Below are 450177 nucleotides of genomic sequence, written 5' to 3'. Positions count from 1 at the left end.
GCCCTCCGCGTAGACCGTCTCGAACGCGAGCGAGGACTTCCCCGACCCCGAAAGGCCGGTGACGACGGTAAACTCCTCGCGCGGGATCGAGACGTCGAGGTCCTTCAGGTTGTGCTCCTGTGCACCCCGCACCTCGATGTACTCCTTGCTCATCTAGAGGCAGCCAGCAACCGCAGAAATGAAGGGTTGTCGGTTGCGGAACCGGCCGGAGCGAAAGTGAACTGTTCGTCGTCGTGTGGACGCGCCCATAACGATGGCTGTGAGTCGTTACCGCCGCAACCGCGAACTATCGTGCGGTTGCGTCGGCAACCAGTCACAGCCACCATTATCACTCGTCTGCGTCCGGTTCCGGCACGATCGCGACCGGAACCGACGACAGCCGGACGAGGCGGTCGGGCGTGCTACCGAGGATCGCCGACTCGAGTTCGCTCGCCTCGCTGCGGCCGACGAGGATCATGTCGGCGTCCACCTCCTCGGCGCGTGCGAGGATCTGCTCGGCAGGTTTGCCCCGGCGGACGTCGCCGTGGACCTCGAGGTCGCGGTCGGCGTAGGCGGCGACGAGGTCGTCGACGAGCGTCGTCGCCGCGCGATTGAGGGCGTCGACCTCCTCGACGCCGAATCGCATCGGACTCCCGGGCGGTTCGACGACGGTGACGACGTGGAGCGTCGCCCCGAGCCGTTCGGCGACCGCGACCGCGTGCTCGAGCGTCTCCCGTGCCGTATCGCCGTCGTCGACCGCGACCAGAATCGTATCGTACATCTGACTTCCCTGCCTCGAGGCGGCCTCCCGGTCCCGCACTCTCCCGGCGATAGCGTGGCCGTGGGTTTAACTGTGGGGGACGAGGGAAACGGCGACGGTGAAAGAGGAAGGCAGGGACCGGGGATCCGAGATCGGAACCTCACGGACTGGAATCCGCGGTCCACCTTTTTCTTGCTGCCGGACGTACCTTCGAGTATGGGAGACCACATTCTCGTGCCGGTGGACGGCTCACCACTGTCGCGACGCGCTCTCGAGGTCGCACTCGAGGAGTATCCGGACGCCGAGATCACCGCATTACACGTCATCGATCCGACCGAACCGGGCTACAGCGTCGCCGGCGTGGAGTTTCAAAGCGACGTCGAACCGCGTCACGGCTCCGAGCAGTGGTACGAGCGCGCCGAGGAACTCGCGACGGATCTGCTCGACGAGCTGACGGAGATCGAAGACGAGCACGACGCGTCGATCACGACCGAGGTCGTCACCGGACGTGCAGACCGGGAGATCGTCGACTACGCCGATTCTCACGACGTCGATCACATCATCATGGGCAGTCACGGCCGTGGTGGAGACGTCCATCTGCTCCTCGGCAGCGTCACCGAGGCCGTCGCGTTCCGGGCACCGATGCGCGTGACGCTGATCCGGTAACCGGTGATGACCGACAGAGACGAACCCGATGTCACGGCCGACTCGCGCGCCGGCGTCGTCCTCGCGGGCGGGTTCTCGACGCGTTTTGGCGACGCGGACAAGGCCGTCGCCGACCTCGGCGGGAAGCCGATGGTTCGCCACGTCGCCGAACGCGTGGCGACCGTGACCGACGAACTCGTGATCAACTGTCGCGACGAGCAGACGGAGCCGATCCACGAGGCGCTCGAGCCGTCGCCGGTCGATGCCCGATTCGCCGTCGATCCAACGCCGGACCTCGGCCCGCTCGGCGGCATCCGGATCGGCCTCGAGGCCGTCGAGTCGCCGTACGCGGCCATCGTCGCGTGTGACATGCCGTTCGTCGATCCCGACCTCCTCGCCGCGCTCTTCGAGACCGCCGAAGGCAGGGACGGCGCGGTGCCGAAACTGGAGGACGGCTGGTACCAGACGACGCAGGCGGTCTACCGGAGCGAACCGATGGTCCGGGCGTGTACGAGAGCACTCGAGGAGAGCGACGGACGGGTCCTCGCCGCACTCGAGTACCTCGACTGGGTCGTCGTCGACGAAGCGACGGTACGCGAGCACGCGCCGCTCGAAACGTTCGAGAGCGTCGACACGCGAGAGGAACTCGAGGCGGCCGAACGGCGACTCGCGCGCCGTTGATGTCGATCGGCCGCCGCGAACGGCGCGTACCCCACACGCCTGCTGGCGACCCGTCTATACTACCGGACAGAAGTCAGTGAATACTCGATCGCGTCTCGACGGCTGTCGGCAGCGACGACAGCGTCTCGAGTGCGATCGATGTCTGAGCCGTGTTGTCCGGCAGTATACACCCACAGGGTCGACGACGGCGCTGGACGACGCTGGATGACAGCGACAGAGACAGTCATCGTCGACGACGGCAGGGTGTTTCTTATATACGGTTCGTCGTCGGATTTGAACCCGAGACGCATCGACGTCTCCCCAGTACGATGCCAACGAACGTTCTCGTCCCCGTCGACGGCCACGAGCGGGCTTTCGCCGGCCTGGAGTACTGTTTCGCGTCGTTTCCAGACGCGACGATCACTGCGCTGTACGTCGTCGACCCGACGCGAGACCACTACGCGACCGTCGGCGACGTCGAGTCGCCCGAGCAGCGCGCCCAGGAGGCCGCAGCGCGCGTCCTCGAGGCAGCAGAGAGCCGTGCAGAGCGTCACGGACGCGACCTGCAGACCGAAACGCGAACCGGCAGGCCACACAGCCAAATTCTCGAGCACACAGTCGAGGAGAACGTAGACCACGTCGTCGTCGGAAGCCACGGCGAGTCGCCGATCGCCGGCACCTACCTCGGTCGCGTCGGCGAGGCCGTCGTTCGACGGTCGCCGGTCACGACGACGGTCGTCGCGGAACCGCCTACCGAACTCCGGGAACGCGAGCTGCCGGGACGCGTGCTGGTCCCGGTCGACGGCTCGGAGCAGGCCACCGCCGCGCTCGTGTACGCACTCGAGGAGTTCACCGACGCGGCGATCACGGCCTTGCACGTCGTCGACCTCCCGTTCGATCACTCGGTCGGGGAGGTCAAGGGAACGTACCTCGAGTCGATCCTCGAGGAGCTCGACGAACGCAGCGAGGAGATCCTCGAGTCGGCGACCGAGCGCGCCGATGAACGTGACGCGGCCCTCGAGACGGACCGGTCGTACGGATCGCCCGCGAACGAAATCGTCGAGTACGCACTCGACGCGGAGTTCGACCAGCTCGTCATGGGGATCCACGGGCGGTCGCTGGCAGCCCGACTCGTCACCGGGAGCGTCGCAGAGGCGGTCGCCCGCCGCTCGCCGCTTACGGTGACGCTCGTCCGCGGCAGCCCCCACGGGACGTAACCCGCTCGAGCGGCCGTCGCCCGCGTTCGGTCGCGTGATCGCCGCGTCGGCGTTCGGCGACGACTCGCTCTCGCTCGTCGAGTCCCTCGTCTGCCGGGAGTGGAAAAGATACATGCCCGGGAGCACAGTCTCTCGAGTATGAACGAACGAGTCCGCCGCGACGAGCGGCGGCGCGGACGCTCGAGGTGGCCACCGTGAATCACAACGATCGCTCGATCGTCGGGTTCGTGATGGTCGGCCACGCGATGGTTCACACGTACGAGCTGTCGGTCCCGATCCTGATGACGATCTGGCTGCTCGAGTTCTCGGTCACGGCCGCAGTGCTCGGGACCGCCGTCGCGGTCGGCTACGCCCTGTTCGGCGTCGGCGCGCTGCCGGGCGGCGTGCTCGTCGACAGGTACGGGTCGCGGACGCTAATCACCGCCTGTCTCGTCGTGATGGGGCTCTCGTTCGTCCTGTTGAGCGTCGCGCCGGGAATCGGTGCCGTGACGGCCGCGCTGGCCGTCTGGGGGATCGCCGCCAGCGTCTACCACCCCGCGGGACTCACGCTCATCAGCAACGGCGTTCGGGACCGCGGCAGGGGCTTTGCCTACCACGGGATGGCGGGCAACGTCGGGATCGCCATGGGGCCGCTCCTGACGGCGTTGCTCTTGCTCGCGTTCGACTGGCGCGTCGTGGTCGCGATCCTCTCGGTGCCGGCGTTGATCGCCGCCGTCGCCGGCGTGCTGATCGACTTCGACGAGACGGCCGCCGTCGAACTGGCCGACGGCGGCAGCGATCCCCACGCGGGTGGCCAGTCGCTCTCGAGTCTCGTCGACGACACACGCCGGCTGTTCACGCTCGCGTTCGTCACCGTCTTCGTGATCGTGGCGTTCAACGGGCTCTACTACCGGGGCATCCTGACGTTCCTGCCCGACCTCCTCGGTGACTTCCTCGCGGCGGCCGTCGGCGACGTTCGGCTGGGGCTGTTCGCGCCCGACAGTCCGATGGCAGAGGAGTTCGACCTCGCACAGTACCTCTATGCGGGGCTGTTGATGGTCGGTATCGCCGGACAGTACGTCAGCGGACGACTGACCGACGTGATCGAACCCGAACAGGGGATCGTCGGTATGCTGGCGGCGCTGACGGGTATCGCGCTCGTGTTCGCTCCCATCGCTCGAGCGGGGCTCGCTCCGCTGCTCGTCGTAAGCATCGTCCTCGGGTTCGTCCTGTTCGCCCTCCAGCCGCTCACCCAGGCGACGATCGCGAAGTACTCGCCGCCGGACGCGCGTGGGCTCTCCTTTGGGTACACCTACCTCGCCATCTTTGGCATCGGCGCACTCGGAGCGGCGATCGTCGGCACCGTTCGAACGTACGCCCCCGTGTGGGCCGTCTTCGCCGTCCTCGCCGCCTTCTCGGCCACCGGGTGTCTGCTCGCGATCACGCTCGTCCGGAGGTGACGACGTCGTCTCGAGTGAATCGCAGAGAAGACGGAGCCTCTCACTGCCGGTCAAACTGTTCACGCACCGATCACACGCGAGACGCTGTCACCGGGACGGGCGTCGAGTCGCGATCGGGCAGGTGCCGACCGTCGTCCAGTAGTCTCAGTAGGGCGGTCGCTGTTCCCGAATGACGCCCGCGAGTTCCTGGTGTTCGTCGGCCAGCAGTTCGTTGAGGTCGTCGACCGTGATGATCCCGTCCAGTTCGCCGTTCGAATCGACGACGGGCAGTCGGCGGATCCCGTGGTCGCTCATCATCTCGGTCGCCTGGTAGAAGCCCGCGTCGGGTTCGATCGTGTACAGATCCGACGACATCACGTCTTCGGCAGTGTGATCGGCCGGGTCTGCCCCCTGGGCGACCACTTGCACCGCCAGATCGCGGTCGGTCACGATACCGACGGGTTCTTCACCGTCAGTTATCACGACGCTTCCTATCTCCTCTTCGTCCATCATCGTCGCGAGGTCCTGAACTGGGTCGTCGGCTTTTGCCGTAACGACGTCGCTCCGTGCGAGGTTTTCGATTGGCATTGTCCTTCGGGCTACCCTTCCCACGCCAGGGGCCATAATACTACGTGGTGGCTATGACCAGTCGTCACGGAGCGTGACTGTCACGTGATCGCTGCGGTTTCACCCACCACGCTCGCGATAGTTTAAGTATCTGCCAATATAACGACAACTTATGGACATTCTCGTGGCCCTAGACGATTCCGAACCCGCCTGGGACGCACTCGAGTACGCGCTGTCGGAATACCCTGCCGCCGACCTCACGCTCTTGCACGTGGTCAACCCGTACGACGTCGGGTACGGGGAGGCCGCACACTTCGGCGCTGGGACCGTCGTCGACGAGAAGTGCGACGAAGCCGACGAACTGTTCGAGACGGCGAGCGAGCGCGCGGCCGACCACGAGGGATCGGTGACGACCGAGACCGTCGTCGGCGCACCCGCACGCGAGGTCGTCGACTACGCCGCGGAAAACGCGATCGATCACGTGATCGTCGGGAGCCACGGCCGCTCGGGCGTCTCGCGGGTACTGCTCGGGAGCGTCGCGGAGACGGTCACCCGACGAGCGCCCGTTCCCGTCACGGTCGTTCGCTGACCGAGCGGACACGCTCGAGCACGTCTCACGGCCGTCGCCGCAGCGACCGCTCGCGGGTGCTCGCGTGTGCTCGACGTGTGAGCCGCGTCGACAGCAGAAACCGAAAGACGAGATCGCAAAGCGGCGAGACCGAAAGACGAGACCGGGAGCCTACTCGAGGTCGAAGCGATCGAGGTGCATCACTTTGCTCCACGTATCAACGAAGTCCTGCACGAACTGCTCCTCGCCGTCTTCGGCGCCGTAGACTTCAGCGATGGTGCGAAGCCGGGAGTTCGACCCGAAGACGAGGTCGACGCGCGAGCCCTTCCACTCGACGTCGCCCGTCTCACGGTCGCGCACCTCGAAAACCTCCTCGTCGTCCGAGACCGGTTTCCACTCGTAGTCCATGTCGAGCAGGTTTACGAAGAAGTCGTTGGTCAGCGTCCCCGGCCGGGCGGTGAAGACGCCGAGGTCCGAGTCCTGGTAGTTCGCGCCCAGCGCGCGCATGCCGCCGACCAGGACCGTCATCTCGTCGGCCGTCAGGTTCAGCAGGTCCGACTTGTCGACCAGCAGCTCCTCCGGCTTGCGTTCGGCCTCGTCACGGCAGTAGTTGCGGAACCCGTCGGCTTGCGGCTTGAGTGCCTCGAAGGACTCGACGTCGGTCTGTTCGGGCGAGGCGTCGGTTCGGCCCGGCTCGAACGGGACCTCCACGTCGTATCCGGCGTCCGCCGCCGCTTGCTCGACGGCGGCGTTGCCGCCCAGCACGATCAGGTCGGCGAGCGAGACCCGCGTCCCGTCGGAGCGGGAACTGTTGAACTCCTCCTGGATCTCCTCGTAGGTCGAGAGCACCGTCTCGAGTTCCTCGGGCTCGTTGACCTCCCAGCTCCGCTGGGGTTCCAGCCGGATCCGGGCCCCGTTCGCACCACCGCGCTTGTCGCTGTCGCGGTAGGTCGAGGCCGACGCCCAGGCGGTCTTGACCAGCTGGGAGACCGACAGGTCCGACTCGAGGATCTCCGCTTTGAGGTCGGCGATCTCGTCCTCGCCGATCAGGCTGTAGTCGGCGTCGGGGAGGGGGTCCTGCCAGATCATCGTCTCGTCGGGAACCTCCGGACCGAGGAACCGCTCCGGCGGGCCCATGTCGCGGTGGATCAGCTTGTACCACGCCTTCGCGAAGGTCGCCTGGAACTCCCCTGGGTTCTCCTGGAAGCGCTCGAGGATCTCGCGGTAGTCCGGATCGCGTTTCAGCGCGATGTCCGTCGTCAGCATCATCACGTCTTCTTTCTCCGACGGATCCTCGACACCCGGCGCGGCCTCGTCCAGTTCGCCGTTCTGCGTGGTCCATTGCCACGCACCGCCGGGACCCTTTTCGGGCCACCAGTTGTACTCGAGGAGGTTGTTGATGTAGCCCATGTCCCACTGGGTCGGCGTGGTGTTCCACGGCCCCTCGATTCCGCTGGTGATCGCGTCGGCTCCCTTCCCGGAGCCGTGCTCGTTCTTCCAGCCCAGTCCCTGCTCCTCGATCGGGGCCGCTTCGGGCTCGGGGCCGACGTGGTCGTCGGGGTCGTCGGCACCGTGGACCTTCCCGAACGTGTGGCCACCGGCGATGAGCGCGACCGTCTCCTCGTCGTTCATCGCCATCCGGCCGAACGACTCTCGAATGTTCACCGCCGACGCTTCGGGGTCTGGCTCACCGTCCGGGCCCTCCGGATTCACGTAGATCAGGCCCATCACGGTGGCGCCGAGCGGGTCCTCGAGTTCGCCGTCCTCGCCGAAGCGCTCGGACGCTTCCATCTCGTCTTCGGGCCCCCAGTCGACGGCCTCGTCGGGCGCGAAGTCGTCCTCGCGGCCGCCGGCGAAGCCGAACGTCTCGAAGCCCATCGACTCGAGGGCGACGTTCCCGGCCAGGACGATCAGGTCGCCCCACGAGAGTTTCCGACCGTATTTCTGCTTGACGGGCCAGAGCAGTCGGCGAGCCTTGTCGAGGTTCGCGTTGTCGGGCCAGCTGTTGAGGGGCGCAAGGCGTTGCCGACCGCCGGACGCGCCGCCGCGGCCGTCGGTGGTGCGGTACGTGCCGGCGCTGTGCCACGCCATCCGAATGAACAACGGCCCGTAGTGGCCGTAGTCCGCCGGCCACCACTCCTGCGACGTCGTCATTACCTCTTCGATGTCCGCCTTTACGGCCTCGAAGTCGAGTTTCTCGAACTCCTCGGCGTAGTCGAACTCCTCGCCCATCGGATCGAGCTGGCGAGCGTTCTGATCGAGAATCTGCACGTTCAACGTATTCGGCCACCAGTCTTGGCCAGTCCCGTGCTTGGGAGTCTCGTCTGACATTAGTAATCTCCTTCAGACTGGTAGATAGGGCGTTTTGACCATAAAACCACCGATAATATTTCTGTATTCCCAGATCTCTTTTGCAATATACCAATCAATATGGTCCTATTCGATATATTTTTTACACCGTACTCGCACTCGTCTCCTCGATACGTGAAAACGCATCTTCGGGAGAGAACCGTCGTGACGGGTCTCGCGGAGAACACGAGCAGCTATCCATCGCACGCGAGACGCCATCGTCAACGGCGACACACTCGAGTCGCGGTCGGGTGTGTTCTGACTGTCGTCATAATGATGGCTGGGACTGGTTACCGACGCAACCGCAAGACGGTTCGCGGTTGCGGCGGGAACGACTCACAGCTATCGTTATCACGGAGTACGAACTGCGGCGGATCGACCTTACTGGAACATTCCGGTCGCCGGCGTCTGCTGCTGTGGCTGTTGTTCTTCTGCCACCTGCTGGTACTGTTCTGCCACCTGTTGCATCCGCTGTTGGATCTCGTCGGCTTGCTCCTCGAGCGCCGTCGTGTCGACGTCGAAGTCGACGAGCGGCTCGAGCGCGTTCTCGATTACCGCCCGCGCCGCGCTCGGGTCGGGCAGGAAGGGATGTGAGCGGACGATCAACAGCACGGCCGGGATGTCGGCCTGGTAACACTGCCTGACGAGTGCACCGGTAATGCCGCCGACGACCCCCGGATCGTCGGCGATCTCGATGCCAGCGTCCGTGAGGTCTGCCCTGAGGTCTTCGGTGGTCGCGACGCCGATCACGTCGCCGAGTTGCTCTTCGGACTGGGCCGGTGCGCCCGCGAGGAAGATCGCCCGATCGAACCGGTCGGCGAGTTTGGTCAGCACGCACTGGCTCAGCGACTCGAACGACGCCGGCGGGAGCGCGAGGTCGCTCTTGAGCGTCATCACGTCCGGATCGGACCCTGCGTAGACGCGGACGAGGTCCCTGACCAGTCCGTTCTCGAACGTGGCGACCGGCGGGAAGTCGTCCGAGGTGATATTTCCGTAGTGGTCTAGCTCGAGTTGGTCCGTGATCTGGTCGACGGCGATCGCAGCCACCAGACCGTGTCCGGGGAGCCCCTCGATGAGCGTCGGTTCGTCCGTCTCGATTTCGGAGACCTGTTCGAACGACGAGGTCGTAGGCTGGTCCGACATAGGTGCAGTGGGCAGTACACTGGGATGGGATATGGTTCTGTGGCTGCCCCGACGCCGGCCGTCGTCTCCCGGACGCGGTCGTCGGGCCATCGAGCAGTCACGAGAGGATCACGAACGCCGTGACGAGCAACACCACGTGCCAGACGACGACAGCGGCTTTGACTGTCGCTTGCGTCTCCGGCAGTGGCGGATTCCGGAACGCTCCGGCGTAGACGAACAGCGTCGCGACGAGCGCACCGAGAAAGGCACCGACGTGTATCGCGAGAGACGAGACAGCGCCGAGGACGACGCCGCCCAGAACGCTCCCCGTGATTCCCAGGAGGATCTTGTCGTAGTAGTCGAGATCGGTCACTTGCACTCACATCACCTCTAGATTCGAGTTCGACCTCGCTCACCAAATTACCACCACCCAGATTCCGTCGATCGTGGACAGTCGGTGATCGGAACGGATGGCGTCCTGCCCAGCGGTCTATTTGACCCTGGCAGTGATAGAGACTGTATGACACAGACGGTTCTCGTTCCGACCGAGGGCTCGCCGCTCTCGACGAAAGCCCTCGAGGTGGCGCTCGAGGACTACCAGGACGCCAAGATCGTCGTCGTACACGTCATGGACCCGCTCGGCTCTGGGCGGACACTCGTCGACGTCATGCGCCCGACGTTCCGCGACGGCGCACCGCCCGGTGCGGTGACGCCGGAGTACTGGCAGGAGTGGCGAAATCAGGCCGAGCAGCGAGCCGAGGAGGTTTTCGACGACGCCCGCGACCTCGCCGCGGAACGCGACCAGGACGTCGAGACGGTCCTCGAGTTCGGCAAGCCGGACGACGTCGTCCTCGAGTACGTCGAGGGGCACGACGTCGACCGCATCGTGATGGGGAGTCACTGCCGCACCGGGGCAGAGCGGTTCCTGCTGGGGAGCGTCGCCGAGCGCGTCGTCAAGCGCGCTCCGGTTCCCGTCATGGTCGTCCGGTGACGATGCAGACTCGGGAGAACGCCCGGACAGTCACGGTCACTCGTGGAGCGTCCGTACCGGTACCCACTCGTTTCGGCCGACGTTCACGACCTTCTCGCGCCCGCAAACGGCACATTCGAACGGGTAGACCGGCCCGTTCTCCTCCGGACGAACGACCTCGTGCTCGCCGTCGTGCCGCCACCGATGGCCGTAGAGCCGACAGTGCCAGCCCATACCGTGTTCGACGGTACCACTTCAGATAATTCTGTCGTGGGGAGCCACGCGTCGGCCGGACCGACGACCCGCACTAACTCGAGCGGGGAGAAACCACCGGTCAGTCGTTCGTTCCGTCGGTATCGATGGTGGCCCCGTGTTCGTCGATCTCGCCGCGCACCATTCGCGTCGAGGAGATCCGTTCGCCGTCCTCGTCGAGAACATACGGGGCGACGATGCCTGTCAGCGGCTCGAGGCCGCGTTCGCGGCGACGGCTGTTGACGTCCTCGAGTTCGGAGACGGTCTCGGGAGAGACGACCAGCGCGTCGATCGACGGATCGGTCGACGCGATCCCGAGCTCGTCGTCCAGTTCCCGGATCTCGACGTCCCGGCCCCACTCGTCGAGTTCGGCGAGGGTCTGGGAGACCGCCCGTGTTCGCTCGCCGAACGACGGAATCGGCCGCGGATCGTCCCGTCTGGTCTCGACGGCGAGGTCGTCGCTCGCGAGTCCCACGACGACGCCGTCGTCGCCGAACCGGAGCGCGTGTTCGAACAGTCGGCGGTGTCCGTCGTGGATGGGGCCGAACGTCCCGGCAACGGCGACGTACATACCGCCGCTACGAGCGCCGTGACCAAAAGCGTCGGCGGCGCTCGTCACTGCGATGGGAAGTACCGGCGACAATCGTGTCGAAGACTACCTCGATCGACAGCGTCGACGACAATGGTACCCGAAAGACAAGGTCATTAAGGACGGCAAACCAAGCTGGCGACATGGACGTCAGCGAAATCGTCGACGCGGAGTTCGACATGTTCGACGAATCGACGCCGGTCTCGAAGCTCAGGGGCGCGTTCGAGGAATCGAACCGGAAAGCGCTCCTCATCACCAGCGACGGCGATTTCGAGGGGATCGTCACCCGAAGGGACGTCCTCTCGTCGCACCAGAAGTCGAACCGAAAGGCGCGGTCGCTCGTCCGCCCCGTTCCGACCGTCGACCGACACGAGGACCTCCGGGAAGCCACACGGCTCATGATCGGTGGCGACACCCGCGTCCTCCCCGTCCTCTCCGGCGACGACCTGGTCGGGGTCGTCAGAGCCGACGACATCCTCGAGCACGTCCAGTCGTACCTGTCGGTCCTCTCGGCTGCGGACGTCTCCACGTCGGAGGTCGTCTCCGTCGAACCCGAGACCGCGCTCGGGAAGGCGCTGTCGACGTTCCGCACGGAGCGCATCGAACACCTCCCGGTCGTCAGCGACGAGAACGGCGACGAGGTCGTCGGTATCGTCAGCCTCTACGACGTCCTCGAGTTCGTCACCCGAGAACTCCAGCGGCCCACGGGCGGCGACGCCGACGGGGACGTGGGCGCGAGCAAGGGCGGCTTCGGTGCCCGGGAGGGCGAGAGTACCGACCTCCTCGAGTTGCCCGTGCGCAACGTCATGACCGAGACGGTGGGGACCGCCACGCGAGACGAGACGCTCGAGGACGTCCTCGACACGATGCTCGAACACGGCGGCTCGTCCTCGGTCGTCCTCGACGACGACGGCGCGCTCGACGGGATCGTCACGAAGACCGACCTGCTCGAGTCGCTGACCTGGACCGACGAGGGACGGCTGCCGGTGCAGGTGTTCGGCGCCGACCTCATGACGGAACTGACCCGCGACGAACTCGCGGAACGCATCGAGGAGGTCGCAGGCAAGTACCGGGACATGCGCGTCCTCGAGGCGAAAGTCCACCTCCACGAACACGACGAGACGCTGCGTGGCGTTCCGCTGTTGCTCGCGCGAGTCCGCCTGTACACGGACAAGGGGACGTTCATGGCCTCGGGCGAAGGGTACGGCGACCGCCACGCAGTCTCGCTGGCGCTGAACTCGGTCGAACGACAGATCCTCGAGGGCAAGACCTACGGACGCAGCAAGAAGTCCCCGGGCGGCGAGGAACTCGAGAAGATGTACGGCTGGTGGCTCAGCGAGTGACGGGACGGCCACCCGACGCGAGTCGCCACGCGTAGCCGAACGCCGTTTTTACCACGTCAGCCTGGAGGGCTAGTCCGACGACTGGGACAGCGATCCCCGGAGTCGAGCGTTCTCACCGAGCCACGGCTTCCGGGGCGAGTCTTCTGGGGACGGCGAGGACTGGCTGATCTCGAGGCCGAGCGTCCGTTCGTCGTCGACCGAGATCGCCACCTCGTCGAAGTCGACCTCGTATCGCAACGTGTGGTGGCCGTCCGCTCTGATCTCGAGGCCACTCCGGAGCAGCGACGCGTCCCTGAGCCGCTCGAGTTTTCGATACAGCGTCGACTCCGAGACGTCGCACGCGTCGACGAGTTCCTGTGCCGTTTTCGGCTCGTCGAGCTCGGAGAGGATCGTCTGGCACGTCTCGTCGGCCAGCGCGTCGAGTACGTCCTGTGCGTCGACGTCGTCGTCGCGACTGGAACGGAGGACGAACATCATCGGACAGTCGGGACGGCACAGTGAAATCGGGATCGGTTTCGCTCGAGCCTAGTTGGGGGTCGCTCGAACCGTTAGAACGGGCACCGACGCGCCGCTGACGACGCGCTGAGAGGCGCTGCCGAGGACGAAGCGCTCGAGTTCGGTCCGACTCTCGGTACCCATCACGACGACGTCGGCATCGTGGTCTCTGGCGTAGGAGATGATTTCGTCGCTCGGTCGTCCGTACTCGGTCGCCCGAACGGTCCCCACGCCGCGGTCGGCCGCGCGGACGGCGACTTCCCTCGTCGACTGGTCGGCGATGCGTTCGAACTCCTCGCGGACGACGTCGATGTGTGAGTGCGTGTCGTCGACGACGGAGAGGGCGTGAACCGTCGCGCCGTACGCCTCGGCGAGTGCGATTCCGGCGTCGACGGCAGCACCGACACCCGGACGACCGTCGGTCGCGACGACCACGTCGTCGAACCGGCGCGGGCCGTCGCGGACGGTCGGCCCGACGGTGAGAACCGGCCGACTGGCGTCGCGGATCACGCTGATCGCGACGCTCCCGAGGAGCAGCCGCTGGAGTCCGGTTCGACCGTGCGTTCCCATCACGAGCAGGTCGGCGTCGACGTCGTCGGCGTAGTCGAGGATCTCGAGCGTCGGTTTACCCTCGCGAATCTCGGTCTCGACCGGAACGTCGCGTTCGGCCGCATCGGCCGAGACGTCGTCGACGTACTCCCGACAGTCCGCCCGCCACCGCTCGCGGACGCTCGACCACGCGTCGTCGTCGCGAACGTCGGCGACCGAGAGGACGTGGATCGTCGCATCGAGGTCGGCCGCCATCGCAAGTCCCTGTTCTGCCGCCGTCGTCGCGACGTCGCTCCCGTCTGTCGCGACGAGGATCGTCTCGTACATCACCGAACGTACACGTGCGAACGTCTTAAACGTGAATCGGTCGCTGGCGTCAAAGCGATGCGGGCCCGACGGTCAGAGCGACTCCGATCCCGTCTTGCGCCCGGTGAGCGTCTCGATCTCGAGTTCGTAGATCTCGAGGTCGATCTCGTCGACGTCCTCGTCGAAGACGCGCAGTCGGAGGAACTCCTCGTTGATCGTGACGTCGTCGAAGACGGCCCGCTCGTCGCCGGTGAGTTCGGACAGCGGTCCCGTCGCGATGACACTCCAGGAGTCGTCGGGCGGTTCGTACTCGTAGAGCAAGAAGCACGCCTCGTCCGTTTCGTCGATAAACGACAGCTTCTTGCTCGAGTCGTCGGTCCCGAGGCGGATGTACAGCGACGAGCCGTCGAAGAGGTACGCGACGGGAATCGCGTACCCGCTCCCGTCGCTCGCAAGCGAGAGGACGCCGACCTCGTGGCTCTCGAGTGCGTCGACGACCTCCTCGTCGTCCATGCCGAACGTGTACGTGTACTCGATCCTGTCCATCGTGGTTCGTACGGCGGCACTCGGCATGAACCTGCGGGGCGAGGTCGCTCGTCGCTCGTCACAGGCTGCTCGTCAGGTCGACTGATGGCGGACGTACTGGGCGAGAAAGACGACCGCGAGCGCCAGCGAGAGGAGTTCGTACGGCCGCTCGTGGAACGTCAGGATCGCCGCCGCGACGAACAACGTTCCAGCGACGACTGCGTAACCGACGCCGCCGCTGTCCCCGTTCGCGTCGACCGGAGCCGTTCGGACGACGAGTTCGCCACGCTCGAGTTGGCCGAGGACCCGGTCGAACCGGGCGGGCGTCCCGGCCAGGACGGGAAGCGACTCCCAGAGGTCGTCGCGCACGTCCTCGAGCAGCGTCTGGAGTTCGCTCTCGATGAAGCCGTAATCGACGAGAAAGTCGCGCGTGACGGCCAGAAAGTCGAACTCCGGATCGAGCGAGCGACAGACGCCCTCGCCAACGGTGCCGACGCGGACGAGGAGCATGACGTCCGGCGGGATGCGAAACGGAAAGTCCCGGAGCCGCTCGAGCAGTTCGGTGATGATCAGCCGCCAGGTGATCTCCGACCGACCTTCGAGGTTCTCGATCACCAGCCGGAGGACGTTCCGGGCGGCGGTACGGTCGACCGAGGGATCGAGCACGTCGAGTGCGATGAGCGCGTTCAGCAAGCCGTCGACGTCGCGACGGACGAGCGTCCGGTAGAGGGTGGCGATGTCTTCCTGATCTTTCGGCGTGAGCCGCTGGCTCATCCCGAAGTCGTAGATGACGAGTCGTCCGTCGTCCGTCACGGAGAGATTCCCCGGGTGGGGATCGGCGTGGAAGACACCGTCGACGAGCCCCATCTTGAGGTACGTCCTGGCGATCAGCGTCGCCATCTCGGTCGGATCGACGCCGACGTCGGCCAGGACGTCCTCGTCGGTGACCTTCCTGCCGGTGACAAACTCCATCGCGAGCAGCCGTTCCGAGCTCAGCTCCTCGTAGACGCCCGGGACGATCACCCGCTCGTCGTCGGCGAAATTCGCGTCGATTTCGCTCATCAAGGTTGCCTCGCGGTCGAAGTCGAGTTCGTCGAGGATGACCGACTCGAAGTCGTCGGCGACGTTCTCGAGCGAATACTGCTGGTGTTCGTCGGCGAAGACGCTGACGATCGGAACCAGCGCGTCGATGACTCGCAGGTCGCGTTCGATCACCGTCTTGATGCCGGGTCGTCTGACCTTCAGGGCGATTCGCTCGCCGCCGTACTCGATCGTGTAGACGAACGCCAGGGAACCGCCGGCGACCGTCTCGAGTGTCGAGCGGTCGATGTCGGGGACGTCGCCGAGTTCCTCCGCGATGACCGTCCGCGGATCGCCGCCAGCGCTCTCCGGGACCTCGTCCTGGAGCGTCGAGAAGACGTCGACGTACGTCGGCGGAACGATGTCCGGGCGCGTCGAAAGTACCTGCCCAACCTTGATGAACGCCGGGCCAAGCTCGAGCATCGTCTTCGTCATCCGTTCGGCACGCTGGCGGTGGACCGACTCGGGGGTGCGCCGCGGCGGGCCAAACAGCAGGAATCGCCGCCGGTCGCGCAGGAACGCCAGTGCGAACGGGAGAAACCGGGCGACGACCTGGACGTAACGGCGGTAGAATCCCCTCATCGGCGGCGGGTGAACCTGAGAGCGGTGAACGGACCGTGCATGTACCACGCGTTCGAACGGTCGACACAAATACGTGACTGGAACGACTCCGTCGGGAGCGACGCGGCGGTCGAGGCGATCGTCGGCCTCGAGTCTCGGGGTGGCTTCTTTACGGTCGCCGTGGTACGACCCTCGAGATGTACGAGACGATCCTCGTTCCAGTCGACGGCAGTTCCGGCGGAGAGGGAGCCATCGCACGGGCGCTCGCGCTCGCTCGAGTCGACGACGCGACCGTCCACGCGCTCTCGGTCGTCGAGACGGGAGACGACCTCGGGGACCTCGACGAAGACCAGCAAGCGGCGGTTCGCCGGTCGTCGGAGCGACGGGCGCGCGACGCGAACGCGGCGGTCGCAGACCTGGCGGCCGACGTGGGCGTCGACGCCGTCCGCGACGTTCGTGAAGGCGCCGCTCACCGGGAAATTCTGGCGTACGCCGACGAGATCGACGCCGACCTGATCGCCATGGGAACGCGCGGGGCGACGCCCTCGACGGACGTTCGACTGGGCAGTACGACCGAGCGCGTGATCACGTTCGCGGACGCACCGGTGCTGTCGGTCCGTCTGGGAACCAGCACCGTCCAGAGCGTCGAGGCCGTCAGGACCGAGCGAGTCGTGGTTCCCGTCGACGGTAGCGACGCCGCCGAGCGGGCCGCCGAACACGCCCTCGATCTCGCCGAAAACGTCGGCGCCACCGTCGACGTCGTCTACGTGATCGACGAGACGGTCTACGACCTGGAGGACGCACCGCGGAGCATCATCGGCCTCCTCCGCGAGGGTGGAGAGAACGCCATCGAGACCGTCGCACTCGAGGCCCGCGACCGCGGGCTCTCGGTGACGGCAGACGTGTTACGGGGCGTCCCGGCGGCGGAGATTCTCGGCTACGCCGACGGCGTCGACGCCGACGTGATCGTCATGGGGACCCGCGGACGGGCGGCGACGTCCGACCAGCTGCTCGGCAGCACGACCGCGCGCGTCGTTCGCCGCTCGGACCACCCGGTGTTGACGCTCGGGTGAGACACGGTCGATCATTATCAGGCAGTCAGCACCGGCCGATCCGCCGTTCGAACGACTCGCTCGGCGACGCTGCCGATCTTGCGGTCTCGAGAGTGGCTCTGTCCCTGATAGCCGAGTACGATGAGGTCCGCGTCGATCTCCTCGGCTCGCTCGTTGATCTTCTCCCAGGGACGGCCGTGACAGATACTCCACCCGCAGTCGACGCCGACGTTGTCCGCGCGGTCGGCGAGTTCCTCGAGCAGTTCCTCGCCGCGCTCCTCGAGCTGGTCGAGGACGATCGCGGAGCTACTCAGCGCGGGTTCGCCGTAGCGGTGGGTCTCGACACAGTACATCGCGTGGATCTCGGACCCGTAGCGGTCGGCCAACTCGATGGCGTGTTGGACAGCACGATTCGCAGGATCACTGCCGTCCGTCGGGACGAGAATCGTGTCGTACATCGGAGCGTGACGATACACGCGAAAACGCGGGATATAGCTTATCTCAGGGATCGAAGACAGTGTCGAACTCGAGTCTATCTCAGGCGGTTATCACGGGCCGACCCACGAACCTGACGACCCGTTCGGCGACGCTGCCGATTTCGCCACCCGCCGGAGCACCGAGTCCGCGGTTGCCGAGCACGATGAGGTCCGCGTCGATCTCGTCGGCGTAGCCGTCGATCTCCTCGTGTGGCCGGCCGCGTCGCATCTCCGTGGTTACGTCGACAGCCGCCCGCTGGACGACGTCCTCGAGGACCGACTGGCCCGTCTGCTCGAGGTCCTCGAGGATCGCCTCCGAGTCGCGAAGCGCCGACGATCCGTAGCGTCGCGTGTCGATGACGTACAGCGCGTGGAGGTCGGCGTCGAACGTCGACGCGAGACTGATCGCGTGTTCGGTCGCGCGGTTTGCCGCGTCGCTGCCGTCGACCGGAACGAGGATCGTGTCGTACATCTGCCTGGATTCCCACCACCGACGGCGGCATATAGCTTGTGGCGCGGCCGACAGGGCACGTTCGGTGGGTGCGCGCTACCTGAGGGAGTCGGTCGGTGGCGATCCCCCGCCCTTACCGGCGTTCGACGAGCGCGTCCGCGCGCGTCCGGATCCGGATCGGCTCGAGTCGCTCGGCGAGCGCGCTCGCCTCCTCGAGTTTGCTGGCCGTTTCGGCGTAGATCGTGTACAGTTCGTCGGCCTCGTCGACCGGTTCGCCGGCGACGCGGTGGGTCTCGATTCCCGCACGTCGATCGCGCGGTGCCCCCGCTCGCCGCGCGACGTCGCTGAGCTGGCGGTTGTCGACCCGCGAGACGAGCCCCGAGCGGTCGGCGTGGACCGTCACCTGCTCCGACCCCGGCTCGAGGTCGTCGACGGTCACGTCGGGGTCGCCGCCCTGGGCCGCGATCACCTGCCGGAACCGCTCGAGCGCCCGCCCGGAGTCGAGGATTTCCTCGGCCGACGCGTCGACGCCGCAGTGCTCGAGCAAGATGTTCGCGAGCCGAATCGACTTCAGCCGCAGGGTCTCGGGACCGCCGCCCTCGAGGACGGCGAGGACGTCCCGCGCCTCGAGAACGGGGCCGATGCCGTCGCCGATCGGGTCGGAGCCGTGGGTGATCGCACAGACGACGTCGACGTCGAGGTGATCGCCGACGCGCTTGAAATCGTCTGCGAGCTCCCTGGCAGCGGGGAGGCTCTCGACTTTCGCCCCCTCGCCGTAGGGAAGGTCGATCACGACGTGGGTCGAGCCGGCGCTGCGTTTCTTCGAGAGGACCGAGGCGATGAGCTGTCCGTGGGGATCGATCGACAGCGGGTTCTCCGCGCGGATGATTTCGTCGTCGACCGGCGAGAGGTCGACGCCGCCACCCCAGACGAGACAGCAGTTCGTCGCCGCGACGATCTCCTCGATCTCGTCGGTGGAAAAATCCACGTCACAGAAGACCTCGACGACGTCCGCCGTGCCGGCCGGCGACGTCACGGCCCGCGAGGACGTCTTCGGGATCGTGAGCCCGGCTGCGGCGACGATCGGCACCAGGATCGGCGTCACGCGGTTGCCCGCGACGCCGCCGATCGAGTGTTTGTCGGCGACGATCGGCTCGTCCCACTGCAGGCGCTCGCCGGCGTCGGTCATCGCCTGCGTCAGGTGTTTCGTCTCCTCGAGCGAGAGCCCGTTCGCGTAGACGCTCGAGACGTACGCACCGAGTTCGACGTCCGAGAGCCGGTTCTCGAGGACGTCGCTGACGATCGCCTCGAGTTCGTGGCGCTCGAGTTCGATGTCGTTCAACTTCTTGCGGACGTACCGAACCGACCGCGGCGAGCCCGCGAGCGTCACGTCGACGGGCCCGCGGAGGTAGTGGAGCGGTTCGGCCATTCCGATGGTTCCGGGGGCAACCAGTTCGTCGGTGACCTTGACGATTCCCGTCGTCGCCGCCCCGTCGCGATGGATTCGGACGCGATCGAGGGGATGGACGCCCAGGTCGTCGGCGTCGACGGTGTTCAACAGCACCGTCGGCTGGCTCGTCCCGATGTCGATCGCGGCGGCCTCGAGTTGCATTCGTGTCTCTCGGTCGGATCGGAGCGGCCAAAACGGTGCTGGTGGTCAGCGCTGGTCGATCGTCGCGATCCGGGCGTCGCCGCTCGGTCGATCGACGTGGACGTTGAACGTCCGGTCGTCGCCTTCCGCACGGACGATCCAGTAGCCGGCCTGTTCGTACGGATCCTCGACGATCGTCACGTCGTCGTGGCCCCCCTCGGCGAGCGCGTCGCGTGCGGTGTCGATCGCCGCGTCGGCACTCTGGATCGCGGGTGCTGCTTCGGTCGCACGCGTCACCAGCACCGAGCAGTCGGCGCTTCTCACCACGCGCTCGGTAACGCTGCCGATCAGGTACCGGTCGAGCCCGCGGCGACCGTGGGTCCCCATGGTGATCAGGTCGACGTCGTGTGCGCCGGCGTACTCGAGGATGCGCTCGTGGGGGTCGCCCTCCTCGACGACGGTGACGGTCTCGACGCCTTCTGGAGCCCCGTCGGCGATTTCGCTCGTGAGTTCCTCGCCGCTCTCGCGAACCGACTCGACGACCGGTTCCGTCGACAGGCTCAACGGCGTGTTCACGTCGACGTCGACGACGAACAGGACGTGGACGGTCGCGCCGAACCGCTCTGCGATCTCGTAGGCCTGCGAGACGGCCGATTCGGCGGCTTCGCTCCCGTCGGTCGGCACCAGGATAGTTCGGTACATACACAGAAGTTCGACGTCGAGTGACATTACTCCACCCGAACGTTCAGCCACCAGAACCGAGAAATAAACCGGAACGATCAGTTCGAGGCGACGGTTCCGTCGACGGATTCGACGTCGGCCGGCGGATTCGCGGCGAAGTAACTCGCGAGCGCGGGGCCGCTGACGTTGTGCCAGACGCTGAACAGCGCCGGGATGAGCGCCGCCTCGGGGCTGAAGAAGCTGATCGCGAGCGCGACGGCGAGCCCGCTGTTTTGCAGGCCGACCTCGAAGGCGCACGTCCGCGCGCGGTCTTCCGCCATGCTGGCCGCCCGGCCGACGGCGTAGCCAGAGCCGAGCCCGATCCCGTTGTGGAGGACGACGGCCACGAAGACGAGCGGTGCCGCCGTGAGGATGTTGTCCACGTTCAGACCGACGACCGCGGCGACGATCGCCACGATCGCGGCGACGCTGATCGTCGGGAAGACGTCGAGGCCGACGTCGGCGACGCGAGGCGCGTACCGATCGAGCACGTAGCGGATCGCGAAGCCGAGGACGACGGGAACGATGACGATCTGGACGATCGAGGTGAACATCTCGGCGAACGTCACCTGCAACTGCTCGCCGAGGATGAAGAGGACCCACGCCGGCATGACGATCGGTGCCGCGAGCGTCGTCACGGTCGTGATCGCGACCGACAGCGCGACGTCACCCTTCCCGAGGTACGTCATGACGTTCGAGGCCGTCCCGCCGGGTGCCGCGCCGACGAGGACGAGGCCGACCCCGAGCGCCGGCGGAAGCCCCATGACGGCGACGAGTGCCCACGCCGCCAGCGGCATGATCAGCCACTGTGCGACAGCGCCGATCGCGACGTCCCGCGGTCGGTCGATCAACCGCCTGAAGTCGGCGGGCTCGAGGGTCAATCCCATCCCCAGCATGATCAGCCCGAGCAGCGGACTGATGTAGTCGCCGATCGGCGTGAACGTCGTCGGCGAGTAAAGCGCGAGCGCCGAGAAGAGCAGTACCCAGACGACGAAGTACTTGCTCGCGACGCGGCTGACGGTCCGCACGCGGTCGACGGTGCTCATCGTCTCCCCACCCAGATTCGCAGTGCCATAGTCACTCGCCGGGAGGGGCGACGGTGATAAAAACGTCAGTACCGCGGACAAACCTGCCGAACACAGACCCCGTCGACTCGCACACTCGAGGTTCGGCCGTGCGACCGGGAGTCGACCTCGAGTGCGGCCTCATAACGATAGCTGTGAGTCTGTTCCGCCGCAACCGCGAACCGCCTTGCGGTTGCGTCGGTAACCAGTCACAGCTATCATTATCACCGAAACCGCCGGTTTCGCGATGACGTGATGTCCACGCCCCGACTGTAGTAACAGACGGGGCTCCCCTCGGGTGTCTCGAACCCGTTGGCCCGAAAGAGCGTGTTTTCGGCGAACGTGACCGTTGCCTCCTGGAGCGGCCAGGGGTCGTGGTGAACGTCGGCGTACCGTATCGAACCGTCGCGGCCCTCGGTGTAGTACCGGTACCGCTCCGTCAGGAACTCGGCCAGCGAGCCACTCGAGGGTGTAAACGGCCCGCCGACGGGTTCGTACGTCGCGTCGAATCGGACCGACCGGGCGCCGGGGTGGCGGCGTTCGCTCGTGAAGCTGACACGCCCCGCGCGTTCTCGAAAGCGGATCCGAGCGTAGTAGTACGGCAAGTCGTGGAAGAGCCGCGCTCCCGCGACGCCGAACAACCCCTCGGCGTCGAGGCTGAAGAAGTAGATGCCCGGTTCCCCGTCACACCGCACGTACGTCCGGAGGTTCAGCTCCGGGAGGTCGAAGCCGACCGCCGCGGGGAGTCCGCGCGGGCGAACGTCGACGTTGAGATAGGGGACGACCGACAGCCACGCTCGCCCGTCGTACTCGTCGACGGAGAGCGCGTCGGGCAGGCGAACCTCGAGGGCGTCGGGATCGACCGGCCAGCTGGCGAACAGCAGGTGTCGCCAGCCCATCGCGATCGGAAGGACCATACCGGCGCTAGGGACACGCCGGTCGAAAAACTGTGGCTCGAGGAACAGCGCTCCGGAAGGAGACGACGGTCGCGCTCGAGCGCAGTCGGTTTGCCCCGTCGCGGTCGGTCACTCCCGGTCGGTGTCCCGCCAGTCACACTCTGTACACTTCCAGCCGGTGACGAATGCGGTGACGGAGGGCATGTAGCCGACCGTCAGCACGTCTCCGCCGCAGTCGGGACACTCCCGATCCGCGTCTTCGATAGCGTCGGCTTCCAGCACCGACTCGCCCTCGACGAGTTCCGCGAGCGACTCGGGCGTGACCATTCGCCCCTGGACGACGCGATTTTTGGACATAGACGCACTACACGAGGGCGGCCCCTAACGGTTACGACAGCCTCGAGTTGGCGGACTCGAGTCGCCGTTGCGAGCGCTCGCAGCGTTCCGTCACGAGCACTCGGACCCTCCCGTCCGAGGATCCGACGATCGTGATCACTCCGGGGCGTACTGCTCGTGGATGCGATCCATCCGGGCCGCCATCACGAAGTCGGTCTCGAACAGGCCGTCGATCTTGTGCGTCCACATCTCGACGACGACCTCGCCCCACGAGAGGTGGATGTCCGGGTGGTGCCACTCCTCCTCGGCGAGTTCGCCGATCTCCTTCGTAAACTCGAGTGCGTCCCGGAAGTCCTCGAACGCGTAGGTTCCCTCGAGGTGGTGTTCGTCGACGACGTCCCAGACGTCCGTGTCGATCCGTTCGTAGAGAGCGTCGAGTTCCTCGCCCTCGAGGGGGTCGTCGTCGGTCGTACAGGCGATACACTCTCGATCCGCGAGTTCGGTATCAGACATATGTTAACGTACAGAACGAGGGCGCTTGTGCGTTTCCGGTGGTCGAATCGTCGTCACCGTCTCGCCGTCTCGCAGGTGTCGATGCCGAGGAGCCTGTTTACCGGACACCGCTGGAGAATCGCACTGGCGAGAAGGACGGCCGCGACGAGCGACGTCCCCGCGACGAGGACGGTCCGCGTCGACTCGCCGAGCGTCGATCCGGACGCGACCGCCGCGAGCGCGATCGACAGAAACGCCAGCCCGAGGGCGATCCGCACCGTCCTGTCGAATCCACCGACGTTCGGTTCCATACGTCGTCGTTGGCGCTGTGTCGGTAATAGGATTGTGGAGCGGTCGCCCGTGTCACGGACCTCGGGTGCGTTCGATGGGCCCGTCCGTCACACGCGCTCGGGCAACCAGCCGCCGTCGATCTCGAGATTCTCTCCACTGACGTACCCGGTGTCGGGATCGAGGAAGAACAGCATCGGACGGATCAGATCCTCGTAGGCTGCGGGGCGTCCACGTGGGAGGTCGTCGGGGAACTCCTCGGAGTTCTCGACGACGTACGGAGAGACGGCGTTGACCGTCACGCCGTCGTCCTGGGTGTCAGCGGCGAGCATCCGGGTAAACATCAGGACGCCGGCTTTCGCGACGAAGTACGGGAAGTTCTTCGGACTGACCAGTCCCTTCTCGGAGGAGGCGTAGCCGACGTTGACGATCCGTCCGTACCCGTTCTCGCGCATCGCCGGGAGCGCGCGCTTCGAACAGAGGTAGGTGCCGTTGACGTTCGTCTCGAGGACCCGGTTCCACGTCTCGAAGTCGATCTCCTCCCAGTGGGCGGGTGCGAACGCGCCGACGTTGTTCACGAGGACGTCGACGCTGCCGAGGTCGGCTTCGACCGCCGAGAAAAGGCCGTCGACTGAGTCGGGGTCGGTGACGTCGCCCTGGACGGTCGTCGCGTCGGAAGCGCCGCGCTCGGTGGCGTCTGCAGCGGCCTCGCGTGCCGCGTCCGCGCTCGTGTGGTAGTGGACCGCCGTCGCCGCGCCGCAGGCGGCCGTCGCCAGTAGAAGTTCGCGGCCGACGCCTTTCGCACTGCCCGTCACGAGGACGGTCTGTCCGGAGAGGTCGGGTTCGTCCATACGTCCGACTCCACCGTCGAACGAATAAGTCGTCCGGGACGGTGAGAACGTATTTACTCGATATAGAATTAACGATGAACGTTTAAGACGGAGGAGGGACGTAGTAGCCGGTATGACCCTCGAGACGATCCTGCTCGCGGTCGGTCCCGGAGACGCCGATCGGACGGACGAGCTGGCCGAAACCGTCGTCGACGTCGCACAGCCAGCCGACGCGACCGTCGTGCTGGCCCACGTATTTACGAGCGACGAGTACGAGGAGGTGCTCGACCGACTCGACGTCGATCCCGACGGAGAGACGGGAGACGCCGACGAGGTCGCCGCGCGCCACGCGACGATTCGCGATCTGATGGCCGTCCTCGACGAGGCGGGCGTCGACTACGAGATCCGGGGTTCCGTCGGCAACCACGGGCAGACTATCGTCGACCTCGCGACCGAGGTCGGTGCCGACCGGGTCGTCGTCGGCGGACGCAAGCGCTCGCCGACGGGCAAGGCGGTCTTCGGCTCGACCGCACAGAAGGTCCTGCTGTCGGCTCCCTGTCCCACGACTTTCGTCCGCGGCGAAGAGTGAACCGCGTCGCCGCGTGACGGGTGTCTGTCACCGAACCGAATACTTGTGCGGACGAGAACGCTTAACCCAGTCGGCGTTCCTCTCTCGAGCATGACGATCGAGACGATCCTGCTCGCGGTCGGACCGATGGACTCGGTACGAGCGGACGAACTCGCGGACGACGTCCTCGAGGTCGCGGTCCCGCTCGAGGCGACCGTCGTGGTCGGACACGCGTTCACGTCCGGGGAGTACGACGAAATACGTGACCAGCTCGGGTTCGACGTCGCCCTCGAGGAGGCCGATTCGGACGAGATCGCCGCGCGTCGCACGCCGGTTCCAGAACTGGAAGAGCGGTTCGAGGGTGCAGACGTCGACTACGAGGTCAGAGGCGTCGTCGGCGACCACGGCCCGGCGATCGTCGACCTCGCAGACGACGTCGGCGCGGATCGCATCGTCGTCGGTGGCCGCCGGCAGTCGGCCGGCGGGAAGGCGGTCTTCGGTTCGACCTCACAGGAGATCATGCAGTCGGCGAACTGTCCCGTCACCTACGTCCGCGACGGCGTCGCCGAGTGACTGCGGGCGTAGACGGCGTCGTCAGCGCCTGTCGGCCCGTTCTTTCCACTCCCGTTCCTGCCGTCGCTCGGCGACGTGTCGCCGTCCGTCCGCGACCTCCTGGCGCGTCCGCCGCTCGAGGGCGACCGTCGCCGTCAGCAGCGTCGACTGGAAGTCCTCGAGGACGTCGTACGACCAGCGGTCCTCGTCGACGACGCCGTGAGGGAGGAGGTCGTTCCGGACGGCGTCGGCGAGGTCGTCGTAGCCACACTCTCGCAGATGCATCTCCGCCTGGTAGAGGTGGTCCATCCCGTGACCCGTCGCGTGGTGGAACTCGATCAGACAGCCCTGTGCTCGCTGGAGCCACTCGAGTCCGAGTTCGACCTCGTGGAGCGCGCGTCGTTCGGACTCGGAGAGCGACTCGGCCCGATCGGAAGCGTCCTCCGTGGCCATAACTAGTATATGATAGCAAACAGCATACGAGTGTCGGTGGAGTCGGTCGTCGTGGACCTGTTTCGAAGCCGATACTCGAGCACGAGTAAAGATGTGTGTAGTTAAGTGTGGTGGCGGCCGTCCCATAGGGTAGGGATGTTCTACTACGCGGGCGTCGACCTCGGCGCGACCAACGTCCGGGCCGTCGTCGCCGAGAGCGACGGGACGACCGTCGGCTCGAGCAAGGACGCAACGCCGCGCGGGCCGACGGGGATCGACGTGACGGAGAAAGTACTGGCGACGCTCCGAGAGGCGTGTGCGGACGCGGGGATCGATCCAGTCCAGATCCAGGCCGTCGGGATCGGTTCGATCGGACCGTTCGACCTCGCGGAAGGGGCAGTGATCGATCCTGCGAACCTCCCCGACACGATCGATCGCATTCCGCTGACGGGACCGATAGAGAAACTCGTCGACAGCGACGAGGTGTACCTGCACAACGACACGAACGCGGGCGTCATCGGTGAACGCTTTCACTCGGATCGCAACCCCGACGACATGGCCTACATCACCATCTCCTCGGGGGTCGGCGCGGGCGTCTGCTGTGACGGCGAGGTCCTGAGCGGGTGGGACGGCAACGCGGGCGAGGTCGGCCACTACGTCGTCGACCCTCACGGGCGGATGACCTGCGGCTGTGGCCACGAGGGCCACTGGGAGGCGTACTGTTCGGGGAACAACATCCCCGACTACGCGCGCCTGCTCGCCGAAGACGATCCGACGATCTCGACCGAGTTACCACTCGAGGACCCCGACTTCACGGCGAAAGACGTCTTCGCCTTCGCCGGCGAGGACGACCTGGCCGACCACACGATCGAACAGGTGACCCACTGGAACGTCATCGGCGTGACGAACGTCGTCCACGCGTTCGCGCCGCTTGTCGTCTCCTTCGGCGGGGCGGTCGCGCTGCGAAACGAGGAACTGGTGATCGATCCGATCCGCGAGCGAATCGAAGACACCGTGATGACGAACGTCCCCGAGATCACGGTGACGGACCTCGGCGACGACGTGGTCGTCGAGGGTGCACTCGCGAGCGCGCTGACCGAGGGAACTGGCGATCGACGACGAATGCGAAACTAGGGCCGCTCGCACGCGAGATCGAGTCGATCCGCGCCACTGTTTTGTAGCTGGCCCGGGGAGAAGATGTACGCGTATGCGTCGCAGGACCCTCCTCCGCGCCGGCGTCGGCACCGCCGCCGCGACGACGCTCGGCAGTTCCGTCCCCGCCACCGCCGCAGCCGACGCCTACGAGCCGCTGGGCCGGCTCGAGGTCGACGGCGCGTGCGAGACGGTCGTCGGCGACGACGGCGACGTGGCCTACCTGGCGGTCGTCGACGGCTTCGCGGTCGTCGACGTGAGCGACCCCCGCGATCCGACCCTCCTCGCCGAGCGGCGCGACATCGCCGTCGGCGACCGTCGCCTCACCGACGTGCTCGACGTCGACGTTGCCGGCGACAGACTGGCCGTCCCAGGACCGGCAAACCCCGCCTTCGACGACGACTTCTACGGCATCGTCTGCTACGACGTGAGCGATCCCAGCGATCCCGTCCGCGCAGGCGAACCCTACGAGACCGGCTTTCACGTCCACAACTGTTCGCTCGACGACGAAACGCTCTATCTCGTCTGCAACGGCACGGCGGAAAACCCTCTCGTCGTCCTCGACGCGAGCGGAGACGACTTCGAGGAGATCGCCCGCTGGTCGGTCGCCGACCACGAACCCGCGTGGCGCGACGTCGACTCGCGGCTGCACTACCTCCACGACGTCACCGTCCACGGCGACGTCGCCGCACTCGCCTACTGGAACGCGGGCACCTACCTGCTCGACGTGAGCGATCCCAGCGATCCCCAGTATCTCGGCCACGTCGCCGAGACGACCGTCGACGACCAGCTCGAGCTGGACGCGGCCGCGGTGAACGACGCCTACCTGGGACTGCCCGGAAACGACCACTTCGCGACGCTCGACGAGCGCGGCGACCTCCTGGCGGTCGGCAGGGAGAGCTGGGCGACCGATCCCGGCGATCCCGAGGGTGCCGGCGGAATCGACCTGTTCGACGTCTCCGACCGCGACGACATCCGGCAGCTGGCGACGATCGATCCGCCGGCGACGGCCGACGCCTCCTACCGCGGCGGGTCGTGGACCACAGCCCACAACTTCGAACTCCGGGGCGGTCACCTCTACTCGGCGTGGTACCAGGGCGGCGTGAAGATCCACGACGTCACCGATCCCGCCGAACCCGAGGAACTCGCCTGGTGGCGCGATCCCGAAACGGCGGGATTCTGGACCGCCCGCGTCGCGCGCGAGGACGTCTTCGTCGCCAGTAGCACGACTCTGATTCCGAACGCCCCGACGGACGGCGGGCTGTACACGTTCCCGATCGAAGCCGGCCAGCAGGCCGACCCGCCCTCGCTGACCGGCGACGACGAGAGGACAGCGACCGACCCCGAACCCGAGTCGACGAACGACTCGGGAAGCGAATCGGGCGGCGACCAGCTATCCGGCTTCACCGCCACCGCCGGACTCGCCGGCGGTGCGCTCGCGCTCGAGTGGCTTCGCCGACGCGGCAGCGAGGAGTGAACGGGAACCGAAACTATTCCCGCGTCGACTCCCTAGGGCGGACGATGACCGAACTCGAGGGGGACGACGCGCCGCTGAAAGACCGCGTCGAGCGCTGGCTCGCTCGCGAGATGCCCATCATCCAGATGCACGGCGGCACCAGCGCCGTTCGCGAGGCGGACCCGGAGACCGGCGAGGTCGTCGTCGAACTCGGCGGTGGCTGTCGCGGCTGTTCGATCAGCGACGTCACGACGGGCAACATCGAGGCCGAACTGCTCAAGTGGCCCGAGATCGATGCCGTCACGGTTCGCGTCCCCGACGCGCGCGAAGAACTCGGCGGTCCCGACCAGCCCGAGTCGATCATGGGCATCGATCGTACCGAGGGCGGCCGCGGCGACTGGGGCTCGTCGAATCCGGGCGAGGATCACTTCTAGGGGCGACCGAGCGTGGCCAGTTTTGGGAACGCCTATATGTTTTTACGCGCCAATCCCACACTCGTACATCATGACGTGTGGACGCCCGCAGTTCGGAGGTGTCGGTGATGGGTGAGGAAATAGACGACGAGCCGGAGACGGACGGTGGCATCCGTGCCTACACCGTTCGACTCGAGCTCGTCGACGAACCCGGAGAGTTGCTCCGGGCGCTCGCACCAATCGCCGACAACGGAGGGAATCTCCTGAGTATCCACCACGAACGCGGCAACATCACACCGCGGGGGCACATCCCCGTCGAGGTCGACCTCGAGTGTCCCCCCGACCGGTTCGACGCCGTGGTCGACGGCCTCCGCGACGCCGGCGTCAACGTGATCCAGGCCGGCGCGGAACGCTACGGCGAGGAGGTCAGCGTCGTCCTCGTCGGCCACCTGGTCGAGACCGACCTCTCGGAGACCCTCGAGGCGATCGAAGCCGATGCGGCCGCGGCCGTCGTCGACCTCTCGCTTGCCGCACCCGATGGCATCGACGCCGTCTCGAGTGCGCGACTCCGTCTCGCCGTCGACTCCGGGCGCGTCGAGGACGCCATCGCGGCCGTCCGATCGATCGCCGACGAACGCGACCTCTCCGTCGTCGAACCCCTGCCGGGAGGTGATGCCTGATGCGGCTCGCCGTTCTCGGTGCCGGCGCAGTCGGCCGATCGGTCGCCGAACTCGCGGGCGAGTACGGCCACGAGGTCGTCGCCCTCGCGGACTCGCGACACGCCACCGTCGACGCGGACGGGATCGACGTCTCGAGCGCACTCGAGCGCAAGGACGCGGGGGACGCACTCGGGAGCGCGACGCCGGAGGAGCTCTTCGAGACCGACTACGACGTCCTCGTCGAGGCCACCCCGACGACGCTCGGCGACGCCGAACCCGGCTTCTCACACGTCCGGCGGGCGCTCGAGGACGACCGCCACGCCGTCCTCGCGAACAAGGGACCCGTCGCAGAGCGGTACGAAGAGTTGCGCGACCTCGAGCGCGAGAGCGCGGGCTCGATTCGGTTCGAGGCGACCGTCGGCGGGGCGATCCCCATCCTCTCGACGATCGAAGACAGCACGCCGGAAGCCGTGACAGCCGTCCGCGGCGTGTTGAACGGCACCGCGAACTTCATCCTCACGCGGATGGCCGCCGAAGGCCTCGACTACGAACACGTCCTCAGCGAGGCCCAGGACCTGGGCGTCGCGGAAGCCGACCCGACGTTCGACGTCGATGGCACCGACGCCGCGCTCAAGTTCGTCATCCTCGCGAACGTGCTCGCAGACGGCGGCTTCAGCCTCGAGGACGCGGACGTCACCGGCATCCAGAACGTCCCCGGCAGCGCGCTCGAACTCGCCGCCGAGGACGGCCGGACGATCCGGCTCATCGGCGAGGCCACGCGCGATGGAGTGCGCGTCGGTCCCCGTCTGGTGCCGGAAAACGGCGCGCTCGCCGTGACCGGAACCCGAAACATCGTCCAGATCGAGACCCGCCACGCCGGCAGCCTCCACAACAGCGGACGCGGTGCTGGCGGCCCCGAGACGGCGACTGCGGTGCTGTCCGACGTCGGCCGACTGCCGCCGCTCTGACCGGCGATTCGACACCGTTCTCGAGACGTTCTCGCCGACCGGACAGTCGTGGCTCTCGGACCGACGGCGTCGACCGGCGAGACCCGTGTGGACGTGACACAAACCGCAAGAGGGCGTCGGGGGACCCTGAACCCGGTTTCGAAATGGTTTTAACCGCAACGGGCAAAAGAGACCGATATAAGCGCCTCTGCGCGTGAGCTACAACAATGAGCGAAGACAAACCGCACCAGAACCTGGCCATCATCGGCCACGTTGACCACGGGAAGAGTACGCTGGTCGGGCGACTCCTCTACGAGACGGGGAGCGTACCCGAGCACGTCATCGAACAGCACCGCGAAGAAGCAGAAGAGAAGGGCAAAGGCGGCTTCGAGTTCGCCTACGTGATGGACAACCTCGCCGAGGAGCGAGAGCGTGGTGTCACCATCGACATCGCCCACCAGGAGTTCGACACCGACGAGTACTACTTCACCATCGTCGACTGTCCGGGCCACCGTGACTTCGTCAAGAACATGATCACCGGTGCCTCGCAGGCGGACAACGCCGTCCTCGTCGTCGCCGCAGACGACGGCGTCGCACCCCAGACCCAGGAGCACGTCTTCCTGGCCCGCACCCTGGGTATCGACGAGCTCATCATCGGCATCAACAAGATGGACGTCGTCGACTACTCCGAAGACGACTACAACCAGGTCGTCGACGAGGTCGAGCAGCTGCTCAAGCAGGTCCAGTTCAACACCGACGACGCCTCGTTCATCCCGATCTCGGCGTTCGAAGGCGACAACATCGCCGAGGAAAGCGACAACACGTCGTGGTACGACGGCGAAATCCTGCTCGAGGCCCTGAACGCGCTGCCCGAGCCGGAGCCGCCGACGGACGCGCCGCTGCGCCTCCCGATCCAGGACGTTTACACCATCTCGGGTATCGGTACCGTCCCCGTCGGACGGATCGAGACCGGTGTCATGAACACCGGCGACAACGTCTCCTTCCAGCCCAGCGACGTGGGCGGCGAAGTCAAGACGATCGAGATGCACCACGAGGAAGTGCCCAAGGCCGAGCCCGGTGACAACGTCGGATTCAACGTCCGCGGCATCGGCAAGGACGACATCCGCCGCGGTGACGTCTGTGGCCCCGCCGACGAGCCGCCAAGCGTCGCCGAGACGTTCCAGGCGCAGATCGTCGTCATGCAGCACCCCTCGGTCATCACCGCAGGGTACACGCCGGTCTTCCACGCCCACACGGCGCAGGTCGCGTGTACGATCGAATCCATCGACAAGAAGATGGACCCCTCGAGCGGCGAAGTCGCCGAGGAGAACCCCGACTTCATCCAGTCGGGTGACGCTGCTGTGGTCACCATCCGACCACAGAAGCCCCTCAGCATCGAACCCTCGAGCGAGATCCCCGAACTCGGGAGCTTCGCCATCCGCGACATGGGCCAGACCATCGCAGCCGGGAAGGTCCTCGACGTCAACGAGAAATAAATGCAGCAAGCACGCGTTCGACTCGCGGGCACGAGTCCCGAAGATCTGGACGACATCTGTGACGACGTCCGCGAGATCGCGAACAACACCGGCGTCAACCTCAGTGGGCCGATCCCGCTGCCCACGAAGACGCTCGAGGTTCCGACGCGCAAGTCGCCCGACGGCGAGGGTACCGCGACGTGGGAGCACTGGGAGATGCGCGTCCACAAGCGCCTGATCGACCTGGACGCCGACGAACGCGCACTCCGACAGCTCATGCGCATCCAGGTGCCCAACGACGTCTCGATCGAGATCGTCCTCGAAGACTGATCGCGATCGGTTACCTCTCGCGCAGTTCCACTCGCTACTGGAACCGATTGCGCCGGACCGAATAGCTGCTGGTCTCCTGAGTGCTTTTGTAGCTACCCGACGTACTGACTGACATGTCGCGTTCGTCGGGAAGTCCAATCGAAGAGACGCTCGTCGTATTCTTGCTCGTCGCGATCGTCCAGAGCGTCGCCGGCGTGCTCGGCGTGGTCGCCAGTCTGTTCGTCCTCTCGACGCCGCTCTCGCAACACCCGTGGACGATCGCCACCAGCGTCTACGCACACGCCGGCCTCGCACACCTGCTGTCCAATAGCGTCGCACTCGTGCTGTTCGGATGGCCCGTCGCCCGCGCGACCACCCGACTCCGGTTTCACACTTTCTTCCTCGTCACTGGAGCGATCGCGGGCGTCACGCAGGTCTGGGTGACGGGTTTCTTCGGGTACGGGGCCGCCGTCCTCGGCTCGAGCGGTGCCGTCTTCGCACTCCTTGGCTATCTCCTCGTAGTGAATCCCGTCGCCGAAAGCATCGCCTCGAGCGTCGACGTCCCGCGCTGGCTCGTCTGGCTGGTCTTCGTCTCGCTGGCTGCCGCCGTCACGATCGCAACGGCGAGTCCGCGAGCCGCGCTGGTCGCGCACTTCGTTGGCTTCCTGTTGGGGCTGGTCGCGGGCCGGGCCCGACTGTTGCAGGTGGACGAGCGGCACCCGGCCGAGAGCGTGATGGCGTGAGAGATCGACGGTCTCGATCGCACTCATCTCGACGTGTTCCACGCTGGGCGACCCCAGACAGTGGGCGTTCGGCGCTCTTCCGTCTGTGTCGGATTCTCGCTTCCAGAAGGTTTTTGCACCGACGTTTACCTACGTTCGGCAACAGGACAGTTTGCATGAACATGTATCGGCTCCATCTCTCGCTGCTGGTTCGGATGGTGGTCGCCGTCGCCATCCTCGCGACGGTCGCGCTCGTCGTCGCACTGCTTGTCGGCATCCTCGGGGGCGTGCTCGCGTTCGCCGTCTGGGGATGGGTGCATTCTGCCTTCGAGGGGTTCGCGTCGCTGCCGGCGATCAGCGACGTTGCATCCGTGCCGCCGTTTCTCGTGGCGGTCGGCGCTGTGCTCGGATTGATCCTCGTCGTCGACTGGTGGCCGACGATCGCCCGCTACACCGCCGCGACGCACATATTCCAGCCCACACCCGCCTCCCTCCTTGCCACGGGGTGGGCGCTGGGCTGTCTGTACCTCCTCGTCGTCGAGGGGAGTGCGGCGATCGTCCTCCTGCTCGAAACGGTGGCGGGACTCCTGCTCGCGTTCGGACTCAGCGCGATTCTCACCGTCGTCATGATGGTGTCCGGAGCGCGACGTGAAGTCCGACACCTCCGAGAGCGACTCGTCGACGACAGCGTCCCCGCGTCGGAGTTCGACGCCGACCTCGAGGCCACGGTCGCCCGGCTCGCACAGCTCGCGGACGTTCCCGCGCCCGACGTGTACGTCACCGAGACCGATCGACCCGAATCGTTCACGCTCGGCAGCGGCGAGACGGCCGTCGTCGCCGTCTCGACCGGCCTCCTCGAGGCGCTCCCGGGCGCGGAACTCGAGGCCGTCCTGGCCCACGAGGTCAGTCATCTGGCGAACTGGGACAGCCGGATCATGTCCGCCGCGATGGTCCCCGTGTTGATCGCCGACGACTGGATCGACGACGACCCGCGGGACGTCGACGACCGGTTCTGGAACGGCGTCTTCGGGCTGTTGAAATCGTACGGCCAGTTCGGCGTCGCGATCCTCTCGCGCGGCCGGGAGTGGCACGCCGACGCCGGCGCCGTGGCGCTTACGGGATCGCCAGCGGCACTCGCCAGCGCGCTCGCCACGCTCTCGGACGCCAGAGCGACGCCGACGACGGACCTCCGGAAGTGGGAACAGGCGGTCGTCGCACTGGACGTCCTCCCGCCGGCGGTCGACGACCTCGCGTCCGGTTCCTTCCGGACCCACCCTCCGACCGAGGATCGGATCGCCCGACTCAGGCGGCTGGCCGCGACGGAGCGGTGATCGGTCGGATTCGTGATCGCCGACCTCGTCGCGAGAGTGTCTCCCACGCCGCTGTCGAAACACAAGCTACAAATAGCGACCCCGGTTACGAATGCTCGAGGGCTCGTAGATCAGCGGCAGATCGCTTCCTTCGCAAGGAAGAGGCCCCGGGTTCAAATCCCGGCGAGTCCATGATTCTTGCTTCGGGTTCAAATCCCGGCGAGTACGCTTCTTCACGTGGTTTTCATATTTCGAGCTATTCGCTCATGGAGAGTCGTCGATCCGCTCCTGGACGGCCTGGGCGAGTAGCGCCGCATCGCTGCCGAGCGAGAGGACCTGCCAGCCCTCCTCGACGAACGGCTCGGCGTCGTCCAGCCCGATCCAGTATCCCGGCGCGATGTCGTTACGTTCTGCTGCTCGGCGAACCCGATCGACTGCCCGCTGGAACTCCGCCGTGTCGGTGTTGAGCGGATCGCCGAGCTGCGAGGAGAGGTCCGCTGGACCGATGAGCAGCGAGTCGATGCCCTCGATTTGTGCGACGCGATCGATGTTGTCGACGAGTTCCGCTGTTTCGACCTGGATGACGACGAAGACGTTCTCGTTCGCCGTTTGCATGTACTCCTCGTCGAACTCGAGACCGAACGTGCTGGCCGGAGAACCGGCGACGCCCCGGTCTCCTTTCGGTGGATAGTAGGCGCTGGCGACGAACTCCTCGACCTCCTCGACTGTCCGAAGCTTGGGAACGATGACGCCGTCCGATCCAGCGTCCAGCACGCGCTCGACTTCCTTCGGATGGGCGCCCGGAACGCGCGTGATCCCGGCGGTATCCTCTGGAATGACGCTCATCATCTCTCGCACTTCTCGAACGTCGTACGCTGCGTGCTCGGTGTCGATCCAGATCCAGTCGGTGTCCACGTGCGAGGTGACGGTCACGGGATCCATCCCCGCCAGGGACGCGGAGACGCCGTACACCGGCTCTCCGTTCTCGACCGCCTCGAGAAACTCGTCGGAAAAGGTGCTCGGATCGGTTCGCCCGTCGGCTGCGACCGCACTGGAGGCGAGTGCCCCCACGGCAACGGCACCCGTCGCCTTCATGTACCGCCGTCTCGTGGCTGACGGCGCAGTACTCGTCTGCTCGGTATTGTCTACCATACAACCTCTCGCCACATAGTATTCAGTAATTGTTTTTGGCAACGTACATTGTCGTATCCGCCAGATACGCCCGAGCTAGCACGGCCCGAGAAGACTTTCGACCCCAGTCGAGATCGAGAGCACGACGCTCGAGAACGCCGACGGGTGTCTCGTCGAACGTGGCGTCGAATCAACTCGAACGCTCGAGGTCGAAACACTGCTTCTCGACCATGCGCTTCCCGACGAGTGTGTCGACGTGGTTTGTGCGCGTTGTCGCGATAGGCGGGCGAGCCTGACTTGAACTGAGACATATGTCAGGGTGTGTCACGGGCCGTTGGACGCGTCCGCTGTGGTTCGTGGTACGGAATAACTTAGTACACAGTATCGAAGGTGTTGATGGCGAGTTCAGAAGGCGACTCCGTAACACACGGACCGCTCGATGGAGGAGGTGGCGGCGACACACTCGAGGTCGGCTTCAGCCGGCGTTATCCGCTCCACTCGCCGGCGACGTCGCCGGCGACGTTCTCCCGCCAGATCTCGAAGCCCGACTCGCAGTCGGGACTCTCGCCGAGGTGGTCGACGAAGCCAGCGCCGGGATCGGGTAAGTCGCCACCGCAGAAGGGACAGGTCGCCGGATCAGCCCAGTTCGTGGTCGTATTCACGGACATCGGTACCGCTATCTCGGACGGACCATCACATAAGTATTTTCGCTAAACATATGATATACATGGATGCACATAATAGGCACCTAATATTGCAGAGGGCAGGTTCGCTCGAGTCGACGTTCGGTCTCACGGCCGATCTCGAGCGGCCGGCCGAGATCCGAGACGGTACAGCGACGTCCGGAGGGTGACGCGAGTGGATATCGCTGTCCATCTCCGAACGTATTTTTACCCAGCACGGCAACGGTGGTGTAGACATGTCCCAGGGCGACTTCGAAGGCTACGGGGGACGGCACGTTCCCGAACCGCTGCTCGAACCTCTCGAGCAACTCGCCGACGCGTACGACGACGTGAGCGCGACCGACGAGTTCCAGACGGAGCTTCGCGACCTCCTCGAGGAGTTCGCCGGCCGGCCGACGCCGATCTACTACGCTCGCAACCTGAGCGAACGGTACGGGGTCGACATCTACCTCAAACGCGAGGATCTGCTCCACGGCGGCGCACACAAGATCAACAACGTGCTCGGGCAGGGCCTGCTCGCGAAGAAGGCGGGTCGCGAGCGGCTGATCGCCGAGACGGGCGCGGGCCAACACGGCGTCGCGACCGCGATGGTCGGCGCGTTGCTCGACCTCGAGACGGAGATCTACATGGGGAAAAAAGACGTCGAGCGCCAGGAGATGAACGTCTTCCGGATGCGGCTGATGGGTGCCGACGTCAACGAGGTCACTCGCGGTGACGCCGGCCTCGCCGACGCCGTCGACGCCGCACTCGAGGACTTCGCCGAGAACGTTGAGGACACCCACTACCTCGTCGGCAGCGTCGTCGGTCCCGACCCGTTCCCGCGGATGGTCCGTGACTTCCAGTCGGTCATCGGCGAGGAAGCCCGCGAGCAGATGATAGAGCGGACGGGCGAACTGCCGGACGCAGCGGTCGCCTGCGTCGGCGGTGGCTCGAACGCGATCGGGCTCTTCCACGCGTTCCGCGACGACGACGTCGCCTTCTACGGTGCCGAAGGCGGCGGCGAGGGCGCAGACTCGAAGCGCCACGCCGCCCCGCTTTCGAGCGGTGACGACGAGGTTCTCCACGGGATGAAAACGCGCGTGATCGACGAGGACGTCGAGGTCCACTCCGTCTCCGCAGGGCTGGACTACCCCGGCGTCGGTCCCGAACACGCCATGTTCCAGGCAGTGGGTCGCTGTGAGTACACTGGCATCACCGACGACGAGGCCCTCGCCGCGTTCAGGGAGTTGAGCGAGACCGAGGGAATCATTCCGGCCCTCGAGTCGAGCCACGGGGTGGCACGCGCCCTCCAGCTGGCCGACGACGGCGAACACGATACCATCCTGGTGAACCTCTCGGGACGTGGCGACAAGGACATGGAGACTGCGGCCGCGACGTTCGACCTCTGATACGGACTACTGTAAGTCATTTCCGACGCATCCGCATGACGGGTTGCAGATGCGCCGGTAAACAGTTACAGCAGACCGTATGAACTGACGGCCTCTGGGACTCCGGTCCGACGAGTACGGTCGACGCTCCGACGGGATCCGAACAGGCCGTCGTTAACTAAGGACACCATCCACCGGCTAGGCACATGGCCAGTGACGCTTCGGAGGCCACGTCCTCGAGCGGGCCGGTCACGACCCCGAGTCCGGACGACGCCAGCGGCTACGGCCTCACGCTCACGCTGATCGGGGCCGTCCTCCTCGCGCTCGCGTACTACGGCGTCGTCGCGATCCAGGGCAGCCACCGACTGGGACAGGCGCTGCCGGAACCGTTCTACTTTCTCGCGCTCGCGTTCCTGTTCGTCGTCGAACTGCTCAACAGTCGTCAGCGCGGACTCGTCGGACTCGCCCGTGCGATCGCGTTCACCGCGGTCTACGGCGCGCTGTTCGTCTTCGCCGTGGAGGGCGGCGCGTACCTGTGGGCAAATCCGAACGTTGCCCTCGAGGGTTACGTCGGCGTGACGGTTCTCGCGATCGCACTCGTCGCCTCGGCACTCGTCTACGTGGGGTATCTGGCGGTGCTCGAGGCCGACGGCGGATCGGCGTGATGGCACACCGCGCCGTCACGCGGGACTTGGCGTCTGGACGTGAGACAGGTAAGCTGCGAGATCAGTCGTCGTCACCATCCCGATGACGCCCTCCTCCTCGTCGACGACCGGCAGGTGGTGAAAGCCGTGCTCGATCATCGTGTCCGCGACGTCGCGGATCGACGCCTGCGCGTGCGTCGTGACGACGTCGGTGGTCATGTATCGCGAGACGGACGTCTGCGCTTTCGGATGGCTCTCGGCGACGATTTCGACGAAGTCGGTGGTCGTCAGGATCCCCTCGAGTCGTTCGTCCTCGTCGACGACGACGACCGAGCCGATGCCGTTCTCGAGCATCGCTTCGCCCGCATCCTCGACGAGCGTGTCGGGAGAGACGGTGTGGAGGTCGGTAGACATGAGCCGTGCGACGAAAATGTCATCCATGTGCGAACGTGTCACAGTGCAACGTATTAAGGATTCGTCTCGGCGAACCCGTCGAACTCGCTCGAGTTCCGAGCCATCCTCGACCCGATACGACAGGGTCTCGATATCGAGTGTGACGCCGGACGAGAGTTTAAATACGAGAGAGTCACTACTCCGTGACAGACCGACCGACTGATGTCTTCGCCCACCACCGATCTCGACGGCGTCCTGAAGGTCCTCCCGTCGCCTCACAGCGACGTCCTCGAGGTCGTCACAGCGAAGTACGCCGCCCTCGCCGACGAGTACGGGCCAGGAAACGTCCTCGTCCTCAAGCGCCAGCCCGCGGGGGTCGAGCGCGTCCGCGAGGCGCTCACGAGCGCCGACGCGACGAACGCCACGCCGCGCAGTCCCCGAGTCGAGTCGCTGCCGGAACACGCCTCGAAGGTCCTCGAGGAGTACGATCCGACGCTCGATCGACTCGCCTACGAAGAGCGGATCGAACTCGTCTCGATGGTGATCGACGGCGCGAAACGCGACGTGCCGGCGTACCTCGAGCGCGCCCGCCAGCACGACAGCTTCACCCGCGACGTCGGACAGTTGCTCCTCGCGGCGACGCGGCAGGGACTTCGCCACGACGACCTCGAGGAGCCCCACGAGTGTCTCGACTTCCTGTACGCGATGAACGACCGGTTCCACGAGGAACTGCGCGCTCGCGGGTTCGTCGAGCGGGCGGACGTGATCCCGCGGGCGGTCGACCTCCTCGAGGACGACCGCGACGGTCTGCGAAGCCGCGTCAGTTCGTCGTTCGACGCGGTGCTCGTCCTCGAGTTCGAGGAGTGTCGGCGACTCGACCGACGGTACCTCGCCGCCCTCACGGACGACGCAGCGCTCGTTTGCCTCGGCGAGCGCCACGCGAGCGTCGAGCGCACGCGGGTCGAACCAGGCAACCTCGAGGATCTCGCAGACGGACTCGCGATCGAGACGATCGAGCCGCCGGCAGCGCCGACCACGCGGGCGAACGCCGATCACGGGACGATCGTCGACCTCCTCGCGACGGACGAGTCGAGCGGCGAGCCCGCGAGTGTGCGGCGAATACGGGCCGGAACGGCTCGCGAGCAGGACCGGCAGGTCGCCACGGAGATACAGACCCTCTGCGATCGCCACGACGAGTGGCGCTACGACGACGTGGCGGTCGCCGTCCCGACGATCGAACGGGTCCCCGAGACGCGAGAACGCCTTCGGGACGCGGGGGTTCCAACGGCGACGGTCGGCACGCACTCGCTCGCCCAGGACCCCGCGGTCAACGAACTCTACGCGTTCGTCGCGTACAACTGCGGTCACGAACGGGAGCGTGCCCGCGAGCGACTGGCCGCTCGCGTCCCCGACTTCGCTCCCGACCTCGTCGAGGAGTGTACCGACTCGAGTCTCGCCCGGTCGCTCGAGCGCTGGCTCGTTCGCACCGACCTGAAACGGCGGATCGCCGAGAGCGAGACGTGGGCCGACGCCCGAGAACAGTACGAGAGCGTCCGTCGCGTCCTCGAGATCGCCCGGTTCGTCGAGGAGACCGACGTCGTCTCTCCCGACTGGGCGGGGTTGCGCCGGATGCTTCGCCGGACGATCGAGTACGACGCGCCGTACGTCCACGACATCGAGACGCGACCAGAGACGGGCGGTGTGACGGTCTGTCCCGTCGCTGATCTCAAGTACGATGGTCGCGAGGCGGTCTTCCTGCTCGACCTGCTCGACGACCGCTATCCCGGCCGACAGCACCTCACAAACCTGTTCCCGACGCCGTGGCTCGAGTCGATGCCGAACTACCCGGCCGTCACCGGTCCGTCGCCAGCCGACGTGGCACGCACGTTCGCTCCCGTCTCGTCGCCCGCGTCGGTCGGGAACCCGTTCGAGGCCTACCACGCCCAGCGGGCCAGACGGGCGCTCGCACTGGGCGCGCGGGCGGCACACTCGCAGCTGTACCTCTGTTCGTACGAACGTGAGTCAGGCGGCCTCGGTCGATCGCGAGAGGAGTCGCGGTACGTGAAACTACTCGCAGACCATCCCGACGTCACCCTCGAGGACGTCGACGCACGTGCCCGGGAGGCGGCAGTTTACGGGCGCACCAGCGCGCTCGAGGAACTGCTCGCAGAGCCACGAGGGGAACTCGAGCGAGTGCTCCGGGAGGCGAGCACCGGCGGTGAGGCGGACCTCGCCGAGACCGAGGCGCTGTTCGAGGAGATCGCCGTCGTCCTCGAGGGGAACGTCGACGAGGAACTCGCGACGGCCGTCCGCTCGCAGTTCGAGTTCGCCGCCGGCGAGGTGGTGCGACGTGACTGAGCGGGTCTCGATCGAGGGGGTGCAAACGTATCTCCACTGTCCGCGCCGGTACGAGTTCGCTCACGTGCACGGCCTCGAGAGCGAGGACGACGACCCGCCGGAGACGCGACGCCTCGAGTTGCTACGAACGGCGATCTGTGACGCGTTGCGAACCGGGCGAACCGACCGCGACGACCTCGAAGCGGCCGTCATCGATCGGCTCACGGAACTGTGGACCAGCCACGGCGAGCGGTTCCACTCGCTGGCCCAGCGCCGCCACGAGCGCCAGCGACTCGAGGCCGCCGTTCGCGCGTACGTCGCGGACGTCGGCGTCGAGCACGTTCGCGGCGTGACGAAACTGCGCCGGGAAACCGACGAGGAGCTGCTGGGACCGGAACTCCCGCTGTCGGCGACGATTCTGCTCCCCGACGGCACGGGAGTCGAGGTCGAGTCGGTCGTCGACTACGTCACCACCGACGGAAGCTCGCTGACGGGCGTCCGGTTCGTCCCGACGCTCGCCCCGCTCGGACTGCTCCGATATCGGTCGGCGTGGGAGGGCGACGTCGCCGCGCTCTTTACGGATCACTTCGATCCCGACGACGACCGGTTCGAACCGGACGCCGTCGGCGCGCTGTTCGAGACGGCCGTCGTCCTCGAGGGGTTGCGCGATCTCCGGGACCGACTCGAGCTCGGGAATCGGACGTGTCGGTACGTACAGGTTCCGCTGGTAGAGCGCTCGAGCGCCTCGGTCAACTGGGTTCGAGAGACCGTCGAGGCGAGCCTCGAGACGGTCGACCTGACGGACGTCTTCCTCGACCACCACACGTTCGGGATGACCCACGAACACCGCAACCGGACCGTCGAGACCCGACTGGGCGAGACGCTCGAGAACGTGCTGTCGGGTGCGTTCGATCCGACGTCGGCGTGGGACCGGATCGTCGACCGGTCCTGTCCGGACTGCGGGTACGCCGTCTGCTGTGGGGAGTACATGGCCACGGAGGTGCGATTCGATGGGTGACGCGGACGCGACGGACGACGGCGTCGACGGGGACGCCGAGAGCGGGCAGACCAACGAGCATCCTGACGGACCGAAGGGGAACCAGCGAGCGGCCCTCGAGAGCCGGGCGGCGTGTACCTCGGTCGACGCCGGAGCCGGCACCGGCAAGACGACGACGATGCTCATGCGGATCGAACGCGCCATCGAGCGCGGCGAGGTCGCACCCGAGGACGTCCTCGTCCTGACGTTTGCCAACGAGGCCGCGGCGAGTATCCGCGAGGCGGTCACCGAGCGGCTCGGTCCAGAGGACGCCGCTGCGATCGACGTCTACACCTACCACTCGCTGTGTCACCACCTCGTCCGCGAGTACGCCTACTACCTCGGCTTCTCTCCCGAGTTCGACGTCGTCACCGAGCGTGGCCGTCGCCGGATCGTTCGACAGCTCCTCGAGGACGGCGACTACGAGTTCGCCGACGCGTCGACCCGCGGCGACGGCTCCGCGGCCGACCTCGCCGACTCGCTCGATCGGTTCATCCGGGAGATGAGCCAGGAAGACGTCGATCCCGAGACGCTCGCAGATCGTCTTCCCGACGTTCGCACGCTCGAGGTTCTCGGCGAGTTCGTCCTCTGGCTCGAGCGCGAAGCCAGCGAGAACCTGTCGTTCGACAACGAGGCGCTGCGGTACTTCAACCGCGAAGACCACCTCGATGAGGCCCGCGAGTCGCTGGTCGACTACGGCAAGCTGCTGACCTACTGCCGGGAGAAGATCGCCGAGGCACCCGACGAGTTTCACGACGACGCGGTCGTCTCGGACGTTCGGCGGTACCTCGGCGTCCTCCAGACGTGCGTGACGAACACGCTCGAGGCGCTGTCGCTCGACGAGCCGACGACGAAACACCTGCCGCGGGCGCTGTTCGGAAACGAGATCCGGCGCAACGCCACGTCGACGATCGAGCAGACGCCGTTCGGACGGCTCAAACACTACCTCGAGTTCCTGCGGCTGGCGCGTCACTACACCGAGGTCTACGCCGACTACCGGGCGTACCTCGAACGCGAGCGGATCGTCGACTTCGACGAACTCGTTCGGACGGCGACGCAGTTACTCGAGGACGACGGCGGGCCAGACCGAGCCGGAAACGAGGGAGCGACGGCCAACGAGAGCGTCGCCGACGAGATCACGAACCGGTGGGCGCAGGTGTACTGCGACGAGTTCCAGGACACCGACGGGACGCAGTTTCGGCTCATCACGCAGTTGACTGCGGGCGAGGATCGACCGGACCTGTTCGCGATCGGCGACAAAGACCAGGCCATCTACGGCTGGCGCGGCACCGACCGCGAGGGGCTCGATCGGCTGGCTGTGACCTACGACGACCACGAGGCGATCGAACTCGAGCTCAACTTCCGCTCGAAACAGGAGATCCTGGACCTGACGAACCACTGTACGTACGGCACCCAGTCCTCGAAGACGCTTCGAGAAGTCGGACGAACGCCCGGTGAGTACGAGACGGCCGACCCGCCCGTGCGCGTCGGCCGGATCGACGGCGACGAGATCGAGTTCTCGACGCCAGAGCAGGTCGCGACGACGGTCTCGAGGCTGCTAAACGGCGAGTTCGACGACGCCCCTCGACGGTCGCTCGCCGACGTGGCGGTGATCGTCCGGACGAACCGCCACGCGCAGGCGATCGCCGACGAACTGCGGGATCGACAGATCCCCTACGAGGTGTCGGGGTCGGCCCGCGGCGAGGTTCGACCGGGCACCCAGACCGTCCTCTCGTACCTCCGGGTGGTCGTCGACCCGACCGCCGACGCCCACCTTCGACGCGTGCTGGCGTACCGGTACCGGCTCTCGGCGGCCGACCTGGAACGGCTCCAGTCACACGACGGATCGCTGTACGATGCGCTTGCGACCGCGGATCCGAGCGCGTTCGACGATCCCGAGCGCCTCGAGCGCGCACGCACTCACCTCGAGGTGCTCACGACGATGCGCGACGTCTATCCGCTCGCGCAGTTCGTCCGCCGGTTCCTCGAGGTGACGCGACTCGCGTGGTTCCTGACGAGCGAGGAGCGCGCCGAACTCGAGCGCGTCGAACGCTTCGCCGAGACGTACGATCCGGGGACGGTACTGGGGACGCTCACGACGTCGTTCGTCGACGCGCTCGAGCGGACGCTGACCGGGGGCGAGACGGGATACGGGCGCGGAACGCGCTCGGAGGCCTGCGTGGACGTGATGACGGTCCACCAGGCGAAGGGGCTGCAGTTCGATACCGTGCTCGTCCCCTACCTCTCGGACGAGGAGTGGTGTGTCGAGACCGACTACGCCGGGCGTGCCCGCTACCGGCTGCTCGAGGCGACGATCGACGACGACGTCGACTCCCCGCTGCTCGCTGACCTCGCCCGCGAGACGGTCGGCGAGGAGTGGCGGGTACTCCACGTCGCGCTCACTCGTGCCGAAAATCACCTGTTCCTGTTCGGGTCGAGCTACGATTACGAGGGCGGCGAGGGCGAACTCGCGACGTCGACGGCGGAGGCGTGTCTGGCCGACGAGATCGAGTGGTGCGTCGCCGGCAAACGGATGGACCTCTGGGCTTCGCTCACGGAGAGCTTCGACCGGGTCCGGGAACGGTATCCCGAGACCGTCGTCGACCTCACCGAGGAGATCGCCGTTGCGGCCGACGTCACGCCGGGGACGATCACCTACTACGGAAACTACGGCGAACGGACCGTCGAACCGCTTGCGACCCGCGAGGCGATCGAGACGGTCCACCGACTCGGACGGCTGCTTCGCGACGGAACCTTGCTTCCGGCGGCCGACGCGGCAGACCACGTCGACGAACTTCGAATCCCGACGGGTCGGTGCCCGAGCGCGCTCTCGAGTGACACCGTCCGGTTTCCGGTCGAGACACTTGCGAGCGCGGGCGACCTCCCCGTCGCGATGCGACACAGTTACTCGGCGATGCAGACCCACGGGGAGTGTGCGCGCAAACACTACCTCGATCACGTGGTCGACGCGATAGACGACCCGATCTCGAGAGGGGGAACGACGCCGAACGCACGCGCCATCGGCAGGGTCTTCCACGCCGTCGCCGAGGAGGCGTTCTACCGCGAGTATCGAACCGACGAGCAGTGGCGCGAGGCCGCGGTGCGCCAGTTGACTGCTCGCGATCTCACCGACGCCCGAGAGGCCGTCCTCGAGTGCGTCGACCGGTACTTCGCCGCGGCCGCGTCGTCGGTCGACGCGCCCGTCCACGAGTGGGAACCGCTCGCGGCCGAACTGCCGTTTGCGCTCGAGGACGTTCCCGGGATCGACGGCGACGTCGTTGGCTACGTCGACTCGGTCCGTCGGACGCCGGCGGGCGACCTCGTCGTCCTCGACTACAAGACGACGGCCGATCGAATCGATCCCGAGGAGGCGACCCAGTTACAGCTGTACCTGCGGGCCTGCGAGACGCTGTTCGACGAGCCGGTCGCCCGAGCTGGCTACGTCTACGTGGGCGAGAGCGGACCCCACGTCGACCTGTTCGCTCGAGACGACCTCCCGGCGTGGGAGTCGGTTCGCGAGACGCTCGCGGCGGTCGACGACCCTTCGTTCGCGGAGACGACGCCGGGTGACCACTGCCGGTTCTGCCCACACCGGTCGCTGGGCTGTGCACCCGCGGAGTACGCGGTCGACGAGCAGGCAGTCGGAGACGACTGATACTGGCGGCTGTGATCGGGTTCCGGCGCACTCACACGACGGTCGCGAGTGCGTCGACGCCGATTCACGTCCGCCGTTACGACGGTGCGACGGGAGCCGAGACGTTTTATCTCGTGGCGTCCGAACCGCCGACGATGATCGAGGCGACGCTGTGTTTCGTCGTACGCGACGGTCGGGTGCTGTTGATCGAGAAGCGCCGCGGCCTCGGCGAGGGGTGGTACAACGGCCCCGGCGGCAAACTCGAGGGCGACGAGACGCCCCTGGAGTGTGCGATCAGGGAGGTCCGCGAGGAACTTGGCATCGACGTCGATCCTGCGAAGACGGAAAAAGCGGGCGAACTCACCTTCACACTCGACGGCGACGGCCACACGTTCTGTCACGTCTACCGGACCGACGAGTTCGCGGGCGAGCCGACCGCCTCGCCTGAGGCGCGACCGGAGTGGTTCGCGATCGAGGACGTTCCGTACGACCGGATGTGGGACGACGACCGCCTGTGGCTGCCGGGCGTCCTCGAGGGCGACACCGTCGCCGGCGAGTTTCGATTCGAGGGTGGCGAACCGCTCGACGAGGCAACGTTCGTCGACCACGACCTCGAGTGGGACGTCTCGTTCGCGGAGTAGCGGCCCGAGTCAGGGACGCAAGACGACCTTCCCGGAACTCTTCCGATCTTCGATGTACTGGTGGGCCGCTGCGGCCTCGACGAGCGGGAACGACTCGCCGACGATCACCTCGAGGTCGCCCGACGCGAGCCCTTCTGTGAGGTCGGGGACGGCTCTCATCACCCTGTCGGGGTCGCGCTGGGCGGCCTGCCCGAGGTGGAAGCCGATTACGCGTTTGTTCTCGAACAGCAGCCGACGGTTGCTCACCTCGGCGGGGACGCCGCTCGCGACGCCGTAGGTGACGAGCCGACCGAAGTGCGCGAGGGCGTCGAGGCTGCGCTCGAAGACGTCGTCGCCGACGGACTCCAGGACGAGGTCGACGCCCTCGCCGTCGGTCTCCTCGTCGATCACGGCGGCGAACTCCTCCTCGGTGTAGTCGATCGGGTGATCGCAGCCCAGGTCGGCGGCCAGCTCGAGCTTCTCGGCAGAACTCGCCGTGCCGAACACCTCCGCACCCGCACGGGAGGCGAGCTGGACGGCGGCCGTGCCGACGCCGCCCGCCGCGGCCTGGATCAGGACGCGCTCGCCCGCTTCCAGGCCGCCCCACTCGAACAGGCAGGCGTGAGCGGTGAGAAACTGGATGGGGAAGCCGGCGGCCTCCGCGAAGCCCATCGCCTCGGGGATCGGAAAGAGCGTCTGGGCGTCGGCGGTGACGTACTCGGCGTAGCCGCCGCCGGAGACCATCGCGACGACGGGGTCGCCGACCTCGAGGTCGACGCCCTCGCCTGCGGCGTCGATCGTTCCCGCGGCTTCCATCCCGGGGACGTACGGTGGCTCCGGGCCGCCGGGATACTGGCCGCGTCGCTGCATGACGTCCGCGAAGTTGATGCCCGCCGCCTCGACGGCGATGCGCACTTCGCCGGGGCCGGGATCGGGCTTTTCGCGGTCGACGGGCTCGAGAACGTCGCTGTCGCCGTATTCACTGACTTCGATCGCTCGCATCGTCGGCCTAGTCGACGGCGAGTGACCTAAAGGCGCGAGAACCGGAGGAAACCGTGGCGGCGTTTCTGGGGGTCGACGCGTGTGACTCGGCGCCTTACCTTCGCATCGTTTAAGCCTGCGCTGACTGAGTGTCGAGGTATGAGCGAAGAGAGTCAGGAGCTCGGCATCACCGAGTCGAAGTCACACAGACCCGGCGAGTGGTACGCCGAAGTGGTCCAGAAGGCGGGACTGGCCGACTACGCCCCCATGGGCGGGTTCATCGTCACGAAACCACGCGGCTACGCGCTGTGGGAGCGCATCCAGGAGGCGCTGGACGGCTGGTTCAAAGAGACCGGGGTCCAGAACACCTACTTCCCCATGTTCATTCCCGAGTCGTTCCTGGAGCGCGAGAAGGACATCGTCGAGGGGTTCGACCCCGAGGTCGCCTGGGTCACCCAGGGCGGCCACGACGAACTCGAGGAACGCCTCGCCGTCCGGCCGACCAGCGAGTCGATCATCGCGCCCTTCATGGCCAAGTGGACCCGCAGCCACCGTGACCTTCCCCTGCGACTGAACCAGTGGTGTTCGGTCGTGCGGTGGGAGGCCACCGAGACGAAGCCGTTCTTCCGGACGAAGGAGTTCCTCTGGCAGGAGGGCCACACGGCCCACGCGACCAGCGAGGGGGCCTGGGAGGAGGTCTGGACGCGCCTCGGCCAGTACGAACGGGTTTACGAGGACGTCCTGGCGATCCCGGTCCTGCGGGGCAAGAAGCCCGAACACGACAAGTTCCCCGGTGCGGACATGACGACGACCGTCGAGGCGCTGATGCCTGACGGCAAGTCCGTCCAGGGGGCGACCAGCCACAACCTCGGCCAGAGCTTCGCCGAGGCGTTCGACATCACGTTCGTCGACGAGGACGAGGAGGAACGCACCGCCTACACCACCTCGTGGGGGCTGTCCTGGCGTGCGCTCGGGGCGCTCATCATGACCCACTCGGACGACCAGGGGCTCGTCTTGCCTCCGACGGTCGCACCCACGCAGGTCGTCATCGTCCCGATCTGGCAGGAAGATACCAAAGAGAAGGTCCTGCAGTACTCCGCGGAGATCGCGGCGGAACTCGAGGACGCCGGCGTTCGCGTCGAACTCGACGACCGCGACGAGCGCAATCCCGGCTTCAAGTTCAACGAACACGAACTCAACGGGGTCCCCCTCCGGGTCGAGATCGGCCCCAACGAGGTCGACGACGAGGAGGTCACGCTCGTCCACCGGCCCGACAACGAGAACGTCGTCGAGGATCGCGCCGGAATCGTCGAGACGGTCGACGACCACCTCGAGACGATCTACGATAAACTCTACGACGCAGCCGAAAAGCGCCTCGAGGAGAACGTCCGGGAAGCGGACAGCCCCGAGGAGATCATGGGGACGATCGGCAAACACGGCGGCTACGTCGAGACCGCGTGGTGTGGCGACGAGGCCTGCGAGGAGGCGATCAAAGAGAAAGTCGCCGCCGAGATCGTCATGCAACCGCTCGCGGAAGAAGGCGGGGCGAGCGCTGGTGAACCGAAAGCGCCCGAAGACGACGACGCCGAGTGTGCCGTCTGTGGCGACCCGGCAGACCAGATCGCCTATTTCGCGAGGTCGTACTGAACGAGCTCTCGATCGTCGTCACCGACGAGTTTCATTACGAAATCGACAGATGACGGTCGATTCGAGTGCAAACCTAATTGTTTAGCCACACGCCCCTTGACGGTGCAGATAGCGATTACGAACGTAGCGTCTCGAGTCCGGAACTGCCCGTAGCCGGTGGGACGCTACGGTGCCTCTGACACTTTTCGAACCCGCCGGTCGAGATGCTCGTGTCGACGTCCCCGTCTCCCCGACGAGCGGAGCAGACTCGCACTGTTGCTCGCGATCCGGTTCTCGACTGCCGGCGACGGCGAGAACGATCTCGAGTGGTGCTGACTAGCAAACTATAACGATAGAAAATAAGGATATATGCAGTATTATGGCCCTAGTATGGATATATAATACACTTAGTCATTATGGGGTAGGTTCTTATTCCAGTCGTGGACACTGTTCCCTATGTCACAGCCACACGATGAGCGATCCGCCCAGCGTCGAGCGGGTCTCGCCGACCCGGAAGACGCACGCTCGAACTGCGGCGTCGGCGTCGTCATGGACCTCGACGGCAGGGGAGGTCACGACGTCGTCGCCGACGGACTCGAGTTACTCGTCAACCTCGAACACCGCGGCACCACCGGCGCGGAGAAAAACACCGGCGACGGTGCCGGGATCGTCCTCCAGCGGCCGGACGAGTTCTTCCGTGCCGCCCTCGACGTGGAACTCCCCGAGACCTACGCGGTCGGCTCTCTTTTCTTCCCGCAGGACGACGACGCTCGCGAGGAACTCGCCGGAATCGTCGATGAGGTCCTCGAGTCCTACGACCTCGAGGTACTGGCCTGGCGAGACGTGCCGACGGATAACGACGGGCTCGGGAAGACGGCACTCGAGTCCGAACCCGACGTGTGGCAGTGTTTCGTCGTACCCGAACGAGAGCAGTCCGACGAGGAGTTCGACCGCACGCTCTACGTCGCCCGCCGTGCACTCGAGAACGAGATCGAAGACGCCGACGTCGACGGCGCCGATCGCTTCTACGTCTGCTCGCTCGACTCGAAGACGGTCGTCTACAAGGGACTGCTCAAAGGCGAGCAGGTCCCCACCTACTACCCCGATCTGACCGACGAGCGCGTCGAATCGACGTTCGTCATGGTCCACGAGCGATTCTCGACGAACACGCTCGGCGCGTGGCACCTCGCTCACCCCTACCGGAACATCGTCCACAACGGCGAGTTCAACACCATCCAGGGCAACATCAACTGGATGCGTGCCCGCGAGACCGACCTCGAGAGCGACGTGCTCTCCGATCTCGAGGCGATCAAGCCGATCATCAACGATCCGGATCAGTCGGACACCGCGAGCGTCGACAACGCACTCGAACTCTTGCTGCAGGACGGCCGGGACCTCGCTCACGCGCTACGCATGCTGGTTCCCGAAGCGTGGCGTGACGACGATTCGATGTCCCAGGCGCGAAAGGACTTCTACGACTTCCACGCCTCGCTCGTCGAACCCTGGGACGGGCCCGCGCTCGTCGCCGCGACCGACGGCGAACGCGTCGGGGCCGTCCTCGACCGCAACGGCCTCCGACCCTGCCGGTACGAGGTGACCACCGACGACCGACTCGTGATGGCAAGCGAGGCAGGCGCACTCGAGCACGCTCCCGAGGAGGTCGAAGAGCGCGGCCGCCTCCAGCCCGGACAGCTCTTTCTCGCCGACCCGAACGAGGGCCGCGTCATCCCCGACGAGGAGATATTCGCGGACCTCGTCGACGACCACTACGGGGAGTGGGTCGAGCGCGAACAGGTTCGACTCGGCGAACTCGTGACGACGGGCGAGCGCACGCCACAGCAGCCCGTCTCGGGGCTGCGAGAACGCCAGGCCGCCTTCGGCTACACCCACGACGAACTCGAGAACCTCATCGAGCCGATGGTCCAGAAGGGCAAGGACCCGGTCGGTTCGATGGGCGACGACACGCCCCTGTCGGTGCTGACGGAGTTCAATCGCCCGCTGTTTTCGTACTTCAAACAGCTGTTCGCCCAGGTGACGAACCCGCCGCTTGACTACATCCGCGAGGAACTCGTCACCAGCCTCGAGTCGCGGCTGGGCTTCCAGCGCAACTTGCTCGACGAGTCGCCCGAACACGCCCGCCAGCTCGTCCTCGACTCGCCGATCCTGACGGACGCCGAACTCGAGGCGATCCGCGAGTGCGAGGTAAACGGGATCGGGGCCGAGACGATCGACGTCACGTACGAACCGGAGCGGGAAGAGCCCGGAGCGGATCTCCGGGACGCGATCGAGCGCGTCCGGGAAGACGCCGCGGCGGCCATCGAGGACGGCCACGACGTCGTGATCCTCTCGGATCGCGGCGTCGACGAAGACCGCGTGGCGATCCCGAGCCTGCTCGCGACGGGCGCGGTCCACCACCACCTCGTGCGCAACGGGCTTCGCAACCACGCCGGACTCGTCGTCGAGTCGGCCGATCCGCGGACCGTCCACCACTTCGCGACGCTGATAGGGTACGGTGCGGGCGCGGTCAACCCCTACCTCGCGTACCAGACCATCGAGGACGTCACGGCCGGTCCGGACGGCGCAGACGTCGAGGTCGCCATCGACGCCTACGTCGGCGCGGTCGAGGACGGCCTGCTGAAGACGATGGCGAAGATGGGTATCTCGACCGTCGAGAGCTACCAGGGAGCCCAGATCTTCGAGGCGGTCGGCCTCGACTCCGACCTCGTCGCGGAGTACTTCGAGGGCACCGAAAATCGCACCGAGGGCATCGGCCTCGCCGAGATCGAAGCCGACGTCCGCGAACGCCACGCCGTCGCCTTCGGCACCGAGGAGTCCGAACTCGAGCGCCAGGGTGAGTTCGAACACCGCTCTGGCGGCGTCCACCACCAGTGGAACCCCCAGACGGTCGGCGCGCTCCAGCAGTCGGTGCGCTCGAACGACTACGAGCGCTACCAGGAGTTCGCCGAGATGATAAACGAGCAGAGCCAGAACCTCCAGACGCTTCGGGGCTTGCTCGAGTTCGACTCCGATTGCGACCCCGTTCCACTCGAGGAGGTCGAACCGATCGAGGAGATCGTCGAGCGATTCTCGACGGCGGCGATGAGCCTCGGATCGCTCTCGCCAGAGGCCCACGAGAACAACTCGATCGCGATGAACCGACTCGGCGGGAAGAGCAATTCGGGCGAGGGCGGCGAGCCACCCGAGCGCTTCGGGACCGAGCGCGAGTGCAACGTCAAGCAGGTCGCCTCGGGCCGCTTCGGCGTCACCTCGACGTACCTCTCGAGCGCCGACGAACTGCAGATCAAGATGGCCCAGGGGTCGAAGCCGGGCGAGGGCGGCCACCTGCCCGGACAGAAAGTCAACGAGATGATCGCCCACGTGCGCAAGTCCACCCCCGGCGTCGGACTGATCTCGCCGCCGCCGTTGCACGACATCTACTCGATCGAGGACCTGAAACAGCTCATCCACGACCTGAAGGCCGCAAACGAGGACGCGGACATCAACGTCAAGCTCGTCAGCGAGGCGGGAATCGGCACTATCGCCGCGGGCGTCGCGAAGGCCAACGCCGACGTTGTCCACATCTCCGGCCACTCCGGCGGCACCGGCGCGTCCCCTCGAACCTCGATCAAGAACGCCGGCCTCCCGTGGGAACTCGGTCTGGCGGAGGCAAACCAGATGCTCCGCGCGACCGGCCTGCGCGACCGCATCCGCGTCTCCACGGACGGCGGACTGAAGACCGGCCGCGACGTCGCCGTCGCCGCCTTGCTGGGTGCCGAGGAGTACGTCTTCGGTACCGCAAGCCTCGTCACCTCCGGCTGCGTGATGGCCCGGCAGTGTCACAAGAACACCTGCCCGGTCGGCGTCGCCACCCAGCGCGAGGACCTCCGCAAGCGCTTCCCCGGCGAACCCGAGCACGTCATCAACTACATGACGTTCATCGCCCAGGAACTGCGCGAGCTCATGGCCGAACTCGGCTTCCGCAGTCTCGAGGAGATGATCGGCCGCGTCGACGTCCTGGCACAGCGCGAGGACGTCGACCATCCCAAGGCCCGCACCGTCGACCTCTCGGCCGTCCTCGCCGAACCAGACGGCGACGTCCGTACGAAAGTCCGCGAGCAGGACCACGAGGTCGACGACCAGCTCGACCGGGAGCTGATCGACGCCGCAGCCGACGCCCTCGAGACCCAGCAGCCGGTTACGCTCGCGACCGACATCTCCAACGTCGACCGCGCCGTCGGCGCGATGCTCTCGAACCGGGTGACGAGTCGCTACGGCGAACCCGGGCTCCCCGAGGACACGATCACCGTCGACTTCGAGGGGATCGCCGGCCAGAGTTTCGGCGCGTTCCTCGCCAGCGGCGTCTCCTTGCACCTCGAGGGCGTCGCGAACGACTACGTCGGGAAGGGGCTCTCGGGCGGCAAGGTGACGGTCCGAACGCCCGAATCGGCGGCCTACGACCCGACCGAGAACGTCGCCATCGGCAACGTCGCCCTCTACGGCGCGACCGGCGGCGAACTGTACGTCAACGGCGTCGCCGGCGAGCGCTTCGCCGTCCGCAACTCCGGCGCGAAGGCGGTCGTCGAGGGCGTCGGCGACCACGGCTGTGAGTACATGACCGGCGGCGTCGTCGCCGTCCTGGGCGAGACCGGCACGAACTTCGCCGCAGGCATGTCCGGCGGCGTCGCCTACGTCTACGACGTCGACGGCGACTTCGCCGAGCGGGCGAACACGGGCATGGTCTCGCTGTACGACGAACTCGACGACCGCGACGAGGCGATGCTCCGACGACTCGTCGAGAATCACGTCGCCTACACCGGCAGCGAGCGCGGCCAGGCGCTGCTCGAAAACTGGGAGAGCGTCCTCGAGTCGTTCGTGAAGGTGATGCCCGACGCCTACCACGAGGCGATCACCGAGGACGGCCGCGACGACGTCCGCGAGACGCTCCCCGAGACCCCCGAACCGGGCGTCGACGTCGGGACCGCGGGGTACGCCACGGGCGACGACTGACGTCGGTCCGCAATCAGTCGTCGACGGTACCGCCCGCCGCCGTCGCCCACTCGAGGACGTCCCGATCGTCCGGGACGGCGATCAGGTGCGCCTCACACCCGCAGTCGGACGCGCCGAAACCCGCGACGGGCTCGCCGGGAAGCGCCGCCGCGAGTTCACACTCGCGATCCGCGTCGGGGAAGGTGACGACGGCCTCGAGGCTCGTCTCTGGCTGCCCGAGCAGGTAGTCGACGTGCCAGTGGCGCGCGTCGCGCTCGCCGCGGGCGAGCTCCCGGTGGCGGTCGACGCGAGCGAACCCGCCCGGGCCGAACGCACTCCCGACGTAGGCGTACGTCCCCGCCTCGAACGCGATCGCACCGAGCGCGCCGACCTGGATGCGGGTCGTCGTCGAGACGTCGATCTCGAGGACGTAGGTGCCACCAGTGGCCATAGCGCCCTCTCGCTCGAGCGGACACACAACGGTTTCGGGTTCGTCTGATACCGATGGCTGCGAGTCAGTTCCGATACGACCGTCAGAACGTGCTACTCGAGCGGGGTCGCCTCGAACGGGTGATCTCGAGTGGGCGATTGGCGGGCGTCAGCCCTGGTCGTGGCTGTGCCGTCGGTTGCTCCGATCTTCTGACCGTTCTCTGCTCGCCTGTTGCCCACGTCCGCTCTCGCTCGTTCCGCGCTGACTCTCCTCGTGTCGGCTCCTTTCGCGTCGTTCCTGTCCACGTTGCTGACGGTACTGGAGGCCACCGCGGTTCGACTGGCCACGTCGTCCGTGGCGACCGCGCTGGTGGTCCTGCTGCTGGTACTGTTCTTGCTGGCCGTGCTGTCGTTCTCGCTGCTCGTGCCGTCCTCGCCGTCGTTCGAACCGCTCCTGACGCCCCTGCTGTCCGTGCTGTCCCTGGCGGCTGTACTGCTGCCCCTGCTGGCCGTACTGTTCTTGCCGACCTCGCTGGCCACGTTGTCCCGTCGTCTGGCCGCTGCCGTACTGACGCTGTTCGCGTTTACCGCGTCGACTGTACTGCTCTCGCTGGCTGTGCTGTTCCTGCTGGCCATACTCTCCCTGGCGTTCGTACTGGCCCTGACGGCCGTACTGCTGTTGTTGGCCGCGCCCTTCCTGACCCTGTTGCCACTGCTGGTGGCCTGCTTCCTCTCGCTGCCCGCCTCTGCCTCGCTGCCCACGGCGTTCTCGGCGGCCTCGCTGGCCCTGCTGGCCGAACTGTTCTCGCTGGCCACGTCGCTCTCGACTTTCTCGACGCTGCGACCCTCGCTGTTCCCGTCGACCGCGTTCTCGAGGCCGCTCCGACTGGCCGTGCTGACTCGACTGTCCCTGGAGCCAGCCCCGTTCGCGTCCGCGCTGTCGTCCTTCGCCGCGTCGCTGACTGCCGTGGTGCCGTTCGCTCCCTCGCTCTCCGCTGTCGTAGCTATCGTTCATAATCTGGTTTGCTCGGTGGATGATGGGTCGTTCGTCTCTGTCCGCCTTCGCCGACGCGGCGTACACCAACCCGCAGAATAAAACCCATCTGTGGTTCCACGGTCACGTCCGCTGAATTGGAGATTAGCCGAGTGGACGTCGTCGCTCGACCGACGGGTCGATCGTTCGTCCAACGGACACGAGCCAGTGTTCCCGAATAGCGGCCGGCTCGAGCCGGTCTGCTGTCGAACGTGAAATCCGCTCCGTCGGAGACGCGCCTCGCCGCCGCGGTCCAGTAATATCGGCTTTCGAGAGCCGTTTCGCTCGCAAACGCGGATTAGTCCGGGATTAGAGCGTCCGGCTCTCGACGTTCTGCTCGTACACACTACCGGCCTCGGTCGTGGGATCGAACGAGAGCAATCCCCGTCCAGGAGCGTGTTCGTATGCGGTCCACTGGGGATCGTACGCCGTGCCGACGAGTTTGCGGATACCAAGCTGTTTGAGCCGCGACTCCGGGACGAGACGATCGGTCAGTCGCAGGTCGACGACACCGTCGTAGACGGGCTCGTCACCGACCAGACGGCCGTCGTCGTCCGCTGGCGTCGCCGCAGCGATGATCGGAACGTATCGCGCCTTGCAGACGCTCGCACGGACGTCCTTAACGAAGTTGTGAACTAACTGATCCTGGACCAGTGCGTCGAGTTCGTCGAGCGAATCGAGAACTACCAGACCCGTCTCGGTCATTTCGAGGTCGTCGAGCCCCCGCTGTAGCGCGTTCGCGACCGCCCGGACGTCGCCCGGACGTTCGACGTCGATCACCGCGTCGTCTCCGGCGTCGGCGAGAAACCGGTTCCACTCGTTCAGCGTCGTGACGAACTCGTCGCGGTCCTCGAGTCGATGGGTGAAACAGTCGACGATCCGTAGCCGATCGTCCTCGAGGTACGGCAGGACGTTCCACCCCTGCCTGAAGAAGCGCTCGAGGACTGCCGTCGGCGGATCGACGTACGCGACGACGACGGCCGGTTCGCCGCGCTCGAGCGCGCGCCAGACGAGTTCGGTCAGCAGCTCCGATCGGCGGGTCCCCTCCTCGCCCGAGAGCAACAGGAAAGCGTCTGCCGGCAGGCCGGTCGGCACGAGCGAGTCGAGCGGTTCGACGCCCGTCTCGAACCGCTCGTACGCGTCTTCGGCCGGTATCGACTCCTCCTCGTCGAACGCCTCGAGACAGGACCGCGAACAGAACTCCCGTCCCGCTTCCGATCGGTGTGGCTCCTCCGGAATCGAGTAGCCACAGTACGCACACCGTCGTCGCTGTCCACTCCGTTGCTCTGTCGACTGCTGGTACGCCATGACGAGACGATCCACCACGAGCGAGCAAAAAGAACTCTCCCCTGCGAACTACTACAATTATTGTAGTATATTGCTTTTATATTCAAATAATAAAATCGAAATGGTTTGATCGGCGTTAGCCGGTACATTGAGACACAACTCTCGAGGGACGGAAGACGGCGAAGTCCATCGATACCCGCCCCGGTTCGCCAACGTTTTCCGCGACTCCGGCGACGTTCGACCATGGACTCTGCACTCGTCATCGGCGGGACGCGCTTTATCGGCCGCCATCTCGTCTCCGAACTCACGGCACACGACTACGACGTCACGATCTTCAACCGTGGCAACCACGACAATCCGTTCGCAGACGACGACCGGGTCACCCACCTCGAGGGAGACCGAACGAACGATTCGGCGCTCGAGGCCGCAGCGGCCGACGTCGACCCGGACGCCGTCTTCGATTGCGTGGCCTACTACCCGCGGGACGTCCGTGCAGCCACCGAGATCTTCGCCGACTGCGAGGCGTACGTCTACGTCTCGAGCGGCGCAGCCTACGGTCGCGAGGAGATCCCCAAACGCGAAGACGAAACGCCACTCGAGCCCTGCACCACAGACCAGGCAGTCGACGACTCGGCTGCCACCTACGGCAACCGCAAGGCGGAGGGCGATCGGGCGATATTCGCGGCTGCTGACCGCGGTGTCAACGCGATGGGCGTCCGGCCACCGATCGTCTACGGCCCACACGACTATACCGAACGCCTGGACTTCTGGATCGACCGCGTCAATCGCTTCGACCGCGTGATCGTCCCCGGCGACGGCACCAACATCTGGCACCGGGTCTACGTCGAAGACGTCGCCACGGCCCTCCGAACCGTCGCCGAACGCGGCGAACCCGGCGAGCTCTACAACGTCGGCGACCGACGGATCACCACGCTAGAAGAGATGGTCGAGTTGATCGCCGATAGCCTCGACACCGAAGTAGAGGTCGTCCACGCCGGGCCACGAGAACTCGAGGCCGGCGGCCTCTCGACTGACGACTACGTCCTCTACCGCGAGTATCCACACATCGTCTCGACGGCGAAACTCGCCGACCTGGGCTGGGAGTCGACGCCGCTCGAGGACGCGATGACGAAAACGGTCGACGAGCACCTCGAGAGCGACCGCGACGGGAACGAGTACGATCCCGGACGCGAGGCCGAAGAACGCGTGCTCGGTATCCTCGATACGCTTTAGTGGCGTCTCGAGCCTGATACTACCGGATAACAGTCAGTGAATACTCGATCGCGGCTCGACGGCTGTCGGCAGCGACGACAGCGTCTCGAGTGCGATCGATGTCTGAACCGTGTTGTCCGGCAGTATCACTCGAGGGCGGCCCCGATCAGCTTCGCCTCGATCCGCTGGAGGTGCTCGCTCACCGTCCCCGGCGCGACCTCGAGTTGCTCGGCGAGTTCGCGGTGGGTCGTCTCCCGCGGAACCTCGTAGTAGCCCTCGCGCACCGCGACCTCGAGTAACTCCTGTTGTCGCTCGGTCAACAGCCCCGAAAGCTGGCCGGCGGTCGGTTCGTACTCGCCCAGTCGCTCGAGGGCGAGGTCGATCCCGTCCGGGAGGTCGGCGGCGGCGCGCTGGATCGCCTGGCTCGTGCCGACCACCGTGAGTTTGAGCCCGCGAGCGTCGTGGCTGTCGACGGAGGACATCGGCCACTCGAGAACGATCTCGTGTTCCCGGAGGATCGCGAGCAGGTCGTCGACGAGGCCGGCCGTGCGACACTGCACGTAGGCGACGCCCCGTCCGCCGTCGCCGGCGACGTCGTACTCGATGACGCCGGGCGCGTCGGCGAGGAGCGTCCGCGCCGACTCGAGGTCGCCGGCGAGTTCGAGCAGTTCGACGTACCGGCCCTCGTAGGCCGGACTCACGTACCGGATCGCCTCGACGCTGATCGCGTCGCTGCGGGCGAAGACGTCGTCGAGCGGATGAACTGGCTGGTCGTCCCACGTCAGGACGATCGTCGCGTACCTCATCGATCCCGTGTTGTCGCCCCATTTTCGTGCTGGAGCGGCCGTTTCGACTGATTCGGGACCGTTCGAGGCGAGCGCTCGGTGCTGTACACAGCGAGGCTACGACGTGTACTTTTAAAACCACCTAGGATACTCGGATACAGAGATAGAGTGGACGCGTTCGTTCGATACAGTACCGATGAGTAGCGACACGCCTCCGACGACCGGCGAAACGCCGCCGGGACCCGACGGATTGCCCGTGCTCGGCAACCAGCTTGCCTTCCTTCGCGACCCCTACGGCTTCATGACGCGAACGGCCCGCGAGTACGGCGATATCGCCCACTGGGAGGACCCCGGCGGGCCGGTCTACCAGCTCAACCACCCCGAGTACATCGAACAGGTCCTCGTCCAGAACAACGAGAACTACGTCAAAGGCGACAACTTCCAGAAGGTCCTCGGGCCCATCACGGGCGAGGGGATCCTGAACAGCGAGGGCGCAGTCTGGCGTCGGAACCGCCACCTCCTCCAGCCCGCGTTCCACCCCGATCGCATCCGGAGCTACGCCTCGATGATGACCGACTTCACCGAAGAGGCCCTCGAGACGTGGGAAGACGGTGAGACCCGTCTGATCCACGAGGACATGATGGAGGTGACGCTGAAGATCGTCGCTCGTGCCCTGTTCGGCGTCGACATCGACGGGTACGTCGACGCCGTCGGCGACGCACTCGAGGAGTTCATGCTCGCCTCGGAGAGCCTCTCGCACTTCGTTCTCCCGCCGGCCGTTCCCACCCCCTCGCGCAGACGGATCGATCGCGCACGGGAGCGACTCGACGCCGTCGTCTACGAACTGATCGACCAGCGCCGGAAGAACCCGACCGAGCAGGACGTCATCTCGAAACTGCTCGAGGTGACAGACGACAACGGCAACCGGCTCTCGGACGAACAGATCCGCGACGAGGTGGTGACGCTTTTGCTCGCGGGCCACGAGACGACGGCCCTCTCGCTGACGCTGACGGCGTATCTCCTCTCACAGCACCCCGAGGTCGAACGGAAACTCGTCGCCGAACTCGAGGACGTCCTCGGCGGCGCGACGCCGACGATGGAGGACCTCTCTGACCTGACCTACACCGAGCAGGTCGTCAAGGAGTCGATGCGGCTGTACCCGCCGGTGCCGGGGATCGTCCGCGAACCCGTCAAACCGGACATCATCGGCGGCTACGAGATCCCGGCGGGTGCGACGATCCGGATGCACCAGTGGGTCGTCCACCGCGACCCGCGCTGGTACGACGACCCGCTCGCGTTCCGCCCCGAACGATGGGACGACGACCTCGAGTCGTCGATCCCGAAACTCGCGTACTTCCCCTTCGCGGCCGGCCCCCGCCGCTGTATCGGCGACCGCTTTGCGATGCTCGAGGCGCGACTCATCCTCGCGACTCTCTACCAGCAGTACCACCTCGAACTCGTGCCTGGAACCGACCTCGACCTGATGGCGACGATCACCGCACGGCCGAAACACGAGATTCCGATGACCGTTCACCGTCGTCAGGAGTAGCCGTTCGACGGACTGTTCGTCGATCCGAGATATTCTTTCCTTTCTACCCGCCGTCTCGCGAAAACCTGCCTGGTGAGGGCTAGCTCTTTTGTACTCATCTGTCGAACACTACTTATCGTATCGTTGCCAGGCTGGACTGGAAAAAAGTGAGAATGCAACAGGAACACATCGAGGCTGGGAAGGAGATACAGAAGCGCACCGGGAAGACGTTCTACCTCGCGACGCGATTCCTCCCGCGGCGCGTTCGGCACGCGACGCACGTGCTGTACGCGTTCTTTCGCATCGCCGACGAGGTCGTCGACGACGCAGCCGACGTCCCGCCCGACGAGCAGGCCGCCCGCCTCGAGGAGCTTCGGGCACAGGCACTCGGCGGGGTCGACCCCGACGATCCGGTCCTCGTCGCGTTCCAGGACCTCCGGGAGCGCTACGGCATCGCAGACGAGGAAGTCGACGAGTTCGTCGACGCGATGAAGACCGACATCGACACGAACCGCTACGAGACCTACGAGGACCTCGAGGCGTACATGCGCGGGTCGGCCGCCGCCGTCGGCGTGATGATGACCGCGATCATGGAACCCGACGATCCGGAGACGGCGCTTCCTCACGCCGTCAAACTCGGCGAGGCCTTCCAGATGACGAACTTCCTGCGGGACGTCCGCGAGGACGTCGTCGACCGCGACCGGATCTACATTCCACGGGAGACCCTGCGGAGCCACGGCGTCGCCGAGGAACAGATCGAGAACCTCGAGATGTCCGAATCGTTCGCGAGGGCGATGGCCGACGAACTCAGGCGCACGGAGGACCTCTATCGGGAGGGCGTCGCCGGCATTCGCTACCTTCCCGAGGACTGTCAGCTCCCGGTGTTGCTCGCCGCCGTCCTCTACGCCGAACACCACCGCCTGATCCGGGCACAGGGCTACGACGTGCTCACCGAGGAGCCGTCGCTGTCGACGACGCGGAAGCTGTGGTGTGTCGCGAAGACCCGCTGGCACTGGCACTGGAACCGCGACCCCGAGGCGGTGTTCCAGCGCGTCTCCGCGGTGCCCGCCCTCGAGACCGGCCACCCTGGACCGGGACCCGGCGAGCGCGTCCCGACGCGATAACGTTTCTACCGGCTCGCCACGGACGGCACGACGGTCCGGAGCATCTCCCGGTCGTACCGACCCGTCCCGAGCAATCCGACGCAGAACGCGCCGGCGATCGCCGCCGCGATCCAGTTGCCGTAGAGGACGTTGATCGTCCCCCATAGCAGGACGAAACTCACCAGATCGTCGAGGACGAACTCGCAGGAGTGGACGCGCTCGAGCAGGGCCGTCCGGTCGAACGCGAGGTCGACGAGGACGACGGCGACGGTCCCCGAGACGAGCCAGCCGACGTAGTTCGACGCCGGCACGCCGTAGTACGCGCCCGGCGGGAGGTACGCCCAGAAGCCGATCGCGACGGCCGCGGGATCGAGCACGAGGTCGATCGCGACGACGGTGGCGATGGCGGTTCCCAGCCGTGCGGCGACGTTGTCGGCTAACCCGCGAAGCACCAGCAGCGTCAGCAGGTAGGCGTTGAGCACCAGCGGGACGAAAAACAGCGGCAACGCAAGCGGGATCTCGCCGAACAGCATCGGCCCGAGCTGGATCGTGTACTCGAACGCGCCGTAGGGCCAGCCCGTGTCGACGCCGACCGCCTCGATCAGGTACGTGTAGACGACGAGAACGCCGAGACAGCCGACCGCCCACCGTCCGATCCGCGGGAGGAGTCCGACGACCAACGGCGAGCGCATCACGAGCGTCCCGAACAGGATCAACAGCGGATTGTACGAGAGCGGTTCCGGGAGCAGGCCCTCGGCGCTCGCGACGAGCAGCGTCGCGCCGACGACGGGGAAGACGACGGCGATCGTAAACCGGTTGTCCCGGATCGCCGTCTCGAGCCGTCGCTCGACGTCCGTTCGCGTCAGTTCGCGGGCCGCCGTCGCCACGTCACCCATACAGTACCCTCCAGAGGCCGCCCATCGTCAGCGCCGCGCCGACGACGGTGTTGATCGCGGGGAACCACCAGTAGGCACGGGAGACGGCGATACTCGAGGTCGCGACGCCGGCGACGAGCGCGGGGTAGACGAGCATGAGTGCCCCGAGCCGAACATCCAGCGCGGCGAACGCGCCCGCAGTGGCGAGCCAGCAGGCCGCACAGTAGGCGTACGTCCGTCGTGGGCCGAGGACGGTCGCGGTGGTCCGGATCCCCGCCTCGCGATCCGGCACGACGTCCGGAATCGCGGAGAAGGTGTGCATCCCCATCGCCCAGAGCCATCCGCCCGCGACGGCGAGCGCCGGTGGCTGCGTTCCGGCGACGGCGGCGTAGGCGGCCGCGCCGGGCGTCACGTACAGCCCGTTGGAGATCGAGTCCAGCGGGGGCGTCGTCTTGAGTCGTAGCGGCGGCGCGCTGTAGGCCGCGCCGAGGACGAGAAACGCCGCGAGCCACGGCCACGCCTCGGCGGGGACGATCGGAAAGAACGCGAGGGGAATCGTGGCGGCAAGCCCGACAGCGACGGGGACGAACGACTGTCCCTCGTAGCGTGCTTCTCGCCCTTCCTTCTTGGGGTTCTCGGCGTCGATCTCCCGGTCGTAGACGTCGTTGATGCCGTACAGGAAGACGTTCGCCGGCAAGAGGAAGTACACGAACAGGACGACCGCGGCGGGCGCGAACAGGTCGCCGACCGAATCGGCCGCGTAGGCGACGCCCACGAGCACCGGCCCCGCGAGGTAGAGCCAGAATCGTGGTCGCGAGAGCGTCAGCAGGTACGAGAGCCTGTCGACGGTCCCGGCGTCCGCTCGAGCGGTTCGGTTGTCGGTCACACTCACGCACCTCGGACGATCATCCGTGATCTTCGAACACCTTCTCCGCGGTCAGTTCGCCGCTGATGAGACACATCGGAACGCCGATGCCCGGTGTGGTGTACGAGCCGGCGAAGTAGAGGCCGTCGACCTCCTTCGAACGGTGGGGCGGGCGAAACAGGGCGGTCTGTCGAAGCGTGTGTGCCATTCCCAGAGCCGTCCCCTTGAAACTGTTGTACCGGTCGGCGAAGTCCTCGACGCAGAAACTCTCCTCGAAGACGATCCGATCGCGCAGGTCGGTCCCCGTGTGTTCGGCGACGTCCTCGAGGATCTGGTCGCGGTACCGGCTGCGACGTTCGGGCGTGTCCTCGAGGCCGGGTGCGATCGGGACGAGGACGAACAGGTTGCTGTGGCCCGCGGGTGCGACGGTGTCGTCGGTCTCGGAGGGGACACAGCAGTAGTAGGCCGGATCGTCCGGCCACTGTGGGTCCTCGAAGATCTGATCGAAGTGTTCCTCCCAGTCCGTCGGGAGGACGAGGGTGTGGTGGGCGAGTTCCGGCACGTCACCGGAGACGCCGAGGTAGAGCAGGAACGCGGAGGGCGCGTACGTACGCGACTCCCAGTAGTCGGCGTCGTACCCGCGTCGTTCGGGCGAGAGCAGGTCCTGCTCGGTGTGGGCGTAGTCGGCGTTGCTCACCACGAGATCGGCCGTGAGCGGGCCGTCGGGCGTCTCGATTTTGAACGCCCCCTCGCGTCCCTTGATCGCCGTCGCCGGCCGGTTCGTCTCGTAGGTAACCCCAAGCTCCCGGCCGAGGTCGGCGATGCCGTCGATCACGCCGCCGAGACCGCCCTCGGGGTACCAGACGCCGAGGTTGAAGTCGACGTGGCTCATCAGGTTGTACAGCGCCGGCGTGTTCTTCGGCGAGCCACCGAGAAACACCAGCGTGTACTGCATGATCTGCTGGAGCTTCGGGTGCTCGAAGTAGTTCTCGACGTGATCCTGCATCGATCCCAGAAGCGAGAGACCGCGCGCCTGTCGCGCCACGTCGAGGTCGAGGTAGTCGCGCAGCCGCTCGCGGTCCTCGTAGACGAAGTGTTTCATCCCCACCTCGTAGTTCTCCCGGGACTTCGACAGATAGCGCTCTAAGGCCTCGCCCGCGCCCTCCTCGTAGGACTCGAAGATGCGCTTCGTCCGCTCGAGGTCGGCCGTGACGTCCACCTCGTCGCCGTCTTTGAAGAAGATCCGGTAGTGGGGATCGAGATGGGTCAGTTCGTAGTAGTCGGAGGGCGTCCGGTCGAAGTCACCGAAGAAGCGCTCGAAGACGTCGGGCATGAGGTACCACGACGGCCCCATGTCGAAGCGAAAGCCCTCTGCCTCGAGCGTCGACGCCCGGCCGCCGAGTTGCTCGTTTTTCTCGATCACGTGCACGTCGGCACCCGCGTCGGCGAGGTAACAGGCGGTCGAGAGACCACCGACACCGCTGCCGATCACGACGATCGACGCACCGTCCAGCGATTCCATACCCGAATGGAGTATCGGCTCGTTGATAAGCGTACGTCTTCACTACGTAGGGTTTCCGAGTATTTCCGGTGGGTTCCTGTCGCTCGAGGCCATATGGTGGGTATGGACGAGACGACAGTCGTGGTAACCGGCGGAACGGGCGGCATCGGACGTGCGGTCGCCGACGCATTCACCACGGAGGGTGCAGCGGTCGTCCTCGGTGCTCGAGACACTGCCGCCCTCGAGGAGGTCGTCGACGACCTCGAGGCGTCGGGCGCGACGGTTACGGGCGTCAGGACGGACGTCCGCGACGAGTTCGACGTCGAGCGACTGATGGAGACCGCCTCCCGCGTCGGCGACGCGGGCGGCATCGACGTCGTCGTCGCGGCCGCGGGCGTCTACCACGGCGACCCGGGTGAGACACCGATCGACGGCGAGTCGTACGCCGCGTTCGACGACGCGTGGCGGACGAACGGTCGTGGCGTCTTCGTGACGATCGCGGAAGCGCTCCCACACCTGAACGAGGGGGCTCGCGTCCTGGTCCCGACGGGTGCGATCGCCCGGAACGCAAAGCCAGGCTACGGCTCCTACGCTGTCTCGAAAGCCGGCGCGGAGGCCGTAACTCGAGGGTTCGCCGCTGACACCGACTACGTCGTGGGCTGTCTCGAGCCTGGACAGGTCGCGACCGACCTCACGGGCGGGACGGGTCGCGATCCGGAATCGATCGCGGGGATGTTCGTCTGGGCGGCGACGGCAGCCGACCCGGAGGCGATCGACGGCGAGATCGTCGGCCTCCGGGAGTGGAAACAGGCGACGCGCTGACGTCTACAGCGCTCGATCGGAGTCCGGGTTCTCGAGTTCCCACAGGAGTTCGGGGAGGAAGGCGTCGAGGTTGTCGATCACGCGCCGGTCGCTCACTCCGAGTCCCTCGCAGTGGTCGTGGGCCGAGTCGCGAACGTCGACGTGGAGGTCGCCGTCCTCGAGACGGACGCCGAGCGGGAAGACAGAACAGCGAGTCGGCTTCCAGTCTTCCTCGAGATGTAGCGAACAGAGGCCGTCCTCGCGCAGGAAGGCACAGGCGTGGCCGTCGTCGGCGACGTGTCCCTCGCGGTCTTTCCGCTCGCGGCGGACGAACTTCTCGCCGCGGAAGTCCGTCGTCGTCTCCGCGAGGTTCGCTCGCCTGGCGAGTTCGATCAGGTCCTCGTCGTACAGCAGGACGCCGTGGTGACAACACCACGTGCAGTCCTCGACGCACTCGAAGGTGAGGTCGGGATCGAACTCGACGACCGCCTCGCGGCCGGGGTAGACCTCGACGCGGCGGGGGGCGTCGGTGCTCACGCTCGAGTGAAGCGGACGGGCGGGAAAGTGCCTTTCTATGCGGACGACGGGCGGCGATCGCGCTCGGTCGGGAACCGGGACCGGGAACTCACGCTCGAGCGTCGTCAGTCGCGACGGTGTTCCGGAGCGTGCCGACGCCCTCGTAGGTGATTTCGACCGTGTCGCCGGGTTCGATCAGTCCGGGATTCGCGGGGCTCCCGAACGCGACGACGTCGCCCGGCCGGAACGTGAATCGTCTCGAGAGGTACGAGACGACCTCGTAGGGATCGAACAGCATCAGTTCCGTGGTCGCCTCCTGGCGGCGCTCGCCGGCCACGTCGGTCCACATCTCGATGTCCGTGGGATCGACGTCGGTCTCGATCCACGGCCCGAGTGGCCCCGACCCGTCGAAGGCTTTTCGTGCAGTTCGTCCCTGCTGGTCGAGCGCGTCGACGTCGTTCATGATCGTGTAACCCCGGACGACCTCGGGGACGTCCTCGGGTGTGACGTTCCGACAGCGTTCGTCGATTACGGCCGCCAGTTCGCCCGCGTAGGTCAACTCGTCGGTGAACGCGGGGTAGGGGATCGGCTGCTCGTGGCCCACGAGCGACGTGGGCGGCTTGATGAAGAAGTCCGGCTCCTCGGGCCGTTCGTACTCCATCTGCTCCAGGGTTGCCGCGTAGTTCCGGCCAACGCAGTACAGCACCGAGGGCTCACAGGGGGGCAACAGGCGTCCGTCGACGCCCACCTCGTACCGGCCGTCGGACGCGTAGACGACGCCGTCCTCGTACCGTCCGGCCACCGGTCCCTCGGGTGTCGAGAGTCGTGCGAGTCGCATACTCGCACTCGCGATTGCGACGGATTAGGGGTGGCGGTTCGATCCTCGGACGCGAGCGAGGCAGACGTTGCCGCCGTCGGCGACACACTCGAGGTCGGTCTCGAGTCGACACGGAAGCGCGTTCTGTCCGCTCTGTCCCTGCCGAGTGAACGGGGTCGCGATTCGGCGTGCCTGACCCCCGACGGCGGCGTCATAGAAACGGTGGAGATTTACCCTCGCTGCTAGCCTTTTGGACCTGCTCGTGGAAGCGATTCGTGTATGTCCGAATACGATACCGACGTGCTCGTCTCGGCCGACTGGGTCGACGACCACCTAGAGGAGTTCCAGTCGGACGACCCGTCGTACCGACTCGTAGAGATCGAGAGTCCGAACCCACCGGACAACGACTTCCCCTCCCTGTACGACGAGGGGCACATTCCGGGAGCGATCGGCCTCAACTGGGACGAGGACCTCTCCGACCAGGACCAGCGTGACATCCTCAAGAGAGACGACTTCGAGGAACTCGTCGGGGAAATCGGCATCGACGCGGACTCGACGGTCGTCTTCTACGGCGACGGCCACATCCCCAACTGGTTCGCCGTCTTCGCCTACTGGGAGTTCAAGTACTACGGCCACGAGGACACCCGCGTCCTGGACGGCGGGAAAGACTACTGGGTCGAGAACGACTACCCGCTGACCGAGGACGAACCCGACTTCCCGGCACGGGACTACGAGGCCCGCGGCCCGTTCGAGAGCATCCGCGCCTACAAGGACGACGTCGACAAGGCCCGCGAGGCCGGCCTCCCGATGGTCGACGTTCGCTCCCCCGAGGAGTTCTCCGGCGAACTCATCGCCCCGCCGGAACTCGACGAAACTGCCCAGCGCGGCGGCCACATCCCCGGCGCGTCGAACGTCCCCGTCCCGACGAACCTGCGTGACGACGGCCGGTTCCTCCCGCCCGAGGAACTCGAGGACCTCTACAGCGAGGCCGGCATCGACGGCGACGAGTCGGTCATCACCTACTGCCGCGTCGGCGAACGGTCGGCCATCGCGTGGTTCGCGCTGAGCGAACTGCTCGACTACGAGGACGTCCACAACTACGACGGCTCCTGGACCGAGTGGGGCAACCTCATCCGCGCCCCGATCGCGAAAGGCGAGTAGACCGCTCGAGTCGTCGACTTTCGTCACGTCCGCAACTGCACCGCTTTCGATCACATCCCCAACCTCCCACATCCTTCTCACGAACCACCGATGCCCAGAAACGCACTCGTCACCGGCCCGCCGAGAAGCGGGAAGACGACCGCACTCGAGCGAACTGTCTCCCTGCTTCGCGATCGGGGGTACGCCGTCGGCGGGGTCACCGCTCCCGAGATCCGCGAGAACGGCGAGCGCGTCGGGTTCGAGATCGTCGACCTCGCGAGCAGCGACCGCGAGACCATGGCTCACGTCGCGTTCGACGACGGACCCGCCGTCGGCACGTACCGCGTCGACGTGAGCGCCGTCGACCGCATCTCGGAACAGGCGATATTTTCCGCTATCTACGACGCCGACTGCGTCGTGATCGACGAGATTGCGCCGATGGAACTCGAGAGCGAGCGGTTCGTCCGCACGCTCGATCGCGCACTCGAGTCGGCGGTGCCGGTGCTCGCGGCGATCAAATATCGCTCCGAGCGCGGCGTTCTCGGAGACGTGAAGGGCAGAGACGACGTCGAGGTCTTCGAGGTAACGCCCGAGACGCGCGACGATCTCCCCGAGGCGCTACTCGAGTGGGTTCGCTCGGCGTGATCGACGGCTCGTACCGACAGTATCACTTCTCGACGAGGAGGTAGGTTCGCGCGCCGCGGTGCTCGAGTGAGACGCGCTCCGTGCCGACGTTCTCGCGGACGTACTCCTGGACGCGTCCGGCCGTCACGTCGGTGACGTCGATGCGCCGCCGTCGCGGGTCGACCGTCGGCGTCTCGTCGGTCCCGTCTTCGGTTCGCTTCGCGCTGACGTGCATAGGTGTCGATTCGACTGACAGTACGTCAAGTCGACCCGTCCGCGGTGAAAGTGAAAGTGTGAGACGACGGCGACGTCCCGCTCAGCCGAGCGTCTTGACGTCGACGTGGACCTCCACTCCGTCGACCTCGAGGCCGACGTCGTCGACGATCCGTTCTCGCGCTCGCTTTTGCCACTCCTCGAGTGCCCTCGCGTGTTCCTCGCGGACCCGTTCGGGGTCGGCTTCGCCGTCGCCGGCCGCGAGGTCGTCCTCGACGCCCTCGAGCGCGGGGTACTCCTCGACGACCTCGCTCTCGAGGAGGTCGGCGGGGTGGACGTGAATCGCGCCCGTTAGCCTCGTATCGTCGACCTGGTAGACGTGGATGCGAGCGCGCATTCGCCCGTGAAACGGCGGCGTCGCACGGAGGACGGCGGTGCCGGGATTCTCTCGTCCGTAGACGAATGCGTTCACGACGTCCTCCTTCGAGACGGCGAGCGAACGAATCGTGGACGGATCGGCGTCTCCAGCCATCGGGTCCGGTTTGGATCGGCGCGAATTATATACTATCGGCCGCGGTCGGCGATCGCTCGACCGCGATTCGTCCGTCGACGTATCGAAGTCGTTATGCGCCGGGTCTCGGTAGCGTACGCAACCGAGTCGATCGATGACCCGCTTCGCTTCTGCCGTTCCGTCCGCCCGGACGGACGCCCGACGCCCATCCGACTGCCAGTCGCATCGAACACCGAACCGATCTCTCGAGTAATCATGAGTGACGACGAGGAGTCGACAGACTCCGAACCCCCGATCGAGCCGTATCGCACCGACGACTACACCCACGAAGCAGCGGACGGGACGGACCTCGCGATTCGCGTGTTCCGCCCGGAAGGGCGAAGTGACCTGCCGACGCTTCTCCAGCGGACGCCGTACGGCCGGCCCGACGACCCCGAGGGGCTGGGCGTCGCCGCACGCGCGCTCGACGCCGGCTACGCGGTCGCGTACGAGGACACCCGCGGCCGGGGCGATAGCGACGGCGAATTCCTGCCCTGGGTCCACGAGGCGAGCGACGGCGCTGCGACCGTCGAGTGGCTGGCCGACCGCCTGTGGTCGAACGGCCGCGTCGGGATGTACGGCGGCTCGTCCCCTGGCCAGGTCCAGCTGTTCGCTGCCGCCGAGCGCCCCGATGGCCTGGCCGCGATCGCCCCGATGTTCTCCCCGAGCGACCTCCACCAGGCCGACTTCTTCCAGGACGGCGCGATGAGCGCGATGACCTACGTCACCTGGTCGCTCGGACAGTCCGTCGCCGGCCACACGGTCGACCGACTTCAGGAGGCCGATCGACTCGACGACGAGACCGCCGCGGCCGCACACGACGCCCTCGAGGACGCCCTCGACCGACTCGAGGCGACGACCGAGTCACGGCCGCTGGTCGACCTCCCGGAACGCGTCCTCGAGGCTGTCGACCTGCCGGCCGGCCTGACGCCGGGCGATCTCGTTCCCCACTGGGACGCCTGGACCACTCGGCCGACGTACGACGAGTTCTGGCGCTCGTTCGACCCGGAACCCGAGTACGACAGGATCGACGTCCCTGGACTCCACGTCACCGGCTGGTACGAACTCTGCCAGCGCGGAACCGTCGCCAACTACGCCGGGTTGCGCGACCGCTCGCCCGCACCCCAGCACCTCGTGATCGGGCCGTGGGCACACCAGAATACCTCGAGCGAGATCGGCGACCTCGCCTTCGGCGAAGAGGCGAGCGCCGACGCGTACGGCGTCTGGGACCTCCACATGGCGTTTTTCGACACGTACGTCCGCGACGAGCCCCGCGGTCCCTTCGCGAGCGACGGACGACTGGTCGAGACGCTCCGCACGACGGTCGCCGACGACGGGGGCGATGGCGAGTGGACGAGACACGACGACTGGCCGCCGACGGCTGCCCGACCGGAACGCTGGTTCCTGCGAAGCGACGGGACCGCCGCGACCGACCTCTCGGACGGTCGACTCGAGCGGACGCCGCCGTCGAAGTTCGAACCGGCGGACGCCTGGACGCACGATCCGACCGATCCAGTTCCAACTCGCGGCGGTCCGCTTTGCTGTGGCGACGTCGAGCCCGGCGTCTACGACCAGCGCGAGATCGAACGGCGCGAGGACGTGTGCACCTACACCACGCCGCCGCTTTCGGACCCGATCGAACTCGCCGGCCCGGTGTGCGCCGACCTGACGGTCGCCACGGACGCACCGGACACCGACTTCACGGCGAAACTCGTCCACGTGACGGCCGACGGCCAGGCGTACAACCTCTGTGAAGGGATTCGACGGGCACGATATCGACACGGCCGCGACCGCGAGGTCGAAGTTCCCGACGGGCCAATGTTCGTCCGCATCGACATGTGGAACGTCCACCACCGCGTTCCCGCCGGCGACTGGCTCAGACTCGAGGTCGCGAGCAGCAACGCTCCCCGGTTCGATCCACACCCCGGAACGACGGACCCGTGGCTGGCGACCGACGAGGACGTCCGACCGGCCCGGCAGCAGTTGTTCCACGAGTTCGACCGCGAAAGTTCGCTGACGGTAACTCGCCTGTAGGCGTCCGGAACCGATCAGCGTTCGACCCTGCCTTCGCGCTCGCGTTCCGGGCAGAACACCTCGGCCCGCACGTCCGTCGAGACGCCGTAGGTCGCCGCCGAGACGGAGTCGGGGACCGCCGTTTCGGTCTCCGCGTAGCGCGAGGCGAGTGCGGCCCGGAGCGCCTCGCGCACGCAGGCTCGCGTCGCCGCCCCGACCGGCGTCGCACTCCCGGAGAACTCCTCGAGCGGCCCGTCGGGGTCGTGACCGGCGACGACCGCGTCAGTCGTGGTCCCCGGAAAACCGGTTTCTGCCAGCAGGGTCGTCGCCTTCGCCTCCGCCGCGACGGTCAGCAGGTTCGCGAGTGCCCCGTCTCCGAGCGCCCGCGTCGTTCCGACGATCAGGTTCACCGTGCCGACTGGCTCGCCATCCGTTCGATCCCAGTTCGGTAACTCGCCGCCCGGCGGGTCCATCGGCAGCCCTGCAGGATTCGAAACGCCTGCCGTCGCGTAGGCCGTGACGGGACCACAGCGCGCTCCTCGTGCGTGCTCGAGGTCGACGCCGGTCAGCAAGACCGGCCCGTCGGCGTCGAATCCCGCCCGCTCGAGGCGGTCGGACACGTACTCGCCGATCTCGTCGCTGGTCCAGCCCTCGGGCACGGAGACGTTGTAGACGCACTCACTCTCCCGGCGACCGCCGTTCCAGCCGGTCGAGAGCCACTCCGTGCCCGGCCGTCGAACCCGGAGGACGCCGTCGACGCGCGACGCCTCGTAGTCGATCTCACGCACTGCACAGCACCTCGAGCAGTCGGTCGTTCGCCTCGCGATCTTTCACAGCGACGCGGACGTGCGAGTCCAGACCGCGGAACGTCCGCGCGTCCCGGAGCGCGATCCCCGCTCCGCGGGCGTGTGCGAGCAGGTCGTCGACGTCGCGATCCCCGACCTCGAGCAGGAGGTACGGCGCGTCGGATGGGTACGCGCGAAACCGCGACTCGAGTTGCGCGCGCATCCGGTCGCGCTCCCGGTTGACCCGCTCGCGCGTCTCGCGGACGAACTCGCGGGCGCGCATGCAGTGTGCGCCGACCGCGGCGGCCGGCGTTCCGAGGCTCCAGGCGGGACGCGCCGTCTCGAGTGCGTCCCGGAGGTCGCCGGTCGCGACGGCGAAGCCGGCTCGCAACCCCGGGAGGCCGAACAGTTTCGTCAGCGACCGGGCGACGACGACGCCCTCGCGGCCGGCCATCGACGGCAGGTCGGTGAACCCGAGGAACGCCTCGTCGACCAGCAGGGTCGTTCCGCCCTCGACGCAGCGATCCGCGAACGCCGCGAGCGCGTTCGGGTCCGCCGCCTCGCCCGTCGGGTTGTTCGGCGTGCAGACGATCGCCAGGTCGTACCGGCCGGGATCGGTGCCGAGCAGTTCGTCGTAGCGGACGAAAAACGGCGAGCCACCCTGCAGGCGAACCTCGCGGGCGTACTCGCCGAAACTCGGGTACGGCACCAGGACCTCGTCGCCGGCCTCGAGGACCGTCTCGAGAGTCAGCCGGATCGCGGCGAGGCCGCCGGGCGTGGGGATCACGTCCGCCGGGTCGCAGTCGACGTATTCGGCTGCGGCATCGCGGTATGCGGGGTAGTCGTCGTCGGGATACCGTCGCGACTCTCCGAGTGCCATGTCGTAGATTTCGGCGACGCCGTCGGGATAGCGCGGGTTGATATTGGCGCTGAAGTCGAGCACTGCCGGGTCCGTCTCGCCGCCGTGGGGGACCCGCTCGCCCGACCGTATCGCGTCAGGCTCCATCGTCACCGTCCGCGCCCGTCGGGCCGCCGTCGGCGTCGATGCCGAGCCGATCGCAGACCGCCTCGAGTCGATCCCGAACCGCGCCCAACTTTCCGTCGGGAACGAGCGAGAGCGTCCCGCCCATCGCGACGCCCTCTTTCGCCTCGCCGGCACAGTAGCGTTCCATCGCCACGTGCTCGCTCTGCTCGAAGCCGGGGTCGGTGGCGACGACCTCGAGGTCGAACCGCTCTGCTGCGGTCTCGAGGTCGACCCCCGGATCGTCGGCGACGAACGAGGTGGTCGCGAGCGTTAGCGGCCCGTCGACGTCCGCGTGCCGGAGTAGCGCCGACACCGCGACCAGTTGCGTGCCGCCGGCCAGCGTCACCGACGCGCCGCGCTCGAGCGCACCCGCGGAGACGCCAGCCACGGCGGCCTGGACGGGGTCGCCCACACTCTCGACGGCCGCGAACGGGTCGCCGGCGCAGTCGCCCGATGCGAGGTCGCTGGCCGCCAGCGCCTCGTCGACGACCGCCCGTTTTCGCTCGAGCGGGTTCTCGGGGAGCGACGAGGAGACGCCGAGCGGTTCGCCGAGGGCGGTGAGGACGCCGAGGGCCGTCGTCGTGCCGCCCGGGATCGTCTCGCCGATCAGCACCTCCTCGTCGGGGAGGCTCGCGCCGTAGTCGTACGCGCGGTCGAAGATGGTCGCCGCGTCCGGCACCGCCGTCGGTTCGCGGACGTCCTCGCCGGGATTCGCCCCGAGGTCGACCGTCGGGGCGGCCGTCGGTTTCGCGAGGCCGGCGTCGAGGATCGCCACGTCGAAGCCGACCACCTCGCGCACCGCCCGGGTGATCGCCGCGGGCGTCGGACAGCCGGTCGGGCTGACGGGCGTCACCGGTGCGGCGGTCGGTTCGCCGTAGACGACGATTTCGGCGTCGGCCGACGGCGTGTGCGCCATCAGTTCGGGGGCCGCACCCGCCGCGCTGATGCCGTCGATCAGCGCCGTCTCCGTCGTCCCCGTCGCCAGCACTACTCGCATCGTTCCTCCGCGATCCGCGCGTCTTCGAGTCGATTCACGTTGAGTGCCAGTCGTGGGTCGTAGTGTACGTACGTCATCTGTCTCTCGGTCGATGCACCGACGACGTTCACGCCCGTCGGTGCGAGGTGTGGAGCGAGCGTCGCGTCGACGCTCACCCCGAGTCGTCGTTTCAGCGCGACCGGAACGCACACGGTCGCCGAACCGTCGTCGTGTCGCTCGAGCACGCGATCGATCGTCGCCGCCTCGAGCAGGGGGAGGTCGGCCGCGACGGTGAGCACCGGCGTCGTCACCGCCTCCGACTCGAGGGCGACGCCGAGGTCGGTCACGTAGCCCTCGCCGGGCGTGTCGATCAGTGCCGGGCCGTCGTCGCTCGCGAGGTGGTCGCGCGTCTCGGGTGCGTTCGGCGAGACGGCCGCGTACGTCGTCTCGACGGCGCTCTCCGCGAGCGCCCGCAGGACGCGGTCGACCATCGCCACTCCGTCGATGGGGTACAGCGGTTTCTCGCGGTCGCTCTCGAGGCGCGTGCCGCGTCCGCCACACATCAGGAGAGCGTCCACGCGATCACCCCCGCGTGCAGGCCGGCGACCCGGCCGAGTTCGTTCGCCGCACCGAAGACGTCGCCGGTGACGCCCTCGAGTCGCCAGCGCGCCCAGAGCCAGGGAATCCCCGCGCCACCGAGCGCGCCACAGAGGGCGACCGCGGCGGCGGGGGTCGGCCAGGTGAGCGCGGCCGCGGGAACGGCGAGCGCCGCCGGGAGGGCGAACGCCGCCGGTCCGACGCCGTCGGTGAAACTCGAGCCCATTCCCTCGTGGGCGGCCGTGGCGAAACACGAGAGGGCGGCCATGCCGAGTTTCGCGCCGACCTCCGCCGCGACGGCGACGCCGACGGCGACGAGCGCCGGCACTCCGGCGAGCGAGAGGCCTCCAAGTCCGACGCCGGCGACCGTGACGCTCACCGCGAGCAGCGCGCCGACGCCGGTCGTCGTGTCCTTCAGGACCTCGCGTCGCCGGTCGGCGTCGCCGTGGACCACGAGCGCGTCGCCGAGGTCAGCGACGCCGTCGAGGTGGTGGATGCCGGTCACGAGGTAGACCGCAAGCAGGTAGCCGAGCGCGACCGTCGGCGCTGGCAGCGCCGGCCCCGCGAGCAGGGGCAGCGCCGCGAGTGCGCCGACGACGAATCCGACCACGGGAAAGACCGCCGGCGTCTCGCGGAACGCCTCCCAGTCGCCCTCGCGGCTGCCGACCGGCAGGCGCGTGAGGAAGGCGACGGCACCCCGGAGCGCACACAGCGATCGCGTCACGGCCCCACCCCCGTCAGCGCCGCCACGGCCGCAGGCGAGACGACCGCGAGGACGGCGGCGAGGAAGACGACGACCGCACCCGCCGCTCCGACGAGTCGGACGGCCCGCTCGCCGTCGTCGACCGTCGGAAGCGCCCCGTCCGCACACAGCACGTAGGCGTCGGGCTTCTCGAGTCGCACCTCGAGCGCGCAGGCGAGCGTCGCCATCGGCCACCCGGAGTTCGGCGAGGTAGGGACGCGCGCCCACCGCCGCGCGCGTCGGATCGCGCCCGGATCGACGGCGACGATGGCGATGGCGAGCGCGGCGACGCGAGCGGGGAGCCACATGACAGTGTCGTCGAGTCTGGCGCTCGCGGTGCCGATCGGCTTCGACCGGTAGCCGAGCATCGAGTCGAGCGTGTTGACGGCTTTCACCCACGCCGCGGCGGCGGCCGCAGCCGGAAGCGAAACCGGCGCGAGCACGGCGAAGGGGAGCACGCTCGCGACCAGTCCGTCCGCGAGGTTCTCGCCCGCGCTCTCGACGGCGGCGCTTCGAAGCAACGCCGGCGAGAGGGCCGTCGCGTCCCGGCCGACGAGTCCGCGGACGACGCCGCGGGTCTCCTCGAGGTCCGACGCGCTTCCCTCGACGACCGTCCGGGTGAGCTCGAGGAGCATCCGCAGGCTGGTCGTCAGAAAGAGGACGAGGGCGGCCGCGACCGCGCCGGCCAGCGGATCGGCCGCCGACGCGACGAGAACGAGACCGCCGACGACTCCCGCGGCGGCCAGCGGGAGACAGACGGCGATCACGACGCCGACCAGTCGCTGGCCACGCTCGCTTTCCGTCCACTCCCGGTCGACGAGGGCGACGACGCGACCGAACCAGGCGACGGGGTGGACGGCGTCGGGCGGTTCGCCGACAGCCAGATCGAGACCGAACGCGAGGCCGATAATCGCGAGAACCGTAAGCGTCGCCGTAAACGTCACTGAATCGTCGCCTCCGCTCGCCGCACGTTCATCCGTCGACCGCCTCCAGTCGCGCCGGCACCTCGCGCAGTGGGACCTCGGCGATCGAAATCGCCGTTCCGCCGACTCTCTCGATGCCGCCGTCCGTTCGCGGATCGTCGCCGACGTGGACGAGGTCCTCGACCGTGACGCCCAGACGGTCCGCCGTCACCTCGAAGATCTCGGGCGCGGGTTTGCGCCAGCCACAGCCGGCGCTGGTCACGATCGCGTCGAAGTCCTCGCGTTCGAACGCCGACCGGACGAGCGTCCGGGAGACGAGTTCTGGGACGCTACAGTTCGAACAGATCGCGACAGGGCCGTACTCGCGAGCAGCGGCGACCGCCTCGAGCGCGCCGTCTCTCGTCTCGACGTCGGGGTCGAAAGCCGCGACGACCGCCCGCCGGACGGCGTTTCCCTCGTAGTCGATCCCCCGACTCGAGAGCGCCGCGCCGACGTGTGCCGGTAGCGGCACTTCGGCCCCTTCGGGCGCGTCGACGTGTCGCTGCGCGTAGAGCGCGTTCCAGTCGTCCGAGACGTCGACGTCCCGGGCCGCGAGTTCAGCCGCGACGGTTGCAGCCGGGTCCGCCGGCTTCTCGATGCTGACGAGCGTCCCGAAGAGGTCGAACGATACTGCCACGTTCGTGTGACTAGCACAAGTTGACTTTAGACTAGCGGAAGCGTCGCTGTACCCCCGCCGTGCTCCGTCTATGGAGTGTGATCGTCGACGACTGGATCGACTCTCGGTCGAGCATCACTCGAGTGCGATCACGTTCCCCTCGAGGTCACGCGGGAAGTACGTGAGCCACTCGACGCCGTCGTCGGTGATCGCGATCGTATCCGAGTGGCGGTAGCCGTAGGTGTCCGTGTAGATCCCCGGCTCGATCGTGTAGATCTGGCCAGGACGCATCACGGCGTCGTCCTCGTCGTACTCCGTGTGCGACGACTCGCAGTGGCCGCCCCAGCCCCGGTCGATGTACGGCGGTTCGTGGCCGCCGAGCCCGATGTTGTGGCCGACGTGGTGCTGGGCGAGGTCGGCGACGCCCTGCTCGTCGAAGTACGACCACACCGCCTCGTCGACGGACGCGATCGGGACGCCGGGACCGAGCGCGTCGATCGCGATCGACTGGGCCTCGCACATGAGTTCGAAGTAGTGGACCTGCTCGTCGGTCGGTTCACCGAGGAACATCGTCCGCTCGAGTTCGGAGTAGTAGCCGTCGACGTTCGCCGTCGCGCCCGTGATCAGGACGTCGCCTTCCTCGAGTCGGCGGTTCGCGGTGTGGCCGTGTGGGAGTCTGGTCTGCTCGCCCGTGATGTACCCCGCGTGGACGGGGCCGCTCCCGCGCGTGCGGGCGACGTACCGGTCGCCGAGCGCGTCGAGCATCGCCCGCGAGGCGTCCATCGAGGCGCGCTGGCTCACCGTCACCGGGTGTGCGCCGGGTTCGGTGTAGTCGGCCAGATAGCGATGGCCCAGGTTGGCCCACCGCGCCGACTCGCGGACGAGGTCGACTTCCGCCGCCGACTTCTCCCAGCGCATCCGACGGATCCAGTCCTGGGTCTCGACCTCGAGGTCGCTCACGTCCGACAGCGACGGCCCCTGGTAGCCCATCGTTCCCGGCGCGCCCTCGGCGTCGGCCGCGACGGCGTCGACACCGAGCCCCTCGAGCATCTCGACGGCGACCGCGATCGGGCCGCCGCTGGGATAGTCGCCGTAGTGGGCGACCGCGTCGATCCGCGGATTCGCGCGGACGCGCTCGACCTCGAGGCGGGGGACGGTGATCTCGACGCGCTCGTCGGTGACCGCCAGGACGACGGGCCGTTCGGTCTGGATGTGGTCGAAGCCGGTGAGGTACTCGATGCTCGTCGCGTCGAACCAGACGCCGGCGTCGGCGTCGGTTTCGGCGAGGCGGTCGCGAACGCGCTCGAATCGAGCCTCGAACTCGCGGTCGGGGAGTCGGGGTGCCATGGTGAGTCAACGCTCGAGGACGGTGAAAAGCGTTCAGACCGCGGAAATTCCGATCGAACGGGTGACACCTGCCGCTATCGTCGTCACGTCGCGGCGAAAATTCGAAGCGTCGAAAACTCCTCTATGCGAGTCGAGCGAACGCGAGATTGCCGGAGATGTTCTCGATGTAGATCTCGACGACGTCGCCCTCGTTCGCGCCCGGCACGAAGATCGTGTACTTGCCTTTCTCGGCGACGCCGTCGCCCTTGCGTCCAGTTCCCGTGATCTCGACCGTGTAGGTCTTGCCCTCCTCGACGGCCTCGCGTTGCTGTTGTTGCTGCTGGCTCGAGGAGCGTTTGGTCACCGGTCTGAACGCCCCGCAGGCGTCACAGCGCAGCATCGGCGTGCGGTCCTCACGGACGAGGCGCGTGTCCGGCAGGCCACACTCCGAACAGAGGACGTACTCCTCGACGTAGGCGTCGACCGCCGCGTCGAAGTCCTGCTGGGAGAACGACCCGTTGTACCGGCCGCGGCCGTTCTCGAATTTGCCGCTGGTACCCAGTTCGCGCTGGATGAACCGGTGGAGGTGCTCGTCCTCTCGTGAAAGGACGTCGGCGATCTCGCCGAGGTTCGTAAACCGCGTGAACGCACCGTCTTTCTGGGCCTGTGCGTCCGGAATCTGCAGTCGCTCTTCGTCGCCCCCGATGTCGGGAACGCTGTCCATCGCTCGGTCGAGACTCGACTCGTAATCCATACACGAGAGAAGTGCCCCGCGACGTAAATCCGTTCTGCTATCGCTTTCGGGCCGCTCCGGCGGTTACCGCATCCGACGCCGTCACAGCGCGTCGCTGCCGCTTTCGCCGAGCGATCCGCGACTCTCCTCGTCGAGTCGCTCGAGGTCGCGCTCCGGATTCGCCTCGTGGACGTCGCCCGCCTCGCCGGTGATCTCGCCGTAGATCGCCTCGCGGGCCTCCGCCGATGACTCGAACTCCTCGTTCGCCAGCCGATCGAAGACGCTCCCGAGCGACTCAGTCTCGTTCGGCAGGTCGATCGTCTCCGTGCCGTACGACGCCGCCAGTTCCTCGCCGCGAACCGGGTACTCGACGTCGCCGAGGTGGTGTTCGACCTCCTCGAGGACGGATTCGGTGGTCGACGCACGCTCGGACTGTCGTCGTTCGGCTCGATCCTGGACGCGATCGAGGTCGTTGTCGTCGCTCACGACTCGAAACTACCGCCACCAGGCGGAAAAACGGCCGGCCGGCGAACGCGTGGCCGAAACTACAGGGAAGTCACGTGCGCTCTATAGTTCTCAATCGAGGTATTATACAGCGTTTTCCGTCGTCGGTGTCGATCCTCGCGTGGCGCGTGATAGACGCCGCCACCGTCGGACTCGCTGGTCGCAGGCCTCGCCGTCCGTGCCGGCGAACGCCCCACTGCCAGTCTGTCCGACCATATCCGTGCTACCCGTTCGACGCCCCGTCTGTCACTCGCTGCCCGTGACCCCTTTTCCGGACTCGAGTCGTCGGGCCGTTCGTCGGTTCGCACCCGATCGAACGCGATCGGCCTGGAGTCTGCCTTCGACTTCGAACCCGTCCGCTCGCGCCTTGCCTCGGCCGCCGAGGCTTACGTACCCTCGAGGCGGACTGCCTCCTGCGGTAGCGGCACCACCACTCGACCCCACCACCTACCGTCGCTACCGCGCGGGTCGACTACGGTCGTCCGAGTCGCGTCGAGCCTGTCTCGACGCCGACGATCGACGCGCTCTCGACCGTCCTCGCCGTCGTGATGGCCGTCGCAGCGTTGCTCGGTCGCTACCTCGAGTGAGTCCGGGGCAACGCCGTTTTCGACCGATCGCACTCGAGCGATCATCAGGGGGTACGACCTCGAGGTGCGCTCAGTCTCCTGCTCGCTGGCCGAGACCGTTGGCGTCCCTCGCCGACCCGCTTCGCTCGACGTGCAGTTGGCGCTGTCACAGCCGAGTGACCGATAAGTATATACTTCCTGGATGGAAGTCTGGTTGTGGGAGAGGGAATACCACGCATACGACCGGCACCTCTGCATGTTTCCCCTCGACCCTCTCCTGGGGGGACAGTATTTTACCCTCGACGAGCAGCCGTACTCGAGATCCGTCGCTATCGCTCACCCAGACGGACGACGCGCTCGACGAACTCGAGTTCGACAGCCAGCCGCCGGTCGATCGGACAAGAGCCGAGCCGTGCAGTCAGTCGATTCGATTCGACGACCGATCCACGACCACGACTTATTGGCAATGCAACAGTTTTTAGAGGGGACGCACGTAACGTACCACCGGGGAAGGCGGCGTTACAGTCCAACCACCCATCCGATCATCGCCCTTTCCCCGTTCGTTACACCGGAAGCAGCGCGAACAACCACGGCTGAAGCCGTCCGCAGAACTCGAGGCGTTCTGATGGTCGACACGAGACCGACAGTCTCGTAAACGCGGACGAAGCGCCGAAACTGGAGATGGCATCCGTTCGTAATGGAGGATACTGCGTCCGGGGTAAGTCTGCCAGCGCCGCTGTCTCGACCCCACAACTCGTCATCCAGACCGGAAAACGCCCACGAATCCGGCCGTGACTCTTCGACGGTACGGCTTCGGGGGCACATCCGAATCGCATTCACAGGCTGACGAGGCGGATTCTCGACCATCGAGATCGGAGACGAGATTACCCCTCCGTTTCTCTCACCTTCTACGGATTTTCGCGGTGCTACCGACTACTATTTTCAGACTGGTAGCTAATCGAGAGTAATTCGTTAGTTACGTTAACGGTCCGTGTTCGTTACGATTCTTGGCTAGAGTCTAATTTTGGACCAACCAGTAGGGACACAGAACATTAAAGTGAATATATTATTTTTTACAATACATTACACAATGCATACGAGAAGCGCAGTATTGCTAGTAGGTAGCATATTTCTCCTTGCGTTAGGAACGGGGATAATCTGGCCAGTGACTGCAGACGGGGGAAGTGTCGGGAACGAGACCGTCAACGAAACCATCAGTGACGTCGAAATCGACTCGACAGTAGCGAACGCTACTGGGGAGACGATGGTCCTCGTTCAGCTCGAGGGCCGCCCGAAACGCGAAGTCACGACGACAGCGACTGAGAACCAGGTTGCAGCGATGCAGTCTCACGCGTCCACGACGCAGACCGCGTTCGAGCGGTTCGCAGAGGGGAATCCGCACGTCGAAATCGAACGGCAGTTCTGGATCACGAACGCGATCCTGGTGACGGTCGACACCGACAAAATACCCATCGAACGGCTCGGGATGGTCGATCACGTGACGGGGCTCCACGAGAATGCCGAAGTCAGGCTAGTGGATGGCACAGCGACCGCCACAGCGGGTCAAAATACGTCTGCGATGGCAGGTAGTTACGCGAATACAACTGCTACCGCAGATCGTTATACGACTACGTACGGTCTGGAGAAAATCAACGCCCCTGACGTCTGGGAGACGTTCGAGACGAAAGGCGACGGGACAAAAGTCGCCGTACTCGATACGGGCTACGATCTTTCCTACGACGACGATATCGGCCTATACACGCGTGACGAGAGCGATCCAACCTATCCCGGTGGCTGGGCCGAATTCGACAGATATGGTAATCAAATTGAGGGATCACAACCATACGACAGTGGAAGCCACGGAACACACGTCAGTGGGACTGTCGCAGGTGGTGATGCCTCCGGCGAGTACATCGGCGTTGCACCCGAGACCAGACTCATGCATGGCCTCGTCCTCCCGGAAGGGATTGGCTATACGTCCCAGATTATCGGCGGCATCGAGTGGGCCGTAGCGGAAGACGCCGCCGTGATCAGTATGAGTCTCGGCTCTCCGTGTGACGATGGATCGACGTACCGACCGCTGTATATCGAGCCTATCGAGAACGCCAGGGCGAGTGGAACGACGGTCGTCGCTGCGACCGGAAACGACGGCGAAGGGTGTAGTGGATCTCCCGGAAATATCTACGATACTATCGGCGTCGGTGCTAGCGATGATACCGACACTGTCGCCGGTTTTTCGAGCGGGGAGATGATCGATACGAGTACTGCGTGGGGCGCTTCCGCCCCCCAGGATTGGCCGAACAGTTACGTGAAACCGGACATCGTCGCCCCTGGAGTGGGAGTGAAGAGTGCATACCCTGGCGGCTACTCCGACTATATGAGATTAGACGGAACCAGCATGGCGACACCCCACGTCGCTGGTGCAATCGCACTCCTCCAGTCTGGCACAGCTGAGGATCTCTCTCCAGCAGAAGTCCGTTCTCTCCTCGAGACCACTGCTGTCGATATCGGCGAGGCCCAAAACCGACAGGGAGAGGGCCGAATAGACGTCCAGGAAGCACTCCTGAAACACTCGAGAGAGAACCTCGAGCCGACGATCACTCCAGAAACGGCGAACGTTTCAGAAGCGACCACAGTCAGAATCGAGGTCGATCATCCGGTCGAGGAGTATCGATGGCAGTTCGGAGATGGACACAGTACGACGACAGCCAAGCCAGAAGTCGTGCACACGTTCGCGGAGACCGGGACGACCACGGTAACTGTAGATCTCGTCGACGCTGGTCGAGAGAACTACACGGCGGAGGCGACGGTCGACGTCGTCGACGAAATCTTACCCACGGCACGACTCGAGGCCAACCGAACCGAAGGCGTCGAGGCAGGGATCGGTGCGGTTGAATTCAACGCAAGTGGATCAGCAGACAATTATGGAATCGACCACTACGAGTGGGCGATCGACGGCGAGACCGTTCGGACGACTACCGCTCCGAGTACCAACTTCACGTTCGACACACCGGGGAATACGACTGTGAATCTCACCGTCGTCGACAAGTCCGAGAATGAAAATACGACGACGGTGGATATCACGGTCGTCGATACGACCAGTCCAACGGCGGCGTTCGAAGCTCCCGACGAGACGATCGTCGATACGAAAACGACGTTCAATGCAACTGGATCAGTAGATAATCACGAGATCGCCCAATACGAATGGACGTTTGGCAACGAGTCCACTGTAGCGACCGGGGAACCAGTCACGACACACACATTCGAGGAGCCTGGCAATCAGACCGTGACTCTAAACGTCACCGACCCATCCGGGAACACGAACGTGACAGACGCTGCTGTCGTAGTTCGGGCCTCACCGTCGACCGCGATCGAAACTCCAAGCGATGGTGTAGCTACCAACGACAGTAACGTAACGGTGGAGTATACGCTCAGTAATACAGATCTCGAAAATACGTCTAAAGCGCAGTACCGGATCAGCGGTGCGAACGACGAACCGATCGTCGACTGGACGGATAGTCCCTTCGAGCAAACGGCGGAACCACGACAGTTCGCCGTACCTACAGGGGAACTTTCAGACGGCACCTATACGATCAGCGTGCGACTGTTGGACGGCAACGGGACGGTGCTGCCGTTCGAGACGGCTACCGACAATCACACGGTCTCCGTCAAAGCCACGGAGCCCGAACTATCGGTTGACGTCCAGCCCGCCAACGAACAGTACATGTATGTGAGTCAATACAACCCCGGTGTCATCAACGTGACAGCGACGGACCCCAGACACGAGTCGACGACTGTGACGATAACGGGGAGTGAAAACGAGACGATCGACGAATGGAATGTCTCTAACGAAACAGGTGCCGGTGGAGTTGCCACGGTCGAATGGGGAGCCATCGACGACTCGGGTATCCCGGTCGGAAGTGGGAGCTACGAGATCAGTACAACCACAGTCGATGACCTCGGAAACACCAACACTAGTTCGACAGTAGTTGAGGTGGATACTAGCGCACCGAATATCTCCGTTGATTCTATCGACGGGACAGCCGACTACGACGGCGACGTCTATCTCAACGATTCATCTAGCCTTACGGTTTCGGTTCACACCAGCGATCGGCAGATAGATCCGGGTTCGATCGACGACGTGTCGGTCTCACTCGAGGCGGCGTTTACCAACTATCGTCATGAAGCGACCGCCGAGCGAGGCACCGAAAACACCTGGACGGCAACCGTTGCCGGATCAGAGCTGCCAGACGAAGGCCAGTATTACATCCGCGTATCGGCGACCGATTCGGCGAACAATACTAACGAAACCGTTGCTGACACGTCAGTCGTCTCTGATCAGACAGAACCCGAATTGAGTGCAGCCATCACCGATTTCGAGGGAGTGACTGCCGGCGTCCGCGTTCGCTCGAACGAACCGCTCACGGATAGCCCCACACTCGTTGTAACTGGCCCCGACGGGAACGAAACTCCCGTCGAGAACCTCTCCAGACGATCACCGACTACATGGACGAACTCGTTCGAGACCGACGATGCCGGGAGCTACGTGCTGACTGCAAGCGGTGTCGATCTCGCAGGAAATCACGGTACTGATACGGCGAACGTGACGGTCCAGCCCGAGACTACCACTGACAATCGGACGGTGACGGTCACCAACGAGCAAACGGGAACGTTCGTGACACTCAATACGAGTGAGGATATCAACGAGTCGTCTCTCACGCTGTCGGAAACACAGACGCCGCCACAGCAACTCGAGTCCGACACGGTCGGGGTCAGGTTCCTAACGGTGGTTCTCGGTGACGAACTCGACCAGACCCTCACGAACGCGACCATCGGCATTCCAGTCGAACAGGAGCAACTACCCGAGACCGTGAGAGCTGACGATGACCAAGTACGACTCCAGTGGTACAACGAGAGCGGAAACCGCTGGGAGCAGCGGAACCTGACGGTTCGCCAATTCGACGCTGAAGATGGGACCCTGATCGATGGCGAGTACTGGGTTACGACTGTCGATGAGTTCTCGACCTACGGCGTAACGGTCGCCGACGACAGTCCGCCCGAACTCGTCGATGCCACACCTACAGACGGCACAACACTCGATCACGACACCGAGGCTGTGACAGTCGAACTCGAGTATGCCGATAACATCTCTGCTATTAACACCTCGGCGCTCGAGCTACACATCGACGGAAAGACAGTAACCAACGACGAGCGCACAGAGATCACCTCGAGGACAACTGTCTACGAGAATCTCTCTGTTGGGTCTAACGAGTCCTATACGGTCGAACTCGACGTCGCTGATGAAGCGGGTAACGAACAACGGATCGAGACGAAGTTTGAGGTTGCCGCTGAGCAGGGGGACGATAGTGGTGATGGCAACAACGGTGGCGGCGGTGGCAGTCTGCCCGCCCTGCCGCGTGATAGTGACGACGGCGGCAATGAAATCCCCACGCCGACGGCAGTGATCTCGATCGATCCCGATCCAGCGACGGTCGGCGAGGAGATCACGTTCTCGGCTGCGAACTCGACCGACAACGAACGTGAGATCATCTCCTACGAGTGGGAGATCGACGGTGAATCGTTCACCGGCAAAACGGTCACCACCTCGTTCGACGAGGCAGGGACCTACGATGTCGACCTCACCGTCACAAACGATTTTGCGGAGCCTGACACTGCGACGGACACCGTTACCGTTGAAAAGACAGAGGATTCCACGGGAGATGGCGCTGACAGAACTGATGATGGCTCAGACAGAACAGGCGACGACTCTGACGAAACCAGCGACGATTCAGCCAGTTCCGACACTACCTCTGATAACACTAGCGGTGATGACTTGGATGACAGTGGTGCTCCTCTGCCCGGCTTCGGCATAAGTATTGCACTCATCGCGATTCTCTCGTTTGCGATGCTATCGCACCGGCGGCAGAACTGACGAATCGCCGTTCAACCGCCTTGTAATGGGTGTGATTTAGGAGGGTTGTGCTGCGCGGGTTCTGTCTCCCCACCCTACTCGCTCACGTTCGTTCGCTCCTCGAGGGTGGGAGCTTAGAACCCTCACCAAACCGCTAAAGAGAACAGCGAGAGTTCCACGGGTCACCCGACCCGTGGTACTTTACGAGTTCTCCCCCATGCTAGCAACACGATTGGTGCTGTCATACGTCGAAAACGAAGGCCTGTTGGAACGCTGGCGAGACGTGAGAACTACACCAGAAGTACTGCTGGGGATTCTGGCCACCGACGAGATCGGCCACTAACTACAAAAATCGCTATAGGGCGGTGACCCGTTACAGGGACCCTGTTCGCTTCGCTACGGGGGCAGATCCAGATGATTCTCGGTTCCGCCGATAGAGGCTCTAAAATCTCCGAAAGTTAGGCTTCCGGGTCCAGCTACAATTCGGCTGAGAATGTAGTCCGCTCTCCCCGATTTGAACGGGGGGCAAGCCGATCTACAGTCGGCTGCTCTACCAGGCTGAGCTAAGAGCGGTCACTCATACGTAGCAGACGAAGACGACATAAGGGTTATTATTCGAGTCGGCGGAGTATGACACCTGTCACACAATACCGAATGATTGATGTGGATGTAATTAGAAATAGGCGAAGTATTCAGACCGCCTATGGGGAAGATCACGTTCCGCGCCGACGACGACCTCGTCGACGAACTCGAGGCACTCGACTCGTCGAAGAGTGAGGTGATGCGAGAGGCGCTTCGCGAGTACCTCGCTGCGTCCGCGAGCGACGACCGCGACGACCGCGACGACCGTCTACGAACGGAACGGACGGCTGATCCCCAGACTCGGACGATCCCCGAGTCACCGACACGCCGCCCTAGCATCGACGACCTCGTTCGCGAGTGCGTCGACGACGTTCTCGAGCGACGACTCGCCGAGCGGCACGACGACACGACGGACGTGAACGTCACGATCGCGCTCGAGGGGGTCGAGGGAGACACTCGTAAGACAGCCGTCGACGGAGCCACGCGTCGGACGGCGACTCGGCCGGACCAGCGCCCGGTGGAGTCGGCGACGTCGGACGACAGCCGCCAGTGTGACCAGTGTGGCGATCCACTCGACGACGAACACGTCTACTGTCCGAACTGCGGCGAGAAGGCCTCGAGACGACTGTTCTGCGAGTGTGGTGACGAGATCCGCTCGGACTGGTCGTTCTGTCCCGGCTGCGGTCGACGGACGCCTGCAGCGGACGTCCTGGAGTCAGGCTGAGACGTCGTATCAACGAAACTGACTTACGTAATACGGAAAAATTCACGTCTTACGAAAGTTTTATTGCTCATGGCAGAGTTGCCACAATCGCGTAAGACGGTTTGTCTTACACACCGGATCGGTGGCCGGTTAACCGGCGAACGACCGTGGTTCGGCGTGTAAGACACGACGTGTCTGACAGGGGCGCGCGCCGTCTTACCCAACAGGGGAATACAACCATGGAGCGTGTGACACTGCGGATTCCGAAACAGCAGATCGAAGAGGTCGAACAACTGGTCGACTCTGGCGAGTTCCCGAACCGGAGCGAGGCGATCCGGTCGGCCGTTCGCGAGATGATCAACGAACAGAACGACGGCCGTCACGAACAGTCTGGTAAACGCGGCTGGGCCAAGGTGTAACGATGCAGGACATCGTTCAGGAGGCCCTCGAGAACGCCGAAGAAGAAGCCCGCGAGATGGACGCGTCGCTTGACGACGACGAGTTCGGTGACCCCCGCATCGTGATCATCGGCTGCGGTGGCGCGGGGAACAACACGATCAACCGGCTGTACAACATCGGCGTCGACGGCGCTGACACGGTGGCGATCAACACCGACAAACAGCACCTCAAAATGATCGAGGCCGACACCAAGATCCTGGTGGGCAAGTCGCTCACGAACGGACTGGGTGCCGGTGGCGATCCGTCGATGGGCGAACGTGCGACAGAGATGGCCCAGAGCACCATCAAGGACGTCCTCGGCGATGCGGACCTCGTGTTCGTGACCGCGGGGATGGGCGGTGGCACCGGCACGGGTGCCGCGCCCGTCGTCGCGAAGATCGCGAAAGAACAGGGTGCCATCGTCGTCGGCATGGTCTCGACGCCGTTCAACGTCGAGCGCGCCCGCACAGTGAAAGCCGAAGAGGGCCTCGAGAAACTGCGCGAGCAGGCCGACTCGATCATCGTGCTCGACAACAACCGGCTGCTCGACTACGTCCCGAACCTCCCGATCGGCAAGGCGTTCTCGGTGATGGACCAGATCATCGCCGAGACCGTCAAAGGAATCTCCGAGACGATCACTCAGCCGAGCCTGATCAACCTGGACTACGCCGACATGTCTACGATCATGAACCAGGGCGGCGTCGCCGTCATGCTGGTCGGCGAGACCCAGGACAAGAACAAGACGCGCGAGGTGGTCAGCGACGCGATGAACCATCCGCTGCTCGACGTCGACTATCGCGGCGCATCCGGCGGTCTCGTTCACATCACGGGTGGACCCGACCTCACGCTGAAGGAGGCCGAGGGCATCGCGGACAACATCACGGAGCGACTCGAGGCCAGTGCAAACGTCATCTGGGGCGCCCGAATCCAGGAGAACTACAAGGGCAAGGTCCGAGTGATGGCCATCATGACCGGCGTCCAGAGCGCGCAAGTGCTCGGCCCGACGACGCAGAAACAGGCCGACAAGTCCCGCGCCAGCATCGAGGGGCTGTCCGACGCCGACTTCGACGCCAGCAACAACGTCGAGACGTCGACCGCGAACTTCGGTACGCAAAGCGACGGCGGCCGCGACGAACTCGAGCGAAACAACGGCGTCGACGTCATCCGATAGCGTCCACGTCCGCGGTTCGACTGTCGTCTGACGGTTCTCCCTCTCGTCGTTCACTTTTCACCGACGTGACGACCGAACTGTCGAAAACGTCCCGTAAACGGGCTTAAAACGACGTTTTGGTGTTATACCGCGTGGATCGACTCGAGTAACGCACACTTCCGACAGCGTTCGCGCGTGGTCGTCGCGCCACACTCGATGCACTCCCGGAGGTCGTCGCGCTCGTCGTCAGCCGCGTACTGGTCGGCGACGATACCCGCGAGCTCCTCGTATCCCGAGAGGATCGAGTGGCGAGTCCCAGGGTGGTTCTCCTCGAGGTCGTACAACAACTGCTGGATCTCGCCGCGGTAGGCTTCGCTCGAGTGGGGACACTCGGTGATGTGAGCTGGCAGGTTCGCGAGGTGAGCGTAGAGGGCGACCTCCTTTTCGGGGACGTCGCGTAGCGGCTTCGCCCGGGGGACGAACTCCTCCTGTTCTTCGCGTTCCGAGAGCGGACCGAGGCTCGCGTCGAAGTGTTTGGCAATCTGGGCGACGTCGCCCTCGAGGAAGTTCATCAGCGCGGTCTGGGCCTCGTCGTCTAAGTTGTGGCCCGTCAGCAGGAGGTCGGCGTCGAACATCTCGGCGTACCGCGAGAGGAGGTCCCGTCGAAAGACGCCACAGTAGGCACAGGCGGCCATGTTCTCGGGATCGTCCTCGACGACGTCGTCCATCCGGATGTCGAACTCCTCTTCGTAACTGACGACCTCGTGGCGAATCCCCAGGTCGTCGGTGAGATCGACGCAGGCTGCGAGCGACTCGTCACGATAGCCCTCGATCCCTTCGTGGATTGTCAGCCCGACGAGTTCGATTCGGGGATCCTTGGCGAACGTGTCGTGGAGGATCTTCGTGAGAACGACGCTGTCTTTGCCGCCAGAGAGACCGATCACCCACGTCTGTGGGTCCTCGGGTGAAGCGTCTCCGGGGACGAGGTCGTCGCGTCGGACGCGCCGTCGGACGCGCCGTTCGACGGATTCGCGAAAGTGAGACTCACAGAGGTGCGCGCCGGAGTAGGCGGCGTGCATGACCGCCTCCTCGTCACACCGATTGCACTCCATCGCCGTCACGTAACAGCCTCGAGCGGAAACCCGTTTCGTTCTCGGGTTCGAATCGGCGGTCAGACCGTGACTGGACGTCGCTGTTCGACGGCAGTGGCACCTTCCTCGAGTGCGGCCAGGACGACGTCGACGTACGTCTCGCGCTCCGGCGCAGAGAACAGTTCGTGGCCGCCGTCGTAGAGGACGACGTGCTCGGGCGGAATGCGTTCACCGATGGGCCGCAGGCTGATCACCGGATCCCGAAGCGAACAGAAGACGACGGCGTCGTGGTCGATCGTCAGTAGTTCCTGCTGTGCGCGGCGCGTCTCCCGGACGAACGCCGGCGAAACCCACCGTGGGAGCGTCGCAAGCTGGTGGTCGGTCGCCAGTTCGCCGAGCGCATCCCTGTCCATCCCGCCGACCGGGACGAACGGGAACGCCGTCGGTATCTCTGCGAGCAGATCGAGCGCGAGGTCGGGGTAGGCGTCGCTGTACCCCCACCACGGGCTCAGGTAGACGTGGTTCTCCGCACCGTCTAACGCCTGGCCGACCAGCGCGCCCGCGCTGTGGCCAAGCAGCTGGTAGCCCTCGAGGTCGACGACGTATTCGGCGATCGGCTCGAGCCAGTCGGCTTTGAAATCGTCGACGTTGGTCGGCAGTTCGAACGCGTGGACGCGATAGTCGGCGTTTGCGAGCGTTCCGATCAGCCAGCTGACGTTCTCGTGGGTCCAGCGGTTGCCCCAGCCCATCACGAAGACGAGGTCTTCCTCGCCGTCCTCGTTGAAGATCCGGTGTCTCATACCGGTTCGTTCACCAGCAGCGACCAAAAATGTGGTCGGTTGACACGAGCTGTCTGAGGCGACGGCGACCAGACGAGAAACCGTTTTCCCCACGCCGGACCAAACGCCACCGATGAGCGGATTCGACCGCGAGGCGGCCGTCGACCGGGTCGAAGAGATCGTCGACACCGTCGAGGACGAACGGATGCCGGTTCCCGTCCGTGAGGTGTGGGTCTACGGCGACGTCGCACTCGGCCTCGATCCGATCGACCGACTCGACGTCTACGTCACGAAAGACGTCCTGCTGCGCGACGACCCCGGCGGCGAAGACGAGTTCGTCGAGTCACACGGCGTTCGAGGAGTTGGCAAATCGGTCCGAGCCGACTGGGCTGTCGAGTATCCCGAGTACCTCCGGGCGAACGCCAACGGCCACGCGGCTCCCGAGAAATGCCTTGCCGCCCACCTCCTCTCTGGCGACGAGCCGATCCACCTCGAGGTCTGCAACGCCTCCTTCGAGGACAACGTCACCCAGCGGCTTCGCGGAGCACAGTTACGCGAGGACTACACGCAGCTGCTCGATCCGCGCGGGGTCTGTCTGTGGGTCGACGGCACCCGCAGCGAGGAGGCGTTTCGCAAACTCCGCGAGAGCGAGTTCGCGCTTCCGACGCTGTCGGCCGCCCTCGAGATGCTCGGTATGGACGAAAAGGAAGCGACGGCTGCCGCCGAGGAGGTCCACGCCTGGCGCGACGAGCAAGACGGCATGACGGTTCGTGGCGACGTCGTATGATGGCTATCCGTATCGAAAATACACTGCTGGCACCGTTATCGAACGTTTGTTCATAACTGTATATTACTGTCGGGAAATCGTGTCTTTCTGATCAGAGACACCGAAAGAACCCACGAGAACGTACGTAGTTACCACTCTCGAGTGTGAAGTATGAGTGAAAGCGGCGAATCGGTGTTCCCAGAGGGTCGCCCACTCCAGTAGTGACCGATACGCAGGCGAGCTTATCTTCCGTGTTCGGAATGGGTACGGGAGTGACCTCGCCGCTGTGGCCGCTGTAAGACCGATCGGCGGAATCGAACCGCCGTCAGACCACTATCGGTATCGTTGATGTGAATATGAATGGTCGGCGGCGAATCGGTGTTCCCAGAGGGTCGCCCACTCCAGTAGTGACCGATACGCAGGCGAGCTTATCTTCCGTGTTCGGGATGGGTACGGGAGGTGCCTCGCCGCTGTGGCCGCCGTAACGCCGATCGACGGAATCGAACCGTCGTCACACCTGGCCAGGATCGGTGGAAAACCGTGTGTATGTGTAGTCCAGTTAGCGCCTGGACCCGTTCGCGGGTCCTGTGATCCATGCGAAATGAATGGTGGCTCGACCGGTTAGTGCTCGCGGGCTCAACGCCTCGTTGCCTTGGCGCGTACACCCCGAGTCTATCGAACTCGTCTTCTACGAGTGGTCTCGGTGGTTCCTCGTTTCCAGGTGGGTTTCGAGCTTAGATGCGTTCAGCTCTTACCCCGTGGTGCGTCGCTGCCCGGCACGTGCTCTCTCGAACAACCGGTACACGAGTGGCACCCATTCGTAGTTCCTCTCGTACTATACGAACGTTCCCGTCAGGAACCATAACACCCCCAATAGATAGCAGCCGACCTGTCTCACGACGGTCTAAACCCAGCTCACGACCTCCTTTAATAGGCGAACAACCTCACCCTTGCCCGCTTCTGCACGGGCAGGATGGAGGGAACCGACATCGAGGTAGCAAGCCACCCGGTCGATATGTGCTCTTGCGGGTGACGACTCTGTTATCCCTAAGGTAGCTTTTCTGTCAGCAATTGGCCGCATCAAGCAGCCTAATTGGTTCGCTAGACCACGCTTTCGCGTCAGCGTCCGTCGTTGTGCCGGACACTGTCAGGCTTCCGTATGCTCTTGCGCTCTTTCCCGGGTCTCCGACCCGGGTGAGGAAACCTTGGGGCGCGCTCGATATCTTTTCAAGCGCGTACCGCCCCAGTCAAACTGCCCGGCTACCAGTGTCCTCCGCCAGGAGTGAGAGTCGCAGTCACCATCGGGTAGTATTTCAATGTTGCCTCGGTGGCCCGCTAGCGCGGGTACCTGTGTAGTGGCTCCTACCTATGCTGCACAATGGCGACCACGTCTCAGTGACAGCCTGCAGTAAAGCTCTATAGGGTCTTCGCTTCCCCTTGGGGGTCTCCAGACTCCGCACTGGAATGTACAGTTCACCGGGCCCAACGTTGGGACAGTGGCGCTCTCGTTGATCCATTCATGCAAGCCGCTACTGAAGCGGCAAGGTACTACGCTACCTTAAGAGGGTCATAGTTACCCCCGCCGTTAACAGGTCCTTCGTCCCCTTGTACGGGGTGTTCAGATACCTGCACTGGGCAGGATTCAGTGACCGTACGAGTCCTTGCGGATTTGCGGTCACCTATGTTGTTACTAGACAGTCGGAGCGCCCGAGTCACTGCGACCTGCCCCTTTCCGGGGCAGGCATCCCTTATTGCGAACGTACGGGACTAACTTGCCGAATTCCCTAACGTCGGTTATTCCCGACAGACCTTGGCTTTCGCCGCCACGAGTACCTGTGTCGGATCTCGGTACGGACAGTGTGCTCGCCTTTTCACGGGCTCTAGGTTGACCTGACTTGCGCTATCCAGCCATTCGGTCGCTTCGTGCCGTTACGGCTTCCACGAACTTCGACTGTTCGACCGGGCGATAGCCCGGCTCAGGCGGCCCCAAAGCGTCGGCTTTGGATGCACACTGGCATAGGAATATTAACCTATTTCCCTGTTGTCTCATTCGAGTTGCGGTGAGACTTAGGACCGGCTAACCCTCAGCTGATTAGCATTGCTGAGGAACCCTTACTCGTTCGGCCGTCGGGGTTCTCACCCGACTCACGCTGCTACTATGACCAGGATTTTCGTTACTGCACGGTCCACACGAAATCTCTTCCGTGCTTCCGCCCGAACAGAACGCCAACCTACGGGATCATCCTTTGACGGATGCCGCCAGGTCTCGGTGGTGGACTTGAGCCCCGATCATTTTCGGCGCCCCGAACCTCGGCCGGTAAGCTGTTACGCTTTTCTTAGAGGGTAGCTGCTTCTAAGCTCACCTCCCGGCTGTCTAGGGCTCGGGACCACCTTCGATCGCACTTAGTCCACACTTGGGGACCTTAACCCAGCTCTGGGTTGTCTCCCTCACGGTACACAGGCTTACCCCGCATACCGGACTCCCTGCGTCAAGCGGCGTCCGTAGGTTCGGAGTTGGACAGGGAGGCTCACTCCTCTCGGAGTGAGGGCTCCCAATCCGTCGCTCTACCCCACGGACTACCTCGGCAGAGGTCATGCTTCGACATGTTTCGGTTGGAACCAGCTGTGTCCGGATTCGATGGGCCTTTCACCCCTAGACATAGGTCACGCGAGGGTATTGTAGGACACCAACGCTATCGGGCCTCCACGTGGCTTTCGCCACGCTTCACCCTGCCCACGCCTAGATCATCCGGTTTCGGGTTGTGCCCGATTGACTCCCCGCGCTTGAACACGGCGGCCCTCGCACAAAGTGCTGCGGCCCTGTCGGTTTCCCTGCGCCTTCCCCGATACTCGGGTTAGACTTGCCAATCAGGCACACTCCCTGGTTCGTTTTTCAAAACGTACGACAGAACATCGGCTTCCAACGATTTTTACTGTACCCTCGCGGGTAGGTCATTTCTCGTTGGACCTTGTATGCCCTGTCGCTCTATCGCCAACTGAGTTCACGCACTATTTCACCTCCCTGCTGGGGGTGGTTTTCAGCGTTCGCTCACGCTACTTGTTCGCTATCGGTCTTGAGGAGTGTTTAGTCTTCGCGGTCGATGCCCGCGAGATTCACGAGGGATATCCAACCCCCGCTACTCTGGAGCTGACGCGTCTCTTACTCAACGACAGTACGGGACTGTCACCCTGTTTCGTGCTCCGTTCCAGGAGACTTCGTGTCGCCTTTCGGAGAGTGAGAGTCAGTCCGAACACCACATTGCCCGAAGGCTTCGGTTTGGACTGCGTCGCGTTCAGTCGCCCTTACTAACGACATCGCGGTTGCTTTCTTTTCCTGCCGGTACTGAGATGTTTCAATTCCCGGCGTTCCCCATTGCGCGAAGCAATTGCGGTGGGGATTCCCATTCGGAGATCCCAAGTTCTTCCCCTCCGTGCGGGTCCCTTGGGCTTATCGCAGCTTGGCACGTCCGTCATCGGCTCTCAAGCCGAGCGATCCACCAGTTGGCACAGTAGCCACGTTCGTCGGATCAAAGTGACCCGGGAACGGGTCCAGTGGACGCCTGGACTACACGTACACACGGTCTCATCTGCAACACCAGTAGACGGCTGGCGTGCATTGACCCTTCCCAGCCACGTTTACACGGACTGGTGCATCGGTTTCGTTCGGATTCAATCGTCGGGCCGTCTCCCACTTAAGGGATACGATCCGAGATTTCCTCCGAGAGATGGACCCACAGGGATTCGAACCCTGGGCATCCTCCTTGCAAAGGAGGCACTCTACCACTGAGCTATGGGCCCACCCTCGTCGAGCCGATCGGGGCCCGACGAGGAGCAAGTGTTAGCCTCGACAGTTCAAAGGTGCCCGGTCGGCCACTCGCTGGAGTGGTGACCGAACGTGGACCGCGAAGTTGAGCCACCCCGTCGGGGTGGTCTCGGTCTGTGGAGGTGATCCAGCCGCAGATTCCCCTACGGCTACCTTGTTACGACTTAAGCCCCCTTGCGAAGCCCAGATTCGACCCCGGAATCGGGGCCTCATCCGGACCTCACTCGGGTGCTTTGACGGGCGGTGTGTGCAAGGAGCAGGGACGTATTCACCGCGCCCTTCTGAGGCGCGATTACTACCGAATCCAGCTTCATGAGGGCGAGTTTCAGCCCTCAATCCGAACTACGATCGAGTTTCGGAGATTAGCGTCGCCTTTCGGCGTAGCATCCCACTGTCTCGACCATTGTAGCCCGCGTGTCGCCCAGCACATTCGGGGCATACTGACCTACCGTTGCCCATTCCTTCCTCCAGTTTGGCACTGGCAGTCCTCCTAATGTACCCATCAACCACGTGGGTCATGCTGGCAATTAGGAGTGTGGGTCTCGCTCGTTGCCTGACTTAACAGGACGCCTCACGGTACGAGCTGACGGCGGCCATGCACCTCCTCTCAGTAGCTCCAATAAGCTCATCACACTGATCTTCACGGCTACTGTCGGTGCTGGTGAGATGTCCGGCGTTGAGTCCAATTAAACCGCAGGCTCCTCCGGTTGTAGTGCTCCCCCCAATTCCTTTAAGTTTCATCCTTGCGGACGTACTTCCCAGGCGGTCTGCTTCACGGCTTCCCTACGGCACAACACTGGCTCGTAGCCAGTGTCACACCTAGCAGACATCGTTTACGGCTCGGACTACCCGGGTATCTAATCCGGTTCGTGACCCGAGCTTTCGTCCCTCACCGTCGGATCCGTCTTCCAGAGGCGCTTTCGCCACCGGTGGTCCGTCCAGGATTACGGGATTTCACTCCTACCCCGGACGTACCCCTCTGGTCTTCCGGTCCCAAGCCAGGCAGTTTCCGCCGGACGCCCGCACGTTAGGCGTGCGGATTTCCCGACGGACTTGCGTGGCCGGCTACGGACGCTTTAGGCCCAATAATAGCGGTCATCACTTGGGCTGCCGGTATTACCGCGGCGGCTGGCACCGGTCTTGCCCAGCCCTTATTCGTGTACCTCCCTACGGTACACAAAAGCGAGGACGATATGCCCTCGCACTGGGAGTCCCCTTATCGCACTGGCGTGCAGTGTAAAGGTTTCGCGCCTGCTGCGCCCCGTAGGGCCCGGTATCTTGTCTCAGATACCGTCTCCGGGCTCTTGCTCTCACAACCCGTACCGATTATTGGCACGGTGGGCCGTTACCCCACCGTCTACCTAATCGGCCGCAGTCACATCCTGTCGCGCCGGAGCGTTTCGAGCTCGCGCCACTCCAGGCAGCGAGCCGTATGCGGGATTAGCCTCAGTTTCCCGAGGGTGTCCCGCTCGACAGGGTAGTTTGACCACGTGTTACTGAGCTATTCGCCACGAGTCTGAACTCGTACGACTAGCATGGCTAAATCGGACTCCAATAGCAATGACCTCCGGCAGGATCAACCGGAATGCTATTCCCTGGCAGAGCCAGGGAGGTTTGGCGGTGAATGTAGGTACACACTCACACTATGGGTCCACGTTCGGCGACTCCAGATCGAGAGACCGATCAGGCGTCACCGAACTGTCGAGGCTAACATCAGATCCCATCTGTACGGCGGACCGCAGGGGTGGGGTCCTCATCTTCTGCGTACTCATTCGTAACCGGTGGTCACTACTTAAGGCCTACGAACCGACTCTTCAAAGGTAGTGAGTGTCAATCGCATTTGAGGGGCGTATCTTCACTTTTCAACCCTGCGATAAGACGAGGACCTTCCTCGAGATATAGTTTAAACCACTACCGACGGCGGGTTTCACAGGTAACGGAAGAACTAGTTACTACGGAAACGATCCGTCGGTGGTCAATCGACGTCGATTTGCGTGAACCACGTTGCACTGGCGACGAGGAGGATAGCCGCCATCGCGAGCAAGACGCCCGCAGAGACGGGATCGTACGTTCCCTCGAGTAGGATCTCGTTCGGGTCGTAGTACCGCATCGGCGCGATCGCGCCCACGACCTCGTAGTCGGTGTCGGCGAGCAGCGACTCGAGCAAGAACAGTCCGAAGGTGACACCGAGTGCGACCCGCTGTGCGATCGACGTCCGGTCGAAGACGACGGACGCGAGGAGGCCGATTCCGGCGCAGGCGAAGAGGTAGGGGATCGATAGCAGGTGGACGACGAGCAGGTCCACAGTCGAGAGCGACTCGCCGATCAGTTCCGCGCCGACGAGGACGACGACTGGTGTCAGGACGTTGACGAGGGCGATCGGGACCGCGAGTGCGGCGAACTTCTCGCCGACAACGCGCGCTCGAGAGATAGGCAGGGAGAGCAGGATTTCCATGCGGCCGCGTTCGACGTCGTCGGCGATGGTGCTCGCCGCGCTGTAGGCAAAGTACAGTCCGAGCAGGATCACCCAGCCGAACATGTAGAGTTCGACGGCGAGAAAGCCCTCGAGCGACGCCATCGTCCGAATGCCCATCACCTGCAACATGGGCTCGGGGTAGGCCCGGAGCAGTTCGTCCATGTTCATCGAGTCGCGAAACGAGGGGTAGACCCAGATCACGAGCGCCGCGAGTGTCGCGAGACCGATCGAGAGGTAGACGCCGCCTTTTACCCTGGTTCGTCCCTCGTACCGCGAGAGTTCAAACATCGTCACCACCGCCGTAAAAGCGCATGAAGACGTCCTCGAGCGGAGCCTCCTCGATCGAGAGGTCGAGCAGGACGTACGACCGGAGTCGCTCGAGTAAGACGTTGACGTCGCCAGTGAACGTGAACGTACACTCGGCGACACCGTTCTCGTCGCGCTCGGTCGTCTCGAGGTCGTAGACGCCCTCGAACTCGAGGATTTCCCGCGGGATGGGGTCGGAAGCGTGCAGGCGGACGACTTTGCCGCTGCGGTCGAGGAGGGTGTCGACGGGTTCGACGGTGACGAGTCGGCCGTCGCGGATGATGCCGACGCGATCGCAGAGCCGACGGACTTCGCTCAGGACGTGCGAGGAGAAAAAGACCGTCACGCCGCGGTCGCGTTCGTCCCGGAGGAACTCGGCGAAGCGCTGTTTCATCAGCGGGTCGAGTCCGTTCGTCGGTTCGTCGAGGATCACGAGATCGGGGTCGTGCATGAACGTCGTCACGAGCCCGAGCTTCTGGACGTTCCCCTGTGAGTACTCGCGAACCTGTCGGTCGAGCGGCGGGTCGAACAACTCGAGTAACTCCGCGCTGCGCTCGTCGCCTTTGAGCTCCGCGTGTAACTCGAGGATCTCCCGGCCCGTCGCCGACTCGTCGAACGCCGGGTCGTCGGGGAGGTAGCCGATCCGGCGTTTGGCCTCGATGAGCGCTCGCTCGTCGGTGATCTCGTAGCCGAGCACCCGTGCCGTCCCGGCCGTCGGCGAGAGAAAGCCAAGCAGCGTGCGGATCGTCGTCGTCTTCCCCGCACCGTTCGGGCCGAGGTAGCCGAATATCTCGCCTTCCCCGACCGTAAACGAGAGGTCGTCGTTGGCGAGCACCTCGCCGTAGTCTTTCGTGAGTCCCTCGAGTTCGATGACGGCCATACCGTCGACTAGACAGGAGGGATATATGGACCTGCTGGCGGTCTGGTTCGTCTCGCGTCCGTCCCGTCGCCGTCACACACGTCCGACGGTCACGTAGAACGGTACGACTTCCGTCCGGCGGTACTCGCCGTCGCGCATCTGGTCGACGACGGTTCGCCCCATCTCGCGCCACGCGTTTTTGAGATCGTCGTATCCTTCCGCAGAGAGGTCGCTCTCGAGCATCGTCGCCCGGTCACCGGCCAGTCCGGCCCCCGTCGCCTTTCGCCGCGCGGCGGCGAGGGCGTGTTCGTCGTACGGCGGGGCGATCGTCCGGTCGTGATCGTACCGTAGTGTCTCGAGGACGTCCACGCCGGCGTCCGCGAACGCGTCTCGCGTCTCCGCGCCGAGGGTGACGTCGGTCTCGACGCCCTTGAGGTAGGCCCGGCGAGCCCGCCGCTCGAGTCTCGCCTCCGCCGGGACGCTCGAGTCGACCCGGACCGCGCCGTTGTCGGGTTCGACGGCGGCCACGAGGTCGCTCGAGACGCGGGCGAACTCGTCGACGGCGGCGGCGGGGTCGGGGAGGTTGATCAACAGTGCCTGACAGACGACGAGATCGAAGGCGTCGTCCGGGAACGGCAACCGCAACGCGTCGCCCGCGACGACTGGGACGTGTTCGCGGGCGCGCTCGAGCAGTCCCACGTCGGCGTCACAGCCGACGACCTTGCCCGGACACTCGGCGGCGAGGACGCGGCTCAACTCGCCGGTGCCACAGCCGACGTCGAGGACGCGCTCGCGGTTTTCCAGCTCGAGCGGGGACAGAGCGTCCCGGGAGTCGGCCCACATTCCCTCGCGGGTCCAGGACAGGTAGTCGGCGGAGAACTCGCGCACGCAAGCGGGTTGGGCCGTCTCGAGTAAAAACGGGTCGATTCCGGGTCGCAACTCGAGGGACCGATGGCGATCATTTAAGTGTGAAACGGCCGCTCTACGGAGCTATGGCACAAACTGTCGACGACCTCCGGAACGAGATCCGACAGGCCGTTGGACGATACGAACGCATCGAGTCGACGGCCTTCACGAAAGAGGCCCTGGCTGCGATCTGTGACGCCGTCGACTACGACGTCGACACGGACGACCGTCCCTCGAAACCGCAGATGCGTGCGGGTATCCTCTGGAAAATCGGCGTCATCGACGAAGACGATCCGGCCAGTGCCGAGCGTCCGTTCCGAAAGGCAGAACTCGAGGCGATCGCAGCCGCGCTCGAAGACGAGTAGCGAACGGAACGCACCATCGTTGGCGATCAATAGAGAGGGCGCGTGCCCCGTATGGGGCACCCTGACCGGGCGACGACCACTCTGTCCGATCGCTGTCAGCCGCCCGAGCGGTCGCCGAGACGTCACGTACGCGCTCGCGACTATCGTGCTCGGCAACTGTCGTCATCCGCTGTTGCCAGCGGCGACCGACTCGATATCGGGTACGTCCTGACCGTTGTCCGGTATCTCACTCCTCGCGCAACTCTTTGACCTTCTGGATGTTCCAGGCGAAGCCGCGGCCGTCCTCGGTGGGCGTCTCGAGCGCAAAGGGCAGGTCCCGAAGGTCGGGATGGTTCACGATCGCGCGCATGCCGTCCTCGCCGATGTAACCCTCGCCGATGTGGGCGTGTTCGTCCTTGTGGGTGCCCACGTCGTGTTTCGAGTCGTTGAGGTGGATGTACTCGAGGTACTCGAGGCCGACCACGTCGTCGAACCGGCCGACGGTCTCGTCGACGGCCTCGGGCGTGGTGAGGTCGTTGCCCGCGACCAGCGTGTGGGCGGTGTCGATGCAGATTCCGATGTCGGTCTCGGTGCGGTCGATGATTCCCGCGAGGTGGTCGAACTCGCCGCCGAGTTTGGTGCCGCTGCCGGCGTCGGACTCGATCAGGATCGTCACGCCCTCGGGAACGTCGAGGTCGTCGATGACGCCTGCCGCGTTGTCGAGCCCGCCCTCGACGCCCGCGCCCGTGTGGGCGCCGAGGTGGACGTTTACGTACGGAATTCCCAGTGTGTCGGCGGCGTCGAGTTCGGCCTGCATGCTCTCTTTGGACTTCCGGCGGAGATCCTCTTTGGGCGTACAGAGGTTGACCAGGTACGACGAGTGGATCACCCACGGCCCCTCGAGTTTTTCGTCGCTTTCCTCCCGAAAGCCTGCGGCGGCCTCCGCGGAGATTTCGGGTTTGGCCCAGACCTGCGGCGAGGTGGTGAAGATCTGCCCGCAGTTGCCGCCGAAGGCGACCTGTCGGCAGACGGCGTTGCGGATGTCGTCGTACGGCGGCGTCTCCTCGTCCGATGAGACGCGCGATCCGGAGATCGAAACGTGTGCACCGACGTTCATGGCACGGTGTCAGTACCGGGCGATGAAAGGTACTTCGAACCTGCTCGAGCGTCTGCTCCGGGTGTTCGCCCGCCTCGATCTACTTCGGGCGCTCGCCCGCATCGAGCACTTCCCGCCTGCGACGCCACGCGTCGGTGCCATACTTGCGGGCGGCAAGGGCGCGCGCGTCCTCGAGTTCGCCCTCGCACCAGGACCCGGCGTCGGCGTCACACCACTTCGCGAGCGCGTCGACGATCGTCTCGACGGCCTCCTCACGGTTGATCCCGGCCTGCTCGCGGATGCTCGTCACCCGATCGGTGAACGTCTCGGTCGAGACGTCGTGGCCGGCGAAGACTCCGAGGTGTCGCTGTGGCTCGAGGTCGTAGCTGATCGAGCCGTGCTGGATCACGACGTCGCGCTGGCGGTACTGGGCGTTGCCGCTGATCTTCTGCCCATCGGCGACGACGTCGTGTGCCGGGTGGATGTCCCGCAGGTAACACGACGGCTGGTAGATCGCTGCCTGCGCTTCGCTGGCGAAGTCGGCGTCGACGCCCATCCGCTCCAGGGCTGCGAGGATCGGCTCGCAGAACAGGCCGTAACACTCCATCAGATCTCCGGGAACCTCCGCGGCGGGCGCGACGATCGTATACGAGATGTCGGCGTACGAGTCGTGGTAGATCCCGCCGCCGCCGGTCTGGCGGCGAGTGACGCCGATCCCTTCCCGCTCGCAGAAGTCCCAGTCGACCGTCTCGGGTTCCTGCCGGTAGCCAAGCGAGAGCGTGCTCGGTTCCCACGAGTAGACGCGGACCGTCCTGACGTCCTCCTCGAGTGCCGTCTCCCCGGCGACTTCCTCGAGTGCCATCTGCATCGGTCCGTCCCGCGGCTCGTCCCTGATGACCCGCCACTCCCGGTCTGCGAGGTCGGTCATGCTCGAGACCTCGCGAGCGAGGGAGAAAGCGATTACGACGGGATCACCAGTCGACGCTCGGCGTACCGTCCCCGTGCGGGTCGGGGGCGAGCTCCCCGCCTGTCTGGCGGTCGATCACGTGGATCGCGCCGTCACCGTTTTCGCCGGACAGACCTCGGTTGCCGCCACGTTCTCCGCGAGGTCGTCCTCGTCGAAAAAGTACGCGCGAGGTTCTGCGAGGCCCGTCTCGAGGTTCAGCGCCCAGTTGGTCTCCACCTCCGCACACCGACCCGCGCCGAAACACCGGCTTGCCTCGAAGACGTGTTTGTACGGTTTCGTCTCGACCGGCGGCGCGTCCGTCTCGCCGACCTCGAGAGGGTCCGTCATGGCTCGAACGCGCGCAGGCGAGCGAGTCGCTCCACGGCGCGACCGTCCTCGAGCACCTCGCGTGCGCGTTCGATTATCTTCGCCGACCGTCCCGGCGTCGCCGCCCGCGTAGATCCGCAGGCCAGCGTTCTGTGCGATCGCGGTTGCGAACGCGTCGTCGCGCTCGCCCGCGAGAACTGCCTCGGTGATCCGGGCCGATTCAGCGGCAACGTCGTCGATGCTCAGATGCTCACGTGTCCACGAGTCGATCACGAGGTCTCGCTCTCCGAACTCGCCGTCGAACTCGGCGCTCGTCGTCTCGCCCGGCCGGACGTCGTCGTAGCCCTCGAGTCCCTGGACCAGGAGCACCCGGTCGAACCCGACGGTCTCGCTCGCCGCGACCGTCTCTGCGAGCCGCTTTGCGAAGGAGAGATGGTAGAAGCTACCGACGTGCGTCGAGGCGTCCGCCGGATTCGCCACCGTCTCGATCGTGTTGAGGACGGTCCGGACGCCCATCCGTTCGCGAGTCTCGAGGAGGTCGTGCACCGGGGAGTAAAGCGGGGCTGGTAGTAGAAGCCGACCTCGTCGACCATCGCGGCGCTCTCGGAGGGTGCGAGGTCCGTATCGACCCCGAGTTCGGCGAGGACGTCCCGGTAGGTCGTCCCGTACGTTGCGGGTATCGACGGCCCACTGTGGGCGACGACCGGCGTGCCGGCCGCTGCGACGACCAGGCCGGCCCCGACGCCCAAAAGCGCCGTCGTCGTCTTCCTGTCGCTTCGCGAGGTGTTCCCAGATCTCGGTGCAGCCGCTCCCGTTGGGGACCTCTTCGAGGTGGCCGTCGTCGGGTTCTTCGCCAGCGTCATTGCCACCGCTCACGGTGACGCACCTCCCGGGCGTACTCGCGATCGAGCGTCGGTCAGTCTCTGGTCGATCATCTCGTCAGCGCCTTCACTCGCACCGGTCTAAACCGCGCTCACAGGGTCAGTTTCTTCCGCGGCTGTGCGAGCGAGGCGAGGTTTGCCTGCATCGCCGACGGCGGATCCACGACTCGGCCGTCGGACCCCTCGATTGGCCTGGAACCCGCCGTTCGAGTCGAAACTGGCGGCAATCCGTGCCTGGATCGACCACGGTGGACTCTCGAGGCGACCGGGCCGGCGTGGCGCAACTGTGTCCCCCACGCTCCGGGGATAGCTATAGTAGCCACTGACAGTCATTGCACACCGACTCGCGACTCGGCGACCAGTACTGGCGAGAGCCGCAAGCACTGGTCGCTGCGCTGCGAGCAGTGTGTCATACGGACCGCTGTACGTCCGTCCCGCAGCGACCGCCCGAGGGGGCGCGGTCGCTGCGGAAAATAGGGACAGCAGACCGTATCAATCGTTTCAGTTGGTATACTGTCGGACAACGGCCACTGCACACTCGATCACGTCTCGACGGCTGTCGCCGCTGGGGGCGTCTCGAGTGTGCCGATGTATGGAAGAGAGACAGTCAAACGGACTGCTATATATCCAACTATATGCGCCCATACTCTTCAGAGTCCAACAGGTCGGTTCGTACCTGTCTTATCGGGCAATACCCCTATTATAAACCGCTTTAGTACAGATTCGTCTGGCTTCAGGTGATGGTGCAAGACTCAGAGCGTCTGTCCGACCTGGTATCGCGGCGGAAATTTATGCTCGCTTCGGGCGCGGCCGGTGCTGCAACGCTCGCAGGGTGTTCGAGTCAAGGCTCGGAGACGAACACGTCTGATTCGAACGGCGGCAATTCCGACGACGGTGCCGGCGCAACCGACGAATCCTCAGGGAACAACTCGAATCCCTCGTCACTGACCGCTGACGGTTCCTCAACGGTGTACCCGATTACCAATCTGGCCTCGTCGCTGTGGAACGGTAATCCGCCGGCGGACGACCAGGAGTACTGGGGTCCCGGCCAGTACGACATCGACACGGACGAGAACCTCGCCGACTACTGGGCCGGCCTCTACGGCTTCGAGGCGACAGGAGAGCGCAGTGTCCCCCCGTTCCAGACGCAGGTGGCGCTCAGCCACTCCGGCACCGGCGTCGAGGGTGTCATCAACGATCGCGTCGATATCGGTGACGCCAGCTCGACGGCCGAGTCGATCCTCGGCTCCGACCACGAGGCGATGGACGACATCGTCGACCACGTCGTCGGCGTCGACGGCCAGCCCATCGTCGTAAGCCGGGAGATCTACGACGCAGGCGTGACTCAGATCACGGGAGACGAACTCCGGGCGATCTACAAGCAGGAGATCACCAACTGGAGCGAACTCGGTGGGCCCAACAAGGACATCTACGCGATCGGCCGTGCGGAGGACTCCGGCACCGACACCGCGTTCCGAGCCAATCTCTACGGCGACCCCGACGAACCGATCGAACCCGATACTCGCAAGGGACAGAACCAGCAGGTGGCGACCCTCGTCGAGCAGAACGACAACGCCATCGCCTACATCGCACTCGCGTTCGTCGAACCCGATGGTGCCACGCCGCCTATCGGCCTCGAACTCGACGGCACGCTCTACGAGTATGGCAAGAACCTCGGTGCGAAGGGCTACCCACTCAGCCGCGACCTCCACTGTTACACCTTCGAGGGAACCGACGAGCGTGAGAGCGCATTCATCAACATGATTCTCTCGGACTTCGGTCAGCAGTACTTCGTCGAGCCGAACAACTACTTCAAGCTCCCACCGGAGCGCCGCGAGGAAGAGCGTGCGAAGCTCGCGGATCAGGCCTAATTCCAGGCGAGTGAGGTTCTCATCCGATCGCCGTACGGGCTAACCGGGTGCTGAATCGAGAGACACCTCTCCGACTCATCATGTTAGATATACACACAAGCATTTTGCGAGCAATACCATGGATGCAGCGCCGGACGACCAGGATTGTTCGGACGGCGGCGGACTTGGATCGGCCGAGTCTGCTTCTCGCGACCGCACAGATACTTCTGATCACCGGGGCGTTTGCTGGCTTTCTCCTGCGGTCGACCTGGACCGTGACACTCCTGTACGGCTTCCTACTGGTCGCTGGGATCGGCTGGGGCGTCCGACAAGCACTGACGGCGAAGGTGGTGACGTTCTTGATGACGGCGACGACGTTCGTGACACTCGGGCTCATCGCCGTGTTTCTGGTCCTCGAGGCGATCCCGGTGTTTCGTCACGCTGGCCTCGGGCTCGTGTGGCTGTTCGGCTCGACCGAATGGAGCGCCTCCCAGGGCCAGTTTTCACTCGTGCCGATGTTCTGGGGTACCGCCCTCACGACGGCCATCGCGATCCTCGTCGCGGCACCGTTTGGGATCGCGGGCGCGCTGTTCATCAGCGATATCGCCCCCGACTGGCTCCGTGACATCGTCAAGCCGGCGGTCGAACTCCTGGCTGGCATTCCATCGATCGTGTACGGGTTCATCGGCTTCACGGTCATCAACCCGTATGTCGGCAATCTCCTCTCGATCAATCCCGGAGCGCTGTTCGCCATCGGACTGGTCATCGGGTTCATGGCACTGCCCACGGTCGTTTCCGTGGCTGAAGATGCTCTCTCGGCCGTTCCCGAGGAAATGAAGGACGGCTCGGTGGCGATGGGTGTGACGGACTGGCAGACGATGAAGAGTGTCTCTATCCCGACGGCGTTCTCCGGAATCTCTGCGGCCGTCCTGCTCGGAGTCGGTCGGGCGATCGGTGAGACCATGGCTGCAACCGTCATGATCTCGCACAGTCGTCGACTGCCTGAACCGGAGCTGTACAACGTCTTCGACAGCACGGAGACGCTCACGACCTTTATCGCCGCCAGCTACGGACACGTGACGCCCGGACAGCTGTTCTGGAGCGCGCTGTTTGCCGCTGGCGTCTTCCTGCTGGTGATCGTCACGGGACTGGGCATCGTCTCACAGCTCATCGAACAGCGGATGAACCGCAAGCTGCAGGAGGGACAATGAGCGGCACCCACGAAGTTCGACTCGTCAACGATGGCGGTACGACCTACGAACGGTTCGCGATGGCCGTCGTCGTCGGGGCGTTTGCGGCCTTCGTTCTCGCGGCGGGGACGCTGTTCGGCTGGATCCCGGTCGATGGACACGTCAGCAGCGTCTCGGCGGCGAACTACTTTGGCGGAGGCGTTTTCGCGCTGGGCGTGGCGACCGGAACGCTGGGTGTTCTCTCTCGGTGGGGTGGGATGCGGACGACGCCCGATCGCACACCGGGGCTCGGTGTCGGACTCGTTCAGACGGGTCTCTGGATGACTACTACAGGGTTGTTCGTCAGTAACACCGTCGGCCTTGGCAGGATCGGCTGGCTCGTCGCCGTTCCCGTGGGGATGTTCGCCGGGTACCTCACGATCGGTACACGAGAAGACGTCGGCGCGACGCTTCCCGCCGCGGCGTTTATCTGTCTCGTTGGTGTCTTCATCCTGGCAGGTCTGATTACTCCGGAGTGGACCTGGGAGCCCGAGGCGTTCGATGCCAGCATCCCCGGGACGATCGTGATCCCCTCGCTGACGATGCTCGGCAGCCTTCTCGCCGGCTGGGCTGGTGCATCGGCCCACGAGGGATTCGGCACGCGGGGTAGACAGAACGGGGCATTCCTGTTGATTTCTCTGGTCGTACTGTTCGTCCTCTCGGTGCTCGTGTTCCTCCTCGTGTTCGTGTTCGAACGAGGCATCACCGTCGTACTCGAGAATCTGACCATCGGTGCCGGGACGGCGTTGCTGATCCTCGGGACAGCGCTCGTCCTGGTAGTCACGTTCGGTACCGTCCGACCAGCTATGGCGGATGGGACCGACAAGATCGTTGCGTTCGTCCACCTCGCTGTGGCGATTCTTATCGGTCTCCTCGGTGGTGGACTGGCCTACACGATTGGTACGGGGCAGCCGATATCCGGCTACGCAGTCACGATCGAGCCGACAACTGTCGTCGGTGCGGTCCCGGGTCTCCTCGTCGGCGCTGTCCACCTCGGAGTCCACCGTCGGTCGAACACGGGATGGGAACCCGACACCGATATCGGTAGGAGAGTCGACGAGGGCCTGCGACTCGCCACTGGACTTCTGGTCGGGACAGCGCTCATCGAGGTGATCACGTGGTCCGAACTCGCCGTCGTGGGTGTCGCTATCGTGCCGACGCTCACGATCCTGGTCGGTGCGATTGCGATGGGTGTACTCGTCCCGAGCAGAATCGCCGAACTGTCCGACACGTCCGTCGTCCCGACGTGGGTTCCGCCACTGTCCCGTATCGTAGATATCGCACTGTTGGCATTCGCCCTTAGCTGTCTTCACGTTGCCGTCACTGGCTTTCCGCTTGGCACGGCCTCGATCGGCATCGTTCCCAGCGGAACCGTAGATTGGCCCTTCGTGATGAACCCGTCTCAGGGCCTTGGAATCCAAAAAGGCGTGATGCCCGCGATGCTTGGGACGATCTGGATCGTTCTCGGGGCCGTCGCATTCGCGGTCCCTCTGGCCGTCGGCGCTGCCGTCTTCCTCACCGAGTACGCCGAGGACAGCGCGTTCACGCGTGCGGTCGACATCGCCACGAACGGGCTCTGGAGCACGCCGAGCATCGTCTTTGGCCTATTCGGTCTCGCCTTCCTCGTCCCGCGGTTCGGTGGCGCCCCCTCGATATTCGCAGCCCAGCTCGTTCTGGGCTTCATGTTACTCCCACTCGTACTCATCACGAGCCGGGAGGCGATGAAAAGCGTCCCCGACGAGTACCGAGACGCGAGCGCAGCCCTCGGTGTCTCGAAGTGGGACACGATCAGAAGCGTCGTCATTCCTGCGGCGATGCCGGGCGTTATCACCGGGGTTATCCTCGGCGTCGGTCGGATCGCAGGCGAAACTGCACCACTCTTGCTCGTTCTCAACGGACCGAACTTCCCGAATGCGGCTCCCGGCGTCCTCTCGAGTTTCACAGTCGAGTTGGGGCTCACACCGCCGTTCGTCCACGTCTCCAACCCGGCACTGCTCGAGCGGGCCAGTGCGCTCCCCTACCAGCTGTACGCGATCATCACCGCCGGTGTCGGAGCCGAGGAGTCCTTCGGCTGGGGCACGACGCTCGTTCTACTCGGCGTCGTCCTCGCCTTCTTCGCGATGGGCATCGCCACCCGACGGTACTTCAGGAGGAAACTTCACCAATGACGGAATCCAGTATGAACACCACGACAGCGGAACGAACCGACTCGGAGGAAGCCACGTCGAGTAGTGAAACGACTGCCGGCGAAAGTGACGAACAGACGAGCGCAGCGTGGCGAGAGTACTCGTTCGCCGGCGATCCGGTCCTCTCGGTCGAGGACCTGAACGTCTGGTACGACGACGATCACGCACTGAAAGACATCTCGATCGACATCCCCGAAGAGAGTGTAACGGCGCTCATCGGGCCGTCGGGATGTGGTAAGTCCACGTTCCTCCGGTGTCTCAACCGGATGAACGACCGGATCAAGAGTGCCCGCATCGAGGGCTCCGTCTCGTTTAACGAGCAGGATATCTACGCCGACGGGGCCAACCTCGTCGAACTTCGAAAACGTATCGGCATGGTATTCCAGCATCCAAATCCGTTCCCGAAGTCGATACGGGACAACGTCGCGTACGCCCCGCGCAAGCACGGCGAACTCGATCGTGGACTCGTTCCGAGATTGCTCGGACGAGAGGAGACCGAAAAAGAGGACGAGCTGGTAGAGCAGTGTCTTCGCGATGCAGCCCTCTGGGACGAGGTCGAGGGTCGTCTCGACGATAACGCACTCGGTCTTTCGGGCGGCCAGCAACAGCGGCTGTGCATCGCTCGGTGTCTCGCTGTCGACCCGGAGGTCATCCTGATGGACGAGCCGGCCTCGGCGCTCGACCCGATCGCCACCGCGAAAGTCGAGGACCTCATCGAAGATCTCGCCGAGGACTACACGGTCGTGATCGTCACGCACAACATGCAGCAGGCGGCACGCATCTCCGACCAGACAGCCGTGTTCCTGACTGGCGGCGAGCTCGTGGAGTACGGCGACACTGACCAGGTGTTCGAGGACCCACAGAGCCAGCGCGTCGAGGATTACATCACCGGCAAGTTCGGGTGACTGCCGTGACACGAGAGACATACCAGCAATCGCTGGATTCCCTCCGGAACGACGTCCTCGAGATGGGTTCGCTCGTCGTCGAACGGCTCGAGGTCGGGCTGGAGAGCGTAGTCAACGAGGATCAATCACTGGCCCGGGAAGTCATCGAGGGCGATGCAGACGTAAACGAGACGTACCTCACACTGGAAAACCAGTGTGTCGACTTATTCGCCCTCCAGCAGCCAGTGGCGAGTGATCTCCGCTTCATCACGGCCTCGTTCAAAATCATCACAGACCTCGAACGCGTCGGGGATTTGGCAGCCAATCTGGCACAGTACGCACTGACAGCGAAGCGCAAATTCACGCCCGAAGTCGCCATCGAGGACATCGGTCACAACGCAAGGGCCCTCCTCACGCGAAGTCTCGAAGCGTACGAAACCGAAGACGTCGACGCGTGTCGGGAGATCGCAGCCAGCGACGACGACGTCGATGCCCTCTGTCAGCGGGCGAGCGAAACCGTTACGCGGGACTTGATCGAGCGCGAGGCAGACAGCGGCGATCCGTGGGCGGTCGAACAACTACTCGACGACGTCTCGCGTGTACTGTTGACGATTCGTGACCTCGAACGGATCGCCGACCACGCCGTGAATATTGCAGCACGGACCCTGTACATGGCCGAGAACGACCCTGCCCTCATCTATTGACCGATGGAGACACGCAAAATACAGACGGTCAGCAGCGGAACCTACACCGTGTCACTCCCCAAAGAGTGGGCCGAGTCCCAGGACATCACTGCAGGCGATACCGTCAGCCTGCATACACACATCGACGGAGTGCTCGCCCTCCAGGCCCAGGAGTGTACGGACGACACGCCCGAACGAATCGCCGTCCAGGTCGCTCACGCCGACGCCGAGCCACTCGAGCGGACCCTGCGGGCAGCCTACGCCGTCGGTGCGAAGGAAGTGCGACTCGAGGCCGTCGATTGTTTTACGACCGACCAGCGACGCATCGTCGACCAGGTTGCCAGAAACCTCACTGGGGTGTCGGTCACTGCGGAGTCCGAATCGACGATCACGGTTCGAACGCTCCTCGATACCGAGGAGGTGTCGGTTCGACAGTCGGTGTGCCAGCTCAAGTTCGTCGCACTATCGATGCATCGCGATGCAACGGCTGCGGTGACTGAGGACACAGATCCCGGAAATCTGGCCGATCGCGACGATCAGGCCGATCGCCTCTACGCGATGATCGACTGGTCCTTTGCTCGGGGGCTCGCACGTCTCGGCGAGGTCGATGCGCTGGGATTGACCCGTCCGGAGTTGTTCGAACTGTGGGGGACGACTCGCGAGCTAGAGCGCGTTGCCGACCACGCCGAAGGCATAGCAACCGTCGCCGCCGAAATCGATGTGGCCGTGGACGATTCGATCAAAAATGACCTCCGTGAGATTGCAGCGACGGCACGCGAGATCGTTGCGGACGCGGTGAGTGTCATCGTCGGCGACGTGAGCGTCGAAACCGCACAACAGGCGTTGACTGCTCGTGATCGGGTACGCGAAGAAATAGCGACACTCGAGCGCCGATTGGAGGAATCGTCGGACGAAGGCACCCAACTCGGACCGGTTCTCGATAGATTGCGGCGGACAGCCGAACACGGGGGGAACATTGCGGAGTTCGGACTCCGACACGCCATCCGCCACGGTGAACTGACGGAACCACCCCAGGAGGCTGCGAACGCGGAGGACTCGACTCGAGAGTCTCACGCCTCGACTGGAGGGTGACCACCAGTTCGGACTCCGTCGACAGATCGAGTCCCGCCGAATGCGCTATCGGTGTGAGGCGTACCAGCTCGGGATCGCTCTCCGGACCGATCCCCGGCATACCGATCTCGTCACACCGTTCGAGAACTTCGAGCGCTCGACTGATTCGATTGAAACTGGCCTCTCTTCCGAACCTTGTGTCCGTCGCCTCGATTTCGTATCGCAGTATGTAGTTTACCCCCGGCCAGAGCCGACCAGTTCGTCTGCGCGCTCGAAACCCGCCCGCTCGTCACGACGTTTTTACGTCCACGCTGGCTACGTCTGCCCATGGTGCGGAACGTCGCCGGCCTCTTGCCGGAACTCGAGACGGAAGACTTCTATCTACTGTCGGGCGTCGAACAGGGGATGCGCTTCTCGGAGTGGGTCCAGCGCGAGAAACTGCCCCGCTTTTCGGGACTGTCCCCCGAGGAGGTCGACTACCGACTCGAGCGGTGTCTCAAACGCGGGCTGATCGAGAAGAAGACGATCCAGTACGAGGGGTACACCCTCCAGTTCGAGGGGTACGACGTCCTCGCGCTCCACGCCCTGGTCGAACGGGAGACGATCTCCGAGTTCGGCGCACCGCTGGGCGTCGGCAAGGAGAGCGACGTCTACGAGGTGCGCTCGTACAAGCCGCTCGCGCTGAAGTATCACCGCGAGGGCTATACGAACTTCCGCGAGGTGAACAAAGAGCGCGACTACACCTCCGACAAGCGACACGTCTCCTGGATGTACACGGCCCGGAAGGCCGCCGAGCGCGAGTACGAGATCCTCGAGTCGATGTATCCCGACGTGGCCGTCCCCCAACCGATCGACCAGAACCGCCACGCGATCGTCATGGAGAAGATGGACGGCGTCGAACTCTCGCGGGCGAAACTCGACGACGAGCAGGTCGTCGGCGTCCTCGAGCTGTTACTTCGCGAACTTACGCGTGCACACGAGAAGGGATACGTTCACGCCGACATGAGCGAGTACAACGTCTTCGTGAGCGAGGAAGGCGTGACGATCTTCGACTGGCCCCAGGCGGTGGCGACCGACCACGAGAACGCATCCGAGTTCCTCCGGCGCGACGTCTCCAACCTGGTCGGCTACTTCCGCCGGAAGTATCCCCGCGTCGTCCCCGACGTCGACGTCGACGACGTCGCCGCCGCGATCGCAGACGAATCGTTCGACTCGCTCGAGGACATCTAGGCGCGACGGCCCGACACCCCTGCGCTCCTGTTTTTCTCGGATCGCCGCTGTGCTGCACTCGTTCGAGAACGGGACGGCTCCACTGACCGGTGATCCCGAGTCAGTTCTGTAGTTGGGGCTAGAACTGCCGTGCGCCCGGACATATACTTCATAGTGATATACGAAATCGGCCTCGTCGATCGAGCGGAGATGCCGGTGGCGCGCTCGAGTGGACCGTAAAAAGACGACCGCTCGCAGGTCGGATTTCGGGTTCGGTTTGCTTATACTGCTGGACAAAACGGTTCAGACATCGGTCGCACTCGAGACGCTGTCGCCAGCGGCGACAGACGGCGAGACGCGCTCGAGTATTCACTGACTGTTGTCCAGTAGTATTACTTGCCGGTGATCGAGACGTCCTCGAGCGTGACGCTGACGTTCTCGACGCCGACGGTGATCTGTCCGAGCCGGTAGGTCGTCTCGCCGACGGTCACGGTCACGCCGTCGGTCGTGATCGTCGCCGACTCGAGCTGGTAGGTCCGCTCGTCGATCTCCATCGTCGGCAGTCCCTCTCCGGAGACGTCCACGCCGTCGACGTGGATCTGCTCGTTCTCGAGCGTGAGATCGATCGTACCGAGGTGTTTGTCGTCTGTGGCTGCATCGCCACCGGCGGCGGCGGTGGACGCACCCGCGAGGGCGATCGCGAGTGCGAGAGCGAGGACGAGGACGCGGTTTCGAAGCCTCATAGGCGGGTAGTATCCGGCGTGATGACAGCAAAAGCACGTCGACAGTTTCGAGGACGACACGAGCGGCTAAGGGGTGATTGACTGGGGTACGGCCGGACTACACCGATCGGCAAAGGGCGTCCGAAACGGGTCGACTGCTCTTCCGTAGGCCGACCGAACACGACCTCGGGTCATACGGGCTGCTGTACCGATTACCGGTACAACTGCAGGAAGATCGCGGTTGCACCGGAGATGACGTACAGTAGTCCGTATCAGTCGATCTGTCGCACTTCGAAGCCCTTATACTCGGTAGTTGGATAGATCAGAACGACTCGCTGGTCGGCGGGCACCAGCGGGCACCTGTTCGGCACCTGCCACAGGTCGGGATGTGATCCCTCGTGGGATTGAACCAGGAACGCCCGCAGGTGACAACGATGGCACGAAGCTTCTACTCCCACATCAAGGAAGCGTGGAAAGACCCCGACGACGGCAAACTCGGCGAACTGCAGTGGCAGCGAAAGCAGGAGTGGCGCAAGCAGGGCGCGATCGAGCGCATCGACCGCCCGACTCGCCTGGACAAGGCCCGCGAACTGGGCTACAAGGCGAAACAGGGCATCGTTCTCGCCCGCGTCTCGGTCCGCAAGGGGACGGCCCGCAAGCAGCGTTTCAAAGCGGGTCGCCGCTCGAAGCGTCAGGGCGTCAACCGCATCGGCCGCCGCAAGAACATCCAGCGCATCGGCGAGGAGCGCGTCACCCGGAAGTACCCCAACCTGCGGGTACTCAACAGCTACTGGGTTGGCGAAGATGGCAGCCAGAAGTGGTTCGAAGTGATCCTCGTCGATCCGAACCACCCTGCCATCCAGAACGACGACGACCTCAACTGGATCTGTGACGACGTCCACGAGAACCGCGCATTGCGCGGCCTCACGAACGCCGGCAAGGACAACCGCGGACTGTACAACCGCGGGAAAGGTGCAGAGAAGGTCCGCCCGAGCAACACCGGTGGGCAGGGCCGCGCGAAGTAAGCGACTCGCTGCTGCCGTTTTTCGCCGTGAACCGTCCTCCCTCGAGTGGCAACCTTCCCTGTAGTCGCGTTCGCGACGTTACTCGTCTTCGGTGAGCGATCCGGCGAGCGGGTAGTCGTGTTCGACCCACCGCGTAAACCCACTCGAGTCCTCACCGGGGGCGAGGACGTAGACATTCTCGTAACCCTCGTTGATCAGGGCGACCGCACGGTTGGCGGATTCGACCATGTCCTTGCATTCGCAGTAGATGACCATCGTTTGATCACTCGACCACTCGGCGACGGGGTCGTCGCTCGCGAGTCCGTCGGGAGCGGGACTCGAGACGGCACCCTCGATGCGTAGCAGGTCGTACTGCTCCGGGCTTCTGGCGTCGACGAAGCGAGCAGAGTCGTTCTGGTGCCACTCGTAGGCGTCCTCGAGCGGGAGAAGCGGGATCTCGGTGTCTCGGTAGTGTTTGATCTCGTAATCCTCGTCTGAGCTGTTGCCGTCGTCGCTGCTGTTGTCGCTGCTGTTGTCGTTGGTGTCGTCGGTGTCGTTGGTGTCGTCGGTGTCGTCGGTGTCGTCAGTGTCGTCGGTATCGTCGTTGTTATTGTCGTCCTCGTCGTCGTCGCTGCCGAGGCAACCGGCGGTCACCGCGAGCGAACCGCCGACGACCGCGAGCAGCCGGCGGCGACGGAGTTTGGATGCGCGCTGCATGGTCGATTCCTCCACGCTGGTTCAAATATCACTTCGTGTGATTGTCATCGCCTGGAACGATTCGTCACTGTTTTTATGCTGGTCGTTGCCATTGGTTGCTCGAGACGGTCCCTCTCGGAACACAGGCGCAGACGCGGGCAGCGTGTGCCATCGTTTTGGGCAGGAATTTATCTCGGGAGCACCCGAACGTATCCGTATGGCAACGAAACACGTGTTGGTGCCAGTCGACGACTCGGATCGTGCAACGCAGGCACTCGAGTTCGTTCTCGAGGAGTATCCGGACGCGAAGATCACGGCCTTACACGTCATCGACCCCGGCGACTTCTACGCGGCGACCGGAATCGAAGGCGGCGCGATGGCCAACTACGAGCAGATCCGCGAGAACCACGAGCGACGAGCGGAGCAGATCCTCGAACGCGCACGCGAACAGGCCGACGAGGCCGGCGTCGAGATCGAGACGGACCACGTCCTCGGCGGCGTCTCGCGGACGATCATCGAGTACGCGGACGAACACGACGCCGATCAGATCGTCATCGGCAGCCACGGTCGGACGGGTGCGAGTCGGATCCTGCTGGGGAGCGTCGCCGAGAAGGTCGCCCGCCGGTCGCCGGTGCCGGTGACGATCATTCGCTAGAGAGACAGGTGTGAGACGACGTCCAGGAAGTACAGCGGGACGCCGACGAGTGCGCCGACGACGATGATCCAGGCAGCGTGGACGCCGCGAACGAAGACGACGAAAGCGACGACTGCGAGGCCGATCGTCACCGGGTCGACGACGCCGTCGATCACGAACGCCTCGCTGGCGAGCGTTACCGTCGCTCCGAGGATCGCGCCGACGACGGCCGCGTTGACGCCGACCAGCGCCGACTGAACGACGTCGTTCTCCCGGACCCGCGCGAAGTAGGGGAAGAAGCCGACGATGAACGCGAACGAGGGGCCGAACGCACCGATGGCGGCGACGAACGCCCCCAGTACGGCCACGGGAACGAGGCCGTACTTCGAGAGCATGAGTTCGTAGCCGACGAAGGCGGTGGTCATGACGACGGGACCCGGTGAGAGCTGGCCGATGGCGATCCCGTCGACGAACGTTCGACTCGAGAGCCAGCCGAACTCGTGGACGACGTACTTCTCGATGAACGGGATCAACACGAGCCCGCCACCGTAGATGAACGAACCGGTGTAGAGCATAAACAGGAAGAGCTTGAACCACTCGTTCGCCCACAGCGCGAGTGCGTACCCCCACAGCGGGCTCGAGGTCACGGCAGTTTCGATTCGCGGGCCGACGGCCGCGAGAAGTCGATCGCGAGCGGCGTAGAGCGCGCCGAGTGCCGAGCCGACGACGGCCCAGAGCGACACCGTGCGTGCGTGTCGGCGGATCCACGGCATGCGGTAGACGAACAGGGCGACGATCCCCGCGACGACGAACGCGATCACGGGGTTCGGATTGAGGACGGCCGTGACGACGACCGCCGCGACGAGGACGGCCAGCAGTTTGCAGTCGACCGTCCACTCCTCGTCGCCGAGGCTGAACTCGAGGTCGGCGTCTCCCTCGCGGAGGGCGCTGTGTGCCATCGAGTAGGACGCACCGACGATGAGGCCGATGACGACGGGGTTGATGCCGTAGAAGACGGCTTCGACGGCCGGAAGCTGCTGGTAGGTGAAGTAGAGATAGGAGAACGCCACGACGATGACGAACGTCGGGAGCATGAACGAGACGCCGGCGACGATCGCGCCGAGTCTGCCGGCGTAGATCCAGCCCATGAAGATCCCAAGCTGGGTCGAGGCCGGCCCTGGTAAGGTGTTACAGATCGCCAGCCCCTCCATGAAGATCGACTGATCGGTCCACCCCTTGCTCTCCTCGCCGACCAGGTCGTCTTCCATCATCGCGATGTGGACCAGCGGGCCACCGAAGCCGACGATGCCGATGAACAGGAAGTAGCGGATGATCTCTGAGAGTTTCGCCGTCGTCGGTTCGCCGCGGTATCCCGCCGTGGATTCGGGTTCGTCTCCGGGGTCGGCGGCCGATTCGGCAGTCACTGTCTTTCATGGTCCGGATTCGAGGATAAGCGTTATTGCTTCGAATCGAAACTGGAGACGCCGTACTCTGCCAGTTCCCAGCGATCGGCGGGCAGTCCCTCCCACGATCGACTGGAGACTGGATCGAACCCCGTCCGTTAGTCAGACGTGGCCGTCTCAGACGCCGGTCGGTCGAGTTTCTGGTAGTCGACGTACTCCGAGGCGTCTCGGAACTCCTCTAACAGGTTGATCGCAGCTCGGGTACCCTCGCCGATGGACGTGTTGATCTGCCGTTGCCCGCCGGTCACGTCGCCCGCCGCGTACACGCGCGGGACGTTGGTGCCCATTCCATCGTCGGTCTCGACGTACGGCCCCGCGGTGGCGACGCCGAGCATCTCGGCGAGGGCGGTTCCACCGGCGGCACCGAGGGCAACGAACAGTCCGTCGACCTCGAGTTCGTCGCCGTCCCGGGTGACGATTCGCTCGAGTGCGTCGTCGCCGTCGACTCGCTCGAGGCGGTCCGTTCGAACGGCGACGTCGGCTGCGTCGAGCTGGTCGCGGAGAGCGGCGTCGGCGGTGAACTCCTTGCCGTTGGTGAGCACCTGGACGTCGTCGGTGTAATCGAGGAGCATCAGCGCCTCTTTGGCGGCGAAGTTCCCCGACCCGACGACGGCGACCGGTCGGTCGCGGTAGAAGTACGCGTCACACTCCACGCAGTAGGAGACGCCACGACCCTCGTACTCGTCGACGTCCCGGATGGCCGGCGATTCGTAGGAGGCGCCGGTCGCGATGACGACCCCACGCGCCTGGTACCGGTTCTCGGTCGTTTCGATCTCGTAGGCGTCGTCGTCGGTTCGCCCGATCCGGACCACCTCCTCTTCGAGGATCGTCGCGCCGAACTTCGTCGCGTGGCGCTGCCCGAGCGAGACGAGTTCCGGACCCGTCACGCCATCGGGGAACCCGTAGACGTTCTCCATCGTGTCGACCTCGCGGGTCGTCCCGCTCCCGTCGTCGAACACGTACGTCTCCTGGTCGGCTCGTGCGGTGTAGACCGCAGCGCTCAACCCTGCGGGGCCACCGCCGATGATTGCGACGTCCATATTGTATAGTATACACAACACTGCGGAACCTTATACTTCTCGGTAGCGGCATGCCAGCCAGTGTCACGAACGCGACTGGAACGCGAAATCGTCCCCGGTCGCACCAACCGTCTGCGCCCACTCGAGACGAGAAACGCGGTTTAGATGCGGTCTCGAACAGGGGCTCACGGATACAGCTCGTCGAGCTGCGTCTCCGTCGCTGGTAACTCGAGGAGTGTCCGGAGTTCGTGTGTCGGACCTTCCTCGCCAATGGTTGTGCTCGAAATGCACAATCTCTGCCGATGGAAACTACCCCTCTCGCCGCTCGAGAGGGTAGCGACCAGGCCGTCGCGACGTCGTCTGCAGACTATCGCGCACGCCCGGACCCCGAACCGTGCACGCGAGACGCGAGGCGATCGAGTACGCCGATCACGGCCCCGTCGAAGCGAACGCGAGACGCGGTTGGCAGGCGAGGGCACCGTTTATCGTGTCTTCGCGTCGATACTCGAGTGAGCGATCATCGATGCCCAAGTCAGCCCCGTTCGAGGAACACACCGATCGATACGAACAGTGGTTCGACGAACACACAGAGGCGTATCGCGCCGAGATAGACGCCCTGTCTCGACTCGTCCCGGCCGACGCGTTCGGACTCGAGATCGGCGTCGGCAGCGGTCGATTCGCGGAGCCACTCGAGATCGAAACCGGCGTCGACCCGGCCGTCGAGATGCTCGAGTACGCGGACGACCGTGGAATCGACGTCGTCCGCGGCGTCGCGGAGGCGCTGCCGTTCCGGACGGATCGATTCGACGTCGCCGTGATCGTCACGACGATCTGTTTCGTCGACGACGTCCCGACGACGTTCGCGGAGGCACGCCGCGTGCTCCGTCCCGGCGGATCGCTCGTCATCGGCTACATCGACAGGGAGAGCCCCGTCGGCCAGCAGTACCAGGAGTACAAAGACGAGAACCCGTTCTACCGGGACGCGACGTTCGTCTCGACCGACGAACTGGTCGACGACCTCGAGGACGCCGGCTTCGTCGACTTCGAGTTCGTCCAGACGATCTTCGAGTGGCCGGGAGAGATGGACGACGTCGACCCGGTTCGCGACGGCTACGGCGAGGGGTCGTTCGTCGGCATCGAGGCGGTCGTCCCCGGCGAGTGATACCGATAGCTGCGACTGTGTCCCGGGGCAACCCACGCCGAGCCACGGGTGCCCGGAACTGACTCGCAGCCATCGTCGTGACAGTCTGACCCGTCGCTACGTCTCCTCGAGGTCGTACCCGTACCGGTCGGCCCAGAGGTCCAGGTAGAAGAAAAGCGGCGCGAGGGCGTTCGTCTTCTCGGTCGCCCGGTACTCGACGCGCGGGGGGATCTCGTCGTAGGACTCCCGCTCGAGCAGTCCCGCCTCGACGAACTCCGAGAGGCGCGCCGAGAGCGTACTCGGCGAGACCTCGAGCGTCGACTCGAGGTCGGAGAACCGCAACGGCTCGCTTCCGAGAGCGAACTCCCGCAGGAGTGCGAGCGCGTGGGTCCGTCCCAGCAGCGCGAGCAAGTCGGTGGTGATCTCCTCTGCGGTCTCGTCGTCGGCCTCCCTGACCTCCTCGAGGTCTGCCCGCTCGAGGCCGTCGTGCTCGAGCAGCGTGTGGACGGTGTCTGCGACGTCGTGTGCTCTGGCCATAGTATTGCTTCGCCTTCCGTAGCCAAAAGCTTCGGGATCCGTACCACGTCAGACGGTCGCCAGCGAGCCGATCGGCGCGTCCGTTCGCTCGCGTGCGCGTTCGACACCGTCGTCACCCGCGGCGATGAGCGCGAAGACGCCCGCGACGTGGCCACCGGCCGACTCGACGATCTCGAGCAGCAGTTCCTGGGTCTCGCCCGAGCGGATGAGGTCGTCGACGACGAGCACGGACTCGCCCGCGTCGATCGCCGACGCGGGCAGGTAGTAGGTGAGTTCGATCCCCGAGGCGAGGCGCTGTCGGGCCTCGATGAACTCCTCGACTGCAGTCTCCTTTCGTTTCTTGGCGTACGCACAGCGGACGCCGTAGTAACTCGCGAGCGACGCCGCGAGCGTGATGCCGTCGGTCGCGGCCGTCAACACGACGTCCGGCCGGTCGAACTCGAAGGCGCTGGCGACGACGGGTGCGACGAGGTCGAGAAAGGGCTGGTCGAAGACCGCCCCGGAGGTGTCGACGTATCCCTCGTCGTCGACGCGAATCCGGGCGTCGAGTTCCGCCGCGAGCGCGTCGCGGCCGACGTCCTCGACGACGGTCCTGGCGCGGTCGGCACTCGGGAGGACGTGTCCGTTGACGTACCGATTGAGATCGCCCGGCGGCAGCCCCGTTCGCGCGGCGAGTTCGTCGTACGTGCGCGTCTCCTTGAGCATCCGCAGCACCTCGACGGCACGTAACTGCAAGGTCGCTTTCTCGGCTCTGTTCATGTTGGTAGGCACAATTCCACAAGTATGGATATTTCGATCCCTGACACCGCCGTCACGGAGCACGAATGTGGATTGCCTGATCGGGATGCCGAACCGTCAGCAGGCGTTTACTCGGCGAGGAAGTCCGGTTCCGTCCGCTTTGCGTCCCGTTCGTCCTCGAGGTGGGCACGGAACGCCTCGATTTCGACGTCGGACTCCTGGTCCTCGAAGCGGTCGCGAACCGAGATGTTGCCCGCCTCCTCTTCGTTGTCGCCGACGATGATCTGGTAGGGGACGCGGTCGTCGTGGGCCGCGCGGATCTTGCGCTCGAGCGTCGAGTCGCGGTCGTCGACCTCCACACGGAAGTCGTCGAACTCCGTGGCGACCTCCCGGGCGTACTCGAGGTTGTCGTCGGAGATGGGGAGCACGCGGACCTGCTCGGGGGCGAGCCAGAGCGGGAACTTGCCCTCGAAGTGCTCGATGAGCATCATGAAGAACCGCTCGTAGCTGCCGTACAGCGCCCGGTGGATCATCACGGGACGGTGTTCCTCGTTGTCCTCGCCGACGTAGGTGAGGTCGAACCGTTCGGGCATGTTGAAGTCGAGCTGGACGGTGGGACCGTCCCAGCTGCGGCCGATGGCGTCCTCGAAGGCGTAGTCGATCTTCGGGCCGTAGAAGGCACCGTCGCCCTCCTCGAGGTCGTACTCCATCTCGCGGTCCTCGAGGACGGCCTTCAGCTGGGACTCCGCACGCTCCCAGATCTCGTCACTTCCCACGCTCTTCTCGGGGCGCGTGGCCAGTGCGACCTCGTACTCCAGGTCGAACGTCGAGAGCACCTCGTCGATGGCGTCCATGATGGCCTCGACTTCCGCTTCGATCTGGTCGGGGCGGACGAACAGGTGGCCGTCGTCGATCGTGAAGGCCCACACGCGCGAGAGCCCCGAGAGTTCGCCGCGCTGTTCCTTGCGGTAGACCTTGCCGTCCTCGGCGTACCGCACGGGAAGGTCCCGGTAGCTCCAGGAGTGGTCGTCGAAGATCGTGGCGTGGCCGGGGCAGTTCATCGGCTTCAGCCCGAACTCGTCGTCGCCGAGTTCAAAGACGAACATGTCGTCCTGGTAGTTCTCGTAGTGGCCGGAGCGTTTCCAGAGGTCCGTCTTGAACAGGTGGGGCGTCTCGACGTAGTCGTAGCCGGCGGCGTCGTTGAGATCGGTGACGAACTCGCTGAGTTCGTTCAGGATCGTCTTGCCCGGCGGGTGATACAGCGGCAGTCCGGGACCCGTGACGTCCTGGATCGAGAACAGGTCCATTTCGTTGCCGATCCGGCGGTGGTCGCGCTCTTCGGCCTCGCGTTTTCGCTCGAGGAACGCCTCCAGGTCGGACTCGTCCTCGAAGGCGGTGCCGTAAATCCGGGTCTGCATCGGGTTCTCCTCGTCGCCGCGCCAGTAGGCGCCGGCGATCTCGAGCAGTTTCACCGCGCCGATCTCGCCCGTCGAGTCGACGTGCGGGCCGGCACAGAGGTCCCCCCACTCGCCCTGGCTGTAGAAGGTGACGTGGTCGTTCTCGTCGGCGAACTCGGAGAGGAGTTCGAGTTTGTACGGCTGGCCGTCGAGTCGCTCCTCGGCGTCCGCGATCGAGACTTCCTCGCGTTCGATGTCGTAATCGGCCTCGACGATCGCTTCCATCTCCGCTTCGATCTCCTCGAGATCCTCCTCGTCGACCTCGAGGTCGTCGAAGTCGTAGTAGAAACCCTCGTCGGTCGGCGGCCCGATGGCGAGTTTGACGTCGTCGTACAGCCGCTCGACCGCCTGTGCGAGACAGTGGGCGGCGGAGTGGCGCATCACTCGCAGGTACTCCTCGGACTGGTCCGTGACGATCTCGAGTTTCGCCCCGTCGTAGACGGGTTCCTCTTTGGCGACGAGGTCGCCGTCGAGTTTGCCCGCGACCGTGTCCCGGCCGAGGCCGGGGCCGATCTCGTAGGCGCAGTCTTCGACCGTCGCGTCGGCATCGACCTCGAGTTCGGATCCGTCGGGCAGTACGACCGCTATCTCTTCCTGTGATTCTGATTCTGACATGGCTGTGGGTGTGGTTCGTGTGAACGTGAGAACGCCGGGTGTGCGTCCGCCGGTGGATCCACCTGGACCGTCCGCTGGTCGGTCGTGGTCGACACAGCGCACGGTAGGTGTGAGTTAGAAGCGGGCGAGAGCCCCTGTAAAGCGGACACCTACCATCGTGATTACGATTACTCTCGACCGGGATAAAAGGGTTGTGATGGTGCCGTGTGCGTTTGCCACGACCTCACGTGGGATCGACGCCGTTCGGACGCCCGTATTCGTCGGCCGTCGCCAGCGGTTTGACGTAGATGCTACAGGGGTTGCCGGGCTCCCATCCGGGGTAGGGATCGATTGTCTCGACCGGGACGAACCCGTTCGCCTCGTAGAACCGCCGGGTCGCCTCGTACGGTCGGTACTCGACGCTCGGTGCGAGCGTCTTCACCGAGAGCACGCGGACGCCGCCGTCGGCCAGTTCGTCTGCCGCGGTCTCGAGGAGGCGACCGCCGACGCCGTTTCCCTGCCGGGACGGCCTGACGCCGATCCAGGTCAGTTCGGCGACAGCGTCGTCCCGCGTCTCGCCGCGCCGGTGGGCGGCGGGAACCCCGCGGTAGATCGTCGCGAAGCCGACGACGTCGTCGCCGTCTCGAGCGACGTACGTTCGCTGATCGTCGAGCGCCGCCTGGATCTCGGCGAGCGCGTCCGCGGTGAAGTGCTCCTCGAGCGCTCGCGCGAGGTCGAGACACGCCTCGACCGGCGGCGACGGGTCGCGTGCGACCGTGACCATCGACTACTCGCGGTCTGCCAGCAACTCGCTCGCGGTCACGAGCGCCTCCATCTCGACGCCCGCGTCTTCGACGTTCTCGCGGCCGCCCTCCTCGCGGTCGACGACGACCATCGCGCGCTCGACGGTCGCACCTGCCTCCCGAAGCGCCTCGATCGCGTCGACGAGGCTCGTCCCCGTGGTGACGATGTCCTCGAGGACGACCACTTCCTCGCCCTCCTCGAGTCGGCCCTCGATCAGGTTCGCCGTGCCGTACTCCTTGCGCTGCTTGCGCGCGATGACGTACGGCACCCCGGCAGCGACGCTCGTCGCTGCGGCGAGGGGGACCGCGCCGAGTGCCACGCCCGCGAGTTTCTCGTCCTCGTCGACCCGTTCGGCGAAGGCCTCGGCGATCAACTCGAGACAGCGCGGGTCGGTCTCGAAGAGGTACTTGTCGACGTAGTACTCGCTCGTGCCGCCGTGGGCGAGGTCGAACTCGCCGAACTGAACGGCGTCTGCTGTACGCAACGCGTCGATGAGTTCCTGGTTCGTCATTGTCGGAGAGGCGCGCCGGATCGAGATAAACGGTGTGAAATTCCGATCCGATCGCCGTCGTGAAATCGTGCAGTCACACTCCACGGCGAACCGGGACCTTTTGCCGATGCGAGCCGTCGTCGCATTCGATGACCCGCGGTGCCGCCGACGAACCCCACTCCGAAGTCCAGGCCGTCCTCGACGCACTCGAGGAGATGGGTGCCCCGTCGCTCGAGGAGTTCTCGCCGCTCGAGGCTCGTGACCTCCTCGACGGACTGCTCGGCCGTGACGAGCCGTCGATCCAGGTCGCGTCGGTCGAGGAGCGGACGATCGACGGACCCGGTGGCGACCTCCCGGTTCGGATCTACGATCCGCGGCCCGACGAGTCGCGGCCGGTCGTCTGTTATCTCCACGGCGGTGGCTGGGTGATCGGGAGTCTCGACTCACACGATCCCTCGTGTCGGAAACTCGCCACCGAGACGGGGTACGTCGTCGTCAGCGTCGACTACCGACTCGCGCCGGAACACCCGTTCCCGGCCGCCCTCGAGGACAGCTACGCTGCCCTAGAGTGGCTCGCGGACGACGCGGCGGCGATCGGCGGCGACCCCGACCGGATCGTCCTCGCCGGCGACAGCGCCGGCGGGAACCTCGCCGCCGCGACCGCGTTGCTCGCCCGCCATCGCGACGGACCGTCGATCGCGTACCAGCTTCTCCTCTATCCGGTGACCGGCGACCCGACCGAAACCGACTCCTACGAGGAAAACGCGGAGGGGTACTTCCTCACGACGGCCGAGATGGAGTGGTTTCGCGACCACTACCTCGAGCGCGACGTCGACGAGTTACACCTCCTGGTCGCGCCGCGGCTCGCACGCGACCTGTCCGGGCTGCCACCGGCGACGGTCGTCACGGCGGGGTTCGATCCACTGCGCGAGGACGGGGCCGCCTACGCCGATCGACTCGAGGCGGCCGGCGTTCCCGTCACATACCGGAACTACCCGGACGTGATCCACGGCTTCATGGCGATGCTCGAAGAGCCAGTCGATCTGACCCGGGCCCACGAGGCGTACGCCGACGTCGCGGCCGATCTGGCCGACGCACTCGAGTAGTCCGACCGACCGTTACCAGGGTTCGTTCTTCAGCCCGAGTTTGTACGCGATCACGTTGGTCGTCACGTGCAAAAGCGGCGTGATGATCACGACGACCGCCAGGACGGGCAGGGTGAACGTCTCGAGGAACCAGTCGGGGGCGGCGACGAACGCGAGCGCGAGCGAGACGACGACGAAGTCGAGCTGGTCGACGCCGGGGAAGGCCGCGCCGCGCTCGCGTCCCGTCCGGCGCTTGAGAAACGAGGCGAGGATGTCGCCGAGCATCGCTCCGAACGGGAGCGCGACGATGGCTGGGGCCGGGAAGACCGGGAGGCCGACGCCGGTCACTGACCCGACGTCGCCCGAGATTGCATTGAGGACGAGCGCTAGGACGGCCCCGGCGGCCGTCCCCACGGCGGTGCCGCGCCAGGTCTTCCCGTCGCCGAGGATCCGACTGTCGCCCCACGTCCGCCCGCCGTCGATCGGTCGCCCGCCGCCGGCGAGCACTGCCGCGTTGTTCGGCACGTACGCGGGCAACATCGCCCAGAACGCGACGACGATCGTCTCGAGTACTGCCATGTCCGGCGGGACGTCCCGCCCCGTCTTAAGGCGGGTGGTTCGCCTCGAGTCGATAGTTCTCACCCGCGCTCCGAAATATACACACTATCTGTTTCTAACATACACGAAAAACTTTTAGCGTTACTGGTACACCCACCCGGTAGAGGACCCGTTACCATGCCACGAACTGTCTTCGACGAGGCGGAGTACGAACGACGGATCGAACGGACCAAAGCGCGGCTGCGCGAGGAGGGACTCGACGCCGTCGTCGTCTCCGACCCGGCGAACATGAACTACCTCACGGGATACGACGGCTGGTCGTTCTACGTCCACCAGGCCGTCGTCGTCACGCCCGACCGGGACGAACCCGTCTGGATCGGCCGTGAGATGGACGCCAACGGCGCTCGAGCGACGACCTGGCTCTCCGAGTCGAGCATCCGCTCGTACAGCGACGACCACGTCCACTCGCCCCACGACCTCCACCCGATGGACGTCTTCGCCGACGTGCTCGCCGACCTCGACGTCGCCGACGGCCGGATCGGCCTCGAGATGGACGCCTACTACTTCACCGCGAAGTCGTACGTGCGCCTCCAGAAGAACCTCCCCGAGGCCGAGTTCGAGGACGCGACGCTGCTGGTCAACTGGGTGCGGGTCAGAAAGTCCGAGCAGGAACTCGAGTACATGCGCGAGGCGGCCCGGATCTCGGAGAACGCGATGGCCGCCGGTCTCGAGGCCATCGAGGAGGGCGTCCCCGAGTACGAGGCGGCGGCCGCGATCTACGACGCGCTGATCACCGGAACCGAGGCGTACGGCGGCGACTACCCCTCGATCGTGCCGCTGATGCCCTCCGGCGACCACACCGGGACGCCGCACCTGACCTGGACGGACAGGCCGTTCGAGGAGGGCGATCCGGTCATCATCGAACTCTCGGGCTGTCGCCACCGGTACCACTCCCCGATGGCGCGAACGACTTTCGTCGGCGACCCACCCGCGGAGATCGAACGCACGGCCGAGGTCGTCGTCGAGGGACTCGAGGCCGCCCTCGACGCCGTCGAACCGGGCGTAACCTGCGAGTCCGTCGAGAAAGCCTGGCGGGAGACCATCGCACAGTACGGCCTCGAGAAGGAGGATCGCATCGGCTACTCGATGGGACTCGGCTACCCGCCAGACTGGGGCGAACACACCGCGAGCCTCCGGCCCGGCGACGAGACGGTCCTCGAGGAGGGCATGACGTTCCACGCGATTCCCGGCATCTGGGGCGACGACTTCGGCGTCGAGATCAGCGAGACGTTCCACGTCACCGCCAGCGGTGCCGAGACGCTCGCGGACTTTCCACGACGGCTGTTTACCACGTAGGCTCCGTCGACGTCAGGGGTCGGGACGGCGGACGACGTTCTCGAGTTCGCCGTCCTCGCCTTCCTCTAACGCCCACACGTTGTGGGCGACGATGTCGGCCAGGCGGTCCCAGTGTTTCGGCGTGTGCCCGCCCGTGTGGGGCGTGATGAGGCAGTTCTCGAGGTCCCACAGCGGGTGATCGCCGGGGAGCGGTTCGGGGTCGGTCACGTCGAGGGCGGCCCCGCGGATCGTGTTCGACTGCAGCGCCGCGACGAGCGCGTCGGTGTCGACGATGCCGCCGCGGGCGGCGTTGACGACCACGGCGTTCGGCGGCAGGGTGGCCAGTTCGTCCTCGCCGACGAGTCCGCGGGTCAGGTCGTTGAGCGGACAGGCGAGCACGACGTAGTCGCTGCGGGCGAACGCCTCGTGGATCGCCTCGTCGTCGAACCCGACGACCTCGTCGGTCGGCCCGCCCTTCTCCGGCGTGTATCGGACGCCGATCGTCTCGACCTCGAACCCCTCGAGGCGCTGCGCGATCGCCTGGCCGATCGAGCCGAGGCCGACGATCGTCACGGTGCTGTCGGTGAACTCGTGTGACTGGAAGTGTCGCCACTCGCCGTTCCGTTTGCGCCGCCAGCCCTCGTGGAGTCGCCGGGCGAACACGAGCATGTTCCCGATGGCCTGCTCTGCGATTCCGGGGGCGTGGATGCCGCCCGCGTTCGTCACCGTGACGCCGTGGTCGACCAGCGCGTCTACCGGAACGTGGTCGGTACCGGCGAACGTACACGCGAACAACTCGAGTCGGTCGGCGCGCTCGAGCAGGTCCTCCTCGATCGTGATCCCCGTCACGACTCGCGCACGGGTGACCAGTTCCCGCTCGGCGTTCGGCGTCCTCGCAAGCGAAACGGCGTACTCGGGGAGCCGTTCCCGGAGCGTCTCGGCGTACGATTCCATCGACAGTCCCTCGGTCCCCTCTCGGAGGACGACGACGTCTGGATTCTCGCTCATGTCGGTGTCTCTCGCGTCGGACGACGCTTTGTCCTCCGATTGGCGTCCGTCTCCTTATCTTTTTGCGTACACGTCGTCAACGACAACTGTGTATAATTAAGTCGGTGGCGTTCGTCAGGTTCTCGCATGACAGGGTCGATCCGAGACCGTCTCGTCTCGCTGCGCCGCGAGTTCCACCGCCATCCGGAACCGGCGTGGCGCGAGTTCTACACCACGTCTCGCCTCGTCGAAGAGATCCGTGCGATCGGCGTCGACGACCTCGCCGTCGGTCCCGACGCCTACGATCCCGCCGATCGGATGGCCGTCCCCGACGACGGCTTCGAGCCGTGGCTCGAGCGCGCCCGCGAGCGAGGCGCGGACGAGGAGCTGCTCGAGCGGATGGCGGGCGGCAACACCGGTGCGGTCGCCGCCCTCGACCGAGGCGCGGGGCCCGCCGTCGGCCTGCGGGTCGACGTCGACGGCCTGTTCGTCGAGGAGTCGACCGACGCGAACCACGTTCCCGCCGCCGAGGGATTTCGCTCCGAAGTCGACGGGACGATGCACGCCTGCGGCCACGACGTTCACGTGACCTGGGGGCTGGCCGCCCTCGAGACGATCGCCGAGAGCGACTTTTCGGGGCGGTTCGTGGTGTTCTTCCAGCCCGCCGAGGAGACCGGCGGTGGCGGCCGTCCGATGGCGAAAAGCGAGTACGCCACGGGGCTGGACTACCTGCTGGCGGTCCACGTCGGTCTGGATCGTCCGACCGGTGAAGTGGTGGCGGGGATCGAGAAGCCGCTAGCGATGTGCCACGTCGAGGCGACCATCGAGGGCACTTCCGCACACGCAGGCAAAGCCCCACAGGAGGGAGATAACGCCATGCACGCGATGGGAACGGCGATCGAGAACGCCTACGGCATCCCTCGTCACGGCGACGGGATGACCCGCGTGAACGTCGGAAGGGCGGAGGCCGGCACCGCGAGCAACGTCGTCGCCGAGCGCGCCCACCTGGAGGCCGAGGCCCGCGGCGAGACCACCGAACTGATGGAGTACGTGAAACGTCGCCTCGAGCGCACGGTGAAGTCGGCCGCCGAGATGCACGGCTGCCGGGCCGACGTGGAGATCGTCAGCGAGTCGCCCCGCGCGGACAGCAACCCGGAACTGCAGTCGCTCGTGAGCGAGGTCGCCGCCGACGTCGCTGGCGTCGAGCGCGTGGTGCCGGCAGCCGACTTCGGCGCGAGCGAGGACGCGACGTTCCTCATGGAGCGCGTCCAGAACGACGGTGGCCTCACCTCGTACGTGATCGTTGGCACCGACCATCCGACGAGCCACCACACGCCGACGTTCGACGTCGACGAGCGCAGCCTCGCACACGGCGTCGACGTCCTCGTCGGGACGATCCGGGAACTCGAGCGGCAGCATCCGGTGCCCCGGGAGGACGGCGAATGACCGAGGGTAGCGAAGCCCGCGTCACCCTCGAGGACGTCGAGGACGCCCGGGCGCGCATCGCGGATGTCGTCCACCGGACGCCGCTGGACACCTCGCGGACGTTCGCCGGCACGAGCGGCGCGGCCTCGGTCGGGCTCAAACTCGAGAACGTCCAGCGGACGGGTTCGTTCAAGATCCGCGGGGCCTACAACAGGATGGCCCAACTCTCGGACGCGGAACGCGAGGCGGGCGTCGTCGCCTCGAGCGCGGGCAACCACGCCCAGGGCGTGGCGCTGGCCGGCGATTTGCTCGATATCGAGACGACGATCGTCGTCCCCGAGGTCACTCCCGCAGCGAAGATCGAGGCCACCCGCAGCTATGGGGCTGCGGTGGTTGTGGAGGGTGACATCTACGAACGCTCCTACGAATTCGCGCTCGAGCGCGCTGCAGAGACCGACGAGACGTTCGTCCACCCCTTCGATGACGCGGCCATCGTTGCCGGCCAGGGGACAATCGGCCTCGAGTTGCTCGAGCAATACCCCGACCTCGATACCGTGCTGGTCGCTATCGGCGGCGGCGGGCTCATCTCGGGCATCGGAACGGTCCTGAAGGCTGCCGAGCACGACGCTCGGGTGATCGGGGTCCAACCAGCAGGAGCCGCCCACGCGAAGCCGTCGCTCGAGGCCGGCGAGATCCGCGAACTCCAGAGCGTCGACACCGTCGCGGAGGGGATCGCGGATACGCGCATGCTCGAGACGACCTTCGAAATCGCTCGCGATGTCGTCGACGACGTGGTGAGCGTGAGCGATCGAGAGATCGCCGCCGCGGTGGCCCTGCTGGCCGAACGCGCGAAGACCGTCGCCGAAAGCGCCGGGGCTGCCCCGCTGGCTGCCGCGTTCTCGGACGAGTTAGCGCTGGAAGGTGCGCACGTCGGCGTCGTGATCTCGGGCGGAAACGTGAATCTCACCGAGCACGCCGAACTCACGCGGACGGGGTTGTGCGAACTCGAGCGCTACGTCGAGGCCCGGCTCGCACTCGATAGGTGGCCGACGGCCGTCGGTGACGTGGTCGAGATGGTCGAAGCCGAGGGAGCCGAACTGGATAGTCTCGAGCGCGCGCGTCGAACGGGTGACGATCATCCCAACCAGACACCGGTCACGATCGGGCTCGAGGGAAGTGGCCCGGAGCATCTCAACGGCGTGCTCGAGGCGCTGGCGGAACTCGAAGGTGTGTCGGTCGTCGAGCGGTCGCTCGAGTGATTGCTGGCCGTGTCCGGCGATCGATGATCGATTACCGCAGCGGAGATGTCACCAAAATAATTTAGATAGCCATCCAACAAATCAGTGTGTGAATCGATCCCTCCTCTATCACGTCTCGCAGATGGTCGTCGGTGGCGGCCTCGCGATGATCGCTGTCTCGAATTTTCTGTCGGGAAATCCCGACGGTGTCAGATTGTCCATTAGTTCGGTGCTGATGATCATCGGTGGTGTCGGAATTCTGATCGGAAACGGCTACCACGCCCTGACTGGGAACGTCGACCGCGTCGAGCTCGGTCCTGTGTCCGTCTGGCTCTCTGTGGTGGCAGCGATTCTCATCCTCCTTGCGGGAGTACTGCAACTTCTGCTACTGCTGGGGTAAGCGGCTGCTGCTCTCGCCGCTAGAGCGTTTATTGCATGTCACGTCCACGTCACTCGAGGCGACAAAGTAACGCGGCGCAGTGAATCAATATCTGTGTATCGCACCAGCGAGCGAACGTCACCGACCGCCACCGAACCGAATGTAGAAACGAAAATCGATTAGTAAAAGAGATCCTTACGCGACCGTCGCGCTCGGGCTGGCGGCTTCGATCGCCTCGAGAAAGATCCCCGTTCCCAACTCGATCTCGCGCTCGGTCGCGTCAAGCGGTGGGAGCAGCCGAATCGTTTTCTCCCCACAGCCGAGCGTCAACAGCCCGCGTTCGAGGGCAGCTTCGACCACGGCGTCCCGACGGTCTGCTGTATCGAACTCGACGGCGAGCATCAGCCCCTTACCGCGGACGTCCACGACGGAGTCGGGTGCGTCGTCGCGAATGCGTTCCGTTGCTTGCTTGCCGCGCCGAGTCGCGTTGTCGAGGAGGTCGTACTCGTCGATGGCCTCGAGGGTAAAGGCCCCCATCATCGAGCCGAGCAGGTCGCCGCCGCCGAACGTCGACCCCAAGCGGTTCTTCTCGTCGGGGAACACGTCGGAACGGGCGATGGTCGCGCCGACGCGCAAGGCCTTCGCGCTGGCGATGACGTCCGGCTCGATCGGGTAGTGATCGGAAGCCCAGATCTCCCCGGTACGGCCGATCCCGGCCTGGATTTCGTCGACAACCAGTGGGATGTCGTATTCGTCGGTGACGTCCGCGACCTCCTGTACGAACGCGGTGCTCGGGAAGCGGTAGCCGCCGACGCCCTGAATCGGCTCGAGCGCGAGGAACGCGATCTCGTCGGGGTCGACGTGGCCGCCTTCGGGTGCGAGCATGCCCCGGAGTTGCGAATCGCCGCCTGCGAAGAAGCCACAGTCACAGCTGTCGGCATCACAGCCACGATCAGCACAGAACGGCACCGTCTCGATGCCGTCGATCTGGGGATAGTTGCGGGTGTAGACGGACCTGGACTTCGTGATCGACAGCGTGCCGAGGGTGCGGCCGTGGAAGCTGCCTGCGAAGGCGACGCCGTACTTCGCGGGCGCGCGGTGGTCGTTCGTGATCTTCATCGCGTTCTCCATGGCCTCTGCACCGGAGTTCGAGAGGAAGACGGTGTCCATCCCGTACTGACTCGAGACCTCGATCAGTTTCTCCATGAGGTGACTCGAGCCCGGTACTGTCGACGCCTCGGGGGTCGGGCCAGCGCCGAAGTACACGTCCTGGCCGGCGATCTTCATCGGCTCGACGAGGTCGAACGCCTCGAGTTTCTCGAGGAGTTTCTCGTTGTTGTATCCAAGCGGTGCCGCGCCGATGTGGCAGGTGAAATCGAGCAGGACGTTGCCGTCGACGTCGGTGACGAAGGGGCCGTGTGCCTCCCGGGTCACGTCCCAGACGAACTCGTGGGAGTACTCGCTCGGTGCGGAGTGTTCCTGGTGGAACTCGACCCACTTCCGGGCGTTCGGCCCCGGGAGGGCGTCCGCGTCGGGCTCCGCTGTGTCCCTATCCATACACAGATTATGTATACATCGTACATTAAAACTTGTTATGGGTCGTGTCGGTTCACACGGAAATCGGCGTGACGCGGTGTCCAGCGTGCCCGCGAGGACGAGACAGCACGACGGTCGACGACTCGAGGCGTCGGCCAGCGAGGTGGAGGGCTGGAGGCAGTCGTACCGTCGTCGGACGTCGGCCCCGGTGGGACCGCGATCCGCCGTGCGATCACACCGGGTGTACGACCGGCATTCTCAGTCGTCGTCCGACTCGACGGGGCCTCCGGGACCGGTCGGCGGCGACTCGGCGTCCGTGCCCGCACTCGAGCCGACGAGGACGGTCTCGTCTTGCAGCAACACGCGGCCGTACTCCGAGCCGAAGTCTCTGATCAGCGCGAGCATCGCGAGGAAACAGACGAACGCGAAGGGCGTGCCGGTGATGATCGCCGCCTGCTGGAGCGTGTTCGCGCTGCCGGTGCCGCCGAGGATCATCAGGATCGCCGCGGTCATCCCGAGGACGACGCCCCAGAAGATCCGGTTGATCGTCGACGGCCTGGCCTTGCCGCCGGTCGTCATCATCGAGACGGCCAGCGTCGAGGAGTCCGCCGAGGTGACGAAGAACGTCGTCACGAGGACCATAAACGCCAGCATGAAGACCGTTCCCATCGGGAACGCTTCGAACAGGATGAAGCCGGAGACTTCGGCACCCTGCTCGCCGGCGATCACCGCACCGAAGTCGGCGACGCCGTTGTGGTGGGCCCAGACCGAGGTGCCGCCGACGAAGGTGAACCACGGGATGGTGGCCGCCGAGGTGGCGACGATCCCCGTGAACGCGACCTCGCGGACGGTGCGACCCCTGGAGATGCGGGCGATGAACAGACCCGCGAACGGGGACCACGAGAGCGCCCACGCCCAGTAGAAGACCGTCCAGCTGTTCATCCACTCCGTGGCTTCCGCGTTCCCCGCACCGAAGGCTCCGGCCCCGGTGAAGAGGCTCATCGAGACGAAGTCGGCGACCATCCCGCCGAAGGCCTGCGTTCCCAGCAGGATCAAAAACAGCGTCGGGCCGACGACGAACGTCGCCACCATGAGGACGACGAAAAGCACCATGTTGAAGTTCGAGAGCCGGCGGATCCCCCTGTCGACCCCCAGCACCATCGAGGTCGTAAACAGCAGGGTCATCATCGTCACCACGAGGAGGATACCGACGTTCCCCATGCTGATGCCCCACTGGTAGTCAAGTCCGGTGACGAACTGGCTCCCGATGAAGCCGAGCGACGTGGCCACGCCGCCGATCGTCGCGAAGACGGCGAGGACGTCGACGACCTTCGCGACCGGGCCGTCTAAGTTCTCGGCACCGATGATCGGCGTCAGCGCCGACGACACCCGCAGTGGAACGTTGTCGTAGTTGTACGCGAAGTAGCCGATCGCGATCCCCATGATGGTAAACACCGCGAGCTGGGGCAGCGCCCAGTGGAACAGCGTCTGCTGGATGGCGACGGACATCGCTTCGGCCGACCCGCCCTCGACGCCGCCGAACAGCGGCGAGGGGCTGTCGTAGTAGAACAGCGCCTCGGTCGGCCCCCAGAACACGACGCCCGCAGCGAACCCGGCCGAGTACAGCATCGCGAAAAACGACAGGAAGCTGTACTCCGGTGACTCATCGCCCAGCCTGATCGATCCCCAGGGACCGACGATCAGGAACAGCAGGAAGACGACGATCAGGAACACGATCAGCAGCAACGCCCAGTTGAACGCACCGAGCAGTTGATCGTTCAGCGACGAAATCCCACTCTCGACGGTGCCCGGACTGACGAAAAAGGCCGCGATCACGCCGACTGTCAACAGCGCACCGAACAGGAAGACCGTCGGATCGATCTCCTCGAGGAACCGGTCGACCGGCCCTCCCTCGTCCGTGCTCATCGGCTCTCACCCCGACAGTCGATCGACGTGGTGGCGATCCTCCCTTGTCTCCACCTACCGTTTGCCATGCTGTGTAGTGGCATACGGAACTGATTGCTAGTGGACACAATAAATATTTTCTTTTCGTATCTGGCATATACAGATTGTGTTTATCGGGAAGGCCACCAGTCGTGTCGCCGCGACCCCTGGACGGTCGCTTCTGGAGACCTGATTCGAAACGACCGTCGACGGGACCGAGAGGCGAACAGCCTGGCCACTCGAGCAGGCGACGACGGACGAGAATTCGTCGAACGACAGCGTCTCGCGTGCGATCGATGGCCGAACCGTGTTGTCCGGCAGTACGACTTACAGCAGGCGTTCTCAGTTCGTCAGTTCCTCGAGGCGCTGGTCGCGAGTTTCGGCGCTCTCGTTTACCCGACGCGCGTACTCGTCGACCCGACTCTTGATGTCCTCGCGCGTCTCCTCGGGTGAGAAGTCCTCGGACATCGTCAGCAGGCGAACGAACGCACGAAGCTCTTCGTCGGTGAGCTGTTCGAATCGCTCGTTCTCCAGCTTCTCGATCACTTCGTCGACGTCGATCTGACCGACCGGATCGACGTTGAACTCGACGTTGACCATCCGGTAGTTCGAACCGGCGAGTCGCTGCTCGGCCTTCCCGACGCCCTCCGAGAGCATGTCCTTGAACGGGGTGTAGTAACCCATCGTGCCGAGGTGGAGAAACGCGAGCACGTCGGTGATCCCCTGGGTCAGCGCCTCGCGATCCTCGTCGTCCGGATCGAAGACCGTGTTTCGGTCCCGATCCTCGAGGTACTCGAAGAGGATGCTGAAATCGAGGATCGCGTTCCGGACCCGGCGTCGGATGCGGTTTCGCTTCTGTTTTTTCGAGTGTTCGGTGTAGTCCGTCTTTCGACCCAGCAGGAAGTCACGATCGGAGGGCGTGAGAATACCGCGGGGCCGGTCGGAATCGGCGGCGTCCCGTAGCGGCTCCGGCACGTCGTCCTGGCTCATACACAAAATACGGTTACTGAGCGAATTAATCCTTGTGATCGGGGGTCTCCGAGGTCCACCATGCCCTCTGCGCTCGATCTCGTGCCCAGCGAAACGGCGCACTCGAGCCGGTCACACCGCCGAGCGTCGCGGAACGGGCGAGCGGGATTCCGTATACGGTTTTTGTATCGACGACGGCCTCTCGGCGACTCGAGTCGGTCACGGTCGCCGTCGAGCGAGTTCGACGGCGCTCTCGGTCAGCAACTCGACGGCGATTCCGAGGCTGCGTTCGTCGACGTCGAACGTCGGCGTGTGGTGGCTCGTCGGGTGGTCGGTGCCGACGATCACGTACGAGGCGAGGCCGCCGTCGTCCTGGATGCGCTCCATGAGGTACGTCACGTCCTCGCTCACGCCCAGTTCGTCGGTGGGAACGACCGTGTCGATCGCCGCGATTCCGCCAGCGACCTCGCCGACGACGTCTCTGAGTGCCGGGTCGCTGTCGACCCGCGGCGACTCGCTCGTGATCCGCGGCGTGACGTCGCAGTCGTGCATCTCGGCGGCGGCGTACAGCACGCGCTCGAGTTCCGTTCGCGTGTACTCCATCAGGGCCGTCGTCTCGCCGCGGACCTCTCCGTGGAGCGTGACCTCCTCGGCGATGACGTTGCTCGCGATGCCGCCCTCGACGCGTCCGAAGTTCACCCTGGTCATCCCGTCGCTGTGTCTGGGGATGGCGTAGGCGTTCTGTACCGCCGTCGCCATCGCCTGCATCGCGTTCGCACCCTCGTTCGGTGCCTTGCCGGCGTGTGCGCTCGCCCCCTCGAACGTCGCGGTCAGGTGTGCCATCGCGAGTGGCTTCTCGACGCCGGCGACGACCGTCCCCGTCGGGTAGTCGAGGCCGACGTGGAGCGCCAGCAGGTAGTCGACGTCGTCGACGTACCCGCCTTCGGCCATCGGCTTGCCGCCGCCGGAGATCTCCTCTGCCGGCTGGAAGAACGCCTTGAACGTCCCCGAGAAGTCGCTCTCCGTTATCGTCTCGATCACCCCGAGCGCGATCGCGACGTGGGCGTCGTGCCCGCAGGCGTGCATGTAGCCGTCGTGTTCGGACCGAAAGCCCTCGTCCGCCGGCCTGTGACCCGCCTCGGTCGACTCCGAGAGCGAGATGGCGTCGAGGTCGACCCGGAGACCGACCGTCGGCCCTGGTCCCTGCTCGACGACGGCGACGACGCCGGTGTGTCCGTCCGCCGTCCGCTCGAGGACGCCGTCGCGGACGCCGGCCCCGCGCGCTCGCGTCTCCCAGCGGTCGAGTTCCGCCGCCGACGGGACGGCCATCCGTTCGTCGGTCGCGAGCGCTTCCCGTCCCACCGCGAGTTCGTCGACGCCGATCCGCTCGAGTTCGTCGACGACTCGAGCCGTCGTCTGGAACTCACACCACCCGGGTTCGGGACGGCGGTGGAACTCGCGCCGGAGTGTTGTCAATCGGTTGTGCACGTCGTGGGGCATGGTTTCCCGACGCTTGGTCCCGAAGTTACTTAATTATAATCAGTAATTGTGTACTACTTCTCCACATACGGGTTAAGAAACGCGGGTCCGGCCTAGCCCAGGTGAGCGATCGCGTCCATCTCGACGCGGACGTCTCCGGGAAGTCGCGAGACCTCGACGCAGACTCGGGCCGGCGGCACGTCGTCGAACCGTGCGCCGTACGCGTCGTTGACGCGCTCGTAGTCCTCGAGGTCGGTGAGGTAGACGGTGACCGTGACGACGTCCTCGAGGCCGTCGCCGCCGGCGTCCTCGACGACCGCGGCCACGCTGTCGAGCACGCGGTCGGTCTGGACCCCGACGTCGCCGTCGACGGCGTCGCCGGTCTCCGGATCGACCGGTCCGTACCCGGAGACGTAGAGCGTGTCACCGGTGCGGACGCCCTGGGAGTACGGATTCTCGTTGCGCGGTGCGTCGTCGGTGACGATCTCTTCGGACATTGCCGCGATCAGGCCGTCTGTCGGACGTCCGCGGTCGCGCGTTCGATCGCGTCGACGACGACGTCCAGCGCCGTCTCCGCCAGATCGTGTGTGAGCACGAGCGGCGGCAGGAGCCGGAGGACGTTGCCGTGTCGACCGGCCGTCCAGACGAGCACGCCGTTCTCGAAGCAGTACTGCTGGATGGCGTCGACGACGTCGCCGTCCGGCGCGCCGTCGGCGTCGACGAACTCGGCCCCGACGAACAGTCCCCGGCCGCGCACCTCGGCGAGTCGGTCGGTCCCGTCGGCCGCCTCGCGCAGTCGACTCCGGACGTACTCGCCGAGTTCGCGGGCGTGCGCGAGTAGGTCGTGTGCCTGGACGTACTCGATGGCGCGAGTTCCCGCCCGCATCGCGACGACGTGGCCGCGGTAGGTGCCGGCGTGGTCGCCCGACCCCCACGTGTCGAGGTCCTCGTGGTAGATGGTCGCCGACAGCGGGAAACCCACGCCACCGAGGGCCTTCGCGGAGGTCATCGCGTCGGGCGTCACGCCCGCCCAGTCGCAGGCCCACCACTCGCCGGTACGGCCGAACCCCGACTGGATCTCGTCGAAGACGAGCACGACGTCGTTGTCGTCGGCGATATCGCGTAGCCCCTGCAAGAAGCCCGCCGGCGGCGTGACGACGCCGCCTTCGCCCTGGATCGGCTCGACGACGATTCCCGCCGGGTTCGCGAGCCCGCCGTAGGGGTCCTCGACGATCGCCTCGACCTCCTCGAGCGCGTGGTCGACGGCCGCCTGCGGCTCTTTTCCCTGGCCGAACGGGTACGGGTAGGGCGCGTGGACGACGTCCGAGAGCAACGGCGTGTAGTGGCCCTTGAAGCTCGTGTTCGACGTGAGGCTCATCGCGCCGCTGGTCGCCCCGTGGTAGGCACCGCGGAACGCGATCAGGCCGTCGCCGCCGGTGTTGTACTTGGCGAGTTTGATCGCGGCCTCGATCGCGTCGCTCCCGGTGGGGCCGCCGAAGACGACCCGATTTTGTCCCTGCAATCCGTCGGGTGCGATCTCGTCGAGTTTCTCGATCAACTCGAGGCGCGCCTCGGTCGGGAAGTCGACCGTGTGGACGAGTCTGTCGGCCTGCTCGTGGACGGCCTTGAGGACGTACGGGTTCGCGTGGCCGACGTTGAGAACGCCGATGCCGGCGAACAGGTCGATGTACGTGTTGCCGTCGACGTCACGGACCGTCGCTCCCTTCCCCTCCTCGAAGGCGACGGGAATGTCTTCCGGGTAGGCGACGGCGTTGCTGTCGATCTCGCGTTGTTTCTCGAGCAGTTCGCGGGAGTTGGGCCCCGGCACGTCGTCGACGTTCGGTGCGTCCTCGTAGTGGAGTTCTTCGATCGGCGGACCTGCCGTCATACGTATCAGCAGGTGAAACAGTGATAAATATCTTATCCACAGTATTCATACCAGACATATACAGTAATCGGTTCTATTGCGACGCTCGTTCGACGGATCGGTCTCGTCGCGTCGCGCCGGCGGAGACGATTCGCCTCGCGTGAATCACTAACAACCTTACCACTGGCGGTCGAACGAGGACGTATGATCCCGCCCATCGCGAGCCGATTCGTCGCAGGCGAGTCCCCGGCGGTCGCCCTCGAGCACGTCCGGCGGTTGAACGACCGGGGCGTCGAGGGAATCGTCAACCTCCTCGGCGAGCACTACGACGACCGCGCGGACGCCGAGGCCGACGCCGACGAGTACCTGTCGCTGATCGACGACCTCTCGAACTCGGAACTCGAGGCCTGCATTTCGGTCAAGCCCTCCCAGATCGGCCTCTCGGTCGGCGAGGAAGCGTTCCGCGAGATCCTCGAGCGAATCGTCGACTACGGCGCAAAACGGGACGTCTTCGTCTGGATCGACATGGAAGACCACACGACGACCGACGCGACCCTCGGCGCGTACGAACGGCTCGCCCGGAAACACGACGGCGGCGTCGGCGTCTGCGTGCAGGCGAACCTGAAGCGAACCCGCGAGGACGTCGAACGGCTCGCGGACGTCCCCGGCAAGGTGCGATTCGTCAAGGGGGCGTACGACGAGCCGGCCGACGTCGCGTACACGCGCAAAGAGGAGGTAAACCGGGCGTATCGGGAGTTACTCGAGTACGCCTTCGAGCACTACGACGGCGGAATCGGCGTCGGGAGCCACGATCCCGAGATGATCGACCACGCCATCTCGTTGCACGACGAGTACGGGACGGACTTCGAGATTCAGATGCTGATGGGCGTCCGCGAAGACGCGCAGTACGACCTGGCCGAGGAGTACGAGGTCTGGCAGTACCTCCCGTACGGGACCCGGTGGAAGTCCTACTTCTACCGGCGGGTGATGGAGCGAAAGGAAAATCTGTGGTTCGCGGTGCGAGCCATCGCTGGCCGGTGAAGGGAAGGGCTCATATTCCCGTGGTGAGAGTTCACGGACATGACCTCGTGGAAGCGGGACTTCGCGAGCGGGCTCGTCGTCATCGGCCCGATCCTCATTACGCTCTACGTCATCTACTGGCTCTACGGCATTATCGCCGGGATTACGCCGGGGCTTATCCTGAACGCGGACTCGCTCGAGCCGCTAATCGAAGGTGAAAATACACGCGAGCAGGTCGCACAGTTACTCCGCGTCATCGTCACGCTGACGGTCTTCGTCATTCTCTCGCTGTCGGTCGGCTACCTCATGCGGACGACGGTCGGCGGACTCTTCGAACGGATCGTCGACGACATCGCCAATCGCGTTCCTGGATTGCGAGTCGTCTACAACGCCTCGAAGATGGCCGCCGAGACCGCTCTCGGCGAGCAGGAGTCGTTACAGAAACCCGTCAAGATCGAAACCTGGCAGGGGCTTCGCATGACCGCGTTCAAGACGGGGAAGACAACCCCCGACGGCCGCGAAGTCCTCTTCTTGCCGACGTCGCCGAACATCACGACGGGCTACGTCGTCGAGGTCGAACCCGACCAGATCACCGAACTCGACGAGGACGTCGAGGACGCGTTGACTCGCGTCCTCAGCGCCGGCTTCGGCGACGCGGAACGCGAGCGAAGCATGGACGCCGGCATTCCCATCGACGTGGTCGACGAACGCACGGTCGGCAAGAGCGACGACGACGATTGATACGGTCTGCTGGACCTCGTTTCCGCAGCGACCGCCCGACGGGACGCGGTTGCACCGGAAATGACTTGCAGTAGTCCGTACGAGCCCCACGGGCGAAGACGTCTCCATCTCGAGTCGTCGATCAAAAATCTCGAAGACTGCGCGTACCGGCCGTCTAGACGTACGTGAACCACTCGTCGTACTCGTCGGTCCGCCGCTCGACGATCTCGAAGAACCGCGACTGGATCTCCTCGGTGATCGGGCCGCGAGAGCCGTCGCCGACGACCACGTTGTCGACCTTGCGGATCGGTGTCACTTCGGCCGCAGAGCCCGTAAAGAAGAGTTCGTCGGCGGTGTTGAGCTCGCCCCGCGAGATCGAGACGTTGTCGTGGACGGTGTAGCCGAGATCGCGCGCGAGTTCGATGACGGTGTCGCGGGTGATGCCGTCGAGGATCGACTCCGAGAGGGCCGGCGTGTAGATTTCGCCGTCGCGAACGAGGAAGACGTTCTCGCCAGGCCCTTCGGCGACGTGGCCTTCCTTGTTGAGGACGATCGCCTCCGCGTAGCCGTTGCGACGCGCTTCCTCGCCGGCGAGCATGCTGTTGACGTACAGACCGGTCGTCTTCGCGTTCGTCGGGATCTGGCTCGAGGAGTGCTTTCGCCACGAGGAGATCATCACGTCGATGCCGTTCTCGAGTGCCTCTTCGCCGAGATACGCCCCCCACGGCCAGACGGCGATCGCGGTGCGAGTGGGACAGTCCTTGGGACTCACGCCGAGGCTGTTGTAGCCGTAGAACGCGACCGGCCGGATGTAACAGGACGTGAGATCCTGTCGCTGGATGAGTTCGATCGTCGCCTCGGTGAGTTCCTCGGCGTCGTGGCCGATGTCCATCTCGTAGGGCTTTGCGGAGTGGTAGAACCGTTCTAGGTGTTCGTCCCACCGGAACAGCGCGGGGCCCTCTTCGGTGTCGTAACAGCGTGCTCCCTCGAAAATCCCGGTTCCGTAGTGGAGGCCGTGCGTGAGGACGTGGACCTGCGCGTCGTCCCAGTCGACGAACTCGCCGTCCATCCAGATCGTATCGACATCCATCTCGTCGAAGCTCATAAGCGGGGTGACGGATGCCTTCGTAATGAACGTTCGCGATTCCGCGTCTTCCTGACGGGCCGCCGACGGTACGGTACCGTCGGTTGCACGTCAGTTTCTGGTACGACCGACGTGTTCAGCCCAGGCGGTCGAGAACGTCCGCGCCCTCGAGGTAAGTGAGGTCGTGTCGGTCGGCGTAGGCGTGAGCGGCGCCGGGAGAGAGCGCCTCGCCGGTCTCGTCGTCGAGCATCTCGCAGACGACGACGGCCGGCGGGAGGTCGGCCGCCTCGGCGAGAGCGAGGCCGAGTTCGGTGTGGCCACGGCGCTGGGTGAGCAGGTCCGGTGCGCCCTTCAGGATGTGGACGTGCCCGGGGACGCGAAACTCCGCGGCGAACTCCGTCTCCGCGGGCGTCGTGGCGGCGTCGGCGAGTTCGCGGATCGTCCGCGAGCGATCGTTGTCGGTGATCCCGGTGTACGTCTCACGGTGGTTGACGGTCAGCGAGAACGACGACCGTTCGTCGTAGCCGAGGTCGTGGTCGCCCGTCGCGGGGTGGTCGACCTCCTCCGTGTAGAACGGCAGGTCGAACGCCTCGGCGACGTCGTGGCCGAGCGCGACGCAGATCAGGCCACCGGCGTCGTTTCGCAGGCGGGCGACGGCGTCGGGCGTGACCGCACCCGCGTGGTAGATCAGGTCCGTCTCGCCCTCGCGGTCGGCCGCGTCGTGGACGAGAACCGGTTCGCCGGCCGCGAGTGCCTCGAGCGCGCGGTCGAACGCCGCGACGCCGGTCGATCGGCCGCTCATATCAGTTGTCTCCGACATAGATGGTAACGTGGTCGCCGTCCGTGAGGTCGAGTTCGTCTCGCAGTCTGTCCGGTGCGATGATCTCGAGCTGGTCGTCGTCGTGGTGCGTTCGCTCCGGGGCGATCGTGTGTGCCCGGTCGTAGGTCTCCCCGTCGTCGGTTTCGATCGTCGCCGGCTGACAGACGGCGGGGCCGTAGGTTCGCTCCTCGTCTTCCCAGCCGTCGATCGGGATCGGCTCGAGCGAGTCGACGGCGCTGCGACGACGGATGCTCTCCCCCAGGAGGTCGACGTTGAGCGTTCCGGGGAACGGCTCGTACCCGAGGCGGTCTTCGAACTGGCGTTTGTACCCCGGCAGCGAGATGTAGTGTCGACCCTCGCCCATCCCGCCGGTGACGGTTCCCTCGAGTTCGACCTCGGCGTCGGTCTCGAAGATGCGCCGGTAGTCTTCGTACTCGGCTCGCAGCGCGCGCTCACCGTCTTCCGTGACGGCGACCCACTGTCCGTCGCTGACCGTGTCGCGCTCGAGCAAATCAGCGCTCTCGAGTCGCTGGAGCCGTCTCGAGGCGGTCTGATTCGACACGTCGAGACGATCTGCGAGCGCAGAACAGGAAATTTTGAGGTCGCCCGAGAGCCCGCCGTCGAGTGCGAGTAACTTGAGCACGGCGAGTTCGTCGTACCCGACGGCCGACGTCGCTGTCACTGACATACTCGTCGGTTCGGCCTACCGTGGTAAAAGTATACCGAATGTGGCACGCATAACGAAACTGTGATGCAGTTGGCGCGCGTTTATTCGCGTCTCCCGAAAGGAAGCAGCCGGGCAAAAAACCACCGGTCGGAGCGTCGTTTTCCGCGGTACGAATCGAGCCGATACCGCTCGAGGACGTCCCCGTAACGATAGCTGTGAGTCGTTACCGCCGCAACCGCGACCCGTCTTGCGGTTGCGCCGGCAACCAGTCACAGCAATCATTCTCAGTCGCTCGTGACGCGATCTCGAGCCCAGAACTCGCTGTCTTTCTTCAGTTTCGGTACCCAGGTGTCGCTCGTCTTCGAGAGCAGCGCCACGCGAGAGGCGGGAACCTCCTTGAGTTCGGTGTGCTCGGGCATGTGCTCGCCGACGGCCTCGGCGAACGCGACGACGTCCTCGTGGTCTGGCATCGACGAGCGGTCGAGTCGTCCCCGCGAGTGGCCGACGTGCATGTAGGCTTTGAGTTCGACGAAGTCGGGGTCGGCCCGCTGGTAGAAGGCGGCGTACCAGTCGGGGCTGTGCATGTTCTCGCCGTCGACGAGCGTGGTTCGCAGCACCGTTCGGGTCTCGTCTTTCTCGGCGAGGACGTCCATCGTCTCGACGAGGTGCTCCCAGGCGTCGTCCTCCATGGCCTTGACGACCCGATCGAACGTGTGGCGTTCGGGCGCGTCGACGCTGACGTACAGCTGGGTCGGGTCACACTCACGGAGTACGTCGGGACGGGTGCCGTTCGAGACGAGGAACGTGGTGATGTCCCGGTCGTGGAACGCCTCGATCAGTTCGGGCAGGTAGGGGTACAGCGACGGCTCGCCGTCGAGGCTGATGGCGACGTGGCGGGGTTCCATCGCCTCCTCGAAGACCTCGCGGGGGACCTCGTCGTTGCCGCCAAAGCCCGACAGCAGTTTCTTCTGGAGGTCGATCGAGGCGTCGACGACCGCCTCGGGGTCGTCCCACTCGACACCATCCAGTTCGTAGGCGTGGCCGTTGTGGTCGCGCCAGCAGAAGACACAGCGCTCGTTACACCGGACGACCGGCGTCATCTGGATACAACGGTGAGACTCGATGCCATACCAGATGTTCTTGTAGCACTTTCCCTCGCCGCGCAGGGCGTTCGCGGTCCATCCGCAGGTCTGGGCCGCCGTGTGGTTCTCGCTGTGGTAGTCCGGACTCGAGACCTGCATCGGCCCGCCGTCGTCGCTTCCAGGGTCGGCGGAATCGCTCATGTTGGACCCGGATTGGCGGGGCGCGGACAAAAGCCGTGTGGTGTCTCCCGTCGCAGTCGAACGCGGGCGACGATTCACGCGTCGCCGCGAACTCGTTCGAGTACCGACAGCGTGCCGTCGGCGTGGGCGTCCTCGAGAACCACGTCTGCCGCCTCCTTCGCCGCCGCGTCGGCGTTCGCGACGGCGAAACTCCGGCCGACGACCGCGAACGTCGAGACGTCGTTCTCGGAGTCGCCGACGGCGACCGCCTCCTCGAGGTCGATGCCGACCGCGTCGGCGACCGTCCGAACGCCGTCGCCTTTGCTCACCGACGGGTCCTTGACGTGGAACGCGTAGCCGGTGTCGACGACCTCGAGGCCGTACTCGACGGCGATCTCGCGAAGCGGCTGCTCGGGTTGACTGATCTCGACGGCGATCTCGGTCTCGCGCCAGCGGTTGACGGTGTCCTCGGGCCCCCAGCCGAGCGAGTGGCCCGCCGCCTCGTAGGCGTCGACGACGGCCTGGGCGGCCTCGCGGTCGGCGTTGACGAAGACGTCGTCGCCGGTGTAAACCACGCCGCCGTTCTCGGCGACGACGAGTTCCGGAATCCCGACGAAATGGCAGAGGGCGACCGGGTAGGGGAACGCCTTCCCCGTCGCGAGGACGATCGGGGCGTCCCACTCGCGGATCGGATCGAAGACGCGGGGGTCGATCCCCCACCTGTCGGGACGAGTCAGCGTACCGTCGATGTCGAGGACCAGTGGCGGGTCGTCGGCCATACCTCTCGGTGTGGGTTTCACGGCCCTAAGTGGGTCGGTTCGACCCCTGTTCGGACCGGTGTGCGTGACGCTACTCGCCGTCGGTCGTCCACCCGCGAGCGCACTCGAGTGCGTCCCCCCACCGGTCGTACTTCGCGTCCGCTCGCTCCCGATCCATCTCGGGAGAAAACTGCCGGTCGACCCGCCAGTTCTCGCGCAGTTCCTCGAGGTCGTCCCAGTAGCCGACGGCGAGACCGGCAGCGTACGCGGAGCCGAGGGCGGTCGTCTCGTCGACGACGGGTCGAACGATCTCCGTGCCGACGACGTCCGCCTGGAGCTGACAGAGGAAGTTGTTCTTGACCGCGCCGCCGTCGACTTTCAGCGACCGCATCTCGATCCCCGCGTCCGCTTCCATCGCCTCGGCAACGTCGCGGGTCTGGTAGGCGATCGACTCGAGGGTCGCGCGCACGAGGTGTTCCCGTCGGGTGCCGCGAGTCATCCCGACGATCGTGCCGCGGGCGCGCTGGTCCCAGTGGGGTGCGCCGAGGCCGGTGAACGCGGGGACGACGTAGACACCGTCGGTCGAGTCGACGCTCCGGGCCAGCGTCGCCGTCTCGCCGGGGTCGTCGATCAGCGAAACGTCCTCGAGCCACTCGATCGCCGCGCCGGTGACGAAGATAGAGCCCTCGAGTGCGTACTGGACGGGGTCGCCGGAGCGCTGGAAGCCGATCGTCGTCAGCAGGCCGTGCTCGCTTGCGACGGGTTCGTCGCCGGTGTTCATCAGGAAAAACGAGCCCGTCCCGTAGGTGTTCTTGGCGTCGCCGGGATCGAAGCAGGTCTGGCCAAACAGCGCGGCCTGCTGGTCGCCAAGCGCCCCCGCGACGGGGACCTCGGCCCCGAGGAAGCCGTCCGGGTCGGTCGAGCCGTAGGTTGCGTCGTCGCTCGAGGGACGGACCTCCGGGAGGATCGCGCGCGGAACCGAAAACTCCGCGAGCAGGTCGTCGTCCCATTCGCAGTCGCGGATGTCGTACAGCATCGTCCGCGAGGCGTTCGTGACCTCGGTGACGTGTTCGCCGGTGAGGTTGTAGATCAGCCAGCTGTCGATCGTTCCGAAACACAGCTCGCCCGCCTCGGCGCGGTCGCGGACGTCTTCTGGGCGCGTGCGCTCGAGTTTGATCGGGTCCGCGTTCTCGAGGAGCCACTCGATTTTCGTCGCCGAGAAGTAGGCGTCGGGCTGGAGACCCGTCTTTTCACGGATCGTCTCCGCGAGGCCGTCGTCCTCGAGTTGCTCGATCCGGTCGGCCGTGCGCCGATCCTGCCAGACGATGGCGTCGTAGACTGGCTTGCCGGAGTCGCGATCCCACAACACGGTCGTCTCGCGCTGGTTCGTAACGCCGATCGCCTCGAGCTGGGAGGGATCGACATCGCCGTCCTCGAGTGCGGTCGTGACGACGGTCTTCGTGTTCTCCCAGAGTTCGACGGGGTCGTGTTCGACCCAGCCGGGTTCGGGGTAGTGCTGTTCGTGTCGCTCGTAGGCACTCGAGACGACCTGTCCGCCGTGGTCGAAGATCATGAAGCGAGTGCCGGTCGTTCCCTGGTCGATCGCACCGACGTAACTTGTGTCTGTCACTGCTCGTGGCCTCCAGAGCCGTATTCGCCGCGACTCGGTTCTAGTTTCGAACCAGCGTCAGGATTGACATAAGCGTTGCTGCCACGCCGTCTACGGCCGCCGACGAGTCACCGTCGACTCGAGATCAACTACTCACTGCGTTGCATCGTGGCTGCTGGAACGGTGTTCTGGAGACTGTTGGACGGCCGCGGCTGCTCCAGAACGACGTACAGCAGATGCTATCAGGCGATACGGTAGTTACGGAGAAGATGAGGTGGCAGTGAGGGCGGTTTTCGATCGACCATCGACAGGGGATCGGTCGGTATGAGTTCGGCGGGTGTTGGCTGACACGATCCAGTCACGCGCGAGCGGACGTCGGCAGATGGAGCCATCGGGGGTGATGGTGGGTTGCTATGGAGGCCATCGCCCGCTCGCGCCGTGTGGACATACGAACCCAGTCGATAGACGACTGCTTCAAACCGCATCTGAACAAAGGACCCATACAATTATATGCCTACTGGCGCAACGTTCGAAATTCTAGTTCGGTTCTCTAACCATCAGTAGACATTTCGACATAATGGTGTTTCGACACGAACTGTCGTGATCGGCCGATCGTCGACGACACAGTGAAGGTCGCCGCGGTCCTCGTCCGACTGGAACGATGGGACGTGACACCGAGGTCCTCGTGCTCGGCGGTGGGTCTACGGGCTGTGGCGTCGCCCGCGACCTGGCGACCCGCGGCCTCGAGGTGACGCTCGTAGAACGGGGCAACCTCACCCACGGAACCACCGGCCGGATGCACGGACTGCTCCACAGCGGGGGACGGTACGCCGTCTCCGACCAGGCCAGCGCGAGAGAGTGCATCGCCGAGAACCGCGTGCTTCGAGAAATCGCCGGCCACTGCGTCGAGGAGACCGGGGGGCTGTTCGTCAAGCGCCCGGAAGATCCCGACGACTACTTCGGCGAGAAACTGCGTGGCTGTCGCGAGTGTGACATCCCCGCTCGCGTCCTCTCGGGGCGCGAAGCGCGCGAGGTCGAACCCTATCTCGCCGCGGACGTCGAACGCGCGATCGAGGTCCCCGACGGAGCTGTCGACCCGTTTCGGCTCTGCGTCGCGAACGCCCGCGATGCGGTGGACCACGGCGCGCGCATCGAGACTCACGCGGAGGTTGTCGACGTCCTCCGCGACGGCGACGACGTCTACGGCGTCGAGGTGCGCCACGACTCCGGGCCGGGGACGCGAACGCACCGGAGACCTGGGACGACCGAGGAGATCACCGCCGACTACGTCGTCAACGCGACGGGCGCGTGGGCCGGCCAGGTCGGCGCGATGGCAAACCTCGAGGTCGAAGTCCGTCCCTCGAAGGGCGTGATGACGATCATGAACGTCCGACAGGTCGATACCGTGATCAACCGCTGTCGGCCGAAAGGCGACGCCGACATCGTCGTTCCACACGAGACGACGGCCATCCTCGGGACGACCGACGAGGAGGTCTCGGATCCCGACGACTACCCCGAAGAACAGTGGGAGGTCGACCAGATGATCGACACGCTCTCGGAACTCGTCCCGATCCTGCGGGAGGCACGGACGATCCGCTCGTTCTGGGGCGTCCGTCCACTCTACGAACCCCCGGGAACTGGGACGGTCGATCCGACCGACATCACGCGCGACTTCTTCCTGCTCGACCACGACGAGCGCGACGGCGTCTCGGGAATGGCAACGATCGTCGGCGGGAAGTTCACGACCTACCGACTGATGGCCGAGGAGATCGCCGACCACGTCTGTGCCGAACTCGGCGTCCGGGCGTCGTGTTCGACCGCCGACGAACCGCTGCCGGGCAGCGAGAACCCCGCTGTCCTCGAGGAGGCGATGGGCGACTTCGGGCTCCGGTCGCCGATCGCCCGCCGGAGCAAAAAGCGACTGGGAAGCCGCTCGCGCGAGGTGCTCGAGACGGACGAGCCGAACCCGGTCGTCTGCGCCTGCGAGGGCGTGACGCGCGCGGAGATCCAGGACGCGATCACCCAGTCGGGATCGGATCTCAACGCCGTCCGCATCCGCACGCGGGCGTCGATGGGCAACTGCCAGGGCGGCTTCTGTGCGCACGCAATGGCCCACGAACTCCACCCGGCGTACGACGAACCGGTCGTTCGGACGGCACTCGACGAACTGTTTCAGGAGCGCTGGAAAGGCGAACGCCACGCCCTCTGGGGAGAACAGCTCTCGCAAGCGATGCTCACGTACGTGCTGCACGCGACGACGATGAACCGCGACCGCGACCCGGCGACGACCGACTCCCCGATCGAGTTCGACGCGTTCGACGGCGGGTCCCGATCGGCGTCGGAACCGCGTACTGGTGGCGCCGGGACTCGAGGAGGGAAGCGTTGAGATGGCCATCGAGGACGACGTCCTCGTGATCGGTGGCGGGCTCGCTGGCGTCACGGCGGCGCTCTCGGCAGCCGAACGCGACGTTCGGGTTCGCCTGCTCACGTACAAGCAGAGCACGCTCCGCCACGCGAGCGGGCTGATCGACGTTCTCGGATATACACCCGACGGGGAGGGGCCGCTCGTCGATCCGTTCGACGCGCTTTCCGACCTGCCGACCGGCCACCCCTACGAGCGCGTCGGGCCGGACGCGGTGCGGGAGGCACTGCTCTACTTCGATGCCGTCGTCGGCGACGCCTACGAGGGCAGACACACGGACGCGAACGCACTCGTCCCGACCAGCGGCGGGACCGTCAAGCCCACGGCGCGCTACCCGGCGAGCGTCGCCGCGGGGCTGGCGAGCGACCCTCGAGACGCGCTGCTCGTCGGCTTCGAGACGCTGCCCGACGTCGACGCACCGCTGTCGGCGGCCCACCTCCGCGCGGTGGGCGTCCCCTTCGAGGTTCGCGGCGTGACGCTGTCGTTTCCCGGCGTCGGCCGCGACGACGCGAAGGTTACGCGCTATGCTCACCTCCTCGATCGGGACGAACCCGTCGACACCGGGGTCGGCGACGCGCCAGCACGGGCGGCACTCGCAGAGGCCGTCCGGCCACACCTCGAGGACGAGCCCCGCGTCGGCTTCCCGCCGATCCTCGGCGACGCACACCACGACGCGGTCAGAACGGACCTCGAAGAACGACTCGGCGTCGACGTCTTCGAGATGCCATCGGGACCGCCGAGTCTTCCGGGCATGCGACTCGAGGAGGTGCTCTACGACGCGCTCGAGGACGCCGGCGTACGGGTGACGACCGGCGTACCAGTAGTCGACTACGAGGCGGATGCGGGCGGCGACCGGATCGACCACGTCCTGGTCGATCGCAAAGGACGGGAGGTTCCCTACCGCGCGACGTCGTACGTGCTCGCGACGGGCGGCCTGGTCGGGAAAGGCATCGAGTCCACGCGCGAAGCGGTGTCCGAGCCGATTTTCGGCTGTCAGGTGGCCCATCCGCCGGACCGCTACGACTGGTTCGAAGACGACGCCTTCGCCGATCACCCGTTCGCCCGCTTCGGCGTCGCGGTCGATCGGAAGCTGCGGCCGCTCGCCGTCGACGACGAACCGGAGTTTACGAACCTGCGGGCGGCCGGCGCGGTGCTCGGGGGGTACGACTTCGCCGCCGAGAAGTCCGGAAGCGGCGTCTCGCTCTCGACGGGATACGTCGCGGGCCGGCTCGCCGGCGACGCGGCAACCGATTCGAACGAACTCGAGACGACCGAGGTGAACTCATGAGCGATTCCCAACGACAGACAGACGAGGTTCAGTCGACGACAGACGATCACGCGACAGCAGAGGAGACGTTCGAGCCGATCCAGGTGTTCCCGGAGGCCGAGGAGATGGACCTGCGACCGGGGGCGGACGACTGCTACAAGTGCTCGACCTGCGACACCAACTGTCCGGTCGCCGAGGTCGACGACGAGTTTCCCGGACCGAAGTTCCAGGGGCCAGAGCAGTGGCGACTCAAGCGGCGGGACGACCACGACGTCGATCCGTCGGTGATGAAGTGCTCGAACTGCATGCGCTGTGACCACGCCTGCCCCTCGGAGGTGCCACTCTCGCAGATGCACAACACGGCACGGGGGGAGTACGTCGACGAGCAGATGAGCGCGTTCTCGCGGGAGTATCTCCGCAATCGACTGCTGTCGAACTACGGACGACTGGCTCGCTTCGCGAGCGCGGTTCCCCGGCTGACGAACTTCGTCGCGGGCCTGTCGGTGACGACGTGGTTCAACGAGCGCGTGCTGGGGATCACGAGCGAGCGAGCGTTCCCGGCGTTCGCGACCGAAACCTTCCGCGAGTGGTGGCGAGACCGGGGCGGCGCCGCTGCCTCGAGAGAGCGCGCGCGAACCGCGCAAGCGGAACGGGGCGAGGACGCCGCGACCGACGAGAAACGTGTCGCCTACTTCCACGGCGACTACGCGAACTACAACACACCCGACGTCGGGAAGGCGCTGGTCCGGGTGTTCGAACAGTTCGGGTACGAGGTCGTCGTTCCCGACCAGCGCTGTTCGGGCACGCCGATGTTCGCAAACGGAATGCTCTCCGACGCCCGCCGGGCCGCACAGTTCAACGTCGAGACGTTCCGCGAACTCGTCGAGGAGGGATACGACGTCGTCTGTTCGTGTACCTCCTGTTCGATGGCGCTGCGCCAGGAGTACCCCGAACTGTTCGACTTCGAGGGAACCGAGACGGTCGCGACGAACACCTACGACGCCGTCGAGTACCTGCGAATCCACGAGGACCTCGAGGGCGAACTCGCCGAGACCGACGGCGTCGACGGCCCCGACCTCGCCTACCACGCGCCCTGTCACGCGCGCAACCAGGGACTCGACGGCCAGGCTCTCGAGGTCATCGACGCGATCGACGGTGTCGAAGCCCACGACGTCGGCGACTCCTGTTCTGGCATCTCGGGTACCTACGGCTGGAAGAGCGAACACTACGAGACCTCGATGAAGATCGGCGAGGAGATGTTCGAGCACATGGAACAGGCCGACGCAGAGACGGGCCTCACCGAGTGTCCCACCTGCGCAATGCAGATGGAACACGGGACCGGCTACGAGATCAGACACCCACTCGAGGTCCTCGAGGCGACGCTCCTCACGGACGACCGGACGGAGCACTAATCGCCGGCCCGACGCCGACGGTGAGCCAGTCGATTGGTTTTTTACGGGTGCGACCAATAGCTGTATTATCGAGGACGAGGAATGGCAATCGAGTTCGAAGGGACGACCGATCCGACTGGTCTCGAGGTGTACGACTCGATCGAGCAGCGCCACCTGCACGTTCGAACGTCGACGCCGGTAGCTCCCCGAACGGGCGACGGGGAGCGATTTTGCTTCCCCGTCGACACGACCTGTACCGTCGAGACCGGCGCGCTCGTGTTCGACCAGACGTATTCGGTTAGTCTCCACAACGATGCCGGCCGAACCGAGGCGAACCTCGACGTCGGCGAGACGGCTCGACTCGAGGACGGAACGCAGTTCGTCGGCCTGAGCGGCCCGATCCGACTCTACTGCCGGGTCGAGGCGACGGGCACGATCGAGGTTGGTCTCAACTCGATTCGCCTCTCGTTCGACGACGTCGTCCCGATCGAACTCGGTGCCCGATCGCTGCACGAACGACCCGTCGGCACGATCACGACGCCCGCCGACCCCGAGGCGATGATGGAGGCCATCGCCGTCCTCTCGTCTGCACTCAAGACGACGACGCCCGAGCGAACCTGGCCGACGCTTCGCGGCCACCCGCCGCTGATCGAACTCGGAGACGAATTCGAGGCTCCGGACGCCGTCGAGCGTCCCGACGCCGACGTCACGATCCGGGTTCCGCCGGCGTATCAGTCGGTGTTCCAGGTCGCCCCGCTCGCGTTCTACCTTGGCGCCGACGTCCGCCCCGGCGTCGAACCGACGCTCGAGACGCCACAGTTCGAGTACCCGCTCGCAGGCGACGACCGACTCGAGGACGTCGTCGCCGGCCTGCTCAAGCGGTTTTTCTTCCTCGACTGCCTCGTCCGCACGGAAGGCCTGTTCCAGTACGACCTCCACGAGCGGGCCGTCCTCGAGGATGCCCTGCCGTTCGACCTCGCGGAGACGTACGCCGCGTCGCTGCCCGAACAACTCGAGTCGTACCTCGAGGTACCTCTCGAGTCTATCGAGGAGTACGTTCCACGCTGGCCGCTGACTGCTCACGTCCCTGCAGAGCCAGACAGCGTCGAACTGCTCCCGTTCGTCGTCAACGAACTCGGCGTCGTTCGCGAGCCGCGAGGATCGTCTCTCGACGCGGTTTCGAACGTCACGAATCCCGGGGCTAGCTTCGTCCGCTCCGCCAGCGCACGTCGCAGCCCTTCAATTGCCCCCTCCGACGACGAGCGAGCGTTCGTCGTCCCCGACGTCGCCGACGAGTCGATCGAACACGCCTGGTTCGGCGACCACGTCCCACAGAGCGCGTCGAAGGCGACGATCGAAGCCTACCAGAACCAGCTGTCTCGAGACTCGCGCAGCGAGTCGATCGAAATCCTGCTCGTCTGCAACGACGCCCGCATGCTCGGCGAGCACGACCTCCTCGACGACGCCTACGGCAAGCGGGAGTCACTCCCGTTCGACGTCCACTCGGAGTTCGGCATCACCACGGACCGCCTCGCAGAGTTGCTGACAGACGGCGGCTACGACTTCTTACACTACATCGGACACGCGACACCCGACGGACTTCGGTGTTCCGACGGCGACCTCGACGTTCGCACGCTCGAGTCCGTCGACGTCGGCGTGTTCTTCCTCAACGCCTGCCAGTCTTACGAACAGGGACTCGCACTCGTCAAGCGGGGCGCGTTTGGCGGCGTAAGCACCCTACGCGACGTCGTCAACGAGCAGGCCGTCGAGATCGGCGAAACGATGGCCCGACTGTTGAACCTCGGATTCCCGCTCCGGGCGGCACTCGAGATCGCACGGGAACAGTCGGCACTCGGCGAGGAGTATCTCATCGTCGGCGACGGATCGACCGACATTGCACAGTCGGAAGGTGGCGCGCCATTGCTCGTCGAACTTGAGCGACGCGAAGACGACAAATTCGATTTTGCAGTTCGATCTTATCCGACGAAAGGCTTCAAAATTGGTACTGCAACTGAATCAACTTTGGAGACAATAACTGATCGACACATTACACCGAACCGCACTCCCTTCTATTGCGTCTCGGAGGAATCACTCCAGGAATACCTCATTTGGACGGAAATACCAATAATACTTGATAATCGTATATATTGGAATAATGGCGTTGGTGCAGTTACAATTGACTAACGACGTCTCTATTTATTGGTGGAATAACCTACTAGGATCGATATATAATTACTTGTTTTAAGGGCCGACCTGCGAAGAGCTGCCTGCGACGACCGAACCGGCCTGACTCAGCAGCAACAGCACCGTAAACAGTGCGCCGATCATTCGGGGGTGCGATGCGAGGTAATCTTTCGCGTCGTCTTTCACGAACATTACATTCCATTGGTTATCACCAAAAACAATAAATTTATCTAAATGTTACAGATAAATTGCTTCGTAATTATACTAGAACCAAGAACGTGAAGTTTGGCTGCGACAGGACGTCTGCGCCCGATTAGCGGTCGTTCGCGTACTCGAGGTCGGTCGTGTACCGATCGACGAGGAGGACGGCAGCACAGCCGACGATGGCGGTGAGGAGTGCGACGACCGGCGAGCCGACCGCCGTCTCGCCGAGGTTCGCGACCACCTCCTCGAGTGGCAGGCGAAGCGCGCCGACCATCAGACTCACGAGGAACGCGAGCGTCGCCCCGCGGTACGCCTGGAGCGCGCGTCGGACGACGTGGGCCATCGTGAACAGGCCGATAGCCGCGCCGACGCAGAAGATCGCGACGACGGTTCCCGTCTCGACCACCGGCGCGAGCGACTGGCCGTCGAGGAGCGCGACCAGCCCGTCGACGAACTCGCTCAACACGCCGGTCATGTACTCGTACTGGCCGAGTATCAGCAGGAAGAACGCCCCGGAGACGCCGGGCAGGATCATCGCGCAGATCGCGACCACACCCGCGAGGAAGATCATGACCGGCCCGTGGCTCGCCCCGGTCTCCGTCGCACCGGTAACGATTGCTGCGATCACGATCCCGGCGATCGAGACTGCGACTCGGCGAAGCGTCCAGACGTCCAGCTGGTCGTAGAGGACGACCGCCGACGCAGCGATCAATCCGAAGAAGAACGCGTACGTCGGGACCGGGTACGTCGTCACCGCGACGTGCATGAGCCCCGAGAGGGCGACGACCGCCGAGAGGATCCCCAATCCGAGCGCCACGAGGAAGACGACGTCCATTCGCTCGAGTGTGGCCAGGAACGCCCGTCGTTCGTCGGAATCGTAGATACGAACCCCCGAGCGTAACTCCCGTGGGTCGATCGCGGTGATCGCCCGGATCAGCCGGTCGTAGATCCCGACGATGAGCGCGATCGTCGCCCCGGAGACGCCCGGGACGACGTCCGCAGCACCCATCGAGAAGCCCTTGAGATAGACGACGAGAAGTTCTCGCATCGCCCGTGGATATTCCGGGTGGTCCTAAAAGCGTTCTCACTCTCCCGGCGGCCGTTTGGCGGCGGCGTAGGCGTATCGGTTCGATCGCGACGAACGGGCGAATGCGATAGGGTCGATCGAACGTCGCCGCCGTCCGACCGAAAAGAGCGGTGACGGTCGACGTCAGCGTGCCGTTCGAGCCGCGACGGGCTCGAGCGAACTCGAGACGTTCCCGGCGTCGGTCTCGTTCGTCTCCGTCTCGTTCGCCGCGGAGTCACCGTCACCTTCGCTGGTCTCGTTGCCGTCGTCTGTCGTCTCGTTGGCGTCGGGATCGTCGACGACCTCGTCGGTCTGCTCGAGGGTCACGTCGACGGTATCGCCGTCGACGACCGCCGTTTCGGGAACGGCGGTCTCGCCGGCGTAGTGTTGCTGGATGGTGCCGTTGTCGGGCGTGCCGACGAAGACCGCGTAGTCGCCGACCGCCTCGACGCTGCTGTCCGTGTAGCCGTCGTCCGGCCCGAGTTCGTCGTCGGTCGCGTACGGCACCGTCACCTCGAAACTGCCGTCGTCGGCCAGTTCGGCCTGCTGGGTGTAGACGAACGTCCGGTTGGTGCCCGTCTCGAGTTCGACCTGCGCGTAGACCGCCGCGTTCTCGTCGTCGATCACGCTCTGGTCGTCGAGCGAGCCGGTGAGCGTCGCGCCCTCGACCCGTTCGAACGTCTTCACCGCGGCGGCCTGGCGCTGGTCGAAGACCTGCACGTCGAGGTTGGGATTGCTCTGGAGCTGCTGGAGTTCGAGCTGGACCTGCTGGGTGACTCGACGGTTGATCGCGACCGCAGGCTGACCGTTCTCGTTCGTGGCGACCTGCCCGTTCCGGGTGATCGCGTAACTGATGTACGTCGGCGTGAATGCGTCGTTCTCGTGGACGAGCCGGTAGTGTTCCATTCCGGCGGCGTCGTCGAAGTACAGCCGGGACGTGGTCGTATTGTCGTACGGCAGATTCCCGAACCGCTCGCCGATCTCCTCGACCGGAATCGACTCACCGGACTGGTAATCCGCGGGCGTCACGTAGTGGCCGTAGCCCGGCCCGGACCACGCCGTGATCGCGCTGAACTTCCCGCCTGCCGTCGCGTAGTCGATCATCACGTACCGTTGCTGTTCGTGACTCTCGTCTGCGTTCTCGACGGCGTCGCGCAACTCCTCGGTTGATCGGTCGGCCACCGGTTCGCCGGCCGCGATCGCCTCGAGGATCAACTCGGCGCGCTCTTCGGACTCCGCGGTGAGATACGCCGAGGCCGACCGCGCGTTCTGCTGGAACGGGTTCGCGTGGGGGATCCGCTCGCCTTGGACCGTGATGAGGTGGCCGTAGTCCCACCACGACATCACGCCGTAGGCGCCCTCGGGGTAGTCGTAGTCACCGTCTTCGGGGTAGTCGTAGGTGCCGTAGTACTCGAGTTCGGACTCGTTACCCGCACCGCCGTAGTTGCCGGGTTCGGGCGTGTTCTCCGCGAGCCAGTGGTTCGAGTCCTCCCAGATCATCGCGTCGCTGCTGGGCTGGCTCTGCTCGCCGCGATCCCACGCGGTGCTGCCGGCGGCAGCCATCGGCGGCAAAAGCGGTGCAAACAGGAGCACGATCACGAGAACGAAGACGATGACCTGGTAGGTCTCGACGTCCTGGAGCGACTGGACCGTCCCCGAGAGGTCGAACAGTCGGACGACGTCCGCGACGAAGACCGCGTTGACGACCGCGACCGCGAGCACGAGATAGTATGCGAAGCGAGTCTGCGTCATCGACATGCTGATCAGAAACAGCGACCAGACGACGATCAGCGTGTACTCCGCGCGATACTCGCGGCCGAGGAACGGCCGTGCGATGAGGAATCCGAGTCCGGCGAGCATCGTGTAGAACGCGGCTCCGAACTCGTCGAAGACGTGTGCGGTGAAGTTCCCCGGTGGATGGGCTTCGCGAACGGTGAGCGCACCCGTACTCGGGTCGAGCGGGAGCAACCGCCCGGTGAGGTTCCCGACGAACGTATCGTAGAGGTTGGGAAGCGCGAGCATCATCACGACCAACACGGCGGCGATGATCCCGCCGATCGCCACGGGATAGTAGCGCCGCTCGAGACCGCGGTCGTTCCACTGACGGGCGAGCCAGGCCATGAAGACGACGCCGGCCGCGACCAGCAGGGCTGCGAGCGGCTGGAGGTAGCCGAAACTCGAGACGTTGAGGCCTGCTCCGCCGTCTTCGATGAGTAGCGTGGTGACGACGGTCGTCGTCCCCATGCTGACGGCACCGACGAACGCGACGTGATCGGGGGAGACGCCACGGACGTAGTCGAGACAGAGTTGCACGGCGAAGAAGACGGCGAAGATGCCGATCAGCAGGATGGCCGACGGCCACACCCAGATGTACAGCGAGAGCGCGAGTCCGGCGAGGACGCTGTAGATCGCTGGCTCGCGGAGGGCGTCCCAGTCTCCATCGACGACCAGTTCGTAAATCGGCTTCTCCCGTTCTGCGACGCGGAGTGCGACCATCATCGCCAGCATGGCAATTGCCATGAACAGCACTTCGGCGGTGTGGTGATCGAGCTGGCCGACCATCGACCGGTAGAAGAACGTGCCGGGCGCGAGTGCGAGCACGACGATCGAGACGAGTCCGCCGACCGTGCCGCCGAGTCGCCGGCCCATGTAGAACACGGGAATCGCGACCAGCGCTGCCATCGCGGGCACGGAGAGCAGTGCGACCGTGTAGAGCGTCTCGGTGGAGGGACTGCCGAGTCCGACGATCATCGCGGCCGTCACGATTAGCTGGTCGAACAGCGTGCCGAACTGACCGACGTAGTGACCGGTGGGAAAGCCGGTCCACACGTCGTAGGGCATCGTTCCGGGATAGTTTTTGGCCGTCCACTGTATCGTTCGCCAGTGATACCACGAGTCGACTGCGGCCAGGGCGGGAGTGCCGTCCTCGGTAACGAACCGATCGTACGACCTGATTCGCGCGAGGAACATGAACAGTACCACGACCCCGATAACCGGGACGTGATACCACTCTCTCCACGTCTCGAGGAAGGGCGTTTCGGTGTCCTCCTCGACGTGTTCAGTGTCGGTACTCATTAGGTTCCATCAATCCCAACCGAAGAATAAGCCTTGTCATCTATTCGCGGCGCTTTCATATTTCGCTCGAGATTGCCCGCTCGAGCAGGAGGTCTGATCCACCTCCCCCGAATCGTCCGTGGTGGGCACGAATCGCCATGGCTGGGAGAGAATACGTCTTCAGGCATAAACTACACCGCATCGGCCGGCGTCGACACGACACCGGAGCAGGCGGTCGAACGTCACCCGGCGACGAGCGCTTGCGTGCCGTACTTTGGCGTGGTGTCCGCCTCTTCCGGCCAATGATCGTCGATCCAATCTCGAAATGACTAACTCTCTCGGTTTCCGACCACTGCGCATGCGCGTCTCGGTCGTCGTCTGTGAGCATACGCTGGACCGGTACGATGACCTGCAGGACGCCGCCGAAAGCGTCCTCGAGCAGACGTACGACGACGTCGAACTCGTGCTCGTCGCCGACGGAAACGAGGCGGTCTGCGAGCGCTTTCACGAGGAGTACGGCGACCGCGAGGAGGTTTTGATCCACTGCAACGAGGACAACGTCGGACTGCTCGAGAGTCGAAACAATGGAGCAAAAGCGGCGACGGGCGACGTAGTCGCGTTCATCGATGACGACGCCGTAGCCGATCCTGAGTGGGTCGCCACACTCGTCGAGACGTACGAGCGAGAGGGCGCGCTGGCCGCCGGCGGGAAGATGGTTCCAGAGTGGGTGGCCGGGAGACCGACGTTTCTCCCCGAGGAGTTTTACTTCCTGATCGGCGTCACCCAGCGCGGGTTCGCCGACGGTCGGGGCGAGGTCCGCAACACGTTCGGCTCGAACATCTCCTTCCGGCAGGACGTCTTCCTCGAGCTGGACGGGTTCGATACCAACATCGGCGGCCGCCAGGGCGACGAAAATCTCCAGGGCGGCGAGACAGAACTGTGTGCCCGCCTCCGCAGCAGGTACGGTCAGGGCGTCTACTACGAACCCGAGGCGGAGGTCGCCCACAAGGTGTTCGACTACCGGACCGAACCGCTGTGGTTGCTCGACCGTGCCTTCTGGCAGGGGTACTCGAAGCGCGGGATGGAAGTGCTAGTTCCCGAATCGACCGGCGAGGAGTACGACTTCCTCGGTCAACTCTTTCGAGAGTTCGTCCCGTCGCGCGTGAAACAGCTTTTTACCGCTCCTTCCCTCGAGAAGGCCGTGCAGTTCGTGATGTTGTTCGTCTTTACGACGACTGTTGGGTTTGGATATCTCTATGGGATGACCAAGTGGCGGTGATCGTCAACCATGACACGGGTACTTTGGCTTACACCGAACAAACCTGAGAATATCAGCGTTGGGAGAGCGCGTATCGCATCCCACCTTGAAGAGAACGGGTTCAACGTCGATCTTCGAGCCGGAAGACCGTGGATAATTCGAGAGATTTTCGCTTCCGATGACGAATATGATGCAATCATCGGGACGACACGTGCTGGCGCTATTGTCGGACTAGTCGTGTCTACGGTTACGGGATTGCCGCTAGTTGTAGACCACGTTGACCCGATCCGCCAGTTGGAGGAGACTAGCGTGTGGCCAATAGCGCAGTCCGTTCGCCATCTCGAAAACCTCGCATTCCGGAAATCGGCCCACACGTTGTATGTGTATTCTGAAGAAAAGACGCGGGTTCAGCGTCACGCAACGACAGCCACTAAGTCCGACCTCGGTGTCGAGTATAACCGGTTCGCCGATCCTGACGCTCGGATACTCGATATTGCCAGTGATCGCCTCGAAAAGTTCGATCTTCGAAAGAACGTCGTCATCTATGTTGGTGGTCTCGAGCCGATCTATCATATCCGAGAACTAGTCGAAAGTATATACTATCTTGATGACTGGTCATTGGTTGTGCTTGGTTCGGGTTCACTCGAACCGACCGTCACTGACGCTGCTGCAAATTCGGATAGGATTATCTATTTGGGGACTGTTCCACACGAACATGTGCCGGGGTACCTCCACGCTGCCGATGTTGGGGTTAGCCTCGTCGATGACCCACATACACTAAAGGTCCTGGAATACGGTGCTGCACGCCTCCCGACGGTACAACTGTCTGGCCGAGCTGAAAAGAAGTTCGACGGTACTGTCGAGTTCTGCGAGGCTGAGTCTGCATCGATTGCTGCCGCCATCGAACGAGCGAACGATGTCTCTGAAACTACAATCGATAGCCTCCAGAAACTGGCTGCGGAGTACAGTTGGGAACGGATTGCCGGTGAATATTCGAATGTCCTTCGGAGTCTGTAGCAGGTGTAACGTGTCCATCTCGAAAGCATCTTGTAGGTAATCCCGTTGGATGATCACATGCGAGATATCGTCCTCGTGACTGTTGATTCACTTCGGGCCGACCACGTCGGGTGTTACGGCTACGATCGGGACACGACTCCGGTGATAGATGACTTAGCGACCGATGGACGACGGTTTACGAACGTGTTTGCGCATGCCTGCTCAACTCGCCCATCATTTCCCTCTATTCTCACCTCCTCATACGCACTGATGTATGGGGGGTTCGAACGGCTCTCATCTAAACGGACGACACTTGCGGAGGCTATCAGGAATGCTGGATACCAGACTGCCGGCTTTCACTCGAATCTCTATCTCTCCGCGGATTTCGGCTACGACCGCGGGTTCGACCAGTTCTACGATTCGAAATCCGATCCGTCCCCTCTCGCTCGTGCTCGCCAAGCGGTCAAGACGCACCTTGACCAGAACGGGGTTGTCTATAACGTTCTACAAAAGGCGTTTAACGCAACTGAGCGCCGCACTGGCGTCGAACTCGGCTCTGCATACGTTCCGGCCGATGAAATGACTGACATGGCCTTGGAGTGGGCGCGGAAAGCAGACGACGGTCCGCGCTTTCTGTGGGTACACTACATGGACGTTCACCACCCGTACACACCTCCTGCCCGCTACCAGCGACAGTTCCGGGACGACCCAGTTGACAACGAGACGGCCATTCGTCTGCGCCGGAAGATGCTCGAGGATCCGGATCGAATCACCGACGACGAACTAAACACACTTCTCGATCTGTACGACGCCGAGATTGCATTCGTTGACGCAGAGGTTGATCGCTTGCTGAAGGGGCTTCAAGACACGTGGGAGACAGATCCAGTCATCGCGTTTACAGCCGATCACGGCGAAGAGTTCCTTGACCACGGGCAGTTCAGCCATGCGGCGACATTCTATGACGAAGTTTTACACGTTCCCCTCATTCTGCATGACGGCGAGTCGTCAGGAACAGTCGATGATCTGGTTGGGTTACTCGATCTCGCACCAACACTTGTCGACTATGCCGATGCGTCTGAACCCGACACATTCCTCGGCGAGAGTTTGGTGTCTGGACATGAGCACGATCGGGAGCAGGTTATTGCCGAGTGGGCGGACTACGATGAAGGTGATCGGCGGTTTGCTCTTCGAACGAATGAATGGAAATATGTCCAGATGGAGGGCGGTGAGGAGAGACTGTTCGATCTGACATCTGATCCGGAAGAAACGACGAACGTCGCTGAAGAGTATCCTGGCACTCTCTCGACGTTCCGTGATAAGATTGAAAACCACGCCAACTCCGTGGGAAGCGAGTCAATCAGTGCCGAGATGGACGAAGAGGTCCGGCAGCGGCTCAGAGATCTAGGATATCAGGAATGAGTCTGCCGAGTGCTTGACTAGGTAATCGGCAGTCAGTTTGTGAGGACGCGCTCCCAGACGTCAATATGGGCGGCAGCAGATTCTGCATTGTGGGTTGCGATCTTTTGCTGGGCGCGCCTTTCAAGATCATATCGGAGATCGTCGTCGGAGATTACGTGCTCAAGTGCTGCTTGTATACCCTCAACAGTGGGGTCACAGAGCATCCCACCATTACCTACTGTCTCAGGGATGCCGACAGCATCACTACCGATAACTGGGAGACCAGCAGCCTGTGCTTCTAAAATTACTGTTGCATACGAGTCAAGAAAGCTAACATAAACAAATAGGTCTGCACTCGCATACTCGTCAGCAATTGCGTCAACGAACCCAAGCAAACTGATGCGGTTTGAATAATTATATGTTTGGAGGAATTTTTTTAACTTTTCAAGATAAGGACCGCTACCTGCAATACGAAACCGAAGTGAGGGGTACTCCTCAAACAACGGTTCCATTGCCTGTAACGTCATTACAACTCCTTTGTATTTCTCTTTGTATCGAAGATTTGTGACCGTTAGAACATCGAACGTATTTCGTCCCCTTTGAGTCCCATCAGCGTATGCCTCAATGTCGATAGGACGGCCGACAATTGTTGCATCACAAACATTATATCGTTTCTTGAAGGCTTGCTCAGTTATTTCGCTAATGAACAGTGTAGATTTGGTACGTTGCAAGGTAGCCTTGGATCGAAGTTCGATAGATCTCTCTCGTAGAGAGCCGTATTGATTGTGGGCATTCGTGTAATCTGCCCACCCGCGAATGCTAACAACTAAAGGAATCTGCCGTACAAGCGATGCGCCGGCTGCAAGCATTCCATTAACCATTAGTTCGTCTGCCTGAATTAAATCAATATCCGCAGTCAAAAGCGTTTTTAGGCGATCAAGCAATGGCTGGCGGCTAACGACAAGAGGTTCAAAGTCGGTGTCACTTTCAGTGACAGCATCGGCGAGCGTCTCGGCATATTCTCGGTTAGTGTGTAGCAAAAGCACTCGTGGCACGTCACTGACCTCTTATGATGGAATGAATCCTATCTGGGACTTGAACCCATCGAAAGCGACTTATTCGCGGTCGCGGAATCACGATTATACCCCCGATGTTAGGGAAGTTGCGGTACGCCGTTGATGAGATCGCGGCAAACTATGATCGGCGGACCTGGTGGCAAAATCGGACTGCAAATCGAATTATTGCTCCGATACAGGCTCAGCTCCACAATTCTGACGGAATTAGGGTACTTGATCGGGAGTGGGATACGTTACTGGTTCTCGACGCTTGTCGTGCAGACCTATTTGAGGAGGTTGTCGAGACGGAGACGTACGATAGCTACGAACGTGTGTATAGCGCCGGAAGCGCCACGAATGAGTGGGTACGAGCGAACTTTAGCGGACCAGCGCAGACGGACTGCGTGTACGTCACCGGTAATCCTGTTGTCTCTCGGCAAGTCGAGACGGCATTTCACCATTTCCTCGAACCGTGGCGAGAAGAGTTTGATCCTGAAATCGGGACGGTGCCACCTGAACCGGTGACGGAAACAGCACTCGCTGCCCGTGAGCAGTTCCCAGAGAAGCGTCTCATCGTTCACTACCTCCAGCCGCATTACCCATTCATTGAAGCGCCACACCTTCGGTATGCAGAATTCAATGGTACTGAAGAAGTAACTGTTAAGAATGCCAAACCGGGTGCGACCGACATCTGGGAGGCGGTGGGGCTCGGGTACGAGAATCCCGACGACGTCTGGGATGCGTATGCTGACAACCTTCGTCGGGTCATGGATGCGATTGAACCACTGCTCGATCAGCCCGGCCGTACCGTGATAACCTCCGATCACGGGAATATGCTCGGTGAGCAAATGCCGCTTCTGCCGATGGGTCTCTACGGTCATCCACCCGGAATCCACCACCCAATTCTGCGTGAGGTCCCATGGGCTGTTGTTGACGGCGAGTCTACGGTCGACAGTGATCGGCGGGTTACCGCCGACGTCAAGGAACAACTCCGCAGCCTCGGTTATGCCGATTGAATACAGTCGACTAAACAAAAAGGCCCTTACTTGGGGTCACCGTTTAATTTGGTAAATCTGGCTATTTGAAACCCTGTCTCCCGATATCATGCCCGAAGATCAGAACTCGATCATTCGCCGATTGTTCAAAAGCGGCGTTCTATTGTTTGTTGGCCTCGTACTCGAGCTCGGAATTTCCTTCCTCGCGAAGGTACTGATGGCCAGACTGTTAGGCCCTCCAACGTATGGCGTCGCGACTATCGGAATCACGACACTATCGTTCGCATCTACAATCCTTCTTTTTGGGATGAACACAGGCATCGGTCGGTATCTTCCGCGGTTTGACGATCCGGCGGATCGCAAGGGTGTCATCGAGTCGGGAATGCAGATCGTATTGGCAATCTCTGTTAGCGTCGCTGCTGTGTTGTTTGTCTTTGCTGATCTCGTCGCAACACACGTTCTCGGTGCACCAGAGGCGACGAGTGTACTCCGAGTTGCGGCTATCGGCGTCCCATTTGCCGCCCTGATGAAACTGTCTATCGGCGTAATCCAGGGTCACCAGCGGTCACTCCCAAAGGTACTTATCAGGAATATCGGCCAGCCGATCGTTCGATTTGGGCTAGTTGTCCTCGCGCTGTACTTCAGTCTCGGCGCATTGGGGATCGTCGGTGCCTACGCGGCAACGTTCGCTGTTGCAGGCTTGGCTGGCCTCTACTACGTCCTGACGCGGACGAACATTAGATCGTCGGTGTCTTCACGAACGCGACGTCGCGAACTGCTGACCTTTTCTGCACCGCTGATGCTCACAGCGTCGATGATTATGGTCCTTTCGTACTTTGACATCTTCATTCTAAGTTATTTTCGAACCTCTAGTGAAGTCGGGAGTTACAATGTCGTCTATCCTCTCGCAGAACTGTTGACGGCGACGCTGTCGGCGTTCAGCTTTATCGCCATGCCGATTCTGTCGGAACTCCACTCTGAGAGGAGAACCAACGAGATGGATCGAACTTACAAAATCGTCACCAAGTGGATCTTCATGGCAACACTTCCGGCAGGACTCATCATGATACTGTTCCCAGCAGCCACGATCAGTCTGACATTCGGACCCGAGTATACCGAGGCGGCATTGCCACTTGTGGTGCTCGCAGTCGGGTTCTTCACCCACGCAGTGGCCGGACCAAACGTGAACACCCTCACTGCCATCGGACGAACGAGAACGATAATGTGGGATAACCTGCTCGCTGGTGGAACGAATATCGTCCTCAATGTTGTTCTTATTCCCGAATATGGGCTTATGGGTGCAGCCGTGGCTACTGCGGTGTCTTACATAGGCCTAAATACACTCTATTCTGTACAACTCTACCGGGCTACAGGAATTCATCCGGCGACAGCTGCGCTGTTCAAACCTGCTACTGTTGGAGTGTTCTCCATGCTCGGAATGTATGTTATTGTTACTCGAGTTCTTACCGTGACGGGGCCGGTCCTGTTAGGAATAGCCGTGGTTTTTATCACCGTCTATGGCGTTGCGATTCTCGCTTTGGGTGGCATCGAGGAGGAAGAGGTCATGCTCGTACTGAGTTTCGAAGAGAGGTTCGGCGTAAATCTTGGTCCCGTAAAACGTATCGCAGGCCATTTCATCGACCAGTGAACAGTTCGTCTTCAGCGATTAATCAACTGTCAAATCCATCCAGTGATCGAACGGTGTAGATATTGTGCTGTTGTTCTACAATTTCTATCACTAGCCTTGACCACTGAGTAACTCATAATTCAACACCTCTGTCACGTGAGGTTTGCTGCTTGTCCGGGGAGCGATCGCCGGACGAGTCAAACGAGCGAATCAGACCGACGGCTGAGGCTCGAGGCTCTCGTAGCGCCAGATCAGATCGAAGTACCGCTTCATACCGGCGACGAACGATCCGTTCTCCGTGATCGCCGCCTGCCGCTTGTGGTCGGGAACGTCGGTTTCCTCGACGAGGAAGATCGCCTTACCAGAGTCGTAGTTCATGCTCGGATCGATGAACGTTCCGCGCCAGGGCAGCACCGCTTCGCTGAATCGGTAGTCGATCGCGGGGTACTCGGATGCGATTTCGTCGACGATGTCGACCTGCACCGCCGCCTTCTCCTCCGGAAGCTTTCTGGGATCGAGAAACAGCACCGAGACGTCGATACCTCGATCGAGCGCGGCGTTCACGGCCGATTCGACGTCGTCGAAGTACGCGAAGCTGTTGGTGATGACGTAGACTTCTTCCGACGCGTTCTGGTAGAGTTGTCGGGTCTCCGTCTCGCTCGGATCGCCGACGTCGACCACGTGAAACAGTTCGGCGGTCGGCGTCACGTCTTCGTCCGCCTGGTTGTACAGCGGGCGAAACTCGTCGAGGAACTCCTCTTGCAACCTGTCTACGTCGTTGCAGTAATCCTCGTACTGCTGTCGTCGGTTCTCCTTTGCTCGCTCGAGAATCTCTTCCGGCGACTTTGGCTGGTACTGCTTTGGCCGGCCAGGGATCACCTTGATGAATCCGTAGTCGGCCAACGAATCGAGAACGCCATACACTCGTGCATTGGGGATACCAGTCGCTTCCGAGATGTCCGGGGCGGTCGTCCGGCCGGCACTCAGCAGGTGGGCGAGCGCCGTCGCCTCGTACTCCTTCAGATCCAGCTGTTGAAGCAGTTCTGTCGAACCGGTTCGCGTACCCATTGTCGCCCGATTTGTAGCGGAAGACCGTAAACCCGCGTGGTCACGGCGATGCGAGCGTCGAAAAATTTGTGGCTGGCTACGCTCGCCGTCGCACCAGCTCCCGAACCGACTCGTCGACCGTGTGACGTGCCTCCCACCTGAGCACCTCGTTCGCTTTCGAGGTATCGACCGTGAAGTCCTCGACTAACGTCTCGCCGCTCCGGGGATTCTCGACGAGTTCGACGTCGACCGAGACGCCGAGTTCGTCGCGGGCTATCTCTTGGACCGTCTCCGCGACCGACATCACCGATGGGTCCTCGTTACCAGCGATCTCGTACGTTTCAGTGCCCGTGTCGCCGTCGGCCAGTTGGTCGAGGAGCCGCTCCGCGCTCCGGATGTAGGCTCGGGCGACGTCTTTGACGTGGACGAAGTTGCGCGACTGCGTTCCTGGCTCGTACACCGTCAGCGACTCGCCCGCCGTCGCTCGATCGACGAAGAAGTTGATCACGGTCGGTTTCGAGACCACGGTCCCGTCGACGACGTGGTCGCCGTAGAGGTTCGACTTCAGGAACAGGTGGGCGGGGAATGCGCCGTCGGCGAACGTCTCGATCGCCCGTTCGCCGAGGAGCTTCGTCCGCCCGTACCAGTTGAGCGGATCGCGAGACTGGTCCGCGGTGATCGGAAACGTCTCGGGATCGCCGAGGACGGCCATGCTGAACGGGAACACGAGCGCCGCCCCGGTCTTCCGGCAGAACCAGGCGACGTTGTTCGTCCCCGTGACGTTGACGTCGTAGGTCAGGTCAGGGTTCTCGTCGCAGTCGTCGACCCCGCTTACCGCCGCCAGGTGGAGGACGACGTCTGCCCCCTCGAGGAACTCCTCGAGTCGCCGTCGGTCGCGGACGTCGACGTGGTCGATGTCGGTGTCGCCGACCGACTCGACCTGGCCGCGGTACTGATTGTCGAGTGCGAGCAGGTTCCAGTTCGGATGGGTTGCCCGAAGCTGCTGTACGACGCGGCTTCCGATGAATCCGGCCGCACCGGTGATCGCGATCGTCGGGTCGTCTCGTGCGGTCGTCGAACCGTTCATGCGTCGATCATCCTCGGTTGATTTCGTTGCAAGCGATCTGCGAGTTCGCGAACGCCCTGTCGAACGGTCCACTCGGGTTCGAAGCCCGTTTCGGCCAGGCGATCGAAGTTCACGTGGTACGACGGTCCGGGATGTTTGTCCTCGAGGTAGGTGATCTCGAGGTCGTCGTCGAGTTCGTCGCGGACGATGTCGGCGATGTCTGCGATCCGGTAGTTCTCGTCGTTCGACCCGACGTTGTATACCACCTGTGGCCACGACTCGGGCTCGAGGGCTGCGTGTGCGTACGCTCGCGCGGCGTCCTCGACGTGGATGAACGGCCGCCAGTTGTTGCCGTCGCCGTACACCGTCAGCGGACGATCGGTCAGGCCACGGAAGACGAAGTGGTTCACGACCAGGTTAAACCGGACTCCTGGCGCCCAGCCGTAGTTCGTACTCATCCGCAACGCGGTGCCGTCGATGCCGTAGTCCTCGATCGCTTCGGCGAGCAACCGTTCGGACTCGACTTTCGATTCCGCGTACGGATTGAGCGGATCCTGTTCGGTTTCCTCGTCGATATTCGTACTTGCCGCTCGCCCGTAGTTGTTACACGACGATGCGAACACGACCGAATCGACGTCGAGTTTCCCGGCAGCGGTGAGTACGTTCTCCGTCCCGTCTCGATTGATTGCGAACGTCTCGTCGCGACGGTCGTGCGTCGAGGCCGCGCCCGTGATCGCCGCCAGATGGATGACGCGGTCGACGCCGCGCATCGCGCTTTCGACGTCGCCGTATTCGCGCACGTCCCCGCGCCGAAAGTGGAGTGTTTCGTCGATACATCCACGGAGGTTCGCAGGTGACCCCGCCGTGAGTGAATCGAGGACGACGACGTCGTCGACCCGTTCGTCGTCGAGCAACAGCGGGACGAGCGCGCTTCCGATGTACCCGCAGCCGCCCGTGACCAGGATTCGCATTCTACTCACCCTCTGATGCGATCGGCGACTCCGCGTCGTCGTCCGTCTCGGCCGTTTCGTCGTCTGCCAACACGCCCGGGAGGAACCGATCCTCGTGCGCCTCGACCGTGTCCTGATAGTCGATCAGCGTCCCGAGGATATCACGGACTCCCTCTTCGAACGTGGTCGACTGCCCGTCGATCAGGTCGGCGTACCGATCGTTCTCGATCTCCATCTTGTGGGTTTCGTCCTCCTCGCGCGGATTCTCGAAGTGCTCGACGGCAACGTCGAGGTCGAACTCGCCGGCCACGTCGGCGATCGTCTCCGCGATCTCGACGATGCTGATCGCTCGCGTCACCTGGTTGTAGACGACGTGATCGTCGGGTCGCGAGTCGGGATCGGCGAGTGCGAGTCGCGCGAGCCCTTCGACCGCGTCCTCGAGCGCGATGAAGGGTTTGCGCTGTTCACCCTTCCCGTAGACGGTCATCGGGTAGCCGGCGACGGCCTGGGCGCAGAATCGGTGGACGACGACCCCAAAGTAGTAATCGAAGTCGAAACGAGTTGCCAGGCGCGGATCCGCGGCGGTTTCTGCGGTTTCAGTCCCGTACGTAATCGCCGTCCGGACGTCGGAGATCGGAACGTCGAACTGCGTGTGCGCGAGCCGCATGTTGGCCGCGTCGTGGCTTTTGGTGAGGTGGTACCAGCTCCCGGCCATCGCGGGGAACGGGACGTCGTCGCTCTCGCCTCGATGTTCCATGGTCGCCCCGCCTTCGGGGATCGGGAACTCGGGCGCTCCGTAGACGCCGGTCGTCGTCGTCTCGATGAAGTGGGTGTCCTCGAGACCCTGCTCGTGGAGCCCCCAGAGCAGGTTGCGCGTCGCCTGAAGGTTGTTGTGCTGGGTATAGTTTGCCCGCTCGCCGTTGATCTGGGAGTAGGGTGCCGATGGCTGGGCGGCGGTGTGGACGATCGCGGTCGGCTCGTGGATCGACAGCAAGCGGTCGACCGTTGCCTTGTCGGTCAGATCTTCCCGAACGAACGAGAGGTTGGTACAGCCGTGAATTTCCTCGGCAGCGGCGAGTCGATCGTCCATCTCGGCTACGGGAACGGCGCTGGTCGAGCCGACGGACTCGACCCACTCTCGTCTGGCGAAATTGTCGACGAGTACGACACGATCGGTCGTTTGCGTTGCAATGCGTAGTGCCGTCGGCCAGCCGATGTAACCGTCCGCTCCCGTTACGAGTATGCTCATGGTTACTCAGATAGTGAGTAAGTAGGGGTAAAAGTTTTATTATTGGCCGCTAATTAGTTTTTATTACCATTATTAAAATAATGAATGCTATATGATTCGGGCGACACTGACTGAGACCTATAGACTCCATTCAGACCTGAGTTATTTCCGGGACGAAAACACCTGAAGACGGACGGGCCCTCGAGCGACAGGTAAACGATCGGGAAGAGGCGATCTGATCAAACGAAAGACGGTTCGGTCTACGTCTACCGGGTGCGTCTACGACGATGACGCCGAACTAGAGCCAAAGAGCGTAATCAGCTGATCAAGTTCGGGCTGGCTGTCAGCGACGGCTGTGGCTGTACCGGGAGTAAAATATCTGACTGATCAGCGCTCGGACGAGTAATCGGAGAGAATCATTCGACGGTCACGCTCTTTGCCAAGTTCCGCGGCTTGTCGATCGATCGCTCCTGAAGATCGGCGACGTGGTAGGCGAACAGTTGGAAGTAGACGTTCGCGACGAGTGGCGTCAGAGCGCCGATCTCGGGCACCTCGAGTGTGAGGTCCAGCGAATCCGTCTCGACGGTGCCGTCTGTCACCCCGACCGCCGGCGCTTCGCGTGCCTGCGCCTCCGTGACGTTGTTTAGCGTCTCCGCCGGCCGTGCGCCCTCGGTCAGCACCGACAGGACCGGCGTCTCGTCGGTGATGAGCGCGAGCGGCCCGTGCTTTAGCTCGCCCGCCGCGAACCCCTCGGCGTGGTCGTAGGCGATCTCCTTCAATTTCAGTGCCCCTTCGAGCGCGACCGGATAGCCGAACTGTCGGCCAATGAAGAAGAAGGCGTCGGCGTCGACGAACTGTTCGGCGCCCGCGACGACGCGCGCTTCTTCGTCGAGCACCTGCTGGATCGCCCCCGGCAGACTCCGGAGGTGTTCGAGGACCTCTCGGGCGTCGGTGGCTGCGAGCGTCCCTCGCTGCCGCCCGATGTCGGCCGCGAGCAGCGCGAGCGTCGTCACCTGAGATGCGAACGTCTTGGTCGCCGCGACGCCGATTTCGGGGCCAGCGCGGATGAACAGTGCGTCGTCCGTCTCGCGCGTTACCGAACTCCCGAGCGTGTTCGTCACGGCGAGAGTTCGGGCCCCCGCTCCACCGGCTCGACGGATCGCGCCGAGCGTATCTGCCGTCTCGCCGCTCTGTGTCACGGCGATGACGAGCGTCCGCCAGGGGTCCCGACCACCGTCGAAGGTGTACTCGCTCGCGATGTCGACGGTCGCACGCACGTCGGCGAACTCCTCGAGCAACTGTGCCGCATACTGACTCGCGTAGTAGGACGTCCCACAGGCGACGAGCTGGATCTCTTCGAGCGATTCGAGGTACCCCTGCGGGAACGCGACGTCGAGGTCGACGCCGCCGCGTTCGACGTCGACACGCCCCGAAAGCGTCTGCCGAAGCGCGGTGGGCTGTTCGTGAATCTCTTTTCGCATGTAGTGCTCGTACCCGCCTTTTTCCGCTGCGTCGGCGTCCCACTCGACAGTCTCGACGTCGCGGTCGATGACGTCACCGTCACGATACACCGTCACGGAACCCGCCTCGAGCCGTGCGATATCGCCGTCCTCGAGATAGGTGACGTCGCGCGTCCGATCGAGGAACGCCGTGACGTCGCTCGCGAGGAACGACGCGTCGTCACCGTGACCGACGACCAGCGGGCTCTCGTGGCGCGTGGCGACGATCCGATCGTGTCCCGCCCGCACCGCAGCGATCGCATAGCTCCCCTCGATCATGTCGACGACCGTTTCGAGCCCGGAGAGCAGGTCGTGACCGTTCTCCAGTTCTCGCTCGAGGAGGTGAGGGATGACCTCCGTGTCCGTGTCGCTCGAGAAGTCGTGTCCCGCTTCTTGCAACTCCTCTTTGATCGATTCGTAGTTCTCGATAATGCCGTTGTGGACCACCGCAACCTCGTCGGTCTGCCCCGTGTGTGGGTGGGCGTTCGGATCGGTCGGCGGGCCGTGCGTCGACCAGCGAGTATGTCCGATCCCGCAGGTGGCACCCGGCGCACCGGGAACCTCTAGTTCGCTCACTTCACCCGTGCGCTTTGCGATGGTGAGAGGCTCCTCCACGAGTGCGACCCCGGCGGAGTCGTAGCCGCGATAATCGAGGTTCTCGAGGCCGCCGTAGACGATCGGACCGGCGGGTTCGCTGCCGACGTAGCCGACGATTCCGCACATGTTATCCCCTCCTGACGATCGCGTCCGGTTCGATTCGTCCGCTGACGCTCACGCCGTGGGCGACGGTCGCGCCGTCGCCCACCACGGTCCCGGGTTCGACGGTGACGCCGCTCCCGACAGTCGCGTTGTCGCCGACGACGCCGCCGAGATCGACGTCGTCGTGGACTTCGCCCTCGACGATCATCCTCGCGGAATCGCCTGTGATCGTCGCGTTTGCACCGATCCTGGCGTTTTCGCCGACCACCGAGTCGCGAACAACGGCGCCGGCTTCGATAACCGCGTCCGAGAAGACGACCGCGTTCGAGAGAACGGCGTTCGATTCGATCGTCACGTTGTCACCGATCGCAGTCCCGCCACCGACGGTCGCGTTCGGACCGAGGGTCACGTCGGTTCCGATCACGGTATCACTGGCGACGGCCCCCTCGAGCGGTGTCGATCCCTGCTCGTCGAAGTCGTCGACCGCCGCCGCGTTGACGTCGAGGAGATCCCACAGGTGCGAGACGTCGAGCCAGAGGCCACGATACCGGACGGCCCGGATGGGGTGATCGTCCGTAATTCGCTCGAGCGTCGTCGTAATCGCCAGTTCGCCACGCTCGGTTGGCGTCGCCCGAATCGCCTCGAAAATCGAGTCGCCGAACCCGTACACGCCAGCGTTGATGATCTCGGACGTGACGGGTTCCCGTGGCTTCTCGGCGATGGCAGTGACTCGATCGCCGTCTATCGAAACGACGCCGTAGTCGCTTGCGTGGTCCGTCCGCGTGACCGCCATCACCGGTCCGTCGCTCCGCTCGATTTCGCGTCGCACTCGATCGACGAGGGAGGCGTCGACGAGCCGATCCCCGTTCAGCACGAGGAACGGATTCGTCACGAGCGCCTCGGCCTGCAACACAGCGTGGGCAGTTCCAAGCTGTTTCTCCTGGACGGCGTACTCGATGTCGATCCCCCAGTCGTTGCCGTCGCCGAAGTGATTCCTGATCCGCTCTTGCTGGTAGCCGACGACCAGCACGATTCGGTCGATCCCCGCGTCCGCGATCGCCGACACGACGTACTCGAGAATCGGCCGGTTCGCCACCGGAACCATCGGCTTCGGACGCCGATTGGTCAGGGGCTCGAGTCGGCGCCCTTCGCCAGCTGCGAGTACGACAGCTGACACGTTATTGTCGTCCATACGTCTTGCTTGGTGTCTGAACGCTTGAATACTTGCTGATGAACGCATCGTTTCGTGTGAATAGTTTGATCGTCAACTCGATCGAGAGATCGTCTCGACGTCGGTTCACGGGAAAACGACTACCGAAGATCGACCTTCGAATCTCGGTAGGTCGGTCCGTTGACGAAACCCTCTCACCCGGATTGGCGGGACAGTATCATCCGCACCTGTGGACGGTGCCGGGCCAACCCTCAAGTCCAGGGAGCTCGATACAGAGACTACTCCGTTTCCATCGCCGGTGCTTGTGACTCTCCGACGATTCATCACCCAACGATCATGGTCGACGACTTCACACACGAGACGAATACCGCCAACTCTCGCTTCTCGCGTCGCGATTACCTCCTGACAGCTGGCGGTATCGGTGCCGGTCTGGCGGGGAGTTACGTGGGCTATCGCCAGTTCTTCGACGGCCGGTCGGACGACGATTCGTCCTCGCTCGGCGATCCGCCGGAGAGACGGACGGACTTCCTCTGGCTCGGCGTCAGCCTGTGGCGGGACGACGCAATCCGGGAGAACCTGTTCGCGTTCGCGCGGCGCCACGACCTCGCGGTGGTGCTCGTCCAGCCGAAATCGACCGAGACGCCACTCGCCGAGGTCCTCAGATCACCGATGGCAACCGCGAGCGAGTTCGATCTGGACGTCTGGCTCAACGTGGGTCTACTGACTGACCTCCCAGCCGAGGAATTCGTGACTGACGGTGACGCCCGCGAGACGCACCTCGACCGGCTCCGCGAGGTAGCGAGCGTACACGACGAGTTGTTCGATACCGGGCGGGTAATCCTCTGGCAGGAGGCACCGGTTATGGGGCAGTGGGTCGAGGGCGGCGACTGGAATCAGGCAGCGGTCGACAATCTGTCCGAACTCGGCCCAGAGATTTTCGCCGCACAGAAGCGGGCCGTCGAGACGGCGAACGACGCGCTCGACGTCGGGCTGTTCGTCCACTTCCCGTACATCGTCGACTCGAAGCGACCCGAGGTGTTCGACGCGCTCGCGCGTGACCTTCGGAAGCGAAACGCCGAACCGGACTTTGGATTCGTCGACTTCTACCGGGGCTGGTACGAGAAGGACGCTGGACCGGCGTCGGCCAACGCAGCAGTCCGTAGCCTGCTCTCGAACGCGCGGAGTGCCCTCGAGAACCGACCGGTCTTTTACATCGGACAGAGCCACACCATCAACCCCAATCACACGCCGAGCAAACAGGCGATGCGGATGAACTTGCGGGCCTCGATCGATGCCGGAGCGGCCGGTCTCGGCTGGTACGTTCGCAGCGGGTACGTCCAGACCGAGAGCGGGTTTGATCCGTTCGTACCGAACGTCGCCGGCGCCGAGTTCGACGGCGATTCGATCTACACGTCGACGGTCGCTCGCGACCGCTTCCTGTACCCGTGGCTGGCGACCTTCGAAACGAAGGCCGGATTCGAAGCCGACGACGCGTTCGATCTCTGGCTGATCGGCGATAGACTCGGATTCTACGACCATCGTCTGTCGATGCAAACCACCGATGGCGAGTGGGAGTACGTCGGAGACTTCGGCGGATACGCGGACGGCAACTACCCTGACGGCAGCAAGGCCACCGACGGGGCGACCGTTTTTCGTGCGCTGGACCGCGCTCGGTTTCTCGAGGGGAACTCGCTCGCCTGCCGCATCGAGACGGCCGAGGAAAGCGCCGGCTCAGACCTGCGGGCGGCGTTCGTGATGCCGTGTGACCCGACCACCTACGTACACGAGCGGGAGGCCGCAGCTTTCGCTCGCGGGAACGCGCCGCTTGAGGAGGTTACCCTCGGCCGAACGGACGAACGCACTGCGTTAGAGCCGGGAGAGACACGACAGGTCGAAATACCCATCACTGATACGGGAGGCCGATCGCTCGTGCATCTTCGCTACCCCGACCACGCCGATCTGGTCGGCCGACTGGCGGCGTTCGAGTCGGACGAAGACATCGATCCGGCCGCCCGCTTCGACCTCTGGGTGCACGGCTCGGGCCTCGCGGAGCCGTCCGCTGCCCCGTCGATACTCGACCGAGACGGCACTGCGCGGCCGCTGGCGGACGTCGGCTTCGTCACGTCGACGGACGCCATCGCCCTCTGCTACGGCCTCGAACGCGCCCGGTTCCTCGGAGAAGCCGGACTCGAACTGGCAGACGATACGGACGCGAGCGTCGAGGCGGCCTACGCGATGCCGTACGCTGGGAGCGCCGCCTTCCGAACCCCGTCTCGCGCGGCCGACCTGCTGGGCGAGCAGCCCGACGAAGCGAAGACGTTCTGCCTCGAGTTCGTGACACTCGAGTGAATCGGAGCCGTCAGTCGAGCGATCGGCCCGTCCAGACGAGCGCCAGTCCAATCACGGCCGTCGGAATCGCGGCTGCGATCACCGCAACGTGCCACGGCCGGAACCAGTAGGGAACGTGGACGACGTGGGTCAGCCCGGCGTGGACGGAACCGAAGACAGGGAGCCTGTCTCGGTTCGAGCCGGGTGATTCGGTTTCGCCGCTGCTACCGTTTCCGTATCTCTGGGCGCCGACTCGCTCGCTTTCGGGGAGGCGGTCGGCCTCGTAGACGAGGCCGGGGACCTGAACGCTCCAGACGGTCGACCCGTTCTCTGCGACCTCGACGACGCGATTGCGCCGGGAATCGGCGATCAGCGTGTTGCCGTTGTCGAGGCGGTCGGCGTCTCGCGGCCAGTCGAACGAGAGTCCGCCGGCAGATCCGACGGTCCAGGCGAGCGTCCACTCGCCGTTCTCTCGATGAATCTCGACCGCGCGGTCGTGTTCGCTGTCGGCAACGAGCAGCGTGTCGGTACCGAGATACTGGGGATTGTGCTGGCGTACGAACAGCACCCGATCTTCCCGGCCCTCTTTGACGCCCTCGATCACCTCGACGACGCCCTCGCCGCGCTCGACGATCAGGAGTTCGTTCGCGTTTCTGACGGAGACGAGGAAGCGCCCTGCGCCCAGCGGATCGACGTCGTTCAGGTGGAGCCAGTCGGTCGTCGTCGGATCCGTGGGCTCTCCGTACCGCTCACTGGCGTTCCACTGCCACGTGATCGTATCGTTCGGCGCCACCGTGAACAGGCTCTCGTACTCCATGTCGGCGACGAGGATCTCGCCGGAGGGAAGGCGATCGACGTCGTGTACCTGACTGTTCCCGACGGTCCGCACGGGGTAGGTCCACTCGCGGACGACGTGCGGTTCGGGAGCAGGGTCGATGATCTGGAATCCGGTCCGAGCGCAGGGTGCCTCGAACTGACCACACGACTCGTTGTTTCGATACGTGACCGCGACAAGGACGGTACCGTCCTCGAGGAGCGTCGCGTCGTACGACTGGTCGGCGGTGGTAGCCGTCCAGACGACGTCGCCAGTCTCGTCGAACATCGTTATCGTTCCATCCTGCTGGCCGCTGACCAGCGTATGTCCGTCGCGACGATGGTCGGTTTCGGTGACCGAGGGCGCTGTGAGAGTACTCCCGGCGAGCGAGAGAACGACGCTGGTCGTCGCGAGAATGATCAGTGCGAAGCCGATACGCCGGCGAGTAAGCGATTGCACCGTGTCTACACGGTCACCGACGGGTGGGATCTTTCTTTCGCCAGTCAGCGATGATGGTCACGATCGCTTATCCCTCGCTCTCGTCCCTCGCCCCGTCGATCCTCCAGTAGCTCCGTCACCGGCTGCGTCCGCTATCGAGTGAATGGTCCACGAGGTGCTCGTCAGCGGGGGGGTTCACGTCGACGATGGTCCTTCGAGGCGGACGAAGACGGAGGGGCGACCCGATCGGTTTGATCGTTCGTCACGGCGTGGAAATCGATCAGTAGCCTTTTCCAATCTGGACATCGAGTGGCTGACAATGGACGACGACGTGGTTCGCGCGAACTCGACGCTTCGCGGCGACGGTGCGGTCGCCGCGGCCGAAGCGGCGCGTGACATCTCGGCCGACGAGGTCTGCGTCCTGATCCCGACGCTGAACGAGGCGGCGACGATCGGCGAGGTGATCGACGACTTTCGCGACCAGGGGTACACCAACGTCCTCGTCGTCGACGGCGACTCCGGCGACGACACGCGCGAGATCGCCCGCGATCGTGGCGCGCGGGTACTCACACAATCCGGCTCCGGGAAGGGACAGGCCGTCCGCGAGGCCCTCGAGTACGTCGACGTTCCCTACGTCCTGATGGTCGACGGCGACGGGACCTACGACCCCGCGGACGCCGAGACGATGCTCGAGCCGCTCGCTCGCGGGTACGAGCACGTGATCGGCAACCGCTTTGCGGACATGGACGACGGCGCGATGCGCGCACTCAACGGCTTCGGCAATCGGATGATAAACGGTGCGTTCCGGTTCATCCACGGGGCCGAGTACGACGACATCCTCTCGGGCTACCGGGCGTTTACGACCGACTCGTTCCGTCGGCTCTCGCTCGAATCCGAGGGGTTCACGATCGAGACGGAACTGGCCGTCGAGTGCGTGAAACACGGCGTGGACACGACGGTCGTCCCGATCAGTTATCGCGCGCGCCCGGAAGACTCGGAGACGAACCTCCACCCGCTGTGGGACGGCGGCACGATCATCCTCACGCTGTACTCGCTGGCGAAGACGAACAACCCGCTGTTTTACTTCGGCAGTTTCGGCGTCGCCGGCATCCTCTCCGGCGGGACGATCGCCCTCTACGTGCTCTACCGGTACCTCCAGTACGGCATCAGCCACGAGGTGCTCGCGGTCGTCGCCGCGGCGGGAATCTTGCTCGGCGTCCAGTTGCTCATGTTCGGCGTCCTCTCGGACATGATCGTCACGCTCCATCGCGAGCAGCGACGGCGACTCGAGCGGATCACTCGCGAATCGAAACGCAAGCGAGAGAAGTAGCGAGTATCGATCGCGAAGCGGCCGCGGTCAGAACGGAAGGAGCGACCGCATCTGCCCGACAACGCCGCTCGAGTGTCGTTTGCGGTGGGCTTCGAACTCGGGGTGGAGCGCGTTTAGCAGTTCCTGGCGGTTCTCGAACGTGTCTCGCTCGATCTCGGAGAGGACCTCTCCCAGTGCGACGTCGTTGCCGTGGACGTCGTAGGGGATGCGTTCGTGACCGAGTTCGGCCGCGACGTCGTCGTTCGTGGCTGGAAACGAGAGGTCGCTCCGTCTGAGTCGGGCGTCGACGGCGGCGATACCGAAGTCGATGCTGTGTGGATCGTCGTCGTCGTCGTTCGAGGGTGGCCGGACTCCCATGCGGGGCTATTGACGCTCGCGTGCTAAAGTCGCTACGGAGCAATCCGTGGTCGCGACGCGCGCCGTCGACAGTCCTTTCACGTTTCCAGCGAACGTCTCGAGTATGACCGAGTACACGACCGTCTCGATTCCGAAGGACCTGGCAGAGCGCGTCGAAGAGACGATCGAGGGGACCAGTTTCTCGAGTACGAGCGACCTCGTCCGGTTCTTGCTGCGTAGCATCGTCATCCAGCACCAGCGGTCGGGCGAACTCACGGAAGCGGAGTTCGAAGAGATCACAGAGCAGTTGAAGGGGCTCGGCTACCTCGAGTGATAACGATGGCTGTGACTGGTTGCCGACGCAACCGCAAGATGGTTCGCGGTTGCGGCGGTAACGGCTCACAGCTATCGTTATGAGACGGTCTGCTGTGACGATTTGTCGGTGCAACCGCGACCGTCCTGCGGTTGCACCGGAACTGACGTACGAGTCGTCCGTATGAGCAGCCCTAGTACCCTCCCACGCGTCGACTGCACGGTCGAATCGACCCGAACCGCCGGATTCGACCCTGCAGTGCAGGCCTGGGATGCCACTAGTCGCCGAGTCCCTCGGAGAGTGACTCCTCGGGCGGCCGTGCGTCGAGGATCTCGAGTGGCTGTCGCGCCCCCGTTCGGTCGAACGCGGCGAACGAGGTCCGATCCGGCTCCCACGGAGGGACGGCGACGAAGATCACCTGTGCGAGGTCGTCCCGTCTCGACACCTCGAGTTCGCCGACGGGGTGGGAGACGAACCGACCGTGGGTCTGCCGCGCGGGCGTCGAGAGGTCGACGCCGAAGACGGCGTTGACGGCGTTGCCGGGATCGGGGAGGAAAAAGTCCGTGAACACGGGCGTCTCCGGCGGGAGCGACTCGGCACCCTCGAGGTCGCCGGCGGGCGTCACCGAGAGGCCAGTCGTCACGTCGTCGGGATCGGCGTCGCTGGCGAGCCCGAGCAGGACGTCGACGAGACCGCGCGTTACGTAGACCACGAGTTGGATACGGTTGCGAGCGAGTTAGGTGTGTCTCCTGAATATTTCAAAGCGGGAGCAGCATGCGCAGGTTCTGTGCATAGAGCTGTGGCAGTCGCCGCCGCGATCCCTCGAGTGCGTCCCGCAGCGCCCTCGCGGCGTCGGTCGACACGCCCGGTCCGTGACCGACGAGGACGCGTTCGGGGTCGAACCCACCGAGTTTTTCTCGAGGCGGGAACCCACGCAGCATGGGGTGGACGCCGAGTCGTTCCGAACCGGCGAGGAAGTAGTCGGCCGTCCCGACCGACTCGGGGACGACGAGGGTCTCGCTGTCGGGTTCGTAGAGCGCGACCTCCTGCCAGAACCGGCTGTTCTTGAGGACGTGTGCCTCGATGCCGGTGTCGGCGAGGTCGGCCCCGAAGCGGGCGATCGGGGCGTCGAGTTCCGTGGCGACGCCCTCGAAGAAACTGGGGAGGTAGACGGAAACACCGTGGCGGTTCGCGATGGCTGCAGCGTCGCGTTTGTGTCGATCGAGCGTGACGACCACGCCTGCGACGTCGCCGAACTCGGCGAGCAGGTCGTCGAGTCCGCGAACGTCGACCGGATCGACCACCCAGACCTCGCCGTCGACCGCGAGGGCGTGGCTCGCCCGCTGCATCGTCTCCTCCGGGTGGGCGATCCAGCCGACGCCGCTCTCGTAGCGGTCGATCTCACGGAAGTCCGTCGCGCGTTCGTCGACGCGGAAGGCCATGGTGTACGTGTACGGACGCGACGCCCATAAACGCCAGTTCACCGGCGAATCGATCGCCGAACCGCCGCGACGTCCCGGTCGCCGACGGCTCTTTATCCCTCCTCCGAGTACGCTCGAACATGCTGACCGGGCTGGACTGGCTGGCACTCGAGGTCAAGTACAGAGAGCCGGCAAGGGCGTTCTACGAGGAGACGCTCGGCCTGTCGGTTCGCGAGCAGACGGACGAGGAGTGTCGGTTCGCGGCCGGTGAGACGGACCTCGTGCTCCGGCGACCGAGCGGCCTCCCGCGTGGGGGACTCCACACGCACTTTGCGTTCTCGATTCCCGCCGCGGAGTACGACGACTGGTGGGACGACCTGGCCGAGACGCACGACCTCGAGGAGGTCACGTTCGGCTCCGCCCGGTCACTGTACCTGTACGACCCCGACGGGAACTGCGTCGAACTCGGCCAGCGCGACGTCGCAGGACCGGGAATCGACGGAATTTTCGAGGTGGTCCTCGAGGTCGAGTCCCTCGAGCGTGCGGAAGCGTTCTACGCCGACCTCGGCTTCGAGACGGTCGACCGCGGCGACGAGCGCACCCGCGTTCGGATGAACGGCCCGATGGCGCTCGAGCTCTGGGAGCCGCAGCTGGGGATCGCCGACGCTCGCGGCGGCGTCCACGTCGACCTCGGGTTCGAGACGCCGGAGCCGGACGCGGCGGGCGAGGCAGTCGCCGACCGTGCGTGTTCGGTGTCCCGTGACGGGGAGCGAGTCGTCGTTCGCGACCCGGACGGCCACTACCTGACGTTCACCAGCGGGTAATCGGCCGACCTAGAGGCGACCGGTGTCGACGTCGACGCCCGGCGGTGCGACGAGCAGGAATCCCCGGAAGTGGACCAGACTGCCGCCCGCCTCCCTGACGTCGCGGGCGAAGCTCGCGGCGAGTTCGTTGACGTCGCCCTCGACGTTGAGGACGAGGACGTTTCCGTTACCGACGATCTCGAGCCACTCCTCGGGTGTCGTGGTCCCGTCGAGGACCCCGAGTACGATGCTGCCCTCGAGATCGAGTTCGTCGTCGATGTGTTCCTCGACCGCCCTGAGATCGAGGTCGAAGTCGCTCATGTGCCGTGGCTCGGAGCGCGACGAGAAAAACGTTCTCCTCGCGAGAACGCTACTGCTCCGCCGGGAACGCCTTCTCGAAGCCGCGGAACTCGGTGTGGTGGGCCTCCTCGTCTGCGAGAATCGTGACCGCGACGTCTTCGGTGACCGGGTCGTTCGCATCGCTCGCGGCCTCGACGAGCGAGCGATACGTCTCGATCGCGTCTTCTTCGGCCTCGAGGACGCCCTCGATGACCGACTGGACGTCGGTCGTGTCCGCGGGCGGCTGGAGGTTCGTCTGTCGGGCCTCGAACTCCTCGGAGCCGGGTGGCGACTCGTCGAGTTGTTTCAGCCGTTCGCCGAGCATCTGGGCGTGCCCGAGTTCTTCCTGGACGTCTTCCTCGAGGCTCTCCTTTACTTCCTCCGCGTGGACACCGTCGAGGACGATCGCGTTCGCGAGGTAGTTCATCATCGTCTCGAACTCGTCGATGTACGCCTTCGTGAGCAGGTCGGTGATTTCCTCCGAGGTCATGCGGGAGGCCGTACCACGGCGGGGTGTATAATAGTCACACGTGTCCTGATCCCTGTTCGCGCGTTGCGTTCAGTATCCTGACGAACGTCCACTCGAGAGCGCGCGCCAGCGCTCGAGGATTTACATCCACAACTTCCGACGTGAAAATTGTGGCGTTCCGTCCATCGAACGGCGCCATCGATCGATATATCTTGATATTGTATAAGGAGATACTGTGAAGTACAAGGCGTTTACGTCATGCGATTTTCGAACGATCGCGCTCAGTCGCGGCCGTCCGGGTTCCGGTCGATATCTGTCACAGCGCCAGTTTTATATACGTCCCCGCGCCTCGGAACTCGATACAATGTCTACTCCAGACGAGGTCGGCTCTGACACCAGTCAGGGCGGTCGAGTTCTTCAAGGGCACGTTAGATTCCACTGAAGAAATCGAGACGGCACGGGTCTTCGATACGACACTGCGGGACGGCGAACAGTCCCCAGGCACTTCGTTCTCCTACGACGACAAACGCGAGATCGCCGCGGTCTTAGACGAGATGGGTACCCACGTCATCGAATCCGGGTTCCCCGTAAACTCCGACGCGGAGTTCGAGGCGGTTCGCGATATCGCGGAGAGTACGTCCACGACCACCTGTGGACTTGCTCGCGTCGTCGACAAGGACGTCGAAGCTGCACTCGATTCTGGCGTCGAGATGGTTCACGTCTTCGTGAGCACCAGCGACGTCCAGATCGAAGACTCGATGCACGCCACACGAGACCAGGTAGTACAGCGCGCAGTCGAGTCGGTCGAACGCGTCAAAGAGGCGGGCGTCACCTGCATGTTCTCGCCGATGGACGCGACGCGAACCGACGAGTCGTTCCTGATCGACGTGATCGATGCAGTCACCGAGGCAGGAACGGACTGGATCAACGTCCCGGACACGACGGGCGTCGCCACGCCGGGGCGATACTACGATCTAATCGAGAAGATCACCGCCCACACCGACGCGCGGATCGACGTCCACACCCACGACGACTTCGGGCTTGCGACTGCAAACGCACTCGCCGGGATCGAGGCCGGTGCCGACCAGGCACAGGTCTCGGTCAACTCGATCGGCGAACGTGCGGGCAACGCCGCCTACGAGGAGTTCGTGATGGCCGTCGAGTCGCTCTACCAGGCCGACACTGGTATCGACACGACCCGGATCAGCGAACTCTCGCAGGTCGTCGAGCAGAAAAGTGGGATGGACGTGCCGGGGAACAAGCCCGTCGTGGGAGAGAACGCCTTCTCCCACGAGAGTGGCATCCACGCCGCGGGCGTCATCGAGAACTCCGACACGTTCGAGCCGGGCGTAATGACCCCCGAGATGATCGGCGCCGAGCGCCGACTCGTCCTGGGAAAACACACGGGCACCCACTCCGTTCGCGAACGCCTCGTCGAGCAGGGCTACGACCCGACCGAGGCAGAAGTCCGTGCGGTCACCCGCCGCGTCAAAGACTACGGTGCCGAGAAGCGCCGCGTGACGGTCTCGGACCTCGAGCGGTTCGCCGAGGAAGAAGACGTCGCGCGGACTCGAGAGGAGGTGCGCGCCTGACCGTGTCCTCCCCGTTTGTACCCGCTGCCGAGCACCTGCTGGCGGGTTCGAGCAACGATTGCCACTCGCGGAACGGTTATAGTGGTCGAGACCACTACCGTTGTAGTAATGACGCGACGCGTTTCGGCTTCGGCTCGCAGGGCCGACAGCAGCGCGGTCGCGACGCTCGTTATCGTAGGGGCTCACTAGCCCCTACTCCACTTCATCTCCGTTCCGGCTTCGCATCGATTTTCGAGCGACCAGCAACCCAGCAGATGACACGACACTATCGATCGACAGCGACACGCTGGCGACACCCAGCGGGAGGTGACGAATGAGCGAACGCGCTGCACCAGTCACACACCACGAGGCACAGGATAGCGAATCGACCGACGCCGACTCGAGTCCCGACGCGGAACTCGAGACCGACGCGACGCCCGTCACGACGGGTGCCGAATCGGTCGTCCGCGCACTCGAGAACGCGGGCGTCGAGTACGCGTTCGGCGTCCAGGGCGGGGCGATCATGCCCGTCTACCACGTGCTGTACGGCTCCGAGATCACGCACGTGACGATGGCCCACGAACAGGGTGCGGCCCACGCAGCCGACGCCTACGGCATCGTCGCGGGCGAGCCGGGCGTCTGCCTGGCCACCTCGGGACCGGGTGCGACGAACCTCGTCACCGGCATCGCGGACGCCGACATGGACTCGGACCCGATGCTCGCGTTGACGGGACAGGTCCCGACGGAGTTCGTCGGCAACGACGCGTTCCAGGAGACCGACACCACTGGCGTCACGAAGCCGGTCACGAAGGACAACACCTTCTCGACCGACGCCGACGCGGTCGGCGACGACGTCGGCGAGGCGTTCGCACTCGCGGGTACGGGCCGACCCGGTCCGACCCTGGTCGACCTGCCGAAAGACGTCACGAACGGCGAGACCGACCGGGAGCCGAGTGAGCCACGGACGCCCGACACGTACGAGGTCCAGGAGGCGGCCGACCCCGAAATCGTCCGGGCGGCAGCACGGCGCATCGAGGAGGCCAAAAAGCCCGTCATGCTCGTCGGCGGCGGCGTCATCAAAGGCGACGCGACCGAGGAGGTCCGCGAGTTCGCGATCGAACACGAGATCCCCGTCGTGACGACGATGCCGGGACTCGGTGCGTTCCCCGAGGACCACGAACTCTCGATGGAGATGGCGGGAATGCACGGCACCGGCTACGCGAACATGGCGATCACCCACTGTGACACGCTGATCGGCGTCGGCACCCGCTTCGACGACCGGCTGACCGGCGGCATCGAGACGTTCGCGCCCGAGGCCGAGGTCATCCACGTCGACATCGATCCGGCCGAGATCAGCAAGAACATCCACGCGGAGTACCCCCTGGTCGGGGACGCCGCGACCGTCGTCTCGCAGCTGGCCGAGGAGGTCGACTCCTCGCCGCAGGCGACGAAGTGGCGCGCCCAGTGCCAGCAGTGGAAGTCCGACTACTCGATGGCCTACGAGGCTCCCGAGGACGAACCGGTCAAACCGCAGTTCGTCGTCGAGGCGATCGACGAGGCCACGAGCGACCGGGCGATCGTCACCACCGGCGTCGGCCAACACCAGATGTGGGCCTGCCAGTACTGGACGTTCACCGAACCGCGCACCTGGGTCTCGAGTCACGGCCTCGGCGCGATGGGCTACGGTTTGCCCGCCGCGATCGGTGCCCGACTCGCCGCCGACGACGACCAGGAAGTGATCTGTTTCGACGGCGACGGTTCGTTCCTGATGACGATCCAGGAACTCGCGGTCGCGGTGCGCGAGAACATGGACATCACCGTCGCGGTGCTCAACAACGAGTACATCGGGATGGTCCGCCAGTGGCAGGACGCCTTCTTCGAGGGGCGACACGCCGCCTCCGAGTACGGCTGGTGTCCCGAGTTCGACAAACTGGCCGAGGCCTTCGGGGCGCGTGGCTTCCGGATCGACGACTACGACGACGTCGCCGAGACGATCGAGGCCGCACTCGCCTACGACGGTCCCTCGGTGATCGACGTCCACATCGATCCCCGCGAGGACGTCTACCCGATGGTGCCAAGCGGCGGCGACAATGGACAGTTCGCACTGACGGAGGACCAGCTATGACGGGCGAACTCGAGGGACCGGCGCCCGAGGAGCGGCCGACGCCGGAAGGCAAGCGTAACTCCCAGGGAATCCGGGTCGATCCCGAAGTCGAGGCCGAACACGAGCCCCGGCGGACGGTGATCTCGGCGCTCGTCGAACACGAGCCCGGGGTGCTCTCGGACGTCTCGGGACTGTTCTCGAGACGGCAGTTCAACATCGAGAGTCTGACCGTCGGGCCGACGGAGGACGAAGAGCGCGCACGGATGACGATCGTGGTCGAAGAGCCCGATCCCGGCATCGAGCAGGTCGAGAAACAGCTTCGAAAGCTGGTGCCGGTGATCTCGGTGCGCGAACTCCCGTCGGACGCGATGCGCCGCGAACTCGCGTTGATCAAGGTGAACGCGACTCGGCCCGACCAGGTCGCCGCCGTCGCCGACATGTACGGTGCCAAGAGCGTCGACGCGAGCCCGGAGACGGCGACCGTCGAGATCACGGGCAGTCGCCAGAAGATCGACGCCGCGATCGAATCGTTCAGCCAGTTTGGTATCCGCGAAATCTCTCGAACCGGCCCGACGGCGCTCGCCCGCGGCACCGAAGACACCGCCGCAGGCGCGCCAGCAGCAGAACAGACGAGCAGACAACAACCGACACAGACACAGACGACATCCGACGATGACTGAGAACGTAGCTGACGACTTTACGACCGACATCTACTACGATGACGACGCAGACGAATCGCACCTCGAAGACACCACCGTCGCCGTCCTCGGCTACGGCAGCCAGGGCCACGCCCACGCCCAGAACCTCGCCGACAGCGGGGTCGACGTGGTCGTCGGCCTGCGCGAGAACTCCTCCTCGCGTGACGCAGCGCGAGCAGACGGCCTCGAGGTCGCCACCCCCGCCGAAGCGGCGGCCCAGGCCGAGTACGTCTCCGTGCTCGTTCCCGACACCGTCCAGCCGGCTGTCTTCGAGGAGATCGAGCCCCACCTCGAGACGGGTGACACACTCCAGTTCGCCCACGGCTTCAATATCCACTACAACCAGATCCAGCCCCCGGAGGACGTGGACGTGACGATGGTCGCGCCCAAGTCGCCGGGTCACCTCGTCCGCCGGAATTTCGAGAACGACGAAGGGACGCCCGGCCTGCTCGCGGTCTACCAGGACACGACCGGCGAAGCAGCCGAGCGCGCACTCGCGTACGCGAAAGGCATCGGCTGCACTCGTGCTGGCGTCATCGAGACGACCTTCCAGGAGGAAGTCGAATCCGACCTCTTCGGCGAGCAGGCGGTGCTGTGTGGCGGCGTCACCTCGCTGGTCAAACACGGCTACGAGACGCTCGTCGACGCCGGCTACAGCCCCGAGATCGCCTACTTCGAGTGTCTGAACGAACTCAAGCTCATCGTCGACCTGATGTACGAGGGCGGGCTCGGCGAGATGTGGTACTCCGTCTCCGACACGGCGGAGTACGGCGGGCTGACCCGCGGCGACGAGATCGTCGACGAGTCCGTCCGCGAGAACATGGAAGAAGCCCTCGAGGAGGTCCAGAACGGCGAGTTCGCTCGCGAGTGGATCCTCGAAAACCAGGCCGGACGCCCGAGTTTCACCCAGCTCCACGAGGCAGAGGAGAACCACGAGATCGAGGCGGTCGGCGAGCGCCTCCGTGACCTCTTCGCCTGGGCCGACGAACAGACGGAAAACGAACCGGCGGACGTTCCGGCAGACGACTAGCAATGACAGGAGACAACGACGCGGATCGACGGACGATGGGCGAGATCAGCCACGCGAACCCCTACACGGGCGAGACGCTCGGGCAGGTGTTCAGCCGCGGTCCGATCGTCGCCGCGGACGGGGGCCGCGCCAACGCGGTCGACGCCGGCGACGAGACCGAAGCGCGGAGCGAGCGGACGATGAGACACGTCAGTCACACGCCGCCGGACGGCTCCGAGGGCGCGAATCGCGTCTTCGAGCGCGGACGAGTACACGTATCTGAGGCCGAGGAATGAGCGAGGGAACACTGTACGACAAGGTCTGGGATCGCCACAAGGTGACGACGCTGCCGACCGGACAGGATCAGCTGTTCGTCGGCCTGCACCTCATCCACGAGGTCACGAGCCCGCAGGCGTTCGGGATGCTCCGCGAGCGCGACCTCGAGGTCGCGTATCCGAAGCTGACCCACGCGACGGTCGACCACATCGTCCCGACGGCCGACCAGTCCCGCCCCTACGAAGAGGACGCGGCCGAAGAGATGATGTCCGAACTCGAGGAGAACGTCCGCGAGGCCGGCATCGAGTTCTCGGACCCGACGACGGGCGATCAGGGAATCGTCCACGTCATCGGACCGGAGCAGGGCCTGACTCAGCCCGGCAAGACGATCGTCTGTGGGGACTCCCACACCTCGACCCACGGCGCGTTCGGCGCGCTCGCGTTCGGGATCGGCACCTCCCAGATTCGGGACGTGCTCGCGACGGGCACCGTCGCCATGGAGAAACAGAAGGTCCGCAAGATCCAGGTCGACGGCGAACTCGGCGAGGGTGTCGAAGCCAAAGACATCATCCTCGAGATCATCCGCCGACTCGGCACCGAAGGCGGCGTCGGCTACGTCTACGAGTACGCCGGCGAGGCCATCGAGAACCTCAACATGGAAGGGCGGATGTCGATCTGTAACATGTCCATCGAGGGCGGCGCTCGCGCGGGCTACGTCAACCCCGACGAGACCACCTACGAGTGGCTCGAGGAGACGGACTACTTCCAGGACAACCCCGAGAAGTTCGACGACCTCAAACCCTACTGGGAGTCGATCACATCCGACGAGGACGCCGAGTACGACGACGTCGTCCACATCGACGCGAGCGAACTCGAGCCAGTCGTCACCTGGGGCACCACGCCCGGCCAGGGCGTCGGCGTCACCGAGCCGATCCCGGCACCCGAGGACCTGCCCGAGGAGAAACAGGACACGGCCCGACGCGCCCAGGAACACATGCGCGTCGAACCCGGCGAGACGATGGAAGGCTACGACATCGACGTCGCCTTCCTCGGCTCCTGTACGAACGCCCGCCTGCCGGACCTGCGACGGGCCGCCGAGATCGTCGAGGGCCGACAGGTCGACGACGACGTTCGCGCGATGGTCGTCCCCGGCAGCCAGCGCGTCCAGCGCGCCGCCGAGGAGGAAGGGCTGAAAGACACCTTCGAGGAAGCCGGCTTCGAGTGGCGCAACGCCGGCTGCTCGATGTGTCTCGGCATGAACGAAGACCAGCTCGAGGGCGACGAGGCCAGTGCCTCCTCCTCGAACCGGAACTTCGTCGGCCGACAGGGCAGCAAGGACGGACGCACGGTCCTGATGAACCCGCAGATGGTCGCCGCGGCGGCGGTCACCGGGGAAGTGACTGACGTGCGCGACTTAAAGGAGGTGACCGTCGCATGAGCAGCGACGAGGTCGAGATTCCGGAAGTCGATTACGTCTCCGGCTCGGGCATCCCGATCCGCGGGAACGATATCGACACCGACCAGATCATCCCTGCGCGCTTTATGAAGGTCGTCACCTTCGACGGGCTGGGCGAGTTCGCCTTCTTCGACCTGCGCTTCGACGACGACGACAACCAGAAGGACCACCCGATGAACGAGGAGCGGTTCCAGGATTCGTCGGTGATGGTCGTCAACAGCAACTTCGGCTGTGGCTCCTCGCGCGAGCACGCCCCCCAGGCGCTGATGCGCTGGGGCATCGACGCGATCATCGGCGAGAGCTTCGCCGAGATTTTCGCTGGCAACTGTCTGGCGCTCGGGATTCCGACCGTCACGGCGGACAGCGAGACGATCCAGGAACTGCAGGACTGGGTCGACGAGAACCCTGACGAAGAAATCGAGATCGACGTCGAAGCCGAAGAAGTCACCTACGACGACACCACGATCGACGTCACCGTCGACGAAGCCCAGCGCAAGGCCCTAGTCGAGGGCGTCTGGGACACGACGGCGCTGATGAAGTCCAACGCCGACGCGGTCCGCGAGAAGGCAAAGGAACTGCCGTACGTCGAGGACGCGGCGATTCCAGAGACGAAATAACGGTCACGCTACGAACGGTGATCGTAGCCTGAAACTTGTTTTAGGCGAATCTTTTTCGGGCGGCGGATTCGATCCACTCCAATTGTCCGGTGGACGGGCCGGCGGTTTTCAGTAGGTCGGCATCGTCACCGGTGAGGAACCCGTCCGGAAGGTGGTCTCGGTTGTACGTATCGACGACTACCTCGAGGGTGTCGATTGCATCGGCTGCGGTTTCCTCGTCGTCGTAGTGGGCCGGTGAGAGATTCTCACTCAGCATTGCCACCCTCGTCGACAACTCGTCGCTGTCGGAGAGTGCCCGATCGTGGATGGGTTCGTCTAGGTGGTCAGCGAGGTTCTCGCGGGTGTCGAGATACGATTCATATCGGTCGAGCCACGCCGCCGTCGTTTCGAATTCGGCAACAGCACCCTGTGCGTCCTGAAGCGTCGACAGGTCGTCGTCGATATTCACATCGATATTCACACCGTCCGGTGCTCTCTCGCACAGTTTCTGGTACCGCTCTGTGAGATGATTAGTCCCTCTGTTAGCGACGGCTTGTGTCTCTAACGCATCCTCTATAGATGATATGGCCGCGTCGATTCCACCGACAATTCCAACCCAGATAATAAGTCCATAGAGCAAAATGACCGACCATTCTTCGTACGTGAATGTCGGAGCGATCCCGAGAACGTATGCGCCAATCCCTGCGACGAGTAAGACGCCAAAAGCGAGACGTGTTATCAAGATGTTCTGTCTAGGTGTGTTTGCAATCGTCACCCAGACTTCTGATGAAGTAAGCCGATACAGAAAGAAAAACGCGGTAATAGCTAGCGCGAGGATGCTCACCAGACTGCTGAGAAACGTGATCAGGTAGTAGTAGAAGGTAAAGGTAAGAACAGATACAAGCATCATAGCAACATACCAAGAGCGCAACCCAACTCGTGGATGTTCGCTCACTACGTCTTCCGGAGCGTTGCGCCCGAAGGTGCCCCAAGCGACCAGTTGTGTCCAGCCCCCCATTCCTACTGAAAACGCGACAACTGATACTGGTGAGTGTAACCCCTGGAGTAAGGTTGCTGGGTTGAGACTATCAACCGGACCAAAGTAGAGAACCGATGCCACTCCAAGCGGGAGACCACCGATTGCGGAGATAACCATCGATACGATGACAGTATACCGCGGATAGAAGTCACTGAACGCAGCGCCCATTAATCTTCTATCTTCAACTCCTTGTGTGTCTATCATACATCCATAAAATATTCCATGTAGTGTTTAAATTCCATCAATTCGATCATTTAGCAGCAATTATTATGCGATACATGCCGGCTGCACACGCTGATGGACTAAACATCGCTTTATGTCTATCTCGTCGTTCATCGAATTCACCGAAGTGTTGGAACGTATATATCGCCCGCACCATTTCGGCTAACGAGAACCATAAATCACAGTTAATAGTGACTCGGGGGACTCACCGGAGTCAAGAGGCCGAACCGAATCACTTTCCCTACCCCACTGCCAGCACCTAACTATGTCTCACCAAATCGCCGTGATTCCGGGCGACGGGATCGGACAGGAAGTAACACCTGCTGCAGTCGACGTCCTCGAGTCGCTCGACATCGACTTCGAGTTCGTCGAAGCGGAAGCCGGCGACGCGGTCAAAGAAGAGACCGGCGAGGCACTGCCCGCAGAGACCTACGACCTCGCGGCGTCGGCCGACGCGACGCTGTTCGGCGCAGCCGGCGAGACGGCCGCAGACGTCATCCTGCCGCTGCGTGAGGCGGTCGACTCGTTCGTCAACGTCCGACCCGCGAAGGCGTATCCGGGGATCGACGCCGTTCGTCCCGAGACGGATCTAATCTTCCTCCGGGAGAACACCGAGGGCGTCTACTCGGGTCACGAGGATCGGCTCACTCAGGACGTCTCGACGCTCACCCGCGTCGTCACGGAATCTGCTTCTCGACAGCTCGCCGAGTACGCCTGCGAGTTCGTCGCGGAGCACGGCCACGACGGTTTCACGGTCGTCCACAAAGCGAACGTGATGCGCGAGACCGACGGCCTGTTCCGCGAGACAGTCCTCGAGGTCGCCGACGACCACGGCGTCGAGACCGACGAGGTGCTCATGGACGCCTTCGCGACGCAGGTCTGTCTCGACCCCGAGCAGTTCGACGTCGTCGTCTGTCCGAACCTCGCGGGCGACGTCCTCTCGGATCTGGCGGCGGGACTTGTCGGCGGGCTCGGCCTTCTGCCGAGCGCGAACGTCGGCCCAGAGCGCGCGCTGTTCGAACCCGTCCACGGCACCGCACCCGACATCGCCGGCGAAAGCGTCGCCAACCCCGCAGCGAAGATCATCTCCGCCGCGATGATGCTCGAGTACCTCGGCCACGACGACGAAGCCGGGACCGTTCGCGAGGCCGTCGAGGACGTCCTCGAGTCCGGTCCCCGCACGCCGGATCTCGGTGGCGACGCCTCGACCGAGGACGTGACGAACGCCGTGATCGATCGGCTCTGAGAGCTGTCGGTCGGTTCGACGCGTTTTTCGAACGCTCACACTCGGACTCGAGCGACGACGCAGTGTGAACGGTGCTGACGACTCTCGTCCATCTTTTATATCGATCGCAGTGGTCTGAGGGCTATGACCGACGTCGTTCTCGTCGACGCAGCGCGCACGCCACACGGACGATTCCTCGGCTCGCTCGCGGACGTCTCGGCGATCGAACTCGGGACGACCGCCCTCGAGGGGTTGCTCGAGCGGACCGCGTTCTCGAGGGAGGCGATCGACTGGGTCGGGCTGGGGAACGCGATCCAGGCCGGGCTCGGGCAGGTGCCCGCACGACAGGTTGCGGTGAACGCCGACCTGCCCGACTCGGTGGCAGCGACGACGATCAACGAGGCCTCCGGCTCGGGCCTGCGGGCGATCGCCCTCGCGACGGATCGGATCGCGTCCGGTCGGATCGACGCGGCCGTCGCCGGCGGTATGGAGTCGATGTCGAACGCGCCGTACCTCGTTCCCGGCATGCGCCGGGGGAGACGCCACGGCGACGCGACGCTCGTCGACGCGATGATTCGCGACTCGCTGTGGGACGAGACCTACGACGCCCACATGGGCACGCTCACGGAGGAACTCGTCGACCGGTTCGACGTCAGCCGGGAACGCCAGGACGAGTACGCACTCCGCAGTCACCGGCGGGCAGCAGCGGCCGTCGAGGAAGGGGTCTTCGACTCGGAGATCGTCTCCATGGCGACGCCAGGGGGCGAACTCGCCGAAGACGAGGGGCCGCGACCGGACACTTCCCTCGAGGCGCTTTCCGACCTCGCCCCGTCGTTCGACCCCGACGGGACGATCACGGCGGGCAACGCCTCGGACCTGAGCGACGGGGCGGGCTGTGTCCTGCTGGCGAGCGACGATGCCGCCCGCGACGCCGGCGTCGATCCGCTGGCTCGCGTGGTCGACTACGCCGTCGCCTACGACGACCCGAAGTGGTTCGGTACCGCCGTCGGCGACGCCGTCGCGTCGCTGCTCGAGGCGAACGACCTCGCCGTCTCCGACGTCGACCACTTCGAGATCAACGAGGCGTTCGCCGCGCCGATGGTGCACGTCCTGGATCGACTCGAGATCCCCGAGGAGAGGTTCAACCCCCACGGCGGCGCGATCGCGCTCGGCCACCCGATCGGAGCCAGCGGCGGGATCCTCACGACGACGCTCGCCCACTCGCTCGCGGCTGCGGACGCGACCCGCGGCGTGGTCGGGATGAGCGTCGGTGGTGGCGGCGGGATCGCGGCTCTGCTCGAGCGGTGAGCCGGCTCTCCCACTCGTTGAGGTACGACCGGTGATATATGCCGCTGGTCGTGGTATCCCGGGTCATGTCCCGAGACGACACGCTCTCCGGCGTCGACTCCCGTACGGTTTCGACCGACCGCCTCGAGACGCACGTCCTGGAGCGTGGCGATCCGAACGGCGAGCCGGTCGTCTTCTTGCACGGCAACGTCTCCTCCTCGCGATTCTGGGAGGACACGCTGGCCGCCCTCGACGAGGAGTACTACGCCGTCGCGCCCGACATGCGAGGATACGGCGACAGCGAGACGAAGCCGGTCGACGCGACGAACGGCCTCGGCGACTTCACTGCCGACCTCGAGGCGCTCCTGTCGGCACTCGACGTCGATGAGCCGGTCACGCTCGTCGGCTGGTCGAACGGCGGCGGCGTCGCGATGGACTACACGGTCACCGACCCCGACGCCGTCGACGCGCTCGTGCTCGTCAACCCGCTGTCGCCGTACGGCTTCGGCGGGACGAAAGACGTCGAGGGGACGGCGTGTTTCCCCGACTACGCCGGCTCGGGCGGCGGGATGGCGAACTGGGAGTTCGTCACCGGGCTTGAGCACCGCCTCCGCGAGGACGAGGGTGAGGCGAACCCGCGAACCATCCTCCGGTCGTTCTACGTCGACTCGAGCCACGAGTTCGATCCCGACCGCGAGGAGTCGTACCTCACCGGGATGCTCGATACCGCGGTCGGCGAGCAGCACTACCCCGGGTCGGTACGCGACAGCGAGAACTGGCCCGGCGTCGCACCCGGCGAGACGGGCGTGAACAACGCCATCTCGCCGAAGTACTGCGATCTGTCCGATCTCGTCGAGATCGATTCGAAACCGCCGATCCTGTGGATTCGCGGTGCGAACGACGTGATCGTCTCCAACGAGTCGCTTTTCGACCTCGGAACGCTGGGTCGGATGGGTGAGGTCGACGACTGGCCCGGCGACGACGTCTTCCCGCCCCAGCCGATGGTCGACCAGACCCGTGCCGTCCTCGAGTCCTACGAGGACCAAGGCGGGACGTTCGAGGAAGTCGTCTTCGAGGACGTCGGCCACTCGCCACACGTCGAAGTCCCCGACGAGTTCCGGGAGCGACTCGACGACGTGCTCGAGGCGTGACCGCGTCCCCGTCAGGCGATCTCGAGGTTCTCGCGGTCCGCGCCGGCGAGTTCGACCAGCGCGTCGGCCTCCAGGAGGTGTAGTTCGCCGGGAACCACGAGCAGATGGAGCGGGTCGCCGAAGTCACGTTCTGCGAGGTCGGCCATCGTCGCCGCCTCGACGAGCGGGTCGGGACTACCGGCGCGGGCGACGGCGACGCCGACGAGGTCGGGGTACTCCGCGGCCAGGAGTTCGGCCCCGACGTCGGCGGTCATGTACTCGTCTTCTGCGGCTCGCTCGTGGCCGACCTTGATGTCGAGGTAGACGACGGTGTGCAGGTCGCGAGCGCGGTTCCCCTCGATCGTCTCGGTGACGCTCGCGGGGAGGCCGTCGGCCCCGTGAGCGTAGGGAAACGGCAGGGTGGTCGCCTTCCCGAAGCGGTAGTTCTGGAGGCCGGTCAGCGAACTCGTGGCCGTCTGAGCGGTGACGCCGTGGATCACTCGCGTCTCGATCCCGCGCTCGTGGGCCCGGAGTCGGAGGTCGACGTGGGTCGTCGAGATCATCGTGTCGCCCGCGGTGAGGAAGGCCACGTCCTCGGTTTCGGCGGCCTCGAGGATCTCGTCGGGGTGCTGTTCGACGCCCGCGCGGTCGCGGACCTCGATCTCGACGCCGTGGTGGTCTTCGAGGTCGGAGACGGTCGTCCCGATCAACTCGCTGGTGTAGAACTCGGCGTAGGCGCGGTCTGCCGCACGAAGCGCCTCCTGGCCCTCGACGGTGATCGATCGTTCGTCGTAGAGGCCGAGGCCGATGAAGGTGAGCATAGCGAGCGTAGCGCCGTCGCGTATTATAACGCTATCGACCCCGCCTAGCCGGTCGGTGACACGAGGACGGACGCGAGGAAAACCAGCGGAACCGCAAACACGACGACGTACCAGAACGTCGCCCCGATGGGAGGGGCCCACGTCCGAAGGCCGTACCCGGTCGGATCCCAATCGAGACCTGCCCGTTGGAGGGGACTCCCGTTAGCAGGGACACTCCCCCCACGTAGACGGCCGAGAGGTACATTACCAAGTTCACGAGCGCGTTTGACAGTGCGGCGTCCGCGGGCGAAACGGACGCAAACACGAGGCCCGTTCCGACGAGAAACGGTAGCGATAGCGCCACGGCGACGTAGCCCCCGACGGTCGAACGGGACGGCGGCAACCGCCGGAAGAGCGCCCGAAGACGCCCGGAGAGCAACACCGGACACCGGAGGACCGAGACCACGAGTCCGGGGCTGACCAGGAGAAACGCGTATTCGAGCATCGACGTGGGATAGGGTGTGACGGTCGGTATCCACTCGTCATCTGTTTCTCGCTCGGAAACTCTGGTTGACGGTTAATGTATATATACTAATAAGAACGGTGTATGGAACGACGAAAGTACCTCACCGCGTTGGGCGTATTGGGAACCGCTGGAATCGCCGGCTGTCTCGACGACAGCAACGAGACGACCAACGGCGACGAGTCGAACGATGAAGATGACGGGTCGAACGGCAAAGATCATCGCGCTAACGAGGAGGCCGACGAGTCGACCGAAGAGGATGAAGCCGAACTGCTCGAGGTGGTCGACGCTTACTTCGAAGCGTCCGTTGCCGGAGATACCGACGCGATGGCCGACGTCGTCCACAGTGAGAGTCCGCTCAATCCCGAGAGGTGGGAGGAAGACGGCTGGAAGTTCGAGGGTACGGAGTCCGAAGAAGTGCCGGAGTACGAGGCCGAAGTCGTGGCCGAGAACGGCTCGGTCGAGGACGTGCTCGAACTGGAGAACGCGGCGTTCTGGTTCCAGAACACCGACCTCGAGGAAGAGATCGGCTCGCAGGAGATCGCCCTGGTTGACGTCGAGGGAGAGGTACTGGAGGACGACCTCGAACGGCTGGTGCTCGTGACGGAAGACGGCGAATGGCAGGTCTTCTTCGGCGGACCGATCGACGACACGCCCGACGATCCCGAGGAGGTCTTCGAGGAGCCGATAGTCGACGAGAACGACGACGTCGTCGCGGAAATCGACTGGGAATACGATAAAGACAGCGAATTCGCCGAAGACGCGGAGTGGGCGCGGGTCGTCCTCACCGACTCGCCGGGAATCGAGGCCGACACCGTCCGAATCGAGTCGACGATCGCCGACATGGAACTCGAGTTCTACCGGAAGGAGACCGACGGGATATCGACGACGTGGGCGGGTGCCGAAGGGGTCCTGGAACTGCACCCCGAGGGAGACCAGATCGTCGTGACGGCGATCCAAGACGGTGTCGAAGAGGTCGTCCACAGGGAACATTACCTGCCGGAGGAAGACGGCTAGGATCGATATTCGACGACCCTGGAAAAAGCTCGGTTCGCGCTCGATCGCTCCCCGGTCGCGATTAGGCGCTGTCGTTGAACCGCCGGTTCGTCGAGTACGGCGCGTCGCCGGGTTCGCCCCGGACGAAGTGGCCGGCCGGGTTGATCTCGCCGTCGCGCTCCATCGAGAGGAGTTCGACAAACCACGCCTCGTGTTCGATCTCCTCTTGCAGGATACGCGAGGCCATGTCGTACGTGCGCGGGTCCACGTCTCGAGTCATGTCACAGACCTCGCTCCAGGTGCGGATCGCACACCGTTCGGCCTCGAGCAGCACCTCGAGGATGCCCTCGGCGTCGAGGTTCTCGGTGTCGAACCCGCCCTCGCCGCTCATGGGCGTCGGCACCTCGGCATCGGGACAGGACGCCCGGTCGGCGAACTCGCGGATGTCGTTCGGGAGCGCACCGCCGAGTTCGTACACCCGTGGGGCGACGAGTTCGAAGTGTGCCCGGTCCTCGAGGCGGGCGTCCTCGGTGATCTCCTTGTAGTCTTCGTTGCCCGCGAGGTGCATTCGCAGGTTCGTATAGTAGTAGTACGTCGTGAACTCGGCACCGATCGCGTCGATCAGCGTCTCGCGGAGTTCTTCCGGCTCGAGTCCCCGCTCCCGGAGGACCTCCATCCCGACGCGCTGACTCGTGTCACCCGGAGAAACGCTGCCACTGGAGTGTGGTTTGTCACTGTCTGCCATTGCACGCGTTCTAACATCACACCCACATATAATTCTTTTAGGCAAGAGAATTATATTTGCGATCAGAACATTCTTTCTTCTGGTTCACGTAGCTCGGTGGTCGCATCGCGGCCGCCGAAGCGTCAGCGTTACGGCGTGCTGGCGGCGAACACCGGTATGGAAGTCCCGTGTGTCCGGGTCCCGCGCGAGGAGGGCGAGCGCACGCGCCGGGAACTCGCCGACGCGGACCTGATCGCCGACGAGTTCGAGATCACCGTCGCGGACGGTACGCTTTACATCCCCGTGACCGATCCCGAGGCGGTCCCGGACGCCCTCGAGGTCGTCTCTCGCGAGGTCCCGGAGCGCGAAACGCAGACCACGCCCGCCGACCGCCTGGGATTCGAGCCCTCCTACGAACGGCTGGGGGACGTCGTCATCGTCGACGAGGAGGACGACGAGCGCTCTCGAACGATCGCCGACGCCATCGTCGAGTCGGACCTGCCCGTCGAGACGGTGCTCAACAAGGCTTCGAAGGTCAAGGGTGAGACGCGGGTGCGCGACTGGGAGGTGCTCGCGGGCGAGGGAACCGAGACGGTCCACCGCGAGTACGGCTGCGAGTTCGCCCTCGACCTCGCCGAGGTGTACTTCTCGCCCCGACTGGCTACGGAACGCCACCGCGTAGCCGAGCAGGTGGAAGAGGGCGAGCGTGCGTTGGACATGTTCGCCGGCGTCGGTCCGTTCGTGATTCCCTTCGCGAAACGCGGGGCAGACTGCGTCGGCGTCGACGTCAACGAGTGCGCGATCGAGTATCTCCGGGAGAACGCCCGCCGCAACGGGGTCGAAGACCGCGTGACTGCAATCGCCGCGGACGTCCGGGAGGTCGCCCCCGAGTACGAGGGCTGGGCCGACCGGATCGTGATGAACCTCCCCCACAGCGCCGACGAGTTCCTCGAGTCCGCCGTCACGATCGCGGACGACGAGTGCGTCCTCCACTACTACGACATCCAGCACGAGGACGACCCCTTCGGTCCCGGCGAGCGAGCGATCCGCGCGGCCGCCGAACCCGAGTACGACGTGACCGTCGAGACCCGACGGACCGTCCGATCGTACGCGCCACACGAACTGAACGTCTGTCTCGACGTCCGACTCGAGCGGTGACGGCCTCGAGTGAGTAACTGTCACGTTTCCCTCTCTCACGACCGAAACGATTCGCAATCCTTATGGCTGGTTTCTGCCCTACGTAGAAGTGCACGCCGATGCACACTCGGGTGACGCGTGCCGGTGTAGCTCAGACTGGCAGAGCGAATCCTTCGTAAGGATTAGGTCGAGGGTTCAAATCCCTCCACCGGCTTATTTTGCTGCGAGCAACCTCGCGAGCAGCAAATACGCCAGAGGGATTTGAATCAGGGAGGAGCTTCGCTCCGACCGTGGTTCAAATCCCTCCACCCACACCGTTTCTGGCGAACCAGTTCTCGAGCGTGCCAGCGATCCGAACACCGAATCGAGAAGAACCCGTGGAACCGTCCGACAGTACGTACTCGAGTGCGCCAGTGATCACTCGGCGGGGCTGACCAGCACGGAACCGGAACTCTCGACGACGACCCGATGGTTGCAGTAGGTGAAAGAGACGCAGCCGTCGATCTGCTCGCTCTCGCGTCCTGGTTTGAAAAGCGAGTTGAGCGCGTCCGGGTCGATTACGTCGTACAGCGGCGGCAGCGGCTCTGCGTCTTCGTCGGTCGCGAAGATGCTCCGTCCCGAAGCCGCTGCGACGGCTTCGACGACCGCTTCGCTCAGCGACTCACCCGGTTCGAGTCGGTAGTGGACGGTTTCGGTTCCGTTCTCGTTTTCAAGCTTCTCTCGTACCTGGTTGCACTCTACGGACATGATTTGACTATACTCCAGATACCGCTGCAACGGGCAAGAGGCTAGAGTTGGCAATCCAACTCCTTTAAGTAGGGGCGTCGGTGGTGAGGGTGTGACGGAGCAGGTTCGCCTGCCCACGGCGGAGGATCGCAGAGAGCGCCTGGTCCGACACGTCCAGATCCTCGGCGAGCTCTTCGAGTGTCGTCTGCCGGGGAACGTCGAAGTAGCCCTCCTCGAGGGCGTGGAGGAGGACTTCGCGCTGGCGGGCGGTGACGCCGAACTCGTCGGCCTCGGAGAACTCGCCCTGGAAGAGGCTGACGAGCCGAAAGGAGAGGTTCCGTTCCCGACACACGTCCCGGTAGGCAAATAGCGCTTCTCGTGACGGGACCTGAGCGCGGTACCGCAGGGTTTCGCCCGAGCCCCAGATCTTGAGAAAGGTGATGTCGAGTTCGACCGCTTTCGAGTAGGTCATTCCGACGCGCCCCGCCTCCGTGAGCGAGATGCGGTAGAGCCGTCGCCCGCCGAGGTCGGCGAGACGTTCGTACTCCTCGATGGTCGGGTCGGACGGCAGCAGGCGCTCGAACTGCTCCAGGTCGTCGGTGTCGCCACTGGCCCAGAACACCAGTTTCGGGAGATCGTCCAGCGAGAGCTGTTCATCCTCGACCTGAACGTCGATGTCGGGGACGGTGCGTCTGGTGTCCAGGAGGATCGGATTGGTCAGTTCGAACTCTGCGATGAGACTCATCGAGTCATCGAGGTGACTTCTCCTCGACGGGCTAAAAAACCTCCCCGGGACAGGCCGACTCACAGCAGCGGCGACACTGTCAGCCCGGCCGCGATCACGAGAACCGGTGCGTCGAGCCGCGAGAACGCCAGTGCGGGGAGTGTCGGGTTCCACGAGAAACACCTCGCCTGCAGGGCCAGCGAGAGCCGATCCGCTCGAGCGAACGCTCGCGAGAGGCCGAGGATTCCCAGCCGACTGGCTCGCTCGACCGGGCCGCGTTCGTCGCCGAGTCGGGCAGCGACTGCCTCGCGGATCGTCCGTACGTCTGCGAGTAATACCGGGAGGAACCGGAAGACGAGCGCGACGCCGGTGCCGAGTAGCTGGCCCGCTTTTCCAGGGATCGTCTGCTGGATGGCAGCCCGCGAGTCGCGAACTGGCGTCGAGCGGACGTACGCCGCGCTGACGAGCAGGATCAACAGCACGCGGTAGCTCGCCAGCGCGGGGGTGACGGCTGCCGCGGGGTCGATCCACGGCGAGCCGAGCGTGACCGTGGAGACGACCGGCGCGGCCGCGAGGACGACGAGCGCAAACCGGTAGGCATACAGCGCGCGCGCGAGCGAGACGCGAGCGACCAGCAACGCGATCGCGGCGACGACGGACAGTGCGAGCAGCGCCCGTGGCGAGATGCGCGCCAGCGCGGCGACGGCGAACCCCATCTGGACGGCCAGTTTGGATCGGGGATCGAGCCGGTGGGCGACCGTCTCGTCGGGTTCGTAGGTCAGCATCGAGAGCGAGAGCGAGGGATGCGGACGCTGACCGACTCGAGTGCCTCGAGTGCGTTCTCGGGCGGCTCGTCGACGACGAGTCGACCGTCGGCCATGGCGATCACGCGATCCGCGAGCGCGAGGACGTCGCGCAGGTCGTGGGTCGCGACGACGACGCCGGTGCCGTCGGCCGCGAGGTCCTCGAGTCGCTCGAGGACGGACTGCCGGGCGGGTTCGTCGAGGCCGGTGAACGGTTCGTCGAGGACGAGGTGGGTCGGTTCCATCGCGAGCGCGCCCGCGATCGCGACGCGGGACTGCTCGCCACCAGAGAGCGCGTCGATGCGCTCGGTTTCCCGTCCCGACAGGTTCACGGCGTCGAGTGCGGAGGCCACCCGGCGGTCGATTTCCGCGCGCTCGAGACCGAGGTTCTCGGGGCCGAAGGCGATGTCGGCACCGATGGTCGCCGCGACGAACTGGTCTCGGGGGTGCTGGAACACCATGCCGACGCTCGTCCGGGCGGCGACGGGATCTGCCTCGGCGGAGACGCCGTCGACGAGCACCTCGCCCTCGTCGGGCGTCAGCAGAGCGTTGCAGTGTCGCAGGAGCGTGCTCTTGCCGCTCCCGTTGGCACCCGCGAGGACGACGAACTCGCCGTCGGCGATCGACAGCGAGACGTCCTCGAGGACGGGGACGTCGTCGAAGGCGAACGAGACGGATCGGAACTCGATCATCGCCACCACCGACGCCCGTCTCGACGGCCCGACGCGATCATACCGGATCGATCACGCCGCGTTTGGCGATGGCGATCGCGGTGACGATTTTGAGGATATCGCCGGGGATGAAGGGGACGATGGCGACACCGATCGCCGCCGCGAGTTCGACTTGTTGTACGTGCGCAAACCAGACGACGCCGAGTGCGTAGATGAGCACGAGCGCGGCGACGAGGCTCCCGACGAGCACCGGCAGGGACGTCTCGGCGGGGTCCCGGAGGCGGTCGAGACTGCGGTGGACGAACAGCCCGACCAGCACTGCGCCGAGCAGGTACCCCAGGAGGTAGCCACCGGTGTATCCGACCAGCACGCCGACTCCGGCTTTGCCCTCTGCGAACACCGGTGCGCCGACCGCGCCGGCAGCGAGGAACAGTCCGACCGACGCGCCGCCCCAGAGTGGCCCGAGATACAGCCCGGCGAGGTAGACGACGAGCACCTGCAGCGTCACCGGGACGGGTGAGAACGGGAGTGGAATCGACACGTACGAGGCTGCACCCATCAACGCCGCCAGCAGCGCCGCGCGGGCGAACAACCCCACGGTGTCGGCATCGACGAGTTCGACCGAATTACGTTCCGTTGCCATACCCGGTGTGTGTCGTAAACCAAAGTTAGTGCTTTGGTTTACGGCAGGGTTGGTCATCTGTCGTCGTACCGGGGAGAGCAGTCCTGTCACCACGCTATCCGATATACTACCGGTCATACGGTCTGCTGTACCGACGTTTCGCAGCGATCGCCCGACGGGACGCGGTCGCTGCGGGACGGACGTACAACGGTCCGTATCAGTCGTCGCTTCCCGGCCCGTCTGTGGCGTACGCAGGCCCCAATGGGCCGCTTCATGTCACCCGTCTATCCGGCGTGTGACGTAGACGACGTGACGACACCAGCCCTCGAGGACGCACGTCGTCACACTGCAGTCGGCGAGTCTGCGAGTTCGAAACGTACCGTTCGCCGCGCCGTTCGGTCTGCAACCGGCAATTGTGTCCCCGCTCTAACTGAAACGACCGGGGCGCTTATACGTCGAATCGTCCCGCCAAGGGAGACATATGGCAGTCGTTACAGCGTATTCGACTCGGCGGAATGGGCGGGGGCGAGCATGAATCGCGTCGCACTCGTAGTGACAGTCGTCGTCGCGACGGGCATGGTCTCGAGTGCCGTCGTCGCTCCCGTGCTCGCAGCAGGGGCCGAGGAGTCCGGACTCGAGCGCCGTGGCGGCGACGCGCCACTCGAGGCGGCAAGCGGGTCGGCACCGATGGCAGCAGGAAGCGGACAGGCGGCGGTCCGGTCGACGGCTGGGGCGGGCGCACAACGACAGCAGTCACAGCATGCACAGCTACAGCAAGAACAGGAAGACGCCGTCGAGGAAGGCGTCGACGAGGGGATCGAGATCGTCCAGTCACAGGGCGTCGAGGTGACCCAGGAGCAGCGAGCGGCGGCGATCGACGGGGCGCTCGAGTCGGTCTCCCAGCACCAGGAGGCCGACGTCGAGCAGGTCCAGCAGGCGACGGCTGGCGCGGTCCACGGCGCGCTGGTCCAGGACCAGCAGGTCGACGTCGAGCAGGTGCAGGCGGTCGTCGGCGGTGCGACCGACGGCGCACTCGCGCAGAACCAGACGGCCAACGCGACCCAGATGCAGAGTGCGACCTGGGGTGCCGCTCACGGCGCGATCGCACAGAAACAGCGGGCGACGGTCGACCAGCTACAGGTCGCGACGCGAGGCGCTGCGGCGGGAGCCACACGCGAAGCCGGCGAGAACGACGTCGGGAAGGCCGGCACGATCCGGGAGGCCGCACAGGGCGCGGCCTACGGCGTCATCGAGCAGTACCAGAACGTCACGGTCGAACAGCGCCAGCAGGTCACGCTCGAGCACGTCCAGTCGGCCGCAGCGGGCGCGTCGGCGGGCGCGCTCGTGGGGGCCGTCCAGGAACAGCGCGTCGACGTCGAGCAAGTCCAGCGGGTGACGATCAAGCAGGTCCAGCAGGCTGCGATGGGTGCCGCTCGCGGCGCGCTCGTCCAGCGCCAGGAGGTGAGCGTCGAGCAGACGCAGGCGGCCGCACGCGGTGCCGGCAAGGGCTCGCTCGAGCAGATCCAGCGCGTCGAAATCGAACAGGTACAGCGAATTTCGATCACGCAGATCCAGGAAGCGTCGTTCGGGGCGGCGAAGGGGTCGATCTCCCAGAGCCAGGAGGCGACGGTCGAGCAGATCCAGGCGGCAGCCGAGGGGAGCGCCGGTGGCGTCCTCGTCCAGCGCCAGGAGGTGTCGATCACGCAGGTCCAGTCCGCCGCAACGGGTGCCGCGGCAGGAGCGGTCTCGTCGGCGGTCCAGAACCAGGTGGTCGACATCGAGCAGATCCAGGCGGCGGCCCGCGGTGCTGGCCAGGGTGCCGTCACCCAGGTCCAGATCGTCAGCGTCGTTCAGGTGCAGGTCCTCGCCGAGGGTGCGTCGGCGGGCGCGCTCTCGCAGGCCCAGGAGGCGACGGCCGAACAGATTCAGGCGGCGGCGAGCGGGACCTGTCTCGCCGTCGGCGAACAGATCCAGACCCAGGAGGTGAGCGTGACGCAACTACAGGAGATCGCCGAGACGACAGCCACGGACACCGCCACTACCGCCGCCGAGCAGGACATCGAAGACGCGGACGAACTCGTCTCGGTCGCCGCCGAAGACGTCGAGGAGCGTCTCGAGGAGGACGAGGAAGAACCTGCAGACGAACCGGTCGACGAAGCGGACGACGAAGGAGAAGACGAAGGAGACGAGGAGGCACCACCAGAACCCGAAGCGACGCTCTCCGTCGCCGGCCAGACGGGCGACGGGACGACGCTCACGGTCGACGAGGCGAGCGCCTCCGTCGACTACTACCTCGCCGTGAGCTACGACGACGAGACAGCAACGAGCGACGACTTCGACGCGGACGAGACCGCCGAGAACGCCACGCTCGAGTTGGAGCCACCGCTCGAGGAGGACGCGACCGTCGACGTCGAGGTCCGCGCCGCCGAGGACGACGCGGTGCTCGCAAGCGAGACGATCGAGTACACGGTCGAACTCGAGGAGCCGACGCCCGAAGCGACGCTCTCCGTCGCCGATCAGACGGGTAACGGAACGACGCTCACCGTCGACGAGGCGAGTGCCTCCGTCGACTACTACCTCACCGCGAGCTACGACGACGTGACCGTCGAGACCGACTCGATCGAGGCGGACGAGGCCCTCGAGAACGCCTCGATCGAGCTAGAGCCACCACTCGAGGAGAACGCGACCGTCGACGTCGAAGTTCGCGCCGCCGAGGACGACGCGGTACTCGCGAACGAGACGATCGAGTACGCGGTCGAACTCGAGGAGCCGACGCCGGTGGCGAACGTCACGTTCACGGACCAGACGTCGAACGGGACGAACGTCACCGTCGACTCGGTCGAGGCTCCCGACGGCGGCTTCGTCGCGGTCTACGACGCGGACGCGCTCGAGGTTGGAGACGTCGACGACCTGACCGTCGACGACCTCGAGCCCGAGAGCGTGATCGGCGTCTCCGACGCCCTCGAGGCCGGCGAGACCGAGAACGTGACCGTCGACCTCTTCGACGTGCCCGGCCTCGAGTTCGACGAGGAGTCGCTCGAGGAAGGAGAGCACACGCTGCTGGCGGTCGCCCACCGCGACACCGACGAGGACGAGTCGTTCGGCTACGCCGAAACCGATGGCGACGCAGACGAACCGTATCTCGAGGACGACGAGACGGCGGTCGCTGACGACGCGGTGGTCACCGTCGAACCGGCCGAACCCGAAACGCCGGACGAACCGGTCGAAGCCGACGGCGACGAGGCAGAACCGGCCGAACCAGAGGTCGAGTTCCTGAACTGTACGGCCGTCGAGATCAGCGGCGAGGTCGACGCAATCGAGTACACCCAGCAGTTCTACGCGACCGACGGCCTCGACGAGGAGACCGCGACGCCACAGGTTCCGTGGGAGCAGCTCGCCGACGGAAACGGAACGACGATCGTGCGGATCGGTCCCGAGGAGCGGGCGTTCGAAGACGACGACACGAGAGTCGTCCAGATCGAAGATCGGGGCGCGTACCCGGCCGAAAACGACCGCTCGTCGATCCTCGCGTCGATCGCCCTCGCAGACGACCAGGGCGAGTTCGAACAGGCGATCGACAACCCAGACGCCGAGGACTGTCTCGAGGACGTGCGACCGATCCGGCCGGAACTGACCGTCGAGGAGACGACGCCGACCGACGACGGCATCGACGTCACCTTCGGCTACGAGAACCCGAACGAGAACCCGATCGTCGCCCAGAGCGCGTTCGTCGAGGGGACGACCGCCGACGAACCGCCGGAAGAACTCGCGTCGGGTACGTCGACGTTCACCGTCGAGTGGACGCCCGAGAGCGACGACGAACGCCTCGTCTGGGAGGTCGACCTCTCGAGTCACGGCTACGACGAGCCGGCGACCGTCGCGACGCCGACCGCCGGCGAGGTCGCGCCACTCGAGGGGCAGGAGTCGCCAGACTCGGAGAATCAGAGCAACGGAGTTGCTGGCTAGTCGCTCGCGACCCGTTCTCTAGACCGTCTCAGTGCTGGTGGCCGGTGGCTTCGCCGAACGTAACGCCAAAACGCTCCTCGAACAGGTCCATCACGCGCGCTTCCTGTGCCTCGAGTTCCGCGTCGGCTTCCTCGCCGTGGTGAACGATGTGGTGTGCGCGACTGGCAAAGGAGAGCAACGCGATGTCGCCGACGGTTTCGGTCGGCGACTGCCCGCCTTCGGCGACCAGCTCGACCAGTCCGGCCGGGAGCGTTACGTCGTCTTCGTCGCCGTTTTCGGACTCGATCGTGAACGTGATCGTCTCGACGTCGTCTGACATACCTCCCCGGACGGCGGGCGCACGTAAAGGTGTGGCGACAGTGGGTTCACCGGCACTAGCCGTCGGCATTTATGATCGTTCGCGGCATTCGTTCACTTGCTATGCCTACGGTCGAACTCGACGAGGAGACGATCGAGCGTCTCGACGCGCTGCGCGTCGAAGACGAGTCGTACGACGAACTCGTCCGTGAACTCATCAACATCTACGAAGCCAGCGAGTACACGATGTTCCATGCAGGCGACTGATAACGACTGTCGTGTGTCAGTACCGATGCACTCGAGAACCGTCGTGCGGTTGCACCGGGACCAGCCACGACAGACAGTATGAGTCGAGGCGCTACTCGTCGGCGACGGAGTCGCGAATCGAGTCCCACCGGCCGTTGGACTCGAGGTGTGACTGTAGCTGTTCGGCGTACTCCTGGGTGAGCGTCTCGGCCGCCTCGCGTTCGGCCTCGTAGGAATCGCCGCCGCCACCGCCCATCCCGAGTGCGCCCTTGATCGAGTCGACGATACCGCCGCCAGACCCGGAGTTCTGGTCCGGCGTCGCACCGCCCATCGCCCCGACCTGCGAGCGGACGTTCTCGAGTTCGGGCAGGATCTGCTCGATTTTTTCCGTGTTGGCGACGATTCTCGCTCGATCGGGGTCCTCGGGATGTTCGATCTCGAACTCGGTGGCAGTCATGATGAGACTCCACTCCTGGCTCGTGAATCGAGAGCCGGCGATCCGCGAGGAGAACTCCTGATCGACGGTCATCCGTTCGCCGACGATCCTGTCGGTCCACGAGTCCTCGGTCATGGCCACCGGTTGGGTCGGTGAAGGTATAGGGTTTCCCCTCGAGAACGTTTCGTCGTCCGTTCGACCGAAGGGCGTTAGAACGCGCCCCCCTCGAACGACGCGTCGGCGTGGAGGCTGTCTTTCAGCGCGTCGTGGACTTTACAGAGTTCGAACGCGCGCTCGATGATCGCCTCTCCCTTCTCGTCGTCGACGTCCTCCTCGACGCGAATGTCGAAACTGATCGACTCGAGTTTGTCGTCGTCGTTGAGGTCGCCCGAGACGTCGATCTCGATGCGCCCGAGGTCCTCGACGTCGCGTTGCTGGCCGCCGACGCGGAGCGCGGGGACGTAACAGGAGCCGTAGGCCGCGAGCAGGGCCTCGAGCGTGTCCGGGGCGTCCTCGGCAGTCGCGTCGATCTCGGTCTCGAACTCGCGAATCTCGTTGGTCGCACTGAACCCCTCCTCGGAGATGGTGGTGACGTCTTTCGACATGGCAAGAAAACGGACGACGGCTGGTGTCGTAAACGTTGTCCACGACACGTTCGTCGAAATGGCTGGCGGGGCCGGTCAGGGAAGTCGCTCGCCGAGATCGAACGGTTCGTCGGCCTCGAGGGCGTGGACCTCGGCGTCGCTACCCGTCGCCCTGACCTCGCGGGCGAAGTCCTCGGGGTCCTGTTCGATCGGCGGGAAGGTGTCGTAGTGCATCGGGAAGGCGTGGTCGACGTCGAGCCAGTCGACGGCGACGGCGGCCTGCCAGGGACCCATGGTGAAGTGGTCGCCGATCGGGACGGCAGCGGCATCGGGCTCCAAGAAGGGCGCGATGACGTCGCGCATCTCGGTCATGAGTCCGGTGTCGCCAGCGTGGTAGAACGTCTCGCTCTCCTCGTCTGCGCTCTGGGTCGGCTTCGTATCCGAGACGACGAAGCCAGCGGGCATCCCGGCGCTCCGGTCGTTTTCGGTCATGATGCCGTTGGTGTGGTCGGCCCGGTGCATCGTCACGTAGGCGTCGCCACACTCGACGGTGCCGCCGAGGTTCATCCCCATCCCCCCGACGGCGTCCTCGAAGCCGAACTCCTCCTGGGCGTAGGAGACGAGTTCCGGCGTTGCCACGAGCGTCGCGTCCGAGAACTCACCCGCGTGGGCGATGTGGTCGGCGTGGCCGTGGGTCAACAGCACGTAGTCCGGCGTCTCCACGTCCGACGGCTCGAGGTCCGTCTTCGGGTTGTCGAAGAACGGGTCGATCAGCAGTTCCGTGTCGCCGACGGTGACGTGCCACGTCGAGTGGCCGTGCCAGGTGAGTTGCATGACGTCGTCACCTTCGTCCGTTACGAACTTAAAATTGATCGCAGGCGACTTTTCCTCTCTCGCCTGTGGTGGAATCGAGAGACGGAACGCGAATGTACGATCACTGACTTTTATGATGTCGAGGTAGCAATGACGTACTGCTGGACGAAGCGATCCGCACCTCGACCGCGCCTGGGTGGCCGTCGACCCCGCTGACGACTGCTCGCGTGCGATCGAGCGTTCTCCGGTTCTCGTCCAGCCGACAGGACGACTGGCCGCACGAACGATGACACACCACCCGGCCAACACGGCCACGCCCGACGCGGCCACAGGGATGCGGCGATGACGTGTCGTTTTTTACCTGGACATCGTACGCGTACGACGACTATGCTTGCGCTGGAACTCGAGGAGTTCATGGTTGAACTGAAAGAGGGGTCGATCAAGAACGTCGGACCGACGAACAAGTCTGCGACGGTCAAACTGTTCGACGTCGAACGCGCACAGGCTCGCGAGTTCGGCGACAAGCGGGTCAAACTCGTCTTCGAGGACGACGAGGGGAACGAACTGCAGGTGTCGCTGTTTCCCGAAGACGTGCGGAAAATCGTCCGCGACGTCGAGGCGCTCGAGGACGATTCGCCGGTTTTCGAGTGACTTCGGTCGTCAGCTGCCGAGATTCTCGAATTCTATCGGCGTGATGGACGGTCGTGTTCGTCGGCAGCCGTGACGAGCGCGATTCGACAACCGTTTTAGGACGAAACTGCTTGTGCCGAATAGATGGGCAACTGTATCATCTGCGGCAAGCCCGTCGACGGGCTCGTCTGTGAGACCCACGAGGAGGACGCCGTCTTCGAGTTCGAAGGCGACTCCCCCTCGCAACTCACCCCCGGTCGCTACTACCGGGGTACTGTCGATGGTTACGCCGATTTCGGCGTCTTCGTCGACCTGGGCGACCACGTCACGGGACTGCTGCACCGAAGCGAACTCGATCGCCGGCTCGAGAGCCTAGACTGGGAGCCGGGTGACACCGTCTACGTACAGGTACTCGACGTCAGAGACAACGGCAACGTCGACCTCGGCTGGTCGATTCGACAGGCAGACCGCGAGTTCCGCGGGACGCTGATCGACGCCCCCGGTGGCGAACGTATGCCAGGCGAGGACGAGTCGAGCGAACCGGACGAGTCGACCGCCGATGCGGGCGACGAGACCGACGCCGTGACCAACGGCAGCGGGACGACGGCCGACGAGAGCGAACCGGCCACCCCGACGATGGAGGTCGAAGAGCCCGAATCCCCGCTCAAGCCGACGAGCGTCGGTTCGCTCGACGACCAGGTCGGGAGCGTCGTCCGCCTCGAGGGCGAAATCACCGGCGTCCGCCAGACCAGCGGCCCGACAGTGTTCGAACTCAGCGACGAGACGGGTGCCGTCGAGTGTGCCGCCTTCGAGGAGGCAGGCGTTCGTGCCTACCCCGCAGTCGACGTCGACGACGTCGTCGCACTCGAGGGCGAAGTCGAGCGCCGCCACGGCAGTCTGCAGGTCGAGACGGAGACCCTCGAGATTCTCGAGGGCGACGACCGAACGGAAGTCGAGCAGCGACTCGAGGACGCCATCCAGCAGGAGGCGCGTCCGGAGGCGGTCGACCTCTTTGCCGACCACGACGCCGTCGCCGCGGTCGAGGACGACCTCCTCGAGGCGGCGACGACGATCCGTCGTGCGGTCATGGAAGCGCGTCCGATCGTCGTCCGCCACAGTGCGACCGCCGACGGCTACGTCGCCGGTGCGGCCATCGAACGCGCCGTCCTGCCGCTGATCCGCGAGAAACACACCCGCGACGACGCCGAGTACCACTACTTCGAGCGACGGCCGCTCGACGGACGGGTCTACGACATGGACGCCGCCACGGGCGACGTCACGTCGATGCTCGAGGCGCGAGATCGACACGGCGAACAGCTCCCGCTGGTCGTGCTGGTCGACGCCGGCTCGACGGCCGAGTCGACAGACGGCTACGACCTCCTCGAGCTCTACGGCGCGAAGCGGCTGGTGATCGACGACAGCCACGCCGACGCGGAGATCGCCGGCGAGGTGTCCGTGGCTGTCAACCCGACGCTCGGCGACGTCGACGGCGACGACGTCACGTCCACGGCGCTTGCGGCGAACGTCGCCGCCCACGTCAACGACGACGTGCGCGAGGACCTCACGCACCTCCCCGCGGTCAGTTACTGGGAGGGCGTGCCGGACGCCTACACCGAGATCGCGGCCGAGGCAGGCTACGACGAGACCGACATCTCCGAGCGCCGCGAAGCCGTCGCGCTCGAGGCCTACTACCAGTCGTACAAGGACAAGCGCGAACTCGTCGTCGACCTGCTGTTCGACGGCGCCAGCGGCCTCGCCGCACACGTCTCCGAACAGTTCCGCGACAAACTCGAGACCGAACTCGAGACCGCACGCGAGAACCTCGAGACCCGGTCGGTCGGCGACGTCACGGTCGCCGTCCTCGACACGGCGGCGTTCACCCACCGCTTTGACTTCCCGCCGACGGAGTTACTGCTCGACGAACTCCACCGGCGCGACCGCGAGGACGACCGGTTCGTCACGCTCGGCCTCGACGAGGACGAACTCCACGTTCGCGCGACCACGACCGTCGACGTCCGCGAACTTGGCGAGACGATCGCCGAGACCGTCCCCGACGCCGGCGTCCGCGTCGTCGGCGGCCACGACGGCTACGTCGAATTCCTCTCTGGCGAACGCGGTGCGGTTCGCGACGCCGCACTCGACGCACTCGGCGACACGCTCGCGTAAGAGCCACGCCAGTTCTCCCGCCCGCTATCTCGAGTAGCGGCTGCGCTGTCGATTTCGAAGACGCGATCGTCGAGGACGAGAAACAGCTTTCTGTCGTGCGTTTGCACTGTGGCGTATGGACGACGGCGTTCGGGAACGAATTCGGGAGAACGCGACCGAGATCGTCTCGATACTCGTCACTGGAATCTGGCTCGCGGCGATGGTCACCGACCAGTCGTGGTGGTTCGCCGCGTTGCTCGTCGGCTACGTCGTCGTCGTGCCGCTCGTCGCCATCCTGTTCGACGACGAGACGGATCGACGCGAGCGGCACGACGACCGGTCGAGCGAGGACGCCACCGCGGACGCGACGACCAGCGACCGGGCAGCCGCGGACGACCGCGACGCACTCGAGACCCTCCGCGATCGCTACGCACGTGGCGAACTGACCGACGAGCAGTTCGAACGCAAACTCGAGCGACTGCTCGAGACGGAGACGCTCGAGGAGACGTCCGAGTGGCACGGACGGCGGGAGCGCGACCAGGGTGGCGAGGACGGCCGCGAACCGGCGTTCGACCGGGAGTAGTCGAGGGGCGCTGGCGAGCGGACTGGAAAGTGGCGGTCGGTGCGATCCGTCTCACGGGGTGAGATGCGATTCGTCGGGCGAACCCCCGCTCGGCAGGTGACTATAGCGCTTTCGCCGTCCTCTCGATCTCCATGGGAACAGCTCACGAACGGGTCGACCCGGAACGAACCGACGCGCTGCTCGAGTCGCTGCTCGAGGCTGCCGGCAGCGCAATGGCGCTCTTCGGTATCCACGTCGGGGATCGGCTGGGCTACTACGACGCGCTGGCGGCCGGGCCACACACCTCGACGGAACTGGCCGACGCGACGGACACACACGAGCGCTACGCCCGCGAGTGGCTCGAACACCAGACGGTCACGGGCGTGCTGACGGTCGAGAACGCTGGCGACGAGCCGGCCGACAGGCGGTACGCGCTCCCGGAAAGTTACGTCGAGGTGTTCTGTGACCCCGACAGCCTGAACTACTTCACCCCGCTCGCGACGCTCATCGCGGGGGTGGGGCTCCCGCTCGAGGACGTGATCGACGCGTTCCGAACCGGCGGCGGCGTCCCGTTTTCGGCCTACGGCGACGTCACCCACGAGGGGATCGCGGCGCTGAACCGGCCAGCCTTTCTCAGCCAGCTCGGTCCCGAGTGGCTGGCGAGCATCCCCGACGTCGACGCGCGTCTGTGCGAGGGCGGACGGGTCGCGGACGTCGGCTGCGGTCACGGCTGGTCGAGCATCGGGGTCGCCGAACACTACCCCGAGACCGTCGTCGACGGCTTCGACCTCGACGAGGCGTCGGTCGAGCGGGCGGCCGACCACGTCTCCGCCCGGAGACTCGAGGACCGCGTCACCGTCACTCACCGCGACGCGGCCGACGTCGACGCCGACGGCGAGTACGACCTCGTGATGGCATTCGAGTGCGTCCACGACCTCTCGGATCCCGTCGGCGTTCTCGAGACGATGCGCCGACTCGCAGGCGAGGACGGAGCCGTCCTGGTCGTCGACGAACGCGCCGGCGAGACGTTCACGCCGGCGGGCAACGACGTCGAACCGCTCCTGTACGGCTTCAGCGTGCTTCACTGTCTGCCGGTCGGTATGGCAGACGAACCGGGTGTGGGTACCGGAACTGTCATGCGGCCGGGGACGCTCGAGAGGTACGCGACCGACGCCGGGTTCTCGGCGGTCGAGGTGTTGCCGATCGAGAACTTCTTCTTCCGGTTCTACCGGCTCCACGCGGCGAGTGCATGAGCACTCGTACGGACCGCTGTACGTCCGTCCCGCAGCGACCGCGTCCCGTCGGGCGGTCGCTGCGGCAAAGCGGGACAGCAGACCGTATCAGTCGTCGGCTTCGGGTTCGTCATCGACGATTGCCGCCGACGACTCGCCCGGCCAGGTCACGCTGCCCAGGAAGGGGACGCCGACCTGCTCGGCCGACCGGGCGATCATGTGTGCACCCGACGGGACGGTCAGAAAGAGGAAGGCGATCCCGACGAGCGCGGTGAGCCCTTCGCTGCCGGGACCGAACTCGACGAAGCCGGCCAGGAAGATCGCGGCCGTCCCGAGCGTCGTCGGCTTGCTCGTCGCGTGCATGCGGTTGTAGACGTTCGGGAACCGGAGCAGGCCGATCGTCCCGACGGTCAGGAAGAACGTGCCGACGACGACGAGCGCGGCGATTACTGCGGCGCGGATCATTCGATCACCTCTCCCTCGATGATGTACTTCGCGACGGCGACCGTCGCGATGAAGCCGATGATCGCGAGTACGAGACTGACGGTGATAAACAGCCCGCGCCCCGTCAGGAGGGCAAACAGCGTGGCGATCGCGACCACGTTGGTCGCGATGGCGTCCAGTGCGACCACTCGATCCGGGATCGTCGGCCCCCGGATGACGCGGTAGCCACAGAGGACACAGAGCCCGCTGACGAGGATCAGCGCCGCGTTGATCGTCGTCTCGAGGAAGGCGGGTGTGGCCTCAGTCATCGGTCTCCTCTCCAGTGCTGCGGATCTCGCCCGGCGGATCGTCCGGGGACAGCCGTTCGTCGAATATCTCGAGTGCGTAGTCTTCCCATCGGTGGATCGGTTCGACGGTCGACTCGAGGTCGGTACCGTCGATGACGTGGACGTACAGTTCGTTCGCGTCGGGTTCGTGGTCCAGCGTGACCGTTCCTGGCGTGATCGTGATGCTGTTCGCGAGGGTGGTGATCGCGAGGTCGGTCTCGACGCGAAGCGGGATCGCGATGACCTCCGGATCGATCTGCGTCCCGGGGGCGAGGACGCGGTAGGCGACGTCGACGTTCGCGCGGACGACCTCGTAGGTAAACGCCAGAAAGTACAGGCCGACGAAGGGGAGTCCATGGACAGTTTGCCGGAGGTCCACGCGCTTTACGTACAGTCGCCGGAAGACGAACGCGACCGGCAGGCCGACGACGAGACCGGCGAGGAACTGGCCGACGATCGCGGCCGGCGACAGTTCGATGCCGCGGACGAACACCCACAGCACGGCGAAGACGATCCCCGCGATCGGCCAGGTTCGGACGTTCATCCGCTCTCACCTCCCCGCGGCGCGACGGCGTCGACGTAGGTCTCCGCGTCGAGTGCGGCCCCGGCGGCGGCGTCCGCGAACCGGTAGATCGGGTCGAACCCGACGCCGACCGCGAGGATCACGGTCGCGAGGGCGACGAGGACGGCCACCTGTACCGGGTCGATCGTGGCGTCTTCGACAGTCGGCGAGCGGGCACCCCAGAAGCCGCGGTTCCACGCCCGCGTCGCGTAGGCGATCGTCAGCAGCGATCCGACGAGCAAGAGCGCGATCACGGCCGACGCGTCCGCCCGAACCGCGGCGTCGAACACGAGGAACTTGCCGAAGAACCCCGACAGTGGCGGGATGCCGACGAGCGAGAGCGCACCGAGCAGGAACGTCCCGGAGAGGGTGGGAAAGTGCCTGGCCAGCCCACCTAACCCGTCGAATCGGATCGTTCCGGTCGCGTGTCTGACCGTCCCGGCCGCGAGAAACAGCAGCCCCTTGGCCAGCGAGTGGTTGAGCGCGTACACCAGCGCTGCGAGGATCGCGAACCGGCGGAGCCCGGGTGCCGTCGTCGTCGCCGCGACCGCGACTGGAACGGCGATAAAGCCGACCTGCCCGATGCTCGAGTACGCGAGGACGCCCTCGAGGGAGTCGCGGTCGATCGCGCCGAGGCCGCCGACGAGGATGCTGCCGGTGGCCATGACGAACAGTACGGCCCCGACGAACGCGAGTGGCGTCGTGGGTTCGATCCCCGGGAGTCGGACGACGACGGCCGCGTCGGCGAACACCGTAAACGAGACCCGGACGATCGCGTAGATGCCGACCTTCTTGCTCGCGGCGGCGAGGAGCGCGGTCACCGGCGGCGGTGCCGCCCGGTAGGCCGTCGGGATCCAGAACTGGAACGGGACGAGCCCTGCCTTGAGCGCGAACACGGAGAGCAACAGCGCCAGCAGTCCGACTGTCGGACGGGTGTCGATGCCGTAGGCCGCTGGCTCGGCCAGTCGCCGCGCCATGTCGGCCATGTTGAGCGTGCCGACCGTCGCGTAGAGACCCCCGACCGCGAGCAAGAAGACGGCACTCGCCACGAGGTTGAGCGAGACGTACCAGAACGCTGCGCGCGTGTGGAGGGGGCCGCCGTAGAAGGCGACGAAGACGTAACTGGTCATCAACATCACCTCGAACCAGACGAACAGGTTGAACAGGTCGCCGGTGAGAAACGACCCGGTGACGCCGAGCAACAGGAAGTGAAACAGCGGATGGTAGAACGTCCGCCGCTCGGACGACGGAACGTACCGCGCCGAGAAGACGGTCGCCGCCGCCGCGACCGTGGCGACCATCGCCAGCATGAACGCCGACAGCCCGTCGGCGACGAGCGTGATGCCGTACGGTGCCGGCCAGTCGCCGACCTGGTAGGTCGCGATTCCCGGCGCGTCCGGCGCGAGGACGACCTGCCAGCAAAGCGCCGCGACCGCGAGCGCGTACCCGAGTCCGCCCGCGACGCTGACGACAACTCGAGCGCGAACCCGCTGACGGAGCAACAGCGTCACCACGGCCGTGAGGAGGGCGACGAGCATCGGGGCGACGACGACGCCGGTCACTCGCGATCACCCAGTTTCGTGACGTCGAGCGTATCGTGTTCCTCGTAGACCCGGTAGCTCAACACGAGTGCGAACGCGGTCATGCCGAAGCCGATGACGATGGCCGTCAACACGAGCGCCTGCACCAGTGGATCGGTCGTTCCCGATCCGGGTTCGCCGTGACCCGCGAGGACGGGGACCGACTCGAACGACCCCGGGACGATCTCGCCCATCGCCAGCAGGTAGACGTTCGCCGCCTGGCTGACGATTACCAGTCCCCAGACGACGCGGATCAGTTCGCGCTGGAGGATCAGGAACGTGCCGAGCGCGAACAGCGCGCCGACGGCGACCGCGAGAACGAACGCCGTCATTCGGCACCCACCACCGAGAGGATCGTCAGCAGGCCGCCGACGACGACGCAGTAGACGCCGAAGTCGAACGCGAGCGCGCTCGCCACCTCGAGGTGGTCGTAGAGTGGCACTCCTTCGAGGACGACGAACGACTGACTGAGGAAGGGGTAGCCGAGCGCGAGCGGTACCAGTCCGCTCGCGACCGCGATGGCGAGGCCGACGGCGAACACTCGCCGATAGACGTCGACGATGCGTTCTCGAGTGGGCCGTAGTTCGGCGTCGGGGTCGCGCCCGAACACGCCCCGCTCGAGGAAGTCCAGGCCGAAGGTGACGTAGATGATCGCGAACGCCGTCGTGGTGAGGACGCCGCCGATGAACCCGCCGCCGGGGAGGTTGTGTCCTTCGATGAAAAGCGAGATCGAGACGACCAGGATGATCGGAACGATCGCTCGAGCGGTCGTCCGCATGATGACAGTCGTCACGGCTGCCACCTCCGGCGGCGACCGTCATCAACGGATCGCTTTTGGGCAGTCAGAGAGTCCGTCACTCCGACTCACCTCGCGAGCGCATGACGAGCAGCGTCAGCACCGAGATCGCGGCGATCGAGACGACGATTAGCTCGCCCATCGTGTCGAAGCCGCGGAAGTCGACGAGGATTACGTTCACGACGTTCGTCCCGCCGCCCTCGTCGACAGCATTCTGGACGTAGTAGCGCGCGCTCGAGGTCGCACCGTCCGGGCGAGCGTCGGTCGTGAGGACGATCGTGAGAAAAGCAGTCACGCCGACGAGAGCGGAGACGGCGGCGTCGCGGCCGACGGTCGGTGTCGCCAGTTTTCCCCCGGGATAGGTGGGTAGCTCCTCGATCACCAGCAGGAAGATGAGGAGGACGAGCGTCTCGACGACGAGCTGGGTCAACGCGAGGTCGGGCGCGCTGGCGAGGATGTAGACGATGGCGACCATGAACCCGAGGATCGAGAGCGTGAGGACGCCGGTGACGTGCGTGGGTGCGATCGCCACCGCGAGCGTGGCGACGACGGCGACGAGCAAGACGAGTGCGATCGCCAGCGACACGTCGAACGCGACGATCGTCGGAATCGCGACGTGCGCCGCGGCGAACCCGGCGAGTGCGAGGACGCAGGTGGTGGCGAACGTCCACGTCGCGTACGTCCTGAGGTGGCCGTTGTGAACCCGATTCGCGACTCGAGTGCTCGCCCCGTCGAGTCCACCGACGACGGCGTCGTACCACCAGTTCGCGCCGATCGGCGGCACGGCGGCCGGGATCGAACGGACCCCCCGGTGGAGACGGTCGTACGAGGGGTACGCGGCGGCGCCCACGCCGATCGCGACGGCGCTCATGCCGACGGCCGGCGAGACGCTCGTCGGGAGGCCGACGTGCATCTCGTGAGCCTCGGTGGCCGTCACGTCGACGGCCGACTGGACGATCGTTCGAACGGCCAGTTCGGGATCGACGCTCACGACGGCGGCGGCCGCCGCGAGCAGGGCCGGTGGAAGGAGCATCGTCACCGGCGGTCGGTGGACGTCGCCCAGCCCGTCGGGTCGGCTACCGAAGAAGAGCCCGAGAAATCGCAGCGAGTAGAGGACGGTGAAGATACTCGCGAACGCGGCGACCGCCGGGTAGAGCCAGCCGACCGTCCCGAGTTCGTGGGCGGCCTCGACGGTCGCCTCGAAGAGCAGTTCCTTCGAGTAGAAGCCGTTGAACGGCGGAATTCCGGCCATACTGAGCGCGGCGACCGCCGTCACGGCCGCCGTCACCGGGAGGTCGTGGCGAAGGCCGCCGAGGTCGTCGATCCGGCGCGTTCCCGCCTCGTGGGCGACGATGCCGGCGACGAGAAACAGCGACGCCTTGAACAGCGCGTGGTTGAACAGGTGGAAGACGCCCGCCTCCGCGCCGACCGCCGACGCGAAGCCAAAGCCGGCGACCATCAGCCCGAGGTGGCTCGCCGTCGAGTAGGCGAGCAACTCCTTGATGTCCGTCGCGGCGACGGCGAGGATCGCACAGATCGTCATCGTCGCCAGCCCGAGGGTCGCGAACAGTAGCGTCCACTCGTGGCTCACGAGCAGCGGCCGCAGCCGTCCGAGCAGGTAGACGCCGACTTTCACCATCGTCGCGGAGTGGAGAAACGCCGAGACGGGCGTCGGCGCTGCCATCGCGTTCGGCAGCCAGAAGTGGACCGGCACCTGGGCCGACTTCGTCGCCGCACCGACGGCGATCATCGCCAACACTGGCACGAAGAGTCCCCGGTCGCGAAGCGCGGCTTGCATCTCGTCGGCGTTCGCGAGGATCGCCGCGAGGTCGAACGCGGATCCGCCGAGTACGTCGCCAGCGACCGACGCGAGCAACAGCAACCCGACGAGCAAGAACAGTCCGCCACCGACCGTGACGAGCATCGACATCCGGGCGGCGTACTGCGAGGAGTCGTCGGCGGTGTAGAAGCCGATCAGCACGAACGACGAGAGGCTGGTGAGTTCCCAGAACAGGAAGAGCGCGATCAGGTCGGCGGCCAGCGCGACCCCGACGATCGAGCCCATGAACGTGAGCAGCGCCGCGTAGTACCTGATCAGCCCCGACTCGCCGTGCATGTACGCGGGCGAGTAGAGGAAGATCAGCACCCCGATGCCGCTCGCGAACAGGGCGAACAGCAGCGCCCAGCCGTCGACCGTAAAGCGAAGCGCGACCTCGAGTGTGGGAATCCACGACAGCGCGACCGTCCCGTCGGCGCCGAACTGCGAACCGAGCAGGCCGAACGTCGTCAGCGCGACGAGTGCACCGGCGTACCCCGTGTGTTCGCCGAGCACGCGGAACAGAAACGGCGTCGCGATCGCGATCACGAACGGTAGCCCGACGGCCAGAAGAACGATCGATAGGTCCGGACTCATTCACTCCCTAGGCATACCAGCAGGTTCGCCTTAACGATTCACCCGAGCGCGTATCTCCGCCGGCGACCGACGCTCGAAGCCCGACCGCTCGCGTGAGTCGATCGCACGCTATATGTACGTCACTCGCGACCTCGATCGTATGCGAATTTCGCGACGGAAGCTGTGTTCGGCCGGGACGGCGATCACGCTCTCCGCCGTTAGTGGCTGTCTCGGTGGGAGCGACGAACGCGCCGACGAACCGAACGACGACTGGACGTGGTCGGGGACCATCCCGGTCACGACCGTCGTTCAGCACCACGACCCGAGCTGTGGCTGTTGTTCGGCCTACGCCGATTACCTGGACGACCACGGATTCGCCGTCGAACTCGAGGAGACGGCCGACCCCGAGACGGTCAAACGCGACCTGGCGGTCCCACAGGACGCCTGGAGCTGTCATACGATCGAGTTCGGCGACTACCTCGTGGAGGGTCACGTTCCGCTCGAGGCGATCGAACGGCTCTTCGAGGAGGAGCCAGCGGTGCGAGGGATCGCCGCGCCGGGAATGTCCAAGTACTCGCCGGGAATGGGTCCGCGCGGCGACGACCCGCTGTCGATCGTCGCGTTCGAGGAGGGCGGCGACGTGTTCGAGTACGTCGAGGTCTGAGCGCGGTCGAACGTTCCGCGACCGGTCGCGAGTCCGACACGCTTATTCGCCGACGGTGACGAAACACCTACAGTGAGTACCGAGACGCCCGATCCGACCGAATCCGAGGCGTTCGAACGGGTCTGCGAGACGCTCGTCGAGCGGATTCTCGAGGGAGAACTCGAGCGCGACGAGGTCGAGTCGGCGAAACTCGAGGCCTGTTCGGAACACTCCTCGCCGAAGGTGCCCAAGAACTCCGAGATCCTCGATTACGCGCCACAGGAACGCCGCGAGGAACTCGAGGCGGTCCTCCAGCGCAAGCCGGTTCGCACCGCCTCGGGCGTCTCGCCGGTCGCGATCATGACCAGCCCCGAGCGGTGCCCCCACGGGAAGTGTCTGTACTGTCCCGGCGGACCGGACTCGGAGTTCTCGAGTTCCCAGAGCTACACGGGCGAGGAGCCTGCCGCCGCCCGCGGCGTCCAGAACGACTACGACCCCTACGGGCAGGTGACGCTGCGACTCGAGCAGTTGCGCGAGATCGGCCACCCCGTCGACAAGGTGGAGTTGATCCTGATGGGCGGGACGATGACCGCCCGCAGCCACGACTACCAGGAGTGGTTCGTCAAGCGCGCGCTCGAGGCGATGAACGACTACGACGTCGACAAGGAACCAGAGCCCGCAGAGGGAGAGAGCTTCGCACAGGACCCCGAGGAGTACGAGTGGAAGTACGTCGAGGACGTCATCGCCGAAAACGAGACGGCGGACGTCCGCAACATCGGGACGACCTTCGAGACCAAACCGGACTGGTGTGACCCGGAACAGATCGACCGGATGCTCGAGCTCGGGGGAACCAAAGTCGAGGTCGGCGTCCAGACCACCTACGAGCGGATCAACCGCGAGATGCACCGCGGTCACGGCGTCGCCGAGTCGATCGACGCCAACCGGCGGCTGCGCGACTCGGCGTTCAAGGTCGGCTTCCACATGATGCCCGGCCAGCCCGGCATGTCGAAAGAGATGTGTCTCGAGGACTTCCGGGAGCTGTTCGAGTCGACTCAGTGGCGGCCCGACTACCTGAAGATCTACCCGACGCTCATCGTGCGGGGCACCGCGACCTACGACTGGTGGCACAAAGGCGAGTACGAGCCCCTCGACAACGAGGAAGCCGCGGAACTCGTCGCCGAGATCAAGTCGATGATCCCCCGGTACACCCGCCTCCAGCGCGTCCAGCGGGACATTCCCGCGGACTTCATCGACGCCGGCGTCTGGAAGTCGAACCTCCGGCAGCTGGCCCGACAGCGTATGGACGACCACGGCTGGTCGTGTGACTGCATTCGGTGTCGCGAAGCCGGCATGAACGACGCCGAACCCGAGAACGTCGAACTCGACGTCCTGACCTACGAGGCCTGCGGCGGCACCGAACACTTCATCTCTTTCGAGGACTTCGACAAGGACCTGCTCGTCGGCTTCTGTCGCCTGCGATTTCCGAACGATCCCGTCCGAGAGGAACTCGAGAACGCCGCACTCGTCCGCGAGTTGCACGTCTACGGCTCCGAGGTCTCCGTCGGGAGCGACGGCGAGAGCGGCCAGCACCAGCACAGGGGCTACGGCCGCCGGCTGATGGAGCGCGCCGAGGAACTGGCCGCCGACGCCGGTTACGACAAGGTCAGCGTCATCTCGGGGATCGGCGCGCGGGAGTACTACCGGAACAAACTCGGCTACCACCAGGACGGGCCGTACGTGAGCAAGCGACTCTGAGCGTTCGGACCGATCCTCGTACTGCTCGAGTCAGTACACGCCCGGTCGCGACTCGAGTGTGTCGTCGGCGACGGCGTCTCGCGTGCGATCAGCGTGTGACCCGTTTTGTCCGGCAGTATCACACCGCGAGTACGGTATCGACGACGAGCATGACCGCAAAGCCCAGCACGAACGCCGCCGTCGCGGTGTCGGCGTAGCCGTGGCCGTGACTCGAGGGGACGAGTTCGCGGAAGACGACGGCGATCATCGCGCCGGCGGCGAAGCCTGCGGCCAGCGGGAAGAGATCGGTGACGACGGCGACGAGCGCGAAGCCGGCGACGGCGGCGATCGGTTCCGGGACGCCGCCCGAGATCGTCGTGTAAAGGAGCGTCTTCGTCTTCGAGACGCCGGCGCGCGTGGCGGGGACGGCCATCGCGAAGCCGTCGGGGACGTTCTGGACGGCGATAGCCGTCGCGATGGCGAACCCGAGGCCTGCCTCGCCGCTGGCGAACGCGATGCCGACGGCGAGTCCCTCGGGGACGTTGTGGATCGTCACCGTCGCCCCGACGAGGATCGCCCGCCGCAGGTCGTCGGCGGGCCTGTACGGGTCTTCGGCCATCTCGAGCGGTTCCGTCGAGATGGCCTCGGCCGGGTTTCGTTCCTCGAGTGCGACGGTTCCCTCGACCTGTTCGCCCCGAAAGTGGAGGTGGAGGTGCGGGAGGAGTTCGTTCGCCGCGAGCAGGAAGCCACCACCGAGGACGATGCCGGCGACGACCTCCCAGGGCGAGCCGAGGTCGAGCCCGGGAACGACGAGAGCGAACACCGCCGCGCCGATCATGACGCCGGCGGCGAGTCCGAGCGCAGCGTCGTAGACGCGGTGGCTCACCCGGTCGGTGACGAGCGTCGGCAGTGCGCCGATACCGGTCGCACAGCCGGCGATCGTCGCGACGAGCAGGACCTCTCCAAGTGACGGCATACCACAGCGTTGGTCAGTCGCCCGTAAATATCGTTCGCGACGATAGTCGGCGGGAAATCGCTCGTTGGGCGGACGGTAGCACCGCGACCGACGACGTGGCGATGCGGTAGCTCGTGATTGCCGTCTGAACGATCACACGACTATAACCGACCAGCATTCCGCCTCTCCCTCATGAACAGCCCGTCGTCGACGAACTGGCTCCGAGAACGCGATCGGCCGGCGAACCCCGGTCTCGAGGTCCAGTCGTGATCCGACCCGGACAGCGATCGATCGTCGCACTGCTCGCCGGACTCGTCGCAGTCGCCGGCTCGTTCGCCGTCTCGGGACTCCGGCAGTCGTTCGTCGTCGCACCGGTCGACGCGGTCGTCGTGCGAGCGACGCCGGCCGAACTCGTCGCGTTCGCCATCGAGGAGCTGGGCTACCTCGGCGAGCTACTGGCGTACCTCACCGCGGTCGCACTGACGGTCGTCCTGTTCGCGACCGCGAATTACGTCGGACTGCTGGTCGCCGACGCGATGGCCGCTCGAGTCTCGATCCCGTCTCGAGTGAGCGTCGCCGTGCTCGTCGGCGGGACGACGCTGGTGCTCGCGTGGCTCCTGAGCGGTTCCGCGCTCTCCTCGGTCGGGGCAGCGGCTCCCGCCGTCGTGCTGGCGGTGGCTGCCGCTCCCGCCGATCCGGGCTCGCCGGACGGCACCGTCGACTCGGTCCGCCGTCGGGTTCTCGCCGCGAGCGCCGGCGCGGTCGCGTTCGGCGCACTCTCGTACGCGCTCGGCTCGAGGCGGGCGACCGACATCGACCACGAACTCCCCGAAGCTGCGAGAGCGGCGGATGCAGCGACGCTTCGAGAGCAGGCGGACGAACGAACCCTCGAGATAGACGGCATCCCCGGCCTCGTCAGTGGGATCGACGACTTCTACGAGGTGGACATCAACAACGTCGATCCGGTCCTCGAGGCGTCGGAGTGGACGCTCTCGGTCACCGGCGCGGTCGACTCGTCGTTCACGGTGACGTACGACGAACTCGTCGACGGCGACGTCCGAACGGGGTACAACACGCTCCGCTGCGTCGGCGAACAGCTCAACGGCGACCTGCTCGACAATGCGATCTGGACGGCCGTTCCGGTCGCGACGTTGCTCGAGCGGGCGGATCCCGGCGGCGGCTGTGAGTGCGTGATGGTCCGGGCGGCAGACGACTACTACGAACAGTTCCCGATCGCTGCACTCGAGCGGGGCTTTCTCGCCTTCGGGATGAACGGCGAGTCGCTGCCGCGCGAACACGGCCATCCGGTCAGGCTGCTCGTTCCCGGCCACTGGGGGGAGATCAACGTCAAGTGGGTGACCGAGATCGAGGTGCTCGATCGGGAGGTCGAGGGCTACTGGGAGGAGCGCGGCTGGCACGGGACGGGGCCAGTCAACACGGTCGCGAAGCTCTGGACGGTAAACGAGCGCGCGGACGGACGGGTGCAGGTCGGCGGGCACGCCTACGCCGGTAGCCGCGGAATCGAGACCGTCGAGGTGTCGGTCGACGGCGGCGACAGCTGGGAGGCGGCGGAGCTCAGCGAGCCCCTGCCCTCGGAGCACGTCCTCGGCGAACGCGACGCCTGGCGACAGTGGCAGTACACCTGGGAGCCGCCCGCCGGCGACCACGAGGTCGTCGTCCGGGCGATCGACGGGACGGGGACCCTCCAGCCAGCAGAAGAGGAGAGTCCGTATCCGAGCGGCTCGAGCGGGTGGGTGAGCGAGACGATTTCGGTGTGATCGATGCGGCCTGCGGCCGTCTGGCTCCGTCGGAGCGACACGCCTTTTTGACCGGACCGGGCAGTGTAACGCATGGATCCAAAGCGGGAACTCACCAGCGTCGACCTCGCTGCCCTCGTCGGGGAACTCGGGAGCTACGAGGGGGCGAAAGTCGACAAGGCCTACCTCTACGGCGACGACCTCGTCAGGCTGAAGATGCGGGACTTCGATCGCGGTCGCGTCGAACTGCTGATCGAGGTCGGGGAGATCAAGCGCGCCCACACCGTCTCGCCAGAGCGCGTCCCCGACGCCCCCGGTCGACCGCCGCAGTTCGCGATGATGCTTCGCAACCGCCTGTCGGGGGCGGACTTCGTCGGCATCGAACAGTACGAGTTCGACCGCATCCTCGAGTTCGTCTTCGAGCGCGAGGACGGCACGACGCGGATCATCGCCGAACTGTTCGGCCAGGGTAACGTCGCCGTCACCGACGGCGAGTACGAGGTGATCGACTGCCTCGAGACGGTCCGTCTGAAGTCTCGCACCGTGGTGCCGGGCTCGCGTTACGAGTTCCCCGAGTCCCGGACCAACCCGCTGGCGGTCTCCCGAGAGGTGTTCGACCACGAGATGGACGAGTCGGACACCGACGTCGTCCGCACCCTCGCGACCCAGCTCAACTTCGGCGGGCTCTACGCCGAAGAGCTGTGTACCCGTGCGGGCGTCGAGAAGAGCCTCGACATCGACGACGCCGGCGAGGCCGAGTACGACCGGCTCTACGAGGCGATCGAACGGCTCGCACTCGACTTGCGAAACGCGAATCTCGAGCCGCGACTCTACCTCGAGTCCGGCGACGACGCAGGGACGGGAACGGACCGCGTCGTCGACGTCACGCCGTTCCCGCTCGAGGAGAACGCCGACCTCGCGACAGAGCCCTCCGACACGTTCCTCGAGGCGCTCGACGATTACTTCTTCCGGCTGGACCTCTCCGAAGACGAACCGGAGTCGCCCACCCAGCAACGGCCGGACTTCGAGGAACGAATCGCGAAACACGAGCGGATCATCGAACAGCAGCAGGGGGCGATCGAGGGATTCGAACGGCAGGCCGAGTCAGAACGCGAGAAGGCCGAACTGCTGTACGCGAACTACGGACTGGTCGACGAGATCCTCTCGACGGTCCAGCAGGCGCGCGAGCAAGATCGCCCGTGGGACGAGATCGAGGAGCGATTCGAGGAGGGGAAAGAACGCGGCATCGAGGCCGCCGAGGCGGTCGTCGACGTCGACGGCCGCGAGGGGACGGTGACGGTCGAGGTAGACGGCGAGCGGATCGAACTGATCGCCCGCGATGGCGTCGAGCAGAACGCCGATCGCCTCTACACCGAGGCGAAACGCGTCGCCGAGAAGAAAGAGGGCGCGCTCGCGGCGATCGAGGACACGCGCGAGGAACTCGAGGAGATCAAGCGCCGCCGCGACGAGTGGGAGGCGTCGGACGAGACTGACCGCGAGGCCGAGGTGGAAGAAGGCGAGGGCGAAGAACGCGACTGGCTCGCCGAGCCCTCGGTACCGATCCGGACGGACGAGCAGTGGTACGAACGCTTCCGGTGGTTCCACACGAGCGACGGCTTTCTCGTCATCGGCGGGCGCAACGCCGACCAGAACGAGGAACTCGTCAAAAAGTACCTGGAACGCGGCGACAAGGTGTTGCACACGCAGGCCCACGGCGGCCCCGTCACGGTGCTCAAAGCGACCGATCCGAGCGAGGCGTCCTCGGGCGACATCGAGATTCCGGACTCGAGCGTCGAGGAGGCCGCCCAGTTCGCCGTCTCCTACTCGTCGGTCTGGAAGGACGGCCGCTACGCGGGCGACGTCTACGTCGTCGAGTCAGACCAGGTCTCGAAGACGCCCGAGAGCGGCGAGTACCTCGAGAAAGGCGGGTTCGCGGTTCGCGGCGAGCGCACCTACCTCGACGACACGCCGGTCGGCGTCGCGGTAGGCATCCAGTGTGAGCCCTACACGCGGGTGATCGGCGGACCGCCGTCGGCCATCGAGGAGCCGGCGGTGACGACGCTCGATGTCGAGCCGGGTCGGTTCGCACAGGCGGACGTCGCAAAGCGGATCTACCGGCGGCTTCGCGAGCGGTTCGAGGACGAGTCGTTCGTGCGGAAGATCGCCAGCCCGGACCAGATTCAGCACTTCCTGCCGCCGGGCGGGAGTCGGATCGCCGAGGAGTGAGCCACCGGAATCGTCGTTCCGTCCCCACTCGTTCTCAGTCGACCGTGTCCACGTCCGGGTTCCCTTCCTGTCTGTCGACCCACCGCTGCTGGCTCTCGTCGTAGGACGCGCCAAGCGCGATCAGGAAGCCGACGATCGCGGTCACGACGGCGACCGCCCCGATGGCGACGACGGCGATCGAGAGGATCGACCCCGAGAGGACCTGTGCCGAGGTCAACAGCGCCATCGCGGTCACGGCCGCGATCAGCCCGAGCAGGCGACCGAAGCGACCGGCGTCGAGTCCCTCGCCAGCGTCGTCGGTGTCGGTCTCGAACAGTTCGTTCACCACTCCGGCGTAGTCGTCGTCACCGACCTCGTTGCCGAGGGAGTGGATCGAGTGGGCGACCCACAGCCCCGCGGTGAAGTTGAGCAGGGCGACGAACGAGACGAGGCCCACCTGACCCGTGACGAACAGGCCCGCCAGGATCGCGTTAGCGAACGCGAGGACCATGATTCCGTGAATGGTGAGCGATCGGGTTCCGAAGTCTTCGAGGAGCGTCACGTGTGCGAGCTTCATACCAGGAGGGAGGGTTACCACAGGGATACCACTGGACCCTTACTATAGTGGATACTCTCACCCATGACAGCAGTCAGGCCAATACGAACCGATCGCCGGCGGTACGGAGGGTCCGGGAACGGGGTCGCGGGACCGCCGGACCGATCCTGAGTGGATCGCAGACCACTTACCCGCACCCCGAGAACGCACGGGCATGCAGATCAAAGACCGGGAGCAGGTCGAGGGCGGCCGCGAGCGGATCACGGTCGTCCCGGAGAGTCTTGACGACCTCTGGCACCTCCAGTACGTCCTGGAGCCCGGCGACCGCGTCGCGGGTGATACGACCCGCCGGATCCAGCGCAACGACGACCAGATGCGCGACACTGGCGGGGAGCGCGAGCACATGTGGGTCGCGATCGCCGTCGATACCATCGAATTCCACAAGTTCGCCAACCGCCTGCGAGTCGGCGGCGAGATCGTCGCCTGCTCCCGGGAGGACCAGCTCGGCTTTCACCACACGCTCAACGTCGAAGAGCGCGACGAGATCTCGATCGAGAAGCGGTTCAAACCCGACCAGGAGGAACGCCTCGAGGAGGCCGCGGAGGCGACCGAGAACCCCGACGTCGCCATCGCGACCGTCGAGGAAGGGCAGGCGCACGTCCACACCGTCGCCCAGTACGGCACCGAGGAACGGGCGACGATCACGGGACCGACCGGCAAGGGCGAGTTCGCCCGGGAGCGGTCGGAACTGTTCGCCGAACTCGCGTCGGTACTGAAACGACTCGACGTCGACGCGATCATCCTCGCCGGCCCCGGCTTTACGAAACAGGACGCCCTGAAGTACCTAGAGAAGAACGAACCCGAGGTCGCAGCGCAGGTGACGATGGTCGACACGGCAAGCGTCGGCGACCGGGGGGTCCACGAGGTGCTGAAACGCGGCGCGGTCGCGGACGTCCAGCAGGAGACCAGGATCGAGAGCGAGGCCGAGGCGATCGACGAACTCACCCGTCGCATCGCCGAGGGGGCGAAAGCCGCCTACGGCCCGGAGGAGGTGAAGAAGGCCGCCGAGTACGGCGCGATCGAGCGACTGCTCGTGCTCGACGATCGACTCCGACAGGAACGCGGTCCCGACGGCGAGTGGGACGTCGACGTCGACGACATCGTCCAGACCACGGAACAGAAAGGCGGCGAGGTGACGGTCTTCTCGAGTGAGTTCCCGCCCGGCCAGCAACTGGCGAACCTGGGTGGCATCGCGGCGCTGCTCCGGTACCGACTCGAGTGACGAGAGGGGCCCGGTTCTCCTTAGCGCGACTCCGCCGGCGTCTCGTCGCCCGCCTCGATCAACTGGATCAACACCGAGGCGAACAGCGACCCCGAACTCCAGATGGCGGTCTCGCTGCCGTCGTCGTCGACGACGCTCAACAGGAGGCTGTCGTCGTCGACGAGGACGATTCGGCCGGAGCGTTCGTCGTCCTCTCGGAAGGCAGGCGGCGAGAACGTCGACACCCCGGACAGTTCCTCCAGGCGCTCACGGACCGCCGTGGTGGCGCTGATACCGAAGACGTCGACGCCGCTCGTCGCACGCTCCTCGAGTGCGTCCTCGATGTCGTCGGTGAGCAACGAGGGGAGTCGAGTTCCGAAGATGACCTGCTCGCGGGCGTCGGAGACCAGGTCGACGACGCGGTCGTCGACGCGTTCGCGACCGCGAATCGTCCAGATGTCCTCCTGTGCTTCTTGGCCGACAGACTCCTCGCGGACTTCCTCGACGTACTCGAAGGCCCGCTCCTGCTCGCTCTCGAACCGCTCGCGGAGGGTCTCTCGCGCCTCGTCGACGCTGACCGGCCGGTACCGGATCGGGCTCGACTGCTGGACCTCGAGCAGTCCTCGCTCCTCCAGGCTCTCGGCGACGCTGTAGACCTGCGAGCGCGGGACGTCGGCGACGCGGGCGACGTCGCGTGCGGTGCCCGAGCCGAGTTGCTGGAGCGCGATGAAGACCTTCGCCTCGTAGCTGGTGAGCCCGAGTTGCTCGAACGCCTCGAGTGCGTCCGCCTCGCCGGGTGCGGGGCTCACTCGTCGCCACCTCCGGCCGGGTCGCGCTCGTCCGAGCCCCCGTCGCTCGCCGTCGGGGTCGGCGTCCTCGTCGTCCCGGTCTCGAAGGAGACGTCGGGACCGAGATAGCGCGTCCACAGCACCAGCAGCGTCGGCAGGACGAGCACGCTCGCGAGGAACGCGTAGACGATCGTGAGTCCGGTAATGATGCCGAACTGGCGGAGCACGGGCAAGATCGCGAGCGCGAGCGTGCCGAAGCCGCCGACGGTCGTCGCCGCACTGCCGAGCAACGCGCCGCCGGTGCCGGTCACCGTCGTATTCATCGCGTCCCAGACGTTGCCCTGGCGCTCGAGTTCGAGCGTGTAGCGGGAACTGACGTGGATGCTGTAGGCGACGCCGAGACCGATCGTGAGACTCGTGATCATCCCCGTGAGCACGTTGAACGACATGCCCATGAGGTACATCGAGCCGAGGATCCAGCTGACCGAGAACGCGACGGGTAACAGCGTCACCGCGCCCAGCGTCGCGCTGTTGCCCGTCGCACGGTAGGCCAGCGAGAGGAAGCCGAAGACGACCACGAGCGTAATCAGTAGGCTCTCGAAGACCGTCCCGAGCAGGTCCTGTTCGACGATGTGGTTGACGACGGGGTCGCCGGTCGCGATCGCGCTCCAGCGGCCGTCGTCGCCGTCGTCGATCGTCGCCGCGATGGCGCGCATCTGCTCGGTCGTGTCGCCGCTCGCGGCGTCGCTTTTGATCGAGACGACCAGTCGGACCGCCTCGTACTCGCCGTCGTCGGTCCGGTAGATTACCTCGCCAGCACCGGGATCGACCTCGAACAGCTGGTCGTACAGCTCTTCGACGTTCCGGTCCGGGACGCCGTCGCCGTCCGTGTCGGCAGCCGCGTACGAGGCGTTGAACGACTCGTTTTCGGCGGCGACTCGTTCCATGACCGACAGCGGGCTCTGGACGTCGGCCTCGCCGCCCGGGGGAACGTAGGCGACGTCGCTGTCGTTCGCGTCGGCCTCGGCGTCCGCGATCCGCTCGAGCGTCTGGTCGTCCGTAACGTCGCCCCGTACGAGGATCTGTGCCTGCAAGTCCTCGCGCTGGAAGTTCTGGTTGACGTACTCGAGGTCCTCCTTGGCGCCGTACTCGCCAGGCTGGAACGGTTCGGGGAGACGGTCGGTCCACTCTGGTGGACTCTCCGCGAGGAAGTCTTCCTGGTTGAAACTGGTGTCGACCTGGGTCGCACCGTAGACGCCCCCGGCGGTCAGCAGGAGCGTCACGAGGAGGACGGCGAGCGGCGCCTTCCGCGCGGCCACGGAGCCGACGGTGAGGACGTCGCTGAATCGGCCGCCGCCGGTACCGAACGCGCGTTTGCGGCGATCGAAGCCGTGGGACTCGAGGAACGAGTCGAGTTCGACCTTCGCGGCGGGGATCAGCGCGCCGAAGACGACCAGGGCGGCGAGGATGCCGACGGCGCTGACGACGCCGAACTCGCGGATCGGGCCGATCGGGCTGACGAGGTTGGCGAGGAACCCGATGACGGTGGTCGCCGTCACCCAGACGAGCGCGACGCCGACGCCCGCGAGCGCGACGCGCATCGAGCCCCGGACGTCGCCACGGGCGCGTTGGGCCTCGCGTTGCTCCCGGTGGCGCATGAAGACGTGAATCGCGTAGTCGATCGACAGGCCGATCAGCAGGACGGGGACGGCGACGAACATCTGGTTGAACGCGATCCCGGCCCAGCCCATGAAGCCAAACGTCCAGACCAGCACGGCCACGATTCCCGCGACGCCGAGGACGATGTCGAGCAGGTCGCGGTAGGCGACGAGCAACGCGACGACGACGAACAGCAACGCCAGCGGGCCGACGATCGCCAGACTGTCGCCCATCGAGCGGTCGATCTCGTCTGTGATGACGCCGGCACCGAAGACGACGTACTCCTGGTCGCGGTCGTCGGCCATCTCGCGGATCTCGAGTTGCGTCTCGGCGATCCCCTCGTCGACCGATCCCGGCCCCTGGAACTCGCCGCGGTCGGTCGACTGCGTAACGAAGATCATCCGGGCTTCGGCGCTCGTCGAGCCCAGTTCGTACGACGACGACATCAGGCCGAGCGCGAGGTCGTTCTCGCCGTCCTCCGAGAGCGTCTCCTCGAGGACGGACTCGAACTCCTCGTCGTCGAGATCTTCGAGGGCCTCGATCTGTTCCTCGAGCGGCGGCTGGCCGGCCGTCTCGAGTTCGCGCTGGTCGGCCTCGAGCTGGGCGGCGTCTTCCTCGAGTTGCTCGAAGTCCGACTGGAGGACGCCCATCGTCCCCTGCTGGTAGACGCCCTCGAGTTGTTCCTGGAGCTCTGCAAGTCGCCGGTCGTACTCCTCGGGACTGACCTGACCGGACTCGTTGGCTCGCTCGAGTTCGACGAACTGTCGCTCGACGACCCGCACGTTCGTCATCGCCTCCCGGAACTTCGCGGCCTGGTCGTCGTCGAGGTCGGTCGTCGCCGAAGCGAACACGCGGTCGAACTCGCCTTCGAGTTCCTGCGACTGCGTCTGGTACTGACTCGCGTTTATCTCGCCGCGCTCGTAGGAGGCGTTCAACGCGACGTACTCGCGCTCGAGTTCGCGCGTCTCGTTCAACGAGGCCTCGAGTCGGTCGGCCGTCGCGTTCAGTTGCGCCCGTCGCTGCTCGAGTTCGGCGCCTCGCTGGCGGAGTTCCTCGGCCTGTTCGCCGCGGACGACGCTCGTGGCGACGACGTTCTCGACGCCGACGATCGGCGTCTCGTTCGCCAGTGTCGCGTCGATCGACTCGTCGTCGCGGATCGCCTGCTGGAACTCGAGCGAGTCGAGCAGCGACTCTCTCGTGAGGACGTTCTCTCCTCTGACGATCAACTGGACCGTCGTCGTGTTCTCCGTCTCCTCGACGGTGAAGTTCTGGTTGACGTACTCCGACGCCTGGGCTTCGGGCGACTCGCTCTCGAACTGCTCGAGCGAGGAGTCGTCGTCGAGTGCCGTCACACCCGAACCGACCAGCACGGTCGTCACGAGCAAGGCGGCGAGGACGACCTTGCTGTGGGTCGTGATCGCGTCGGCGACTCGATCCGGGACGCTCATTCGACGACACCCCGCCCTCTCGTCGATCTAGTCGCTACGGGCATCTGTTGTTACGATCCTACTAAACGGTGGCACATATAGCTGTTGTTACGAATCTACTAACAACCGACGACAGTACGAATACGGTTGTTATGAGACTCGAGAACGCTGCTCAGGGGATGCACGACCACGGCGTCAGTCGTCGTCCGACGCGTCGGGGTCGCCGTCAGATCGTCGCTCGGCGACCGGCGACCGTCGCCCGTCCACCGCCGTCGGCTCGCCGGGGACGTCGGAGCCGAGATAGCGCGTCCACAGCACCAGCAGCGTCGGCAGGACGAGCACGCTCGCGAGAAACGAGTAGACGATCGTCAGGGCCGTGACGACGCCGAACTGGCGGAGGACGGGCACGGTTGCGAGCGCGAGCGTGCCGAAGCCGCCGACGGTCGTCGCGGCGCTGCCGAGCAGCGCGCCGCCGGTGCCCGTGACGGCGGTCGACAGCGCCGCCGCGACGTCGCCCTGGCGCTCGAGTTCGAGCGCGTAGCGGGAACTGACGTGGATGCTGTAGGCGACGCCGAGACCGATCGTGAGACTCGTGATCGTCCCCGTCAGGACGTTGAGCGGTACGTCCACGAGCGCCATCGTCCCGAGTGTCCAGCTGAGCGCGATCGCGACGGGTGCGAGCGTGACCACGCCCAGCGTCGCACCGGTGCCCGTCGCGCGGTAGGCCAGCGAGAGGACGACGACGACGAGCGCGAGCGTGACGACGAGCCCCTCGAGGACGGTCTCGAGGACGGCCCGCTCGAGGACGTGGGTGACGACGGGACCGCCAGTCGCAACGGCAGTCCAGCGACCGTCGTCTCCGTCGTCGATCGCCGCCGCGACGTCGCGAGCCGCCGTGGCAGTCTCCGCGCTCGAGGCGTTGCCTCGAACCGAGACGACCAGTCGGAGCGCCTCGTACTCGCTGTCGGCCGTCCGGGAGAGCAGGTCGTTCGCGGTCGCTGGGTCGAGTTCGAACAGCCGGTCGTACAGCGACTCGAGGTTCTGGTCGGGAACGCCGTCGCCAGATCGGTCTGCGAGCTGGTAGGTCGCGTCGAGCGAGTCGTCGTCGGCCGTCCGCGCCTCGATCGCCGACAGCGGCGAGCGGACGTCGGCCTCGCCGTTCGCGAGCCTGGAGACGACGACGCTGTCTTCGGCCACGGCCTCGGCGTCGGCGATTCGCTCGAGCGTCTCCCCGTCGGTGACGTCCCCCCGCACGAGGATCTGGACCGTCGCGTCCCGCTGGAAGGTTCGTTCGACGGACTCGATGTCGTCTTTCACGCTGTACTCGCCGGGCCGGACCGGGTCGGGGAGTCGGTCGGTCCAGGCTGGCGGTTCCTCGGCGAGGAACTGCCGCTGGTCGAAGCTGGTGTCGGCCTGCGTCGCGCCGTAGACGCCGCCGGCGGTCACCAGCAACGTGGCGACGAGGACGGCTAGAGGGGCACGGCGAGCGGCGACCGCACCGAGCGAGAGCATCCGGCTGAACCGATCGCCGGTGCCGAACGCACGTTTGCGACGGTCGAAACCGTGTGACTCGAGGAACGAGTCGAGTTCGACCTTCGCGGCGGGGATCATCGCGCCGAAGACGACCAGGGCGGCGAGGATGCCGACGGCGCTGACGACGCCGAACTCGCGGACGGGTGCGATCGGACTGACGAGGTTCGCGAGGAAGCCGACGGCGGTCGTCGCCGTCACCCAGGCGAGCGCGACGCCGACACCGGCGAGTGCGACCGCCATCGACGCTCGAGTTCCGTCCGCCGTGTCCGTCTCGCGCCGTTCGCGGTGGCGCATGAAGACGTGAATCGCGTAGTCGATCGACAGCCCGATCAGCAACACGGGGACGGCGACGAACGCCTGGTTGAACGCGATCCCGGCCCAGCCCATGATCCCGAGCGTCCAGAGCAGCACCACCAGGACGCCCGCGACACCGAGGACAACGTCGAGCAGGTCGCGGTAGGCGACGAGCAACGCGAGCGCGACGAACGCGAGCGCGAGGGGGGCGACGATCGCTACACTGTCGCCCATCGAGCGGTCGATCTCGTCGGCGACGATGCCGCTGCCGACGACGACGTACTCCCGGTCGCGATCGGCGGCCATCTCGCGCACCTCGAGCTGTGTGTCGACGAGGTCGTCGTCGATCGTCCCCGGTCCCCGCAGCGCACCCTCCGTCGAGGACTGCGTGAGCACCGTCATCCGGGCGTCGGCAGTCGTCGATCCCGGCTCGTACGACGACGGCAGCAACCGCAACGCGGCGTCGCCCGCCGGACCGCCGCCGGCGAGGAATCGCTCGAGCGCCGCCTCGTAGGCCGACTCGTTCAGCGCCTCGAGCGCCGCGATCTGTTCTTCGAGCGGCGGCTGGTCGGTCGACTCGAGGGCTCGTCGCTCCGCCTCGAGTCGATCCTGTTCGGCGCGCAGCCGTTCGTACTCGTCGGCGAGGACGCCGACCGTCCCGGCGGTGCGGGCGTCCTCGCGCGCCGACGCGAGCTGGTCGATGCGATAGTCGTACGTCGCGTCGTCGATCTCGCCGGCGTCGCGTTCGCGTTCCGTGGCGACTCGTTCGGCCTCGACCCGCCTGATCTGTGCCATCGCCTGCTCGAAGCGATCGGTTTGCGCGTCGTCGAGCGGAGCAGTCGCGTTCTCGCGTGCCCGCTCGAAGCCCGCTTCGATCTCGGCGGCCCGGCGCTCGTACTCCCGTTCGCTCACCGTCCCCGCCGCGTACGACTCGTTCACCCGCTCGTACTCTCGCTGTAACTTCTCCGCCCGGTCGAGTGCGGTCTCGAGCCGGTTCCCCGTCGCGTTCAGCTCCTCGCCGCGGCGCTCGAGGTCCGCAGCCTGCGTCTCGAGTTTCGCGGCTCGCTCCTCCCGGATGACGCCCGTGGCGACGACGTTCTCGACGCCGACGATGGGCGTCTCGTCCGCCAGCGTCGCGTCGATCGATTCGTCGTCGCGGATCGCCCGCTGGAACTCGAGGGAGGCAAGCAGCGACTCCCTCGAGAGGACGTCCTCACCTTCGACGACGACCTGGACCCTCGTCTCGTTTCTCCCTGTCGAGAAGTTCTGCTCGACGTACTCGAGCGCGCGCGCCTCGGGCGACTCGCTCTCGAACTGCTCGAGCGAGGAATCGACCTCGAGGGCGGTCACGCCGCTCCCGAGGAGTACCGTGACGAGGACGAACGCGGCGAGCACGAGCCTCGTCCTGGTCGTGACCGCGGCGGCGAGTCGGTCGGCACGCGACACCGACCGTCACCTCGCCTCTGCCCGCTCGCTCGAGGAGTTCATGATCGTTGTCACGACCGTTTCGAACGCCGACGTATAGATCCTGTCGGACGACGGGCGGTGGCTACTCGATCGCGGCTCGATCGGCCACAGTCACTCGATCGTCACGGTCTGGAGGTCCTCGGCGAACCGGACGTCGCCGTCGAACTGCTCGAGGATCGCGTCGCGCATCTCGGCGTGTCGGCCGTCCGTGTGCGGATACAGGTGAGTGAGGTAGACACGGCCGATCTCGTGGTCGGCGAGTTCGCGACCGAGCTGGGTCGGCGTCGGATGGTTCGAGACGTCGACGTCGTCGGGGAACGAGCAGTCGTGGGCCAGCACCGCCGAACCGTCGGCGAAGTTCGCCAGCCCGGCGAAGGCCTCGCTGTCGCCGCTGTACGTAAATCGGTCGTCGAACCGGTAGGCGAGACAGGGCAGCGAGTGGCGCGTCTCGTAGGCCGAGACGTCGAAGCCCGCGACCGAGAAGTCGCCGGGGACGACCTCGCGAACCTGCACGTCGAGTTTGTCCTGCATGTACTCGTAGACGGAGAGCAGGTCGTCGACGAGCGCCTTCGTCCCCCGCGGGCCGACGACCTCGAGATGTTCCTCGCCCGCGAGCCAGCGGGCTTTCATCAGCGGGAGCAGGTCGGCGACGTGATCGAGGTGGTGGTGGGTCAGCAGGACCGTCGGGACGTTCTCGTAGCCGACGCCGGACTGCTGGAGGCGGTGAAGGACGCCCGAGCCGCAGTCGACGAGGAGCGTCCGGCCGTCTTCCTGGACGAGGATGCCGGTCTGGAACCGCTCGCCGGTTGGCATCGCGCTACCCGTGCCGAGAAACGTCACCTTCATGGACGAAGGTGTGCCAGCCCGAAGGAAAGCCGTTTCGACGGCGGATTCAGTTCGGGTTCCGACGCTCGCCTGGTCCCAATCCGGCATTTCACTTTCACTCTGGTGGCCAAACCCTCTTGCCCACGTGCGCCAAGCTACTGCGTATGGACGGGGACGAGCTGCCGATCGCCGAGGAGCGACTGCCGTTCGACGCCGACGACGTCACCATCGACGACCGCGACGTCTTCGACCTCCTCGAGCCGGCAGTCCAGGAGTGGTGGCTCCGGGAATTCGGCGAGTTCGTGCCCGAGAACGGCGGCTTCTTCACGCCGCCACAGCGGGGGGCGATCCCGAAGATCCACGAGGGGACGAACACGCTGATCTGTGCGCCGACGGGCAGCGGGAAAACGATGGCCAGTTTCACTTCGATAATAAATAATATTTTCAAGCGCGATCGCGCGTCCGACGTACGACTCGAGAACTCGGTCTACTGCCTGTACGTCTCCCCACTGAAGTCGCTCGCCAACGACATCCACCGCAACCTCGAGGTGCCTCTCGAGGGGATCGAGTCGATCCTCGAGGAGCGTGGCGAGGACGTCGGCGAGATCCGCCACGCCATCCGCCACGGCGACACCGACTCGGCGGCCCGCCAGCGGATGCTCGAGGAGACGCCCCACATCCTGAATACGACGCCCGAGACGCTCGCCATCCTGCTCAACTCGCCGAAGTTCCGCGAGAAGCTCCGGACCGTCGAGTACGTCATCGTCGACGAGATTCACTCGCTCGCCGAGGGAAAGCGCGGCACCCATCTGGCGGTGAGTCTGGAGCGACTCGAGGCGTTGGCCGACCACGAGATCACCAGAATCGGCTGCTCGGCGACGATCGAGCCCCTCGAGGAGGTCGCGGAGTTTCTGGTCGGCCGCGAGACGCCCCGCGTCCCGGAGCCAGGCGGTACACGGAACTCCGGGGAGACTCGAGCGGCGGAGTCGTTCGAGCCGGCTTCGCCGTCTCGTGACGACGGAAGGCGCGCGACGTCTTCCGAACCACCGCGAGAGTACGAGATCGTCGACGCTCGCTTCGCCCGCGAGTTCGACCTCGAACTCGAGTGTCCGACCGACGACCTCGTCAACACGCCCCGCGAGGTCGTCCAGGACCGGTTCTACCGGATGCTCCACGAGCACGTCCAGGAGCACACCAACACGCTCGTGTTCACGAACACGCGCTCGGGAGCCGAACGCGTGTTGCACAACCTCCGGGAGCGGTTCGACGACTACGACGAGACGAACTCGGGCTGTCACCACGGCAGCCTCTCGAAGGACGTTCGCCAGGGGATCGAGGAGCGCCTGAAGGCGGGCGACCTCGAGGTGGTCACGTCCTCGACGTCGCTCGAACTCGGCATCGACATGCCCCACGTCGACCTCGTGGTCCAGGTCGGCTCGCCGAAGAGCGTCGCCGCGTTGCTCCAGCGCGTCGGCCGGGCGGGCCATCGCGTCGGCCAGACCGTCACCGGCCGGGTGATTGCCCTGGATCGGGACGAACTGCTCGAGTGTGCGGTGATGCTGAAGAAGGCCGAGGAGGGGTTCGTCGACTCGGTGTCGATCCCCGAGAACGCCCAGGACGTCGCGGCACAGCACGTCTACGGGATGGCGATCGCCGAGATTCGCCCCGAGCGGGAGGTGACGGCGATCCTCCGTCGAGCCTATCCGTACCGGAACTACAGCGACGAGGAGTTCGAGAGCCTGATGCAGTACCTCACGGCCGCGTACGCCGGGATGGAGGATCGAAACGTCTACGCGAAAGTCTGGCGAGACGAGAACGATCCGCCGGGCGGCGAGCACCACCACGAGGAGTTCCCCGTCGGCGAGCCGCTGATCGGCAAGCGCGGTCGGCTCGCGCGGGTGATCTACATGACGAACATCGGGACGATCCCGGACTCCTTTACGTGCGACGTCTTCACCCGCTCGAGCGACGAGTGGGTCGGCCAGCTCGACGAGAACTACCTCGACACGCTGGAGAAAGGTGACGTCTTCGTCCTCGGCGGCGACCACTTCGAGTACCGCTACCGCCGTGGCTCGAAAGTCTACGTCGACCGCACGAGCGCCCGGCCGACCGTCCCCTCGTGGTACTCCGAACGGCTCCCGCTGTCGTACGACCTCGGCTGTGAGATCCTGGCGTTCCAGCGAGAACTGCTCGACCGCTACGACGACGGCGGCCCGCCGGCCGTCCGCCGATGGCTCCGGGCGTTCCCGCTGGACGACGATAGCGTGCGGGCGATCGCACGGCTGTTCGACTACCAGTTGCGGTACGCGGGCGAGGCGAGCGTGAGCACCGACGGTCGCCTCGCGATCGAGGTCGAACGCGACCGCGAGGAGTACGTCCGTCGCTACTACGTCCACTCGAACTACGGCCGGAAGGTAAACGACGGCTTCTCTCGGCTGCTCGCCTACCGGTGTGCCCAGGAGGCCACGGCGAACGTCCAGGTCGCCGTCGCGGACAACGGCTTCGTCCTCTCAACGGCTCTCAACCGGAAGGTCGACCTCGTGGGCATCCTCGAGGACCTCGATCCCGGCGAAGTCCGCGACGATCTTCGAAACGCGCTCTCGGGAACCGACCTTCTCCAGCGGTACTTCCGGATCAACGCCACGCGGTCGCTGATGATCCTCAAACGGTACAAAGGCTACGAGAAGTCCGCGAGCGAACAGCAGGTCTCGAGCGAGATGTTACTCGGGTTCGCCGAGGACCTGGAGGAGTTCGCCGTGATCGAGGAGACCTACCGGGAGATCCTGGAGGATAAACTCAACGTCGCCGAGATCAAGGGGATCGTCGCGGCGATCGACGCGGGCGACCTCGAGGTGACGCGCCACCTCGTCGACTCGCCGACGCCCCGGGCGTTCGGCCTCGCGACGCTCTCGGCCAGCGACGTGGTGCTCGCCGAAGACGAGAGCGCCGCCCTGCAGGCGTTTCACGAGCACGTTCTCGAGGAGATCGGCGAGGAGTCGCTCGCCGGGCTTGGCTCCGGGTCCGAGGACTGAGCGGCTGGGCTCTGATCGGGGGCGACCCGAACGTTTATCAGCCATTCCGAGGCGAGACGTTCCGAATGACGCTCCGACGTGATGGCCCGCCGACCGAGGCCAGACCGATCACGACGCTGCCGTCGCGACAGCTCCACGTTGACGAACTCGAGCGACTCTCGAGTGCGACGTCGCTGTCGTGTTTCCCGCTTGCGACGTGCTCGCCGACTCGCGTCTGCTGTCTCTCGCTCGTGACCGACGGCGGCTGCTACGTCTGCGGGTTCGATCCAGACGACGAGGAGTGGCGAGAACTGGTCGCGATGCCGTTCGGCGATCCGGAAGACGACGAGCCGTCGACCGACGACCCAGCCGACGATCCAGCCGATGACCCGGAGCCAGACGAGAGCGAGGAAGTCCTCGAGGAACTGCTCGACCACGTCGAACAGAGCCTCGAGGAGGCGTACGACGGCCGCGACTGCGAGCTCGCTCTTCTCACGGACGCGTTCGCGACTATCCTCCGGCGAACGGTGCTCGAGGAGAGCTGATACTGCCGGACAACACGGGTCACACACCGATCGCACGCGAGACGCTGTCGCCGCCGGCGACGGGCGTCGAGTCCGATCGGGTGTGTACTGACTGTTGTCCAGTAGTACGAGTGGTGAGTGACACTCGAGGACACGCCACGGCTTCGACAGGTACAAGCGTCGAATCGTCCCAGTTGGTCCTATGCCCGGTAAAGTGAGTCCGGACGACCTCCTCTCGCACGTCTTCGCTCGGACGGGCGCGGCCGACGAGGCAGTTCTGCAAGGGCCCGCGATCGGCGAGGACGCCGCCGCAATCGACCTCTCTGGCGAGACGCTCGTCGTCAGCTCCGACCCGATCTCGCTCGCGGCCTCCCGGATCGGGACGCTCGGCGTCAACGTCGCCTGCAACGACGTCGCCGTCTCCGGCGCGGACCCGCGCTGGCTCACCGCCGTCGTCATGCTCCCAGACGAGGGCGTCCTCGAGGGGATCACGGACGACCTCGACGCGGCCGCCCGCGACCTCGGGGTCGCCATCGTCGGCGGCCACAGCGAGTACGTCGACGCCCTCGAGCGGCCGATCGTCTCGCTGACCGCGATGGGAACGACCGAGCAGTTCGTCTCGACCGGCGGAGCCGAACCCGGCGACAGCGTCCTCATCACGAAGGCCGCGGCGGTCGAGGGAACGGCCATCCTCGCGGCGGACTTCGGCGACGACCTGGAGGTCCCCCGGGAGGTCTGCGAGCGCGCCGAGACGTTCCTCGAGGAAATCAGCGTCGTCCCCGACGCCCGCGTGCTCCGCGAGTTCGCGACCGCGATGCACGATCCCACCGAGGGCGGCGTCGCCGCCGGCCTGCACGAGCTCGCGCGGGCCTCCGGGGTCCGACTCGAGGTCGACCCCGACGCGATCCCGATCCGCGAGGAGACGCGGCTGCTGTGTGACGCGGTCGGCGTCGATCCCCTCCGGATCTTCGGCTCCGGCTCGGTCGTGGCGACCGTCCCCGCAGAGGACGTCGACGACGCGCTCGAGGCGCTCGCTGACGCCGGACTCGAGGCCGCGGAGATCGGGACCGTCCGCGAGGCCGAGGACGAACCGGAGCTGCGCCTCGGCGAGGAGTCGATCGTCGACCCGATCGAAGACGACCTCTACCCGCTGTGGGCCGAGGCCGACGCCGACTAGTTCTTTCTGACGGACGCACCCGTCGTAATCTGCGGGGGACGCGCTCGACGCGACCGCCTGCTCGACCCGTCAGGATGCCTGCCCTTCCCCGGGTTCTCGCGGTTCCACCGCGAAGTACGGGAGACGTCGTCTCCCGGCACGCGCGGCTCGCGCCGAAGCCGGCGCGAACGCGCTCCCGGCCGCGTGGATTTTCGATCACGAACTGACCACGAACTGATCACGCGGCGCGCGCCGTCGGGCCGCTCGAGCGACCGCGAGGGTGGCCCGACGACGCCGTGCGAGGGGTGAGGAGCGCAGGCTCACCGCGTGAGCCGAGCACCGCAAACGGCTGGGGAGGACGAGGCTCGAGTGGGTGGACTCGAGGGCCGTCGTGTGTTCACTCGTCGTCCGCCCCGAGCGCCGCGTCCACGGTCGCCGTCCCGAGCAGTTCCCAGGGATCGATGGCGACGTCGGCACCGACGCGCTCGAGCGCGTCGACGTTGCCATCCGCTGCGAGCGCGACGACGTAGGCCTCCGGTTCGACGTCGCGGGCGGCGACGACGGCGTACAGCGTTCGCGCCTCGTCGCCCGTCGCGGCGACGACCGCGGCGGCGTCCGCGAGGTCGAGATCCCGGAGCGTCGCCTCGTCGGTCGGGTCGCCGCGGTGGACCGCGACGTCGGCGTTCTCGAGTCGGGTTGCCTGCGTCTCGTCGTCGGTCACGACGACGACCGGGGCGCGGTCGATCAGTTCCGCGAGGACGGGGTCCGTGGCCCCGTCGTAACCGAGGACGACGACGCGTTCCTCGCGCCTCGAGCGTTCGCGGGCGGCCATCCGTCGGCCGGTTCGGGAGAGGCGGGCATCGAGTTCGGGGCCGACCAGGCTGCCGGCGGCGACGGCGACGGTGGCCGGCCCGAGGACGGCCAGCGAGATGGCGAACAGCCGCGCACCGTCGTCCGCGGCGTGGACGTCGCCGTAGCCGACCGTGCTGGCGGTGACGAACGTGAAGTACACCGCGTCGACGATCGATTCGACGCCGTCGAACTCGCCGCGGAGCGCGTACGACCCCGCGGTACCGTAACAGAGGACGCCGACGGTGGCGAGCAACGCGCCGAGTTGCGTCGACTCGAGCGAGACCGAGCGGGTGAATCGCCGACTCGTGAGCACGAGGACGACGAGGCCGCCGATCGAGAGGACCACGAGCGGAATCGACAGGAGTCGCGACTGGGCGACGCCGTGGACGCCCTCGAGGGCGACGAGGACGACGGCGGCGACGTAGGCGACTCGGTAGCCCCGTCGCATTCCCCAGGCCGTCACCAGCAGGGCGAAGCCGACGACGGTGCCGCTGAACTCCACGATCGACTGGACTGTCCCCCAGACGCCGGCCGCCCTGAGCGCGGGTTCGGTGACGATGGCGACGACGCCGGTCGCGATCGACGTGAGCGCGATGGCGACGACGAGCCAGACGGCAACCCGGACACTGGGTCGGCGCTGGCGAACGCGGTCGAACATGGGCGTCACACGACGCCGCCGGAGATAAAAGTGACATAGAACTTACCCAACTGAGAGTGCCTTCAGCGCGTCCGCCGCGTAGGTGCTACGACTCGGTCGCCTCGAGTGGCCCGACTGCGAGGCGATCGACTGCCCCCGGCGCGAGCAAGATGCCGGCCAGCAACACCGCGTAGAGGCCGACGAGTGCGGGTGCCAGTCCGGCGACGACGGCCTCGAGTCCCTTCACCGCGGCGACGAACGCCACGCCGCCGACCGAGAGGACCGCGCCCTCGAGTCGCGAGCGGAGGGCGGGCAGGTCGTCGATCCGACTCGAGGCGAGCAGGCCGCCGATCGAGCCTCCGAGCGCGATCAGCGTGTCTTCGGTCGCGCCGACGACGACGAGCGCCGGGAGCGACAGCGCGAGGGCGGCAGCGAAGCCGCGCCGTGGATCCCCGCCCGTGACGCGGTTCATCCCGAGCAGGAAGACGACGCCGAGGACGACCCCGGCGATCACGTCGCCGAGGTAGTGGACGCCGAGGACGACCCGCGACAGGGCAACGAGGACGATCAGGGTCGTCGCCCCTGCGACGGCCCACCGGTCCCGCGTGCGGCCGAACGCCGAGACCAGCCCGCCGTAGACGACGGTAGCGGCGAAGGCGTGGCCGCTCGGGAAGCCGTAGCCGTCGCCCTCGGACGCCACGAGGAAGTACTCCTCGGGCGGGCGTGGCATCCCGAGTGCCGCCTTCAGCGCGACGATCAGTCCGACGCCGGCGATCGCGTAGCTGATCACGAGCGCCGTCTCCCGCCGTCGCGTCAGCCAGTAGCCCGTCGCGAGGAGGAACATGAGAATCGTCGTTCCGCCGAGGTCGGTGACGAAAACCACGAGGTCGGCGTACGCTTCCGGGAAGGCCTCTCTGATCGCCGCGCTCTCGTCGACGAGTCGCATCACCTCGAGTTGGTGTTCTCCGGAAGAAAAAAGGATATCGCTCTAACGGAGCCGTCCAACGGTTCTCGTTCTTCAGTGTTCGGGACTTCTCATACGGTCTGCTGTAACGATTTACCGGCGCAACCGCAGGACGAATCGCGGTCGATCCGGCGATGACTTACAGGGGTCCATATCAATCGTTCAACCCAGGGGATGTCGAGATCGATATCGATTTCTGTTTATCCGTCTTTTGGCAGAAACACCGTGCGAGATGGAGGTCGTAAACCCATCACGGACTCGCTCGGCTTCTGTGTTAAGGAGTCTAGTGAGCAGACATCTCGGAGAGGATATTTACACAGTACACGCCGACGAGGATCAGGAGGATACCGACGGCACCAGCCAGGTCAAGAGTTTCATCGAAGACGACGACGCCGATGGCTGCGACACCGGCGATACCAAGAGCAGCCCACGTCCCATACACAACTCCAATTGGTAGGTCTTCCAAGGTTAACGAAACCAGATAGAAAGCGAACCCGTATCCGACAACCACACCGAGACTTGGTATCGGGTTTGAGAAGCCATCCGAGAGTTTGAGGGCGGTCGTTCCGATAAGCTCGGACATGATTGCGCCGGCGAGCAACACGTACGGATTCATGTTTGCCGCTACTGCTATGCCAGATATGATAATTCTGAAACCAACTGCCACTTGTGAGCCATTTCTCGCCTACTGATTCAAAACACCAGGGAGAACGGACACATAATATCAGTACAGGAGGTTTTCACGTACATTCTAACTGTAGAAACGCAGTAGTAATCACCGATGACTGACCTCGGCGAACTTGGGCTCTCGAGCTACGAAGAAAAGGTCTATCGCACGCTACTGGTGACTGGTGCAGCGACAGCAACTAACGTGTCCGATGCCAGTGGCGTGCCCAAAGGCCGTATTTACGATGTCCTCAACAGCCTCGAAGCCCGGCAACTCATTCGAACGCAAGCGACTGATCCAACTCGATACGTCGCAGAACAGCCCGATACCGTGGTTGACAGGCTTCTCGCTGAACGCACTGTTGAACTACAGCAGGAATTGGCCCGGTATCGTGAAGTAGCCAACTCCGTCCGTTCGAATCTCCTTCCAACGGTGCCGGCTGACGGGAGCGTCTGGCTTGGAGCACTCGGCAGTGAGGAGATGCAAACGGCTCTCCAAGAGCATATGCGGACGGCAACAGATTCAGTTCACGCCACGGTTGGGCCGCCTTACGAGTCTGCCCCGTGGGAAACACTCAAACAGGAGGTTGATGCGTTTTTTGATGGAGCACCGCTGGATATCTCTGTGGCGTTGCTCGTCAGCGAGCAAGTTGTTGAAACGGTCCCCGAGACGCTCTTCGAAGTGGCAGAGGAACACGCGGCAGAGGTACGAATCAACGTTCTTCCAGAGATTCCAGTATCCTTTGACGTGATCGACCAGACAGTAACAACGATTGACATCCCGCATCCACAGATGGCCGCAGACCGTATCGGCGTAGTCGCGGTGAACGACAGCGACATCGTCGCCGAATTCGAACGCCAGTTTCAGGAGCTTTGGGTCGAAGCCGTACCTCTTCTCGAATAGACGTACGAGCGACCCGGAGAACTACTGTAAAGCCGTGGGTTTTCGCCTCGTACTTTCTATAAATCCCGTGAGGCTCTCGACTACTCCTGCTACCGCCGCGCCCACTCGAGCATCCGCCGATAGACGGAATCTCCCTCGAGCGCGCTCGCGTCGCCGACGAGCACGAGCGCCCGCTTCGGCCGGGTGAGCGCGACGTTGATCCGCCGGTAGTCCTCGAAGATCGGCCCCTCGAGGTCGCCGCTGGCGACGAACGAGACGACGATGACCTCCTCGCTCGAGCCCTGGAACCGGTCGACGGTGTCGACGGCGACGTCGTCGGGGACGTGGCGGCCGATCTCCGAGACCTGCGCGCGGAAGGGCGCGATGACGCCGATTTCGGAGCGATCGAGCCCCGCGGCCTCGTAGGTCTCGATCAGGCCGGCGACCGTCTCGGCCTCCTCGGCGTCTGTATACTGACTGCCGTCGCCGGGGACGTCGACGAAGGTAACCGGATCTCGCAGGTACTCGGGGAGCGCGTCCCGCGAGACGCCCTCGAGGTCGTCGAGGGTTCGAGCCGCGACGGTCGGCGTGGCCGGCCGAAGTTGTCCGTCGTAGAACTCCCTCGAGGCGAACGCCTGGATGCGCTGGTTCATCCGGTACTGGCGATCCAGCATGACGCCCGCCTCGGGGTGGCAGTCGACGAGCCGTTCGAACAGCGACTCCGAGAGGTCGTTCTCGGCACGGACGACCGGCGGCAACTGCTCGTGGTCGCCGACGAGGACGAACCGGTCGGCCAGGTTGATCGCGGCGTAGGTTCCCGGCTGTGTCAGCTGTGCGGCCTCGTCGACGAGTGCGACGTCGAACGACTGCTCTTTCATCACCCGCGAACCGCAGGTCGCCGTCGTCGCCGCGACCACCTGCGCTCCCTCGAGTTCGGCGAGTCGCTCGTCGGGGTCGCCCGCTCGCTCGAGCCGGTAGGGCTGCATGTCCGCCCGGACACCGCTCTCGGTGCCGATCCGGACGAAGTCGTCGAATCCCTGCTCGAGCAGCGCCTCCAGGACGTTGTCGACAGCCCGATTCGTAAAGGCAGAGAGCAGAACGCGCTCGCCGCGCTCGACCATCGCGCGGACGGCGCGGGCGATGGTGTAGGTCTTGCCCGTCCCCGGCGGGCCGTGGATCAGCGCGACGTCGTCTGCGCCGACGGCCTTTCGGACGGCCTCGTCCTGGGCGTCGTTGTTGTCGATAAACGTCTCCTCGATCGGTTCGAACTCGGGATCGGCGCGGCCGAACAGCACGTCCTTGCGGCGGTCGTCGCCCTTGAGGAGCGCGTCGTGGAGCGCGACCAGCAGCCGATCGGTGGTGAGTTCGGAGGGGTAGACGTCGAGGCGAGTCACCTCGACCGGCTCGTCGGCGGTGAGGACGATCTCTCTTTCGAGCCGCTCGATCCGGGCGAGTTCGGCGTCCCCTCGAACCGGGTGGCCGTCGCTTGCCAGCACCAGATCCCCCTCCCGAAGCTTGGAGGTCGCCGCCGTCTTCCGTCTGGCGCGCAACTCCCAGCGCCCGCCCTCGAGTTCGCGCTTGCCGAGGAACTCGAGGTCGATCAGTGCCCGGTCGTCGTCGGCTCGCTCCTGGGCGTCTTGCTCCCAGAGCTTGGCGTACTCGCGGTGGACCTCGTGGCGTTCCTCCTCGATGGCGCGGTAGAACCGCTCGAAGTACTCGAGTTCGTCCGCGGGGATCGACTGGCCGATCGCGCCGGCTTTCGACTCCTGGTCGAGTCGACCCGAGACGACCATGCAGGTGTCACGTTCGAAGCAGTACTCGCACTTCGCGTCGGCCTCGTGGCCGGTCGGCACCGTCCCCTTCGACTCCATCGCAGCGATCTCGTTTCGCAGGCGGAGGACGTACTTCAGCAGTCCGTCGCCCATCGAGAACTCCTTTGCGGGGGTGAGGTCGCCGGTCTCCTCGTCGCGGTCGAGCGCGGAGTTTTTCGTGTAGAGTAGCGTCCCCGTATCGACGGGATCACCGTGTTCCTCGAGCAGGAGGGCGTAACAGGCGGCCTGAACCTTGTCTTTGAAGCGGGGTTCCTTGCGGAGGTTCTTGCCGGTCTTGAGTTCGACCGGCGCGCCGCGCCGGACCGCGTCGGCCCGGCCTTTGATCCCGAACGTCTCGCTGATGAGCATCTGCTCCGACCGCCAGTTGCTCGCTCCGGGTGCGAACGCCCCCTCCAGGTCGACGTTGGGAGCCGAACCGTCCTCAGCCTCGGGGAGTCGACCCTGCTCGAGCCAGCCCTCGATCGCGGCGGCGTTCTGCCTGACGTCCTCGGCGACGCTCTCGGGAGACTCGCCGAGCAGCCCGAGTTCGAGCCCGCGCTCGTCGATCCGTTCGTCGATCGCCGCCTCGAGATCTCGCCCTCGCAGCAGATCACCGAACACCTCGTGGACGAGGGTCCCTTTCACGACGGGGTAGTTCAGCGGGACGCCCGAGAGTTTGTTCAGGTAGTACAGCCGGGGACACTCGACCCAGTTTCTGACGTCGGTGACGTTGACGAGGTAGTCGGGCTCGACGACGACGTAGGAGTCGCCGGTCGTCGCGTACTGGGTCTCGCCGCGGTACTCGTCGACCTCGGCGTTCGTCACCAGCAGGTCCATCCCCGGCTCGAGGAGAGTGGCCGACTCGGTCCACTTCCCCCAGCACGTCACCGTCGTCACGTCCTCGTCGGCACTCGCCGGGCCGTCGTCTGAGCCGTCGGCGAGACGCACCGGGACCTCGGCGAGGTCGCTCTCGCCGTAACTCGTCGTAACGGTTCGCACCTCGACCTCGTCGGCGACGGTTCCGCGTACGTTCACGGGTTCGATACTCGAGTGGAACCCGAAAAACGCTATCGGTCACGGCATCTCGCCAGTCGCGATCGATAGCGGTTGGGTACCCGTGTCGGGTAATACTGAATTACTCGAGTCGCTGCCGACTGATTCCCCGTAACGGTCGTCGTCGCTTTTAGTGAATCGAGGCGAACCGCTCTGTGCTATGAGTGATTCGAACAGTCACGACACCACCGATACCGCCGAGACGCACACGGGGACCGAAACGGAGGCCAGAACCGAGCCCGAGCGCAGCCCTCGAGACGAGTCGACACAGATCGCGAGCGAGGAGCGCCGGCGCAAGACGTCGATCGTCAGCGGCATCGTCTCCGTGATCGGGGCGTGGGTCGCCATCTCCGTGCTCATATATCAGGTCCCGCAGGCTGCGCTGTGGAACAACGTCGTGGTCGGCGCAGTCGTCTTCCTCGCGGCCGGCTACAACTACTACCGGCTGTACAACGACGTCCCGCTGTCCGTCGGCGTCGCGTCGCTCGTGACGCTTTTGGGCATCTGGCTGATCGTCGCGGCCGCCATCCTCGCGATGGCCGGCGGGCTCTTCTGGAGTACCGCCGTCTCGGGGCTGCTCATCGCTGTCCTCGCAGGCTACAACGCCTACGAGGCCCGCGAGGCGCGCACGGTCGCGACCGAGCGAGAAGCGCGGACGTCCTGACGATCGAAGCGGTCGTCAGTTCGGCGGCCGACTGCCCCCCTCGAGTCGTCGCAGTCGATACTCGGCGGCGTGGTGGCCGGTGGCGACGACGGCGAACGCGACCATCGTGGCGGCGAACGCGACGGCGACAGTCGGCGAGAAGCCGTTCGCGTAGCTGTTGAGAAGCTGTGCGAGTGCCAGCGCGAGCGGACAGACCGAGAGTAGCGCACTCTTCGCCGGCGTGGCGAGAAAGAGGTCGACGAACGAGGCGAAACGTCGGCGAGACATCTGGAAATCAGTTCTTACCGTTCCTGTCGAGCGAGTCGTCGTAGGCTTTTCGTTCCGGCAGCGCGGTCGTCGTGGGACTGGAAATAGCGTATTGAGTGGCCGCGGTACGAACGCGACGTCTGCGAGTTCGTCGCGATCGATACGTTCTTTCCGCCCGCCGAGAAAGGAGTACGTATGCGGATTCGCGAGTGGCAGGATATACTCGAGGACGTCGTCGAACGGGACGTCGATCCGGACGACTGGCGAGCAGTCGCCGGCGACCGATCGCGAGGCGTCGGCGAAGACATGTACCTCGCGCATCCCCGCGCCGGCGTCTTCTTCCTGAAGACCTACGCCAAGAATCCCTTCGAGGTCCGTGGCGTCGGCACGCAGGTCGCCAGAAAGCTCGACGACGAGATCGGCTCGTTCATGCCCGAACGGGACGCGAGCGGCCGCTTTGCCGTCCAGTCGCCGCCCGAAGACGAGGATCACGCCGAGACGCAGGCGACCCGCCTCGAGGAGGTCGTCAAGACCCACGCTGACGCGCCGACGACCCCGGACGCCTTCTTCGAGGACGTGATGGACGCCGTAGAGAGCCCCGCCTTCGGGCCGATGGAGTACGACCAGTACGACCGACCCGACGAACTCGAGGAGCTCTCCGGTCGGTTCGAGGAGGCCGACGAACTGCTCGACGCGGAACTCGACGATCTCATCGAGACCGACGAGGTCGACCGCGGCTTCATGTGATCGCAGGCGCGGTTCGTCTCGCCGTCGCCGGCGAGCCGGCAATTCGATCCCGTAGCCGGTAGCCGGTGGTGCTTTACCGATTGCCATCGAGCCGTGACACATGAGTGCCGAAGCGGTCATTCGTGACTACTACGAGGCCCTGCGTCGCGGCGAACCACTCTATCCGTACTTTCTGGACGACGAGTCGACGGTCAAGTTCGGCGTGAGCGAGGCGCTGTACGGCTACGACGAGGTCGCCGACGGCTTGCTCGAGCAGACCCGGACGACCGACGACTGGTCCGTCGAGAGCGAGGGGCTCGTCGTCGACGAACGCGACGGCTACGCCGTCTTCGCCGACGAGGTCGTCTTCGAGTGGACCGACCGAGAAACGGAAGCAGAGACGCGACGACGATTCGAGACTCGCTGGAGTGGCACGCTCGAGCATCACGACGGCACCTGGCTGTTCGTCTCGATGCACGTCAGTGCACCCCACGAACTGCGATGATGGGGTCGAAACCGGGTGACGGTCCAGTCGAGGACCTCGGACGACTCAAGGCTGGCTTCGTCCTGCTGGTCGGTCTCTCCGGGGGAATGATCGCGGTACAGGGGGGCGCGTCGCTCCTCGTCGTCGTCCTCTCGATCGTCGGCGGCCTCCTCGCTGGCGGGGCGTTACTGTGGTATCTGCTCTGGGTCGTCCAGTGATACGAGCAGACGTTACGAGGACGGCCGACTCATAACGATGGCTGTGAGTCGTTACCGCCGCAACCGCGAACCATCGTGCGGTTGCGTCGGCACCCAGTCACAGCCATCATTATCACGGATCGACCCGCCGGATCCAGGCACCGGGTGCATCGAGTTCCTCGTGCGTCGGGAGGTTCTCGGGACCGTCCCACACTGCACCCGCTGCCTCGAGCCCACGGACGGCCGCGACGTGTTCGAAGAAGGCTTTCCCGCGCTCGTACTGACGGCGTTTCAGTCCGAGTCCCAGTAGCCGCCGGAACAGTCCCTGGAGCGGCCCCTGTCCTTGCCGTCGTTCGTCGAGTTTTCGCCGGAGGTCCTCGTACTCGTCGTCGAAGGCGTGGTCCATCAGCAACTCGGCGTAGCCCTCGACGACGGTCATCGTCGCGTCGAGTTCGCGAAACGCCTCCCTGTCGAACGACCCCTCCGCGAGGGCGTCGATTCCTTCCTGCATGCGCGCCTCGAGGTGGTCCGACAGCCACGGGGCTGCGCCGAACTCGGCCGCGTGGGTCACCTCGTGGAACGCGATCCAGCGCCGGAAGCGGTCGTAGTCGACCTCGAGAACGTCGGCGACACGACGGATGTTCGGCCGGACGAAGTAAAGCGCGTGGTCGTCGTCGGGGGCCTCGGCGAGCAGGAGTGGATCGTACTGTCCGAGGACGTTGCGGCCGAGAAACGCGAGGAGAACGGTCATCGTCCCGGTGTTTATCGTCCGAGCGACGCCAGGGAACGACCCGGTGTGGGCCTCGACGGGGGCCATCACCCGCCGGAACGTCTCGACGTTGGCGTCGATCCAGTGGTGGCGATTCTGGATCTGGACGGTCTCCGGAACGTCGAAAGAGAGGTCTGCCACCGCCCGCACTTCCCTGCGGGCGTCGCGAACGTCCCGAGCGTAGCCCTCGCGCTCGTCGGGCTCGAGCGAGATCGAGCCGGGATCCGTCGACGCTTTGGCGGCGTCGGCGGCTGCGTGCCAGTCGATGGCACGATCGCCGGACGCCCCGGCGACGGCCCGGACACTACGGTAGAGATTCACGACGGTACGTACGCGAAGGAAACGCAAAAGCGTTCGGACGAGCCGAACGGTTGGACGGGCTGCTGTCCGTCAGTTCCGACACGACCGCCGGGCGGCTCGCGGTTTTCGGGAATGACGTACAGCAGACGTTATCAGTTGACGATGACGTCGGGTTCTTCCCGCCGTTCGACCTCTTCGTCGTCGTCGCCGCGGAACTTCTTCAGCGCGACGGCGACCGCGACGAGCGCGACGAGACCGACGAGCGCGCCGATCGCCCCGCCTCTCCCCGAGTCCTCCTCCGCTGCAGCGCTGGCTTCCTCGGACTCGTCGCGTTCGGCTTCCTCGGACTCGTCGACGGTCTCGAGACCGGGGATGCTCGTCGGGCCGAACTGAGTGTCGCCGTCTAAGTGCAGTTCGATGAACGTGAATTTCTTGTCGCTCATACGACGACAGTCGACGAGCGATTACTTAGGGATTGTGCCGGTCTCCATCGACTGCGACGCTCGAGGCCGGCAGGTAGGGAGCCAACAGCTTCAAATTCGCCCGTCGACACGTCGTATCATGGACTCACAGGCACGCGACTTCTTGACCGACCTGCTCGAGACACCCTCCCCTGCGGGCTACGAGACGCGCGGCCAGCGCGTCTGGCTCGAGTACGTCGCCGAGTTCGCAGACGATGTCTGGACGGACGACTACGGCAACGCGGTCGCGGTCTCGGAGGGTGCGGCCGACGCGCCGTCGGTCGTCCTGACCGGCCACGCGGACGAGATCGGCTTCATCGTCCGCGCGATCGACGACGACGGCTTCGTCCGCCCCGGCCGGATCGGCGGTGCCGACGCCACCGTCTCCCGGGGTCAGCACGTGACGATTCACGCGGCGGACGGTCCCGTCGAGGGCGTCGTCGGCCAGACGGCGATTCACCTCCGGGACGACGACGGCGACGAACCCGACGTGTCGGACCTCTGGATCGACGTGGGCGCATCGGACGGCGACGCGGCCCGCGAGCGCGTCGAGGTCGGCGATCCGATCACGATCTCCTCGACGTACTCCTGGCTCACCGACGACCGACTCGCCGGCCGCGGGATCGACAACCGCGTCGGGACCTGGACCGCAGCGGAGGGGCTGCGACGGGCCGTCGACGCGGACGCGGAGGCGACGGTCTACGCGGTCAGCACCGTCCAGGAGGAGGTCGGACGGCGAGGGGCCGAGATGATCGGCTTCGAACTCGACCCCGACGCCGTCGTCGCCGTCGACGTCACGCACGCACTCGACTACCCGACGGCCCCCGGCGAGAAGCGAAGCGACGTCTCGGTCGGCGACGGCCCAGTGGTCGCCCGCGGGAGCACCAATCACCCCGTCCTCTGTCAGGCCGTCCGCGAGGCCGCCGCAGACGCCGACATCGACGTGCAACTCGAGGCATCGGGCGTCGGCACCGGGACGGACGCCGACGCCTTCTACACTGCTCGTGGCGGCGTCCCCTCGCAGGTCGTCAGCGTTCCCAACCGGTATATGCACACGCCGGTCGAACTCGTCGACGTCAGCGATCTCGAGGAGGTAGCGGCGCTCCTCGGCGCGTTCGCGGCCGAGGCGGCTGCGTACGACTCGTTCGCAGTCGACGTCTAGGACCGGTACGGTTAAGTGTCCGGTACAAGCGGTGTTTCGTATGAGTGGACGACCGCTGGACGTACTCGAGGCGTCGCTCGGCGACCGCGTCACGGTGCGACTCAAGACCGGTGACGAGTACGTCGGCGACCTCGCCGGCTACGATCAGCACATGAATCTCGTGCTCGAGGACGTGACGGTGCCGGTCGACGGCGAAGTCGAAGGCGAGGCGCCGGCCGAAGACACAACCATTATACGCGGCGATAACGTCGTTTCGATCACTCCATGACTGGTTCAGGAACCCCGAGCCAAGGAAAGAAGAACAAGACGACGCACGTCAAGTGTCGTCGCTGTGGCGAGAAGTCCTACCACGTGAAAAAGAAGGTGTGCTCGTCGTGTGGCTTCGGCAAGTCCAAGAAGCGCCGCGAGTACGCCTGGCAGGGTAAAACCGGCGACAACTGATCTGTCGTTCGACCTCTTCTCTCGTCCTCGCACTTCGAGCGTTCGCTCCCGTCTCCGACGGCCAGCGCGACGCACCTGCAGGAATCGCGATAAAATGCCACGAGATGCGAGATCGTGACGCTGTGTGGCGTTCACTCGTGACGTACTTTCTCGTATCCACGAACGTGCACATTCTCGAGTTCGTGAGAACCGATGAAGGCACAAACAAGGAGGTTTTTATCGGTCGGTCTCTCTACGTTCCCACATGACCAACGGGCGGGGAGAGAGCCCCCAGCGAACCGGGATGACCGAGAAGTGTGGCGTCGTCGGCATCTCACTGGACGGGCGGGCGGCAGCACGACCGCTGTACTACGCGTTGTACGCACTCCAGCACCGCGGACAGGAGTCTGCAGGCATCGTCACCCACGACGGCTTCCAGCAACACAGCCACGTCGAGATGGGACTCGTGGGCGACGCCTTCGGTCTGGACGACCTCGAGACGCTCAACGGTTCGGCAGGGATCGGTCACGTCCGCTACCCCACGGCGGGGAGCGTCGACACCTCGTGTGCCCAGCCCTTTTCCGTCTCGTTCAAGAGCGGCTCGCTCGGCCTCTCGCACAACGGCAACCTCGTCAACGCCGACGAGATCCGCGACGAACTCGCGGGGAAAGGCCACGCCTTTACAAGCGACGGCGACACCGAGGTCATCGCCCACGACCTCGCGCGCAACCTCCTCGAGGAGGATCTGATCCGTGCGGTCAAACGCACGATGCAGCGCATCCACGGCTCCTACGCGCTAACGATCACCCACGACGACACCGTCCTCGGCGTTCGCGATCCGCAGGGCAACCGCCCGCTCTGTATCGGGAAACTCGAGGACGGCTACGTCCTCGCCTCCGAGTCGGCGGCGATCGACACGCTAGACGGTGAGCTCGTCCGTGACGTCCGACCGGGCGAACTCGTCGTCCTGCACGACGACGGTCAGGGCTTTGACTCCTACCAGTTGATCGAGACCGAGAGCACGGCCCACTGTTTCTTCGAGCACGTCTACTTCGCCCGGCCGGACTCGGTGATCGACGGCAGCCTCGTCTACGAGGTCCGCCGAGAACTCGGCCGCAAGCTCTGGGAGGAAAGCGGCGTCGAGACGGACGTCGTCATGCCGGTCCCGGACTCCGGTCGGGCGTTCGCCTCCGGGTACGCCGAGGCGGCGGGCGAGACGACCGCCGACGGCGAACCTCGAGACGAAGACGACGAGGGCGTCGAGTTCGCCGAAGGTCTGATGAAAAACCGCTACGTCGGTCGCACCTTCATCATGCCGACGCAGGACGAACGCGAGCGGGCCGTCCGGCTCAAACTCAACCCGATCAGGTCCACTGTCGAGGGCAAGACGGTCACGCTCATCGACGACAGCATCGTCCGCGGGACGACCTCGACGCAACTCGTCCAGTTGCTGAAAGACAGCGGTGCCGAGGAGGTCCACATGCGCATCGGCGCACCGCCGATCGTCGCCCCCTGTTACATGGGCATCGACATGGCCACCCGCGAGGAACTGATCGCCGCCGACAAATCTGTCGAGGAGATCCGAGACGAGATCGCCGCCGACAGCCTGGCGTACCTCTCGACGGACGCCGTCGCCGACGCGCTCGAGTCCGACCGGGCCGACCTCTGTCTTGGCTGTGTCACAGGCGAGTACCCCTACGACATCGACGGCGAGGAGACCGACCGCGAAGTCTCCCGCCCCGAGATCGACCAGTCGCCAGTCCACGCCGACGACTAGGTCCTCGAACCCGTCCGGGAACCGACGTTCGCCCCCTTCTCGTACGACCGGACAACAGTCAGTACATACTCGATCGCGTCTCACGGCCCGTCGCCGCTGGCGACACTGTCTCGAGTGCGATCGGCGGAAGAGCCGTCGTCCGGCAGTATCAGTAGAGCTGGTGCAACAGCAGGTAGACGACGACGCCGAACGCGAAGGAGATCAGCCACAGCGACGCGGCGATACGACCGACGAACGCGTGGCGCGTCCGCCGGAGGTCGGCGACGGAATGTGATAGCGCGAGCAACAGGACGTAGTACAGAAGTGGGATGCAGACGATCGCGAGGATCATGTGGACGGCGAGTATCGGGAAGTAGACGAACCGCTCGATCGTCGCCGGGCCGGGGAACGATCCCGCACCGCCCATCGCGACCAGCCGGTAGAGATACAGGACGAGAAACGACGCGAACAGCACGACCGAGGCGATCATCGCCAGCTGGTGGCGGCGGACGTCACCGCGGCGAATCGCCCGCCACCCCACGGAGATCGTCGCGATCGCGGTCAGGCTGATGATCGCGTTGAGGTGCGGGATCGCCTCGAGGACCCACTCCGGCGCGATCGGCACGGCGTTCTGTGGAATCGCACCGCCGGCTGCACCGAACACAAGCGCCAGCGAGACGATACTCAACACTCCCGTCAAGAGCGGAACGCGCTCTCGAGTGACGTACTCCATGTCGGGCAGGTAGGACCCGGTCGGGAAAGCGGTTACTGTCCCGGAACGAGATTCCAGTGGGCCCCGACGGACAGCGCCGTCGCTCTCGAGCGTTGCATCGGAAGTAAGTTGTGCGTGGGTGATGTCCGCGAAGGGAAATCACCCGCATCGAGTGGCACGACGTCAGCCGCGCCGTTGCGATGCGTGGGACCGGATTTGAACCGGCGGACCCCTACGGGACAGCGCCCTCAACGCTGCGCCGTTGGCCTGGCTTGGCTACCCACGCTCGCGTTCTCTTTCTGCACTCAATCGTATCCAGTGTGATTATAAAAGCCCTTTCCTTTGGCTCCGTGACTGTGTGGGGGTAACACTCGTGCTCGTCGAGCGGTGTATTCAAATGTCGTTGGTGCCAAACTCTGCCATGGCCAAGTACTCGACGGGCGCTTCGTCGGGTGGCGGTGGGACGACCTGCGAACTCTGCGGTGCCGAGAGCGAGTCGCTGCGCACGGCGACGATCGCCGGTGCCGAACTCGAGGTCTGTCCCGACTGCGCTCCCCACGACGACGCCAACCACGGTGCAACTCGAGGTGGCTCGAGCGCGAGCGACGCACGCGAGGAGACGAGTCGCAAGAAACGCGCAGCCCAGAACGTCGCGAAGGCGAACCCGGTCTGGGACGGCGACTCCGAACACTGGGAACGCGAGGGGACGAACTACGACGACGACCCGCTCCCGTATCTCGTCTCGAACTACGGCGACCGACTGGTCGAGGCGCGCCAGGACGCCGGCCTCCAGCGCGAAGAACTCGCGGCGGAACTCGGTGCCCGCGAGGCCGACCTGCTGGCGATCGAACAGGGCCGTGCGACCCAGGCTGGCGTCGGCGGCGGGTTGATCGACGCCCTAGAGGAGCACCTCGACGTCGATCTCGCGGAGTAGCCACCTGCCGGTTTCCGGCAGTAACGGCGGTCGGCGAGCAGACTTTTATCCGAGGCGTGCAGAGTGGTACCGATGAGTGGCCAACGGGCAGCAGCGGAGCCGTACACCACGCGCTTCGAGACCGAAGTGTCGACAGTCGACGGACGGGAGGTCCGACTCGAGACGACCTACTTCTACGCCGAGAGCGGCGGCCAGCCCGCCGACCGCGGGCAGATTGGCGACGTCGCCGTCGAGGACGTCCAGCTCGTCGACGGCGAACACGTCCACATCCTCGAGACGGAGCCGTCGTTTCGCGCGGGTGCTCGCGTCCTGTGTTCGATCGACTGGTCGTTCCGGATGTACTGCATGCGAGCACACACCGCCAGCCACGCACTGTACGGTGCGGGGCGGCGGCTCCTCTCCGACCTCGGCTACGGCGGGTTCGACATCGGCGAGGAGAAAGTCCGGGTCGACCTCGAGACGAGTACGACGGTCGACGACGAGGTGCTGGTCGAACTCGATCGGCTGGTCAACCGCGCAGTCTGGGAGTCGCGGCCGGTCTCCTGGACGTCGATTCCGGTCGACGGGGCGCGTGAACGCGAGGCGATCGCGTTCAACGACGCGACCGAGGAGGAGGCGTTCACCGGCGACGACGTTCGGATCGTCACGATCGGGAGCGAGGACGACAACGGCGACGCCAACGACTCGTCCGATCCGTGGGACGTCGCGGCCTGTGGCGGGACCCACGTCCGAAACACGCGCGAAATCGGGCCAGTGACCGTCCTCGATCGGTCGAACCCCGGCGAGGGGCTGACGCGGGTCGAATTCGCAGTCGGTCCGCGCGCCATCGAGCGCCGCACGACCGAGAAGCAGACGACCCTGGCTGCCAAGGACGCCCTCGGCGTCGGGATCGCGGACGTTTCCGACGAACTCGAGCGTGTGATCGAGGAACGTGACGCGCTCGCCGACGACGTGCGGACGCTCCGTCGGGAGATGATCGAGACGCGCCTCGAACGTGCGGACCGCCTGGAGCGAGACGGCGAGCAGTGGCTGGTGACGGCGCTCGAGGACGTCTCGTCCGACGACGCGGCCGAGGTCGCACGCGAGCGCGCCGGAGACGTCGCCGACGTGGTCGTCCTCGTCGGCGGCGAGGGAGCGCCGTTCGCGGCGGTCGGATCGGCCGGGTCGCGCTCGGCGGCGGCGATCGTCGACGACCTCACCGACGAGTTCGGCGGCGGTGGCGGCGGGTCGGACCGATTCGCACAGGCTGGGGGGTTCGACGCCCCGCTCGAGGTGGTCGTCGACTGGCTCGAGTGACGACGGCGGCGTCACTCGAGGGTATGCAGGGAGAGCACTGACGGCACTCGGTCGCGTACGATTCTCGTCATGGCGGTCTCGTCAGAACGCACACGCTCAGTCGATTCGGACCGATCAGCTAAAACGAACGTGAAGGTTTTACTACTGTCCGAGTCAACGTAACACCATGGGAGTCGACTACTCACAGCTCCGGGATCCCAACGCGGAGTACACGATGCGCGATCTCTCGGCCGAGACGATGGACGTCACGCGCGAGCGCGGCGGTGGGCGCGACGTCGAGATCACGGACGTCCAGACGACGATGGTCGACGGGAACTTCCCGTGGACGCTCGTGCGCGTCTACACCGACGCGGGGATCGTCGGCACCGGCGAAGCCTACTGGGGTGCGGGCGTTCCCGAACTCGTCGAGCGGATGAAGCCGTTCGTCGTCGGCGAGAATCCGCTCGACATCGATCGGCTCTACGAGCACCTTGTCCAGAAGATGTCCGGCGAAGGGAGCGTCGAGGGCGTTACCGTCACCGCGATTTCCGGCATCGAGATCGCCCTACACGATCTGGCGGGCAAGATCCTCGAGGTGCCGGCCTACCAGCTCCTCGGTGGCAAGTACCGCGACCACATGCGCGTCTACTGCGACTGCCACACCGAGGAGGAAGCAGACCCCGAGGCCTGCGCCGACGAGGCCGAGCGCGTCGTCGAGGAGCTTGGCTACGACGCGCTGAAGTTCGACCTCGACGTCCCCTCGGGCCTCGAGAAGGACCGCGCGAACCGCCACCTCCGCCCCGGCGAAATCCGGCACAAAGCCGAGATCGTCGAGCAGGTGACCGAGCGCGTCAAAGATCGTGCCGACGTCGCGTTCGACTGCCACTGGACGTTCTCCGGGGGCAGCGCGAAGCGTCTCGCGGAGGCGATCGAGGAGTACGACGTCTGGTGGCTCGAGGATCCCGTCCCGCCGGAGAACCTCGAGGTCCAGGAGGAGGTCACCAAATCTACGACGACGCCGATCACGGTCGGCGAGAACCGCTACCGCGTCACCGAAGAGCGACGCCTGATCGAGCAGCAGGCGGTCGACATCGTCGCCCCCGACATGCCCAAGGTTGGCGGGATGCGCGAGACCCGGAAGATCGCCGACGTCGCCAACCAGTACTACGTGCCGGTGGCGATGCACAACGTCTCCTCGCCGGTCGCGACGGTCGCGAGCGCCCACGTCGGCGCGGCGATCCCCAACTCGCTCGCGGTCGAGTACCACTCCTACGAACTCGGCTGGTGGGAAGACCTAGTCGAGGAGGACGTCATCGAGGACGGCTACATCGAGATTCCCGAGAAGCCGGGGCTGGGCGTCACGCTCGACATGGACGCCGTCGAAGAGCATATGGTCGAGGGTGAGGAGTTGTTCGACTGAGCGAAGCGAAGTCGAATCGACCTTTCGGTCGCCGACTATCGTACTTCGACGGTTGGCCTGGACGGGTCTGGCTCGTCGGCCGACACCGGCACCGCTGCCGACGAAACGGCACGTCGACGTTCCCGTCACTGGACGCTACCGTTCGCCAGACACGAAAGACAGATAAAAGACGCCCCGGTGAGAATACACAGATATGGACGTTCCGTACGACCTCACCTCGTACGTTCGGGTGCTGAAGATGGCGACGACACCCGGGAAGAATGAGTTCCTCCAGGTTGCGAAGATTGCCGGTGCTGGCATCCTGCTCGTCGGACTCATGGGCTTCCTGATCGGTGGCGTCATGCTCCTACTGACGGGTGGGTTCTGATGTCGATCTACGCCGTAAAGACGACCGCGAGCCAGGAAGGCACGGTCGCGGACATGATCATCAACCGTGAAGAGTCAGAGATCCACGCCGCGCTCGCGCCCGACTCGCTCACGTCGTACGTGATGGTCGAGGCAGACAACGACGCGGTCCTCGAGCGCGTTCTGGAAGAAATCCCGCACGCGCGGAGCATCGTCCCCGGCGAGTCGGACATCTCCGAGGTCGAGCACTTCCTCTCGCCCAAGCCGGACGTCGAGGGGATCGCCGAGGGCGACATCGTCGAACTCATCGCCGGCCCGTTCAAAGGCGAGAAAGCGCAGGTACAGCGCATCGACGAAGGGAAAGATCAGGTGACGGTCGAACTGTACGAGGCGACGGTTCCGATCCCCGTTACGGTACGTGGCGACCAGATTCGGGTCCTGGACAGCGAAGAGCGATAATCACGGTTTTTTCGTCGCCGTTCGCCCGACTGTCTGACACTACTGGACAACAGTCAGTACGAACCGTGTTGGCCGGCAGTATGAGCAGCAAGCGCGTTCGACGTCTCGTTATCTGCGACACTCCCCTCCTGTTCGGAGACGACGAACTGGACTTCGACGACGATCGGTTCCTCGGCGTGGGGGGCGATCGCCGCGTAGAGCCGTTCGGTGAGTCCCTGCACCGGACCGGGAGCGTCACTGGAGACGACGACGATGACGCGATCGATCGATCGCAGCGGGTAGTCGTTGTCGAGTTCGATCTCGACGTCCTCCGCCTCGAGGCCGTCGTACGCTGGCTCCGCGAGGACCGCGTCGACTTCTTCGTTCGCGTCGGACTCGAGTTGCGTCGTCTGGAGGTCGATCAGCGTCACGCTGGCGAGCGGAACGATCAGAGCCAGAACTGCCAGCGTCATCAGGCTCGCGTAGACGATCGTCTGTCGGCGGGCGGCCGGGACGTCGAACAGTCCTCGCGGCCGGTAGCCGGCGATCCACAGGGTGAGCAGTCCGGCGAGGTTGATCGCCAGCAGGTTCACCAGCACGAGGACGGCAGCCCCGGCAGCCGCGCCGTACATTCCCCAGGCAGTCGCGATGCCGGTCGCGGCGGCGGGCGGAATGAGCGCCGCGGCGATCATCACGCCGACGATGGCCTCGGAGAACCCCCTCGTGAGACTCATCACCCCTGCGATGCCGGCACCCAGCGCGACCGCGAGCGAGAGCACGTTCGGGGTGACTCGCTCCTCGAGTTCGGCGACGGCGACGATGTCGATTCCCGCCGGTTCCAGTCCGGCCACGCGAGCAGCGGTGGCGAGTGCGATCGAACCGGCGACGACGAGCGTGATGCCGACGACCTGGTAGACGAGGCCCGTCGACCGGAGGTCGTCGTCGGCGATGACGACGCCGATGTTGGTCGCCAGCGCCGGCCCGATCAGCGGCGCGATCACCATCGAGCCGACGACGACCGCCGGTGAGTCGAGCAGTAAGCCGGAGGTCGCGACGACGGCGCTGATGAGTACCATCGTCGCGTAGATGGGAAATCCGGGCGTGAGTTCGTCGGCTTTCGTCCGGAGGACCTGCCTCGAGATTCGCTCTCCTTCGAGTCCGCCGCGTTTGTACTGCTCTCGAAGCTGCGTAAACTTCTGGGAGACGACCGTCTCGGCATCGATGACGACGACGCTGGCGTCGTCACCGATGTCCGCCTCGTACAGTCGATCGAGTACCGGTTCTACGGCCTGCGTCGGGAGCGAAAACCTGACGACGGCAGTGTATCCCCGATTGCTCGTTTCGTCGAAGACGACGTAGTCGATCCCTTCGTCCTCGAGCGTGTTCACGACGACGTTTCGCCGTCCGTTCGGGATCGTGATTTCGACGTAGCGCACGCCCGCCGTTACGGTCGGCCGGCGCATAGAAGTTATCACAAAACGAACACGATGTCGTTACTTACCGTATCTGTGACTGGTCCGTCGAGTGACGTGCGACGGTCGAGGCCGGCCGCGGTCGCCGATCGAACCTCGGGACCCGGGACTGGGGATCGGACCTACTGTTTCAGTCGATTCGCGATCGTGGTCATGTTCGCCTCCTCGCCGATCTCCTCGAGCAGCGCCTCGCGCTGTCTGACCTCCTCCGAACTGGCCCCGTATGCGCGGACGTACTGGGCGCGGCTGTGTTCGGTAAAGACGTGGCGGATCGCCAGGTAGCCGTCGGGAACGACGGTCCCACAGACCTTACACTCGAGACGTTCGTGCTCGGTCGCCTGGTGGACGACCGCCGACTCGACGTCCTCGAACACCGCACCACAGCCGTCGATTCCGCATTCCCAGGGCATTCGTTGTCTTGAATCGACGGGCCGGTGTAAAGGTCTTTTCGCCGCTCCCGACTGTCGTGCGCTCGGAACAGTCCGACCACGCTGGTCACGTATTCGACGCGGCAACGGCTGCTGTACGTTATCACGTCTACGTCGAATGGAGAATCAGAATCCCTAACTCACCCGTCCCGAAACGCGTACTCGTGAGTGACAGCGACGAGTTCCGGGTCGACTGCCACGTGAAAGTCCTCGACGAGCGAGTCGTCCGCCGAGCGCGACGTGCGGGACTCGACGCGATCGTCTACGCACCCCACTTCACTCGACTCCCCGAGATCCGCGCCCGTGCCGAGGCCTACTCGAGCGACGATCTGCGCGTGATCCCCGCCCGCGAGGTGTTTACCGGCTCGTGGCGAAACCGCAAACACGTCCTCGCGATCGGGCTCTCCGAGCCGGTCCCGGACTTCATCTCGCTCGAGGCCGCGATGGCCGAGTTCGACCGCCAGGGTGCGGCCGTCCTCGCACCTCACCCCGAGTTCGCGACGGTCAGCCTCACCGAGGCGGACCTCCGCGAGTACGACGACGTCGTCGACGCCGTCGAGATTTTCAATCCGAAACACCTCCCCTCGCACAACGAACGGGCTCGTGACGTCGCCGAGACGCTCGGGTGTGCGCCGTTTACATCGTCGTACGCTCACCTCGCCGGGAGCGTCGGCGTTGCCTACACCGCCTTCGAAGAGACCGTCACCAACGAGGACGATCTCGTGACGGCGTTGCGAGACGACGTCGCCCGACGGGTCGTCTACCGGAACGGTCTCCGGCGGTTGCAGACCACGGCGTCCGAACTCGGGCACCTCTGCTGGGAGAACACCTGGCAGAAGATCGATCGGCTCTTCCTCCAGGGGATCGAGCCGACCCACCCCGATCACATCGCCTACGACGGCAAGTTCGACGACGTCGCCGTCTACTGATCCTCGGCGTCCGACAGGCCGTCTCGAACCCTCGAGAGCGTCTCTCCGACGCGGTCCCAGTGGCTCCCCTTCCAGAAGTGCTGACCGCAGTCCCGACACTGCCAGACGGTCGTTTCTGACGGGTCCGGCGCGTACTCTGGCGTTGACGCCGTCGGCTCGACGCGCTCGAGGTTGCCGTTACACCGACCACAGTAGGTCGGCTCGTCCTCGAGCGCGAGGTCGACGCCCGCTTTCGAGAGCTCTGCGAGCTGGTCTTCGACGTCGCGCGACTCGAGCAGGATCGACTCGTCGGCACGGTTCGCGAGCGCGACGTCGCGCGTGATCACCGTCCGATCCTCGCTGCGGGCCACCGCGAGCACGTCGTCGTCGGCTCGCGGATCGATCGACCCCGGTTCGGCCTCGTCGCCCTCGAGGTCTCGGTCGCCCGCGTAGACGGTGTCGTGCCCGCACATCCGCAGGTAGGAGACGACGCCACCGCACATGAGGTCGACCAGGAATCTCATCCTCGTCCTCGCTGTCGCCGTCAGTGTAAGAACGCTCGAAGCTCCTCGAGCGGCCAGGTGTTGATCACGTCGGCCGGTTCGGCCCAGCCGCGGCGGGCGGTGTGGACGCCCCAGCGGACGTACTCGAGGGTCGCGGGGCTGTGGGCGTCGGTGTCGATTGCGATCTTCGCACCTTCGTCGACGGCCGCCTGGACGTCGCTGCCGGGGAGGTCGAGCCGATGGGGGTTGCTGTTGACCTCGAGGGCGGTGTCGTGGTCGACGGCCGCCCGGGCGAGGGCGTTCGGATCGAAGTCGAGCCCCTCACGCTCGTTGAGCAGCCGGCCGCTGGGATGCCCCAGGACGTCGACGTCCGGGTTCTCGACGGCGCGAACGAGGCGGTCGGTGGCGGTGTCGAAGTCCTGCCCGAGTGCGCTGTGGGGCGAGGCGACGATCAGGTCGAGCGCGTCGACGACCTCCTCGGAGAGGCCGATCTCGCCGTCGGCGTCGACGTTCGCCTCGATGCCCGCGAACACCTCGATCTCGTACCGGTCGTCGACGGCTCTGACCTCCTCGACTTGCTCTAAGATCTCCTCGTCGGTGAGCCCCATGCCGCCGACGACGCCCGGCCCTTCGGCGTGGTCGGAGACGCAGTAGTATTCGTAGCTGCGTTCCTCGGCCGCGGCGACCATCTCCTCGATGGTGTTGTTGCCGTCTGACCACTCTGTGTGGGTGTGGAGGTCGCCCCGAACGTCCTCGCGGGTCACGAGTTCCGGCAGGTCGCCCTCCGCTGCGGCGGCGATCTCGCCGCGATCCTCGCGCAGTTCGGGTGGCATCCAGTGGAGGCCCAGCGCCTCGTACATGCTCTCTTCGGTCTCGCCCGCGACGTGCTCGCCGATCCGCTGCCCCGCGTCCGGGTCGTCGACGTCGCTCACGTCGAACGCACCGTACTCGTTTAACTTCATCCCGCGATCGATCGCGTAGTTGCGAAGCCGGACGTTGTGAGCCTTGCTCCCCGTGAAATACTGCAGGGCGGAGCCGAACTCCTCGGGGGCGACCACGCGAAGGTCGACGCGTACGTCGCCGACGCGGACGCTCGCCTTCGCGGGCCCGGACTCGATCTCGTCGTCGATGGAGTCCCACGCGAGGAACGCCTCGACGACGGCCTCCGGCGTCTCCGTCGATGCGAGGGCGTCCACGTCGCCGATCGTCGCCCGCCAGCGGCGAATCGAGCCCGCGACCTCGCAGCGGTCGACGCCCTCGAGGCCCTCGAGGTGGGCCAGCACGTCGTCGGCCAGCGGCCGCGCTTCGCCGAGTAACTGTCGCTGGCCCATCTGGCGAGCGAACTCGAGGTTGTCGAGGATGTTCTGTTCGGTCTTCGCGCCGAACCCCTTGACCTCGCGGACCTCGCCGGCCTCGGCGGCTTCCTCGAGGTCGTCGAGCGTCTCGATCCCGAGTTCGCGGTGGAGTTTCCCGACCGTCTTCGGGCCGACGCCCTCGATCCGGGTGAGGTCGGCCATGTCGACGGGCAGCTCCGCGCGGAGTTCCTCGAGTTCCTCGATCTCGCCGGTCTCGACGTACTCGATAATCTTCGAGGCGATGGCCTCGCCGACGCCCTCGACGTTCTCGATCGCCTCGCGGTCGTCCGCGTCGACGTAGTCGGCGATCGGCGTCGGGTGGGCGCCGACACTCTCTGCGGCGCGGCGGTAGGCGCGCGGTTTGTACTCGACGTCGTCGGCCTCGAGCAAGTCGGCGAACTCCTCGAGTCTGGCGGCGAGTTCGGCGTTGGTCGTCATGCGCGCCTCCGGGAGGCGTCGTCTTCGTGGCCCAGAGCCTTTTTCAGGAACGACATCCAGCGCTTCCGGTCGGCCGCCTGCTTCGCTTGCTGTTCGCGCTCGAGGTCGGTCGGGCCGAGACTCTGGAGGGCGTTCAGCGCCCGATCGATGCCGATGACGCTGCGGGCGAGTTCCTCACCTTCCTCGCGGCTGATGTCGCCCTCCTCGAGCAGTTCGATCCGCTGTACCCGCTCGCGTCGCAGGTTCTTTTTCGCCTGCTCGACGCGGTCGCGTTCGCCGGACGGAATCGTCTCGCGGCGTTTGATCTCGAAGACGAACTCCCGCAAGTCGATCTCCTCGCCCTGTACCTCGATGCGATCCGGGATGTCCGCGCCGACGGTCGCACCCTCCCGTTCGACGCGCTCGAGCAACTGCTTTCGCTCGTACGGTTTCACAGGTCAGACTGCGACTCGAGGAGCCAAAAATATACTGTCGGCTGTCGCGGTCGCCGTGCCCGAACGAATCGGGGCCGGCCGGCACGCGCCGCCCCGGGCTATTTCGTCCCGACCGGTGTGGCCGTACGCATGACCGACGTCGCCATCACCGGCGCGTCGGGGAACGTCGGCCGCGAGGCGATTCGGGCGTTCCCCGACCACGACCTGACGCTGTTCTCTCGCAGCGAGTACGAGGACCTCGAGACGGACCTCCTCGAGATCACGGACCGCGAGGCGTTCGTCGATGCACTCGAGGGCCAGGACGTCCTGATCCATCTCGCGGCGAACCCCTCGCCAGACGCCGCGTGGGACGACCTCTCTGGACCGAACGTCGAGGGCGTCTACAACGCCTACGAGGCCGCACTGGAAACCGACGTCGAGCGGATCGTCTTCGCGAGTTCGAATCACGCGGTCAACATGGAGAACGTCACCTCGCCGATTCGGCCGGAAACGACGGAGGGACGACCGGACGTAGTTCGTCCAGATACTCCGCCACGACCGGACACCGACTACGGCGTCACCAAGGTCTTCGGCGAGGCGATGGGCTACTACTACGCGCGGCGACACGGCCTCGAGGTGGTGAACCTGCGCATCGGCTGGCTGCTCTCGCGAGACGACCTCCGGGAGGTCTGTGCGGAACGCGACGGCGCAGGCGAACGATTCGCCCGCGCGATGTGGCTGAGTCCAGACGACTGCCAGCGAGTCGTTCGAGCAGCGGCGACGGCGACACTCGAGGAATCGCCCGTAACGGCCCACGGTATCTCGCGAAACACCGATCGATTCCTCTCACTGACCGAGACGACCGTCGAACTCGGCTATCGGCCAAGAGACGACGCCGCGGAGGTACTCGGCGACGATGACGGCGATCGGTCCGGACTCGAGTCACCGTGACCGATCATCGTAATTGAACATTTGCGAATCTATTGCCAGTTTTAGTCCACGTGATGGCCAGAACTGTCGAAAAAGGGAATACGACGTTTAGAATATCGTCGCACATGTCCCGGACGGTAACCGGTTCGAACCCCTACGGTCCGACCGTGGAGATGTCCATCATTGGGTATCTGATCGTCGCCGGCATCGCAGTCGTCCTGTTACCGGTGTTACCGTTTCTCCTCGCGGTGTGGCTGGTCGTCCGCATCGCCAGTATGGGGCCCGAACGGGAATCGAGCACGCCCGAACGGGTCGAACGGGAATCGGACGCTACCGACGAAACCGAGACGGAACGGCAGTCGTCGGGCGCGTGAGGCCAGTTTCTCGTCTGGCCCGGCCGACGTGCGGACGGCGACGGCGACGTGGGAGGGACGCGTGGCCGTCACGCGTCGGCCGCCGTCGACGCCGATTCAGAACGCGTCTTCGAGACGCGAACGGCGCCGGAACTGTCGACCTGGATCGTGTATCCGTGGTACGCGAACGTCACCGTCGCCTGTGCTCGTCCTCGAGTCGCCGACTCGATCAGCGACTCGAGGGCGTCGGTGTCGATGGTCTCGTGGAGCGGCGGGTGCAACTCGGTCGAATCGACGCCCTCTCGGTCGGCGATCTTCTCGGCGATCGTCAACGCGAGTTCGTCCGTGTGTGACATGGCTGTCGGGCCAACGTTCCCCCGTATAAATTCCCGTGATCGTACGCTGACGCCCGTCTATCGTACGTCAGACACACGTGCGACCGATGATACGTTCCGGTAAAGACAACGGTCTCTGGAGCCACCGGTTATGCCGTCGCGACCAGCGCGTCCGGCGGCCCCCCCGGTAGTTCGTCACGGTCGTGGGGCGCATCGAACTCGAGGTCGGGGCCGCGAGCGACGATCCGGTGGGGGGTGACGCTCGGGTGGGTGGTGTAGTAGTGTTCTTTGATGTGATCCATGTGCACCGTCCCGGCGACGCCCGGCGTCTGGTAGAGGTCTCGCAGGTACGGCCAGAGGTGGTCGTACTCGTGGATATACTGGACGTTACACATGAAGTGCGTGTGATAGACGTTGTCGAACCTGACGAGCGTGGTGAACATGGCGACGTCGGCTTCGGTCAGCCGATCGCCGGCGAGGTACCGCTGGTCGGCGAGGACGTCGTCCCAGTGGTCCAGCGCCGAGAACAGGTCGTCTATCGCCTCGTCGTAGGGTTCCTGCTTCGTGGCGAACCCGGCCCTGTAGACGCCGTTGTTGATCGGTTCGTAGATCTCCTCGAGGATGCGATCGACGTCCTCGCGATAGCCTTCCGGATAGAGGTCGACGTCTTTCGTCGCGAGGTCCCCGAAGGCAGTATCGAACATCCGCACGATCTCTTTCGACTCGTTGTTGACGATCGTGTCCTCTTTCGTGTCCCAGAGGACCGGGACGGTCACGCGGCAGGTGGCGTCCGGGTCCGCCCGGACGTACAGTTCTCGCAGGTAGTCGGCGTCGTGAACGTGATCGCGGGTGCAACCGTCCTTCTCCGGCGTGAACTGCCAGCCATCCTCGTCGCGGTACGGGTCGACGACCGAGACCGAGATCGCGTCCTCGAGTCCGAGAAGCGAGCGGGCGATCAGGGTCCGGTGGGCCCACGGACAGGCGTAGGAAACGTAGAGGTGATATCGCCCCGCCTCGGGCTGGAACCTGGCGTCCGGTTCGTCCCGAATCCAGTCGCGAAACGGCGTCTCCTGGCGCTCGAACGCCCCTTCCTCGGTGGTCGTTTCGTACGCGTCGGTGCGCCACTCGCCGTCGACGAGCATGTTCATAACCGGTCTAGGGAAAGCGGACCTAAAGGCACTCGCTAACACCGACGTCACCACCCCTGCCGGGCGCAGCGTCGATCACGCGAGGACGCTCGCACCCCAGTAGACGAGCAGCAACGCGACGAGTGTGAGTCCCTCGAGTCGCGTCAGTCGGCGACCGGTCGCGAGCAGGACCGTCGTGATCGCCGTCAGGACGAGCAGCCACGCCAGGCCGAGCAACGCGGTGGCGTCGACGCTCAGCGGTCGAATCAGCGCGGCGACGCCGAGGACGCCGAGCAGGTTGAAGACGTTCGAGCCGACGACGTTTCCGGCGACGATGGCGACCGCACCACGCCGTGCGGCCACGACCGACGTGGCGAGTTCCGGCAGCGAGGTGCCGGCCGCGACCAGCGTCACACCGACGAGCCACTCGGAGACGCCGGCGTCTAAAGCGAGCCTCGTCGCGGCGTCGACCAGCACCCGCCCGCCGAGGGCCACGAGCACCAGTCCGACGAGGACGAGACCGACGTCGACCCACGACCTCGAGCGGGCGGCCGAAGCGTCGTCGTCGGCAGGGTCCCAGCCGGCTGGCGCGGCCGTCCGGTCGGCCGTCGACGCCCGCGCGGCGACGAAGAGCGCGCCGAGGTAGGCGACGAGCAACCCGACGAGGAGCGCGCCCTCGAGGCGACCGATCGACAGGTCGGCGAGGACGGCGAGTGCCAGCGCGGTCGTCGCACCCATCGCGACGGCGTCCCGACGAACGAGGACGTTTCTGACCCTGAACGGGGCGATCACGGCGGCCCCGCCGAGGACGAGTCCGATGTTGAAGACGTTCGAGCCGACGACGTTGCCGACCGAGACGTCGGCCTGACCCTCGAGGGCGGCGCCGATCGAGACGGCGAACTCGGGTGCCGAAGTGCCGAAGGCGACGACGGTCAACCCGACGACGAGCGGGGAGATCCCTGCCGACTGCGCGAGTCGCGACGCCCCATCGACGAGCCATCGCGCGCCGAGCGCGAGTGCTACCGTCCCGACTGCGAGCAACAGGATGTCGCCGACGATTGCCACGAAGCGGCGTACGCGGCCGGCAGGGAAAAACGTCGGCCGCTCGAGCGGCACGAGATGCCGGGCGAGGCCAAGCGCTTATATTATCCCGACGAACACTGCGGAGCATGACCGGGGACGGCGCGGGACACCGACAGAGCCGCCTCTTTACGACCGACGACGGCGAGTTCGACGCCGAGCGCGCTCGAGACGAGTCCCTTCCAGTCGAGGACGGTGAGGTCGTCGACACCGACGCCCTCGCGGACCACCAGACGTACCTCGAGGGACGCGGCATCTACGACGAGCGCAATCGCGTGAACGACCTCACCGGCAGGGAGTGGAAGTACGCGACGAAGTCGGTGATCACGGAGCGGTACCCGCCCGACGTCCAGCACGACCTGCGAAGCGAACACGGCGGCCAGAAGCCGCCGCGACTCTGTGCGGAGTTGATCGGGCGGTTCAGCAAGGTCGGCGACACCGTACTCGACCCGTTCGCCGGCGTCGGCGGGACCCTGCTGGGTGCGAGTTTCTGCGAGCACGAGGGGACGGGCCTTCGCGAGGCCATCGGGTTCGAGCGCAACGAACGCTGGATCGAGATCTACGAGGAGGTCCTCGAGCGAGAGAACGACGAGCGACGGGCGCGCGGCGAGCCGCCGCTTGCCCCCCAGGAGCTACGCCACGGCGACTGCACCGCGTTGATCGCGGACGTGCCCGCAGACTCGATCGACCTCCTGCTGACGGACGTCCCCTACTGGCACATGGACGAACTCGAGCAGACGCGCAACGAGGCCGCCACCCGGGAGAGCAAACTCGGCGCGTTCGGAGACGAGGCGGCGACGGGTGACCAGACGGCGACGGGTGACCAGACGGCGGAGTCGAAAGCCGACTGGCTCGCGGACATGGCCGAGAAGTTCGAGCGGTTCGCGACGGCGGTGAAACCGGAAGGGTATCTCGTGGTCTTCATCGGCGACATGTACCGCGAGCAGTCCTACGAGTTCCTCTCTGCCGACCTCGCCCGGGCGATCGAAGGCGCGACACCAGTGACGCTCAAGGCGAACCTGATCTGGTACGATCCGACGAAAGACCTCCACGTCTACGGCTATCCGTTCTCGTTCGTCCCGTCGATGGTCCACCAGAACGTGCTCGTCTTTCGCGTCGATGGCGATCGGTCGCCCGAGTAACGTGTCAACGTCGGCCGTTCGATGACGCAAGTCGGCCGTTCGAATGACGCGTCACGCGGCCGTCTGACGCATCTTTATGGCCGTTCGGTGCGTCGCCGTCGAACGGGCGCGCAGACTCGAAACGCGGTTTTCGTCCCCATCCTTCCCCCGGTCGCGCGCCTGGCACACTCTCCGAACGGCCGGTTCATACGGTCTGCTGTAACTGTGGACCGGGGCAACCGCAGGGCAGTTCACGGTTGCCCCGGGAATGACTTACAGCGGTCCGTATCAGTCCCACCGAACCGCGGGATCAGGAGTTCGCCGGTAACAGTGCCGCCCGAACCTCGTCGACGCTCTCGGTCTCGGCGACGACCGCGACCTCGTCTCCGGCTGCCAGTTCAGTTCCCGGCAGCGGGATCGTCAGCGGTTCGTACTCGCGTCCGTGCGCGTAGACCCGTGCGGAATCTGGCAACTCGAGTTCGCTCATGCGCTTGCCGACGGCCGGCGACCCGTCTTTGATCTGGAGGACGGTCAGTTGCAGGTTCGCCGCGAGGTCGGTGACGACGTTGAAGTCGCCGCCGAGCAGCGCCGTCTTCGCGCCCGCCGCACCCAGCCGTTCGGGGTAGATGATCTCGTCGACCTCGTCGGCGTACTTCTCGTAGATCTCCTCGCGGTAGTCCTCGTCGATGCGCAGGACGGTCCGACAGCTGTAGTGGTTCCCGACCATGCAGGCGGCGAAGTTGACGTTGAGGTCGGGCGTGAACGCACCGATGGCGTCCGCGTCGTCGATTCCCGCCTCGAGGAGGACGTCCTCGTCGTCTCCGTCGCCCTGGACCGCCGGGAACCCGTCGGTCTCGATGCGATCGATGCGGTCGACGTCGTTGTCGACGACGACGACCTCGTGGCCCTCCTTGCCCAGGATGCGGACCGTCCGTGAGCCGACGCGACCGTAACCCACGATAACGAACTTCATGACGTGTGGGTACACTCGCCTCAGTGAAATACGTTCACGTTCGTTCTATCTTACACTCGCGCAGTCGTCGCGACGCCGTTGGTGACTGTCGCCACCGTCAGCCGAGACCGAGAAACGTTTGAATGGGTGGTGTGTGGGGCGGTCCCTACCGACTACGCTCGAGCGTCACGAAAGGTGCCTCGAGCGGCATGGGAGGTGCCGTGTCGCTGTCTCACAACAGACCCTGCGCTGCCGCGTTCTGCCGGAGCGATTCCAGGTCAAGTTCGCCGCTCATGTGCAGGTTCTCGAGCGTCGAGAGGGCCGCGTCGATCGGCACGTCGATTTCGTACTCGTAGTAGATTCCGCCGCCTCTGCCCTCGTTTCGTTTCGTTCGATCGAGGATGCCGAGCATGGAGAGTTCGGCGAGGTGGTTGTGGAACGCTCTGCCGCCGAGTGGGTCGCGATCGGTCGCGACCGCGAGGTCGTGGTACTGTTCGTAGAGTTGTTGCTTCTGGAAGGGAACCTGTGAGGAATCGGCGACAGTCGACGTGACCACGGCCAGGAGGGTGAGATGCCCGTGTGAGGTCAGGTCTTTCATGCTCTCCTCGATCCGTTGTTTTTCGAGCAACTGCTTCGCCTCGCGGACGTGATCTTCGGTCACGACCGGATCGTTCCGTCGCCGGGCCAGATCACCCGCCTCGAGGAGCAAGTCGAGTCCCTGACGGGCACTTCCCTTGTCCTGTGCCGCGAACGCCGCACACAGCGGGACGACGTCGCCCTCGAGGATGTCGTCTTTGAACGCCAGCGCGGCGCGTTTCTCGAGGATGTTCTGGAGGTCGGTCGCGTCGTACGGCGGAAAGTGGAGCTCGCGTTCACAGAGGGTGTCCTCGACGCGGGGATCGAGTTTCTCGCGATACTTGAAATCGTTGCTGATGCCGATGATCCCGATGCGAGCGCGGTCGATCTTCTCGTTGCTCCGGGCACGTGGCAGCTGGTAGAGGATCGAGTCGTCGTCCCCGATGTAATCGACCTCGTCCAGGACGATCAGGATCGTCCCACCGATTCGGTCGAGTTCCGTCCACAGCTTTTCGTAGACGGCGTTCAGCGGGTATCCAGTGCGGCTGATCTGGTCGGATGGCCCACGGAAGGTGTTGACGAGTTCGACGGCCACCCGATAGCTACTCGTCAGGTCCTCGCAGTTGAGATAAACCGTCGTCACCGTGAGGTCGTCGTACTGTCGTGCGTCCTCCTCGAGGTGGTGCAGGAGATACTTCGTGACGGCCGTCTTCCCGACGCCCGTCTTCCCGTAGAGAAAGATGTTCCGTGGCTGTGAGCCGTTGATGACGGGCTGAAGATACGCGGTGTACTGCTCGAGTTCGGCGTCGCGTTCCTCGAGCGACTCGGGCTGATAGTCGTCGTGGAGGACGTTCTCGTCCTCGAAGATGGCTTCAGACCGCTCGAAGAGAGTCATTATCTGCTAACTATCCAACGTGGTAATAAGCCCGTTGATGCGAACGTTACGAACGATTCGTTCGTTTCGTTCGATAGTGTGTGATCCGTTCGATGGTGTAGGGTGGTCCATTCGATGATGAGAGTCAGTTCGTTCGATGGTGTAGGGTGGTCCATTCGATGATGAGAGTCAGTTCGTTCGATAGGGTAGGGTGGTTCGTTCGATGATGAAGGTCGGTTCGTTCGATGGTGTAGGGGTGAGAGACACCACTGATTCAATCGTTAGGTGGCGGGAGAGGGGTTGTTCTGGGCGATCTCTGCGGAAGGCTTTCTAGAATAGCCAGATTTATCACGGGTAACTGATAACCAAACCCGCGCTGCAGTCGCTCCGAGAACGTTTGAATGGGTGGTGTGTTCTTGAGGATATCGATGGCGTCCTCTCAAGGACGTCGATGTCTTCTCGCAGCATCGACAAAAGCGCCCGTAATAGCCACTCAAACGGCCAAAAACGTTTGAACCACTGGTGGGGCGTCGCTCGAGTATCCCCACACACTCTCGACCAAAACGTTTGAATGAGTGGTGTCTCTCTCGTCACCCCTTCGGTCTGCACCTCCCATCTCGCTTTGCGACTCCTGAAACGTTTGAATGGGTGGTGTCTGACCGATCGTACTGCCTGAAACGGGCCGAACGAGGCAGTCCCCGAAGCGAGAAGCGGAGACGACCGGGCGACGATTCGTGATCGCTCACTCGAGGTCGGCGACCGATCGCCCGATGACGGCGACCATCACCACTACCACCACCACCACTACCACTACCACTACCACTACCACTACCACTACCACTACCACTACCACTACCACTACCACTACCACTACCACTACCATCACCACCATCACCTCGAGTTGCCCACAGGCGGCGACCACCACCGTCCCGGGTAGCCCACAGCCAGCGACGTTTCGCCGTCGAATTATCGACTAATATTCACGAACGTGTAACGATCCGGCGAAAACTCGGAAGGGAACTTTTAACTGACGGGTGTATCTATGCTCGAACATCCAATATGGGGGTTACAGACTACTTCGAGTTGAGCGAACACGGCACCGACGTCGGGACGGAGACGATAGCCGGGGTCACGACGTTCCTCGCGATGTCGTACATCATCCTGGTGAATCCGTTCATCCTGGCGAATGCGATCCAGCTCCCCAACTACAACTTTATCCAGACCGTCCAGATGATCGCGATCGCGACGATCCTCTCGTCGGTCGTCGCGATCGCGGTGATGGCGTTCTACGCGAACCGGCCGTTCGGTCTGGCTCCAGGGATGGGGCTGAACGCCTTCTTCGCGTTCACGGTCGTCCTCGGGATGGGAATTCCGTGGCAGACGGCGCTCGCCGCGGTGTTCGTCGAGGGGATCATCTTCATCGCCATCACGGCGATCGGCGCGCGCGAGTACGTCATTCGGCTGTTCCCGGAGCCAGTGAAATTCTCCGTCGGTGCCGGTATCGGCGTCTTTCTGCTGTTCATCGGCTTGCAGGAGATGGCGATCGTCACCGCCGACGAGGCGACGCTGGTCGCGCTCGGCCCGATCGCACAGTCGCCGGCGGCCTTGCTCGCAATCGTCGGACTCGTCGGGACGTTCATGCTCTGGGCGCGGGGGATCACGGGGTCGATCATCATCGGGATCGTCGGCACGACCCTGCTCGGGTGGCTCTCCTGGTTCGTCGGCCTCGCGAGCACCGAAGAGGTTGCCCCCGAGGCGCTCGTGAGCGACGGTGAACTGTCGTTCGCCGCGGTCACGTCCCCGCAGTACGACATCACGCCGCTGGTCGGCGCGTTCCTCGAGGGCCTGCGCGACGTCGATCCGCTCACGTTCGCGCTGGTCGTGTTCACGTTCTTCTTCGTGGACTTCTTCGACACTGCGGGGACGCTCATCGGCGTCTCCCAGTTCGGCGACTTCCTCGACGACGACGGCAACCTCCCCGACATGGATCGGCCGCTGATGGCCGACGCGGTCGGGACGACCGTCGGTGCCATCCTCGGCACCTCGACCGTGACGACGTACGTCGAGTCGTCGACCGGCGTCGCGGAGGGCGGCCGGACGGGTCTGACCGCGCTGGTCGTCGGCCTCCTCTTTCTGGTCTCGCTCGTCGCGATCCCGCTGATCGCGCTGATTCCGGCGTACGCGTCGTTTCTCGCGCTCGTGGTCGTCGGCGTGATCATGTTACAGGGCGTCCTCGACGTCGACTGGAACGATCCGGCGTGGGCCGTCTCGGGCGGGCTGACGATCACGATCATGCCGCTTACCTACTCCATCGCGAACGGCCTGGCGGCGGGGATCATCGCGTATCCGCTGATCAAAACCGCGACGGGCGACCTCGAGGACGTACGCCTCGGCCAGTGGCTCATCGCCGTCGCGCTCGTCGGCTACTTCTACGTCTACACGAGCGGGATGCTCGGCTGATCGTCGGTACCGGCAATCCATTGGACGATCGCGGCTCTGATGGTGGTGCTGTCCCTATCACCGTCTATGAGCGCGATTACACTCTACGACCTGCCCGGTTGTCCTTTCTGTATGAAAGTGCGCAGGAAACTCGACGAACTCGACCTCGAGTACGACGTCGTCGAGGTACCGCGAGTCCACGCCGAACGCACCGAAGTGAAAGAAGTGAGCGGACAGACCGGCGTGCCGGTCATCGTCGACGAAGACCACGGCGTCGACGGCATGCCCGAGAGTAGCGACATCGTCGACTACCTCGAGGAGACCTACCAGTAGCCGATCGGACAGTTCTTCGTTTGGATTCGTTCCCACGACGACCAGCGAGTGCTATCGTAGCTACTGACAGTCAGTGCACACCTGCTCGCGACTCGGCCGCCAGTACGGGCGGCATCTCGCCAGTACTGGCCGCTCCGCTGCGAGCAGTATGTACATCGTTTCAGTTGTTACTAGCGGTGCGGTGTCGACTACCGATGCTAAGTCGCTTCGCAACTCCCAAAAATCGCCAGTGGATGTGGCGATCAGCCATAATATATTAGTAGACAACGGCGAACCGGTTCACTACTATGGTAATCGGTAATCGCTTATCCGCAGCCAGCAGTAAGGTCAAAAACCTGCTCGGTCTCTCTAGCACGGACTCTTCGTCGTCCGCCGAAGTGCCGTCGGTGCTGGATCGAACTGGATTCGACGGCTCACTCGAGGGCGCAGAAGTGATCGGACGGAGTCCGCTGTCGTACGTCGCCGCTGGCGAGTCGGTCTCGCCGATGATGGGCAAACACATCGGCCACAAACTCGCGGAGTACGGCCTCGACGACATAGAGCCCGACGAGTGGTATCCGCTCCGTGGCTCCCTTGCGATGCTGTTCGATATGCGCGAGGAGTACGGCGACGGGAGTATGCAGAATATGGGGCAGAACCTTCCCGACCACGTCGAGTTTCCGCCGGACATCTCCAGCGTCGAGGGGGCTCTCGGCTCGATCGACGACGCGTACAACCACAACCATCGCGGCGGCGAGATCGGTTTCTACGAGTTCCACAAAGACGGATCCGGTGAAGGGACGATGGTTTGCGAGAATCCCTATCCGTGCGAACTCGACCAGGGGCTCATCAGAGGCGTCGCACAGAAGTTCGCCGACAGTCCCGTAGAGGTCGAGGAGGTCAGTGAACAGTGTCGAGCCGACGGTGGACGACGCTGTCAGTACCGGATCGAGTGGGTCGAGATGTAGACGACCACCGGAAGCGATCGCCGTCGACGCTTCGCGACCGATCAGTACGGATACTCTCGAGGCTCGCGCTGGACGGAGATCCACTTCAAGGTCGTCAGCGTGTCCAGGATCCACTCGTCGTTGTACCGACCCATTCCTGACGCGCCGACGCCGCCGAACGCGACGTGCGGTTCGTCGTTCAGCGGTTGGTCGTTGATGTGGACCATTCCGGTTTCCATCGCGTCGGCCACGTCTCGCGCACGGGATACGTCGGCCGAATGGACCGAGCCGGACAGGCCGTACTCGGTGTCGTTTGCGAGCTCCACAGCTTCCTCGTCCGTCTCGAAGGGGATGACCGGTGCGACCGGACCGAAGTGCTCGTTGGCTGCGATCGGCATGTCGTTCGTCACTCCCGACAGCACCGTCGGCTCGACGAACAGGCCATCGTGATCGCCGCCGGCTTCGACGGTCGCGCCGACTTCGACGGTCGCGCCGGCTTCGACGGTCTCCTCGATCAGGCCGACGATCTTGTCACGCTGGGATTCGTTGACGACCGGTCCGACGAGGACGCCCTCCTCGCGCGGATCGCCGATGGGGAGTTCTTCGGCTCGCTCTGCGAGTGCCGCGACGTACTCGTCGTACAGCGACTCGTGGACGAGGTGCCGGTTGATCGAGATGCACTCCTGGCCCTGGTGGGTGAACGAGCCGAACGCACCGGCGTCGACCGCCCGTTCCAGGTCTGCGTCCGATAGCACGACGTGGGCGTTGTTCCCGCCCAGTTCCAGTGCCGGTTCCGTGAACTGGCCGACGGCCCGCTGACCGACTCGTCGCCCGACCTCGGAGGAGCCGGTAAACGACATCACCGACGGCGTCGGATGTGCCGAGAAGTGGTCGCCGATCTCGTCGCCGTAGCCGGGGACGACGTTCAACACGCCGTCCGGGAGGCCGGCTTCCTCGAACAGCGACGCGAGCACGAGCCCGCCCGTCAGCGGGGTGTTCTCGTCGGGTTTGAGTACCACACTGTTACCCAGCGCGATCGCGGGAGCGACGACGCGACTGGTGAGATACAGCGGGAAGTTCCACGGGGTAATGACCCCGACGACCCCCGCTGGCTCGCGTACGAGCAGGTTCTCTTTGCCGGGCGTGACCGACTCCGTCCGCCGGCCGCCGTCGCGCATCGCCAGTCCCGCACCGACTTCCATCGTCCCTTGTGTGAGTTCGGTCTCGAAGGCGGCTTTGAGCTCGACACCCCCACACTCGACGGCGAACAGCGTCTCGAGGTCGTCGGCGTACTCACCGACCAGGTCACGGACACGAGAGACGACTGCCGCGCGCTCTTGCGGTGGACGTTCCGCCCAGTCTTCCTGAGCACTCTTTGCGATCGCAAACGCCTCGTCCACGTCGGCTTCGGTGGCCGACGGGACCGACGTCAACGTCCGCCGCGTCGCGGGGTTTTCGACGTCGATCCCGTCGCGATCACCGGCGGGTACCCACTCGCCGTCGAGATAGAGCGCGTTCCACCCATCTGCCGGCGCGATGTCGAGTTCGTCGATCGCCTCCTCTTCGAGAGAACCCGTTTCGAAGCTAGTCATGTACGCGCCCACTTTCACGTGTAACTGATTTATTGGTTTGGTTGTACGAACATGTGGCTGGAAAATCGGTAGCAAGCGACTGTTTTGGGTCGAGACTCGAGACAAACCTCTTCTAAATATTACAAAAATGGCGTTCGGCGAACGACCTGTTGCGACGATAGGCCCGTTCCGGCCGGGTTCAGGCTGCCTCTTCTCGCTCGGCGCGCTCCCGAATGACTTTCCGAAGTTCGTCGGCGTCGTGCAGTTCGGTCAGTTCCTCGCGTTCGACGAGTGCGGTTCCGTCGACCGACTCGCGTTTCGCACGATCGACGAAGTAGACCGACCGGGTGCGGGTGACGTGGCCGATCGAACTCATGATCCGGGCGCGCTTTTCCGCGGCTTTCGTAAACTGGGAGTGACCCGTGAGGACGACGTCGTCTTTTTCGTCTTCGTCCTCGCTGACGGCCTTGAACGGCGACCGCAGCGTCGGGTGGACGCGGAATCCGGCACGCGTCAGCACCGTGACGATCTCCTCGTCGTCGGGATCGGCCTCGGGATCGTCGGGCGTCGGATCGGCGTCGTGGACGTCTTCGGCACCATCGATGACGTCGACGGGGCTCGTCAGCGGCGCGTCGAACAGCTCCTCGAGCGCCATCGCGACCTCGATGGAGGCGTTCATCCCGTCTTCGTACTTCGAGACCGTCCGGCGGGAGACGCCGAGTTCGCTCGCGAGCTGTCCGAGACTCCAGTCGCGTTGCTCGCGCTCGTCGGCGAGTAAGTCACCGTCGATGTTGACGTACAGTCCACCAGGTGCGGCGTAGATCAGCGGCGGGATACCCTCGACGAACAGGTTGTACGCGGTGTCCGGACTGAGCGAGGGGACGCCGTGGCGGAAGTAGACGACGTCGGGTTTGAGGTCCTCGTCGCGACTCCGAAGGCCGATCACGAGCGGCGTCGCCTGGAGGTAGGTGCCGAGTCGACGCATCTCGTGGCCGGTCGCCTCGTTGAACGCGTCGATGTTACCGAGAATCTTCACGAGCACGAGGTCGTCGCCACGGCGGGCGGCGACGTCGAAACTCTTCGGTCGGATGGCACACCGGTCGCTCACCGTAAAGCCCGCGTCCTCGAGCATCGCGGTGACGTTGCCGACCAGTGCGGACCGGGACATAAACGGAAGTAAGTGACTCCTCGTATAAGAGATTTTCCCCCCGTATGCCCGGCCTACGTCGGGCGATTACGCCGAAAGTCGGGGAATATCCTTATATAAGGGGGTCATAGAACGAGTATCACTCCAGAGAGCAGGATAAACGCTGGGGTAGTATCTGCTCGGCGACCTCACAAGATGACACTCCAGTAGAGTCCTATAGTGAAGAATCGAACTGCCACCGCGATGCGGCCGCCGCAGCGAGGTTGATTGCCGTCTGTCCGTTGAGCATCATTACGACCCCATTTGTAAGAGCTACTTGCCAGTGTGTGTACTCCTCCTTTGATGAGAAAGCATTGATGTACCCACACAAGTCAACTTCCCCCATCGAACAGAATTCATTCTGAGACTCAATAGTAGAATCTCCTCCGTCAGTTGCCGACAATCCCAGCGACATAACGAAGTCGTCTGGATCCGTCACGACGTCACCGTCCCGATACCGAATTTCAACCGGGCTCGACTCAGTAGGAGGTTGTGAGTTGATCGACTCAACATTTTCGCCAGCACATTTCGCGATAATCAATGCATCGAGCACACATGGGACGTATTCAGAACTATTTGCGAACGTAATTTTATGTCTCGTTTCCATTGGTTGATAGAACTGTTCAACCGAGAGTTGGTCTCCCCCAGAAACGAGTGATTCGATCACGTCAAGCGCGTCTAGAACTGTTTTTGGCTGTTCTTGTCTATTAGAGACACTTGCAAACGCAGCACCAAGCTCGGCTGGGAGTTCTATCTCGGAGAGATTGGTTTGAGGGGATGGCACGATAATTAATAAAAACACCTAATTATTTAATACTCTGGTATTGAAATAGGGCGTGGCAGAACCTACCCTGTATGCGGAGCAGGCACAATACCACGGCCTTCAGGCCATGGATACGCGTCGTCACTCAGTGACACATTCCATCGACAATTGCATAGCCGAGTTTCCAATCCGTACTTTCAAGAGGCAAGAATTGCTACACGGAAGCAAGGTCAGGTCGGAACGGAGCGGATTTCGAACGACCGTCGGATGCGGCCTACCCGCCCTCGTAACGAGGCAGTATCCGAGAATGATTTGATGTATTGGCAGTCAGTCCCGGTGCCGTCGGTCGATCTCGACGATGGCGCTGACGGGGGCCGAATCTAGATCCCGCAGATCGGGAAACGGGAGCCCGAGACGGCCATCCCGAAACGGACACTGGCAGTCACCCCGAAAGCCGTTACTCCCTCGAGTGAGTACGAAGCGTCGATGACCGTCGTGGGACTCGACGACACTGACTCTCGCGAACGCGGGATGTGCACGACCTACGTCGCAGCGCGGATCGCGGACGAACTGCGCCAGTTTGGCAACGTCGAGCGCCTGCTCCTCGTGCGACTCAACCCTGCCGTCGAGTACAAGACGCGGGGGAACGCCGCGCTGGCGATCCACGTCGACTGCGACGCCGAGACGGCGTTTTCGGTCGCCCGCGACGAACTCGAGTCGCTCGCCGAGACGGCCGACGACCGAACCAATCCCGGTCTCGTGGTGGCCGGCCACGATCCGGACGACGTGCCGGGAAGCGTCGCCACGTTCGCCCGCGAGGCGATCCGCGACCTTCTCGAGATCGCCGACGCCGAGGCGACCATCGACGCCGCTGGCTACCGGAGCTGGGGACTCGGAAACGGCAGGGGGCAAATTGGCGCGCTCGCGGCGGTCGGCAGCTGGACGACACTCGAGGAGTGGACCTACGAGTACATCTCTTATCGCGAGCCCGAGCAGTGGGGAACGCCGCGAACCGTCGACCACGAGAGCGTCTTCGCGGCGGCAGACTGTGGGTATCCCGAGGCGTGGGACACCGTCGACTGCGGCGAGGACGAGACCGTCTGCGTCCCCCACACGCCCGGTCCGATCCTCCACGGCATCCGCGGCGACGACCCCGACGTGGCCCGCGAGGTGGCGGGTCGAATCGAGAGCGAGCCCGTCGACCGAACGCAGCTGTTCGTCACCAACCAGGGTACCGACGCTCACCTCCGGGACGGATCGATCGCCGACGCCCGCGACGGCAGGGCCTACCGTCTCGAGGGGACGGTCGCCACAGAACCCGAAACCCGGCGTGGCGGTCACGTCTTCTTCACGCTCGAGGACGGTGCCGGGCGCTCGGACCGCGCGAACGAACCGAAGACTCGAGAGGGGGCGGCAGCGACGCAAGACGACGGCGGCGACCGCCTCGAGTGTGCCGCTTTCGAGCCGACCAAACGCTTCCGGGACCGCGTGCGCGCCCTGCGCGTCGGCGACCGGCTCACCGTCTGCGGGGAGGTCTCGCGGGGGACGTGCAAACTCGAGAAGTTCGCGGTTCGCGACCTCGTCCGGACCGAGCGGGTGACGCCGACCTGCCCCGACTGCGGCCGATCGATGGAGAGCGCCGGCCGAAACCAGGGCTACCGGTGTCGCGACTGCGGGACGACCGCGGCCGGGAAAGCGGAGGTCGAACTCGAGCGTGACCTCGAGGAAGGGTGGTACGAGGTGCCACCGTGTGCGCGTCGCCACGTCGCGAAGCCGCTGGTTCGCGGTGGCTTCGACGCGACGACGCACCCGGAACGATAAGAAGGGGGCCGCCGATCCGCTCGAGGGGGACGCTATCGCATGCTGACGCCGTGGCGAGCGAGGAACTTGCTCGCCCGTTTGATCTCGACGGGGCTGCCGATGATCCGGCAGTAATCGTCGGTCTCGTCGAAGATCGTGACGGTGAACTCGTCGTCGAGCTGCGCCTCGAGGCCGTGTATGGCCTCCCGTGGAAGGACGATCTGCGTGCTGTCGCGCAGCTTCGACGGTTCCGGCATTCGTCCGACGTAACGACCAACAGCCGTTTATGTGTGTCGAAGTTCGTTGGCATCGGTAACTGAACCGGGACAGCCGGGCGAGCAGCGGGTACAGCGGGTTCGCGTGGATCGAAGAACGTCGTCCGACCAGCCGGCAGCCGAGACAGGTACGAGACTCGACCACACCGAACGCTTCTGCAGGCACCGAAGTCTCCACTGGGTTCGACGAGGCGACGTGGAGTGGGACTTTTCGGCCCGACGCATGGAAAGGGTTTTTCGGCCCGAACGGTTGCGTATAGACAAATGGGGCTCGAGGAGGAGATCGAGGAGATCGAAGAAGAGATCGCCAATACGCCCTACAACAAGTCGACGGAGGCCCACATCGGCCGCCTGAAGTCGAAACTCGCCGAGAAGAAAGAGAAACTCGAGAACCAGTCCTCGGCAGGCGGCGGCACCGGCTACTCCGTCGAGAAGACGGGCGACGCGACGGTCGCACTCGTCGGGTTCCCGAGCGTGGGGAAGTCGTCGCTTTTGAACGCGTTGACGAACGCCGAGAGCGAGACCGGCGAGTACGAGTTTACGACACTCGACGTCAATCCGGGGATGTGCAAACACCGGGGAGCGAACATCCAGATTCTCGACGTTCCCGGGTTGATCGAAGGCGCGGCGACCGGCAAGGGCGACGGCAAGCAGGTGCTCTCGGTCGTGCGAAACGCCGACCTGATCGTCTTCGTCCTCTCGGTGTTCGAGATCGAACAGTACGACCGCCTGCAGGAGGAACTGTACGACATCAACGTCCGGGTCGACCAGGAGCCCCCGCGGGTCACCGTCCGCCCGAAGCACAAAGACGGGATCAAGATCACCTCGAGTGCCGACCAGGACCTAGACGAGGAGACGATCAAGGACGTCCTCCGCGACCAGGGCTACGTCAACGCCGACGTCAATCTCGGCGAGAAGGTGGACATCGACCGGCTGATCGACGGGCTGATGGAAAACCGTGAGTACATCCCCTCGATCGCCTGCGTGAACAAGGTCGACCTGATCAACCCCGACTACAAGGCGGAAGTCGACGAGCAGCTCCGCGAGCGTGGCCTGGATCCCAGGGAGGTGACGTTCATCAGCGCCGAGGCGGAAAAGGGACTCGAGGCGCTGAAAGACCGCATGTGGGAGAGCCTCGGCCTCATCCGGGTGTACATGGACAAGCCCGGCCGGGGCGTCGACTGGGAGGAACCGCTCGTCCTCAGGGAAGGATCGACCATCGAAGACGCCGTCTCGAAACTCGGCGGCGAGTTCGAGGAGCGGTTCCGGTTCGCTCGCGTCTCGGGTCCCAGCGCGACCCACGACGAACAGCAGGTCGGTGACCAGCACGTCCTCGAGGACGAGGACGTCCTGAAGCTCATTCTCCGGCGGTGACGCTGCGTGGGTGACGAGCCCCGGGACGAGTCGGTTTCGACGGCGATCGACGGCGACAGCGACCGAGCGACGAGCGACGACGACGATCGAGCGTCGGCCTCGGCCACTGCCGGCCGCGACCGATCCACGACCGGCAACGCGTTCGGCTGGTGGCTCGCGCTGCTCTCCCCGCTCGTGGTTCCCTGGGTCGTCGTCACCACGACGGCGCGGACGCTCGTGTTCCCGTGGGGGATGACGACGCCCGCGACGGGAAGTCTGACGACGCTGCCGGCGTACGTCGGGGCGACGAGCGGCCTGCCGACGCACCTCGAGATGTGGCCGCTCGCGGTCGTCTGCTACGTGCTGGGTGTCGTCTGGGCCGGCGGCGCGCGCTACGGCGCGGACCGGCGCGTGACGGCCGGGTTGTTCGTTCTCGCGGCGATCGCCATCGCCTGGCTGGCCAGCGGCCTCGGCGTCGGCCCGCAGCGACAGGCGATCCCGCTCGGGTCGATCCACCTGCTCGCACTCGCGACGTGGGCGTACGTCCGTGCGTGATCGTCAAGGTTCAGATACCGATCGCCTGTCGCCCGACCTCGAGACCTCGCTGTGGGACCTCGTAGATCACGAGTCCCGCGAGGACGAGTTCGGCGACAGTGACGAGGACGGTAACGAGGTCGGCTCGGCTACTGCTGACCGTGACGCCGGTCGGGAGGCCGAACTCCTTCTTCCAGACGGGATAGAACAGCGCGATGCCGCGTTTGCTGCCCGCCACGTCGAGGACGTAGTGGGTGAGGACGCCGATCCAGACGTACTCGAGATTCCCGAAGAAGTACGGAAACGCGACGAAGCCGGCGAGGATCGGCAGGTTGTGCAGCGTCTTGCGATGGCGGCCGAACTCCGTGTCGATGTCGGGAAACAGCGCGCCGAGCGTCACGGGAACGCCGATCATCAGGATCGTCGCGAAGGTCGTCTCGTCGCCGGCCGGCTCTATGAGGTACCCTAGGCCGATACCGAGAAGCACCGCGTTGAGGACGTGTCCCTTCTTGTTCATCTACTCTGGACTGTTCAATTGGAGCGTGAATAGCGTACCGGATGCGTGCCGGTCCATCGATGTGACCATACTTGATGCGTGCCGGTCCATCGGTGTGATCATACTTGATGCGTGCCGGTCCACCGGCATGACTGCACTCGGGATTTATCCGATCCACTGACGACTAGTAGCGCATGAGCGACCCGGCAGAGACGACCGACGCGACGTTCTGGGTGGACGGCGACGAGGACGGGGATGGCCCCTTCCAGCGGTGCCGGACGCTCCTCGAGTCGATCGGTGAGGGCATCGTCCAGCTCGACGCCGACGGGGACGTCGTCGCGGCCACCGAGGCATTCGTCGAGCTGACGGGCCATGCTCGAGACGACCTCCTCGGCGAACACGTGTCGCTCGTCCTCGACCGTACCGACGCGGCGCGAACCGAGGCGGCGATCCGTTCGATCCGCGATGACGACTGCGAGACGTGCACGCTCGAGTTCGAACTCCGGACGGCCAGCGGCGAGACGGTTCCGTGTCGGCTGTGGTTGAACTCGATCGACGACGGAACGGAGGAGGGGACAGTCGGCGTCGTCCGTGACGTCGACGACTGCGACGACCGCGACGGCCGACGCGAGCGTCGCACCCTCGAGGATCCGTCCGACTCTCTCCCGGCCGTCCTGGACGAGGCGGATGTCGGCGTCTTCGTCCTCGATTCTACCTTCGACGTCGTCTGGCTCAACGAGGGGATCGAGCGCTACTTCGGGCTCGAGCGCGAGGCGGTCGTCGGCCGAGACAAACGCGACGTGATCGCAGAGACGATCGGGAATCGCGTCGCCGATACCGACGCGTTCGTCGACACCGTTCGGTCGACCTACGAGGACAACAGCTACGTCGAACAGTTCGAGTGTCACATCACGCCGGGCGACAATCGCGAGGAGCGCTGGCTCGAACACCGCAGCAAACCGATCGACTCCGGCCGGTACGCCGGCGGCCGCGTCGAACTCTACTACGACGTGACCGACCGAAAGCGGTCCGAACGATCGCTCCGTCGAGAGCGAGACGTCGTCGAACGGATCCTCGAGACCAGTCCCGTCGGCGTTCTGATCGCGACCGCAGACGGCTCGGTCACCCGCATGAACGAGCGGATGGAAGCGATACTCGACCTCTCGAGTGGCGAGTATGAACTCGGCCAGCGGGACCTGTTCGACGCCGACGGCGACCCGCTCCCGTTCGAGCAGCGGCCGATCGGACGCGTCCTCGAGACCGGCGAGACGGTCCGGGGGCAGGAACTTCAGGTGAAGCCGCCGGACGGAAAGCGGCGGTGGGTCTCGGTCAACGCGACGCCGCTGACCGACAACGCGGGTGATCTGGAGCGCGTCGTCGCGACGGCCACCGACGTCACACAGCTGAAAGAACAGGCCAGACGGCTCGAACGCCAGCGCGACGGGTTGCGGACGGAACTCGACGGGGTGTTCGATCGCGTCACGGACGGCTTCTTCGCCGTCGACGACGACTGGCGGTTCACGTACGTCAACGAGCGCGCCGAAGAGCTGCTCGACTGGACGGAGGACGAACTCCTCGGCGAACCCCTCTGGGCGGCGTTCCCCGAGGCAGTCGACTCGACGTTCGAAGATCGGTATCGTCACGCGATGGAGACCCAGGAGTCGATCTCCTTCGAAGCGTACTACCCACCGCTCGAGGCCTGGTTCGAAGTACGGGTGTACCCCTCCGAGAGCGGACTCTCGGTGTACTTCGCCGACGTCACCGAGCGCAACCAGCGCGAACGCGAACTCGAGCGCCAGCGCGAACAGCTCGCGGCGCTCAACAACGTCAACGACGTCGTCAGAGAGACGACCGACGCGGTCATCGACCAGTCGACCCGCGAGGAGATCGAACGGACCGTCTGCGAGTCACTCGCCGACTCGGCGTCGTACGCGTTCGCGTGGGTCGCCGAGGTCGATCCACAGACGGGGCGGATCGTCCCGCGGGTGGAAGCCGGCGTCGACGGCTACCTCGAGGACGTCGACATCTCGGCGGATCCCGACGAACCGGCGGGTCGAGGGCCAGCGGGGAGAGCCGTGCAAACCGGGGAGATGCAGATCAGCCGGGACGTCCTGACCGACCCGGCGTTCGAGCTCTGGCGCGAGTACGCCCGCGAGTACGGCTACCGCTCGTCGGCCGCGATCCCGATCACCCACGAGGGGGCGCTCTATGGCATTCTCGGCGTCTACTCCGAACGAACGGGCGCGTTCGCGGCCGACGAGCGGTCTGTGGTCGGGCAACTCGGCGAGATCGTCGGTCACGCCATCGCCGCCGTCGAACGCAAGCGGGCGCTGACCAGCGACGAGGTCGTCGAACTCGAACTCCAGATCCGCGACGTCTTCGAGGCGGTCGACGTCCAGCAGTCCCTCGAGGGGACGATCACGTTCGAGCGGACGGTACCCGTCGGCGACGGCGAGTTCCTCGTGTACGGGACGGCCACCGACGACGCACTCCCGACGCTCGACGCGCTCACCGACCGCGTCTCGTACTGGGAGGACGTGACGATGATCAGCGAGGGCTTCGGCGACGTCTCGTTCGAGGCGCGACTCTCCGAATCGACCGTGCTCTCGACGATCGCGTCCCAGGGCGGGTACGTCGAGGAAGCGATCGTCGACGACGGCGACCTCCACATGACGGTCCACCTTCCCCGCGAGACGGACGTCCGCCGCGTGACCGACGACGTCGAAGCGCGGTATCCGAACGCGGAGGTACTGGCGCGTCGCCAGGTGACCCGCGACGTCGGCTCCTCACAGCGCCTCGAGCGTACCTGGCTGAACGACCTGACCGACCGCCAGCGGGCGGTCCTCGAGGCGGCCTACTACAGCGGCTTTTTCGAGTGGCCCAGGGACAACTCCGGCGAGGCGGTCGCAGAGTCGCTCGACATCGCGCCAGCGACGTTTCACCAGCACATCCGGACGGCACAGAACAAACTCTTCGAGACGTTGCTCGAGGTGACGTTCACCACGAACTACGGCGGCCGCTGACCGGTATCTAGCATCTCTGGCGCAACCGCGACCGCCGTGCGGTTTTCGGAACGCAGACAGCAGGCGATATCATGACACGCGCGATCGCTCGAGTTCCGCGAGCAGGTTCGACAGCGCCTGCTCGACGGTCGCCGCCCGGATTGCGGCGCGGTCGCCGTCGAACACGTACCGCGAGACGGTCACGTACGACGACTCCGATCCCCAGGGGCCGGCGTAGGCGACGCCGATGTAGACGGTTCCGACGGGGTTTTCCTCGGTCCCGCCGGTGGGGCCGGCGATCCCGGTCGTCGCGACGCCCCAGGTGACGTCTGTGACGTCCCGTACGCCGCGGGCCATCTGACGAGCGACGGGGGCGGACACCGCACCGTGTTCGTCGAGCGCCTCGCGAGAGACGCCGAGGTGCCGTCGCTTCGCGTCGTAGGCGTAGGTGCACAGTCCGGCATCGAAGTAGTCGCTCGAGCCGGGAACCGCGGTGATCGCCGCCCCGATCAGGCCGCCGGTACACGACTCCGCGACGGACAGCGTCTCGTCTGCGTCTCGAAGCGCGTCGCCGACTCGCTCGGCCAGGTCGAGGTCGATCGCTTCGTCCATACGCGAGGTGACGACGGGCGAGGTAGTGATACTACCGGACAAAAGTCAGTGATACTGCCGGACGTAAGTCGTGAAAGATTCTCGCCGTCCCGGGGTGGCGAGAATCTTCACACAGTTACGTCCGATAGTATGAATCCTCGATCGCACCCGAGACGCGATCGAGGGATGAACCGTTTTGTCCGACAGTATGAAAGGAGGGGACACGACCTTCCGCGCCAGCGCGCGTGACGAAAGAACCACGGGGCGCGGTCCCCCACCCACTCCCATGGAGTACGAGACGCCCCTCTTCTTCCACGTGATGGAGTACGCGGCGCGCGCCGAGCGGGACGTGATCGACATGGTCAGTGGGAATCCCGACTGGGAGCCCCCGGCGGAGCTTCGCGACGCCCTCCGCGAGTACGCCGACCTCGAACCCGAGCAGTTCCAGTATCCGCCGAGCGTGGGTCTCCGGGATCTGCGCGAGGAGATCGCCGCCCGTCGCGGCGTCGACCGCGAGCAGGTGGTCGTCACGAACGGGGCGGGCGAAGCCAACTACCTCGCGATGGCGCGCGCACTCGAGCGCGACGCCGGGTCGGAGGTCGTCCTCACCGATCCCGTCTACTCCTACTATCCGGGGAAGACGACGATGCTCGGCGGGACGCCGCGGTACGTCGCGACGGCCGAGGACGGCCAGCTCGACCCTGCCGACGTGCGCGCGGTGGCGAGCGAGGAGACGGCGGCGATCGTCGTCAACTCGCCGAACAACCCGACGGGGGCGGTCTACCCCGAGCAGACGGTGCGAGAACTCGTCTCGATCGCCGAGGAGTACGACGCGATCCTGGTCTCCGACGAGGTGTACGACCACTACGACCTCTCGGGGCAGTTTGCGAGCGCGCTCGCGTTCGACTCCGACCACCGGATCGTCACGAACGCCTTCTCGAAGTCGATGGCGATCACGGGCTTTCGGGTCGGCTACGCCATCTTCCCGCCCGAACTCGTCGAGAACGCCCGGAGCCGCCACATGCTCGTCAACGTCGCGGGCAGCCGACCGGCACAGTACGCGGTGTCCCACGCCTTGCGCGAAACGGGGCCGGAGTACTACGAGGCGAACCGCGAACTCCTCCGCGAGCGCGTCGAGACGTTCACCGACGCCCTCGACGCCGCGGGCGCAGAGTACACTCGCCCCGACGGCGCGTTCTACGTCATGGCCCGCTTCGAGGGGTTCCCCGGGACGCTCGAGAACGTCGAGCGGCTGATCGACGAGGCTGGCGTCGCCGGGATGCCCGGCGAGGCCTTCGGAACCGCCCGCGAGGAGTGGCTACGCTTCGCACTCGTCACGCCCCGCGTCGAGGAGGCGGCAGAGCGACTGGCGACGTATTTCAGATAATAGGTGAATCAGTTCACCCGAACGTTTTGGGTGCCGTCACGACCTCGATGGCGTATGTCGGTACTCGAGGAACTCGTCGAGACGGGCGTCGGTGCGCTCGCGCTCTCGTTCGGCGTCGTCGCAGGCGTTGCCGTCTACTCGACGGGATCGGTCGCCGCCGTCGTGGACGTCACGGCGCGGTTCGTCGACGCCGTGGCGCTGACCGTGCTCCCGCCTACGTCGCTTGCCGCGTGGCCGAACGCCGTCGCCGGCCTCGCGGGGACGGGCGCAGCGGTCTCGCTCGAGGACTCCGTCTCCTACCGGGCCGCCGGGTTCGTGGCCACGTACCTCTTTCTCGCGGTGCTCCTGCACTACCTGTTCACGCCGATCTGACCGCACGTTCGAGTCTCGTCGCGGTCTCGGGCAGTAACACCTGGTCGTCAGCGCAATACGCCGCTCCACTCGCAGTCGGTGCAGGCGAACAGCCCCACACCGTTTATCGTCTCGCCGTCGCAGGCGGGGCAGGCGGTCGATCCGACCTGTCCGTCGGGCCCGTCGCTCGAGTGCAACACGCCGCGGGCTCGCACGACGGGAAGCGACGTGCTCGCCTCGTCCTCGCTGTAGGGGAAAATCTCTCTCGACGTCGATTCGTCCGGTTCGGTCCTCGCGGGGAGTTCGAGTTCGACTGTCATAGTCACTGTGGGTCGAAGCCACCACCACCGGGTTCGACTCGAGCGGAGAGACCACATTCCTGTAGTTAAGATTAACTATTAAAGACCTGGGTCGATATTGACGACCACCGTACTATTACATGAGATATATACACATATCAAAGCAGGCAGACGCGAAACGAGTGAGACCGACGAATACAGGTGGACGGGTCGGCTACCTGCTTGCATGAGTGGACTCGACGTCGAACCGGTCGACGAGGCCGACGCGGAGACGGACGACCACAGCATCGAGGTGACGCCGACCGACTCCGTCGACGACGAGACGGAGCGCCAGACGATCGACGTCGAGCCCTCCGACAAACCGGTCGAGGGGCCCGACTACGTCCTCTACGGCGGCAAAGGCGGCGTCGGAAAGACGACGATGGCTGCGGCGACCGCTCTCGACAGCGCCCAGCGAGGCGTGCGCACGCTCGTCGTCTCGACCGACCCCGCCCACTCGCTGTCCGACACGTTCGAGACCGACGTTCCGGCCCGCCCGGAGCGGATCCGCGAGGACGTCCCGCTGTACGCCGCAGAGATCGACCCCGACGCAGCACTCGAGGAAGGCCAGGCCGCCTTCGCCGCGGAGGGTGGCGCGCTCGGTGGCCTGGGTGATATGCTCGGCGAGGAGTCGCCGATGGATGCGATGTTCGGCGGCGCGATGCCCGGCTCGGACGAAGCGGTGGCGATGCAGACGCTCCTCGAGTACATGGACGACGACCGGTTCGAGCGCGTGGTCGTCGACACGGCGCCGACGGGCCACACCCTCCGCCTGCTGCAACTGCCCGAGGTCATGGACACGATGATGGGCCGACTGATCACTTTCCGCCAGCGCATCGGCGGCATGATCGACGGCGTCAAGGGAATGTTCGGCGGCGGCGAGATGGAGGAGGGTCAGGACCTCGAGGACCTCGAGGAGATGCGCGAGCGGATCGAACGCCTCCGAGCGGCGCTGCGAGATCCCGGGCGGACCGACTTCCGGATCGTCATGATCCCCGAGGAGATGAGCGTCGTCGAGTCGCGACGACTCCACCAGCAACTCGCCGAGTTCGAGATCCCCGTCGACACGATCGTCGTCAACCAGGTGATGGAGCCACTCGCCGACGTCACCGACGACGTCGACGGCGACTTCCTCAGCCCGAACCTCGAGGAATGCGAGTTCTGCCAGCGCCGCTGGGACGTCCAGCAGAAGGCGCTCATGGAGGCCCAGGATCTCTTCCGTGGCAACGACGTCCGGCGCGTCCCGCTTTTCGCGGACGAAGTGCGCGGCGAGGAGATGCTCGAGGTCGTCGCCGCGTGCCTGCGCTAGTCGTCACTGCGTGTCGCGTGTCTCCGGTAGCGGCCGACTCGATCGAACGACTCTCCTCTCAGCGACCGTCGACCACGAGCACGCGAAGGTCGTTCACGTTCGTCCCCGTATAGCCCGTCTCGAGTAACGCCCCTCGATCCTCGAGGAGTCCGTAGACGTCGTTTTCCGCGAGCGCCCGTCTCGCGGCGTCCTCGCCGTCGGCGACGGTCCCCCCGTCGACGATCGCGCCGCAGGCGTCGGTCGGGCCGTCGATTCCGTCGGTGTCGACGCTCGCGCAGACGGCGTCCGTCCCGGCGTCGGCGAACTCGAGGGCGGCCGCCAGCGCGAACTCCTGGTTCGGACCGCCGGTACCGTCGCCGCGGACCGTCACCGTCGTTTCACCGCCAGAGCAGACGACCGCCGGGGGGTCGATCGGCTCCCCGGTCGTGGCGATCTCGTCGGCGATCGCCGCGTGGAACCGCCCGGCCTCGCTCGCCTCCCCGCGGACCCGACTCGAGAGCAGCGCGGTTCGGTAGCCGCGCTCGGCGGCGACCTCGCGAGCGGCGTCGATCGCCGTCCGACCGCTCGCCAGCAGGTGCCAGTCGACGCGATCGAAGACCGGGTCGTCGTCGGTGGGCGTCTCCTCGCGCTCGCCCGCCGCGCCGCGCTCGAGGCGACCTCGGACGGCGTCCGGAACGGCAGGGTCGTACTGCTCGAGCACTGCGAGCGCGTCGTCGAACGTGCTTGGATCGGCGACGGTCGGACCGCTGCCGATCACCGAGGGGTCGTCGCCGACGACGTCGCTGATGGCGAGGGTCGCGACCGTGGCGGGGGCGGCCTCGCGGGCGAGTCGCCCGCCTTTGATCGCCGAGCAGTGCTTGCGGACGGCGTTTATCTCGTGGATCGAGGCACCCGACTCGAGGAGGGCGTCGGTGGTCGCCTGCAGGTCCGAAAGCGAGAGTCCCTCGGCGGGGGCACACCACAGGGCGCTCGCGCCGCCCGTGACGACCGCGAGGACGAGCGCGTCCTCGTCTGCCGCCGCCGCCCGCTCGAGCACTCGCCGTGTGCCGTCGACGTTCCGCTCGCTCGGCGTGGGATGGTCGCCCTCGAGGACCGTCACGCGGTCGGTCTCGGCCCCGTCCGTCGTCACGACGACGCCCTCGTCGATCCGATCACCGAGCGCGTCCTCGAGTGCGGCAGCGACGCCCCCGGCGGCCTTGCCGCCGCCGAGGACGACCAGGCGGTCGTAGTCTGCGAGATCGTAAGTCGTCTCTTCGACGTGGAGCGTCCCGCCCTCGAGCGAGACCGCGTCGGTGACGACCTGGCGGGGGTGAGCAGCGCGGATCCCCGCCTCGAGACAGGCGAGTGCGACGTCGTGCGCGTCGGTTTTCGCGCGCCGCTCGCGGTCGTCGAACATGGTTCAGACGACCTTTCGGAGGAGGCCGTAGGCGGCGTCACGCAGTCTGTCGGGGAGATACCGGGCGTACAGCCCGACCTGGGCGACGGTGCCGACGGGGTAGCGCACCGGCGGCTCGGCGCAGGTCCCCGCCTGGACGATCGCGTCGGCGACCTCGTCGGGATCGACGGCGAGTGGCCCGCCGCCGCCGATCAGCTGGGCGTCGTCGAGGATCTCGTACAGCGACTCGTAGGCGGGCGTGCGACCGCCGGGTAACTCGTCGTCGACGCGGTCGGGGAACGACGTGTCCACCGGTCCGGGTTCGACGACGACCACGTCGACGCCAAACTCCTCGAGTTCCGCCCGGAGCGCGTCGCTCATCGCCTCGAGTGCGAACTTCGAGCCCGAGTACGCGCCCGAGCCAGCGACCGAGAGCCGCCCGAGTACGCTCGAGACGTTGATGATCCGCCCCTCGCCCTGCGCGCGCATGTGCGGGACCGCGGCACGGGTCAGCCGGTGGGGACCGTAGACGTTGACGTCGAACTGCCGGTGGAGGTCCACGGTGGAGACGTCCTCGAGCGGCCCCATCTGGGCGTAGCCGGCGTTGTTGACGAGGCAGTCGATCGCCCCGCCGAGGTCGACGGTCTCCTCGACGACCGCGGCGACCTGGTCGGGTTCCGTCACGTCGAGTGCCATGGTCTCGCAGCCCGCCTCTGCGAGGTCTTCGATGTCCTCCGTGTCCCGGGCGGTCGCGACGACCAGCCACCCTTCCTCGAGGAAGGCCGTCGCCGTGGCGCGGCCGATACCGGACGAACAGCCCGTGATCAGGACGCAGTTCTTGCGCGTGTAGCGGTCGTCGTCCGTCCGCGTCGCCTGGTCGGGTTCGCGACTCGAGTCCGTCGGCTCGTCGACGGGATCGGTCGGTTCGTCGTCGCCAGCGGCGGAGTCCTCGTCCCCGCCGTCGGTCTCTTCGGCTTCCGCTGGGATGGCCATGCGCGATTCGTTCGGGAGACGACACCTAAGTATCGACGGTTCGTCGCGATCCGAGCGAGGCGTCGGAGGGGATCGGGAGGCCGCTATCAGCGTCGACGGACATTGTGGTGTCACGCCGGATACGTCGCGCCTTCGACACCGAACCACGCGGAAGCGGCTCGGGCCGCCTCGCCCGGGAGAACGGCGGCTACTCCCCGGGATCCGACTGGTACCGGTCGATCAGAATAGTGCCGGCACGGACGAGCACGTACAGTCCGGTCGTGGCGCTCGCGAGTTGCGTCACGGCGGCCCACATTACGCCGCTCTGTCTCGAGAGTTCGTAGAGGAACCGAGACGGACCGACGTTAACAACCTGAGCTACGAACACAAACGCACCGAGCAGCGAGACGAGCAGGAGTCCGACGCCGATCCAAAACAGGAAGATACCCGCGATGAGTATGCTCTCTCGAATCGCCCACCTGAATCGCTGCTGGAGCGGTTGCGGGAACGTTCGGGTTACCATGATCCCTATTTTCGAACGGGAGTACGAAAAAATTACTAAACGGCGGCGACTTCTCGAAATCCTCGTCGAGTGATCGGTGCGTCGAGGAGGCGGCCGGTTCGCCGATCCTCGAGGGACGGCTAATCGTCGACCTCCCGCTTCGCCTCGTCCGCGTAGCTGTCGGCCAGCCGGATCGGCTCCGGCAGTTTGTACCCCGAGGCGAGCGCGAGGACGACGTCGGCGGCGGTCTCGGGGCCGACGCGGTGGCCGGCGCTCACGTACAGCGGGTTGACGTGACGGTTGGGGGAGTCGTACTGCTTCGTCTGGACCGCATAGCCAAGCAGCGTCCCGTCGGGAGCGTCGACCCTCGAGTTCGCCTCGATCGGCACCCGCGCGCCGGCCGGCAGGCCGTCTGTGTCCTCGCGCGGCGTGCCACAGAGCAGGCTCTTGGCGACGCCGACGCTCGGCACATCGCGGACGACCCCCATGTGCGTCGCGATGCCGGCCTGCCGGAAGTGGATGCGGCCGCTGCCGTCGAACAGCAACAGGTCGGGGTCGACCGACAGCGCCTCGAGTGCCTCGAAAATCGGCCGGCCCTCGCGAAAGGAGAGCAGCCCCGGGATGTACTCGATCTCGAGCGGCGTCACCGCGTGGACGCGCTCGATCACCTCGCCGGCTTGCATCGCGACGACGGCACTCAGCGCGCGGCCGTCGAGAAACGACTGGTCGACGCCGGCGACGATCGGCGGGTCGGCGTCGCCTGCGGTGGCGGCGAGGGGATCGGCGAGGACCGAGGGGTCGAACTCGAGGTCGTCCTCGAAGACGGCGACGCGGGCGATCTCGCGCTGGAGCGCCTCCATGTCGGCACGCGAGAGGTCGGCGTCGGGCGCGAGGTCGGGGCGGGGGGTCACGTTAGAAGGGACCGCGGCCGCGACCTGGACCGCCTGGGCCGCCAGGACCGCCGGGGCCGCCACCCAGCTGGAACTGGCTCGGGGCATGGACGTTCTGCGTGCGCTTTACGTACTCGCCGTAGCCGAGTCCGATGGCGAGCCCGACGAGGTGTGCCGCGTGGGCGATCGGACCGCCGCCGCCGGTGCTGATGAAGAAGACGCTGACGACCGCGTAGCCCCCGGTCAACACCCAGATCGGGATCGGGAGGATGAAATAGAGGTACACCTTGAGACCGGGATTCAGAACCGTCAGGACACCCATAATAGCGAGAGCGGCCCCGCTTGCGCCGAGAACGCCGGCCGTCATCGGCGTCACGGGTCCCGTCGCGATCTGGACGAAGATCTGTCCGAGACCCGCGAGCGCCCCGCTGGCGAGAAAGAGGATCGCGAAGTTTCGCGACCCGACGTACCGCTCGACGAGCGGTCCGAAGAAGAAGATCACGATGCTGTTCCCGACGATGTGGTAGAACCCGCCGTGGGCGAAGATCGACGTGAACCAGGTCCAGATATACTCCGGATGCTGCGGTGTGAGGACGAAGATCGACGTGAGAGCGGCTTGAGCCAATACGAGTCCCGTTACGAACTGCAAGGCGAACGTCACCCACATGAGCGTGAGGAACAGGTAGGTCACGTTCCCGCGGAAGTACGCCAGCATCCCGCCAGGACCCGTGTTAATGCCGAGTTTCGAGGTAATACTCGAGGTTTTCGACGTGCTCTCCCCGGTGTTCACGCTGTCGTCGAAGCCGCTGTCGAACACCCCGCCTGGATCGTTCCAGTCACGCAGGCCTGAACAGTCGTGGTTTTCGGGCAACCGGTGTTCGGCACAGTACGTCCCCCCGCAGTGCCGACACTTGTACGGCATGCTTTCTTCTTTCCCACACACGTCGCACTTGGCCATTGCCCGGGGATATGTGGTGAATAGGTATGGGGTTTGGGGTTCCACAGCTCCCCGACGGGCCGACCTGCCGACCCGAAACCGGTACGGCGGGGTGCCGTCGAAACGTATCGCTAACCGCTCGATTGGGATCCCACTCTTCCGCTTCCGTCCCGCTTTTGATCGTCGCTCGAGTATACTCGATAGCTCCAGCGTGTTCCGATGGGGACGCGCCACGACCGACGACCAGAAACCCACGACACCCATGACCGAGTTCACCGGTATCCTGCTCTTCGACGGCGACTGCCCGTTCTGTTCGGCCGCGGCGACTGCCATGCGCCAGCTTCCGGACGTCGGTGCGGTGCAGTGGGACGACCCCGCCGCGCAGGCGTTCCTCGAGGCGCAGTTCGACGAGGCCCCGTTCGCGCTGTTTTTCGTCGACGGCGAGGCCGAGACGGTCTGGGCCGGCGAGGCCGCGGCGAGCGAACTGTGCGAGCGGGCCGGCATGCCCGTCCTGATCCAGGACGTCGTCGGCGACAACTACGAGACGGTGGCCGACGCGATCCGGACGGTCTCCGGCCTCGAACGCGAGCCCGACCCGTACCACGGAGAGTATCCGCTGGCCGACGAGGCGGCGGCGCGATTCGACGAGCTGGCCGCCCAGGGCCGGCAGACGCACGCTCCGAGGGAAACGGATTCGTGATCGTTCCCGTGGGTCGATCCAGACTGGCCGTTCGCTCGAGCGTCGGGTGTGCGGTCGGGCTGTGTCGTCCCCTAGAGCTATGGTAACGACGGACATTGCCCTGGCTGAGGCACCTCTATGTCCGACCGAGACCTGCAAGCGGACCAGCAGCCGTTGAAAGAACAGTACGAGGACGACCCCGAGGAAGCCCGGATCACGCTGACGGCGACCGGCGAGCAGGAGGCCGACGTCCGGTCCTGTCACGTCGACATCGGACGAGCGGTGTACGAGGCCGAACTCCACGAGGGCGCTGCGGGCCCTGGAACCGCCGCCTGCTCCGGCGACCTGCTGCTCGGCGCGCTGGCCGCCTGCGCACAGCTCACGACGCAGGCGGTCGCCGACGCGTTCGGCGTCGACGCCGACATCGACACCGAGGTGCGTGGCGACCTGGACCTCCGCGGGACGCTCGGCGTCGACGACGACGTTCCGGTCGGGTTCCAGGACATCGAACTCGAGACGACCGTCGAGGGCGACGTCGACGAGGAGACGGCCGACGCGCTCGAGCGATACGCGGAGCGCTACTGTGTCGTCTACCAGACGCTGACGAATCCGCCCGAGATCGAGACGAACTGGCAGTTCGAGGGGTAACGGCGGCCTCACTTCTCACGATGGATTCGGCGTCGGCAGCGACCGGTGTCGACGCGGCGGGACGAGGTAGTTCGCTCGCCGCAGGACGGACATGTACTGGAGGATGCCGTTGTTGTTTCGCGAGCCGACGGCGGAGGGGAGGTCGGTCCCCGTCACCGTCTGTTTCGTCTCGACGAACGCCGAAATACTGCGCTGGTGGGCGAGGAAGTGAACCCCGGCGGCGTCGTCGTCGGTCGAGTTGAAGTCCCGCCGGAGGATGAGCGGTTCGTCGTCCTCGCGGGCTCGAGTGGCCTTCTGCGTGTGACCGACCACGCCGCGAGTTCGGGCGTCCTCCTCGGCCGACGCCCCGCAGTCGTCGACGCCGCTCGAGTCGCCCAGGTTGTGTCCGGCCCCCTCGACGCGACCCTCGTCGGCGTGGGCCGGACAGAACATCTTGCTGACGCGCTGCTCGCGGCTGTCCTGTTCGTACCACTGGTGGAGGTTGAGGTCGATCCGCGAGAGGTGGGTCGTGGTGCCGCCGGCGAACGGTCCCTCGTCGATCGTCACCCGCGCTTCGGTGGCCTGGTTCTTCCGGAAGCCCGATTTGAAGCCCATGAACATCGGCGCGTCCTCGGGTACCGGCTCGGAGTCGGGAATCCCGCGGACGTCCTCGCGCTGCTGTTCGGCCGGAACGCCGTCGCCGACGAACCCCGTTCGTCGCTCGTCGATCTCGAGGATTCCCTCGAGTGTCCCCTCGACCTCGACGTCGTTTAGCTGCTCGCGGTTCCCCTTCAGCGCTTCCTCGGCGCTCAGGACGACCTGTCCGTAATCGCTGGCGAGGTGGAGCAGGGCGTCGTACTCGTCGAACTCGGGATCTTCGATCGGGACGAGCGCCTCGGGATGCGGGAGGTCGACCGACTCGGGCAACGCCTCGTCGAACCGGTCGAAGTACGCCGGCGAGTAGCCGATCGTAAACACCAGTCCGTCGTTTCCGCGCGCGTAGGCGCGCTCGAGCGTCGTCAGCGCGTCCTCGAGTTGCCCGCGCTCGTCGTCGGTCGGCCCGTCGCCGACGTACTCGAGGTGCAAGAGGAGGTGGTGTTCCGGCGGGAGGTGATTGCCGTGTTCGTCCTGGCTGAGGTAGTCGTTCCAGGCGTGCTGTCGGTCGGGGAGGTCGTCGGGATCGACGGACGGCTGGGGGACGTCGACGTTGCTCTCGCGATCGACGCAGGCGGCGAGCGCGCTCGCGCCGCCGATGGCCACGGCACTGCGGACGAACGCCCGGCGGGAGATTCCACGCGGCGAGCGAGTCATACGTTTGGTTCGGGTCCGCGTGACAAAGGGAATTGTGGTGCGAGCGACAACCAGTTAGCGCCGGGCCACGTCAGGCCCTAGCATGAAACAGATCGAGGTGTTCGAGGAGATCGACGCCCCACCCGACGTCGTCTGGGACGTCTTGCTCGAGTTCGACACGTACCCGGAGTGGAACCCGTTCGTTCGCGAGATCGAGGGGCTGCCCGTCGTGGGCGAGCGCCTCCGCGTGCGAATCCAGCCGCCCGGATCGCACGGGATGACGTTCCGACCGGAGGTCGTCGCCCTCGAGGAGAGCCGACGGCTCGTCTGGCACGGTCGCCTGCTGGTTCCGTTCGCGTTCGACGGCTACCACGAGTTCCACCTCGAGCCGGTCGACGACGATCGAACCCGGCTACTCCAGCGTGAGACGTTCCGCGGGGCGCTCGTGCCCGTGTTGCTCGACGAGGAGCGCGTCGAACGAGGGTTTCGGGCGATGAACGAGGCGGTCAGAGAGCGGGCCGAACGCCGGGTTACGACGTCGATCTGACCTACAGCAGGTCGACGAGTCCCTCGAGGGAGTCGATCTCGTGGGTCGGCTCCACGTCAAGTTCGTAGTTTTCGCGGTGTGATCGCCAGACGAACGCCGAGTCGACGCCGCAGGCATCGGCGGCGGCGACGTCGACCCAGCTATCGCCGACGTACAGCGGGTTCGTCGCGTCCATCTCCGAGATCGCTCGCTCCAGGTAGTACGGCGTCGGCTTCTTGCGTTCGATCCCCCGGACCGTCGGCTCGCGCCCGTACCACGGGTCGAAGCCGTCCAGCCCGAAGTGGTCGACGATGGTCTCGATCGTCTCGTGCTGGTTGTTGCTGACGATCGCCCGCGGCGGCTCGAGGAACTCGAGGGCGTCGACGTCGTCGTACAGGGTCTTCCGGCCGGCGCGGATCTCCTCGGCCTGGACCTCGATGGCGGCCCGTTCGCGCGCCGTCCAGAGTTCGTCCGCCGTGACGCCGTACCGGGCGGCGAGCTCCCGGAGCGAGGGGACGTCCGGTCTGATGAGCGTCTCGACGTGTTCGTCCGTCGGCGAGTCGACGCCGACGGCCTCGTAGGCGTCGTGCATCGCACGTATCAGTGCCTCTCGACTGGTCGGGGTCGTCAGCACGCCGTCGTTGTCGAAGACGACTGCGTCGTATTGCATCTGTGTTCCAGTACGACGCCACGCGGTTTCGTCGTTACGCCTCTTCTCTCGCTCGACGTTTTCCTGTCACAGACTAACGTTCACCAAACGTGTAGCTCAGAATATGAATGCTTATTAGCAAAGATCGGCAATTTTGGGTATGAATCGTAAACAGTTCACTCGAAGACAGTTCAGCGCGGCGCTGGTAGCGGTTCCGACGATCGGTCTCGCCGGCTGTATGGGCAGCGACTCCGACGACGAAGACGACGGATCCGAAAACGAATCCGGCGACGGGTCCGGCGACGATGAGATCTCCCTCCCGGACGACAACCCCGGCGCACTCACGATCGTCCTCGAGAACGAGAACGGCGAACCGGTCTCGTCCGGCGTCGAAGTCGATGTCAGTCACACCGAAGAAGACACCAGCAACACGTTCAGCGGCGGGATCGAGAACGGCGAGCGAACGCTGACGACGCTCCTCTACGAGGGCGACTACACGATCACCGTCGAGAGCACGAACGACGAGTTCGAGCCCGTCGAGGAGGAAGTGACCGTCGGCGAGGACGACGTCGAGACCACGATCGTCCTCGAGGGCGCGACGGGCGACGACGCCGCCGCAGACGAGTAATCCGACTCTCCGCGTCCTTTCTTCGTTTTCCAGCGCCGACCGTTCGCATCGAGCCGTCTTGCCGTGATCGGACCGACGGACGTCGTCCGCAGGTTCAAATGTGAGCACGCGGCCAGTGTCGTCGATGCACGACGATCCGACCGTCACCGACGAGCCGATCGGAAGCCGAGCACGGACTCGAGGCGACGATGGGACATAGAGCCCTCGTCGCCTACCAGCGACCCGACCACCTCTACGACGTCCGGTACAGCCACTGGGGCGGCGAGGACCTCCAGCTCGTCGCGTCGCTCTCCCCCGACGCACCGCTGGCCCACGGCGTCGTCGACTCGGAGGTCCTCGCAGACTCCGTCGCCCGGAGCCGGATCCTCTCCGGCTATCTCGATCCCTGCATTCACGAAGCTCTCTACCTCGTCTCGCCGGAGTTCGAGGTGACCGCCTACCGCGTGCTCTGGCTCGAGTGGGGCGACGGGCGCGAGGACGGCCGCGGCGCGATCGTCGAGGTCGAACTCGGCGACCGCGACCTCGAGGTCCGGACCTGGTTTCGCGCGCTCAAGACCACGCTCGCGGACGTCGTCGAGATGGGCGTGCTCTCGCGTCGCGCGGCGAGGTCGTACCTCGAGGCGCGCGTCTGCGAGGACGAGAACGGACACGTCTACACGTACGGCACGCCGAACGAGACCGGTGACGCCACGGAAGAGCGGGAGTGGCCGTCCGACGGCGGCTGACCGTAATCACTCGCTCCAGCGCGCGTCGGCCAGCGTCCGCTGGACGGCCTCGTGACCGACCGCCTCCGCGAGCGTCTCGAACCCGGCGCGTTCGGTCCGGTCGCTCGCGTTCGCGACGAGTCGCGAGACGATGAACTCGGGCGTCGACCGGCCGACCGTCTCGAAGCGGGGCTGGTAGTCGACGAGCAACTCGAGGTCCGGACTCAGCCCTTCGGCAAAGATGCCATCGACGCGCGCTTCCGGCGGCAGCGGCTCGAGGTCCTCGGCGAGGTGGGTGACGAACACGCCCAGCGCGTCGCGTTCGACGGTGAGCGTGACCAGTCCGTGCAACAGGTCGGCGGCACTCCCCGGCTCGGTAATCGCCTCGAACTCGTCGACGAGCATCAGCGTCCGGCCGGTATCGGACAGCGGCGGCACGATCGACCTGAGCGTCGACTCGAGGACGCCCGCGTTGAAACTGGCGTGGCGGCGGTGGAAGACGAGCGCGTCGACGGGCGTCACCTCGGCGCGTGCGGCGGGGACCGGCAGCCCCATCGAGGCCAGCAGGACGACCTGACACAGCGTCTCGAGCAGGGTCGTCTTCCCGCCGCTGTTCGCACCGGTGAGCACCGCGACGTTCTCGTCGTCGGGGACCGCGCCGTCGACGGGATCGAGTGTGTGGTCGCCGAGCGCGTAGGTCACGGGCTGGACGGCCTCCTCGTCGCGCGCAGCGAGCGTGAGGTTGCGTGCCTCGAGGACGGCGACCGTCGCCTCGTCACCTTCGTCGACGAACGTCGGCCGCGTACAGTCGTACGCGAGCGCGAATCGAGCGAGCGACAGCTCCAGTGCGATCTCGTCGACCGCGGTGACGGCCCGGTCGACCTCCTCGCGTGACGTTTCGAGCGTCGCCTCGAGATCGCTCGCGACGGCCGCCTCGCGCTCGTCGATGGCCTCCCGGAGGTCGTCTCGCAAGTGCCGTAACGTCGCGCCGACGAAGTCCGTCGCGTCGGTCGCGTCCGTCGGCATCGCGTCGCGGACCCGGTCGATCGTGACGTCGGCCTCGCTCAGCAGGTAGTCCTCGAACGCCTCCCGGAACTGGCCGACGTCGCGGACGCCCTCGGATCGCAACTCCTCGATCACCGCCAGCGCGTTCGCGTCGACGTCCTCGACCGTCCCCAGCGCCGTTCGAAGGCGGTCGAGTTCCTCGTCGGCCCCCTCGCGGACGCGACCACCGTCGAGTGCCGATAGCGCCCGTGCCGCCTCCTCGAGACGCGTCTGCTCGAGGTCGGCGATCGTCTCGAATGGACCGGCGTCGACGCCCGCCTCGAGGATGGCGAGGGCCGTTTCGACGGCAGCCAGTTCGCTCTCGTCGCGCTCGTCGTACCGTTCGTAGGCCGCGAGGACCGCCTCGCGGTCTCCCTCCTCGAGGGTCTCCCAGGCGTCGCGTGCGGCGAGGACGCCGTCGAGTCGCGTCTCCATCTCCTCGCGGGTCGAAAGCGGCGTCAGCACGCGGATCCGGTCGGCGGCGCGGTCGGTCACCGCGTGGTCGACTGCGAGGTCGAGCAGTTCCTTGTACGCGGCGCGGGCGTCGCTCGTCGCGAGCACGTCCATCCCCGCGCCGCCCGTTGCCCGCCGCAGGATGCGCGTCGCCCGTCCTCGCGGCAATCCGGCCTCGGACAGCGTGCGCACGTCGCCGTTCTCGATCGCCTCCACCGCCCGCTCGGTCCCGAGTTCGTCGACGAGCGTCTCGCGCGTCTTCGGGCCGACTCCCCAGTACTCCTCGAGTCGCATACCCGTGGATTCGAGGCGAGTGTCTTGAAGACTGTGCGATCCGCTCGCGTGCCGTCCACGCGCTGCTCGCGCGGTTATGGTCCTGTTCCGGCGCGTCAGTGGTCAGTCCCGTCGCTCTCGGCGTCGGCCGAGGCCTCGTCGTGACCGACGCTGTACCCGATGCCGTGTGTACCTCCCTGGGCGTCGGTGATCGTGACCGACCCGCTTTTCGGCACCTCGCTCTCGAAGACGGCCCGGACGAGGACGGTTCGTACGGCGATCATCTGTGCACACATCTCGTCGGGACCGGACGTATCGACGGCGGAGACGTGCGCCGTGAGGCCGTCTGCGTCGGTCTCGACGGAGTCGACCTCGAGTTCGTAACACAGGTTTGGCACGCGCACCTGGACCTGCAGGAGCTTCGCCCGGTCGAAGTCGGTTTTCTCGACGAACTTCTCGACGGCCTCGCGGTCCGTCTCGGAGAGGCGCTCGTCGTCGACCACGTCGGCTGCGTCTTCTTTCGAGAACAGCGGCTGGGCGTCGGTCTCGCCCCTGTTGACAGTGTAAAACAGCGTCTCGTAGTCGGCCAGCACGTACTCGCTCTCACCACCGTCATCGCCGTCGTCCCCCTCGTCGCTCTCGCCGTCGTCGTTCTTCTCGTCGGCGTCGCCTGTCCCGTCGTTCTCGTCGTCTCCGTCGTCGCTTTCGTTTCCGTCGTCTCCGCCATCTCCGTTTTCGTCACCGTCCTGGTCGTCGTTTCCGGACGCGCCGACCCCGGATTCGAGACACCCGGCCATCATCGACGTACCAACCAGTGAACTGCCGTACAGCATCCGCCGTCGTGTCAGGTTCATACTACGTACGAGGATGGGAGACCGGATATACGCATCCCAAGGTGAAACGAGTCTTTTACCGTCTCTAGACTCTCGAGAGTGAAAAATACTGGCACGCACCGGTGACGGTCAGATCCGCTGTGAGTTCGGCCGAGACGGATCTTCGAGCCGTCACTCGGAGCGTGGGAACCGGGCGGGGTGGGTCCCGCCCTGGCGTGAGAGACATGAGCTGACTCGAAGCGGGGGCGAGTCCACTTCCGAGCGATCCGGGCACGAACGCACGGCAATCGGCCGGTACGCGTGTCGTGGTCTGCGCCGAGCGTGCACCCGACGGGGTGTATCCCCGCACGTGGGTCGATGGCATACTCACCCTTAGTTATGCGTCTTCTGGAACGACGTTAGCCTGCCGAAAACGCCGCAAACCCACCCGTACACCGCGTATATCCCGTGTCTACGCGCGCTCGATCGATCCTCCCTACCGACGGCGATAGCACCCGGCTACCGACCGGGAGGGACCGCCTACTCGTCGCCACGCGCCGGTAGGGGGTCCGTGGGACACGGACGGCCGATGGTATCACAACGGTGGCTGTGAGTCAGTGCCGACGCATCTACGACCCGTCGTGTGAGTTCTCGGCACACAGCCACAGCCGACAGTCTCAGGCGAGCGTCCGCTCGACGTACTCGAGGACGTTCTCCGACTCGGGCATCGTCACGCCGCGTTCGTCGTCGACGAGGACCGGGACCACGCGCTGGCCGGAGACGCGCTTGACCTCGTCCCGGTTCGAGTGCAGCGGTTCGACCGGGACGCGCTCGTACTCGACGCCGAGTTCGTCGAGGCGGTCGGCCACGCGCTCGCAGTACGGACAGCCCTCGAGTGCGTACAGGGTGATCGTCACGGTCGTCGTTCGACCCGCGCCGGTAAAGCGGTGACGGCGGTTTCGCACGCGAGACTCGATACCGACAGGTCGAACGGCCAGCAGTGGCAGTGTACCGTCCCCAGAACGATAGTCGTGGCTCGCGTAGCAGGCGTATGGCCCGCGAGACGCCAGTTCGACTCGGTATCGTCGGCCTCGGCTTCATCGGTACGACCGTCGGCGGCCAGTTCGCTCGCCACCCCGACGCGACCGTCGCCGCGGTCTGCGACCTCGACGACGCCCGCCTGACCGAAATCGGCGACCGGTTCGACGTCCCGTCCGATCGGCGATACCTCGAGTACGACGCCATGCTCGCCGACGCCCCGCTCGACGCCGTGTTGATCGGGACGCCACACACGCTCCACTACGACCAGACCGTCGCCGCCCTCGAGCGAGGCCTCCACGTCTACTGTGACAAGCCGCTGACGACGGACCTCGAGCACGCACGCGACCTCGTCGATCGCGACGAACGGACCGACCGCACGCTGATGGTCGGCTACCAGCGCCACCTCCAGACGGCGTTTCGAACCGCTCGCCGACGGTGGGACGACGCGACGCCGAACTGGATCACGGCCTCGATCACGCAGGACTGGATCGACGACTCCGCCGGCACGTGGCGTCTCGATCCCGATCTCTCCGGCGGGGGGTTTCTCTACGACACTGGGAGCCACGTCGTCGACGGCGTCCTCTGGATGACTGGCCTCGAACCGGCGTCTGTCGCCGCCAGCATGGACTTCCACGACGACGCAGATCGCGTCGACAGCCGGGCCCACCTCGACGTCGCGTTCGCGAACGGCGCGACGGGGACGTTCTCGTTCAACGGCGACGCCCCGGCCGTCCGCGAACACATCCACCTCTGGGACGACGACGGCGCGGTCTACCTCGAGGGCAAACAGTGGCGCTCTCGAACCGTGCGCGAGATCGACGCCGACAGCGGCGACTACGTCCCCTACGTCGATCCGCGACGCGAACAGTCACGTGCCGACGCGTTCCTCGAGAGCGTTCTCGAGGGTGTCGAACCACCGGCGACGGCCCGTGACGCCTATCGGGTGACTGCGCTCACGGAGGCCGCCTACGAAGCCGCCAGGACGGGAATGCGGGTCGCCGTAGAAACCGAATAATATCCGTATTGACCACGTTAACGAGGGTGCCATCGACGCAGAATGGCCGTTTTACGGCTCTTAATGAGGTGCTCAGACGATCGTTCGATTCGGTTGCCGTCTCTCGATTACGATCCGATTAGCGACTCGTCCGACCGCACCCTGTGCGTGTGACACCGTTTCAGGGGGGCCCGGCGGGGTGGGGCTCGGTCGAATCTGGTTAACTCGCTCATAGATTCTGGCCCGATTCGGTTACAAGCCGGATAACTACGTCCGGAAACCGAGACCACCCGTCCATGATCGAGTGTACGAACTGCGAGACCGCACAGTTCTTACAGATCACCCAGAGCCGGGTCTACTTCGAGGACGGCGAGATGATAAACGAGATCAGCGAAACCTACGAGTGTACCCTCTGTGGCGGAACCGGGACGTACACGTACGCAGAGTCCTGCGATCGGGCGAGCGTCACCGGCGACGTCGAAGTCACCGAAGAGCGCCCCAGATTCGCCTGACAACTCGCCCCCGCCGTCGGGGGCAACGACAACGGACGACTGCCGCTCGCACTCGCCTCTCGGTTCGCTCTCTCACCGGGTCCTCCGGCTACCCGTCTCCTCTTCCGTTCTTCGTCCGCGTTCGCCGTCGATCTCACGGTCGCGTCTTCGGTTCCCGTACTGGCGACGGGCGACTGCGGCGGCCCGTCGGTTCGTGTCCCACTCCTCGAACAGTCCGTACTCGGTCATCGTCTCCATCCCCGCGACGACGGCCGTGAGTTTGATCCCGACCAGCGGAATCTCCGCGACCGAGACGACCACGTCGGCCCTGAGGACGACCCCGTCCCGCAGGAGGACGTCGAGGACGTCGACCAGCGCGTCGTCGCTCCTGCTCGGTTCCATCCTACTCGCCCTCCCCGCTGGTCGGCTCGCCGCCGAGGTCCGGAACGAACGTGTACGGCGGCCACGGCCCGGTGAAACGAACCTCGAGACCCGGTTCGGCGGCCACGTCGTCGAGGGTCGACCCGACCTCGCTCTCTCGCTGCTCGTCGGCGAGGACCGTCAGCCGACAGATCGTCTCCGCCCCGTCGTCGCTCCGCTCGTCCTCGTCGGCGAGCGATGCGGCTGGCGAGCGCTCGAGTTCGTGAACCTCGCGGGTGCAGTCGGACAACCGCTCGCGGAGGTCGGCCGAGAGCGCGTCGCGACCGCTCCGCCGGAGTTCCGCCACCCGCTGGTCGTACTGCTTCTCGAGCAGGAAGGCCGCCCCCTCGCTGGCGTCGTCGATTCGCTCGCGGAGGTCGGCGAGGCGCTCGTCGTCCGTCTCGAGCGTCGCCTCGTCGACGGGATCGGTCCGGACGACTTCGATCCGGTACTCCCAGTGGCCCGCGAGCGACTCGAGGACGCTCGTGAGGGTCTCGTGTTCTTCGCGGAGCCACTCACGGACGGTCTCGCTGTCGCCGCGGAGAATCGTGTCGAACTGGAACGGCAGCGGCGTCCCGAAGCGCTCGCCGGCGGCGTCGACGACCGACTGGTGGCGGACGAGCCAGCGGCGGATCTCCGCGAGGTCTGCCGAGTCGTAGATTCCCTCGCAGTCGTGGACGACCGCCCCCACGCCATCGACGACCACGAACGAGACGGACTCGCCGTCGACGCCGGTCACGTCCTCGAGCACGTCGCCGTCGTTCGCGTCGTCGGCGCGGACGATACAGTAGACGTAGCGACCTTCGTCGAACGCGGGCAGTTCCTGCTCTCCCTCGGTCGTCGGCAGTGACGCCGGGACGTCGTCGCCCGAGTGGTCGCCGGTCACGCCCGCTCGAGCAGCGTCGTCCTCGGTCACTCGCCGTCACCTCCGAAGACGGTGTAGCCGGGCCCGCTGGCCTCGGGTTCGTCGAAGCGTTCGATCGCGTCTGCGACCAGTCCGTCGAGGTCGCCACGGAGGTCGGCGACGCCCTCCTCGATCCCTTCGTCGCGTTTTAGCTGTTCGATCTCGGTCTCGATGCGAGCCAGTTGGTTCCCGAGGCGTTCGATCCCCTCGTCAGAGAGGGTCCCCGACTCCATCCGGCGGACGGCTTCCCGCTGCAGCGCCTCGAGGAGCAACTCGACGACGGTCACGACGAGCGTGACGAGTCCCTCGCGAGCGTCCTCCTCGTCGCCGACGTCAATCGTCGTCATCGTCACCCTCCGTTTCGGCGTTTTCATCGGCGGTTTCGTCGCCGCCGTCTGCGTTCGTCTCGTTCTCGGCAGATTCGTCCTCGTCGTCTCCCTCGGCGGTGACGTTCACTCCGCGGGTCGGATCGATCGGCACGGCGGGCCGATCCTTCTCTGCGAGTTCCGGTTCGCCCGCGGCCTCGGCGACGCGGCGCATGTCGGTCCCCTCGGGGAACTCGAGGCCGTACTTCGCGGCCGTCTCGAAGGAGGCGATCGCCGCCCGGATCTGGATGCCGAGCAGTTGCGTGTCGCCGATCGAGACGGCGACGTCCGCGTTGACGACGATCCCCTTGTCGAGGAGCATCTCGACGACCTCTGCCAGGTCGGTCTTCTGTCTGCTGGGCTGGAAGTCTCTCATTCGTTTTCACCTCTGCGTTTCTCGAGTTCGCGCTCGAACCGCGAGCCGTAGATCCGGTCGAACCCCGGAGCCGTCGAGTGTTTCACCTGCCGCGGTACCGTCGAGATTCGGTCGGTCGCCCGCAGGTCCGCCCGCTCGATCGGCATCGTCGAAGCCGCCGTCGGGTTCCGCGAGTGCGTGCTCGCGTCCTCTCGGCGCAGATTCTCCCGGTTGAACTCGTACACCTCCTGGAACGTCCCGTGGACGACGATCAGCGCCTCGCGGAACTCCTCGATGCTCTCGATCGCCCTGTCCTGGATCAGCTGCTGGTAGGCTTCGGTGTCGTCCGCGTCCAGTCCGAACCCCTCGCCTTCGGTTGGATCGAGCGAGCCGACACCGAGTTCGCCGCTCGCCGCCTCTTTCCCCTCCTCGAGCAACTCCTCGCCCTCCTCGACGGTGGTCTCGACCACCCCGCCTTCGTCGCCGACGGTGTCGCTCGCTTCCTCGAGGAGTCCGTCGTCTTCGCTGCTGTCGTCGCCGACGTCGTCGACCGCGTCGACCAGTTCGCTCGCCTCTTGCGAGACCTCGACGACGTTTCCGACGTCCATCAGCTCCCGAAGGTTGATCGCCCGCAGCACCCGCCGGACGTCCACCACGTCGTCGGCCTCACCCTCCGCGATCGCGTCGGGGATCTCGCCGGTCTCGATCGCCTCGAGCAACTCCTCCTGGTCGATCGCCTCCGGCAGTTCCGTTACGTCGATCGACTCGATCAGATCCTCGGCCTCGCGGGCGACCCGCTCGAGTTCCTCGAGGTACTCGAGCAGTTCGTCCAGTCGCTCGCCGCCGACCGCTTCGAGGTCGTCGATGGATCCGAGGACGTCCTCGAGTTCGTCCAGTCCGTCCGCTGTGGTGTCTGCTACCGCCGCTAGCTGGTCGTTCGGATCACTCATCGGTATCTGGCCTCGCTCGAACGGTGAGCACCCCGTTGTGGACGCTCGCCTCGGCCGTCGACTCGGGCCACGGGAGTTCGACGCGCTCGAGCCGTCGTCCGTCGACGGCGACGACGATCGTGCCGTCTTCGAAGCCGACGGTGACGTCGTCGGGGTCGGTTCCGACGACGTCCGCAGTGACGAGCAGTTCGTCCTCGTAGCTCTGGGTCGTGACGTTGTACCGGGCTGCCCCGGCGGTGTCAGATCGCGACCCCGACGGCGTGGACGGGCGCGTTCCCGTCGGCCGACGCCCCGGTGGCCGTCTCTCGTCGGCTCCGCGGCGGTCCTCGAGCGCGTCGAGCCCCGTTCGGATGGAGACGTCGTAGTCGATTCGTCGATCGTCGCGTTCGCGGCGTTCGGACGCCGAGTAGCGATCGAGGCGCTCGAGCGCGTTCAGCAGGCTCGTAAGCCAGTTGCCGCCGCGTCGGTCGTCGGACGGTTCCTCTGGCGAGTCGTCGGTCGGATAGTCGTCGGTCATTATCGTTTCACCTGTACGCGACCGCTGGTGAGCTCCTCGTGGACCTCGCGGGCGATCTCGAGTTCCGCCTCGAGTTCCTCCTTCCGGCGCTCGTACTCCTCCTCGGAGCGCTCGCCGAGTTCGTACAGCAACTGGTTTTCCTTGAGTTCGTCCTCGATCCCGTCGACGTCGTACAGTTCGTCGAGCGCCAGCGTGTGCAACGCGTCGACGATGCCGACGATCGGTCGGAACAGGAGGTCGTCGAGGACGAACATCACCGGGCCCCCACGTGGACGTCGACGAAGCTGTACGGGGCGAACGGCCCCGAGTACCGGAACGTCAGGTCGTCGTACTCCGCCTCGAGCCGGGCGACGGCCTCGTCGAAGGCCTCCCGGTCGTCGCGGTCGACGAGGTACGATCGGTTGGTGACGAGGCGATCGCTGAACAGGTCGCCCTCGACGGAGTCCTCGGCGATGGGCTCGAGTTCGTCGCCGATCGCCGCGTCGATCACCTCGCGGTCGACCTCGCTTCCCTCCTCGCGGACGACCTTCAGCCCGAGTTCGACCGAATCCCTGACGTCGCGCATGGCTCGTCTGAACGCCGGGCGTGCGCCACGGAGGACGTTCTTCAGCGCGCGGTTGCCCTCGAAGGCCATGCCGAACTGCATCGGAACGACCGTCCGCCCGCCGTCGTGCTCCATGATCTCTCGGAGCACCTCGTCGTGACGCCTGGTGTTCTCGTCCGTCTCCTCGGGGTCGGTCGTCTCGACGTCGGAGACGAGGGCGGCGAGTCGGCCGTGCGTGATCGGGTAGACGCGCTCGCCGTCCCCGACGGCGTCGGTCTCGAACTCGAGGGCGTCTTCGTCGCTGACGATCCCGTAGACGTACCGGCTGCTCATCTCGAGGTCACCTCTCGAGTGAGCGGACGGAACGTCGGTCCGTCGCTTCCTCGGGGTCTCAGTGGCCGTATCGTCTCGAGTCGGTTCCGGTCTGGCTCGTTCATACGTTCATAACTCGATGGACGTGGCGTTGCCTGCCGCTGGCGATGCACGCAACTCCTGGAAGGGGATTCGATTCGACGGTGCCTTAGGGTGGTGCTTGCAGCCGCGGGGTGTCGTACGCTTGCACCAGCAGCCTGAACCGTGATACGTGTCGCTGGCTGACGAACGAATGCACCATGGCACAACCACAGCGCCGGCCGGATTCCTCGAGCCTCGCGGAAGTACTCGACCGCATCCTCGACAAGGGCGTCGTCATCGACGTCTGGGCGCGCGTCTCCGTCGTGGGGATCGAGCTACTCACCGTCGAGGCGCGAGTCGTCGTGGCGTCCGTGGACACGTTCCTCCACTACGCCAAGGAGATCTCGAAGATCGAACGGGCGACCTCCGAGGGCGACCTCGAGTCCCTGGAGGAACTCGAGATCGAGACGCGTCCCGAGTCGTCGCCGATGACGGCGGAGATGCGACAGCAACAGCAGTAACGCGACCCGTACGGGCGCGACCTGCCTCACCGTTCCCCGATCGCCGCCGTCGGCACTTCGTCGACCCTCGCCGAGGCCGACGCCTCGAGCGACGAAGTGCTATTCCACCGCCGCCAACCGAGACATGGCCGAAGCAAACGAACAACCCCAACCCGAGCGGTGTAAGGCGTTGACAGCCGATGGGACGCGGTGTTCGCGGCCGGCCGAGAAAGACGGGTTCTGCTACCAGCACGACGAGCGTGATCAAACTGTGAGCGAGAGTAACACCGAGAGCCAACAGGCTACCGAGACCGAAGCGGAAGAAGAACCGGACGACGAACAACAGCACACCGCGGCCGACCAACTCGAGAGCGACAGCGAGCAGACTCCCGAGAGCGAAGAAGACGCGGACGACCAGCAACGCACCGCGGCCGCCGAGAGCGAGACCGACGCCGGGAGCGTCGATACCACCGATCCGGGCGACGTCGACACGAGCGACCTCGAGGCCGACATCGACGACGGCCGGGTCGAGGGACTGCTCGCGGTCCGCCAGACGGTCGAACGGACCGCGGCACAGATCATCGGCCGGAAGTTCGACGGCGTAAGCGAGATCACGCCCACCGAGGACGGCTGGCGCGCCGTCGTCGAGGTCGTCGAGCGCTCCTCGATCCCCGACACGATGGACGTCCTGGGTCGGTACGAGGTCGACCTGAACGAGGACGGCGTCATCGAGGGCTACCGTCGAATCGACCGGTACCGCCGGGGCGACACCGTCGAGTACGAGTCCGGGTGACCGATCCGCCTGGCCGATGCGCCGGTCGGTCGCCCACTCGTTCGTCGGTCCACGAGCCGCGCTCACGGAACGCTCGTCGACGGCGGTACCCGATCTCGCCTTCTGATACTGCCGGACAACACGGTTCAGACATCGATCGCACTCGAGACGCTGTCGTCAGCGACGACAGCCGTCGAGACGCGATCGAGTAGTCACTGACTGTTGTCCGGTAGTATGAACATCCGATCCAGCAGCTATTTCCGCCTCGAGCGGCGGCTACCTCACATGGATCCGGCGCTTGGGCCTCCTGAAGCGATGGCGGACAGACGCGAGGACCTCACGCCGATGATGCGCCAGTACTACGATCTCTGTGAGCGCTACGACGACGCGATCGTCCTCTTTCAGGTCGGCGACTTCTACGAGACATTCTGCGGCGCGGCCGAACGCACCGCTCGCCTGCTCGAGCTCACTCTCACCAGTCGCGAGGACTCGACAGGTGAGTACCCGATGACCGGCATCCCGATCGACAACGCCGAGTCCTACGTCGAGGGGCTGCTCGAGGCGGGTTACCGGGTCGCGATCGCAGACCAGGTGCAAGACCCCGCGGAGACGACCGGCGTGGTCGACCGGGCGGTCACGCGCGTGATAACCCCCGGAACGCTCACGGAGGACGAACTGCTCGCGAGCGACGACAACAACTTCGTGGCGGCGATCGCCCGTGGCGATGGATCCGCAATGCGAGCCGGCGGCGACCACGAGGACGAGGGGGACGAAATCGGGCTCGCCCTGCTCGACGTCTCGACGGGCGACTTCCTCGCGACGAGTTCGACCTCGAGCGAGGCGATCACCGACGAGGTGAGTCGCTTCGCGCCCGCCGAGGCCGTCGTGGGTCCCGACGCCGCCGCCGAACTCGTCGGCGACGACTGCATGGTGACGCCCTACGACGAGACGGCGTTCGACGCACAGCGGGCCGAGGAGATGGTCACCGCTTATTTCGGTAACTCCGACGCCCTGCTCGCGAGCACGGCGGAGATCCGCGCCTGTGGGGCGCTCCTCTCGTACGCGGAGTACGTCCGCGGTGGCGTGGACGAGGACGGCGACGACGCAGACGACACCGGTGACCGGCGACTCGAGTACCTCACGCACCTCACCAGGTACGACCCGCGGGAGTACCTGCTGCTCGACGCCGTCGCGTTGCGCAGCCTCGAGCTGTTCGAACCGCGATCGGTCCACGGCCACGAGGACGCCACGCTCGTCGGCGTCCTCGACGAGACCGCGAGCGCACTCGGCGGCCGAAAGCTCAAAGACTGGCTCCGCCGGCCGTTGCTCGAGCCCGCGGCGATCGAGGCCAGACTCGACGCCGTCGAGGAGCTGACGGCGGCGGTCCGGACCCGCGAGGAGCTTCACGAACTGCTGCGGGACGTCTACGACCTCGAGCGGCTCATCGGTCGCATCTCGCGCGAACGGGCGAACGCCCGCGACCTCCGGTCACTTCGCGATACGCTCGCCGTCGTCCCAGACGTCCGCGAGCGACTCGCGGACGCCGAGACAGACCGCCTGCGGGCACTGTACGACGCGCTCGACCCGCTGGCCGACGTCCGGGAGTTGATCGACGAGGCGATCGTCGCGGACCCGCCGATCGAGATCACCGAGGGCGGCATCGTCGCGGAGGGCTACGACGAGGACCTCGACGACCTCCGGGCGACCGCCCGCGCAGGCAAGCAGTGGATCGACGACCTGGAGGAGCGCGAACGCGAGCGAACGGGTATCGACTCGCTGAAGGTCGGCTACAACTCGGTCCACGGCTACTACATCGAGGTGACGAACCCGAACCTCGACGCCGTGCCCGACGACTACCAGCGCCGACAGACGCTCAAAAACTCCGAGCGGTTCGTCACGCCGGAACTCAAGGAGCGAGAGGAGGAGATCGTCGGCGCGGAAGGGCGGGCCGACGAGCGCGAGTACGAACTCTTCCGTGAGGTTCGCCGAACGGTCGCAGACGAGGTCGAGCGCGTCCAGTCGCTCGCGGACGCGCTGGCGACGGTCGACGCGCTCGTCTCGCTTTCGACTGTCGCCGCCCAGTACGACTACTGTCGGCCGACGATCCTCGAGGACGGCCGGGAGATCCGAATCGAGGGCGGTCGCCACCCGGTCGTCGAGCGCACCCAGTCGTCGTTCGTGCCGAACGACGCCCGTTTCGACCGGGACCGTCGGCTCGCGGTCATCACGGGGCCGAACATGTCCGGCAAGTCGACGTACATGCGCCAGGTGGCGCTGATCGTCCTGCTCGCACAGGTCGGGAGCTTCGTCCCCGCTCGAGCGGCGACCGTCGCGCCAGTCGATCGGATCTTCACCCGCGTCGGCGCGAGCGACGACATCGCCGGCGGCCGCTCGACGTTCATGGTCGAGATGGACGAACTCGCGACCATCCTCGAGGAAGCCGACGAGAACTCGCTCGTGTTGCTCGACGAGGTCGGACGAGGCACCTCGACGACCGACGGCCTGGCCATCGCGCAGGCGATCACCGAACACCTCCACGACGAGGTCGGGGCGACGACGCTCTTTGCCACGCACCATCATCCGCTGACCGAACTCGCCGACGACCTCGCGGCTGCACACACGTTGCACTTCGAGGCGAGCCAGGAAGACGGCGAGGTCGTCTTCTGCCACGAGATCGCCCCCGGCGCGGCCGAGGGCTCCTACGGCGTCGAGGTGGCGACCGCCGCGGGCGTCCCCGAGTCGATCGTCGAGCGTTCTCGAGACCTCGTCGAGGCGAACGCGACGGCCGAACTCGAAGAGACCTCGGCCGACGAACCGGCCGCGGACGGGGCGACGACGGACCAGACGGCTCCGACCACTGCCGACGGCGGCGACGACCTCACGGACGTCGCAGCAGAACTTCGCGCGCTCGAGATTGCCCACATGACGCCCGTCGAGGCGATGTCGGAGCTGGATCGGTTGAAGCGACTGCTCGAGGAGTGACTACCGCTTTCCTGCGACCCACCCATACGGACCGCCGTACGTCCGTGCCGCAGCGACCCCGTCCAGTCGGGCGGTCGCTGCGGAAACGAGGGACAGCAGCCCGTATCAGCCGGTCGTCGGCTCGAGCGCGACGAACTCGAGGCCGTGCTCTGCGAGCAACCGCTCCGCGCGGTCGGTCACGGACGGTGCGACCAGAATTCCACGGATGGCGGCGTCGGCGTGCAAGTCCCGCTCGAGCGCGTCGACGTACCGCCGAAGCTGGGAGACGGCGTCGGGGCCGACCCGGCGGCGCTTGAGTTCGACGACGACCGTCTTGCCGTCGCCGTCCTCGCCGTAGACGTCGACCGCACCCGCCGGCGTGTCGCGCTCGGTCGCCAGCGGGGTGAATCCGGGCTCGAGCAGGTCGGGATCCTCGAGGATCCGCTGGCGGAGGTCTTCCTCGGTGCCGACGATCGCGAGGTCCTCGGGATCGGACATGTCGAACGTCGACACCTGGAACAGCCGTTCGAACGTGATCGACAGCCGCTCGTCGGGGGTCGAACGCAGGCTCCGGAGACGGAGCTTGCCGTCCTCGAGGAGCACTTCGTGCTCACAGCCGGGCGGCTGCCAGTTGACCGGCTGCTGGCCCTCGTCGGTGTGGACCATCGCCGCGCCGTCGGGTTTGAGCACGACGAGGCGGTCGCCCGCCTCGAGGCGACTCGATGCGCGGCCGTCGTAGTCGACGGTACAGCGACCGACGACGGTCACGAGCGCTTCCCTGGCGATCCCGTCGGCGATCGTCTCGTGGGCTACCTCCGGCGTCGGCTCCCGGTGGGTCACCGTCCGGGACTCCTGCTCGCGTACGTTCACTGCACCCTGGTAGTCGCTCTGCGAGTAAAAACGACGCGACCTGCGGGCGCAACCCGCGGCTCGGTCGGCTGGGGCCCGGCTATCGCCGCGTGGGATCGACCGCGAACGGGCTGTCCCGCTCGGTCCACGGCCAGCCGGGGATCCGCTCCTGGAAGCCTGCCGCGAGCGCCGCCTCGAGGTCGTCGACGCCCGCGTTCTCCTCGCTCGAGCCGTGGACGTGGACGTCCGCGTAGTGGAAGGTCGCCTCGCCGAGGGTCCGCAGGGGCTGGGTGCCGGCGATCGTCGCCGCGAGTTCTCGGCCCAGAATTTCGTCGACGATGAAGCCCGGATAGTCCCCGTCGACGTCCAGATCGCGCAAGGTCGCGACCATCGCGGCGACGTTGACCGCGAGGTCGCCGTCGGCGAAGACGGCGTCGACTTCCTCCAGGTACTGCGCTTCGGTGACGTGTGTGACGTCTGTGTCGAACGTCGCTCCGAGGTCGTCCCGGACGTCGTTTACGATCGGGACGACGGTGTCCGCGCGATCGGCTACCCAGTCGCGTTCCTCGGCGACGCGGTCCGGTGTGAGTCGCATACGATCCGTTTGTGGCGGTCGCCCCTCACTTTTGCGAAGGCTTTTATATCACGCAAGGAATAGCCTCGGGTAAGCGGGTTCTCCCTGGAATCTCCCCGCACGGACCAGGACACGACCTGGGCGCGTGCTCGTCACAGCACGGACTACTGTCACACGATGATCCGGGACGAGAGACGATACATGGCACAGACTACGTGGCCCTCGCTGGGTGGCGTGATTCGACAGCCCCGTCTCTCCGTCGCCGTTCCCGGACGCGTCGACCGTACCCGTGACGCCTGCTGGACGTCCGGCACGCCCGTCCGAAAGCGGGTCCACGCGAGTGAACTCTTGCGAACATGAGCACTGTAGAGCAGCAACTCGACGAACTGAAAGCAGAGATCACAGGCGAGCTGCCGAGTCACATCTCGGTCTCGTCAGTGAAGTACGAAGGGCCAGAACTGGTGGTCTACACGCGCGATCCGAAGGAGTTCGCCCAGCAGGGCGACCTCGTCCGGAAACTCGCGAGTAAACTCCGGAAGCGGATCACCGTCCGCCCGGATCCGAGCGTCCTCTCGCGGCCCGACGAGGCACGCGAGGAGATCATGAACGTCATCCCCGAGGAGGCCGGCGTCACGGACCTCGACTTCCACGCCGACACCGGCGAGGTCGTCATCGAGGCCGAAAAGCCCGGCATGGTGATCGGCCGCCACGGCTCGACGCTGCGCGAGATCACGAAGAACGTCGGCTGGACGCCGGAAGTCGTCCGGACGCCGCCGATCGAGTCGTCGACCGTCTCGAACGTCCGAAACTTCCTCAAACAGGAGCGAGACGACCGCCGGGACATCTTAGAGCGGGTCGGCCGACAGATTCACCGCGAGGAGATGTCCGACGACGAGTACGTCCGCATCTCCACGCTGGGCTGCTGTCGCGAGGTCGGGCGGGCCTCCTTTATTCTCTCGACGCCCGAAACGCGGGTACTGATCGACTGTGGTGACAAGCCAGGTGCCGAGGGCGAGGTGCCGTACCTCCACGTCCCCGAAGCACTCGGCGCGGGCGCACAGAACATCGACGCGGTCGTCCTCACCCACGCCCACCTCGACCACTCCGCGCTCATTCCGCTTTTGTTTAAGTACGGCTACGACGGCCCGATCTACTGTACCGAGCCGACGCGGGATCTGATGGGACTGCTGACGCTCGACTACCTGGACGTCGCCGCGAAAGAAGGGCGAACCCCGCCGTACGAGTCGGAGATGGTCCGCGAGGCGATCAAACACACCATCCCGCTCGAGTACGGCGACGTCACGGACATCGCGCCGGACGTCAAACTCACCTTCCACAACGCAGGCCACATCCTCGGATCCGCGGTGAGCCACTTCCACATCGGCGACGGCCTGTACAACGTCGCTTTCTCCGGTGACATCCACTACGAGGACACGCGCCTGTTCAACGGCGCGACCAACGACTTCCCGCGGGTGGAGACGCTCGTGATGGAGTCGACCTACGGCGGTCGCAACGACTACCAGACCGACCAGGAAGACTCCGAGCGCAAACTCAAGGAGGTCATCAACGAGACCGCAGACCGCGGCGGAAAGATCCTCATCCCCGCGTTCGCCGTCGGCCGCTCCCAGGAGATCATGCTCGTCCTGGAGGAGGCGATGCGCGAGGGCGATATTCCGTCGATGCCTGTCCACTTAGACGGGATGATCTGGGAGGCGACGGCGATCCACACCACGTATCCAGAGTACCTCCGGGACGACCTGCGCGACCGCATCTTCCACGAGAACGAGAACCCCTTCCTCGCCGAGGAGTTCAACCACATCGACGGCGGTGAGGAGGAACGCCAGGACGTCGCCGACGGCGACTCCTGTATCATCCTCTCGACCTCGGGGATGGTCACTGGCGGCCCGATCATGTCCTGGCTGGGCCACATCGGTCCCGACCCGGACTCGACGCTCGTCTTCGTCGGCTACCAGGCACAGGGTACCCTCGGTCGACGCATCCAGAACGGCTGGGACGAAATCCCCACCAGCGAAGTCGGTGCCATGGGCAACGGCGGCGGCCGCGGTACCCTCTCGCTGAACATGGACGTCGAAACCGTCGACGGCTTCTCCGGCCACGCCGACCGCGCCGGCCTCGAGAACTTCGTCCGGACGATGAACCCCCGCCCCGAGAAAGTCCTCTGTGTCCACGGCGACGAACGCTCCACGCAGGATCTGTCCTCGGCGCTGTACCACGAGTTCAACATGCGGACGTTCGCGCCGAAGAACCTCGAGACGTTCCGGTTCCTGTAGTCTCCCCACCGTTCTCTCGCAGACACTCGTTTCGACCGAACGCCGTGTCGAAGCCGTTAGGACCGTCCGAGCCGGACCGTCGACCGATGAGCCAACACGCCGTCTCGCTCGCTGTCGTCGCCATGCTCGGCTGGGGCCTCTGGACCGTCCTCGCGAACGAGGCGACGCGAACGCTCGAGCCCGAACTCGCGATGATCCTCTCGTACACCGCGGGCGTCGTCGTCGCCGTCGGCTACGTCGCCGTCCAGAGCGATCCGATCGCTCTCGAGCGAACGGGCGTCACGTACGCCCTCGCGGCGGGCGTGTTCGCCGGGATCGCCGCAGTCGCGTTCTACGCCGGCCTCTCTGCCGGCCACGTGGGTATCGTCACGACGATCTCGGCGCTGTACTTCCTCGTCCCGGCCGTCCTCGGCGTCCTCGTCCTCGGCGAGTCGCTGGCACTCAAAGACGCCCTCGGCATCGCGTGTGCCGCCCTGGCGGTCCTCCTGCTCGCGAACTGATACGGACTTCTGTAAGTCATTTCCGGCGCACTCGCGACCTGCTACGCGGGTGCACCGGTACACAGTTACGAAGACCGTATGACTCTCGACCCCGAACGGATCGTCGACGCCCGGCCGATTCCGCACTCCGTACATTGATTGCGTCCCGTTACGATGGCGACGACATGGAGAAAGTGACCGTCGACGACGTCGTGCCGGACGACTCGAGCGGCGGGGGCGTCCGCCGCGGGCTGTCCGACCCGCTCGAGACGGCCGTCGTGGCGATCAACCACTATCGGCTCGCCCCCGGCGAGGGGTTTCCCGGCGGGCTCCACGCCCACGCCGACCAGGAGGAGGTGTTTCTCGTCCTCGAGGGGGCGGCGACGTTCGAGACGATGGACGGCGAGGTTACCGTCGGCGCGGGGGAGGCGATCCGATTCGCTCCCGGCGAGTTCCAGTCGGGCACGAACGACTCCGACGAGGACCTCGTGGCGGTCGCGCTCGGCGCGCCTCGCGACACCGAGGACACGCGAGTCCCCGTCGACTGCCTCGAGTGTGGCCACGACGACCTGCGTCTGGACGCAGGCGAGGATGGGCTGTCGTTCGTCTGCCCGGACTGTGCCGCCGAGTACGTCCCGCGGGACTGTCCCGAGTGCGGACACGACGACCTGCGTTTCACGCTCGCGGAGAACGAGACGCGACCGGTCGTCGTCTGCCAGGGCTGTGGGAGCGAATTCGACCGTCCGCCGCTTCGAGACTGACGGCGCTGTCGAATATCGCTACATCGTCGCCGAGTGACGCCCGTTCGCCGGCCGTCACTGCTCGCCTGCCGCCGCGACTTCCGAGGGATCGACGACGTCGCCGGACTCGAGGTCGACGCCCACCCTGTCACAGAGGTCGAACAACGGGCACGCGTCCGGGTCCTCGAGACAGGCCGGTTTCCGCGCCGAACAGTACTCGCGGCCGAACTGGATCGTCGCGGTGTGACCGAACCCACACTTCTCGGCGGGGACCTCGCGCTCGAGTATCTCGCGGACCGCTTCGTGGTCGGCGTCGGGCGGCGCGATACCCAGTCGGCGATAGATGCGGTGGACGTGCGTGTCGACGGGGAAGACGCCCGACCGGCCACCCGAGAACAGCAGGACGCAGTCGGCCGTCTTGGGACCGACGCCGCGGACCTCGAGCAGCGTCTCCCTGACCGCCGCCGGCGCGTCCTCGGTGACGAATGCGTCGAAGGCGGCGGCCGAGCCGAACTCCTCGAGCACCCACTCGGCGGCCCGCTGGATCGCTTTCGACTTCTGGTTGTACAGACCGGCGGCGCTTATGGTCTCGGCGAGTTCGTCCCGGTCGGCGGCGGCGAGCGACTCGGCGAGGTCCACGTCGGGACCGTCGTAGCGCTCGCGTAACGCGTCGTGGGCGGGTTGACTCGCCACGTCGCTCGTGTTCTGGCTCAGGATGGTCCGGACGAGACAGACGAACGCGTCCTGTTCGTCGCCGACCTGCTCCCAGAAGATCGACTCGTCGTCGGCGATCGTGACGGCGTTCTGTCCGCCGTCGATGTTGTGCTCGGGAAAGCCACGATCGCCGTAGAGACGGGCGAGGCGATTCACGACCGCTTCCGCGCGAGAGTCGGTGGCCATCCGTACGTTCGCTCGTCGGTCCGGCGAACTAACGGTTGTGATACGTCGCCGAGCAATCACCACGTTCTTTCGCCCTCGGGTGGCACGTAGAGACGATGGCGAAGCGATCTGCAAAAGACGTCGATCCAACCGACGCCGAACACCGCGAGGTCGGCAGCGGACTGCTCGAGGAGGAGATGGGGCCGAGTTCGTCGCTGGCACACCTCTATCGCGGCGAGGTCCACCGGATGCAGGTCTGGCGGGAACGGCTCGACCAGACGACGAACTGGGCGGTGATCGTCATGAGCGCGATCCTCACGTGGGCGTTCTCGAGTCGGAACAACCCACACTACATCATCCTGCTCGGGACGACGGCGCTCGTCGCGTTCCTGTTCATCGAGGCCCGCCGCTACCGCGGCTACGACCTCTGGCGGGGACGGGTCCGTACGTTCCAGAAGAACGTCTTCGCGTACGGCCTCGACGCCTCCGATGGCCTCGTGGATCCGGAGTGGCGCAGGAAACTCGGCCAGGACTACCGCAGGCCGGTGATCAAGATCTCCGTCGAGGAGTCGATCGCACACCGACTCCGACGGATCTACCTGTTTCTGTTCACCGTGATGCTCGGTTCCTGGGGGATCCGCGTCGTCGCGTTCGCGTCCCAGCCGTGGCCGGAGAGTGCGGCGATCGGCCCGATTTCGGGACTGATCGTGACCGGCGGCGTCGTGGCGCTGTACCTCGTCGCCGTCGTCATCGCCGTCCGCCCTCGCACGTGGCAGGCAGAAGACGAACTACACGAGCAGGCGGTCGGCAGCCACCGGTGACGACCACGCTCGACCGTCACTCGACGGTGAGCGTCACGGTCGCCTCGGCACCGTCGGCGAGCGCCGCGACGAGGTCGCGGTCGAACCCGACCGCGGCGAACGCGGCGTCGACCATGATCGTCCGGTCGTCGACGTAGCTGCTCGTCCGGCCGACCGCGCTTCGCTCGTTCGTGAACTCGAGGTCGGGATCGCCACGTCCGACAACGGTCTCCGCGTGGCCGTCGGCTTCGATGGTGAACGTGATCGTCGCCTCTGGGTCCTGGCAGGCCGCGACGAACGCGGGATCGAAGTCCGCGGGGGCGCGGTCGGCCTCGATCGCGAGAATGCAGTCGCCGGCCGGCGTGAGGTAGTCGTCGGTCGTCACTTCGAACGTGCTCGCGTGTTCGGCCCGGACGTTCTCGTGGCCGCGGGCGTGGATGACTTCCTCGAGTGGCATACCTCGACGAGCGACCTTCGATCGGAAAACGGAATCGAATCGCCCTAGACGAGGCTCGCGCCGTCGAACTCGCCGCGGCTGAACTCGACGTCCATCAACTCGAGGATGGTCGGCGCGATGTCGTAGAGGTCGGCGTCACCGATCGAGGCGTCGGGGTCGTCGATGAACAGGGCGGTGTCGTCGAAGCTGTGCATGCCGTTTCGCGGACCGGTGTCGAACACCTCCTCGCCGCCTTTGAACCCGGCCTTGAAGTCGAACCCGTGTGCCGGGATAGCGACGAGGTCTGGGGCGATCTCGTCGTGGTCGCCGCGGAAGGCGTCCTCGTGTTCGACGACGCGCTCGACGACCTGCTGGCCGTCCGGCCCCTCGAGGTTCTCGAGCATCTCCTTGAGCTCGTCGCGAACCTCGTCGTACTCCTCTTCCGGCACGGAGCCGCGGGGTTCCCTTCCCTCGAGGTTGATGTAGAATCGGCCGGGGATGAACGAGTACGCGCGCGTCTCGTCTGCGATGTCGTCGAGTTCCTCGGGGTCGTCGGTGTCGAACGAGAGCCACCCCTGTTCCTGGAGCCACGCGTTGAAATGGACCTCGTAGTCGAGGCTGGTGAAGCCGTGGTCCGAGGCGACGATCAGGGTCGCGTCGTCGGGCAGCGACTCGCGGAGCTGGCCGACGTAGTCGTCGAGTTTGCGGTAGAACTCGAGGAACTCCTCTCTGTACTCGCCGTCGCGTTCGTAGTCTTTGAACAGGAAGTGGTTGACCCGGTCGGTGGTCATGAAGACGCCGAAAAAGAGGTCCCAGTCGTCCTGTTCGATGTAGTGGGAGAACGCCTCGAAGCGGGCGTCGATGGTCTCGTGGGCGTCCTCGATGAACGCCGTCTTGTCCTCCTCGTGGCCGAGTTTCGGATCCACGTCGATCCGATAGTCGATGGACTCGAGGTAGTCGCGGACGTCGTCGGGGAACGCCGCCTTCTCGAGGTCAGGCGAGAGAAAGCCCGAGACCATCCGCTGGACGTTGCGCTGTGGCGGGAACGTGACCGGGACGTTCATCACGGTCGCGTTGCGCCCGTCGTCGGTGACGCGATCCCAGAGGCGCGGTGCCTGTACCTCACGTCCCATCGGAACGTAGGTGTCGTAGGTGCCGACCTCGCGGTCCTGGAAGCCGTAGACGCCGGTCTCGCCGGGATTCATTCCCGTCGTCAGCGAGGGCCAGCAGGCACTCGACTCCGGCGGCACGATACTCGAGATCTCGCTTGCAGTTCCTTCGTCGGCGAGTGCCGCGAAGTTCGGGAACTCCTCGGGATTGTCCGCGAGGAGACTGTACGGCACGCCGTCGATTCCGATAAAGGCGACGCGGGGGTTCCCATCACCCCGAAGTCGGTCGAATAGACCCATGAGGGGGCGTAGTTCGAGGGGATACAAGAAGGTTCGTCTCTAGACACTGTTTTCGAGAATTTACGACGCGACGACGTCGACGCGTCGCTCGCCTCGAGCGGGGACGAGCGGATGGAGGGCGACTCGAGCGAGGGCGGCCGTCCACGACCGTGGCCGGCCGTCGGCGAACGGCCGCGATCAGTCCCGATCCCGGCGGTTGCCCGGTGCGTCGGGGTCGAAGTTCACCGGGACGACGGTCGGATGCGCCATGCCAGTACCGGACTCGGGGGCGTCCGTGGCTGGCTTCGCGGGCGGGTTCTTCGTTGCCATAACAGGTGTATATCGTCCCTCACGGACAATAAAATTACTCATGCTCATAACTCATCGCCGAATGGGGGCGCATAACTCGCGTGAATCCGAATCACCACGGCGGCACAGAATGGACCGAACGACGGCCAACTGCCGTCGTCGGCGTATACTGCCGGACAACACGGTTCAGCCATCGATCGCACTCGAGACGCTGTCGTCAGCGACGACAGCCGTCGAGACGCGATCGAGTAGTCACTGACTGTTGTCCGGTAGTATTACTGGAAGTTCTCCTCGTAGAGGTCCTGTGCGTGCTCGATCGCGTCGTAGGCGGCCTGCCTGTCCTCCCAGCCGAGGGTCTCGACTTCCTTGCCCTCCTCCAGGTTCTTGTAGGTCGCGAAGAACTCGTCAATTTCGTCTTTGAGCTGCTGGGGGATGTCCTCCAGATCCTCGATGTGGTCGTACCGGGGATCCTCGGTGGGGACGGCGATGACCTTGTCGTCCTGTTCGCCGTCGTCGTCCATCTTCATCAGCGCGACCGGGCGTGCCTCGACGACACAGCCGGGGAACGTCTGGTCTTCGACGAGCACGAGCACGTCGAAGGGGTCCTCGTCGTCGTAGTACGACTGCGGGATGAAACCGTAGTCGCTCGGGTAGTGGACGTTGCTGTGGAGCACGCGGTCCAGGACGACGCCCGGAACGTCCTTGTCGTACTCGTACTTGTTGCGCTCGCCTTTGAGACACTCCACGACGGCGTAGATCTCTTCTGGCGGGTTCGGTCCAGTCTCGAGGTCTTCCCAGAGATTCACCATACGTTTTCGACTCTGCGGTCGATCAAAAAGTACTTTCGTAATCGAGTTTCAAATAGATCTGACGGCTACCTGGCGTCTGACCGACAGTGGTAACGGGCAACTCGTCGGTCTCGGTCACGGTACGTCGACTCGGATCGAGCGCTGACGATCGATCTGAACGGAAGAATAGTTGGGAAGTCTTAAATAGTCAGGTGACATTTACGAAACTATGTCAGAGGCACAATCAATCACCGGCAGCAAGGGCATCGCACGCGAACTCACCGCGTTCCAGAACAACATTCTCGTCATCCTCGCCAAAGAGCCGATGTACGGGCTGGCCATCAAGCGGGAGCTCGAGGACTACTACGGAACCGAAGTGAACCACGGTCGACTCTACCCGAACCTCGACGAACTCGTCGACCTCGGACTCGTCGAAAAGAGCGAACTCGACAAACGCACCAACCAGTACTCGCTGACCGACGACGGCTACGAGGCCGTCCTCGACGGTATCCAGTGGACGTTCTCGAAGGTCGTCACGGGCGACGACCGCGCCGAGGAGATCCACGACCTCGTCGACGAGAGCTACAGTAACGACTGAAACGAGTAGTCCGTCTCAGCCGTTGCGGTACTGAACACCGAATTCGGGCACCGGTTCGTCGGCCGTCTCGAACACGAGTCTGATCGACTCGTCGACCACGGCTCGCTGTTTCTCGGACGGCCACGCGTTTCTCACGAAGTACTCGGTGAGAAACTCCGTTATCTCGTCGGCCGTCGCCGACGCGATCGGGCGAGCGTAGTGGTTGCCCATGAAGTCCGCGAGCGCGGCGGCGTTGTCGCCGTGGACGTCGCCGTGTTCCTCGCGAACCGCTTCGACGAGCCGACGGTTCTCGGCGTCGAGTTCGCTCCAGTCGTCGGGATCTCCCGTCCCCTCGAGTGGGATCTCGACCGCACGCGAGACGTCCTCGATGCGGTCCGTGCGGATCGTGCCGTCCTCGAGCCACTCCGCTGGGTGGAGCACGAGCACGTCGCCGTCCTCGTCCTCGCGGATTCGAGACGTGAATTCGTGTGCTCCGAGGATTTCCGCCCGCTTTTCCCGGTGGGCGTCTCGCTCGTTCTCGTCGACGGCGGTTCTCGCCAGTCGCGTGAGCCGTTCGGCCTCGTCGACGGTCTCTTCCGGGAGTTCGTCCTCCCCGGCGTCGTCGGATCGATCGTTTGCAGCGTCGCTCATGTCGTTTGGGGGTCGTCTAGGCGTCGTCGTCGTTTCTCAGTGTCGGTTCGACGTTCTCATAACGATAGCTGTGAGTCTGTACCGCCGCAACCGCGAACCGTCTTGTGGTTGCGTCGGTAACCAGTCACAGCCATCATTATCACTGGCCGTCGAGCGCCTCGTTCGCGAGCCCGTCCGCGCGGTCGTTGATCTCCCGCGGAACGTGCTCGATCGTCCACTCGTCGAACGACGAGAGGATCTCGAGGGCGCTGACGCGTTTCTCCCGCAGCTTCGGGTCGTTGGTGTCGTACTCGCCGCGAACCTGCTTGACGATCAACTCGGAGTCGCCCCGGACGTGGACCTCGTCGTAGCCGTACGCCCGTGCGGCCTCGAGTGCCGCCAGCAGCGCCTCGTACTCGGCCTGGTTGTTCGTCGCGCGGCCGATTCGCTCGCTCTCCTCGGCGACGATGCCGTCTCCGGTGACGATCACCCAGCCGATGGCGGCGGGACCGGGGTTACCGCGGGCGGCGCCGTCGAAGTAGACGTGCGCGCGACCGCCGTCCTCCTGGAGGATCGCCTCGATATCGCGCGGACTCTCGCCCTGGATCACCACCTTGTCGTCGTAGGCGACTGCCGTCGCGCCGCCGTGGTGCGCGCGAAAGCGCTCGTGTTCCGTATTGCCCGGTTCGACCGTTACGCCCGCGTCCTCGAGGCGTTTCCGTGCCTTCTCGACGTCACATTCGATGACCGGCATCCGTCGCTGTGGTCGCCACAAACCGGCTAAAACCTTTCCGGTTTCGGTCCAGAATCGACGGCGAGGCCGGTCTTAACCTCTGGTTTTCGCCGGAATTGTCCAAACTGTAGAAAATCCTTCCCAAGGATTTATATACACTCGTGATACTACTATAAAAGTGCGATGACACGGTCCACCCGCCAGCGGGAGCGAGCGCGCGAGATGGACGAGGTCGAGGAGGAGGAAGAAGGGGTACGTGCCTGCCCCGAATGCGACTCCGAGAACCTCGTTAAGGACTCCGACCGGGGTGAGCTCATCTGTGAAGACTGTGGGCTCGTCGTGGAAGAAGAAAAGATCGACCCCGGGCCGGAATGGCGGGCGTTCAACCACCAGGAACGGCAAGAGAAGTCGCGCGTCGGCGCCCCGACGACACAGACGATGCACGACAAGGGGCTGACGACGACCATCGACTGGAAGGATAAAGACGCCTACGGGCGGTCGATTTCCTCGAAGAAACGCAGTCAGATGCACCGGCTGCGCAAGTGGCAAGAACGCATCCGAACCAAAGACGCAGGCGAGCGAAATCTCCAGTTCGCGCTTTCCGAAATCGATCGGATGGCCTCCGCACTGGGTGTCCCGCGGTCGGTTCGCGAGGTCGCGTCGGTGATCTATCGACGCGCGCTCAAAGAAGACCTGATCCGCGGGCGATCGATCGAAGGCGTCGCGACGTCGGCGCTGTACGCCGCCTGTCGGAAGGAAGGCATCCCGCGTAGCCTCGAGGAGATCTCCGAGGTGTCTCGCGTCGAACGTAAAGAGATCGGTCGAACGTATCGGTACATCTCGCAGGAACTCGGCCTCGAGATGAAACCCGTCGACCCGAAAAAGTACGTCCCGCGCTTCTGTTCTGAACTCGAACTTTCCGAAGAGGTCCAGACCAAGGCCAACGAGATAATCGAGAAGACAGCCGAGGAAGGGTTGCTGTCCGGCAAATCGCCGACGGGGTACGCTGCCGCCGCGATATACGCCGCGTCCCTCCTTTGCAACGAGAAGAAGACCCAGCGGGAGGTCGCAGACGTCGCGCAGGTGACGGAAGTGACGATCCGCAATCGGTACCAGGAACAGATCGAAGCGATGGGAATCCACGGCTAACTGCCGTCCGCGGAATTTTTTCGCGCCAGCGATCGCCGGGAAGCAGCCGCTCGCGTTCTCGACGCCGTCGGCGTCGACCGTCAGTCGTCGGCCGTCGTCGGCGCTCCGAACAGCGTCTTCCGGGCGACCGTCTCCGGTTCGTCGGCGAGGAATCGCAGCAGGACGAACGCGAAGACGAACTTCGCGCCGACGTCGAGGAGGCTGTACAGCCAGGAGGTGATCGCGAGTCCGGTGGTGCCGGTACCGAGGAGGGCGAGCCCCTCCGTGCCGAGCGCCCAGACGATCGGATAGCCAAACCACAGTACGACCGTCAACAGCTTTAGCGTGTTGAACAGGTTCTGTACGTCCGGCTCCTGCGCGCGCACGTCTCTGGGCCACTCGACCAGCAGGACGTAGACGACCACGAGGAAAAACGCCGAACTGATCCCGAACCACGCCCAGCGCATCCAGACCGCTTGCGTCGTCAGCGCCGCCGCCAGGCCCGTCACGCACATGCCGATGTCGAAAACGATCGCCGTGAACAGTTTCGTCGCGTTCGACCCCGCGAGCAGCCCCAGCGCCAGCAAGATCAGTGGCGTCGAGAACGTCCACGTCAGGTATCGACCCCACATCGTGACCGTCTCGCCGCGACCCGCGATCTCGACGACGCCGATCGTCAGCCCGGACGCGAGCCCGAAGTAACTCGAGATCGACACTGCCGGAACGCCGATCGTCGCCGCGAAGATCAGCGCGATTCGCGGGTCGGAAACGTTGCGACCCATGTAGACGAACAGCACCGTTGCAGCCCCCATCAGCGCGATCATAAACCAGAGCGAACTCGCCATCAGCGGCTCGGAGAGGGCGTCTTCGACTGCCGGTTCGAGCGTCAGTGGAACGAGTGTCGTCATGAGCGACTAGTGTTGGCTCGTCAACCCAATCAGGTCGGAGCCATACCAGTTAGGGTCTCCTCTCGACGTCGTACTGACAGACCTGCATCGCAGGGCGGGCCGTCATACCGATGGCTGTGAGTCTGTACCGCCGCAACCGCGAATCATCGTGCAGTTGCGTCGGCACCCAGTCACAGCCACCATTATCAGCCGTTCCCCAGCAGACCCTCACGCAGATCGAGCCAGGTGACAAAGAGCACGTGTGGAAGCGTCAACACGGCGACGAAGACGAGATAGAGCGCCAGGAGGTCTTCGGTGGCACCGGACGCGTTCGGGACGAGCGCGTAGAGGACGACCGCGAGGACGAGCGAGAGCGCGGTCAACGGCGCGGCGTCGCGCGCGAATCGGCCGAGCACCGCCACCGATCGGCCCTCCTCGAGTGCGACGACCGATCGCTCCTCGAGCAGGAGGTATCGCACGATGTGGCGCAGCGAGTGCCACGCACAGAAGTAGACGCCGATCGCGAGCAACGGCGGGACCGTCGCGAAAAACGCCACCAGAAGCAGCGTCTCGCCTGCGTCGACGAGCCAGGTCTCGCGGTCTTCCCGTCCGACGCCGGAGACCAGCGAGAGGACGACGAGCGTACCGAAGCCGACGCCGAGGACGGTGCGAAACTCGGCGGAGAACAGCCCCTCGAGCGTCGCGACTGCGCCCGGGTCGAAGAGAGAGACGAGCCAGCCGGCGACGAGCCGGTACTGGTCGGGAAAGGCGAGCAGGGGGACGATCATCGGGATGCCGCCGCGAACGACGAGCGTCTCGACTACGGCGCGTCTCGAACGACGGGTCGCGCCGACGAGCCGGAAACGCGGGTGGAGCTCCCCCTGCCCCCAGTGGAACCAGGTCAGGAGGATGAAGAAGGCGAACGCAAGCGCGGGCTCGAGAAACCACGCGACTGCGTAGGTACCCCCTGCGAGGAGGTAGACGCCGCCGACGGTCGCCGCCGTCTCGATCGAGAACGGCCTGTCGGTCGATTGCGGCACGACGAGGTGGTCGACCGCCCCGTGGGGTAGCCCGAGAACGAGCACGCTGAGCGCGAGCGGAACGAGCTGGTAGGACAGCGGAATCGTCTCGACTGCGAGGACGACGACGAGCGTCGCGGCGAGTGCCACCCAGCCCGGAAGGAGGGCCAGCCGACGGGCGTTGCTCCGGGCCTCGGACGACACTGGGGTCGGAGACGAGGTGTACGTCGTCATCTTTCCGGTTCCCGCCGTTCGAGGAGATCAGCCAGCGTCGGTGAGCCTGCCTCGGTTACGACCGTTCGCGCGTCGCTTCGCTCCAGTCGGTCGAGCAGCCACCGGTAGAGCACGAGGCCCTGGACGACGAAGACGTTGGTAACGAGAAAGAAGACCGCCTCTTCGACGGGCAGGCCGGCGAGGGTGAAGCCGGTCGTGTACGTACTCGAGATGACCCAGATGCCGAGGTCGATCGCGATCCAGTCGACGATCCACAGGTACAGCGTCGGGACGAGGACGCCGGCAGCGACGACGCGCCGCGTCCGCCAGAGGTAGGGCCAGCCGAAGGCCCACTGGATCGCCAGAACGGGTCCGGCCCACAGCAACGTCGCGCCGAGGTACAGCGTCGAACTCGAGGCGAGTACGAGCGCGGCACCGACGACCGTGACGAGGAGGCCAGCCGCCAGGCCGACCAGCCGGGTTCGGACCGGCAGTCGCAACGGCACCGACTCGACCGAGACGAACTGGTAGAGCCAGAGCGCGGTCAGCGCCGGCTGGAACACGAAGAACAGGTACTCCTCGAGGGGTGCGTGCCACAGCGTCAGCGCTACCGCGCCGTCGCCGTACCACCAGACGCCACGGTCGATGAGTGCGTTGTCCCACGGAGTCGTGTACACCACCGCCAGGGTGCTCATGATGCCGATTCCGGCGACCGCACGCCGGTTCCACCACGCCCGCTCGCGACGCATTGCTGCGACGAACAGGGCCACGACCGGCGGGAGGACGAACAGCGCGTGGAACTCGAGGTAGGTCAGCGGAACCGTCATCGTCACATCCGAGCGGCCGTTGCGTTCGTCAGCACGGATCTGCTGCCTGCCGTGCGGTTTCTCCCTCCATCCGTCTGCGCGACGGTCTTCGGGTTCCGGTCCGATCCGGCGATGCCGACCGAGCGTCGAGACCGCGGGTCGGCGACTCGAGACCGCTTCGCCGGTCCGACGGCACCGCTCGTCACTGCCGCCGGCGGCCAGCGTCCCGTCGGGATGTCCATACCCCCGGTACGGCGCGGATCGACGAACAGGCGGGGCCATACTGGTTAGGGTCAACGTGGAATCACGAACGGGGCTCGGCGCGGACACTCAACATTCAAACCCGCGCCGGCCGTACCCCGAGTCGAATGCGCCTCGACGAGTACATCGAGGACCTGGAACCCGACGAGGAGGCCGAACGCCGCCGACTCGCCAGGGAGAAGTCCTACGCGATCACGGACCACATCGCGGAGTTCGAGCAGCGGTTCGACGACGCGCTGAGTGGCGACACTCTCGTCGGCTCGACCGCACCGTCGATCTTCGTCGGGCGCTCGAACTACCCGGACATCCCCGTCGGTTTGCTCTCGCCCGTCGGCGACGAGGGTGCAGCCGAGGAGTACGTCACCGACGACAGCTGGTACCGACAGGGGTACGCCATCGACGACGTTCTCCAGCGTCGGACGGGGTTGCTCAACTCGAGCAAGCGCGCGAACGTCGACTCGCCGGGGATCGCCAGCCGGCTCGCACCGTCCGTGGCCGACGTCTGGGACGGCTTCGTCGGCGTCCAGCGCGAGGTGGCGATCGCCGACCGTCCGGTCGACCTCGAGATCGGGCTCGACGGGAAACCCGACCTCGGCCTCGACGCGGGGACGGACGTGGCGACCCCGCGCGGTCCGCGTGCGACCGCCCGCTCTGCGGACCTCACGGAGAACCCCCACGTGCCACGGCCGGTGAAGAAGACCCTGGAGGACGACGACTGGCAGGCCCAGGGGGCGATGACGTATCTCTACCGGCGCGGCTTCGACGTCTACGAGATCGACTCGATCCTCTCGGCGGGCGCGCTCGGGCAGGCCGAGAATCGCCGACTCGTCCCCACGCGGTGGTCGATCACCGCAGTCGACGACACCGTCGGTCAGTTCCTCCGCGGGCGGATCAAGAACGCCCCGAGCATCGACGAGGTGCAGGTCTGGGAGAACGAGTACGTCGGCAACCGCTACTGGATCGTCCTCGCGCCCGGCACGTGGGAGTTCGAACTCGTCGAGATGAAAGCGCCCGGCAGCATCTGGAATCCCGACCCCCACGACGACGTCTGGATGGCGAGCGCCGCCGAGGGCTACGAGGGCCGCTCGGGGTACGTCGAGGAGACCGCGGGCGCCTACTACGCCGCTCGACTCGCCGTCTTAGAGCACCTCGAGTCGATCGGCCGGCAGGCGAAGTGTCTGGTCTTGCGGGAGGTCAGCGACGACTACTGGGCCCCCGTCGGCGTCTGGCAGGTCCGCGAGAGCGTTCGCAACGCCTTCGAGGGGGAGTACGGCGCGGCCGAGACGTTCCACGACGCCGTCGCGGCGGTCGCCACGCAGTTGCCGATCTCACACGCCCGACTCCGCCGGAAGTCCGAACTCGCGGCCGGGTTGCAGTCGAACCTCTCCGCGTTCGGGACGAACTGACGGGACTCGAGTGGCACGCCAACGAACCGGACTCGACGTCCTCTCATACGGACCGCTGTAAGCCCTTACCGCAGCGACTGCGTCCGGTTGAGGACCGTCACGCTCGATTTGAAGATCCCGAGCAGGACCGGCCCGAGCACCACGCCCATGATTCCCAGCGTGTAGATACCGCCGAGCGCGCCGACGAGGACGGCGGCGGGGTGGAGACTCGCGTCCCCGTCGACGAGTCGCCTCCGGAAGACGACGTCGACCGTCGACAGCACGACGACGCCGTAGCCGGCCAGGATCGCCGCCGCGAGTGTCGCGTCGCTACCGTACAGGTACAGCGCCGCCGGTCCCCAGACGACCCAGACGCCGACGATCGGCAGGATCGAGGCGACCGTCATGACGACGGTCCAGAACACCGCGTTCGGAAGCCCGACGGCGACGAAGGCGGCGCCACCGAGGACGCCCTGGACGATCGCGACGAGCAGGTGACTCCGTACGACGGCCTGCGTCGTCCCGTGTGTCTCGGCTAACAGTTGCTCCTGGAGGCGATCCTCGAGCGGCGCGATCTGGCGGATCCAGGCGAGAAATCGCTTTCCGTCGACGAGCAGGTAGTACAGCACGAATGCGAGGACGATCGCGCCAAACGTCGTCCGGACGGTCGTCGCGAGGAGGGCGACGCCCTCCGTCGTGGCCGTCTCGAGCGACCTGTAGACGGCCTCCTCGAGGAGCTTCGCCTCGATGTCGTCGACGGCGGATGGATCGAGGCCGACGCCGTCGATCAAGACGGTCCTGGTCGCGTCGACCGTCGCCACCACGTCGTCGCGACCGAACGAGCGCAGAAACGACGTGACCGTCTCTACGACGACCAGCGAGACGACGAGGGCGGGGACGACGACGGCGATGAACGCGACCGTCGTGAGCACGGTCGCGGACGCGTGGGGGCCGACGACGCGAGCCAGTCGCTCGTGGGCGGGATGGAGGAGATACGAGAGCAACGCGGCCATCAGCACGTACTGCAGGAAGGGAACGATCAGCAGGAATCCGACGACGGCGAGGACGGTGAGGAGGGCGGCGAAGAGCCCGGTCCGGGCGTTCATGCCTGTTCATCTCGTCTGTACTACATAAAACTTGACAGCATTCGTGGTATTCGAGGCCACGAGGCGGGCCGAGTTACAAGTTCTCGAAGGCCAGATCGACCATCTCGCCCGTTTCGTCGACGATCGCCTGCCACTCTTCGTCGTCGGGAGCGATCCCGAGGAGGTGGCCGATTTTCATAATCGAGACGTGGTAGACGACCTGTCGGCCCGGCGTCTTCTCCCAGACGACGACGCCGCAGGGAAAGAGACCGCCCATCTCCATCGCTGCGTCGAGGACGCGGTCGGCGATCGCCGGGTTGCACGCCCCGAGGACGTAGTACGGAGCGCGGTCGGCGTCGACCTTCTCGTTGAGCAGTTCCGAGGGGGAGAACTCGACGGGAACGCCGAACCCCGCGTCGGTGAACACCTCGCGGACGTGTTCAACCGCCTCGTCGTGGTCCATCTCGAGGACGGTTCGCATCTCGCCGTACGCTTCCGGATCGATTGTCGTCGGGTCGACTGGAAGACTCACGACGGTCGATTCGGCGGCCACGTAAAAACCTGTACGGCCTGCACGCTGCCGGGTGCGCGGCCGCCGACTATAGCGGGACGGGCAGCCACTCGAGCGCGCGCAGGACCGGCGTCGGCGAGAACAGCGGGTCGTGGAGGACGAGCCAGTCGAGCAAGACGAGACCCGCGCCGTGTGCGATCGTGGAGGGAAGAATCGAGTTCGACCGGTAGTCGACGGCACCGAAGAGGACGTCCGTCGGTCCCGAGAGGAGAAACTCGATCGGCGGCTTTCCCGCGTGGTGGAACATGTAGACGATGGGGCTGATGAAGACCGCCTTGAAGCCGACGTCCTGGACGCCGACACAGAGCAGCCCCCGGTAGTAGGTTTCGGCGGCCAGTGCAAGGAAGAACAGTTTGACCGCGTGAGGAACGAACTCGCCTGGAACGGCGCTGGTTTCCCAGATCGGGTAGAACGTCCGAATCGTCGGCAGCGTCGAGCCGACGAGGTAAAACGGCAGGACGAACAGCGCGAGCACGACCGTGTTCCGGATCGCGAGGCGGTCGACCCGCCAGCCGATGTCCTCGCCGTGGGAAAGCGCCAGCGCGAGCGGTCCCGCGAACAGAAACAGGCCGTCGAAGAGGAGACGATTGTGCAGTCCCGAGCGGACGAGGTTCGTCCACAGGACCGTCAATAGCGCACCAGCGAGTAACGATCGCTGCACCCACGTGAGGGCAGCGAGGCGCTCGCGCAGCCAGCGGACGCCGGTACGGACCTCCTCGGTCGCCACGGCTCTCTTACTCGTCTGCGGTCTGGACAGGGCCGGTCCCGATCACGCCGCGGGCGTGGCTCTCGAACTCCTGGCGGCGCTGGAAGTACGTCTCGTCGATCTCCGCGATCACGTCCGACAGCTCGAGTGGCCCCTCGGCCGTCCGAACGACGCTCTCGCCCTCGAGTCGGTCGACCTCGCTGGCTTCTTTCGGCCAGGTCAGTCGGGAGGTCACTCGCGCGAGCGGTGCGCCCTCGACGGGCGTCTTCTCGCCGAGGGAGACGGCGGGTTCGGACTCTTCTTCCTCGTCACTCATGATCGGGCGTTTGCGAGCCCGTCGATTCAAGCTTTCGCTTCCGCCGCCTCGTTCCGTCGATCCTCTCCGTTCTTTGGTAGTTGTCTGACGTATCGTTTTGTGTCCCGAGCGCGAACGGGACGCGTATGACCAGCCTGACGGAGGTATACGACGGCAACGGGGCGGCAGTGACGAGCCTCCGGCGGCTGTACGCCGGGACGGCGCTTGTCCTCTTCGGTGCTGCCCTCGCCGTCGTGGCCGTGTTCGTCGCGACGACCGACCTCTTCGCCGCGTACGTCGGTGGCCAGTTCGGGGCAGTGAAGTGGGCCGGAATCCTCGCCGGACTGGGCGTCCCCGCCGTGCTCGTGGGCGTCTTCGCCGTCTTGCCCGCGAGTCGGCGCGTCCGTGCCGCAGCAGCCATCGGAACGAGCCTCTGTCTGCTCGGCGTCGCCCTCTTCTGGCACGCCTACCCCCACCACTGGCGCGGGCACGGTGACGACCTGACGCTGCTCGTTTCGGTCGTCTACCTGCTCGGGCTCTTTACCGCCATCTGGTGTCTGTTCGTCGCCGTCGCCAACTTCAAGACCCGGAACGACCCCGGCGGTGCCCTCGAGATGAACGTCACCCGACGCGGCGAGACGAAGGTCGTCGAGGTCGACGGCTCGAGCGGTGGGCTCGGCGGGATCGGTTTCCTCGGCGGGACGCCGGACGGCGAGGTCGAGACCCAGACCAATGCGTCGGCCGACCCGAACGAGACGGCGCGTGCCGCCCAGGTGAGCGCACCGGCGAGCGACGGCGGATCGGCAGCCTCCGACATCGACTCGCCGCTCGACGGCAGCGACGCCGAGATCGTCGACGCGCCCACCGGGCCGTCGGAGCCAGCCGACCGGTACTGCGGGAACTGCGCGCACTTCCAGTACGTCCGCTCGTCCTCGGGGATGACGCCCTACTGTGCGTACCACGACGGGGCGATGGACGACATGGACGCCTGCGAGGAGTGGACGCCGAACCACGAGTGAGCAGACTCGCCACTCCTGTGTGCTGTGGTAATACATATTTCTCGGCCGGGCGACCGAGCACCGTCTCGACGGTTCGATCCGCGGGTCGGAGTAATAGTCTCGTACGCAGGAATTATAACTACGATCACAATCATCGTTATTGGGATACCCCACGTCTAGCGTTCGCATGGCCGAGTTCGGAGCACTCTCGCTCGTGCCGCCGCTGCTCGCGATCGCGCTGGCGATCGTGACGCGCCGGCCGATCCTGTCGCTGTTTCTCGGCATCTGGTCGGGTGGCGTCATCCTGACCGGGAGTCTCGGCGTCGGGCAGACGTTCCGGTGGATCACCGGCTCGATCGCCGACTCGTTTCACGCACAGATCCTCGTGTTCACCCTGTTGCTCGGTTCGGGCGTCGCGCTCATCTGGCGACTCGGCGGGGCGACCGCCGTGCGAAACTGGGCGACGACTCGCCTCGAGACCCAGCGCAACGCCGGGCTCGCCACGTGGATCCTCGGGATGCTCCTGTTTTTCGACGACTACGCCAACACGGCGATCGTCGGGAGCACGATGCGCGAAATCTCCGACCAGATGCGCATCTCCCGGGAGAAACTGTCGTACATCGTCGACTCGACGGCCGCGCCCGTGGCGACGATCGCCATCTCGAGTTGGGTCGCGTTCCAGCTGTCGATGATCGACGAGGGGTACGGCGTCGTCGAGGAGACCCACGGCGTCGAGACCCCCGGCGTGTTCCAGACGTTCGTCCAGTCGATCCCGTACAACACCTACGCGCTGCTCGCCATCCTCATGGTCGGGGTCGTCCTCTACACGCGCCGGGACTTCGGGGAGATGCTCGACGCCGAACACCGATCGTGGCAGACGGGCAACGTCAGCCGTGAGGACGCACAGCCGCTGCAGAAAGTCGAGGGCGACCTGGGTGAGCCGATCGAGACCCGTCCGATGCTTCGGACGTTCTTCGCCCCCGTCGTCGTGTTGATCGTCGTCACGCTCGCGGGCGCGTTCTGGACGGGCTACGGCACGTGGGTCGACGACCAGGCCGAGGCCGGCGGGCCGACGTCGCTCGAGGCGGCGACGAGCCAGGACGGCGTCGTGCAGGTGCTCGTCGACGTGATCGGTGCGGGCGACTTCGCCGCCGCGCTCGTCTGGGGCTCGTTCGCGATGATCGCGACGGTCGCCGCCATCGGGCTGTTCTACGACATCGTCGACCTCGCGACCGCCGTCGAGACGGTCGTCGACGGCTTCCACCTCATGGTGACGGCGGTGACGATCCTCGTGCTCGCCTGGTCGATCAGCGCGGTCGCCGAGGACCTCGGTACCGGCACGTACGTCGCCGGCGTCGCGGAGGAGGTCGTCTCGCCCGCACTGTTGCCGATCGTCGTCCTGTTCGTCTCCGCGTTCGTCGCGTTCACGATGGGCTCGTCGTGGGCGACGATGGGCATCGTCACGCCGATCGCTCTCCCCGTCGGCTACGAACTCACGACGAGTTTCGACCTCGCGCCCGTCCTCGTCGGCGCAGTGTTCTCCGGGGCGATCTTCGGCGACCACACCTCGCCGATCTCCGATACGACCGTCCTCTCCTCGACGTTCACGGGTGCCGACCTGATCGACCACGTCCGGACCCAGCTGTACTACGCCGGGACCGTCATGCTCGTCGTGACGTTGTGTTACCTGCTGTACGGCTTCCTCGGCGTCCCCCCCGTCGTCTTCCTCCCGCTCGGGGCCGTCGTCCTCGTCGGCCTCGTCTACGCGTTCTCCGAACTCGACGCCCGGCGGAAAGGCGTCTCCCCGATCGCGTCGTCGGGCGACCTCGAGGACGTCGAGACCGGCTCCGAAACCGGTGCGGTTCCCGGCGAGACCGACTAGACCGCCGGCTTCGCTAGCCTTTTGCCGCCAGCGCACGACTTCTCGCCCATGCAGGGCACGCTCGACCACGTCATGATGCGCGTCGAAGACCTCGAGGAATCCCTCGAGTGGTACCAGGGCCACCTCGACTACGAGGAGAAAGACCGCTACGAGGGCGACGGCTTCACCATCGTCTACCTCGGTCCCGAGGAGATGCACGAGGAAGGGGCGATGCTCGAGTTGACCTACAACGAGGGCGAGTCCTACGAGATGGGCGACGCCTGGGGGCACATTGCTGTGCGCGTCGACGACGTCTTCGACGCCTACGAGGAGCTGATGGACGAAGGCGTCGAGGACTACCGCGACCCAGAGTCCTGTGGCGGCTCCTACGCGTTCGTCACGGACCCGGACGGTCACGAGGTCGAGATCGTTGAGCGCGACTACGGCGCGCGCTGGTCGCTCGACCACACCATGATCCGCGTCGAGGACGCCGACGAGGCGCTTGGCTTCTGGACCCGGAAGTTCGAGTACGAACACACCGGCCGCTGGGAGGCCGACACCTTCGCCAACTACTTTGTGAAACCCGAGGGTGCGGCCGACGAGGCGATGGCCGTCGAACTCACCTACAACTACGACGGGCGCAGCTACGAGATGGGCGACGCCTGGGGCCACCTCTGCGTCCGCGTCGACGACCTCCAGGACGACTGGGAACAGCTGCTCGTCCGGGAGGCAGCGGACTACCGCGACCCCGAGAGCAACGACGACATGTACGCGTTCACGAAAGACCAGGACGGCCACGAGATCGAACTCATCGAGCGCGACCTCGAGGCGGAGTCGCTGTTCCCGTTCTAGGGACGCTCGCGACTCCGGGTTCTGGTCGTACGCGAGAAGATCGATCGAATTTTTCGAATCCGAAGCCGAGAGTCGCGAGCTCCCGGGTCGTCACTCGTCGCTACGCGTCTTTCTCCCAGGTCGCCGACGCAGTGACGCGGTCGCCGTCGACCTCGACCGATCCCTCCGTGGCCGTCGAGCCGACGACCTCCTCGAGTGTCTCCTCGTCGGGTTCGGCAACGACGGCCGCGAGGTCGCCGGTGACTGTCGTCTCGCTCTCGAAGGTGAGCGACGAGACGACGCCCGACGCGTCCGTGAACACCTCGTAGTCGTCTTCGGTCCTCACGGCGCTCTCGTTTCCGGTCTGGTTTTCGACGGGCGACTCCGGATCGCCGTAGAGGCCCAGCACGAGGTGGCCGTCGCCGCCGGTCGCGGCGAGCCACGCGAGGTCCTCGTGTTCTGCCGTCGCCCGCTCTGTGTCGCCTGCCGAAGCCTCGATCGGCGCTCGGATCACGTCGACCGGCGCGTCGCTGTCGACGGCGAAGACGAGCGCGCCCTCGGAGATCGCGATCGCGTTTCGCTCCCCCGAGACGGGCGTATAGACGTCGTAGTCGCCGATCGTCTCGGTCTGTTCGTACTGCTGGCTGAACATACTCTGGGACTCGCTGGTCAGCCGCTCGTCGAGTTCGTCGGTCTCGAGGTCGCCCGTCACGACGAACGCCTCGTTCGCCAGCACCATCTTCTCGACGCTCGAGTCGAACTCGCTCCCGCTCTGCTGGCCCTCGAGGGCGACGAGTCCGCTCAGGCCGAACGCGGCGAGCCCGAAGCTCCCCGCGAGTCCGACCGCGACCAGCCCGCCAGTCGGGAGCCCGATCATCGGATCGTCTCCCGCGTTCTCGTCGTCGACGATCGGGGCCTCGTCCTCGCCGCTGTCGCTCTGGAACTCCTCGAGTGCGCTCCACTCGAGGGAAGCGTAGACGAGCGTCTCGTCGTCGGTGGTCAGCCAGTTGCTGTACGCCGGTGGGTCCGGGTCGTCACTGCCGCCACCGAGTCCCGGTGCGTCCGAACAGCCGGCGATCGCCGCCGTCGCCGCTGCGCCCACGAGCTTCAACGTATCGCGTCGATGGATGGTCATTCGTCCCGTCGTCGTCGGTCTCTTAAATAAAACCTTCTGGTTCGGCGTGTGCTCGCGGTCGCGACTGGACCTGCCTCCCCGGCCGGTTCGATGCGTGCAGCCGTGACGTCCCCTCGGGTACGACCCGGGTCAGCGGGTCGTCGATGGACAGATGGCGTCCTCGGAGTGTGTCGACCGGCCGTCTCGAGGTGTGACCGCCGACGACCGCTCGATCGACGGACTCGCGAGTATCGAGACCGTGCGTTCGACTGCTATACTACCGGACAACAGTCAGTGACTACTCGATCGCGTCTCGCGTGCGATCGACGTCTGCACCGTGTCGTCCGGCAGTATATCGCGACGGTCGTCTCCTGTGAGCGTTCGATCCCGCTCGGGTCGCGTCGGAGCGTCGGTCTCGATCGGTTACAGCAGACCGCATCGGTCGTCCGTGGCCACGGTCATCCGTGGACGTCAGTTGTCCCCGTCCTCGCCGCGTCGCTGGCCGTCTCACCCGGGATCTCGGCGGCCGTCGGCAGGATGACGCGCCGTTCCACGTACGACAGGCCGTTCTTGCGCTCGGTCTTCTTGCGGACGGCGAGCCTGTTCTTCGAGAGCTCGAGGAGGGCGTCGATCGTCCGCGAGACGAGTTTCTTCGCGTACGCGTCGCTGGTTCCCGGTTCCTGCCGTCGAATCCAGTGTTTCATGTCGCTCGCTTTCGCGTACTCTCGGATGTCCGCACAGCCGGTCTGCCACGGATCGTCGCCCACGTTCGGGTCCGTGCGGGCACGCCAGAGCTTCGCCGCGAGTCGCGTCGGCAGGGCGTTCGTCGTCGATCGGAGCATCTCCTCGTCCATCTGGGCGAGTTGCTGGATCGGGAGCAGGTCGCCGTGGGCGAGAGCGACGTCGCCGCGCTCGAGTGGGTCCGCCGACTCGGGGAGCCGGTAGTACGCCCGCCCGTCGTCTTTGGTGAGCTTCTCGAGTCGGCCGCCGTCGACGTCGACCTCGTACTCGTCGACGTTCGTCGCGCGGAGGTGTGCGCCCTTCTCGAGTTCGCGGGCCTGGAGCTCCTCCAGTCGATCCTTGTTCGCGCCCGTGCGTTTGCGCGTGGCGTCGGTCGCCGCGTCGAGTCGGTCTGTCGCCGCCTCGCAGTCGTCGACGCGCTCGCGGAGGCGGGCGTTCTCCTCGCGGAGCGTCTCGGTTTCCGCCTCGAGGCTCTCGAGTCGGTCCGTCGCCCGCTCGAGGTCGCTCTCGAGGTCGTCGACGCGCTCGAGGAGGCGGTCGTTTCGCTCCCGGAGGGCCTCGAGTTCTCCCACGAGGGTCCGGACGTCGGGGTCACTCATCGTCGTCACCCCGCCGGCGTTCGAACGCAACTGGATCGGGGCCGAGGTACGACGTCGACAGGGGGCCACGGCGGACGAGCAGCGGGAGGTCGTCGTCGGCTTCGCACCGGTCGGCCGGCGGGTCGCCGTCGAGGGCCGCCGGGCCGAACAGCGCGAGTCGCGTCGCCTCCACTTCGGCGCGGATCTCCCGGAGGTGTCGCCTGGCCTCGCGTCGGGTCTCCGCCTCGAGTGTGTCGTCTCGTTCGACGGCCGCGAGGAGGCCGCGAGCCAGCCGGTCGATCGCCTCGAGGAGGCTGCCGTCGGTCATCGTCGATCGCCCTCCGTGACGGTCAGACCGCAGCAGTCGGCGAGCTGGCGAGCGCGCGTCTCGAGGAGCCGCCGTCCCGCCGGGGTGAGGCGATAGCCGTTCGTCCGGCGGTCGATCGTGCTCTTCTCGACGAGGTCGGCGTCGACGAGTTCGTCGAGGTTGAGGTAGAGTCGGCTCTGATTGACCTCGCCGTAGCGTTCCTCGAGGACGTCCTGGATCGCGAGGCCGTACGGCGTCTCGCCGGCGGTCTCGAGCGTCGCGATCGCCTCGAGGCAGTCACGCCGGAAGGCGGTGAGATCGGTCCAGGTGACGCCGCCGTCGGCCAGCAGCGGACGCTCCTCGAGGGCGGTCGCACACTCCTGGCACCGATAGCCGTCCGCCGTGACCGTCGTCGTCGGTCGGCGACAGCCGCGCGTCTCGCAGGCGTACAGCAGCGGGTCGGCGGCCTCGAGTGCTCGAGCAGTCAGTGGCGATGCGTCTGGTCGGTCGGGAGTTTGAAGGTCCCGTGAGTCGTCGTCGAACATGGCTTCCGTAGTCTGGATACGGTGGCTTCTCGCGGACCCGGTGGTTCCAGCACCGGTCCGCACTGTTTCAGAACTCGTGAGAGTCCAGTCCGCGTGTAGCTTCCGTACAGTTCGTTGATGGGTTCGATCCATTTGTATTTTAGCGTAATTGAGCTACTAATGAGATCTATATGTGCTATACTGCTCGAGAACCGTCCCAGGTTAATGTCTGCAGGCCAGACACACCCGTCGAATGCGCCCTCGGCCAGAGTGGATGTCGTTGAAAGACGGACTCATCCTCGAGTTTCTCGAGACTCACGACCTGGAACTGCCCGCGAAACCCCTCTACCGGAATCTCAACCGGCACGGACACGAGATCGGATACTCGACGGTCAGACAGCGACTCGGCGAACTGGAGGATCACGGTCTCCTCGAGAAAGTCGACGAAGCGGGATACTACCAGATAACGGAGACGGGACGAGCGTATCTCGACGGCGAACTCGAGGCGGGTGACCTCGAGGACGACGGTGCGTGATCGCATCGAAATCGGATCGCAGAAATTTCTCGGGGACTCGGTGACTCCACCACCGATTCGCACTGGTTCAGAACACGTGAGAACCCAGTCTGCGTGTAGCCATATCCCTACTACGTACGTGGAATTACTAGCTCTATAGAAGGCGAAATATGTCCGTTGGATAGTACTAGTTTTTCTGTGAGAGTATCCAGGTACTCCGAAACGATGGTCGAACGAGTCCCGTGGATGAAGCCGGTCGATTACGAGATCCTGTTGTTCTTCGACGGGTGCGACATCCAGGTATCTGCGAAGGTCCTGTCGGCGAACATCGGTTACCATCGCCAGTACGTGAGCAAGCGGTGTGTAACCCTGTCGGACGTTGGTCTTCTCGAAACAGACGGAACGGGCCTCTACTGGCCCTCTGAGACGGGGTATGCGTACCTCGAGAGCGATCTCGACGTCGACGAACTCGAGACGAGTGACCTCGAGGACGACGCGTGACGTCGGGGCCGTTCCGGAACCGTCGCGCCGAACTGCACCCATCGTGCCGTCAGGCTCTCGATCGTAGCGTCCCGCCGTCGGACGTGGGTCTCCTCGAGTGTGATCACGATGTCGGCGACCTCGAGGTTGTCGACGAGTGGCCGTCAGTTGCGGTTCGCTGGCGTGCTCACGTCCAGTGACGGCGAGTCCGTAGCTGTCGACGGTGCGGTGATCGTCCGGCTCTCCTTCCGAAATCGTTTCGTGGGTTCGCAGGCGGATACTCATACGCTGGTTTGCTCCAGCACGGTCGGAGGCGCTGGAACGCCTGCCGACCACGAGTTTCTGTGGCCGACTTCCCGTGCTCAGCCGTCGGTACGTACCATGGTCACTTAATCCTTAGCACCTATGGGTAATGTACTATGGCACATGTCCAAAGCCACTGGCCATTTAGACGTGTGCGTACCACGTATCGACCGAGATCCGATGCTCGACGAAGATGACCTCGGGCCAGCCGACGAGGCGTTGCTCGATATGTTGAACGAGGGGCGTGTCACCGCTCCGTACGTCGCTGATGAAACCGGATATAGTCTGCAGTACGTCCGAGACCGACTCGGGCGACTCGTCGAACACGGGAATGCGAAGAAGGTCTACGAAGGCCTCTACGAACTCGTCGAAGATCCTCGTGAGAGGGACGATCGTAGTGAGTAACGTGGTCTCTCGTGTTTTCGTCCCGTAGTCGAACGCACTGGACGCAGCCGGAGTAGGACTGTCGCGGGTCGATTTACGTTCACTGCTCGAGGAGTTCCTCCCCGTTGTACCTTCTGTGTGCAGCGCTATCCTCGAGATTGAAATCTGAACGCCGACGCTACGAACCAGTAGTCCCGTGAACCAGTGGGTGCCGACACCGTATCACACTTTTATACAATTTGGCCAATTGACTTATTGTCGTTCGGGTGCAACCGAAAACTGGCAGGGGAGGGGGACCGAAACTCCGGGCGACCGCATGGTCGCGTCGGAGTTCCTTGCCAGATCGTCGCTAGAGGATCGATCACCATCACGTCAATAGCCAATCACCGTCTTCCTCTATCGACTCCCGCTATTATTTGGCACTCGCCAGCGCGGTTCACCAGCCAATGGGCTGTAGTCCGATGGGCTGTCGTCTAGGGCAACGGCGACCGTCTACGAGAGTGAGAGGACACGCCGGATCAGACCGGTACGTCCCTACCCAGAAGCGATCCGACCTGGCGCGTCACTGGAAGGTCTCGAGTAAAACCGTATTAATATTCTGCTCTGAGAACGGGTCACGCTCGTTTCGCATTCGTTCGTATACGACAACACCCCGATGCCGTACGGTGGTATTAGCTTCTTAATTCCTATTGCAGTGCAGACATATAATACAGAAAGCTTATTACGGAGTTGGCGCAAGCAACGGATACCCCTACCCACTCGGAGGTACGCTTCGGCAGTAACGTGTTGTGGACGTTGCCGGAGTGGGACTCCGAAAACAGATCAAATACAAATATGACAGGAAATACCTCATATCGTGACAAAGGACGTGCGGTGTTCTTTGCCGCGATGATGGTCCTCTCTGTGGTCGCCATGACCGCATCCTTCGCAGGTGCGGCAGCGGCCGCCAGTGACGATGGGACTATCAACGATGGCGATCGGTATTGGCTCGGTCAGACTGAAGACGTAACCACCGTTGACGGATATACTATCGCAGACGGTGACGAAGCCGCAGTTCTCGATGATGACGGGCAGCTCGTTCGTGAGCTGGCTGTTCAGAATGGCGACAGCGGCTACTATGTCGCTGTCGACACGTCGAGAATCGGTACTGGTTCGTACACCCTTGAAGTGACGAATACCGAGGGAACCGCGGGCACGGCAAACTTCTCGGTTGTCGACCAGGACCTCACCGCTGAGTTTGACACCGATAGCGTCTACTTCGGTGGCACCTCGACGGTCACGCTTGACTCCGCACGTAACGGTTACGTGCTTAACGTGACCGCCAACGACGTCAGCGGTAGTGATCTCGCTGACGCTCTTGGTGTCGACCCGGAAACTAATGGCGTTAGCGTCATCGACGACGATGACGTCGTCCAGATCGAGAACGTGGAGAGCATCGAGACGTTCGACGTCACGTTCGATGAATCCACCTTCTCGGCACAGAACTATACGCTCGAGTTCGAGGCAGTCGACACGGGTGCCACCGCAGAGGCGACCATGACGGTCGAAGACCCTGGTGACACCACGGTCGAGTTCGCTGACGACAGCGTCTTCACCGCCGACCGCGGTGACAACGCTGAAATCGCGATCGACCTCGCGAACTACAACAACGACCAGCTGAACGTCACGATCGGTTCCGAGGACGTCAACTACAAGACCTCGGCCGTGATCGACGTCGACGAGGACGCTGAGGAAGTCGTCCTCGAGATGAATTCGTACAAGGCGGGAACGACGGATACTGAAGCTAACGCGTTCGAAGTTACCGAAGGCGGCCAGATCGCGACTGACGGGGAGAATGCACTCGTCACGCGCCACACTGACTTCAAGCTCAGCCAGCCACTCGCAGCAATCAGTGGCGGCTACGACCTGAAAGTTGCAAGCGAAAGCGAAGACCGCACGTGGGACCGTGGTACGCTTCGTCTGAACGAGCGCACTACGGAAGGTATCACGCTGTCGACCGCGCCTGGTGACGAAGTCGATCTCGCCGATGAAACGGTCGAAGAGATCCTCGACGACGCAAGCGAATCGCAGTCCTTCGCGAGCGGTGACGTCGGTATCGTCCAGGTTGAAGCCACTGGTCTCTACGGTTACATCAACGATGTCGAGGACTTCGGTCCCGAACACGATGTCAACCTGAATATCACGGCAGCACAGGCAGGTCCGAACGCACAGGCTACCACGTACGCTCTTAACGGCGACAACATCGACGGCACCGAGAGCCTCGCAGGCAGCTACTACGCTGACGAAGAAAACAGCACGTTCTACGTCGTCTTCGACGCGGACAATTACGAAGTCGACAAGCAGTGGGACGTCGAGTTCACGGTCGGTGAAAACAACGACCTCGTGAGCGAGGACGACACGGCTGAGTCCTCGTTCCAGGTCGTCGACCGCGAAATCGCGTTCGACCAGGAAGACTACACCGTCGAAGCTGCAGACGGTCAGAACATCACGGGTACGGCAACGGTCGCACCCGGTACCCAGATCGAAGTCGACGCGGAAGCCACCGGCGACAACCCGTTCTTCAAGATCGTCACCGCAGAGGTTGACGAGAACGGCGAATGGACCGCTGACTTCGACTTCAGCGGCGAAGCTCCCGGTACCGCGTTCGATCTGTCGGCCTCCGACACCTTTGGTGGCGACGCTGCTGCTGAAGACGTCGAGGCATCCGGTAACATCAGCACGGCTGAGGAAGAACCTGAGCCCGAACCTGAGTTCACGATCGACACGGATGCACCCTCCGAGGTCACCGTCAACGAGAGCGCCGAGCTCGGCGTGACCCTCGCGAACGACGGCGACGCCAACGGCACGACCAACCTCACGGTCACTGTCAACGGCGAGACCGTCGACGACACGACGAAGGAACTCGCCGCAGGCGAGGACGCTTCCTTCAGCTACAACATCCCGACCTCCGAAGCGGGTGACGTCAGCTGGGAAGTCACCGTCGACGACGACTCCGCCTCCGGTACCGTCACTGTCGCCGAGGAAGGCGACGGCGAAGACGGCACCGACGGTGAAGACGGCGAAGACGGCACCGACGGTGAAGACGGCGAAGACGGCGAAGACGGCACCGACGGTGAAGACGGCGAAGACGGCACCGACAGCGAAGATGGTGGCGACGGCTCCGACGGCGACGCCGAAGGCCAGCCCGGCTTCGGTGTTGCTGTCGCCCTCGTCGCGATGCTCGCTGCCGCCATGCTGGCACTCCGCCGCCAGAACTAAGCCGGCACACACTCGCTGAACCACCGGATTTCGATCCGGCCCTTGCGGATTCATTCTTTCGGACGCTACACCCGATAGCGACAGCCCCGGCGGTCGCTTCTCGAGCGAGTCCGCCGCCTCGAGCACGAGACCCGGCCGACACCGACTCGAGCCTGCGTCACCGACGGCACTCTCGACGTGCGATCGACCGCGAAAACAGTATCCGATCAGTCGTCGTCCGCAGCCGCCTCGGCCTCACCCGACGCGCGCTCGAGGTCCTCGAGATAATCGTCGGCGTCGATGGCGGCTTTCGAGCCCATGCCGGCGGCGGTGACGGCCTGCTGGTAGTGGTAGTCGACGACGTCGCCAGCGCCGAAGATGCCGGGGACGTCGGTTTCGGTCTGGCCGCCGCCGGTGCCGTCTCTCGTCTGGAGGTACCCCTCCGCGTCGGTTTCGACGTCGGTCCCCTCGAGGTACTCCGTGTTCGGGGTGTGGCCGATGGCGAGGAAGACCGCGCCGACGTCGAAGTCGAACTCGTCGGTTTCGGGGTCCTCGAGGCGGTCGGTGGGGTGGCCCTTCTCGTTGTGGACGAGGGTGACGTGGTCGACGCCCTCCTCGGCGGAGCCGTGGATCTCGACGAGTTCGGTGTTTCTCATGATCTCGACGTCGCCCTCCTCGACTTTCTCCTCGAGGCGGTCGATCCAGTAGTCCTCGGCGCGAAACTCCTCGCGGCGGTGGACGAGGTAGACGGTGTCGGCGAACTTGGTGAGGAAGTTCGCCTCCTCCAGGGCGGCGTCGCCGCCGCCGACGACGAGCATGTCTTCGCCGCGGAAGAACGCGCCGTCGCAGGTCGCACACGTCGAGACGCCGTAGCCCATGAGCTGGTCCTCGCCGGGGACGCCGAGTGTCCGGGCGCTGGCACCCGAGGCGGCGATGACGGCGTCGGCCGTGTAGACGTCGCCGTTGGTCAGCGTGACGTAGAACGGACGCCGGGAGGTGTCGACGTCCTCGAGGACGCCGTTTTCGATCTCGGCCCCGAACTGCGTGGCCTGGTCTTTCATCCTGTTGACGAGGTCCGGCCCGCTGATGCCGTCGGGAAAGCCCGGGTAGTTCGCGACGTCGGTCGTCAGCGTGAGCTGGCCGCCGGGTTCGTCGCCCTCGAAGACCAGCGGTTCGTTGTTCGAGCGGGCTGCGTAGATCGCCGCCGTCAGCCCCGCGATGCCCGTCCCGGCGACGATCAGCCTGCGGTGTTCGACGACGTCGTCCTCGCCACCGTCTGCGATCGCCCGTGCGGGCGTCTCCTCGTCCAGTCCGAGTCGTTCGTCTAGTGCGCCGGCCTGCTCGAGTGCGGCCGTCTCCTCCCAGCCGCCGATCAACTCGCCGTCGACGAACACCTCGGGGGCGGTCCGTCGGCCGCCGGCGCGGTCGACCATCTCCGCGAATCGCTCGCGGTCGCCGGTGACGGTGTACTCCTCGTACGCGACGCCCTTCTCGTCGAGGAGGGCCGTCGCCATGTCACAGTACGGGCAGTACTTCTTGGTGTAGATCTCGACTCGGGGCTGGTCGCTCATGTGTGTTCGTTACGGAAACGTGGCGTAAACCCCTTGCGCTCGGTAGCATCACTCACACCAACCGCGACAGAGTGTCCCGTCGCTCGCCGCAAACCCGATCTCTCGTTTCCGCCCGCCTCGACTGTCGATCCAGGCCGACGCGCTTAGGGACCACCCGCTCGAGCGTGTACGTATGGCGGCTGACCTCGAGGAGAAGACGAACCGGTACGGACAGTTACTCGCGGAGGCACTCGAGGCGGCGACGGTGGCACCGCCGGAGGGGACGCCGATGGCCGAGGCGGCCGCGGAGTGTCGCGAGATGGCAGCCTCGTATCTCGAGGATGGCCGGCACTTCCGCGAGGAAGACGACCTCGTGAACGCGCTGGCGGCGTTTTCCTACGGGCACGCGTGGCTCGACGCGGGTGCGCGGGTCGGACTGTTCGACGTTCCGACAGAGGGTCACCTTTTTACCGTCTGACGTCGGCAGTTCGCCTGCGTCGACGAACCGCCGTCGCGAACCATCACGATCGATGGTCCAATATCCGAAACGTATATAACTGGATATCCGGACAGTTTATTACGTAGGCGAAAACTTTATATGGCTTTCGGCCTTACTATATGTTAGCTGAGGCGACCGGGTTTCTTCTGGTTCCCCCACCCGGGAGTCCCACGTAACCACCCACCCCCCGACCCACCATGACAGATACAACTACCCGAACTTACACTGGCGAGACAGAGACCCAGACGGAGTCGACGCAGCAAGCCGACGAGGAAGAGCGGTGCCCGGAGTGTGGCGGCCGCCTCGTCTCGGACGCAGAGCACGCCGAGACGGTCTGTGAGGAGTGTGGCCTGGTCGTCGAAGAAGACGAGATCGACCGCGGGCCGGAGTGGCGCGCGTTCGATGCCGCCGAGAAAGACCAGAAGAGCCGCGTCGGCGCGCCCACGACGAAGATGATGCACGACCAGGGCCTGTCGACGAACATCGGCTGGCAGGACAAAGACGCCTACGGCAAGGCGCTCTCGAGTCGCCAGCGCCAGAAGATGCAGCGCCTTCGCACGTGGAACGAGCGCTTCCGCACCCGCGACAGCAAAGAGCGCAACTTAAAGCAGGCGCTGGGCGAGATCGACCGCATGGCCTCGGCGCTCGGTCTCCCCGAGAACGTCCGCGAGACGGCGTCGGTGATCTACCGCCGTGCCCTCGAGGAGGACCTCCTGCCGGGACGCTCGATCGAGGGCGTCGCCACCGCCTCGCTGTACGCCGCCGCCCGCCAGGCCGGCACCCCCCGCAGCCTGGACGAGATCAGCGCCGTCAGCCGCGTCGACCGCATGGAGCTCACCCGGACCTACCGGTACATCGTCCGCCAGCTCGGCCTCGAGGTCAAGCCCGCCGACCCGGAACACTACGTCCCGCGGTTCGTCAGCGGGCTCGACCTCTCGGACGAGACCGAGCGCATGGCCCGCGAACTGCTCGACTCGGCGCGATCGGAGGGCGTCCACTCGGGCAAGTCGCCGGTCGGCCTCGCCGCGGCCGCAGTGTACGCTGCTGCCCTGCTGACCAACGAGAAGGTCACCCAGAACGAGGTCAGCGAGGTCGCCAACATCTCCGAGGTGACCATCCGCAACCGGTACAAGGAACTGCTCGAGGCGTCCGACACGGCGACGCCGGCGTAGATATCGATGCGTTCGGCGTCTCTTTTCGCTCTCTCGACGCTGCGGTAATCCGACGCCAGCTCGATCGCGAGGGGTCTGCCAGCGTAGCGGTAGCGCTGCGACAAAGCTTTTGACGACGGGTGTGAAAGTGGATCGCATGGAGGAAACGACTGTCCAACTGTTGTGTCCCGAATGTGCCAAGGAGTGGCAAGTTCCGCCGGGTGATCTTCCAAAACCGTCCGAGATGTTTCACTGTCCGAACTGTCACGCATCTCGACGGATGTCGGAGTTTACGCGGACCGACCGCGACCTTCGGACGTTAAAACAACTTGGCTGACGTTCGTTTTCCGACGACAGTCCCCCTCGTTTTCGTTCGCCGTGATCGTTTGCCGTGAGCGCCCCAGCTGATCCGGCGATGTTGTATTTATCGATACTATTTTACTCAGAATTTGTGCAAAATTTCTCACTGAGTGGGTCCAATCAGATATTACCTCCAGACAGCATCGTATTTCTCGTCACTCGTTCTCCGGTCTCAGTATGTCCTCGAGGGAAATATCCCGGAAATCGGACACGGGTTGCGTGCTAACGAGGCTCAAGATAATAATATAACCCTGCAGTGGGTAGGATTGCATGGTTATGAAGAAACAGGAGCTCATCCACCTCCACGGCCTTCTTGCGGAGGTATCGAACCAGTGTGCCGAGTGGGACAACTGTCAGATCGACCTCGAAGAGTACGAGTCGCTCGGTATTCGACCGACATCGATCCACAAATCGAAAACTGACCACAAGGCCGCTGTTTTTGCACTCGCCGGGGGAATCACCGAACACATGCGTGAAGACGAAGCAGAAGCAGTCGCCGCAACTGCCGACTGAGTAAGACGCCGCATCCTCGAGAAACCGACACGCTATACTGGCGAGACTCGTTTCGACTGTTGTATTCATACCTTTCTTGACCGTTTACTCGGAAGAACCACTCGACCGACTGGACGTGATCGATAAACACGGCTTTACTCGCCGCAACGACTCTGCCAGTCCGGTTACCGATCGACGATCGACGATCGAACCGCTCGGCTCCTGGAACGTCGAATGAACTGCGAAGAACTGCCGGTCGTGGCCGCTACTCGAGAAGGTCCTCGAACTCCGGAAGGACGTCGTCCGACTCCTCGTCACCCTGTTCGTCTGTCGACTCGTCGACGTCTTCCTCCTCGTCGTCCGATTCGAGGTCGTCCTCTTCGTCCTCGAGGACCTCGACTTCGAGTACCTCGAGTGGGATGTTCTCGAGGCGCTGACCGATCTCCTTGCGGGCGATACGCGAGGCGTGCTCCTCGCGTTCGACGTTGAAGACGGTCATCTCGAGTTCGAGCGCGACGAGCGCTTCGTCCGCGGCGATGAACGCGGGCGGCAACTCTTCACCCGACGGCGAGGTGCGCTCGCCCATGTTGATCTCGACGTAGTTCAGGTCAGGGTTCAACATTTCGCCCGTCTTGGAGATGGCGATGCGGATCGCCTCCTCTTCGGTCTCTACGTCGAACACCGGCACGGCAGCTTCGACGACAACCCTGCAGTTCATACCTAGATATTGTGTGGCCTACAGTATGAAGGTTCGCCTCGTCTGAGACGAACGACTGCGGTTGTGGTGCCACACCGTCCGAACCGCCGGTTCGAAAGGTCCAAGCGTCCCCTCCCGTATCGACGAACCGATGGAGACGGGCGCGATTCCGATCGACGACCTCTCGGGTGGACTCGACCTCTATCTCACGCTCGAGAGCGGCCAGACGTACCTCTGGCGGCGCAGCGACGGCGAAATGTACACCGGCAGTCGCAATCCCGACGCGTGGTACACGACCGTCGTCGACGGGACCTTCACCGGCGACGCAGGCGACGACTCGTCTGCCGCTGAGGTCGTCCGCGTCCGCCAGCGAGACAGCCGCCTCGAGTGGGAGTCGACGACCGACGCCGATCGGCTGGTTCGGCGGCTCTTGCGCCTCGAGGACGACCTCGAGGGCGTCGTTGCCGCCGCACCCGAGGACCCGCTGCTCCGGGAGGCCTACGACGCCCACCGTGGGCTGCGGCTGGTCGAGGACCCGCCGTTCGGAACGCTGATCTCCTTTATCTGCTCTGCACAGATGCGAGTCAGTCGCATCCACGGGATGGTTTCGGCGCTCGCCCGCGAGTACGGCGATACGGTCGCGTTCGACGGCGAGACCTACCACGCGTTCCCGACGCCGGCCCAGCTCGCGTCGGCGACCGAGGACGACCTCCGGGACCTGGGACTTGGTTACCGCGCGCCGTACGTCGTCCGCACGGCCGAGATGGTCGCGAGCGGCGAGGCCTGTCCCGGCGACGCACGCGACCTCCCCTACGAGGAGGCCCGCGAGTACCTCACGCAGTTCGTCGGCGTCGGCGACAAGGTCGCCGACTGCGTCTGTCTGTTCTCGCTCGGGTTCGACGAGGCCGTCCCCCTCGACACCTGGATCAGGACGGCGATCGAGGAGTACTACCCCGACTGCGACCGTGGCAACTACGCCGAGACATCTCGAGCGATCCGCAAGCGACTCGGCGTCTCCGCGAGCGACGCGAGCGGAGGCTCGTCGGACACGTCCGACGGCGGCCGATACGCGGGATACGCACAGACGTACGTCTTTCACCACCTCCGGACGGGCGAGTAGCACCGTCTTGCGTCACGGTCTGTCGGCAGGGCGTCGCCTCCGTCGATCGATGACCCGGACTTTTGTCGTTCCTGCTCGAGGTCACACACATGGCAGCGCGAACGCGAGCGCACGTCTTCGTCTCCGGGACGGTACAGGGCGTCTACTACCGCGCGAGCACTCGCGACGCGGCCCGCGAGGCGGGTGTCGCCGGCTGGGTGAAGAACCTCGCCGACGGCCGCGTCGAGGCGGTCTTCGAGGGCCCCGAGGACGCCGTCGAGTCGATGGTCGAGTGGTGCCACGAGGGGAGTCCGGCGGCCGAGGTCGAGGACGTCGAGGTCGAGGACGAATCGCCACAGGGGGAGGACGGTTTCGAGATCAGGTACTGACCGGCCACAGCCAGTGGCCCGACGGAACGATCGAGAACGGTAGCTTCTTTCGGCCGGGGTCGTGAGTGTCAGTATGGTCACCAGACGCCAGGTGCTGGCAGCTGCGGGCGCGGGCGTCGGGCTCGGCGTCGTGGGCGTCGTCGCCGACGACGCGGTTCACAGCGGGCTCGTCTGGGAGAAGTGGATCCGCGGCCGCCTCGACGGGAACCGACACATCGTCCACTCCGTCGTCGCCGACAGCAACCAGGGCACGTACATCGCCGAGACGACCGACGAACTCGAGCTCTTCGAGGACACGCAGGGCAGGCGGCCGGTCATCTCCGACGACGACCACGCGCGGATCGAGGAGGTGTTCTCGGACGTCGAGTACGGCATCGACGTCTGTACGGACGATCGAATCCGCGACTGTGCGGGCGGTCGGACGAGTCGAGCGGACTTCAACGCCGTCCAGATCAACGACCAGGCGACAGTCCTCGACCGCGGCAAGCGCATCCACCTCCTCCGCGCGCCGTAACGTCGTCCCACACGTTTTTTCGCCGCTGCGGGTAAACCGTCGAGTATGATCACGGGAGAGCGGATGGCCGCCGTCGACGAGAACGCCGCGGCGCTTGGCGTGACGCGAAAACAGCTGATGGAGTCGAGCGGGAACGCCGTCGCCCGCGTCGTCCGGCGAGTCGTCGATCCGGGCGCTCGCGTCGCGATCGTCGCCGGTCGCGGGAACAACGGCGGAGACGCGTTCGTCGCCGCGCGTTTTCTGGCGGAGTACGACGTCACGACGCTGTTGCTCGGACGGGCCGAGACCATCGGAACCGCCATCGCCCGCGAGAACTGGGCGGCGCTCGAGGCCGGCGAGTACGACACGCGGGAAGTGACCGACTCGAGTGCGTTCTCGCTGCCCGACGCCGACGTGATCGTCGATGCGATGCTCGGAACGGGGATCAGCGGCGACCTGCGGGAGCCAGCCGCCACGGCGGCGCGAGCGATCGACGAGGCCGACGCGACCGTCGTCGCCGTCGACGTCCCCTCGGGGTTCGACGCCGACGCGGGCGACCACGCGGAAAACGGCGTCGAGGCCGACCACGTCGTCACCTTCCACGACGAAAAGCCCGGAATGGCCGACCTCGAGGCCGAGGTCCACGTCGCCGACATCGGCATCCCGGCGGCCGCCAAACGGTTCGTCGGCCCCGGCGACCGTCGGCTCGCGCGACCCGACGAGCGCGGGGGCCGGGCGTTCGTGATCGGCGGCGGTCCCTTCACCGGTGCGCCCGCGCTCGCCGCGCAGGCGGCGCTTCGTGCCGGAATGGACCTCTCGTTTGTCGCCGCGCCCGCGTCGGTGACGGGCGAGATCCAGGGCTACGCCCCGGACCTCATCGTCCAGCCCTACGAGAGCGACGTCCTCACGCTCGAGCAGGTCGACGACCTCGTCGAGACCGCAGAGCGCTACGACGACGTCGTGATCCTCGGTCCCGGTCTCGGAACGGCAGAGGAGACCCTCGAGGCCGCCCGCGACTTTCTCGACTCGTATACGGGTCCAGCCGTGGTCGACGCCGACGCGCTGTCGATCGTCCCCGAGGTCGAGACCGAGGCGACGCTCGTCTGTACGCCCAACCGGACGGAACTCGTGGCGATGGGCGGGCCGGAAACGGACGTCCTGCGCGCGGCGACCGACGAGATCGAGGCCCTCGCCGCGGACCTGGGTCACGTCGTGCTGGCGAAAGGCGTCGACGACGTGATCACGGACGGCGAGCGAACTCGGATCAACCGCGCCGGCGTCCCCGGACTGAGCGTCGGCGGCAGCGGCGACACGCTCGCCGGGATCGTCGCCGGCTTGCTCGAGCACGCCGACCCGTTCGACGCCGCCTGCGCGGGCGCGTACGTCAACGGGAAGGCGGGCGAACGACTCGCCGAGGAAGACGGCGTCGGCTTTCTCGCCTCCGACCTTCTCGAGGCGATTCCCGCGGCACTGTGGGGTGAGGACGATGAGTGACGACGAGACCGGCGCGGACGACCTCACGCACACGACCGAGGAGGGCGACGTCCAGATGGTCGACGTCGGCGACAAACCCGACACGAAGCGGCGAGCGGTCGCCGCAGGCGAGATCCGACTCCAGCCGTCGACCGTCGAGGCGATCCGCGCCGACGAGGTCGGCAAGGGTGACGTGCTCGCGACGGCCCGCATTGGTGCGATCCAGGCCGTCAAGCACACCTGGGAGACGATCCCGATGTGCCACCAGATCCCGATCACGAACGTCGACACCGCGTTCGACCTCGCCGACGACCGCGTCGAACTCGAGGTGGCGGTCGAGACGACGGGCAAGACGGGCTGTGAGATGGAAGCCCTCGAGGGCGTCACGACCGGCCTGAACGTCGTCTGGGACATGGTGAAGGCGATCGAGAAAGACGACGAGGGCCAGTACCCCGACACGGGCATCGAGAACGTGCGAGTGCTCGAGAAAGAGAAACGAACGCCGTAGTCCGCCGGTTCCCGGTCGAAGCGAATCGAGTGTCAGTTTGAGAACTTACTTCTCCGTCCGTGTCAAAGCGTCTCTATGGACGAGGTCGACGAGCCGTCGATGGGACGACGGGGCGGCGGGCCGGATTCGAGCGCGTCGATTGCCTCGCCGACCACAGAGACGGCGCGAGTGGAACGCGTTTCGGACCCGAGCGACGCGTTTCAGGCACTCGGAAACGAGATCCGGATGGATATCATCGAGACGATGCTCGAGCGGACCGACGGCGACGGACCGTCCCGAGTCGCCTTCTCGACGCTGTTCGAAGAATCCGGCGTCGATACCTCCGCCGGGTTCGCCTACCACATCGAGCAACTCGTCGGCTCGTACCTCCACCACTACGATGACGGCTACGAGCTAACCTACGCAGGTGAGCGGATCGCCAGAGCAATCGCCACCGGGGCGTACACCCACCGCGTCGATCAGCCGCCGGTCGAACTCGAGGATCCCTGTCCGTTCTGTGACCGACGGGAACTCGAGGCCCGATCGACCGACAACGTGGTGACGATCGCCTGTGACGACTGCGGACGGTCGCTGTTGCGGCTCGGATTCCCGCCCGCTGGCGTCGAGGGTCACGGCGATGGATTTCCGGAGGCGTTCGATCGCCACCATCGCCACCGACTCGGACTCGCCGCCGACGGCGTCTGTCCCGACTGCAGCGGCGACGTCTCCGGGCGACTCGTGACGCCGAGTCCGTCCGTCGCGGACGAGCTCCCGGCGGAGTACGACGACCACGTCCAGGCGGAGCTCTCGTGTCACTGTTGTGGAATCGAGTTTCGGTGTCCGGTGACGCTCGCCGTTCTCGACCACCCGGCCGTCGTCTCCTTCTACCACGAACACGGCGAAGACCTCTCGGACCGGCCGATCTGGAACGTCGGCCACGAGTGGGCCGAGACGGTCCTCTCGGAGGAGCCACTCGCCGTTCGCGTCGTCACCGAACTCGATGGGGACGTGCTTGCGCTCTACGTCGACGAGCGTGCGTCGGTCGTCGACGTGCAGCGTTCGTCGGCCGACGGGTGACGGTCACTCCGAGCCGACTTCGGCGAGCACGTCCGCAACACGGTCCGTGGAAAGGGTCTGGACGCCACCTCCGTGCGAGCCGATCGTTCGTACCTCGAGCGTTTCGGGCGAGAGATCGTCGTCGGTCGTCACCGCCAGTCCTTCGAGTGCGGTCTCGATCGCCCACTGGCGTCCGCTTTCGTCGTCGAACGCCGCTTCGAAGAATTGCCTGACGTCGTTCGTCCCCTCACCGATCGCAGCCGCGTTCCAGCCGTACGGCGTTCCGCTCGGGTCGACCTCGAACAGCCTCGGTCGATCGGTTCCGCCGGTCACGTCGAGCCCGCCGACCAGCAGGGCAGCCCCGTACGGTCGCGAGCCGCCGGTCTGGGTCTGTTCCTGGACGTGATTGGCGAGTCGCTTCGCGAGCATTTCGACGTCGATCGGCTCGTCGTATCGCAGCCGATGCTGCTGGCTCGCCCGACGGGCGACGTCGACGAGCTGTCTGGCGTCGGCCGCGTGTCCCGCCGACGCGACTGCGAGGTGGTCGTCGACCGCGTGGACCTTCTCGACCGACGTCGGTTCTAGTAGCGGCGACCGGACACGTTTTCGTGCCGCGAGGACGGTGCAGTCGTTGGCCACGACGCCGACGCTCGGCGCACCCCGTTCGACGGCCTCCCGTGCGTACTCGACCTGGTAGAGCCGGCCGTCCGGCGAAAAGATCGTACTCCCGCGGTCGTAGGCCTGCTGGTGGGTACTCGAGTCCATTTCAGGCCACCTCCTCGCTCGTTTCGGCGACCGCCGCTTCCGGGGTATCGAACGTCTCGAGGTCGACGCCGTCGTCCGTAACCGTCGCCAGGGTCGTGCCGTCGCCGCTCGCAGTGTCCCGTTCGGTCGCGCTGTAAACGACGCTACAGGCGAGAGAGCGAATCGCGGTCACTTCGAGGTCGGGTTCGTAGGCGTTTTCGAGAGCTCCGTAAGCCAGTTGCATACCACTGCCGCTTGCCGCGTACTCGGTGCGCATGACGCTGCCGCCACGACCGATCTGGTAGAGCGCCGGCGCGTCGTCGACGCCAGCGAGCACGAGTTCAAGTATCCGGTAGGGACCGCGTCGAACGAGGTCACCAGCGACCGTCGCCGCTGTCTCGACCGACGCTGGTCGGCCGTGGCGCAGTTTGTACAGCTGGAGGTCGGCACGCAGCCGTCGAACGAACGACTGAGCATCGCTTACGCTCCCCGCGAAGGCGACGGCCATCCGATCGTCGACGGGTTCGATCTTTCGAGCCCGCTGATTCGTCACGAACTGGCCGCCCAGGCTCGCACGCGTGTCGGCGGCGAGAACGGCGACGTCGGCACCGACGACACCGAGGATCGTGGTTCCGGTCTTGACGATCGCTCTCGAGTCGTCCGAGTTGGTCTGTCCATCTCTTCGGGCCGGAACGGCGAATCGATCTTCTCCTGCACTGGCGATCGATTCGACTGCGTTTCTGGCGACGGTGCGGTCGTGAACTCTTTGTCGCATCATCCGAGAGAAGGGTCTTCGACGGATTAACTGTTAGCTAAAATATATTTTAGTGACTGGGGCGTACGAACCCGGGCCAGCGCGTCGAGAGCGTCACCGAAAGACCAATACTTGGATAATTGAAACCATGAGCCGACCAATGATCACCGGCTCCTGTCCAGATCGCGTCTCTCGAATCAGTGTCAATCCCTTCTTCGTGAGGTGATCGACGTGACGCTCCGAACGCCCCTCTGTGACCGCCTCGAGATCGAGTACCCGATCGTCCAGGCACCGATCGGCAGCGCGACCTGTCCCGACCTCGCCGCGGCGGTGTCGAACGCCGGCGGACTCGGCCACCTCGCCGTCACCTGGCGCGACCTCGAGGAGACCGACCGGGTCGTCCGCGAGACCCGGGACCTGACCGACGAACCGTTCGCCGTCAACCTCGTGCTCGACGAGGCGACGACGGTCCACGACACGGCACGTCACCTCGAGGTCGTCCTCGAGGCCGGGGCGGAAATCGTCTCCTTCTCGTTCGGCGATCCGGAGCCGTACGTCGACGCCGTCCACGACGCCGGCGGCCTCGTCTGCCAGACCGTCGCCAGCGCGACGGCGGCGAGGCGAGCGGTCGAGGCGGACGTCGACGTCGTCGTCGCACAGGGACTCGAGGCCGGCGGTCACGTCGGCAGCGAGGTCGCGACCACGGCGCTCGTGCCACGAGTCGCGGACGCGGTCGACGTCCCGGTCGTCGCCGCAGGCGGCATCGCCGACGGGCGAGGGATCGCGGCGGCGCTCGCGCTCGGAGCCGACGGCGTCTGGCTCGGGACGCGGTTCGTCGCCACCGAGGAGGCAGTCGTCGCCGACCGATACCGCGAGCGCGTCCGCGAGAGCGACGAGACCGACACCCGGCTGACGACCGTCTTCGACAAGGGCTGGCCCGGCATGCCCCACCGCGTCCTCGAGAACGAGACCCTCGAGCGCTACGACGGGGCAGGGCGACCGCCGTCGGGCGACAGGCCGAGCGAGGACGACGTCGTCGCCACGACCGGGGAGGGCGAGTCGATCGAGCGATACGACGAGGCGCTGGCGACGCCCGACGTCTCGGGTGACGTCGACGCGATGGCGCTGTACGCCGGGCAGGGCGTCGGGCTGGCCGACGACGTCCCGTCCGCCGGCGACCTCGTCGACGACCTCGTCGCGGAGACGCTCGAGGCGAGCGAGCGGCTCTCGGCTCTCGCCGGTGGGGACAGCGGGGAGTGACAGAGTGTGGCGCTCGGCTAACTCGAACCGTCTCGTCTACAGGTCCATTCCGCCGTTGACGTCGATCACTTCGCCGGTGATGTACGACGACTCCTCGCTGGCGAGGAAGCGAACGACGCAGGCGATATCCTCGATCTCCGCCAGTCGCTCGAGGGGGACGCCCGCGACGATGCGCTCGAGGACCTTCTCCGGGACCGACTCGATCATGTCGGTCTTCGTGTAGCCCGGGGCGACGCAGTTGGCGGTCGACCCACCCTGTGCGAGCTCGAGTGCGATCGTTCGCGTGAAGCCGAACATGCCGCTTTTCGCGGCGGCGTAATTGGCCTGGCCGAAGTTGCCCTGTTTGCCGACGACGCTCGAGATGTTGATGAGCCGGCCCTCCTCGGCGTTCCAGATGTCGTCGTAGAACTCCTGGGTGCAGTTGAACATCCCGCCCAGGTTGACGTCGATGACGCGGTCCCACTCCTCGCGGGTCATGTCGACGAACTGGGTGTCGGCGGTGAGACCGGCGTTGTTCACGAGCACGTCGGCTGGGCCGAACGCCTCGTGGCAGACCTCCCGCATCCGCTCGACTTCGTCGCGATTCGTCACGTCGGCCTGAGCGGTGATGGCGTTCCCGCCGCTGTCTTCGATCGCCTCGACGGCGTCGTGTGCTGCACCCTCCGAGGAGCGGTAGTTTACGACGACGTTCGCTCCTTCGCTCCCGAGGTGCTCGGCGATTCCGCGTCCGATACCTCGTGCCGAACCAGTGATAACGCAGGTCCGTCCCTCCATAGACATGGTGTAAACACGTTGAACCTCCGACGATAAATAATGAACTATGGAGCGAACTACCATGATAATCTCCGGGCAGACAGCGAACCCCTGCGATCACGGCCAAAAGCGAAAATGGCGACAGTTTAGCGCTCGCTCGCCTGGTCGATCCAGTCTTCGATCCGACTCGGGGAGATACCGGTCTCGCTGGCGAGGTCGGCGACGTCCGCGGCCGCGAGGTCCGCGAAGGTCTCGATGCCCGCTGCGCGGAGGTCGTCGGCGTACGCCTCGCCGACGCCCGTGAGTTCGGTCAGGTCGTCGCTTTCCACGACGCCTGCACCGTTCGCTTCTGCCGTCTCCGCCGTCTCCGCCGACTCGAGGTCGTCGGCCGTTCCTGTCTCGGTTGCCGCGGCGTCGGTCTCGTCGTCGACCGTCGAACGCTCCTCGAACCACTCGCAGACGTCGGGCCAGAGTTCGGCGTGGCTGCGCGAGGAGACGGACATGCCGATGTGGCCGGTCGGAAACTCCATGATTTCCGTGTCCTCGCTCGGGATGGCCTCGTTGAACGGTTTCGAGGCACCCGGCGGGATGAGGTGGTCGTACTCGGCGACGATCTGGAGGACGGGCATGTCGATGTTCTCGACGTCGACGTGCTTGCCGTCGAGGTAGAGTTCGTTCTCGACCAGCTTGTTCTCCTGGTAGACGTCGCGGATGAACTGGTCGTAGGTCTCGCCGGCGACGTCGATGCCGTCGGCCAGCCACTTCTCCATCCGGGCGAAGTTCTCGACGAAGTCCTCGTCGTCCATGTTCTCGTAGAAGCGGACGTACTTCGTCAGGTTGTTCTGGACCGGGTCCATCAGCGCGAACCCGACGTCGAGAAACTCCGCGGGGACGTTGTCGAACGTCTCGGTGACCGTTTCGGGGTCGTAGTACTCCTCTGCGCCCCAGAGTTCGAGGACGCCACCCTCGCCCGTAAAGCACAGGCCGGCGGCCATCAGCCCGAGGTTGCGGACCTTCTCGGGGAACAACGCGGTGTACATCGCCGACATGGTGCCGCCCATACAGTAGCCCAGCACGTTGATCGCGTCCTGCCCGGACCGCTCGCGGACCACGTCGACGCAGTTGTCGATGTAGCGGGTGACGTAGTCGTCGAGCGTGAGCGATCGATCGAGTTCGGAGGGCTCGCCCCAGTCGATCAGGTAGACGTCGAACCCCTCCTCGAGTAACGTTTTGACGACCGATCGGTCGGGCTGGAGGTCGAGGATGTACGGCCGGTTGATCAGCGCGTAGACGATCAGGATGGGGACGTCGTGTTGCTCGTCGGTCTGGGCCTCGTAGTGTTTGAGGTGGAGTTTGTTCTCCTCGTAGACGACCTCGTGTGGCGTCTGCCCGACCTCGACTTCGTTCAGCGTCTCGCTCCGGTCCGGGGCGACCGACAGCTTTTCCGCCATCTCGGCAGCGCCCTCCCAGGCCTGCCGTTGCATGTCCATCGCGAGCGTGTACGGGGTCTTCATTCTTGGAGTTCCTCGAGAACGCGGTCGAGTTTTTGCTCGACGGCGTGCTGGCGGCGCTCGAGTTCGACCAGTCGGTCGCCGACCTCGACGACGTCACTCTCCGTGGCGAACCCGAGCGTGCGCAGGGTCGTCTCGGCAGCCTCGTCGGCCTGCTGCTGGGCTTCGAGGACGTCGCCGACGGTCTCGCCGGTCATCCTGGCGAACGCCGTCGTCGACATCACTTCCTTGAACGCCTCGTTGGCCGTGTTCAGCCAGATGTCGCGAAACTCCTCGAGGTCGACGTCCTCGCCCTCGACGACGTCGTTCATCCGTTCGACCATCTGCTGTGAGGCGTTCATCCAGGCGTCGTACGCGCGGGCGTAGCCTTCGACGCCCTCGGCCGCTTCGACGTCGTCGGCCGTCTCCTCGACCGCCTCGGACCAGCTCTCGACGAACTGGGCCTGGGCTTCCATGTTCTGCTCGAGTGCCTCGAGAAATTGTTCGTTCCACTGTTCGACCAACGCGTTCCAGTTTTGCGTCTGGGGCTGGGAGTCTGTCATTGGACAAAAATTGGGCTGCTAACGTGAAAAGGTTGGTCTCTACGCCGAGACGTCGAACTCGCCGGCGGCGTCCTCGACGCTCTCGGCGGTCTCTGCGACGCTCGACTCTACCTGCTCGTGGGCGTCGAGGTAGGCCTCGAACGAGGAGTCGACGATCTCGGCATAGCTGTCGGCGAACTCGTCGTAGGCCGTCCCGGACTCCTCGATCGCGTCGACGAGGGCCTCCATCGACTGGAGCTGGGTGTCGGTGGCCGCGTCGAACTGCTCGTCGATCATCTCACGCATCTCGTCGAAGTCGGCCGCGTCCTCGGGCATATTCGCTTCGAGGGCGTCGAAGTACGCGTGGACGGCGCCTTTCGTGAGTTCGGCGTTCTGCTCGACGAGCGACTCGGAGGCCGACACGGCGTCGGCGAACGCGCCGAACGAGGCCTTCTGGGCCTCGATCGCATCGTGAGTCAGGCTCTGGCTCTGTTCGATCGCGGTGCGCTGTGCTTCGAAAACGGGGGTAAACGGGTTCTGAGTCATGATTACTCCTGGTTGCGGGTTCGCTTGATCGGGACGACGATGGTCTGGACGATGTCTCCCTCTTCGATGTCGAGGGCTTCCCGTTCGGGTTCGGGAATGCTGATCCGGCCACCGCTCTGGACGCGGGCTTTGAACGTCGCGGTGCCCATGCTCATCGCCCCCAGGTTCGACAGGTTGTCGAACGGGGTCGTGGAACTGGCCTCCATCAGCTGTCTCATCATCTCCTGTTGCGATTCGGCGACCTGCTCGCCGGCTTCCTGCATCTGCTTCGTGAACATCGCAGGCAACCAGGGCACCTGGCCGGAGTCGTCCGTCATCGACAGAACCTACGTATCGAGTGCTAATAAGTGTTACCCATCTAATACCATCTGATGCCATAGAATGGTTTTACATGTCTGGATGAGGTAGCTCGAGACGCTGATGACCCGGAGCCCATTCGACTGCGGTTCGGTTCACCGGACGAATGCACGATCGGTGCGAACGCGCCAGACGTTGGCAAACAGCGGATTACCTCCGGTAAAACCGGTCTGGACCGACCAAAGGAATCATAACGACCACACACCTAGCCTGACAATACATGACACAGGAAAACTCCGGGGGGAGTAACATTTCCACTATGGCAGACGTATGGACGAAAATGGCCAGTACCTTCGTCCAGAGTGCGACCGCCGCAAACCGCGCTGCCGTCTCGGCGATGTTGCCGCCCCTCTCGACCCAGAACGGCTCGGAGCCCGACGCCGTCCCCGCCTCGATTCCGTCGGTCGAGTACTCCCGCCTCGACTGGGAGTTCGAACGCTCCGTCGACGATTCGGCCGAGATCAGCGTCGGCGACAGCGTCACCTTCGAGAAGACGCTCACCGACGAGGACGTTCGCGCGTTCGCGCAGGTCAGCGGCGACACGAACCGACTCCACCTCGACGAGGAGTTCGCCGCGAAGAGTCGCTTCGGCGAACGAATCGTCCACGGAACCCTGGTGTCGGGGCTCATCAGCGCCGCACTCGCTCGCCTTCCCGGATTGACCATCTACCTCTCACAGGACCTCGAGTTCCGCGGCCCCGTCGGTATCGGCGACCGCGTCTCCGCTCGCGTCGAGATCGTCGAAGACCTCGGAAACGACCAGTACCGACTCGAGACCCGTATCCACGACGAAACCGCCGACGCGACCGTCGTCGACGGCGAGGCCGTCGTCCTCATCGACGACCTGCCCGAGGAGTAGCGTCTCTCGAGCACCCACCGATTGCTGTCCGGTAGTATAAGTAGTTCCTCGGGTAAACCAGCGCGTATGACGCTGTTCGGGACGGCAGGAATCCGGGGCCCCGTCGAAGAGCAGGTGACGCCGGAGCTGGCACTCTCGGTCGGACAGGCCGCAGGCGTCGCCGGAGAGACGTTCGTCGTCGGCCGTGACGGCCGCGAGACGGGGCCGGCGCTCGCGGCGGCGATGGAGGCCGGTCTCGAGAGTACCGGGGCCGACGTTCGCCGACTCGGACAGGTCCCGACGCCCGCGCTCGCCTTTGCCTCGCAGGGGCGACACGGCGTGATGCTCACGGCGAGTCACAACCCGCCGGCGGACAACGGAATCAAGCTCTTCGTCGACGGCGTCGAGTACGACCGCGACGAGGAGGAGGCCGTCGAGGCCGCAGTCGGCGACTCCGAACTCGCCCCGTGGGACGAGTGGGGGCGTTCGGAACGCCTCGACGTGCTCGACGCCTACCGCGACGCCGTCGCGACGTACGTCCGCGACCGGTTCGGAACCGACGCGACCCCACTCTCGGGGCTGTCGGTCGCCGTCGACTGCGGGACCGGCGTCGGCGCACTCGCGACTCCGCAGGTCCTCGAGTCGCTCGGTGCCGAGGTGGTCGCGCTGAACGCGACCGTCGACGGCCACTTCCCCGCTCGAGAGAGCAAGCCGACGCCCGAGACGCTGACCGACCTCGCTGCTTTCCTCGCCGACGGGGCGTTCGACCTCGGGCTGGCCCACGACGGCGACGCCGATCGCCTGGTCGTCCTCGACGGCGACGGCGACGTGATCCACGAGGACACGATCCTCGCTGTCGTCGCCGCCTCCTACGTCCGGACGGCCGCCGTCGCGGACCCGGTCGTCGTCACCACGCCCAACGCCTCGGCCCGGATCGACGAACTGGTTCGCGACGCCGGCGGACGCGTCGAACGGGTGCGACTCGGCGCACTCCACGAGGGGATCGCTCGAGAGCGCGAACGCGGCGACGCGGACACCGAGGTCGTCTTCGCGGCCGAACCCTGGAAACACGTCCACCCCGCCTTCGGCGGCTGGATCGACGGCATCGCCAGCGCCGCACTCGTCGCCGCGCTCGTCGTCGAGGCGGGCGGCACCGACGCCCTCCGCGAGCCCGTGACCGAACGCCCCTACCGCAAGGTGAGCGTCGACTGCCCCGACGAGGCGAAAGAAACCGTGATGGCGCGCCTCGAGACGGCGCTCCCCGAGGCTTTCCCCGGGGCGGCGGTCGACACTGACTACGGCGTCCGACTCGAGTTCGACGACGCCGCCTGGACGCTCGTCCGCCCCAGCGGGACCGAACCCTACGTCCGGATCTACGCCGAGAGCGACGACGTCGACCAGTTGATCGCAGACGTCAGCGAGGTCGTCGAGGCGGCGATCGACGAGGAGCGGTGAGACTCGACTGGCTACCGACATTTTAGTGCTCCCGACGTGTCTCGAGGGTATGCGACTCGACGACGTGTGCGTACTCGACCTCACGCGCCTGCTGCCGGGACCGTACGCGACCCAGTTGCTCGCCGACTGCGGCGCGGACGTGATCAAGATCGAGGACCCCGACACGGGCGACTACGCCCGCGACCTCCCGCCGCGGACGGACTCGGGCGTCGGCGCGGTGTTCGCTGCGGTCAACCGTGGCAAGCGAAGCGTGACGCTCGACCTGAAAAGCGACACTGGCCGGGACGCCCTTTACCGCATGCTAGCGCAGGCAGACGTCCTGGTCGAGAGCTTCCGTCCGGGCGTGACCGAGCGCCTCGGGATCGACTACGAGACGGTCGGCGAGCACAATCCGGGACTGGTCTACTGCTCGCTGACCGGCTACGGGCGCGAGGGGCCGCACCGCGACCGGGCCGGCCACGACCTGAACTACGTCGGTCTCGCCGGGCTGCTGGACATGACCCGGGCGGACGCCGACGAAGCGCCGCGGATTCCCGGCTACCCGATCGCGGACATGGCCGGCGGGCTGACCGCCGCCTTCGGTATCGTCTCCGCACTGCTCTCGCGGGAACTCGGCGACGGCACCGGAACCCACCTCGACCTCTCGCTTTCCGATGCCGTCCTGTCGTTCTCGCAGGTCGTGACCCTGCCGGCCGCCCTCGGCGACGACCCCCGACCGGGCGAGACGCCACTGACCGGCGCGCTCCCCTGGTACGACGTCTACGAAACCGCCGACGGCCGGTACGTCACGTTCGCGGCGCTCGAGCGGAAGTTCTGGACGGCGTTCTGTCGCGCCGTCGACCGCCCCGACCTCGAGTCGACCCACGGAACCGACGACCCCGCCGAGCGGGCGGTGCTCCGGGAAGAACTCGAGGAACTGTTCGCGAGTCGAACCCGCGAGGAGTGGGTCGCTCTCGACGACCCCGAAATCCCAGTCGAGCCAGTGTTGACGCCGCGGGAGGCGCTCGAGCACCCGCAGTACGAGACGCGGGGAACGGTACGACGGGAAGCGCCGCCAGGGATCGAGTCGCCGGTCGACGCCAACGGTACACCGGATCGCTCCGCGCTTCCCTGCCACGGATCCCACACCGCCGAGGTCCTCGCCGAGTTCGGGTTCGCAGACGAGGAGATCGATCGCCTGCTCGAGTCGACGGGCGGCAGTAGCGACCGACGCGACTAGGTCCGGCGGACGGTGGTTTCTTGCACGCCGTCGACCTATCGCTCGCCATGGACGACGACCGATCTTCCGTCGACGACCTCGTCGAGACGGCCCGCGACGTACAGGACCGCGCACACGTTCCGTACTCCGGGTACCGCGTCGGAGCAGCCCTCGAGACCGCCGACGGCGAGGTGTTCGTCGGCTGCAACCTCGAGAACGCGAACTTCAGTAACAGCCTCCACGCCGAGGAGGTGGCGATCGCCGAGGCGGTCAAGGAGGGACATCGCGACTTTTCGCGGATCGCCGTCAGCTCCGACCGCCGCGACGGGGTCACGCCCTGTGGGATGTGTCGCCAGACGCTCACGGAGTTTTGCGATCCGGACCTCCTCGTGCTCTGTGACGAGGGCGATTCGGTCAGCGAGTACACGCTCGGCGAACTGTTGCCCAACACGATCACGGAAGCGACCCTCGAGTAACGCGACGGCACGGCGTTCGTCGCTACCCGCTGTCGGTTTCGGGTGCGGGGAGCATCACGCGCTCTGTCGTGACGACCTCGCCGTCGAAGATGACTTCCACCTCGAGTTCTCCGTCGCTTTCCCGGTGGACCCGCTCGACGTCCTCGTCGGACAGGCCGACGACGGTCACACCGGACCGGCCGGGTTCGATCACGATCGCCTCGACCGTGACGAATTCGCCGTCGCCGGCCACGAGTCTGGTGGCGAACTCGCTGGGGGCGTCGCCCTCGTTCGCGATCACGGTGACGATCCGGACCTGGCTCTCGGTTCCACTCTCTCTTCCCGTCGCGTCGGTGGGAACGTCGATGGTGGGTTCGCCGTTCGGCGGCACGACCTCGACCTGCCGAAGCGACGGCGTGGGCTCGGTTTCGATCGTGTACGTCGTCCGATCGACCGTCACACCCGTCAGCGCCGACAACTCAACCTCGTACGTCCCGGCTCGCAGGGGCGCGTCGAATCGCCAGTCCTCGAGTTCGACCGTGGCCGTTCCGTCCCGCAGATCCTCGTCCGTGAGCCGCTCGACTGCCGTCGTCCCGTCGGGCGCGGTCACCGTCAGGCGAAGCTCCGTCGGTTCGCCCTCGACGACGACGACCAGCCCCGTCCCGTCGGTCTCGTAGCTCGATCGCCGATCGATGACGTCGGCCTCGACGTCCGAGATCGAGGCGGAACTCGCGGCGATGGTCACGTACGCGCCGCCCACTGCCGACCCGAGCACGAGGACGGCGACGAGGCCGACGGCGACGGTCAGCGGTGCGGGACGCCAGCCGTCCCGCCGTGTGAACCGTTCGACTCCTCGCAGGAGTGCCACGGCCACGACGCCACCGATCGTGTACAGCGCCGCGTACGCTCCGAGATCCTCGAACTCCCCGAAGAGGTATCGAAAGCCACCGGGGTGTTGTCCCACCGTGAATCCCACGAATACCACTCCGACGGCCCCGATCCACGGGAGGACGAGCGACGCGACCAGGAAGTTCGCGCGGTCTATCTCCCGCGCTTCGAGGAGTACCCACGTGAGGAGGGCGAACGCGGCCGCACCGAGAGACGCGAACTGACGGCCCGTCAGGTAGAGCGCGAGCACGTCGTGTATCGCCAGGGCGACGGCGATCGGGAGCGCCATCCCGACGACGAAGATGGCGGCGACCGCGGGGAAGTCCTCGTCCGTTCTCATCGATCACTGTTTTTCATTCCACACTGCCGTCAAAAAAACTATCTGACCGACCCGACTCGGTCCGTGTACCCGACCTACTCCCGCTCACGCGAGTACTCAACTCGAGTCGCGCGTCCGCGCCGGACCGGTCCGTCTACGGGTCCTCCTCGAGGACGTCTCGCAGAATCGTCCGGTGACACCGCTTCTTGTCGGTGTTCTCGTAGCAGACCAGCGCCAGCGACTCGCCCGCCTCGAGCCGTTCCTCGAGGGCCGCGATCGCCGCCGTTGCCTCGGGCGATTCTGCGAGGTGCCGGCGGTACCGATCCTCGAAGTCGGCCCGGTGCCAGGCGGCGTTGTGTGCCCCCTCCTCGCAGATCCCCTGCATCTTCAGGTCCTCCTCGGCGGCGCGGACGTCCTCGAGCAACGCCGCGGGGGGGCCGAGTTCGGGGACGTTCTCGTCGACGGCCGCGTGAAACCACGACGTCGGTCGCCGGACGACGCCGACGAGCGTCGCCGTCGGGTCGACGTCCGCCCGATCGTGCTGGAGGGCGGCGACGTACGTGTCCTCGAGCGTTCCCTTCGCCATGATCGGACCTACGGCTGCCCTACATTTATATACGGTCCCGAACCGAATCCGACTGCCGAATGCCGGGCGACAGTGAAGACCCGAACGCCGACGTACAGTACCACCTCGAGATCGCTCCGGGCGACGTCGCCGATACCGTCCTCCTGCCGGGAAACCCCGAACGCGTCGAGAAGATCGTCGACTGCTGGGACGAGGGTGAGGTTCGCGCCCACCACCGGGAGTATCGAACGGCGACCGGAACCTACGAGGGGACGCCGATCTCGGTCACGTCCACGGGGATCGGCAGCCCGTCGGCCGCGATCGCGGTCGAGGAACTCGCCCGCGTGGGCGTCGACACGCTGATTCGCGTCGGTTCCTGTGGTGCGATCCAGCCGGAGATGGCCGTCGGCGACCTCGTCATCACGACCGGAGCCGTCCGCCAGGAGGGGACCAGCGACGAGTACGTCCGCGAAGACTACCCCGCCGTCGCCGACCACGAGGTCGTCTGTGCGCTCGTCGCCGCCGCCGAACGGCTGGGATACGACTACCACACCGGGATCACGACGAGTACGGACTCCTTCTACGCTGGCCAGGGACGGCCCGGCTTCGACGGCTTCGAGGCCGCTGATTCCGAGCGACTGCTCGACGAGCTGCGGGAGGCGAACGTCGCGAACGTGGAGATGGAAGCCAGCGCCATTCTCACGCTCGCGAACCTCTACGGGCTTCGGGCCGGTGCAGTCTGTACCGTCTACGCCAACCGGGTGACCGGCGAGTTCCGCACCGAAGGCGAGACGCGAGCCGTCGAGACCGCCTCGCTCGCGACGCGCCTGCTCGCGAAGATGGACGCGAAAAAGCGTGCGGCCGGCGTCGACCTGTGGCACGCCGGTCTCACGCTCGACTGATCAGTCCCGGATCCGGGTGATTCCCTCGTCGAACACCTGCCGGTTCGGGATGACGTACTCCTCGGAGTCGGACTCGACTTTCGTCACGAAGAGGTCGACCTCCTGGACGATTCCCGCCCGATCGCCGATCCGTACTCGATCCCCGATGCTGTAGGGTTGTTCGAGCAGCAGGTAGATCCCGACCGCACTCGAGACGAGGAAGTCTTTGAACGCGAACGCGCCGACGATGACGACGCCGGCGGCGTACACCGTAAGCAGGATCATCAGCGCGAGAACCCGAACGCCCACCTGCGAGAGGGCGATGAGGAAGGTGACGTACAGCACGGAGTACTTCACCGCCTTCGGAATGATCGATACCTCCGGCAGTTTGACGCCCCGGAGGTACTCGCTGACGACGAGTTCCGACTTGTCGGCGACGATGAAACCGATGATGAGGACGAAGACGGCGATGAAAACGTGTGGGATGTACTCGGTGACGCGCAGCCAGAACGCGTTCGTATCGAGCAGCTGGGCGATGTGGACGGCCGTGAGCACGGCGATGCCGTAGATGAACCACGAACTCAGTCGCGCGACGATTTCGACCGTCGAGGTTCCGAGCGACTGTGCCGTCCGTTCGAACGGCGTCCCCTCGACGGCCTCCGGGACGCCCGCTGCACTCAACAGCTCCTTGTTCAGTCGGCCGACGAGATACCCGATGACGAACCCGAGCGCCAACACTGCGGTCGCTATGATCGCCGGCTCGTCGACCAGAGCCTGCACGTCTACCATGTCAGTATGCCTCCGGATCGACCTCCAGAATCAGCTCTCCGCCTTTGAACGCCCGTACCAGTCCGTCGCTCTCCGAGAGGACGATCGCGATCGCGTTCGTGTCCCGGGTAATCGCCCCGCCGGCCATGTGGCGCGCGCCGAGGCCCTTCGGGATGTCGACGCCTTCCGCCGACGGCTCGAGGTACCGGTAGGCCGAAACGATCTTCCCCGAGTCAGAGATGACGAACGCGCCGTCGAGCCGCGAGAACTCCTTTAGCATGACGTTCACGATCGGGTCGCCGACGTGGACGTGGGACTTCTCGAAGGGGTTGTACGACAGCGGTCGAGACTTGTTCATCACTTTCCCCGCGTCGCCGACCACGAACAGCGCGCCGACGGGCTTGCCCTTCTGTCCTTTCTTTCCCAGTTCGATCGCCAACTCGAGGACCGACCGGATCACCTCGGGATCGGCTCGCGACCTGGCGAACAGGTCGTAGATTCCGGTGTGTGCGTCTGCGTCGGCTCTCACGCGCGAGACGGTGTCGATCCCGTCGTCGAAGACGCTCGTCGCACACACCAGCACGTCACCGTCTTCGATGACGCCATCGTCGATCCCACCCTCGAGTCCGAACCGGACCCGGTCGGTGATGTCTGCGAACTCGAGTGGTAACTCGACGAACGTCTCGGCCCCGACGGTGTTCTCCGTCCCGATGACGATCACATCGAGGTCCTCGAGGTCTTCGAACCGCTCGTAGTACGATCCACTCGGTGAGAAGAGGACGACGCCGTCGATTCCCGAAAAAAGATCTCCAAACACGTCGTCTAGCCCGGCCATTGATACTACAACCCGTTCGCGTGTGAATAAGCGTTGTGGACCCGTCAGACGAGTGTCCGCCAGTCGTTCTCGTGGTTTCTTCGACTGACGATCGTATCCTCGTCCAGCCTGGACCTTCGGCAGATCGACGTCCTCGAGGACGTCGTCCGCTCGTGGTTGCACAGACCCCGGCCCTTGACGTCCTCCGCACGGCTAACGCCGTGGGATTCCTCCGTGGGTATCACGGCCCGCATACGCGGGCTCCACCCCGGCTGTGAACTTGCGGGTTCACTGACGCGCCTTCAGCCCTCACACGGAGGGTTGTGGTGGTCTTGGGTATCTGCTCGGCGTAGCCCTCCCGAGGAGGGAGTGGCTCCCAGCGGCGTCCAGCGCACTGGGCAGTGGGCCGCGCCATCGGCCTGACCCTCGATTCAAACCACGAGTGAGGGTCGTCGAGTGGCATGCCAACCACACTGCTGGTTGGGCTGCGAAGGGTGTGTTTGTGTGTAGGAGTGTGAGACCTACTCGTAGCCATGGTGAGCGTGAGCGGGTTCCCCGCAGCAGCATGCCGCATGCCTCTGTCGAATAACGTGGAGATTCGTCTTAAACCTTTCAGATTGCGTGGGTGATTCGGGGGAGTCGTGTCGCGTGGTTTGATGCAGTAGTGACGGCTTCATCCCACGAGTAAACTCATGGGCTTTCGCCTGTATATCGTGTAACGTCGAGAACAACTATATGTTCGATATTCGTACTGACAGTATGAGCACATCGACGGCCGACGATCGCCCCGAGTCGACGGATCGCGAGGTGGCCGATGGCGTCTACCGATTCGGCACGCGTCGAATCAACTGGTACGTCCTCGAGGCGGACGACGGGTTGACCGTCGTCGACGCGGGCCTCCCGGCGCACTGGCCGCAGCTCGGCGACTGGCTCGCCGAAAACGGCTACGAGTTCGACGACGTCGCCGCCCTCGTGTTGACTCACGCGGACGCCGACCACGTCGGCTTCGCCAGCGATCTGGTCGACCGGAACGTGCCCGTCTACTGCCATCCGGACGACCTGCCTCTCCTTCGCGGCCAGCCACAGGGCGCCCCCGGATGGTTCTACCGAAACCTCTGGCGGCCCGGGTTCTTCGTGTACGCCGTCGAGATGATCCGCGACGGCGTCACGGCCGTCGAACCGCTCGCCGACGCCGAGCCACTCGCCGACGGGGACGTCCTCCCCGTGCCCGGCGAACCGCGCGTGATCTTTGCCCCCGGTCACACCCGCGGGTCGTGCGCGCTGTACGTCGAGAACCGCGACGTCCTGTTCTGTGGCGACGTGCTCGCGACGCGGAACATCTTCACCGGCCGGGAGGGAGATCCGCAGCTACTCGGTTCCGCCGACGAGGACCACGACGAAGCCAGGGCGTCGCTCACCCGACTCGAGGGGCTGGGTTCGGTGACGCTCCTGCCCGGCCACGGAAATCCGTGGCGTGGCGAGATCGACGCGGCACTCTCCCTCGCGCGCTGACTGGCTCGCGTGTCGGCCCTGGCCACCGGTCGGCTCGACTCGTCCTCTCTCCCCGCGACTCTTCGAACACTGCCCGATGGAGTGTCTACTGACCGTCGTCCGGCAGCACGGGTGGTGGCCGTCCTCGAGGGATCGCCGTGTGAGTGATACTGCTGGACAACACGGTTCATAATGACTGCTGTAACTGTTTTCCGGAGCAACCGCCAGACTGCTCGCGGTTGCTCCGGTGATGACTTACAGCAGGCGTTATCAGACATCGATCGCACTCGAGACGCAGTCGTCAGCGACGACAGCCGTCGAGACGCGATCGAGTAGTCACTGACTGGTGTCCAGTAGTATGAGCAACCGGGGAGATTGGAACGTCGTTGATCGAGCGCTTTGGTCCGGTAAAAGCGGATGTTGCTGAGACCGAATTCTCCGCTCACGGAGTTGTTCGCGGAGAATGCGCGGGACCGGATTCGAACCGAAGCGAGACATTCCTGCTCGGGCTACGGCCCTGCGCGGGCTGTGACTTGCAGGGTTCGAATCCGCTGACCGAATTCTCCGCTCACGGAATTGTTCGCGGAGAATGCGCGGGACCGGATTCGAACCGGCGGACCCCTACGGGACAGCGTCCTAAGCGCTGCGCCGTTGGCCTGGCTTGGCTACCCGCGCGCAGTTTCCGATTCCCGCGAGTCCAGTAAGTACCTGTCGGTCCCGATCACTCGTGGGTCACCGGCTCTTCCGGCGACCAGTCCAGTGGGACGATGAAGGTCACGTGTTCGTCACCACGCGACTGGTGGAGCTCCGCCGCCTGCTCGGCCAGTGCGCGATCCCGGTACGGCATCTCGAGGCCACACCCGGTACAGACGAGTTTGCAGGTTGGTTCGCTCATTGACAACTGACGCCGAACCGTCGGGCGGCCGGAGTCTAGCTACACGTCGCGTTCCTCCTCAATTAGTAATCGCGACCTAGTAGAATCGCTGGAAGACGACCGTATTCCCGATCGTTCGTAGTTGAATGTTGGATCACGTAGCGTACTGTTGTCCGAACTGTTTTCGACCCCCGCAGTCGTCCACTCTCCGGCCGTGCCTTTAAACCGGATGAGCGGGTACTCGACGGTATGTACAGCGCTCGAGAGCGCGTCAAATACGACGACTGGCTGACGGAACTCGAACAGGTTGCCGACAGACTCGAGCTGTCGTCCGAGGCGCGATCGTGTGCGGTCGATCTCTTCCTCGCCGACGTGCCGGACGCCGACCGATCGAAACGGGCTGCGCTCGCGGCCAGCGTCTACGCCGGGGCGCTCGTCGCTGGCGACGGTCGGACGCAAGGCGAGGTCGCCGACGCCGCGGACGTCTCCCGACTGTCGATCCAGCAGCGGTGGAAAGATCTCCTCGAGATCGCCGGGCTCGAGCCACCGCAGTGGTGACTGCGGCCTCGTCGGCGGTGACGGTCGACGTAAGACGTTACTACGACATCGAAATCCAGTAAAATCGTCTGAAGTCGACGAAGACGTACCGTTACACGCGTATAGGCGGTCTGTGACGGTCGATTTCCGTGACAGTCACGCGCTCAGGTGCGCGTCTTCTCGCGACCGTCGCGATCCGGCGTGAGGGCACCGTGCTCGTCGATCTCTCCCTGAACGATGCGCGTACTCGAGATGATGTCGCCGTCTTCGGCGAGGACGTGCGGAACGACGACGATCTCGAGCGGATCGTGTCCCCGTTCGCGCCGGAGTTCGTTGATTCGCTTGCCGCCGTCGACTGTCTCGGGTGAGACGATCAGGTAGTCGAACTGCGGTTCGGTCGCGATTCCAGTCGGTTCCGAGAGCGTTCGGACCTCGAACTCCTGGTCGTGTTCGGCCGCGTACTGTTCGAGTTCCGACTCGAGGTCACGCTTTCGTTCGTCGTACGATCTGACGTACCGGTCGACGTGACGAGTCTTCGGCGCGAGCTCGTCGCTCGTCAGGCCGACGGTTACGTCTCCGAGTTCGAACGCCCGTTCGAACAACCGCCTGTGACCGTCGTGAACGGGGTCGAACGTCCCACCGAGCGCGACGTCCATACGTCACCACACTGTCGCGGTGCGTATAAAAGAGTCGAATCAGGAACGTGACTGGGAGACGACACGCCAGAACCCAGCTGTTCTGGCTCCTGGCCTGCACCACCACGACACCAGGTACCGTGGTAACGACTGTGGTTTCGACGATTGTCTACTGTTGCTTTCACATCGTTTTTGTACTCCCCCACAGTGGCTCTACGCATGGGATTAGACGAGGACGCGTTGGAGTACCACCGCATCGATCCTCCAGGAAAGATCGAGATTTCGACGACGAAACCGACGAATACACAGCGCGACCTCTCGCTCGCGTACTCGCCCGGCGTCGCCACGCCGTGTATGGAAATCCACGAGGACGAGACGGAAGCGTTCACCTACACCGCAAAGGGGAACCTCGTGGGTGTCGTCTCGAACGGGTCGGCGGTGCTCGGACTCGGCGACATCGGTGCACAGGCGTCGAAGCCGGTGATGGAAGGGAAAGGCGTCCTGTTCAAGCGCTTTGCCGACATCGACGTGTTCGACGTCGAACTCGACGAGGCCGACCCGAACAAGATCGTCGAGGCGGTGAAGATGATGGAACCGACTTTCGGCGGGATCAATTTAGAGGACATCAAAGCGCCCGAGTGTTTCACCGTCGAGGAGCGCCTGCGCGAGGAGATGGACATTCCGGTCTTCCACGACGACCAGCACGGCACCGCCATCATCTCCGGGGCGGCGCTTCTCAACGCCGCCGACGTCGCCGGGAAAGACCTCGAGGACCTCGAGATCGTTTTCTCCGGCGCGGGCGCGAGCGCGCTCGCCACGGCTCGCTTCTACGTCTCGCTCGGGGCGAGAAAGGAGAACATCACGATGTGTGACTCCTCGGGAATCATCACCCGAGAACGCGCTCGTGCTGGCGACGTCAACGAGTACAAACGCGAGTTCGCCCGCGACGTGCCCGAGGGCGACCTCGGCGACGCGATGGAGGGGGCGGACGTCTTCGTCGGCCTCTCTGTCGGCGGCATCGTCAGCCAGGAGATGGTCGCCTCGATGGGCGAAAACCCGATCATCTTCGCGATGGCCAACCCTGACCCCGAGATCGGCTACCACGAGGCCAAGGAGGCCCGTGACGACGACGTCATCATGGCGACCGGTCGATCGGACTACCCGAACCAGGTCAACAACGTCCTCGGGTTCCCGTTTATCTTCCGTGGCGCGCTCGACGTGCGCGCGACGGAGATCAACGAGGAGATGAAAGTCGCCGCCGCCCGGGCGCTCGCCGACCTCGCGCGGGAGGACGTCCCCGACGCGGTCGTCAAAGCCTACGGCGACGAACCCCTCCAGTTCGGTCCCGACTACATCATCCCGAAACCGGTCGACCCGCGCGTGCTGTTCCGCGTCGCCCCCGCCGTCGCCCAGGCGGCGATCGACTCCGGTGCCGCCCGCGTCGACCTCGAGGTCGACGAGTACGAGGAGCAACTCGAGGCTCGCCTGGGCAAGTCCCGCGAGATGATGCGGGTCGTGCTCAACAAGGCCAAGAGCGAACCCAAGCGCATCGCGCTCGCGGAGGGCGACGACGAGAAGATGATCCGCGCTGCCTACCAGCTCCAGGAACAGGGGATCGCTCACCCCGTTCTCATCGGCGACGAAGACGAGATCAAACGGGCCGCGGCGAACCTGGGGCTCGATTTCACCCCGTCCGTCGCCGATCCCGCGGCCGGCGACTACGAGGAGTACGCCGATCGACTGTACGAACTGCGCCAGCGCAAGGGGATCACGCGCTCCGAGGCGGAGGAACTCGTCCGCAGGGACACCAACTACTTCGGGAGCGTGATGGTCGAGCAAGGTGACGCGGACGCGCTGTTGACGGGGCTGACCCACCACTACCCGTCGGCGCTGCGGCCGCCGCTGCAGGTGATCGGGACGGAACCCGACGCGAACTACGCCGCCGGCGTCTACCTGCTCACGTTCAAGAATCGCGTGATCTTCGTGGCAGACGCGACGGTCAACCAGTCGCCTGACGAGGACGTGCTGGCCGAGGTGACCAAACAGACCGCAAAGCTTGCCCGCCGGTTCAACGTCGAGCCGCGTGCGGCCCTGCTCTCGTACTCGAACTTCGGCAGCGTCGACAACGAGGGCACCCGCAAGCCCCGCCGGGCGGCCTCGATGCTCCAGGACGACCCCGAGGTCGACTTCCCCGTCGACGGCGAGATGCAGGCCGACACCGCCGTCGTCGAGGACATCCTCACCGGGACCTACGAGTTCTCCGAACTCGAGGAGCCCGCCAACGTGCTCGTCTTCCCGAACCTCGAGGCGGGCAACATCGGCTACAAACTGCTCCAGCGGCTGGGCGGTGCCGAGGCGATCGGCCCGATGCTCGTGGGAATGGACAAGCCCGTCCACGTCCTCCAGCGCGGCGACGAGGTCAAAGACATCGTCAACCTCGCGGGCGTGGCGGTCGTCGACGCCCAGAAGGAGTAACCACCAGCACCTCCAGCGCCACCAGCGCGCCCCTCGTGGAAGCGTCCGGCCACGTCCGGTGGCTGACGAGCGACGAGTCGGCCGGAAAGAGTGCATTCAAGTATGCGCCGGGACTTCTCCCGAGTATGCAAGACCAGGGACGCTCTACGCGAAAGCGAACCGGTGGCCGACTCAAGCACTCCCGGAACCGCAAGAAGTCCGAACTCGGACGGCTCCCGACCGAGACGCAGGTCGGCGAACCCCGCTTCCGGACCGTCGACGTTCGCGGAAACGGTGAGAAAACGCGCGCGCTCGCGACGAACGAGGCGAACGTCAACGTCGGCAGCGAGACCGTGACGACGACGATAAACGACGTCGTCGAGAACGACGCTAACCCCAACTACGTCCGCCGGAACATCATCACGAAAGGTGCCGTCATCGACACCGACGAGGGTCGTGCCCGCGTCACCTCCCGTCCCGGTCAGACCGGACAGGTCAACGCGGTCCTGCTCGAGTAAGTAGCCCCCGTTCTCTCGACGCTTCTCCGAACCGCAAGCGACTGCGATACCCGTCTCCTTCCCCCGATCAGGGACGCGGAGCGGCCTTCTGCAGCGCCGTCTCGGCGATGTTGCCCCCGTAGTCTGCACTGCGGGACAGCGAGTCGACGATCAGGCCGAGCGACTGCGCCTGGATGGGATCTAGGTCGCGAAGCATGTCGTCGATCGTTCGCGTGTGCTGGTCGATCTCGAGGACCGACTCGCGGGCGGCGTGCCCGAGCCGGTTTGCCTCCTCGCTCTCCTCGGCGAACAGCGCGTCCATGGACTTCTCGAGGATGTCGAAGGCGTCCTGGTGAAGCACCTCGAGGGCGTCTGCGACCTCCTCGGGGATCTCCTCGAGTTTGAGCGCGAGCTTGCTGATCTTGACGGCGTGGTCGGCGACGCGCTCGAGCTGGCGAGCGCTGGAGTGGTAGTCGAAACAGTCCTCCCGCGGAACGCCGAGTTCCTCGGCGGCTCGGGGCGACCGCAGGGTCGCCCGGAAGATCCGCGAGACGACGAGCCAGAGGCGGTCGACGTCGTCGTCGCGCTCGATGACGTCGTGTGCGATGTCGTCGTCGTTCTCGATGAGCGCCGTGACGGCGTCCTCGAGCATCGACTGGGCGATCAGGCGCATGCGCGTGACGGCGTTGACGATCGAGAGTTCGGAGGAGTCGAGCAGGTCCTGGATGACGACGCTGTCGGTCGTCTCCTCCAGAACTTCGACGCCGACGAGACTCTGCGTGGCGCTGCGGATCGCCCGCCGCTGATCGGTCGTGATCCGGCTCGCCTCGAGTGCGATGACGTCGAAGCCGCTGACGTACATCGTCATGACCGCACGAGTGAGCCGATCGCCCTCGAGGTTCGACACGTCGAGGGTCCCCTTCTGTCGGTGCGTCTCACTCTGGGGAGTCAGGAGCAACGAGTCGTCTTCGGGGTAGAACTCGACCGTGGTTCCTGCGCTGACGTCGTTGTCGGTCGCCCAGGACTTGGGGAGCGAGACGGTGTACGTCGATCCTCCAGTTACCTGGACCTTGCGCGTCTCCATGTGGTTCGCTCTAGACCGGTAGACTATAAATCTACCAGTATCTATAGAGCAATCCGTTCTGGCCGGTTACTCGGGTCGCATTCGTCGATTTAGATCTATTATCGGAACGTTCCAGACCGTATATCTACCTTCGTCAATAGATAACGAACGTATAGATATATAGAAAAATGTGTATATATGTATGTGGGCTCGCTCTGGCGGATCACGGACCACGCGACGAACCAGATCCCCTCGCGTACGACCGGTCGAGAACGTTCGTCCCGACTCCCGCCGATCGACGCCGTTCGACGGCGGTCGGTCGAGAGTGACGTCGCTATACTCGAACGGCGTCGATCCGAGACGCTTCGCGGCTACTGCCCGAACAGTAGCCGAATATGGCTCTATGTACGAATATATACTAGTCATAGCATCGTATTTTTACGACCGATGGATTCGTTTGCCTGATGCCCGACAACCAGTTCGGCCGGACGGTCGACGCAGTATCGCGACGGAAATTCCTCGCTGCGGCCGGATCCGTGGGAGCGGTGGCGATCGCCGGCTGTGCCGAGAACGAGGCAAGCGACGGCGACGACGGACTCTCGGGCGAGGTCGTCGTCAAGGGGAGCAGTACGGTCTACCCGATCTCCGTCCAGATGCAAGAGCGGTTCATGGAGCAACACCCGAACGTGAACGTCACCGTCGACTCGACCGGCAGCGGTGGCGGCTTCCAGAACCACTTCTGTCCCGGTGATTCGGACATCAACGGCGCGTCCCGTCCGATCAAGTCCGAAGAGCAAGACCTCTGTGCCGAAAACGACGTCACGCCGATCGAGATGAACGTCGCGGGCGACGCGCTCACTGTGGCGGTCAGTCCCGACAACGACTGGGTCGACTGCATGTCCTTCGACGAACTGGCCCAGATCTGGCAGGAAGGCGGTGCCGAGACGTGGTCGGACGTCAACTCCGACTGGCCCGACGAGGAATTCGTCCTTTACGGCCCCGACACGACCTCGGGGACGTTCGACTGGTTCACCGAGAACGTCATCGGCGAGGCCGGCAACCACCGCACCGACTACGAACCCACCGAGGACGACAACATCATCATCGAGGGCCTCGAGAACGACCCGTACGCCATCGGCTACTTCGGCTACGCCTACTACGCCGAGAACGAGGACCGCGTGAAGGCGCTCTCGGTCAAAGAAGACGACAGCAGCGAGTGTGGCGAGCCGGGCCTACAGGCTGCCAAGGAGGGAACCTACCCGATGGCCCGACCGCTGTACATCTACCCGTCCGAGGAGTCCGTCCAGCGCGAGGAAGTCTACGAATTTGTGAAGTTCTACCTCGAGAACTCCAGTGCCGACTGGATCGCCGACGAGGTCGGTTACGTCCCGTCGAGCCAGGACCAGGTCGACGAGAACATGAGCAAACTCGACGAAGCGGCGGGCAACTAAGCACAGTGGGTACTTTTCATTTCACATTTGAATAGAAATTAGCACGGATATGGGTAACGAATCATTCGACGCCGATCTCACACGGTCGGCACACGGGCAAATTGCGAAAGAGCGGCTGTATCACTGGCTGCTGTTTTTCTGTGCGGCGCTGACCGTGTTCGTCACGGTCAGCATCGTCGTCACCCTGGCAGTAGACGCGGTCGCGTTCTTTAGACAGGTCGACGCGCTCTCGTTTTTCACCGGCACGGAGTGGGAGTCGAGTCGGGGCACCTTCGGCGTCCTGCCGCTGGTGACCGCGACGCTCGTCGTCACAGCCGTCTCGGCGATCGTCGCGATTCCCATCGGAACCGCGGCTGCGGTCTACCTGAGCGAGTACGCGAGCGACCGGATGCGGTCGGTCCTGAAACCGGCCCTCGAGATCCTCGCTGGCATCCCCACGGTCGTGTACGGCTACCTCGCACTGGTCTATCTCACACCGTGGCTCCGAAAGGGAGGGCTCGATCTGAGCATGTTCAACCTGCTTTCCGCGTCGATCATGGTCGGGATCATGATCATCCCGATGGTCTCCTCGATCAGCGAGGACGCGATGAGCGCGGTCCCGGACTCGCTTCGGGAGGCCGGCTACGGCCTCGGTGCGACGAAGTTCGAGGTCTCGACGGGCGTCGTCATCCCTGCTGCCGTCTCCGGCATCTTCTCGTCGTACATCCTGGCGCTCTCCCGAGCGATCGGCGAGACGATGATCGTCGTGATGGCGGGTGGGATGCAAGCACGGATGCTCGATCTCACGAACCCGTTCGCGAACCTGTTCAACTCCGGGCAGACGATGACCGCCGCGATGGTCCACGCCGTCACGAGCGACGCGACCGGCGGCACGCCGGAGTTCTACTCGATGTTCGCGATCGGGTTGACGCTGTTTTTCGTCACGTTCTCGATGAACCTGCTCAGCAATCGCATCGCGGCACGCTACCGGGAGGAGTACCAATGAGTGTCAACTCGTATACGACGCGTCCAGAGGTGATCCGCTGATGGCGACGACCGACGAATCGACCGGAAGCTGGTTCGGCGCAGATGGACAGGTCAGCCAGGTTCGCGGACTGTTGTTCAAACTCAGCTGCCTCGGTGCGACGCTGCTCGCGCTCGGACTCGTGCTCGTGTTCCTGCTGTACGTCTTCAACGACGCGGTCCAGCCGCTGACGGCCGATACGGGCTGGCTCCTCACGTTCGTCGTGACGCTCGTCTTGCCCGCCGTCGCCGTCGGCAGCTACTACTACACGCGTGACACTCGAGCGGGTGAGGTCGCGTACACGGCGCTTGGCCTTCCGGTCGCGACGACCCTGCTCGCCGGCGGCGTCGTGATCACCTTCGAACACATCGTCTCGCCGCACGCGTGGTTCGCACTCGCGCTCTCGGCTACCGTCGCGTTCGGGCTGGTCGAACTCCACGCACGAACGCGAACTGCCGGCGCACTCGAGCGACTCGCGGTCGTGGTTCTCGTCCCCCTGCTCGCGCTCGTCGGCGTTCCCGGGATCGCCGTCGACTTCCCGGTCGAGACGCCGCTTCTCGGACAGGAACTGTTCCGGCTGTCGTTTGCGATCCCGGAACTCGTTCCGAGTCTCCGGGAGGTGATCCTCGCACTACCGGTCCTGCCGACGGCGTCGCTCTCGCTTCTGCTGACGTTTACGCTGCCGATCTCGGCGGCGGCCGCCTGGCACGTCCGGCGCGTGCGAGAGAGCGACCGCGATGGGGCGATCGCCGGTGGCGCGACGATCGTCGCCGCCGGACTCGGACTCGTCGCCGCACCGCTCGTCGACCTCTCGGCGACGACGTGGGTCGTCCTCGCGACGGTCGTCGCCCTTCCCGTCGGACTGTACGTGGAGTCGGTCGTCAGACGCGACGTGGGCGTCTCCGGACTGGCGTTTCCCGTCGTGGTCGCGGCCGGCGCACTCCTCGGTGCGTTCCTCGTCGATGCGCTCGGCTTCGCCGGGCCGGACCTCTGGCTCGACTGGGGCTTCCTGACGAGTCCCGCCAGTACGACGCCCAGGGACGCCGGTATCTACCCCGCGCTCGTCGGATCGGTGATGATGCTCGTCGTCGTCGCCGTCGCGGCGTTCCCCGTCGGCGTCGGGGCCGCGGTCTACCTGGAGGAGTACGCACCGAACGACGAACTGCTCGGCTCGATCGTCGACCTCATCGAGATCAACATCGCGAATCTCGCGGGCGTCCCCTCGGTCGTCTACGGCGTTCTCGGTCTCACGCTGTTCGTCCGGACCGCCGGGATGCAGGCCGGGATCGTCATGGTCGGCGGTCTCACGATCGGGCTGCTCATCCTCCCGATCGTCATCGTCTCCGCCCAGGAGGCGATCCGTGGCGTCCCGGACTCGCTCCGGCAGGCCAGCTACGGAATGGGTGCGACGAAGTGGCAGACGGTCCGAAACGTCGTGCTTCCGCGGGCGCTGCCGGGAATCATGACCGGAACGATCCTCGCGTTCGGCCGTGCGATCGGCGAGACGGCACCGCTTCTGATGATCGGTGCCGCAGCGGTCGTCCGCATACCACCGGACACGTTCTTCAGCCTGTTCAGCGCGATGCCCCGGCAGATCTTCGCCTGGTCGAAAGAGATCGAGACCGAGTTCCGGTACGGCGTGCTCGCGGCCGGCGTCGTGACGCTGCTGATCGTCATGCTGATGATGAACGCGAGTGCGATCCTCGTTCGCAACAAGTACCAGCGACAGAACTAACATGACACGAGATACCCCACTCGAGACGGACGGCAACGATCCGCGAGCCGACGGCAGCGGAACCGCCGTCGCCGATTCGGCGGCACAGACGGACAGTTCGGACGAATCACTGCTCGACTCGTCGTTCGACGTCGAGGATCGATCGCACGCGTCTGAAGACACCGACGCCATCGTCGAGGCTCGCGACATCGACGTCTACTACGGCGACGAGCAGGCGCTCCAGAGCGTCGACGTCGCGATTCCCGAAAAACGCGTGACGGCGATGATCGGCCCGTCGGGCTGTGGAAAGTCGACGTTCCTCCGTTCGATCAACCGGATGAACGACCTCATCGACGCGGCGCGCGTCGAAGGCGAGTTGCTGTTCGACGGCAAGAACGTCTACGACGACGACGTCGACCCGGTCGCCTTGCGCCGGAAGATCGGGATGGTGTTCCAGTCGCCGAACCCGTTCCCGAAGTCGATCTACGACAACGTCGCCTACGGCCTCGAGGTCCAGGGCAAGACCGACGACGTCGACGAGAAGGTCCACCGCGCACTCGAGCGTGCGGCCCTGCTCGACGAGGTCGAGGGTCGACTCGACGAGTCGGGCCTCGAACTGTCGGGAGGTCAACAGCAGCGACTCTGCATCGCGCGAGCGATCGCTCCCGACCCGGAGGTCCTGCTAATGGACGAACCGGCCTCGGCGCTCGACCCCGTCGCGACGTCGAAAGTCGAGGACCTGATCGAGGAACTGGCCGAAGATTACACGGTCGTAATCGTCACGCACAACATGCAACAGGCCGCGCGGATCTCCGACAAGACCGCGGTGTTCCTCACCGGCGGCGAGCTCGTCGAGTTCGACGACACCACAAAAATCTTCGAGAACCCCGAGAGCCAGCGCGTCGAAGACTACATCACCGGCAAGTTCGGGTGATGAGCCGACCGGCGTACCAGAAGCGTCTCAAGCGGCTTCGCGACGCCGTCGTCGCCATGGGTGATCTCGTCGTCACGCAACTCGAGACAGCCCTTTCGACACTGTTTTCCGACGATTCGAGCCACGCCCGGGCCGTCGTCGACCGCGACGACGAGGTCAACCGCCGGTACCTCGAACTCGAGCGGGAGTGTCTCGAGTTGATCGCGCTCTACCAGCCGGTCGCGAGCGACCTGCGGTTCGTCGTCGCCGCGTTCAAGATCGTCACCGACCTCGAGCGGGTGGGCGACCTCGCTGCCAACCTCGCCGCGTACGCGCTTCGATCGCGCTCCGACGAGATGGCCGATCTCGACCTCGAACGGCTCGGCGCCCTCGCTCTCGAACTGCTCGAGGACGCCGTCGAGGCGTTCGTCACCGACGACGCCGACGCTCCTTTCGTGCTCGCCCGCCGCGACGACGAACTCGACGAACGGTGTCACGCGGTCCACGAGCGGATCGTCTGTCGACTGCTCGAGCGCGTCGACGACTGCGACTCGGCGTCCGACGACGCCGTCGCGGACGTCTCGCGGCCGCTGCTGGTCGTCCGGGACATAGAACGCATCGGCGACCACGCGGTTAACGTCGCGGCGCGAACGCTGTACGCCCTCGAGGGAGACGAGACGCTCCTCGAGTGATACCTCGGCAGTACACTATTTTCGGAACGGCTGCGATCACCTCGTCATCGTTCGAGAACTCGTTATAGCCGCCGTTGCGAGTTCGGTGTGTCGCCCTCGTTACCGCCGATGCTCGGAACAGCGACGAGATGCATAGCGTTCGCTTCCGTCCGTGGATCGTTCGTCGTGACCGACGCGGACAGCGCCGTCGTCGCCAGACGGTATCGAAACGGTTTCTATATACTGCCCGAAAAGATTGGGTTCTGAACGTCGCTACCTGCTCTACTCTGTTGGTATCTAGAGCGGTATGTACCCTCGAGATTCGGGTTTTGGGCTCCGAAAACCGAATTTTCGGTTTTCATTCACCCGTATGCAACCCGGGAAGTGTGGCTACATACCACTATATAGCTATCATAGTAGGGTACTTATCTCGTCTCTGGCCATCTTCCCATGATGTCGAAAGACTCCACTGGTCCCCCGCCGTCAGGGCTCAATCGGCGGGATTTTCTGGCCGCGACGGGCATCGCGGCCGCTGCTGGGTTATCCGGGTGCGTCGGAACGGTCGCCCAGGAGGGCAGAGAGGTGAACATTGCAGGGAGTAGTACGGTCTTTCCCGTAACCGAAGCAGTCGCGTCGGCGTTCACGCAGCGTCGAGATGACGTGACCGTCTCCGTCAGCCAGACGGGCACCGGCGGGGGGTTCTCGAACTTCTTCTGTCCGGGAATGACCGACATCAACAACGCCAGCCGAGAGGTCGCCGACGTTGAACTCGAGAACTGCGGCGAAAACGGAATCACGCCCATCGAGTTTACGGTCGCGACCGACGCGCTCACGGTCGTCGTCAACCCCGAGGCCGACTGGATCGATTCGTTGACTGTCGAACAGCTCCGGGAGATTTGGCGCGTCGACGGTGCCGAACGCTGGAGCGACATCGACGACGACTGGCCGGACGAGGAGTTCGAACTCTACGGCGCGGCCACGACGTCGGGGACGTTCGACTACTTCAACGAGGCGATCATCGGCGAGGAGGCGAACCACACCAACGACTACCACGCCACCGAGCGCGACCGGACGATCGTTCAGGGCGTCCAGGGCTCGCAGTACGCGATCGGGTACTTCGGCTTCGCCTACTACAGCGAGAATCCAGATCAGATCAAGGCCGTCGCGATCGACGACGGCGGCGGTCCCGTCGAGCCGTCGATCGAGACCGCGATGGAAGGCGAGTACACGCCGCTGTCGCGCCCGCTTTTCGTCTACGTCTCCGACCAGGCGCTGCCGGAACCCGAAGTTCAGGACTTCGTCCGGTTCTACATGGAGCAGGCGGCGACGGATCTGGTCTCCGAGGTCGGCTACGTCCCGATCACGGAAGACAAGCGAGACGAGAACATCGAACGACTCGAGGCCGAAATCGACGAGGTAACGTCATGATCACGGACCTACCACGACCACGATCGCGTTCCACCGACGACCGGAGGTGTACTGTCCGACGATGAGCACGACCGACCTCTCTCGCGACGGGGTTCGATCAGCCCGCGGAACTGCCATGCGAATCCTGTTCGCGCTGTGTGCGTTCCTGTCGATTCTCACGACTGTTGCGATCGTCCTGACGCTGTTGCTCGACGCGGTCGACTTCTTCGCTGCCGTCTCCCCGCTCGAGTTTCTCACCGGAACCAAGTGGAGTCCGACGAACGAACCCGTCGCGTTCGGCGTATTACCGCTGATCTCCGGCACGTTGATCGTCACGTTCGGCTCCGCGGCGATTGCGCTTCCGATCGGCCTGCTGACGGCAATCTACCTCAGCGAATACGCCTCCGACCGACGACGGGCGTACCTCAAACCCGCACTCGAGGTGCTCGCCAGCGTGCCGACAGTGATCTACGGCTACTTCGCGCTGGTGTACGTCACGCCGGTGCTCGATACGTTCCTGCCGCTGTCGACGTTCAACGCGCTGTCGGCGTCGATCATGGTCGGGATCATGATCATCCCGATGGTCTCGTCGATCAGCGAGGACGCGATGAGCGCGGTGCCGGACTCGCTTCGACAGGCGAGTTACGGACTGGGCGCGACGAAGTTTACCGTCTCGACGTCCGTGGTCGTGCCGGCGGCGCTGTCGGGCATCTTCTCGTCGTTCATCCTCGCACTCTCGCGAGCGATCGGTGAGACGATGATCGTCGCCATCGCGGCCGGGCAGACGCCCCGGATGGTCGATCTGACCGATCCGGCCGGTCTGTTTCTGGACTCCATCCAGACGATGACCGCCGCGATGGTTCAGATCGGCGCGAGCGACGTCGTCGGCCAGTCCACCGCCTACAAGGGTCTCTTCGCGGTCGGACTGACGCTGTTCGTGATCACGTTCGCGATGAACCTCGTGAGTGAGTGGGTTGCCTCGCGGTACAGGGAGGTGTATCGCTGATGTCGGTCGAAACCGGACGCGACGAGCCGGACGGCGAATCGGCCTTCGGCACAGTCAGCCGAACCAAGGACGTGGCGTTTCGGTACGTGGCCCTCGTCGCGACGCTCGTCGGGATCGTTTCGCTGGCCCTGTTGCTTGCGAACGTGGCCGCCGACGCCGTCGGCTGGCTCGACTGGCAGTTCCTCACCAGCCCGCCCCACCCGAACCCCTTCGAGGCCGGCATCTTCCCGGCGCTCGTCGGGTCGATCGCGCTCATGCTCCTGATCGCGCTGATCACGTTCCCGCTTGGTGTCGGCGCAGCGATCTACTTAGAAGAGTACGCGAGCGACGGACTCCTCACGCGATTCATCCAGATCAACATCGCGAACCTCGCGGGCGTCCCCTCGGTCGTCTACGGCTTGCTCGGACTGGGGCTGTTCGTGGGCCTCCTGAACCTCGGGTTCGGGACACTCCTCGTGGCGGGCTTTACCATCTCGTTGCTCATCCTGCCGATCGTGATCATCACCTCACAGGAGGCGATCAGGGCAGTTCCAGACTCCCAGCGGCAGGCGAGCTACGGGATGGGCGCGACGAAGTGGCAGACGATCCGGAACGTCGTGCTCCCGCGGGCGATGCCGGGGATCCTGACCGGAACGATCCTCGCGCTCGGACGGGCGATCGGCGAGACCGCCCCCCTGATCATGATCGGTGCGCCGACGACCGTCTTCGGCGTTCCCAACAGCCTGTTCAGCAAAATCAGCGCCATGCCCATGCAGATCTACACCTGGGCACAGTACCCTGAAACGGAGTTCCAGTACGGCGTCGTCGCTGCCGCCGCCGTGACGCTCCTCGTGGTCTTCCTGGCGATCAACTCGATCGCGATTCTCATCCGGAACAGATATCAGCAGCGGACTGAACAATGACACAAGAGCCTATGACCTCCTCGGAGACAGAACAGACCGACGACCAGAACGCGACGCCGACGCCGGGCACCGACGGACTCACCGACAGAACCGACGACTGGAGCGGCGAGCAGCCGACCGACGACCGGGCGATCCTCGAGGCGCGAGACCTCGACGTCTACTACGGCGACGAACAGGCGCTCCAGAGCGTCGACATCGAGATTCCCGAAAAGCGCGTCACCGCCGTCATCGGCCCGTCGGGCTGTGGGAAGTCGACGTTCCTCCGGTGTATCAACCGGATGAACGATCTCGTCGACGCAGCCCGCGTCGAAGGCGAGTTGCTGTTCGACGGCAAGAACGTCTACGACGACGACGTCGACCCGGTTGCCCTGCGCCGAAAGATCGGGATGGTGTTCCAGTCGCCGAACCCGTTCCCGAAGTCGATCTACGACAACGTCGCCTACGGCCTCGAGGTCCAGGGCAAGACCGACAACGTCGACGAGAAAGTCCACCGTGCACTCGAGCGTGCGGCCCTGCTCGACGAGGTCGAGGGTCGACTCGACGAGTCGGGCCTCGAACTGTCGGGAGGTCAACAGCAGCGACTCTGCATCGCGCGAGCGATCGCTCCCGACCCGGAGGTCCTGCTAATGGACGAACCGGCCTCGGCGCTCGACCCCGTCGCGACCTCACAGATCGAGGACCTGATCGAGGAGTTAGCCGAAGATTACACGGTCGTAATCGTCACGCACAACATGCAACAGGCCGCGCGGATCTCCGACAAGACCGCGGTGTTCCTCACTGGCGGCGAACTCGCCGAATTCGGCGACACCGCCAGGATCTTCGAGAACCCCGAGAGCCAGCGCGTCGAAGACTACATCACCGGCAAGTTCGGGTGACACCCGCTGCGTCGGTCGCGTCGGCGTTCGTCGCAGGAGGACGCCCGTCTGTGGAACCGTAATCTCGTCCTACTGCGTTCTCGTCCTCGAACGGTCTGTGACAGTACCGTTTCGCATCGTTATACCGAGTGAACTCGTTGTACGAGTCAAATAACAAATAATCATCCGACTGTTGTGTCTGTGTGATTGAAACGTGGACGACCTGACCGGTTTTCAGCGCGACTTGCTGTACGTCATCGCGGGCTCCGACCAGCCCTCTGGCCAGGAGATCAAAGGCGAAGCCGAGACGTACTACGACTCCGAGATCAATCACGGGCGGCTCTATCCAAATCTCGACACGCTCGTGAACAAGGCCCTCGTCGAGAAGGGTCAACTCGACAGACGGACGAATTACTACGCGATCACCGACGAGGGTGAGGAGTGTCTTCGCGAACGGCGCGAGTGGACCTCCCAGTACGTCGATTACTAGTGGCACTCGAGCAGAGCTGCACTCGTCCCTCCGTCGAAACAGTTAAATACCTTTCGCCCTAACCTAACGTTAGCAAGAGCGGCTTCCGGGATTCTTCGGGATTCTCCGTCCGGTAGTCCTCGCTCTCTACCTGCCCTCCACCCGCAGGTGATACAGAACATGGCAGACGCACGTATCCGAACCTACGACGAGCGAACGCACGCATCGAACGCAGGAACGACTCGAGCATCGACCCCAGAACGAACGGACGAACGAGAGAGCGACGCCGAATACAGCTGTCCGGAGTGTGGCGGCCGGCTCGTCACCGACGACGAACACGGCGAGACGATCTGTGAGGAGTGTGGCCTGGTCGTCGAGGAAGACGAGATCGACCGCGGCCCCGAGTGGCGCGCGTTCGATGCCGCCGAGAAAGACCAGAAGAGCCGCGTCGGCGCTCCCACGACGAAACTGATGCACGACGAGGGACTGTCGACGAACATCGGCTGGGAGAACAAAGACGCCTACGGCAAGACGCTCTCGAACCGCCAGCGCCAGCGGATGCAGCGGCTTCGCACCTGGAACGAGCGCTTCCGCACCCGCGACAGCAAAGAGCGCAACTTAAAGCAGGCGCTCGGCGAGATCGAGCGCATGGGTAGTGCACTCGGCCTGAGCGAGTCGGTCCGCGAGACCGCGTCGGTGATCTACCGCCGTGCCCTCGAGGAGGACCTCCTGCCCGGGCGCTCGATCGAGGGCGTCGCCTCGGCCGCGACGTACGCTGCCGCCCGCCAGGCCGGAACGCCCCGTAGCATCGACGAGGTCGTCGCGGTTAGCCTGGTCGACGAGATGGAGTTCAAGCGGACCTACCGCTACATCGTCCGCGAACTCGGCCTCGAGCTCGAGCCCGCCGACCCCGAGAGCTACGTCGGCCGGTTCGTCTCTGATATCGACCTTTCGGAGGAGATCGAGCGGCGTGCCCGTGACCTCCTCCGGACTGGCAAGTCGGAGAACGTCCACGTCGGCAAGAGTCCCGTCGGCCTCGCCGCGGCGGCCGTCTACGCCGCGACGCTCGGTACCGACGAGAATGTCACCCAGTCAGACGTCAGCGAGGTGACCGACATAAGCGAGGTCACCATCCGAAACCGCTACCAGGAGCTCCTCGAGGTCGAGGACCGCGTGCAGGCTGCCTAGACTCGTTGCGGCGGTCACTCCGAGTATCCTTCCTGGAGGAATGCACCTTCGGTCTCGTATATCGAGACCAGTTCCGAGATGAACTCCTCGTACGATTCGTCCTCCTCCGTGTGATCGTCGAGCCGTTCTTTGAGTTCGTCGCTGATTTCGAGTGTGTACGTCATGGGTACGGTGGACGAGACGGTCTGCGTCCTACCTCGAGGTGACGGCACCGATCACCAAATAACACCCCGTCGCAGTGGCCGGTCACTCGCTCCACGTCTCGCCGTCCGCAGACCAGACGAACTCCTCGAGTTCCTGCTGTGTGAGGTCGACGACCCGTTCGGCGTACTCCCACAGCGCGTCGTTTAGCTTCTCGCGAGTTTCCGCGTCGAGCGTCTCCACTCCGGGATATCCCTCCTCCGGGAGGCGAGGGTGTGTCGTACAGACGACCTGTGGCGCGCTCTCCTCGTCCATCGTCCCGACCGGGACGATGGCGTATTCGTCTGCGTCCCACAGCCCCTGCCCGTGTTCTCGGCTCCACCGCGAGTCGAGGCGATCGAGCAACTGCACTTCTTCGTCGGAGAGTTTCGCGTCGGGACCGTCGAAGAGTTCCGAGAACGCATCCGCTCTGGAACGGTAGAGCCAGCCGTCGAGTCGATCCCTGACTTCTGCCAGCAGCTCGCGCTCGTTTGCGAACGTCGCCATACGTGTCCGTCGCCGAGGCGGCTAATCAATCTAGTACCCTCTCGAGCGTCGACTGCACGGTCGAATCGACCCGCACCGCCGGATTCGACCCTGCAGTGCAGACCTGGGACGCCACTAGTACCTTCCCAAGCGTCAAGTGACTAGTCCTCAGCCTCCTCGACAGTCGGATAGAGGCGGTGTAGTTTCGTTCGAGCGTCCTCGTTTGTGAATTGCCAGTTGACCGTGACATCCAACTCATTGCGCTCAGCTTCCCACGCAGCGACCTCCGACTGGAGCGTCGCTGCGTCCGGAATTCGGCGGTTGAGGCACTGGGTCTGGAGCGTGCTCCAGACGAGTTCGGCCATATTCAGCCAACTTCCGTGCGTGGGCGTGTAGTAGAACTCGAACCGATCGAGATACTCGCGTGCTTTCACGGGCGGGAAGAACCGATAGAAGGCGGCCGGATTGTGTGTGATTGTCCAAGACTACCCGGATGCGGTCTGCATCCGGGTAGTCGTCGGCAATCGCCTGCATACAGTCGATCCATTCACAGGTCCGCCGTCGTTCAGTCACATGGAAGCGGCACCAGCCAGTCAACGGTTCAGTCGCCAGGTGAAGCATTCGTTTCCCATTACGTTCGTAGTGGTGATCTGGCGAGCGACCGCTCCCGGTGACGGGGAGCGGGTCGCGGACGTGTTTTCGAAGTGCTTTGCTGGACTCGTCGAAACAGATGACTGGACGGGCCTCGTCGTACGGTTCTTCGTAGAGCGAAAGGATCGTTTCCATCCGATAGACGAACTCTGCGTTCTCTTTGGGCGGAATAAGCCAGTACTCAGAGCGGTGTGGCTTCAGGTCGTTTTTTTAGCCGCTGTCGGACGGTTTCCTCGGAGATCGAGTCGAACTCGATCTCCTCAAGCGTGACAAGGCGGTCTGCGAGAAGCGCATACGTCCAGCGCGTTCGGCCTTCTGGTGGGTCTGAACAGGCGAGAGCAACGAGATGTGCTTCAGCACGACCGTCAAGCTTCGGCGTGTAGTCTCTGTCGGGTTTGCGGCGATGAATCGCCGCAATCCCTCGCTCGGAGTACGCTTTGCGGGTCCGATGGGGTGTCCCAACCGAACACCCGACGTGCTCACAGATGGCCTCATCTGTGAGCCCGTCATCAGCCTTCAGGAGGATCCTTGCGCGGTTGATTGCTTCTGCCCGGTGTGTGCCCTTCGTAACGAACTCTTCGAGTTCAGTGCGTTCTTCGTCTGAGAGATCGACGATGTACTTCTTCCGGCTCATTCCTGTAGGTACGCGCCCAGAGGAGATAACCTAGCTGTCCACGATTGGGACGGTACTAGTATTCCGTCAACCGTCGATCGATGCGCGGAACCGGACGGCAGCGATCGGTTCCGCACAGCGATTCAGGCTTGACGAAACACTAGTACCCAAGCGACACCACGAGGGGACACGTCGGCAGTCAATCCTCGCGGTCGATTCCCTCGCCGAACGTCTCCTCGTCCCACACGTAATCCGACGGCTCCTCCTCGCCCCACTCGAGGTAGCCATCGACGACCGTCTCGATCACCGTCTGCCCGAGGTCCTCGAGAGCCAGGTTGACCGTCGTCACCGTGTCGGCGTCGACGGCATCGGGGAGTTCGTCCTCGTCGACGTCGTCCGGAATGCGCGGTGCGTCGAACCGCAGCCGTTCGTCGGCCGAATCCCAGAAGAAGTCGAACCGATAGACGAGCCCGAGGTCTGTGACGAGGTCGAACTCCGATTCCGACAGGTCGGTGTACTCGGCCCACTCGTTGAACGCTTCCTGCCAGGCACCATCGTGGAAGACGTCCTCGAGTTCCTCCCGGCGGAAGTCGGCCTCGCTGCCCATCTCCTCGACTTCCCTGAACTCGCTCGGGGCTCCCCGATTCGAGAGGTCTGGCGGGTCCGGAACGGGTACGTCTAGCGCCATGGGGTACGCTCCAGTTCGTTCCCTCCGCTGGCCGGTTCGCTCTCGATTCCACCGATGTCGCTGCTGTACGTAGCTGTGATCACGTCTGTCACAGTCAGACTACTCCTCGAAGTCAAATAAAAGAGCCCGGGTGCGCGAATTCGACGCCGTGGCGGGACCGATCGCGAGACTCGTTGCTCGCGGTCGCCGCGTCGAGCGGTCAGCAACTACTCTCGAGGGTGAGAACGTTCACGCGCGTATCGAATCTCAGTGGCTAAAACAAACTTAGTAAAAATTTATAACCTCGAGATTGTGTCTTTCGGTATTAGCTAATTTATTACGATACTATCTCTATAGCCGATACGATGTGTCGACCTCGAGCAGGTAACGAGGCGACCGTGCCGTCGCCATCGACCGACGAGAATTCCCGCCTTCGTTCTCCGTCGAATTCCGAGAACGAATCCCTCTCGAGCCGCTGTGTAGCGGTTTTTTGGTCCAGCTACGGGACGGACAGCCTCGTCGTCCTGGAAACGGGTCCTCTCGGACACGATGTCTGTTCTCGTTGATTGAAAGTAAAATCTACCCGGTGATTATGAACATATATCTGTATGCAAACCAATCTCTCGGAACATATAGAGAAATACACATAGAGTTTTATTCGGTGGTGAAAAATAGATTCGAGTGGCTCTCAGCCGTCGGGAGCCCTCACTGGTAGGTGAGTTTCAGTTCGATCTCGTTTACGGCGCCCAACAGCAGGTCGGGGATCTCGTTTTCGAAGTACGACCCAGTCAAACGCTTGGCAGGGCCGGCGACGGAGACCGCTCCGTAGACGCGGTCGTCGAGCACGACAGGCGCGCTGACCGCGCGGATGCTCTCGTGGGACTCCCGGTCGTTGAACGCGATCTCCTGGTCCCGGATCCGCTCGAGCTCCGCCTGCAACTGCTCGCGAGACGTCAGCGTCTGGTCGGTGACTGCAGGGAGGCCGCGGTCGTCGACGATCTCGTCTAGCCGATCGTCGGACAGGTGTGCGAGGATCGCCTTCCCGGAAGCGAGCGCGTGAAGCGGTTTTCGTCGTCCCGCCCAGGAGTTCGTCGGTACGCCGCGATCGCCGGTGAGCCGGTCGACGTACACCGCTCGACCGTGCTCTTCGACGACGAGATTTACGGCCTCGTCTGTTTCGTCGACGAGTTGTTCTAACACCGGACGAGCGACCTGCGTGAAGTCCTGGTAGTGCTGTTTCGCCTGCGTCCCGTGATCGAGAAACTTCAGCCCGAGCCGGTAGCCGTCGTCTTCCTCGATGACGTACCCGTGTTCCTGCAGCGTCGAAAGGTGTTCGTGGGCGGTGCTGTTCGCGATGTCGATCTCCGCTGCGAGTTCCGTCAATCGGGCCCGCCGTCGGTCGTGAAGTGTTTCGATGATGGCGAACGCGGTCTCCACCGACTTGATTCCCCCTCCGCCTTCTCGATCAGTGGGCATCTCTATGAGAGAACAGCGTCATTCGTCATATATCGCTTTCTATCTCGAGAAGTCTCGATCGAATACAGTGGAAACTCCTGGATCTGGTACTGAATCCGACGAGTTCCGTCTCACCTGCCGCCGCACCTCTTCGACGATGGCGAAAGCAGGGGTGAAACGATCGATCGACAGCACCGTGATAACCGACTCCCGGTGGGAACGCCGCTCGTGCTCGGCATTCGGCGGTGCAAACTGTACACGATTCCAGCAACCGAGGGTGTTAGCAGTCCACCAATTCCTCCGCTCGGGCTGTAATTACAGAGCTATATCTGTAATCTATTGTGTCACCTGAACGTATCCGTCCCCGTCCTAATTTCGGTATTATCGAAATATCTCTCTCACGCGTCGAAAAGGGCGTGGGCATTCTCGAGAGCCTGGCCGTCGGTGCAACCGCTGGCTGCCCGCCGTCGATCGTATCATTTATTATTTAGAAGAATCGATGCACGACTGCGAGATTCACGCTGGCGATTGGTCTCTCCGATCGCAAGCGACGGTGGCCTCTCACTCGAGGGGACGCTCCCATCGCCATCGCTTCGTTTTGAAACAGCCATATAGATCTGAACAAAAATCTACTAATAGTGTATTTCTTGGATATGGTCCGATAATAGGAAGATTTATTTAGTATTGCGACAACTCCCCACCGATGAGTTCTCAAGCAGCAGAGCCGGATACGGTTCGCTCGCTAGACGATTTGGACGTCATCGTCGACACCGACTTCCACCTCACGGAACGGCAAGCGGACATCTTCCCTTACCTCGAGGACCCGTTTTACAGCCTGTTGAACAGCCAGGGTGAGGGAGACGACTACGGCTACCTGGGCCGCGTCTACCCCGCACACGGCATGGTTTACTCGGTGACGGTTGGGAAAGCAGATTCGCCCACTGTCCGGACCTCGGAAGACGTCCAGAAGGGGAAAGACCTTATCGAGTGGGACAAGGCTATCGCCACTCCGACGCAGAACCTCTACCTCGCTGCCGTCCATCACGACGATCTCGCAGCCGCACTCGCGAGAGCCTACAACAAGTGGCTCCTCGACAACATCGTCGACACGGACGAGGGCGTCTACGGTGCGCTCGTCGTCGCGCCACAGAAACCGATCAAGGCAGCCGAACTGGTCGACGACTTCGCCGACGAGTCGGGCATCGCAGCAGTGATGATTCCGAGTGGATCGGTCCACCCCCCGCTCGGTAACGAAGACTACTACCCGCTCTACGAGGCGTGTGAGCGCGCCGGACTGCCGATCAAGATGCACAACGCGGCCGGGACGATGATGACCCGGTTCCCGACGCAGTGGCAGTCGCTCAATCGTGCGCTGCCGGTTCACGTCACCTCCCACAACATGATGCACCAGGTGAACCTGGCGGACATGCTGACCCAGGGCGTGCCCGTCCGCTTCCCCGACCTCGACTTCGTCATTCAGGAAGCCGGCCTGGGCTGGTACCCCTACTTCATGCGCCGGTTCGACCACGACTACATGGGAGCGAAGTTCGACGCGCCGATGCTCGAGAAAGAGCCAAGCGAGTACCTCCGGGACCAGTTCTACGTGACCAGCCAGCCCGTCGAGGGTGCAGACGATCCCGAGTACCTCAACTCGATCGTCCGTCTCTTCGAAGGGGAAAACAGCCTGATGTTCTCCTCGGACTACCCGCATTTCGACTTCGACTACACCGACGCGCTGATGAAGATCCTGCGCTCGGAGTTCGACGGCGACGAGATCAAGAACATCTACGGCGAAACTGCAGAAGACGTTTACAGGTTCTAGTACGATGGCAGCCAACGACGAATCACAGTCTACCGGTACCGCTGATAACCTCCATCACGTCACGTCGGTCGACGACGTCGACGACGGTGAGCGAGTCGTCGTCGACGTCGAGGGACGGGAGATCGCCCTCTTCCACTCGAACGGCGAGTTCCACGCGCTCTCGAACTACTGTACGCACCAGGGCGGGCCGGCCTGCGAGGGCCTCCTGACCGGGACGATCGACGTCGACGAGGACGACGAGCTGGTCTGGGCGTGCGACGACGAGATCGTCTCCTGTCCGTGGCACGGCTGGGAGTTCGACATCACGACTGGCGAACACCTCGCGAGTGACAAGTACCGTCTCCCGACGTACGACGTGCGAGTCATCGACGGTGAACTCTACGTCGAGTTCTGATGGTCACCGTCCCCGCCGGTAGCGACCTCGACCGGCGACGGACGTGGCCACCAGGAGTTGCATCGCTACGTCGGGTACCGTCGTCATACACACCCGACGATTGTATCAGCACACCCTCGAGAGCCACGACGACTCTATGACACGATCGAGCGACCGAACGGACGCGCTCCCCGGCGGACGACCTCCGGAACGGGACTCGGAGACGCCCTACGAGGCAGTCGACGTCGACGAACTCCCTGGCTGGTGGTCGGAAGCCATCGAGGAGTTTCGCGAGCACGACCTCCCGCCCTACCGGCCGCCGCGGTTTGCCGACGACGTCATCACACCGCCGGTCGTCGAGCGGTTACAGTCGGAGTACGACGCCGAAATCAAGTTCATGGGTGTCGGCGTCGAGTACCGCGATGCCTGGGGCGTCTACGTCGACGGCGAGCGGATACTGACCGTCGACCGCGAACGCGAGCCGGCCGGATACACCCGGTACCGGGTGACGAGCGACACCTTCGAACGAGCGGTTCGCGACCACTTCGCCGAACTGGAAGACGAGACCGAGTGAGCGCGACTCGGTCCGGTCGATCGCGTTCGGCGACCGCGAGTAGCCGATCGTGTCGCCTCCGAATCGCACGACGGAGTGCGGAAGATTAATCACCTCGATCCCCTCTTCTCCGATAATGAGTGTCGACAAGCCGGAGGCAGCACCCTCCCCGCTCGCCGGACGACTCGACGGCGAGGCAGACTTCGGGGAGACTGCCCGCACGCTTTACTCGACGGACGCGAGTATCTACCAGCAACGGCCCGCAGGGGTCGTCTTTCCCAGAACCCGCGAGGACGTTCGCCGGGTCGTCGAATTCGCCCGTGATCGCGACACGAGCGTCACGGCCCGCGGTGCGGGCTCGAGTCTCACGGGCAACGCCGTCGGCGACGGCATCGTCCTCGACTGTTCGCGACACATGGACGACGTCGTCGACGTCGACCCCGACGGGAAGACCGTGACCGTCCAGCCGGGCGTCGTCCTCGACGAGCTAAACGACTTCCTGGAGCAGTACGGACTCTACGTCGCCCCCGATCCGTCGACCTCGAGTACGTGCACCGTCGGTGGGATGATCGCGAACAACGCCGCCGGGCCCCACTCGGTCAAACACGGGACGACCCGCGACCACGTCCGCCGACTCGAGTGTGTTCTCGCCGACGGCTCGGTCGCCGAGTTCACCCGGCGGGAGGGCGAGGACCTCGAGGCAGTCTGCGAGCGAGACGACCAGGTCGGGGAGGTCCACCGGACGGTTCGGACGATCGCCAGCGAACACGCCGACGAGATCGCCACGCGCTATCCGGACGTCGACCGCAACTCCAGCGGGTACGACCTCGAGACCAGCGCCGATCCGGGCGGGTCGTGGGTCGATCTCTCGCGACTCGTCTCCGGGAGTGAGGGGACGCTCGCGGTCATCACCGAAGCGACGCTGCAGCTCACCGAGCGTCCCGAAACGCGCGCCGTCTCTCTCGTGTTCTACGACGACCTGATCGCTGCCGCCGGTGCCGTGACCGACGTCCTCGAGGCGGACCCGAGCGCGGTCGAACTCATCGACGACGCGGTCCTCGGGTACGCTCGGGACGCCTGGGGGTTCGATCTCGTGCCCGAAGATGCCGAAGCCGCGCTGCTGATCGAAGTCGAGACCACCTACGACGACCAGGAGGACGATCTCGAGGACGTGGTGACGGCCGCTCGGGCGGACGGGACGATCGCGGTCGAACGGGCGTTCGACGACCAGGAGATGGCGACGCTCTGGAAGATCCGCAAGGCCTCGAACCCGCTTTTGAACCGGCGGCCAGGTGACGCACAGGCGCTGTCGTTCATCGAGGACGCGGCGGTTCCGCCCGCTCGGCTCCCGACGTATCTCGAGCGCGTCGGCGAGGTCCTCCGCGAGCATGACCTCCAGGCGAGCGTCTTCGGCCACGCGGGACAGGGCGTCCTCCACATCAAGCCGTTCCTGAACCTGAAGACGGACCGTGACCGCGAGCGGCTTCGTTCGGTCTCGGAGGCCGTCCACGAGATCGTCCTGGACGTCGGCGGCTCCGTCTCGGGGGAACACGGCGACGGACGACTTCGTTCCGAACACATTCCGAAGATGTACGGTGACGAACTGTACGAGGCGTTCCGCGAGGTCAAACGTGCTTTCGACCCACACGACGTGTTCAACCCGGCGAAGGTCGTCCCGTCGTCGGACGGCGACCTCGCGAAAGTCGACGAGAACCTGCGGTACGAGGGATACGACCCGGAGACCCTCGAGACGGCACTCGACTTCAGCGACGAAGAGGGATTCGGGTCGCTCGTCGAGCAGTGCAACGGCTGTTCGAAGTGTCGCACGACCGAGGGCGGCGTCATGTGTCCGACCTACCGTGGAACCGGCGACGAGATCGCGAGCACGCGAGGACGAGCGAACATGCTCAGAGCCGCGATAAACGGCGACGTAGACGAGGAGACGCTCACGAGCGATCGGTTCCAGGAGGAGGTTCTCGACCTGTGCATCTCCTGCAAGGCCTGCGAAACCGAGTGTCCGACTGGCGTCGACATGGCCAAGCTGAAGATGGAGGCGAAACATCAGAAGTACGAGAAAGACGGCGTCCCGCTTCGCGCCCGACTGTTCGGAAACGTCCGCACGCTCAACCGCCTCGGCAGCACGTTGTCGCCCATCGCGAACCGCCTGAAGGAGTTCGGTCCGGGTCGTCTCGTCGCCGAGACGGTACTGGGTATCGACCGCCGTCGGACGCTCCCCGATTTCGCGGCCGAACCGTTCCCGGCGTGGTTCGCCGACCACGACCCACATCCCAACGCCGGCGAGCAGGGAACCGTCGCCCTCTTTGCGGACTGCTACATGGGGTACAACCATCCCGCGGTCGGCAAGGCCTCCGTCCGCGTCCTCGAGTCGCTCGGCTACGCGGTCGAAGTACCCGACGTGGCCTGCTGTGGTAGAGCGCCGCTCTCGCAGGGCCTCGTCGAGAAAGCCCGCGGCCAGGCTCGCCAGAACGTCGACGTCCTTTCCGACTACGCCGAACGAGGCGTTCCGATCGTCGGCGTCGAACCGTCCTGCGTGAGCGCGATCTGTGAGTACGACGACTTGCTCGAGGACACTGCGGGCGTCCCCGAGGTCTCGACGACGGTCACCGAGTTCCTCTCCGAGCGTGTCCGTAGCGGCGAGATCGAGCTACCAGGTGATGGAGACGCCACGGTCGCCTTCCACGGACACTGCCACTCGAAGGCGAAAGGCTGGAGCAACACGCCCGTCGAGTTGCTTCGCGAGGCCGGCTACGACGTCCATCCCCTGGACGCGACCTGCTGTGGGATGGCCGGCGCGTTCGGCTACGAGGTCGAACACTACGACCTCTCGATGGCGATCGGCGACGACCTCGAGTCGAAAATCGACGCCACCGAGGCGGACGTCGTCGTCACGACCGGCGCCTCCTGTAGCCAGCAACTCGAGGACCGGGACGTCGAGACCCGACATCCACTCGAGTTGCTCGCGGAACAGCTCTGACGTCACGAGGAGCCAGACGGAGGCCGGTGTTCGACGCCACTGTCACCGGCGTTTGCCTCTGTCTACCGGCTTCAACGGCCGTCGTAGGTAACACGAAAGCTTATAATACAGCTGTTAATACGGTATAGTGTGACACTCGATTACCTCGGTCTGGAGTCGGATCTGAGTTCGGAGGAACGACTGATCCGTGATAGCGCTCGCGAGTTCGTCGACGAGGAGGTTCGTCCGGAGATCGACCAGCACTACGTCGACGGAACGTTCCCAACCGAGCTGATCCCGGAGATGGGCGAGATGGGGTTTTACGCGCCGAATCTCGAGGGGTATGGCTCGCCGAACGTGTCGGAGACGGCCTACGGGCTGTTGATGCAGGAACTCGAGGCGTGTGACTCGGGGCTGCGTTCGATGGCGTCGGTGCAGGGCGCACTGGTGATGTATCCGATTCACGCCTTCGGCAGCGAGGACCAGAAAGAAGAGTGGCTGCCGAAACTGGGTGCGGGCGAGGCGGTGGGCTGTTTCGGGCTGACCGAACCCGAGCACGGCTCGAACCCGTCGGCGATGGAGACGCGGGCCGAACGCGATTCCGACGGCTACGTGCTCAACGGCTCGAAGACGTGGATCACGAACTCGCCGATCGCCGACGTCGCCGTCGTCTGGGCGAAAGACCACTCGAGCGAGGGGTCTCCGGTGCGGGGTTTCCTGGTCGAGACCGACCGCGACGGCGTGACGACCAACAAGATCGACGAGAAACTCTCCTTGCGCGCGTCGATCACGGGCGAGATCGGCTTAAACGACGTGCGCGTTCCCGAGGAGAACGTCCTGCCGAACGTCGAGGGCATGAAGGGGCCGCTGTCGTGTCTCACACAGGCCCGCTACGGCATCGCCTGGGGTGCCGTGGGAGCCGCTCGAGACTGCTTCGAGGAGGCGCGACAGTACGCGACGGATCGCGAGCAGTTCGGCGGCCCGATCGCGCGCTTCCAGTTGCAACAGGAGAAACTCGCGGAGATGGCGTCTCAGATCACGCTCGGCCAGCTCCTGGTCCACCGGCTGGCGGATCTGAAAGAGCGCGGCGACCTCCGTCCACAGCACGTCTCGCTGGCGAAACGCAACAACGTGCAGATGGCTCGCGAGCAGGCCCGCGTCGCCCGCGAGATGCTCGGCGGCAACGGCATCACTACGGATTACTCGCCGATGCGCCATCTCGCGAACATTGAGACCGTCTACACCTACGAGGGGACCCACGACATCCATACGTTGATTCTGGGTCAGGATCTCACCGGTATCGCGGCCTTCGAGTGACGAGGTCGGCTCGAGAGACGGCGCGATCCGGTGAGTTGGCCGGTATCGCGGCCTTCGAGTGACGAGGTCGGCTCGAGAGACGGCGCGAATTCGTATTCTCCCGACACAACAGTTAACTGCCGTGATACCAGTGGACAGATATGGTTGTGGTCGCCGCAGTCGACCAGTCAGCGGATGCACAGCAGATAATCGACGAGGGACTCGCGCTCGCTGAAGCGTTAGACGAGCCGCTGCACGTCGTCCACGCCGTCGATTCCCCGGAATTCGCCGAGTTACAACGTGAGCACGTCTCGGGGACGTCCGATGAAGAGGGTGTGTTACGCCGGCGGCAACTCGCCGAGCAGCGCCTTCGAGAACTTGTCGGAGACCTCGACGAACGGATCGAGATCGCTGGTCTCGACGGCGAACCCGCCGACTCGATCGTCGACTACGCCCGAGAACGGGACGCCCGGTACGTCGTGCTCGGCGCTCGCCAGCGATCGCCCGCGGGAAAGGCGCTTTTCGGGAGCGTCGCCCAGTCGGTGATTCTGTCGCTCGACCGGCCGACGGTAGTGGTGTAACACTACTGGACGACCGTCAGTACACATTCGATCGCGTCTTGCGTGCGATCGATAGCTGCACCGTTTGTCTGGCAGTATATGTCAGCGACCGCGTGTTCGCCACTCGAGTTCTTGCGACGGCGGTAGATCGCCACGACGAGTCGGCGGGAGACGGGAGAGCCGAGTCTCGAGGTGTCACGTTGCACGCGAAACTGTCGAAAGGAGTGCGAGTTTTACGGGCCGGGTGCCCGTGGTCGGTTATCGACTCACCGCGGAAGCGAAGGGGAGACTGCCGTTGACGGCCACGTACTGCCGGACGAACGCCCCGAGAAACACGGCGAGTGCGGGAACGTCGGTGACGAGACCGGGCAGTAACAGGCCGAGTGCGGCAGCAAACAGCGCGACGCGCTCGACGAGTGAGGTGTCGGTGACGAGGTACGCTTGCGTGGACGCCGAGACGGCGAGCACACCGAGGACGGCGGTCGTCACCGCGAGCACGATGTCGATCGAACTACCGATGAGGATGAGTTCCGGTCCGTAGACGAACATAAACGGAATGAGAAAGCCGACGAGTGCGATGCCGATCGCGGCCAGACCCGTCTTCCACGGGTCGGAGTCGGCGATACTGGACGCCGTGAAGACCGCCAGCATGATCGGAGGCGTGATCGCACTGATAATCGCGAAGTAGAAGATAAACAGGTGGGCTGCGAGCAGTTCGACGCCGAGTTCGGTCAGGGCGGGTGCACCGAGCGCCGCCACGACGACGTACGCCGCCGTCGTCGGCAGCCCCATCCCGAGAATGATCGCGGTGATCATCGTCAACAATAGCCCGATGATAAGGACGCCACCGGAGACGCTCGCGACGATCGAACTGAACTTGAGACCCAGACCGGTGAGCGTGACGACGCCGACGACGACACCCGCCGTCGCACACGCCGCTGCGACGATCAGTGCCATCTGAATACCCCGATTGAACGCGTCGACTGCAGCGTTGCCATACGCGGCAACGAGCGAGGTCGCGGTCGACCAGTTTCCGTTCTTCACTGCCAGGAGGAAGCTTTTGACACCCGAAATGGGCGTCGCAACGATCACGGTAACGACGATCGCGACGAATCCGGCGTACATCGCTGTGTACCCCGCTGCGAGGAGGTAGACGATCGTGATAATCGGGATGGTGAAGTGAATTCCCTCCCGAAGCAGCTTGCTCGAGTTGGGCAACTGGTCGGCTGGCAGCCCTTCGTGGCCCCGCTTTTTTGCACGGAAGTGGACTGCGGCACCGACAGACAGGAAGTACAACATGGCGGGGATGGCGGCTGCAGTGATGATCTGGACGTACGAGATGCCGGTCCAGACGGCCATGATGAACGCGCCGGCACCCATCACCGGCGGCATGATCTGGCCGCCACTGCTCGCCGAGGACTCCACCGCTGCTGCGTAGTGATCGTCGAATCCGGTTCGCTTCATCAGCGGGATCGTAAACGCCCCGGTCGTGGCGGTGTTCGCGACTGCGCTGCCGTTGAGGCTGGCCATGAACCCGCTTGCGAGTACCGAGGTCTTCGCCGGGCCGCCCGACAGCCGGCCGGTGTAGCCGTATGCGACGTCGATGAACCAGTCACCGACGCCGCTCACCTCGAGGAACGCCCCGAAGATGATAAACAGCACGACGAACGTCGCGCTCACACCGAGAGGAATTCCGAAAATGCCCTCCGTGGTGAGATAGAGGTGGGTGATGATTCGTTCGTACCCGTATCCCCGGTGGGCGAACATGCCGGGCATCATCGGCCCGAACAGGGCGTAGACGACGAAGGCTATGCCGATCGTCGGAAGGATAATACCCGTCGTCCGTCTGGTCATCTCGAGTACGACCAGGATCGCTAGCATGCCGAACACGAGGTCCAGGGTCAGCGGCTGGCCTGCACGCTCGGCGAGACTGCCGTATTTGATCGCGTAGCTGAGATACAGCACGCTGGGAAGCGTGATCGCAACGAGTATCCAGTCGTACCACGGAACGCGATCCGATGGTTCGCCCGTGTGGGCTTCGTACCAGATAAATACGAGCGATGCCGCGAACGCAAGGTGGATCGGTCGGTTGATAAACGCCCCCGGAACACCGAAGCCAGCGGTAAGCGTGTGATAGAGGCCGAGCGAGACTGCAATCGCGACGGCGAGTAACTCGATGCGTCCGCTCAGCGGCCGTTTAGCTGTTCCACTGAGATAACTTCCCTGCTCTTTGGTCGGCGCGTCGGACGTGGCGTTCAGTCCGTCGTTCGCGTCCCCTCTCCCATCTTGTGTCGTAGTCATACCTAATTTAAACCAGTGATGCTATTTTGTACACGACGTACTCGAGGTACGTGACGTCCTCTGCAGAGATCGTAATCGTCTCCCAGGGATCGGTGTACGTCTGTAGCGATCGATTCTCGTCTCCGATTACCAGTCGTTGCTCGGTCGTCGCCGCGGTTCGGACGGCGAATTCGTCGACCTCGCGATCGACTTCGGCCACCGTCCAGCCGTCGACGCGCTGCGTTTCGCGGCCGAACTCCAACCCTGCCGCGTAGTAGCCGTACTCCTCGCGTTGCTGGACGATCGACGTGTCGTCGACGACGTACACTTCTCGGATTGGCGTCTTTTCCGAGGAGTGGACGTAGTAGATCGAGAACTCCTCGTCTTCGTCGATCGAATAGACGGCGAGCGTCTCACCGGACTGTTCGTGTTCGACGTGTACTACCGTGCCGGCAGACGTCGTTGCGAGCACGGTACAGGCAACGACCGCGACGACGAGCGCCAGTTTGGCCGTAACGCGAGCGTACGACATTCGACGTTACAGGCCGGCCTCGTCCAGGTAGTCTGCAGCGCCAGGGTGGAGTTCGATCGGGCCATCGCGCGCGGCCTCCTCGAACTGGCCGGCGACGTGGTGGATCTCCTCTAGGTCGTCGAGGTTCGTGAAGATCGCTTCGACGATGTCGTAGAGGAAGTCCGCGTCCATGTCCTCGTGGACGATCATCGTGTTGGTCACGCCCGGATTGGTGACGGCTTCGTCTTGCCCAGGATACGTGCCGGCGGGGATCTCCGAAGCCGAGTAGTACGGCATCTCTTCGTTGATCGCCTCGAGGTCGTCCTCCGGGAAGTCAAGCAACCGGACGTCCCGCTGTGAGGCGAGTTCTTCGATCGACGACGCCGGATAGGCGACGCTCCAGAAGCCCGCGTCGACGTTTCCGTCTTGCAACGCGCTTGATGTTTCCGAGAACGATAGACGTTCCTCGTTGATGTCGTCGTAGGTCAGTCCGTACCACTCGAGCAGTTCCCCGGCGATCACCTCGGTCCCACTTCCGGGTGCGCCGACGCTTACGTTCATATCCTCGAGGTCGGCGAGCGTCTCGACGTCGGAATCCGTCGGTACGACGACCTGCGTGTGGTTGGTGTACGCACCGAACGCCGCTCGGAGCGGGAGCGACTCGTCGAAGTCACCCTCTCCGTTGGCGGCAAGTCGGACCGTGTTTCCGAGAGCCAGCGCCATCGTCGCCTCTTCGTTGCCGACCAGCCGCGAGTTTTCGGCACTTGCTCCGGTCGCTTCAGCCGTCGCCTCGATGTTGTCCAGTTCCTGATTCAGAACGTCAGCGATCCCTCCACCGAGCGGGTAGTAAACGCCACCGGTCCCGCCAGTCCCGATCGTGACGAACTCCTTGTCACTGCTCCCGAGACAGCCCGCGACGACACTGACAGAGCCGATCGCCGCAGCACTCTTCAGAACGTGCCTCCTGCTGGTGTGATTTCCGTTATACATCAACAGTTGGGACCACATAATAGACTCATAAATATGTAACGGAAGATATTCAGTGAATGAATAATGGTGATGTAAAATGTTACCGTAGTTTCGGCTGCCTTGCCAAAACTGCTCTCGGCGGAGCGAACCGGGTGGCGTCGATACGTCGCCTCAAGCTCTCGAGCTGTCGACTTCGACGGCCGTTACAGATTCGACGCGCTCGATCCGCCGTCGATTGGGATGGTCGCACCGTTACTGTCGTCCGAGAACGGTGACGAGAGAAATGCCACTGGATCCATGCGTTCCATCGGGTCGCCAATCCGCTCTATGGCCACGCCCGAACTCCAGTCTGCGAGCTCCTCCTCGTAGTCGCGTGTCGTACTGTGTGAAATCTCCCGGCAGGGCGACGACGTCGTCGGTCGCGACGGTCTCGATCTCTGTGTTCGCTTCCTCGAGTCACCTCTCCTCGCGGCCGTTACCAGTGTCGCGTTTCCAGCGATCTGTCGGTCCAACTCGAGACAATCGCGGCCGCGATATAAATTATTAGTCTGTTTGTTTTGCTTGACTGCGAGTTTATAACAGATTGCAGTAATTATATTAAATATTATTTAATATTTCGGGAAGGGGACGACACACTTCTAGGAACGTGCTTCGATAGTTGGCGATATTTTGGTTATAACCGGATACACGTCGCTATAACGTGCTATTCTGGTGGTGAGCAGAGACTGACGGATACGATCCCGATCGACGACTCCCGAGGTCGTCATATCGACCTCATAACTCGCGATACTGCCTTTAGACGACGATATTCGGCGGTTTGTCGTTTTGCTGTCGTCACGGCGTAGCGAGTTGGGTATCGAACTGGATATACTATCGGATTTCATATTGATCTGGTGAATAGTAAATACCCAATAATAAATTTACTAAATGTGAAAGAGTTGTAATAGACACGTCTCGACCAACGTGAATCGACGACTCGTTGCTGACGCTCGAGTGGACGAGTCACACTCCAGGTATATGCTGCCACCCGTGGTAGCGTCAGACGATCGCCCATGGTATCAACAGACACTGTATCTATCGTCACGGGCGCAGCGAGCGGGATCGGAGCGGGAATCGCCGAGGTGCTCTCGAGCGAGGGTGCGACGGTGGTCGTCGCCGACGTCGACGAGGAGACAGCCGGAGAGACGGCCGCCGACCTGCCCGGCGAGGCGATGGCCGTGGGCGTCGACGTGGCAGACCGCGAGTCGACGGCGTCGCTCGCCGAGACCGTCGTCGACGAGTACGGTCGGATCGACGTGCTGTGTGCGAACGCCGGCATCTATCCGTCGGCGTCGCTCGAGGAGGTGACCGTCGAGGAGTGGGACGAGGTCAACGACGTCAACGCGAAGGGTGCGTTCCTCTCCGTGCAGGCGTGTCTGCCGCAGATGAAGTCACAGGATTACGGGCGGATCGTGCTCACCTCGTCGATCACCGGCCCGATGGTCGGCTATCCCGGCTGGACGCACTACGCTGCGAGCAAGGCGGCCATGCTCGGGTTCATGCGCACCGCCGCGATGGAGGTCGCAGACACCGACATCACGATCAACGCGGTGCTTCCCGGTAATATTCGGACGGGTGGGCTCGACGATCTCGGGGAGGAGTACCTCGAGCGAATGCGCCAGTCCATCCCGAAAGGCGAACTCGGCGACCCCGAGGACGTCGGACACGCGGTGGCGTTTCTCGCGTCGGAGAAAGCGGGGTACATCACCGGAACGACGCTGGTCGTCGACGGCGGCCAGACCCTTCCCGAGTCGCAACTCGCGCTCGAGGAGATCTGACCGGGATCGAACCGGGCCACGTGATCCGACGGCGCGTCCGAGAACGGTGTGGGGAGGAAGCGAAAGGAACCCGCTTATATTCGACGATCGAGTTGTCGACGTATGGCCTCCGGGATCCACGTGCAACTCGAGGTGCGCGGCGCGAGTACCTGTCCCGTCTCCTCGATCAGCGAGGATTTCGAGATCGAGTCGCTCACGTTCGGTCAACGAACCCCGTCCGAGGAGGAAGTCGTCGGCGAACTCACGGTCGCAAACGCCGACGTCGCAGTCGAATCGCCGCTCGCAGACGAGGTTTTCACCGACGAGTCGCGGTCGATCTACCGGTACACACACGACAACGGCGACTGTCCGTGTGTGCGCGTCCCGGAACACGGCTGTCCCGTCCGTGACCTCCACGCGAAGCAGGGTCGACTCGTCCTGTCGTTCATCACGCCCGACATCGACACGCTCCAGACGGTGATCACGGACCTGCGATCGCGCGCTGCGGGCGTCACGATCTGTCGCCTCACCCGATCCGGACTCGACGACGGCGACCAGTCGCTGCTGTTCGTCGACCGCAACGAGTTCACCGACCGCCAGTACGAAGTACTCGAGACCGCCCACCGGATGGGGTACTTCGAGTCGCCGAAGCGAGCGACAGCCGAGGACGTCGCCGACGAACTGGGAATCTCGGCGTCGACGTTCGTCGAGCACCTCTCCGTCGCCCAGACGAAACTCCTCGATCAGGTACTCGAGGCGTGAACACGAGGTCGGGTGGCGACCACCGATCCGATCTCGACGGGACGATCGTGTGATTCTTTACTCTGACCAATGCTATCACTTCTCGTGTGAGTTAAATAAACCCGAGTATATTCGCGACAGGACGTATCCGGAGTCCAGAACAATCTCGAGTCGACGAAATGGCACAATCAGTATACAGTGATATTGGCGGACGGGTAGCCGTAGAGGCAGTCGTTACGGACTTTTACGATCGCGTCCTGGCGGACGAACAGCTCGTCCCGTTCTTCGAGGGCATGGACATGGACGAACTGCGCGCACACCAGATCCAGTTCATCAGCGCCGTCGCTGGTGGCCCCGTCGAGTACACGGGCGACGGAATGCGCGAGGCGCACGCCCACCTCGACATCGACGAAGAGGACTTCGACGCGGTCGGTGCTCACCTCGAGGACGCGCTCCGGAGTAACGGCGTCGACGAGGAGAACGTCGAGGCGATCATGTCCGAAGTCGTCGCCCTGAAAGATCCGGTCCTCGACCGGTAGGTTCCCAAATCACACCCATCGGTGTGATGATGATCGATAAGTGAGCGCAAGCTACATCAACGCCGAACGAGGTGTTCCATTCATGGCCAGAAAATCGTACCAGGAACAACTCGAGGAGCTTCGTGAAGACGTCTGTTACATGAGCGAAGTCGTCATGGAGCGACTCCGGATGGGCCTCGACGCCCTGGAACAGAAAGACGAAGACCTCGCTCGAGAGGTCATCGAGGGAGACGGCGAGGTCAACCGGATGTACCTCGACCTCGAGCAGGACTGTATCGACCTGCTTGCACTGCAACAGCCTGTCGCGAGCGACCTGCGATTCATCGCGTCGACGTTCAAGATCATCACCGACCTGGAGCGAATCGGCGACCTCGCGGTGAACCTCGGAGAGTACACGATCGACGCCGAGCGCGACCTCTTTCCCGACGTCGACGTCCAGGCGATGGGCGAACTCACGCTCGAGATGGTCGACGACGCGACGCAGGCCTACGACATCGAGGATACCGACGCCTGCCGCGAACTCGCCGTTCGCGACGACGACCTCGATCACTTCGCCGAACGGGCCAGCGAGATCGTCGTCCGGGACCTGATCGAGCGTGAACTCGAGTCCCCCGACGAAGTCGAAGTCCTCCTGCAGGACGTCTCACGGCTCCTGTTGACGATTCGTGACCTCGAACGCGTCGGCGACCACGCGGTCAACATCGCGGCCCGAACGCTGTACATGGTCGAGAACGACGACGAACTGATCTACTGATTCTTTGCCGTCCGACCGTCTCTCTGTCGCCGAGAGGCGTCGCACTCGAGCGATGTCGCAGGAAAAGGTACCGCGGGATCGTCACGGGGATAGCAGGAGACGACCTGTCGCGGGCGGGTAACGAGCGACCACACAGCCACGAGTGGTCGCGAAACGCTGATTGAGCATGAGTGATCCACCGGCACTCACAGGGATCTGGTTCGCTTGCGATACGTCAGTCGGCACGTCGCCGACAAATGTATTAATGGACTGTCCAATAATAAGTCTACTTGTTAGCGCAATATCGGAATAAGAGCCGAATAAAAGTTCCTATTCAACGTGTATTGGTGATATATGTTTACATATGGGTTATATTCCCGTGCCGGCAGGCGAGAGATTTGTCTGGCGATACAAGACAACTCCCTCGAGTCCGGTCCGCTCAGGGATCGACGCCCGTCGGTGCCATCCGGTTCGACAACTCCGCGCTGACGAGCGCAGCGTGGCTCCGGCGGAGCCGTTCCGAGAGTGCCTGGTGAGAGACGTCGAGTTCCGCCGCGAGTTCCTGTAGCGTCACCTTCCGCGGGACGTCGAAGTAGCCGAGTTCGTAGGCCTTGATCACCGTCTCGTACTGCGTCTTCGTGAGCGGTGAGCCCTCGCCGCTGGCGCCGTCCATCGACGTCACTCGCGTCACTACCGTCCGAAAACTGTACTGTTCGAACAGCGCGTGGGCGTTAGAGAGTGCGTCGCGGTCGTCGAAGAGCAGCCTGAGCGTCCACGTTCCGTCCCGACCCGACGCCTCGAGGACCGCACCGGAGTTCTCGGCGACGAGTTGCTGAAACAGCTTCACCTGGCGTCCGAACTCGAGTCTGTACAGCCATCGATCGTCGGTTCCGTCGGTCAGATTCGTGAGCACTTCGACGCTCGGATCTGCCTCGAGCGCCTCTTCGACGGTCGCTCTGTCCGGGCCCGACACCCAGACGAGCGGCGGAGCGTCGCCGATCATACCGCCGACCTGAAACTCGAACGTTGGCACCTGTTCGAACGTTCGAGAGATCCCGAAGGCGTCGGCCGGGATCTCGAGTTCGACGACGGTGGTCATCACCGGAATCCACCACAAACACGTATAGACGGTTTTGGTTTGCGGTAGCCTTTCCCGCCACCATCTCGCCGTGACAGTTCACGACGAGTGACCGTTCGGTTGGCGAACGTTTCTCGACGATCGGCCGGTCGCATGCCACCGCCCGGACTGTTCGCAGAACGATACCGTGTCTCTTGGTCGAAATTGTCATACTTCTCTGGCTATTAGAACCAACGATGCGGATGGAATTACGGGTCTGCAAGCACTGTTACGAAGGGAACCACGGCAACGACGGGAAGACGGCGATCACCCGGGATATGGTCGCGTGCGCCGAGCGCGTCCGCGAGTACAAAGACCTCATCGGCGTCGACGCCATCTACATCACGATGGTCGAGGAGGGCGATCCGGGCGGGGCCGAGGCGTTGCCGGCGATCGTCGCCAGCATCGAAGGCAACCAGGTGAACTTGAGTGACACCCAGCTGGTGATGGAAGACGGGGACGGGAACATGCTGGTCTATCCCAATCCGGAGGACATCCTCGAGGTGCTAACCCGGAACCTCGACCAGATACAGGAACAGACGCGCCAGGACGTGACGGTCGAACTCTCGCCCGAAGGGGCGGAGCTGGTCGGCTAGTCGTTTTCCTCGGTTCGGGACACCGTGCCGCCATCGGTCGCAGCGGCTCGCTCTCGTTCGAGCTGGCGTTCCCACCGGATTCGCAGCAGGTTACCGTAGGTCGACAGCACGATACCGACTCCGAGCACGAGGATGCCCACGTTGACGCCGATGGTCAACAGGATTCCGAACGGATCCGCCTGGGTGACGTGCAGTTCCCGCGGAATCGGATACCCTTCTTCGACGAGGCTCGCGACTAACACCGACACGATCCCGACGACGGTGAGCACGCCCATAACTGTCGAAACCGTTCCCCAGGAGGGCGCCAGCGACAGGTGCTCGATACCGGTGCCGTCGTGGTCTTCCTCTTCGGCGTGGTACTCCGGGATCATGCTCTTGGGGATAAACGCCTTCGTCTCGACGGGGTAGAAGGCTGGATGCATACCGTGCTCGAAGATGTGGAACATCACCCCCATCAGCATGATGACGCCCAGGAGGCCGTGGAACGTGACGAAGGCCATCGCCGCAGGCCTCGTGTTGTAGACTGCCATCAGCCCGGTCTTGTTCCAGATGAGCAGCCCGGAGATCGTCAACAGGAGCAACTCGATGGAGAAGATCCACACGACGCCCTTGCCGACGTAGGACAGCAGCGGCACTTCGTCGGACTCGTAGCCGGCGAACTGCCGCGCGTTGGGGTGGCGTTCGTCGGCTCGGCCGAGCACGAACTGGACGTCCTGAACGAACGCCTCCATGTCGCCTCTTCTCGGGAGGACCGCGCTGAAGTTCGATCGACCCGTCGGCGAGAGCACCTGTAACAGGAACCAGAAGATGACCAGCACGATGAGACCGAATCCGGCGATCCGATGAAGTGCAGTCACGCCAGTCGCACCTCCAAGCACCGTGATGAGCCACCACAACTGGTCGTTGAACATGATCGCGTAGCCCGTAAAGAACAGCAAGAACACGTCGAGCGCCAGCAGCGAGTGGAACGTCGTCGTCACGCGAGTGAACTTCCCGTGGTCGAGCGTGCTCATCTTTCGTCACCTCCCTGTGACTCGCCGCCATCGTTGCGTGGTCTGCCTCCGTCGGCCGCGACGGCGTCGGACTCCTCGCGAGTCGGCTGGCGCATCCGGCCCGCAAGCCGCCGGAATGCGGTCCAGTGAACGAATACCATGACCAGAATGAACACGCCCATGATGACGTCTGCCGCGTGTACCAGGGCGATGAGCAGATCCAGTTCGGTGACGGTGTTTCCAGCCAGCCAGTCCGTCCCGATCCCGCCACCCTCGACCGTCGGGGATACCCGGAAGATCTCCTCGACGCCGAGGATTCGTCCGGACACCCACCACACGATACCCAGCGAAACGACCAGGGCGACCACGGCGCTCAGGTACACCTGCCACCGCTTGTACCCCGTGACCTCTGGGAGATCAGCCGTGTCGCTCATGCGATATCACTCGACTCCTCGCCGAAGACGACCTGCAGTGCTTGCTCGTTGAAAAACGACCCGCTGCCGCGCCGCTCTAGCTCGTCGCTGATCTCGCCGGGCGTCCCGACCAGAATCGCGTCCGTCGCACACTCTTCGGCACACGCGGGACCCTTGCCGATCTCCTGGCGCTCTTCGCACATCGTACACTTGTCCATCGTACCGCCCGTCCCGAGTGCGGCGGAAGCGACGCCATCGCCCGCCTCCGGGAACTGGGGGGCGCCGAAGGGACACGCCGAGAGACAGTACTGGCAGCCGATACAGAGGTCGTCTCGGACGTTCACGAAGTCCCCGTCGGTCTTGATCAGCGAGTCGGTCGGACAGACCGACACGCACGGCGCGTTCTCGCAGTGATAACACTGCATCGGGACCGAGGTCTCACCCGGCGACTCACCCTGCTGGATGGCCTCCGAGTTGCCGAGACCAGCGGCGGCCTCCTGACCCTCGAGCATCGTCGCGATGCTGATTCGCTGTTCGTTGCGGGGCACGTCCCACGTGCGCTTGCAGGCGACGACGCAGCCACCACAGTCGATGCAGGCTTCTACGTCGGGGAAGATTCGGGTCCCCTCTCCGACGCTCATTACCCCGTCTCGCATTACTTCGGTGGATTGTTGCATATGCTATCGCCTCATTGTGTTGTCGTGTTCAGACGGACGTCGAAGCTCTTCTGCGTGCCGACGTCGTCGCGGTCCTGGGGGAACTCGATGTCCGGGTCCATGTTGAGTTCGTCGAGCAGTTCCCGCGTCGCCCGCTGGACCTGGACCATCGCTACCTTGGTCTCCTGCATCTGCGTCTCGACGTCGTAGCCCCGTGACGTGATGCTGTTGACCGAGTCGCCGATCGCGTACGGAACGGTGCCGTCGGGGTACTTGTCCTCCAGGCTCTCGCCCTGGAAGATGCCGCCCCAGTGGTACGGCAAGAAGACCTCCCGATCGTTCGGACGGTCGGTCACGCGCGCCTTCACGAGCACCGAGCCACGATCAGTCGTCGAGACGACGACCAGGTCGCCCCCGTCGACGCCGAGTTCGTCGGCCATGTTGGGCGTCATCTCGGCGTACATGTGGGGCTGCAGGTCGGCCGTGTAGATGTTGCTGCGCGTCTCGGCACCGCCGCCCTGGTGTTCGACCTGCCGGCCAGTGGTCATGATCACGTTCATGTCCTGGTCGACGGCGGCCTGGGTCGCCTGCTCCTGTTCGGCCGCGTTGTTCTGGTCGAGCCGATAGAAGTTCTTCTGCTGGCCGTTTGCCGGCCACTCCTCGACGAGGTCCATGCTCGGGCTCTCGAGCGGTTCGCGGTGGACCGGTACCTTGTCGAGGAAGTTCCACACCACCGCCCGCGCCCGGCCGCGCCCGGTCGGCGCGTCGGGCTGGGCGTAGTCGTACTGCTCGTAGAACCCCACGTCGATGTCCTTGTCGCGGTCGCCGACGGTCGACTCGTCGAGTGCTTGTGCGGCGGTGTACACGGACTCCGTCGGATCCAGCGCGTACTGCTGTGGAATCGTGAGTTCGTCGGACTGGGTCGTGCGGTTCGGATCGAGCAGACTGTCCGGGAACGTCGTCTTCCAGCCGGGATACTCGGGAACGCCGTAGATCTGATCGATCTGGTCCTCCGCCGGCAATCGTTCGTTGACGGCGTCCAGCCAGTCTGGCTCGTAGGGGTCGCGGACGAGGCTGAGTCCCTCCTCTCCCTGCTGGTCGACCGTCTCGGCCAGCGGGTAGTCGTCGTCGTCGGGCATCTCTGCCCACTCCGATTCCGTGGGCGCCTGGACGCCCCACCTGGTCCGGAAGTCCTGACCACCCTCTCGAGGATCGAGGTCGTCGTTCCAGATGATGGGCGTTCCCGGATGTCCCTCTCCCCAGCAGGGCCAGGGCAGCATCCAGTAGTCACCTGCCACCGGAATGTCTGCGTCCTTCGGGGCCCGCAGGGTGTCCTGATCGAAGTACTCCTCGTACTCCAGGTGCTGCTGGAGCCGCTCGGGGGACTGGCGATAGCCGATCGTGTTCGTCCCGAGGTTGAACTCGCGGATGACGTCCTCGTAGGTGGATTTCCCGTTGTGCATCCTGGTCCCGGAGCCCCAGTCGAAGTGCTCGCCGAATCCGAGGTGATCGGCCAGTTCCTGCATGATCCGCAGGTCGGGTCGGGAGTTGTGCGCGGGGTCGGCGACCGGTTCGGACCACTGGACCGCGCGGTGAGAGTTCGTCAGCGAGCGGTAGTGCTCGTACTGGCTCGAGGCCGGCAACACGAGTATCGGCGGTCCCTCGTCGTAGTCCGGAAGGACCGTCGCGACGCCGGGGAAGACGTCGATCACGACGAGCAGGTCGAGGTTCTCCATCCCGGCTTTCATCTGGCGCATCTCGCTGATCGAGTTCGCCGAGTGACCCCAGAAGATCGCGATCTTCACCTGGTCGGGCTGGTAGATCGGCGTCTCCTGGAGTCGGTCGTCCTGGTCGAGGGCAGCCTCGAACCAGCGGGCCACGGTCAGCCCGTTCTGGAACATCATCGAGTTCTCCGCCGGCGTCGAGGTGTCGATTTCGTCTGCGCTCTCGAGGGTCGGGCTCTGCTCGACGTACCTGTCCTCCGGCATGAGCTCGAACTTCTCGTAGAGCTCCTCGAAGGAGGTGCTCCCGCTGGTGTAGGGGTTCTTGTCCCAGACGTCGGCCCACCACGACCAGCCGCCGGGGTCGAGCCCGTAGTAGCCGGGTAAGATGTGGCTCGCGACGGCGAGGTCGGTCGCACCCTGTACGTTCGCGTGGCCGCGCATGACCTGCAGGCCACCGCCGCTGCGGGCCGAACTCCCCGACGCGAGGCTCAGCAGGGCGTACGAGCGGATGTTCTGGGTGCCGTTGTTGTGCTGGGTGGCGCCCATCGCCCACTCGATCTGCACGTGTGGCGAGTTCTCGATGATGAGGTCGCCCAGTTCCTCGATGTCCTCGCGGTCGATCCAGGTGATCTCCGCGACGGTATCGAGGTCGTACTGGTCGAGTTCCGCCTCGACGTCCGGCCAGCCCATGACACGGTCTGTGAGCATGTTCCCGCCGGTGTCGTCGCCGTCCGGATCGAGCGCGAGTTCGCCTTCGTCTCTGAGATACCGCAACAGCCCCATGATGAGGGCCACGTCCGTCCCGGGGCGCATCCGGTAGAAGTAGTCCGCGTGAGCCGAGGTCTTCGTGTACCGTGGGTCCACGTTGACGATCGTTCCGCCGCGACGCTGCCCCTCGAGGATGTGTTGCATCGCTACCGGGTGGGCTTCGGCGGGGTTTTGCCCGATGATGATGTTCAGATCGAAGTTCCGGTAGTCGTTGATCGGCTGGGTCATCGCGCCGTACCCCCACGTGTTCGCCAGGCCGGCGACGGTCGTGGAGTGACAGATGCGCGCCTGGTGGTCGATGTTGTTCGTCCCCATGAACGCCGCCAGCTTTCGGATGGCGTAGGCCTCCTCGTTGGAGTGGTGGGCGCTCCCGAGGATCATCACGCTCTCTCGACTGGCCTCCTCGTCGACGTCGACGGCCTCGGAGGGGTCGACGTCGGAGTCGGGCCAGAGGGCGCGGATGTCGGTCGCCAGCCGGTCGTAGGCCTCACCCCAGGAGAGTCGACGCCACTCGCCGTTCTCCTGGACCATCGGGTGTTTGAGTCGCTTCTCGGAGTGCTCGGTCTCGAGAATCCCGGCGCCCTTCGAGCAGAGGCTCCCGGCGTTGACCGGGTGTTCGTTCCACGATTCCATCCCGACGAAGGCGTTTCCGTCGCGTACACCACGGAACCCACACCCAACTGAACAGTAGTTACAAATCGTCTTGGTCAGTTCTGCATCGGGACTCGTAGCGTCCTCGTCGGAGCCCTGCGATAGCGATCGACCGACGCCGCCTACACCCAGGCCGGCGATACCTGCCAACGCGCTCGCTTTCATGAATGAGCGTCGGTCGAGGTCGAGTGACACTGGCTCTGTATTCGTACTCATGTTTTGTCTGCCGCTTTGACTCTTCGTGGCGGGCAACCCGCTGCGGTCAGTCTTCCCGTGACGAATAACCCACCCACGTTTGTGTTACTATTTGCCACGCTAGTCAATTACTACCGAGTTCTCCCTATTGAAACTACTTATTTTTTAACCATTTATAAATATTGACGAAAACCCAGGTCAATACAGGAGATTGCCGATGGCCCGATCCACTCGAGCGGCGGGCGTACCCGAACGGACCACGATACCCAGAAGGGTTATTGCCATGCCACCACATGGCATTGCCAATGAACGTCGGAGCGTTCGTGTGCTCGTGTGGTGGGGCAGTCGACGTCGACCTCGAGGCCGTCCGAGACGGCGTCCGAGAGGTGGACGTCGTCGCCAGTTCGGCGATGCTCTGTCAGGACGGGCGTGAAGCGATGTCGACGGTGATCGACGAGTACGACCTCGATCAGGTGATCGCGACGACTCCGGACCCTGGCTGTCAGCGGCGTATCCGTGCCGTCACAGACGATCACGGCCTCCACCCGGACGCGACGGTCTTCGTCGACCACCGCGAGACCTGCGGGTGGGTCCACGACGAGGCCGCCGCGACGGACAAGACCGCACGGCTCATCAACGCGACCCAGGCCGGGCTCCAGTCCGAACCGGTCTCGCGGTCGGTCTCGAGGGAAGCCAGCGACAGCGTGGCGGTGGTCGGCGACGCCGACGTCGCTGCCGCCCTCGCCGACACCGCCGACGTGACGCTCGTCGCCGACGGCGAGGAGTTCGCCGGGGAGGAGGGACTCGCCGACGTCGCCGTCGAGCGGGGGCGGGTCGTCGACGTCTCGGGGTCGTACGGCGACTTCGAACTCACCCTCGAGGCGAGGGTCACGGCGGAGTGCATCACCTGCATGGACTGCGTCCGGGAGGGTCCCGAGGGAGCGGTCACGGAGGTCCCCGTCGACGTCGCCCCAGACGCGCCGGCGGGCGAGTGGATGGACGTCTGCCCGACCGACGCGATCGACCCCGAGGGCGTCCGGCGGATCCTCGAGGTCGACCAGGTCGTCTACCCGGACGGACGACCGCGCGCCCGTAGCGGCGTCGTGGGCTACTACACCGGTCCCGTCGACGAGGAGACGATCGCCGCAGTCGAGTCACTGCTCGGTGGCACGGAGAAGCCGAAGTTCCTCGACCTGGAGATGGACGTGTGCGCGGCCGGTGAGTCGAGCCAGCAGGGGTGCAACGAGTGCGTCGAGGCCTGTCCCCACGACGCGGTTCGACGCTCTGCGATCGACGAGGTTGCGTTCGACGAGGTCGCCTGCCAGAACTGCGGTGCGTGTACCAGTTCCTGTCCGACCGGGGCGACCACGCTCCGGGACCCCTCTAACGAGCGCATCGCCCGCGAGGTCGAGGCGCTCCTCGAGAGCGAGGGCGAGGAGGGCGGCTGGCTCCCCTGGAGAGGGGACGACGGAATCGACCAGCAGGTGATCGCCTTCGTCTGCTCGGAGCGTGCGAGCGAACGGCTCCGCGCGTACGGACGCAAAGCCGCCCGCGAGGACGACCTCGAGTATCCGCCGATCCTCCCGGTGAACGTGCCATGTACGGACGCCGTGGGCGAGGCGCACGTGCTGCACGCGCTCGCGGCGGGTGCCGACGGCGTCGCGATCGTCGGCTGTGGCGGGTCCTGTCTGCACTCCGGGCCGGACCCGAAGGCGGCACTCGTCGATCGACTCAACCGCGCCACGCGCGACCTCGGTCTCGGCGAGCGAGTCGGCTTCTTCGCACCGGAACCGGACGGTGCCGAGGCCTTCGCCGAGGAGGTGTCGACGTTCGTCGAGCTAACACTCGAGGACTCGCCGGTTCCCGCCGGCGAACACGAGGCGACGGGGGAGATCGACGACGAGCGACCGAACCCACCGTTCGACAGCCACGGATGGACCCTCGAGAGCGTCCGGGCACTCCTGGAAGACGTCGATCCCGAGCGCGAGGAGATCGAGGGGCTGAAAGACTTCGGGGTGATGGCCGTGAACGACGCGTGCACGCTCACGCCGACGTGTACAAACCTCTGTCCGACCGACGCCATCCGGCGCACCACGGATGGGAAACTCCAGTTCAACCACTCCCGCTGTGTCAACTGTGGGCTGTGCGAGGAGGGCTGCCCGGAGACGGCGATCACGATGGAAGCTGGACTCGACCTCTCCTTGCTCCCCGAGAACCGGGACGGCGACGCGTGGACGACCGTCCGCGAGGACGAGATGCTCGAGTGTGTCCGCTGTGGGAAGCCGTTTACCAGCGTGGCCTCGGCGGAGAAAGTCCAGTCCGAGGTCGGTAATCTGGTCGAGGGAATCGCGCCCGACGCCGACCACAGCGTCTTCGAGTACTGCGACGACTGTCGGAGTAGCCTCCTCTTCGAAGGGGGTGGGAACGCATGAACGAGGAGGCCGTCTACGACGCCCGACTCGAACTCGTCGACTTCGCGATCGAGGTTTTCTGGGATACGCCCTCCGAGGAGTTCGTCGTGCGTCTGCTCGACGACGAGCCAGTACTCCCCGCGGAGTCGATCAACGATCCGCTCGACGAAGGATTCGACGTGTTGCGAGGCTGGCTCGAGCAGAATCGCGGTCGCCCGGTCGAGGTAGTGTGCGACGAACTCTCCCGGGAGTACACCGAACTCTTCGTCGGACCGCGACCGCCGGTGTTACCCCACGAGTCGTACTATCGCGAGGACACCCAGTACCTCGGCGACGGGCTGGCCAGAGTCGAGGAGAGCTACCGGGCCGCCGGCTGGCTGCCCCCCGAGGAGTACCCCGAGGAGAGCGACTTCATCGCGGTCGAACTGGCCTTCCTGCGGAACCTGATCGAGCGCCAGCGTGCGGGCCAGGAGGAGACCGTCGGATTCGAGCGCGTGTTCATCGAGGACCACCTCACGCAGTGGATCGACGTCTTCGTCGAGGAGTTGCGCCAGGAGGCCGAACCGGGGCTGTACCTCGCCGCCGCCCTGGTCGTCCAGGGGCTGGTCGAGTTCGAGGAGGAGATCGTCGTTCAACTGGCGTGAGCTGGAATTACGACCAGTGTCACGTCCATCTCGCTCTCCTGGTGACAGAGACCGATCGTAGCCGCTGGACGTCACTGACGTTCCTCGCGTCGGTGTGAGGAGCGTGTCACTCGGTTCAGTCGTTACGAGAACCGCTTCGGAGTATGGCCGCGAGACTCGTGATCACCGCGACTGCCGCGACCCCGAGCACGATCGGTGTGAGCGTAGCGAAGGTCTGTTCCATGAGGAAGAAGTGTCTCCAGGTATCGTTCAGACTGGCCCAGACCGCGATCGCACCCGCGCCGGCGACCAGCAGGAAAAGCGCCCCCAGGGAAGCGACGGCGAGCAGCCCGAACGGGTGTGTAATCTTACGCATCGTCGATCATCCGTCGGCCGACCACGAGGACCATAAACAGGGGGACGAGCAGCGCCAGGAGATAGCCGACGAACAGTCCCAGGTAGCTAACCGTGGTGTGGAGGTGGATCTGCCAGTGCCAGGTCCCTTTCAGTTCCGCGATGAGTCCGACGGTGCCGACGACGAGGAGCGTAATCGCCAGTACCGCCGCGCAGGCGTACACGACGATCCGGAGGTATCCGAGAGCCGTGCGAATGTCGCCACCCCGACCTGATCGCTCCATCGTCATCCGTCAGTCTTCTGCGCGTACCGGTAGGCGTCGTACCCGATTACGAGGAGGACGAGCACCCCGATGGCGATGATGGCGGCGCCGAGTTCGGGCGGGAGTGGCAAACTGGGATCGAGATGCATGATATGTTTGCCCATGCCATTACAACTCGAACGACGCTCAAAGGTCTTACCCCTTCGACGAGAACCCGGCCGAGCGGTCCGAACAAGCCTTATGTTCGCACAGGTCGTCGTCCCGATACCGTGGTATGACACTACGTCGCAATCTGCTGCGGCGCCTCACCGGATTGGCGGGTGCCGTCGGACTGGCGGGGTGCTTCGGGCGCTCGGAGCAGGGAACCGTGGGACCGTCGGCCGACCTGCCGCCGAACCCTCGAGGGGACGAACTCCCGCGGCGCCAGCACGCGTGGAACGAGCGCCTCGCGGCCAGGGAGGACGGCAACCGGCTCCTTCCTCGCCACTTCCGGATCCTCCTTCTCACCCTCGACGGTGAGCCGACGGAAGAAGATGCCGCCACCGTCGAGCGCGCGATACGAACGCTCGAGGCCGCCTTCGACTACGGGCCCGAAGGACTGTTACACATGCTCGGGTGGGGCAGCGACTACTTCGAGCGACTGGATCGGCTCGAGGCCTCGCCGGTGCGCCACCCGCAGGTGCTGTCCCGCACCGACGACCCTGACCTGCTCTCGTTCGACGCCGCGCTCGTGCTCGCCAGCGACGATCCCTCTCACCTGAACGCGGTCGAGAGCGCGATGTTCGACTCGGACTCGGAACTCGCCGGTGAGACGGTCGAGGAGCGGCTTGGAGACGTGCTGTCGATCCGGACGCGCCGAACCGGGTTCACTGGTGACGGGTTGCCGGCCGACCACGCCGACACCGATGGCGTTCCCTCGGAGATTCCCTCGGACGTACCGAACTTTATGGGTGTCTTCTCGAACGTGAGAGGTGCCCAGGCGAGCGAGGACAGGGTCACCATCGAGGACGGGCCGTACGAGGGCGGGACCACGATGCACCTCTCACACCTCCGGCAGTCGCTCGACGCGTGGTGGGGGATGGACGAATCCGAGCGCACCGAGCGGATGTTCTCACCGGAGTTTACGCCGGCGGACGTCGACGCACTGGAGACAGACCTCCCGTTCACCGATAACGTCACCGACCACGCTCGTGACGAGGGCGTCGTCGGCCACTGGGAGAAAGTCGCTCGCGTCCGCGAGGACGGGGAACCGCTTCTCCTCCGGCGTGATTTTAATACCGTCGACAGCGGGCACGCCGGCGTTCACTTCCTCTCGCTCCAGAAAGACCTCGAGGACTTCGTGACGACGCGCGACGCCATGAACGGCTGGTGGCTGCGCGAGGAACACGAGTCGCCCGGGACCGTGAACGACCGGGAGAACAACGGCATTCTGGACTTCGTCGAGGTGCTGTCGAGAGCGAACTTCTACGTGCCGCCGCGAGCAGAGCGTGCGTTTCCGTGACTACTCGTGGTCGTGCTCGTCGTCGTGGCAGGCCTCCGTGTCGCCGCAGTTTACCTCGTGTGCGTGAACGCCGTGATCCCACACTTCGTACCCGTTGTAGATCTCCGTGGCACCCTTTGGCCGCCACCCGCTATCCTGGTGTGACATGGTATATCAACACATTATTCTGGGGGCCGCTTAAATCTTGTCAGCGTCCCCGGGCGGCACGTTCGGCTGTCGCTCACCGTCGGTCACCTCGTCGAGGAACGCGCTGGCGAAGAGATCGACGTGCATCGCGAGCACCGCACTCTCCTCGAGGCCCGTCTTCGACGACCACCGGTCGAGAAACGCCGACAGGTCCTCGGTCGGTTCGTAGTGGATCTCGCGGCCGTCGACCTCGAATTCGACGTCGTGGGACCCGGAGACGAGGTGTTCGATCTCCAGCAGGGACTGTTCTGCCTTCGTGGCGAGGGCCTCCTCTCGATCGATCGTCCGCCGCTCGGCCCACTGATCGGCTGCCTCGACGAACCGATCACTGACTTCGAAGCGGAGGGTCACAGCGACACCTCTCCTCCACCCTCGAACTCGATCGTCCACAGCGTGGTCTCCTCACAGACGGGGCAGTAGCCTCGCTGCGTGTCCCGATCGAACACCGCGAGGTCGATCGTGTGGTCACAGCCTTCGCAGCTAAAGTACGGCATGTTACTCCGAGGGTGGCCAGGGTTCGGGTGCCGGTTCCGTCTCGCTCAGTTCGCCGTACAGCGCGATCAGCAACATTACCAGAGCGATCAGCACTACGACGCCGACGATCCCCCCAACGGCGTTTGGACCGGTGAAACTCGGCGACGTGATCGTCGACCAGTCGAAGCTCGTGGCGACCCGGTAGGTCGTCAGCAGTAACCACACCAGAACGAACAGGATCGCGTACGTGGCCAGTCGCGAGGTTCGGAGTGCGGTCCGTATAGTCATATGCTATCGTCACCCACGAAAAACGGTATTGTCCCAACGATATTAAAAGTATACCGTCAAACGGCCAGACCGTCCGACTCGAGACGCCGTCCAGATCTCGTCTCACTCGAGTTCCCAGCCCGCCTTCTCGGCGGCCTCCTCGAGCGGCACGAACTCCCAGTCGGCCGCTTTCGCGATCCACGCGTCGTCCTCCGGTCCGACTACGACCATCCGCTCGGCGTAGAACATCGATCGTCGGTCGACGTCCGCGAGCCGTTCGGCCGGCCCGGTGGCCGAACCGCCGAAGAAGTCGACGTCGATCCCCACGTCCCGCTGGAACTTCTGGATGGTCGGCGTCGAGACCTCCCCGACGATTCCGATCCAGTCGGCCCACTCCCTGGCGCTCGCGATCACGTACCGTGGATCCTCGACCCCCCGGATCGCGTCGTACGTGAGTGCCATCGTCATCTCGTCGGCGTCGCCGCCGTGGGGGCCGGACGCGTCCGGTTTCGCACCACTGGACGGGGTCCTCGACCCGCCGCCGGTACCGCCAGCGCCGCCGGCGTCTTTCGGTATTCCGACGGGGCCCCGGGACGTCCTCGGCACTCTCGGGGCAGCCTTTCGATCGGCGTTCGCCCCGCCAGCGGAGTCGGTCGCCGTCTCGGCGTCTTCGGCGTTTGCTGGATCGTCCACCGCCGGCGTCGAGGTCCGTTCGCCCGTCGGTCCCGCCTCCGGGCGGTCGTCCTGGTCGGCCCGTCCTGCCGGGTCCACGTCGTCGGTCGACCGTCGGTCGTCAGCCCACGGGGAGGCGGGTTCGTCCGCCGGGTCGCCCTCGCCGCGCCAGATCCAGTCGCCGTAGTTGGCCTCGTCCTCCTCGTCCTCGACGTCGAGGTCGTCGAGGTCGATGCTGTCAGTCATCCCCGCTCACCTCGCCTGAGGAGGTGCCGGGGACCTGCGGTACCGTCGTCTCCTCGTCCGGAACGTCAACCAGGTCCAGGCGCTCGAGTAGCTGTCGGGTCGGACGCCCCGATTCGTCCCAGCCGCGCCGGGCGTAATACGCCTCGAGCAGCGTCTCGAACTCGGCGGGGTCGATGGCGTTCCCCTCGCTGGGCCCGCCCTCAAGCGGCACCGTCAGCGCCGCCGGCAGTTCGTCGTCCGCCCGGGAAAACCCATCTCGGACGTTGAACAGCCGGACCAGCGTCCAGATCCGCTCTCCCGCGAGCGCCAGGTCTTCCGGCTCGTGGTCGTACCCGACGGCAGCCAGCCACTCGGCACCGAGATCGGCGCGCAACACGTCCTCGAGGAAGTCGTCCGCGATCAAACTCCAGAGCACCGCGCGGCGATTTTGCTCTTCGATCACCGTGGTGACCTGCTCGTCGGAACTCCACTCCCGGCCGCAGACCGGCTCTACCTCCACCGGACGGGCGCGGCGGTGACACGCTCCCCGGTCGCTGGTGGCGTACGCGAGCGCCATCGTCTCCGCGCCCCGCGGATCGTACGAGGAGAGGTCCATCCCCTTGACCGTCGGGATCAGCTCCTCGCCTCCGTACTGCTCGGCTGCGCCTTCCACGCCCTTCGCGAGCGCGTCTCCCAGCGGCGTCGACCGGTGGGCGATCTCTTCGATGAGTGTCCGGGCGGCCGTCTCGTCGCCGAAGGCCAGGTCGCGCTCGAGCAGACCCTCCTGGCTCGCCCGCACTGCCCACGCCACCGCGTTGCCAGCCGAGATCACGTCCATCGCGAGTCGATCACAGATCGCCCCCAGCGTCGCCACCGCGTCGAAGTCGTCGATCCCCAGTCCCGCACCCAGCGCGATCGGCGTCGACCCACGGGGGACGCTCTCGTCATCATCGACTTCGACGCGGAATCCGCCGGGGACCGGATCGTCCGGGCGCTCTCGAACGTGTGCGGTCTCCCGAACCCGCTCGATTCCGATCTCTTCGGCCCCCTCGAATCGTCCCTCCTGCCACCCGCGAGTCGGCAGTACGCCGACCTGATCGGCGAAGTCGACCGTCTCCAACGTGTCGCTGGCCGCGAGCCACCGGCCCGCGTCGCTCTCGGCGAAGGCCTCCCCGTAGCGCTCTCGGATCTCCGTGAGTCCTTCAGGTGCCGACCCGCGGGCGACGACCGCTTTCAGCTTCTTGGCACCCATCACCGTTCCCGCTCCGCCGCGGCCGGCGTGGTGTTCGCCCCCGTCGGAGGCGATCGTGGCGTACCGCACCCCGTTCTCGCCCGCCTGCCCGACGCACGCGACGGCCGCGTCGGGGAACCGTTCGGCGGTCATCTCGGCGTCTGCGCCCCACAGGTCGTCGGCCGACTCGAGCGTCGCCTCGCCGTCGGCGACCGACAGCACGACCGGACGCTCGGCCTCGCCCGTCACCGCCAGAAGGAGGTGGTCGCCGAGCGAACCCGCGAGCCGTCCGGGAAACGATCCCCCACTGTACGAGTCCAGAAACGCTCCAGTCAGCGGCGACTTCGTGATCGCTGCGTATCGCTGCTCGCCGGGCGTGTACCCGGTCAGCGGCCCCACCGCAAAGAGGAGAACGTTCTCCGGGGAGAGCGGATCGGTGCCCGGGTCGAGTTCCTCGTACAGGTACCGGGCTCCCAGCCCCTTCCCCCCGACGAACTTCTCGAGCCACGCTGTGGGGATGGGACGACTCGAGATCGAACCGTCGGAGAGGTCGACCCGCAAAATCCGAGCGGTACGCGTCATTACGCTCTAGTTGTGTCTGGGACGTATTAACACTTGACGTGATGTGTGTGGGCTATAGTCATATAGGGGCCCCGGGACTGAGAACGGTCTTCCGCCAGCGAACGGGTTGACGTCGCAGCTGCTGACACCGTAACTCGCTCTGTCGGGATACGGCCTGGCGAGAGCGTTCGTCGTCACCGGCGGTGGAGTGTGACAGACTCGAGCAGACGTGCACACTCGCGTTCAGACACGTCTCGCTACTTTGTGACGTCGCGTAGAAAGTCAGTGCCCGGGGAGGGCTCCGAACCCTCGATCTCCGCATGTCCCAGGTTCGAGGCTCGGCAGTCCTCGAGGGACAGGGAGGCTTCCAAGGCGAAACCGCACCGAATCTCTGAACCCTATGAGTGCGGCGCTATGTCCAGCTAAGCCACCCGGGCTCACTTTCCCGTAGTGCGGTCTGTTTCTTTAACCTTCTCATTCGGAGCGGGCGTGCGCTGTATACCCACGGATTTATCACAGGCCCTGACGAACCCCGTCGCATGAGTGTTCCCGGTATCGTACAGTCTACTCTCGACGACGAAGAAATCGCCGCCCGCGTCTCACTCGGCGGCGACGACGAACTCTACATTACGCCCACGAGGACGATCATCTACCGCGCCGAAGGACTGCTCAGCGACGAATCGGTCGACGAATTCCCACACGACGCCGAGCGGATCACCCTCTCGGAGGGACGGCGAAAGACGCGGTTCTCCCTCGAGTATCCCCTCGACGACGTCCGCGATTTCGCGATCCCCTCGAGTCGAACCGAAGAGGCGCTCCACCCCGTGCTCGCAGGCGTCCTCAACGGAAACAGCATCACGGATCCCGGCGAGACGGTGGTCCAGACCTACCGGTTCAGCGAACTCACGCTGATTATCACCAGCGACCGACTGGTCAAACACATCGGCGAAGCCGTCTGGGACGGCGACTTCGAGCAGTATCACTTCGACGACGTGACGAACCTCTCGTTCGAAGACGGTAGCGTAGCGACCCAGATCGTCCTCGAGGTCGACGGCCGCCAGCAGCGGATCAAGGCACCGAACGATCGGGCCGACGAGGTCCGAAACCGCCTCGAGTACGCGCTGTTCGAGTACTACGACGTCGATTCGCTCGCGGAACTCAACGTGCACGTCGGCGAGGACGAGGACGAGGACGACGAAGAGCCGCGCGACGATCCCACGACGGCCTTTGGCGACGGCGTCGACCCGCTCGACGCGAACCCGCCCGAACCCGAAGACGATCACGAGGCGCAGTCGGGTACGGCTGCCGTTGGGTCCGACCCGCTCGCAGCTGACCTCGGCGACGAGACCAGCGACGAGGCGACTGCGCCGGTCGCCGACGGTCAGACGGCCGCGACGATCGAAACGACGACCAGAACCGAGGATTCCTCGACCGACAGGACGAACCAGGCGACTTCCGTCGAGGCGAGCGGGTTCGACTCGCCGGAGCCACGTACCGATCCCGAAGTGTTCGAACGACTCGACGAACTCGAGGCGACGGTCGAACGGCAGAACGAGCTCCTGAAACGCCACCAGGAGACGATCGAGCAGTTGATCGCGGAGCTGCGACAGGGACGATAACGGAATCCGATCGCGCTCGTATCCGGGCCGGTCACTCGCGACCAGTCACCTTTCGAATACACGACGAGCCGAACGGCCCGATCTCTCCCGCGTCGAGGTCGATGAAGTAGCCAGTCGAGAGACTCGAGCCACAGCGCTTGCAGGTGAACTCGCCGTCTTTCGTGATCACGTCCTGCTCGAATCGGACGTACTGGCGGCTCTTCGGGCGGACGATCCCGTCTTCGCGCTCGATGATCCCCCGGAGCTCCGCCTCGTCGAGGATCGTCCGGGTCACCGTCGGGTCGGTCGTCACGGTCTCGATCCGATCGACGGCTGCCGAAAGCGGCAGCTGTTCGTGCTCGAGGCGCTCGAGGAGTGCCAGCCCTCGTTCGACGCGGTCGTCCATCGCTCCGTGTTGTTTCACGGACGCGAATAAACGTTGTGTCGTCGCTCGACTCGAGTTCGGAGACGTCGTTCTCGGCCGATACGTGGCCAACGAGCGGCCCAGACTACTGTTTGAACGCGCCAGCGACCAGAAGCGGGAACACGAGCGTCGCTTCCGCCTCGACGAGCGTGTAGTTGTCCTCGGCTTCCTTGATCTTCCCCCACGAGACCGCTTCGTTCGGCGGAGCACCCGACAGCGATCCGTCTCCCTCGACGCCGGTCGAGATGTAGACGACGTAGTCGGCACCGCCGCGGAACAGATTCGTCATGATCGCGTGGTGTTTGGGCACGCCGCCGCCCACCGCGATCAGGCCGGTCGTGTCGGCCAGCAGCGACTGCTCGATGAGCGAATCGTAGTCGTCTAAGATTTCGATTCCGACATCCGAATCGTACCCCTGCCGGTAGTAATAGAGGAAGTTCCCGACCTCCGCGTCGGTCAGTGCCGGACAGTAGACCGGCACGTCGTTGTCCGCGGCCTGTTTGAGCACCGAGTCCTCGTCGTCCAGCGTCTTCCCCAGCTCCCGTGCGAACGCCGTCGGCGTCCGGACCTTCTTCTCGGCGAAGAAGTCGTCGAAGAAGTCATAGAGGTACTCCTCGAGCCAGACGTACCGATCGGACGGGACGAAGATGTTCCCGAGACGATTGATGCCGCGCTCTCTGAGTGCGGCCTCGTCTGCGTCCCACTCGCCCATTTTGAACGGTTTCGCCGTCTTGATGACGTCCTCGGTCAGCGACCCAGAGGTCGTGATGATGACGTCGACGTAGCCCTCCCGGACGAGGTAGGCGACGACCTCGCGGAGCCCCGAGGAGATGATGTTCGAAGTAAACGTGAGGTAGATCGTCGCGTCTTCTTCCTGCATCTGCTCGGCGATGTCGATCGCTTCGGCGAGCTGTGTCGCCTGGAATCCCGTCGTCGCGTACGAGTCCAGCAGGTCGTCGAAGTCGAACGCGCCACGGAAGTCGTAGCCGCGAACGTCGGCCCCGGAGAGCTCTTCGTCGGTTCCGGGAACGACGTGTTCTCGAGAGTCGTCTTCGTCCATACCCTCTTTTTCTCGTCGGCAGGTTTGAACGACTCGGATCGGACGCGGTCGGGTGTCCCTCGCGTGCGATCGACGTGTTATCATACTGCTGAACGAAACGGATCACACACCGATCGCACGTGAGACGCTGTCGCCGGTGGCGACAGACGTGAGTCGCGATCAGGTGTGTACTGACTGTTGTCCAGTAGTATCAGCCAGTCTCAATCGTACTCGCGCCACCTGTAGCCACACTCGGTACACTCGAAAAACCGGGTTTCGGATTCGTCAGCCGAACGCGTCTGTTCGAGATGCCAGTAGGCCTCGTCGTTCCCGCAGCGCGGACAGGTAACCTCCGTCGTCGGACGGCTCTCGGCGTCCTCTCCACGAAATCGATCGGTCGGCTCCTCCTGGGATTCGGTCAGTTCGGTCTCGCCGGTGACGTCCTCGAACGACACGTCCAGTTCGGGCGTCTCACGCCCTTCTTGGGTGTCGCTCTCTTCCTCGGCGTCGTCTCCCATGCGACTAGCGACGGAATCACGAGCAAAGGAGTTTCTGTGCGCTTCGGTGAGTACTCCTGGTCGACTGCTGGGACAGTAGAACCGACTGACAGCGGTGTGACAGCGGTGACGCACCGTCTTCGCGTGGAGTCACCGTCGCTGAACAGTATCCCGGAGACCGAAAAAAGCTTGTTACGACACGTGCCGTCCGGTTCCGGCATGAGCGACTCGTCGACGGCAGAAAAGGGCGGGGCCGGATTCGAGGGCGTCACACTGCTGCTCTGTGAGAATCCACTGCCGCCAATCGACGAGGCGATCGCCGCCGCCGAGGACGAACTGCCACGCAGCAATCACTACACGGAGCCCCACTCCGAGCCGTTGCGCGACCTGCTCGCCGACCGCCTCGAGGTTCGAACCGGGAACGTCCACGTCAACGCGGGCTCCGAACTGATCCTCCGCCAGTTGTTCGACCGGTTCGGCCAGCACGTCCACCTCCTCGCGCCGACGTACCCGCTGTTCTCGGAGATCGCCGACCAGTACACCGAAACGCGGCTTCGGCCGGAAGCCGACTTTCAGTTCGATCTCCGCGATCTCGAGATCCCCGACGAGACGACGCTCGTGGTCGTCGTCAATCCGAACAATCCGAACGGGGGCTCGTTCGACATGGATCCACTCCCGGATCTCCTCGAGGCGAACCCGGAGACGCGGTTTTTGATCGACGAGGCGTTCGTCGACTTCGTCGACGAGTCGGTGGCCCACCTCGTCCCCGAGTACGACAATCTCCTCGTGACCCAGACGTTGTCGAAAGCACACAGCCTGGCTGGTTTTCGCATCGGCTACGCGATTCTCCCCGAGCCGATCGCCGACGATCTGAACGCGACCAACGACGCCTATCCGCTCGCGCGACCGAGTCAGGCGGCCGCGATCGCGACGCTCGAGCACGAGGCGAAGATCCGGGACCGAATCGACCGACTCCGGTCGTGGACGACGCGGCTGGCCGCCGACCTCGAGTCGCTGGGAGTCGAGACGTTTCCCACCGAGACCTACTTCTTCCTCGCTGACTTCAGCCCACACGACGCGACCGACGTCGCAGCACAACTGCGAGAGCGAAACATTCTGGTCAAACCGTTCGACGACGACCGGCTCGGTCCCGGCTACATGCGAGTGACGACGGCCCGACCCGAGGACAACGACCGAGTCGTCGCCGCGCTCGAGGAAATTCTGTAGCCACTCTCGTCTCGAGTTCGCGTCCCGTCGGCGTCGATCGAAATCCGACGAGCCACCGTGGCCGCCGCTCGAGGTCGAGACCGAGATCGCCTGCGAAATGCATAGTTCGCTGGACCACCTTCGGCTCGCTATGGAATCGGAGTCGGGGGCGACTGACCATGTCTGATTACGAAGACCACCTCGAAGACGCGCTCTCGGAGACGACGGAACCTGCCGAACCGACGGATCGGTTTTCCGTCCCGGACCCGGCGCTCCGTCGTGAGGGCGAGACGACCGTCTACGACAACTTCGACGAGACGGTCGATCGACTCGACAGGGAGCCAGATCACGTGCTCCGATACCTCAAGCGACGGCTCGGGACGAGAGCCAGCCGCGACGAACGGGGACGCGCTCGCCTCGTCGGCAGTTTCAGTACCGATCGGGTTCGGGAACTGATCGACGACTACGTCGCCGAGTTCGTGACGTGTCCGGAGTGTGGCTCGCCCGATACGCACCTCGAGCGCGAGGAGGGGTCGGTCGTCCTCCGGTGTGACGCGTGTGGGGCCCGAACCGCGGTGATCGAACGGGAGTGAGTCGGAGACCGAGGGCACGTCTCGTCGACCGTCACTGTCGACTGAGAGTCACAAAACCTTCAACGCTCGAGTTCGAATCGCAGTCGATGACGCTGACGTCGATGCGACCGCTGGCGGGCGGCGTAGCGGTCGGACTCGTCGTCGTCGCGAGCCTGTTGCTCTCGCCGTCGTCGGTCGCAGTCCTCGAGTCGGTCTCGGCGGATCCGTATCTGTTCGGACTGGTCGTGGCGGGGCTGTATCTCGTTCGGCCGTTGCTTGCGTGGCCGCCGACGCTACTCGCTGCCGTCGTCGGCTACGGCTACGGCGTCACGCTCGGCGTGCCGATCGCGCTCGTCGGCGTCGTCGTGACCGTGATCCCGGTGTTCCTCGGCGTTCGCTGGATCACCGCCACGACGGCGGTCGACTCGAGTGGTGGCCACCCAGAGGGCGTCCTCGAGCGCGCTGGCGACGTCGTTCGGCGCTACTACGATGCGACGGGGCCGATCCGGGGCGTGACGGCCTCTCGTCTCGCGCCGATCCCGTCGGACGTCTCGACGTGTGCGGCGGCGGTCAGCGACGTCAGGCTGGGTCACCTCGTCGTCGGGACGGCGATCGGCGAACTTCCGTGGACGGTCGCCGCGGTCGTCGTCGGCGCGTCCACGGCGACGATCACGACTGCGGGAGTCGGCGACCTCGGCGCGCCGCTGTCGATCGCGTGTGCGCTCGCGGCCGCGCTCTTGCTTGCGGGACCCGTCTACCGGCTGGCTCGAGGCCGACTCCCGTCGGCCGGGTGAGCGATCGTCGGCATCGCGACTAGCGAAACGGGTCGCTACAGTCGATGACGACGCCGTGTTGGGGACAGACGTACTTGCAGTGGCGCTTGTACAGCGGTGCGTCGCAAAACGGACAGGGAGGTCCCTGTTTTCGGTCTCGGAGGTCGTCTCGTTCGGTCATCGGCTCTCGACTCAGGGTTCGGCCTCGTGTCGTTGCTGGAATCGCGTTCTGCGACGCGGCGGCCGTTTTCTCGACGAACGGCCGACGGCGTCATGAACGTGACGGCTCGAGCGACGCCCGGCGGCAGCCGACGAGCGCCGCTCGCCGACGAGTGAATCCGCTCGGCGGAGACGAGAAACGAGAGAGAAGGAATCGACTACGATCCGATTAACGCGCGTTGCGGGCGGTTAGCACTCGCTCCAGCCACAGGACTCGCAGGTCTTGCAGCCTTCGGAGTAGTAAAGCGACAGCGAGCCACACGAGGGACACTCGGGTGACTCGCCGGCGTCGATGAGGTCCTGGGTGGCGTCGTTGCTGTCGTCGGTCTCTCGAGTCGCCGCGCCGCCGTCGGTCTCGTGGTCGGCGTGCTCGACGTCCTCGGCGTCTGCCGACTCCTCGAGCGTTTGCTGTTTGGGGTAGGGCTTGTCGATCTCGTCGTCCAGGTACCGGCGCATCGCGGTGCCGATGGCGTCGGGAATCGACTGGATCTGCTCGCCTTTGTCCCAGGCGACTTTCGGCGACCGGGTCCCACAGAGTTCGTCGACGATCTCGTGGGGGTCGACGCCCGACCTGAGCGCCGTCGAGATCACTTTCGCGAGCGCCTCGGTGAAGGAGTTGGTGAAGCCGCCGGAGTGGCCGATGTTCGCGAACAGTTCGAACGGCTGGCCGGTCTCGGGGTCCTCGTTGATCGTCACGTAGACCTTGCCGTAGCCGGTGTCGATGCGCTGGCTGACGCCCTGCAGGGCGTCCGGACGGGCGCGTTTTTCGGCGTACTCGGGCTGGAGGTTGGCCGTTCCGAGCAGCGTCTCGAGTTCCTCTTCGGCGACGTTCTGGACGTCCTCGTTCTCGAGGAATGCCTCGAGACTGCCGAAGACCTCGCGGATCTGCTCGACGATCGCTTCTGCGGCCTCGCCTTCGTCGGCGAACTCCGCGTTGTCCGCACGCGTCGTCAGCACCTGCTTGCTCCGGGTACCGTCGCGGTAGTAGGTGACGCCCTTCCCGCCGTGTTCGTAGACCCACTCGAAGACCTCCTTTGCGTCCTCGAGCGTGGAGTCGTTGGGCGCGTTGACGGTCTTCGAGATGGCCGAGTCGACGCCCTCCTGGGCGGCACACTGGACTGCGGCGTGGTCTTTTGCCGAGAGGTCAGAGGTGATGACGAACAGTTCGCCGATGGCGTCTGGAACGGTCGAGAGCCCTTCGACGCCGTCGAACCCGTTGTTGGCCATCTGTTCCTGGGCCTCCGCTTTGGCGGCCTCGACGTCGATGTCGTTGGCCTCGAGGACGCGCAGGAAGTAGTCGTCGAACTCGACTAACATCTCGTCGCCCTGGACGTCGTCGGTGACGTTCTTGTAGTAGGCGACGTTGTAGATTGGCTCACAGCCACCCGTCGTGTTGCCGACCATCGAGGTCGTCCCGGTGGGTGCGATGGTCGTCACGTTGTGGTTGCGGATGGGGAAGCCCTCGTCCCAGTCGTCGGCGTCCTCGCCGGTCTGCTTCTCGAACCACTCGTCGTAAGCGGTCGGGTCGGCGTACTTCGAGTCGTCCCAGTCGTCGAACGAGCCGCGCTCTTTCGCGAGTTCGTGACTCGTCGCCTTCGCCTCGTGGTTGATGTGGATCAGCAGCTGTCGGGCGATCTCGTTGCCCTCATCGCTGCCGTATCGGACGCCGAGCTGGATGTACAGCTGGGCCAGTCCCATGACGCCGAGTCCGATCTTGCGCATCTCCCGGACCTTCCGTTCGATCTCGTCGACCGGGAAGTCGGACATCGTGACGACGTTCTCGAGGAAGCGCGTGCCGTACTCGATGCGCTCGTCGAACTCCTCCCAGTCGATCGCCTCCTCGAGGAAGACGGCGACGGCCTCCTCGCGGGAGTCGTACTCGTCTTCGTGTTCTGCAGACCAGACGCGCCAGTCCGGCGTCTCGAGGTCGGCGAGCGTCGAGAGGTTGATGTGCCCGAGGTTACAGGCCTCGTACTCCTCGAGCGGCTGTTCGCCACAGGGATTTGTTGCAAGAATCCTGTGGTCTGGATTTTCTTCGATGTCGAACGAATGTTCTTTGTTCACCCGCTCGAGATAGATGACGCCCGGTTCGCCGTTCTCGTGGGCACCCTCGACGATCCGCTCCCAGATGAGTTCTGCGGGGATCGAGAGCTCTTCGCCGACCTCGACGTGCTCGCCGAGACCGTAGCGGCTGTACATCTCCTTGGTCTCCTCGGTGGCGACGTGGGGCTCTTCCGTGCGCGGGTTGGTGAAGGTGTACTCCTCGCCGTTTTTCACTGCCTCCATGAAGTCGTCGGTGACACCGACGGAGATGTTGAAGTTCGAGAGGTGGCCTTCGACGGCGTTGCGCAGATGCTCGGGGACGCGACCCTCCTCGTCGATGAGTTCGCGGGCTTCCTCGAGTGCCTCGGCGAAGGTGGTGTAGGTGTAGTCGTCGGGATCGTTGAGTCGGAGCGTGTGAGCCAGCGAGACGTCCTTGTTCTTCGCGTGGATGAACTCGATGACGTCGGGGTGGGAGACGCGCATGATGCCCATCTGGGCTCCACGACGGGTTCCGCCCTGGGCGATCGTCTCACAGAGCTGGTCGTACGTCCGCATGAACGTGATCGGGCCCGAGGCGATGCCGCCGGTCGATCCGACCGAGTCGCCGTACGGTCGGAGCTGCCAGAAGCCGTAGCCGACGCCGCCGCCACTCTGGAAGACCTCGGCTGCCTTCTTGGCCGTCTCGTGGATGTCGGAGAGGTCGTCGTCCGGGGACATCACGAAACACGCCGAGAGCTGCTGGAGTTCGTCGCCGGCGTTCATCAGGGTCGGCGAGTTCGGCATAAAGGAGAGCGATTCCATCCCCTCGACGAACGTCTCGGCGACGTCCTCGACGTGGTCGCGGATCTCCTCGGGGAGTTCGGGAACGACCGTGTCGTAGGCGAACTTGTTGACGTTCTCCTCCGTGAGAGTCGTCTCGGCGTCGTCGTCCACCGACGTCCCTTTCCCGAACACCTCCTCGGCGAGTTCGTCCCGCCGCGGGTGGTCCGGCTTGAGCTGATCGGGTGTGACCGTGATCTCGAGGTCGCGTTTTTCGGCCTCGTAGACGGCCTCCGCGAGGGCGACGTTCTTGCCGACGCGGGGGAACAGATCCTCCTGCTCCTCGACGAGTTCTCCCTCGGCGTCCTTCCGGAGGTAACGTGCGGGCAGGATGTTGTGGTAGGCGTTGTCGGTCATGCGCTCCTCGAGCGTGTCGCCCTCGGTGCGCTTGACGGGCAGCGTGATCTCGTCCGCGGAGAGTTCGGACTCGCTCATGCGCGGGTCACCTCGTGGGCTTCCCGCCGCCCCGTGGCGATTCTATCGTGGGACCGGGTGCTGGGTCGCATCATTCGTGACGAAGGTTCGGTAATCGTGCATCCACCATAAAACGTGTGGTGTTAGACTGATTTTCTTGAATTAGTACAAATAGGTTTGTATAGATGTCTCTGTTTCTTACTGTGTCTGCCACACAGAGTGGCGGCCGAATCGGCCGCGTTCGCGCCTGACACCACCTACGGCGGCGACGGTATTAATGATTTTCAGAGGGAACTGAAAGTAGTCACTGGCTACCGTCCCACTTACGTCACCCGTCGCATCTCTCCTTCGAGCTGCCGCCCTCGGGCTCGAACCGGTGGCAGTGATCACTGGGCCGAGGTAGGGGTTCGACGTGGTTAAACAGTCTGCCGTTGCATGCAGCGCCGACAGTCACGATCACTTTTCTTTCACTGTATCCGGAAAGATTACGTCGTCCGGGGACGCGTACGCTCGTATGCTCGACGCACTCACTTCCGGGTCGACGATCCTCCTCGTTCTCGCTGCCCTCGCGGCGTTTGCCGTCGTCGTGACGGCGATTCGAATCGCGGTTAAACTGGCGATCCGAATCGGACTCATTGCCGCGGTCGTCCTTGCCGCCCTGTACGCCGTCGGCGTCGTCAGCTGGTGACCTCTCGGCTCACGCCGTCGAGAGGAAGTTCTCGATCACGTCGTGACCGACCGCCGTGAGCACGCTCTCGGGGTGAAACTGGACGCACTCGAGTGGGTACTCCCGGTGACGAACGCCCATCACGAGCGTCCCCTCGCCGTGTTCGGCCGTCGCCGAAATTTCGAAACAGTCTGGCACCTCCGTCGCCACCAGCGAGTGGTACCGACCGGCGCGAAAGCCCTGCTCGAGTCCCTCGAAGACGCCCGCCCCGTCGTGGTCGACCGACGACGCCTTCCCGTGGATCGGTTCGGGCGCGCGACCGACGCTGCCGCCGTAGGCGTAGACGGCGGCCTCGAGGCCGAGACAGACGCCGAGCGTCGGGACGTCGGGGCTGATCTCCCGGAGGACGTCGAGTGACACGCCGACGTCCCGGTCGTTCTTCGGATGTCCGGGACCGGGGCTGATCACGATCGCGTCCGGATCGGCCGCACGCACGTCCGCGAGCGACGCCGTGTTCTTGACGATCTCGGTGTCGGCATGCTGGCTGACGTACTCGACGAGGTTGTAGGTAAAGGAATCGAAGTTGTCGACGAACAGCACGCGCTTCTCGTCGGCCGTGGCGATGCTCATCGACTCACCTCCGGCGTCGTCTCGAGAGCATCCCGCTTGGCGTCAGGTACCTCGATCCGCTCCAGGGCCGTGAGCACGCCGTCCATCTTCTTTTCGGTCTCCTCGTACTCGGCTGTGGGGTCGCTGTCGGCGACCAGTCCCGCGCCGGCCTGGACGGTGATCCGTCGCTCGTCGCCAGCTGCCTCGATCGTCGCCGTCCGGATCACGATCGCGAAGTCGGCGTCGCCGGTCCAGGAGTAGTAGCCGACGCCGCCGCCGTAGAGCCCCCGCGGTTTGGCCTCGAGTTCGTCGATGATCTCCATCGCTCGCACCTTCGGCGCACCCGAGAGCGTCCCGGCGGGAAACGCCGCCCGCGTCGCGTCGAAGGCGTCCGCGTCCGACGCGAGTTCACCTGTCACGGTCGACTCGATGTGCTGGACGTGGCTGTACTTCAGGACGTTCATAAACTCCTCGACGCGAATCGATCCCGGCTCCGAGACCCGGCGGACGTCGTTGCGCGCCAGGTCGACCAGCATCGTGTGCTCGGCGCGTTCTTTCCCGTCGGCGAGCATCTCGCCCGCCAGCCGACGGTCCTCCACTGGACTCGTCCCGCGGTCGCAGGTCCCCGCGATCGGGTTCGACATGACCTCGCGCCCGCGCACGGAAACGAGCGTCTCGGGGCTCGCACCGACGACGGTTCGGTCGTCGTGCTCGAGCAGATACATGTACGGCGAGGGATTCACGTCCCGGAGCGACTGGTAGAAGCCGAGCGGGTCGACCTCGCCGTACAGCTCACGCGTGCGCGAGACGACCCCCTGGTAGATGTCGCCGTCGAGGACGTGTTCTTTCGCCCGGCGAACGCTCTCCTCGTATGCGTCTCTCGAGCCAGCACGCTCGTCGTGGCGGACGAAGCCGCCGGTCTCGAGGTCGTCGGCGGTCTCGAGCGCCTCCCGGACGGCGGCGGCTTCCGCCCGGATCTCGTCGTAGACCTCGCCGGGATCGTCCCCCGCCTCGAGGATCGGCGTGAACACGAGCGAGAGCGTCCCGTCACGTTCGTCGAAGACGAGCGTCTTCGTCGTCAGGACGAACTCGGCGTCGGGAAACCGCGAGTCGGGACGCTCGAGTCCGACCTCCTCGAGCCAGAGGTCGTAGACGGCGTCGTAGGCGAGAAAGCCGACGAGCCCACCTTCGAGGTGCTGTCGATCGCAGTCGGGGACGTTCGCCAGTCGAACGTCAGGCAACGCCGCCCGCAGCGCGTCGACGGCGTCTCCCGTCGGGTCGGTCTCGATCAACTCGAGGGGAGCGTCTGCGGAGAGCCTCTCGACGGACGTCCCGTCGGGACCGACGGTGACGACGGCCTCGGGGTCGTAGCCGACGTACGAAAATCGGGCGTGGCGTTCCGTCTGCGCTGACGCTGGCTGGAACGCGCCGCCCGGATCGCTCGAGGCAGTCTTCTCCGCGCTCTCGAGCAGGAAAGCGTACGGCGAGCGGTCCCGGTCGCTCGTCCGTCCGGTCAGCGCCGCGTACGCGGCAAGCGGCGTGACCCCGGACTCGAGGGTCGCGACCGCCCGGACGACGACGGGGCGATCGTCCGCCGTCCCCGCGTGCTCGCGAAACGCCTCGCGCGTGAGGTCGAGCGTCGGTGCCCCGGTCATGGCGTCGCTCCGTCGACTCGCCGCCGTGCAGTCGTCGCTCGTTCGACGAACGATCGGACGGCGTCGTCGTCTTTGACGCCGCCACGGGCCTCGACGCCGCTCGAGACGTCGACGGCGAACGGCTCGACCGTCCGGACGGCGTCGGCGACGTTCGCCGGCGTGAGCCCCCCGGCGAGGACGATCGGCGACGCGAGGTCGGCCGTCGCCGCTCGAGTGCGCTCCCAGTCGTGGGTCTCGCCGGTTCCGCCGCCGCCGTCGGCGTCGACCGAGTCGACGACCAGTCCGTCGACGACGTCGTCGTACGTCCGCGCGATTTCGACGTCGTCCGCACCGACCGCGTACAGGACGGCCACGTCGACGGCCTCGCGTAGCGTCTCGAGGTCCGCCGGCTCGAGCCCGCCGTGGACCTGGATCGCGTCGGGGTCGACCGTCTCCACGAGGTCGACGGCGCGGTCGACCGCGCCGGGCATCGTCACGAGCACGCCCGTCACGAACGGCGGGACTACCTCGAGGAGGTCTGCGGCGCGGTCGGGATCGACCTCGCGTGGCGTCTCGACCGGCACGTCACAGACGACGCCGACCGCGTCCGCGCCGGCGCCGACGGCCAGCTCGACGTCGTTCTCGCGCGTCAGTCCACAGACTTTCACGCGCGTCATCGTACTTCTTGTGTCGCCGTTTGGAGTCGCTCGAGTTTCCCCGCCGCCGCGCCGTCGTCGATCGCCTTGCGTGCGCGTTCGACGCCGTCCTCGAGCGACGTCGCCTCGCCGGCGACGTAGAGTGCCGCCCCGGCGTTCGCGAGGATCACGTCGCGTTTTGCGCCGTCGACGTCGCCGTCGACGATCCCGCGGAGGTCGGCGGCGTTTTCGGCCGGCGAACCGCCGGCGATGTCACCGATCTCGTGGCGCTCGAGGCCGAGGTCGGCCGGCGCGACGGTATACCCCTCGACGTCGTCGCCGTCGACTTCCGCTACCGTTGTCTCCCCGTGGATGGCGATCTCGTCGGTGCCCGACCCGTGGGCGACCAGCGCGCGGTCGACGTCCATCCGCGCGAGCGCCTGGGCGAGGACGGGAACGAGGTCGGGATCGTAGACGCCGACGACCTGTGCGTCGGCTCCTGCGGGGTTGGTCAGCGGCCCGAGGACGTTGAACACCGTCCGCATCCCGAGTTCTTTGCGCGGGCCGATGACCGCCTTCATCGCGGGGTGGAAGATGGGCGCGAGCATGAAGCCGATCCCGTCGTCCTCGATGGCCGCCTCGACCGCCGGCGGTTCGGCCTCGACCTCGACGCCGAGTTCTTCCAGGACGTCCGCGCTTCCCGACGACGAGGAGACCGAGTAGTTGCCGTGTTTCGCGACGGGTACGCCCGCGCCGGAGGCCACGATCGCACTCGTCGTCGAGACGTTGATCGTGTCGTAGTCGTCGCCGCCCGTTCCGCAGGTGTCGACCAGCGGTTCGCGTGTGGGTTCGATCGTCCGTGCGGCCGCGCGCATCCCCTCCGCGAAGCCGGCGATCTCGGCTTCAGTCTCGCCTTTCGCGCGCAGCGCTGCGAGCAACGCGCCGATCTGTGCCTCCGTCGCGCCCTCGAACACCGCACTCGAGACCGCTCGAGCCTCTGTTTGTGTCAGGTCCTGTCCCTCCGTGACGCGTTCGACGTATTCCTGCATAGGGTAACACCAATGTACGCTCTTGTCTTGTGATGTCCAAATCCGTACATACACTTAAACATACCGGCGCTGGCCGTGGTGACAACCCGCGCACGTCGTCCGATTCGAAACCTTCAATTACGACGGCGAGCAACGAACGAGTGCAGACGAAAAACGTGGCGCGACGCGCCGCGGAACGAACGCAGCCAGACGGGTTGGTGGTCTAGTCTGGTTATGACACCTCCTTGACATGGAGGAGGCCGGCAGTTCAAATCTGCCCCAACCCACTACTTCTGTCTCGAGCAAATTCGCGAGCGACGGTATCGTGACGTGGGGCTGATTTGAATCAGGGAGCAGCTTGCTGCGACCGTGGTTCAAATCTGCCCCAACCCATTTTTGACGACGCAACGACGACGAGCGCAGCGAGGCGTCCGCGTCGTCAAAAATGGTTATGGCAATTTGAACTAGACCGAGGTTCTGCGAGCGAAGCGAGCAGGTTCTCGGGCGTGGTTCAAATCTGCCCCAACCCACTACTTCTGTCTCGAGCCAATCCACGGTCGACACGTGTGGATCGTTTCGACGACACGACGACGAGCGACTGAGATCGAGCGAGTCGCCGGTCACGAGCGGACGATCACCAGGGGCGCTCGAAATCCGCGTGCGCTCGTACGGACTACTGTACGTCAGTTCCGGTGCAACCGCGACCGTCCTGCGGTTGCACCGGGAAATCGGTACAGCAGACCGTCTCACACCGTGAACACTGGCCGTTCGGTCGTCCGAAGCACCCGATCGGCGACGCTGCCGATGTGTGGCGTCTCCGCCTGCCCTTCGCCGTGTTTGCCCATCACGACGAGGTCGGCGTCGATCGTCTCCGCCAGGCCGACGATCTCCTCGTGTGGCGTTCCGCGCCTGCAGTGGACGTCGGCAGTCAGACCGCGGTCTCGAGCGCGGTCTGCGAGCTCCTCGAGCCGTTCGATGGCCTGGTCTTCGGCCTCCTCGAGTGCGAGTTCGTAACTCGAGATCGCTGGCGTGTCGCCGTAGCGCGTCCTGTCGAGGACGTAGACGAAGTGGACGTCGGCGGCGTTGTTGGCCGCGAGTTCGAGACCGTGGTCGACGCCCCGCTCGGCTGGGGGGCTCCAGTCCGTCGGAACGAGTACGACGTCGTACTGTGTCATGCGGCCTATCCTACGTTCGCAACCCTCGAGAAATGGTTAGGAGATTATCAGCTACTGGGAACGAACGGCGAGCCCGTCTCCCCGGGTCCGACAGTCGCCTCACGAGAAGAAGCGTCGAATCCGGCCGAGTAACCCACCGTCGTCTTCGTCTTCGTCTTCATCTTCGTCTTCGTCGACGCTATCGTCTCCGGCTGCCGGATTGCTCTCGCTCGGTTCTGGTCCCTCGTCCTCGAGCGTGCCGGCGAGTGGGCCGTCCGTCTCGTCGCCGTCTGTGAGGTCGTCGATCGAGAGGTCGATCTCACCGACGTCGGGCGTCGGTTCGCGACCCTCGCCGGCTTCGGCTGCACGGACGTCCGACCCGGTGACGGTCCCGCTCTCGACGCGAGCGGCGAGTCCGTCGTCGGTCGTCGGCTCGGTCTCGTCGTCGCTCGAGTCTGCGCCGTTGGCATCGTCACCTCCTCGAGTGTCGGCGTCGTCCCCAGCCGGAGCGGCGCGCGTCGCCTCGTCGTCGGCCGAGTCGCTGTCGTCTTCAGCGTCCTGATCGTCGGTAGCAGGTGGCCCCTGCGACCGCGTCGAGTCGAGCGACTCGAGGATGTCGTCGACGCTCTGGTCCGAGACGACGCGGCGCGGTCCGCCGCCGGGGGCGTTGACGTCGCCCGCGTCGTCGGCTGCCGACTCGCCTTCGCTCTCGTGGGTCTCCTCCGTCGCGTCGGATCGCTCCTCGCTCATTGGTCAGGCCTGTCAGCCGAGTCGTTATAACGTTTCTCGGTTCGATCCGACCGAGGCGACTCCGGTGCGGCGACGTCCGGTCTCGAGACGACGACGTTGACGACGGCACCGACGAGGATCAGGATGCCCGCGAAGTAAAGCCACGTGACGAAGAGCAAGACGACTCCGACCGCGCCGTAGGCCGCGTAGCGAGCCGCGTTCGCGGCGTAGACCTGGAATCCGACCTGGAGGATCGTCCACCCGATGGCGGCAACGGCCGCACCCGGGACGATCTCGACGAAGCGAACGCTGACCGGGGGGAGAACGTAGTAGATCGGGAGAAACGCGAAAAAGAGGCCGAGAACCAGCGCGAGCCAGCTGAGGGTGCCGACGAAGGGGATCTCCCGGGCGACGATGCCGAGTACCACGCCGATGACGATCATCAGCACGAGCGCCCCGCCGATGGCGACGATGACCACGATTCCGTCGCGAACCTCCTCGAGGAACGAAACCTCGCCGGCGGTTCCGTACACCTCGTCGAACGCCTTGCTCAGTCCGCGGAAGACTTTCAACGCACCCCAGGTGGCGACGAGGAGGGCGACGAGTGACGCCTCCGCGCGTCCAGCTTCGGTCGTCAGCGCGTCGGTGACGAGTTCGTCGCCGGCCGCTGGCAGGAGGTCGCCCGCGGCCGTGATCAGGCGCTCGGCGAGCGCTTCGCCGCCGAGTAGCGAGCCGAGGACGAACGCGAGCAAGACCAGCGGGATCAGCGAGACGAACGCGTAGTAGGCGAACCCGGCGGCGAGAAAGGTCACGTCGCGGTCGCTTGCAGTTCGATAGATCGACGTGAGTGCCTGCCGGAGCTCCATACGTTACCTTCGACCTCGTGTGCAAAGAGCGTTCGAGTTGCCGTCGTATCTTCTCGTCGAGCGCTTCGGCCCGATCGGGGAGGCTGCTTGCGTCCCGGCCATCGGTCATCCAAACGGCGACGACGACGTCTGACAGAAGTTGTGCGTCGCGAATACCTGTCCGTCGTCGGCCAGATAGACGCCGACGCCGCCGCGGTCCCAGGACTCCTCGAGAATCGCCCTTCGGTGCGGTGGCGAGTTCATCCACTGCTCGACGAGCCCTTCGGCGAGCGCCTCGGGGGTCTCGTATGTGGTGGTACTCCCGTCGGGATGTCTGACCTTGCGATCGACCCACGTCATCGCGATGTTCTCGCCGTAGCCACGGCAGTAGCCGCCGACGTCGTTGAACCGGTCCATCGGATTCTCGCCGTCGGGGTTCGTGTGGTTGAAATACGACCGGTCGGCCATGTCGACGCTATGAGCCCGCGAGACCGACGCGACGGTGCCGTCCCACTCGATCGGCTCGAGTCCGTGTTCGGTCCGACGTTCGTTGACCTTCTGGTGGACGAAGTCCTCGACGACGTCCGACGTGACCGTTCCGGCAGTCGCGTCGTACGTCGACCTGCTCGGATCGTCCGGATCGACCAGTTCAGGGTTGCGATCGCCGGCCGGCGGCGGTTCTTCGAACGTGACCGGCGACGTCCGCTCTTCGAGTTCGTCGACGACGTACGGGGCGGCGACGACAGCCCCGAGTGCGAGTGCCGTGACGAGGATGGCGGCGACGAGAACGCGGAAAATGCCGAGGATCGCGCGGTCCGGGCCGCGGGCGTCACTCGTGGGTGGTCGGTGGCGGCCGGCACGACGAGGACCTGCCATTCACCGATACGTTCGATCTCACCGAATAAGTCACTCCCGTCCAGTCGCACTCGATGAGAGCCCTCGATCTCCGAAAATGTTCTCGTGAAATCCGACGACGAGTCCCGGGACGACGGCCATGAAGAGGTGCTCCTCGAGCGGGATGCCGGCGATCTCGATTCCCGTCCGGAGGTCGATCGAGAAGACGCCGACTTCGAGGGTGTAGCGGTCCCACAGGTAGGCGACGGGATACAGAGCGAGGATCGTGACGGCGGCCCGCCGCACGGCGTCGGCACGTCGCAACAGCGCGAGGGCGATCGCTCCCCAGAACAGTTCGGTTGCGAGGTAGGTGTACCGTCCGAACACGTCGATGTCAGGTGCCATGGGGTCCGTTCCACCTCGTGTGAGAAAAAAGCGACCGACGAGGCGGCGAGTGCGGGCGGTACGTTGAATACCGTCGCGAGAGTAGCCCCGGCCAGAACGATGGATATCGCTGACATCGCCACTACGGAGTACATCGAAGTCGACGTCGGGACGCGAATGGGGAAGGTCCGTTCGACGTTCGAGAACGGAAATCCCAAGGGACTTATCGTCACGAACGACGGGGAGTACGAAGGCGTGCTCAGCGAACGTGAGGTGCTCCAGTCCCACGTCGAGGACGACGCCAAGGTGGCGGCGCTCACGAAACCGAGCCGGAACGATCCGGTTCCACAACTCGACCGACACGAGGACGTCCGCGACGCCGCGCGAAAACTCGTCGAGGGGAACGCTCGAGTCGCACCCGTCTTCGAGAACGACCAGCTCTGGGGAGTCGTGAGCGGCGACGGCATCCTCGAGGCCGTCCTCGAGAACCTGGACGCAATCACTGTCGCGGACGTCTACACCGACGACCCCGTCACGCTCGGGGAGGACGACGGCATCGGAAAGGCGATCAACTACCTGCGCGAACACGGCATCTCCCGGCTCCCGGTGGTAAACGAGAACGGCTATCTCACCGGCGTCGTCACGACCCACGACATCGCGGACTTCGTCATCAGGGAGAACGATTCGACCACGACCGGCGACCGCGTTGGCGACACCCAGCGGATGCTCGACGTGCCCGTCTACGACATCATGAACAGCCCGGTCGAGACGACCTCGCTCGAGGCGACCGCCCGCGAGGCCGTCGAGCAGATGCTCGAGAGCGACTACGGCGGACTGGTCGTCACGGGCGACGACGACCGCACTATCGACGGCGTCATCACCAAGACCGACGTCCTGCGTGCGCTCACCTACACGGAGCGAGAGCACATGGACGTCCAGATCACGAACGTCTCGCTGCTCGATACGATTTCCCGGGAGTCGATCGTCCAGAGCATCGAGGACGTCTCGGACAAGTACGCCGAGATGCAGGTGTTCCACGCCCACGTCCGCTTCCACGAACACAAGGAGAAACTGCGCGGAACCCCACTGATCGCGTGTCAGATCCGCCTGCGAACCAGTAAGGGTCAGGTCGCCGGCTCCGGCGAGGGATACGGCGCCGAGAACGCTTTCCGGGTCGCCCTCGACAAACTCGAGCGAAACGTCCTCGAACTCAAGGGCGTCCAGAGCGACGAGGAGTACCGCGGACAGCTCCTGCGGAAGCTAAACGAGCTGTAGTCGCGACGCTACCGGTCGTCGGGAGCGGTCTCGACGTCGGCACACTCGTGTTCGTGTAGCTCGACGTCGTAGACCGGTTCGGTCTCGTTGTACGGTTCCGACGGCTGTCTCATATAGTAGAGCGTCAGGTTCTCCACGTTCGTTTCGTGCTGGCGGTTCCAGCGGTCACAGAGATAGTCACTGAAGTACTCCCGGTGGTTCTCGTTGTCACCCGACCACACGTTCGAGAGGTACTTGCGCCAGCGGGACGTCGGATACGTCTTCTCGACGCTCGGTGGCCGGTCCCAGTCGACCTGCGACCCGTGGTAGGCGTCGACTTCGGATCCGTTTTCCAGCCGCGCCGGAACGACGTACCAGCCGTCCGTCTGTAGCGGCTCGGGCGCGAACATCTGCCAGTGTTGCTCCATCTTGGTGGCATCGAGGGCTGTCTCTCCGTGATCCGGAACCTGGGTGTAGCCCACCGACTGGGCACTCGAGAGGACGACGAGCACGAGGAAGACGTAGGGGAGGATCGTCGAAAACAGGACGCGCCCACGAGCGAGCCGCGAAGAAAGCGTTGGCGTGGAGACGTCCGGAACGACGGCCTCGAGTCGCTCGAGTCGGCGTCGGAGGGCGTCAGTGAGACCGAACCGAGACGCTAAGGCCGAGAGGCCGTCCCAGACGACGGGTGGGTAGAACGGGACGAGTCCGGCGACGACCACGAGCGGGAACAGGTCGATCCGGAGCGTGAGGAGCATTCCGAGATGCATCCCGACGAAAAGCGAGGCGAGCACCGCACGACGGACGCCGGTCAGCAAGACGAGCAGCGGCGAGAGAACCAACAGTGCGATCCACAGGTGCGTGAACAGTTCGAGCAGCGCGTGGTACTCCTCGAGGTGGTTTCCCAGCAGGAACGTGAGTTTGTCGAGACTGAAGACGTAGACGACTGCCTCACCGTTTAGCCACATCTCTCCGCTGGTCTTGTGCACGGCGTTTGTCACGTACATGATGACCATCTGGAGCAACACCGCCATCGTCGCCACGTTGGCGACGGTCGATCGCTCTCGGGTGAGACGACGAGCGTCGATCGCCCACCGCTCGCCAAGCGGCAGGAAGATCGCCCAGAACAGGAGCACGCGCAACAGGACGTCGCCACCGTTGAGGACCATCGGGTTACGGACGTGAAGTGAGACGAGCAGCAGCCACGAGACGAGCGTCGCGACCCTCGTCCGGTAGCCGACGACCATGGCGAGGGCGAACGCGCCCGCGACGAGAAAGAGCAACACCTGCACCCACGCCTCGCCAGAGACGGCGTGAAGCGAGTAGACGTCAGAGTAATCGGAGAACAGTGCCGATCGTGGCAAGACGCCGGCGTCGGTGTAGAACGCGGTGAGGTGCCGTGCTCGCCTCGCGAGATCGGCGAGCAACAGCGTCCCGAGGGCGATCCTGAACGCCGCGAGTGCGCGCAGATCGACCTCGACCCGTCGAGCGAGTCCGTCCGAGAGGGTATCGAGTCCGCTAACAAGCAAGTTTCGCGCGTGTGTGAGGTGTGTCCGTCGATCCATCGTTGGTCTGGAGGGGCTCCGTCCGCAGCCGTTCGCGTCAAAAATAGATACTCTTTCTGTAGACTGAAACGCTCGTTTCACCTTGCACCTGCTGGCCAACACCTGTCCGACCGGAACGCTCAACTGCGGACCGTCCGAACGTCTGATACTCGATGAGCGCGGAGATCACCGAGGACGGTCCGATCGTCCTCTTCGACGGCGTTTGCAACCTCTGTCAGGGCGTCGTACAGTTCATCGTGCCACGGGATCCGGACGGAACCTTTCGCTTCGCGTCCCTGCAGTCCGACGTCGGCCAGAAACTGCTCGAGCGGTACGGCCTCCCGACCGACGAACTCGAGTCGATCGTCCTGATCGAGGGCGAGGATTGCTACGTGAAGTCCGCGGCTGTCGTTCGAATTGCTCGCCATCTCGGCGGCGCGTACGCGCTGCTCTCGCCGTTTCGGTTCGTCCCACGCCCGATCCGTGACTGGGCGTACGACTTCGTGGCCGACCACCGATACCAGTGGTTCGGCAAGAAAGATCGCTGCATGATGCCGACGGGTGACGTTCAGTCGCGATTTCTCGAGTGACGCCTAGACGCCGGCACCGTCGCCGCTCCCGACGAGTCCCGTCTCCGTGATCTGGAACTGCACCGACTCGCCGGCGGGTTTCGAGCGGTGTTTCTCGAGCGTCGCCCGCCGGTTGCCACCCCGGAACCGTTCGATCCGGACGACGGCACCGGTCCAGTGTTCTAACGTGTTTCCACCCAGCGGGCGCGTCCGATCCGCGTCCGGGTCGGCGAACACCTGGTTGGTGACGACGACGGCCAGATCGTGTTTTCGCGCGAGCGAGAGGAGGTGCGTGATCTGCCGGGTGACCTGTCTGAGGGCGTCGCCCTCGGTCGCGTCGGCGGCCCGCTCGAGGCGGTAGAACCCGGTCGCACTGTCGAGAACGATCAAATCCGCCCGCTCGGCGAACTCCTCGGCGTCGCGAACGGCCTCCGCCTGCTCCTCGAAATCGAGTGCGTCCTCGAGGACGATCCGCGAGGCGACGGTTTCGACGTCGTCGGTCCGCGCCGAGAGCAGTTGCTCGAACCGATCGACCGAGACACCTTCGGTGTCGATGTAGACGGCCGTACCGCCGGCGGCGGCCGCCTCGATCGCGCCGCTGAGGGCGAGATTCGTCTTGCCCGAGGCGGGCGGGCCGTACAGTTGCGTCACGGTGCCGCGTTCGAACCCGCCGCCGAGCAACTCGTCGACCGGCGGACAGCCGGTCGAAATCGCCTCGTCGTTCACAGTCGACGGTGGGCGACAGGCGGCCAAAAAGGCCCCGGAACCGGACCCGACGGAACACGCTTATTCACTCCGCGCGCGAAGCCTCGACTGTGATCGTCGTCGCGACGGAAGATTTCGAGGTCTACCACGGCGTCGTCAGCGAGCTTCGCGACCGTGGCGTGACCTTCACGACGATCGAACCCGACGACGACCTTCCCGACCGGACAGCCGTCGTCGTCACCGACGAGGGCCACGCCGACGCGTTCGCGACCGTTCCGACCGTCGTCGCCGAACCGGACGAGCCGAGACGCGCCGTCGACGGGGCCCTGGCCGCACTCCGGGGTACTGGCGGTCGAACCGTCGTCGGCGTCGACCCCGGACGGAAACCGGGTATCGCCGTGCTGGCCGGCGACGTCGTCGTCGCGGCGTTCCAGGTGCCACTCGCCGACGCCGTCGACGTGATCGAACGCGAGGTCGCGGACGCGCCCGACCCCGTCGTCAGGATCGGCGACGGCGCGCGCCTCCAGGGTTCGCAACTGGTCAACGACCTCGAGGACGTCCGGGTCGAAGTCGTCGACGAAACCGGCACCACGCCCTACCTCGGTACCGGCACGCGCGGGATGGGCGACGTCCTGGCGGCGGTCAACATCGCCCGTCTCGAGGGGGAGGTCGTCGACACGCGCGAGGTCGAACCGACGGCCGGCGAGTTGCAGGTGATCAAGGATCGCTCCCGCGAGCGAAGCGAGACCAACCGGGCGATCGACGAGGTGCTCGCACGCCGCGTCGCGACGGGCGAGTTGACGATCGAGGAGGCGCTGTCGGAACATCGAGGCGACGGCGAGAACCAGTAAGGGCGACTCGAGGCGTCGTCACTGCTTCCGAGAGTCGCGACAGCTTCCGCTCCTCGTGTGTGACGTATCGAAAGAAATCTTCGCAGTCACGCCCTCGAATCTCGAGGGTGTGCGACGAAATCGGTGCTAGCAGACCTGGAAGTTCGCCGCCTGGGCGGAGGCGAACTGGACGTTCTCGTTCGCCTGCATGCTCACTTGCGCTGCGCCAGCGTTACCGCCGTCGTCGGCGACCGCGATCGCGGCGCTCTGTTCGTTCAGGTTCTGTTGTCTGATGAACTGGACCTGCTCGACGACTGCAGACACGCTCTGATCGACTTCCTGGGTCTGTTCGCTATTCGTGTCGTAGTCGAAGGACACGAGCTGGTCGCCAGTTCCATCGTTCCCGTCGATCGTGACCGCCGTCTGGTCAGAGTAGACGAGACCCTCCTGGGCGTAGCCGCCACCCAGGTAGGCGTTGACCGCCTCGGAGTAGCCGATCTGCGTGTTGATATTCTCCTGGTAGGAGATCTGAACAGCAGTCGCGTCGCTTCCGTTCGTCGCGATCGCGATAGCGCTATTCTGAAGGTTGACGTTGACCTGCGTGGCGTTCTGGTACTGGGTGACCCGCGCCTCGGCCACCTGTTCACCGCCATCGACGTCGTGGCCCTTCTCTTTCTTCTTTTGTTTCTTCTCGTCGTTTCCACCGTCTTTCTCTTCGCCGAACGTCGTAACCGGGCTGCCGCCGTCACCGCCGGCAGTCGCCGTGTTCATGCCGGCCATCGCGCTCAGCACGTTCACCGCTTGCGCGGTGCCGTACTGTAGGTTGACGTTGGTCTGCTCGGTGAGCTGGACGGCCGTTGCCGTGCTGTTCTCACCGATCGCGATGGCGACCGCGTAGCTCTGTTCGTTGATGTTGGTCTGCTCGACGTCCTGGTCCTGGTAGACGCCGGACGCGGCGTCGGCGGACACCTGATCGCTGGCTTTGGCGTAGCCCGCGTACACGTTGGACGCGTTCGCAGCACCTTCCTGGCGGTTCTCGTTGTACTGCGTCGTCTGCTGGAAGGTGGTCGCGTTACTGCCGTTCTCGGCGATCGCGAGCGACACGCTCTGTTCGTTGTAGTTCAGCTGGCCGGCGTCCTGGCCCTGTGCGACGGATGCCCAGGCTTTCTGGGAAACCGCCTTCCCTTTCTTGTCGGCGACGACCCAGCCGTCGAACGTCGGCGCGCTGCCTTCACCCATGACGAGGTAGACGTTGCCGACGTTCTCGAAGTTGAACTCCTGTGGGTCGAGCGCGACGTTCGCTGCCGACGCTTCACCGGTCTGCTGGTTGACGTTCGACTGTGTCGCCTCCTGAATCGCCTCCGCCTCTCCGCCGTCGATGGAGATGGCAGTCGCGTTGTCCTGGACGTTGATGTTGACCTGCTGGACGTCCTGGTACTGGACGACGTCCGCGCTGGCCCCTGCCGACGATGCCTCGCCCTCTTGCCGGTTGACGTTCTCCTGCGACGACGAGGTCGCGACGATTCCGTCACTAGACGCGTGCGCTTCTACGTACTCTTCGATGGACGTCCCGTTGAGGTCCGCGCCAAAGACCAGATAGAGATCTTCGCCGTCCTCGAGTGCCTGGACGGGACTTCTGACCTGGTCTTCGGTCACCTCGAGGTCGCCCTCGCTTGGCTGCTCTTGGTCCTCTTCGACCCCGGCCGCCGGCGCGGCCGCGACCATCGAGACGACGAGCATCGCGACGACGAGAACTGTCGTAATCCGTGACCGTGCTGTCATTCTGTGTGTTCCGATTTCTTTGAAATGCCCTGTGAGGGTCTTTTGTTTCTAGGTCTGTGCACTGCGAACCATCGTATCCGGATGAATGACTTTGTTATCTGTACGTTGTCGTAGAGAAGAAGGAGGCTACCAGCACCGAAGTCACTCCCTTACGGGCCCAGATTCGGGCCGTTCCCCGATGTCCTCGGTGATCGACGGCCGCCGATAGGCCCACGATAGCGATAGCGTGGTCTAAATGGACCGAGAGCGTCCACAACAGTCATCTCGAT

Annotated in this window: 442 protein-coding genes, 8 tRNA genes, 4 rRNA genes and 7 pseudogenes (1 of these 461 cut by a window edge); 208 read left to right on the top strand and 253 right to left on the bottom strand. The window is 65.0% G+C overall.

The window, feature by feature from the left end:
- Positions 1-153 carry the 5' end (the start) of an excinuclease ABC subunit UvrA gene (uvrA, locus tag MU558_RS02890; RefSeq protein WP_246971800.1) on the bottom strand. It extends 2805 nt beyond the left edge of the window, so the window shows 153 of its 2958 coding nt (coding positions 1-153); the start codon lies at positions 151-153; its stop codon lies beyond the left edge, outside the window.
- 175 nt (positions 154-328) lie between these two features.
- Positions 329-799 (bottom strand): universal stress protein, encoded by a 471-nt coding sequence (locus MU558_RS02885; RefSeq protein ID WP_246971798.1) that lies wholly within the window; start codon positions 797-799, stop codon positions 329-331.
- A gap of 156 nt (positions 800-955) precedes the next feature.
- Here MU558_RS02885 and MU558_RS02880 point away from each other — a divergent pair, with 156 nt between their 5' ends.
- The 4 genes from MU558_RS02880 to MU558_RS02865 all read left to right on the top strand — a co-directional run bounded on the left by MU558_RS02880 (position 956) and on the right by MU558_RS02865 (position 4700).
- Positions 956-1405, top strand: a complete 450-nt coding sequence (locus MU558_RS02880) for a universal stress protein (protein ID WP_246971795.1) — start codon at positions 956-958, stop codon at positions 1403-1405.
- Positions 1406-1411: 6 nt separating this feature from the next.
- Positions 1412-2065, top strand: coding sequence for a molybdenum cofactor guanylyltransferase (gene mobA / locus MU558_RS02875; RefSeq protein ID WP_246971793.1), 654 nt, complete (start codon positions 1412-1414; stop codon positions 2063-2065).
- Positions 2066-2373: 308 nt separating this feature from the next.
- Positions 2374-3261, top strand: a complete 888-nt coding sequence (locus tag MU558_RS02870; protein WP_246971792.1) for a universal stress protein — start codon at positions 2374-2376, stop codon at positions 3259-3261.
- Positions 3262-3455: 194 nt separating this feature from the next.
- Positions 3456-4700, top strand: coding sequence for an MFS transporter (locus MU558_RS02865; RefSeq protein ID WP_377071377.1), 1245 nt, complete (start codon positions 3456-3458; stop codon positions 4698-4700).
- 144 nt (positions 4701-4844) lie between these two features.
- Here MU558_RS02865 and MU558_RS02860 read toward each other — a convergent pair whose 3' ends face one another.
- Positions 4845-5267 carry a CBS domain-containing protein gene (locus MU558_RS02860; protein ID WP_246971791.1) on the bottom strand — a complete coding sequence of 141 codons (423 nt, stop codon included), beginning with the start codon at positions 5265-5267 and terminating at the stop codon, positions 4845-4847.
- Between the two features lie 151 nt (positions 5268-5418).
- Here MU558_RS02860 and MU558_RS02855 point away from each other — a divergent pair, with 151 nt between their 5' ends.
- On the top strand, positions 5419-5835 hold the full coding sequence (locus MU558_RS02855; RefSeq protein ID WP_246971790.1) for a universal stress protein: 417 nt from the start codon (positions 5419-5421) through the stop codon (positions 5833-5835).
- 150 nt (positions 5836-5985) lie between these two features.
- On the opposite strand, the gene katG is transcribed toward MU558_RS02855, so the two are convergent.
- From katG to MU558_RS02840, 3 genes are all read right to left on the bottom strand, one after another.
- The gene (gene katG, locus MU558_RS02850) at positions 5986-8145 is read right to left on the bottom strand and encodes a catalase/peroxidase HPI (RefSeq protein ID WP_246971789.1); all 2160 of its coding nucleotides are present in this window, start codon (positions 8143-8145) and stop codon (positions 5986-5988) included.
- Positions 8146-8544: 399 nt separating this feature from the next.
- Entirely contained in the window at positions 8545-9306 is a 762-nt protein-coding gene (locus tag MU558_RS02845; RefSeq protein ID WP_246971788.1) for a proteasome assembly chaperone family protein, read from the bottom strand.
- A gap of 97 nt (positions 9307-9403) precedes the next feature.
- Positions 9404-9664, bottom strand: a complete 261-nt coding sequence (locus tag MU558_RS02840; RefSeq protein WP_322987032.1) for a DUF8015 family protein — start codon at positions 9662-9664, stop codon at positions 9404-9406.
- Positions 9665-9805: 141 nt separating this feature from the next.
- On the opposite strand from MU558_RS02840, the gene MU558_RS02835 reads away from it, so the two are divergent.
- Positions 9806-10276: a universal stress protein gene (locus MU558_RS02835; RefSeq protein WP_246971786.1), complete on the top strand. Its 471-nt coding sequence runs from the start codon at positions 9806-9808 to the stop codon at positions 10274-10276.
- 36 nt (positions 10277-10312) lie between these two features.
- Here the strand turns inward: MU558_RS02835 and MU558_RS02830 are convergent, their stop codons facing one another.
- Both MU558_RS02830 and MU558_RS02825 read right to left on the bottom strand, forming a co-directional pair.
- Positions 10313-10489, bottom strand: coding sequence for a hypothetical protein (locus MU558_RS02830; RefSeq protein ID WP_246971783.1), 177 nt, complete (start codon positions 10487-10489; stop codon positions 10313-10315).
- A gap of 100 nt (positions 10490-10589) precedes the next feature.
- A complete protein-coding gene (locus tag MU558_RS02825; protein WP_246971781.1) occupies positions 10590-11078 on the bottom strand; it encodes a phosphopantetheine adenylyltransferase in 489 nt (162 codons plus the stop codon).
- A gap of 161 nt (positions 11079-11239) precedes the next feature.
- Between MU558_RS02825 and MU558_RS02820 the strand changes: the two genes are divergently transcribed.
- A complete protein-coding gene (locus tag MU558_RS02820; RefSeq protein ID WP_246971778.1) occupies positions 11240-12439 on the top strand; it encodes a CBS domain-containing protein in 1200 nt (399 codons plus the stop codon).
- 69 nt (positions 12440-12508) lie between these two features.
- Here the strand turns inward: MU558_RS02820 and MU558_RS02815 are convergent, their stop codons facing one another.
- The 4 genes from MU558_RS02815 to MU558_RS02800 form a co-directional block, all read right to left on the bottom strand.
- Positions 12509-12913: a winged helix-turn-helix domain-containing protein gene (locus MU558_RS02815; protein WP_246971776.1), complete on the bottom strand. Its 405-nt coding sequence runs from the start codon at positions 12911-12913 to the stop codon at positions 12509-12511.
- A 51-nt stretch (positions 12914-12964) separates the two neighbouring features.
- Positions 12965-13810 (bottom strand): universal stress protein, encoded by an 846-nt coding sequence (locus MU558_RS02810; RefSeq protein WP_246971774.1) that lies wholly within the window; start codon positions 13808-13810, stop codon positions 12965-12967.
- A 72-nt stretch (positions 13811-13882) separates the two neighbouring features.
- Positions 13883-14335: a pyridoxamine 5'-phosphate oxidase family protein gene (locus tag MU558_RS02805; protein WP_246971772.1), complete on the bottom strand. Its 453-nt coding sequence runs from the start codon at positions 14333-14335 to the stop codon at positions 13883-13885.
- 72 nt (positions 14336-14407) lie between these two features.
- Positions 14408-15976: an ABC1 kinase family protein gene (locus tag MU558_RS02800; RefSeq protein WP_246971770.1), complete on the bottom strand. Its 1569-nt coding sequence runs from the start codon at positions 15974-15976 to the stop codon at positions 14408-14410.
- Positions 15977-16152: 176 nt separating this feature from the next.
- Between MU558_RS02800 and MU558_RS02795 the strand changes: the two genes are divergently transcribed.
- Positions 16153-17028, top strand: coding sequence for a universal stress protein (locus MU558_RS02795; protein WP_246971768.1), 876 nt, complete (start codon positions 16153-16155; stop codon positions 17026-17028).
- Between the two features lie 17 nt (positions 17029-17045).
- Here MU558_RS02795 and MU558_RS02790 read toward each other — a convergent pair whose 3' ends face one another.
- From MU558_RS02790 to MU558_RS02745, 10 genes are all read right to left on the bottom strand, one after another.
- On the bottom strand, positions 17046-17465 hold the full coding sequence (locus tag MU558_RS02790) for a universal stress protein (RefSeq protein WP_246971766.1): 420 nt from the start codon (positions 17463-17465) through the stop codon (positions 17046-17048).
- A gap of 79 nt (positions 17466-17544) precedes the next feature.
- Entirely contained in the window at positions 17545-17955 is a 411-nt protein-coding gene (locus MU558_RS02785) for a universal stress protein (protein ID WP_246971763.1), read from the bottom strand.
- A 112-nt stretch (positions 17956-18067) separates the two neighbouring features.
- Positions 18068-19546: an AMP phosphorylase gene (locus MU558_RS02780; protein ID WP_246971761.1), complete on the bottom strand. Its 1479-nt coding sequence runs from the start codon at positions 19544-19546 to the stop codon at positions 18068-18070.
- Between the two features lie 45 nt (positions 19547-19591).
- Entirely contained in the window at positions 19592-20254 is a 663-nt protein-coding gene (locus MU558_RS02775; RefSeq protein WP_246971759.1) for a universal stress protein, read from the bottom strand.
- A gap of 50 nt (positions 20255-20304) precedes the next feature.
- Complete coding sequence (locus MU558_RS02770) at positions 20305-21291, bottom strand: bile acid:sodium symporter family protein (protein ID WP_246971757.1); 987 nt, start codon at positions 21289-21291, stop codon at positions 20305-20307.
- A 242-nt stretch (positions 21292-21533) separates the two neighbouring features.
- Positions 21534-22226, bottom strand: coding sequence for a YqjF family protein (locus MU558_RS02765; protein WP_246971754.1), 693 nt, complete (start codon positions 22224-22226; stop codon positions 21534-21536).
- Between the two features lie 108 nt (positions 22227-22334).
- Positions 22335-22562: a DUF5795 family protein gene (locus tag MU558_RS02760; protein ID WP_246971752.1), complete on the bottom strand. Its 228-nt coding sequence runs from the start codon at positions 22560-22562 to the stop codon at positions 22335-22337.
- A 135-nt stretch (positions 22563-22697) separates the two neighbouring features.
- The gene (locus MU558_RS02755) at positions 22698-23054 is read right to left on the bottom strand and encodes a 4a-hydroxytetrahydrobiopterin dehydratase (RefSeq protein WP_246971750.1); all 357 of its coding nucleotides are present in this window, start codon (positions 23052-23054) and stop codon (positions 22698-22700) included.
- Positions 23055-23107: 53 nt separating this feature from the next.
- Positions 23108-23344, bottom strand: a complete 237-nt coding sequence (locus tag MU558_RS02750; protein ID WP_246971748.1) for a YgaP family membrane protein — start codon at positions 23342-23344, stop codon at positions 23108-23110.
- A gap of 87 nt (positions 23345-23431) precedes the next feature.
- On the bottom strand, positions 23432-24172 hold the full coding sequence (locus tag MU558_RS02745; RefSeq protein WP_246971746.1) for an SDR family NAD(P)-dependent oxidoreductase: 741 nt from the start codon (positions 24170-24172) through the stop codon (positions 23432-23434).
- A 112-nt stretch (positions 24173-24284) separates the two neighbouring features.
- On the opposite strand from MU558_RS02745, the gene MU558_RS02740 reads away from it, so the two are divergent.
- The gene (locus MU558_RS02740) at positions 24285-24740 is read left to right on the top strand and encodes a universal stress protein (RefSeq protein ID WP_246971744.1); all 456 of its coding nucleotides are present in this window, start codon (positions 24285-24287) and stop codon (positions 24738-24740) included.
- A gap of 90 nt (positions 24741-24830) precedes the next feature.
- A complete protein-coding gene (locus MU558_RS02735) occupies positions 24831-25292 on the top strand; it encodes a universal stress protein (RefSeq protein ID WP_246971742.1) in 462 nt (153 codons plus the stop codon).
- Positions 25293-25313: 21 nt separating this feature from the next.
- Here MU558_RS02735 and MU558_RS02730 read toward each other — a convergent pair whose 3' ends face one another.
- A complete protein-coding gene (locus MU558_RS02730) occupies positions 25314-25724 on the bottom strand; it encodes a hypothetical protein (protein WP_246971741.1) in 411 nt (136 codons plus the stop codon).
- 135 nt (positions 25725-25859) lie between these two features.
- Here MU558_RS02730 and MU558_RS02725 point away from each other — a divergent pair, with 135 nt between their 5' ends.
- The 10 genes from MU558_RS02725 (at position 25860) to MU558_RS02680 (ending at position 34338) form a co-directional block, all read left to right on the top strand.
- Positions 25860-26837, top strand: coding sequence for an ROK family protein (locus tag MU558_RS02725; RefSeq protein ID WP_246971740.1), 978 nt, complete (start codon positions 25860-25862; stop codon positions 26835-26837).
- A 73-nt stretch (positions 26838-26910) separates the two neighbouring features.
- Entirely contained in the window at positions 26911-28332 is a 1422-nt protein-coding gene (locus tag MU558_RS02720; RefSeq protein WP_246971737.1) for an LVIVD repeat-containing protein, read from the top strand.
- Positions 28333-28376: 44 nt separating this feature from the next.
- Positions 28377-28745, top strand: coding sequence for a NifU family protein (locus MU558_RS02715; RefSeq protein ID WP_246971736.1), 369 nt, complete (start codon positions 28377-28379; stop codon positions 28743-28745).
- A 107-nt stretch (positions 28746-28852) separates the two neighbouring features.
- The gene (locus tag MU558_RS02710; protein WP_246971735.1) at positions 28853-29404 is read left to right on the top strand and encodes an amino acid-binding protein; all 552 of its coding nucleotides are present in this window, start codon (positions 28853-28855) and stop codon (positions 29402-29404) included.
- On the top strand, positions 29404-30351 hold the full coding sequence (locus MU558_RS02705) for a homoserine dehydrogenase (protein ID WP_246971734.1): 948 nt from the start codon (positions 29404-29406) through the stop codon (positions 30349-30351). Before MU558_RS02710 ends, MU558_RS02705 begins: the two co-directional genes overlap by 1 nt.
- Before the next feature lie 206 nt (positions 30352-30557).
- Positions 30558-31826: a translation elongation factor EF-1 subunit alpha gene (gene tuf / locus MU558_RS02700; protein WP_246971733.1), complete on the top strand. Its 1269-nt coding sequence runs from the start codon at positions 30558-30560 to the stop codon at positions 31824-31826.
- Complete coding sequence (gene rpsJ, locus MU558_RS02695; RefSeq protein WP_006090080.1) at positions 31827-32135, top strand: 30S ribosomal protein S10; 309 nt, start codon at positions 31827-31829, stop codon at positions 32133-32135.
- Positions 32136-32248: 113 nt separating this feature from the next.
- Positions 32249-32857 (top strand): rhomboid family intramembrane serine protease, encoded by a 609-nt coding sequence (locus MU558_RS02690; RefSeq protein WP_246971731.1) that lies wholly within the window; start codon positions 32249-32251, stop codon positions 32855-32857.
- A 155-nt stretch (positions 32858-33012) separates the two neighbouring features.
- Complete coding sequence (locus MU558_RS02685) at positions 33013-34167, top strand: M48 family metallopeptidase (protein WP_246971729.1); 1155 nt, start codon at positions 33013-33015, stop codon at positions 34165-34167.
- 99 nt (positions 34168-34266) lie between these two features.
- A tRNA-Ala gene (locus tag MU558_RS02680) sits at positions 34267-34338 on the top strand.
- 72 nt (positions 34339-34410) lie between these two features.
- Here MU558_RS02680 and MU558_RS02675 read toward each other — a convergent pair.
- Together MU558_RS02675 and MU558_RS02670 are read right to left on the bottom strand one after the other, a co-directional pair.
- Positions 34411-35298, bottom strand: coding sequence for an HpcH/HpaI aldolase family protein (locus MU558_RS02675; RefSeq protein WP_246971728.1), 888 nt, complete (start codon positions 35296-35298; stop codon positions 34411-34413).
- A gap of 464 nt (positions 35299-35762) precedes the next feature.
- Positions 35763-35945 carry a DUF7501 family protein gene (locus MU558_RS02670; protein ID WP_246971727.1) on the bottom strand — a complete coding sequence of 61 codons (183 nt, stop codon included), beginning with the start codon at positions 35943-35945 and terminating at the stop codon, positions 35763-35765.
- Between the two features lie 251 nt (positions 35946-36196).
- Between MU558_RS02670 and trpB the strand changes: the two genes are divergently transcribed.
- On the top strand, positions 36197-37348 hold the full coding sequence (gene trpB / locus MU558_RS02665) for a tryptophan synthase subunit beta (RefSeq protein WP_246971726.1): 1152 nt from the start codon (positions 36197-36199) through the stop codon (positions 37346-37348).
- Between the two features lie 185 nt (positions 37349-37533).
- Positions 37534-37992 carry a hypothetical protein gene (locus tag MU558_RS02660; protein WP_246971725.1) on the top strand — a complete coding sequence of 153 codons (459 nt, stop codon included), beginning with the start codon at positions 37534-37536 and terminating at the stop codon, positions 37990-37992.
- Between the two features lie 15 nt (positions 37993-38007).
- On the opposite strand, the gene MU558_RS02655 is transcribed toward MU558_RS02660, so the two are convergent.
- On the bottom strand, positions 38008-38412 hold the full coding sequence (locus MU558_RS02655) for a CBS domain-containing protein (protein WP_246971724.1): 405 nt from the start codon (positions 38410-38412) through the stop codon (positions 38008-38010).
- A gap of 174 nt (positions 38413-38586) precedes the next feature.
- Between MU558_RS02655 and MU558_RS02650 the strand changes: the two genes are divergently transcribed.
- From MU558_RS02650 to MU558_RS02635, 4 genes are all read left to right on the top strand, one after another.
- Positions 38587-40722, top strand: coding sequence for a PD-(D/E)XK nuclease family protein (locus MU558_RS02650; RefSeq protein WP_246971723.1), 2136 nt, complete (start codon positions 38587-38589; stop codon positions 40720-40722).
- The gene (locus MU558_RS02645; protein WP_246971722.1) at positions 40715-41719 is read left to right on the top strand and encodes a PD-(D/E)XK nuclease family protein; all 1005 of its coding nucleotides are present in this window, start codon (positions 40715-40717) and stop codon (positions 41717-41719) included. Before MU558_RS02650 ends, MU558_RS02645 begins: the two co-directional genes overlap by 8 nt.
- Positions 41712-45392: an ATP-dependent DNA helicase gene (locus MU558_RS02640; protein WP_246971721.1), complete on the top strand. Its 3681-nt coding sequence runs from the start codon at positions 41712-41714 to the stop codon at positions 45390-45392. The genes MU558_RS02645 and MU558_RS02640 overlap by 8 nt, the downstream gene beginning before the upstream one ends.
- Positions 45393-45526: 134 nt before the next feature.
- Positions 45527-46012, top strand: coding sequence for an 8-oxo-dGTP diphosphatase (locus MU558_RS02635; RefSeq protein WP_246974783.1), 486 nt, complete (start codon positions 45527-45529; stop codon positions 46010-46012).
- Between the two features lie 9 nt (positions 46013-46021).
- Here the strand turns inward: MU558_RS02635 and MU558_RS02630 are convergent, their stop codons facing one another.
- Positions 46022-46993 carry a quinone oxidoreductase family protein gene (locus MU558_RS02630; RefSeq protein ID WP_246971720.1) on the bottom strand — a complete coding sequence of 324 codons (972 nt, stop codon included), beginning with the start codon at positions 46991-46993 and terminating at the stop codon, positions 46022-46024.
- A 138-nt stretch (positions 46994-47131) separates the two neighbouring features.
- Between MU558_RS02630 and proS the strand changes: the two genes are divergently transcribed.
- Both proS and gltB read left to right on the top strand, forming a co-directional pair.
- Positions 47132-48619, top strand: a complete 1488-nt coding sequence (proS, locus tag MU558_RS02625; RefSeq protein WP_246971719.1) for a proline--tRNA ligase — start codon at positions 47132-47134, stop codon at positions 48617-48619.
- A gap of 435 nt (positions 48620-49054) precedes the next feature.
- Positions 49055-53605, top strand: a complete 4551-nt coding sequence (gene gltB / locus MU558_RS02620) for a glutamate synthase large subunit (RefSeq protein WP_246971716.1) — start codon at positions 49055-49057, stop codon at positions 53603-53605.
- Positions 53606-53618: 13 nt separating this feature from the next.
- Here the strand turns inward: gltB and MU558_RS02615 are convergent, their stop codons facing one another.
- The gene (locus MU558_RS02615; protein WP_246971714.1) at positions 53619-54035 is read right to left on the bottom strand and encodes a GIY-YIG nuclease family protein; all 417 of its coding nucleotides are present in this window, start codon (positions 54033-54035) and stop codon (positions 53619-53621) included.
- Between the two features lie 285 nt (positions 54036-54320).
- On the opposite strand from MU558_RS02615, the gene MU558_RS02610 reads away from it, so the two are divergent.
- Positions 54321-55109, top strand: coding sequence for a hypothetical protein (locus MU558_RS02610; protein WP_246971711.1), 789 nt, complete (start codon positions 54321-54323; stop codon positions 55107-55109).
- A 246-nt stretch (positions 55110-55355) separates the two neighbouring features.
- On the opposite strand, the gene MU558_RS02605 is transcribed toward MU558_RS02610, so the two are convergent.
- A complete protein-coding gene (locus tag MU558_RS02605; protein ID WP_246971710.1) occupies positions 55356-56354 on the bottom strand; it encodes an ATPase domain-containing protein in 999 nt (332 codons plus the stop codon).
- Positions 56355-56576: 222 nt separating this feature from the next.
- Here MU558_RS02605 and MU558_RS02600 point away from each other — a divergent pair, with 222 nt between their 5' ends.
- Entirely contained in the window at positions 56577-57566 is a 990-nt protein-coding gene (locus tag MU558_RS02600; protein WP_246971709.1) for an NAD-dependent epimerase/dehydratase family protein, read from the top strand.
- A 125-nt stretch (positions 57567-57691) separates the two neighbouring features.
- Here the strand turns inward: MU558_RS02600 and MU558_RS02595 are convergent, their stop codons facing one another.
- Positions 57692-58351 (bottom strand): helix-turn-helix domain-containing protein, encoded by a 660-nt coding sequence (locus MU558_RS02595; RefSeq protein ID WP_246971708.1) that lies wholly within the window; start codon positions 58349-58351, stop codon positions 57692-57694.
- A gap of 175 nt (positions 58352-58526) precedes the next feature.
- Between MU558_RS02595 and MU558_RS02590 the strand changes: the two genes are divergently transcribed.
- Together MU558_RS02590 and MU558_RS02585 are read left to right on the top strand one after the other, a co-directional pair.
- A complete protein-coding gene (locus MU558_RS02590) occupies positions 58527-59879 on the top strand; it encodes a cytochrome P450 (protein WP_246971707.1) in 1353 nt (450 codons plus the stop codon).
- Between the two features lie 152 nt (positions 59880-60031).
- On the top strand, positions 60032-60982 hold the full coding sequence (locus MU558_RS02585) for a phytoene/squalene synthase family protein (RefSeq protein ID WP_246971706.1): 951 nt from the start codon (positions 60032-60034) through the stop codon (positions 60980-60982).
- 5 nt (positions 60983-60987) lie between these two features.
- On the opposite strand, the gene cruF is transcribed toward MU558_RS02585, so the two are convergent.
- Genes cruF through MU558_RS02570 form a run of 3 tightly spaced genes read right to left on the bottom strand, consistent with a single transcriptional unit; the run spans position 60988 to position 64223 of the window.
- Positions 60988-61857, bottom strand: a complete 870-nt coding sequence (gene cruF / locus MU558_RS02580) for a bisanhydrobacterioruberin hydratase (RefSeq protein WP_246971705.1) — start codon at positions 61855-61857, stop codon at positions 60988-60990.
- Complete coding sequence (locus tag MU558_RS02575; protein WP_246971704.1) at positions 61850-62722, bottom strand: prenyltransferase; 873 nt, start codon at positions 62720-62722, stop codon at positions 61850-61852. Before MU558_RS02575 ends, cruF begins: the two co-directional genes overlap by 8 nt.
- A 19-nt stretch (positions 62723-62741) precedes the next feature.
- Positions 62742-64223 carry a phytoene desaturase family protein gene (locus MU558_RS02570; RefSeq protein ID WP_246971702.1) on the bottom strand — a complete coding sequence of 494 codons (1482 nt, stop codon included), beginning with the start codon at positions 64221-64223 and terminating at the stop codon, positions 62742-62744.
- 102 nt (positions 64224-64325) lie between these two features.
- Here MU558_RS02570 and MU558_RS02565 point away from each other — a divergent pair, with 102 nt between their 5' ends.
- A complete protein-coding gene (locus MU558_RS02565; RefSeq protein ID WP_246971701.1) occupies positions 64326-65024 on the top strand; it encodes an SDR family oxidoreductase in 699 nt (232 codons plus the stop codon).
- A 3-nt stretch (positions 65025-65027) separates the two neighbouring features.
- Here MU558_RS02565 and MU558_RS02560 read toward each other — a convergent pair whose 3' ends face one another.
- The gene (locus tag MU558_RS02560; protein WP_246971700.1) at positions 65028-65540 is read right to left on the bottom strand and encodes a YkgJ family cysteine cluster protein; all 513 of its coding nucleotides are present in this window, start codon (positions 65538-65540) and stop codon (positions 65028-65030) included.
- 88 nt (positions 65541-65628) lie between these two features.
- Positions 65629-66357, bottom strand: a complete 729-nt coding sequence (locus MU558_RS02555) for a fumarylacetoacetate hydrolase family protein (RefSeq protein WP_246971699.1) — start codon at positions 66355-66357, stop codon at positions 65629-65631.
- 258 nt (positions 66358-66615) lie between these two features.
- On the opposite strand from MU558_RS02555, the gene MU558_RS02550 reads away from it, so the two are divergent.
- Entirely contained in the window at positions 66616-67497 is an 882-nt protein-coding gene (locus tag MU558_RS02550) for a sulfurtransferase (RefSeq protein ID WP_246971698.1), read from the top strand.
- A gap of 90 nt (positions 67498-67587) precedes the next feature.
- Complete coding sequence (locus MU558_RS02545; protein WP_246971697.1) at positions 67588-68121, top strand: NTPase; 534 nt, start codon at positions 67588-67590, stop codon at positions 68119-68121.
- A 22-nt stretch (positions 68122-68143) separates the two neighbouring features.
- On the opposite strand, the gene MU558_RS02540 is transcribed toward MU558_RS02545, so the two are convergent.
- Both MU558_RS02540 and MU558_RS02535 read right to left on the bottom strand, forming a co-directional pair.
- The gene (locus MU558_RS02540; protein ID WP_246971696.1) at positions 68144-68335 is read right to left on the bottom strand and encodes a hypothetical protein; all 192 of its coding nucleotides are present in this window, start codon (positions 68333-68335) and stop codon (positions 68144-68146) included.
- Between the two features lie 81 nt (positions 68336-68416).
- Positions 68417-68845: a DUF8009 family protein gene (locus MU558_RS02535; RefSeq protein WP_246971694.1), complete on the bottom strand. Its 429-nt coding sequence runs from the start codon at positions 68843-68845 to the stop codon at positions 68417-68419.
- Positions 68846-69079: 234 nt separating this feature from the next.
- Here MU558_RS02535 and MU558_RS02530 point away from each other — a divergent pair, with 234 nt between their 5' ends.
- The gene (locus tag MU558_RS02530) at positions 69080-70897 is read left to right on the top strand and encodes a CocE/NonD family hydrolase (RefSeq protein ID WP_246971692.1); all 1818 of its coding nucleotides are present in this window, start codon (positions 69080-69082) and stop codon (positions 70895-70897) included.
- Positions 70898-70911: 14 nt separating this feature from the next.
- Here the strand turns inward: MU558_RS02530 and MU558_RS02525 are convergent, their stop codons facing one another.
- The 10 genes from MU558_RS02525 to MU558_RS02480 all read right to left on the bottom strand — a co-directional run bounded on the left by MU558_RS02525 (position 70912) and on the right by MU558_RS02480 (position 79123).
- Positions 70912-71664 (bottom strand): adenosylcobinamide amidohydrolase, encoded by a 753-nt coding sequence (locus MU558_RS02525; RefSeq protein ID WP_322987030.1) that lies wholly within the window; start codon positions 71662-71664, stop codon positions 70912-70914.
- Positions 71657-72667 (bottom strand): threonine-phosphate decarboxylase, encoded by a 1011-nt coding sequence (locus tag MU558_RS02520; protein WP_246974778.1) that lies wholly within the window; start codon positions 72665-72667, stop codon positions 71657-71659. Before MU558_RS02520 ends, MU558_RS02525 begins: the two co-directional genes overlap by 8 nt.
- Positions 72657-73682 carry a nicotinate mononucleotide-dependent phosphoribosyltransferase CobT gene (gene cobT, locus MU558_RS02515; protein ID WP_246971689.1) on the bottom strand — a complete coding sequence of 342 codons (1026 nt, stop codon included), beginning with the start codon at positions 73680-73682 and terminating at the stop codon, positions 72657-72659. Before cobT ends, MU558_RS02520 begins: the two co-directional genes overlap by 11 nt.
- Positions 73673-74224: an NTP transferase domain-containing protein gene (locus MU558_RS02510; protein WP_246971687.1), complete on the bottom strand. Its 552-nt coding sequence runs from the start codon at positions 74222-74224 to the stop codon at positions 73673-73675. Before MU558_RS02510 ends, cobT begins: the two co-directional genes overlap by 10 nt.
- On the bottom strand, positions 74224-74982 hold the full coding sequence (gene cobS / locus MU558_RS02505) for an adenosylcobinamide-GDP ribazoletransferase (protein ID WP_246971686.1): 759 nt from the start codon (positions 74980-74982) through the stop codon (positions 74224-74226). The genes MU558_RS02510 and cobS overlap by 1 nt, the downstream gene beginning before the upstream one ends.
- Entirely contained in the window at positions 74979-75944 is a 966-nt protein-coding gene (gene cbiB / locus MU558_RS02500; protein ID WP_246971685.1) for an adenosylcobinamide-phosphate synthase CbiB, read from the bottom strand. The genes cobS and cbiB overlap by 4 nt, the downstream gene beginning before the upstream one ends.
- 28 nt (positions 75945-75972) lie before the next feature.
- Positions 75973-76599, bottom strand: a complete 627-nt coding sequence (locus MU558_RS02495; protein WP_246971684.1) for an HAD family hydrolase — start codon at positions 76597-76599, stop codon at positions 75973-75975.
- 114 nt (positions 76600-76713) lie between these two features.
- Entirely contained in the window at positions 76714-77925 is a 1212-nt protein-coding gene (locus MU558_RS02490; RefSeq protein WP_246971683.1) for a M24 family metallopeptidase, read from the bottom strand.
- 121 nt (positions 77926-78046) lie between these two features.
- The gene (locus tag MU558_RS02485) at positions 78047-78658 is read right to left on the bottom strand and encodes a translation initiation factor IF-2 subunit beta (RefSeq protein WP_246971681.1); all 612 of its coding nucleotides are present in this window, start codon (positions 78656-78658) and stop codon (positions 78047-78049) included.
- Positions 78659-78739: 81 nt separating this feature from the next.
- Complete coding sequence (locus MU558_RS02480) at positions 78740-79123, bottom strand: DUF5789 family protein (RefSeq protein WP_246971679.1); 384 nt, start codon at positions 79121-79123, stop codon at positions 78740-78742.
- Between the two features lie 1674 nt (positions 79124-80797).
- Here MU558_RS02480 and MU558_RS02475 point away from each other — a divergent pair.
- Positions 80798-85639, top strand: coding sequence for a S8 family serine peptidase (locus tag MU558_RS02475; RefSeq protein ID WP_246971677.1), 4842 nt, complete (start codon positions 80798-80800; stop codon positions 85637-85639).
- A 478-nt stretch (positions 85640-86117) separates the two neighbouring features.
- On the opposite strand, the gene MU558_RS02470 is transcribed toward MU558_RS02475, so the two are convergent.
- Positions 86118-86191, bottom strand: a tRNA-Tyr gene (locus MU558_RS02470).
- Between the two features lie 130 nt (positions 86192-86321).
- Here MU558_RS02470 and MU558_RS02465 point away from each other — a divergent pair.
- The 3 genes from MU558_RS02465 to ftsZ all read left to right on the top strand — a co-directional run bounded on the left by MU558_RS02465 (position 86322) and on the right by ftsZ (position 88512).
- A complete protein-coding gene (locus MU558_RS02465) occupies positions 86322-86924 on the top strand; it encodes a double zinc ribbon domain-containing protein (RefSeq protein ID WP_246971675.1) in 603 nt (200 codons plus the stop codon).
- A 218-nt stretch (positions 86925-87142) separates the two neighbouring features.
- A complete protein-coding gene (locus MU558_RS02460; RefSeq protein ID WP_246971673.1) occupies positions 87143-87322 on the top strand; it encodes a ribbon-helix-helix domain-containing protein in 180 nt (59 codons plus the stop codon).
- 2 nt (positions 87323-87324) lie between these two features.
- Positions 87325-88512 carry a cell division protein FtsZ gene (gene ftsZ / locus MU558_RS02455; RefSeq protein WP_246971671.1) on the top strand — a complete coding sequence of 396 codons (1188 nt, stop codon included), beginning with the start codon at positions 87325-87327 and terminating at the stop codon, positions 88510-88512.
- Between the two features lie 122 nt (positions 88513-88634).
- Here ftsZ and ncsA read toward each other — a convergent pair whose 3' ends face one another.
- Together ncsA and MU558_RS02445 are read right to left on the bottom strand one after the other, a co-directional pair.
- Positions 88635-89603 (bottom strand): tRNA 2-thiolation protein NcsA, encoded by a 969-nt coding sequence (gene ncsA / locus MU558_RS02450; protein WP_246971669.1) that lies wholly within the window; start codon positions 89601-89603, stop codon positions 88635-88637.
- A gap of 59 nt (positions 89604-89662) precedes the next feature.
- Positions 89663-90382 carry an alpha/beta fold hydrolase gene (locus tag MU558_RS02445; protein WP_246971667.1) on the bottom strand — a complete coding sequence of 240 codons (720 nt, stop codon included), beginning with the start codon at positions 90380-90382 and terminating at the stop codon, positions 89663-89665.
- Positions 90383-90494: 112 nt separating this feature from the next.
- On the opposite strand from MU558_RS02445, the gene MU558_RS02440 reads away from it, so the two are divergent.
- Positions 90495-91148: a DUF7095 family protein gene (locus MU558_RS02440; protein ID WP_246971665.1), complete on the top strand. Its 654-nt coding sequence runs from the start codon at positions 90495-90497 to the stop codon at positions 91146-91148.
- Between the two features lie 155 nt (positions 91149-91303).
- Here MU558_RS02440 and rrf (MU558_RS02435) read toward each other — a convergent pair.
- The 8 genes from rrf (MU558_RS02435) to MU558_RS02400 all read right to left on the bottom strand — a co-directional run bounded on the left by rrf (MU558_RS02435) (position 91304) and on the right by MU558_RS02400 (position 99479).
- Positions 91304-91425: ribosomal RNA gene (gene rrf / locus MU558_RS02435) — 5S ribosomal RNA — on the bottom strand.
- A 64-nt stretch (positions 91426-91489) separates the two neighbouring features.
- Positions 91490-91611: ribosomal RNA gene (rrf, locus tag MU558_RS02430) — 5S ribosomal RNA — on the bottom strand.
- A 119-nt stretch (positions 91612-91730) separates the two neighbouring features.
- Positions 91731-94649: ribosomal RNA gene (locus MU558_RS02425) — 23S ribosomal RNA — on the bottom strand.
- A gap of 204 nt (positions 94650-94853) precedes the next feature.
- Positions 94854-94925, bottom strand: a tRNA-Ala gene (locus MU558_RS02420).
- Between the two features lie 142 nt (positions 94926-95067).
- Positions 95068-96537: ribosomal RNA gene (locus MU558_RS02415) — 16S ribosomal RNA — on the bottom strand.
- The 16S, 23S and 5S rRNA genes sit together here with 1 tRNA gene alongside, the layout of an rRNA operon.
- A 388-nt stretch (positions 96538-96925) precedes the next feature.
- Complete coding sequence (locus tag MU558_RS02410; protein ID WP_246971663.1) at positions 96926-97714, bottom strand: ABC transporter permease; 789 nt, start codon at positions 97712-97714, stop codon at positions 96926-96928.
- On the bottom strand, positions 97707-98612 hold the full coding sequence (locus MU558_RS02405; protein ID WP_246971660.1) for an ABC transporter ATP-binding protein: 906 nt from the start codon (positions 98610-98612) through the stop codon (positions 97707-97709). Before MU558_RS02405 ends, MU558_RS02410 begins: the two co-directional genes overlap by 8 nt.
- A gap of 72 nt (positions 98613-98684) precedes the next feature.
- Entirely contained in the window at positions 98685-99479 is a 795-nt protein-coding gene (locus MU558_RS02400) for a class I SAM-dependent methyltransferase (RefSeq protein ID WP_246971657.1), read from the bottom strand.
- A 104-nt stretch (positions 99480-99583) separates the two neighbouring features.
- Between MU558_RS02400 and MU558_RS02395 the strand changes: the two genes are divergently transcribed.
- The gene (locus MU558_RS02395) at positions 99584-99862 is read left to right on the top strand and encodes a hypothetical protein (protein WP_246971654.1); all 279 of its coding nucleotides are present in this window, start codon (positions 99584-99586) and stop codon (positions 99860-99862) included.
- A 226-nt stretch (positions 99863-100088) separates the two neighbouring features.
- On the opposite strand, the gene MU558_RS02390 is transcribed toward MU558_RS02395, so the two are convergent.
- From MU558_RS02390 to MU558_RS23280, 5 genes and pseudogenes are all read right to left on the bottom strand, one after another.
- Positions 100089-100958: a deoxyribonuclease IV gene (locus MU558_RS02390; protein ID WP_246971653.1), complete on the bottom strand. Its 870-nt coding sequence runs from the start codon at positions 100956-100958 to the stop codon at positions 100089-100091.
- 79 nt (positions 100959-101037) lie between these two features.
- Positions 101038-101865 (bottom strand): lipoate--protein ligase family protein, encoded by an 828-nt coding sequence (locus tag MU558_RS02385; protein WP_246971651.1) that lies wholly within the window; start codon positions 101863-101865, stop codon positions 101038-101040.
- 43 nt (positions 101866-101908) lie between these two features.
- Positions 101909-102231: pseudogene (locus tag MU558_RS02380) on the bottom strand (ferredoxin).
- 138 nt (positions 102232-102369) lie between these two features.
- Positions 102370-102726: pseudogene (locus tag MU558_RS02375) on the bottom strand (anthranilate phosphoribosyltransferase); the annotation flags it as partial.
- 110 nt (positions 102727-102836) lie between these two features.
- Positions 102837-102959: pseudogene (locus tag MU558_RS23280) on the bottom strand (anthranilate phosphoribosyltransferase); the annotation flags it as partial.
- Between MU558_RS23280 and MU558_RS02370 the strand changes: the two are divergent.
- The 8 genes and pseudogenes from MU558_RS02370 to MU558_RS02335 all read left to right on the top strand — a co-directional run bounded on the left by MU558_RS02370 (position 102919) and on the right by MU558_RS02335 (position 112224).
- The gene (locus tag MU558_RS02370) at positions 102919-103176 is read left to right on the top strand and encodes a hypothetical protein (protein ID WP_246975077.1); all 258 of its coding nucleotides are present in this window, start codon (positions 102919-102921) and stop codon (positions 103174-103176) included. The pseudogene MU558_RS23280 and the gene MU558_RS02370 sit on opposite strands and share 41 nt — an antisense overlap.
- Before the next feature lie 655 nt (positions 103177-103831).
- The gene (locus tag MU558_RS02365; RefSeq protein WP_246971649.1) at positions 103832-104962 is read left to right on the top strand and encodes a PstS family phosphate ABC transporter substrate-binding protein; all 1131 of its coding nucleotides are present in this window, start codon (positions 103832-103834) and stop codon (positions 104960-104962) included.
- 122 nt (positions 104963-105084) lie between these two features.
- Positions 105085-106152 carry a phosphate ABC transporter permease subunit PstC gene (pstC, locus tag MU558_RS02360; RefSeq protein ID WP_345781506.1) on the top strand — a complete coding sequence of 356 codons (1068 nt, stop codon included), beginning with the start codon at positions 105085-105087 and terminating at the stop codon, positions 106150-106152.
- A gap of 1295 nt (positions 106153-107447) precedes the next feature.
- Positions 107448-108338 (top strand): annotated as a pseudogene (gene pstA, locus MU558_RS23355) (phosphate ABC transporter permease PstA); the annotation flags it as partial.
- Positions 108335-109261: a phosphate ABC transporter ATP-binding protein PstB gene (pstB, locus tag MU558_RS02350; protein WP_246971642.1), complete on the top strand. Its 927-nt coding sequence runs from the start codon at positions 108335-108337 to the stop codon at positions 109259-109261. The pseudogene pstA (MU558_RS23355) and the gene pstB (MU558_RS02350), both read left to right, overlap by 4 nt.
- Positions 109262-109266: 5 nt before the next feature.
- Positions 109267-109944, top strand: coding sequence for a phosphate signaling complex protein PhoU (phoU, locus tag MU558_RS02345; protein ID WP_246971641.1), 678 nt, complete (start codon positions 109267-109269; stop codon positions 109942-109944).
- A 3-nt stretch (positions 109945-109947) separates the two neighbouring features.
- A complete protein-coding gene (locus tag MU558_RS02340) occupies positions 109948-111015 on the top strand; it encodes a phosphate signaling complex PhoU family protein (protein ID WP_246971639.1) in 1068 nt (355 codons plus the stop codon).
- A 306-nt stretch (positions 111016-111321) separates the two neighbouring features.
- Positions 111322-112224 carry a serine/threonine-protein kinase RIO2 gene (locus MU558_RS02335; RefSeq protein ID WP_246971637.1) on the top strand — a complete coding sequence of 301 codons (903 nt, stop codon included), beginning with the start codon at positions 111322-111324 and terminating at the stop codon, positions 112222-112224.
- A gap of 371 nt (positions 112225-112595) precedes the next feature.
- Here the strand turns inward: MU558_RS02335 and MU558_RS02330 are convergent, their stop codons facing one another.
- Positions 112596-112946, bottom strand: a complete 351-nt coding sequence (locus MU558_RS02330) for a hypothetical protein (protein WP_246971635.1) — start codon at positions 112944-112946, stop codon at positions 112596-112598.
- A 413-nt stretch (positions 112947-113359) separates the two neighbouring features.
- Between MU558_RS02330 and MU558_RS02325 the strand changes: the two genes are divergently transcribed.
- The gene (locus MU558_RS02325) at positions 113360-113950 is read left to right on the top strand and encodes a 50S ribosomal protein L15e (protein ID WP_246971634.1); all 591 of its coding nucleotides are present in this window, start codon (positions 113360-113362) and stop codon (positions 113948-113950) included.
- Between the two features lie 78 nt (positions 113951-114028).
- Here MU558_RS02325 and MU558_RS02320 read toward each other — a convergent pair whose 3' ends face one another.
- Positions 114029-114646: a rhodanese-like domain-containing protein gene (locus MU558_RS02320; RefSeq protein WP_246971633.1), complete on the bottom strand. Its 618-nt coding sequence runs from the start codon at positions 114644-114646 to the stop codon at positions 114029-114031.
- A 196-nt stretch (positions 114647-114842) separates the two neighbouring features.
- Here MU558_RS02320 and MU558_RS02315 point away from each other — a divergent pair, with 196 nt between their 5' ends.
- The gene (locus MU558_RS02315; protein ID WP_246971632.1) at positions 114843-115280 is read left to right on the top strand and encodes a universal stress protein; all 438 of its coding nucleotides are present in this window, start codon (positions 114843-114845) and stop codon (positions 115278-115280) included.
- Here the strand turns inward: MU558_RS02315 and chrA are convergent.
- Both chrA and MU558_RS02305 read right to left on the bottom strand, forming a co-directional pair.
- Positions 115277-116683, bottom strand: coding sequence for a chromate efflux transporter (chrA, locus tag MU558_RS02310; RefSeq protein WP_246971631.1), 1407 nt, complete (start codon positions 116681-116683; stop codon positions 115277-115279). The two genes, MU558_RS02315 and chrA, sit on opposite strands and share 4 nt — an antisense overlap.
- 137 nt (positions 116684-116820) lie before the next feature.
- Positions 116821-117762: an NAD(P)/FAD-dependent oxidoreductase gene (locus tag MU558_RS02305; RefSeq protein WP_246971629.1), complete on the bottom strand. Its 942-nt coding sequence runs from the start codon at positions 117760-117762 to the stop codon at positions 116821-116823.
- A 502-nt stretch (positions 117763-118264) separates the two neighbouring features.
- Between MU558_RS02305 and MU558_RS02300 the strand changes: the two genes are divergently transcribed.
- Positions 118265-118903, top strand: coding sequence for a class I SAM-dependent methyltransferase (locus MU558_RS02300; protein ID WP_246971627.1), 639 nt, complete (start codon positions 118265-118267; stop codon positions 118901-118903).
- A gap of 96 nt (positions 118904-118999) precedes the next feature.
- Here the strand turns inward: MU558_RS02300 and MU558_RS02295 are convergent, their stop codons facing one another.
- The 5 genes from MU558_RS02295 to pyrE all read right to left on the bottom strand — a co-directional run bounded on the left by MU558_RS02295 (position 119000) and on the right by pyrE (position 123523).
- Entirely contained in the window at positions 119000-119419 is a 420-nt protein-coding gene (locus tag MU558_RS02295) for a winged helix-turn-helix transcriptional regulator (RefSeq protein ID WP_246971624.1), read from the bottom strand.
- Positions 119420-119467: 48 nt separating this feature from the next.
- A complete protein-coding gene (locus tag MU558_RS02290) occupies positions 119468-120178 on the bottom strand; it encodes a phosphoribosyltransferase family protein (RefSeq protein WP_246971622.1) in 711 nt (236 codons plus the stop codon).
- A 107-nt stretch (positions 120179-120285) separates the two neighbouring features.
- The gene (gene thrS / locus MU558_RS02285) at positions 120286-122229 is read right to left on the bottom strand and encodes a threonine--tRNA ligase (RefSeq protein WP_246971620.1); all 1944 of its coding nucleotides are present in this window, start codon (positions 122227-122229) and stop codon (positions 120286-120288) included.
- A 223-nt stretch (positions 122230-122452) separates the two neighbouring features.
- On the bottom strand, positions 122453-122992 hold the full coding sequence (locus tag MU558_RS02280; protein WP_246971618.1) for a GNAT family N-acetyltransferase: 540 nt from the start codon (positions 122990-122992) through the stop codon (positions 122453-122455).
- Between the two features lie 3 nt (positions 122993-122995).
- Positions 122996-123523, bottom strand: a complete 528-nt coding sequence (gene pyrE / locus MU558_RS02275; RefSeq protein ID WP_246971616.1) for an orotate phosphoribosyltransferase — start codon at positions 123521-123523, stop codon at positions 122996-122998.
- Between the two features lie 128 nt (positions 123524-123651).
- On the opposite strand from pyrE, the gene MU558_RS02270 reads away from it, so the two are divergent.
- Positions 123652-124608, top strand: a complete 957-nt coding sequence (locus tag MU558_RS02270; protein WP_246971614.1) for an alpha/beta hydrolase — start codon at positions 123652-123654, stop codon at positions 124606-124608.
- A 12-nt stretch (positions 124609-124620) separates the two neighbouring features.
- Here the strand turns inward: MU558_RS02270 and MU558_RS02265 are convergent, their stop codons facing one another.
- Positions 124621-125166 carry a CDP-2,3-bis-(O-geranylgeranyl)-sn-glycerol synthase gene (locus tag MU558_RS02265; RefSeq protein WP_246971612.1) on the bottom strand — a complete coding sequence of 182 codons (546 nt, stop codon included), beginning with the start codon at positions 125164-125166 and terminating at the stop codon, positions 124621-124623.
- Between the two features lie 156 nt (positions 125167-125322).
- Between MU558_RS02265 and MU558_RS02260 the strand changes: the two genes are divergently transcribed.
- Positions 125323-126501 (top strand): M24 family metallopeptidase, encoded by a 1179-nt coding sequence (locus tag MU558_RS02260; protein ID WP_246971609.1) that lies wholly within the window; start codon positions 125323-125325, stop codon positions 126499-126501.
- A 12-nt stretch (positions 126502-126513) separates the two neighbouring features.
- On the opposite strand, the gene MU558_RS02255 is transcribed toward MU558_RS02260, so the two are convergent.
- Positions 126514-127488, bottom strand: coding sequence for an NAD(P)-dependent oxidoreductase (locus MU558_RS02255; RefSeq protein ID WP_246971606.1), 975 nt, complete (start codon positions 127486-127488; stop codon positions 126514-126516).
- Positions 127489-127614: 126 nt separating this feature from the next.
- On the opposite strand from MU558_RS02255, the gene MU558_RS02250 reads away from it, so the two are divergent.
- From MU558_RS02250 to MU558_RS02240, 3 genes are all read left to right on the top strand, one after another.
- Entirely contained in the window at positions 127615-128913 is a 1299-nt protein-coding gene (locus MU558_RS02250; protein WP_246971605.1) for an amidohydrolase, read from the top strand.
- The gene (gene ilvA / locus MU558_RS02245; RefSeq protein WP_246971604.1) at positions 128910-130151 is read left to right on the top strand and encodes a threonine ammonia-lyase; all 1242 of its coding nucleotides are present in this window, start codon (positions 128910-128912) and stop codon (positions 130149-130151) included. Before MU558_RS02250 ends, ilvA begins: the two co-directional genes overlap by 4 nt.
- Positions 130152-130239: 88 nt before the next feature.
- Positions 130240-130530 carry a hypothetical protein gene (locus MU558_RS02240; RefSeq protein WP_246971603.1) on the top strand — a complete coding sequence of 97 codons (291 nt, stop codon included), beginning with the start codon at positions 130240-130242 and terminating at the stop codon, positions 130528-130530.
- Between the two features lie 174 nt (positions 130531-130704).
- Here the strand turns inward: MU558_RS02240 and MU558_RS02235 are convergent, their stop codons facing one another.
- From MU558_RS02235 to MU558_RS02210, 6 genes are all read right to left on the bottom strand, one after another.
- The gene (locus MU558_RS02235) at positions 130705-132066 is read right to left on the bottom strand and encodes an aminotransferase class III-fold pyridoxal phosphate-dependent enzyme (protein WP_246971602.1); all 1362 of its coding nucleotides are present in this window, start codon (positions 132064-132066) and stop codon (positions 130705-130707) included.
- A 237-nt stretch (positions 132067-132303) separates the two neighbouring features.
- On the bottom strand, positions 132304-133971 hold the full coding sequence (locus MU558_RS02230) for a BCCT family transporter (protein ID WP_246971601.1): 1668 nt from the start codon (positions 133969-133971) through the stop codon (positions 132304-132306).
- Positions 133972-134331: 360 nt separating this feature from the next.
- Positions 134332-134979 carry a DUF8102 family protein gene (locus tag MU558_RS02225; protein WP_246971600.1) on the bottom strand — a complete coding sequence of 216 codons (648 nt, stop codon included), beginning with the start codon at positions 134977-134979 and terminating at the stop codon, positions 134332-134334.
- A 198-nt stretch (positions 134980-135177) separates the two neighbouring features.
- On the bottom strand, positions 135178-136458 hold the full coding sequence (locus tag MU558_RS02220) for an amidohydrolase (protein WP_246971599.1): 1281 nt from the start codon (positions 136456-136458) through the stop codon (positions 135178-135180).
- A 92-nt stretch (positions 136459-136550) separates the two neighbouring features.
- Positions 136551-136934, bottom strand: coding sequence for a Rid family detoxifying hydrolase (locus MU558_RS02215; RefSeq protein WP_246971597.1), 384 nt, complete (start codon positions 136932-136934; stop codon positions 136551-136553).
- An 8-nt stretch (positions 136935-136942) separates the two neighbouring features.
- Positions 136943-138325, bottom strand: a complete 1383-nt coding sequence (locus tag MU558_RS02210) for an aspartate aminotransferase family protein (RefSeq protein WP_246971594.1) — start codon at positions 138323-138325, stop codon at positions 136943-136945.
- A 183-nt stretch (positions 138326-138508) separates the two neighbouring features.
- On the opposite strand from MU558_RS02210, the gene MU558_RS02205 reads away from it, so the two are divergent.
- Positions 138509-139345 (top strand): proline dehydrogenase family protein, encoded by an 837-nt coding sequence (locus MU558_RS02205; protein ID WP_246971592.1) that lies wholly within the window; start codon positions 138509-138511, stop codon positions 139343-139345.
- A 39-nt stretch (positions 139346-139384) separates the two neighbouring features.
- Entirely contained in the window at positions 139385-140065 is a 681-nt protein-coding gene (locus MU558_RS02200) for a DUF502 domain-containing protein (protein WP_246971590.1), read from the top strand.
- 154 nt (positions 140066-140219) lie between these two features.
- Here MU558_RS02200 and MU558_RS02195 read toward each other — a convergent pair whose 3' ends face one another.
- The 6 genes from MU558_RS02195 to glpK form a co-directional block, all read right to left on the bottom strand.
- Positions 140220-141149 carry a branched-chain amino acid transaminase gene (locus MU558_RS02195; RefSeq protein WP_246971588.1) on the bottom strand — a complete coding sequence of 310 codons (930 nt, stop codon included), beginning with the start codon at positions 141147-141149 and terminating at the stop codon, positions 140220-140222.
- Between the two features lie 115 nt (positions 141150-141264).
- Complete coding sequence (gene ribB, locus MU558_RS02190; protein ID WP_246971587.1) at positions 141265-141930, bottom strand: 3,4-dihydroxy-2-butanone-4-phosphate synthase; 666 nt, start codon at positions 141928-141930, stop codon at positions 141265-141267.
- 1 nt (position 141931) lies between these two features.
- Positions 141932-142636 (bottom strand): CTP-dependent riboflavin kinase, encoded by a 705-nt coding sequence (locus MU558_RS02185; protein ID WP_246971585.1) that lies wholly within the window; start codon positions 142634-142636, stop codon positions 141932-141934.
- 263 nt (positions 142637-142899) lie between these two features.
- Entirely contained in the window at positions 142900-143898 is a 999-nt protein-coding gene (twy1, locus tag MU558_RS02180; RefSeq protein ID WP_246971583.1) for a 4-demethylwyosine synthase TYW1, read from the bottom strand.
- A 74-nt stretch (positions 143899-143972) separates the two neighbouring features.
- Positions 143973-144656 (bottom strand): phosphoglycolate phosphatase, encoded by a 684-nt coding sequence (locus MU558_RS02175; protein ID WP_246971581.1) that lies wholly within the window; start codon positions 144654-144656, stop codon positions 143973-143975.
- Between the two features lie 70 nt (positions 144657-144726).
- On the bottom strand, positions 144727-146265 hold the full coding sequence (gene glpK, locus MU558_RS02170) for a glycerol kinase GlpK (protein ID WP_246971579.1): 1539 nt from the start codon (positions 146263-146265) through the stop codon (positions 144727-144729).
- Between the two features lie 640 nt (positions 146266-146905).
- Here glpK and glpA point away from each other — a divergent pair.
- The 4 genes from glpA (at position 146906) to MU558_RS02150 (ending at position 153508) form a co-directional block, all read left to right on the top strand.
- Complete coding sequence (glpA, locus tag MU558_RS02165) at positions 146906-148630, top strand: anaerobic glycerol-3-phosphate dehydrogenase subunit GlpA (RefSeq protein ID WP_246971577.1); 1725 nt, start codon at positions 146906-146908, stop codon at positions 148628-148630.
- A gap of 1 nt (position 148631) precedes the next feature.
- Positions 148632-149954 carry a glycerol-3-phosphate dehydrogenase subunit GlpB gene (gene glpB, locus MU558_RS02160; RefSeq protein WP_246975075.1) on the top strand — a complete coding sequence of 441 codons (1323 nt, stop codon included), beginning with the start codon at positions 148632-148634 and terminating at the stop codon, positions 149952-149954.
- Complete coding sequence (locus MU558_RS02155) at positions 149951-151345, top strand: anaerobic glycerol-3-phosphate dehydrogenase subunit C (RefSeq protein WP_246971574.1); 1395 nt, start codon at positions 149951-149953, stop codon at positions 151343-151345. The genes glpB and MU558_RS02155 overlap by 4 nt, the downstream gene beginning before the upstream one ends.
- An 81-nt stretch (positions 151346-151426) precedes the next feature.
- Entirely contained in the window at positions 151427-153508 is a 2082-nt protein-coding gene (locus tag MU558_RS02150; protein ID WP_246971572.1) for a hypothetical protein, read from the top strand.
- Between the two features lie 57 nt (positions 153509-153565).
- Here MU558_RS02150 and MU558_RS23100 read toward each other — a convergent pair whose 3' ends face one another.
- The 3 genes from MU558_RS23100 to MU558_RS02140 form a co-directional block, all read right to left on the bottom strand.
- A complete protein-coding gene (locus tag MU558_RS23100) occupies positions 153566-153700 on the bottom strand; it encodes a DUF7503 family protein (protein WP_265781544.1) in 135 nt (44 codons plus the stop codon).
- A 121-nt stretch (positions 153701-153821) separates the two neighbouring features.
- Positions 153822-154760, bottom strand: coding sequence for a DUF368 domain-containing protein (locus MU558_RS02145; RefSeq protein WP_246971570.1), 939 nt, complete (start codon positions 154758-154760; stop codon positions 153822-153824).
- A gap of 162 nt (positions 154761-154922) precedes the next feature.
- Positions 154923-157853 carry an oligosaccharyl transferase, archaeosortase A system-associated gene (locus MU558_RS02140; protein WP_246971568.1) on the bottom strand — a complete coding sequence of 977 codons (2931 nt, stop codon included), beginning with the start codon at positions 157851-157853 and terminating at the stop codon, positions 154923-154925.
- A gap of 337 nt (positions 157854-158190) precedes the next feature.
- On the opposite strand from MU558_RS02140, the gene aglG reads away from it, so the two are divergent.
- Genes aglG through MU558_RS02125 form a run of 3 tightly spaced genes read left to right on the top strand, consistent with a single transcriptional unit; the run spans position 158191 to position 161505 of the window.
- Positions 158191-159111: a glucosyl-dolichyl phosphate glucuronosyltransferase gene (gene aglG, locus MU558_RS02135; protein WP_246971566.1), complete on the top strand. Its 921-nt coding sequence runs from the start codon at positions 158191-158193 to the stop codon at positions 159109-159111.
- Between the two features lie 9 nt (positions 159112-159120).
- Positions 159121-160107 carry a glycosyltransferase gene (locus MU558_RS02130; RefSeq protein WP_246971565.1) on the top strand — a complete coding sequence of 329 codons (987 nt, stop codon included), beginning with the start codon at positions 159121-159123 and terminating at the stop codon, positions 160105-160107.
- A 57-nt stretch (positions 160108-160164) separates the two neighbouring features.
- A complete protein-coding gene (locus MU558_RS02125; RefSeq protein WP_246971561.1) occupies positions 160165-161505 on the top strand; it encodes a sulfatase family protein in 1341 nt (446 codons plus the stop codon).
- Between the two features lie 32 nt (positions 161506-161537).
- On the opposite strand, the gene MU558_RS02120 is transcribed toward MU558_RS02125, so the two are convergent.
- Positions 161538-162539, bottom strand: coding sequence for a glycosyltransferase family 4 protein (locus MU558_RS02120; RefSeq protein WP_246971558.1), 1002 nt, complete (start codon positions 162537-162539; stop codon positions 161538-161540).
- A gap of 95 nt (positions 162540-162634) precedes the next feature.
- Here MU558_RS02120 and MU558_RS02115 point away from each other — a divergent pair, with 95 nt between their 5' ends.
- Together MU558_RS02115 and MU558_RS02110 are read left to right on the top strand one after the other, a co-directional pair.
- Positions 162635-163555 carry an alkaline phosphatase family protein gene (locus tag MU558_RS02115; RefSeq protein ID WP_246971556.1) on the top strand — a complete coding sequence of 307 codons (921 nt, stop codon included), beginning with the start codon at positions 162635-162637 and terminating at the stop codon, positions 163553-163555.
- 88 nt (positions 163556-163643) lie between these two features.
- Complete coding sequence (locus MU558_RS02110) at positions 163644-165182, top strand: flippase (protein ID WP_246971554.1); 1539 nt, start codon at positions 163644-163646, stop codon at positions 165180-165182.
- A 189-nt stretch (positions 165183-165371) separates the two neighbouring features.
- Here the strand turns inward: MU558_RS02110 and MU558_RS02105 are convergent, their stop codons facing one another.
- From MU558_RS02105 to MU558_RS02080, 6 genes are all read right to left on the bottom strand, one after another.
- A complete protein-coding gene (locus tag MU558_RS02105) occupies positions 165372-166229 on the bottom strand; it encodes a TrmB family transcriptional regulator (protein WP_246971551.1) in 858 nt (285 codons plus the stop codon).
- A 76-nt stretch (positions 166230-166305) separates the two neighbouring features.
- Entirely contained in the window at positions 166306-167295 is a 990-nt protein-coding gene (locus MU558_RS02100) for an NAD-dependent epimerase/dehydratase family protein (RefSeq protein WP_246971548.1), read from the bottom strand.
- Positions 167292-168245 (bottom strand): NAD-dependent epimerase/dehydratase family protein, encoded by a 954-nt coding sequence (locus MU558_RS02095; protein ID WP_246971546.1) that lies wholly within the window; start codon positions 168243-168245, stop codon positions 167292-167294. The genes MU558_RS02100 and MU558_RS02095 overlap by 4 nt, the downstream gene beginning before the upstream one ends.
- 1 nt (position 168246) lies before the next feature.
- A complete protein-coding gene (locus tag MU558_RS02090) occupies positions 168247-169473 on the bottom strand; it encodes an NAD-dependent epimerase/dehydratase family protein (protein WP_246971544.1) in 1227 nt (408 codons plus the stop codon).
- Positions 169474-169868: 395 nt separating this feature from the next.
- Positions 169869-171674 (bottom strand): glutamine--fructose-6-phosphate transaminase (isomerizing), encoded by a 1806-nt coding sequence (gene glmS, locus MU558_RS02085; protein WP_246971542.1) that lies wholly within the window; start codon positions 171672-171674, stop codon positions 169869-169871.
- Between the two features lies 1 nt (position 171675).
- The gene (locus tag MU558_RS02080) at positions 171676-172842 is read right to left on the bottom strand and encodes a sugar phosphate nucleotidyltransferase (RefSeq protein ID WP_246971540.1); all 1167 of its coding nucleotides are present in this window, start codon (positions 172840-172842) and stop codon (positions 171676-171678) included.
- 315 nt (positions 172843-173157) lie between these two features.
- Between MU558_RS02080 and MU558_RS02075 the strand changes: the two genes are divergently transcribed.
- The gene (locus tag MU558_RS02075) at positions 173158-175170 is read left to right on the top strand and encodes a hypothetical protein (RefSeq protein WP_246971538.1); all 2013 of its coding nucleotides are present in this window, start codon (positions 173158-173160) and stop codon (positions 175168-175170) included.
- A gap of 10 nt (positions 175171-175180) precedes the next feature.
- Here the strand turns inward: MU558_RS02075 and MU558_RS02070 are convergent, their stop codons facing one another.
- The gene (locus MU558_RS02070) at positions 175181-176422 is read right to left on the bottom strand and encodes an aryl-sulfate sulfotransferase (RefSeq protein ID WP_246971536.1); all 1242 of its coding nucleotides are present in this window, start codon (positions 176420-176422) and stop codon (positions 175181-175183) included.
- A gap of 298 nt (positions 176423-176720) precedes the next feature.
- On the opposite strand from MU558_RS02070, the gene aglJ reads away from it, so the two are divergent.
- Positions 176721-177731, top strand: a complete 1011-nt coding sequence (gene aglJ, locus MU558_RS02065) for an S-layer glycoprotein N-glycosyltransferase AglJ (RefSeq protein ID WP_246971535.1) — start codon at positions 176721-176723, stop codon at positions 177729-177731.
- A gap of 27 nt (positions 177732-177758) precedes the next feature.
- On the opposite strand, the gene MU558_RS02060 is transcribed toward aglJ, so the two are convergent.
- Positions 177759-178088 (bottom strand): DUF5789 family protein, encoded by a 330-nt coding sequence (locus MU558_RS02060; RefSeq protein WP_246971532.1) that lies wholly within the window; start codon positions 178086-178088, stop codon positions 177759-177761.
- A gap of 103 nt (positions 178089-178191) precedes the next feature.
- On the opposite strand from MU558_RS02060, the gene MU558_RS02055 reads away from it, so the two are divergent.
- Complete coding sequence (locus MU558_RS02055; protein ID WP_246971530.1) at positions 178192-178401, top strand: ribbon-helix-helix domain-containing protein; 210 nt, start codon at positions 178192-178194, stop codon at positions 178399-178401.
- Between the two features lie 256 nt (positions 178402-178657).
- Here the strand turns inward: MU558_RS02055 and MU558_RS02050 are convergent, their stop codons facing one another.
- Both MU558_RS02050 and MU558_RS02045 read right to left on the bottom strand, forming a co-directional pair.
- Positions 178658-179092: a JAB/MPN domain protein-containing protein gene (locus tag MU558_RS02050; protein WP_246971528.1), complete on the bottom strand. Its 435-nt coding sequence runs from the start codon at positions 179090-179092 to the stop codon at positions 178658-178660.
- Positions 179093-179138: 46 nt separating this feature from the next.
- Positions 179139-179822: a hypothetical protein gene (locus MU558_RS02045; protein WP_246971526.1), complete on the bottom strand. Its 684-nt coding sequence runs from the start codon at positions 179820-179822 to the stop codon at positions 179139-179141.
- Positions 179823-179941: 119 nt separating this feature from the next.
- Between MU558_RS02045 and MU558_RS02040 the strand changes: the two genes are divergently transcribed.
- Positions 179942-180625 (top strand): VOC family protein, encoded by a 684-nt coding sequence (locus MU558_RS02040; RefSeq protein ID WP_246971524.1) that lies wholly within the window; start codon positions 179942-179944, stop codon positions 180623-180625.
- Between the two features lie 9 nt (positions 180626-180634).
- Here the strand turns inward: MU558_RS02040 and MU558_RS02035 are convergent, their stop codons facing one another.
- Together MU558_RS02035 and MU558_RS02030 are read right to left on the bottom strand one after the other, a co-directional pair.
- A complete protein-coding gene (locus MU558_RS02035; protein WP_246971522.1) occupies positions 180635-180925 on the bottom strand; it encodes a DUF5779 family protein in 291 nt (96 codons plus the stop codon).
- Positions 180926-180974: 49 nt separating this feature from the next.
- Positions 180975-181433: a ferritin-like domain-containing protein gene (locus tag MU558_RS02030; protein WP_246971519.1), complete on the bottom strand. Its 459-nt coding sequence runs from the start codon at positions 181431-181433 to the stop codon at positions 180975-180977.
- Between the two features lie 338 nt (positions 181434-181771).
- On the opposite strand from MU558_RS02030, the gene MU558_RS02025 reads away from it, so the two are divergent.
- The 7 genes from MU558_RS02025 to leuD all read left to right on the top strand — a co-directional run bounded on the left by MU558_RS02025 (position 181772) and on the right by leuD (position 189143).
- Positions 181772-183004 (top strand): LeuA family protein, encoded by a 1233-nt coding sequence (locus tag MU558_RS02025; protein ID WP_425607630.1) that lies wholly within the window; start codon positions 181772-181774, stop codon positions 183002-183004.
- Between the two features lie 313 nt (positions 183005-183317).
- The gene (gene ilvB, locus MU558_RS02020; RefSeq protein ID WP_246971516.1) at positions 183318-185108 is read left to right on the top strand and encodes a biosynthetic-type acetolactate synthase large subunit; all 1791 of its coding nucleotides are present in this window, start codon (positions 183318-183320) and stop codon (positions 185106-185108) included.
- A complete protein-coding gene (ilvN, locus tag MU558_RS02015) occupies positions 185105-185767 on the top strand; it encodes an acetolactate synthase small subunit (RefSeq protein ID WP_246971514.1) in 663 nt (220 codons plus the stop codon). The genes ilvB and ilvN overlap by 4 nt, the downstream gene beginning before the upstream one ends.
- Positions 185760-186815 (top strand): ketol-acid reductoisomerase, encoded by a 1056-nt coding sequence (ilvC, locus tag MU558_RS02010; protein ID WP_246971512.1) that lies wholly within the window; start codon positions 185760-185762, stop codon positions 186813-186815. The genes ilvN and ilvC overlap by 8 nt, the downstream gene beginning before the upstream one ends.
- A 2-nt stretch (positions 186816-186817) precedes the next feature.
- A complete protein-coding gene (locus MU558_RS02005) occupies positions 186818-187090 on the top strand; it encodes a DUF7989 family protein (RefSeq protein ID WP_246971511.1) in 273 nt (90 codons plus the stop codon).
- Positions 187087-188508: a 3-isopropylmalate dehydratase large subunit gene (gene leuC, locus MU558_RS02000; RefSeq protein ID WP_246971510.1), complete on the top strand. Its 1422-nt coding sequence runs from the start codon at positions 187087-187089 to the stop codon at positions 188506-188508. The genes MU558_RS02005 and leuC overlap by 4 nt, the downstream gene beginning before the upstream one ends.
- A complete protein-coding gene (leuD, locus tag MU558_RS01995; protein ID WP_246971509.1) occupies positions 188505-189143 on the top strand; it encodes a 3-isopropylmalate dehydratase small subunit in 639 nt (212 codons plus the stop codon). The genes leuC and leuD overlap by 4 nt, the downstream gene beginning before the upstream one ends.
- Before the next feature lie 40 nt (positions 189144-189183).
- Here the strand turns inward: leuD and MU558_RS01990 are convergent, their stop codons facing one another.
- Entirely contained in the window at positions 189184-190365 is a 1182-nt protein-coding gene (locus MU558_RS01990) for a hypothetical protein (protein WP_246971508.1), read from the bottom strand.
- Between the two features lie 283 nt (positions 190366-190648).
- On the opposite strand from MU558_RS01990, the gene MU558_RS01985 reads away from it, so the two are divergent.
- The 3 genes from MU558_RS01985 (at position 190649) to MU558_RS01975 (ending at position 194046) form a co-directional block, all read left to right on the top strand.
- The gene (locus tag MU558_RS01985; protein ID WP_246971507.1) at positions 190649-191629 is read left to right on the top strand and encodes an isocitrate/isopropylmalate dehydrogenase family protein; all 981 of its coding nucleotides are present in this window, start codon (positions 190649-190651) and stop codon (positions 191627-191629) included.
- Between the two features lie 123 nt (positions 191630-191752).
- Positions 191753-192916, top strand: a complete 1164-nt coding sequence (locus MU558_RS01980; RefSeq protein ID WP_246971506.1) for a thiolase family protein — start codon at positions 191753-191755, stop codon at positions 192914-192916.
- A 65-nt stretch (positions 192917-192981) separates the two neighbouring features.
- Entirely contained in the window at positions 192982-194046 is a 1065-nt protein-coding gene (locus tag MU558_RS01975; protein WP_246971505.1) for an alpha/beta hydrolase, read from the top strand.
- Between the two features lie 11 nt (positions 194047-194057).
- On the opposite strand, the gene dph5 is transcribed toward MU558_RS01975, so the two are convergent.
- The 3 genes and pseudogenes from dph5 to MU558_RS23495 all read right to left on the bottom strand — a co-directional run.
- A complete protein-coding gene (dph5, locus tag MU558_RS01970; protein WP_246971502.1) occupies positions 194058-194846 on the bottom strand; it encodes a diphthine synthase in 789 nt (262 codons plus the stop codon).
- A 44-nt stretch (positions 194847-194890) separates the two neighbouring features.
- The gene (locus tag MU558_RS23500; protein WP_486642002.1) at positions 194891-195181 is read right to left on the bottom strand and encodes a DUF8162 family protein; all 291 of its coding nucleotides are present in this window, start codon (positions 195179-195181) and stop codon (positions 194891-194893) included.
- Positions 195106-195330, bottom strand: a pseudogene (locus MU558_RS23495) (DUF8162 family protein); the annotation flags it as partial. The gene MU558_RS23500 and the pseudogene MU558_RS23495, both read right to left, overlap by 76 nt.
- Positions 195331-195432: 102 nt before the next feature.
- Here MU558_RS23495 and MU558_RS01965 point away from each other — a divergent pair.
- Positions 195433-196365 carry a hypothetical protein gene (locus MU558_RS01965; RefSeq protein ID WP_246971500.1) on the top strand — a complete coding sequence of 311 codons (933 nt, stop codon included), beginning with the start codon at positions 195433-195435 and terminating at the stop codon, positions 196363-196365.
- Positions 196366-196426: 61 nt separating this feature from the next.
- Here the strand turns inward: MU558_RS01965 and dps are convergent, their stop codons facing one another.
- A complete protein-coding gene (gene dps, locus MU558_RS01960) occupies positions 196427-197089 on the bottom strand; it encodes a DNA protection during starvation protein (RefSeq protein ID WP_246971498.1) in 663 nt (220 codons plus the stop codon).
- A 156-nt stretch (positions 197090-197245) separates the two neighbouring features.
- Here dps and MU558_RS01955 point away from each other — a divergent pair, with 156 nt between their 5' ends.
- Both MU558_RS01955 and MU558_RS01950 read left to right on the top strand, forming a co-directional pair.
- Positions 197246-198226, top strand: coding sequence for a class I SAM-dependent methyltransferase (locus tag MU558_RS01955; RefSeq protein ID WP_246971497.1), 981 nt, complete (start codon positions 197246-197248; stop codon positions 198224-198226).
- Between the two features lie 119 nt (positions 198227-198345).
- Positions 198346-198419 (top strand) — tRNA-Thr (locus tag MU558_RS01950).
- A 203-nt stretch (positions 198420-198622) separates the two neighbouring features.
- Here MU558_RS01950 and ddfA read toward each other — a convergent pair.
- From ddfA to MU558_RS01925, 5 genes are all read right to left on the bottom strand, one after another.
- The gene (gene ddfA / locus MU558_RS01945) at positions 198623-198952 is read right to left on the bottom strand and encodes a DdfA family disk-determining factor (protein WP_246971496.1); all 330 of its coding nucleotides are present in this window, start codon (positions 198950-198952) and stop codon (positions 198623-198625) included.
- A gap of 64 nt (positions 198953-199016) precedes the next feature.
- Complete coding sequence (locus tag MU558_RS01940; protein WP_246971495.1) at positions 199017-199676, bottom strand: helix-turn-helix domain-containing protein; 660 nt, start codon at positions 199674-199676, stop codon at positions 199017-199019.
- A gap of 59 nt (positions 199677-199735) precedes the next feature.
- A complete protein-coding gene (locus MU558_RS01935; RefSeq protein ID WP_246971494.1) occupies positions 199736-200440 on the bottom strand; it encodes an energy-coupling factor transporter transmembrane component T family protein in 705 nt (234 codons plus the stop codon).
- Positions 200434-201150, bottom strand: coding sequence for an energy-coupling factor ABC transporter ATP-binding protein (locus MU558_RS01930; RefSeq protein WP_246971493.1), 717 nt, complete (start codon positions 201148-201150; stop codon positions 200434-200436). The genes MU558_RS01935 and MU558_RS01930 overlap by 7 nt, the downstream gene beginning before the upstream one ends.
- 37 nt (positions 201151-201187) lie before the next feature.
- On the bottom strand, positions 201188-201772 hold the full coding sequence (locus MU558_RS01925; RefSeq protein ID WP_246971491.1) for a biotin transporter BioY: 585 nt from the start codon (positions 201770-201772) through the stop codon (positions 201188-201190).
- A 510-nt stretch (positions 201773-202282) separates the two neighbouring features.
- Between MU558_RS01925 and MU558_RS01920 the strand changes: the two genes are divergently transcribed.
- Entirely contained in the window at positions 202283-205717 is a 3435-nt protein-coding gene (locus MU558_RS01920; protein ID WP_246971489.1) for a DUF7282 domain-containing protein, read from the top strand.
- Positions 205718-205745: 28 nt separating this feature from the next.
- On the opposite strand, the gene MU558_RS01915 is transcribed toward MU558_RS01920, so the two are convergent.
- Complete coding sequence (locus MU558_RS01915) at positions 205746-206036, bottom strand: DUF7545 family protein (protein ID WP_246971487.1); 291 nt, start codon at positions 206034-206036, stop codon at positions 205746-205748.
- Between the two features lie 101 nt (positions 206037-206137).
- Here MU558_RS01915 and MU558_RS01910 point away from each other — a divergent pair, with 101 nt between their 5' ends.
- Positions 206138-206281 carry a DUF7557 family protein gene (locus MU558_RS01910; protein WP_246971485.1) on the top strand — a complete coding sequence of 48 codons (144 nt, stop codon included), beginning with the start codon at positions 206138-206140 and terminating at the stop codon, positions 206279-206281.
- A 91-nt stretch (positions 206282-206372) separates the two neighbouring features.
- Here the strand turns inward: MU558_RS01910 and MU558_RS01905 are convergent, their stop codons facing one another.
- The 3 genes from MU558_RS01905 to MU558_RS01895 all read right to left on the bottom strand — a co-directional run bounded on the left by MU558_RS01905 (position 206373) and on the right by MU558_RS01895 (position 208114).
- Positions 206373-206831, bottom strand: coding sequence for a DUF5799 family protein (locus tag MU558_RS01905; protein WP_246971483.1), 459 nt, complete (start codon positions 206829-206831; stop codon positions 206373-206375).
- A gap of 74 nt (positions 206832-206905) precedes the next feature.
- Positions 206906-207301, bottom strand: a complete 396-nt coding sequence (locus MU558_RS01900; RefSeq protein ID WP_246971482.1) for an OsmC family protein — start codon at positions 207299-207301, stop codon at positions 206906-206908.
- Positions 207302-207376: 75 nt separating this feature from the next.
- Positions 207377-208114: a metal-dependent hydrolase gene (locus tag MU558_RS01895; RefSeq protein ID WP_246971480.1), complete on the bottom strand. Its 738-nt coding sequence runs from the start codon at positions 208112-208114 to the stop codon at positions 207377-207379.
- Positions 208115-208480: 366 nt separating this feature from the next.
- Between MU558_RS01895 and MU558_RS01890 the strand changes: the two genes are divergently transcribed.
- From MU558_RS01890 to MU558_RS01875, 4 genes are all read left to right on the top strand, one after another.
- The gene (locus tag MU558_RS01890; RefSeq protein ID WP_246971477.1) at positions 208481-208744 is read left to right on the top strand and encodes a hypothetical protein; all 264 of its coding nucleotides are present in this window, start codon (positions 208481-208483) and stop codon (positions 208742-208744) included.
- A 123-nt stretch (positions 208745-208867) separates the two neighbouring features.
- Positions 208868-210889 carry a DHH family phosphoesterase gene (locus MU558_RS01885; RefSeq protein ID WP_246971475.1) on the top strand — a complete coding sequence of 674 codons (2022 nt, stop codon included), beginning with the start codon at positions 208868-208870 and terminating at the stop codon, positions 210887-210889.
- A 115-nt stretch (positions 210890-211004) separates the two neighbouring features.
- Positions 211005-211451, top strand: coding sequence for an SHOCT domain-containing protein (locus MU558_RS01880; protein WP_246971473.1), 447 nt, complete (start codon positions 211005-211007; stop codon positions 211449-211451).
- Positions 211452-211582: 131 nt separating this feature from the next.
- Positions 211583-212683: a class I SAM-dependent methyltransferase gene (locus MU558_RS01875; RefSeq protein WP_246971470.1), complete on the top strand. Its 1101-nt coding sequence runs from the start codon at positions 211583-211585 to the stop codon at positions 212681-212683.
- Positions 212684-212770: 87 nt separating this feature from the next.
- Here MU558_RS01875 and mnhG read toward each other — a convergent pair whose 3' ends face one another.
- The 7 genes from mnhG to mbhE all read right to left on the bottom strand — a co-directional run bounded on the left by mnhG (position 212771) and on the right by mbhE (position 218783).
- Complete coding sequence (gene mnhG, locus MU558_RS01870; protein WP_246971467.1) at positions 212771-213127, bottom strand: monovalent cation/H(+) antiporter subunit G; 357 nt, start codon at positions 213125-213127, stop codon at positions 212771-212773.
- A complete protein-coding gene (locus MU558_RS01865; RefSeq protein ID WP_246971465.1) occupies positions 213124-213414 on the bottom strand; it encodes an MrpF/PhaF family protein in 291 nt (96 codons plus the stop codon). Before MU558_RS01865 ends, mnhG begins: the two co-directional genes overlap by 4 nt.
- Entirely contained in the window at positions 213407-213976 is a 570-nt protein-coding gene (locus tag MU558_RS01860; RefSeq protein WP_246971463.1) for a Na+/H+ antiporter subunit E, read from the bottom strand. The genes MU558_RS01865 and MU558_RS01860 overlap by 8 nt, the downstream gene beginning before the upstream one ends.
- A complete protein-coding gene (locus MU558_RS01855; RefSeq protein WP_246975071.1) occupies positions 213973-215532 on the bottom strand; it encodes a complex I subunit 5 family protein in 1560 nt (519 codons plus the stop codon). The genes MU558_RS01860 and MU558_RS01855 overlap by 4 nt, the downstream gene beginning before the upstream one ends.
- 20 nt (positions 215533-215552) lie before the next feature.
- Positions 215553-215906 carry a sodium:proton antiporter gene (locus MU558_RS01850; RefSeq protein WP_246971461.1) on the bottom strand — a complete coding sequence of 118 codons (354 nt, stop codon included), beginning with the start codon at positions 215904-215906 and terminating at the stop codon, positions 215553-215555.
- Positions 215903-216367, bottom strand: a complete 465-nt coding sequence (locus MU558_RS01845; RefSeq protein ID WP_246971459.1) for an MnhB domain-containing protein — start codon at positions 216365-216367, stop codon at positions 215903-215905. The genes MU558_RS01850 and MU558_RS01845 overlap by 4 nt, the downstream gene beginning before the upstream one ends.
- A 61-nt stretch (positions 216368-216428) precedes the next feature.
- The gene (mbhE, locus tag MU558_RS01840) at positions 216429-218783 is read right to left on the bottom strand and encodes a hydrogen gas-evolving membrane-bound hydrogenase subunit E (protein ID WP_246971457.1); all 2355 of its coding nucleotides are present in this window, start codon (positions 218781-218783) and stop codon (positions 216429-216431) included.
- Positions 218784-218922: 139 nt separating this feature from the next.
- On the opposite strand from mbhE, the gene MU558_RS01835 reads away from it, so the two are divergent.
- Positions 218923-219426 carry a DUF411 domain-containing protein gene (locus MU558_RS01835; RefSeq protein ID WP_246971456.1) on the top strand — a complete coding sequence of 168 codons (504 nt, stop codon included), beginning with the start codon at positions 218923-218925 and terminating at the stop codon, positions 219424-219426.
- 72 nt (positions 219427-219498) lie between these two features.
- Positions 219499-221160, top strand: coding sequence for a tRNA uridine(34) 5-carboxymethylaminomethyl modification radical SAM/GNAT enzyme Elp3 (locus MU558_RS01830; protein ID WP_246971453.1), 1662 nt, complete (start codon positions 219499-219501; stop codon positions 221158-221160).
- Between the two features lie 118 nt (positions 221161-221278).
- On the opposite strand, the gene MU558_RS01825 is transcribed toward MU558_RS01830, so the two are convergent.
- Complete coding sequence (locus MU558_RS01825) at positions 221279-222115, bottom strand: ZIP family metal transporter (RefSeq protein WP_246971450.1); 837 nt, start codon at positions 222113-222115, stop codon at positions 221279-221281.
- A gap of 245 nt (positions 222116-222360) precedes the next feature.
- On the opposite strand from MU558_RS01825, the gene MU558_RS01820 reads away from it, so the two are divergent.
- The gene (locus MU558_RS01820) at positions 222361-223872 is read left to right on the top strand and encodes a molybdopterin-dependent oxidoreductase (RefSeq protein ID WP_246971448.1); all 1512 of its coding nucleotides are present in this window, start codon (positions 222361-222363) and stop codon (positions 223870-223872) included.
- Between the two features lie 72 nt (positions 223873-223944).
- Positions 223945-226077, top strand: coding sequence for a ribosome rescue protein RqcH (gene rqcH, locus MU558_RS01815; protein ID WP_246971445.1), 2133 nt, complete (start codon positions 223945-223947; stop codon positions 226075-226077).
- A gap of 34 nt (positions 226078-226111) precedes the next feature.
- Here rqcH and MU558_RS01810 read toward each other — a convergent pair whose 3' ends face one another.
- Complete coding sequence (locus MU558_RS01810) at positions 226112-226633, bottom strand: hypothetical protein (protein ID WP_246971444.1); 522 nt, start codon at positions 226631-226633, stop codon at positions 226112-226114.
- Between the two features lie 193 nt (positions 226634-226826).
- Here MU558_RS01810 and MU558_RS01805 point away from each other — a divergent pair, with 193 nt between their 5' ends.
- Positions 226827-227894 (top strand): mRNA surveillance protein pelota, encoded by a 1068-nt coding sequence (locus tag MU558_RS01805; protein WP_246971443.1) that lies wholly within the window; start codon positions 226827-226829, stop codon positions 227892-227894.
- A 20-nt stretch (positions 227895-227914) separates the two neighbouring features.
- On the opposite strand, the gene MU558_RS01800 is transcribed toward MU558_RS01805, so the two are convergent.
- From MU558_RS01800 to MU558_RS01785, 4 genes are all read right to left on the bottom strand, one after another.
- Positions 227915-228682, bottom strand: coding sequence for a TrmB family transcriptional regulator (locus tag MU558_RS01800; RefSeq protein ID WP_246971442.1), 768 nt, complete (start codon positions 228680-228682; stop codon positions 227915-227917).
- Positions 228679-231768, bottom strand: coding sequence for an efflux RND transporter permease subunit (locus tag MU558_RS01795; RefSeq protein WP_246971441.1), 3090 nt, complete (start codon positions 231766-231768; stop codon positions 228679-228681). Before MU558_RS01795 ends, MU558_RS01800 begins: the two co-directional genes overlap by 4 nt.
- A gap of 174 nt (positions 231769-231942) precedes the next feature.
- Complete coding sequence (locus MU558_RS01790) at positions 231943-235020, bottom strand: MMPL family transporter (protein WP_246971440.1); 3078 nt, start codon at positions 235018-235020, stop codon at positions 231943-231945.
- A gap of 132 nt (positions 235021-235152) precedes the next feature.
- Positions 235153-235887 (bottom strand): MBL fold metallo-hydrolase, encoded by a 735-nt coding sequence (locus MU558_RS01785; RefSeq protein ID WP_246971438.1) that lies wholly within the window; start codon positions 235885-235887, stop codon positions 235153-235155.
- A gap of 143 nt (positions 235888-236030) precedes the next feature.
- On the opposite strand from MU558_RS01785, the gene MU558_RS01780 reads away from it, so the two are divergent.
- The 3 genes from MU558_RS01780 (at position 236031) to MU558_RS01770 (ending at position 240578) form a co-directional block, all read left to right on the top strand.
- Positions 236031-238898, top strand: a complete 2868-nt coding sequence (locus tag MU558_RS01780) for an ATP-dependent helicase (RefSeq protein WP_246971437.1) — start codon at positions 236031-236033, stop codon at positions 238896-238898.
- Positions 238899-238963: 65 nt separating this feature from the next.
- A complete protein-coding gene (locus tag MU558_RS01775; RefSeq protein ID WP_246971435.1) occupies positions 238964-239422 on the top strand; it encodes a DUF7964 domain-containing protein in 459 nt (152 codons plus the stop codon).
- A gap of 181 nt (positions 239423-239603) precedes the next feature.
- A complete protein-coding gene (locus MU558_RS01770; protein ID WP_246971433.1) occupies positions 239604-240578 on the top strand; it encodes an AIR synthase family protein in 975 nt (324 codons plus the stop codon).
- Positions 240579-240954: 376 nt separating this feature from the next.
- On the opposite strand, the gene MU558_RS01765 is transcribed toward MU558_RS01770, so the two are convergent.
- From MU558_RS01765 to MU558_RS01755, 3 genes are all read right to left on the bottom strand, one after another.
- Positions 240955-242067: an NAD-binding protein gene (locus MU558_RS01765; protein WP_246971431.1), complete on the bottom strand. Its 1113-nt coding sequence runs from the start codon at positions 242065-242067 to the stop codon at positions 240955-240957.
- Positions 242068-242152: 85 nt separating this feature from the next.
- The gene (locus MU558_RS01760; RefSeq protein ID WP_246971428.1) at positions 242153-242992 is read right to left on the bottom strand and encodes a phosphatase PAP2 family protein; all 840 of its coding nucleotides are present in this window, start codon (positions 242990-242992) and stop codon (positions 242153-242155) included.
- Between the two features lie 301 nt (positions 242993-243293).
- Entirely contained in the window at positions 243294-243626 is a 333-nt protein-coding gene (locus MU558_RS01755) for a DMT family transporter (RefSeq protein ID WP_246971426.1), read from the bottom strand.
- A 165-nt stretch (positions 243627-243791) separates the two neighbouring features.
- Between MU558_RS01755 and MU558_RS01750 the strand changes: the two genes are divergently transcribed.
- Entirely contained in the window at positions 243792-244580 is a 789-nt protein-coding gene (locus MU558_RS01750) for a TrmB family transcriptional regulator (RefSeq protein ID WP_246971424.1), read from the top strand.
- 89 nt (positions 244581-244669) lie between these two features.
- Here the strand turns inward: MU558_RS01750 and MU558_RS01745 are convergent, their stop codons facing one another.
- On the bottom strand, positions 244670-247405 hold the full coding sequence (locus MU558_RS01745; RefSeq protein WP_246971422.1) for an AAA domain-containing protein: 2736 nt from the start codon (positions 247403-247405) through the stop codon (positions 244670-244672).
- Between the two features lie 178 nt (positions 247406-247583).
- On the opposite strand from MU558_RS01745, the gene MU558_RS01740 reads away from it, so the two are divergent.
- Entirely contained in the window at positions 247584-248087 is a 504-nt protein-coding gene (locus MU558_RS01740) for an SPW repeat domain-containing protein (protein ID WP_246971421.1), read from the top strand.
- 15 nt (positions 248088-248102) lie between these two features.
- Here MU558_RS01740 and MU558_RS01735 read toward each other — a convergent pair whose 3' ends face one another.
- The gene (locus MU558_RS01735; RefSeq protein WP_246971420.1) at positions 248103-248354 is read right to left on the bottom strand and encodes a hypothetical protein; all 252 of its coding nucleotides are present in this window, start codon (positions 248352-248354) and stop codon (positions 248103-248105) included.
- A 174-nt stretch (positions 248355-248528) separates the two neighbouring features.
- Here MU558_RS01735 and MU558_RS01730 point away from each other — a divergent pair, with 174 nt between their 5' ends.
- From MU558_RS01730 to MU558_RS01720, 3 genes are all read left to right on the top strand, one after another.
- Positions 248529-249080 carry a hypothetical protein gene (locus MU558_RS01730; protein ID WP_246971419.1) on the top strand — a complete coding sequence of 184 codons (552 nt, stop codon included), beginning with the start codon at positions 248529-248531 and terminating at the stop codon, positions 249078-249080.
- A 100-nt stretch (positions 249081-249180) separates the two neighbouring features.
- Entirely contained in the window at positions 249181-249564 is a 384-nt protein-coding gene (locus tag MU558_RS01725) for a nuclear transport factor 2 family protein (protein WP_246971417.1), read from the top strand.
- Positions 249564-249761: a hypothetical protein gene (locus tag MU558_RS01720; protein ID WP_246971415.1), complete on the top strand. Its 198-nt coding sequence runs from the start codon at positions 249564-249566 to the stop codon at positions 249759-249761. The genes MU558_RS01725 and MU558_RS01720 overlap by 1 nt, the downstream gene beginning before the upstream one ends.
- A gap of 112 nt (positions 249762-249873) precedes the next feature.
- Here MU558_RS01720 and MU558_RS01715 read toward each other — a convergent pair whose 3' ends face one another.
- Complete coding sequence (locus MU558_RS01715) at positions 249874-250830, bottom strand: zinc-dependent metalloprotease (protein ID WP_246971413.1); 957 nt, start codon at positions 250828-250830, stop codon at positions 249874-249876.
- Between the two features lie 131 nt (positions 250831-250961).
- The gene (locus MU558_RS01710) at positions 250962-251252 is read right to left on the bottom strand and encodes a hypothetical protein (protein ID WP_246971411.1); all 291 of its coding nucleotides are present in this window, start codon (positions 251250-251252) and stop codon (positions 250962-250964) included.
- 118 nt (positions 251253-251370) lie between these two features.
- On the opposite strand from MU558_RS01710, the gene MU558_RS01705 reads away from it, so the two are divergent.
- From MU558_RS01705 to purF, 4 genes are all read left to right on the top strand, one after another.
- Entirely contained in the window at positions 251371-252432 is a 1062-nt protein-coding gene (locus tag MU558_RS01705; protein ID WP_246971410.1) for a M20/M25/M40 family metallo-hydrolase, read from the top strand.
- 40 nt (positions 252433-252472) lie between these two features.
- On the top strand, positions 252473-252700 hold the full coding sequence (locus MU558_RS01700) for an LSM domain-containing protein (RefSeq protein WP_246971409.1): 228 nt from the start codon (positions 252473-252475) through the stop codon (positions 252698-252700).
- On the top strand, positions 252697-252873 hold the full coding sequence (locus MU558_RS01695) for a 50S ribosomal protein L37e (protein WP_246971408.1): 177 nt from the start codon (positions 252697-252699) through the stop codon (positions 252871-252873). Before MU558_RS01700 ends, MU558_RS01695 begins: the two co-directional genes overlap by 4 nt.
- 283 nt (positions 252874-253156) lie before the next feature.
- A complete protein-coding gene (gene purF, locus MU558_RS01690; protein WP_246975070.1) occupies positions 253157-254629 on the top strand; it encodes an amidophosphoribosyltransferase in 1473 nt (490 codons plus the stop codon).
- Positions 254630-254777: 148 nt separating this feature from the next.
- On the opposite strand, the gene MU558_RS01685 is transcribed toward purF, so the two are convergent.
- On the bottom strand, positions 254778-255341 hold the full coding sequence (locus tag MU558_RS01685) for a DUF420 domain-containing protein (protein ID WP_246971407.1): 564 nt from the start codon (positions 255339-255341) through the stop codon (positions 254778-254780).
- A 180-nt stretch (positions 255342-255521) separates the two neighbouring features.
- A tRNA-Leu gene (locus MU558_RS01680) sits at positions 255522-255606 on the bottom strand.
- Between the two features lie 135 nt (positions 255607-255741).
- On the opposite strand from MU558_RS01680, the gene MU558_RS01675 reads away from it, so the two are divergent.
- The 5 genes from MU558_RS01675 to MU558_RS01655 all read left to right on the top strand — a co-directional run bounded on the left by MU558_RS01675 (position 255742) and on the right by MU558_RS01655 (position 259753).
- The gene (locus MU558_RS01675; RefSeq protein ID WP_246971406.1) at positions 255742-256254 is read left to right on the top strand and encodes a helix-turn-helix domain-containing protein; all 513 of its coding nucleotides are present in this window, start codon (positions 255742-255744) and stop codon (positions 256252-256254) included.
- A gap of 72 nt (positions 256255-256326) precedes the next feature.
- A complete protein-coding gene (locus MU558_RS01670; RefSeq protein ID WP_246971405.1) occupies positions 256327-257550 on the top strand; it encodes an alanine--tRNA ligase-related protein in 1224 nt (407 codons plus the stop codon).
- A 166-nt stretch (positions 257551-257716) separates the two neighbouring features.
- Complete coding sequence (locus tag MU558_RS01665; RefSeq protein WP_246971403.1) at positions 257717-258949, top strand: mandelate racemase/muconate lactonizing enzyme family protein; 1233 nt, start codon at positions 257717-257719, stop codon at positions 258947-258949.
- Between the two features lie 193 nt (positions 258950-259142).
- Complete coding sequence (locus MU558_RS01660) at positions 259143-259316, top strand: protein translocase SEC61 complex subunit gamma (RefSeq protein WP_246971400.1); 174 nt, start codon at positions 259143-259145, stop codon at positions 259314-259316.
- Positions 259316-259753: a transcription elongation factor Spt5 gene (locus MU558_RS01655; RefSeq protein ID WP_246971397.1), complete on the top strand. Its 438-nt coding sequence runs from the start codon at positions 259316-259318 to the stop codon at positions 259751-259753. The genes MU558_RS01660 and MU558_RS01655 overlap by 1 nt, the downstream gene beginning before the upstream one ends.
- 53 nt (positions 259754-259806) lie before the next feature.
- Here MU558_RS01655 and MU558_RS01650 read toward each other — a convergent pair whose 3' ends face one another.
- Both MU558_RS01650 and MU558_RS01645 read right to left on the bottom strand, forming a co-directional pair.
- Complete coding sequence (locus MU558_RS01650; RefSeq protein ID WP_246971396.1) at positions 259807-261168, bottom strand: TIGR00341 family protein; 1362 nt, start codon at positions 261166-261168, stop codon at positions 259807-259809.
- A 158-nt stretch (positions 261169-261326) separates the two neighbouring features.
- Positions 261327-261614: a DUF7565 family protein gene (locus MU558_RS01645; protein ID WP_246971393.1), complete on the bottom strand. Its 288-nt coding sequence runs from the start codon at positions 261612-261614 to the stop codon at positions 261327-261329.
- 182 nt (positions 261615-261796) lie between these two features.
- Between MU558_RS01645 and MU558_RS01640 the strand changes: the two genes are divergently transcribed.
- Positions 261797-262561: a PHP-associated domain-containing protein gene (locus MU558_RS01640; protein ID WP_246971391.1), complete on the top strand. Its 765-nt coding sequence runs from the start codon at positions 261797-261799 to the stop codon at positions 262559-262561.
- On the opposite strand, the gene MU558_RS01635 is transcribed toward MU558_RS01640, so the two are convergent.
- From MU558_RS01635 to MU558_RS01625, 3 genes are read right to left on the bottom strand one after another with little or no spacing between them, the layout of a single operon-like run.
- Positions 262555-263064 (bottom strand): Mut7-C RNAse domain-containing protein, encoded by a 510-nt coding sequence (locus tag MU558_RS01635; protein ID WP_246971390.1) that lies wholly within the window; start codon positions 263062-263064, stop codon positions 262555-262557. The two genes, MU558_RS01640 and MU558_RS01635, sit on opposite strands and share 7 nt — an antisense overlap.
- A gap of 20 nt (positions 263065-263084) precedes the next feature.
- Entirely contained in the window at positions 263085-264836 is a 1752-nt protein-coding gene (polX, locus tag MU558_RS01630) for a DNA polymerase/3'-5' exonuclease PolX (protein WP_246971389.1), read from the bottom strand.
- The gene (locus MU558_RS01625) at positions 264833-265270 is read right to left on the bottom strand and encodes a DUF5788 family protein (RefSeq protein ID WP_246971388.1); all 438 of its coding nucleotides are present in this window, start codon (positions 265268-265270) and stop codon (positions 264833-264835) included. The genes polX and MU558_RS01625 overlap by 4 nt, the downstream gene beginning before the upstream one ends.
- A 129-nt stretch (positions 265271-265399) precedes the next feature.
- Between MU558_RS01625 and MU558_RS01620 the strand changes: the two genes are divergently transcribed.
- Together MU558_RS01620 and MU558_RS01615 are read left to right on the top strand one after the other, a co-directional pair.
- The gene (locus MU558_RS01620) at positions 265400-266200 is read left to right on the top strand and encodes an NAD-dependent epimerase/dehydratase family protein (RefSeq protein ID WP_246971387.1); all 801 of its coding nucleotides are present in this window, start codon (positions 265400-265402) and stop codon (positions 266198-266200) included.
- Between the two features lie 104 nt (positions 266201-266304).
- Entirely contained in the window at positions 266305-266553 is a 249-nt protein-coding gene (locus MU558_RS01615; protein WP_246971386.1) for a DUF7535 family protein, read from the top strand.
- 68 nt (positions 266554-266621) lie between these two features.
- Here the strand turns inward: MU558_RS01615 and MU558_RS01610 are convergent, their stop codons facing one another.
- From MU558_RS01610 to MU558_RS01600, 3 genes are all read right to left on the bottom strand, one after another.
- Positions 266622-266888, bottom strand: coding sequence for a HalOD1 output domain-containing protein (locus tag MU558_RS01610; RefSeq protein WP_246971385.1), 267 nt, complete (start codon positions 266886-266888; stop codon positions 266622-266624).
- A gap of 128 nt (positions 266889-267016) precedes the next feature.
- The gene (locus MU558_RS01605) at positions 267017-268015 is read right to left on the bottom strand and encodes a glutathione S-transferase family protein (protein WP_246971384.1); all 999 of its coding nucleotides are present in this window, start codon (positions 268013-268015) and stop codon (positions 267017-267019) included.
- Positions 268016-268090: 75 nt separating this feature from the next.
- Complete coding sequence (locus MU558_RS01600; protein ID WP_246971382.1) at positions 268091-269059, bottom strand: calcium/sodium antiporter; 969 nt, start codon at positions 269057-269059, stop codon at positions 268091-268093.
- A gap of 104 nt (positions 269060-269163) precedes the next feature.
- Between MU558_RS01600 and MU558_RS01595 the strand changes: the two genes are divergently transcribed.
- Positions 269164-270216: a DNA methyltransferase gene (locus MU558_RS01595; RefSeq protein ID WP_246971380.1), complete on the top strand. Its 1053-nt coding sequence runs from the start codon at positions 269164-269166 to the stop codon at positions 270214-270216.
- Between the two features lie 289 nt (positions 270217-270505).
- Here the strand turns inward: MU558_RS01595 and MU558_RS01590 are convergent, their stop codons facing one another.
- From MU558_RS01590 to MU558_RS01580, 3 genes are all read right to left on the bottom strand, one after another.
- Positions 270506-271168, bottom strand: a complete 663-nt coding sequence (locus MU558_RS01590; protein ID WP_246971378.1) for a potassium channel family protein — start codon at positions 271166-271168, stop codon at positions 270506-270508.
- Positions 271169-271379: 211 nt separating this feature from the next.
- On the bottom strand, positions 271380-272618 hold the full coding sequence (locus tag MU558_RS01585) for an orc1/cdc6 family replication initiation protein (protein ID WP_246971376.1): 1239 nt from the start codon (positions 272616-272618) through the stop codon (positions 271380-271382).
- Between the two features lie 721 nt (positions 272619-273339).
- The gene (locus MU558_RS01580) at positions 273340-273522 is read right to left on the bottom strand and encodes a hypothetical protein (protein ID WP_246971374.1); all 183 of its coding nucleotides are present in this window, start codon (positions 273520-273522) and stop codon (positions 273340-273342) included.
- Positions 273523-273656: 134 nt separating this feature from the next.
- On the opposite strand from MU558_RS01580, the gene MU558_RS01575 reads away from it, so the two are divergent.
- The 3 genes from MU558_RS01575 (at position 273657) to MU558_RS01565 (ending at position 276316) form a co-directional block, all read left to right on the top strand.
- Positions 273657-275057, top strand: a complete 1401-nt coding sequence (locus tag MU558_RS01575) for an NCS2 family permease (RefSeq protein ID WP_246971372.1) — start codon at positions 273657-273659, stop codon at positions 275055-275057.
- Between the two features lie 66 nt (positions 275058-275123).
- A complete protein-coding gene (locus MU558_RS01570; protein WP_246971370.1) occupies positions 275124-275369 on the top strand; it encodes a glutaredoxin family protein in 246 nt (81 codons plus the stop codon).
- Between the two features lie 386 nt (positions 275370-275755).
- Positions 275756-276316, top strand: coding sequence for a V4R domain-containing protein (locus tag MU558_RS01565; protein WP_246971369.1), 561 nt, complete (start codon positions 275756-275758; stop codon positions 276314-276316).
- A gap of 41 nt (positions 276317-276357) precedes the next feature.
- On the opposite strand, the gene MU558_RS01560 is transcribed toward MU558_RS01565, so the two are convergent.
- The 3 genes from MU558_RS01560 to merB form a co-directional block, all read right to left on the bottom strand.
- The gene (locus MU558_RS01560) at positions 276358-277887 is read right to left on the bottom strand and encodes an aldehyde dehydrogenase family protein (protein ID WP_246971368.1); all 1530 of its coding nucleotides are present in this window, start codon (positions 277885-277887) and stop codon (positions 276358-276360) included.
- Between the two features lie 178 nt (positions 277888-278065).
- A complete protein-coding gene (locus MU558_RS01555) occupies positions 278066-279034 on the bottom strand; it encodes a transcriptional regulator (protein ID WP_246971367.1) in 969 nt (322 codons plus the stop codon).
- 193 nt (positions 279035-279227) lie between these two features.
- Positions 279228-279836: an organomercurial lyase gene (merB, locus tag MU558_RS01550; protein ID WP_246971366.1), complete on the bottom strand. Its 609-nt coding sequence runs from the start codon at positions 279834-279836 to the stop codon at positions 279228-279230.
- A 465-nt stretch (positions 279837-280301) separates the two neighbouring features.
- On the opposite strand from merB, the gene MU558_RS01545 reads away from it, so the two are divergent.
- On the top strand, positions 280302-281636 hold the full coding sequence (locus MU558_RS01545) for a tRNA(Ile)(2)-agmatinylcytidine synthase (protein WP_246971365.1): 1335 nt from the start codon (positions 280302-280304) through the stop codon (positions 281634-281636).
- A 32-nt stretch (positions 281637-281668) separates the two neighbouring features.
- Here MU558_RS01545 and MU558_RS01540 read toward each other — a convergent pair whose 3' ends face one another.
- Entirely contained in the window at positions 281669-281872 is a 204-nt protein-coding gene (locus MU558_RS01540) for a VNG_1110C family protein (protein WP_246971364.1), read from the bottom strand.
- Between the two features lie 282 nt (positions 281873-282154).
- Here MU558_RS01540 and MU558_RS01535 point away from each other — a divergent pair, with 282 nt between their 5' ends.
- Together MU558_RS01535 and MU558_RS01530 are read left to right on the top strand one after the other, a co-directional pair.
- Positions 282155-283264 carry an OBG GTPase family GTP-binding protein gene (locus MU558_RS01535; protein WP_246971361.1) on the top strand — a complete coding sequence of 370 codons (1110 nt, stop codon included), beginning with the start codon at positions 282155-282157 and terminating at the stop codon, positions 283262-283264.
- A gap of 6 nt (positions 283265-283270) precedes the next feature.
- Positions 283271-283798 (top strand): DUF8050 family protein, encoded by a 528-nt coding sequence (locus MU558_RS01530; RefSeq protein ID WP_246971359.1) that lies wholly within the window; start codon positions 283271-283273, stop codon positions 283796-283798.
- 10 nt (positions 283799-283808) lie between these two features.
- Here the strand turns inward: MU558_RS01530 and MU558_RS01525 are convergent, their stop codons facing one another.
- Positions 283809-284294 (bottom strand): metal-dependent hydrolase, encoded by a 486-nt coding sequence (locus MU558_RS01525; protein ID WP_246971357.1) that lies wholly within the window; start codon positions 284292-284294, stop codon positions 283809-283811.
- 173 nt (positions 284295-284467) lie between these two features.
- On the opposite strand from MU558_RS01525, the gene MU558_RS01520 reads away from it, so the two are divergent.
- Positions 284468-287296, top strand: coding sequence for a PAS domain S-box protein (locus tag MU558_RS01520; RefSeq protein ID WP_246971355.1), 2829 nt, complete (start codon positions 284468-284470; stop codon positions 287294-287296).
- A 69-nt stretch (positions 287297-287365) separates the two neighbouring features.
- Here the strand turns inward: MU558_RS01520 and MU558_RS01515 are convergent, their stop codons facing one another.
- Complete coding sequence (locus tag MU558_RS01515) at positions 287366-287887, bottom strand: CinA family protein (RefSeq protein ID WP_246971354.1); 522 nt, start codon at positions 287885-287887, stop codon at positions 287366-287368.
- Positions 287888-288152: 265 nt separating this feature from the next.
- Between MU558_RS01515 and MU558_RS01510 the strand changes: the two genes are divergently transcribed.
- Positions 288153-289253, top strand: a complete 1101-nt coding sequence (locus tag MU558_RS01510) for a pyridoxal phosphate-dependent aminotransferase (protein WP_246971353.1) — start codon at positions 288153-288155, stop codon at positions 289251-289253.
- Positions 289254-289307: 54 nt separating this feature from the next.
- Complete coding sequence (locus MU558_RS01505) at positions 289308-289625, top strand: hypothetical protein (protein WP_246971352.1); 318 nt, start codon at positions 289308-289310, stop codon at positions 289623-289625.
- A gap of 47 nt (positions 289626-289672) precedes the next feature.
- On the opposite strand, the gene MU558_RS01500 is transcribed toward MU558_RS01505, so the two are convergent.
- On the bottom strand, positions 289673-289924 hold the full coding sequence (locus tag MU558_RS01500; protein WP_246971351.1) for a hypothetical protein: 252 nt from the start codon (positions 289922-289924) through the stop codon (positions 289673-289675).
- Positions 289925-290129: 205 nt separating this feature from the next.
- Here MU558_RS01500 and MU558_RS01495 point away from each other — a divergent pair, with 205 nt between their 5' ends.
- Positions 290130-291251, top strand: a complete 1122-nt coding sequence (locus tag MU558_RS01495) for an ArsA family ATPase (protein WP_246971350.1) — start codon at positions 290130-290132, stop codon at positions 291249-291251.
- A 58-nt stretch (positions 291252-291309) separates the two neighbouring features.
- Here MU558_RS01495 and MU558_RS01490 read toward each other — a convergent pair whose 3' ends face one another.
- The 5 genes from MU558_RS01490 to MU558_RS01470 form a co-directional block, all read right to left on the bottom strand.
- A complete protein-coding gene (locus tag MU558_RS01490) occupies positions 291310-292647 on the bottom strand; it encodes a glycerate kinase type-2 family protein (RefSeq protein ID WP_246971349.1) in 1338 nt (445 codons plus the stop codon).
- A gap of 3 nt (positions 292648-292650) precedes the next feature.
- Positions 292651-293619: an SDR family oxidoreductase gene (locus MU558_RS01485; protein ID WP_246971347.1), complete on the bottom strand. Its 969-nt coding sequence runs from the start codon at positions 293617-293619 to the stop codon at positions 292651-292653.
- Between the two features lie 187 nt (positions 293620-293806).
- On the bottom strand, positions 293807-294121 hold the full coding sequence (locus tag MU558_RS01480; RefSeq protein WP_246971345.1) for a hypothetical protein: 315 nt from the start codon (positions 294119-294121) through the stop codon (positions 293807-293809).
- Between the two features lie 119 nt (positions 294122-294240).
- Positions 294241-294960, bottom strand: coding sequence for an endonuclease V (locus MU558_RS01475; RefSeq protein WP_246975068.1), 720 nt, complete (start codon positions 294958-294960; stop codon positions 294241-294243).
- Positions 294961-295012: 52 nt separating this feature from the next.
- A complete protein-coding gene (locus MU558_RS01470) occupies positions 295013-295948 on the bottom strand; it encodes a rhomboid family intramembrane serine protease (protein WP_246971343.1) in 936 nt (311 codons plus the stop codon).
- Between the two features lie 241 nt (positions 295949-296189).
- Between MU558_RS01470 and MU558_RS01465 the strand changes: the two genes are divergently transcribed.
- Positions 296190-296627, top strand: coding sequence for a DUF393 domain-containing protein (locus tag MU558_RS01465; protein WP_246971342.1), 438 nt, complete (start codon positions 296190-296192; stop codon positions 296625-296627).
- A 117-nt stretch (positions 296628-296744) separates the two neighbouring features.
- Positions 296745-297254 carry an OsmC family protein gene (locus MU558_RS01460; RefSeq protein WP_246971341.1) on the top strand — a complete coding sequence of 170 codons (510 nt, stop codon included), beginning with the start codon at positions 296745-296747 and terminating at the stop codon, positions 297252-297254.
- Between the two features lie 15 nt (positions 297255-297269).
- Here the strand turns inward: MU558_RS01460 and MU558_RS01455 are convergent, their stop codons facing one another.
- Positions 297270-298544: a DUF7405 family protein gene (locus MU558_RS01455; protein WP_246971340.1), complete on the bottom strand. Its 1275-nt coding sequence runs from the start codon at positions 298542-298544 to the stop codon at positions 297270-297272.
- Between the two features lie 82 nt (positions 298545-298626).
- Here MU558_RS01455 and MU558_RS01450 point away from each other — a divergent pair, with 82 nt between their 5' ends.
- A complete protein-coding gene (locus tag MU558_RS01450) occupies positions 298627-299070 on the top strand; it encodes an SRPBCC domain-containing protein (RefSeq protein ID WP_246971339.1) in 444 nt (147 codons plus the stop codon).
- 1 nt (position 299071) lies between these two features.
- Here MU558_RS01450 and MU558_RS01445 read toward each other — a convergent pair whose 3' ends face one another.
- Positions 299072-299719 (bottom strand): HAD family hydrolase, encoded by a 648-nt coding sequence (locus MU558_RS01445; protein WP_246971338.1) that lies wholly within the window; start codon positions 299717-299719, stop codon positions 299072-299074.
- A 139-nt stretch (positions 299720-299858) separates the two neighbouring features.
- Here MU558_RS01445 and MU558_RS01440 point away from each other — a divergent pair, with 139 nt between their 5' ends.
- Positions 299859-300326, top strand: coding sequence for an S-layer protein (locus tag MU558_RS01440; RefSeq protein WP_246971337.1), 468 nt, complete (start codon positions 299859-299861; stop codon positions 300324-300326).
- 188 nt (positions 300327-300514) lie between these two features.
- Complete coding sequence (locus MU558_RS01435; RefSeq protein ID WP_246971335.1) at positions 300515-301051, top strand: DUF6735 family protein; 537 nt, start codon at positions 300515-300517, stop codon at positions 301049-301051.
- A 6-nt stretch (positions 301052-301057) separates the two neighbouring features.
- On the opposite strand, the gene MU558_RS01430 is transcribed toward MU558_RS01435, so the two are convergent.
- From MU558_RS01430 to MU558_RS01420, 3 genes are all read right to left on the bottom strand, one after another.
- Positions 301058-302821: a MutS-related protein gene (locus MU558_RS01430; RefSeq protein ID WP_246971332.1), complete on the bottom strand. Its 1764-nt coding sequence runs from the start codon at positions 302819-302821 to the stop codon at positions 301058-301060.
- Between the two features lie 95 nt (positions 302822-302916).
- A complete protein-coding gene (locus MU558_RS01425; protein WP_246971330.1) occupies positions 302917-303654 on the bottom strand; it encodes a hypothetical protein in 738 nt (245 codons plus the stop codon).
- A 635-nt stretch (positions 303655-304289) separates the two neighbouring features.
- Positions 304290-304529, bottom strand: a complete 240-nt coding sequence (locus tag MU558_RS01420; RefSeq protein WP_345781516.1) for a glutaredoxin family protein — start codon at positions 304527-304529, stop codon at positions 304290-304292.
- Positions 304530-304663: 134 nt separating this feature from the next.
- Between MU558_RS01420 and MU558_RS01415 the strand changes: the two genes are divergently transcribed.
- Both MU558_RS01415 and MU558_RS01410 read left to right on the top strand, forming a co-directional pair.
- A complete protein-coding gene (locus MU558_RS01415; RefSeq protein WP_246971326.1) occupies positions 304664-305668 on the top strand; it encodes a Gfo/Idh/MocA family protein in 1005 nt (334 codons plus the stop codon).
- 275 nt (positions 305669-305943) lie between these two features.
- Positions 305944-306159 carry a hypothetical protein gene (locus MU558_RS01410; RefSeq protein ID WP_246971324.1) on the top strand — a complete coding sequence of 72 codons (216 nt, stop codon included), beginning with the start codon at positions 305944-305946 and terminating at the stop codon, positions 306157-306159.
- 72 nt (positions 306160-306231) lie between these two features.
- On the opposite strand, the gene gvpM is transcribed toward MU558_RS01410, so the two are convergent.
- From gvpM to MU558_RS01370, 8 genes are read right to left on the bottom strand one after another with little or no spacing between them, the layout of a single operon-like run.
- Positions 306232-306540, bottom strand: a complete 309-nt coding sequence (gvpM, locus tag MU558_RS01405) for a gas vesicle protein GvpM (protein ID WP_246971322.1) — start codon at positions 306538-306540, stop codon at positions 306232-306234.
- A 1-nt stretch (position 306541) separates the two neighbouring features.
- Positions 306542-307444, bottom strand: a complete 903-nt coding sequence (gene gvpL / locus MU558_RS01400; RefSeq protein WP_377070388.1) for a gas vesicle protein GvpL — start codon at positions 307442-307444, stop codon at positions 306542-306544.
- Between the two features lie 26 nt (positions 307445-307470).
- On the bottom strand, positions 307471-307809 hold the full coding sequence (gene gvpK / locus MU558_RS01395; RefSeq protein WP_246971320.1) for a gas vesicle protein GvpK: 339 nt from the start codon (positions 307807-307809) through the stop codon (positions 307471-307473).
- Positions 307796-308203: a gas vesicle protein GvpJ gene (gene gvpJ, locus MU558_RS23220; RefSeq protein WP_377070313.1), complete on the bottom strand. Its 408-nt coding sequence runs from the start codon at positions 308201-308203 to the stop codon at positions 307796-307798. Before gvpJ ends, gvpK begins: the two co-directional genes overlap by 14 nt.
- Entirely contained in the window at positions 308200-309132 is a 933-nt protein-coding gene (locus MU558_RS01385) for a hypothetical protein (protein WP_246971318.1), read from the bottom strand. The genes gvpJ and MU558_RS01385 overlap by 4 nt, the downstream gene beginning before the upstream one ends.
- Positions 309125-309649 (bottom strand): Hsp20/alpha crystallin family protein, encoded by a 525-nt coding sequence (locus MU558_RS01380; protein WP_246971317.1) that lies wholly within the window; start codon positions 309647-309649, stop codon positions 309125-309127. Before MU558_RS01380 ends, MU558_RS01385 begins: the two co-directional genes overlap by 8 nt.
- Positions 309649-309903 carry a gas vesicle protein GvpF gene (gvpF, locus tag MU558_RS01375; RefSeq protein WP_246971316.1) on the bottom strand — a complete coding sequence of 85 codons (255 nt, stop codon included), beginning with the start codon at positions 309901-309903 and terminating at the stop codon, positions 309649-309651. Before gvpF ends, MU558_RS01380 begins: the two co-directional genes overlap by 1 nt.
- Positions 309903-310526 (bottom strand): GvpL/GvpF family gas vesicle protein, encoded by a 624-nt coding sequence (locus MU558_RS01370; protein WP_246971315.1) that lies wholly within the window; start codon positions 310524-310526, stop codon positions 309903-309905. The genes gvpF and MU558_RS01370 overlap by 1 nt, the downstream gene beginning before the upstream one ends.
- 278 nt (positions 310527-310804) lie before the next feature.
- Here MU558_RS01370 and gvpA point away from each other — a divergent pair, with 278 nt between their 5' ends.
- The 3 genes from gvpA (at position 310805) to mutS (ending at position 314840) form a co-directional block, all read left to right on the top strand.
- The gene (gvpA, locus tag MU558_RS01365; protein WP_246971313.1) at positions 310805-311107 is read left to right on the top strand and encodes a gas vesicle protein GvpA; all 303 of its coding nucleotides are present in this window, start codon (positions 310805-310807) and stop codon (positions 311105-311107) included.
- A gap of 124 nt (positions 311108-311231) precedes the next feature.
- Entirely contained in the window at positions 311232-311879 is a 648-nt protein-coding gene (gvpO, locus tag MU558_RS01360) for a gas vesicle protein GvpO, halophile-type (protein ID WP_246971311.1), read from the top strand.
- A gap of 264 nt (positions 311880-312143) precedes the next feature.
- Positions 312144-314840 (top strand): DNA mismatch repair protein MutS, encoded by a 2697-nt coding sequence (mutS, locus tag MU558_RS01355; RefSeq protein ID WP_246971309.1) that lies wholly within the window; start codon positions 312144-312146, stop codon positions 314838-314840.
- 105 nt (positions 314841-314945) lie between these two features.
- Here mutS and nucS read toward each other — a convergent pair whose 3' ends face one another.
- Entirely contained in the window at positions 314946-315689 is a 744-nt protein-coding gene (nucS, locus tag MU558_RS01350; protein ID WP_377070309.1) for an endonuclease NucS, read from the bottom strand.
- 79 nt (positions 315690-315768) lie between these two features.
- Positions 315769-316263, bottom strand: a complete 495-nt coding sequence (locus tag MU558_RS01345) for a DUF7984 family protein (RefSeq protein WP_246971306.1) — start codon at positions 316261-316263, stop codon at positions 315769-315771.
- Positions 316264-316443: 180 nt separating this feature from the next.
- On the opposite strand from MU558_RS01345, the gene MU558_RS01340 reads away from it, so the two are divergent.
- From MU558_RS01340 to MU558_RS01325, 4 genes are all read left to right on the top strand, one after another.
- The gene (locus tag MU558_RS01340) at positions 316444-316602 is read left to right on the top strand and encodes a hypothetical protein (RefSeq protein ID WP_246971305.1); all 159 of its coding nucleotides are present in this window, start codon (positions 316444-316446) and stop codon (positions 316600-316602) included.
- Positions 316599-318533, top strand: coding sequence for a beta-CASP ribonuclease aCPSF1 (locus MU558_RS01335; protein ID WP_246971304.1), 1935 nt, complete (start codon positions 316599-316601; stop codon positions 318531-318533). The genes MU558_RS01340 and MU558_RS01335 overlap by 4 nt, the downstream gene beginning before the upstream one ends.
- 86 nt (positions 318534-318619) lie before the next feature.
- Complete coding sequence (locus MU558_RS01330) at positions 318620-319033, top strand: EamA family transporter (protein WP_246971303.1); 414 nt, start codon at positions 318620-318622, stop codon at positions 319031-319033.
- Between the two features lie 164 nt (positions 319034-319197).
- A complete protein-coding gene (locus MU558_RS01325) occupies positions 319198-319773 on the top strand; it encodes a cupin domain-containing protein (RefSeq protein ID WP_246971302.1) in 576 nt (191 codons plus the stop codon).
- A gap of 54 nt (positions 319774-319827) precedes the next feature.
- Here MU558_RS01325 and MU558_RS01320 read toward each other — a convergent pair whose 3' ends face one another.
- Positions 319828-320652: an endonuclease III domain-containing protein gene (locus tag MU558_RS01320; RefSeq protein ID WP_246971301.1), complete on the bottom strand. Its 825-nt coding sequence runs from the start codon at positions 320650-320652 to the stop codon at positions 319828-319830.
- Between the two features lie 95 nt (positions 320653-320747).
- Here MU558_RS01320 and MU558_RS01315 point away from each other — a divergent pair, with 95 nt between their 5' ends.
- Entirely contained in the window at positions 320748-321452 is a 705-nt protein-coding gene (locus tag MU558_RS01315; protein WP_246971300.1) for a DUF2270 domain-containing protein, read from the top strand.
- A 16-nt stretch (positions 321453-321468) separates the two neighbouring features.
- Here the strand turns inward: MU558_RS01315 and MU558_RS01310 are convergent, their stop codons facing one another.
- The 4 genes from MU558_RS01310 to MU558_RS01300 all read right to left on the bottom strand — a co-directional run bounded on the left by MU558_RS01310 (position 321469) and on the right by MU558_RS01300 (position 324373).
- The gene (locus MU558_RS01310; protein ID WP_246971299.1) at positions 321469-321888 is read right to left on the bottom strand and encodes a DUF371 domain-containing protein; all 420 of its coding nucleotides are present in this window, start codon (positions 321886-321888) and stop codon (positions 321469-321471) included.
- Between the two features lie 44 nt (positions 321889-321932).
- Entirely contained in the window at positions 321933-323276 is a 1344-nt protein-coding gene (locus MU558_RS01305) for an alkaline phosphatase family protein (protein WP_246971297.1), read from the bottom strand.
- 177 nt (positions 323277-323453) lie between these two features.
- Positions 323454-323585 (bottom strand): hypothetical protein, encoded by a 132-nt coding sequence (locus MU558_RS23095; RefSeq protein ID WP_265781525.1) that lies wholly within the window; start codon positions 323583-323585, stop codon positions 323454-323456.
- A gap of 254 nt (positions 323586-323839) precedes the next feature.
- Complete coding sequence (locus MU558_RS01300; protein WP_246971295.1) at positions 323840-324373, bottom strand: inorganic diphosphatase; 534 nt, start codon at positions 324371-324373, stop codon at positions 323840-323842.
- A 208-nt stretch (positions 324374-324581) separates the two neighbouring features.
- Here MU558_RS01300 and MU558_RS01295 point away from each other — a divergent pair, with 208 nt between their 5' ends.
- Positions 324582-324950: a PadR family transcriptional regulator gene (locus MU558_RS01295; RefSeq protein WP_246971293.1), complete on the top strand. Its 369-nt coding sequence runs from the start codon at positions 324582-324584 to the stop codon at positions 324948-324950.
- Between the two features lie 15 nt (positions 324951-324965).
- Here the strand turns inward: MU558_RS01295 and MU558_RS01290 are convergent, their stop codons facing one another.
- Positions 324966-325580, bottom strand: coding sequence for a DUF7108 family protein (locus MU558_RS01290; protein WP_246971290.1), 615 nt, complete (start codon positions 325578-325580; stop codon positions 324966-324968).
- Positions 325581-325719: 139 nt separating this feature from the next.
- Entirely contained in the window at positions 325720-326313 is a 594-nt protein-coding gene (rnhA, locus tag MU558_RS01285; protein WP_246971288.1) for a ribonuclease HI, read from the bottom strand.
- Positions 326314-326475: 162 nt separating this feature from the next.
- On the opposite strand from rnhA, the gene MU558_RS01280 reads away from it, so the two are divergent.
- Positions 326476-327441 (top strand): transcription initiation factor IIB, encoded by a 966-nt coding sequence (locus tag MU558_RS01280; RefSeq protein WP_246971286.1) that lies wholly within the window; start codon positions 326476-326478, stop codon positions 327439-327441.
- Positions 327442-327521: 80 nt separating this feature from the next.
- On the opposite strand, the gene MU558_RS01275 is transcribed toward MU558_RS01280, so the two are convergent.
- The 3 genes from MU558_RS01275 to MU558_RS01265 all read right to left on the bottom strand — a co-directional run bounded on the left by MU558_RS01275 (position 327522) and on the right by MU558_RS01265 (position 330627).
- On the bottom strand, positions 327522-328310 hold the full coding sequence (locus MU558_RS01275; protein ID WP_377070386.1) for a bacteriorhodopsin: 789 nt from the start codon (positions 328308-328310) through the stop codon (positions 327522-327524).
- 203 nt (positions 328311-328513) lie between these two features.
- Positions 328514-329560, bottom strand: a complete 1047-nt coding sequence (locus MU558_RS01270) for a Brp/Blh family beta-carotene 15,15'-dioxygenase (RefSeq protein ID WP_246971282.1) — start codon at positions 329558-329560, stop codon at positions 328514-328516.
- Positions 329557-330627: a lycopene cyclase domain-containing protein gene (locus MU558_RS01265; protein ID WP_322987027.1), complete on the bottom strand. Its 1071-nt coding sequence runs from the start codon at positions 330625-330627 to the stop codon at positions 329557-329559. The genes MU558_RS01270 and MU558_RS01265 overlap by 4 nt, the downstream gene beginning before the upstream one ends.
- A gap of 86 nt (positions 330628-330713) precedes the next feature.
- Here MU558_RS01265 and nreA point away from each other — a divergent pair, with 86 nt between their 5' ends.
- Positions 330714-332012, top strand: a complete 1299-nt coding sequence (gene nreA, locus MU558_RS01260) for a DNA repair protein NreA (RefSeq protein ID WP_246971280.1) — start codon at positions 330714-330716, stop codon at positions 332010-332012.
- A 65-nt stretch (positions 332013-332077) separates the two neighbouring features.
- On the opposite strand, the gene MU558_RS01255 is transcribed toward nreA, so the two are convergent.
- The 4 genes from MU558_RS01255 to MU558_RS01240 all read right to left on the bottom strand — a co-directional run bounded on the left by MU558_RS01255 (position 332078) and on the right by MU558_RS01240 (position 334669).
- A complete protein-coding gene (locus tag MU558_RS01255; RefSeq protein WP_246971278.1) occupies positions 332078-333097 on the bottom strand; it encodes an AI-2E family transporter in 1020 nt (339 codons plus the stop codon).
- Between the two features lie 73 nt (positions 333098-333170).
- A complete protein-coding gene (locus MU558_RS01250) occupies positions 333171-333608 on the bottom strand; it encodes a DUF302 domain-containing protein (RefSeq protein ID WP_246971276.1) in 438 nt (145 codons plus the stop codon).
- Between the two features lie 67 nt (positions 333609-333675).
- Positions 333676-334374 carry a CPBP family glutamic-type intramembrane protease gene (locus tag MU558_RS01245; protein ID WP_246971273.1) on the bottom strand — a complete coding sequence of 233 codons (699 nt, stop codon included), beginning with the start codon at positions 334372-334374 and terminating at the stop codon, positions 333676-333678.
- A 7-nt stretch (positions 334375-334381) separates the two neighbouring features.
- The gene (locus tag MU558_RS01240) at positions 334382-334669 is read right to left on the bottom strand and encodes a DUF5789 family protein (protein ID WP_246971270.1); all 288 of its coding nucleotides are present in this window, start codon (positions 334667-334669) and stop codon (positions 334382-334384) included.
- A 125-nt stretch (positions 334670-334794) separates the two neighbouring features.
- Between MU558_RS01240 and MU558_RS01235 the strand changes: the two genes are divergently transcribed.
- The 3 genes from MU558_RS01235 to MU558_RS01225 all read left to right on the top strand — a co-directional run bounded on the left by MU558_RS01235 (position 334795) and on the right by MU558_RS01225 (position 338359).
- Positions 334795-335667, top strand: coding sequence for a cell division protein CdpA domain-containing protein (locus MU558_RS01235; protein WP_246971267.1), 873 nt, complete (start codon positions 334795-334797; stop codon positions 335665-335667).
- Between the two features lie 166 nt (positions 335668-335833).
- Positions 335834-337528 carry a Na+/H+ antiporter NhaC family protein gene (locus tag MU558_RS01230; protein WP_246971264.1) on the top strand — a complete coding sequence of 565 codons (1695 nt, stop codon included), beginning with the start codon at positions 335834-335836 and terminating at the stop codon, positions 337526-337528.
- A gap of 48 nt (positions 337529-337576) precedes the next feature.
- A complete protein-coding gene (locus MU558_RS01225) occupies positions 337577-338359 on the top strand; it encodes a VOC family protein (RefSeq protein ID WP_246971262.1) in 783 nt (260 codons plus the stop codon).
- A 100-nt stretch (positions 338360-338459) separates the two neighbouring features.
- Here the strand turns inward: MU558_RS01225 and MU558_RS01220 are convergent, their stop codons facing one another.
- From MU558_RS01220 to MU558_RS01205, 4 genes are all read right to left on the bottom strand, one after another.
- The gene (locus MU558_RS01220; RefSeq protein WP_246971259.1) at positions 338460-339473 is read right to left on the bottom strand and encodes a hypothetical protein; all 1014 of its coding nucleotides are present in this window, start codon (positions 339471-339473) and stop codon (positions 338460-338462) included.
- A gap of 437 nt (positions 339474-339910) precedes the next feature.
- Positions 339911-340792: a DUF8008 family protein gene (locus MU558_RS01215; protein ID WP_246971256.1), complete on the bottom strand. Its 882-nt coding sequence runs from the start codon at positions 340790-340792 to the stop codon at positions 339911-339913.
- Positions 340785-341099, bottom strand: coding sequence for a hypothetical protein (locus MU558_RS01210; RefSeq protein WP_246971253.1), 315 nt, complete (start codon positions 341097-341099; stop codon positions 340785-340787). The genes MU558_RS01215 and MU558_RS01210 overlap by 8 nt, the downstream gene beginning before the upstream one ends.
- Positions 341096-341623 carry a helix-turn-helix transcriptional regulator gene (locus MU558_RS01205; protein ID WP_246971250.1) on the bottom strand — a complete coding sequence of 176 codons (528 nt, stop codon included), beginning with the start codon at positions 341621-341623 and terminating at the stop codon, positions 341096-341098. The genes MU558_RS01210 and MU558_RS01205 overlap by 4 nt, the downstream gene beginning before the upstream one ends.
- Positions 341624-341876: 253 nt before the next feature.
- On the opposite strand from MU558_RS01205, the gene MU558_RS01200 reads away from it, so the two are divergent.
- From MU558_RS01200 to MU558_RS01185, 5 genes and pseudogenes are all read left to right on the top strand, one after another.
- Positions 341877-342137 carry a winged-helix domain-containing protein gene (locus tag MU558_RS01200; protein ID WP_246975059.1) on the top strand — a complete coding sequence of 87 codons (261 nt, stop codon included), beginning with the start codon at positions 341877-341879 and terminating at the stop codon, positions 342135-342137.
- A gap of 204 nt (positions 342138-342341) precedes the next feature.
- Entirely contained in the window at positions 342342-342617 is a 276-nt protein-coding gene (locus MU558_RS01195; RefSeq protein ID WP_246971247.1) for a MarR family transcriptional regulator, read from the top strand.
- Positions 342618-343079: 462 nt separating this feature from the next.
- Positions 343080-343304: a MarR family transcriptional regulator gene (locus MU558_RS01190; RefSeq protein WP_246971244.1), complete on the top strand. Its 225-nt coding sequence runs from the start codon at positions 343080-343082 to the stop codon at positions 343302-343304.
- 813 nt (positions 343305-344117) lie between these two features.
- Positions 344118-344219, top strand: a pseudogene (locus MU558_RS23350) (surface glycoprotein); the annotation flags it as partial.
- A gap of 369 nt (positions 344220-344588) precedes the next feature.
- Positions 344589-346541 carry a BGTF surface domain-containing protein gene (locus MU558_RS01185; protein ID WP_246971242.1) on the top strand — a complete coding sequence of 651 codons (1953 nt, stop codon included), beginning with the start codon at positions 344589-344591 and terminating at the stop codon, positions 346539-346541.
- Between the two features lie 206 nt (positions 346542-346747).
- On the opposite strand, the gene MU558_RS01180 is transcribed toward MU558_RS01185, so the two are convergent.
- On the bottom strand, positions 346748-348091 hold the full coding sequence (locus tag MU558_RS01180; protein WP_246971240.1) for an FAD-dependent oxidoreductase: 1344 nt from the start codon (positions 348089-348091) through the stop codon (positions 346748-346750).
- A gap of 172 nt (positions 348092-348263) precedes the next feature.
- Here MU558_RS01180 and MU558_RS01175 point away from each other — a divergent pair, with 172 nt between their 5' ends.
- From MU558_RS01175 to MU558_RS01160, 4 genes are all read left to right on the top strand, one after another.
- A complete protein-coding gene (locus tag MU558_RS01175; protein ID WP_246971237.1) occupies positions 348264-348548 on the top strand; it encodes a DUF357 domain-containing protein in 285 nt (94 codons plus the stop codon).
- 218 nt (positions 348549-348766) lie between these two features.
- Positions 348767-349741: a transcription initiation factor IIB gene (locus MU558_RS01170; protein ID WP_246971235.1), complete on the top strand. Its 975-nt coding sequence runs from the start codon at positions 348767-348769 to the stop codon at positions 349739-349741.
- 136 nt (positions 349742-349877) lie between these two features.
- Positions 349878-350057, top strand: a complete 180-nt coding sequence (locus MU558_RS01165) for a DUF7836 family putative zinc-binding protein (RefSeq protein WP_246971233.1) — start codon at positions 349878-349880, stop codon at positions 350055-350057.
- A gap of 299 nt (positions 350058-350356) precedes the next feature.
- The gene (locus MU558_RS01160) at positions 350357-350593 is read left to right on the top strand and encodes a UPF0058 family protein (protein ID WP_246971231.1); all 237 of its coding nucleotides are present in this window, start codon (positions 350357-350359) and stop codon (positions 350591-350593) included.
- 244 nt (positions 350594-350837) lie between these two features.
- Here MU558_RS01160 and MU558_RS01155 read toward each other — a convergent pair whose 3' ends face one another.
- Positions 350838-351290 carry a DUF555 domain-containing protein gene (locus tag MU558_RS01155; RefSeq protein ID WP_246971228.1) on the bottom strand — a complete coding sequence of 151 codons (453 nt, stop codon included), beginning with the start codon at positions 351288-351290 and terminating at the stop codon, positions 350838-350840.
- A gap of 130 nt (positions 351291-351420) precedes the next feature.
- Between MU558_RS01155 and MU558_RS01150 the strand changes: the two genes are divergently transcribed.
- The 6 genes from MU558_RS01150 (at position 351421) to MU558_RS01125 (ending at position 356287) form a co-directional block, all read left to right on the top strand.
- Positions 351421-352389: a DNA-3-methyladenine glycosylase family protein gene (locus MU558_RS01150; protein ID WP_246971225.1), complete on the top strand. Its 969-nt coding sequence runs from the start codon at positions 351421-351423 to the stop codon at positions 352387-352389.
- An 89-nt stretch (positions 352390-352478) separates the two neighbouring features.
- Positions 352479-352757: an acylphosphatase gene (locus tag MU558_RS01145; RefSeq protein WP_246971222.1), complete on the top strand. Its 279-nt coding sequence runs from the start codon at positions 352479-352481 to the stop codon at positions 352755-352757.
- Between the two features lie 73 nt (positions 352758-352830).
- Positions 352831-353271 carry a twin-arginine translocation signal domain-containing protein gene (locus MU558_RS01140; protein WP_246971220.1) on the top strand — a complete coding sequence of 147 codons (441 nt, stop codon included), beginning with the start codon at positions 352831-352833 and terminating at the stop codon, positions 353269-353271.
- A 45-nt stretch (positions 353272-353316) separates the two neighbouring features.
- Complete coding sequence (locus MU558_RS01135) at positions 353317-354744, top strand: NAD(P)H-hydrate dehydratase (protein ID WP_246971218.1); 1428 nt, start codon at positions 353317-353319, stop codon at positions 354742-354744.
- On the top strand, positions 354737-355231 hold the full coding sequence (gene moaC, locus MU558_RS01130; protein WP_246971216.1) for a cyclic pyranopterin monophosphate synthase MoaC: 495 nt from the start codon (positions 354737-354739) through the stop codon (positions 355229-355231). Before MU558_RS01135 ends, moaC begins: the two co-directional genes overlap by 8 nt.
- Positions 355232-355306: 75 nt before the next feature.
- Positions 355307-356287, top strand: a complete 981-nt coding sequence (locus MU558_RS01125; RefSeq protein ID WP_246971214.1) for a DUF7351 domain-containing protein — start codon at positions 355307-355309, stop codon at positions 356285-356287.
- Positions 356288-356290: 3 nt separating this feature from the next.
- Here the strand turns inward: MU558_RS01125 and MU558_RS01120 are convergent, their stop codons facing one another.
- Together MU558_RS01120 and MU558_RS01115 are read right to left on the bottom strand one after the other, a co-directional pair.
- Positions 356291-357031: an archaeal proteasome endopeptidase complex subunit alpha gene (locus MU558_RS01120; protein ID WP_246971212.1), complete on the bottom strand. Its 741-nt coding sequence runs from the start codon at positions 357029-357031 to the stop codon at positions 356291-356293.
- A 1-nt stretch (position 357032) separates the two neighbouring features.
- Entirely contained in the window at positions 357033-357785 is a 753-nt protein-coding gene (locus MU558_RS01115) for a proteasome subunit alpha (RefSeq protein ID WP_246971209.1), read from the bottom strand.
- Between the two features lie 210 nt (positions 357786-357995).
- Between MU558_RS01115 and MU558_RS01110 the strand changes: the two genes are divergently transcribed.
- Positions 357996-359024 carry an NAD(P)H-dependent flavin oxidoreductase gene (locus MU558_RS01110; protein WP_246971207.1) on the top strand — a complete coding sequence of 343 codons (1029 nt, stop codon included), beginning with the start codon at positions 357996-357998 and terminating at the stop codon, positions 359022-359024.
- 36 nt (positions 359025-359060) lie between these two features.
- Here MU558_RS01110 and MU558_RS01105 read toward each other — a convergent pair whose 3' ends face one another.
- The 5 genes from MU558_RS01105 to MU558_RS01085 form a co-directional block, all read right to left on the bottom strand.
- Positions 359061-359804 (bottom strand): beta-ketoacyl-ACP reductase, encoded by a 744-nt coding sequence (locus MU558_RS01105; RefSeq protein WP_246971206.1) that lies wholly within the window; start codon positions 359802-359804, stop codon positions 359061-359063.
- A 119-nt stretch (positions 359805-359923) separates the two neighbouring features.
- Positions 359924-361291, bottom strand: a complete 1368-nt coding sequence (gene phaC, locus MU558_RS01100; RefSeq protein ID WP_246971205.1) for a class III poly(R)-hydroxyalkanoic acid synthase subunit PhaC — start codon at positions 361289-361291, stop codon at positions 359924-359926.
- On the bottom strand, positions 361288-361830 hold the full coding sequence (locus MU558_RS01095) for a poly(R)-hydroxyalkanoic acid synthase subunit PhaE (protein WP_246971204.1): 543 nt from the start codon (positions 361828-361830) through the stop codon (positions 361288-361290). The genes phaC and MU558_RS01095 overlap by 4 nt, the downstream gene beginning before the upstream one ends.
- A gap of 39 nt (positions 361831-361869) precedes the next feature.
- Positions 361870-362355: a hypothetical protein gene (locus tag MU558_RS01090; protein ID WP_246971203.1), complete on the bottom strand. Its 486-nt coding sequence runs from the start codon at positions 362353-362355 to the stop codon at positions 361870-361872.
- 2 nt (positions 362356-362357) lie between these two features.
- Entirely contained in the window at positions 362358-362672 is a 315-nt protein-coding gene (locus MU558_RS01085; protein WP_246971202.1) for an AbrB/MazE/SpoVT family DNA-binding domain-containing protein, read from the bottom strand.
- Between the two features lie 260 nt (positions 362673-362932).
- On the opposite strand from MU558_RS01085, the gene MU558_RS01080 reads away from it, so the two are divergent.
- The 4 genes from MU558_RS01080 (at position 362933) to cdd (ending at position 366679) form a co-directional block, all read left to right on the top strand.
- A complete protein-coding gene (locus MU558_RS01080; RefSeq protein WP_246971201.1) occupies positions 362933-363571 on the top strand; it encodes a MaoC family dehydratase in 639 nt (212 codons plus the stop codon).
- 66 nt (positions 363572-363637) lie between these two features.
- Entirely contained in the window at positions 363638-365005 is a 1368-nt protein-coding gene (locus tag MU558_RS01075) for a phosphohexomutase domain-containing protein (protein WP_246971199.1), read from the top strand.
- 49 nt (positions 365006-365054) lie between these two features.
- On the top strand, positions 365055-366224 hold the full coding sequence (locus MU558_RS01070) for a CaiB/BaiF CoA transferase family protein (protein ID WP_246971196.1): 1170 nt from the start codon (positions 365055-365057) through the stop codon (positions 366222-366224).
- A 20-nt stretch (positions 366225-366244) separates the two neighbouring features.
- Positions 366245-366679, top strand: a complete 435-nt coding sequence (gene cdd, locus MU558_RS01065) for a cytidine deaminase (RefSeq protein ID WP_322987026.1) — start codon at positions 366245-366247, stop codon at positions 366677-366679.
- A 22-nt stretch (positions 366680-366701) separates the two neighbouring features.
- Here cdd and MU558_RS01060 read toward each other — a convergent pair whose 3' ends face one another.
- Both MU558_RS01060 and MU558_RS01055 read right to left on the bottom strand, forming a co-directional pair.
- Entirely contained in the window at positions 366702-367886 is a 1185-nt protein-coding gene (locus MU558_RS01060; protein WP_246971191.1) for a hypothetical protein, read from the bottom strand.
- A 133-nt stretch (positions 367887-368019) separates the two neighbouring features.
- Positions 368020-368451, bottom strand: a complete 432-nt coding sequence (locus tag MU558_RS01055) for a DUF488 domain-containing protein (RefSeq protein ID WP_246971188.1) — start codon at positions 368449-368451, stop codon at positions 368020-368022.
- Between the two features lie 59 nt (positions 368452-368510).
- Here MU558_RS01055 and MU558_RS01050 point away from each other — a divergent pair, with 59 nt between their 5' ends.
- Positions 368511-369332, top strand: coding sequence for a nucleoside phosphorylase (locus tag MU558_RS01050; protein WP_246971186.1), 822 nt, complete (start codon positions 368511-368513; stop codon positions 369330-369332).
- Here MU558_RS01050 and MU558_RS01045 read toward each other — a convergent pair whose 3' ends face one another.
- Positions 369333-370100: a mechanosensitive ion channel family protein gene (locus tag MU558_RS01045; RefSeq protein WP_246971184.1), complete on the bottom strand. Its 768-nt coding sequence runs from the start codon at positions 370098-370100 to the stop codon at positions 369333-369335.
- Between the two features lies 1 nt (position 370101).
- Entirely contained in the window at positions 370102-370914 is an 813-nt protein-coding gene (gene dacZ, locus MU558_RS01040) for a diadenylate cyclase DacZ (RefSeq protein WP_246971182.1), read from the bottom strand.
- A gap of 738 nt (positions 370915-371652) precedes the next feature.
- On the opposite strand from dacZ, the gene MU558_RS01035 reads away from it, so the two are divergent.
- On the top strand, positions 371653-372405 hold the full coding sequence (locus MU558_RS01035) for an MBL fold metallo-hydrolase (protein WP_246971180.1): 753 nt from the start codon (positions 371653-371655) through the stop codon (positions 372403-372405).
- 569 nt (positions 372406-372974) lie between these two features.
- Here the strand turns inward: MU558_RS01035 and MU558_RS01030 are convergent.
- Both MU558_RS01030 and MU558_RS01025 read right to left on the bottom strand, forming a co-directional pair.
- Positions 372975-373059 (bottom strand) — tRNA-Leu (locus MU558_RS01030).
- A 46-nt stretch (positions 373060-373105) separates the two neighbouring features.
- The gene (locus MU558_RS01025) at positions 373106-373279 is read right to left on the bottom strand and encodes a hypothetical protein (RefSeq protein ID WP_246971177.1); all 174 of its coding nucleotides are present in this window, start codon (positions 373277-373279) and stop codon (positions 373106-373108) included.
- A 228-nt stretch (positions 373280-373507) separates the two neighbouring features.
- On the opposite strand from MU558_RS01025, the gene MU558_RS01020 reads away from it, so the two are divergent.
- A complete protein-coding gene (locus tag MU558_RS01020) occupies positions 373508-373816 on the top strand; it encodes a transcription initiation factor IIB family protein (RefSeq protein ID WP_246971175.1) in 309 nt (102 codons plus the stop codon).
- Positions 373817-373959: 143 nt separating this feature from the next.
- Here the strand turns inward: MU558_RS01020 and MU558_RS01015 are convergent, their stop codons facing one another.
- Positions 373960-374451 (bottom strand): phosphopantetheine adenylyltransferase, encoded by a 492-nt coding sequence (locus tag MU558_RS01015; RefSeq protein ID WP_246971173.1) that lies wholly within the window; start codon positions 374449-374451, stop codon positions 373960-373962.
- Between the two features lie 198 nt (positions 374452-374649).
- On the opposite strand from MU558_RS01015, the gene MU558_RS01010 reads away from it, so the two are divergent.
- Together MU558_RS01010 and MU558_RS01005 are read left to right on the top strand one after the other, a co-directional pair.
- Entirely contained in the window at positions 374650-376905 is a 2256-nt protein-coding gene (locus MU558_RS01010; protein ID WP_246971171.1) for an NADP-dependent malic enzyme, read from the top strand.
- A 125-nt stretch (positions 376906-377030) separates the two neighbouring features.
- Positions 377031-377402 (top strand): 30S ribosomal protein S8e, encoded by a 372-nt coding sequence (locus MU558_RS01005; RefSeq protein ID WP_246971169.1) that lies wholly within the window; start codon positions 377031-377033, stop codon positions 377400-377402.
- Positions 377403-377469: 67 nt separating this feature from the next.
- Here MU558_RS01005 and MU558_RS01000 read toward each other — a convergent pair whose 3' ends face one another.
- A complete protein-coding gene (locus tag MU558_RS01000; RefSeq protein ID WP_246971167.1) occupies positions 377470-378465 on the bottom strand; it encodes a phosphate uptake regulator PhoU in 996 nt (331 codons plus the stop codon).
- A 443-nt stretch (positions 378466-378908) separates the two neighbouring features.
- On the opposite strand from MU558_RS01000, the gene MU558_RS00995 reads away from it, so the two are divergent.
- The 11 genes from MU558_RS00995 (at position 378909) to MU558_RS00945 (ending at position 390022) form a co-directional block, all read left to right on the top strand.
- A complete protein-coding gene (locus MU558_RS00995) occupies positions 378909-379895 on the top strand; it encodes a PstS family phosphate ABC transporter substrate-binding protein (protein WP_246971165.1) in 987 nt (328 codons plus the stop codon).
- Positions 379896-379944: 49 nt separating this feature from the next.
- Positions 379945-380880, top strand: a complete 936-nt coding sequence (pstC, locus tag MU558_RS00990; RefSeq protein WP_246971162.1) for a phosphate ABC transporter permease subunit PstC — start codon at positions 379945-379947, stop codon at positions 380878-380880.
- Positions 380881-380920: 40 nt separating this feature from the next.
- Complete coding sequence (gene pstA, locus MU558_RS00985) at positions 380921-382633, top strand: phosphate ABC transporter permease PstA (RefSeq protein WP_246971160.1); 1713 nt, start codon at positions 380921-380923, stop codon at positions 382631-382633.
- A 1-nt stretch (position 382634) separates the two neighbouring features.
- Positions 382635-383546 carry a phosphate ABC transporter ATP-binding protein PstB gene (pstB, locus tag MU558_RS00980; protein ID WP_246971158.1) on the top strand — a complete coding sequence of 304 codons (912 nt, stop codon included), beginning with the start codon at positions 382635-382637 and terminating at the stop codon, positions 383544-383546.
- Positions 383546-384217, top strand: a complete 672-nt coding sequence (gene phoU / locus MU558_RS00975) for a phosphate signaling complex protein PhoU (RefSeq protein WP_246971155.1) — start codon at positions 383546-383548, stop codon at positions 384215-384217. The genes pstB (MU558_RS00980) and phoU (MU558_RS00975) overlap by 1 nt, the downstream gene beginning before the upstream one ends.
- 432 nt (positions 384218-384649) lie before the next feature.
- Positions 384650-385624 carry a PstS family phosphate ABC transporter substrate-binding protein gene (locus MU558_RS00970; RefSeq protein ID WP_246971151.1) on the top strand — a complete coding sequence of 325 codons (975 nt, stop codon included), beginning with the start codon at positions 384650-384652 and terminating at the stop codon, positions 385622-385624.
- A gap of 61 nt (positions 385625-385685) precedes the next feature.
- Entirely contained in the window at positions 385686-386609 is a 924-nt protein-coding gene (gene pstC, locus MU558_RS00965; protein WP_246971149.1) for a phosphate ABC transporter permease subunit PstC, read from the top strand.
- The gene (gene pstA, locus MU558_RS00960; protein WP_246971147.1) at positions 386609-387511 is read left to right on the top strand and encodes a phosphate ABC transporter permease PstA; all 903 of its coding nucleotides are present in this window, start codon (positions 386609-386611) and stop codon (positions 387509-387511) included. The genes pstC (MU558_RS00965) and pstA (MU558_RS00960) overlap by 1 nt, the downstream gene beginning before the upstream one ends.
- Complete coding sequence (pstB, locus tag MU558_RS00955) at positions 387508-388386, top strand: phosphate ABC transporter ATP-binding protein PstB (RefSeq protein WP_246971145.1); 879 nt, start codon at positions 387508-387510, stop codon at positions 388384-388386. The genes pstA (MU558_RS00960) and pstB (MU558_RS00955) overlap by 4 nt, the downstream gene beginning before the upstream one ends.
- A 193-nt stretch (positions 388387-388579) precedes the next feature.
- Positions 388580-388855 carry a PadR family transcriptional regulator gene (locus MU558_RS00950; RefSeq protein WP_246971142.1) on the top strand — a complete coding sequence of 92 codons (276 nt, stop codon included), beginning with the start codon at positions 388580-388582 and terminating at the stop codon, positions 388853-388855.
- 159 nt (positions 388856-389014) lie between these two features.
- Positions 389015-390022: a transcription initiation factor IIB gene (locus MU558_RS00945; RefSeq protein WP_246971139.1), complete on the top strand. Its 1008-nt coding sequence runs from the start codon at positions 389015-389017 to the stop codon at positions 390020-390022.
- A gap of 14 nt (positions 390023-390036) precedes the next feature.
- Here MU558_RS00945 and MU558_RS00940 read toward each other — a convergent pair whose 3' ends face one another.
- The 7 genes and pseudogenes from MU558_RS00940 to MU558_RS00915 all read right to left on the bottom strand — a co-directional run bounded on the left by MU558_RS00940 (position 390037) and on the right by MU558_RS00915 (position 394095).
- Positions 390037-390186 carry a DUF7557 family protein gene (locus MU558_RS00940; RefSeq protein ID WP_246971137.1) on the bottom strand — a complete coding sequence of 50 codons (150 nt, stop codon included), beginning with the start codon at positions 390184-390186 and terminating at the stop codon, positions 390037-390039.
- Between the two features lie 82 nt (positions 390187-390268).
- Positions 390269-390709 carry a DUF7539 family protein gene (locus MU558_RS00935; RefSeq protein ID WP_246971136.1) on the bottom strand — a complete coding sequence of 147 codons (441 nt, stop codon included), beginning with the start codon at positions 390707-390709 and terminating at the stop codon, positions 390269-390271.
- A 140-nt stretch (positions 390710-390849) separates the two neighbouring features.
- Positions 390850-391122, bottom strand: coding sequence for a transposase (locus MU558_RS00930; protein ID WP_246971135.1), 273 nt, complete (start codon positions 391120-391122; stop codon positions 390850-390852).
- A gap of 94 nt (positions 391123-391216) precedes the next feature.
- Positions 391217-391474, bottom strand: a pseudogene (locus tag MU558_RS23345) (IS630 family transposase); the annotation flags it as partial.
- A gap of 46 nt (positions 391475-391520) precedes the next feature.
- Entirely contained in the window at positions 391521-391973 is a 453-nt protein-coding gene (locus tag MU558_RS00925) for a helix-turn-helix domain-containing protein (protein ID WP_246971134.1), read from the bottom strand.
- 178 nt (positions 391974-392151) lie between these two features.
- The gene (locus tag MU558_RS00920) at positions 392152-392640 is read right to left on the bottom strand and encodes a DUF7992 family protein (RefSeq protein ID WP_246971133.1); all 489 of its coding nucleotides are present in this window, start codon (positions 392638-392640) and stop codon (positions 392152-392154) included.
- 684 nt (positions 392641-393324) lie between these two features.
- Positions 393325-394095, bottom strand: coding sequence for an IclR family transcriptional regulator (locus MU558_RS00915; RefSeq protein WP_246971131.1), 771 nt, complete (start codon positions 394093-394095; stop codon positions 393325-393327).
- Between the two features lie 682 nt (positions 394096-394777).
- On the opposite strand from MU558_RS00915, the gene MU558_RS00910 reads away from it, so the two are divergent.
- The 6 genes from MU558_RS00910 to MU558_RS00885 all read left to right on the top strand — a co-directional run bounded on the left by MU558_RS00910 (position 394778) and on the right by MU558_RS00885 (position 401673).
- Complete coding sequence (locus MU558_RS00910) at positions 394778-395896, top strand: amidohydrolase family protein (RefSeq protein ID WP_246971130.1); 1119 nt, start codon at positions 394778-394780, stop codon at positions 395894-395896.
- 4 nt (positions 395897-395900) lie between these two features.
- Positions 395901-396290, top strand: coding sequence for a Rieske (2Fe-2S) protein (locus MU558_RS00905; RefSeq protein WP_246971128.1), 390 nt, complete (start codon positions 395901-395903; stop codon positions 396288-396290).
- A gap of 136 nt (positions 396291-396426) precedes the next feature.
- Entirely contained in the window at positions 396427-396843 is a 417-nt protein-coding gene (locus tag MU558_RS00900) for a hypothetical protein (RefSeq protein WP_246971125.1), read from the top strand.
- Positions 396844-396958: 115 nt separating this feature from the next.
- Complete coding sequence (locus MU558_RS00895) at positions 396959-399817, top strand: anaerobic glycerol-3-phosphate dehydrogenase subunit C (RefSeq protein ID WP_246971124.1); 2859 nt, start codon at positions 396959-396961, stop codon at positions 399815-399817.
- A 129-nt stretch (positions 399818-399946) separates the two neighbouring features.
- Positions 399947-401113 (top strand): acyl-CoA dehydrogenase family protein, encoded by a 1167-nt coding sequence (locus MU558_RS00890; RefSeq protein WP_246971122.1) that lies wholly within the window; start codon positions 399947-399949, stop codon positions 401111-401113.
- Between the two features lie 140 nt (positions 401114-401253).
- Positions 401254-401673: a universal stress protein gene (locus tag MU558_RS00885; protein WP_246971120.1), complete on the top strand. Its 420-nt coding sequence runs from the start codon at positions 401254-401256 to the stop codon at positions 401671-401673.
- 237 nt (positions 401674-401910) lie between these two features.
- On the opposite strand, the gene MU558_RS00880 is transcribed toward MU558_RS00885, so the two are convergent.
- From MU558_RS00880 to MU558_RS00870, 3 genes are read right to left on the bottom strand one after another with little or no spacing between them, the layout of a single operon-like run.
- Positions 401911-403953 carry a TRAP transporter permease gene (locus MU558_RS00880; RefSeq protein WP_246971119.1) on the bottom strand — a complete coding sequence of 681 codons (2043 nt, stop codon included), beginning with the start codon at positions 403951-403953 and terminating at the stop codon, positions 401911-401913.
- Between the two features lie 7 nt (positions 403954-403960).
- The gene (locus tag MU558_RS00875) at positions 403961-404464 is read right to left on the bottom strand and encodes a DUF1850 domain-containing protein (protein ID WP_246971118.1); all 504 of its coding nucleotides are present in this window, start codon (positions 404462-404464) and stop codon (positions 403961-403963) included.
- 6 nt (positions 404465-404470) lie between these two features.
- Positions 404471-405433 carry a TAXI family TRAP transporter solute-binding subunit gene (locus MU558_RS00870; RefSeq protein ID WP_246971117.1) on the bottom strand — a complete coding sequence of 321 codons (963 nt, stop codon included), beginning with the start codon at positions 405431-405433 and terminating at the stop codon, positions 404471-404473.
- Between the two features lie 1031 nt (positions 405434-406464).
- Between MU558_RS00870 and fabG the strand changes: the two genes are divergently transcribed.
- The 4 genes from fabG to phoU (MU558_RS00850) all read left to right on the top strand — a co-directional run bounded on the left by fabG (position 406465) and on the right by phoU (MU558_RS00850) (position 409242).
- A complete protein-coding gene (gene fabG / locus MU558_RS00865) occupies positions 406465-407229 on the top strand; it encodes a 3-oxoacyl-ACP reductase FabG (protein WP_246971116.1) in 765 nt (254 codons plus the stop codon).
- Positions 407230-407331: 102 nt separating this feature from the next.
- On the top strand, positions 407332-407970 hold the full coding sequence (locus MU558_RS00860) for a helix-turn-helix domain-containing protein (protein ID WP_246971115.1): 639 nt from the start codon (positions 407332-407334) through the stop codon (positions 407968-407970).
- 158 nt (positions 407971-408128) lie between these two features.
- Positions 408129-408488, top strand: coding sequence for a group I truncated hemoglobin (locus MU558_RS00855; RefSeq protein ID WP_246971114.1), 360 nt, complete (start codon positions 408129-408131; stop codon positions 408486-408488).
- An 82-nt stretch (positions 408489-408570) separates the two neighbouring features.
- Positions 408571-409242, top strand: coding sequence for a phosphate signaling complex protein PhoU (gene phoU, locus MU558_RS00850; protein ID WP_246971111.1), 672 nt, complete (start codon positions 408571-408573; stop codon positions 409240-409242).
- A gap of 418 nt (positions 409243-409660) precedes the next feature.
- Here phoU (MU558_RS00850) and MU558_RS00845 read toward each other — a convergent pair whose 3' ends face one another.
- Positions 409661-410320: a helix-turn-helix domain-containing protein gene (locus tag MU558_RS00845; RefSeq protein WP_246971108.1), complete on the bottom strand. Its 660-nt coding sequence runs from the start codon at positions 410318-410320 to the stop codon at positions 409661-409663.
- A gap of 215 nt (positions 410321-410535) precedes the next feature.
- Between MU558_RS00845 and MU558_RS00840 the strand changes: the two genes are divergently transcribed.
- Positions 410536-410934: a hypothetical protein gene (locus MU558_RS00840; RefSeq protein WP_246971107.1), complete on the top strand. Its 399-nt coding sequence runs from the start codon at positions 410536-410538 to the stop codon at positions 410932-410934.
- On the opposite strand, the gene MU558_RS00835 is transcribed toward MU558_RS00840, so the two are convergent.
- Genes MU558_RS00835 through MU558_RS00820 form a run of 4 tightly spaced genes read right to left on the bottom strand, consistent with a single transcriptional unit; the run spans position 410931 to position 416354 of the window.
- Positions 410931-411947 (bottom strand): cytochrome b/b6 domain-containing protein, encoded by a 1017-nt coding sequence (locus MU558_RS00835; RefSeq protein ID WP_246971105.1) that lies wholly within the window; start codon positions 411945-411947, stop codon positions 410931-410933. The two genes, MU558_RS00840 and MU558_RS00835, sit on opposite strands and share 4 nt — an antisense overlap.
- Entirely contained in the window at positions 411944-412360 is a 417-nt protein-coding gene (locus MU558_RS00830) for a hypothetical protein (protein WP_246971103.1), read from the bottom strand. Before MU558_RS00830 ends, MU558_RS00835 begins: the two co-directional genes overlap by 4 nt.
- On the bottom strand, positions 412357-413016 hold the full coding sequence (locus MU558_RS00825; protein ID WP_377070886.1) for a 4Fe-4S dicluster domain-containing protein: 660 nt from the start codon (positions 413014-413016) through the stop codon (positions 412357-412359). The genes MU558_RS00830 and MU558_RS00825 overlap by 4 nt, the downstream gene beginning before the upstream one ends.
- Positions 413017-413027: 11 nt before the next feature.
- A complete protein-coding gene (locus tag MU558_RS00820; protein ID WP_246971099.1) occupies positions 413028-416354 on the bottom strand; it encodes a formate dehydrogenase subunit alpha in 3327 nt (1108 codons plus the stop codon).
- Between the two features lie 284 nt (positions 416355-416638).
- Between MU558_RS00820 and MU558_RS00815 the strand changes: the two genes are divergently transcribed.
- Together MU558_RS00815 and MU558_RS00810 are read left to right on the top strand one after the other, a co-directional pair.
- Positions 416639-418765: a hydrogenase iron-sulfur subunit gene (locus tag MU558_RS00815; RefSeq protein ID WP_246971097.1), complete on the top strand. Its 2127-nt coding sequence runs from the start codon at positions 416639-416641 to the stop codon at positions 418763-418765.
- Complete coding sequence (locus MU558_RS00810) at positions 418762-419388, top strand: TorD/DmsD family molecular chaperone (protein WP_246971095.1); 627 nt, start codon at positions 418762-418764, stop codon at positions 419386-419388. Before MU558_RS00815 ends, MU558_RS00810 begins: the two co-directional genes overlap by 4 nt.
- Positions 419389-419503: 115 nt before the next feature.
- On the opposite strand, the gene MU558_RS00805 is transcribed toward MU558_RS00810, so the two are convergent.
- The 3 genes from MU558_RS00805 to MU558_RS00795 are packed head-to-tail and all read right to left on the bottom strand — an operon-like array spanning position 419504 to position 420148.
- Positions 419504-419743: a hypothetical protein gene (locus tag MU558_RS00805; RefSeq protein ID WP_246971092.1), complete on the bottom strand. Its 240-nt coding sequence runs from the start codon at positions 419741-419743 to the stop codon at positions 419504-419506.
- Positions 419736-420005, bottom strand: coding sequence for a hypothetical protein (locus tag MU558_RS00800; RefSeq protein WP_246971090.1), 270 nt, complete (start codon positions 420003-420005; stop codon positions 419736-419738). The genes MU558_RS00805 and MU558_RS00800 overlap by 8 nt, the downstream gene beginning before the upstream one ends.
- A 2-nt stretch (positions 420006-420007) precedes the next feature.
- Positions 420008-420148 carry a hypothetical protein gene (locus MU558_RS00795; RefSeq protein WP_246971088.1) on the bottom strand — a complete coding sequence of 47 codons (141 nt, stop codon included), beginning with the start codon at positions 420146-420148 and terminating at the stop codon, positions 420008-420010.
- 110 nt (positions 420149-420258) lie between these two features.
- Between MU558_RS00795 and MU558_RS00790 the strand changes: the two genes are divergently transcribed.
- Positions 420259-421485 (top strand): DUF7405 family protein, encoded by a 1227-nt coding sequence (locus MU558_RS00790; protein ID WP_246971086.1) that lies wholly within the window; start codon positions 420259-420261, stop codon positions 421483-421485.
- Here the strand turns inward: MU558_RS00790 and MU558_RS00785 are convergent, their stop codons facing one another.
- From MU558_RS00785 to MU558_RS00755, 7 genes are all read right to left on the bottom strand, one after another.
- Positions 421486-421632: a hypothetical protein gene (locus MU558_RS00785; protein WP_246971085.1), complete on the bottom strand. Its 147-nt coding sequence runs from the start codon at positions 421630-421632 to the stop codon at positions 421486-421488.
- A gap of 30 nt (positions 421633-421662) precedes the next feature.
- A complete protein-coding gene (locus MU558_RS00780; RefSeq protein WP_246971083.1) occupies positions 421663-422022 on the bottom strand; it encodes a hypothetical protein in 360 nt (119 codons plus the stop codon).
- Complete coding sequence (locus tag MU558_RS00775; protein ID WP_246971081.1) at positions 422019-422165, bottom strand: hypothetical protein; 147 nt, start codon at positions 422163-422165, stop codon at positions 422019-422021. The genes MU558_RS00780 and MU558_RS00775 overlap by 4 nt, the downstream gene beginning before the upstream one ends.
- Before the next feature lies 1 nt (position 422166).
- Positions 422167-422433: a hypothetical protein gene (locus MU558_RS00770; protein ID WP_246971079.1), complete on the bottom strand. Its 267-nt coding sequence runs from the start codon at positions 422431-422433 to the stop codon at positions 422167-422169.
- Positions 422434-422535: 102 nt separating this feature from the next.
- Positions 422536-423330 carry a DUF7124 domain-containing protein gene (locus tag MU558_RS00765; protein WP_246971077.1) on the bottom strand — a complete coding sequence of 265 codons (795 nt, stop codon included), beginning with the start codon at positions 423328-423330 and terminating at the stop codon, positions 422536-422538.
- Positions 423323-425122 carry an aldehyde ferredoxin oxidoreductase family protein gene (locus MU558_RS00760; RefSeq protein ID WP_246971074.1) on the bottom strand — a complete coding sequence of 600 codons (1800 nt, stop codon included), beginning with the start codon at positions 425120-425122 and terminating at the stop codon, positions 423323-423325. Before MU558_RS00760 ends, MU558_RS00765 begins: the two co-directional genes overlap by 8 nt.
- A gap of 265 nt (positions 425123-425387) precedes the next feature.
- Positions 425388-425538: transfer RNA gene (locus MU558_RS00755), tRNA-Met, on the bottom strand.
- Positions 425539-425640: 102 nt separating this feature from the next.
- Here MU558_RS00755 and MU558_RS00750 point away from each other — a divergent pair.
- Complete coding sequence (locus tag MU558_RS00750; protein WP_246971072.1) at positions 425641-426720, top strand: DUF7115 domain-containing protein; 1080 nt, start codon at positions 425641-425643, stop codon at positions 426718-426720.
- Positions 426721-426751: 31 nt separating this feature from the next.
- On the opposite strand, the gene MU558_RS00745 is transcribed toward MU558_RS00750, so the two are convergent.
- From MU558_RS00745 to MU558_RS00735, 3 genes are all read right to left on the bottom strand, one after another.
- Complete coding sequence (locus MU558_RS00745; protein ID WP_246971070.1) at positions 426752-427105, bottom strand: DUF5830 family protein; 354 nt, start codon at positions 427103-427105, stop codon at positions 426752-426754.
- A 103-nt stretch (positions 427106-427208) separates the two neighbouring features.
- On the bottom strand, positions 427209-428183 hold the full coding sequence (locus MU558_RS00740) for a deoxyhypusine synthase (protein WP_246971068.1): 975 nt from the start codon (positions 428181-428183) through the stop codon (positions 427209-427211).
- A gap of 200 nt (positions 428184-428383) precedes the next feature.
- Entirely contained in the window at positions 428384-428680 is a 297-nt protein-coding gene (locus tag MU558_RS00735; protein ID WP_246971066.1) for a transcription factor S, read from the bottom strand.
- Positions 428681-428878: 198 nt separating this feature from the next.
- Between MU558_RS00735 and MU558_RS00730 the strand changes: the two genes are divergently transcribed.
- The 3 genes from MU558_RS00730 (at position 428879) to MU558_RS00720 (ending at position 431231) form a co-directional block, all read left to right on the top strand.
- Positions 428879-429886, top strand: a complete 1008-nt coding sequence (locus tag MU558_RS00730; RefSeq protein ID WP_246971064.1) for a pyridoxal phosphate-dependent aminotransferase — start codon at positions 428879-428881, stop codon at positions 429884-429886.
- Positions 429887-430044: 158 nt separating this feature from the next.
- On the top strand, positions 430045-430458 hold the full coding sequence (locus tag MU558_RS00725) for a translation initiation factor IF-2 subunit beta (protein WP_246971062.1): 414 nt from the start codon (positions 430045-430047) through the stop codon (positions 430456-430458).
- Positions 430459-430544: 86 nt separating this feature from the next.
- Positions 430545-431231, top strand: coding sequence for a TVP38/TMEM64 family protein (locus MU558_RS00720; protein WP_246971059.1), 687 nt, complete (start codon positions 430545-430547; stop codon positions 431229-431231).
- 19 nt (positions 431232-431250) lie between these two features.
- On the opposite strand, the gene MU558_RS00715 is transcribed toward MU558_RS00720, so the two are convergent.
- The gene (locus tag MU558_RS00715) at positions 431251-431391 is read right to left on the bottom strand and encodes an HVO_2523 family zinc finger protein (protein WP_246971056.1); all 141 of its coding nucleotides are present in this window, start codon (positions 431389-431391) and stop codon (positions 431251-431253) included.
- 227 nt (positions 431392-431618) lie between these two features.
- Positions 431619-434726: an adenosylcobalamin-dependent ribonucleoside-diphosphate reductase gene (locus MU558_RS00710; RefSeq protein WP_246971054.1), complete on the bottom strand. Its 3108-nt coding sequence runs from the start codon at positions 434724-434726 to the stop codon at positions 431619-431621.
- Positions 434727-435219: 493 nt separating this feature from the next.
- On the opposite strand from MU558_RS00710, the gene MU558_RS00705 reads away from it, so the two are divergent.
- The gene (locus MU558_RS00705; protein WP_246971052.1) at positions 435220-435393 is read left to right on the top strand and encodes a DUF8029 family protein; all 174 of its coding nucleotides are present in this window, start codon (positions 435220-435222) and stop codon (positions 435391-435393) included.
- A 9-nt stretch (positions 435394-435402) separates the two neighbouring features.
- On the opposite strand, the gene trpG is transcribed toward MU558_RS00705, so the two are convergent.
- Genes trpG through trpD form a run of 4 tightly spaced genes read right to left on the bottom strand, consistent with a single transcriptional unit; the run spans position 435403 to position 439299 of the window.
- Positions 435403-436002, bottom strand: a complete 600-nt coding sequence (gene trpG, locus MU558_RS00700) for an anthranilate synthase component II (RefSeq protein WP_246971050.1) — start codon at positions 436000-436002, stop codon at positions 435403-435405.
- Positions 435999-437636 carry an anthranilate synthase component I gene (gene trpE, locus MU558_RS00695; protein ID WP_246971048.1) on the bottom strand — a complete coding sequence of 546 codons (1638 nt, stop codon included), beginning with the start codon at positions 437634-437636 and terminating at the stop codon, positions 435999-436001. Before trpE ends, trpG begins: the two co-directional genes overlap by 4 nt.
- Entirely contained in the window at positions 437633-438292 is a 660-nt protein-coding gene (locus tag MU558_RS00690) for a phosphoribosylanthranilate isomerase (protein ID WP_246971046.1), read from the bottom strand. Before MU558_RS00690 ends, trpE begins: the two co-directional genes overlap by 4 nt.
- A complete protein-coding gene (gene trpD, locus MU558_RS00685) occupies positions 438289-439299 on the bottom strand; it encodes an anthranilate phosphoribosyltransferase (protein ID WP_246971044.1) in 1011 nt (336 codons plus the stop codon). The genes MU558_RS00690 and trpD overlap by 4 nt, the downstream gene beginning before the upstream one ends.
- Before the next feature lie 191 nt (positions 439300-439490).
- Here trpD and MU558_RS00680 point away from each other — a divergent pair.
- Positions 439491-439565: transfer RNA gene (locus MU558_RS00680), tRNA-Val, on the top strand.
- A 459-nt stretch (positions 439566-440024) separates the two neighbouring features.
- On the opposite strand, the gene MU558_RS00675 is transcribed toward MU558_RS00680, so the two are convergent.
- The 5 genes from MU558_RS00675 to MU558_RS00655 form a co-directional block, all read right to left on the bottom strand.
- Positions 440025-440453 carry a universal stress protein gene (locus MU558_RS00675; protein ID WP_246971042.1) on the bottom strand — a complete coding sequence of 143 codons (429 nt, stop codon included), beginning with the start codon at positions 440451-440453 and terminating at the stop codon, positions 440025-440027.
- 99 nt (positions 440454-440552) lie between these two features.
- Positions 440553-441182 carry a hypothetical protein gene (locus MU558_RS00670; protein WP_246971040.1) on the bottom strand — a complete coding sequence of 210 codons (630 nt, stop codon included), beginning with the start codon at positions 441180-441182 and terminating at the stop codon, positions 440553-440555.
- Positions 441179-442027, bottom strand: coding sequence for a YihY/virulence factor BrkB family protein (locus MU558_RS00665; protein ID WP_246971037.1), 849 nt, complete (start codon positions 442025-442027; stop codon positions 441179-441181). The genes MU558_RS00670 and MU558_RS00665 overlap by 4 nt, the downstream gene beginning before the upstream one ends.
- Before the next feature lie 105 nt (positions 442028-442132).
- The gene (locus tag MU558_RS00660; RefSeq protein ID WP_246971035.1) at positions 442133-442882 is read right to left on the bottom strand and encodes a CAP domain-containing protein; all 750 of its coding nucleotides are present in this window, start codon (positions 442880-442882) and stop codon (positions 442133-442135) included.
- Between the two features lie 30 nt (positions 442883-442912).
- Positions 442913-443245, bottom strand: a complete 333-nt coding sequence (locus MU558_RS00655) for a lycopene cyclase domain-containing protein (RefSeq protein ID WP_246971033.1) — start codon at positions 443243-443245, stop codon at positions 442913-442915.
- Between the two features lie 99 nt (positions 443246-443344).
- Between MU558_RS00655 and MU558_RS00650 the strand changes: the two genes are divergently transcribed.
- On the top strand, positions 443345-444499 hold the full coding sequence (locus MU558_RS00650; RefSeq protein ID WP_246971031.1) for a CBS domain-containing protein: 1155 nt from the start codon (positions 443345-443347) through the stop codon (positions 444497-444499).
- Positions 444500-444507: 8 nt separating this feature from the next.
- Here the strand turns inward: MU558_RS00650 and MU558_RS00645 are convergent, their stop codons facing one another.
- Positions 444508-446043 carry an HTTM domain-containing protein gene (locus tag MU558_RS00645; protein ID WP_246971029.1) on the bottom strand — a complete coding sequence of 512 codons (1536 nt, stop codon included), beginning with the start codon at positions 446041-446043 and terminating at the stop codon, positions 444508-444510.
- 152 nt (positions 446044-446195) lie between these two features.
- Between MU558_RS00645 and MU558_RS00640 the strand changes: the two genes are divergently transcribed.
- Complete coding sequence (locus tag MU558_RS00640; RefSeq protein WP_246971027.1) at positions 446196-446612, top strand: thiol-disulfide oxidoreductase DCC family protein; 417 nt, start codon at positions 446196-446198, stop codon at positions 446610-446612.
- A 3-nt stretch (positions 446613-446615) separates the two neighbouring features.
- On the opposite strand, the gene radB is transcribed toward MU558_RS00640, so the two are convergent.
- A complete protein-coding gene (gene radB / locus MU558_RS00635) occupies positions 446616-447317 on the bottom strand; it encodes a DNA repair and recombination protein RadB (protein WP_246971025.1) in 702 nt (233 codons plus the stop codon).
- Positions 447318-447406: 89 nt separating this feature from the next.
- On the opposite strand from radB, the gene MU558_RS00630 reads away from it, so the two are divergent.
- On the top strand, positions 447407-448147 hold the full coding sequence (locus tag MU558_RS00630; protein WP_246971023.1) for a hypothetical protein: 741 nt from the start codon (positions 447407-447409) through the stop codon (positions 448145-448147).
- 126 nt (positions 448148-448273) lie between these two features.
- On the opposite strand, the gene MU558_RS00625 is transcribed toward MU558_RS00630, so the two are convergent.
- Positions 448274-449908: a hypothetical protein gene (locus MU558_RS00625; protein ID WP_246971021.1), complete on the bottom strand. Its 1635-nt coding sequence runs from the start codon at positions 449906-449908 to the stop codon at positions 448274-448276.
- Positions 449909-450177: the final 269 nt, after the last annotated feature.

The organism is Natribaculum luteum (assembly GCF_023008545.1).
Taxonomy (GTDB): Archaea; Halobacteriota; Halobacteria; order Halobacteriales; family Natrialbaceae; genus Natribaculum; species Natribaculum luteum.
This window is presented reverse-complemented; position numbering and strand designations above follow the sequence as displayed.

Excerpts from the sequence above, each read along its gene's own strand:
- MU558_RS00770 (WP_246971079.1), bottom strand. The coding sequence starts at position 422,433 with ATGACTATACGGACCGCACTCCGAACCTCGCGACTGGCCACGTACGCG.
- MU558_RS02075 (WP_246971538.1), top strand. The coding sequence starts at position 173,158 with ATGGTCGACGACTTCACACACGAGACGAATACCGCCAACTCTCGCTTC.
- MU558_RS02735 (WP_246971742.1), top strand. The coding sequence starts at position 24,831 with ATGACGATCGAGACGATCCTGCTCGCGGTCGGACCGATGGACTCGGTA.
- MU558_RS02315 (WP_246971632.1), top strand. The coding sequence starts at position 114,843 with ATGGCAACGAAACACGTGTTGGTGCCAGTCGACGACTCGGATCGTGCA.
- ilvC (WP_246971512.1), top strand. The coding sequence starts at position 185,760 with ATGACTGAGAACGTAGCTGACGACTTTACGACCGACATCTACTACGAT.
- MU558_RS00885 (WP_246971120.1), top strand. The coding sequence starts at position 401,254 with ATGGTTGTGGTCGCCGCAGTCGACCAGTCAGCGGATGCACAGCAGATA.
- MU558_RS01645 (WP_246971393.1), bottom strand. The coding sequence starts at position 261,614 with ATGCCCTGGGAATGCGGAATCGACGGCTGTGGTGCGGTGTTCGAGGAC.
- glpA (WP_246971577.1), top strand. The coding sequence starts at position 146,906 with ATGGGACGTGACACCGAGGTCCTCGTGCTCGGCGGTGGGTCTACGGGC.
- MU558_RS01890 (WP_246971477.1), top strand. The coding sequence starts at position 208,481 with ATGCTTGCGCTGGAACTCGAGGAGTTCATGGTTGAACTGAAAGAGGGG.
- MU558_RS01895 (WP_246971480.1), bottom strand. The coding sequence starts at position 208,114 with ATGCAACTCACCTGGCACGGCCACTCGACGTGGCACGTCACCGTCGGC.
- MU558_RS01300 (WP_246971295.1), bottom strand. The coding sequence starts at position 324,373 with ATGGTGAATCTCTGGGAAGACCTCGAGACTGGACCGAACCCGCCAGAA.
- MU558_RS01280 (WP_246971286.1), top strand. The coding sequence starts at position 326,476 with ATGACACGGTCCACCCGCCAGCGGGAGCGAGCGCGCGAGATGGACGAG.
- MU558_RS02155 (WP_246971574.1), top strand. The coding sequence starts at position 149,951 with ATGAGCGATTCCCAACGACAGACAGACGAGGTTCAGTCGACGACAGAC.
- MU558_RS01750 (WP_246971424.1), top strand. The coding sequence starts at position 243,792 with ATGACTGACCTCGGCGAACTTGGGCTCTCGAGCTACGAAGAAAAGGTC.
- MU558_RS02445 (WP_246971667.1), bottom strand. The coding sequence starts at position 90,382 with ATGAGACACCGGATCTTCAACGAGGACGGCGAGGAAGACCTCGTCTTC.
- MU558_RS01720 (WP_246971415.1), top strand. The coding sequence starts at position 249,564 with ATGGGGTCGAAACCGGGTGACGGTCCAGTCGAGGACCTCGGACGACTC.
- MU558_RS01240 (WP_246971270.1), bottom strand. The coding sequence starts at position 334,669 with ATGAGTGACGAGGAAGAAGAGTCCGAACCCGCCGTCTCCCTCGGCGAG.
- gvpF (WP_246971316.1), bottom strand. The coding sequence starts at position 309,903 with ATGTTCGTCCTCGACGACCTCCTGTTCCGACCGATCGTCGGCATCGTC.
- gvpA (WP_246971313.1), top strand. The coding sequence starts at position 310,805 with ATGGCACAACCACAGCGCCGGCCGGATTCCTCGAGCCTCGCGGAAGTA.
- MU558_RS01765 (WP_246971431.1), bottom strand. The coding sequence starts at position 242,067 with ATGTTCGACCGCGTTCGCCAGCGCCGACCCAGTGTCCGGGTTGCCGTC.
- mbhE (WP_246971457.1), bottom strand. The coding sequence starts at position 218,783 with ATGAGTCCGGACCTATCGATCGTTCTTCTGGCCGTCGGGCTACCGTTC.
- MU558_RS02235 (WP_246971602.1), bottom strand. The coding sequence starts at position 132,066 with ATGGATAGGGACACAGCGGAGCCCGACGCGGACGCCCTCCCGGGGCCG.
- MU558_RS02585 (WP_246971706.1), top strand. The coding sequence starts at position 60,032 with ATGCAACAGGAACACATCGAGGCTGGGAAGGAGATACAGAAGCGCACC.
- MU558_RS00775 (WP_246971081.1), bottom strand. The coding sequence starts at position 422,165 with ATGCCGTACTTTAGCTGCGAAGGCTGTGACCACACGATCGACCTCGCG.
- MU558_RS00805 (WP_246971092.1), bottom strand. The coding sequence starts at position 419,743 with ATGCGTAAGATTACACACCCGTTCGGGCTGCTCGCCGTCGCTTCCCTG.
- MU558_RS00925 (WP_246971134.1), bottom strand. The coding sequence starts at position 391,973 with ATGAGCCGGAAGAAGTACATCGTCGATCTCTCAGACGAAGAACGCACT.
- MU558_RS01410 (WP_246971324.1), top strand. The coding sequence starts at position 305,944 with ATGATCGAGTGTACGAACTGCGAGACCGCACAGTTCTTACAGATCACC.
- MU558_RS01125 (WP_246971214.1), top strand. The coding sequence starts at position 355,307 with ATGGACGAGGTCGACGAGCCGTCGATGGGACGACGGGGCGGCGGGCCG.
- MU558_RS02790 (WP_246971766.1), bottom strand. The coding sequence starts at position 17,465 with ATGTACGACACGATTCTCGTCCCGACGGACGGCAGTGATCCTGCGAAT.
- MU558_RS00725 (WP_246971062.1), top strand. The coding sequence starts at position 430,045 with ATGTCTGATTACGAAGACCACCTCGAAGACGCGCTCTCGGAGACGACG.
- gvpK (WP_246971320.1), bottom strand. The coding sequence starts at position 307,809 with ATGACGACGATTGACGTCGGCGACGAGGAGGACGCTCGCGAGGGACTC.
- MU558_RS00860 (WP_246971115.1), top strand. The coding sequence starts at position 407,332 with ATGGCCTCCGGGATCCACGTGCAACTCGAGGTGCGCGGCGCGAGTACC.
- ncsA (WP_246971669.1), bottom strand. The coding sequence starts at position 89,603 with ATGGAGTGCAATCGGTGTGACGAGGAGGCGGTCATGCACGCCGCCTAC.
- pstA (WP_246971160.1), top strand. The coding sequence starts at position 380,921 with ATGGCGACGACCGACGAATCGACCGGAAGCTGGTTCGGCGCAGATGGA.
- MU558_RS01795 (WP_246971441.1), bottom strand. The coding sequence starts at position 231,768 with ATGAGCGTCCCGGATCGAGTCGCCGACGCGATCACGACCCACAGCAAG.
- MU558_RS00945 (WP_246971139.1), top strand. The coding sequence starts at position 389,015 with ATGGCAGACGCACGTATCCGAACCTACGACGAGCGAACGCACGCATCG.
- MU558_RS02755 (WP_246971750.1), bottom strand. The coding sequence starts at position 23,054 with ATGTCTGATACCGAACTCGCGGATCGAGAGTGTATCGCCTGTACGACC.
- MU558_RS01755 (WP_246971426.1), bottom strand. The coding sequence starts at position 243,626 with ATGAATCCGTACGTGTTGCTCGCCGGCGCAATCATGTCCGAGCTTATC.
- MU558_RS02205 (WP_246971592.1), top strand. The coding sequence starts at position 138,509 with ATGATCCCGCCCATCGCGAGCCGATTCGTCGCAGGCGAGTCCCCGGCG.
- MU558_RS01985 (WP_246971507.1), top strand. The coding sequence starts at position 190,649 with ATGTCTCACCAAATCGCCGTGATTCCGGGCGACGGGATCGGACAGGAA.
- MU558_RS01305 (WP_246971297.1), bottom strand. The coding sequence starts at position 323,276 with ATGGGTCTATTCGACCGACTTCGGGGTGATGGGAACCCCCGCGTCGCC.
- MU558_RS01060 (WP_246971191.1), bottom strand. The coding sequence starts at position 367,886 with ATGAGAACGGACGAGGACTTCCCCGCGGTCGCCGCCATCTTCGTCGTC.
- MU558_RS01210 (WP_246971253.1), bottom strand. The coding sequence starts at position 341,099 with ATGACCGACGGCAGCCTCCTCGAGGCGATCGACCGGCTGGCTCGCGGC.
- MU558_RS01500 (WP_246971351.1), bottom strand. The coding sequence starts at position 289,924 with ATGACAGTCGAACTCGAACTCCCCGCGAGGACCGAACCGGACGAATCG.
- MU558_RS01430 (WP_246971332.1), bottom strand. The coding sequence starts at position 302,821 with ATGCGACTCGAGGAGTACTGGGGAGTCGGCCCGAAGACGCGCGAGACG.
- leuC (WP_246971510.1), top strand. The coding sequence starts at position 187,087 with ATGAGCGAGGGAACACTGTACGACAAGGTCTGGGATCGCCACAAGGTG.
- MU558_RS02870 (WP_246971792.1), top strand. The coding sequence starts at position 2,374 with ATGCCAACGAACGTTCTCGTCCCCGTCGACGGCCACGAGCGGGCTTTC.
- polX (WP_246971389.1), bottom strand. The coding sequence starts at position 264,836 with ATGACGACCAACGCCGAACTCGCCGCCAGACTCGAGGAGTTCGCCGAC.
- MU558_RS02490 (WP_246971683.1), bottom strand. The coding sequence starts at position 77,925 with ATGGCACCCCGACTCCCCGACCGCGAGTTCGAGGCTCGATTCGAGCGC.
- rqcH (WP_246971445.1), top strand. The coding sequence starts at position 223,945 with ATGGATCCAAAGCGGGAACTCACCAGCGTCGACCTCGCTGCCCTCGTC.
- MU558_RS01785 (WP_246971438.1), bottom strand. The coding sequence starts at position 235,887 with ATGAAGGTGACGTTTCTCGGCACGGGTAGCGCGATGCCAACCGGCGAG.
- MU558_RS01915 (WP_246971487.1), bottom strand. The coding sequence starts at position 206,036 with ATGTCAGACGACGTCGAGACGATCACGTTCACGATCGAGTCCGAAAAC.
- MU558_RS00815 (WP_246971097.1), top strand. The coding sequence starts at position 416,639 with ATGAACGTCGGAGCGTTCGTGTGCTCGTGTGGTGGGGCAGTCGACGTC.
- trpE (WP_246971048.1), bottom strand. The coding sequence starts at position 437,636 with ATGACCGGGGCACCGACGCTCGACCTCACGCGCGAGGCGTTTCGCGAG.
- MU558_RS00645 (WP_246971029.1), bottom strand. The coding sequence starts at position 446,043 with ATGGATCGACGGACACACCTCACACACGCGCGAAACTTGCTTGTTAGC.
- tuf (WP_246971733.1), top strand. The coding sequence starts at position 30,558 with ATGAGCGAAGACAAACCGCACCAGAACCTGGCCATCATCGGCCACGTT.
- MU558_RS01380 (WP_246971317.1), bottom strand. The coding sequence starts at position 309,649 with ATGACCGACGACTATCCGACCGACGACTCGCCAGAGGAACCGTCCGAC.
- MU558_RS02410 (WP_246971663.1), bottom strand. The coding sequence starts at position 97,714 with ATGTTTGAACTCTCGCGGTACGAGGGACGAACCAGGGTAAAAGGCGGC.
- MU558_RS00840 (WP_246971107.1), top strand. The coding sequence starts at position 410,536 with ATGCGGATGGAATTACGGGTCTGCAAGCACTGTTACGAAGGGAACCAC.
- MU558_RS01940 (WP_246971495.1), bottom strand. The coding sequence starts at position 199,676 with ATGAGTCTCATCGCAGAGTTCGAACTGACCAATCCGATCCTCCTGGAC.
- MU558_RS02250 (WP_246971605.1), top strand. The coding sequence starts at position 127,615 with ATGACAGGGTCGATCCGAGACCGTCTCGTCTCGCTGCGCCGCGAGTTC.
- MU558_RS02465 (WP_246971675.1), top strand. The coding sequence starts at position 86,322 with ATGGGGAAGATCACGTTCCGCGCCGACGACGACCTCGTCGACGAACTC.
- MU558_RS01490 (WP_246971349.1), bottom strand. The coding sequence starts at position 292,647 with ATGTTCGACGACCGCGAGCGGCGCGCGAAAACCGACGCGCACGACGTC.
- MU558_RS02150 (WP_246971572.1), top strand. The coding sequence starts at position 151,427 with ATGGCAATCGAGTTCGAAGGGACGACCGATCCGACTGGTCTCGAGGTG.
- MU558_RS02090 (WP_246971544.1), bottom strand. The coding sequence starts at position 169,473 with ATGAGCATACTCGTAACGGGAGCGGACGGTTACATCGGCTGGCCGACG.
- MU558_RS01545 (WP_246971365.1), top strand. The coding sequence starts at position 280,302 with ATGACCGTCGTGGGACTCGACGACACTGACTCTCGCGAACGCGGGATG.
- MU558_RS00845 (WP_246971108.1), bottom strand. The coding sequence starts at position 410,320 with ATGACCACCGTCGTCGAACTCGAGATCCCGGCCGACGCCTTCGGGATC.
- MU558_RS02690 (WP_246971731.1), top strand. The coding sequence starts at position 32,249 with ATGTCGCGTTCGTCGGGAAGTCCAATCGAAGAGACGCTCGTCGTATTC.
- MU558_RS02510 (WP_246971687.1), bottom strand. The coding sequence starts at position 74,224 with ATGTGTGGCGGACGCGGCACGCGCCTCGAGAGCGACCGCGAGAAACCG.
- MU558_RS01070 (WP_246971196.1), top strand. The coding sequence starts at position 365,055 with ATGCGACTCGACGACGTGTGCGTACTCGACCTCACGCGCCTGCTGCCG.
- MU558_RS01340 (WP_246971305.1), top strand. The coding sequence starts at position 316,444 with ATGGCACAGACTACGTGGCCCTCGCTGGGTGGCGTGATTCGACAGCCC.
- MU558_RS02590 (WP_246971707.1), top strand. The coding sequence starts at position 58,527 with ATGAGTAGCGACACGCCTCCGACGACCGGCGAAACGCCGCCGGGACCC.
- purF (WP_246975070.1), top strand. The coding sequence starts at position 253,157 with ATGACCGAGAAGTGTGGCGTCGTCGGCATCTCACTGGACGGGCGGGCG.
- MU558_RS01170 (WP_246971235.1), top strand. The coding sequence starts at position 348,767 with ATGACAGATACAACTACCCGAACTTACACTGGCGAGACAGAGACCCAG.
- MU558_RS00750 (WP_246971072.1), top strand. The coding sequence starts at position 425,641 with ATGAGTGTTCCCGGTATCGTACAGTCTACTCTCGACGACGAAGAAATC.
- MU558_RS02185 (WP_246971585.1), bottom strand. The coding sequence starts at position 142,636 with ATGTCAGTGACAGCGACGTCGGCCGTCGGGTACGACGAACTCGCCGTG.
- MU558_RS02255 (WP_246971606.1), bottom strand. The coding sequence starts at position 127,488 with ATGAGCGAGAATCCAGACGTCGTCGTCCTCCGAGAGGGGACCGAGGGA.
- MU558_RS01885 (WP_246971475.1), top strand. The coding sequence starts at position 208,868 with ATGGGCAACTGTATCATCTGCGGCAAGCCCGTCGACGGGCTCGTCTGT.
- proS (WP_246971719.1), top strand. The coding sequence starts at position 47,132 with ATGAGCGAAGAGAGTCAGGAGCTCGGCATCACCGAGTCGAAGTCACAC.
- dps (WP_246971498.1), bottom strand. The coding sequence starts at position 197,089 with ATGGCAGACAGTGACAAACCACACTCCAGTGGCAGCGTTTCTCCGGGT.
- MU558_RS01730 (WP_246971419.1), top strand. The coding sequence starts at position 248,529 with ATGCGGATTCGCGAGTGGCAGGATATACTCGAGGACGTCGTCGAACGG.
- MU558_RS01345 (WP_246971306.1), bottom strand. The coding sequence starts at position 316,263 with ATGCGACTCACACCGGACCGCGTCGCCGAGGAACGCGACTGGGTAGCC.
- MU558_RS02295 (WP_246971624.1), bottom strand. The coding sequence starts at position 119,419 with ATGGCCAGAGCACACGACGTCGCAGACACCGTCCACACGCTGCTCGAG.
- gvpO (WP_246971311.1), top strand. The coding sequence starts at position 311,232 with ATGGCCGAAGCAAACGAACAACCCCAACCCGAGCGGTGTAAGGCGTTG.
- MU558_RS01035 (WP_246971180.1), top strand. The coding sequence starts at position 371,653 with ATGAGCACATCGACGGCCGACGATCGCCCCGAGTCGACGGATCGCGAG.
- MU558_RS02390 (WP_246971653.1), bottom strand. The coding sequence starts at position 100,958 with ATGAACGTCGGTGCACACGTTTCGATCTCCGGATCGCGCGTCTCATCG.
- MU558_RS02095 (WP_246971546.1), bottom strand. The coding sequence starts at position 168,245 with ATGCGAATCCTGGTCACGGGCGGCTGCGGGTACATCGGAAGCGCGCTC.
- MU558_RS02745 (WP_246971746.1), bottom strand. The coding sequence starts at position 24,172 with ATGGACGAACCCGACCTCTCCGGACAGACCGTCCTCGTGACGGGCAGT.
- MU558_RS01595 (WP_246971380.1), top strand. The coding sequence starts at position 269,164 with ATGACCGGGGACGGCGCGGGACACCGACAGAGCCGCCTCTTTACGACC.
- MU558_RS02730 (WP_246971741.1), bottom strand. The coding sequence starts at position 25,724 with ATGGCCACGGAGGACGCTTCCGATCGGGCCGAGTCGCTCTCCGAGTCC.
- MU558_RS00655 (WP_246971033.1), bottom strand. The coding sequence starts at position 443,245 with ATGGCACCTGACATCGACGTGTTCGGACGGTACACCTACCTCGCAACC.
- MU558_RS01145 (WP_246971222.1), top strand. The coding sequence starts at position 352,479 with ATGGCAGCGCGAACGCGAGCGCACGTCTTCGTCTCCGGGACGGTACAG.
- MU558_RS01330 (WP_246971303.1), top strand. The coding sequence starts at position 318,620 with ATGAGCCAACACGCCGTCTCGCTCGCTGTCGTCGCCATGCTCGGCTGG.
- MU558_RS01710 (WP_246971411.1), bottom strand. The coding sequence starts at position 251,252 with ATGAGCGACAAGAAATTCACGTTCATCGAACTGCACTTAGACGGCGAC.
- MU558_RS02640 (WP_246971721.1), top strand. The coding sequence starts at position 41,712 with ATGGGTGACGCGGACGCGACGGACGACGGCGTCGACGGGGACGCCGAG.
- MU558_RS01590 (WP_246971378.1), bottom strand. The coding sequence starts at position 271,168 with ATGAAGTTCGTTATCGTGGGTTACGGTCGCGTCGGCTCACGGACGGTC.
- mnhG (WP_246971467.1), bottom strand. The coding sequence starts at position 213,127 with ATGATCCGCGCCGCAGTAATCGCCGCGCTCGTCGTCGTCGGCACGTTC.
- MU558_RS01265 (WP_322987027.1), bottom strand. The coding sequence starts at position 330,627 with ATGGCCCCGCCTGTTCGTCGATCCGCGCCGTACCGGGGGTATGGACAT.
- MU558_RS02570 (WP_246971702.1), bottom strand. The coding sequence starts at position 64,223 with ATGGAATCGCTGGACGGTGCGTCGATCGTCGTGATCGGCAGCGGTGTC.
- twy1 (WP_246971583.1), bottom strand. The coding sequence starts at position 143,898 with ATGAGCGATTCCGCCGACCCTGGAAGCGACGACGGCGGGCCGATGCAG.
- MU558_RS02615 (WP_246971714.1), bottom strand. The coding sequence starts at position 54,035 with ATGGCCACTGGTGGCACCTACGTCCTCGAGATCGACGTCTCGACGACG.
- MU558_RS01325 (WP_246971302.1), top strand. The coding sequence starts at position 319,198 with ATGGAGAAAGTGACCGTCGACGACGTCGTGCCGGACGACTCGAGCGGC.
- glmS (WP_246971542.1), bottom strand. The coding sequence starts at position 171,674 with ATGTGCGGAATCGTCGGCTACGTCGGCAGCGAACCCGCCGGTCCGATC.
- MU558_RS02105 (WP_246971551.1), bottom strand. The coding sequence starts at position 166,229 with ATGGGTACGCGAACCGGTTCGACAGAACTGCTTCAACAGCTGGATCTG.
- MU558_RS02045 (WP_246971526.1), bottom strand. The coding sequence starts at position 179,822 with ATGGCCTTCCGCGTCGACGAACGCGCGACGGACTTCCGTGAGATCGAC.
- MU558_RS01445 (WP_246971338.1), bottom strand. The coding sequence starts at position 299,719 with ATGCAATACGACGCAGTCGTCTTCGACAACGACGGCGTGCTGACGACC.
- MU558_RS02795 (WP_246971768.1), top strand. The coding sequence starts at position 16,153 with ATGTACGAGACGATCCTCGTTCCAGTCGACGGCAGTTCCGGCGGAGAG.
- MU558_RS00705 (WP_246971052.1), top strand. The coding sequence starts at position 435,220 with ATGCTCGACGCACTCACTTCCGGGTCGACGATCCTCCTCGTTCTCGCT.
- MU558_RS01120 (WP_246971212.1), bottom strand. The coding sequence starts at position 357,031 with ATGGACTCGAGTACCCACCAGCAGGCCTACGACCGCGGGAGTACGATC.
- MU558_RS01855 (WP_246975071.1), bottom strand. The coding sequence starts at position 215,532 with ATGCTCGTCGCCCTCCTCACGGCCGTGGTGACGCTGTTGCTCCGTCAG.
- MU558_RS00715 (WP_246971056.1), bottom strand. The coding sequence starts at position 431,391 with ATGACCGAACGAGACGACCTCCGAGACCGAAAACAGGGACCTCCCTGT.
- MU558_RS01835 (WP_246971456.1), top strand. The coding sequence starts at position 218,923 with ATGCGAATTTCGCGACGGAAGCTGTGTTCGGCCGGGACGGCGATCACG.
- MU558_RS02670 (WP_246971727.1), bottom strand. The coding sequence starts at position 35,945 with ATGTCCGTGAATACGACCACGAACTGGGCTGATCCGGCGACCTGTCCC.
- MU558_RS02630 (WP_246971720.1), bottom strand. The coding sequence starts at position 46,993 with ATGCGAGCGATCGAAGTCAGTGAATACGGCGACAGCGACGTTCTCGAG.
- MU558_RS00670 (WP_246971040.1), bottom strand. The coding sequence starts at position 441,182 with ATGAGCGAGGAGCGATCCGACGCGACGGAGGAGACCCACGAGAGCGAA.
- MU558_RS00920 (WP_246971133.1), bottom strand. The coding sequence starts at position 392,640 with ATGGCGCTAGACGTACCCGTTCCGGACCCGCCAGACCTCTCGAATCGG.
- ilvB (WP_246971516.1), top strand. The coding sequence starts at position 183,318 with ATGAGCGAACGCGCTGCACCAGTCACACACCACGAGGCACAGGATAGC.
- MU558_RS01000 (WP_246971167.1), bottom strand. The coding sequence starts at position 378,465 with ATGGAGACGCGCAAGGTCCAGGTAACTGGAGGATCGACGTACACCGTC.
- MU558_RS02705 (WP_246971734.1), top strand. The coding sequence starts at position 29,404 with ATGCGGCTCGCCGTTCTCGGTGCCGGCGCAGTCGGCCGATCGGTCGCC.
- MU558_RS01310 (WP_246971299.1), bottom strand. The coding sequence starts at position 321,888 with ATGCCACTCGAGGAAGTCATCCACGCCCGCGGCCACGAGAACGTCCGG.
- MU558_RS01575 (WP_246971372.1), top strand. The coding sequence starts at position 273,657 with ATGGGGGTTACAGACTACTTCGAGTTGAGCGAACACGGCACCGACGTC.
- MU558_RS02260 (WP_246971609.1), top strand. The coding sequence starts at position 125,323 with ATGCCACGAACTGTCTTCGACGAGGCGGAGTACGAACGACGGATCGAA.
- MU558_RS00935 (WP_246971136.1), bottom strand. The coding sequence starts at position 390,709 with ATGGCGACGTTCGCAAACGAGCGCGAGCTGCTGGCAGAAGTCAGGGAT.
- MU558_RS01045 (WP_246971184.1), bottom strand. The coding sequence starts at position 370,100 with ATGGTAGACGTGCAGGCTCTGGTCGACGAGCCGGCGATCATAGCGACC.
- MU558_RS01540 (WP_246971364.1), bottom strand. The coding sequence starts at position 281,872 with ATGCCGGAACCGTCGAAGCTGCGCGACAGCACGCAGATCGTCCTTCCA.
- MU558_RS01370 (WP_246971315.1), bottom strand. The coding sequence starts at position 310,526 with ATGAGCAGCCGGTACGTCTACGGGATCGTCAGCGACGAAGACGCCCTC.
- mutS (WP_246971309.1), top strand. The coding sequence starts at position 312,144 with ATGGATCCGGCGCTTGGGCCTCCTGAAGCGATGGCGGACAGACGCGAG.
- MU558_RS00625 (WP_246971021.1), bottom strand. The coding sequence starts at position 449,908 with ATGACAGCACGGTCACGGATTACGACAGTTCTCGTCGTCGCGATGCTC.
- MU558_RS01810 (WP_246971444.1), bottom strand. The coding sequence starts at position 226,633 with ATGAAGCTCGCACACGTGACGCTCCTCGAAGACTTCGGAACCCGATCG.
- MU558_RS01155 (WP_246971228.1), bottom strand. The coding sequence starts at position 351,290 with ATGAACTGCAGGGTTGTCGTCGAAGCTGCCGTGCCGGTGTTCGACGTA.
- MU558_RS01675 (WP_246971406.1), top strand. The coding sequence starts at position 255,742 with ATGGCCAAGTACTCGACGGGCGCTTCGTCGGGTGGCGGTGGGACGACC.
- pstC (WP_246971162.1), top strand. The coding sequence starts at position 379,945 with ATGGGTAACGAATCATTCGACGCCGATCTCACACGGTCGGCACACGGG.
- MU558_RS02775 (WP_246971759.1), bottom strand. The coding sequence starts at position 20,254 with ATGTCACTCGACGTCGAACTTCTGTGTATGTACCGAACTATCCTGGTG.
- MU558_RS01295 (WP_246971293.1), top strand. The coding sequence starts at position 324,582 with ATGTCAGAGGCACAATCAATCACCGGCAGCAAGGGCATCGCACGCGAA.
- MU558_RS01020 (WP_246971175.1), top strand. The coding sequence starts at position 373,508 with ATGTACAGCGCTCGAGAGCGCGTCAAATACGACGACTGGCTGACGGAA.
- MU558_RS01660 (WP_246971400.1), top strand. The coding sequence starts at position 259,143 with ATGGACGTTCCGTACGACCTCACCTCGTACGTTCGGGTGCTGAAGATG.
- MU558_RS01235 (WP_246971267.1), top strand. The coding sequence starts at position 334,795 with ATGACCAGCCTGACGGAGGTATACGACGGCAACGGGGCGGCAGTGACG.
- MU558_RS02230 (WP_246971601.1), bottom strand. The coding sequence starts at position 133,971 with ATGAGCACGGACGAGGGAGGGCCGGTCGACCGGTTCCTCGAGGAGATC.
- MU558_RS01225 (WP_246971262.1), top strand. The coding sequence starts at position 337,577 with ATGCAGGGCACGCTCGACCACGTCATGATGCGCGTCGAAGACCTCGAG.
- MU558_RS01190 (WP_246971244.1), top strand. The coding sequence starts at position 343,080 with ATGCTCGACGAAGATGACCTCGGGCCAGCCGACGAGGCGTTGCTCGAT.
- MU558_RS01320 (WP_246971301.1), bottom strand. The coding sequence starts at position 320,652 with ATGGCCACCGACTCTCGCGCGGAAGCGGTCGTGAATCGCCTCGCCCGT.
- MU558_RS02030 (WP_246971519.1), bottom strand. The coding sequence starts at position 181,433 with ATGACCTCGGAGGAAATCACCGACCTGCTCACGAAGGCGTACATCGAC.
- MU558_RS02330 (WP_246971635.1), bottom strand. The coding sequence starts at position 112,946 with ATGAGGCTTCGAAACCGCGTCCTCGTCCTCGCTCTCGCACTCGCGATC.
- MU558_RS02880 (WP_246971795.1), top strand. The coding sequence starts at position 956 with ATGGGAGACCACATTCTCGTGCCGGTGGACGGCTCACCACTGTCGCGA.
- MU558_RS01095 (WP_246971204.1), bottom strand. The coding sequence starts at position 361,830 with ATGACAGACTCCCAGCCCCAGACGCAAAACTGGAACGCGTTGGTCGAA.
- MU558_RS01740 (WP_246971421.1), top strand. The coding sequence starts at position 247,584 with ATGAGTGATTCGAACAGTCACGACACCACCGATACCGCCGAGACGCAC.
- dacZ (WP_246971182.1), bottom strand. The coding sequence starts at position 370,914 with ATGGCCGGGCTAGACGACGTGTTTGGAGATCTTTTTTCGGGAATCGAC.
- MU558_RS01655 (WP_246971397.1), top strand. The coding sequence starts at position 259,316 with ATGTCGATCTACGCCGTAAAGACGACCGCGAGCCAGGAAGGCACGGTC.
- MU558_RS02815 (WP_246971776.1), bottom strand. The coding sequence starts at position 12,913 with ATGTTCGTCCTCCGTTCCAGTCGCGACGACGACGTCGACGCACAGGAC.
- MU558_RS02305 (WP_246971629.1), bottom strand. The coding sequence starts at position 117,762 with ATGGACGTCGCAATCATCGGCGGTGGCCCCGCAGGGTTGAGCGCTGCG.
- MU558_RS01735 (WP_246971420.1), bottom strand. The coding sequence starts at position 248,354 with ATGTCTCGCCGACGTTTCGCCTCGTTCGTCGACCTCTTTCTCGCCACG.
- MU558_RS00810 (WP_246971095.1), top strand. The coding sequence starts at position 418,762 with ATGAACGAGGAGGCCGTCTACGACGCCCGACTCGAACTCGTCGACTTC.
- MU558_RS01570 (WP_246971370.1), top strand. The coding sequence starts at position 275,124 with ATGAGCGCGATTACACTCTACGACCTGCCCGGTTGTCCTTTCTGTATG.
- MU558_RS01150 (WP_246971225.1), top strand. The coding sequence starts at position 351,421 with ATGGAGACGGGCGCGATTCCGATCGACGACCTCTCGGGTGGACTCGAC.
- MU558_RS01220 (WP_246971259.1), bottom strand. The coding sequence starts at position 339,473 with ATGACCATCCATCGACGCGATACGTTGAAGCTCGTGGGCGCAGCGGCG.
- MU558_RS01385 (WP_246971318.1), bottom strand. The coding sequence starts at position 309,132 with ATGAGTGATCCGAACGACCAGCTAGCGGCGGTAGCAGACACCACAGCG.
- MU558_RS01460 (WP_246971341.1), top strand. The coding sequence starts at position 296,745 with ATGTCCGACCGAGACCTGCAAGCGGACCAGCAGCCGTTGAAAGAACAG.
- MU558_RS02810 (WP_246971774.1), bottom strand. The coding sequence starts at position 13,810 with ATGTACGAGACGATCCTCGTCGCGACAGACGGGAGCGACGTCGCGACG.
- MU558_RS01515 (WP_246971354.1), bottom strand. The coding sequence starts at position 287,887 with ATGGACGAAGCGATCGACCTCGACCTGGCCGAGCGAGTCGGCGACGCG.
- MU558_RS02785 (WP_246971763.1), bottom strand. The coding sequence starts at position 17,955 with ATGTACGACACGATCCTCGTTCCGGTCGACGGCAGCGACGCGGCAAAC.
- MU558_RS02780 (WP_246971761.1), bottom strand. The coding sequence starts at position 19,546 with ATGCAACTCGAGGCCGCCGCGATCGACATCGGGACGAGCCAGCCGACG.
- MU558_RS01230 (WP_246971264.1), top strand. The coding sequence starts at position 335,834 with ATGGCCGAGTTCGGAGCACTCTCGCTCGTGCCGCCGCTGCTCGCGATC.
- trpD (WP_246971044.1), bottom strand. The coding sequence starts at position 439,299 with ATGCAGGAATACGTCGAACGCGTCACGGAGGGACAGGACCTGACACAA.
- MU558_RS00675 (WP_246971042.1), bottom strand. The coding sequence starts at position 440,453 with ATGACACAGTACGACGTCGTACTCGTTCCGACGGACTGGAGCCCCCCA.
- MU558_RS01585 (WP_246971376.1), bottom strand. The coding sequence starts at position 272,618 with ATGACTCTCTTCGAGCGGTCTGAAGCCATCTTCGAGGACGAGAACGTC.
- gltB (WP_246971716.1), top strand. The coding sequence starts at position 49,055 with ATGTCACAGCCACACGATGAGCGATCCGCCCAGCGTCGAGCGGGTCTC.
- MU558_RS02540 (WP_246971696.1), bottom strand. The coding sequence starts at position 68,335 with ATGCACGTCAGCGCGAAGCGAACCGAAGACGGGACCGACGAGACGCCG.
- MU558_RS02125 (WP_246971561.1), top strand. The coding sequence starts at position 160,165 with ATGCGAGATATCGTCCTCGTGACTGTTGATTCACTTCGGGCCGACCAC.
- MU558_RS02055 (WP_246971530.1), top strand. The coding sequence starts at position 178,192 with ATGACCGAGTACACGACCGTCTCGATTCCGAAGGACCTGGCAGAGCGC.
- MU558_RS01015 (WP_246971173.1), bottom strand. The coding sequence starts at position 374,451 with ATGGACGTCGCGCTCGGTGGGACGTTCGACCCCGTTCACGACGGTCAC.
- MU558_RS02225 (WP_246971600.1), bottom strand. The coding sequence starts at position 134,979 with ATGAGCCAGGACGACGTGCCGGAGCCGCTACGGGACGCCGCCGATTCC.
- MU558_RS01080 (WP_246971201.1), top strand. The coding sequence starts at position 362,933 with ATGACACAGGAAAACTCCGGGGGGAGTAACATTTCCACTATGGCAGAC.
- pstA (WP_246971147.1), top strand. The coding sequence starts at position 386,609 with ATGTCGGTCGAAACCGGACGCGACGAGCCGGACGGCGAATCGGCCTTC.
- MU558_RS01615 (WP_246971386.1), top strand. The coding sequence starts at position 266,305 with ATGTCCCGGACGGTAACCGGTTCGAACCCCTACGGTCCGACCGTGGAG.
- rnhA (WP_246971288.1), bottom strand. The coding sequence starts at position 326,313 with ATGCCGGTCATCGAATGTGACGTCGAGAAGGCACGGAAACGCCTCGAG.
- MU558_RS01635 (WP_246971390.1), bottom strand. The coding sequence starts at position 263,064 with ATGAGATTCCTGGTCGACCTCATGTGCGGTGGCGTCGTCTCCTACCTG.
- MU558_RS02825 (WP_246971781.1), bottom strand. The coding sequence starts at position 11,078 with ATGTACGTCGCCGTTGCCGGGACGTTCGGCCCCATCCACGACGGACAC.
- MU558_RS01140 (WP_246971220.1), top strand. The coding sequence starts at position 352,831 with ATGGTCACCAGACGCCAGGTGCTGGCAGCTGCGGGCGCGGGCGTCGGG.
- MU558_RS02595 (WP_246971708.1), bottom strand. The coding sequence starts at position 58,351 with ATGAGGTACGCGACGATCGTCCTGACGTGGGACGACCAGCCAGTTCAT.
- MU558_RS00835 (WP_246971105.1), bottom strand. The coding sequence starts at position 411,947 with ATGAGCACGCTCGACCACGGGAAGTTCACTCGCGTGACGACGACGTTC.
- MU558_RS01990 (WP_246971508.1), bottom strand. The coding sequence starts at position 190,365 with ATGATAGACACACAAGGAGTTGAAGATAGAAGATTAATGGGCGCTGCG.
- MU558_RS01520 (WP_246971355.1), top strand. The coding sequence starts at position 284,468 with ATGAGCGACCCGGCAGAGACGACCGACGCGACGTTCTGGGTGGACGGC.
- MU558_RS01510 (WP_246971353.1), top strand. The coding sequence starts at position 288,153 with ATGGAGTACGAGACGCCCCTCTTCTTCCACGTGATGGAGTACGCGGCG.
- MU558_RS01165 (WP_246971233.1), top strand. The coding sequence starts at position 349,878 with ATGGAGGAAACGACTGTCCAACTGTTGTGTCCCGAATGTGCCAAGGAG.
- MU558_RS01505 (WP_246971352.1), top strand. The coding sequence starts at position 289,308 with ATGTCGGTACTCGAGGAACTCGTCGAGACGGGCGTCGGTGCGCTCGCG.
- MU558_RS00650 (WP_246971031.1), top strand. The coding sequence starts at position 443,345 with ATGGATATCGCTGACATCGCCACTACGGAGTACATCGAAGTCGACGTC.
- rpsJ (WP_006090080.1), top strand. The coding sequence starts at position 31,827 with ATGCAGCAAGCACGCGTTCGACTCGCGGGCACGAGTCCCGAAGATCTG.
- MU558_RS01865 (WP_246971465.1), bottom strand. The coding sequence starts at position 213,414 with ATGACTGAGGCCACACCCGCCTTCCTCGAGACGACGATCAACGCGGCG.
- MU558_RS01200 (WP_246975059.1), top strand. The coding sequence starts at position 341,877 with ATGTCGTTGAAAGACGGACTCATCCTCGAGTTTCTCGAGACTCACGAC.
- MU558_RS01925 (WP_246971491.1), bottom strand. The coding sequence starts at position 201,772 with ATGGCAACGGAACGTAATTCGGTCGAACTCGTCGATGCCGACACCGTG.
- MU558_RS00800 (WP_246971090.1), bottom strand. The coding sequence starts at position 420,005 with ATGGAGCGATCAGGTCGGGGTGGCGACATTCGCACGGCTCTCGGATAC.
- MU558_RS01980 (WP_246971506.1), top strand. The coding sequence starts at position 191,753 with ATGACCGACGTCGTTCTCGTCGACGCAGCGCGCACGCCACACGGACGA.
- phaC (WP_246971205.1), bottom strand. The coding sequence starts at position 361,291 with ATGAAGACCCCGTACACGCTCGCGATGGACATGCAACGGCAGGCCTGG.
- MU558_RS00910 (WP_246971130.1), top strand. The coding sequence starts at position 394,778 with ATGAGTTCTCAAGCAGCAGAGCCGGATACGGTTCGCTCGCTAGACGAT.
- MU558_RS02770 (WP_246971757.1), bottom strand. The coding sequence starts at position 21,291 with ATGAGCACCGTCGACCGCGTGCGGACCGTCAGCCGCGTCGCGAGCAAG.
- MU558_RS01560 (WP_246971368.1), bottom strand. The coding sequence starts at position 277,887 with ATGACTAGCTTCGAAACGGGTTCTCTCGAAGAGGAGGCGATCGACGAA.
- MU558_RS02005 (WP_246971511.1), top strand. The coding sequence starts at position 186,818 with ATGACAGGAGACAACGACGCGGATCGACGGACGATGGGCGAGATCAGC.
- MU558_RS02175 (WP_246971581.1), bottom strand. The coding sequence starts at position 144,656 with ATGGCCGACGACCCGCCACTGGTCCTCGACATCGACGGTACGCTGACT.
- MU558_RS01620 (WP_246971387.1), top strand. The coding sequence starts at position 265,400 with ATGACCGACGTCGCCATCACCGGCGCGTCGGGGAACGTCGGCCGCGAG.
- MU558_RS01920 (WP_246971489.1), top strand. The coding sequence starts at position 202,283 with ATGAATCGCGTCGCACTCGTAGTGACAGTCGTCGTCGCGACGGGCATG.
- MU558_RS00915 (WP_246971131.1), bottom strand. The coding sequence starts at position 394,095 with ATGCCCACTGATCGAGAAGGCGGAGGGGGAATCAAGTCGGTGGAGACC.
- MU558_RS02550 (WP_246971698.1), top strand. The coding sequence starts at position 66,616 with ATGTCCGAATACGATACCGACGTGCTCGTCTCGGCCGACTGGGTCGAC.
- MU558_RS02215 (WP_246971597.1), bottom strand. The coding sequence starts at position 136,934 with ATGTCCGAAGAGATCGTCACCGACGACGCACCGCGCAACGAGAATCCG.
- MU558_RS00905 (WP_246971128.1), top strand. The coding sequence starts at position 395,901 with ATGGCAGCCAACGACGAATCACAGTCTACCGGTACCGCTGATAACCTC.
- MU558_RS01780 (WP_246971437.1), top strand. The coding sequence starts at position 236,031 with ATGGACGGGGACGAGCTGCCGATCGCCGAGGAGCGACTGCCGTTCGAC.
- MU558_RS01965 (WP_246971500.1), top strand. The coding sequence starts at position 195,433 with ATGGAACGACGAAAGTACCTCACCGCGTTGGGCGTATTGGGAACCGCT.
- MU558_RS01975 (WP_246971505.1), top strand. The coding sequence starts at position 192,982 with ATGTCCCGAGACGACACGCTCTCCGGCGTCGACTCCCGTACGGTTTCG.
- MU558_RS02835 (WP_246971786.1), top strand. The coding sequence starts at position 9,806 with ATGACACAGACGGTTCTCGTTCCGACCGAGGGCTCGCCGCTCTCGACG.
- ilvN (WP_246971514.1), top strand. The coding sequence starts at position 185,105 with ATGACGGGCGAACTCGAGGGACCGGCGCCCGAGGAGCGGCCGACGCCG.
- MU558_RS01090 (WP_246971203.1), bottom strand. The coding sequence starts at position 362,355 with ATGACTCAGAACCCGTTTACCCCCGTTTTCGAAGCACAGCGCACCGCG.
- dph5 (WP_246971502.1), bottom strand. The coding sequence starts at position 194,846 with ATGCTCACCTTCATCGGCCTCGGCCTCTACGACGAACGATCGATCACC.
- phoU (WP_246971111.1), top strand. The coding sequence starts at position 408,571 with ATGGCCAGAAAATCGTACCAGGAACAACTCGAGGAGCTTCGTGAAGAC.
- MU558_RS01180 (WP_246971240.1), bottom strand. The coding sequence starts at position 348,091 with ATGAGCGACCAGCCCCGAGTCGAGATCTACACCAAGAAGTACTGCCCG.
- MU558_RS02760 (WP_246971752.1), bottom strand. The coding sequence starts at position 22,562 with ATGTCCAAAAATCGCGTCGTCCAGGGGCGAATGGTCACGCCCGAGTCG.
- ftsZ (WP_246971671.1), top strand. The coding sequence starts at position 87,325 with ATGCAGGACATCGTTCAGGAGGCCCTCGAGAACGCCGAAGAAGAAGCC.
- MU558_RS00855 (WP_246971114.1), top strand. The coding sequence starts at position 408,129 with ATGGCACAATCAGTATACAGTGATATTGGCGGACGGGTAGCCGTAGAG.
- MU558_RS00745 (WP_246971070.1), bottom strand. The coding sequence starts at position 427,105 with ATGGACGACCGCGTCGAACGAGGGCTGGCACTCCTCGAGCGCCTCGAG.
- MU558_RS02635 (WP_246974783.1), top strand. The coding sequence starts at position 45,527 with ATGATCGAGGCGACGCTGTGTTTCGTCGTACGCGACGGTCGGGTGCTG.
- MU558_RS02220 (WP_246971599.1), bottom strand. The coding sequence starts at position 136,458 with ATGCCCCACGACGTGCACAACCGATTGACAACACTCCGGCGCGAGTTC.
- MU558_RS00790 (WP_246971086.1), top strand. The coding sequence starts at position 420,259 with ATGACACTACGTCGCAATCTGCTGCGGCGCCTCACCGGATTGGCGGGT.
- cruF (WP_246971705.1), bottom strand. The coding sequence starts at position 61,857 with ATGGGTGACGTGGCGACGGCGGCCCGCGAACTGACGCGAACGGACGTC.
- leuD (WP_246971509.1), top strand. The coding sequence starts at position 188,505 with ATGAGCAGCGACGAGGTCGAGATTCCGGAAGTCGATTACGTCTCCGGC.
- MU558_RS02750 (WP_246971748.1), bottom strand. The coding sequence starts at position 23,344 with ATGGAACCGAACGTCGGTGGATTCGACAGGACGGTGCGGATCGCCCTC.
- MU558_RS02460 (WP_246971673.1), top strand. The coding sequence starts at position 87,143 with ATGGAGCGTGTGACACTGCGGATTCCGAAACAGCAGATCGAAGAGGTC.
- thrS (WP_246971620.1), bottom strand. The coding sequence starts at position 122,229 with ATGTCAGAATCAGAATCACAGGAAGAGATAGCGGTCGTACTGCCCGAC.
- MU558_RS01115 (WP_246971209.1), bottom strand. The coding sequence starts at position 357,785 with ATGCGACAAAGAGTTCACGACCGCACCGTCGCCAGAAACGCAGTCGAA.
- MU558_RS01055 (WP_246971188.1), bottom strand. The coding sequence starts at position 368,451 with ATGGCGAAGGGAACGCTCGAGGACACGTACGTCGCCGCCCTCCAGCAC.
- MU558_RS23095 (WP_265781525.1), bottom strand. The coding sequence starts at position 323,585 with ATGGCAACGAAGAACCCGCCCGCGAAGCCAGCCACGGACGCCCCCGAG.
- MU558_RS02535 (WP_246971694.1), bottom strand. The coding sequence starts at position 68,845 with ATGGCTGGAGACGCCGATCCGTCCACGATTCGTTCGCTCGCCGTCTCG.
- MU558_RS02325 (WP_246971634.1), top strand. The coding sequence starts at position 113,360 with ATGGCACGAAGCTTCTACTCCCACATCAAGGAAGCGTGGAAAGACCCC.
- nreA (WP_246971280.1), top strand. The coding sequence starts at position 330,714 with ATGCGCCTCGACGAGTACATCGAGGACCTGGAACCCGACGAGGAGGCC.
- MU558_RS00795 (WP_246971088.1), bottom strand. The coding sequence starts at position 420,148 with ATGGGCAAACATATCATGCATCTCGATCCCAGTTTGCCACTCCCGCCC.
- MU558_RS02145 (WP_246971570.1), bottom strand. The coding sequence starts at position 154,760 with ATGCGAGAACTTCTCGTCGTCTATCTCAAGGGCTTCTCGATGGGTGCT.
- MU558_RS02210 (WP_246971594.1), bottom strand. The coding sequence starts at position 138,325 with ATGACGGCAGGTCCGCCGATCGAAGAACTCCACTACGAGGACGCACCG.
- MU558_RS01850 (WP_246971461.1), bottom strand. The coding sequence starts at position 215,906 with ATGACGGCGTTCGTTCTCGCGGTCGCCGTCGGCGCGCTGTTCGCGCTC.
- trpG (WP_246971050.1), bottom strand. The coding sequence starts at position 436,002 with ATGAGCATCGCCACGGCCGACGAGAAGCGCGTGCTGTTCGTCGACAAC.
- MU558_RS02685 (WP_246971729.1), top strand. The coding sequence starts at position 33,013 with ATGAACATGTATCGGCTCCATCTCTCGCTGCTGGTTCGGATGGTGGTC.
- MU558_RS02440 (WP_246971665.1), top strand. The coding sequence starts at position 90,495 with ATGAGCGGATTCGACCGCGAGGCGGCCGTCGACCGGGTCGAAGAGATC.
- MU558_RS01805 (WP_246971443.1), top strand. The coding sequence starts at position 226,827 with ATGCAGATCAAAGACCGGGAGCAGGTCGAGGGCGGCCGCGAGCGGATC.
- aglJ (WP_246971535.1), top strand. The coding sequence starts at position 176,721 with ATGGACGACGACGTGGTTCGCGCGAACTCGACGCTTCGCGGCGACGGT.
- MU558_RS02545 (WP_246971697.1), top strand. The coding sequence starts at position 67,588 with ATGCCCAGAAACGCACTCGTCACCGGCCCGCCGAGAAGCGGGAAGACG.
- pstC (WP_345781506.1), top strand. The coding sequence starts at position 105,085 with ATGCAGCGCCGGACGACCAGGATTGTTCGGACGGCGGCGGACTTGGAT.
- MU558_RS00690 (WP_246971046.1), bottom strand. The coding sequence starts at position 438,292 with ATGACGCGCGTGAAAGTCTGTGGACTGACGCGCGAGAACGACGTCGAG.
- MU558_RS00740 (WP_246971068.1), bottom strand. The coding sequence starts at position 428,183 with ATGGACGAAGACGACTCTCGAGAACACGTCGTTCCCGGAACCGACGAA.
- MU558_RS01935 (WP_246971494.1), bottom strand. The coding sequence starts at position 200,440 with ATGCTGACCTACGAACCCGACGAGACGGTCGCCCACCGGCTCGATCCC.
- pstB (WP_246971145.1), top strand. The coding sequence starts at position 387,508 with ATGACACAAGAGCCTATGACCTCCTCGGAGACAGAACAGACCGACGAC.
- MU558_RS02115 (WP_246971556.1), top strand. The coding sequence starts at position 162,635 with ATGTTAGGGAAGTTGCGGTACGCCGTTGATGAGATCGCGGCAAACTAT.
- MU558_RS02520 (WP_246974778.1), bottom strand. The coding sequence starts at position 72,667 with ATGGAGCCTGACGCGATACGGTCGGGCGAGCGGGTCCCCCACGGCGGC.
- MU558_RS02060 (WP_246971532.1), bottom strand. The coding sequence starts at position 178,088 with ATGGGAGTCCGGCCACCCTCGAACGACGACGACGACGATCCACACAGC.
- MU558_RS01770 (WP_246971433.1), top strand. The coding sequence starts at position 239,604 with ATGCCCGGTAAAGTGAGTCCGGACGACCTCCTCTCGCACGTCTTCGCT.
- MU558_RS00940 (WP_246971137.1), bottom strand. The coding sequence starts at position 390,186 with ATGACGTACACACTCGAAATCAGCGACGAACTCAAAGAACGGCTCGAC.
- MU558_RS02765 (WP_246971754.1), bottom strand. The coding sequence starts at position 22,226 with ATGGTCCTTCCGATCGCGATGGGCTGGCGACACCTGCTGTTCGCCAGC.
- MU558_RS02035 (WP_246971522.1), bottom strand. The coding sequence starts at position 180,925 with ATGAGCGACTTCGACCTCGATCTCAGGGCGGTCGAGGAACACATCGAC.
- MU558_RS00820 (WP_246971099.1), bottom strand. The coding sequence starts at position 416,354 with ATGAGTACGAATACAGAGCCAGTGTCACTCGACCTCGACCGACGCTCA.
- MU558_RS02530 (WP_246971692.1), top strand. The coding sequence starts at position 69,080 with ATGAGTGACGACGAGGAGTCGACAGACTCCGAACCCCCGATCGAGCCG.
- MU558_RS02100 (WP_246971548.1), bottom strand. The coding sequence starts at position 167,295 with ATGAACGGTTCGACGACCGCACGAGACGACCCGACGATCGCGATCACC.
- MU558_RS02725 (WP_246971740.1), top strand. The coding sequence starts at position 25,860 with ATGTTCTACTACGCGGGCGTCGACCTCGGCGCGACCAACGTCCGGGCC.
- MU558_RS02110 (WP_246971554.1), top strand. The coding sequence starts at position 163,644 with ATGCCCGAAGATCAGAACTCGATCATTCGCCGATTGTTCAAAAGCGGC.
- MU558_RS01465 (WP_246971342.1), top strand. The coding sequence starts at position 296,190 with ATGACCGAGTTCACCGGTATCCTGCTCTTCGACGGCGACTGCCCGTTC.
- MU558_RS02805 (WP_246971772.1), bottom strand. The coding sequence starts at position 14,335 with ATGGACAGGATCGAGTACACGTACACGTTCGGCATGGACGACGAGGAG.
- MU558_RS01335 (WP_246971304.1), top strand. The coding sequence starts at position 316,599 with ATGAGCACTGTAGAGCAGCAACTCGACGAACTGAAAGCAGAGATCACA.
- MU558_RS01760 (WP_246971428.1), bottom strand. The coding sequence starts at position 242,992 with ATGCGACTCGTCGACGAGAGCGCGGCGATCAGAGAGGCCTTCCCGGAA.
- MU558_RS01440 (WP_246971337.1), top strand. The coding sequence starts at position 299,859 with ATGAATCGTAAACAGTTCACTCGAAGACAGTTCAGCGCGGCGCTGGTA.
- MU558_RS01495 (WP_246971350.1), top strand. The coding sequence starts at position 290,130 with ATGAGTGGACTCGACGTCGAACCGGTCGACGAGGCCGACGCGGAGACG.
- MU558_RS02140 (WP_246971568.1), bottom strand. The coding sequence starts at position 157,853 with ATGAGTACCGACACTGAACACGTCGAGGAGGACACCGAAACGCCCTTC.
- MU558_RS02830 (WP_246971783.1), bottom strand. The coding sequence starts at position 10,489 with ATGGGCTGGCACTGTCGGCTCTACGGCCATCGGTGGCGGCACGACGGC.
- MU558_RS02600 (WP_246971709.1), top strand. The coding sequence starts at position 56,577 with ATGGACTCTGCACTCGTCATCGGCGGGACGCGCTTTATCGGCCGCCAT.
- MU558_RS01025 (WP_246971177.1), bottom strand. The coding sequence starts at position 373,279 with ATGAGCGAACCAACCTGCAAACTCGTCTGTACCGGGTGTGGCCTCGAG.
- MU558_RS01105 (WP_246971206.1), bottom strand. The coding sequence starts at position 359,804 with ATGTCTATGGAGGGACGGACCTGCGTTATCACTGGTTCGGCACGAGGT.
- MU558_RS02565 (WP_246971701.1), top strand. The coding sequence starts at position 64,326 with ATGGACGAGACGACAGTCGTGGTAACCGGCGGAACGGGCGGCATCGGA.
- MU558_RS01175 (WP_246971237.1), top strand. The coding sequence starts at position 348,264 with ATGGCGGCTGACCTCGAGGAGAAGACGAACCGGTACGGACAGTTACTC.
- ilvA (WP_246971604.1), top strand. The coding sequence starts at position 128,910 with ATGACCGAGGGTAGCGAAGCCCGCGTCACCCTCGAGGACGTCGAGGAC.
- MU558_RS00665 (WP_246971037.1), bottom strand. The coding sequence starts at position 442,027 with ATGGAGCTCCGGCAGGCACTCACGTCGATCTATCGAACTGCAAGCGAC.
- MU558_RS00710 (WP_246971054.1), bottom strand. The coding sequence starts at position 434,726 with ATGAGCGAGTCCGAACTCTCCGCGGACGAGATCACGCTGCCCGTCAAG.
- MU558_RS01910 (WP_246971485.1), top strand. The coding sequence starts at position 206,138 with ATGCCTACGGTCGAACTCGACGAGGAGACGATCGAGCGTCTCGACGCG.
- MU558_RS00825 (WP_377070886.1), bottom strand. The coding sequence starts at position 413,016 with ATGCAACAATCCACCGAAGTAATGCGAGACGGGGTAATGAGCGTCGGA.
- MU558_RS01435 (WP_246971335.1), top strand. The coding sequence starts at position 300,515 with ATGGGACATAGAGCCCTCGTCGCCTACCAGCGACCCGACCACCTCTAC.
- MU558_RS00830 (WP_246971103.1), bottom strand. The coding sequence starts at position 412,360 with ATGAGCGACACGGCTGATCTCCCAGAGGTCACGGGGTACAAGCGGTGG.
- MU558_RS01050 (WP_246971186.1), top strand. The coding sequence starts at position 368,511 with ATGCCGGGCGACAGTGAAGACCCGAACGCCGACGTACAGTACCACCTC.
- MU558_RS02290 (WP_246971622.1), bottom strand. The coding sequence starts at position 120,178 with ATGAACAGAGCCGAGAAAGCGACCTTGCAGTTACGTGCCGTCGAGGTG.
- MU558_RS01860 (WP_246971463.1), bottom strand. The coding sequence starts at position 213,976 with ATGAACGTCCGAACCTGGCCGATCGCGGGGATCGTCTTCGCCGTGCTG.
- MU558_RS02320 (WP_246971633.1), bottom strand. The coding sequence starts at position 114,646 with ATGCAGCGCGCATCCAAACTCCGTCGCCGCCGGCTGCTCGCGGTCGTC.
- phoU (WP_246971155.1), top strand. The coding sequence starts at position 383,546 with ATGAGCCGACCGGCGTACCAGAAGCGTCTCAAGCGGCTTCGCGACGCC.
- ribB (WP_246971587.1), bottom strand. The coding sequence starts at position 141,930 with ATGAGCGGCCGATCGACCGGCGTCGCGGCGTTCGACCGCGCGCTCGAG.
- aglG (WP_246971566.1), top strand. The coding sequence starts at position 158,191 with ATGCGCGTCTCGGTCGTCGTCTGTGAGCATACGCTGGACCGGTACGAT.
- ddfA (WP_246971496.1), bottom strand. The coding sequence starts at position 198,952 with ATGTCCGTAGAGTGCAACCAGGTACGAGAGAAGCTTGAAAACGAGAAC.
- MU558_RS01775 (WP_246971435.1), top strand. The coding sequence starts at position 238,964 with ATGACGCTCCGACGTGATGGCCCGCCGACCGAGGCCAGACCGATCACG.
- MU558_RS01005 (WP_246971169.1), top strand. The coding sequence starts at position 377,031 with ATGCAAGACCAGGGACGCTCTACGCGAAAGCGAACCGGTGGCCGACTC.
- MU558_RS02270 (WP_246971614.1), top strand. The coding sequence starts at position 123,652 with ATGACCCGCGGTGCCGCCGACGAACCCCACTCCGAAGTCCAGGCCGTC.
- MU558_RS02675 (WP_246971728.1), bottom strand. The coding sequence starts at position 35,298 with ATGGTAGACAATACCGAGCAGACGAGTACTGCGCCGTCAGCCACGAGA.
- pstC (WP_246971149.1), top strand. The coding sequence starts at position 385,686 with ATGAGCACGACCGACCTCTCTCGCGACGGGGTTCGATCAGCCCGCGGA.
- MU558_RS00870 (WP_246971117.1), bottom strand. The coding sequence starts at position 405,433 with ATGTATAACGGAAATCACACCAGCAGGAGGCACGTTCTGAAGAGTGCT.
- MU558_RS02280 (WP_246971618.1), bottom strand. The coding sequence starts at position 122,992 with ATGGTCACGGTCGCACGCGACCCGTCGCCGCCGGTCGAGGCGTGTCTC.
- fabG (WP_246971116.1), top strand. The coding sequence starts at position 406,465 with ATGGTATCAACAGACACTGTATCTATCGTCACGGGCGCAGCGAGCGGG.
- MU558_RS00895 (WP_246971124.1), top strand. The coding sequence starts at position 396,959 with ATGAGTGTCGACAAGCCGGAGGCAGCACCCTCCCCGCTCGCCGGACGA.
- MU558_RS02385 (WP_246971651.1), bottom strand. The coding sequence starts at position 101,865 with ATGACCGACCTCGCAGACCGGGAGTGGCGGGTCATCAGGGACGAGCCG.
- MU558_RS01160 (WP_246971231.1), top strand. The coding sequence starts at position 350,357 with ATGAAGAAACAGGAGCTCATCCACCTCCACGGCCTTCTTGCGGAGGTA.
- MU558_RS02650 (WP_246971723.1), top strand. The coding sequence starts at position 38,587 with ATGTCTTCGCCCACCACCGATCTCGACGGCGTCCTGAAGGTCCTCCCG.
- MU558_RS01010 (WP_246971171.1), top strand. The coding sequence starts at position 374,650 with ATGGGATTAGACGAGGACGCGTTGGAGTACCACCGCATCGATCCTCCA.
- MU558_RS01215 (WP_246971256.1), bottom strand. The coding sequence starts at position 340,792 with ATGAGTGACCCCGACGTCCGGACCCTCGTGGGAGAACTCGAGGCCCTC.
- MU558_RS01875 (WP_246971470.1), top strand. The coding sequence starts at position 211,583 with ATGGGAACAGCTCACGAACGGGTCGACCCGGAACGAACCGACGCGCTG.
- MU558_RS01905 (WP_246971483.1), bottom strand. The coding sequence starts at position 206,831 with ATGACCGAGGACTCGTGGACCGACAGGATCGTCGGCGAACGGATGACC.
- MU558_RS01725 (WP_246971417.1), top strand. The coding sequence starts at position 249,181 with ATGAGTGCCGAAGCGGTCATTCGTGACTACTACGAGGCCCTGCGTCGC.
- MU558_RS01195 (WP_246971247.1), top strand. The coding sequence starts at position 342,342 with ATGGTCGAACGAGTCCCGTGGATGAAGCCGGTCGATTACGAGATCCTG.
- trpB (WP_246971726.1), top strand. The coding sequence starts at position 36,197 with ATGTCCCAGGGCGACTTCGAAGGCTACGGGGGACGGCACGTTCCCGAA.
- pyrE (WP_246971616.1), bottom strand. The coding sequence starts at position 123,523 with ATGACGAACCAGGAACTCATCGACGCGTTGCGTACAGCAGACGCCGTT.
- MU558_RS01075 (WP_246971199.1), top strand. The coding sequence starts at position 363,638 with ATGACGCTGTTCGGGACGGCAGGAATCCGGGGCCCCGTCGAAGAGCAG.
- MU558_RS00760 (WP_246971074.1), bottom strand. The coding sequence starts at position 425,122 with ATGACGCGTACCGCTCGGATTTTGCGGGTCGACCTCTCCGACGGTTCG.
- MU558_RS01485 (WP_246971347.1), bottom strand. The coding sequence starts at position 293,619 with ATGGCCATCCCAGCGGAAGCCGAAGAGACCGACGGCGGGGACGAGGAC.
- MU558_RS02200 (WP_246971590.1), top strand. The coding sequence starts at position 139,385 with ATGACCTCGTGGAAGCGGGACTTCGCGAGCGGGCTCGTCGTCATCGGC.
- MU558_RS02800 (WP_246971770.1), bottom strand. The coding sequence starts at position 15,976 with ATGAGGGGATTCTACCGCCGTTACGTCCAGGTCGTCGCCCGGTTTCTC.
- MU558_RS02485 (WP_246971681.1), bottom strand. The coding sequence starts at position 78,658 with ATGGATTACGAGTCGAGTCTCGACCGAGCGATGGACAGCGTTCCCGAC.
- MU558_RS02195 (WP_246971588.1), bottom strand. The coding sequence starts at position 141,149 with ATGAGCTTCGACGAGATGGATGTCGATACGATCTGGATGGACGGCGAG.
- MU558_RS02660 (WP_246971725.1), top strand. The coding sequence starts at position 37,534 with ATGGCCAGTGACGCTTCGGAGGCCACGTCCTCGAGCGGGCCGGTCACG.
- MU558_RS02475 (WP_246971677.1), top strand. The coding sequence starts at position 80,798 with ATGCATACGAGAAGCGCAGTATTGCTAGTAGGTAGCATATTTCTCCTT.
- MU558_RS01700 (WP_246971409.1), top strand. The coding sequence starts at position 252,473 with ATGAGTGGACGACCGCTGGACGTACTCGAGGCGTCGCTCGGCGACCGC.
- MU558_RS02395 (WP_246971654.1), top strand. The coding sequence starts at position 99,584 with ATGGCACAAACTGTCGACGACCTCCGGAACGAGATCCGACAGGCCGTT.
- MU558_RS01555 (WP_246971367.1), bottom strand. The coding sequence starts at position 279,034 with ATGTCCCGGTCCGCACTGGTCGGCAACGTCACCGCGATGCTCGAGGAC.
- MU558_RS01535 (WP_246971361.1), top strand. The coding sequence starts at position 282,155 with ATGGGGCTCGAGGAGGAGATCGAGGAGATCGAAGAAGAGATCGCCAAT.
- MU558_RS01450 (WP_246971339.1), top strand. The coding sequence starts at position 298,627 with ATGAAACAGATCGAGGTGTTCGAGGAGATCGACGCCCCACCCGACGTC.
- MU558_RS01900 (WP_246971482.1), bottom strand. The coding sequence starts at position 207,301 with ATGTCGAAAGACGTCACCACCATCTCCGAGGAGGGGTTCAGTGCGACC.
- gvpM (WP_246971322.1), bottom strand. The coding sequence starts at position 306,540 with ATGGAACCGAGCAGGAGCGACGACGCGCTGGTCGACGTCCTCGACGTC.
- MU558_RS01470 (WP_246971343.1), bottom strand. The coding sequence starts at position 295,948 with ATGGCCAAGTGCGACGTGTGTGGGAAAGAAGAAAGCATGCCGTACAAG.
- MU558_RS01270 (WP_246971282.1), bottom strand. The coding sequence starts at position 329,560 with ATGACGACGTACACCTCGTCTCCGACCCCAGTGTCGTCCGAGGCCCGG.
- MU558_RS00765 (WP_246971077.1), bottom strand. The coding sequence starts at position 423,330 with ATGACTGACAGCATCGACCTCGACGACCTCGACGTCGAGGACGAGGAG.
- MU558_RS02555 (WP_246971699.1), bottom strand. The coding sequence starts at position 66,357 with ATGCGACTCGCACGACTCTCGACACCCGAGGGACCGGTGGCCGGACGG.
- MU558_RS02365 (WP_246971649.1), top strand. The coding sequence starts at position 103,832 with ATGGTGCAAGACTCAGAGCGTCTGTCCGACCTGGTATCGCGGCGGAAA.
- mobA (WP_246971793.1), top strand. The coding sequence starts at position 1,412 with ATGACCGACAGAGACGAACCCGATGTCACGGCCGACTCGCGCGCCGGC.
- MU558_RS01290 (WP_246971290.1), bottom strand. The coding sequence starts at position 325,580 with ATGAGCGACGCTGCAAACGATCGATCCGACGACGCCGGGGAGGACGAA.
- cobT (WP_246971689.1), bottom strand. The coding sequence starts at position 73,682 with ATGCGAGTAGTGCTGGCGACGGGGACGACGGAGACGGCGCTGATCGAC.
- MU558_RS01880 (WP_246971473.1), top strand. The coding sequence starts at position 211,005 with ATGGACGACGGCGTTCGGGAACGAATTCGGGAGAACGCGACCGAGATC.
- MU558_RS01455 (WP_246971340.1), bottom strand. The coding sequence starts at position 298,544 with ATGACTCGCTCGCCGCGTGGAATCTCCCGCCGGGCGTTCGTCCGCAGT.
- pstB (WP_246971642.1), top strand. The coding sequence starts at position 108,335 with ATGACGGAATCCAGTATGAACACCACGACAGCGGAACGAACCGACTCG.
- MU558_RS23100 (WP_265781544.1), bottom strand. The coding sequence starts at position 153,700 with ATGTTCGTGAAAGACGACGCGAAAGATTACCTCGCATCGCACCCCCGA.
- MU558_RS02340 (WP_246971639.1), top strand. The coding sequence starts at position 109,948 with ATGGAGACACGCAAAATACAGACGGTCAGCAGCGGAACCTACACCGTG.
- MU558_RS02080 (WP_246971540.1), bottom strand. The coding sequence starts at position 172,842 with ATGGACGACAATAACGTGTCAGCTGTCGTACTCGCAGCTGGCGAAGGG.
- gvpJ (WP_377070313.1), bottom strand. The coding sequence starts at position 308,203 with ATGAGAGACTTCCAGCCCAGCAGACAGAAGACCGACCTGGCAGAGGTC.
- MU558_RS01205 (WP_246971250.1), bottom strand. The coding sequence starts at position 341,623 with ATGTTCGACGACGACTCACGGGACCTTCAAACTCCCGACCGACCAGAC.
- MU558_RS01665 (WP_246971403.1), top strand. The coding sequence starts at position 257,717 with ATGGGAGTCGACTACTCACAGCTCCGGGATCCCAACGCGGAGTACACG.
- MU558_RS01605 (WP_246971384.1), bottom strand. The coding sequence starts at position 268,015 with ATGAACATGCTCGTCGACGGCGAGTGGCGCACCGACGCGTACGAAACG.
- MU558_RS02300 (WP_246971627.1), top strand. The coding sequence starts at position 118,265 with ATGCCCAAGTCAGCCCCGTTCGAGGAACACACCGATCGATACGAACAG.
- MU558_RS01685 (WP_246971407.1), bottom strand. The coding sequence starts at position 255,341 with ATGGAGTACGTCACTCGAGAGCGCGTTCCGCTCTTGACGGGAGTGTTG.
- MU558_RS00730 (WP_246971064.1), top strand. The coding sequence starts at position 428,879 with ATGAGCGACTCGTCGACGGCAGAAAAGGGCGGGGCCGGATTCGAGGGC.
- katG (WP_246971789.1), bottom strand. The coding sequence starts at position 8,145 with ATGTCAGACGAGACTCCCAAGCACGGGACTGGCCAAGACTGGTGGCCG.
- MU558_RS00785 (WP_246971085.1), bottom strand. The coding sequence starts at position 421,632 with ATGTCACACCAGGATAGCGGGTGGCGGCCAAAGGGTGCCACGGAGATC.
- MU558_RS02715 (WP_246971736.1), top strand. The coding sequence starts at position 28,377 with ATGACCGAACTCGAGGGGGACGACGCGCCGCTGAAAGACCGCGTCGAG.
- MU558_RS00880 (WP_246971119.1), bottom strand. The coding sequence starts at position 403,953 with ATGACTACGACACAAGATGGGAGAGGGGACGCGAACGACGGACTGAAC.
- MU558_RS02740 (WP_246971744.1), top strand. The coding sequence starts at position 24,285 with ATGACCCTCGAGACGATCCTGCTCGCGGTCGGTCCCGGAGACGCCGAT.
- MU558_RS01475 (WP_246975068.1), bottom strand. The coding sequence starts at position 294,960 with ATGGAGGCGCTCCAGCGCGAGATCGCCCGCGTCGCCGTCTTCGAGGAC.
- MU558_RS02820 (WP_246971778.1), top strand. The coding sequence starts at position 11,240 with ATGGACGTCAGCGAAATCGTCGACGCGGAGTTCGACATGTTCGACGAA.
- MU558_RS02655 (WP_246971724.1), bottom strand. The coding sequence starts at position 38,412 with ATGGATGACATTTTCGTCGCACGGCTCATGTCTACCGACCTCCACACC.
- pstB (WP_246971158.1), top strand. The coding sequence starts at position 382,635 with ATGACACGAGATACCCCACTCGAGACGGACGGCAACGATCCGCGAGCC.
- MU558_RS01955 (WP_246971497.1), top strand. The coding sequence starts at position 197,246 with ATGGAAGTCCCGTGTGTCCGGGTCCCGCGCGAGGAGGGCGAGCGCACG.
- MU558_RS01415 (WP_246971326.1), top strand. The coding sequence starts at position 304,664 with ATGGCCCGCGAGACGCCAGTTCGACTCGGTATCGTCGGCCTCGGCTTC.
- MU558_RS01425 (WP_246971330.1), bottom strand. The coding sequence starts at position 303,654 with ATGAACCTGACACGACGGCGGATGCTGTACGGCAGTTCACTGGTTGGT.
- MU558_RS01695 (WP_246971408.1), top strand. The coding sequence starts at position 252,697 with ATGACTGGTTCAGGAACCCCGAGCCAAGGAAAGAAGAACAAGACGACG.
- MU558_RS01480 (WP_246971345.1), bottom strand. The coding sequence starts at position 294,121 with ATGGTAACCCGAACGTTCCCGCAACCGCTCCAGCAGCGATTCAGGTGG.
- MU558_RS02405 (WP_246971660.1), bottom strand. The coding sequence starts at position 98,612 with ATGGCCGTCATCGAACTCGAGGGACTCACGAAAGACTACGGCGAGGTG.
- MU558_RS01255 (WP_246971278.1), bottom strand. The coding sequence starts at position 333,097 with ATGAACGCCCGGACCGGGCTCTTCGCCGCCCTCCTCACCGTCCTCGCC.
- MU558_RS02860 (WP_246971791.1), bottom strand. The coding sequence starts at position 5,267 with ATGCCAATCGAAAACCTCGCACGGAGCGACGTCGTTACGGCAAAAGCC.
- MU558_RS02265 (WP_246971612.1), bottom strand. The coding sequence starts at position 125,166 with ATGGCAGTACTCGAGACGATCGTCGTCGCGTTCTGGGCGATGTTGCCC.
- MU558_RS02855 (WP_246971790.1), top strand. The coding sequence starts at position 5,419 with ATGGACATTCTCGTGGCCCTAGACGATTCCGAACCCGCCTGGGACGCA.
- MU558_RS01670 (WP_246971405.1), top strand. The coding sequence starts at position 256,327 with ATGAGTGGCCAACGGGCAGCAGCGGAGCCGTACACCACGCGCTTCGAG.
- MU558_RS01930 (WP_246971493.1), bottom strand. The coding sequence starts at position 201,150 with ATGATCGAGTTCCGATCCGTCTCGTTCGCCTTCGACGACGTCCCCGTC.
- MU558_RS00900 (WP_246971125.1), top strand. The coding sequence starts at position 396,427 with ATGACACGATCGAGCGACCGAACGGACGCGCTCCCCGGCGGACGACCT.
- MU558_RS02605 (WP_246971710.1), bottom strand. The coding sequence starts at position 56,354 with ATGGCGTACCAGCAGTCGACAGAGCAACGGAGTGGACAGCGACGACGG.
- MU558_RS00720 (WP_246971059.1), top strand. The coding sequence starts at position 430,545 with ATGACGCTGACGTCGATGCGACCGCTGGCGGGCGGCGTAGCGGTCGGA.
- glpB (WP_246975075.1), top strand. The coding sequence starts at position 148,632 with ATGGCCATCGAGGACGACGTCCTCGTGATCGGTGGCGGGCTCGCTGGC.
- MU558_RS02845 (WP_246971788.1), bottom strand. The coding sequence starts at position 9,306 with ATGTCGGACCAGCCTACGACCTCGTCGTTCGAACAGGTCTCCGAAATC.
- MU558_RS01315 (WP_246971300.1), top strand. The coding sequence starts at position 320,748 with ATGGCGAAGCGATCTGCAAAAGACGTCGATCCAACCGACGCCGAACAC.
- moaC (WP_246971216.1), top strand. The coding sequence starts at position 354,737 with ATGAGTGACGACGAGACCGGCGCGGACGACCTCACGCACACGACCGAG.
- MU558_RS02130 (WP_246971565.1), top strand. The coding sequence starts at position 159,121 with ATGACACGGGTACTTTGGCTTACACCGAACAAACCTGAGAATATCAGC.
- MU558_RS00660 (WP_246971035.1), bottom strand. The coding sequence starts at position 442,882 with ATGGCAGGTCCTCGTCGTGCCGGCCGCCACCGACCACCCACGAGTGAC.
- MU558_RS02335 (WP_246971637.1), top strand. The coding sequence starts at position 111,322 with ATGGTGCGGAACGTCGCCGGCCTCTTGCCGGAACTCGAGACGGAAGAC.
- MU558_RS02710 (WP_246971735.1), top strand. The coding sequence starts at position 28,853 with ATGGGTGAGGAAATAGACGACGAGCCGGAGACGGACGGTGGCATCCGT.
- MU558_RS01085 (WP_246971202.1), bottom strand. The coding sequence starts at position 362,672 with ATGACGGACGACTCCGGCCAGGTGCCCTGGTTGCCTGCGATGTTCACG.
- MU558_RS01705 (WP_246971410.1), top strand. The coding sequence starts at position 251,371 with ATGGACTCACAGGCACGCGACTTCTTGACCGACCTGCTCGAGACACCC.
- MU558_RS00970 (WP_246971151.1), top strand. The coding sequence starts at position 384,650 with ATGTCGAAAGACTCCACTGGTCCCCCGCCGTCAGGGCTCAATCGGCGG.
- MU558_RS01610 (WP_246971385.1), bottom strand. The coding sequence starts at position 266,888 with ATGTCACACACGGACGAACTCGCGTTGACGATCGCCGAGAAGATCGCC.
- MU558_RS00735 (WP_246971066.1), bottom strand. The coding sequence starts at position 428,680 with ATGGGAGACGACGCCGAGGAAGAGAGCGACACCCAAGAAGGGCGTGAG.
- MU558_RS01135 (WP_246971218.1), top strand. The coding sequence starts at position 353,317 with ATGATCACGGGAGAGCGGATGGCCGCCGTCGACGAGAACGCCGCGGCG.
- MU558_RS00995 (WP_246971165.1), top strand. The coding sequence starts at position 378,909 with ATGCCCGACAACCAGTTCGGCCGGACGGTCGACGCAGTATCGCGACGG.
- MU558_RS02040 (WP_246971524.1), top strand. The coding sequence starts at position 179,942 with ATGCTGACCGGGCTGGACTGGCTGGCACTCGAGGTCAAGTACAGAGAG.
- MU558_RS02720 (WP_246971737.1), top strand. The coding sequence starts at position 26,911 with ATGCGTCGCAGGACCCTCCTCCGCGCCGGCGTCGGCACCGCCGCCGCG.
- MU558_RS00640 (WP_246971027.1), top strand. The coding sequence starts at position 446,196 with ATGAGCGCGGAGATCACCGAGGACGGTCCGATCGTCCTCTTCGACGGC.
- MU558_RS01525 (WP_246971357.1), bottom strand. The coding sequence starts at position 284,294 with ATGAACAAGAAGGGACACGTCCTCAACGCGGTGCTTCTCGGTATCGGC.
- MU558_RS01825 (WP_246971450.1), bottom strand. The coding sequence starts at position 222,115 with ATGCCGTCACTTGGAGAGGTCCTGCTCGTCGCGACGATCGCCGGCTGT.
- MU558_RS00875 (WP_246971118.1), bottom strand. The coding sequence starts at position 404,464 with ATGTCGTACGCTCGCGTTACGGCCAAACTGGCGCTCGTCGTCGCGGTC.